401 protein-coding genes, 2 pseudogenes and 1 riboswitch (2 of these 404 running past the window's edge) are annotated in these 461,373 nt (G+C 44.2%); of the genes and pseudogenes, 108 read left to right on the forward strand and 295 right to left on the reverse strand.

From position 1 onward, the window contains the following. Nucleotides 1–968, reverse strand: the 5' portion of a protein-coding gene (locus HF638_RS05235; RefSeq protein ID WP_169479242.1) for an ABC-F family ATP-binding cassette domain-containing protein. Its footprint begins 772 nt before the window's first position; only the first 968 of its 1,740 coding nucleotides appear in the window; the start codon lies at nt 966–968; its stop codon lies off the left edge, out of view. A 129-nt stretch (nt 969–1,097) separates the two neighbouring features. Continuing rightward, nucleotides 1,098–1,961: a LysR family transcriptional regulator gene (locus tag HF638_RS05240; protein WP_169479243.1), complete on the reverse strand. Its 864-nt coding sequence runs from the start codon at nt 1,959–1,961 to the stop codon at nt 1,098–1,100. 151 nt (nt 1,962–2,112) lie between these two features. On the opposite strand from HF638_RS05240, the gene HF638_RS05245 reads away from it, so the two are divergent. After that, nucleotides 2,113–2,952 carry an alpha/beta fold hydrolase gene (locus HF638_RS05245; RefSeq protein WP_169479244.1) on the forward strand — a complete coding sequence of 280 codons (840 nt, stop codon included), beginning with the start codon at nt 2,113–2,115 and terminating at the stop codon, nt 2,950–2,952. A 116-nt stretch (nt 2,953–3,068) separates the two neighbouring features. On the opposite strand, the gene HF638_RS28855 is transcribed toward HF638_RS05245, so the two are convergent. The 5 genes from HF638_RS28855 to HF638_RS05270 form a co-directional block, all read right to left on the reverse strand. Then, nucleotides 3,069–5,867: an S-layer homology domain-containing protein gene (locus HF638_RS28855; protein WP_169479245.1), complete on the reverse strand. Its 2,799-nt coding sequence runs from the start codon at nt 5,865–5,867 to the stop codon at nt 3,069–3,071. Between the two features lie 334 nt (nt 5,868–6,201). Further along, nucleotides 6,202–10,593, reverse strand: coding sequence for an AAA family ATPase (locus HF638_RS05255; RefSeq protein WP_169479246.1), 4,392 nt, complete (start codon nt 10,591–10,593; stop codon nt 6,202–6,204). A 452-nt stretch (nt 10,594–11,045) separates the two neighbouring features. Then, complete coding sequence (locus HF638_RS28985; protein WP_169479652.1) at nt 11,046–11,255, reverse strand: S-layer homology domain-containing protein; 210 nt, start codon at nt 11,253–11,255, stop codon at nt 11,046–11,048. 124 nt (nt 11,256–11,379) lie between these two features. Beyond that, entirely contained in the window at nt 11,380–11,928 is a 549-nt protein-coding gene (locus tag HF638_RS05265) for a cupin domain-containing protein (protein WP_169479247.1), read from the reverse strand. Between the two features lie 212 nt (nt 11,929–12,140). Next, complete coding sequence (locus tag HF638_RS05270) at nt 12,141–18,524, reverse strand: rhamnogalacturonan lyase family protein (RefSeq protein ID WP_169479248.1); 6,384 nt, start codon at nt 18,522–18,524, stop codon at nt 12,141–12,143. Between the two features lie 206 nt (nt 18,525–18,730). Here HF638_RS05270 and HF638_RS05275 point away from each other — a divergent pair, with 206 nt between their 5' ends. Continuing rightward, on the forward strand, nt 18,731–19,603 hold the full coding sequence (locus tag HF638_RS05275; protein WP_169479249.1) for an AraC family transcriptional regulator: 873 nt from the start codon (nt 18,731–18,733) through the stop codon (nt 19,601–19,603). A 127-nt stretch (nt 19,604–19,730) separates the two neighbouring features. On the opposite strand, the gene HF638_RS05280 is transcribed toward HF638_RS05275, so the two are convergent. After that, the gene (locus HF638_RS05280; RefSeq protein WP_169479250.1) at nt 19,731–20,468 is read right to left on the reverse strand and encodes an SDR family NAD(P)-dependent oxidoreductase; all 738 of its coding nucleotides are present in this window, start codon (nt 20,466–20,468) and stop codon (nt 19,731–19,733) included. 178 nt (nt 20,469–20,646) lie between these two features. Between HF638_RS05280 and HF638_RS05285 the strand changes: the two genes are divergently transcribed. Further along, entirely contained in the window at nt 20,647–21,261 is a 615-nt protein-coding gene (locus HF638_RS05285) for a TetR/AcrR family transcriptional regulator (protein WP_169479251.1), read from the forward strand. Between the two features lie 68 nt (nt 21,262–21,329). Here HF638_RS05285 and HF638_RS05290 read toward each other — a convergent pair whose 3' ends face one another. After that, nucleotides 21,330–22,232 (reverse strand): LysR substrate-binding domain-containing protein, encoded by a 903-nt coding sequence (locus HF638_RS05290; protein ID WP_169479252.1) that lies wholly within the window; start codon nt 22,230–22,232, stop codon nt 21,330–21,332. Between the two features lie 144 nt (nt 22,233–22,376). Here HF638_RS05290 and HF638_RS05295 point away from each other — a divergent pair, with 144 nt between their 5' ends. After that, nucleotides 22,377–23,396 (forward strand): alpha/beta fold hydrolase, encoded by a 1,020-nt coding sequence (locus tag HF638_RS05295; protein ID WP_169479253.1) that lies wholly within the window; start codon nt 22,377–22,379, stop codon nt 23,394–23,396. A 215-nt stretch (nt 23,397–23,611) separates the two neighbouring features. On the opposite strand, the gene HF638_RS05300 is transcribed toward HF638_RS05295, so the two are convergent. From HF638_RS05300 to HF638_RS05330, 7 genes are all read right to left on the reverse strand, one after another. Further along, the gene (locus HF638_RS05300; protein ID WP_169479254.1) at nt 23,612–24,808 is read right to left on the reverse strand and encodes a sugar efflux transporter; all 1,197 of its coding nucleotides are present in this window, start codon (nt 24,806–24,808) and stop codon (nt 23,612–23,614) included. 291 nt (nt 24,809–25,099) lie between these two features. Then, nucleotides 25,100–26,362: an alpha/beta hydrolase gene (locus tag HF638_RS05305; RefSeq protein WP_248278040.1), complete on the reverse strand. Its 1,263-nt coding sequence runs from the start codon at nt 26,360–26,362 to the stop codon at nt 25,100–25,102. Nucleotides 26,363–26,476: 114 nt separating this feature from the next. Next, nucleotides 26,477–27,124 (reverse strand): response regulator, encoded by a 648-nt coding sequence (locus tag HF638_RS05310; RefSeq protein ID WP_169479255.1) that lies wholly within the window; start codon nt 27,122–27,124, stop codon nt 26,477–26,479. Further along, nucleotides 27,121–28,344 carry a sensor histidine kinase gene (locus tag HF638_RS05315; RefSeq protein WP_169479256.1) on the reverse strand — a complete coding sequence of 408 codons (1,224 nt, stop codon included), beginning with the start codon at nt 28,342–28,344 and terminating at the stop codon, nt 27,121–27,123. Before HF638_RS05315 ends, HF638_RS05310 begins: the two co-directional genes overlap by 4 nt. 257 nt (nt 28,345–28,601) lie before the next feature. Next, entirely contained in the window at nt 28,602–29,462 is an 861-nt protein-coding gene (locus HF638_RS05320) for an aldo/keto reductase (RefSeq protein ID WP_169479257.1), read from the reverse strand. A 32-nt stretch (nt 29,463–29,494) separates the two neighbouring features. Further along, entirely contained in the window at nt 29,495–29,821 is a 327-nt protein-coding gene (locus tag HF638_RS05325) for an ArsR/SmtB family transcription factor (protein WP_169479654.1), read from the reverse strand. Nucleotides 29,822–30,412: 591 nt separating this feature from the next. Beyond that, a complete protein-coding gene (locus HF638_RS05330; protein WP_169479258.1) occupies nt 30,413–32,227 on the reverse strand; it encodes a glycoside hydrolase family 43 protein in 1,815 nt (604 codons plus the stop codon). 264 nt (nt 32,228–32,491) lie between these two features. Here HF638_RS05330 and HF638_RS05335 point away from each other — a divergent pair, with 264 nt between their 5' ends. Then, entirely contained in the window at nt 32,492–33,850 is a 1,359-nt protein-coding gene (locus HF638_RS05335; protein WP_348982072.1) for an alkaline phosphatase, read from the forward strand. 58 nt (nt 33,851–33,908) lie between these two features. Here the strand turns inward: HF638_RS05335 and HF638_RS05340 are convergent, their stop codons facing one another. The 3 genes from HF638_RS05340 to HF638_RS05350 all read right to left on the reverse strand — a co-directional run bounded on the left by HF638_RS05340 (nt 33,909) and on the right by HF638_RS05350 (nt 36,789). Next, nucleotides 33,909–35,063 carry an MFS transporter gene (locus HF638_RS05340; protein WP_169479259.1) on the reverse strand — a complete coding sequence of 385 codons (1,155 nt, stop codon included), beginning with the start codon at nt 35,061–35,063 and terminating at the stop codon, nt 33,909–33,911. 24 nt (nt 35,064–35,087) lie between these two features. Next, nucleotides 35,088–35,906 carry a MerR family transcriptional regulator gene (locus tag HF638_RS05345; RefSeq protein WP_169479656.1) on the reverse strand — a complete coding sequence of 273 codons (819 nt, stop codon included), beginning with the start codon at nt 35,904–35,906 and terminating at the stop codon, nt 35,088–35,090. A gap of 307 nt (nt 35,907–36,213) precedes the next feature. Beyond that, nucleotides 36,214–36,789 carry an MATE family efflux transporter gene (locus HF638_RS05350; RefSeq protein ID WP_169479260.1) on the reverse strand — a complete coding sequence of 192 codons (576 nt, stop codon included), beginning with the start codon at nt 36,787–36,789 and terminating at the stop codon, nt 36,214–36,216. Between HF638_RS05350 and HF638_RS05355 the strand changes: the two genes are divergently transcribed. Next, entirely contained in the window at nt 36,763–37,584 is an 822-nt protein-coding gene (locus HF638_RS05355) for a LysR family transcriptional regulator (RefSeq protein ID WP_348982081.1), read from the forward strand. The genes HF638_RS05350 and HF638_RS05355 overlap by 27 nt on opposite strands. 91 nt (nt 37,585–37,675) lie before the next feature. Here the strand turns inward: HF638_RS05355 and HF638_RS05360 are convergent, their stop codons facing one another. Then, complete coding sequence (locus tag HF638_RS05360; RefSeq protein WP_169479262.1) at nt 37,676–38,845, reverse strand: MFS transporter; 1,170 nt, start codon at nt 38,843–38,845, stop codon at nt 37,676–37,678. A 267-nt stretch (nt 38,846–39,112) separates the two neighbouring features. Between HF638_RS05360 and HF638_RS05365 the strand changes: the two genes are divergently transcribed. Beyond that, nucleotides 39,113–39,661, forward strand: a complete 549-nt coding sequence (locus tag HF638_RS05365) for a TetR/AcrR family transcriptional regulator (RefSeq protein WP_169479263.1) — start codon at nt 39,113–39,115, stop codon at nt 39,659–39,661. Between the two features lie 110 nt (nt 39,662–39,771). On the opposite strand, the gene HF638_RS05370 is transcribed toward HF638_RS05365, so the two are convergent. Further along, nucleotides 39,772–41,997 carry a stalk domain-containing protein gene (locus HF638_RS05370; protein ID WP_169479264.1) on the reverse strand — a complete coding sequence of 742 codons (2,226 nt, stop codon included), beginning with the start codon at nt 41,995–41,997 and terminating at the stop codon, nt 39,772–39,774. Nucleotides 41,998–42,378: 381 nt separating this feature from the next. Here HF638_RS05370 and HF638_RS05375 point away from each other — a divergent pair, with 381 nt between their 5' ends. Further along, nucleotides 42,379–43,254 carry an arginase family protein gene (locus HF638_RS05375; RefSeq protein WP_169479265.1) on the forward strand — a complete coding sequence of 292 codons (876 nt, stop codon included), beginning with the start codon at nt 42,379–42,381 and terminating at the stop codon, nt 43,252–43,254. Between the two features lie 54 nt (nt 43,255–43,308). Here the strand turns inward: HF638_RS05375 and HF638_RS05380 are convergent, their stop codons facing one another. After that, nucleotides 43,309–44,148, reverse strand: a complete 840-nt coding sequence (locus HF638_RS05380; RefSeq protein ID WP_169479266.1) for a MerR family transcriptional regulator — start codon at nt 44,146–44,148, stop codon at nt 43,309–43,311. 141 nt (nt 44,149–44,289) lie between these two features. Between HF638_RS05380 and HF638_RS05385 the strand changes: the two genes are divergently transcribed. From HF638_RS05385 to ascB, 3 genes are all read left to right on the forward strand, one after another. Then, entirely contained in the window at nt 44,290–44,637 is a 348-nt protein-coding gene (locus HF638_RS05385; protein WP_169479267.1) for an EthD domain-containing protein, read from the forward strand. Between the two features lie 27 nt (nt 44,638–44,664). Further along, entirely contained in the window at nt 44,665–46,545 is a 1,881-nt protein-coding gene (locus HF638_RS05390) for a beta-glucoside-specific PTS transporter subunit IIABC (protein ID WP_169479268.1), read from the forward strand. Nucleotides 46,546–46,614: 69 nt separating this feature from the next. Next, nucleotides 46,615–48,015 (forward strand): 6-phospho-beta-glucosidase, encoded by a 1,401-nt coding sequence (gene ascB, locus HF638_RS05395; RefSeq protein WP_169479269.1) that lies wholly within the window; start codon nt 46,615–46,617, stop codon nt 48,013–48,015. A 165-nt stretch (nt 48,016–48,180) separates the two neighbouring features. Here the strand turns inward: ascB and HF638_RS05400 are convergent, their stop codons facing one another. After that, nucleotides 48,181–48,660 carry a GyrI-like domain-containing protein gene (locus tag HF638_RS05400; protein WP_169479270.1) on the reverse strand — a complete coding sequence of 160 codons (480 nt, stop codon included), beginning with the start codon at nt 48,658–48,660 and terminating at the stop codon, nt 48,181–48,183. A gap of 105 nt (nt 48,661–48,765) precedes the next feature. On the opposite strand from HF638_RS05400, the gene HF638_RS05405 reads away from it, so the two are divergent. Then, complete coding sequence (locus HF638_RS05405) at nt 48,766–49,728, forward strand: helix-turn-helix transcriptional regulator (RefSeq protein ID WP_169479271.1); 963 nt, start codon at nt 48,766–48,768, stop codon at nt 49,726–49,728. Between the two features lie 84 nt (nt 49,729–49,812). Here HF638_RS05405 and HF638_RS05410 read toward each other — a convergent pair whose 3' ends face one another. From HF638_RS05410 to HF638_RS05420, 3 genes are all read right to left on the reverse strand, one after another. Beyond that, on the reverse strand, nt 49,813–51,042 hold the full coding sequence (locus tag HF638_RS05410; protein ID WP_169479272.1) for a multidrug effflux MFS transporter: 1,230 nt from the start codon (nt 51,040–51,042) through the stop codon (nt 49,813–49,815). 169 nt (nt 51,043–51,211) lie between these two features. Continuing rightward, nucleotides 51,212–51,844: a nitroreductase family protein gene (locus HF638_RS05415; protein ID WP_169479273.1), complete on the reverse strand. Its 633-nt coding sequence runs from the start codon at nt 51,842–51,844 to the stop codon at nt 51,212–51,214. Between the two features lie 41 nt (nt 51,845–51,885). Beyond that, nucleotides 51,886–52,479, reverse strand: coding sequence for a TetR/AcrR family transcriptional regulator (locus HF638_RS05420; RefSeq protein ID WP_169479274.1), 594 nt, complete (start codon nt 52,477–52,479; stop codon nt 51,886–51,888). 126 nt (nt 52,480–52,605) lie between these two features. On the opposite strand from HF638_RS05420, the gene HF638_RS05425 reads away from it, so the two are divergent. Beyond that, entirely contained in the window at nt 52,606–53,787 is a 1,182-nt protein-coding gene (locus tag HF638_RS05425) for an MFS transporter (RefSeq protein ID WP_169479275.1), read from the forward strand. A 145-nt stretch (nt 53,788–53,932) separates the two neighbouring features. Here the strand turns inward: HF638_RS05425 and HF638_RS05430 are convergent, their stop codons facing one another. From HF638_RS05430 to HF638_RS05455, 6 genes are all read right to left on the reverse strand, one after another. Further along, on the reverse strand, nt 53,933–55,153 hold the full coding sequence (locus HF638_RS05430) for a macrolide family glycosyltransferase (RefSeq protein ID WP_169479276.1): 1,221 nt from the start codon (nt 55,151–55,153) through the stop codon (nt 53,933–53,935). A gap of 70 nt (nt 55,154–55,223) precedes the next feature. Then, nucleotides 55,224–56,588 carry an MFS transporter gene (locus HF638_RS05435; protein ID WP_169479277.1) on the reverse strand — a complete coding sequence of 455 codons (1,365 nt, stop codon included), beginning with the start codon at nt 56,586–56,588 and terminating at the stop codon, nt 55,224–55,226. 196 nt (nt 56,589–56,784) lie between these two features. Then, on the reverse strand, nt 56,785–57,072 hold the full coding sequence (locus HF638_RS05440; RefSeq protein ID WP_169479278.1) for a HesB/YadR/YfhF family protein: 288 nt from the start codon (nt 57,070–57,072) through the stop codon (nt 56,785–56,787). 21 nt (nt 57,073–57,093) lie between these two features. Then, on the reverse strand, nt 57,094–57,453 hold the full coding sequence (locus tag HF638_RS05445) for a HesB/IscA family protein (protein WP_211175519.1): 360 nt from the start codon (nt 57,451–57,453) through the stop codon (nt 57,094–57,096). Then, nucleotides 57,443–57,778 carry a winged helix-turn-helix transcriptional regulator gene (locus HF638_RS05450; RefSeq protein WP_169479279.1) on the reverse strand — a complete coding sequence of 112 codons (336 nt, stop codon included), beginning with the start codon at nt 57,776–57,778 and terminating at the stop codon, nt 57,443–57,445. Before HF638_RS05450 ends, HF638_RS05445 begins: the two co-directional genes overlap by 11 nt. Nucleotides 57,779–57,802: 24 nt before the next feature. Beyond that, the gene (locus tag HF638_RS05455) at nt 57,803–59,161 is read right to left on the reverse strand and encodes an MFS transporter (protein WP_169479280.1); all 1,359 of its coding nucleotides are present in this window, start codon (nt 59,159–59,161) and stop codon (nt 57,803–57,805) included. Nucleotides 59,162–59,327: 166 nt separating this feature from the next. Here HF638_RS05455 and HF638_RS05460 point away from each other — a divergent pair, with 166 nt between their 5' ends. Beyond that, nucleotides 59,328–59,987, forward strand: coding sequence for a helix-turn-helix transcriptional regulator (locus HF638_RS05460; RefSeq protein ID WP_169479281.1), 660 nt, complete (start codon nt 59,328–59,330; stop codon nt 59,985–59,987). Nucleotides 59,988–60,055: 68 nt separating this feature from the next. Here the strand turns inward: HF638_RS05460 and HF638_RS05465 are convergent, their stop codons facing one another. After that, nucleotides 60,056–61,033 (reverse strand): alpha/beta hydrolase, encoded by a 978-nt coding sequence (locus HF638_RS05465; protein ID WP_169479282.1) that lies wholly within the window; start codon nt 61,031–61,033, stop codon nt 60,056–60,058. Nucleotides 61,034–61,201: 168 nt separating this feature from the next. On the opposite strand from HF638_RS05465, the gene HF638_RS05470 reads away from it, so the two are divergent. After that, nucleotides 61,202–61,765 carry a TetR-like C-terminal domain-containing protein gene (locus HF638_RS05470; RefSeq protein ID WP_169479283.1) on the forward strand — a complete coding sequence of 188 codons (564 nt, stop codon included), beginning with the start codon at nt 61,202–61,204 and terminating at the stop codon, nt 61,763–61,765. A gap of 92 nt (nt 61,766–61,857) precedes the next feature. Here HF638_RS05470 and HF638_RS05475 read toward each other — a convergent pair whose 3' ends face one another. From HF638_RS05475 to HF638_RS05495, 5 genes are all read right to left on the reverse strand, one after another. After that, nucleotides 61,858–63,243, reverse strand: coding sequence for a glycoside hydrolase family 1 protein (locus HF638_RS05475; RefSeq protein WP_169479284.1), 1,386 nt, complete (start codon nt 63,241–63,243; stop codon nt 61,858–61,860). Continuing rightward, a complete protein-coding gene (locus HF638_RS05480) occupies nt 63,243–65,168 on the reverse strand; it encodes a beta-glucoside-specific PTS transporter subunit IIABC (protein ID WP_169479285.1) in 1,926 nt (641 codons plus the stop codon). Before HF638_RS05480 ends, HF638_RS05475 begins: the two co-directional genes overlap by 1 nt. 114 nt (nt 65,169–65,282) lie before the next feature. Further along, nucleotides 65,283–66,119: a BglG family transcription antiterminator LicT gene (licT, locus tag HF638_RS05485; protein WP_169479286.1), complete on the reverse strand. Its 837-nt coding sequence runs from the start codon at nt 66,117–66,119 to the stop codon at nt 65,283–65,285. A 190-nt stretch (nt 66,120–66,309) separates the two neighbouring features. Beyond that, nucleotides 66,310–67,329, reverse strand: coding sequence for a Gfo/Idh/MocA family oxidoreductase (locus HF638_RS05490; RefSeq protein WP_169479287.1), 1,020 nt, complete (start codon nt 67,327–67,329; stop codon nt 66,310–66,312). A gap of 241 nt (nt 67,330–67,570) precedes the next feature. Beyond that, entirely contained in the window at nt 67,571–67,957 is a 387-nt protein-coding gene (locus HF638_RS05495; RefSeq protein ID WP_169479288.1) for a winged helix-turn-helix transcriptional regulator, read from the reverse strand. Between the two features lie 180 nt (nt 67,958–68,137). On the opposite strand from HF638_RS05495, the gene HF638_RS05500 reads away from it, so the two are divergent. Next, nucleotides 68,138–68,803, forward strand: coding sequence for a nitroreductase (locus HF638_RS05500; protein WP_169479289.1), 666 nt, complete (start codon nt 68,138–68,140; stop codon nt 68,801–68,803). A gap of 155 nt (nt 68,804–68,958) precedes the next feature. Here HF638_RS05500 and HF638_RS05505 read toward each other — a convergent pair whose 3' ends face one another. The 3 genes from HF638_RS05505 to HF638_RS05515 all read right to left on the reverse strand — a co-directional run bounded on the left by HF638_RS05505 (nt 68,959) and on the right by HF638_RS05515 (nt 72,089). After that, nucleotides 68,959–69,984, reverse strand: a complete 1,026-nt coding sequence (locus tag HF638_RS05505; RefSeq protein ID WP_169479290.1) for a leucine-rich repeat domain-containing protein — start codon at nt 69,982–69,984, stop codon at nt 68,959–68,961. 97 nt (nt 69,985–70,081) lie between these two features. Beyond that, entirely contained in the window at nt 70,082–71,260 is a 1,179-nt protein-coding gene (locus tag HF638_RS05510; RefSeq protein ID WP_169479291.1) for an MFS transporter, read from the reverse strand. Beyond that, on the reverse strand, nt 71,250–72,089 hold the full coding sequence (locus tag HF638_RS05515) for an SDR family NAD(P)-dependent oxidoreductase (protein WP_211175520.1): 840 nt from the start codon (nt 72,087–72,089) through the stop codon (nt 71,250–71,252). The genes HF638_RS05510 and HF638_RS05515 overlap by 11 nt, the downstream gene beginning before the upstream one ends. A 157-nt stretch (nt 72,090–72,246) precedes the next feature. Here HF638_RS05515 and HF638_RS05520 point away from each other — a divergent pair, with 157 nt between their 5' ends. Next, nucleotides 72,247–73,137: a LysR family transcriptional regulator gene (locus tag HF638_RS05520; protein ID WP_169479293.1), complete on the forward strand. Its 891-nt coding sequence runs from the start codon at nt 72,247–72,249 to the stop codon at nt 73,135–73,137. Between the two features lie 3 nt (nt 73,138–73,140). Here the strand turns inward: HF638_RS05520 and HF638_RS05525 are convergent, their stop codons facing one another. Then, on the reverse strand, nt 73,141–74,028 hold the full coding sequence (locus HF638_RS05525) for an AraC family transcriptional regulator (RefSeq protein ID WP_169479294.1): 888 nt from the start codon (nt 74,026–74,028) through the stop codon (nt 73,141–73,143). 154 nt (nt 74,029–74,182) lie between these two features. Between HF638_RS05525 and HF638_RS05530 the strand changes: the two genes are divergently transcribed. Further along, on the forward strand, nt 74,183–75,115 hold the full coding sequence (locus HF638_RS05530) for an EamA family transporter (RefSeq protein ID WP_169479295.1): 933 nt from the start codon (nt 74,183–74,185) through the stop codon (nt 75,113–75,115). A gap of 22 nt (nt 75,116–75,137) precedes the next feature. Then, the gene (gene csaA / locus HF638_RS05535; protein ID WP_169479296.1) at nt 75,138–75,470 is read left to right on the forward strand and encodes a chaperone CsaA; all 333 of its coding nucleotides are present in this window, start codon (nt 75,138–75,140) and stop codon (nt 75,468–75,470) included. Between the two features lie 91 nt (nt 75,471–75,561). On the opposite strand, the gene HF638_RS05540 is transcribed toward csaA, so the two are convergent. Further along, nucleotides 75,562–76,242 carry a TetR/AcrR family transcriptional regulator gene (locus HF638_RS05540; protein WP_169479297.1) on the reverse strand — a complete coding sequence of 227 codons (681 nt, stop codon included), beginning with the start codon at nt 76,240–76,242 and terminating at the stop codon, nt 75,562–75,564. 136 nt (nt 76,243–76,378) lie between these two features. On the opposite strand from HF638_RS05540, the gene HF638_RS05545 reads away from it, so the two are divergent. The 5 genes from HF638_RS05545 to HF638_RS05565 all read left to right on the forward strand — a co-directional run bounded on the left by HF638_RS05545 (nt 76,379) and on the right by HF638_RS05565 (nt 81,768). Continuing rightward, nucleotides 76,379–77,731, forward strand: a complete 1,353-nt coding sequence (locus HF638_RS05545) for an MATE family efflux transporter (RefSeq protein WP_169479298.1) — start codon at nt 76,379–76,381, stop codon at nt 77,729–77,731. Between the two features lie 127 nt (nt 77,732–77,858). Continuing rightward, nucleotides 77,859–79,010 carry a glycosyltransferase family 61 protein gene (locus HF638_RS05550; protein ID WP_169479299.1) on the forward strand — a complete coding sequence of 384 codons (1,152 nt, stop codon included), beginning with the start codon at nt 77,859–77,861 and terminating at the stop codon, nt 79,008–79,010. A 250-nt stretch (nt 79,011–79,260) separates the two neighbouring features. Next, entirely contained in the window at nt 79,261–80,004 is a 744-nt protein-coding gene (locus HF638_RS05555; RefSeq protein ID WP_481856138.1) for a metal ABC transporter ATP-binding protein, read from the forward strand. 1 nt (nt 80,005) lies between these two features. Beyond that, nucleotides 80,006–80,839: a metal ABC transporter permease gene (locus HF638_RS05560; protein ID WP_169479658.1), complete on the forward strand. Its 834-nt coding sequence runs from the start codon at nt 80,006–80,008 to the stop codon at nt 80,837–80,839. Continuing rightward, nucleotides 80,836–81,768 carry a metal ABC transporter substrate-binding protein gene (locus HF638_RS05565; protein WP_169479301.1) on the forward strand — a complete coding sequence of 311 codons (933 nt, stop codon included), beginning with the start codon at nt 80,836–80,838 and terminating at the stop codon, nt 81,766–81,768. The genes HF638_RS05560 and HF638_RS05565 overlap by 4 nt, the downstream gene beginning before the upstream one ends. A gap of 58 nt (nt 81,769–81,826) precedes the next feature. On the opposite strand, the gene HF638_RS05570 is transcribed toward HF638_RS05565, so the two are convergent. The 3 genes from HF638_RS05570 to HF638_RS28515 all read right to left on the reverse strand — a co-directional run bounded on the left by HF638_RS05570 (nt 81,827) and on the right by HF638_RS28515 (nt 84,757). Beyond that, nucleotides 81,827–82,822 carry an alpha/beta hydrolase gene (locus HF638_RS05570; RefSeq protein ID WP_169479302.1) on the reverse strand — a complete coding sequence of 332 codons (996 nt, stop codon included), beginning with the start codon at nt 82,820–82,822 and terminating at the stop codon, nt 81,827–81,829. Between the two features lie 158 nt (nt 82,823–82,980). After that, nucleotides 82,981–84,279 (reverse strand): NCS2 family permease, encoded by a 1,299-nt coding sequence (locus HF638_RS05575; protein ID WP_076333964.1) that lies wholly within the window; start codon nt 84,277–84,279, stop codon nt 82,981–82,983. A 349-nt stretch (nt 84,280–84,628) separates the two neighbouring features. Next, nucleotides 84,629–84,757: a DUF6254 family protein gene (locus tag HF638_RS28515; protein ID WP_248278042.1), complete on the reverse strand. Its 129-nt coding sequence runs from the start codon at nt 84,755–84,757 to the stop codon at nt 84,629–84,631. Between the two features lie 183 nt (nt 84,758–84,940). Between HF638_RS28515 and HF638_RS05580 the strand changes: the two genes are divergently transcribed. Further along, the gene (locus tag HF638_RS05580) at nt 84,941–85,792 is read left to right on the forward strand and encodes an aldo/keto reductase (protein ID WP_169479303.1); all 852 of its coding nucleotides are present in this window, start codon (nt 84,941–84,943) and stop codon (nt 85,790–85,792) included. A gap of 191 nt (nt 85,793–85,983) precedes the next feature. Here HF638_RS05580 and HF638_RS05585 read toward each other — a convergent pair whose 3' ends face one another. Then, a complete protein-coding gene (locus tag HF638_RS05585) occupies nt 85,984–86,688 on the reverse strand; it encodes an ankyrin repeat domain-containing protein (protein WP_169479304.1) in 705 nt (234 codons plus the stop codon). Between the two features lie 342 nt (nt 86,689–87,030). Here HF638_RS05585 and HF638_RS05590 point away from each other — a divergent pair, with 342 nt between their 5' ends. After that, entirely contained in the window at nt 87,031–87,858 is an 828-nt protein-coding gene (locus HF638_RS05590) for a helix-turn-helix domain-containing protein (protein WP_169479305.1), read from the forward strand. Nucleotides 87,859–87,938: 80 nt separating this feature from the next. After that, nucleotides 87,939–88,277 (forward strand): cupin domain-containing protein, encoded by a 339-nt coding sequence (locus HF638_RS05595; RefSeq protein WP_169479306.1) that lies wholly within the window; start codon nt 87,939–87,941, stop codon nt 88,275–88,277. A 131-nt stretch (nt 88,278–88,408) separates the two neighbouring features. Here the strand turns inward: HF638_RS05595 and HF638_RS05600 are convergent, their stop codons facing one another. The 4 genes from HF638_RS05600 to pdxS form a co-directional block, all read right to left on the reverse strand. Next, nucleotides 88,409–89,545, reverse strand: a complete 1,137-nt coding sequence (locus HF638_RS05600; RefSeq protein ID WP_169479307.1) for an alpha/beta hydrolase — start codon at nt 89,543–89,545, stop codon at nt 88,409–88,411. Beyond that, entirely contained in the window at nt 89,542–90,201 is a 660-nt protein-coding gene (locus HF638_RS05605; protein WP_169479308.1) for a TetR/AcrR family transcriptional regulator, read from the reverse strand. Before HF638_RS05605 ends, HF638_RS05600 begins: the two co-directional genes overlap by 4 nt. A gap of 211 nt (nt 90,202–90,412) precedes the next feature. Continuing rightward, nucleotides 90,413–91,483: an ABC transporter substrate-binding protein gene (locus HF638_RS05610; RefSeq protein ID WP_169479309.1), complete on the reverse strand. Its 1,071-nt coding sequence runs from the start codon at nt 91,481–91,483 to the stop codon at nt 90,413–90,415. 264 nt (nt 91,484–91,747) lie between these two features. Continuing rightward, entirely contained in the window at nt 91,748–92,632 is an 885-nt protein-coding gene (pdxS, locus tag HF638_RS05615; RefSeq protein ID WP_200869424.1) for a pyridoxal 5'-phosphate synthase lyase subunit PdxS, read from the reverse strand. 147 nt (nt 92,633–92,779) lie between these two features. Here pdxS and pdxR (HF638_RS05620) point away from each other — a divergent pair, with 147 nt between their 5' ends. From pdxR (HF638_RS05620) to HF638_RS05630, 3 genes are all read left to right on the forward strand, one after another. After that, nucleotides 92,780–94,270, forward strand: a complete 1,491-nt coding sequence (pdxR, locus tag HF638_RS05620; protein ID WP_169479310.1) for a MocR-like pyridoxine biosynthesis transcription factor PdxR — start codon at nt 92,780–92,782, stop codon at nt 94,268–94,270. Between the two features lie 60 nt (nt 94,271–94,330). Further along, nucleotides 94,331–96,355, forward strand: a complete 2,025-nt coding sequence (locus tag HF638_RS05625; RefSeq protein ID WP_169479311.1) for an ATP-dependent DNA helicase — start codon at nt 94,331–94,333, stop codon at nt 96,353–96,355. Between the two features lie 144 nt (nt 96,356–96,499). Further along, on the forward strand, nt 96,500–97,027 hold the full coding sequence (locus tag HF638_RS05630) for a DinB family protein (RefSeq protein WP_169479312.1): 528 nt from the start codon (nt 96,500–96,502) through the stop codon (nt 97,025–97,027). A 78-nt stretch (nt 97,028–97,105) separates the two neighbouring features. Here the strand turns inward: HF638_RS05630 and HF638_RS05635 are convergent, their stop codons facing one another. The 5 genes from HF638_RS05635 to HF638_RS05655 form a co-directional block, all read right to left on the reverse strand. Then, nucleotides 97,106–98,047, reverse strand: a complete 942-nt coding sequence (locus HF638_RS05635) for a family 43 glycosylhydrolase (protein ID WP_169479313.1) — start codon at nt 98,045–98,047, stop codon at nt 97,106–97,108. A 30-nt stretch (nt 98,048–98,077) separates the two neighbouring features. Beyond that, nucleotides 98,078–99,793, reverse strand: a complete 1,716-nt coding sequence (locus HF638_RS05640) for a discoidin domain-containing protein (RefSeq protein WP_169479314.1) — start codon at nt 99,791–99,793, stop codon at nt 98,078–98,080. 76 nt (nt 99,794–99,869) lie between these two features. After that, nucleotides 99,870–101,555, reverse strand: coding sequence for a type 2 periplasmic-binding domain-containing protein (locus tag HF638_RS05645; protein ID WP_169479315.1), 1,686 nt, complete (start codon nt 101,553–101,555; stop codon nt 99,870–99,872). A 158-nt stretch (nt 101,556–101,713) separates the two neighbouring features. Further along, nucleotides 101,714–102,583: a carbohydrate ABC transporter permease gene (locus HF638_RS05650; RefSeq protein ID WP_169479316.1), complete on the reverse strand. Its 870-nt coding sequence runs from the start codon at nt 102,581–102,583 to the stop codon at nt 101,714–101,716. Between the two features lie 18 nt (nt 102,584–102,601). Further along, complete coding sequence (locus tag HF638_RS05655) at nt 102,602–103,396, reverse strand: ABC transporter permease (protein WP_348982073.1); 795 nt, start codon at nt 103,394–103,396, stop codon at nt 102,602–102,604. A gap of 407 nt (nt 103,397–103,803) precedes the next feature. On the opposite strand from HF638_RS05655, the gene HF638_RS05660 reads away from it, so the two are divergent. Both HF638_RS05660 and HF638_RS05665 read left to right on the forward strand, forming a co-directional pair. Next, nucleotides 103,804–105,513: a sensor histidine kinase gene (locus tag HF638_RS05660; RefSeq protein ID WP_169479317.1), complete on the forward strand. Its 1,710-nt coding sequence runs from the start codon at nt 103,804–103,806 to the stop codon at nt 105,511–105,513. After that, on the forward strand, nt 105,513–106,862 hold the full coding sequence (locus HF638_RS05665) for a response regulator transcription factor (protein ID WP_169479318.1): 1,350 nt from the start codon (nt 105,513–105,515) through the stop codon (nt 106,860–106,862). Before HF638_RS05660 ends, HF638_RS05665 begins: the two co-directional genes overlap by 1 nt. A 79-nt stretch (nt 106,863–106,941) precedes the next feature. On the opposite strand, the gene HF638_RS05670 is transcribed toward HF638_RS05665, so the two are convergent. The 11 genes from HF638_RS05670 to HF638_RS05720 form a co-directional block, all read right to left on the reverse strand. Continuing rightward, nucleotides 106,942–108,288, reverse strand: a complete 1,347-nt coding sequence (locus tag HF638_RS05670) for an LLM class flavin-dependent oxidoreductase (RefSeq protein WP_169479319.1) — start codon at nt 108,286–108,288, stop codon at nt 106,942–106,944. Nucleotides 108,289–108,323: 35 nt separating this feature from the next. After that, nucleotides 108,324–109,157, reverse strand: a complete 834-nt coding sequence (locus tag HF638_RS05675; protein ID WP_169479320.1) for an ABC transporter permease — start codon at nt 109,155–109,157, stop codon at nt 108,324–108,326. A gap of 6 nt (nt 109,158–109,163) precedes the next feature. Then, nucleotides 109,164–109,958 (reverse strand): ABC transporter permease, encoded by a 795-nt coding sequence (locus HF638_RS05680; RefSeq protein WP_169479321.1) that lies wholly within the window; start codon nt 109,956–109,958, stop codon nt 109,164–109,166. An 18-nt stretch (nt 109,959–109,976) separates the two neighbouring features. Next, nucleotides 109,977–111,008, reverse strand: coding sequence for an aliphatic sulfonate ABC transporter substrate-binding protein (locus HF638_RS05685; RefSeq protein ID WP_169479322.1), 1,032 nt, complete (start codon nt 111,006–111,008; stop codon nt 109,977–109,979). 48 nt (nt 111,009–111,056) lie between these two features. Continuing rightward, nucleotides 111,057–111,824 carry an ABC transporter ATP-binding protein gene (locus tag HF638_RS05690; RefSeq protein WP_169479323.1) on the reverse strand — a complete coding sequence of 256 codons (768 nt, stop codon included), beginning with the start codon at nt 111,822–111,824 and terminating at the stop codon, nt 111,057–111,059. A 189-nt stretch (nt 111,825–112,013) separates the two neighbouring features. Continuing rightward, nucleotides 112,014–112,634 (reverse strand): TetR/AcrR family transcriptional regulator, encoded by a 621-nt coding sequence (locus HF638_RS05695; protein WP_169479324.1) that lies wholly within the window; start codon nt 112,632–112,634, stop codon nt 112,014–112,016. Nucleotides 112,635–112,845: 211 nt separating this feature from the next. Then, nucleotides 112,846–113,790 (reverse strand): ABC transporter substrate-binding protein, encoded by a 945-nt coding sequence (locus HF638_RS05700; RefSeq protein WP_169479325.1) that lies wholly within the window; start codon nt 113,788–113,790, stop codon nt 112,846–112,848. A 56-nt stretch (nt 113,791–113,846) separates the two neighbouring features. Continuing rightward, the gene (locus HF638_RS05705) at nt 113,847–115,154 is read right to left on the reverse strand and encodes an NtaA/DmoA family FMN-dependent monooxygenase (protein WP_169479326.1); all 1,308 of its coding nucleotides are present in this window, start codon (nt 115,152–115,154) and stop codon (nt 113,847–113,849) included. Nucleotides 115,155–115,473: 319 nt separating this feature from the next. Then, nucleotides 115,474–115,827 (reverse strand): DUF7674 family protein, encoded by a 354-nt coding sequence (locus HF638_RS05710; protein WP_481856139.1) that lies wholly within the window; start codon nt 115,825–115,827, stop codon nt 115,474–115,476. A gap of 741 nt (nt 115,828–116,568) precedes the next feature. Further along, nucleotides 116,569–117,762 (reverse strand): winged helix-turn-helix domain-containing protein, encoded by a 1,194-nt coding sequence (locus tag HF638_RS05715; RefSeq protein WP_169479328.1) that lies wholly within the window; start codon nt 117,760–117,762, stop codon nt 116,569–116,571. A gap of 106 nt (nt 117,763–117,868) precedes the next feature. Continuing rightward, nucleotides 117,869–118,336, reverse strand: coding sequence for a DinB family protein (locus HF638_RS05720; protein WP_169479329.1), 468 nt, complete (start codon nt 118,334–118,336; stop codon nt 117,869–117,871). 76 nt (nt 118,337–118,412) lie between these two features. Between HF638_RS05720 and HF638_RS05725 the strand changes: the two genes are divergently transcribed. After that, the gene (locus HF638_RS05725) at nt 118,413–118,649 is read left to right on the forward strand and encodes a hypothetical protein (protein WP_169479330.1); all 237 of its coding nucleotides are present in this window, start codon (nt 118,413–118,415) and stop codon (nt 118,647–118,649) included. Here HF638_RS05725 and HF638_RS05730 read toward each other — a convergent pair. The 3 genes from HF638_RS05730 to HF638_RS05740 all read right to left on the reverse strand — a co-directional run bounded on the left by HF638_RS05730 (nt 118,646) and on the right by HF638_RS05740 (nt 122,245). Further along, nucleotides 118,646–119,890, reverse strand: a complete 1,245-nt coding sequence (locus HF638_RS05730; protein WP_169479331.1) for a DUF418 domain-containing protein — start codon at nt 119,888–119,890, stop codon at nt 118,646–118,648. The genes HF638_RS05725 and HF638_RS05730 overlap by 4 nt on opposite strands. A 163-nt stretch (nt 119,891–120,053) precedes the next feature. Beyond that, entirely contained in the window at nt 120,054–120,794 is a 741-nt protein-coding gene (gene map / locus HF638_RS05735; protein WP_169479660.1) for a type I methionyl aminopeptidase, read from the reverse strand. A 143-nt stretch (nt 120,795–120,937) separates the two neighbouring features. Beyond that, entirely contained in the window at nt 120,938–122,245 is a 1,308-nt protein-coding gene (locus HF638_RS05740; protein WP_169479332.1) for an AraC family transcriptional regulator, read from the reverse strand. A 183-nt stretch (nt 122,246–122,428) separates the two neighbouring features. On the opposite strand from HF638_RS05740, the gene HF638_RS05745 reads away from it, so the two are divergent. Further along, on the forward strand, nt 122,429–123,058 hold the full coding sequence (locus HF638_RS05745; protein ID WP_169479333.1) for a GNAT family N-acetyltransferase: 630 nt from the start codon (nt 122,429–122,431) through the stop codon (nt 123,056–123,058). Nucleotides 123,059–123,096: 38 nt separating this feature from the next. On the opposite strand, the gene HF638_RS05750 is transcribed toward HF638_RS05745, so the two are convergent. From HF638_RS05750 to HF638_RS05760, 3 genes are read right to left on the reverse strand one after another with little or no spacing between them, the layout of a single operon-like run. Then, nucleotides 123,097–124,278: a Ger(x)C family spore germination protein gene (locus HF638_RS05750; RefSeq protein ID WP_169479334.1), complete on the reverse strand. Its 1,182-nt coding sequence runs from the start codon at nt 124,276–124,278 to the stop codon at nt 123,097–123,099. Then, nucleotides 124,275–125,372 carry a GerAB/ArcD/ProY family transporter gene (locus tag HF638_RS05755; RefSeq protein ID WP_169479335.1) on the reverse strand — a complete coding sequence of 366 codons (1,098 nt, stop codon included), beginning with the start codon at nt 125,370–125,372 and terminating at the stop codon, nt 124,275–124,277. Before HF638_RS05755 ends, HF638_RS05750 begins: the two co-directional genes overlap by 4 nt. A gap of 31 nt (nt 125,373–125,403) precedes the next feature. Further along, a complete protein-coding gene (locus HF638_RS05760) occupies nt 125,404–127,098 on the reverse strand; it encodes a spore germination protein (protein WP_169479661.1) in 1,695 nt (564 codons plus the stop codon). Nucleotides 127,099–127,464: 366 nt separating this feature from the next. Here HF638_RS05760 and HF638_RS05765 point away from each other — a divergent pair, with 366 nt between their 5' ends. From HF638_RS05765 to HF638_RS05775, 3 genes are read left to right on the forward strand one after another with little or no spacing between them, the layout of a single operon-like run. Then, on the forward strand, nt 127,465–128,247 hold the full coding sequence (locus HF638_RS05765; protein WP_248278044.1) for a DNA/RNA nuclease SfsA: 783 nt from the start codon (nt 127,465–127,467) through the stop codon (nt 128,245–128,247). A 59-nt stretch (nt 128,248–128,306) separates the two neighbouring features. Beyond that, complete coding sequence (locus HF638_RS05770) at nt 128,307–129,254, forward strand: helix-turn-helix transcriptional regulator (protein ID WP_169479336.1); 948 nt, start codon at nt 128,307–128,309, stop codon at nt 129,252–129,254. A 38-nt stretch (nt 129,255–129,292) separates the two neighbouring features. Beyond that, nucleotides 129,293–130,177, forward strand: a complete 885-nt coding sequence (locus HF638_RS05775; RefSeq protein ID WP_169479337.1) for an SDR family oxidoreductase — start codon at nt 129,293–129,295, stop codon at nt 130,175–130,177. Between the two features lie 87 nt (nt 130,178–130,264). Here the strand turns inward: HF638_RS05775 and HF638_RS05780 are convergent, their stop codons facing one another. Further along, on the reverse strand, nt 130,265–132,208 hold the full coding sequence (locus HF638_RS05780) for a glycoside hydrolase family 127 protein (RefSeq protein ID WP_169479338.1): 1,944 nt from the start codon (nt 132,206–132,208) through the stop codon (nt 130,265–130,267). Nucleotides 132,209–132,337: 129 nt separating this feature from the next. Here HF638_RS05780 and HF638_RS05785 point away from each other — a divergent pair, with 129 nt between their 5' ends. Next, nucleotides 132,338–133,189: a helix-turn-helix domain-containing protein gene (locus HF638_RS05785; RefSeq protein ID WP_248278045.1), complete on the forward strand. Its 852-nt coding sequence runs from the start codon at nt 132,338–132,340 to the stop codon at nt 133,187–133,189. 230 nt (nt 133,190–133,419) lie between these two features. On the opposite strand, the gene HF638_RS05790 is transcribed toward HF638_RS05785, so the two are convergent. From HF638_RS05790 to HF638_RS05830, 9 genes are all read right to left on the reverse strand, one after another. Continuing rightward, the gene (locus tag HF638_RS05790; RefSeq protein WP_169479339.1) at nt 133,420–134,553 is read right to left on the reverse strand and encodes an NADH-dependent flavin oxidoreductase; all 1,134 of its coding nucleotides are present in this window, start codon (nt 134,551–134,553) and stop codon (nt 133,420–133,422) included. 138 nt (nt 134,554–134,691) lie between these two features. Beyond that, nucleotides 134,692–135,270 (reverse strand): TetR/AcrR family transcriptional regulator, encoded by a 579-nt coding sequence (locus tag HF638_RS05795; protein WP_248278046.1) that lies wholly within the window; start codon nt 135,268–135,270, stop codon nt 134,692–134,694. A 330-nt stretch (nt 135,271–135,600) separates the two neighbouring features. Then, complete coding sequence (gene licT / locus HF638_RS05800; RefSeq protein ID WP_169479340.1) at nt 135,601–136,452, reverse strand: BglG family transcription antiterminator LicT; 852 nt, start codon at nt 136,450–136,452, stop codon at nt 135,601–135,603. A 17-nt stretch (nt 136,453–136,469) separates the two neighbouring features. Next, nucleotides 136,470–137,912 (reverse strand): glycoside hydrolase family 1 protein, encoded by a 1,443-nt coding sequence (locus HF638_RS05805; RefSeq protein WP_169479341.1) that lies wholly within the window; start codon nt 137,910–137,912, stop codon nt 136,470–136,472. A gap of 59 nt (nt 137,913–137,971) precedes the next feature. After that, complete coding sequence (locus HF638_RS05810; RefSeq protein WP_169479342.1) at nt 137,972–139,888, reverse strand: beta-glucoside-specific PTS transporter subunit IIABC; 1,917 nt, start codon at nt 139,886–139,888, stop codon at nt 137,972–137,974. Between the two features lie 207 nt (nt 139,889–140,095). Further along, the gene (locus HF638_RS05815; protein ID WP_169479343.1) at nt 140,096–141,151 is read right to left on the reverse strand and encodes an LLM class flavin-dependent oxidoreductase; all 1,056 of its coding nucleotides are present in this window, start codon (nt 141,149–141,151) and stop codon (nt 140,096–140,098) included. Between the two features lie 64 nt (nt 141,152–141,215). Next, nucleotides 141,216–141,668 (reverse strand): MarR family winged helix-turn-helix transcriptional regulator, encoded by a 453-nt coding sequence (locus HF638_RS05820; RefSeq protein WP_169479344.1) that lies wholly within the window; start codon nt 141,666–141,668, stop codon nt 141,216–141,218. A gap of 44 nt (nt 141,669–141,712) precedes the next feature. Continuing rightward, nucleotides 141,713–142,480, reverse strand: coding sequence for a pirin family protein (locus HF638_RS05825; protein ID WP_169479345.1), 768 nt, complete (start codon nt 142,478–142,480; stop codon nt 141,713–141,715). Between the two features lie 29 nt (nt 142,481–142,509). After that, on the reverse strand, nt 142,510–142,866 hold the full coding sequence (locus HF638_RS05830; RefSeq protein ID WP_169479346.1) for a DoxX family protein: 357 nt from the start codon (nt 142,864–142,866) through the stop codon (nt 142,510–142,512). A 202-nt stretch (nt 142,867–143,068) separates the two neighbouring features. Between HF638_RS05830 and HF638_RS05835 the strand changes: the two genes are divergently transcribed. Together HF638_RS05835 and HF638_RS05840 are read left to right on the forward strand one after the other, a co-directional pair. Further along, nucleotides 143,069–144,127, forward strand: coding sequence for an alkene reductase (locus HF638_RS05835; protein ID WP_169479347.1), 1,059 nt, complete (start codon nt 143,069–143,071; stop codon nt 144,125–144,127). A gap of 150 nt (nt 144,128–144,277) precedes the next feature. Continuing rightward, nucleotides 144,278–144,772 (forward strand): MarR family winged helix-turn-helix transcriptional regulator, encoded by a 495-nt coding sequence (locus tag HF638_RS05840; protein WP_248278047.1) that lies wholly within the window; start codon nt 144,278–144,280, stop codon nt 144,770–144,772. A gap of 74 nt (nt 144,773–144,846) precedes the next feature. On the opposite strand, the gene HF638_RS05845 is transcribed toward HF638_RS05840, so the two are convergent. After that, a complete protein-coding gene (locus HF638_RS05845) occupies nt 144,847–145,365 on the reverse strand; it encodes a VOC family protein (protein ID WP_169479348.1) in 519 nt (172 codons plus the stop codon). Nucleotides 145,366–145,450: 85 nt separating this feature from the next. Beyond that, nucleotides 145,451–146,413, reverse strand: coding sequence for a helix-turn-helix transcriptional regulator (locus tag HF638_RS05850; RefSeq protein ID WP_169479349.1), 963 nt, complete (start codon nt 146,411–146,413; stop codon nt 145,451–145,453). A 125-nt stretch (nt 146,414–146,538) separates the two neighbouring features. Here HF638_RS05850 and HF638_RS05855 point away from each other — a divergent pair, with 125 nt between their 5' ends. Beyond that, nucleotides 146,539–147,663 (forward strand): GerAB/ArcD/ProY family transporter, encoded by a 1,125-nt coding sequence (locus HF638_RS05855; RefSeq protein WP_169479350.1) that lies wholly within the window; start codon nt 146,539–146,541, stop codon nt 147,661–147,663. 88 nt (nt 147,664–147,751) lie between these two features. Here the strand turns inward: HF638_RS05855 and HF638_RS05860 are convergent, their stop codons facing one another. Further along, a complete protein-coding gene (locus tag HF638_RS05860) occupies nt 147,752–148,693 on the reverse strand; it encodes a sugar-binding transcriptional regulator (RefSeq protein WP_340398273.1) in 942 nt (313 codons plus the stop codon). Between the two features lie 215 nt (nt 148,694–148,908). On the opposite strand from HF638_RS05860, the gene HF638_RS05865 reads away from it, so the two are divergent. The 6 genes from HF638_RS05865 to HF638_RS05890 all read left to right on the forward strand — a co-directional run bounded on the left by HF638_RS05865 (nt 148,909) and on the right by HF638_RS05890 (nt 155,254). Next, nucleotides 148,909–149,643: an MBL fold metallo-hydrolase gene (locus tag HF638_RS05865; RefSeq protein ID WP_169479351.1), complete on the forward strand. Its 735-nt coding sequence runs from the start codon at nt 148,909–148,911 to the stop codon at nt 149,641–149,643. Between the two features lie 27 nt (nt 149,644–149,670). After that, nucleotides 149,671–150,537 carry an HAD family hydrolase gene (locus tag HF638_RS05870; RefSeq protein ID WP_169479352.1) on the forward strand — a complete coding sequence of 289 codons (867 nt, stop codon included), beginning with the start codon at nt 149,671–149,673 and terminating at the stop codon, nt 150,535–150,537. Between the two features lie 119 nt (nt 150,538–150,656). Further along, nucleotides 150,657–151,652, forward strand: a complete 996-nt coding sequence (locus tag HF638_RS05875) for an ABC transporter substrate-binding protein (RefSeq protein WP_169479667.1) — start codon at nt 150,657–150,659, stop codon at nt 151,650–151,652. Between the two features lie 17 nt (nt 151,653–151,669). After that, a complete protein-coding gene (locus HF638_RS05880) occupies nt 151,670–153,424 on the forward strand; it encodes an ABC transporter permease (RefSeq protein ID WP_169479353.1) in 1,755 nt (584 codons plus the stop codon). Then, on the forward strand, nt 153,421–154,470 hold the full coding sequence (locus tag HF638_RS05885) for an ABC transporter ATP-binding protein (protein ID WP_169479354.1): 1,050 nt from the start codon (nt 153,421–153,423) through the stop codon (nt 154,468–154,470). The genes HF638_RS05880 and HF638_RS05885 overlap by 4 nt, the downstream gene beginning before the upstream one ends. Nucleotides 154,471–154,474: 4 nt before the next feature. Beyond that, nucleotides 154,475–155,254, forward strand: coding sequence for a Cof-type HAD-IIB family hydrolase (locus HF638_RS05890; protein WP_169479355.1), 780 nt, complete (start codon nt 154,475–154,477; stop codon nt 155,252–155,254). A gap of 222 nt (nt 155,255–155,476) precedes the next feature. Here the strand turns inward: HF638_RS05890 and HF638_RS05895 are convergent, their stop codons facing one another. Continuing rightward, on the reverse strand, nt 155,477–156,745 hold the full coding sequence (locus HF638_RS05895; protein ID WP_169479356.1) for a cytosine deaminase: 1,269 nt from the start codon (nt 156,743–156,745) through the stop codon (nt 155,477–155,479). Continuing rightward, nucleotides 156,714–157,991, reverse strand: a complete 1,278-nt coding sequence (gene codB / locus HF638_RS05900; protein ID WP_169479357.1) for a cytosine permease — start codon at nt 157,989–157,991, stop codon at nt 156,714–156,716. The genes HF638_RS05895 and codB overlap by 32 nt, the downstream gene beginning before the upstream one ends. 501 nt (nt 157,992–158,492) lie before the next feature. Between codB and HF638_RS05905 the strand changes: the two genes are divergently transcribed. Then, a complete protein-coding gene (locus tag HF638_RS05905) occupies nt 158,493–159,443 on the forward strand; it encodes an ABC transporter substrate-binding protein (protein WP_169479358.1) in 951 nt (316 codons plus the stop codon). A 175-nt stretch (nt 159,444–159,618) separates the two neighbouring features. Beyond that, on the forward strand, nt 159,619–161,337 hold the full coding sequence (locus HF638_RS05910; protein ID WP_169479359.1) for an AraC family transcriptional regulator: 1,719 nt from the start codon (nt 159,619–159,621) through the stop codon (nt 161,335–161,337). A gap of 42 nt (nt 161,338–161,379) precedes the next feature. On the opposite strand, the gene HF638_RS05915 is transcribed toward HF638_RS05910, so the two are convergent. The 3 genes from HF638_RS05915 to HF638_RS05925 all read right to left on the reverse strand — a co-directional run bounded on the left by HF638_RS05915 (nt 161,380) and on the right by HF638_RS05925 (nt 164,015). Further along, complete coding sequence (locus HF638_RS05915) at nt 161,380–161,997, reverse strand: hypothetical protein (protein ID WP_169479360.1); 618 nt, start codon at nt 161,995–161,997, stop codon at nt 161,380–161,382. A 226-nt stretch (nt 161,998–162,223) separates the two neighbouring features. Further along, on the reverse strand, nt 162,224–163,255 hold the full coding sequence (locus HF638_RS05920) for a ketopantoate reductase family protein (RefSeq protein ID WP_169479361.1): 1,032 nt from the start codon (nt 163,253–163,255) through the stop codon (nt 162,224–162,226). Between the two features lie 13 nt (nt 163,256–163,268). Beyond that, complete coding sequence (locus tag HF638_RS05925) at nt 163,269–164,015, reverse strand: acetoacetate decarboxylase (protein ID WP_082762754.1); 747 nt, start codon at nt 164,013–164,015, stop codon at nt 163,269–163,271. A 152-nt stretch (nt 164,016–164,167) separates the two neighbouring features. Between HF638_RS05925 and HF638_RS05930 the strand changes: the two genes are divergently transcribed. Beyond that, complete coding sequence (locus HF638_RS05930) at nt 164,168–165,055, forward strand: LysR family transcriptional regulator (protein WP_169479362.1); 888 nt, start codon at nt 164,168–164,170, stop codon at nt 165,053–165,055. 233 nt (nt 165,056–165,288) lie between these two features. Here HF638_RS05930 and HF638_RS05935 read toward each other — a convergent pair whose 3' ends face one another. Together HF638_RS05935 and HF638_RS05940 are read right to left on the reverse strand one after the other, a co-directional pair. Beyond that, nucleotides 165,289–168,855 carry an S-layer homology domain-containing protein gene (locus HF638_RS05935; RefSeq protein WP_169479363.1) on the reverse strand — a complete coding sequence of 1,189 codons (3,567 nt, stop codon included), beginning with the start codon at nt 168,853–168,855 and terminating at the stop codon, nt 165,289–165,291. 363 nt (nt 168,856–169,218) lie between these two features. Further along, nucleotides 169,219–170,625, reverse strand: coding sequence for a family 4 glycosyl hydrolase (locus HF638_RS05940; RefSeq protein WP_169479364.1), 1,407 nt, complete (start codon nt 170,623–170,625; stop codon nt 169,219–169,221). 176 nt (nt 170,626–170,801) lie between these two features. On the opposite strand from HF638_RS05940, the gene HF638_RS05945 reads away from it, so the two are divergent. Beyond that, on the forward strand, nt 170,802–171,653 hold the full coding sequence (locus tag HF638_RS05945; RefSeq protein ID WP_169479365.1) for a helix-turn-helix domain-containing protein: 852 nt from the start codon (nt 170,802–170,804) through the stop codon (nt 171,651–171,653). A gap of 337 nt (nt 171,654–171,990) precedes the next feature. Here HF638_RS05945 and HF638_RS05950 read toward each other — a convergent pair whose 3' ends face one another. Next, entirely contained in the window at nt 171,991–172,284 is a 294-nt protein-coding gene (locus tag HF638_RS05950) for a hypothetical protein (protein ID WP_169479366.1), read from the reverse strand. Between the two features lie 175 nt (nt 172,285–172,459). After that, entirely contained in the window at nt 172,460–173,386 is a 927-nt protein-coding gene (locus tag HF638_RS05955; RefSeq protein WP_169479367.1) for an ArsR/SmtB family transcription factor, read from the reverse strand. 225 nt (nt 173,387–173,611) lie between these two features. On the opposite strand from HF638_RS05955, the gene arfA reads away from it, so the two are divergent. Further along, complete coding sequence (arfA, locus tag HF638_RS05960) at nt 173,612–175,105, forward strand: arabinosylfuranosidase ArfA (protein WP_481856140.1); 1,494 nt, start codon at nt 173,612–173,614, stop codon at nt 175,103–175,105. 270 nt (nt 175,106–175,375) lie between these two features. Here the strand turns inward: arfA and HF638_RS05965 are convergent, their stop codons facing one another. Both HF638_RS05965 and HF638_RS05970 read right to left on the reverse strand, forming a co-directional pair. Further along, entirely contained in the window at nt 175,376–175,951 is a 576-nt protein-coding gene (locus HF638_RS05965) for a hypothetical protein (protein WP_169479368.1), read from the reverse strand. A gap of 111 nt (nt 175,952–176,062) precedes the next feature. Beyond that, on the reverse strand, nt 176,063–176,977 hold the full coding sequence (locus tag HF638_RS05970) for a DsbA family protein (RefSeq protein WP_169479369.1): 915 nt from the start codon (nt 176,975–176,977) through the stop codon (nt 176,063–176,065). A gap of 202 nt (nt 176,978–177,179) precedes the next feature. Here HF638_RS05970 and HF638_RS05975 point away from each other — a divergent pair, with 202 nt between their 5' ends. Continuing rightward, entirely contained in the window at nt 177,180–177,401 is a 222-nt protein-coding gene (locus HF638_RS05975) for a winged helix-turn-helix transcriptional regulator (protein ID WP_348982075.1), read from the forward strand. Nucleotides 177,402–177,580: 179 nt separating this feature from the next. On the opposite strand, the gene HF638_RS05980 is transcribed toward HF638_RS05975, so the two are convergent. Both HF638_RS05980 and HF638_RS05985 read right to left on the reverse strand, forming a co-directional pair. Next, nucleotides 177,581–178,045 carry an NUDIX domain-containing protein gene (locus tag HF638_RS05980; protein WP_169479371.1) on the reverse strand — a complete coding sequence of 155 codons (465 nt, stop codon included), beginning with the start codon at nt 178,043–178,045 and terminating at the stop codon, nt 177,581–177,583. A 64-nt stretch (nt 178,046–178,109) separates the two neighbouring features. After that, nucleotides 178,110–178,994: a LysR family transcriptional regulator gene (locus HF638_RS05985; protein ID WP_169479372.1), complete on the reverse strand. Its 885-nt coding sequence runs from the start codon at nt 178,992–178,994 to the stop codon at nt 178,110–178,112. Nucleotides 178,995–179,119: 125 nt separating this feature from the next. On the opposite strand from HF638_RS05985, the gene HF638_RS05990 reads away from it, so the two are divergent. From HF638_RS05990 to HF638_RS06005, 4 genes are all read left to right on the forward strand, one after another. Continuing rightward, the gene (locus HF638_RS05990; RefSeq protein ID WP_169479373.1) at nt 179,120–180,130 is read left to right on the forward strand and encodes an alpha/beta fold hydrolase; all 1,011 of its coding nucleotides are present in this window, start codon (nt 179,120–179,122) and stop codon (nt 180,128–180,130) included. A 186-nt stretch (nt 180,131–180,316) separates the two neighbouring features. Continuing rightward, complete coding sequence (locus HF638_RS05995) at nt 180,317–181,918, forward strand: type 2 periplasmic-binding domain-containing protein (protein ID WP_169479374.1); 1,602 nt, start codon at nt 180,317–180,319, stop codon at nt 181,916–181,918. A gap of 89 nt (nt 181,919–182,007) precedes the next feature. Beyond that, the gene (locus tag HF638_RS06000; protein ID WP_169479375.1) at nt 182,008–182,898 is read left to right on the forward strand and encodes an ABC transporter permease; all 891 of its coding nucleotides are present in this window, start codon (nt 182,008–182,010) and stop codon (nt 182,896–182,898) included. 18 nt (nt 182,899–182,916) lie between these two features. Then, a complete protein-coding gene (locus HF638_RS06005; RefSeq protein WP_169479376.1) occupies nt 182,917–183,807 on the forward strand; it encodes a carbohydrate ABC transporter permease in 891 nt (296 codons plus the stop codon). A gap of 39 nt (nt 183,808–183,846) precedes the next feature. Here HF638_RS06005 and HF638_RS06010 read toward each other — a convergent pair whose 3' ends face one another. From HF638_RS06010 to HF638_RS06020, 3 genes are all read right to left on the reverse strand, one after another. After that, nucleotides 183,847–185,592, reverse strand: a complete 1,746-nt coding sequence (locus HF638_RS06010; RefSeq protein WP_169479377.1) for a cache domain-containing sensor histidine kinase — start codon at nt 185,590–185,592, stop codon at nt 183,847–183,849. A gap of 28 nt (nt 185,593–185,620) precedes the next feature. Beyond that, nucleotides 185,621–187,237 (reverse strand): helix-turn-helix domain-containing protein, encoded by a 1,617-nt coding sequence (locus tag HF638_RS06015; RefSeq protein ID WP_169479378.1) that lies wholly within the window; start codon nt 187,235–187,237, stop codon nt 185,621–185,623. 199 nt (nt 187,238–187,436) lie between these two features. Then, nucleotides 187,437–191,486: a DUF2252 family protein gene (locus tag HF638_RS06020; RefSeq protein WP_169479379.1), complete on the reverse strand. Its 4,050-nt coding sequence runs from the start codon at nt 191,484–191,486 to the stop codon at nt 187,437–187,439. 238 nt (nt 191,487–191,724) lie between these two features. Here HF638_RS06020 and HF638_RS06025 point away from each other — a divergent pair, with 238 nt between their 5' ends. Continuing rightward, on the forward strand, nt 191,725–192,000 hold the full coding sequence (locus HF638_RS06025) for a hypothetical protein (RefSeq protein ID WP_169479380.1): 276 nt from the start codon (nt 191,725–191,727) through the stop codon (nt 191,998–192,000). A gap of 215 nt (nt 192,001–192,215) precedes the next feature. On the opposite strand, the gene HF638_RS06030 is transcribed toward HF638_RS06025, so the two are convergent. From HF638_RS06030 to HF638_RS06055, 6 genes are all read right to left on the reverse strand, one after another. Further along, nucleotides 192,216–192,839, reverse strand: coding sequence for a hypothetical protein (locus HF638_RS06030; RefSeq protein ID WP_169479381.1), 624 nt, complete (start codon nt 192,837–192,839; stop codon nt 192,216–192,218). Nucleotides 192,840–192,993: 154 nt separating this feature from the next. Then, entirely contained in the window at nt 192,994–194,721 is a 1,728-nt protein-coding gene (gene cydC / locus HF638_RS06035) for a thiol reductant ABC exporter subunit CydC (RefSeq protein ID WP_169479382.1), read from the reverse strand. After that, a complete protein-coding gene (gene cydD / locus HF638_RS06040) occupies nt 194,718–196,541 on the reverse strand; it encodes a thiol reductant ABC exporter subunit CydD (RefSeq protein WP_169479383.1) in 1,824 nt (607 codons plus the stop codon). Before cydD ends, cydC begins: the two co-directional genes overlap by 4 nt. Before the next feature lie 14 nt (nt 196,542–196,555). Further along, nucleotides 196,556–197,569, reverse strand: a complete 1,014-nt coding sequence (locus HF638_RS06045) for a cytochrome d ubiquinol oxidase subunit II (protein WP_211175523.1) — start codon at nt 197,567–197,569, stop codon at nt 196,556–196,558. After that, nucleotides 197,569–198,933 (reverse strand): cytochrome ubiquinol oxidase subunit I, encoded by a 1,365-nt coding sequence (locus HF638_RS06050; protein ID WP_169479384.1) that lies wholly within the window; start codon nt 198,931–198,933, stop codon nt 197,569–197,571. Before HF638_RS06050 ends, HF638_RS06045 begins: the two co-directional genes overlap by 1 nt. Nucleotides 198,934–199,352: 419 nt before the next feature. Beyond that, the gene (locus HF638_RS06055; RefSeq protein ID WP_169479385.1) at nt 199,353–200,747 is read right to left on the reverse strand and encodes an MFS transporter; all 1,395 of its coding nucleotides are present in this window, start codon (nt 200,745–200,747) and stop codon (nt 199,353–199,355) included. 111 nt (nt 200,748–200,858) lie between these two features. Here HF638_RS06055 and HF638_RS06060 point away from each other — a divergent pair, with 111 nt between their 5' ends. Continuing rightward, nucleotides 200,859–201,734, forward strand: coding sequence for a LysR family transcriptional regulator (locus HF638_RS06060; RefSeq protein WP_169479386.1), 876 nt, complete (start codon nt 200,859–200,861; stop codon nt 201,732–201,734). 161 nt (nt 201,735–201,895) lie between these two features. Here HF638_RS06060 and HF638_RS06065 read toward each other — a convergent pair whose 3' ends face one another. The 5 genes from HF638_RS06065 to HF638_RS06085 form a co-directional block, all read right to left on the reverse strand. Continuing rightward, complete coding sequence (locus HF638_RS06065; RefSeq protein ID WP_169479387.1) at nt 201,896–203,086, reverse strand: MFS transporter; 1,191 nt, start codon at nt 203,084–203,086, stop codon at nt 201,896–201,898. A 133-nt stretch (nt 203,087–203,219) separates the two neighbouring features. Then, nucleotides 203,220–204,644, reverse strand: a complete 1,425-nt coding sequence (locus HF638_RS06070; RefSeq protein WP_169479388.1) for a 6-phospho-beta-glucosidase — start codon at nt 204,642–204,644, stop codon at nt 203,220–203,222. A gap of 28 nt (nt 204,645–204,672) precedes the next feature. Continuing rightward, complete coding sequence (locus HF638_RS06075; protein ID WP_169479389.1) at nt 204,673–206,562, reverse strand: beta-glucoside-specific PTS transporter subunit IIABC; 1,890 nt, start codon at nt 206,560–206,562, stop codon at nt 204,673–204,675. A 176-nt stretch (nt 206,563–206,738) separates the two neighbouring features. Beyond that, complete coding sequence (locus HF638_RS06080; protein ID WP_348982076.1) at nt 206,739–207,644, reverse strand: LysR family transcriptional regulator; 906 nt, start codon at nt 207,642–207,644, stop codon at nt 206,739–206,741. Between the two features lie 110 nt (nt 207,645–207,754). Next, nucleotides 207,755–208,510 (reverse strand): carboxymuconolactone decarboxylase family protein, encoded by a 756-nt coding sequence (locus tag HF638_RS06085; protein ID WP_169479390.1) that lies wholly within the window; start codon nt 208,508–208,510, stop codon nt 207,755–207,757. 725 nt (nt 208,511–209,235) lie between these two features. Between HF638_RS06085 and HF638_RS06090 the strand changes: the two genes are divergently transcribed. Then, the gene (locus HF638_RS06090) at nt 209,236–209,781 is read left to right on the forward strand and encodes a TetR/AcrR family transcriptional regulator (RefSeq protein ID WP_169479391.1); all 546 of its coding nucleotides are present in this window, start codon (nt 209,236–209,238) and stop codon (nt 209,779–209,781) included. Nucleotides 209,782–209,878: 97 nt separating this feature from the next. Here HF638_RS06090 and HF638_RS06095 read toward each other — a convergent pair whose 3' ends face one another. From HF638_RS06095 to HF638_RS06130, 8 genes are all read right to left on the reverse strand, one after another. Continuing rightward, a complete protein-coding gene (locus tag HF638_RS06095) occupies nt 209,879–210,844 on the reverse strand; it encodes an aldo/keto reductase (RefSeq protein WP_169479392.1) in 966 nt (321 codons plus the stop codon). A 30-nt stretch (nt 210,845–210,874) separates the two neighbouring features. Next, a complete protein-coding gene (locus HF638_RS06100) occupies nt 210,875–211,420 on the reverse strand; it encodes an NAD(P)H-dependent oxidoreductase (RefSeq protein WP_169479393.1) in 546 nt (181 codons plus the stop codon). Next, complete coding sequence (gene dmpI / locus HF638_RS06105) at nt 211,420–211,659, reverse strand: 4-oxalocrotonate tautomerase DmpI (protein WP_169479394.1); 240 nt, start codon at nt 211,657–211,659, stop codon at nt 211,420–211,422. The genes HF638_RS06100 and dmpI overlap by 1 nt, the downstream gene beginning before the upstream one ends. A gap of 254 nt (nt 211,660–211,913) precedes the next feature. Further along, on the reverse strand, nt 211,914–212,885 hold the full coding sequence (locus HF638_RS06110; RefSeq protein WP_169479395.1) for a hypothetical protein: 972 nt from the start codon (nt 212,883–212,885) through the stop codon (nt 211,914–211,916). Continuing rightward, a complete protein-coding gene (locus HF638_RS06115) occupies nt 212,885–213,376 on the reverse strand; it encodes an RNA polymerase sigma factor (protein ID WP_169479396.1) in 492 nt (163 codons plus the stop codon). The genes HF638_RS06110 and HF638_RS06115 overlap by 1 nt, the downstream gene beginning before the upstream one ends. Before the next feature lie 153 nt (nt 213,377–213,529). Continuing rightward, on the reverse strand, nt 213,530–215,110 hold the full coding sequence (locus HF638_RS06120; protein WP_169479397.1) for a histidine-type phosphatase: 1,581 nt from the start codon (nt 215,108–215,110) through the stop codon (nt 213,530–213,532). A gap of 247 nt (nt 215,111–215,357) precedes the next feature. Then, nucleotides 215,358–215,780 carry a DUF3237 family protein gene (locus HF638_RS06125; protein WP_169479398.1) on the reverse strand — a complete coding sequence of 141 codons (423 nt, stop codon included), beginning with the start codon at nt 215,778–215,780 and terminating at the stop codon, nt 215,358–215,360. Further along, on the reverse strand, nt 215,777–217,780 hold the full coding sequence (locus HF638_RS06130) for a glycoside hydrolase family 2 TIM barrel-domain containing protein (protein WP_169479399.1): 2,004 nt from the start codon (nt 217,778–217,780) through the stop codon (nt 215,777–215,779). The genes HF638_RS06125 and HF638_RS06130 overlap by 4 nt, the downstream gene beginning before the upstream one ends. Nucleotides 217,781–218,005: 225 nt before the next feature. Between HF638_RS06130 and HF638_RS06135 the strand changes: the two genes are divergently transcribed. Beyond that, nucleotides 218,006–219,208, forward strand: coding sequence for an MFS transporter (locus HF638_RS06135; RefSeq protein ID WP_169479400.1), 1,203 nt, complete (start codon nt 218,006–218,008; stop codon nt 219,206–219,208). Next, a complete protein-coding gene (locus HF638_RS06140; protein ID WP_169479401.1) occupies nt 219,201–219,845 on the forward strand; it encodes a TetR family transcriptional regulator in 645 nt (214 codons plus the stop codon). Before HF638_RS06135 ends, HF638_RS06140 begins: the two co-directional genes overlap by 8 nt. Before the next feature lie 137 nt (nt 219,846–219,982). Here the strand turns inward: HF638_RS06140 and HF638_RS06145 are convergent, their stop codons facing one another. The 10 genes from HF638_RS06145 to HF638_RS06190 all read right to left on the reverse strand — a co-directional run bounded on the left by HF638_RS06145 (nt 219,983) and on the right by HF638_RS06190 (nt 234,626). Beyond that, a complete protein-coding gene (locus HF638_RS06145; protein ID WP_169479402.1) occupies nt 219,983–222,394 on the reverse strand; it encodes a helix-turn-helix domain-containing protein in 2,412 nt (803 codons plus the stop codon). A gap of 73 nt (nt 222,395–222,467) precedes the next feature. Continuing rightward, entirely contained in the window at nt 222,468–224,618 is a 2,151-nt protein-coding gene (locus tag HF638_RS06150) for a glycoside hydrolase family 3 N-terminal domain-containing protein (RefSeq protein WP_169479403.1), read from the reverse strand. 141 nt (nt 224,619–224,759) lie between these two features. Further along, on the reverse strand, nt 224,760–226,175 hold the full coding sequence (locus HF638_RS06155; RefSeq protein ID WP_211175524.1) for a family 1 glycosylhydrolase: 1,416 nt from the start codon (nt 226,173–226,175) through the stop codon (nt 224,760–224,762). A 54-nt stretch (nt 226,176–226,229) separates the two neighbouring features. Continuing rightward, complete coding sequence (locus HF638_RS06160; protein WP_169479404.1) at nt 226,230–227,696, reverse strand: PTS transporter subunit EIIC; 1,467 nt, start codon at nt 227,694–227,696, stop codon at nt 226,230–226,232. A 371-nt stretch (nt 227,697–228,067) separates the two neighbouring features. After that, entirely contained in the window at nt 228,068–230,329 is a 2,262-nt protein-coding gene (locus HF638_RS06165; protein WP_169479405.1) for a glycoside hydrolase family 3 N-terminal domain-containing protein, read from the reverse strand. 139 nt (nt 230,330–230,468) lie between these two features. Then, nucleotides 230,469–230,690 (reverse strand): RNA chaperone Hfq, encoded by a 222-nt coding sequence (locus tag HF638_RS06170; RefSeq protein WP_169479406.1) that lies wholly within the window; start codon nt 230,688–230,690, stop codon nt 230,469–230,471. 147 nt (nt 230,691–230,837) lie between these two features. Continuing rightward, complete coding sequence (locus HF638_RS06175) at nt 230,838–231,263, reverse strand: MarR family winged helix-turn-helix transcriptional regulator (RefSeq protein WP_169479407.1); 426 nt, start codon at nt 231,261–231,263, stop codon at nt 230,838–230,840. A 138-nt stretch (nt 231,264–231,401) separates the two neighbouring features. Beyond that, on the reverse strand, nt 231,402–232,142 hold the full coding sequence (nfsA, locus tag HF638_RS06180) for an oxygen-insensitive NADPH nitroreductase (protein ID WP_169479408.1): 741 nt from the start codon (nt 232,140–232,142) through the stop codon (nt 231,402–231,404). Between the two features lie 13 nt (nt 232,143–232,155). Beyond that, nucleotides 232,156–233,502, reverse strand: coding sequence for an NtaA/DmoA family FMN-dependent monooxygenase (locus HF638_RS06185; protein ID WP_169479409.1), 1,347 nt, complete (start codon nt 233,500–233,502; stop codon nt 232,156–232,158). A gap of 20 nt (nt 233,503–233,522) precedes the next feature. Next, nucleotides 233,523–234,626: a Gfo/Idh/MocA family protein gene (locus tag HF638_RS06190; RefSeq protein ID WP_169479410.1), complete on the reverse strand. Its 1,104-nt coding sequence runs from the start codon at nt 234,624–234,626 to the stop codon at nt 233,523–233,525. A 313-nt stretch (nt 234,627–234,939) separates the two neighbouring features. On the opposite strand from HF638_RS06190, the gene HF638_RS06195 reads away from it, so the two are divergent. After that, nucleotides 234,940–235,293, forward strand: coding sequence for a winged helix-turn-helix transcriptional regulator (locus tag HF638_RS06195; protein ID WP_169479411.1), 354 nt, complete (start codon nt 234,940–234,942; stop codon nt 235,291–235,293). Between the two features lie 540 nt (nt 235,294–235,833). Here the strand turns inward: HF638_RS06195 and HF638_RS06200 are convergent. Further along, complete coding sequence (locus tag HF638_RS06200; protein WP_169479412.1) at nt 235,834–237,015, reverse strand: adenosylhomocysteinase; 1,182 nt, start codon at nt 237,013–237,015, stop codon at nt 235,834–235,836. A 181-nt stretch (nt 237,016–237,196) separates the two neighbouring features. Between HF638_RS06200 and HF638_RS06205 the strand changes: the two genes are divergently transcribed. Then, nucleotides 237,197–237,868 (forward strand): Crp/Fnr family transcriptional regulator, encoded by a 672-nt coding sequence (locus HF638_RS06205; protein WP_169479413.1) that lies wholly within the window; start codon nt 237,197–237,199, stop codon nt 237,866–237,868. An 87-nt stretch (nt 237,869–237,955) separates the two neighbouring features. Here HF638_RS06205 and HF638_RS06210 read toward each other — a convergent pair whose 3' ends face one another. The 21 genes from HF638_RS06210 to HF638_RS06310 form a co-directional block, all read right to left on the reverse strand. After that, on the reverse strand, nt 237,956–238,504 hold the full coding sequence (locus HF638_RS06210) for a carboxymuconolactone decarboxylase family protein (RefSeq protein WP_169479414.1): 549 nt from the start codon (nt 238,502–238,504) through the stop codon (nt 237,956–237,958). 58 nt (nt 238,505–238,562) lie between these two features. After that, complete coding sequence (locus HF638_RS06215; RefSeq protein ID WP_169479415.1) at nt 238,563–239,345, reverse strand: ABC transporter ATP-binding protein; 783 nt, start codon at nt 239,343–239,345, stop codon at nt 238,563–238,565. Beyond that, nucleotides 239,342–240,163, reverse strand: a complete 822-nt coding sequence (locus HF638_RS06220; RefSeq protein WP_169479416.1) for an ABC transporter ATP-binding protein — start codon at nt 240,161–240,163, stop codon at nt 239,342–239,344. Before HF638_RS06220 ends, HF638_RS06215 begins: the two co-directional genes overlap by 4 nt. Further along, nucleotides 240,160–241,170: an ornithine cyclodeaminase family protein gene (locus HF638_RS06225; RefSeq protein ID WP_169479417.1), complete on the reverse strand. Its 1,011-nt coding sequence runs from the start codon at nt 241,168–241,170 to the stop codon at nt 240,160–240,162. Before HF638_RS06225 ends, HF638_RS06220 begins: the two co-directional genes overlap by 4 nt. Nucleotides 241,171–241,235: 65 nt before the next feature. Continuing rightward, nucleotides 241,236–242,075 (reverse strand): ABC transporter permease, encoded by an 840-nt coding sequence (locus HF638_RS06230; protein WP_169479418.1) that lies wholly within the window; start codon nt 242,073–242,075, stop codon nt 241,236–241,238. Between the two features lie 18 nt (nt 242,076–242,093). Continuing rightward, nucleotides 242,094–243,011 carry an ABC transporter permease gene (locus HF638_RS06235; RefSeq protein ID WP_169479419.1) on the reverse strand — a complete coding sequence of 306 codons (918 nt, stop codon included), beginning with the start codon at nt 243,009–243,011 and terminating at the stop codon, nt 242,094–242,096. Nucleotides 243,012–243,061: 50 nt separating this feature from the next. Next, the gene (locus tag HF638_RS06240) at nt 243,062–244,612 is read right to left on the reverse strand and encodes an ABC transporter substrate-binding protein (RefSeq protein WP_169479420.1); all 1,551 of its coding nucleotides are present in this window, start codon (nt 244,610–244,612) and stop codon (nt 243,062–243,064) included. Nucleotides 244,613–244,636: 24 nt separating this feature from the next. Continuing rightward, nucleotides 244,637–245,662 carry a M14 family metallopeptidase gene (locus tag HF638_RS06245; protein ID WP_169479421.1) on the reverse strand — a complete coding sequence of 342 codons (1,026 nt, stop codon included), beginning with the start codon at nt 245,660–245,662 and terminating at the stop codon, nt 244,637–244,639. A gap of 366 nt (nt 245,663–246,028) precedes the next feature. Next, nucleotides 246,029–246,994 carry a diguanylate cyclase domain-containing protein gene (locus HF638_RS06250; RefSeq protein ID WP_169479422.1) on the reverse strand — a complete coding sequence of 322 codons (966 nt, stop codon included), beginning with the start codon at nt 246,992–246,994 and terminating at the stop codon, nt 246,029–246,031. After that, a complete protein-coding gene (locus tag HF638_RS06255; RefSeq protein ID WP_169479423.1) occupies nt 246,987–247,622 on the reverse strand; it encodes a chemotaxis protein CheC in 636 nt (211 codons plus the stop codon). The genes HF638_RS06250 and HF638_RS06255 overlap by 8 nt, the downstream gene beginning before the upstream one ends. Beyond that, nucleotides 247,612–247,986 (reverse strand): response regulator transcription factor, encoded by a 375-nt coding sequence (locus HF638_RS06260; RefSeq protein WP_169479424.1) that lies wholly within the window; start codon nt 247,984–247,986, stop codon nt 247,612–247,614. The genes HF638_RS06255 and HF638_RS06260 overlap by 11 nt, the downstream gene beginning before the upstream one ends. Before the next feature lie 253 nt (nt 247,987–248,239). After that, a complete protein-coding gene (locus tag HF638_RS06265; RefSeq protein ID WP_169479425.1) occupies nt 248,240–249,142 on the reverse strand; it encodes a carbohydrate ABC transporter permease in 903 nt (300 codons plus the stop codon). A 12-nt stretch (nt 249,143–249,154) separates the two neighbouring features. Beyond that, the gene (locus HF638_RS06270) at nt 249,155–250,120 is read right to left on the reverse strand and encodes an ABC transporter permease (RefSeq protein ID WP_017688458.1); all 966 of its coding nucleotides are present in this window, start codon (nt 250,118–250,120) and stop codon (nt 249,155–249,157) included. Between the two features lie 111 nt (nt 250,121–250,231). Next, on the reverse strand, nt 250,232–251,887 hold the full coding sequence (locus HF638_RS06275; RefSeq protein ID WP_169479426.1) for an ABC transporter substrate-binding protein: 1,656 nt from the start codon (nt 251,885–251,887) through the stop codon (nt 250,232–250,234). Nucleotides 251,888–252,025: 138 nt separating this feature from the next. Further along, nucleotides 252,026–253,567, reverse strand: coding sequence for a response regulator (locus HF638_RS06280; protein WP_169479427.1), 1,542 nt, complete (start codon nt 253,565–253,567; stop codon nt 252,026–252,028). A gap of 13 nt (nt 253,568–253,580) precedes the next feature. Continuing rightward, nucleotides 253,581–255,365: a sensor histidine kinase gene (locus HF638_RS06285; RefSeq protein ID WP_169479428.1), complete on the reverse strand. Its 1,785-nt coding sequence runs from the start codon at nt 255,363–255,365 to the stop codon at nt 253,581–253,583. A gap of 4 nt (nt 255,366–255,369) precedes the next feature. Beyond that, on the reverse strand, nt 255,370–256,482 hold the full coding sequence (locus HF638_RS06290; protein WP_169479429.1) for a response regulator transcription factor: 1,113 nt from the start codon (nt 256,480–256,482) through the stop codon (nt 255,370–255,372). Between the two features lie 490 nt (nt 256,483–256,972). After that, complete coding sequence (locus tag HF638_RS06295; protein WP_169479430.1) at nt 256,973–258,667, reverse strand: ABC transporter substrate-binding protein; 1,695 nt, start codon at nt 258,665–258,667, stop codon at nt 256,973–256,975. 273 nt (nt 258,668–258,940) lie between these two features. After that, nucleotides 258,941–259,216: a barstar family protein gene (locus HF638_RS06300; protein ID WP_062834405.1), complete on the reverse strand. Its 276-nt coding sequence runs from the start codon at nt 259,214–259,216 to the stop codon at nt 258,941–258,943. Between the two features lie 14 nt (nt 259,217–259,230). After that, entirely contained in the window at nt 259,231–259,665 is a 435-nt protein-coding gene (locus HF638_RS06305) for a ribonuclease domain-containing protein (RefSeq protein ID WP_169479431.1), read from the reverse strand. Nucleotides 259,666–259,918: 253 nt separating this feature from the next. Beyond that, on the reverse strand, nt 259,919–260,680 hold the full coding sequence (locus tag HF638_RS06310) for an alpha/beta hydrolase (protein ID WP_248278049.1): 762 nt from the start codon (nt 260,678–260,680) through the stop codon (nt 259,919–259,921). A gap of 138 nt (nt 260,681–260,818) precedes the next feature. Here HF638_RS06310 and HF638_RS06315 point away from each other — a divergent pair, with 138 nt between their 5' ends. From HF638_RS06315 to HF638_RS06325, 3 genes are all read left to right on the forward strand, one after another. Further along, nucleotides 260,819–261,430: a TetR/AcrR family transcriptional regulator gene (locus tag HF638_RS06315; RefSeq protein ID WP_169479432.1), complete on the forward strand. Its 612-nt coding sequence runs from the start codon at nt 260,819–260,821 to the stop codon at nt 261,428–261,430. A 27-nt stretch (nt 261,431–261,457) separates the two neighbouring features. Then, nucleotides 261,458–262,339 (forward strand): AraC family transcriptional regulator, encoded by an 882-nt coding sequence (locus HF638_RS06320; protein WP_169479433.1) that lies wholly within the window; start codon nt 261,458–261,460, stop codon nt 262,337–262,339. Between the two features lie 108 nt (nt 262,340–262,447). Further along, the gene (locus tag HF638_RS06325) at nt 262,448–263,728 is read left to right on the forward strand and encodes a glycoside hydrolase family 27 protein (RefSeq protein WP_169479434.1); all 1,281 of its coding nucleotides are present in this window, start codon (nt 262,448–262,450) and stop codon (nt 263,726–263,728) included. Between the two features lie 90 nt (nt 263,729–263,818). Here the strand turns inward: HF638_RS06325 and HF638_RS06330 are convergent, their stop codons facing one another. The 3 genes from HF638_RS06330 to HF638_RS06340 form a co-directional block, all read right to left on the reverse strand. Then, on the reverse strand, nt 263,819–264,175 hold the full coding sequence (locus tag HF638_RS06330; protein ID WP_169479435.1) for a hypothetical protein: 357 nt from the start codon (nt 264,173–264,175) through the stop codon (nt 263,819–263,821). 153 nt (nt 264,176–264,328) lie between these two features. Further along, on the reverse strand, nt 264,329–265,294 hold the full coding sequence (locus HF638_RS06335) for a hypothetical protein (protein ID WP_169479436.1): 966 nt from the start codon (nt 265,292–265,294) through the stop codon (nt 264,329–264,331). 69 nt (nt 265,295–265,363) lie between these two features. Beyond that, the gene (locus HF638_RS06340) at nt 265,364–266,182 is read right to left on the reverse strand and encodes an NAD(P)H-binding protein (RefSeq protein ID WP_169479437.1); all 819 of its coding nucleotides are present in this window, start codon (nt 266,180–266,182) and stop codon (nt 265,364–265,366) included. 135 nt (nt 266,183–266,317) lie between these two features. Here HF638_RS06340 and HF638_RS06345 point away from each other — a divergent pair, with 135 nt between their 5' ends. Then, a complete protein-coding gene (locus HF638_RS06345; RefSeq protein ID WP_169479438.1) occupies nt 266,318–267,136 on the forward strand; it encodes a MerR family transcriptional regulator in 819 nt (272 codons plus the stop codon). 88 nt (nt 267,137–267,224) lie between these two features. On the opposite strand, the gene HF638_RS06350 is transcribed toward HF638_RS06345, so the two are convergent. The 3 genes from HF638_RS06350 to HF638_RS06360 form a co-directional block, all read right to left on the reverse strand. Then, the gene (locus tag HF638_RS06350; protein ID WP_169479439.1) at nt 267,225–267,953 is read right to left on the reverse strand and encodes an ATP-binding cassette domain-containing protein; all 729 of its coding nucleotides are present in this window, start codon (nt 267,951–267,953) and stop codon (nt 267,225–267,227) included. Then, nucleotides 267,946–269,391 carry an amino acid ABC transporter substrate-binding protein/permease gene (locus tag HF638_RS06355; protein ID WP_169479440.1) on the reverse strand — a complete coding sequence of 482 codons (1,446 nt, stop codon included), beginning with the start codon at nt 269,389–269,391 and terminating at the stop codon, nt 267,946–267,948. Before HF638_RS06355 ends, HF638_RS06350 begins: the two co-directional genes overlap by 8 nt. A 344-nt stretch (nt 269,392–269,735) precedes the next feature. Beyond that, nucleotides 269,736–271,841 (reverse strand): serine hydrolase domain-containing protein, encoded by a 2,106-nt coding sequence (locus HF638_RS06360; RefSeq protein ID WP_169479441.1) that lies wholly within the window; start codon nt 271,839–271,841, stop codon nt 269,736–269,738. A 286-nt stretch (nt 271,842–272,127) separates the two neighbouring features. On the opposite strand from HF638_RS06360, the gene pdxR (HF638_RS06365) reads away from it, so the two are divergent. Together pdxR (HF638_RS06365) and HF638_RS06370 are read left to right on the forward strand one after the other, a co-directional pair. Next, the gene (pdxR, locus tag HF638_RS06365; RefSeq protein ID WP_169479442.1) at nt 272,128–273,558 is read left to right on the forward strand and encodes a MocR-like pyridoxine biosynthesis transcription factor PdxR; all 1,431 of its coding nucleotides are present in this window, start codon (nt 272,128–272,130) and stop codon (nt 273,556–273,558) included. Between the two features lie 45 nt (nt 273,559–273,603). Further along, nucleotides 273,604–274,224 (forward strand): NAD(P)-dependent oxidoreductase, encoded by a 621-nt coding sequence (locus HF638_RS06370; RefSeq protein ID WP_169479443.1) that lies wholly within the window; start codon nt 273,604–273,606, stop codon nt 274,222–274,224. Nucleotides 274,225–274,357: 133 nt separating this feature from the next. On the opposite strand, the gene HF638_RS28990 is transcribed toward HF638_RS06370, so the two are convergent. The 10 genes and pseudogenes from HF638_RS28990 to HF638_RS06420 all read right to left on the reverse strand — a co-directional run bounded on the left by HF638_RS28990 (nt 274,358) and on the right by HF638_RS06420 (nt 283,407). Then, the gene (locus tag HF638_RS28990) at nt 274,358–274,486 is read right to left on the reverse strand and encodes a hypothetical protein (protein WP_481856143.1); all 129 of its coding nucleotides are present in this window, start codon (nt 274,484–274,486) and stop codon (nt 274,358–274,360) included. A 259-nt stretch (nt 274,487–274,745) separates the two neighbouring features. Continuing rightward, nucleotides 274,746–275,951, reverse strand: coding sequence for a benzoate/H(+) symporter BenE family transporter (locus tag HF638_RS06380; protein ID WP_169479444.1), 1,206 nt, complete (start codon nt 275,949–275,951; stop codon nt 274,746–274,748). A gap of 19 nt (nt 275,952–275,970) precedes the next feature. Further along, a pseudogene (locus HF638_RS06385) lies at nt 275,971–276,715 on the reverse strand (YggS family pyridoxal phosphate-dependent enzyme). Nucleotides 276,716–277,046: 331 nt separating this feature from the next. After that, the gene (gene rbsB, locus HF638_RS06390; RefSeq protein ID WP_076331135.1) at nt 277,047–277,979 is read right to left on the reverse strand and encodes a ribose ABC transporter substrate-binding protein RbsB; all 933 of its coding nucleotides are present in this window, start codon (nt 277,977–277,979) and stop codon (nt 277,047–277,049) included. A gap of 14 nt (nt 277,980–277,993) precedes the next feature. Then, a complete protein-coding gene (locus HF638_RS06395) occupies nt 277,994–278,956 on the reverse strand; it encodes an ABC transporter permease subunit (RefSeq protein ID WP_413775758.1) in 963 nt (320 codons plus the stop codon). Between the two features lie 10 nt (nt 278,957–278,966). After that, complete coding sequence (locus HF638_RS06400; RefSeq protein WP_169479445.1) at nt 278,967–280,448, reverse strand: sugar ABC transporter ATP-binding protein; 1,482 nt, start codon at nt 280,446–280,448, stop codon at nt 278,967–278,969. A gap of 14 nt (nt 280,449–280,462) precedes the next feature. Next, the gene (gene rbsD / locus HF638_RS06405) at nt 280,463–280,864 is read right to left on the reverse strand and encodes a D-ribose pyranase (protein WP_169479446.1); all 402 of its coding nucleotides are present in this window, start codon (nt 280,862–280,864) and stop codon (nt 280,463–280,465) included. Then, a complete protein-coding gene (gene rbsK, locus HF638_RS06410; protein WP_169479447.1) occupies nt 280,864–281,742 on the reverse strand; it encodes a ribokinase in 879 nt (292 codons plus the stop codon). The genes rbsD and rbsK overlap by 1 nt, the downstream gene beginning before the upstream one ends. A 4-nt stretch (nt 281,743–281,746) precedes the next feature. After that, complete coding sequence (locus HF638_RS06415; RefSeq protein ID WP_169479448.1) at nt 281,747–282,724, reverse strand: LacI family DNA-binding transcriptional regulator; 978 nt, start codon at nt 282,722–282,724, stop codon at nt 281,747–281,749. A 248-nt stretch (nt 282,725–282,972) separates the two neighbouring features. Then, complete coding sequence (locus tag HF638_RS06420) at nt 282,973–283,407, reverse strand: nuclear transport factor 2 family protein (protein WP_169479449.1); 435 nt, start codon at nt 283,405–283,407, stop codon at nt 282,973–282,975. 187 nt (nt 283,408–283,594) lie between these two features. Here HF638_RS06420 and HF638_RS28860 point away from each other — a divergent pair, with 187 nt between their 5' ends. Continuing rightward, nucleotides 283,595–284,164, forward strand: coding sequence for a TetR/AcrR family transcriptional regulator C-terminal domain-containing protein (locus tag HF638_RS28860; protein ID WP_169479450.1), 570 nt, complete (start codon nt 283,595–283,597; stop codon nt 284,162–284,164). Between the two features lie 158 nt (nt 284,165–284,322). Here the strand turns inward: HF638_RS28860 and HF638_RS06430 are convergent, their stop codons facing one another. Further along, complete coding sequence (locus HF638_RS06430; RefSeq protein ID WP_169479451.1) at nt 284,323–287,505, reverse strand: discoidin domain-containing protein; 3,183 nt, start codon at nt 287,503–287,505, stop codon at nt 284,323–284,325. 99 nt (nt 287,506–287,604) lie between these two features. Between HF638_RS06430 and HF638_RS06435 the strand changes: the two genes are divergently transcribed. After that, nucleotides 287,605–288,477: a helix-turn-helix domain-containing protein gene (locus tag HF638_RS06435; protein ID WP_169479452.1), complete on the forward strand. Its 873-nt coding sequence runs from the start codon at nt 287,605–287,607 to the stop codon at nt 288,475–288,477. Between the two features lie 96 nt (nt 288,478–288,573). Here the strand turns inward: HF638_RS06435 and HF638_RS06440 are convergent, their stop codons facing one another. Beyond that, entirely contained in the window at nt 288,574–289,137 is a 564-nt protein-coding gene (locus HF638_RS06440) for a TetR family transcriptional regulator (RefSeq protein ID WP_169479453.1), read from the reverse strand. Between the two features lie 187 nt (nt 289,138–289,324). Between HF638_RS06440 and HF638_RS06445 the strand changes: the two genes are divergently transcribed. Further along, on the forward strand, nt 289,325–290,185 hold the full coding sequence (locus tag HF638_RS06445; RefSeq protein ID WP_169479454.1) for an SDR family oxidoreductase: 861 nt from the start codon (nt 289,325–289,327) through the stop codon (nt 290,183–290,185). A 45-nt stretch (nt 290,186–290,230) separates the two neighbouring features. Next, nucleotides 290,231–290,575 (forward strand): DoxX family protein, encoded by a 345-nt coding sequence (locus HF638_RS06450; protein WP_169479455.1) that lies wholly within the window; start codon nt 290,231–290,233, stop codon nt 290,573–290,575. A 126-nt stretch (nt 290,576–290,701) separates the two neighbouring features. Here the strand turns inward: HF638_RS06450 and HF638_RS06455 are convergent, their stop codons facing one another. Beyond that, a complete protein-coding gene (locus HF638_RS06455; protein WP_169479456.1) occupies nt 290,702–291,115 on the reverse strand; it encodes a cupin domain-containing protein in 414 nt (137 codons plus the stop codon). Nucleotides 291,116–291,294: 179 nt separating this feature from the next. On the opposite strand from HF638_RS06455, the gene HF638_RS06460 reads away from it, so the two are divergent. Then, nucleotides 291,295–291,864, forward strand: coding sequence for a TetR/AcrR family transcriptional regulator (locus HF638_RS06460; protein ID WP_248278050.1), 570 nt, complete (start codon nt 291,295–291,297; stop codon nt 291,862–291,864). Here HF638_RS06460 and HF638_RS06465 read toward each other — a convergent pair. Genes HF638_RS06465 through nikA form a run of 4 tightly spaced genes read right to left on the reverse strand, consistent with a single transcriptional unit; the run spans nt 291,859 to nt 296,727 of the window. Further along, nucleotides 291,859–293,412: an ATP-binding cassette domain-containing protein gene (locus HF638_RS06465; protein WP_169479457.1), complete on the reverse strand. Its 1,554-nt coding sequence runs from the start codon at nt 293,410–293,412 to the stop codon at nt 291,859–291,861. The genes HF638_RS06460 and HF638_RS06465 overlap by 6 nt on opposite strands. Further along, entirely contained in the window at nt 293,409–294,254 is an 846-nt protein-coding gene (gene nikC / locus HF638_RS06470; RefSeq protein ID WP_169479458.1) for a nickel transporter permease, read from the reverse strand. The genes HF638_RS06465 and nikC overlap by 4 nt, the downstream gene beginning before the upstream one ends. After that, nucleotides 294,251–295,189 carry a nickel ABC transporter permease gene (gene nikB / locus HF638_RS06475; RefSeq protein ID WP_169479459.1) on the reverse strand — a complete coding sequence of 313 codons (939 nt, stop codon included), beginning with the start codon at nt 295,187–295,189 and terminating at the stop codon, nt 294,251–294,253. The genes nikC and nikB overlap by 4 nt, the downstream gene beginning before the upstream one ends. Then, nucleotides 295,186–296,727, reverse strand: coding sequence for a nickel ABC transporter substrate-binding protein (gene nikA, locus HF638_RS06480; protein ID WP_169479673.1), 1,542 nt, complete (start codon nt 296,725–296,727; stop codon nt 295,186–295,188). The genes nikB and nikA overlap by 4 nt, the downstream gene beginning before the upstream one ends. A 244-nt stretch (nt 296,728–296,971) precedes the next feature. Between nikA and HF638_RS06485 the strand changes: the two genes are divergently transcribed. Continuing rightward, nucleotides 296,972–297,940 (forward strand): DMT family transporter, encoded by a 969-nt coding sequence (locus HF638_RS06485; protein ID WP_348982077.1) that lies wholly within the window; start codon nt 296,972–296,974, stop codon nt 297,938–297,940. Nucleotides 297,941–298,040: 100 nt separating this feature from the next. Here the strand turns inward: HF638_RS06485 and HF638_RS06490 are convergent, their stop codons facing one another. From HF638_RS06490 to HF638_RS06500, 3 genes are all read right to left on the reverse strand, one after another. Further along, nucleotides 298,041–299,183, reverse strand: a complete 1,143-nt coding sequence (locus HF638_RS06490) for a DUF4309 domain-containing protein (RefSeq protein ID WP_169479460.1) — start codon at nt 299,181–299,183, stop codon at nt 298,041–298,043. 295 nt (nt 299,184–299,478) lie between these two features. Then, nucleotides 299,479–300,612, reverse strand: coding sequence for a serine hydrolase domain-containing protein (locus HF638_RS06495; protein ID WP_169479461.1), 1,134 nt, complete (start codon nt 300,610–300,612; stop codon nt 299,479–299,481). A 258-nt stretch (nt 300,613–300,870) separates the two neighbouring features. Further along, nucleotides 300,871–301,725, reverse strand: a complete 855-nt coding sequence (locus HF638_RS06500; protein ID WP_169479462.1) for an aldo/keto reductase — start codon at nt 301,723–301,725, stop codon at nt 300,871–300,873. A gap of 152 nt (nt 301,726–301,877) precedes the next feature. Between HF638_RS06500 and HF638_RS06505 the strand changes: the two genes are divergently transcribed. Further along, nucleotides 301,878–302,285 (forward strand): MerR family transcriptional regulator, encoded by a 408-nt coding sequence (locus tag HF638_RS06505; protein WP_169479463.1) that lies wholly within the window; start codon nt 301,878–301,880, stop codon nt 302,283–302,285. 105 nt (nt 302,286–302,390) lie between these two features. On the opposite strand, the gene HF638_RS06510 is transcribed toward HF638_RS06505, so the two are convergent. From HF638_RS06510 to HF638_RS06540, 7 genes are all read right to left on the reverse strand, one after another. Further along, nucleotides 302,391–302,981, reverse strand: coding sequence for a nitroreductase family protein (locus tag HF638_RS06510; RefSeq protein ID WP_169479464.1), 591 nt, complete (start codon nt 302,979–302,981; stop codon nt 302,391–302,393). Between the two features lie 31 nt (nt 302,982–303,012). Next, on the reverse strand, nt 303,013–304,983 hold the full coding sequence (locus HF638_RS06515; RefSeq protein ID WP_169479465.1) for an AraC family transcriptional regulator: 1,971 nt from the start codon (nt 304,981–304,983) through the stop codon (nt 303,013–303,015). 180 nt (nt 304,984–305,163) lie between these two features. Beyond that, on the reverse strand, nt 305,164–305,358 hold the full coding sequence (locus tag HF638_RS06520; protein WP_169479466.1) for a hypothetical protein: 195 nt from the start codon (nt 305,356–305,358) through the stop codon (nt 305,164–305,166). Nucleotides 305,359–305,459: 101 nt separating this feature from the next. Then, nucleotides 305,460–305,774 (reverse strand): DMT family transporter, encoded by a 315-nt coding sequence (locus HF638_RS06525; protein ID WP_076212062.1) that lies wholly within the window; start codon nt 305,772–305,774, stop codon nt 305,460–305,462. Nucleotides 305,775–305,776: 2 nt separating this feature from the next. Next, the gene (locus HF638_RS06530; RefSeq protein WP_169479467.1) at nt 305,777–306,118 is read right to left on the reverse strand and encodes a DMT family transporter; all 342 of its coding nucleotides are present in this window, start codon (nt 306,116–306,118) and stop codon (nt 305,777–305,779) included. Between the two features lie 258 nt (nt 306,119–306,376). Continuing rightward, a complete protein-coding gene (locus HF638_RS06535; RefSeq protein WP_169479468.1) occupies nt 306,377–307,249 on the reverse strand; it encodes a YitT family protein in 873 nt (290 codons plus the stop codon). Between the two features lie 100 nt (nt 307,250–307,349). Beyond that, a complete protein-coding gene (locus tag HF638_RS06540) occupies nt 307,350–307,706 on the reverse strand; it encodes a MerR family transcriptional regulator (RefSeq protein ID WP_076331123.1) in 357 nt (118 codons plus the stop codon). Between the two features lie 111 nt (nt 307,707–307,817). On the opposite strand from HF638_RS06540, the gene HF638_RS06545 reads away from it, so the two are divergent. Further along, nucleotides 307,818–308,591 (forward strand): SDR family NAD(P)-dependent oxidoreductase, encoded by a 774-nt coding sequence (locus tag HF638_RS06545; RefSeq protein ID WP_169479469.1) that lies wholly within the window; start codon nt 307,818–307,820, stop codon nt 308,589–308,591. Between the two features lie 202 nt (nt 308,592–308,793). Here the strand turns inward: HF638_RS06545 and nspC are convergent, their stop codons facing one another. The 5 genes from nspC to HF638_RS06570 form a co-directional block, all read right to left on the reverse strand. Beyond that, nucleotides 308,794–309,921 (reverse strand): carboxynorspermidine decarboxylase, encoded by a 1,128-nt coding sequence (gene nspC, locus HF638_RS06550; RefSeq protein WP_100526213.1) that lies wholly within the window; start codon nt 309,919–309,921, stop codon nt 308,794–308,796. Nucleotide 309,922: 1 nt separating this feature from the next. Continuing rightward, the gene (locus HF638_RS06555) at nt 309,923–311,161 is read right to left on the reverse strand and encodes a saccharopine dehydrogenase family protein (RefSeq protein ID WP_017688530.1); all 1,239 of its coding nucleotides are present in this window, start codon (nt 311,159–311,161) and stop codon (nt 309,923–309,925) included. A gap of 511 nt (nt 311,162–311,672) precedes the next feature. Continuing rightward, a complete protein-coding gene (locus HF638_RS06560; RefSeq protein ID WP_169479470.1) occupies nt 311,673–312,161 on the reverse strand; it encodes a nucleoside deaminase in 489 nt (162 codons plus the stop codon). Between the two features lie 164 nt (nt 312,162–312,325). Further along, entirely contained in the window at nt 312,326–313,585 is a 1,260-nt protein-coding gene (locus tag HF638_RS06565) for a cytochrome P450 family protein (RefSeq protein WP_169479471.1), read from the reverse strand. 218 nt (nt 313,586–313,803) lie between these two features. Further along, a complete protein-coding gene (locus HF638_RS06570) occupies nt 313,804–314,697 on the reverse strand; it encodes a TetR/AcrR family transcriptional regulator (RefSeq protein WP_169479472.1) in 894 nt (297 codons plus the stop codon). 235 nt (nt 314,698–314,932) lie between these two features. On the opposite strand from HF638_RS06570, the gene HF638_RS06575 reads away from it, so the two are divergent. Both HF638_RS06575 and HF638_RS06580 read left to right on the forward strand, forming a co-directional pair. Then, a complete protein-coding gene (locus HF638_RS06575) occupies nt 314,933–315,580 on the forward strand; it encodes a TetR/AcrR family transcriptional regulator (RefSeq protein WP_169479473.1) in 648 nt (215 codons plus the stop codon). A gap of 20 nt (nt 315,581–315,600) precedes the next feature. Next, the gene (locus tag HF638_RS06580) at nt 315,601–317,925 is read left to right on the forward strand and encodes an MMPL family transporter (RefSeq protein ID WP_169479474.1); all 2,325 of its coding nucleotides are present in this window, start codon (nt 315,601–315,603) and stop codon (nt 317,923–317,925) included. A 100-nt stretch (nt 317,926–318,025) separates the two neighbouring features. Here the strand turns inward: HF638_RS06580 and HF638_RS06585 are convergent, their stop codons facing one another. Both HF638_RS06585 and HF638_RS06590 read right to left on the reverse strand, forming a co-directional pair. Next, the gene (locus HF638_RS06585) at nt 318,026–318,781 is read right to left on the reverse strand and encodes a gamma-glutamyl-gamma-aminobutyrate hydrolase family protein (protein WP_169479475.1); all 756 of its coding nucleotides are present in this window, start codon (nt 318,779–318,781) and stop codon (nt 318,026–318,028) included. A gap of 213 nt (nt 318,782–318,994) precedes the next feature. Continuing rightward, the gene (locus HF638_RS06590; protein WP_169479476.1) at nt 318,995–320,194 is read right to left on the reverse strand and encodes an MFS transporter; all 1,200 of its coding nucleotides are present in this window, start codon (nt 320,192–320,194) and stop codon (nt 318,995–318,997) included. Nucleotides 320,195–320,439: 245 nt separating this feature from the next. Here HF638_RS06590 and HF638_RS06595 point away from each other — a divergent pair, with 245 nt between their 5' ends. After that, nucleotides 320,440–321,306: an AraC family transcriptional regulator gene (locus HF638_RS06595; RefSeq protein WP_169479477.1), complete on the forward strand. Its 867-nt coding sequence runs from the start codon at nt 320,440–320,442 to the stop codon at nt 321,304–321,306. Nucleotides 321,307–321,387: 81 nt separating this feature from the next. Here the strand turns inward: HF638_RS06595 and HF638_RS06600 are convergent, their stop codons facing one another. From HF638_RS06600 to HF638_RS06610, 3 genes are all read right to left on the reverse strand, one after another. Next, on the reverse strand, nt 321,388–323,373 hold the full coding sequence (locus HF638_RS06600; RefSeq protein ID WP_169479675.1) for a methyl-accepting chemotaxis protein: 1,986 nt from the start codon (nt 323,371–323,373) through the stop codon (nt 321,388–321,390). Between the two features lie 241 nt (nt 323,374–323,614). Further along, nucleotides 323,615–325,141, reverse strand: a complete 1,527-nt coding sequence (locus HF638_RS28865; RefSeq protein WP_169479478.1) for a response regulator — start codon at nt 325,139–325,141, stop codon at nt 323,615–323,617. 16 nt (nt 325,142–325,157) lie between these two features. Continuing rightward, nucleotides 325,158–326,921, reverse strand: coding sequence for a sensor histidine kinase (locus HF638_RS06610; RefSeq protein WP_169479479.1), 1,764 nt, complete (start codon nt 326,919–326,921; stop codon nt 325,158–325,160). Nucleotides 326,922–327,127: 206 nt separating this feature from the next. Between HF638_RS06610 and HF638_RS06615 the strand changes: the two genes are divergently transcribed. From HF638_RS06615 to HF638_RS06625, 3 genes are all read left to right on the forward strand, one after another. Beyond that, nucleotides 327,128–328,441, forward strand: a complete 1,314-nt coding sequence (locus tag HF638_RS06615) for an ABC transporter substrate-binding protein (protein ID WP_169479480.1) — start codon at nt 327,128–327,130, stop codon at nt 328,439–328,441. A 70-nt stretch (nt 328,442–328,511) separates the two neighbouring features. Continuing rightward, entirely contained in the window at nt 328,512–329,384 is an 873-nt protein-coding gene (locus HF638_RS06620) for a carbohydrate ABC transporter permease (protein WP_169479481.1), read from the forward strand. Nucleotide 329,385: 1 nt separating this feature from the next. Next, nucleotides 329,386–330,216, forward strand: a complete 831-nt coding sequence (locus HF638_RS06625; RefSeq protein WP_017688542.1) for a carbohydrate ABC transporter permease — start codon at nt 329,386–329,388, stop codon at nt 330,214–330,216. A gap of 176 nt (nt 330,217–330,392) precedes the next feature. On the opposite strand, the gene helD is transcribed toward HF638_RS06625, so the two are convergent. Then, entirely contained in the window at nt 330,393–332,813 is a 2,421-nt protein-coding gene (gene helD, locus HF638_RS06630) for an RNA polymerase recycling motor HelD (protein ID WP_169479482.1), read from the reverse strand. 370 nt (nt 332,814–333,183) lie between these two features. Here helD and HF638_RS06635 point away from each other — a divergent pair, with 370 nt between their 5' ends. From HF638_RS06635 to HF638_RS06645, 3 genes are all read left to right on the forward strand, one after another. Further along, entirely contained in the window at nt 333,184–333,501 is a 318-nt protein-coding gene (locus HF638_RS06635) for a winged helix-turn-helix transcriptional regulator (RefSeq protein WP_017688544.1), read from the forward strand. Nucleotides 333,502–333,647: 146 nt separating this feature from the next. Further along, nucleotides 333,648–334,526 (forward strand): SDR family oxidoreductase, encoded by an 879-nt coding sequence (locus HF638_RS06640; protein ID WP_169479483.1) that lies wholly within the window; start codon nt 333,648–333,650, stop codon nt 334,524–334,526. Nucleotides 334,527–334,758: 232 nt separating this feature from the next. Then, on the forward strand, nt 334,759–335,739 hold the full coding sequence (locus HF638_RS06645; RefSeq protein WP_169479484.1) for an aldo/keto reductase: 981 nt from the start codon (nt 334,759–334,761) through the stop codon (nt 335,737–335,739). A gap of 74 nt (nt 335,740–335,813) precedes the next feature. Here HF638_RS06645 and HF638_RS06650 read toward each other — a convergent pair whose 3' ends face one another. The 3 genes from HF638_RS06650 to HF638_RS06660 form a co-directional block, all read right to left on the reverse strand. Further along, nucleotides 335,814–336,185, reverse strand: a complete 372-nt coding sequence (locus HF638_RS06650) for an iron chaperone (RefSeq protein ID WP_169479485.1) — start codon at nt 336,183–336,185, stop codon at nt 335,814–335,816. A gap of 126 nt (nt 336,186–336,311) precedes the next feature. Beyond that, nucleotides 336,312–336,785 carry an HIT family protein gene (locus HF638_RS06655; RefSeq protein ID WP_169479486.1) on the reverse strand — a complete coding sequence of 158 codons (474 nt, stop codon included), beginning with the start codon at nt 336,783–336,785 and terminating at the stop codon, nt 336,312–336,314. Nucleotides 336,786–336,965: 180 nt separating this feature from the next. After that, complete coding sequence (locus tag HF638_RS06660) at nt 336,966–338,006, reverse strand: NAD(P)-dependent alcohol dehydrogenase (protein WP_169479487.1); 1,041 nt, start codon at nt 338,004–338,006, stop codon at nt 336,966–336,968. Between the two features lie 191 nt (nt 338,007–338,197). Here HF638_RS06660 and HF638_RS06665 point away from each other — a divergent pair, with 191 nt between their 5' ends. Continuing rightward, nucleotides 338,198–338,611, forward strand: a complete 414-nt coding sequence (locus HF638_RS06665; RefSeq protein ID WP_062834354.1) for a MerR family transcriptional regulator — start codon at nt 338,198–338,200, stop codon at nt 338,609–338,611. Between the two features lie 146 nt (nt 338,612–338,757). On the opposite strand, the gene HF638_RS06670 is transcribed toward HF638_RS06665, so the two are convergent. Further along, complete coding sequence (locus HF638_RS06670) at nt 338,758–339,336, reverse strand: TetR/AcrR family transcriptional regulator (protein WP_169479488.1); 579 nt, start codon at nt 339,334–339,336, stop codon at nt 338,758–338,760. A gap of 290 nt (nt 339,337–339,626) precedes the next feature. Between HF638_RS06670 and HF638_RS06675 the strand changes: the two genes are divergently transcribed. Continuing rightward, complete coding sequence (locus HF638_RS06675; RefSeq protein WP_169479489.1) at nt 339,627–340,550, forward strand: AraC family transcriptional regulator; 924 nt, start codon at nt 339,627–339,629, stop codon at nt 340,548–340,550. A gap of 140 nt (nt 340,551–340,690) precedes the next feature. On the opposite strand, the gene HF638_RS06680 is transcribed toward HF638_RS06675, so the two are convergent. From HF638_RS06680 to HF638_RS06700, 5 genes are all read right to left on the reverse strand, one after another. Next, nucleotides 340,691–341,713 carry an NADH:flavin oxidoreductase/NADH oxidase gene (locus tag HF638_RS06680; RefSeq protein ID WP_169479490.1) on the reverse strand — a complete coding sequence of 341 codons (1,023 nt, stop codon included), beginning with the start codon at nt 341,711–341,713 and terminating at the stop codon, nt 340,691–340,693. Nucleotides 341,714–341,799: 86 nt separating this feature from the next. Further along, a complete protein-coding gene (locus tag HF638_RS06685) occupies nt 341,800–342,165 on the reverse strand; it encodes a rhodanese-like domain-containing protein (protein WP_169479491.1) in 366 nt (121 codons plus the stop codon). Nucleotides 342,166–342,215: 50 nt separating this feature from the next. Further along, nucleotides 342,216–342,860, reverse strand: coding sequence for an SDR family oxidoreductase (locus HF638_RS06690; protein ID WP_169479492.1), 645 nt, complete (start codon nt 342,858–342,860; stop codon nt 342,216–342,218). A 137-nt stretch (nt 342,861–342,997) separates the two neighbouring features. Beyond that, complete coding sequence (locus HF638_RS06695) at nt 342,998–343,423, reverse strand: MarR family winged helix-turn-helix transcriptional regulator (protein WP_169479493.1); 426 nt, start codon at nt 343,421–343,423, stop codon at nt 342,998–343,000. A gap of 186 nt (nt 343,424–343,609) precedes the next feature. Beyond that, the gene (locus HF638_RS06700; protein ID WP_169479494.1) at nt 343,610–344,626 is read right to left on the reverse strand and encodes an ABC transporter substrate-binding protein; all 1,017 of its coding nucleotides are present in this window, start codon (nt 344,624–344,626) and stop codon (nt 343,610–343,612) included. Between the two features lie 209 nt (nt 344,627–344,835). Here HF638_RS06700 and HF638_RS06705 point away from each other — a divergent pair, with 209 nt between their 5' ends. Continuing rightward, the gene (locus tag HF638_RS06705) at nt 344,836–345,648 is read left to right on the forward strand and encodes an undecaprenyl-diphosphate phosphatase (protein WP_036608062.1); all 813 of its coding nucleotides are present in this window, start codon (nt 344,836–344,838) and stop codon (nt 345,646–345,648) included. A gap of 86 nt (nt 345,649–345,734) precedes the next feature. On the opposite strand, the gene HF638_RS06710 is transcribed toward HF638_RS06705, so the two are convergent. Continuing rightward, nucleotides 345,735–346,913 carry an MFS transporter gene (locus tag HF638_RS06710; RefSeq protein ID WP_169479495.1) on the reverse strand — a complete coding sequence of 393 codons (1,179 nt, stop codon included), beginning with the start codon at nt 346,911–346,913 and terminating at the stop codon, nt 345,735–345,737. Between the two features lie 321 nt (nt 346,914–347,234). Between HF638_RS06710 and HF638_RS06715 the strand changes: the two genes are divergently transcribed. Beyond that, nucleotides 347,235–347,609: a winged helix-turn-helix transcriptional regulator gene (locus HF638_RS06715; protein WP_169479676.1), complete on the forward strand. Its 375-nt coding sequence runs from the start codon at nt 347,235–347,237 to the stop codon at nt 347,607–347,609. Between the two features lie 94 nt (nt 347,610–347,703). Here HF638_RS06715 and HF638_RS06720 read toward each other — a convergent pair whose 3' ends face one another. Continuing rightward, a complete protein-coding gene (locus HF638_RS06720) occupies nt 347,704–348,174 on the reverse strand; it encodes a GNAT family N-acetyltransferase (protein WP_169479496.1) in 471 nt (156 codons plus the stop codon). A 244-nt stretch (nt 348,175–348,418) separates the two neighbouring features. Here HF638_RS06720 and HF638_RS06725 point away from each other — a divergent pair, with 244 nt between their 5' ends. Beyond that, complete coding sequence (locus HF638_RS06725; RefSeq protein WP_169479497.1) at nt 348,419–349,099, forward strand: MBL fold metallo-hydrolase; 681 nt, start codon at nt 348,419–348,421, stop codon at nt 349,097–349,099. On the opposite strand, the gene HF638_RS06730 is transcribed toward HF638_RS06725, so the two are convergent. After that, nucleotides 349,079–349,702, reverse strand: a complete 624-nt coding sequence (locus tag HF638_RS06730) for a hypothetical protein (protein WP_169479498.1) — start codon at nt 349,700–349,702, stop codon at nt 349,079–349,081. The genes HF638_RS06725 and HF638_RS06730 overlap by 21 nt on opposite strands. Nucleotides 349,703–349,895: 193 nt before the next feature. On the opposite strand from HF638_RS06730, the gene metE reads away from it, so the two are divergent. Further along, the gene (gene metE, locus HF638_RS06735; protein ID WP_169479499.1) at nt 349,896–352,190 is read left to right on the forward strand and encodes a 5-methyltetrahydropteroyltriglutamate--homocysteine S-methyltransferase; all 2,295 of its coding nucleotides are present in this window, start codon (nt 349,896–349,898) and stop codon (nt 352,188–352,190) included. 175 nt (nt 352,191–352,365) lie between these two features. On the opposite strand, the gene HF638_RS06740 is transcribed toward metE, so the two are convergent. From HF638_RS06740 to HF638_RS06775, 8 genes are all read right to left on the reverse strand, one after another. Continuing rightward, nucleotides 352,366–352,914 (reverse strand): TlpA family protein disulfide reductase, encoded by a 549-nt coding sequence (locus tag HF638_RS06740; RefSeq protein WP_169479500.1) that lies wholly within the window; start codon nt 352,912–352,914, stop codon nt 352,366–352,368. A gap of 11 nt (nt 352,915–352,925) precedes the next feature. Next, nucleotides 352,926–353,639 (reverse strand): ABC transporter ATP-binding protein, encoded by a 714-nt coding sequence (locus tag HF638_RS06745; protein ID WP_169479501.1) that lies wholly within the window; start codon nt 353,637–353,639, stop codon nt 352,926–352,928. Then, nucleotides 353,632–354,453, reverse strand: coding sequence for an ABC transporter permease (locus HF638_RS06750; RefSeq protein ID WP_169479502.1), 822 nt, complete (start codon nt 354,451–354,453; stop codon nt 353,632–353,634). Before HF638_RS06750 ends, HF638_RS06745 begins: the two co-directional genes overlap by 8 nt. A 28-nt stretch (nt 354,454–354,481) precedes the next feature. Further along, nucleotides 354,482–355,063, reverse strand: coding sequence for a nitrous oxide reductase accessory protein NosL (locus HF638_RS06755; protein WP_169479503.1), 582 nt, complete (start codon nt 355,061–355,063; stop codon nt 354,482–354,484). Further along, nucleotides 355,060–356,448 (reverse strand): right-handed parallel beta-helix repeat-containing protein, encoded by a 1,389-nt coding sequence (locus HF638_RS06760; RefSeq protein WP_248278052.1) that lies wholly within the window; start codon nt 356,446–356,448, stop codon nt 355,060–355,062. Before HF638_RS06760 ends, HF638_RS06755 begins: the two co-directional genes overlap by 4 nt. 318 nt (nt 356,449–356,766) lie before the next feature. Further along, nucleotides 356,767–357,441, reverse strand: coding sequence for a bacillithiol biosynthesis deacetylase BshB2 (gene bshB2, locus HF638_RS06765; protein ID WP_169479504.1), 675 nt, complete (start codon nt 357,439–357,441; stop codon nt 356,767–356,769). Nucleotides 357,442–357,464: 23 nt separating this feature from the next. Continuing rightward, a complete protein-coding gene (locus tag HF638_RS06770; protein WP_062834334.1) occupies nt 357,465–357,809 on the reverse strand; it encodes a YojF family protein in 345 nt (114 codons plus the stop codon). Nucleotides 357,810–357,944: 135 nt separating this feature from the next. After that, entirely contained in the window at nt 357,945–358,280 is a 336-nt protein-coding gene (locus HF638_RS06775; RefSeq protein WP_169479505.1) for an antibiotic biosynthesis monooxygenase, read from the reverse strand. Between the two features lie 272 nt (nt 358,281–358,552). Between HF638_RS06775 and HF638_RS06780 the strand changes: the two genes are divergently transcribed. Together HF638_RS06780 and HF638_RS28775 are read left to right on the forward strand one after the other, a co-directional pair. Continuing rightward, nucleotides 358,553–359,338, forward strand: coding sequence for a DUF817 domain-containing protein (locus HF638_RS06780; protein WP_169479506.1), 786 nt, complete (start codon nt 358,553–358,555; stop codon nt 359,336–359,338). A gap of 93 nt (nt 359,339–359,431) precedes the next feature. Beyond that, nucleotides 359,432–359,557, forward strand: a complete 126-nt coding sequence (locus tag HF638_RS28775; RefSeq protein WP_282435641.1) for a hypothetical protein — start codon at nt 359,432–359,434, stop codon at nt 359,555–359,557. A 36-nt stretch (nt 359,558–359,593) separates the two neighbouring features. Here the strand turns inward: HF638_RS28775 and HF638_RS06785 are convergent, their stop codons facing one another. The 13 genes and pseudogenes from HF638_RS06785 to HF638_RS06840 all read right to left on the reverse strand — a co-directional run bounded on the left by HF638_RS06785 (nt 359,594) and on the right by HF638_RS06840 (nt 377,949). Further along, the gene (locus tag HF638_RS06785) at nt 359,594–362,137 is read right to left on the reverse strand and encodes a glycosyl hydrolase family 95 catalytic domain-containing protein (protein ID WP_348982078.1); all 2,544 of its coding nucleotides are present in this window, start codon (nt 362,135–362,137) and stop codon (nt 359,594–359,596) included. Continuing rightward, nucleotides 362,134–363,279, reverse strand: a complete 1,146-nt coding sequence (locus HF638_RS06790) for a glycoside hydrolase family 88/105 protein (protein WP_248278053.1) — start codon at nt 363,277–363,279, stop codon at nt 362,134–362,136. The genes HF638_RS06785 and HF638_RS06790 overlap by 4 nt, the downstream gene beginning before the upstream one ends. A 68-nt stretch (nt 363,280–363,347) precedes the next feature. Beyond that, nucleotides 363,348–365,405, reverse strand: coding sequence for a glycoside hydrolase family 65 (locus tag HF638_RS06795; protein ID WP_169479680.1), 2,058 nt, complete (start codon nt 365,403–365,405; stop codon nt 363,348–363,350). 43 nt (nt 365,406–365,448) lie between these two features. Further along, nucleotides 365,449–367,743 (reverse strand): helix-turn-helix domain-containing protein, encoded by a 2,295-nt coding sequence (locus HF638_RS06800; protein ID WP_169479507.1) that lies wholly within the window; start codon nt 367,741–367,743, stop codon nt 365,449–365,451. An 87-nt stretch (nt 367,744–367,830) separates the two neighbouring features. Then, nucleotides 367,831–370,062, reverse strand: coding sequence for a glycoside hydrolase family 88/105 protein (locus HF638_RS06805; protein WP_169479508.1), 2,232 nt, complete (start codon nt 370,060–370,062; stop codon nt 367,831–367,833). A 1-nt stretch (nt 370,063) separates the two neighbouring features. After that, on the reverse strand, nt 370,064–371,392 hold the full coding sequence (locus HF638_RS06810; RefSeq protein ID WP_169479509.1) for a Gfo/Idh/MocA family protein: 1,329 nt from the start codon (nt 371,390–371,392) through the stop codon (nt 370,064–370,066). Continuing rightward, complete coding sequence (locus tag HF638_RS06815) at nt 371,389–372,927, reverse strand: extracellular solute-binding protein (RefSeq protein ID WP_169479510.1); 1,539 nt, start codon at nt 372,925–372,927, stop codon at nt 371,389–371,391. Before HF638_RS06815 ends, HF638_RS06810 begins: the two co-directional genes overlap by 4 nt. Nucleotides 372,928–372,950: 23 nt before the next feature. Continuing rightward, nucleotides 372,951–373,820, reverse strand: a complete 870-nt coding sequence (locus tag HF638_RS06820; RefSeq protein ID WP_083679484.1) for a carbohydrate ABC transporter permease — start codon at nt 373,818–373,820, stop codon at nt 372,951–372,953. A 2-nt stretch (nt 373,821–373,822) separates the two neighbouring features. After that, nucleotides 373,823–374,782, reverse strand: a complete 960-nt coding sequence (locus HF638_RS06825; protein ID WP_091016421.1) for an ABC transporter permease — start codon at nt 374,780–374,782, stop codon at nt 373,823–373,825. 230 nt (nt 374,783–375,012) lie between these two features. After that, nucleotides 375,013–375,921 (reverse strand): UDP-N-acetylmuramate dehydrogenase, encoded by a 909-nt coding sequence (gene murB, locus HF638_RS06830; RefSeq protein ID WP_481856141.1) that lies wholly within the window; start codon nt 375,919–375,921, stop codon nt 375,013–375,015. Between the two features lie 114 nt (nt 375,922–376,035). Further along, nucleotides 376,036–376,140: pseudogene (locus HF638_RS28530) on the reverse strand (hypothetical protein); the annotation flags it as partial. 16 nt (nt 376,141–376,156) lie between these two features. Further along, on the reverse strand, nt 376,157–377,137 hold the full coding sequence (locus HF638_RS06835; RefSeq protein WP_348982079.1) for an SDR family NAD(P)-dependent oxidoreductase: 981 nt from the start codon (nt 377,135–377,137) through the stop codon (nt 376,157–376,159). Nucleotides 377,138–377,307: 170 nt separating this feature from the next. Further along, the gene (locus HF638_RS06840) at nt 377,308–377,949 is read right to left on the reverse strand and encodes a hypothetical protein (RefSeq protein WP_169479513.1); all 642 of its coding nucleotides are present in this window, start codon (nt 377,947–377,949) and stop codon (nt 377,308–377,310) included. A gap of 163 nt (nt 377,950–378,112) precedes the next feature. On the opposite strand from HF638_RS06840, the gene HF638_RS06845 reads away from it, so the two are divergent. Then, entirely contained in the window at nt 378,113–378,787 is a 675-nt protein-coding gene (locus HF638_RS06845; RefSeq protein WP_169479514.1) for a class I SAM-dependent methyltransferase, read from the forward strand. Nucleotides 378,788–378,857: 70 nt separating this feature from the next. On the opposite strand, the gene HF638_RS06850 is transcribed toward HF638_RS06845, so the two are convergent. From HF638_RS06850 to HF638_RS06880, 7 genes are all read right to left on the reverse strand, one after another. Next, nucleotides 378,858–380,909: a serine hydrolase domain-containing protein gene (locus tag HF638_RS06850; RefSeq protein ID WP_169479515.1), complete on the reverse strand. Its 2,052-nt coding sequence runs from the start codon at nt 380,907–380,909 to the stop codon at nt 378,858–378,860. A 110-nt stretch (nt 380,910–381,019) separates the two neighbouring features. Then, nucleotides 381,020–382,318, reverse strand: coding sequence for a GHKL domain-containing protein (locus HF638_RS06855; RefSeq protein ID WP_169479516.1), 1,299 nt, complete (start codon nt 382,316–382,318; stop codon nt 381,020–381,022). A 1-nt stretch (nt 382,319) separates the two neighbouring features. Further along, nucleotides 382,320–383,060, reverse strand: a complete 741-nt coding sequence (locus HF638_RS06860) for a LytR/AlgR family response regulator transcription factor (protein ID WP_169479517.1) — start codon at nt 383,058–383,060, stop codon at nt 382,320–382,322. A gap of 231 nt (nt 383,061–383,291) precedes the next feature. Then, on the reverse strand, nt 383,292–386,111 hold the full coding sequence (locus HF638_RS06865) for a glycoside hydrolase family 2 TIM barrel-domain containing protein (protein WP_169479518.1): 2,820 nt from the start codon (nt 386,109–386,111) through the stop codon (nt 383,292–383,294). Between the two features lie 187 nt (nt 386,112–386,298). Further along, complete coding sequence (locus HF638_RS06870) at nt 386,299–387,093, reverse strand: SDR family NAD(P)-dependent oxidoreductase (RefSeq protein ID WP_169479519.1); 795 nt, start codon at nt 387,091–387,093, stop codon at nt 386,299–386,301. A gap of 129 nt (nt 387,094–387,222) precedes the next feature. Next, nucleotides 387,223–388,221, reverse strand: a complete 999-nt coding sequence (locus tag HF638_RS06875) for an AraC family transcriptional regulator (protein ID WP_169479520.1) — start codon at nt 388,219–388,221, stop codon at nt 387,223–387,225. Beyond that, nucleotides 388,202–388,783, reverse strand: coding sequence for a TetR/AcrR family transcriptional regulator (locus tag HF638_RS06880; RefSeq protein ID WP_169479521.1), 582 nt, complete (start codon nt 388,781–388,783; stop codon nt 388,202–388,204). The genes HF638_RS06875 and HF638_RS06880 overlap by 20 nt, the downstream gene beginning before the upstream one ends. A gap of 203 nt (nt 388,784–388,986) precedes the next feature. Between HF638_RS06880 and HF638_RS06885 the strand changes: the two genes are divergently transcribed. After that, nucleotides 388,987–390,039 carry a ketopantoate reductase family protein gene (locus tag HF638_RS06885; protein ID WP_169479522.1) on the forward strand — a complete coding sequence of 351 codons (1,053 nt, stop codon included), beginning with the start codon at nt 388,987–388,989 and terminating at the stop codon, nt 390,037–390,039. A gap of 144 nt (nt 390,040–390,183) precedes the next feature. On the opposite strand, the gene HF638_RS06890 is transcribed toward HF638_RS06885, so the two are convergent. Together HF638_RS06890 and HF638_RS06895 are read right to left on the reverse strand one after the other, a co-directional pair. Beyond that, complete coding sequence (locus tag HF638_RS06890) at nt 390,184–390,789, reverse strand: esterase/lipase family protein (protein ID WP_348982080.1); 606 nt, start codon at nt 390,787–390,789, stop codon at nt 390,184–390,186. 155 nt (nt 390,790–390,944) lie between these two features. Beyond that, on the reverse strand, nt 390,945–391,253 hold the full coding sequence (locus tag HF638_RS06895) for a hypothetical protein (RefSeq protein ID WP_076331064.1): 309 nt from the start codon (nt 391,251–391,253) through the stop codon (nt 390,945–390,947). Nucleotides 391,254–391,420: 167 nt separating this feature from the next. Here HF638_RS06895 and HF638_RS06900 point away from each other — a divergent pair, with 167 nt between their 5' ends. Both HF638_RS06900 and HF638_RS06905 read left to right on the forward strand, forming a co-directional pair. Continuing rightward, nucleotides 391,421–392,656, forward strand: a complete 1,236-nt coding sequence (locus HF638_RS06900) for a GAF domain-containing sensor histidine kinase (protein ID WP_169479524.1) — start codon at nt 391,421–391,423, stop codon at nt 392,654–392,656. A 41-nt stretch (nt 392,657–392,697) separates the two neighbouring features. Then, complete coding sequence (locus HF638_RS06905; RefSeq protein ID WP_127548373.1) at nt 392,698–393,123, forward strand: hypothetical protein; 426 nt, start codon at nt 392,698–392,700, stop codon at nt 393,121–393,123. 79 nt (nt 393,124–393,202) lie between these two features. Here HF638_RS06905 and HF638_RS06910 read toward each other — a convergent pair whose 3' ends face one another. Beyond that, nucleotides 393,203–394,435, reverse strand: coding sequence for a beta propeller repeat protein (locus tag HF638_RS06910; protein ID WP_169479525.1), 1,233 nt, complete (start codon nt 394,433–394,435; stop codon nt 393,203–393,205). Nucleotides 394,436–394,453: 18 nt separating this feature from the next. Then, entirely contained in the window at nt 394,454–394,822 is a 369-nt protein-coding gene (locus tag HF638_RS06915) for a hypothetical protein (RefSeq protein ID WP_169479526.1), read from the reverse strand. A 183-nt stretch (nt 394,823–395,005) separates the two neighbouring features. On the opposite strand from HF638_RS06915, the gene HF638_RS06920 reads away from it, so the two are divergent. Continuing rightward, nucleotides 395,006–396,280 (forward strand): stalk domain-containing protein, encoded by a 1,275-nt coding sequence (locus HF638_RS06920; RefSeq protein ID WP_169479527.1) that lies wholly within the window; start codon nt 395,006–395,008, stop codon nt 396,278–396,280. Nucleotides 396,281–396,380: 100 nt separating this feature from the next. On the opposite strand, the gene HF638_RS06925 is transcribed toward HF638_RS06920, so the two are convergent. The 5 genes from HF638_RS06925 to HF638_RS06945 form a co-directional block, all read right to left on the reverse strand. Continuing rightward, nucleotides 396,381–396,599, reverse strand: a complete 219-nt coding sequence (locus HF638_RS06925; RefSeq protein WP_169479528.1) for a hypothetical protein — start codon at nt 396,597–396,599, stop codon at nt 396,381–396,383. 45 nt (nt 396,600–396,644) lie between these two features. Continuing rightward, nucleotides 396,645–397,820, reverse strand: coding sequence for a Ger(x)C family spore germination protein (locus tag HF638_RS06930; protein WP_169479529.1), 1,176 nt, complete (start codon nt 397,818–397,820; stop codon nt 396,645–396,647). A 15-nt stretch (nt 397,821–397,835) separates the two neighbouring features. Beyond that, nucleotides 397,836–398,954 carry a GerAB/ArcD/ProY family transporter gene (locus HF638_RS06935; RefSeq protein ID WP_169479530.1) on the reverse strand — a complete coding sequence of 373 codons (1,119 nt, stop codon included), beginning with the start codon at nt 398,952–398,954 and terminating at the stop codon, nt 397,836–397,838. Nucleotides 398,955–399,003: 49 nt separating this feature from the next. After that, entirely contained in the window at nt 399,004–400,413 is a 1,410-nt protein-coding gene (locus tag HF638_RS06940; RefSeq protein WP_169479531.1) for a spore germination protein, read from the reverse strand. Nucleotides 400,414–400,600: 187 nt separating this feature from the next. Next, nucleotides 400,601–401,593, reverse strand: a complete 993-nt coding sequence (locus HF638_RS06945; protein ID WP_169479532.1) for a LacI family DNA-binding transcriptional regulator — start codon at nt 401,591–401,593, stop codon at nt 400,601–400,603. A gap of 156 nt (nt 401,594–401,749) precedes the next feature. On the opposite strand from HF638_RS06945, the gene HF638_RS06950 reads away from it, so the two are divergent. Beyond that, on the forward strand, nt 401,750–402,175 hold the full coding sequence (locus tag HF638_RS06950; RefSeq protein WP_169479533.1) for a MaoC family dehydratase: 426 nt from the start codon (nt 401,750–401,752) through the stop codon (nt 402,173–402,175). A 67-nt stretch (nt 402,176–402,242) separates the two neighbouring features. Here HF638_RS06950 and HF638_RS06955 read toward each other — a convergent pair whose 3' ends face one another. From HF638_RS06955 to HF638_RS07000, 10 genes are all read right to left on the reverse strand, one after another. Next, nucleotides 402,243–403,433 carry an aminotransferase-like domain-containing protein gene (locus tag HF638_RS06955; RefSeq protein ID WP_169479534.1) on the reverse strand — a complete coding sequence of 397 codons (1,191 nt, stop codon included), beginning with the start codon at nt 403,431–403,433 and terminating at the stop codon, nt 402,243–402,245. Nucleotides 403,434–403,613: 180 nt separating this feature from the next. After that, nucleotides 403,614–404,762 carry an FAD-dependent oxidoreductase gene (locus HF638_RS06960; protein ID WP_169479535.1) on the reverse strand — a complete coding sequence of 383 codons (1,149 nt, stop codon included), beginning with the start codon at nt 404,760–404,762 and terminating at the stop codon, nt 403,614–403,616. A gap of 6 nt (nt 404,763–404,768) precedes the next feature. Beyond that, on the reverse strand, nt 404,769–405,488 hold the full coding sequence (locus tag HF638_RS06965) for a methyltransferase domain-containing protein (protein ID WP_169479536.1): 720 nt from the start codon (nt 405,486–405,488) through the stop codon (nt 404,769–404,771). Continuing rightward, nucleotides 405,475–406,632: a type III polyketide synthase gene (locus HF638_RS06970; RefSeq protein ID WP_169479537.1), complete on the reverse strand. Its 1,158-nt coding sequence runs from the start codon at nt 406,630–406,632 to the stop codon at nt 405,475–405,477. The genes HF638_RS06965 and HF638_RS06970 overlap by 14 nt, the downstream gene beginning before the upstream one ends. Before the next feature lie 232 nt (nt 406,633–406,864). Continuing rightward, nucleotides 406,865–407,749, reverse strand: coding sequence for an alpha/beta hydrolase (locus tag HF638_RS06975; RefSeq protein WP_169479538.1), 885 nt, complete (start codon nt 407,747–407,749; stop codon nt 406,865–406,867). Between the two features lie 5 nt (nt 407,750–407,754). Next, entirely contained in the window at nt 407,755–409,221 is a 1,467-nt protein-coding gene (locus HF638_RS06980; protein ID WP_248278054.1) for a methyl-accepting chemotaxis protein, read from the reverse strand. Nucleotides 409,222–409,326: 105 nt separating this feature from the next. Beyond that, nucleotides 409,327–410,025, reverse strand: coding sequence for a hypothetical protein (locus HF638_RS06985; protein ID WP_169479539.1), 699 nt, complete (start codon nt 410,023–410,025; stop codon nt 409,327–409,329). A gap of 12 nt (nt 410,026–410,037) precedes the next feature. Continuing rightward, the gene (locus HF638_RS06990; protein ID WP_169479540.1) at nt 410,038–410,571 is read right to left on the reverse strand and encodes a hypothetical protein; all 534 of its coding nucleotides are present in this window, start codon (nt 410,569–410,571) and stop codon (nt 410,038–410,040) included. Between the two features lie 174 nt (nt 410,572–410,745). Continuing rightward, a complete protein-coding gene (locus HF638_RS06995) occupies nt 410,746–411,813 on the reverse strand; it encodes a HAMP domain-containing sensor histidine kinase (RefSeq protein ID WP_169479541.1) in 1,068 nt (355 codons plus the stop codon). Beyond that, a complete protein-coding gene (locus HF638_RS07000) occupies nt 411,810–412,481 on the reverse strand; it encodes a response regulator transcription factor (protein WP_169479542.1) in 672 nt (223 codons plus the stop codon). Before HF638_RS07000 ends, HF638_RS06995 begins: the two co-directional genes overlap by 4 nt. Nucleotides 412,482–412,675: 194 nt before the next feature. Between HF638_RS07000 and HF638_RS07005 the strand changes: the two genes are divergently transcribed. Further along, nucleotides 412,676–413,695: a zinc-dependent alcohol dehydrogenase gene (locus tag HF638_RS07005; RefSeq protein WP_248278055.1), complete on the forward strand. Its 1,020-nt coding sequence runs from the start codon at nt 412,676–412,678 to the stop codon at nt 413,693–413,695. 150 nt (nt 413,696–413,845) lie between these two features. Here the strand turns inward: HF638_RS07005 and HF638_RS07010 are convergent, their stop codons facing one another. After that, nucleotides 413,846–414,865: a Gfo/Idh/MocA family oxidoreductase gene (locus tag HF638_RS07010; RefSeq protein WP_169479543.1), complete on the reverse strand. Its 1,020-nt coding sequence runs from the start codon at nt 414,863–414,865 to the stop codon at nt 413,846–413,848. A gap of 177 nt (nt 414,866–415,042) precedes the next feature. Here HF638_RS07010 and HF638_RS07015 point away from each other — a divergent pair, with 177 nt between their 5' ends. After that, the gene (locus HF638_RS07015; protein ID WP_169479544.1) at nt 415,043–415,912 is read left to right on the forward strand and encodes a MurR/RpiR family transcriptional regulator; all 870 of its coding nucleotides are present in this window, start codon (nt 415,043–415,045) and stop codon (nt 415,910–415,912) included. Between the two features lie 23 nt (nt 415,913–415,935). Here HF638_RS07015 and HF638_RS07020 read toward each other — a convergent pair whose 3' ends face one another. From HF638_RS07020 to HF638_RS07050, 7 genes are all read right to left on the reverse strand, one after another. Continuing rightward, the gene (locus HF638_RS07020; RefSeq protein WP_169479545.1) at nt 415,936–416,286 is read right to left on the reverse strand and encodes an MmcQ/YjbR family DNA-binding protein; all 351 of its coding nucleotides are present in this window, start codon (nt 416,284–416,286) and stop codon (nt 415,936–415,938) included. Nucleotides 416,287–416,418: 132 nt separating this feature from the next. Further along, nucleotides 416,419–417,825 (reverse strand): DEAD/DEAH box helicase, encoded by a 1,407-nt coding sequence (locus HF638_RS07025; protein WP_169479546.1) that lies wholly within the window; start codon nt 417,823–417,825, stop codon nt 416,419–416,421. A gap of 116 nt (nt 417,826–417,941) precedes the next feature. Next, nucleotides 417,942–418,256 (reverse strand): DMT family transporter, encoded by a 315-nt coding sequence (locus HF638_RS07030; protein ID WP_169479547.1) that lies wholly within the window; start codon nt 418,254–418,256, stop codon nt 417,942–417,944. Further along, nucleotides 418,256–418,594, reverse strand: coding sequence for a DMT family transporter (locus tag HF638_RS07035; RefSeq protein ID WP_169479548.1), 339 nt, complete (start codon nt 418,592–418,594; stop codon nt 418,256–418,258). The genes HF638_RS07030 and HF638_RS07035 overlap by 1 nt, the downstream gene beginning before the upstream one ends. Before the next feature lie 102 nt (nt 418,595–418,696). Further along, nucleotides 418,697–418,797: riboswitch (guanidine-I (ykkC/yxkD leader) on the reverse strand. 70 nt (nt 418,798–418,867) lie between these two features. Then, nucleotides 418,868–419,497, reverse strand: coding sequence for a pentapeptide repeat-containing protein (locus HF638_RS07040; protein WP_169479549.1), 630 nt, complete (start codon nt 419,495–419,497; stop codon nt 418,868–418,870). 11 nt (nt 419,498–419,508) lie between these two features. Next, nucleotides 419,509–420,273: a class I SAM-dependent methyltransferase gene (locus HF638_RS07045; protein WP_169479550.1), complete on the reverse strand. Its 765-nt coding sequence runs from the start codon at nt 420,271–420,273 to the stop codon at nt 419,509–419,511. A 133-nt stretch (nt 420,274–420,406) separates the two neighbouring features. Further along, a complete protein-coding gene (locus HF638_RS07050) occupies nt 420,407–421,393 on the reverse strand; it encodes an aldo/keto reductase (protein ID WP_169479551.1) in 987 nt (328 codons plus the stop codon). Between the two features lie 372 nt (nt 421,394–421,765). On the opposite strand from HF638_RS07050, the gene HF638_RS07055 reads away from it, so the two are divergent. Next, nucleotides 421,766–422,683 (forward strand): AraC family transcriptional regulator, encoded by a 918-nt coding sequence (locus HF638_RS07055; protein ID WP_169479552.1) that lies wholly within the window; start codon nt 421,766–421,768, stop codon nt 422,681–422,683. 80 nt (nt 422,684–422,763) lie between these two features. On the opposite strand, the gene HF638_RS07060 is transcribed toward HF638_RS07055, so the two are convergent. The 13 genes from HF638_RS07060 to HF638_RS07120 form a co-directional block, all read right to left on the reverse strand. Further along, nucleotides 422,764–423,843 carry a threonine aldolase family protein gene (locus HF638_RS07060; protein WP_169479553.1) on the reverse strand — a complete coding sequence of 360 codons (1,080 nt, stop codon included), beginning with the start codon at nt 423,841–423,843 and terminating at the stop codon, nt 422,764–422,766. Next, a complete protein-coding gene (locus HF638_RS07065) occupies nt 423,840–424,262 on the reverse strand; it encodes a MarR family winged helix-turn-helix transcriptional regulator (RefSeq protein WP_124114576.1) in 423 nt (140 codons plus the stop codon). Before HF638_RS07065 ends, HF638_RS07060 begins: the two co-directional genes overlap by 4 nt. 446 nt (nt 424,263–424,708) lie before the next feature. Beyond that, nucleotides 424,709–426,427, reverse strand: coding sequence for an ABC transporter ATP-binding protein (locus HF638_RS07070; RefSeq protein ID WP_169479554.1), 1,719 nt, complete (start codon nt 426,425–426,427; stop codon nt 424,709–424,711). A gap of 2 nt (nt 426,428–426,429) precedes the next feature. Further along, nucleotides 426,430–426,747 carry a hypothetical protein gene (locus tag HF638_RS07075; protein WP_248278056.1) on the reverse strand — a complete coding sequence of 106 codons (318 nt, stop codon included), beginning with the start codon at nt 426,745–426,747 and terminating at the stop codon, nt 426,430–426,432. Nucleotides 426,748–426,922: 175 nt separating this feature from the next. After that, on the reverse strand, nt 426,923–427,864 hold the full coding sequence (locus tag HF638_RS07080) for an alpha/beta hydrolase (RefSeq protein ID WP_169479556.1): 942 nt from the start codon (nt 427,862–427,864) through the stop codon (nt 426,923–426,925). 57 nt (nt 427,865–427,921) lie between these two features. Then, nucleotides 427,922–430,045: a serine hydrolase domain-containing protein gene (locus HF638_RS07085; RefSeq protein ID WP_169479557.1), complete on the reverse strand. Its 2,124-nt coding sequence runs from the start codon at nt 430,043–430,045 to the stop codon at nt 427,922–427,924. A 221-nt stretch (nt 430,046–430,266) separates the two neighbouring features. Further along, nucleotides 430,267–432,357 carry a serine hydrolase domain-containing protein gene (locus HF638_RS07090; protein WP_169479558.1) on the reverse strand — a complete coding sequence of 697 codons (2,091 nt, stop codon included), beginning with the start codon at nt 432,355–432,357 and terminating at the stop codon, nt 430,267–430,269. Nucleotides 432,358–432,396: 39 nt separating this feature from the next. Then, a complete protein-coding gene (locus HF638_RS07095) occupies nt 432,397–433,851 on the reverse strand; it encodes an alpha/beta hydrolase family protein (RefSeq protein WP_169479559.1) in 1,455 nt (484 codons plus the stop codon). Between the two features lie 212 nt (nt 433,852–434,063). Further along, nucleotides 434,064–435,050 (reverse strand): alpha/beta hydrolase, encoded by a 987-nt coding sequence (locus HF638_RS07100; protein WP_169479560.1) that lies wholly within the window; start codon nt 435,048–435,050, stop codon nt 434,064–434,066. A 213-nt stretch (nt 435,051–435,263) separates the two neighbouring features. Beyond that, nucleotides 435,264–436,634, reverse strand: a complete 1,371-nt coding sequence (locus tag HF638_RS07105) for a sensor histidine kinase (RefSeq protein WP_169479561.1) — start codon at nt 436,632–436,634, stop codon at nt 435,264–435,266. Beyond that, on the reverse strand, nt 436,631–437,305 hold the full coding sequence (locus HF638_RS07110) for a response regulator transcription factor (RefSeq protein ID WP_169479562.1): 675 nt from the start codon (nt 437,303–437,305) through the stop codon (nt 436,631–436,633). Before HF638_RS07110 ends, HF638_RS07105 begins: the two co-directional genes overlap by 4 nt. 71 nt (nt 437,306–437,376) lie before the next feature. After that, complete coding sequence (locus HF638_RS07115; RefSeq protein ID WP_169479563.1) at nt 437,377–437,910, reverse strand: GNAT family N-acetyltransferase; 534 nt, start codon at nt 437,908–437,910, stop codon at nt 437,377–437,379. Between the two features lie 44 nt (nt 437,911–437,954). Further along, entirely contained in the window at nt 437,955–438,560 is a 606-nt protein-coding gene (locus HF638_RS07120) for a TetR/AcrR family transcriptional regulator C-terminal domain-containing protein (RefSeq protein WP_169479564.1), read from the reverse strand. 281 nt (nt 438,561–438,841) lie between these two features. Between HF638_RS07120 and HF638_RS07125 the strand changes: the two genes are divergently transcribed. Continuing rightward, entirely contained in the window at nt 438,842–440,281 is a 1,440-nt protein-coding gene (locus HF638_RS07125; protein ID WP_169479683.1) for a DHA2 family efflux MFS transporter permease subunit, read from the forward strand. A gap of 101 nt (nt 440,282–440,382) precedes the next feature. On the opposite strand, the gene HF638_RS07130 is transcribed toward HF638_RS07125, so the two are convergent. From HF638_RS07130 to HF638_RS07140, 3 genes are all read right to left on the reverse strand, one after another. Further along, complete coding sequence (locus tag HF638_RS07130) at nt 440,383–441,615, reverse strand: cytochrome P450 (protein ID WP_169479565.1); 1,233 nt, start codon at nt 441,613–441,615, stop codon at nt 440,383–440,385. Between the two features lie 212 nt (nt 441,616–441,827). Further along, on the reverse strand, nt 441,828–442,115 hold the full coding sequence (locus HF638_RS07135; protein WP_169479566.1) for a hypothetical protein: 288 nt from the start codon (nt 442,113–442,115) through the stop codon (nt 441,828–441,830). Then, nucleotides 442,112–443,254, reverse strand: a complete 1,143-nt coding sequence (locus HF638_RS07140; RefSeq protein WP_169479567.1) for an NAD(P)/FAD-dependent oxidoreductase — start codon at nt 443,252–443,254, stop codon at nt 442,112–442,114. The genes HF638_RS07135 and HF638_RS07140 overlap by 4 nt, the downstream gene beginning before the upstream one ends. A gap of 294 nt (nt 443,255–443,548) precedes the next feature. On the opposite strand from HF638_RS07140, the gene HF638_RS07145 reads away from it, so the two are divergent. Next, nucleotides 443,549–444,364 carry an AraC family transcriptional regulator gene (locus HF638_RS07145; protein ID WP_169479568.1) on the forward strand — a complete coding sequence of 272 codons (816 nt, stop codon included), beginning with the start codon at nt 443,549–443,551 and terminating at the stop codon, nt 444,362–444,364. Here the strand turns inward: HF638_RS07145 and HF638_RS07150 are convergent. From HF638_RS07150 to HF638_RS07190, 9 genes are all read right to left on the reverse strand, one after another. Continuing rightward, on the reverse strand, nt 444,361–445,002 hold the full coding sequence (locus HF638_RS07150; RefSeq protein ID WP_127548321.1) for an HAD family hydrolase: 642 nt from the start codon (nt 445,000–445,002) through the stop codon (nt 444,361–444,363). The genes HF638_RS07145 and HF638_RS07150 overlap by 4 nt on opposite strands. Nucleotides 445,003–445,041: 39 nt before the next feature. Continuing rightward, the gene (locus tag HF638_RS07155) at nt 445,042–445,635 is read right to left on the reverse strand and encodes a DUF1349 domain-containing protein (RefSeq protein ID WP_169479569.1); all 594 of its coding nucleotides are present in this window, start codon (nt 445,633–445,635) and stop codon (nt 445,042–445,044) included. Nucleotides 445,636–445,715: 80 nt separating this feature from the next. Next, the gene (locus tag HF638_RS07160; protein ID WP_169479570.1) at nt 445,716–446,960 is read right to left on the reverse strand and encodes an MFS transporter; all 1,245 of its coding nucleotides are present in this window, start codon (nt 446,958–446,960) and stop codon (nt 445,716–445,718) included. A gap of 80 nt (nt 446,961–447,040) precedes the next feature. After that, nucleotides 447,041–448,072 carry a zinc-dependent alcohol dehydrogenase gene (locus HF638_RS07165; protein ID WP_017688645.1) on the reverse strand — a complete coding sequence of 344 codons (1,032 nt, stop codon included), beginning with the start codon at nt 448,070–448,072 and terminating at the stop codon, nt 447,041–447,043. 41 nt (nt 448,073–448,113) lie between these two features. After that, entirely contained in the window at nt 448,114–449,421 is a 1,308-nt protein-coding gene (locus HF638_RS07170; protein ID WP_169479571.1) for an aminotransferase class III-fold pyridoxal phosphate-dependent enzyme, read from the reverse strand. A 37-nt stretch (nt 449,422–449,458) separates the two neighbouring features. Continuing rightward, nucleotides 449,459–450,613 (reverse strand): glycosyltransferase family 2 protein, encoded by a 1,155-nt coding sequence (locus HF638_RS07175; protein WP_169479572.1) that lies wholly within the window; start codon nt 450,611–450,613, stop codon nt 449,459–449,461. A 342-nt stretch (nt 450,614–450,955) separates the two neighbouring features. Then, complete coding sequence (locus HF638_RS07180) at nt 450,956–451,522, reverse strand: TetR/AcrR family transcriptional regulator (protein WP_036608234.1); 567 nt, start codon at nt 451,520–451,522, stop codon at nt 450,956–450,958. A gap of 210 nt (nt 451,523–451,732) precedes the next feature. Further along, nucleotides 451,733–453,211 (reverse strand): Lsa family ABC-F type ribosomal protection protein, encoded by a 1,479-nt coding sequence (locus HF638_RS07185; RefSeq protein WP_169479573.1) that lies wholly within the window; start codon nt 453,209–453,211, stop codon nt 451,733–451,735. Between the two features lie 391 nt (nt 453,212–453,602). Further along, nucleotides 453,603–454,442 (reverse strand): MerR family transcriptional regulator, encoded by an 840-nt coding sequence (locus tag HF638_RS07190; RefSeq protein ID WP_169479574.1) that lies wholly within the window; start codon nt 454,440–454,442, stop codon nt 453,603–453,605. A gap of 139 nt (nt 454,443–454,581) precedes the next feature. On the opposite strand from HF638_RS07190, the gene HF638_RS07195 reads away from it, so the two are divergent. After that, nucleotides 454,582–456,087, forward strand: a complete 1,506-nt coding sequence (locus HF638_RS07195; RefSeq protein WP_169479575.1) for an MFS transporter — start codon at nt 454,582–454,584, stop codon at nt 456,085–456,087. Nucleotides 456,088–456,312: 225 nt separating this feature from the next. On the opposite strand, the gene HF638_RS07200 is transcribed toward HF638_RS07195, so the two are convergent. The 3 genes from HF638_RS07200 to HF638_RS07210 form a co-directional block, all read right to left on the reverse strand. After that, a complete protein-coding gene (locus HF638_RS07200; protein WP_169479576.1) occupies nt 456,313–456,696 on the reverse strand; it encodes a hypothetical protein in 384 nt (127 codons plus the stop codon). A 137-nt stretch (nt 456,697–456,833) separates the two neighbouring features. Then, the gene (locus tag HF638_RS07205) at nt 456,834–457,439 is read right to left on the reverse strand and encodes a pentapeptide repeat-containing protein (protein ID WP_169479577.1); all 606 of its coding nucleotides are present in this window, start codon (nt 457,437–457,439) and stop codon (nt 456,834–456,836) included. Between the two features lie 200 nt (nt 457,440–457,639). Next, nucleotides 457,640–459,079 (reverse strand): MFS transporter, encoded by a 1,440-nt coding sequence (locus HF638_RS07210; RefSeq protein ID WP_169479578.1) that lies wholly within the window; start codon nt 459,077–459,079, stop codon nt 457,640–457,642. A 116-nt stretch (nt 459,080–459,195) separates the two neighbouring features. On the opposite strand from HF638_RS07210, the gene HF638_RS07215 reads away from it, so the two are divergent. Further along, nucleotides 459,196–460,080 carry a LysR family transcriptional regulator gene (locus HF638_RS07215; protein ID WP_169479579.1) on the forward strand — a complete coding sequence of 295 codons (885 nt, stop codon included), beginning with the start codon at nt 459,196–459,198 and terminating at the stop codon, nt 460,078–460,080. A 194-nt stretch (nt 460,081–460,274) separates the two neighbouring features. Here the strand turns inward: HF638_RS07215 and HF638_RS07220 are convergent, their stop codons facing one another. The 3 genes from HF638_RS07220 to HF638_RS07230 all read right to left on the reverse strand — a co-directional run. Further along, complete coding sequence (locus HF638_RS07220) at nt 460,275–460,637, reverse strand: Asp23/Gls24 family envelope stress response protein (RefSeq protein WP_169479580.1); 363 nt, start codon at nt 460,635–460,637, stop codon at nt 460,275–460,277. Between the two features lie 164 nt (nt 460,638–460,801). Next, on the reverse strand, nt 460,802–461,278 hold the full coding sequence (locus HF638_RS07225) for a hypothetical protein (RefSeq protein WP_169479581.1): 477 nt from the start codon (nt 461,276–461,278) through the stop codon (nt 460,802–460,804). Further along, a protein-coding gene (locus HF638_RS07230) for a S9 family peptidase (protein ID WP_169479582.1) crosses the window boundary here: on the reverse strand, nt 461,275–461,373 show its 3' end. 1,920 nt of this gene lie beyond the right edge of the window; 99 of the gene's 2,019 nt are visible here — the last part of the coding sequence; the start codon falls outside the window, past its right edge; the stop codon is at nt 461,275–461,277. The genes HF638_RS07225 and HF638_RS07230 overlap by 4 nt, the downstream gene beginning before the upstream one ends.

Consider the following 461,373-nt stretch of genomic DNA (forward strand, 5'->3'; position numbering starts at 1 on the left):
TTATCGATACCAAAACGGATATTCGGCTGCTTGATATCGACAAATGGCTCTTTGATTCGACGTGCTTCCAATCTCTCTTGAAACTTGACTCTGGCTTTTAACGCTCTGCCTCTGGAGGCTTCCGAATTATACGTGGCGATCTCTCTAAGGTTGTCGATGATGTGATCGTATCTCTCAATTTCTTCAGCTTCAGCAACCGCGATTTCTTGCAGCTCGATCTTAGTCTGAAGCAACGAGAAGCTGTAATCGATATATCGCCCGTCAAACTCTTGGAGTTCTGTGTTTTCTAGGTGTATGATTTTGTTGAAACAATGATTCAACAAATACCGGTTATGCGTAACGACCAGCAGCATTCCCTTGTGGGTATTAATCAATTTTTTAAGCGCGTTTAGGTTTTCAAAGTCTAAAAATACATCGGGTTCATCCATAATCATTAAGTCTGGACGATTCAGCATTTCCTTCATCACTTGAATAAGTTTGAATTCCCCGCCGCTTATGGCGGATATACTAAGATCTTTGAGCTTCATGAGGTTGGCAAGGTTTAACTGCTTATTGATGTTTTTTTCGAAATTATCCCCATCCATCGCCTCAAAGGCATCCAGAGCCAATTGAACCTTTTCCATCAGGGAATCCATATCCGACGTGGTTTCCATTTCAGCATAAATGGCTGTGATTTCATCTTGTATCTTGATGAATTCTTCTGCGATATATTCAAAAACGGTCATTTCTTTCGTTTTGTCTACTTGCAAAAACTGACTCACATACCCGATTCTGCAATCAGGGTCTATCTCTAACTTGCCCTCGAACAAATATCGTTCCGGATCCATCAGGATATCGATCAGTGTACTTTTCCCACTGCCGCTTGTTCCGATAAAAGCACAATGTTGTGCCTCTTCAAACGTAAATGAGATGTTGTTATATAGTTCCTTTTGTGGAAATGAGAAGGATAAGTTATCAACTTTTATCATAGTGTTACCTTTCTTTATAACTAAATTGGTGACTATTATTTAATATATTGTCGAACACACACACAGACTTTTAGAGTAACACTGTTTCCTACCAAGTTCAATTCATTTTTAACGCTTACCCTCACTTCCTTACCAGAGGGAGGCGTGCTTTCTAACGATCTCTATAAAAGCTTCTACTTGGGGAGAGATCCACTTGTTTTTGGGATATAACAGCTGCGTAGTTAGATTCTGCTTGTACTGCTGACCTGAAAGTTTTTCGTCCTTCAGCTCCCTCTCTACCGTAATTCGAGGTAACAAAGATATGCCCATACCACTCAATATCGACTGTTTCACAGCTTCAATACTCCAGAATTCAATATTGGAAGTAATTCCAATCTGATACTCCTCAATGCATTGTTCAAACAATGTGCGATAACCGCAACCTCTTTCGGTAAAAAGTAAATTGCTCTGCACAATGTCCCGTTGTAACTCAAACGAATTGGGATACAACAACATCATGGGCTCTTCAGCCAATTTCTCACTGTACAGATTGGAGTCATGAATCTCTGTCCCTAGCATGAAGGAGATATCACTTTTACCTTGCATCAAATTTTCTTTATAATACACGGAATCTAATTGGTGCCATTCTATATTGACAAGAGGATGCAACCTTTTGAACTCTTCAATAATAGGTGGAAAACGATAGATCAACAACGTTTCTCCAATACTGATCACGATATTACCCGTTAATTCACCTTGTGCAGCGGTCACTTCCTTAATCATATGATACAGATCAAGCATTTTTTTGGCATGTGGCAATAATTTTTTTCCAGTCTCCGTTAAAATAACCCGCTTACCGATTCGATCAAATAAAGGATAGTTAATCTCCTCTTCCAATGCCTTGATATGCAATGTAATTGTAGATTGCGCATATCCAAGATGCTCAGCAGCTTTGGTAAATCCCTCGTGTTCCACAATCGCAATAAATGTGACCAAATGACGTATTTCCATCATTGGCTCCTTTCTCTTTAACATCATTAATACTGATCGTTTGCATATAAACTATCAATTTAACTAATAGAATGCAATCGTTTATATTCAATGTAGCTCATTAACAGCCAATTTAATTTATAATATTAATCGTTTATTGAAGGGAGTAATTACTATGCAAACAGCAGCAACGTCATCCATCTTGATTAATGGATATCGGATCGCTTATGAGCAATACGGAGAAGGCTCTCCCATATGGCTCCTTCATGGAACACCGTCTTATAGCTATGAATGGAGAAAAGTAATACCGGCTCTGGTTCAAAAAGGGTATAAAGTCTACGTTCATGACCTTCTTGGATATGGAGCATCCGAAAGACCACTCGAAGCAGATACTTCTGTGGCAGCGCAATATACGCTGTTCAGTCAGCTTTTAGACGAACTTGGAATGGATCGTTTACATGTCGTAGCTCACGATCTGGGTGGAATTGTTGGCCTCCAACTGGCTCAGGAACAACCTGAGCGTGTACAATCGCTTACGTTACTCAACATGCCCAGCTATGATTCGTGGCCCTCACCAACCTGGAAGAAAATTATCGAAGAACAGCTTGAACAGGTTGAACGAATGCCTCGTGCTGATTTTGATGCCATGCTAAAGAAACAATTACCCATGGCAGTGTATAATAAAGAGCTTATGACTGGCAATACACTGGATGCATATCTGGCACCCCATACAGGTGCATTGGGGAAAGCTTCTTTTTTCTCCCATCAGGTAGCTCACTATAATGCAAAATATACTGAATCCTATGGAACAGATTTACCCAAGCTGAAGGTCCCTGTTCAAATTCTATGGGGTGAGGAAGATGAATGGCAGCCCCTCATGTATGCAAAGAGGCTTGTCCAGGATATCCCTCATGCGTGTCTACATGTCATTCCAAAAGCTGGTCATTTCGTCATGGAAGATGAGCCTGGGCAATGTTCCGATTATATTGACCGTTTCTGCAATCAACATCCATGAGTTAGGAAGATACAGAAAAAAACACGAGGCGTGAATGCAGTCCCTCGTGTTTTTCTATTTACCGTAACTAAGATATGCACCTTCCGAATACGTTGCTGATTAATGTAATTAGATGCTTATTGTATAACATTCAAGGCTCGGTACATCATTGCCACAAACTGTGCACGCGTCACGGGTTCATCCGGCTTAAATTTGCCGTTATCCCCGAGTACAATCTCTAGTTCTGCCAGTGCAGCGATGTAATCATAGCTCCAATGAGTTGTAGGAACATCTTGGAAAGCAACTGTTCCACCTGGTTTGATCTCAAAAGCCAGCGTCAAAATTTTAGCCATCTCTGCACGAGTCAGCGAATGGTTTGGATTAAAATTCCCATTGGCTCCATCGACTATTCCTGCTTGTTGCAGTGACATGATGGCTTCATAGTAAGGATGGCTTGGTGATACGTCAGAAAACGAAACTGCCTCATGTATGGGTTTAAACTCGAAAGCACGTGTGAATATTAGAGCCATATGATGGCGCTTGATGTGTTCATTCGGGTGAAAAGAACCGTCGGGATACCCTGCGATTATCCCTTGACTTGCTAGTTCCTCAATCATTCCTTTTGCCCAATGTCCTGAAAGGTCGTCAAAAGTAACGACAGGTGGTTCAGGTTCAGGTTTGGGTTCTTCTGGGGTAGGTTGCGGATTGGGTGTTGGTACCGGTATTGAATTTTGAGGAGGTGGTGGATTACTTCCTCCTCCATTATTGTTAGAAGAATTGTTTATACTCCACTTCGCATACAACATGACATCAGCTTCGTTTATATGGAAAGTATCATTCGCTACATAGCTTTTCCCACTTCCATCTGCTTCCGTATTCCAACCAATCAACGTAAATCCAGTCTTCACTTGACTTCCAACATTATCAGCGACGGTTACACTACTCCCCGCTTCATAGGTTTGACTATCTAGGGGTACCTCTCCTCCAGTAGCTCCATTCCCGTCATAGCCTACACTATATTTAATAATGGTGAATGCAAGGGTAATCGAATTACCTGCGGCATCTGTAACAACAAGTACATAGGAACCTTCAACGTCTACAGGTGAGCCACTTATAAAGTTTTGCCCGTTCAATGTTGCTGTACCTTCATTAAAGGTAATGGTTCGGGAGGAATTATAGCTCGCCCCATCCGTTACACCTGTAACGATCGGAGCTGTAGTGTCCAGTACAATACTTGCTTGGGCCGAGCCTATATTTTCTGCTCGATCAATGATGCGAACATAAACCGTCTTGCTGCCATCACCTGCTGGCAATGTATAGCTCAGGCTTGCTTCATAAATCTGTTCAGCTGACCATGTAGCCTCATCATTTGAGAACTGAACGGCTACAACATCCGTAACACCTGCTCCTAAAGTAAACCCGAGGGTTACTTCACGATCTGTTGCGTAAGCGGCTCCTCCATTAATGGCAACTGTTCCTGTGGGTGGTACGGTATCTAATGTTACCGTTGAACTGTACTCTACTGATTCATTTCCTGCACCGTCAATAAGCTGTAAAATAATTGCCTTCGCTCCGTCTGTACTTCCTACATCTATTGTAAAGTTATTCGTATACGCTATGGTTGTTGGTGCTGACCCGTTAACGCTATAGCGAATATTCACAATATCTGTTACGCCTGCTGCTGGTGTCACTTCAACTGCTACATCCGAATCATTTGCGTAAGCCTTGCCTTCATTCACAACGACTGTTCCTGTTGGTATTTCACGATCCAGTGTTACAGTTTGTGTAAGCACTGTCGTATTTCCTGCCAAATCAGATAAGCGAATCTGCAGCGTCTTCACGCCATCTTCCTCTGTATCCTGTAATGTATACGATTGTGGACTAGCACTATACACTACTGGGTCGCCATAATCTTGGCCCGTCTCGCCTAGCTCCATATAGTCTGTATTACTACTTGTTACCGTTAATAATACAGTAGTTGCATTCGTTACACTTGGCGTTATAAGTGTTAGCGTTCCTGTTGGAGCTGTTGTATCCAGCACAATACTCGCTTGTGCTGCGCCCGTATTGCCCGCTCGGTCAATAAATTGAACATAAACCGTCTTGCTGCCGTCACCTGCTGGTAAAGTATAACCAGTATTTGCTTCATAAGTCTGTTCAGCTGACCATGTAGCATTATCATTCGAGAACTGAACGGCTACAACATCCGTAACACCTGCTCCTAAAGTAAACCCGAGGGTTACTTCACGATCTGTTGCGTAAGCAGCTCCCCCATTAATGGCAACTGTTCCTGTGGGTGGCACGGTATCTAATGTTACCGTTGAACTGTACTCTACTGATTGATTCCCTGCACGATCAACTAGTTTAAATGTTAAGACCTTATCTCCATCAGTACTTCCTATTGCTAGCAAAAAGCTTGGTACATAAGGTATTTGTGTAATTGGGTTTCCATTAACCGAATATTGGATATGCGTGATATCAGTTAATCCAGCATCTGGACTTATTGAAATACGTACAGACGAACTATTCGTGTATTGGTTGCCTTGATTTACAATGAATGTCCCTGTCGGGGGGGTCTTAACTATTAAAAATTGAATCGTTTCTGTTTGACTGCCTGCTGTAACCGTTAACGTGTATGAGCCTTCAGCAGTAACCTGTGTTCCACTTGTAATTGGACTTCCATTCAGAGTTGCTGATCCAGTGTTGAATTGTGGCGTTACATTCGTGTTATACAGCCCGCCATCTTCAACTCCCGTTATCTCAATATTAACAATTTCAGAATACGTAATAATTAAATAAGGGCCTAAGGTACCATCGCCTATATGATTTTCAATCATCTGAATGTAATGATTTCCCCCTCTTGGTACACCTGCATTTCCCGCTTCTTCAACTGTCATTCCTGAAAGAATAAAGGTTGCTCCAGGATTAGTTTTCACGAATTCCCCTGATATGTAGCTTGTAAAATCAAAGGGATTTAGTGTAGGGTGTTCTGTGGTGACTCGTGGAGCGTTAGCAGAAACTACACTTTGATTATTAAAAATTACGATGAATACCATACACACGATTACAACTAGCAAGCTTGCAATCGAGACAACTCTCTTTCTCACCTTGTACACTTCCTTTCATACAATTCGTTATTGTTCAAAATGACCTCTTTTCATGTGACTCCATCTAAACATCATAGTCTCGTCATAGGATATTTAAGTCCTACTAAAGTAGTACTCCACAAAAAACAAGGAAGCGGCCCCTTAAGGCTCGCTTCCTTGTTTGTCACTCTATCAATTGTAGCTCTCTGGCACGTAGGACAGCTTGTCCCCGCCGTTTTACACCCAACTTGCCGTATATTCTAGATGTATGTGTCTTGACCGTCGTCTCTGCGATCCCAAAGAGTTCGGCAATCTCTCTGTTCGACAAGCCTTTTGCAATTGCTGTTATAATTTCCGTTTCTCGTTCCGTCAGCGGTTCCGTCAGCCCTGGTTGACTGGGACTAGGAACCACAGACGAGGCGTTACTTTCGAAAGCACTCGGGATTGTTGTATTCGCAGCTTCGTCATGCAGCAGCTTGAGATAAATGATCCGTGTCGCAAAAAGCTCCAACATCTGGAGATCCCTCTTTGTGAACACACCCGGCATCTGTCGATTTTCCAAGTAGAGTAGATAGGCAGTTTGTTCTCCCGGAGCATCAATGGACATGCACAGAATCGACCTCTGTTTTCTTGCTGCGATATAAGCATCCTTCACCCAAAAACTCTGAAGCGCGTCATGCAAAATTAGCGGTTTGCCCGTCATCGTTGTATGACGCAAGACGCTCTCCGCATACAGGCCGGCTCCTTTTTCCTGATCAGTCCAGTCAGAACGGCTAGCTTCAATAACGAATTCATTATTTTGACGCTTCAGCAACAGACCACGCTCTGCTCCGGCTTGTCGTAAAGCCGTTTCCAAGAGATTTACCTTCCAGTCGACCTTATTCGGCTGTGCTAACCCATGGATGAGTCGTTGCACAAGCTCGAGTTCCTCTTCACTCTTCAAGCCTTCACCCGTCTTGGAGCCGTTCTGGTGAGGTAACGATGTGCCAGTTTGAGTCATTTGGATTCGATCCTGTAATACAGGACCTTCATAACGCTTGTATATCGGGTCCAGCAATTTAGCATCTCTGCTTCTAATCTGAGTTACTTTGAAGGCGATTCCCCATTCGGCGTATGCCGCACATGCATCCATCATCGTAATTGCCGCTCCGGATCGGCTGGGCAGATCATCTTGATAACATACCGCAAGCCGTTCGCAAGCAATGGCTTCCAGCAACACGTATTTCTCGGTTCTCGCCAGCCTGATTGCAGCCGTATATTGTTGCATGGCGCTCACCGAATTCCCTGCGATCCGTTCAGCCTCTGCTTTGATTAGCAAGTATGCAGAGGACGTACTGTCTAAGAACCCTCGCCAACTCTTCATTAATCGCAATTGCGCGCGTATGGCCTTCCGGATCCGCTTACGGTCCTCCCTATTCGTCTCGAAATAAGATCCAGTTAATGCCAAAGCCTCGTAAACGCGGTGTTTACGAATTTGCATCCAATCCAGATGTAATTCGGTTCCCCTTCCTCGCTGCGACCAATATAGCGCTTCCTTGTACCTGCCCGACAGATACGCCACCTCAAGCCGGCGACCACAGCTATAATTGTCCTCGTCCCGTTGCTTCAACTGGCTGTCGGTCGGCACTTGTGGAATAGCAACAAAACTGTCGATCAGAGAATCGTCTTGCAGCACTGTTGCGTAACTACTCGTCAGCCGCATCATTTCCAGTATCTTGTCGTCGGCAACATGTCGCATGTTCTCCTCAAAGTATTGGAGCAAATCATTCAGGGCATATACATTCCCATGATTACACATAACACTGAAAATTAAGGCGGGATTAGCAAAGTCATGATCACCGGATTCCATCGCTTGACGCATCGCATTGAACAGGACAACAGAAGATTCCAGAGGACTGTCCATTTGCTTGATTATTCCGCTCAGAAACGTAAATACATGCTTTTTCCTGAATGTAGAGGTGTTGGCAATTTGCAGAAACACCTGCTCAGCAATCGGAGTCGCTCGAACGAAGCTCGGAAATGACCTTTGCACAATCAGTTCGTATGCTCCGATCATGGCGGCTAGTGACTCATTCACCCCTTTATGCAACCCATAACGAATAAATCGGGCATACAATTCCAGAAGCGATCGCGCATCGTGTGCAAGCAATGGAAGAAACAACAGCTCCATTACATGGCATAATTCTTCATAATCCTCGTCGAGTGGGTCGGACAGCAGAAGATGTTTCTCCCGTTTTCGATGTAAGAGGATCGCGGTTCGGGTCACTTCCTTGCCTATAGACAACAGTGTACTTTTCTTCTCAAGCTTCCAACCATAGGATCCTAGCGCCTCCATTCCAAATTGAACCGCAGTCTCATTGTCCGCGAGTGCATGGAATTGGATTAAAGGTGCCCAGATTTTGAGCCGCTCAGATCGGCTCAGTCGATCGCTGTCTTGGTTCAAGTCCACCAGCAGTTTTTTCGCCTGTGTACTATTGCCACCCATATACTCCGTCCATGCTAATACCAACTGCAGCCCGACATCGAGTGTAACGGGTACGTCCACTTTGTATGTTGCAAGAAGATGAAGCCCGTTTTCGGCATAATGCTTCCCTTTCGCATAGCGCGCGGATGCCAAAGCCTCTTGTCCCGCTTGAAGATTGTGCTCGATCAATTGCTTCGTTTCTTGCTCCGATAATACCGAAGCAGCCAAGTTCAGATGATCAATCGCTGTTCTTGACAGATTATCGCGTGACTCCGGCGTGCGATCCAGTAGCAACTGACCAATTACTCGGTGTCGGTGGATATTGCATCCTGAATCGAAGGCATATGCCATTCTGTGAATAAACTCATGAGCAAACACATAGATTGAATCCCGTCCATCTTCTTGCCCTGCATCGTCTTCCCGATAAATAAATCCTTCCGCTTCCGCCTCTTGAAGATTACAGAATACCTTATCCACGGATATGCCATACACTTCGGCCAAGAGTGTTAATTGAAATACCGGACCTATTGCGGCCGCCATAGCCAAGAACTCCTTACGATCTTCCTTGAGATTGGAGAAGCTCATCTCCAGCAGCCGTAGATGTTCTTCCGAACTACTTCGTTGCCGGGTTATTTCTGAGTCCCATACCCACTGACGTCGTTCATCGTCAAAGTTCAGTCTGTTCTCCTTTAACCATCCCTCCAGCAAGAGACGAACCGAGCCGGGATTACCACCTGTCTGATCATAGACAGACCGTGCCAAAAGTTGAATGCGAGCGGATTTCTCATATAGAGCATTAGAGATCAGCTTCCTCACATCCTCGTAAGCCAGCGGAAGCAGAGTCACTTGTTCCTCTGGATTCGCACGGCATCTTTGGCTTAACCAAACCAGAAATTCCTCTTGATCAGCATTCGCTTCATCCTCAGCGGAAGTGATCATCTCCTCCGTACGATAGGCCCCGATTAGGAATAATCCATGCGCTTTTTGTGATAATGCAAGTTCTTGAATGACGTCTTGTGTACCTTTGTCGATCCACTGTAGATTGTCCATAAACAGAACAAGCGGTGGCTTGCATTCAGCCATACAACAGATCAAGTCGGGCAGTAATTCTTCAAACCGGTCCCAGACCTTCGCTTCCCTGGAGATATTTGCTACCTTCGCATCGTTGTCGAACAACAGCTTGGCCTCGGGCCAGCAGGAGACGATTACCTGCATTTCTGGTCCGAACTCGCCTTGCAGTTTGGATTTCAGACGTGTAATGAGTTCAACAGGTTCACTCCACAGTTGATAGACCCATTCCCGCATCCCCTGAAGGATCGCACCACACCGCATGTTTTGTTGGAAAGGTTCCGCTTTCATAGTAATCAGCCGGCCTCCATGCCGCACGACGTTTTGTTGGATTCTATGGACAAGCGTCGTTTTACCCGTTCCCTCTTTGCCTATCACCCAACGAAATGCATTCATTCCTTGAAAAGCTTGCTCCAGTCCGGTCTCCATTTGCACCACTTCGGCACGGCGTCCATACCACGAATCGGATAGGGAAAGCGTCCGGATTTTATCTAAACGTCCCACTTCCCATGCCGTAAACGCTCCATCGTTATCCATCATGTTCTGATACAACTTTAGATCGTCAAGCACCCCATATGTACTCTGATAACGCTCCACCTGTGATTTGGCAAGTAATTTCATCAGTATCGCTTGCAGTGTTTCGTCTAACTCCGGTAGAAAATCAGATAAAGGCTGAGGCACCTTGCGGGTATGCACGGTACCCCAGTCTTCATCATTGTCAGCATGAAAAGGCAATTGCCCAGTTAACAACTCGTAGAGTATAACACCTAATGCGTAAAGATCACTGCGTTCATTCGGCACGAGATTGAAACGCCCAAATTGCTCTGGAGAATGATAAGCTGCATAACTTTCCGTATGCCAGGTTATATGCGCCGTTTTCCCCTGCCACTGCACGCTGATATGGTCAGGGCTAAGGTATCCAATGATCCTATTCTGCTCGTGTTCACGCTGCACCATTTCTGCCAGTATAATAGATAGTTCAATGAACATAGTAAGCTCTAATGGGGGATCTGTGATGTAGTCTCTTAAAATCTTGATGTTCATGCACACCTATCTAAGTTATATTTCGTATCGGGAGAAGGATATATATTAGAATTTAATAATCAAAATTTTGTTTTGATGAAATGGATTTATTAAGATACTACTTAAATGAATTTTAATCTATGATGCATGTGGAGTCTAGCCTGTGTGATGCATAAACAATTTTTGCGAATAGGGTATAGATAACAACAAATATAAGCCGCAGCCTTCCTCTAAACGTATGTGAAGAGGGGATAAGCTGCAGCTTTGTAAAAGCTGTCTCCTTTATATTTACAACACCGTATACAGAATGAAAAAATAAAGAGCACCTGATTAGGTGCCCTCTAGTAACCACTATTGCGTTGCAAGTACATCCTCTACATAGACGTTCGAAGCCGCATGAATATCGTCATACGCCCAGAATCCTTCAGCAACGTCGTTCCACTTCATGGTACTCCCCTCAATTGGCTCGCGACCTAGAAGAGCATACTGTAGGCTTGAACCTTAGTAATCGCAGCTTCGGCCCAATGTCCTCTCACATCAGTAAAGTTTGTCTCATTCACTTCAGACTGTTCAATGAATCTCGCTACAATGGCTGCCATCTCGGCACGTGTGATCGACTTACTTGGCCGGAATGTACCGTCCTCATAGCCTGTAATGTAAGCGTCATGATGTTTGATGATCAGTTACTTCATTGCTGACGCTAGCACTATAGTTTACCTCCTCCATACTGAATGCAGGTGACAATATACCTTTGCTGAGTGTCAGTCCACTTAGATTGGAGATGCTTGCAGCCGCAGAAACGATTGATCAGAATTCCTGTCCCGTATACTTTTCTAGCGCAGCATAAATGCCTTTTTTACGGGCACGCTTGATGATTAGTCCAAAGAGGCAGCGTTGCAGCCAGAGTGGAATACCCATGATCAGTGTGTTTTGTAATGTTAATACTAAAGCGGTATGGGCGAGAGATTTAGGATTGCCCTTCTCATCGGTTAATCCATCGTCCATAAGCCCGTAATGAATGCGAACGGATTGCTCGAATTTGCTTGGTGGCGTTAATCGAACGCGGAATACAACAGGATAATCGTGATCGTTTGTAAATGTATGTGGCGTTTTGAGCGGGGCAATGCAACGTTCTCCAGTCTCTAACAAGTGCTTTGTTTTACCCAAGGTAACTGTGAGCGTACCAGCGATCACTTCAAATTCCTCTTCGAAGTGGTCATGAATATGTAGGGGTGGACCTTTGCCACGTGGTGGAAGTTTGACTTCAATTAATAAATATTCACCGTTCGTATCCTTTGCCGTTTCTATAAACGTAATTTGTTCACCTGTCACTTTATTCGTAACTGTTTGTTTCACTCATGATCGCTCCTTGTATTCATTCATTACACATCAGATAAAAGTATTGTAAAGAGAATTATAGGAGCTTGTAGTCATACGAAAGTAGTACACTGCCATGAAGGAACGATAAAAGTGCTACTCCTCATCATTTGAGGAATAGCACTTTTGATTACTTACCGTTCTTCAATTCTAATCACTAATTGTTAATGGAATGCCTTAAACATCTCAGTCTACTCTCGTACCGTCACATTTAATTTGTATGATCTGGTTTCCCCTGAAGAATTGCGGAGTACAGCTTCATACTCGTAGATTCCAGGTGCCCTTCCAGAGATTGCGGTAACAGCAGACTGTGCACCAGGCGTATGTGATTGCAGCGATTGTGTGTCGATCAATACATCATTTTCGTACAGTTCATATTCAGTTGCATTCGTTCCCCACCACAGATTCATGGTGACATTGAAGTTGCCGTCACCGTCCCAGTTGTCGTTCGACAGAACGGCTTGCCCTGGGGAAGCATCTGTGACGATAACTGTCAGCGGTACACTTATGGTTGTACCGAGTGCATTGATCAATTCCCCGGTATAGATATAGGTGCCATTTTTCTGTCCAGTAATATCCACTTTGACAGACTGTGCGGATGGCGATTGATCAACCAGAGAAATATCCTTAATCAATTCACCGTTCTCATACAGTTTGAACTGATTGCCGTTATTGCCCCACCACAGATTCATGGTGATCGTGTAGTCGCCGTCTTTGAGCCCTGTGTCATAACCGTTATTGTCAGACAGCACAGGAGTTCCAGGGGCCCCGTTCGCTAGTGGTGTTGCTTGATGGAGCCATTCCTCCCATTTAAGCAGCACACTTGCCTGCTCATCCGTGAATACGGTTCCTCTAGCTGCTTGAACGTCATTACCGTAGGATGCAAGCAGTTGACGCGCTTTTGCTCCTTCAAGATTGTTTGCTGCCTGTTTGGCCTGTTGTAAAGTGTTTGCAAGCTGATCAGCAAGAACGCCGGCATTAGGATCGATCGATTCATCAGCAAAGGTGTTGGTCAGATTAATTAGGCTGTCGAATGTAGCAACAACGCCAAAACTATATTCTACCGTCTGTTCCCAACCAGCCAAATCGGAGACAGTTGCCGTAACCTTGTTCAGTCCGGGTTCCAGTGTATACGCAGGAGTATCGAGAAGCACACCCTCTGGTTCTTCTACACCGGATACCGAATCGGAGGCTGTATAGCCAATTTCCACCTGCTGATCAATGGTGTACTCGGTTTGACCTTGAATTTCAATGGTTGGAGGTACGAGATCAATGGATATGGACAAAGACTGTTCACTCTCTTTGTTACCATCAACATCGACACTCCAGTAGGTGATGGTATGTGTACCTTCTTCAGTTAGGGTCAACTGTGTGCCACTCACCGTTTCGCCACCATTAATTTGATAATAGGTCCCTTCAATTTCGGAATTTTCATCGCTTGCTGTGAAGGTTACTTGAACTGGAGAAGTATACCAATCGTTCTGCGATTCTCCTTCCACAGTTGCCGTAGTATGCGGGGCTTCCTGCTCGGGAGATTCCCCTTCCAGCGTAACAAAATCAGATAGCGGTACATTCAATTCCTTCACAAGGCGTGCTACGAGTTCAGACACCTTGATTGCACCATTCATCTGCAAATGTGTATTGTCTTCGGTTGTACCTACCCACATGAATATTGATTTGGTTCCTTCTGTGCCAAGCTCCTGGAAATGATCCCAACTGGCTTGGTTCAGATCAATGATGAGCGTTTCCGTTTCCTGCGCCGTTTCTTTCATCGCCTGTACGTATTCCGGGAAGCTCTTGTTCAGCACCTCTCCGGTAAAATCACGACGGTTCACTGGCGTGACCAGAACCGGAATCGCACCTCTCTGCAGAGCACCGTCAATGTATTCTTTCAGATATACCTTGAACTGCTCGGGCGTAAGATAACGCTCTGGACGTGAAGGTGTGGAGTCGTTATGAGACCACTGCATGAACAGATAATCGCCTTCATGAATGTCGAGTAAAATATCGTTGAGATATCCACCGACCAAGAAGGTCTTGCTGCTCAAACCTCCAACTGCCCGGTTATCAATACTAACTTCATTTGGATCAAAATATCCATCTAACGTTTCGCCCCAGCCCGCTTGCGGACGATAGTTCTCCGCGTAATTAGCCACGGTGGAATCGCTGGCCAAATAAATAACAGGTTTATCGCTTGCACTATGATCTGGCAGACGCTCCAGCTTCAGCGCATTGATCTTCGGCGCATTTCCGGTGAAGTTGAAGTTAAATACCCCATCGATCAGGGCAATGTCATACGTGATTTCTTTGAATTCACCCTTGGCAATGCTTGTAAGCGGCAGTTTGGTCATCTGCTCTACAACGACATTCGCGCTGGTCGATTCCTCCGCATCCCCGATGGTCATCGTTACCCGGTAATTCGCCGGCTCCATTTCCACGAGGAAAGAGGTACCGTTTACTCGTGTGAAATCTTCCTTGAGCAAATCTCCGGTTTCCCGGTTCTCATCTTTGGTCAGCGCAGTATCAGCAAAGCCATACCCGTTGCCTTCGATGTATGCTCTTTTGGCATCTACTTTGATGTATCCGTCGGCTGCACCCCCAGAACCAAAGTCAAAATTATATTCGTTAATCTCTTCGCCTGGTTCACTTGTCAATGAATCCTTCGCAACTGTTAACATGTTCAACGCATGGTCAACTTGAGCTTGGGTGGCTTCCGTATTGAATATAGCTTCCGCAGCTGCCAAAGCCCGGTTCACCACGGCCTTCGATGCATCTGTATATTCCGACAGATCAATTGCTTTGATCTCATCGTACAGAGCGATTAAGGCCGTCTGATCGCCACTCTCTGAAGAGAGCTGAGTGCCTTCAATCCGCACGTTATCGATCTGGGTAGTCCAGTTCAACGTGCCTCCACCGCCTTTTCTCGTTCCCAGGAATCGCATGGATCTGACGTTGTCCGCATATGCGCCGGAACTCAGTGAGATATCTGCAATCGTTTGTGTAACTGTCGGATCCGCTAGGTTCGTTAATGTCAGATCCAATGTTTTCTCAGCAAAATTAACGGTTGCATCCACATTGACCCACTGGTTCTTGGAAATATCTGTAGCCGTTCCCCCTTCGGGTATAGCCGTATCCCCTGTGCCGTAATCTGGATTATATGCACCGACAAAATAATGAATTTTGGTGCTTCCGGTTTTCGTAAACAGCGTGAAAAGGGCATTTTCGTTCGAATCCTGGACCGTGAGATGACCTTCTGATGGATAGGCACTCACATTACCGGATTGCCAGTCAAAGTTCACGTTCACCTGGTCGCCATTTACGGCATCGAACAGACGGAATACCTTGGCCCGATTGCCCGATCCGGAACCCGCCACGGACAGTACCTTATTTCCGGACTGGTCAACAACAGTTCCCGTCATGGTTCCTGCAATACCCGTGGCATTGACCATCGCATATTGGTAATCAGCAGCGTCGCCTTCAAAGTCCTCCTCATATAGTTGGGCTTCCGGCTCTGGTTCTGGCTCGGAAATATCCGGGTCAATGACCAGTGATGAAATGCTCAGCTCCATGTCTTTGACTGCACCAGCAACGAGTCCGGCAATTTTCTGGGCACCGTAGCTGCTGAAATGGGTATTATCGTTGATCCCATTCGGGTATTTTGGATATTCACCCGGATTAGCATACAGGAATACTTTTTCTGTAGCTGTATTACCAATTTTGTCGTAGTACGCAATACTTAATTTGCTGAGATCAACCAGCGGCACATCAAGCTCCTCCGCTACTTCTTTGGCAGCCTGCACGTATGCCGGGAAGCTGACGTTGAATTCCTGAGTCACTGTGTTGAAATCTCTGCGTCCAACCGGAGTGAGCAATACCGGTGTAGCGCCGCGCTGTTTGGCACCGTTTACATAACGAGTTAAGTAGATCTTATAGTCCTCAGGGGATGCATACCGGTCCGGTATCCCTGCACTGGCGTCGTTATGACCAAAGGAAATGAAGAAGAAGTCCCCCGGCTTAATTCGTTGCAGGATCGTATCCAAACGACCGTCTACCATAAACGATTTGCTGCTTCGACCACCAATCGCATCGTTCACGATCACTGCCCCATTGGAGAAATACCGTCCGAACTGTTGCCCCCATCCTTCTTGAGGGGCTTGCATTTCACTGTACGATTGCATGGTTGAATCACCGGCCATATAGATCGTCGTTGCCGCACCGGCTACTTTCTCTGGATATTTCTGGATGATGACGTCTTGGATGTCTATGGCTGTACCCGTGAAGAGAAGATCGAGCTGTCCATCCACTAATGCAACATCATAGGAATATTCGAGCGGTGTTCCCGCTGTCACATTGGTTACGGCGAGCTTCTGAACGAATTCGGATTTGACCCCGACATTCGAGTTATGCGCATCATTGCCCAATCGTAGCGTCACCTTATAGTTGGCGTTGGGCAGGTCAACAGCAAATGTCGTGCCTGTCGCGACCGAAACCTCATTTTCTCCTACGGTAACACCGCTTGTATCCTTGAAGCCGTATCCCGTCTCTTGTGTGTATAACGTATCTTGTATAGCGGTATTTCCTGAAGCTGTCTCTGTACCAAAATCAAAGCGGTAAACCGGCTCAGGCATTTCTGCTTCGCGGGTCAGAGTCAGATCGGCTTTAGGGAATGTGGTAGCTTCTGCTCCAAGATAAAAGCCGGTATGAGGCGGCTGGTTATAGGCTACATTTTGCCAGGCTACGCCAAGTCGATACACAGGGTCCTGCATCAGCGTAGGGATGCGATAGTCTGTAGGAATGGTCGTCGTATAAAGACGATACTCTGAACTATCTTCGCTCCGCAGCAAGAGTTCCTCACGCCAGTCACCCAGAATATCCGCCTGAAGCGCCGGATTTCCTTTGGTATGGTTGTTCGTTAACGTACCGGTTGCTCGGAAGATTTCATCCAACTTTTTGTTTTCATAATCCCATTTATAAATGAGTGGAATTCCTTTGGCTGTACTGTTATCCCACTCATGGTCAAACAGCTCCCGCTGAAGATCCCCATCCCACCAGATCGCAAAGTTTGCGGTTTTTGGTCCTTCTTCGGCAGTGTAGATAGCTTCTCCAGCAGCTGAGTAGGTATTGGTTACAGGGACACTTTGCCCGTTGGTAATGGTTGTGGCCCATGATTCGTAGCCCGGATAGTTCGGATCAATGTCCGCTGACATCCCGCGACCGGTGTCAAAACCTGTTTTTTCACCCCAGAGGATTTCACCTGTTGCCGCATCGCGCATCTCCAGCCCGTATGCCGCATCCGAATGCTCGTGCACACTGACGACCTGGTAGCCCTCCCGGTTCGGATCGAGCTGGCCGGCGTGCATGGCGTCACCGTGGCCGAGTCCAGTGCTGTACAGCAAGCTGCCGTCATCGTCAATGGCCAAGGCGCCAAACATGATTTCGTCCTTGCCGTCATTGTCGGCATCCAGCACACTTAGATTATGGTTGCCCTGTGATTGATATTGTGATCCTGCTTCGTTCGTGTCGAACGTCCAGCGCTTGACGAGTTCCCCACCAACATAATCATAAGCAACAAGTACTGTGCGGGTATAATAACCCCGGCTCATCACGACACTTGGCTTCGTGCCGTCCAGATAAGCGATGGCGCCAAGGAACCGGTCTACACGGTTACCGTAGCCGTCGCCCCAATCACTGACGTTGCCTCTTGGCGGATCATAGTCCACGGTGGATACGGCCGCTCCGGTCTCACCATCAAACAACGTGAGATATTCCGGCCCTGACAGTATGTATCCGCCTTCGTTGCGATAATCCTTCGTTCCGTCACCAATGACCGTACCTTGGCCGTCCTTCGTGCCGTCCGCCGTCTTGACAACAACCTCAGCCTTTCCGTTGCCATCAAGGTCATATACCATTAACTGCGTATAATGCGCTCCGGCGCGGATGTTGACTCCCAGGTCAATCCTCCATAGCTTCGTGCCATCCAGTTTGATGGCATCGATATAGACATTGCCCGTATAACCGGCCTGCGAATTGTCCTTGGAATTGCTCGGACTCCACAGGAAGACAATTTCATATTCGCCATCCCCATCCAAGTCAGCTACGGAAGCATCTCCTGCATAATAGGAGTATGTTCCGCCGTCCTTGGTCCGGCCATCAGCCGGTTTATCGAGCGGAATAGGCAGATAATCGTTATGCCAGACCGATACAACCTCCGGCTGCATTTGCTCTTTGCCTGCAATAACGGTGGAGATCTGATATTGTGAGCTGTCGAAACCGGTGGTGTCCACATAGTTCGTCACATCGCTTATGGGCGACGTGTTCACTTTGGTTCCGTTTTTATATATATTAAAAGCGATATCATCCGGATCATTGTTCAAATACCTCCAGCTTAAAAAAACACCGTTGTCTACAAGAACCGCAACCAGACCCCGGTTAAGATATTCTCCTTGGCGACCTGGCAGGCTGCTTGATGACTCTGCACGCGCTGGCGCCGGGGGGATGACCAGTGAAATAACCATAAGGAACGCTAATAAAGATACAAGTATCGATTTCTGGATGGAACCATTTCTTCGGTTCATTGGATTAAGTCCTCCTTATCTAAAAAATATTTTTTAGAATCATCAGTTCGATCTGCCCTGCTTGTTGCCAAATAACACAAACTACAGTCACCTCCCTTTGTATGTTACCGCTTACATTTATCTTACAGGTCTAAAAAAAGACAGACAATCTAAAAAATGTGACGTATTATATAATATAATTGACTTTTTTAGGAAGGGGATGAAAGATGGTTCATACGGTCTCTTATGCTTTTCGCAATGACGATACATCAATCATGACACTAGACTCTATTGGATGGCAGATCGTCTCAAGCGAGGAATATCGTTGTCCCAGTGACAATAGACCGGACCCGGGGCACGTTGTTTTTCAATACACGCTCAATGGCCAGGGTTATCTGGATATTAACAATCAAACGATTCCTTTACCAAAGGGACATGCACTACTTGTTAAAATTGCAGGAGAACATTGCTACTACTATAAGCAAGAGAATAACGAACCCTGGGAATTTATTTGGATAAATATTCGCGGGGATGAAGCCAATCGAATTTGGGATATGATCCATGATAATGAGGGGCATGTCATTCTACGAAACGCGGATTCTCCATTGATTCAAGAGTTATGGCAAATTATTCAATTGATCCATCAGGATAAAGTTACGGACAAGTATCGATTGTCCATGCAAGTCTATCGGTGGTTGCTCATCTTGGTGCAGACAAGTCGGGATGCGGAAAGGGATATCGGTGCCCTTTCCATAACAACGATCGAGAAATGTAAAAAGTTTATCCGAGAGAATTATGCCTCCCCTTTGACGCTGGATCTGCTAGCCAGCCATTGCGATATCAATAAACACTACTTGTGCAGGTTATTTCAGAAATCCGAGAAAACTTCACCGCTAGCCTATCTCAAAGATAGACGGATTGAAGTTGCAATCCGACTACTCCGCACGACCGAACTTCCGATTTCCCAGATTGGCCAACAATGCGGCTTTGAGAGTCCCAGCTATTTCGGCAAAGTTTTTCGGCAATATATGTCCATGTCTCCCAAAGAATATCGCATGAATAAGCTAGAGTTTCCATATGAGGCCATTTATTATGAATAGCCAAACTCGCTGTTTGCTAGTTGTCTTTGTTCGGGAGTTACACTTTTTCCGATAAAATAAAAAAAGCCGCTATAATAATAGCGACTTTCAATGGGACTATGTTCTTGTACTTTGAGAACTGCTGCTCTTATTGAGCGGTGTATCCTCCGTCTACGATCAGACTATTTCCTGTCATATATGAAGAATCGTCGCTAGCTAGGAACAGAACGGCTTTCGCCATTTCATCTGCTTGACCCAAACGTTTCATTGGAGTTGCCGCAGAAAGTGCTTGTTTGCTCTCTTCCGGGATAATCGGTGTGTCGATGAAGCCTGGGCAAAGGGAGTTCACCCGAATATTTTGCTCAGCATATTCCAGCGCAAGGGAACGAGTCAGATTCACGACGCCGCCTTTAGCTGCATTGTAGGCTGCAGAACCAGGCGAGCCAACCCATCCGTACATGGAAGCTGTATTGACGATGGTGCCTCCGCCAATTTTGAGCATTTCGCGGATCGATTCACGAGCGACCAAGAATACGCCGTCCAGGTCAACATTGACTGTATTGCGCCATTCGGCGTAGTCAAGCTCATGCGTCGGATGCACACGTCCGATTCCTGCATTGTTGAATACGATATCCACTTTACCGAATGCTGCTATGGTTTGTTTGAAAATCTCAGCAACCTCTTCTTCACTCGTTATGTTTGCTTTGATGAAGAGAGCCTCTGATTTAAGCGCTTTCAGTTCCTGTTCGAACGCCTTGCCTTTTTCTTCATTCAGATCCACCAAGACCACTTTAGCTCCTTCGGAAACGAATAAGCGAGCTGTCGCTGCACCAATCCCGGATGCTCCTCCTGTGATGACTGCAACTTTATCTTGAAGTTTGCCCATGAATAAATCCCCCAGTATAATATTTTGAATAGCACTTCAATTGAATATGTGCTATGTGACGTTTACAAAACTAATTCTATGCTTAAAATTGTAACAATCCAATCATTAAGATATCACCAAGTGTCTACCTTGTAGACACTTTATAAAAATATGTCTATATTTATAGGAGTTTTTTTGAATGAATAATGAACTTATTGTGACATCTCAACACCGTAATCGAACCAAAGAGCACCTAAAAACGGCTCTGATTCAGCTCATTAAGAAAAAAGGATTCCATGGTGTATCTGTCAAGGACATCGTTGATCAGGCGGGCTATAATCGTAGCACGTTTTATTTACACTACCAGGATAAATACCTTCTCGGTGAAGAATTGCTGAGTATGACACTCGAAGGATTGAGGGGCGCGGTGGGTAAACCCTATTGGCATGGTCAAAAGGTCTTAACAAACAAGCTGGATGCCGAGTCTTTTCAAATCGTGGATTACATCTACGAACATCGTGACTTCTTCGAACTGATTCAGTTCGATGATACGTTACCCGGTCTACATACAGGCTTTCCACAAACCATACTCAAAATCTATGAGGAGCAATTTGTCTTCGAGACGATCAACAACTCCCCAGTTAACATGGATTATTTCAAGTACTATACCGCTTACGGTTTTTTTGGACTACTGAACAATTGGATATTAAGCGGATATCGTGAGTCACGCGAGTCATTTATTAAGAACGTGATCGAGCTCACCAAAACACATATCCACTCTTTTCATTATGTGGGTAACAAGTATGATTCATGAGCTCGAATCTGTTGTACTGAAACCTACTTCATGTATTCATCGTCTCCATTTTTTCTATAAGGTTTCTTTTACTTAATCTCCTCCTGTATAGCATATACTTCCCTCGTTGTTTCTATAAAAGATAAAATAATCGGTGACAGCCACTTGTCTTTATGCCACAACATCTGTGTATATACATGCAAGTCTGGAACTTGCCATGGCAGGACAACCAGTTCTCCCCGTTCAACTTCGGCTTTCGTGACAAGATCAGGAAGAAAGGCAATACCGATACCCGAAATTGCACATTGCTTAATGGCTTCAGCACTTTGAAACTCTAAATATGTAATGCTGTCAATGCCCTCTTTCTCAAATGAACGGTCAAACATAGTTCTATAGGGGCAGCCCTTTTCATTTGTCAGGAACACTTCTCCGTGGAAATCTTCCAACTGCAGTACGGCCTCTTTGGCAAGTCGATGTTCTGGAGCAGCGAACAAACGGAAGTTCTCTTCTGATAATGTCTCCACGGAAAGTCCAGTTGAGCGAATGGGTTCATCCAGCATATAGACGACATCTGCAGTTCCCTCAAATAGTCTTTGCTTGAGCTCCTGATTTGGAACAGAACGGAAGATCAGACGAACTCCCGGGTGCTGCGAACGGAACCGTTGAAAAACAGCTGGAAGTCTATAGGCACACACTACCTCATTGGCACTTATCGTCAAAGTACCGGTTAGATTTTCATTGTCATGAACGTCACTGCGAGCTTCGTCCAGCTTGTCCAGAACTTCCTGGACATGAGTTAAAAAGCGCTTACCCGCAGATGTGAGCGCGAGATGTTTACCTAAACGATCAAAGAGACGAACACCAAGCTCATCCTCCAATGCTTTAATTTGCATCGTGACATTAGAGGGAACGTAATTCAGCACCTCCGCAGCACGAGTGAAATTTAGTGTTGAAGCAACTGTGCGAAACGTATTTAGTTGACGTAATTCCACGTTGGATCCCCTTCTCACTTTCAATATTATTGATGGCTAGTATGAATTCTGTTCACTTTTGTTAAAAGTACCACAGCTCTATACTAAGCACAAGAAGTCACACATTGAACGTGGGTGATTTCATTTGAAGGGAGCGATCATACGATGGATTATGAAATTTTTAATTTAGGTGATGTAACATTGCAATCAGAAGTTACCTTGCCCAATGCTTTTCTTGCTTACAAGACTTATGGAAAATTAAATAAACAGAAAGACAATGTCATTGTCTATCCAACTGCTTTTGGTGACCAGCATGTTCAGAATGAGTGGTTGATCGGTAAGGGAATGGCACTGGATCCGGAGAAATATTTTATTATCATTCCGAATTTACTGGGCAATGGCTTATCTTCATCTCCCACGAACACACCTCCCCCATTCGATCGTGCTCATTTTCCGCAGGTAACCATCTACGACAACGTTAGATTACAGCATCGGCTGTTGACCGAAAAGTTCGGAATTCAAAAAATAGCTCTCGTTGTGGGTTGGTCCATGGGGGGAATACAAGCATTTCAATGGGGGGCGAGTTATCCGGATATGGTAGAACGAATTGCACCGTTTGCGGGAATTGCCAAGACTTGGCCTCACACCTCTGTGGTTATGGACGGTGTAAAAGCTCCACTACTGTCTGTGGTTGGCTTCGATACTAGCAAACTAGACCAACTGACTTCTGAAGACATGCGCGCTGTTGGCCGAGTCTATGCAGGTTGGGGACTATCGCATGCATTTTATAGAGAAGAGCTGTATCGTGAGATGGGGTTTGAATCTTTGTCAGATTTTGTGGCTGGCGTATGGGAAAGTAGCTTTATGAATATGGACCCGCATAATGTACTCGCTATGTTATGGACAGGCCAGCACGCAGATATTAGTGCCAATCCTTCCTATAACGGGGATTTTGATCAGGCGCTGAAGAGTATTAAAGCTCTTGCCTGTATCATGCCGGGGAGCACGGATCTCTTCTGCACAGCAGATGATAATGAATATGAAGCTAAGCTCATACCTAATGCTATTTTCAAACCAATACAATCAATCTGGGGTCATTTTGCTGGTCGTGGAATTAATCGTGCCGATAATCAATGTATTGACGACAATCTAAAACACTTGTTGGGGCTTCATACAAACGGATAGATCATCAATGACATTGGATGTTTTACTGGCAGTTTATCTATTTAGTGTTGGTAGAAGTTCTTGTCCATGTCGTAGGACAAGAACTTCTATTGATAAAATAAAGAAGCGTAGCCGAGAAGTACCTTCATCCGATGAGCGTATACTCCAATGCTGTGTCGGGTTACCGATTTTCGACTTTTATTAAATTATAATCGTGCCGTCTTATATTTTGTTAATTAGGTAGATATCTCAATCCCTTTTCCAGGTCTTATCGTCCACAAAATAACGAATGAGACCATGACAATAATTAAACATACGGCATAAACAAGACGAAGCCCTGCAAACTGAGCAATGATCCCGCCGCCTAAATTTCCAACTAGTCGTCCAATAATGGACCCGTTGTAATAGATCGTTGTTGACATTCCGGGTGAATTTGGAAGCAGCTCGGTGAAATAGCTCAATCCGTTACCCATGACAATGGCCACGAACACGGCCTGCAATAGCTGGGCTACAATAATCTGCCAGGAATTAGTCGACACACTTAACACAACATTATAAATTATTGCAATAAAGCAGGCGCTAATCATCAATGAATGGTTCGATAACTTTCTGCCCAGAGCACCTAGTGCAAACATAATGGGAATCTCCAAACCTGCACAAGTACTAACCACCAATCCAACATCTGTAGGTGTGCCATGGAGTTCATTTACGATTAACAATGGCGTGATAATCCCGTTTATGGCGTTGACTGCAAATAATAAGATGAAGGCAATGGAAGGAAACCAGATCTGCCGACGGCTAACGGATGGCGAGCCAGCACGATCAGGTCTTTTCTTTTTAACTGCTTTTTTTCTGGGTAAAAACACAAGCACTAGAGATGCGATGATCAGAAAGATGGCTGAGGTACTCAAAAAGAGTCCCTTGTATCCAACAACTCCTAAAATGATGGTTCCAACTAGAGGACCGATCAGGAATCCAAGAGATACAAGTGTACGCAGCGTGGACATTGCAAATGTTTTGTCATCCGAGTTGCTTTCACTTGCCGATTCTTGCGCGTAAGCATAAATTTGAGGCATGGCGGCAGCCCCTAAACCACTAAAAAAACTGACGATTACAAGCAAAATGAAGAAATTATCCAACACTAAATATGAAGTGTAGCCCAAAGCAGATGAAACGGTGGCTAAAATAATAATGAATTTTCGGTCCTGTTTGCGATCCGAATATTTACCGATGATTGAGTTTGCCATCACCCCAGTTAATGAACTCACAGCTGTTAAAACGCCGAAGGCCCCAGCGCTCATCCCCAATTCCTGAGTGCAATAGAGAGCCAAGTATGGCAAAGTAATCGATATTCCTGTGCCTACTAATAGAACACAAATGACAAATAAACCATAACCTTTGATTGCAAACAAATTAATTAGTCGTCTGTACAAGGTAATCCTCCTTACAACGATGGTGATTACTGTTCTGGATCAATTTTTTTCCTATCCACCGTTCTATTATGCAGAAAACAAGTACAGCACCGTTATCCCGATTATATTAAATACTTGCCTAATCCTATCAACATATGATCAAACTCTTGGAATACCTTTAATATAAAAAAGAGTCTCTAATAACAATATTAGAGACTCTTTGAGCATTCATTTAACTTTTTCTATTTTTGTTACTTCCCCTTGAATTGGATGCTTTCCTGCCGAAACTCAGGCCAATCAATACTAAGGTTTTTAAGGTTTCTTAATCATCTCTACGCCGTCAAAGGTAAGGCTGTCAATATCCGTATCCTTTTTCAACATATATTTATCAAAGAACGCCTTTGTATAAGAAGTGATAATGTTGCGCTGTTCCATCGCGTCCCGGGTTCCTCTGGATGCTTTATCCGTAGTTGTAAACAAGGAATCGGAGAAGTCACCATGGACTACATTATCAATAATGGCAAAGTAGGTGTCCTTGCTGTTGGATTCAAGCAGAAATGCATTCGTATTATAGGCAAGCACGGTGCTGAGTTGCATGAAAGGTTTCTTAAAATCGCTATCCAAGGCACCTAACATATTACCGTCAAGGTTTACAGCCCCGACAAATCGGTCATCGTCACGGCTAACTATTGCCGCTGTCGTTCCTCCGAATGAATGTCCGAACACACCCATTCCGATATCAAGCTGCAATCTGTCTTTAAACATAGATTCAATGTCACCAGTATTCATATTGTACAAGTTATCTGCAACATATCGAATATCCTCGCTCTGTAAAACGGCATATTTTGCAAACTTGACTGCTTCAGGCGCCGAAGTTAATTTGCGAGCAATCTCAATAGCTTCTTCTTCCTCAAGCTTCTCAGTCACAATTTCAGGTGGAGTTAGGGTGGCAGCTTCCATTCCGTATTTCGTTACTTCGTCCATAAATTTATCTGACATACCAAACGTTCGTCCATCTTTAAGTTTGTACACACCACTTTCGGCATGTCCGATGGATACCACAATATAGCCAGCGCTTGCCAGGTCTTGAGCGAACAAAGTGCCCTGCTGTGGGTAAGCACCTGCGCCATGAACAAAGAATAAAACTGGATATTGTTTTTCCTTTTCAGACAAGGCCAGATCGTCGTAAGACCACGTCTTGAAATTGGAATCAAAAAGCTGCTCACCACCCGCCGTGCCCCCTAATCTAACCAAAAGCTCATCCCTCAGTGAATGAAACTCCGGAAATGCATACTCTGCCGTAGGCTTGCCCTGATTGCTGTCGGACGGATAGAAAAATAATGCCGTTAGTTCTCTTTCAGAATGGTTTGATGCTGTGTACTTAAAGTCCATCTGTGTACGCCCTACCGTATAACTTCCCATCGGTTTCGGAAACTCATTCTGTGCGGGAGCAACGCTATTTTCAGGTTTCGGAATTTCCTCCTGTGTGGAAGTTCCGCTATTAGTGCTGCCGCAGGCGGAGAGCATGGTCAGTGAGAGAACCATGGCCAGAATCGTTGTCAGTCTTTTTTTCATCATTATTCCTCCAATGTGTATTCATGCATCTATCATAAACGGAGGAGAAAAATAAAAAATCGTACAAAAGGGCAAGACCCAAGTGTACGATCGGGCAAATCTATAAATGTTCCATTATAAATGCAATATTCCACGTTCCACCGCGACGGCGACAGCCTGCGGTCTCGAATCCACACCTAATTTATTGTAGATACTGGTTAGATGAGTCTTTACAGTCCGTTCGGATATTCCCATATCGAAGCCGATCTCTTTACTTCGAGAGCCACGGGCAATCGCTTGAAGCACGATCAGTTCTTTGTCTGTAAGAGATATCCTGGATGAGGACGACTCTTTTGCCTTTTCTGATGTCTTGTGAGCAAATACTTTCTCGCTGATCTCCGGTAATAGCAACGTTTCCCCACGCATCGCTGCATCAATTGAACGAAATATCATTTCTCTTCCCGTGTCCTTCAGCAAATACCCTTTGGCACCCAACGCTAGCCCGCGGATCATCATTTCATCCTCGTTATATGTAGTCAAAATAATGACCGGTATATCCATTCCTTTAGCTTTGAGTGATGTCATGGTATCCAGGCCGCCCATTTCAGGCATGTTTAAATCCAATAGGATAATGTCCGGTTTGTAAGTGTCCACCCGTCGAACCGCTTCTATACCGTTAGATGCTTCTGCAACTACCTCGTACCTTTGATTGGTTTCCAGGATCAGCTTAAGTCCCTCCCGAACGACGAAATGGTCGTCCACGATAAGAATCTTGATTGTCATACGTTGGTGTCCTCCTGTTGTAATGGGATTCGAACAGAAACTTGTGTTCCTTGCTTTCCACTTTCAATTTCGATCTTCCCGCCCATAATTCGGGTTCGTTCATATAAGCCAATTAAACCATAACTGCCAGATTGTTTCTCGATCAGATTAGTATCGAACCCTATTCCGTCATCTGTAATGCTTAGCTCGATGACGTTTTCGCGTGCTGCAACCACGACTTCCACGTTCGTAGCATTAGCATATTTTGCTGTATTAGCCAAGCATTCTCGGATGATATGTAAACTATGTTCGAAGATCAACTTCGGCACCTCTGGATGGGGTATCGATGACTGAGTGACAGTACGAATGCCTGTTATATGTGAGAAATGCTCAGCCTCTTCTTTCACCGCTTTAGAAATATCCATGACCTCTGCAGGATACGAACGCAAGTCATCAATTGCGCTTCTCGCCTCTGAAAGCGTGCGCTTTGCTTGAGCTTTTGACAGCCGAACAATCTCGTGGGCACGATGGATATTATCGTTCTCTATATGCGCATCCATGGCATCAAGCTGCATAATGAGGCCTGCCACCCCTTGTGCCAAGGTATCATGTAAATCACGGGCCATCCGTTGACGTTCATTGGCAATCGTTAGCTCCTCCACTTTCCTGTGCGCTCGTTCCAATTCACGTAAAAACGACTGGCTCCGCAATTTGGCACGAACTTGTTTATAGAACAAGGAAGCATAGCCGATTACGAAAAACATGATGAAGAAGAGCGATGGTACTGAAGATGGCAAATCCTCGGTAGTTCCGAGCCAAACCAGGGAGACAGAAAACAAGGTGCAGTAAAAGGTACATACCAGAAGCACCTTCATCCGTTGAGCGTACACGCCAATACTCTGACCCGCCAAAGCCGTCAATAGACTTACAAAGATGAGAGAATGAGCATTAGGCATGAATAACGCACACCCCCAGACAATACATCCTTGTGTCACAAAATAAATCCAGGGTCTTCGATCGACAACGTATCCGGCATACCAATGCAGCAGAATGTGAACCAGAATGAGAGCTGTAAACATCATAAATTCAAACCATGTTGGCAACATCGGTAGCTGGGAGTACAATGCAGAAAAATAAATCAGAATGCCCCAGATCAAAGCAGGCAGACGAGAATCACGCAGAACATTTTGGATATCAGATCGGGAGCTTGTATACGGTTTGTTTATCGAATAATCACTCATGCTTGATCACCTCTATCAGGTACTATTTATAAAACAGTCTCTCCGGACACAAAAAAACGGTACATTACTGTACCGATCATTGACTCACTCAATCTATGTTAAGGTACTAAGTGTCTCCAAGTCCAGTCCTAGAAGGAAGCGTCATGATTCCACTTTCATCAGCTTTAGAATTTCGCTCATCATAATGTTCTGTTGGGCGTTCAAAAGGCATCTATTTCTCCACGATCATTAAACTATCCTGCTCGTTAACCGAGTTATCAGCGAATAAATTGCTTCATCAATTTTACATAAATTGGGTTTACCATGTAGCCACTTGGACTTACGGAATATCTTTTTCCCGTGTCTAACTGTCGGATTTGTTCCATGTCCTTTTCATTCAGTTCAAAATCAAATATTTCATTATTCTCTTTTATCCTTTGAGGATTGGACGATTTGGGGATGATGATAATTCCGCGTTGCAGATGCCAGCGCAAAATGACTTGCGCAACCGACTTCTGATAACGAAGGGCAATTGCGGCCAGCCCCGGATGCTCCAGCAGTGCTTTGCTTCCCTGCCCCAACGGGCCCCAAGCCTCATGTACAATCTGATTCCGAACCATATAATCATGCAATTCGTGTTGCGGAAATTCCGGATGGGTCTCGACCTGATTTACCATCGGCGATATCCGGGAATTCTTCTTGAGATGCTCCAGATGCCTAATTTCGAAATTGGCTACACCTATGGCTTTGATTTTACCTTCGTCGTATAACTCTTCCATCGCTTTCCAGGAATTCACGTAATGTGGACCGGCGAAATGAATCAAATACATATCGAGATACGTTACGTTCAACTTCCGGCAAGTCTGCTCGAACGCTTTTTTTGTCGCACGGTAACCCAAATCTGTCGTCCACACTTTGGAGGTGATGAAAAACTCCTCCCTGGGAATGCCGCTTTTTTGGATAACCCGGCCTAGCGCCGTTTCATTACCGTAAATTTTCGCCGTATCGAAATGACGATAACCAACTTGAATAGCCTCTTCAACCGTCCTCTCGAAGGTCTGCCCGTCTTTAATCTTATATAAGCCGAATCCAAGTTGAGGAATGTGCACTCCGTTTGCCGTTTCGACGATCTGATTCATTCACAACTTCCCCTCTCTGTTTTTCCTAATCGTTATTCCGATGCTTGTTCTTCGCATTGTGAAAATACCTTCTCTATTTCGTTCACCAGGTTTTTCAACAATTTCAGCTTACTTCCGGAGTCCAGGCTGTAATAATTGAGGGTCCCTTTTTTACGAACGCTTATGATTTGGGATTCTTTTAATATTTTCAGATGATGTGATACGGTAGGTCGGGATAGGTGGGTTTTCACCCTGATCTCGCCTACACGCATGCCGGGGTTTTGCGGCCCTTGAATCAAGGCTATGAGTATGGCTTGCCGGGTCTCGTCTCCGATTGCGTTTAACACCTTCTGATTGTTCTTGAATTCAATAGCGATCATAGCCGCAAGTTCCTGATCCAAGTAAATCGTCCCCTTCCGTATATCGTTTAATTCTTTTGCAGTTACAGCCTACCATAATCTCGGTTTCAGTTGCATATCGGGAAAGAAAATCAAGAACCTGTTTTTCCCAGTTGATGTACCACTATCGTAAAACGACAAAAAAGGCCGCCAGTCATTACTGGCTAACCTGTTCACGCGTCGCTTTTAACGCAACTTTAATTGTTGTTTGCTTGTGTTCACAATGCTTACATATGCTGTAGACCCCAGTTTTGCAATTCATTAAATCGTACAGATCCAAGGAACTGGAATTGCGGGCTTCTATCGTTGGATCGGAGCCAATATTGATTCCTTGAATTATTATGACGTGGAAAGATCGCGTAATTTGTTCCACCCCTCAATTGACTTCACTGAAAGATTGGCTGCAACAACCGCATATAAATACAATGTTTGGTTCTTAAACATCACTCAAGAATACGGGTTATAATAAGTTTTATTTTTTAGGGAATGTACGAATCGTACACTCCCTATTTAAAAATTGAGTAGTTACTGATGAAGATACTGAAAGCAACATTTGTTCGGCTTTACTTCAATTTAGAGAATTACCGGCTGCAACAGCCCATCCGTTCCGAAATATAAAGGAGCTATACATATTTCGCGATGATATCCCTTTCCAGAGGAAAATCTGGACAGTGGCGTGACAAAACGGTGATAGGCAATTCGGTATTGGCCGGTTTCCGGTTCTTTAAATATACAGTGATGACCTGTGCCCAGCATTCCCTTCTCGACATTTTTGCTCAGGATCGGGTATCGATAGGTAATCGGACCGTATAGCTGCTCTGACGTACCGTAATTCACATGATAGTCTTCGCTGCCCGTATCATCACAGGACCACGTAAAGTGATATAGTCCACCATGCTTTAGAACGGTTACAGCCTCACGAAAGTCATGCAAGCCTGCCAGATTGCTTATCGTTTCCTCTACTACACTTGTCATATCATCTTCAAGCTCAACAATCGCTGCATGTCCATTGCCAAATAACAGGTACGTCCTCCCGTCATCTTCGACATAGATGGAAGGATCAATAGCCTGACCCATGGAGATGCCCAGACGTTTCAACTGCTCCATTGTGATTAAAGGCTGCGCTTCGGCTAGAAATGGACCAGTCGGTGTATTCGCCACAGCAACGCCGATGGCACTTTCGCCGTTCAGCATTTTGCCACAGAAATAAAAGTAGAATTTCCCGTTTCGGGTGGCAATCGCAGGTGCCCAAGCATTACCGGTTGCCCAGGCTACATCATCTGTTCCCAGATCGAGTATAACGCCTTCGTCATGCCAATGCTTCAGGTCAAGAGAAGAAAATACTTTGAACTGTGTTCCTGACCAACCATCGAAGCCATCTGTTGTCGGATACATATAGTAACGATCCTCAAACCATGCGACATCAGGGTCGGCATATTGTCCAGGAAGCACCTGATGGCCGTCTCCAAAAACCGCTAGCAGTTGGCTGCACTCCTCGGCTGTGATTGGCAGGACGCTCCCATGACGCTTTTGAGTCGTTCCCATATTGAAATCACCTTCAGGTACAATCCGGAATTCTCCGCTTCCCAGATCTGTAGTCAGGAGAGGAAGATAACCTTTCCCTTCTGCAAAACGATCAACAATCAGGCACCATTCCTCCCGATCATTGAATTTAAAAATCTGTGGTCCCTCAACACCTGCCAAGGCCTCCAGTACTGGAGCTTGAAGCGGAACGAACGCATCCTTATCGAGTGAAGCTCCCTTTTCGACTCGAATGTTTTTAGTTGTTTCATCCTTGGAGTACCGATAGTAAGAGCCGGCAGAAGGGAGTATCGTTGTATCAATAATATGGTTAGCCCGTTCAATGTACTTTTCAGATGGAGAAAACGTACGAAAGTCTTTTGTACGGGCGCTGTATATTTTTTGCTTTCGTTCATTCTCATGAGACTCCTGAGTCGCAGAAGCCCAGAATACGAGAAACTCCTCTGCTGCTTCGTCATACACCGCTTCGGGTGCCCAGACGCATCCCGCACCTTCAACACCCAGTGTAACGTTCCATGGGGATGACCAGTTCACAAGATTACTAGATTCCCACACAATCACATCACGGCTCCCGGCGTGAACGGCATGAGTCCATCCTTTGTCACTTGCAATGCGGAGATCCGTAGCGATCAGATAAAATTTATTTTCCTTGACCGAACGAATCAGAAACGGGTCCCGTACCCCCTTTTCCCCAAGGTCGGAAAACAGTACAGGCAATCCGCCATGAAGGTCCTTCCAGTGAAGACCATCTTCGCTATAGGAGAAATAAACTTGCTCTCCGTCGGGTTGTTCACCAATAAAATGTACAAAAAGATATCCAGCATAATTTGGAGTTGTTTTAGACAATGGTAAGAGCCTCCTGAAAATGAAATTGAATTTATGGTAGTCGTAATACAAGAATGAAAGCGTTCTACTTATGTTTTATCATACTTCAAAAACATGGGGATGGGTATATTTTGTATAACAATGAAGCCCCTCTTTATTTTGTTTTACCTCAGGTATACAAAAATACTAGTTATCATTTACAAATAAATGATAATCTTCTTAATGTTGAACAAATGAGTATAGATTCATGCATTCATGTTTGAGATATAATGAGGAGGAATTATTGTGAAATTATCCAAAAGAGTACTACCAGCGGTAGCACTGACTCTAGCTGTATCGGCTTCTACTCTCTTGTCAGCCGGACAAGCAAGTGCGGTTCAAGCCGTAAGTGTGGAGAAAAAACAAGTCAAGAACATCATCTTCCTTATAGGGGATGGTATGGGAACCTCTTATACTTCCGCCTACCGTTATATGAAGGATGACCCTTCGACGAAGGGCATGGACAAAACTGTATTTGACCCTTATCTGGTGGGAGCACAAATGACCTATCCGGATGATGACAAGCAAAATGTGACGGATTCCGCTTCCGCAGCAACGGCCATGTCGGCAGGAGTAAAAACCTATAATGCGGCCATTGCTGTAGACCCTGAACAGAAAGAAGTCAAAACCGTACTGGAACAGGCAAAAGAAAACGGGAAATCCACGGGACTCGTGGCTACATCGGAGATTACTCATGCCACACCAGCTGCATTCGGTGCCCATGATATTAGCCGGAAAAACATGGATGCCATTGCGGATGATTACTATGATGAGTTGATTAATGGCAAGCATAAGGTTGATGTACTCCTAGGAGGAGGCAAATCCAATTTTGTACGCGAGGGTCGTGACCTGACGAAGGAGTTCCAGAAGGCCGGCTTCAGTTATGTGACGGATCGCTCCGCTCTGCTTGCCGATAAGAATCAACAAGTTCTCGGACTGTTCGCGGATGGAGGTCTAGATAAGCTGATCGATCGCACTGACGCAACTCCTTCATTGGCTGAGATGACAAATACAGCGATTGATCGCCTCAGCGCTAACGACAAAGGTTTCTTCCTTATGGTTGAAGGCAGCCAGATCGACTGGGCAGGACATGATAATGATATTGTTGGCGCGATGAGCGAGATGGAGGATTTTGCAGCAGCATTTCAGGCAGCCATTGATTTCGCCGAAAAAGACGGCGAAACGCTTGTCGTAGCTACTGCAGACCACTCCACGGGAGGACTTACGCTAGGAGAAGATGGAGAATACAACTTCTTCGTAGACCCGATCAAAGCTGCACTCCGGACTCCAGACTTCATGGCAGCGCAAATTGCGAAAGGTGCTTCGGTTGAAGAAACTTTGAAAAGTTATCTGAAACTGGAGTTGAAAGCTGAAGAGATTCAATCGGTGAAAGAAGCAGCCCAAAGTGCGGATGTAACGAAGATTGATAATGCCATTGAAGCGATTATTGATAACCGTTCGTTTACGGGCTGGACAACAGGTGGACATACAGGAGAAGATGTTCCAGTCTATGCCTACGGTCCTGCAAGTCATCGATTCTCCGGGTTGATCGACAATACAGATAATGCAAAGATCATATTCGATATTCTTAGAAAGCATCAGTAATCCAATATTCAGGAAAAGCCCTTCTCTTCTTTCATCCGAAGATAAGGGCTTTTTTCATTCAAATCTTACTTCTCCTTCTCTTAAATAGTAAAATAGCAAGAAGAAAGGCTATACTCACAGCAGCAAAACCCAGCCAATTCAAGTAAAAGACAGATGTACGACTGATGACAAACCCGCCTAATCCAGATCCCAGTGCAAAACCAAACTGGATGAACGAAGTATTGACGCTAAGGGCAATATCCGGATTGCGAGGTGCTAGAGTGACCAGATACAGTTGCTGAGCCGGGGAAATACTCCACGTTGCTAACATGAAAATCATTAAAACTAGCAATAAAACCAATAGATTCACACCGGCTAGAGCGAACAAAAGAAGAGTCACCCCTTGTAACAGAAGACCCATACAAATTGTGAATTTCAATCCCTTTGCATCTGCCAATTGTCCGCCCACTTTTGATCCCACAAAACTGCAAATCCCGGCCAGAAAAAGAATACCACTTATTTCGGTCATGGAAAGAGAGGACGTGGCTTGTAAGAAGGGCGTAATATAAGTGAACAGCGTAGAATAGCCGCCGATATACAATAAAGTAATAAGCAAGGCAGTCAGAATGGTTGGATTTTTCAAAATGGCGAGCTGCATTCTGAGAGTAATCTTTTCTTCCTCTTTGATTGCCGGAACCTTGTTGTAGATGATAAGTAATGGAATAATACTTAACAACCCGATCAAAACAAATAGTACTCTCCACCCAAACATCTCACTAAAGAATGTGCCCATGGGAACGCCGAGTACTAGCGAACTGCTGAGCCCCATTAAAATGATACCAATGGCATTGCCCCTCTTCTCTTCTTCAACCAGTCGCGTCGATACTGCCATAGCTATAACGGTGGCGATTCCGCCGCTTGCCCCTTGAATCATTCGCACCCATAGTAATGTTTCATAAGAAAGGTCTACAAGCATAAGTCCGTTGCTGGCAATAAACACGCTGAGGGCGACTATCAGTAACTTCTTGCGATCCATATTTATGGTAAATGTAATTAGAATAGGAGCAACGATCGCCGCTGCCAGAGCGAATACAGTCACCAGCATACCAACTTCAGAAGTAGATACGCTCAGGTCTTCGGCGATCATTTCAATGACTCCCGTAATAATGTATTCTATTGTTCCGATCAGAAAAACAGCCAATGCCAGGACATAAATGATCCATTTATTTCTCAATTCACTCCACTCCGCTTTCTTCAGTTATCTATTTCGTATTGGGATTTGTATTTCTATAAATTGTGCCTCTTGTTCTTCAGATAAGGGGAAATATAGCTCCCTGCCAGACTCGGTTTCCTTGATCTGATAGTTGTTCTTCTCAATCCATCTCGCTAGATGAACACAAGCTGCACAATCAAAATTAGCATTCGAAAGAAAAGCCATTGTAGCCATCATGGGCTCAGGAGGAAGAAATCGCAGCTGCAATGGATCTGGGGGTGATCGCAGCTCACAGGTTAAGAAATAACCAATTTCGAACTCAAACTCATCCTCTTTTCCGTCGATTTCTTTCCATAAAACAATCTGAGGACCTTGAATCAATTGGCGAATTTCCTTTGTTACGAACAGATCAAACTGATGTAACAAATTTGGAATGTCCTCTTCTCTCCCGCATGCGCTCTGGAAAAGAAACGGCTGAGCATCTTCTGCTTTGATTCTGATCTCTTGCCCTGTTTCGACTTGCCCCTCTACTTCTATAAGCTGTATACGCTCCTCAATCCTGATCAGTTTGGCTTGTTCTGCGTCAATGATTCGCTGGATTTCGCTTCTTTTCAGCCTAAACATGCCCTGAATATTCTCTACTGTAATTTCTTCCTGGAGCAACTGTGTAATCTGGGGCAATGTGAAGCCTAATTCCTTATAGATCAAGATTCGGTTAAGCTCAAGAAGCTGATCTGCGGAATAGTAACGATAGCCCGTATCACGATCTACCTTACTCGGCTTGAGTATGCCGATCTGGTCATAATAACGCAGTGTTTTTAAGGAAACCCTACTAAGCCTGGAAAACGCACTGATTTTGAACAACATATCATCTCCAATCTATTAACATAATGCGAGTATACAGTTTCCCGTGCAGGGGAAAGTCAAGGGTGTGAATGTCTCTTATTTTCATAGCTGAAATCGAGTGCCTGTCTTGTCATCACTCTATGTTGATGTCATCGGCAAGTCAAAGAACCGTTTCTGAATAAAACGTTCAGTTTTTTTGAAGTATAAGGTTTTTGATTCGGGGAAAGACCTTGTACGGATGCAACAAAAAAAGCCGCTAAATTAGCGACTTTCAGCGAGATCATATTTCGTTACTTAAAGCCATCCCTTCAAGCAATTCGATTAATTATTCAGCTTTCCTGCCAGTTAGCTCAATAGCTTGGAATTTAGTCCATTTCCCATTAACATACCTCCAAATGAACAGCCCTCCTTTTATCAACCAATCACAATAGATAGCTATCCATGTTGCAAACATCCCCATATCAAATTGGTATACCAAGACATAAGCGAACATAATTCTGCAACAAAACATAGTAATCATACTCACTAGCATGGGGTATTTTGCATCTCCAGCAGCCCGAAATACCGATGGAAGTGCATTTCCGAAAGGCCAAATCAATATCATGACAATCGCATGGCTCCACACAATCTCAGTAGTCCATTCTCTTGCTTCTGCTGAAAAATTATAAATGCTCAGTATACTTGGAAACAAGACTAAACTCACCACGGAACTCACAATCTGTGCCACAAAAATGATACCAAGTATCTTTTTCGTATAGAATCTAGCCTGCGCAAAATCTCCAGCACCTACACATCTGGAAATGACTATGGACATACCTAAACCGATTGCCATTCCAGGTAAAGCTTGCAATGAAGTAATCGTACTGCCAACCGAATTTGCAGCTATAGCAGATGTTCGCAACCAACACTAAGCAGGCAGCTTATGGATCTTGAAGAAGAACTGGGTACGCGTTTGTTTATACGAGGAAAGAGGCAGATTACACTAACAGATAAAGGTCTCTTGTATCAGCAACGGGTAAAAGAGATCGTGTCCCTTTTAGACAAGACAGAAAGAGATCTGGCAGAGCAGGAAGATTTGATTGGTGGAGTAGTTTCTATTGGATGTGTGGAGTCCATTGTATCCGGAGCGTTGGCAGAAATCGTAGAGAAATTCTCCAACCGTCATCCTAGAGTACAATATGAACTGTATAGTGCAGATGGAGATGATATTAGAGAGAAGCTTGATCGAGGAAATATCGATATTGGCATATTATTGGAACCCATTGAAACTGCCAAATATGACTATGTTCGATTACCCTATCCGGAAAAGTGGGGTATTCTGATGAGACGAGATGATCCTCTTGCTCAGAAATCTTCAATCGCAATTCAAGAAATACTTTCTTTACCCTTAATTCCACCTCGTCGGACAATTGTGCAAAATGAGATTGCAAGTTGGCTTGGTGTGGAGAATGATCGGCTTACTATTTTCGCATCCCATAATTTATTGACTAACGCGATGCAGTTGGTAGAACGGAGACTGGGGTATGCCATATGTGTAAGCGGATCATATACAATCCGGGAAAGTAATAGCACTTGTTTTGTTCCCTTTGAACCTGAACGAATAACAAATCATGTACTCGCTTGGAAAAAGAACAGGCTATTTAGCTCAGCTACTGCACACTTTATTCAACTTATAAAGGATATCTATGACTCATAAAAGGATTGCGCTGTACCTGGAGTGTGGTTATTCTTCAATAAAACAGGGATACGTTCTTAACGTACCCCTTGAATAACAAACTATTAAATTCTCAATGAGACAGTTGTTTTTTAGGGTTGTACATATAAATTCTTAGAAGGATAAATACCAAACTCAAAATCAAAAATAACAGTCCACCTACTACAATGTACCGAACCCCCATTCCTGATATAAACAACCCTCCGACAGTTGTTCCGATGGTTACGCCCAGGTTACCAGATGTTAAGAATAACCCATTCGCGAATTCAGGGGCTTCCGGAGCTGCTGACGTAATCCAATATTGACTAATATTGCTTGCGATTGCATACAGCACTCCCCATATAACAACAATAATGAACATAGGGACAGTGAATTGGCCCATGAAGAACAGGAAGATGTAGACTACTCCAAATACAAATGGATAGATCATTACGGACTTAATTGCATTTCTGGAAAGCAATCTTCCTCCTAATACGTTACCAATCAAACTGGCTGCACCAAATATAACTAACATTAGACTGAGGCCTTTACCAGAGATATGAGTAATGGTTGCAAGATATTCAGCAAAGTAACTATACACTCCAGCCGTTGCTGCATTTACAAATATAACGGCAACAATAGATTGCCAAGTTATTGCTTTCTTCAATACACGTAGTTGAGATCCGTAGGAAAGCCTTTCTCTGACAGGCATGGATGGAACAAATAGTAATACACCAATGAATGCTACAGCATTCACGATAGCAAAGAATGTCATAGCAGCATCAATTGAAGCGATACTGGCAATAAAAGTTGTGATGGGTACACCTAGCACAATACCAGCAGATACGCCCATGATGACTTTTGACACTGCTTTAGGAATCTCTTTCTCACTAACCGAACTAGCTGCTGCTGTCAGAGCGATCGAGATATAGACGGGATGTAAAAATGCTGGGATAACACGAGCAATTATTGCGAATGTAAAGTTTGTTGCAAATATAGAGAAAATGTTACCGATCACGAACACACCGAGTACAAGTAGCATTACCCCTCTGCGATTAAAACGCGAAAACACTAAAGGCAGAATGGGACCCGATATTGCAACTGCAAGTGCAAACAGACTTACTAACAATCCCGCTTGAGACACGCTAACATTGAACTGTTCAGCGATTTGAGGCAATATCCCAATAACGCCCATTTCAGTATTTAAGATTCCGAAGACACCCAAAGTTAATATAAATATAAATAAATTATTTCGTTTAGACATGATTGTTACCCCCACCGTTGCTCCATATTCTCTTTCTCATGCTGTACTCCACCCAAGATGATATTCAAATGATTGAAACCAAACTTTCCTCCTTTTGGCTGTAATCATCTATTTTAATTTAAATTCACATTGAGGGTTTAATACTCGTTCGTGTATTATTATATATAAATAAAATGTATCAACAACCACAAAACATCAGGATTCGTGCATTAATACACAACACGACTTAAATTGTGAATTATTTTCAAGAAAGTTAGGTGGATGTACATGCTTAAAGTGGACAGAAGAAGTTTGAAATCTCAAGAAGCTATCAAAAAAGCAGTGATAGAACTCATGTCTGAGAAAAGTTTTGATGACATTACAATTCAGGATATTGCTGATCAAGCAAATGTTAATCGTAGAACGATCTATCTGCATTACTTGGATAAGTATGATTTACTGGATAAGCTTATTGAAGAACATATTGAGGAATTAAAGAGATTGTGTGAATTGGAAACTGAAGTGGATTCATTAGAGGGCGATGCAACATGGTTTTTATATTTTGAACAACATTATTCATTCTTTTCAGCGATGTTAGCTAGTAAAGGAGCTCCTTTTTTCCGTAGCCGGTTCCTCGATTTTGTCACAGACGATATTAAGAATGGTTGGGATATGTCCGAGGGAAAAAGACAAGGAATAGATGAAGAGCTTCTTATTCAATTTATCTCACCAGCTTATGTAGGAATTGTAGAATGGTGGTTTATTAATGACATGCCCTATTCACCTCAAGTTATGGGGAAACAAGTGGGAATGTTATTGGAAAATAACCTCTCCTAAACGAAATGATTCATTCCCAACTACAGTCTGATTTCTTCCAACGCAAAAAAAGGCAACCGAATCATTCCTGTTCGGTTGCCTTTGATTTAGATATAAAACCTTATATACCTTTACTTCTCCGATGGGAGTGGTGTAAAGAGCAGATTGACCGGCAGGTTACTTCCTGGGGCGGCAGAGAAAAGAATCGTTACACTCTCTCCAAATGATCCTGTGCGGTAAAGAACGCTTTGTTCACTTGAATTGGTAACTGCAACGTTGCCTTCGGCAATCGCTACCAACTGATTGTTCACCAGAGCTACTCCGGAGTACTTCCCTCCACGAGGGTTAAATGAGATTAGCGTACGCGGAGCGACATTGGTCAGCGTGATTTTGTACAATACACCGAAATTGCCCGCATTGGATGCGTCTGTGTAAGCCATAGGATCTGTTCCAACCAGATTGGGATCGCTTGAATTATCGCCAAGTGGCAGACGCGCTGGTTTGGTTCCCACTTGCTGATCGTACGTTATGACGCGAGTCGCATTCGGGTACGTTCCTCGGTTGTGCACTCCGTCACGATCAAGCACAGGTAGTAATGGTAGAGCCTCGAACGGATCTTTATTTTCCTCGACCAGGATAACGTTATAGTCCAGGGAATAATCACTATAAGCGTCCGAATAGAGGGAGATCACTTGTCCTTCTTTCATCGGCGTTTTATTAAGTTCGGTCAAGATCAGTTTGCTTTCTCCAGGTTGAAGGTATTCTTTCTTTTGATCAGCTCCGGTCTGGATCGACTTGAACCATTTATCAATAGACAATTTCCCAGCCACGGTAGCATACGGTGTAGGTCCTGCAAAGCCCATATTTTGTTGTTCGAATACGGCTGGATTAGGATTGTTATTGGTTGCAATCACATACATTTTTACTCTTTTGCCTGTATTATTTACATGGTGAATCATGAAACGGGTCTGCCCCAAAGATGATTCTTTATATACGATACCTTCCGTATTCACGGTTTCCGGACTGTTGCTGCGGATCAGCAAACTTGGCTCATCCATGTACGTATAAGGCACTTTTTCCATCGTTGTCACTTCGCCGCCGTTAAAGGTAAATTTCTGTCCTACCGGCGTGAAGAGTAAATTGAAATCGGTGAATGAATATAAGGTCTCATTCGTTATGGTGATGACTTTGGAGTATGTGTTCGTAGCGCCGTGATTGTCAGTAACCGTAAGTGTCACCGTTTTTGGACCCGGTTCAAAGAAAGCAAGTGAATTGTTCTCCCATACGGCTTTAACAATATTATCTTCATCATCTGTGCTTTGGTCTGTGTATGTTATTTTTTCGCCCATTTTGTATTCTTCTTTATCCGTGGCGAACATGGCTACAGGAGGAAGATTAGGAGTCAAAACTTCAATCGTAATGGAATAGGGATCGCTCCATTGACCAATGGAATCCTGGACCTCATATGAAATTGTATATGTACCTGCTTGATCAAATGATTCCTGACGACCAGTCCAGCGTTCATCAACGATATCCAGCGCATTTGGAGAACTGGAAGAAGTCACATAGTCCACTTTATCGCCCGCAAAGATTTCTTTTTGGGAAATGGTAAAGCTTGCAACAGGTTTCGTATTTAGATTCAGTACAACCGTCTTAGCTGGCTGATTGACTTTATAAGTGATGTTCAGAGCTTGAGTAATGGAAGTTAAAGGCACCATGAACGTATTTTTTTGCTGATACGCAGGGCCTTTCATCGTTCTGGTCTCTCCATTTACAGTATAGTCCTTACTGTTGGTTGTGAATCGGAGTTCATCGTCACCACTAATAATGATAGTTTCCTTGGTTTGGTTATCGTATTTAACCCCGTATCCCACGCGGTCAACCAGCGCACGGATTGCAACATAGGATACACCGTTTCTTACAGCCATTGGTTGGCCAGCAAGATACGTTTTTCCATCCTGTTCCATTTTGTTGCTATTCATGTACAACGTCAGATTTCCGCCTGAGCCTACTGGAGACTTCCCATCAACGGATGGTTGCTCTACTTGAGCAGGCGTAGCTGGCGTTTCAACCTCCTCCGTGCTTCCTTCCTGGGTTGTAGAATCCGCGGGTTTCTCTACCTCAGGTTTCGTTTCATCAGAGGTCGGAGTATCGATCGGTGCGTTAGTGCTCTCCGTCTTCACTTCACGCTCTGCAATCGGTTGCACTTCCTTTATCACCTCAACCGATTCTACGTTGGCCGTGTTTACGGACGCTGCGTCACTTTGCGGCGCTGACTGCGCACTCACGGAACCGACTGCAAATGCTTGGAAAACGGCTAAAGCGGTAAAAATGGACAATTTCTTCTTCATATTCATGCTTTGTCTTTGGCTCCTTCTGCTCTCTAGTAATTTGTATCCCCTCAAAAAGTCATAATATTAGACGCTAGATTTAGGAAAAAGTTTCTAATTTGATTGTGAATTATGGATGTATTGCAGCTATTAAATGGTTTTCACTTATTAATAGATTAATGTTTATACAATTTTCTTAAAAAATAGACCGTTGCCTACGTACGTAACACGCGTAAGAGAAAAGAATCGTTACGCTCTCACCAGATGACCCTTTGTGGCACAATACCATCTGTTCACAAGAAGCTACTCCTGAGTACTTACCTCCAAGAGGGTAAAATACTAGTCTTGACTCTCTTCTTTGTATAGAGTTTATGCTTAGTATATTCTTGATTGGAAGGAATGATATAAATGAGTGAAAAGAACGATAAACGAACGCTACGTCTGATTATGCCGCAGTGGCAAGGAGGTAACAATCCTGCTTATCACTTCGGCGCACAATTACTTGCATGGCTCGCTCCAGTGACCCAACAAGAGACAGTTGAAGTTCCCATTATGGTTACGGAATCGCTTGACCAAGTGAAAGAAGATGGCATTATCGCCAAGCAACAGCTGCTCGCCCAGACAAAACATGCCTCTGAAATTATCCATGAGCGTCAACCGGATCGTCTTGTAGTACTTGGTGGAGATTGCAGTGTCGAACTTGCTCCTTTTGCATATCTGGCCGAAAAATACGAGAATGACTTTGCCATTTTGTGGATCGATGCACACCCCGACATTACAACACCGGATGTATTTCCGCATTATCATGCGATGGTGTTGGCAACATTGCTGGGTGAGGGGGATCTGGATTTTGCAGCGTTGGTTCCGAGTAAGGTAAATCCCAATCGCATTGTTTTTGCGGGTATCAACGATGAGAGTGAAAAAGATCGATCTGTTTATCAAAAATTCGGTTTTCCGAATGTCCCTGCTGCGGAATTCGGTACCTCTAGCCATTCGGTACTGTCATTACTGAAGAAAATGGGTGTTTCCCGAGTAGCCATTCATTTTGACCTGGACGTTCTGGATATTCACCAACTTCGCTCTACTTACTTTGCTCAGCCTGGAGAATATGAGAAACACATGGACACAATGCCGAAAGGTGCTTCCATAGAATCCGTAACACGTCTGATCCAAGAGGTTTCTTCTGAATTTGATGTTGTTGGACTTGGAATTACAGAGCATTTGCCTTGGGATTCAATTGCGCTTTCTTCTATGTTGAATAAGTTACCATTGCTGAACGACTAGTTAATTGAGCATAAAGAAAGGAACTGGATTTCATCAGTTCCTTTCTTTATGCTCTTATTGATCTATTCGGATTTGCAATTCGGAAATAAAGTCCTCGTCTTTGGCAACAGCATAATTATTTGGAAGTGACACCTCGTACACATCGTTTAGCATCGGTAATCCCATTTCCATATAAGCCTCCTTTAGTTTGGAGAAGTAACCATAGTATGCCTCAATAGACCACTTGAAGGTAATGCATAGATATCTCCCTTCTGGGATGGATGTCAAGGCAACATCAGTGTGCATGGAAGAAATGGCCTCTTTGTGTACATTAGTGTACAAAGCGCTATATTGGATATCTGCAGTTTGTTTATAATCTTGAAGCGGATAGATGCAGCCATACAAATTATCAATAATCATCCCTTCGACTTCCAGGATATTGGCGAGATTACGGAATAACATATCCGGGTTATCGAGAGGGGTGACCTGGTTGGTTAATTGCAATTTCAATACCTTTCGCTCTGCTATCCTCCGCTGGTAAGGAACTCCCTTTGTCTGTCTCCCCAGTAAAAGTTGTTCTTTTAATTGACCTTTACGTTGATTCAAAATGCGATGAGAATCCTGGAGTTGCATGATCTTTTCCTCCACAATACTCCCCTGTTTGTCCAAAAACAGATAAATCTCTTCAGGTGCCAATTCGATGACCTGCTTAATTTGGTCAAGCGGCGTACCAATAAACTTCAAATACTTGATGATATCCAGATAAAAAATTTGTCTTACACTATAGTAACGATAGTTGTTATCTTTATTTACATATTCAGGCTTGAATATATCTAACTTATCGTAATGACGAAGTGTCTGAATGGTGACGTTGTTTAATTTAGCCATTTCTCCAATGGATAAGTATGTATTCATAGGGTCACTCCCGTGTAATGTTTCATATCACATAGCGCTTACATTCGACAAATTACTCTTGACTGTATTGTAACAATAGACTTTATTATACCATCATGAACAACTGAATTGTAGTTCACAATCAATAAAGGGGGGATTCATATGCATTCCATTGTTTTCATATTTAAGCGACACGCTGAACTCACACTGGAGGAATTTTATCATCACTATGAGCATGTACATGGTCCGATTGCTCGACAACTGCCGGGGCTAGTTGAATATCGACAGCATCCTGTAAGAGAAGCTGGATCAGGTGATGGAGATTATGCGGATAAACTTCAGGGTTATGATGCCATTTCCACCTACACATTTGAAAGCGCCGAAGCAGCGGCAGTAGCCTGGACTTCCGAGACAGGAAAAATTCTGGATGACGATACTTTGAGAATGTTGGATGTATCGACGATGATAACGATGCCTGTAACGATCAGAACGGTGTTTACTCAATCGTAAGAATAGATTTCAGAGGAGCGGAACCTTATGGCAAATGAGAGCAGCAGTAAGAAATATGACAAAGTAGCATCGAATATTGTTCGCTTGGTCGGTGGTGAGTCTAATATTGAAAGTCTGGTACACTGTGCGACACGTTTGAGATTCGTTCTAAACGATACAAGCAAAGCGGATAAGCCTTCATTGGAGCAAGTAAAAGAAGTTTTAACAGTTGTAGAGAGTGGTGGGCAATATCAAGTTGTAATTGGAAATCAGGTCCCCGAAGTTTACAGCGCTATTATGGAGCAACTTAATGTGAATTCTCCCCAAGAAAAGCAGTCTAATACGAAAAAGAGAAGCATTACTTCGCGAATCTTCGAAATCATTTCAGGCAGCTTTTCTCCCCTTCTTCCAGCTTTGGCCGGCTCAGGTATGATTAAAGCATTATTGAGTATCTTGATCACACTTAGTTGGATTACTGCGGAGTCACACACGTACCTGATCCTTGCTGCTGCAAGTAATGCGGTGTTTTATTTCCTCCCCATTCTACTAGGGATTACGTTAGCTACCAAACTTGGCTCTAATCCATACCTAGGCGGGGTCATCGGTGCTGCATTAATGGAACCTAATTTTACAGGTATCCTAACTTCCGGTGTGGAACGAACAACATTCCTCGGCATACCAGTCATCGTTGCTGACTATGCATCTACCGTGTTCCCCGTCTTTATTGCAGTTTCAATCTTTACGGTATTGGAAAGACATCTGAAAAGAATTATTCCGAAAAGTGTTCAGTTATTCCTCGTTCCCATGTTGTCACTTATTATTGTTGTACCATTAACAGTTATTGCATTTGGTCCATTTGGTGTTTACGTAAGCCAGGGCATCGCCAGTGGTATAGCGTTTCTGGTGGAAAACAGTGGTATTGTTGCCGGTCTAGTTATTGGAGGACTTGTTCCGTTTCTCGTCGTTCTGGGCGTACACTGGGGGTTGGTACCCATTATTTTGTTGAACCTGAGCGAGCTTGGAGCAGATCCTATCATCGGCATGTGGTTGGCAGCGACATTCGCACAAACGGGTATCGCATTAGGTGTTTTCCTGAAAACTAAGGATTCCTCGCTGAAAGCAGCGGCAGGTTCCTCAACTATGACTGCATTACTCGCAGGAGTTACAGAACCGATTCTATATGGTATCGTTCTCCGTTATAAAAGGTTAATTCCGCTAATGATTTTGGCGGGTGCCACCGGTGGGGTCCTCCTTGCTGTATTTAAAGTCAATGCGACCTCCTTTGTTCTCCAGAGTGTTTTTTCCTTCGGTGCTTTTACTCCAATCGGGTACGCTATTTTTGGCGCATTCGTGTCCTTGATCGTGGCAACGGTGCTTGTACTGATTTTTGGAATTGGAGAAAATACCGCCACAAATGCGTCCCACAAGAGAAATACAACCGAGGAGATTCAGGACTCCACCAGTTCAAGTGTAACCCAAGAAATGATTAGTACCCCAATTAACGGAACAATTAAAGCTCTAAAAGACGTGAATGATGCTGCGTTCTCAATAGAGGCTATGGGTAAAGGCATTGCAATCGTACCGACTGAAGGTAAGGTTTTCGCTCCTTTTAATGGTAAAATCGTCACCACATTCCCGTCTAAGCACGCGATTGGACTGTTGTCACATAATGGTGCCGAGTTGCTTATACACGTTGGCCTGAACACGGTCAAATTAAAAGGAGAGCATTTCATTCTTCACATTAAGGAAGGTGATGAGATCTCAACGGGTCAGTTGCTGATGGAGTTCGACATAGTTGAAATACAGAAAGCTGGATTTGATCTGACAACTCCCGTCGTTGTTACTAATACCGAGATCTATAAGTCAGTTTTGCCAACAGAGGATATCCAAACCAGCCATCCGAATCCAGTCATTACGCTTGTACCTTAGTCAGTCGCTATTCATTTAAAACAGCAGAGCATCACTTATAAGTGATACTCCATAGAAAGGAAGATTTTTGTGAAAAAATTCCCTAAAAACTTTTTGTGGGGCGGCGCGGTAGCCGCCAATCAAGTCGAAGGTGCTTACATGGAAGGAGGCAAAGGCCTGTCTGTTGCAGACGTATTGCCAAACGGGATTTGGGGGCCGATTATCTCTCCTCCTCAAGGCGAGTATTTGAAACATCAAGCGGTGGATTTTTATCATCATTTCCAATCCGATTTGGCTCTTTTTGCAGAGATGGGATTCAGTTGTTTACGTGTTTCCATCGCTTGGACTAGAATATTCCCCCGCGGTGATGAAGAGATACCGAATGAAGCTGGTCTTGCCTTTTATGACAAAATGTTTGATGAAATGATTAAACTGAATATCGTCCCCCTTGTTACCATTTCCCACTATGAAATGCCTATGCATCTCGTTGACACATATGGTGGATGGACCAATCGCAAAACAATAGACTTCTATGAACGCTTTGCTAGAGTAGTATTTGAACGTTATCAAGATAAAGTTGCTCACTGGATTACATTTAATGAGATCAACATTGCCCTCCATGCCCCGTTCATCTCTGTCGGCATTCGTCATGATCAGGGAGAGATATCTCCACAGGTTCTGTATCAGGCAATTCACCATCAGTTTGTAGCGAGTGCGATGGCGGTTAAAATCGGTCACGAGATCAACCCGGAATCCAAAATTGGATGTATGATCGCAGGAGTGGCCCTGTATCCGTTAACTCCTCATCCGTCCGATGTGCTTAAGACCCTTGAACAGGAACGTGAAACGCTATTCTTTGCTGATGTTCAAGCTAGAGGATGCTATCCTGGTTATATCAAACGATATTTCAAGGAAAATGACATCCAGATTCATATGGAACCAGGTGATGAGGAAATGCTCCGCCATACAGTTGATTTCATTTCTTTCAGCTATTATATGAGCGGCTGCGCCACGGCGAACGAAGAATTAAATATTCAGGCTAAGGGAAATATTTTAAGTACAGTCAAGAATCCATACCTGTCGAGCTCGGAATGGGGCTGGCAGATCGACCCGGAAGGTCTGCGTTATACGCTTAACACATACTATGACCGTTATCAAAAACCACTTTTCATCGTAGAGAACGGTTTGGGAGCGAATGACGTTATTAATGAACATGGAGAGATTGAGGACGATTATCGTATTGACTATCTTAATGCTCATCTTTGTCAAGTCAGGGAAGCCATGGAGGACGGGGTTGAAGTCATGGGTTATACCAGCTGGGGCCCTATTGACCTGGTTAGTCAATCCAGTGGTGAGATTAGAAAGAGATATGGATTTATTTATGTTGACCGTCACGATGATCTAAGTGGAAGCTTTAAACGTATTAAAAAGAAAAGTTTTCATTGGTATAAACAAGTCATCGAATCTAAAGGTATTAATTTGATCGTATAACCTGTTCAAGGTTAAAAAAGGAACGCAGTTCTTTATCCCCAGTTTGGGATAACAACTGCGTTCCCTACTAAAAAAACAATAGCCCCGTTCCATTTGCTTGTGTTCAAATACTCATTCTTTATTTAATAACGCCAATACGACCGACTTTCCGCGTTCTCCTTCTCATCAATTCCTTACAACAGGAATCCACATTTCACCATATACTAAGCCGTTTCTCTCTCCCATCTCAACCGTTGTGTTTGGACCACCAACATAGGCATAATCCTTTTCCACCGGTAGGGCTTGACCAAAGGCAATGCCAGTAAGCATATTACTGAGCGCATCAGCCGTTTCAGCTTCGCCCTTCACAACCAGGTATTCTCCCTTAGGAAATTGGATCACTCTCGTTGCTTCTGGCAGAGTTTCTTCTGTCATGACGCCAGCATAATGCATCATCTTGTTATTCACTGCTTCGTTTACGGCAAAAATGTAGTCGTTTGTTGCAAGAGACTTTAATTTGTCCAGGCTTCCATCCTCTTTCACTGTGGACCAAAAATCCGCCTTCTCCTTGCTGATGCCAGCATAGTCTGTATAGTCGCTCTTAAGATCCGTTCCAATACCTAACACGATAAAGCTCTCTTTTTCTTCAAAATGATAATTACTCATGGTTTACACCGTCCTCTTTAATTTATCAATTGATTTGTCTTTTCACTTGATGGGTTTATAATAACCTTAAATCATGTCAAAAGTTGATACTGTTTAGGGGGCCCCATGAAAAAAGTTGAACGCATTAATATCATCACGCGATATATCAATAACCGTGCCCACTTTACCATTTCTGAAATCATGCGAGAATTTAGCATTTCTCGTTCAACGGCTATTCGAGATATCAGAGAAATTGAAGCCATGGGAATGCCACTTGTCGCTGAAGTAGGAAGGGATGGCGGTTATTTTGTCATGAACAACTCCCTCCTGCCCACGGTCCGCTTTACCGATAATGAAATCAAAGCGTTATTTATTGCCTTTATGGCAACAAGAAATCAACAACTTCCTTATCTGAAGAGTCGTCAATCTTTAGCTGAAAAATTATTGGGTCTCATCTCCGAGAATCAACAAGATGATCTGGTGCATTTGAATCAAATATTGCTTTTTGAAGGGACCAATCCCCATAATCCAGACTTGCTTGACCTGTCAGACCTGCCCCACCCTACTTTGGAAAAACTCATCCAAATTCTTCTTACAGAGAGTTATTTGTTAGTTACAGTCCAAGAAGAGAAGGAAACAAAGTCGTATCCCATTGTTCTCTTGCACCTTCATCATCAAAAAGGCCATTGGATCATTGAAGGTTTTGACTTAGAGGAGGAAAAGAGACGAATCGTATCTGTCGACAACCTCATTCATGTAGAAGTATACCCGACGAAAAAAAGGTTAAGCCCTAAGAAGATTATAGAGCAACTAAGTACACAGGAAGAAGTTATCAATCTTGTTCTGGAACTTGGTCCAAAGGCGATTGCCCAATTCAAAAAATACCATCCTATAAAGCTTTCAATTGCCTATACGAATCCGTACCAAACTACAGCCCTCCTAAAGGCATATATGAATGTTCATAACTTAGAAGAATTAACCGAAATGACCAATTGGTTGCTGTTTCTAGGTGAAGATATCAAGGTCAAGGAGATCCCGGAAGAAGTCCTGAATGCTGTAAAAGAGAGATTAAACTTATTCTGCCCTTAAACCAAAAAAAGCCGCTATGTTAGCGACTTGTAATGGGGCCATATTCATGTCTCACGCCAATGCTTGGCGAGCTGTTCCTTCTATTTAAAAGTCAGCATTAGATTGGGCATGATTAGGTGTATGCTGCGTGACGTTTTTAACGAGTATGAAATAAGTAACAATCGCAATGATACTGGTCATTAATAAAGTGAGTCCTAATGGGACGGCGGTGTCCTCACCTGCGATACCGACCAGAGGAGCAACCAGTGCACCCAGAAGAAAAGGAACGACTCCGAGCAGTGCTGCTGCACTTCCGGCCATCTTAGCTTGACTCTCCATGGCAAGTGGGAATGCCGCTGTAGACGTAATCCCGATCGAGCAGACGAAGAAGAACAATGGAATGACCAAAGCGAAAAGTGGACCATGAACCAAAGTTACCACCAAAGCAGCAACACTTGCTATTATAGCAAGCCATAGACCAGATAATAGCAGGGTCTGCTCAGGGATACGTTTGGCCAATCGCCCCACGATTTGAGATCCGATGATCAAACTGATTCCGTTCGAAGCAAACAATATAGCAAATACAGTGGGTGTAACGCCATATATATTTTGGTAAATAAAAGGTGTTCCGGCTACATAAGCAAAGACCCCTGCCGTCATAATTCCCTGTGCCAGCATGTAGCCTACAAACTTACGGTCACGCAGAAGCATTCTGTAATTCCCCAATTGTTGTTTGAAGTCTGGAACCATACGTTTTTCTACGGGGTGTGTTTCTTTTAAGCTCCACTTTGTCATGATTAATAAGAAAATCCCCAGGAATGAAAGGCAGATAAACACGCCAATCCATGTCGTGAATGAAAGAACCCCACTTCCCGCGATGGGTGCTGCCAGAGGCCCCAAATTCCCTACAAGCAAAAGCAAAGAGAAAAATTTAGTGAGTTCATGTCCACTGTACAGATCTCTAGCTATCGCACGGGAAATGACAATTCCAGCTGAAGCCGCAAATCCTTGCGTGAAACGAAACAAAATCAATAGTCCGATATTCGGAGCAAAAGCACATGCCAAGGAACAAATAATATAGGCTGCCATGCAGATTAACAAGGGTCTACGTCTACCGTACGCGTCACTCAAAGGACCCATTACGAGTTGTCCTACACCGAGTCCTAATAAACAGGCAGTAAGACTAAATTGTACAAGTGATGCCGTTGTATTCATATTTTGTGCAATCTCCGGAAAAGCCGGTAAATACATATCAATCGTAAATGGACCTAATGTAGAAAATAAACCAAGGAGTATTGCCAGTCCAAAAACACTCCAATTTGTACTCTTCGTCATGTTAAATAAATCTCCAATTCTTTATATAATTTTCAAGGCTATTCGAAGTATAAGACATAGAGTTGACTGTAGGTCAAGTCTTGAGACTATTAAAATAAAAAAAGCCGCTAAAATAGCGACTTTCATTGGTACTATAGTTCGAGGCATTTTTTTCGTAGTAGTAATCCCGTTATTTCCACTCTGTAATTTGGCTGATCGGAAGACGAACAGGCGGGCGCGCATCTGAAGCTGCCTTGCCGATTGAAATGAGCAGTATTGGAACATATCGCTCTGGATCTAATCCCAATACTGCTGCAATCTTCTCTTTGTTAAAGCCTGACATTGGATTTGTCGCATAACCATGAGCATGTGCCGTAAGCATAAACTGCATAGAGACAAGTCCGCCATCCAGTAACACAGACTCTCTTTTCTTATCCATCGAAAATTGATTATACATGGGTACAACCATAGCAAGCATCTTATCTTTAATTTCCTGCGTTATATAGCCAAGATCAGCGGTTTCCTTGTAAATTTCTTCTGCACTGTCAACAAAATTCAGATCACCAAAGACGGCGATAACTGCTGACGAAGTATTAATTTGTGAAAAGTTGAAAGGCGCAATTTCGAGCAGGTCTTCCTTACCTTTGTCACTGTCAATAACGACAAATCGCCAAGGCTGCAAATTGAATGCTGACGGAGCCAAAGCAGCATCTTCGAGCATTTCAGTGATTTCTTCCCGACTAATTTTATAATTCGGATCGTATTTCTTTATCGTACGACGGCCATGTAAAACCTCACTAAAATCTTTTGTTGTTGAATTCATTCTCGTATTCCTTCTTCCTATAGTCTGTTGAACGATGCAATTCATTGCTTATTAACAGCAAGTAGCTGATCAATGATCCCGTTCAAAGCATTTTTTCTCTCCAGATAATCTTGTTCATTCCAGGTAAACACACCACGATCAAGCCAAAATGCAGCACCTACCAAAAGAAACTCCGCTTTAAGCTCAGGTTGTTGAGCAAGAAATTCTCCCTCTTCTGCCCCCTGCTGAACGATTTTTTTGATGTAAGGAATCAATGCATTAATTTCGATCACAATCCATTTTTGATGCAAGGTACTGTTACTTTCCTTATGAAGATATTCAAATACATCTTCATCCTGTTCGTTAGGGGTTGCATCCATAAAAATACGAATGAGTTTTTCTCTCGCGTTGTGATCGCGATTTTCAACTAAATGATGTATGGCTTCCAAACGAGATGATAATGTTCGTTCACAAGCAGCATGAAGTACATCTTCTTTAGATTGAAAATAATTGTAGAAAGTCCCTTGTGAAACACCAACTTTTCTTACGATTTCACTGACGGATGTATTTTCGTAGCCCTTCGAGTTGAATAATTCCATAGCCACAGTCAGTATTTCATTTTTTCGTTCCTGGGGATTCTTGCTTACTCGTGTCATTGTCAGATCTCCTTTGTCACTCCTTTATAATAGTTTAAATGTACAACTTGACTAACTGTCAGTCAATGTTATAAGCTCAATATACAATATGACTGACAGTCAGTCAATATAATTTGGAGGTGTTTTATGAACAAACGACGATTGCTCTTTATCTTGGGGATTTCTGCCGCTATTGTATCTCTTGCTCAAAGCCTGTACATTCCTTTGCTACCTGATCTGCAACAAGATCTAAATACGTCATTACATTTAGTTAATCTAACGGTTACTTTATTCACTGTGGCCATGGCAACCATGCAGATCATACTTGGCCCCATTGTTGATCGTAATGGACGTAAGAAAATCCTAGTCCCGGGTATAATTATTTACGTAATTGCTACTATAGGATGCATGTTTTCAGGTTCAATAGAAATGTTACTCATTTTTCGAGTCATTCAAGGAATAGGCGCATCATCTGTTCCATTAGTAGCTGCTACAATGATCGGAGATGTTTTTGAGGGTAAAGAGCGTGCCGAAAGCATGGCTACATATCAGATGATTCTTGGAATTTCACCAGCTATTGGTCCGCTCATCGGTGGTATTATCGGTAGTCAATTCGGTTACACGGGTACGTTTGGTTTTGCAGCAGTCAGTGCTCTTCTAATCCTGATAGCAGCCATATTTATGTTACCTGAGACAAAACCAGTCAACATAAAACCAGCGGGAACAAGACTAGGTTTAAAAGCATTTGGGAAAATTCTGGGGAACAAAACCGGCGTTGTAGTTCTTTTGAGCGGTTTCATCATGTATGATGTCTTTTACACATTCATTGTATTTCTACCTACAATATTACAAACGAAGTATGCTTTAGGCGCTGCAAGCATTGGATTTTTCTCCCTTGCCCTCATGATATTCAATCTTGTTGGAAGTAAAATGAGTGGAAGTTTACAAACCCGTATAGGCTCAGTACGAACACTCTTCTGGGCCGGTATAATGACCATTTTGAGTCTTGTGATTTTTATTTTTGCTGCAGATTACTCTCTAATTGGATTGCTTCTCTCTCTGATGCTTACTGGATTCGTGATGGGACTTGCCACACCAGTGATGCCAACCCTCTTGTCCTCGGAGTTTGTTGAAGAGCGTGCTACGGCAATGGGTGTCTATAACTTTGTTCGTTATCTTGGTATGGCTACTGCTCCACTAATTGGAAGTTTTTTGTATCCTTTAGGCAATATCCAACTTTTAATCGGGATAACAGCTCTTCTGGTTGTAATGGTCGTATTCGCAACAAATCGTTTACTACCAATTAAAAAGTCAGAGGTGACAAACTAGACTCATTGATCATGGATCACAGAAATCATCTACTTCGTATAACTTGGTTATCAGTTCACAGAAGATTAATCAACGTTAAAAAATAGACGGCCCTGGATTAACAGGATCGTCTATTTTCAATGCCTAAATGAAGCTGGCTGCTATATCAAAATTCATAAAGTTCTACTCCTGAACCCATACGATTCATGATCAATTCAGCAGCTCGCTTGTAACCGCCAGCCTGGCGTAAAGATTCACCGATGAGGTAAGCCTGCCGTTTATATTGCGAATTGTGTAGTACTTCTATTAGTGCCTCCCTCAAATGAGTTTCACTGAGGTTATGTTTATTTAAAGTAATCCCCGCGCCCAACTCCTGTACCCGATTGGCGACAAGAGGCTGATCCGATGTTAACGGAATCATTACCATCGGGACATTGTAATATAACGCCTCACTCGTGCTGTTCATTCCAGCATGTGTAATAAAAACATCGGTATGCTGCAGCATGTCCAACTGGGCAATGTATGGCTTGACGATAAAGTTAGATGGAATTTGATCCGCCAGTGGCTCCATGTCCGTGTACTTTCCTGAAGATAAAACAACATTCACGGGTAGATCCCCTAATGCTTCAAAGCAAAGCTGATAGAAATCCAAGTTTTTATTTAAGATCGTACCCATCGCAATGTACACGGTTTGTGGGTACTGTTCACGAAGCAGCTCGAACGAGAAGGCAGGAGCATCTTGACGTGTTATGATCGAAGGACCCGTGAAAATAAAACGATCATCCAGCTTTTCTGCCTGCGGCTGAAAATAACGGCTGGTGTACACGAGCTTTAACTGACCTGCATGGGCCGGAATCTCTTCCATGGCTGGAATACTCACTTGAAACTCTTCGGCTAACTCCGTTGTGATCTTCATCGTAGCCTCATAAAGCTCCTTTGTCTCCGTCTCATTGAGACCTGAGTTAGATCCCAGAGGCTCCACAAAAGCAAAGGACGCAATCGAGCACACCGCAGGAATTCCCAGTTTTTTTGCAAGAATAGTCCCTCCCCATCCCATCAGGGAATCAAAGATCATATAATCGAACTTTTGATCCTCTACCACCTGCAGCACATTGGGGATGATCCTCCGGATAATACTTACCATCATATAGGTGAACTGATAAGAATGCTTATACTCCTGGGGTTTCAACACCGGATCATGAGAGAAGGCATCTTGTGGAAACGGATAGGTAAGTATCTGGGCACCGGTTTGTTCAATTCGGGAACGGTACTCCTCCGTGCACACATAGATGACTTCCTCACCATTGTCTATCAATTGAGTAACTAATCCTAACGATGGATTCACATGTCCTTCAGCCGGAGTAATGACTACTAATACACGTGCCATCTTATCCACCTCCCAATGCAATTAGTCCCCCCGTTCTTCATGATGTATTTAACGACGCGGTCGTCATCCGTTACATGGAGATGTTATCCTTCACTTGGCTGATTGGATGATGTTCTTGATGAACGAGTTGGGTAATTCGTAGTGATGCTAAGAAACTTAACAAGACCCATAGTAATTGCAGTGTTAACACGATCAAGACACCTGTCGATATGCCCCACTGTAACGTTTCGGACAAGGCAATCAGAGCGCCACCAACGCCAATGCTTACTCCCATATAGAAGGAATCCACAAATTGCAGATTCGCGGACATTTCTCCCTCTTTCCTGGGCAAGGCATGTTGTAAAGCAATGGCTGCCGTTGTAGGGTTGGCCAATCCAACACCAAACCCTGTAATCATTTGTGAGAGAAGGATGAGTATAATCCCGCCGTCCGTCAAAATAAGAGCCAGGATCACAAGTACAGTTCCAACGATCATAATCCCAATGCCCGTCATGACCCTGCCCTTTCGGGCATGACCTTGATCTCGTGCATCAAGCTTGGCTTGCAACCACGCTGCGGCGGACCAGCTCAGAGAACCTGCTGCTACAATGAGGCCAGCAAGGTCAGCTGATAACCCCTTCACTTCGGTTAGCGCCAAGATCACAAAACTCTCCGTTGTAAAATAACAAGCAACATATAGCCCTCTCGAAACCAGAGTAGCAGGCAATCCTTTTTTTACCGAAAAAGTGCCCACAGGCATCAATTTACGCATTGGTGTGATCATGATGACTAATCCAGCCAAAGTGAGTACTATACCTTTCCAATCGGTTATCATACCAAGTCCTGTGAGTAACAATCCAGTTCCAACGGCAAGCAGAATCGCATACATAATCTTTGAGTCGGTTGCTCGCGCTGGACCTGACAGATCTTGCTGAAGCTGCAAATTACGGAAAGAACGGAATGTGAGACTCAACGCTATTCCAATCAAGGGTAAAACGATCCAGAAAACATATCGCCACGAGATGTAGGAAGCTATAAGGCCTGCTGCATAAGGTCCGATTAAGGTAGGCAGGACAAATGCCATAGAGAATGCGGCCAGGATTTGAGTACGAAGTGTATCTGGATAATGTAACGTCACACAGGTATAAACACATGTGATCAGGGCCCCCGCTCCAAAACCTTGAAGGGCTCTTCCGGCAATAAGCATGTGCATATCGAAAGAAATAGCGGAGACCACAGTTCCTAACACAAAAACACTAAAAGATATCAGCATAGATGTAAAAACGCCGCGCTTGTCAACCTGCTGACCCATAACCAAAGTTCCAATAAGCTGAGATAACAAAAATGCACTGAAGATCCAACCGTATAAATGAATGCCCTCTAAACTTTGTGCCATTTTCGCGGCAATCGTTGTGATAGCCAGTCCTTCGAAAGCTACGGTTGCCAGAACCAGCATAATCCCAATTGTAGTTGCCCTGTATTGAGCATCAAAAATCCCAATTTGATTATTGTTAGTCTCCCACACCTCCGTAATTTGATGGTTATTATGGTAAATTAAACCTTTTAACTCCCTGAATATACATTAAGCTCTCTACTTTGTAAAGTTGAATGTTTAAAAAGTGGAATCGTGCTCTGGAATATGATTCACATGTTCAATAGGAGATTTTGCTTGAAAATATGCCATGTTCATTACAGTCAATTTGGAGAAGTTCATCCTCCAGAATCCAGGCATCTGTTTTTTCAACAAAGAAATGAAATCCTCCAATGGATTGAACCAATGCGGGATCGACCGGTGTAGCACTCGCATTTATGCCAATTGTAAAAGCATCAGAGCCTCCTCCGACATATTTTGCATAAATCCTTACATATTGGCCCTCTTCCAAATCCCATTCATTCTTAAATGAATCGATCGCTTGATCAGATACTACAAATGAAATCATTGCTCTGCACTCCTTCCTTCATTAATCACATTTTTTCACTTCGCCACGATAATTGGCCATTCTGAAACTAGCCCCGCATCCACACGAAACTTTGGCATTTGGATTATTCATGGTGAATCCGCCTAACATTCCGCTCTCTTCATAATCAATCTCAAGACCATCAATATATGGAATACTGTTTGCGTGAACCAATATCTTAAATTGCTTTTTATTTAACACAGTGTCTTCTTCTGCCTGCTGTTCATCCACGATAAGGGTATAAGATAAACCACTGCATCCCCCTTCATCAACGCCTACTCTAAGAAAGGCATTTTGGATATCCGCACTTGATAAGATCTCGACAATTTTTTCCGATGCTGTATCACTGACCTCAATGATCATCTTTATTCCTCCCGGTGGTATCATTTTGAAATTTGGTATCCCAGTCCATTAGACAGGGTATGAATGCTGCAAGAGCAGCTCCTTTTGGCGTAAGTTCATAAATAATTTGTGTAGGGCGTGTCCGTATTGTTCTTTTGACCAAATGATCATGTTGAAGACCCTTTAAACGTCTGGAGAGGATCATTTCGGAAATGGAAGGAATGTTATCGCAAATTTCACCGAATTTCTTCGGACCTTGAGAAAGAGTGCATAAAATATGGATGGTCCATTTCGTTCCGATGATGCGATAAGCTGTAAATAGTTTATTCGGATCTTCAGTGAGCAATGGTCTGTACACCCACTTTCATATTCATCTGCGTGGTGAGATCCGAGTGCTGGCAATGATACTCATGACGATCAACAAGAGATGGAACCCCATGGCTACAATTAAGCCGGATTGAAGTGACATACCGCCAGCCTGACACACTACAAGGATGGAACCACCAATACCGATCACTACCCCAGGTGTAAACGAATCTGCAAATTGCAGATTGGCCGAGGTCTGGCCTACGCCTTCCTCCCCCGTTTGGGAAAATGCGACAACACCGCTAATCGGATGCGCCAATCCAATACCAACTCCAGCAATGATCTGACCAAGAACTGCGATGGTAACGGTCACAACAGGTACCCAAAATACGATAGCAATCCCTATCGCAAGCAGCAATACCCCCAGAATGATTCTCATATGACGTCCACGGCCCTGATCTGCCGCATCCCACCGTCCTTGTAGATACGCAATGATACACCAACTTAATGCAGCACTCGCGACAATTAATCCGGCCTGTGAAGGTGTAATTCCTTTCACGTCGATTAGAGCCAATACCAGGAAATTCTGTGTGCTGGTATAGGCAGCGAAGAACAACCCACGTGTTGCCAGAATTGCTGGCATTCCTCTGCGCAACGTAAGTGTTCCCTTCGGTAGCAATTTACGGAGCGGAAATAACATCAATACTAGGCCAATCGCGACTAAAACAAATCCCATAATGCTCGGAAGCATACTTAAACCAACCAGGAAAATCCCTGTACCTAACGTTAAGAGTAGCGCCATCCAAGTGGATGAAGATCCGGTATCCCCTCCCGTCTTCTGCACTTTCAATTTCCTAAAGGCAGGTAAACTAAGCAATGCTGAAACCACTAGCACAGGTAAGATCCCCCAGAAAACAAAGCGCCAGGACCACTGATCTGCGATAAGACCGGCTACATATGGACCAAGCATGGACGGAAGAACATAGGCAGTACCAAATGCTCCAAGTATTTTGGCACGTAACTCATCCGGGTAACTTAAGGATATAGCCGTATATACACAAGTCATCATAGCTCCAGCACCCAAACCCTGAAGGGCCCGTGAACCTATCATGATATACATATCGCCTGCGGTTGCGGCAGCGATCAGCCCTACGATAAACAACAGAAGTGCAAAAGTGAACGGTGCTGCAGGTCCTCTTTTATCAATGATCCGACCGACGACCAGCGTCCCGATAATCTGCGCAAGCAGATATGTACTGAATATCCACCCGAACAAGCTAAGGCCGTTCAAGTCTCCAGCAATCGAAGGAGCAATGGTGGTGACAGATAGACCTTCGAATCCAACGGCCATCACTGACAAAATAATTCCTATGGACAGTGCAAAATAACGCGGGCTGAAAATACTTTGATGATTAGACGACATGAAATGTGACCTCCAAGAAAATTGGTATGTATACATCGTATCCGGATACTTAGTAAACATTTTTGTTTATAATGTCTAAGCTACAGTTCGGCTTTGACTTTGTCAACATTTTTGTTTAAAATGTAGTTAGTCATGTAGATTCAATTGCTTCAAAAGGAGGTACAGTATGAGCGGAAATCAAACCAAAAAGGATGTCTCAACCAGTACCCGGAGAGCAATTATTAATCTGTTAAAAGAGCGCGGGGGAATGGATGTTATGGCACTCTCCACTCAGTTTTCGTTATCTGGAATGGCTATTCGGCAACATCTGAATGCGCTAAAAGAAGAAGGATTGGTTACCACTGTGGAAGAGGCCCGTCCCATGGGTCGCCCCACCAAGCTATGGATATTAACTCCCGCGGCTAATCGTTTTTTCCCAAGTGGATATTCGGATTTATCCGTCAGCCTCATCAATTCGATGAAAGAAGCTTTTGGTCATGAAGGGCTGGACAAGCTGCTGGATGTGCGAAATAAAAATATGCAAGAACAATATCTTCAGCATCTTGGGGATGCATCGGATGTTAGAGAGAGATTGGAAAAATTGGCCGAGATTCGCACCAATGAGGGTTATATGGCCGAGGTTAAGGAGCAGGATGATGGCAGTCTCCTACTCATTGAGAAGCATTGCCCCATCTGTGAAGCGGCCGCGGTATGTACCGGGTTATGCAAGAATGAGTTACATTTATTCAAAACAGTTCTAGGCGATAATGTTCATATTGAACGAGGAGAATACATTTTAGCCGGAGGAAGAAACTGCGTATACATCGTTACGCAAAATAAACCATGACCAAAAGAGCAACCTCATTGGAGATTGCTCTTTTGGTTTGTTTCCATTCCAGACATACATCCCTCTATTCAAGTGTGATGCTGTTCGGCAAAATAATGCGCTACTGCATACTTGTAAGATTTCATTAAGAATGAAGTAGCTTCCTGGCTTACCTCGGCTTTGGGATTAATGATATCAAATCCATGGTAACAGCCTTTGTATAGCGTGAATTCAACGGGAATGCCGGCTTCTTTTAATTGCTTAACGTATTCGATCGTTTCATCCCGGAAGGGTTCCACATCACCGACGAAAGTCACTGTGGGTGGAAGGTTACTATAATCGGTAGCTCTTGCAGCTGACGCATAAGGAGATACCTCTTTTCCGTAATTATCTCCGAGGTACAGCTTCCAAGCCCATTCATTCATGTCAGAGTTCCATATGGGGGCATTATTATCTTGAGCTGATTCAGTGATCATTCTGTCATCGATCATGGGGTACAGCGGCATTTGAAATGCGATATTCACTTCCCCCTGATCTCTCGCATAGAGAGTAAGAGCTGCGGTTAACCCTCCTCCTGCACTTTCCCCACCTACCATGAGTTGATTGCTCCGAATTCCGAGCTCCTTGGCATGTTGCTTCATCCACATAAGAGCGTCATAGCTATCCTCTAACGCTGCTGGATACGGTGCTTCAATAGATAAACGATAATCCGGCGCGATAATAACACAATTACTTGTATCCATTAACTTTTGGTACATGTTTTCGAACAGTTCTGGTATTCCCTGTGCGTAGCCTCCCCCATGTAACCAAAGAATACCCGGAAGGTTTTCTTGGACATGATGAGGTCTATAGATAAGCATACGCTGTTTAGATCCGTCTTTACGTTCAATCCATTCTTCACGACAGTGCATCCCTTCCAGATGCTTCCCTTTTCGTTTTTCAATTTGTTTTTTTCTTTTGAGCATATCTTTTAAGAAACGGTCTTCACTTGAGGAACTCATTAAGATGTTCAAAATCCTACCTTTCAGACGTAATTCTTTATCTATCATTGCATAGGTTACTTTCATTAATTGTTCCTCCAAAAGGTAATAATCTGTTACTCTGGTTATAGTATATGTACACGCTGTTCGATAAACAACAGGCAGTTCGATAACAAATGATAGTTAACGAACGAAACAACGGATTATGTCTGTTAGCTCGATGATTTTGCATCATTAGGAGGGTAATTAAGGGGAATGCAAGAAGACCGCAGAATTCAATATAGCAAAATGGTATTAAGAGAAAGTCTGTTAGCACTTATGAAAGAGCGTCCAATTAACAAAATTACCGTGACTGACTTATGCAGACAAGCGAATCTTAATCGTAATACGTTCTATATGCACTATCATTCTCCAGTTCATTTGCTTTCAAGCATTGAAGAATCATTTTTTGCGGTTATTAAGGAGCTTATAGAACGTTCTATACGGGATGATGTACATGTTAAAAGTTCATTCGTTGAAATCTGCGAACATATCGCAGATAACAGTGACCTGTGTACCATCCTGTTCTCTGATCATGGGAATGGAGATTATTTGGAACGGGTGATCTATATTTTGCATGATCGAAGTATTGAAGTGTGGAGGGAACAAATGCCTCACATGGATGTGAATACGCTTGAATCATACTATTCATTCATTTCAAGCGGCAGTGCAGCAGTCATCAAAAATTGGATTAAACATGGAATGAAGGAAACGCCGCGAGAAATAGCTCGATTTATTGAAAAAGTAAGTCGTTCGGTTGAACAATCATTTATGCAATAGTGAATCTAAACAAAACAAACGACCGTTTTCCGGAAGTATTCCAGAGAACGGTCGTAACCACATGATTATTTCGTTCATTCATTCATTTATCATTACAGGTCTTCTCCATTGCTGGAAATAACCTCTCTGAACCAGTTGTAACTTTTCTTCTTGTAACGATTCAAATCTCTTAGATCCGTTTCGGTGCGATCGACATAAATAAACCCGTAACGCTTCTTCATTTCACCTTGTGAGCTTAATATATCGATGGGTCCCCATGTGAGAAATCCCATCAGATCTACGCCGTCCTGGGAAACCGCCAGTCTGAGTTGCTCAATATGTTCGCGAAAATAGGCTATGCGATAATCGTCCAGCACCGTATCATTCTCATCGAGCTCTTCTTTGACGCCAATTCCACACTCTACGGTGAACACCGGTAACTTGTAGTTGTCATATATCTCTTTGACCGTAAGCCGTAGACCAACCGGATCAATAGCCCAGCCCCATTCGCTTGTTTTCAAATATGCATTGTTCAGTGATTTCCCTCCAAGAAAAAAGTCCCAAATGGATTCGATAGTCACTTCCATACCACTCTGAATCGTTAAGGATTGATAGTAACTGTGAGCGAGAAAGTCCATCTTGCCCTCTTTCAAATAAGAGAGATCGCCCTCCTGAAAGGGCGGTGTTACCTCATTCAAGCGCCATTCATGCAGTTGATCTGCCGGGTACTCGCCATTCGCAAATACATCTAACATCCGGTAATTATATCTGCGATTCGCCTTCTGAGCGGTTAGTACATCTTCCGGTTTACTGGTCGCCGGGTAAAAGGGTGCAAAATTAACCATGCCCCCCACCATGGCGTGTGGTGCATACTCGCGTGCGATGTTTCGTACTGCTGCCGAAGCCATGAACATATGATGTTGCACCGCTGCGACCGTATGTTGCATGTGTGATTGCGGGATAACCTCTTCCAGATTCTTCATCTGGATGGACACGGCTGCATTCTGTTCGTTAAAAGGAATATAATATTTCACGCGTGTACCGAAGCGCTCGATCACGATTTGAGCGTAGGCTTTGAAGGCCTCGAATATTTGCCGTGACTGCCAACCTCCATATTTATCCGCCAGATTAAGCGGCATATCAAAATGGTACAAGCAAACTACGGGTTCGATGTTATATTTTAATAACTCATCTATGACACGATCATAAAATTGCAACCCCGCTTCGTTCACAATCCCCTCTCCGTCCGGCAAAATGCGGGCCCAGCTGAGTGAAAATCGATAAGCTGTAAAGCCCATGCCTGCCAACAGAGCAATGTCCTCTTTGTAACGGTGATAAAAATCAATGGCTACTTTCCAATCCGAAGCGGTCTCGGCATTACTTTTCATCTGACTCGCATCGTACACGGTAAGACCTTTGCCATCTTCATCCCAAGCTCCCTCCACTTGCATGCTGGAAACTGAACCGCCCCACATAAATCCGTTTTTAAATACGCTCATTAGTTCACGACCTTAAGCAAATCATCATGATACGTGACACTTGTTTTCTCCGTTTCAATGACATCCAGGTAATCACCCGAGTTGGTCACAATAACAGGTGTGATTAGACTGAATCCAGCTTCTTTAATTTCATTTATATCGAATTCCAATAGAAGTTCTCCTTGTTTAACGGCTTCTCCCTGCTTTACTTTGGGTGTGAAATGTTTCCCCTTCAGCTTTACCGTGTCCTTTCCGACATGAATAAGAATTTCAATGCCGTGTGCACTTGTTATGCCAATGGCGTGACCGGATGGGAACACATTCGTAAGCACACCGTCGATGGGTGAGTATACTTTGCCTTCAGTTGGCTCAATGGCTACCCCCTTACCAAGCGCACCGCTGGAGAATGCCTCATCTTTCACTTCGCTTAGAGCAATGATGTTACCTTTCATCGGACTTTGTACGATGTCATGCTTAATTGCTGGCTTATTGTCAGTACTTCCTTTTCCATCGCCATCTTGATTGCCGTTCGTTTGCTCAGGATCTTTAAACCCACGGAAGAATGTCAGCAGGAATCCCAGACCGAAGCTCACAAGAGAGCCAAGAATCATGCCATAGAATCCGCTGTCTATTCCTTCTGGGCTAATAAAGCTTGGAAAAGCAACGATTCCCATACCACCAACCATATATGCTTTGGTTCCCATTAGGCCGGTAATGCCACCGCCCACAGCCGCTGCAATACATCCCATAATAAACGGTCTTTTGAGCGGTAACGTAATCCCGTAAATTGCAGGCTCTGACACTCCGAAGATACCCGAGATAATGGCAGGAATGGACAAGGATTTCAATTTCTTGTTTTTGGTTCTAATTAAAATGGCCAGTACCACACCGACTTGTGAGAATACGGTAAGCACGGAAGCTGTAATGATCATTGGATCGTACTTCAATATGGCAAGATTGTTGAAAGCAATCGGTACCAATCCCCACTGAACGCCAAAAATAGTAAACACCTGCCAGAATCCATTGAGCAAAGTTGTTGCGATGACCGGACTCAAGTTATAGAGGAACATCGTTCCTGCCCCGAGCAATTGACCTGCCCAAGTCGCAGCCGGCCCGATTGCGATCAGTGCCACTGGCACAACGACCAGCAATGTAGAGAATGGAACAAAGAAGTTACTTATAACGTTCGGAATAATTCGTTTGAAAACCCTTTCAACTTTTGAAGCAACATACGTCGCAATAATAATTGGAATGACACTGGATGCATAATTCATTAGAATAACCGGAATCCCCAGGAAGGACAGATACACAGACGATTCAATTACGGACCCACCAAATATGGTGTACAGCGGTTGGCCTGTTGAGGTCAGGCTTGAGAAGCTTGGATAAACCAGACAAGTACCTATCGCCATTCCGATGAAAATGTTAGCATTAAACTTCTTCGCTGACGTATATCCCAGGAAGATCGGGAAGAAGTAGAACAGGCAATCACCTATCGCGCTCAGCACTTGATGGGTTCCTGATGTTGTACTAAGCCATCCGACAGCTACCAGGAGAGCAGTTAGCCCTTTGATCATACCAGTTGCTCCCAAGATGCCAAGTACCGGGGTGAATACGCCGGAAACCACATCGATAAATGTGTTGAAAATGTTCGTTTTTTCTTTCGTCGACTCACCAGATGACTGTCCGGAGTCCAGTTGAAGTCCACCTATAGCCACAACATCAGCATAAACCTGAGGAACATGATTGCCGATTACGACTTGATATTGTCCTCCACTTTGCATTACGGTGATGATGCCGTCCATATTTTTCAGGACATCGGTGTTAGCCTTACCCTCATCTTTCAGTTTGAACCTTAGACGAGTTACACAATGCGCCAGGCTTTCTACGTTCTCTTTTCCACCAACATGATGAATAATTTCTTTTGCCAATTCCTCATACTTCATGAGTGATCATCCTTCCAACAATTGATATACACAAAAAGGCAAGACCACAGGAACAAAGCGGTAAACGCCTTGTCCAATGAGTCTCGCCTGCATGACCAGTAACAATCCCGAATTTTATTCAATTGATTTTCGTGTGATTCTTTCAATGTGAATCGTCAGATATAATTGATCTTCATCTGACAATGTAGTATTAAGATACTTCTCGATTTTCAACATACACTCATATGCTTTGGTATATTTGGATCTGACCTGCCTAAACAGGAAATCGTCTTCGATCAACGCTTCTCTCCGCTGATTCAAGCTTTGGAAAAAGAATTTTAGATGGCTAATGAACCGTTCGTAACTTACCTCTTTTTCATCCAGAACAACATTAAAGGTATATTGGATGATGGACAGAATATCATTAATCTTCTCTAATTGTCGCCCTAAATCTGCAATCTCGGGGTACTCACTGTTCACTTTGGGATTAATGAGATGCTGAGCAATATTGGCTGCTTCGTCTTCAGGAAATCGCTTGCCTATGGATTCTTCAATGAATTCCAGTGCCTTCAGACCTACCTCGAATTCTTTGGGGTAGATCTTCTTAATCTCCCAAGTTAACGGATTTACAATTTTGATCCCCTCATCATACAGCTTGATCATGTTGTTGATGTGATCGGTAAGTGTCACATATATATAATCACTGAGGGGCGTTTTGAGTCTATTTCTGGCGTATTCTATAATGTCGTAACATAATGAAACATAGTCAGTTGGGATATCTTCCAGCAACGTTTTGAATTTTTCTAACGTTTCATTGGGTTTCAGAATGAATAGTTTTTCGATCAGGTTTTCATCAAGCGCATCTCCTACACTTTTCTTGAATCCAACGCCTTTACCCATAACTACAAATTCTTCCCGGAGCGCATCTTTAGCTACAATGGCGTTATTGTTAAAGATTTTTTGGATGATCATCCAATGCCTCCCTTCATCAAGTTTAAAACTCGCAAAATGTTGTGTTTTAGGTGGGAGTAGTCATTTCTTGGCGATCATACCTCTGTTAAACCTTACAGCAAGCGCTTTCTTTTCTTTGTTAAAAGTGTTCCCCCCACGGACATGAGATCCATAGGGAGTATCTAATCTACTTGAGTAAGTCCAACCTATCTTAGCGGCAAGCTTCAATTCCTTTTTCAAGGATTTCCATAACAGCTAACGTTTCCTCGTCTTTGACGACTTTCTCCTTGCCAAGAACGATGGCTTGATAGAGAGCATCATACACACGGGTATAATCTCCTTTTTCCGAGACAACTTTCTCCTCATGATACACTCCCTCATCATCCATGTACGTTAAGGTCCCATAATGGTGGGGCAGGTCGATTCCGAAGTCAGGATGACCCTTAGGCAAGTGGAATAACTTTAGATGCTCTTCCTGACGATCCTCCGTTTCTTTGACAAACATACCTTTTTTACCATAAACGATCGCACACGGGCGAGGTTTTAAACGGAAGAAACTCGATTTAATAGACACTTTTAACGTTCCATAATACAGATCGAGGTCAAAGTAATCATTCATTCTTCCTTCGCCCAGCAACTGACGGACATCGTAATGAACTCGTTCCGGCTTACCATAATAGGATATGGCTTGATCAAGCGTGTGGCTGGCATGTCCGTACAGATAACTGTTGTATTTGGAAAAATGGTTGGTGTTGTTTGGGATTTCAGGACGATAGTAATCATAATGCATTTCTACTTCCAGTAACTCTCCAAGTTTTCCGGATTCAATTACCTTTTGTGTGGTCAGGAAGTTCGAATCATAACGTCTGTTTTGAAAACATTCGACAATTAGATTTCTCTCCTTGGCGTACTGGAAAATGTCTTCAGCTTGCTTCTTGTCCAACATGAAGGGTTTCTCAACAAGCACATTTTTACCGTGATCCAGCGCTGTCTTGGCATAATCAAAGTGTGATTCTGGATGCGTACATACAACAACCAGCTGAATCTCATCGTCATTCATCAAGACATCAAGATCACTCGTATATTGTACATCCGGTACGCGATCCCATTCCGTTTTATCCAGGTTACGGGCATATATTGTTTTTACCTTCACATGATCGTGGTTCAACGCGAAAGGAAGATGATATCGATTTGTGCTTTTGCCATTGCCAATGTATCCAACTGTAAGCATTTGAGTTCCCCCTTATATCTTTTTTGTTATTATACGAGAAAAAATGGACGTGTGAAGTCAGGACGGGCAAAAAGGTATAATTGATCAATATTCATTCAAATTAAGGGCTATTTTCAAACAAAATGTTCAATCGAAAACCATTATGATACGAAAAAAAGCCGCTAAAATAGCGACTTGTAGAGAAGTACCTTTGCTTTTGTTATCTGAGCGGTGAGACTCAACGTTTGTGCTGGCATCTTCTTTATACTTGGGATGGCTGGTGTTCCTGTGTTTCTTTGTTTCGTTCAGTCAATAATATGTTTTCATACTTTTCGCCCCAGTTGCGCATCTCATCAATAAGTGGCTTCAGCGATTCTCCGAATGGAGTAAGAGTATAGTCTACCTTTGGCGGAATTTGACGGTATATATGGCGACTTACAATTCCATCACTCTCCAATTCGCGCAGCTGCAGAGTCAGCATCCGTTGTGTAACAGCCGGAATTCGTCTCTTTAGTTCATTGAAACGTAAGGGGCCGTTCATTAGGTGGAAGAGGATGATCCCTTTCCATTTTCCCCCGATGACCTCAAGGGTGACTAGAATCTTACATTCATATGATTGCGGACAAACATGATCCAGTTCTTCGCTCATTTTCGTAGCCCCTTTACTCTGATAAAGTATACTTTTTGTACCTATAGCACAAACTTGTGCGTACTTGTAATGAATCATACTATATTATAATCTTGGATTTGAACAGAGGTAAAGCAGATGTTAAGGCGCCTAACACTACTTCCCTAGTAATCATTTAAATAAGCATATGGGGGAATATAAATGTCACAATCCATTTTTCAAAACCGTCATTCCAAACGTAAATTTCATGCAGATAAACCGGTCAATAGAGAAACACTGGAATCCATCTTTAAGGATGCCATTAACGCGCCGTCCTGGGGCAATACCCAACCTTGGGAAGTGTATGTCGCTACTGGGGAGAAACTTGAAGAACTGCGGAGTGCATATTTAAAGGCCTTTGAGGACGGAGAACCCTTCCAATCTGATATCCCTATGCCGACGGAATGGCCGGAGCTCTTTCAACAGCGTATGAATCAAGCTGGTGAAGCTCGTTTCAGCCAACTCGGCATTGCTCGTGGGGATCATGAAGCCAAAGCAGAGAGAATGAAAGCCAATTTCCAATTTTTCGACGCACCAGTCGTTGCTTTTCTTACTTTAGATGCATCCTTAACGGAATGGTCCATGCATGACCTTGGCATATTTTCCGGGTTCCTGATGCTATCCATTGAAGCCCATGGTCTCGGCAGTCTTCCAGCATATACTTCTATCTCTTATCCTAAGTTCCAGCGTGAGATCCTAGGTATACCCGATGACAAAAAAATTGTGGCTGGCATCATCTTTGGCTATCCAGTACTCGAAGACAAGGACTCTCAAGTAGTCATGCCAAGAGTAGCACTTGAGGAAGTCATTCATTTCAAAGGAAACTGATTAGATACTTAAGGTGTTCATTTCTTAAGTATGAATAGATCTCTCTCAATTCAAAGGGGCCGCCCTATAAGTCATATAATGACTCTTAGGACGGCCCCTCCGCTTTTGAGCAAGTTTAACTTTCTTTCCCTACTGAATAAGTAGTAAGGTCATTTTTACGTCAGGATTTTTGACAGATGCACGAGTCCCGAGGAATGTATTCGTTCTTCCTCAGCGATATTCTCATAGAGAAGATGTTCTTTTCCTGCATCCATCATTCGTTTACGCATGGCAGCTATACGACCTTTACTGTGATCGATAAAACGGAAATCCACCTGACGCAAACTTTGCATTTCGAGCAAACCCTCAAAAGCTTCCGCCTTGATCCCCTTTTGTATCTCTTTCAAGACCAGTACCTCTAATTGACCCGCAGTCCACAGATTGTCAATCTCCTGTAATGATTTCATGAAATCCAATTCTAGTTGACGGAGATTTTTCATACCTGTAAAGTCGCACAATCGCTCAATCTTAGGTAATGACAGATGTAGATAGACCAGGTTATGTAGCGTCCCCACTGCATCAATATCGGTCAGATTACGGACAGAGGATAATCTCAGCATGCTTATATTCGATTCAGCCAGCACCTCAAGCGAACCGCTCAATGTACACTGATCGATAGCCAAATATTCGATTAACGGTAAGTCCACAACAAAATCAAGTTGATCAATGGCACAATTCAAAACAAGGGTACGCAGGCGAATACAGTCCTCAATTGGTGAGAGATCAGAGAATTTCCCGCTAAGTGCGAGATAATCTAAATACTTAAAGTTACGTATGAAATCCAAATTTTGAATTTTGGGTGAGCGAATGGTGAGAAAGACCATCCTCTGCATCGTACTTAAGATATTCAGATCTTGTGGTTGCTTGAGATCCAGCTGTACAGCGGTGACATGCTTTAGTGCAGCGAGAATCTCCAAAAGTTCCTCGGTATAACGCCCTTTCACATCAGTGTTTGAGATGGATAGAATCAGATCCGGGCGTTTGGCAAACACATGTTCATCCAGTTGACGTAGATCATGCATCTCGTCCAGCCCAGCAACAAAACTTACCGTAGCGCGGTTTCGCAATTGAGTGATAGCGTTACTCATTTTGTCATCATTCCAGGGAGCACCACTCATTGAAGCAGCCCAAGGTTCACTCATTAACCATCACCTTCTTTTCAAATTATCCCTAACTTGGGTAAGTGAAGTAAGTATTATGGTTATTATATAGAGAACACTCCCAGGGTTCAAACCCTGCTTATCCTTCGACATTTGAACTCTTTATTCGACCAGTCATGGAGATTCTGAAGTAATTCGTTACAATACTAAATATTAGAAATACGATTCCTCCAACTACGATATATTGTGTACTTATTCCAGTTACGATTAGTCCACATATACTTGCACCAAATGTTGTTCCCAGGTTGGAAGAGGTCAGAAAGATCCCATTCGACAATTCGGGTGCCTCTGGTGCTGCAGATACCACCCAATATTGAGTGATATTGCCCCCTATGCCGCCTAAAATCCCCCAAATGATAATAATGAAGGCTGTTGGCACACTGAATTGTCCGAAGGTGAACAGCAAGATGTAAACAGTAATTAGCGCAAATGGATACATCTTGACTGTTCTTAACGGGTGATTAGCGAGAAGTTTCCCTGCCAGCATGTTCCCAACCATGTTAGCCAAGCCATATAGAAATAACATCACACTGACGGTGTTCCAGTCATATCTTGTCACGGTTTTCAGGAACTCGGCAAGGTAACTATAGACCCCAAATACGGCTCCGTTCATGAAAATCACACCAGCAATGGATAGCCACATCACGGACCTTCTCAATACAAACAGATGAGTACCCATTGAGAGTTTTTTCGTAACTGGCATTGAGGGCACGAACAGAAGTGTTGCTACGAATGCGATGATCGTTACGGCGGCAAAGAATAACATTGCATAGAACAACGATGTGGTGGTAGCAATCAAGCTCGAAAGGGGTACTCCAAGTACCATTCCTGCCGACACGCCTAGAAATACTTTAGCCACTGCCTTCGGCGCTTCTTTCTTGGGGACCGACGCCGCTGCGACCGTAAATGCCAATGAACAATAGACAGGATGGAAAAAAGCCGGAACGACACGTGCAATGACCAATACCGTAAAGTTTGATGTGATGGCGGAAACCAGGCTGCCCACAATAAAAATGCCAAGCACGAACAACATGACATGCTTGCGGTTCATGCCCGAAAATAATAAGGGCAAAATGGGACCAGATACAGCAACCGCAAGCGCAAAAAGACTCACAATCAAACCAGCGGTTGAGATACTGACCTGGTAATGGTCTGCAATCAAAGGCAAGATTCCGATTACGCCCATCTCCGTATTTAAAATACTGAATACACCAAAGGTCAGTATGAAGACAAGCAGGTGATTTCGTTTAGTTATCATATGCCATGGATCTAGAGAGATCCCGGTAAGCATCGATCTCTAACTGAAGGTTGGCTATTTTCTGCTCTGCAATGTCTATCGCGTCGGCTCCTGCAATAAAGCGTTGCGGCGGTTGGACCTCGTTTGCAATCTTGAGGAGGGCATTAGCAAGTTTTTTTGGATCTCCAGGTTGTTGCCCGTTCTGATTCTTGAAAAATTCCATATGACCAGCTCTCCGGTCATCATAGTCTTTAATCGAGGGCTTAGCGAAAGTTGACGATGTATCCGTAAGAAATTCTGTTCGGAAAAATCCGGGATTGACTATAGTCGTATGAATACCGAAAGGAGCTACCTCAGGAGCCAATGCCTCCATCCATCCCTCAAGCGCAAATTTTGCAGCACTATAGGCCGAATTAAACTCAAATCCTGAAATGCCAGCGCCTGAAGAGATCGAGATCACATGACCTGAACGTTGGTTACGCATCACAGGTAATATGGCCCGGGTAACGTGCATGGAACCAACCAACGCCACCTGTAGCTGATGTTCAATCTGGTCAGGGGTCAGTTCCTCAAAATACCCTCCACAGAAATGCGCCGCATTATTTACGAGTACATCGATTGCCCCGAACCGTTCAATTGCCGCCTTAACTGCAGAAAGTGCATCTGCAGGCTCGCAAACATCTAATGGGACAACCATTACATTCTCGGAATCACCGATCGCACGAACCACCGCATCCGGATTCCGGCCGGTAGCCACAACCTTGTGTCCAGCAGTTAAAGCAGCCTTCGCAATAGTCGTGCCCATACCTCGACCAGCGCCAGTGATAAACCATACCTTTGTCTTATCCATATCATTCATTCCCTTCAATTTCTTCTCCAGTTGCCTCGCTTTTTAGTTTAGCGTTTATGCACCACATAGCAAATACTCATATCTTATAACAAGATATGCTTGAAAGGCATTTCTTATAGGTTTATTGTAGAATATAAAGGATAAAGGAGGAGTTAAGATGGAGATTAGAGTATTGCGTTATTTTCTTACGGTCGCCAGAGAAGGTAGCATTACACGTGCTGCTGATTTCTTGCATGTTACGCAGCCAACTTTGTCCAGACAATTGAAAGACCTTGAACAAGAGTTGGGAAAGAAATTATTTATTCGCAGTAGTTACAGTATTATTCTCACAGATGAAGGTATGCTTTTAAGAAATAGGGCTGAAGAAATTGTAGGTATGGTCGATAAATTAGAGGCGGAATTTGAATCCATGGAAGAAACCATAAGTGGAGATATTTATATTGGCGGTGGAGAAACGGAAGCCATGAAACAGATTGCAAGAGTGGCAAAAGAGGTGCAGAATAAATATCCCAATATACGCTATCACCTATACAGCGGCAACGAAGATGATGTAACTGAGCGGCTAGACAAGGGACTCCTTGACTTCGGTATTCTAATCCAGCCAGCGGATGTCTCCAAATATAACTATATCAATTTCTCCGACAAGGATGTTTGGGGAGTGGTTATGAGAAAAGAAAGTCCACTCGCCTCTAAAGATGCGATTCGATCTACAGACTTATTACATGTTCCACTGATCTGTTCACGACAGTCAATGAAGCAGACATTTTCAAAAAATGAGTTTGCGGACTGGTTTGGTGAAGATTTTGACAAATTAAACGTCGTTACTACATACAATCTTGCATATAATGCTGCCATTATGGTTGAAGAAGGCATTGGTTATGCATTAACACTTGATAAAATAGTGAATACGTCCAGTGAAAGCGACCTTTGTTTCAGACCGCTAGAGCCAAGACTTGAATCTGGCTTAAATATCGTTTGGAAAAAACATCAGGTCTTTTCGACTGCTGCGGATTTGTTTTTAAAAGAAATTCAGGCTAAATTTGTTTAGCATTTATACAGGGTACGGAGAGCACCGAAACTCTTTCGGTGTTCTTTCTTCGTGCTTTTTGAAAGACTGGATAAAGTGATTAACGTGATTAAAGCCTACTTTCTCGGCGATCTCGGTTATTGTATCATTCGTCGATAATAAGAGATCTTTGCTCTTCTTAATCCGGTATTTAATCAAGTACTCGTATGGCGTCATATGAGCCGTTTTCTTAAAACATCGGGTGCACTCTGAAATGCTCAAATGTGCGATATCAGCAATCTCACGAAGCGTAACCGGATGAGCGTAATTTTGATGGATGAAGCTGAGCATTAACTGTAGTCTTTCCTGCTGACGCTTCTCGCTTCTTGGAGTTTCTCCTGAAGGAATTGAAATGTTGGATATCAACACAAACCATAATTGTACCGTTTTAATAGAAATTTCATATTCCCATCCCCATGTTTTCTCCGAGTTGAACGTCTCTCTCATTCCCCAAAGCATGTCTAATATCTGCGTTTCCCACTCCGAATCTTTTGTAATGACAATTGAAACCAAAGAAGAATTTGTATACGGCAGTACATAATTTTTTTCCATGGCACTGTCTACATGAAAGGCTAATAGCTTTTCCGGAAAATTGAAACTAACATATTGACCATCATGTGTCAGCTCTGTTGTGATATGAAGAATTCTCTTGTTGATCAGGATTGCCTGACCCGTTTCCAGTGTATGATCAATTCCGTTAATTTGAATAACCAGCTTACCTTTCGTGACTAATGTGATCTGTAGATCCTCGTGCCAATGTAGATCGTTGAACCCTCTTCCTGCGGGGATACTTGTATGACGTGTATGTGTGTACATGATATAGGGAAACGAAAGATCGGAATACAAAATATCCTCATAAAGTTGCTTCACCATGCTATGACGTTCCTTTCTTTGACGATATATCTATATTATATAGTGATTTAATTGCACGAAATCCACAAAAATAATGATATTATTATATCAAATCTTTGACTTATCACAATAGCCTGTGCACAGACGACCGGATAAGAACTTTGGAGGCTTATATGTGAAAGATAATAAATTGTCCCTGCTTTTTCATCCTTATGTATTGCTTTTTATCGCCATTTTGTCGGTATCCGTCTCTTCAATCATGATCAAATCTTCGGATACTCCGACCGCTATAGCCGGTATGTACAGGTTGTATATATCAGCCATTATTATGCTCCCTTTTATCCCTTGGAAAACGATCCGCTTATTAAAAATGGATTCAAAGGATTGGATCACAGTTTTTCTGGCTGGCTTGCTTCTTGGTCTTTATTTCTTATTTTGGATGGAATCGCTGGTGTATACCTCAGTGGCTAGTTCCATGGTCATTCTGGCGCTGCAACCATTGTTTGTGATGATCGGGTCATATTTTATGTTTAAGGAAAGAGCAAGTATACCTACTGTTCTATGTTTGATTACCGCCCTGTTCGGTTCGGTGATTATCGCCTGGGGTGATATAGGCGTTTCGAGAGAGGCTCTGATTGGAGATAGTCTGTCACTGGTAGGCACCATACTGGTGTCGGCATATATGCTGGTGGGACAGAAAGTGAGTCGGAAAATTGACGCGAATATATACAGTGTTGTTGTCTTTATTACTGGTGGAAGTGTCCTGCTGGTCTACAGTTTATTGAATAACCTTTCTTTGACCCATTACGACTCATCCGATTGGATGTACTTCCTGCTACTTGCGATCATACCCACCATTTTTGGTCAGTACATTTTCAATCTGCTGCTCAAATCCATTGGTGCAACAACGGTTTCTGTAGGCATTATCGGTGAACCCGTTCTGGCGATTATGCTGGCTTATCTACTGTTGGGAGAAACCATCTCTGCTTTTCAATTCGTAGACGGATTAATTACATTGTTAGGTATGCTGATGTACTTTGGGCTGAAATCTTACCATGTTCAACTGCTGAAGTTCCTGCGCTTTAATCGATTCAGAAAATTAGGATAATTAAGAAAGAAGTGAATTTAAAATGGCAACTTTTGATGATTTCTTAAAATTAGATCTGCGTGTCGGCACGGTCACCAAAGCCGAATTTTTTGCAAAAGCGAAAATACCCGCTATTAAACTTGAAATTGATTTTGGACCCGAAATTGGATTAAAAACATCCAGTGCACAAATCACCAAAAGGTATTCATCCGAATCTATTGTCGGAAAGCAGATTATAGGTGTAGTTAATTTCCCTCCGCGTCGTATAGCAGGATTCAATTCAGAAGTGTTGGTGCTTGGCGGGCTGCCCGAACAGGGAGATGTTGTTTTGTTGAAACCTGATTTCGAGCTACCAAATGGTACTGTGATCGGATAATAAGAAGAGACCCACCGGAGTTTTATACTCGGTGGGTTTCTTGTTTTAAATGATTGAGTTTACTTTGCCAAAATCGTGGTGTTCTACTTCTCTACTTCGCTTGTTCCTTAACCACTTGTTCGATCCCCAACAGAATCAGCTTCAAGCCGAACTCAAACGATCCGTCGGTTCCCATCACCTCAAACAGACCATTCTTATACATCCTACTGAAGAGTCCAGCTTCCTGCTCACTCATAGAGTCCAGAAGGCTGATCATCTCTTCATCCGGAATTGCTTCCTGGTTCTTAAGAACAGTAGAGATATTACGCTGATGCTGATAATCGTCCAGAACGAAATAGAATACATAGTTCACAAGCGTGAGAACGGCCTGTAATTTCTGCTCTTGCTCTAGTGGTGTTGATTCCATACAGAGCAACATGCGGTTGGTGAATCGTATCATGTCCGGCTCGTGGGGCAGCGTCATCATCATGAGTTGTGTGGAACACGGGTATCGGCTGAGCACACTCCTTACGGTGATCGCAAGCCCCTCCATCTGCTCCTTCCAGTCCCCTTCAGACTGAAACTCGTCCAAAATAATTTTCGATATCTGGTTGGCCAGCCGTTGGTAGAGTGTCTGCTTGCTCTTGAAGTACCAGTATAGAGATGGAGCCTGAATCCCCAGCTTGTCTGCCAAGCGTCTCATGCTGAATTTCTCGATGCCCTCTTCCGCCAAAAGCTCCCACGAAGTTTCCAAAATTTTATCTTCCGAAATCTGAGGCTGTTGTTTTTTCATCAGTATCCGCCCTTTTATCTAACAGTGTAAGTTTATGCTTTACAGGTTCATAAGTTCATGATAACATCTAACACTGTAAGGTTCAATCTAACAGTGTTAGATTAGATCAATTTTAACGAAGAAAGTAGTGATCCACATGGATGCAGAAAACCTCCATTACTTTGAAAAAGCACCCATCGCCAAAGCTGTAGCTCACTTTGCTGTCCCGATGATGCTAGGCACGTCAATGAGTGTCATCTATTCCATCTTGAATGCCTATTTCCTTGGCACACTGGGTAATACGGCAATGTTAACCGCACTCGCATTAACTTTACCTTTATTCGCGGTTATCATGGCGCTTGGTAATTTAATTGGTATAGGCAGCGGTACATTCATTTCTCGTTTGCTGGGAGAGAAAAAAGTCGATGATCTGAAGCATGTATCTTCATTTGCCTTTTACAGCAGCTTAGTTCTCGGACTTATTGTGATTGCCGTTGGCCTCCCGTTGATCGAGCCAATCGTTCATGGGCTGGGGGCAACGCCTGAATCCTTTGGATTTACGAAAGACTATGTCACGATTATGCTTATTGGTTCACCATTCGTCATCTTATTCTTCACGCTGGAGAATATCGTACGCTCAGAGGGGGCAGCAATCACCTCGATGACCGGTATGATTCTCAGTGTTGTTGTGAATATTATTCTCGATGCGCTATTCATCTTTGTCTTCCATTGGGGCGTGATTGGCGTTGCATCTGCTACCGTGATCTCCAACTTGGTTGCGAGTGCATTTTACGCTTACCATATGAGTTATAAGAGTCAATTCTTAACCATCTCCTTAAAATGGTTCAAAGTTTCTAAAGACATTCTGAGCAATGTGTTCAAAATCGGAGTTCCCGTCTTTGTTATGAGTGTCTTCTTGGGTGCGATGTCGCTTATTCTTAACCTTTTTCTTGTTGAATATGGGGATCAGGCTATAGCGGGGTATGGAATTTCATCACGTTTATTGCAATTTCCTGAGTTTATTCTGATGGGCTTGTGCGAGGGAGTTGTGCCGTTGATTGCCTTCTCATTTACAGCGAATAAATTACGCATGAAGCAAACCATTGGATTTACGATCAAAGCTATTTTGGGCTTAGCCGTCCTGTTCGGTGTTATCGTTTATCTGATCTCTGACCACTTGATTGGTTTATTTACGACTGACCCGCAATTAATTGAAATGGGTAGCTACATTCTTCATGTGACCTTCTTATCCTTGTTTATTACAGGAATGACTTCTTTGTTTATGGGGATCTTCCAAGCAACAGCCCAGGGAACCGCCGCGTTTGTTATGTCCATCATTCAAGGCATCACGCTGATTCCTGTGTTGTATATCGCTAATCAACTGAACGGCTTTCATGGAGTGATCTGGTCACTCGTCATTGCGGATGTCGTGGCGTTTCTTGTTGGTGCCATCATGCTCTATGTTCTGCGGAACAAGTTACAGCCGGATTTGGAACATTTGGTACAGTAATTGCACAAAAGGTAATAAGAAAAACCACGGCACCACGTTCGATACCTATTTTCCCATCTTCGTCTCCTTTAAGGGCCGTTTGCATAAATTAGCATCATAAGTAACAAGGGTCTTGGAGGGACGAACAATGAATGAAATATGCAGAAATGTGAATTCGACAGACGAGAGCCCAAATAAGTTCGGTTTCTACAGAGACATTATGGAATGGATTACTTCCGTTTCTCCCGGCGGTGAAGAAAAAATTAACCCTTTTGATTTTGGCGGAGCCGCTGAATTCAAGCTTCCGAAAACCGTTGAAACGGAGATTCACCGTTATTTGATGCCCTATATCCTTTATCCCGAAGGCGGATATGTTGCATATATATCGAATGGGCGTGTTTGGGGAACATCAGGTGCGATCCTGACATCCGACGGAAAACTGATCTTCGACCTTTCCCCCGAATACGATGGAAAACAAAACAGAATGATGACATTGGAAGAGCACCCTGCTTTGCATCGGAGAAAAGCAAAAGAACATCATCATCTCCATGAGACTGCTGCGGTTTTGACTTTTTGCGGGAGTCATAATTATTTCCATTGGTTATATGATGTTCTGCCGCGACTGGGTATGCTTCTGATGTTAAATGTTCCTTTTGAATCCCTGATCATGAATCCGAATCCTCATGGATCTTTTGTGAGAGAAACGTTATCTATGTTTGGCGTATCGGAATCGACAGTGATTCGTACTAGAGATGATTGGGAGTTTCAGGCCGATCGATTGGTCGTGCCTTCTTTAATGATGAATTCCCATTATCCGCCTTGGACAACAGCTATCCTTCGGACGTTTATGTTACCCGGACGCGATACAACACTCCATTCTCCTGCTCGCATTTTCATATCTCGGAGCAAAGCCTCTGCCCGAAGAATAGCTAATGAGGATGAAGTCATCCGGCATTTGGAGCCGTACGGGTTTATTCCTGTTTGCCTGGAGGATTGGACCGTAGCCCAGCAAGTGCAGCTCTTTGCTTCTGCACAAGCAATCGTTTCACCGCACGGAGCGGGATTAGCCAATCTTGCTTTCTGCAGTAAAGGGACCCTTGTTATCGAAATTTTTCATATCCGGCATATAGTACCTACTTACTGGATGATCAGCAATCATAACAAACTTGATTATTATATGATGTATGGGCAAGATAACAGGACGACACAGGACCTTTTTCCAGGATTGGAGGACTTCTCTGTGGATCTGGAACGGCTGGAACAAACTCTTTGTTTAGCTGGAGTAACACATCATAAATAATCAGCGTCAGCCCTTCTCTTCTTTCCCAAGAAATTATAGAAGGGTTTTTGTTGTGTCATAAAAGCCATACGTTGTGATCAATCCATTGTCTGTACAAATTTTTTTATGGTTGACAAAAAGCCCGACTCAATAATATATTGGTTAAAGAAATAAAGTTTCCCTAAGGAAACAAACTAGCGCTTGCGAATGTTTTTTATACTAAGGAAATATATTTTAATAGAGTCAACGTTTGAAGGGGCGAAAAACCATGATACAAATCAGTCAACTGAATGTGGATTACTTTGGTAATCCTGCGCTTCAAAATGTAGATATCGATATTCCACTCGGATACACGATCGGCATCATCGGACCTAATGGAGCGGGAAAATCAACGTTCATCAAATCTTTATTGGGCGTCATCAAGAAACGTACGGGTAACGTTACCGTTAACGGCACCACGATTGCTCATGAAAAAAAGAACATCGCATACGTACCACAGAAAAGCGATGTTGATCTGACTTTCCCTATCACGGTGCGGGACACGATCCTGACTGGAACGTACCCTAAGCTGAAGCTTTTCAGAAGACCCGGAAAAAAAGAAAAAGCCTACGTCGACCACTGTATGGAACTGGTGGATATCGCAGATCTGGCGAACAAACAAATCAGCAACCTTTCTGGGGGACAACTGCAACGCGTATTCATTGCAAGGGCGCTCGCCCAGCAGGCAGATATCTTCTTCCTGGATGAACCCTTTGTAGGTATTGACCTTGTGAGTGAAAGAATCATTGTAGATCTGCTGAAGAAACTTCGGGAGGAAGGTAAAACAATCTTAATTGTTCACCATGACTTGCATGAGGTTGAAGAGTACTTTGACAAGATCATCATTCTGAACAAAACACTGGTTGCTTTTGGAGACGTATCCACCACCTTTACGACGGAGAACATACAGGCCGCGTATGGATCATCTCTAGGCAATATCCAGATTAAAGGGTTGGGAGATGTTCAGAATGATTAACATGTTGTCAACATGGCTTGATATTCCAGTGTATGCACTGAACGCAGGTCTATCTGCGATTATATTGGGGATTGTATCAGGGGTACTCGGCAGTTTCATCGTACTTCGAAAAATGTCGTTGATGGGTGATGCATTGTCGCATGCCGTCTTGCCGGGGGTAGCCATATCCTACATCTTGGGGATCAACGTACTGCTCGGCGCTTCAGTGTTCGGACTCATTGCAGCAATTCTGATTCAATTTATCACCAACCGCAGCACGATTAAAAGCGATACGTCCATCGGCATTGTTTTGAGCTCGTTCTTCGCATTAGGCATCGTTCTCATCACGTTTGCGAAAAGCGGTCTGGACTTAACTCATATTCTGTTCGGTAATATTTTGGCTGTTCCGCAGTCAGAATTAGCGCAGTCCTTTATCATCATGCTCGCCGTAATCGCTGTCGTATCCTTGTTCTACAAGGAGTTGTTGATCAGTTCGTTTGATCCGGTCGTATCCAAAGCGTACGGATTGAACACCAACTTTTATCATTACTTGCTCATGCTTTTGCTCTCCGTCGTCACCGTCTCTTCCCTCTCTCAGGTGGGGATTGTACTGGTCATTGCAATGCTTGTTATACCGGCAGCGACCTCCTATCTATGGACTAATAAATTGCTTCATATGATCATCTTTGCTTCGGTATACGGAGCATTATCCGGAGTCGTTGGCGTAATACTTAGCTTTGAATTCAACCTTCCGACGAGTGCAACGATTGTGCTTGTTGGCGTGAGTGGTTTCGCAATTTCGTTCATTCTGTCTCCGAAAAACAACTTTTTTAAGAAAGGATTGAAAGCACAATGAAAAAACAAATGATTGGTGTTTTTATTACTCTTATGATTATTTTATCCGCATGTTCCGATACAACATCTAATAGCACAGAGGCATCGACTACTCCAGATGAAAAACTAAAAATTGTAGCCACGTATTCCGTTATTGCGGATATGGTGGAAAATGTAGTCGGTGACAAAGCCGAAGTATACAGCATGGTTCCCATTGGAACCGATCCGCATATGTATGACCCTTTACCACAAGACACCAAAAAAATATCAGAGGCCGATCTGGTCTTCTATAACGGACTTAACCTTGAAACGGGAAAAGGCTGGTTCCAGGATCTCCTGAAGGTTACTAACAAAACGGATGCTGCGTTCGTAGTTTCGGAAGAAGTAACACCGATGTATCTTAGCGAAGCAGGCAAAGAAACACAGGAAGATCCACACGCTTGGCTAGACATTCAAAACGGAATCAAGTATGTGGACATCATTACGAAGCGTATCATTGAGAAAGATCCGGAAAATGAGCAATATTATTTGGACAACCAAGCTGCCTATGTTACCAAATTAGAGGAAGCCGATCAGTATGCCAAAGATCAAATTGCTAAAGTTCCTGCGGAGAAACGGATTTTGGTCACAAGTGAAGGTGCATTCAAGTATTTCTCCAAGGCTTATGGTTTTGAAGCGGCATACATCTGGGAAATCAATACGGATAGCCAAGGTACTCCTGATCAGATGAACCGGATTATTGATATTATCAGAACGAACCAAATTCCAGCTCTGTTTGTAGAAACCAGCGTTAATCCGAAGACAATGGAGACGGTATCTACTGAGACAGGTGCCCCTATTCACTCAAAAATCTTCACAGACTCCCTTGCTAAAAAAGGCGAAGACGGAGACACATACATTACCATGGTCAAATGGAACATCGACAAAGTAACAGAAGGTTTATCGCAGTAATCAAAAAAAACGGGTCACCTTGTGGTGACTCGTTTTTTTATGTTTTTTTCGTTTGCAATTAATTACTAATGGGTTGGATTTGTTTCATGTAAGATTTGAATTCCTCGGCGATTTCTTTAAATTTCGTATGATGCAGGTAATGCGATCCCTCCATTGGGATCATTTTGCCCTGTGCCGATTGTTTCACTAGTTCTTCATGTAGCGGAATCCACTGTGGATTGTGCTCGTTATTAGATTGTACGAAGAGCAACATCGGCAGATTACGAGGATAAGTGAGTTTTTCTCCATTTTTGAAATTGGAACCCAGGTGTTTAAGCTCATCGATCAGTGTCGGATTCGTTGAGACTTGATTCGCAATTAACTTCATCTGTTCTTTGGTATGTTCATCGTATGCAAGTGATTTATAGGAATCTCCGCTCACTTTTTGAAGCACTCTCATCAGACCTGATTTTTGAAGGAACTTCATTAAGTTCAAAGGTAATTTGACATCCATGCCAGGTTGATTCGGAACACTGCTATCGATCCCGACAAAAGCAGAAACTTCATCCGGATACGTGTTCACATAAGTCGCTGCGTATAGTCCCGTGATGGAATGCCCCATCAGAATATAACGGTCAATTCCGAGCTGGTGTACAGCTTCATGAATTTCGCTGACGATATTCTCCGTTGTTCTCTCCGTATCGGTTTCGTCACTTAATCCATAACCGAAAGGCTCGATTGCGACAACTTTGTAATCAGAAGTTAATTCATCAATTAACAATTTGAAATCAAGTACTGGCGACGGAGTTCCTTGACCAGGCAGAAGCACAATGGTCTGTTCCCCGCTACCTTGAATGGACACATTCATATTTTTTCCATCGACATTAACATATTGGCCATACGATTCAATTTTCTTTTTCTCGATCCCATTACTGATTGTATGAACGACAAACGTGATGCCCATGAATAGCACCAGCGCGCCGACAATACCTCCAATTATTTTTAACCATAAGTTCCGTTTTTTACGGCCCTTAGTCCCCGTTGTTGTTATATCTACTGTTTTTGCCACATCCATCTTCTCCTGTCTTTATATCTGTAGAGCCGCTCTTGCGACATAGGTATAGTGTAACCATGGAAGATGTCCCCTTCGTGACGGGAATATGAACGGAGTATGAACTGCACAAAAAAAAGAGAGCTGCTTGTTAGAGCAGTTCTCTTATTGATTAGACCATTTTAGTGGTCCAGGAATACAAGCTGAATGAAGAACAATACCGCAAAAATATAGAATATCGGATGAACATCTTTACCTTTTCCACGAAGCAGCTTGAGCACTGGATAAAAGATGAAACCTACGCCGATACCTGTCGCAATACTATGCGTCAACGGAGTAAGGATGATAATCAGGAAGGCCGGAAATGCTTCTTCAAGATCATCCCATTTGATTTTGCTGATAACGTTAATCATAAAGTACCCAACAATAATCAGTGCCGGAGAAGTAATCGCCGGAATGCTTGAAATTACACTTACGATCGGTGTGAAGAATAACGTAAGTGCAAGCAGCACACTTACCGTTACCGCCGTCAGTCCCGTTCTTCCCCCTGCAGCTACCCCTGTGCTGGATTCAATGTAAGCTGATGTTGGGCTCGTTCCGAGCAAAGCTCCACTGGTTGTTCCTACCGCATCTGCCAATAGTGCACCACGCGAGCGTGGGAATTTACCTTCCTTCAGCAATCCTGCTTGTTCAGCAACGCCGAGCATTGTCCCCGTCGTATCAAACAGTGTGATCAACAGGAACGTAAATATGATCGTGTATAAGCCATTCGAGAATACCCCTGCCAGATCCAGTTGCAAAGCCGTTGACGCGAGGCCTTGCGGCATGGATACAATCGATTCCGGCATTTGGAATAGTCCCATGATCCAGGCAAGTATCGCTGTAACCACCATGCCGATGAACAGGTAACCTTTCACATTATAGGCCATCAGCACAACGGTGATAATCAATCCGATAATGGTCAGATAAGTCATTGGCTCTGCCAAGTTCCCGATCGTAATCAAATTCGATTCTGAATCGGCAATAATGCCGGCATTTTGCAGACCTACCGTTGTAATAAACAATCCGATCCCTGCGGTTATTGCATGTTTTAAACTTGCAGGAATTGCATCAAGCAACATGTAACGGAATGAAGTAAGCGATAAAATAATAAACAAAATCCCTGCTATAAATACAGCTCCCAGTGCAACCTGCCAAGACACCCCATATCCGGCAACTACACTATAGGCAAAGAATGCATTCAGACCCATACCCGGTGCGATGACGATCGGATAATTGGACCAGAGCCCCATAATCAGAGTTCCGACAATACTTGCCAGTACCGTTGCTATGAATACTCCGTTAAAGTCCATGCCCGTACTGCTGAGTATTCCTGGGTTTACGATAACTATGTATACCATTGTGAAGAATGTTGTAACCCCTGCGATAATTTCTGTGGGGATGCTCGTGCCTCGTTCTTTAAGTTTGAACCATTTGTCCATGGTAAAGCCAGCCTCCAACTTTCAAATTATACTCCAAAGCTAAAAACAAAAAATCCTAATCTTCATATAGGATTGTAATATTGTCGCTCCTATATTCGTCGTTAGGATTTAACAGCTAAGTCTAAACCAAAACTAAGGATACCCATATCTGTTTTAACCTGAAGTCCATTTCGTATTCTAATTAAAATCACATGCAATGTCAATGAATTAACGATTTGTTCACAGTTATTTACGAACTATATAGATATTGAAGATGTTTTTCATTCGTTTTTAGAACGGGAGATTACTTGTAGTCTATAAAAGTAAAGAAAGACTGTCGAAAATGTTCTCCGACAGTCTTTCGCCTAAATTAAATCGTAGTATCTTTCTCTTCATATTCGCTGGACAATTCTTTTAGCGATTTGATTTTACCATGGGGATGCTGTTCTTGCTTTCGTGACTTCCAGGCAGCTTCTTTTCGTTTCTTCTGGTTAGCCATAAAAGGTATCCTCCTCTGGAAATTGAGATGTATACTACTTCTTTATGATGTCACGCTAAGGCAAATTTATTCCATGTTTTTTAGCTGCTAAGAGGATTAGGCAAGCATGTAAGACGAATTAGATATCTGTTTTTGGATGAGGAATGCCATAATATAGACATGCTATAACTGGAGGGAAAATACATGGAAAAAGTAATTTTAAATAATGGTGTTGAGATGCCGATTCTCGGCTTTGGTGTGTTTCAGATTGCAGATGCAAACGAGTGTGAACAAAGTGTTATAGATGCCATATCTGCTGGGTATCGTCTCATTGATACAGCTGCCTCTTATCTAAACGAGGAAGCTGTGGGCAGAGCGATTAAACGCAGCGGCGTGGCCAGAGAAGAATTATTTGTCACGACAAAACTTTGGGTTCAGGATACAGGTTATGAACGTACCAAACAAGCATTTGAAAAATCCCTGGAAAGATTGCAATTGGACTATTTGGATTTATATTTAATTCATCAACCTTTTGGAGACGTACATGGCTCTTGGCGTGCAATGGAGGAGTTGTATCGTGAAGGAAAAGTACGTGCAATCGGAGTGAGTAACTTCCAGCCAGATCGACTGATCGATTTGATTCTGCAAAACGAAGTAACTCCTGCTGTAAACCAGGTCGAAACACATCCTTTCAATCAGCAGATCTTAACTGGACAATTCATGAAAGAAAATAATGTTCAGATTGAGTCTTGGGCACCTTTTGCTGAAGGGAAAAATGACTTGTTCCAAAATGAGGTATTGGTATCTATAGGTGAAAAGTACAATAAATCGGTTGCTCAAGTGGTTTTGCGCTGGTTGACCCAAAGAGAAGTCGTTGTCATTCCAAAATCGGTTCGTAAAGAAAGAATTATTGAAAATTTCAATATTTTTGATTTTGAATTAAGCCAAGCAGATATCGAGTCGATTACTGCGTTAGATACCAAACAGAGCCTGTTCTTCTCCCATAACGATCCTGAAATGGTGAAATGGATTAGTACTCGCAAACTGGATATCTAAATATATAATCATCCAATTTAATATAATGTAAGTTCTAATCCTGTTCTTGCTTGGATGTGGACTTGGTTCTTTATACTACAAAAAGCCGCTATTATAGCGGCTTTTGTGTGTGGTACGATGATCTGGACCGGCTCCATTCCCCACCGAAAACTCAACATTCTATGTTTTATCTCTTTGATCCTTAAACGTTACTATTTCGCACCAGCCCGTACCAAAATATCTTCAATTTCCTTAAAGCCTTTATTCTTCGCATGACTGAGCGGTGATACCCCATCACGATCCGCTATGTTCACGTCTGCTCCATGGTCAATGAGTAATTGTATCGTCTCCTGCTGCTGAGCATTGCCATCGTTAAGAATGATCGCTTCCAGCAGTGCTGTCCATCCCAATTGATTCACATGGTCCAAATTCACTGAAGTTTGGGTCAGGAGTTCTCGTATTACATCCACATATCCATGCTCTGAAGCTGGAATAAGTGCTGTCCCTCCATATCGATTCGTTATCGCTGGGTCCGCTCCCGCCTCAATCGTCAGCTTTAAAATATCCACGTATCCTTCAGCGCCAGCGTACAGAAACGGGTTATTCTTCATATCGTCCTGTATATTCACATCTGCACCTGCTTCAATCAATACGTTAGCCGATGTTAGATCATTATTGTAGGTTGCAATCATTGTAGCTGTTCGTCCACTCTGATCTTGAGCATTGGTATTGGCGCCCGCTTGAATCCATTTTTTGATGCCTTCCGTATCTCCATCCTCTACTGCCTTGAACAGCTGTTCATCTGGTGAAGTCAGGGTCTGCTCCTCCACATTTGAGTCGTTTTTCACTTCAGGCATGCAGCCTTGGACGATGAACATGCTACTTATTAGGATAATGATTAACAGCGACTTATTCATACTTCCTCCTTTTACTCCAGTGTCACAGTAACCGAAGAAGCGACACTCCAATTCCCAACTGGGTTTATTGTACACGTAGTACCTTGTTATTGAATTAGTTAGTGCACATGTTAACACAAGATCAATCCCATTGCCCATAGTTTATAAAATGCTTGCGCATTCGCATGTTGGTTCAGTTATCCGGCATGGAACCGTTTAATGCTGGTTTGAGCGTAGCCAAAAGCATCATTTTTTCATTTTATATGTTGACAGTGATAATGATTATCAATAGTGTTGGAGTAAGATGTACTATGATTTTATCTCATCATGGCCAGCAAACACTTTTGAAATGAGGTACGAAATGTGAAAGTAGATGTGAATCAGTTAGCAGCGCATTTTGCACACATTCCTTTTCAAGTCGAAGGAATATATCGATATGCTAGAAATTCAGGTGTGCCCCACGCTGACTATACCGATTCTTTTCCTGGTTTTGTATTTCCACTTACAGGAAAAATACAATTTCAATTTGATGGTACGCCCTATATATTTTCACCAGGAAAAGTTGTACACGGAGGGGCAAAAATGAAACTAGACCAAACTGTGTTTAATAAAAATGACTGGGAATACATCCTTGTTTTATACCGAATATGTAGTTCGGATCTCGATGAATCAAGCTTTTCCCATCAGCACTTTGAATTATCAACGGGTCAATCCCCTCGTCTAATCGAACTAATTACGCGTCTCTGGCATGTGTATAATCAGCGTGGAGGCATGTCGATGTTTCAGACCGAAATGCTGTTTCGTGATGTGCTGAATGAGGCATTACTATGTGTGGATCATCGGCAAAATAGTAATGAATCAGATGCTTTATTCGAACGGGTCTCTACTCATATTCATGAAAACTATGATCAAAGCCTGACAGTAGCATCGCTCGCAGAACTATATAATGTTAATCGAAATCGACTTTCTTACGTATTTAGAAGACATGCTGGTATGGGCCCAGCAGATTATATATTGAAATATCGGATAAAGATGGCGCAACACATGCTGTCTGCAAGTGACGCGTCTGTACAACATATTGCTGAAACCATTGGCATTGCTGACCCCTTCTATTTTAGTAGAGTCTTCAAGAAACAATGTGGTATTTCTCCTACGGAGTATCGTCAGAAGTTCATCAATAATCCATCCTGATTTCAACAGGCATCCATGTTATACCAAAAATCAAATCAGTATACTGAACATAAAGGATTTAATACACAGGAGGAATTACAATGAACTATCAAGCTATTAAATTAAATGAGGAATTTTCGAAATTAAACGATCTGTGGTCTCCGAAACTCATTGGTGAAATGAATGACTATCAATTTAAGATCGTTAAGATTGCTGGAGATTTTGAGTGGCATGTTCATGAGGAGACTGACAAGTTATTTTTTGTGCTCGAGGGGGAAATGATTATTGATTTTCGTGATGGGCAAGTGAAGATTTCCAAGGGCGAGATGTATATTGTGCCTAAAGGAGTCGAGATCAAGCCTTCCGCCGAAAAGGAATGTCATATCATGTTGATGGAGCCTGGAAGCGAAGTAAACACTGGCAGGACTAAGGCAGAATAAGCGTCAGTTATAGGAACCAGGATGTCAATTTGTAATATCAGAGAGCCGATAACCGCGTGATAAGGGTTATCGGCTCTGCGTCTGTACGGCTAACTCTTTGACATGCATTAATCAGCAATCTCTCGGTTATGTCACTTGTTGCTGGGCTTATTGATCAATTCCACACCATCGTATGCCAGGCTTTCCACACTTGTTGCCTTCTGCAGTATGTAATGATCAAAAAAGTTCTTTGCATAGTCTGTAACAAGATTTCGCGTCTCTATAGCATCCCGTTCGCCTCTGAGTTCCTCATTAACACTGGTAAACACGATGTCACAGTAATCCAAATGTGCAACACGATCAACTGAGAAATAATAGGTTTCCATGCTATTGTTAGCGCCAATAATCGCATTCATATTATAGTTAGGTTCACAAAACAGTAGCAAGAAGGGTTTCTTAAGATCGCTGTCAAGAAGGCCAAACGCACCGCTATCCAAGCCAATCCCGCAGGCGAACCGGTCGTCATCCCGGCAAACCATCGCCGTCGTAGGCCCTCCATAAGAATGTCCGACTATGCCCATGCCGATGTCAAGCAACAATCTACCCTTAAAGATGGAATTCAACTCTCCAGAGTCCAGTTTGTAAAGATAATCGGCTACATACCTTACATCTTCTGCCTGTAATTCACTATACTCTGTTATCTTGGAAAGTATCGGCAGTGCAAGCACGTTACGGCACATCTCAATGGCAGTTCCATCGTCAGGCCGCATCTCCATCTTACCAGCCAATGCCAGCATCTTTGGCTCTTCACCAAACGCTGTAATGACATCCGAAAAATCCTTGGATACATTAAACAGTCGCCCATCTTTACGCTTATACATCGTGCTATTCTGATGGCCGATGCTTACCACAACATACCCCATGCTTGCCAAGTCTGTACAGAGCACTGTACCCCATTCTGGAGAACCACCCCCGCCGCAAACATAGAATAACACTGGATAGCGCTTTTCCTTCCCGGAGAGAGCAAGGTCATCGTAACACTGGGTCTTGATATCTATAGAGAAAACATCCTTCAACGCAGTGACAAGTGGCTGCTCATTAAACATCTCGTAGACTTCAGGAAACATGTACGTTGATGTAGTCTTACCTTCGCTACTGTCGGACGGATAATACACAAAAGCGGTCAGTTCTCTTTTGGAGTAATCTGATGCCGTGTACTCAAAATCCATCTGGGTTCGACCGACAGTATAGCCGCCAATTGGTTCTGGAAATACGTCATAGGTTTTCATTTTCTTTCCCCCTTGAGATCGCTAACCATTTCAGAATATTTATGATCTTCAAGCAGTCCATGACCCATAAATTCAGCAAAGTACTTGCTGATCTTATGTTGCAGCTTAGAGTCCTTAATATCGAATTCCCTAAAAAACAAGATTAAATTAAGCTGCATTGACTCAAACATAAAAGAAATCAGGTCGTCGTCAACATCAGGTCGGAGATATCCATCAACCCTCATTCGGCGTAAAATGTCCTTGATCATGGGGAATGACTCGCCCTTTAACACATTCACATATACTTTCAGCAAAATGTCCTCAGGAATATATGAAAATGTTTTAGTCAGTTTGATTTCCAACTCATTCAGTGGCTCGGTCACCATGCCATTAACGTTACCAAATAAGCCAGTAAGGAAATAGCTGTAAAGGGAATCTTCATTACTGTTACTAAAATATGCAGCTCTTTTCTGGGTCACATTACGTATTAAGTGACAATAAAGGTCATCTTTGTCTTCAAAATACCGATAAAATGTTCCGGGGTGCATGGACAAACTATCCAAAACCATCTTCATAGTTATATCCTCGTAAAGGTTATTAACAAAAAGATGCATAGCGCTATTCGATATTTCCTCGCGCCTTGCTTCTTCTAAACGAAAGAAAGTATTTTTTGGCATAGACTGCTCCTTAATGTAAAGTGTGAACTGATTCACACTTTACTGATAATTAATTCACAAGTCAAGTCGTATTAAAATAGAGTGTTCAGAAACTCATTATCATTCAGCGAACGGACCGGGAACAGTTTGAAACAGGAATTAGGTCCCTGATAACAAAAAAAGCCGCTAAAATAGCGACTTTTTATGGTACTATGTTTTGCTCTTGGCTTCATTACAACCCGAGATCATCAGCGAGTCCTTCAACGCCTGTGAAGATGGAATCTCCGTATCCCCAGAAGTTGTTGAAATCAATAATGTAGATCTTCTTGTTTTTAACTGCGTTAATGTTCTGTACCTGCTTGTTGGCTAGCAGCTTTTCAATCGTTTCTTCTGGATCAATACCACCAGCATATCTAGAAATAATCATGGCATCCGGATTAATCTCGATTAATTTCTCCAGACTGAGTGTGCCGGTTTCATTAATCAGCATATTATGCATATTGATTAATGACATTGCACTTTCAATAAACGTATCTCCGTTTCCGTTATAAATTCCAATAGTTCCATCACCATTATCTGAAAAAGACGCATAGTTGATCTTTTCAGCGCTAGCTCGAGCCGACAAGGCAGTCTCGCGTGCTTTAAGCGTCTCAATATATGCCGCTGCATTCGCCTGTACGTTGAATATCTCACCTAATTCAGTAATGTCCTGATACAGACTATCTAACGATGCGTCAGGAACACTGGTGCCTTGTACGTACGTTTTAATCCCCATATCATTCAAGCTGCTTACTGTACCAACACCCCAATCGGCATCCTCAAACAATCCACCACGCCCCACAACCAGATCAGGCGAAGCACCTATGGTCACTTCCTTACCGACATAGCCTTCAGCCAGCACAGGAATTTTTTTGAATTCATCAGCGATATCTTCAGGTACACTGCCGAACAACGCTGCCACTCCAACAATTTTGTCAGTCAAACCAAGCCGGATCATTAATTCAGCCGCACCTTGTGTATTGGCAACAACTCGTTCAGGTACCTTATCAAGGGTTTGTTCTTTAGCGACCCATGTCCCATTTTCAGTTGTATAGTTTGAAACGGTTAATGGATACGTGGTTTGAGCAGCACCTGAAGCATCTGCATCCGATTTCTCCTCATCTGTTGCAACATTCTTCGTTGCTTCCTGTGAGCTATTGTTTGCTTCATCACTTCCACCATTAGTACTGGAGCAGGCTGCAAGTACAAAAACAAGTGCAGCTATAAAACAAAATAACATTCCTTTTCTAAAGCGTGTAGACATTCAATTCTCTCCCTTTTTTGATGCTTAATTTTCTATTTATGCATTATGTAAAATAGTTATTGTCAGTATACAGTAAATGTCGAATCTCGTAAATGATAATTATAATCATTCTCAATTGATAAAAAAATAGAAATTTTCCTCTCCGTCTTTGCTTTTGCTTTCGTCAAGAATAACAAAAAAAGCCGATCAATTTGTATCCATTGATCGGCTCTGCTCGATATCATTCATATTTCATTTATTCTCAAACCGCTGTTCTATTGCCTCTTACCAACCGCGGTTGGACATGCGCTCTTCTGGAGCCAATTTAGAAATTTCGATCCCTTTCATCGGGGCGCCCAAGTTTTTGGATACTTCGGCAATCAGTTTGTAATCCGTGTAATGTGTTGTAGCTTCAACGATTGCACGAGCGAATTTCTCAGGGCTATCGGATTTGAAAATACCTGATCCTACAAACACACCGTCTGCTCCCAGATGCATCATTAGTGCTGCGTCTGCTGGAGTAGCTACACCGCCTGCTGCAAAGTTAACGACAGGAAGTTTTCCATTTTCATGAACTTCGCGAAGCAGCTCATAAGCTACACCCAGGTTTTTTGCTTCAGCGTACAGCTCGTCTTTGGACATGTTTTGCACTTTGCGGAGCTGGCTGTTAATTAGACGCATATGACGAACTGCCTCAACAATGTTTCCCGTTCCAGGCTCGCCTTTTGTACGAATCATCGATGCACCCTCACCAATACGGCGAAGAGCCTCTCCCAAATCTTTGGCCCCACATACAAATGGTACAGTAAACTCATGTTTATCAATATGGAACACTTCGTCTGCAGGCGTAAGAACTTCACTTTCATCGAGATAGTCCACACCTAGGGATTCAAGCACTTTGGCTTCTATGTAATGACCGATACGTGCTTTAGCCATAACTGGGATAGAAACAACCTTCATAACCTCTTCAACGATGGTTGGATCTGCCATACGAGCTACACCACCAGCTGCGCGAATATCGGAAGGTACCCGTTCAAGAGCCATAACAGCTGTTGCCCCTGCCGCCTCAGCGATTTTAGCTTGCTCTGCATTCATAACGTCCATGATGACGCCACCTTTTTGCATCTCAGCCATTCCTCTTTTTACACGATCTGTACCTGTTTGCATGATTGTAGTCCTCCTAAGTAACTTTTGGGTGGTTTTCAATAAAGGCATCGCTCTAATCTATGATTTAGTATAGAATGAGAATGGTCATATAAAAAGATCCAATATTTTCGGTTTTTATTGTACCACTTCAATGATAACTCTGGAGGTCCTATGCAATTTCATGTAGCTTACAGTTCATATTTGAACCGAAAATATACCAAGATGAAGGCACTCTACCATGCCATTCGTGATGCTATTCATGAAGGCAATCTTATGCATGGTGAGAAGTTACCCTCGACTAGAGAGTTAGCCGCGACGTATCACATTTCCAGAGGAACCGTGAATCAGGTCTATGATACGTTGACTGCTCAAGGTTACATTCAATCAGAGCATGGAAGAGGAACCTTTGTTGCGTATCAGTTGGATTTAAGCAATGATGCGTCCACCGAGAAAGCTTGTACGCATCACTTATCCGCCTGGGGAAATCGTATTCAGCAGTTTGAACAGCAGTCGATTCAAAGAAATGCACCAGCCAATGCCCATACACATGATTCCAGAATGGATCGCGACGAAGTGATCGACTTTAGCAAATACCAACCTGATTTATCCAAATTTCCTTACGATGAATGGAATAATCGATTGTATGCTGAGATACGGCAGCGTGAGCATCACCTGGAAACAACCTCTGCGATGGTTAGTTCAACCGGGGATCCGAGATTGAGAGAAGCCATTGCCGCCTATCTTCGAAGAATGCGGGGAATTCAAGTCGATCCGGATCATATTGCAGTGACTGCAGGCTCCATGCAAGCTATAGCTCTACTCACTCAATTACTTGCAGATCCTGGGGATCATGTCGTGACGGAAAGTCCTTGTTATGTCGGGATTTCTAAAGCCATTTTGGCTGCGGGTGCAAAGTTGATTGAAGCCAATCTCGATGGTCAGGGCGTTGTGCCCCAAGACTGGGAAGCGCGTGTGTTGTTTGTCACGCCGTCACGACAGTTTCCTACTGGCGAAATGCTCAGCCTTGAACGCAGACAAACCTTGCTGGACTGGGCACATCGTCATGATGCCATGATTGTCGAAGATGACTATGATAGTGAATTCCGATATCGCGGAATGCATGTTGAACCTCTGAAAACACTCGACAAAGCAGGACGTGTAATCTACCTGGGCAGCTTTACGAAAACCTTGCCTTTTGAAGTACGACTTGGTTTTGTGGTTCTCCCCCCCACCTTGGCAGACACCTTTAGAAAGGCACAGGCATTATACGAGCCAAGACCCGTCAACCTGATCGAACAACGGGCATTAGCGGCATTTATGACAAGCGGTCAATATGAACGTCATCTGCGCAGGATGAATCGTCTATACAGTCGCAAATTCCATCTTTTACTCAAACTTTTGAACAAGCAACTCTCTACATGGTTTGATTGGGTAGAGAATGAAGCGGGTCTACACGTGTTTGGCTGGTGGCGAGGTAATGTGTCCACGTATGAGGCCTTTCGGGCATCGGCTAAGTCACAAGGTGTGGTATACTCAGAAGTCAGCAGTTCAACGGCTGTTGGTACGAAGTATGGTATATATTTATCTTTTGCACATTTGTCAGATGAACAGTTACAGGAAGGCGTATCCAGATTGAAAAATGCCGTCACAGCCTCATTGTGAGGTATATCGTCTCCAAAATATAGTACAAGAAGATCATCATTCGGAAGAGAGGCGATCGTTATGAATTGGTTAAATGAACTCTATAAAATAAATAAGCGGGAACCGGACAAGGAAATCGAACGATCTTTGGTTAATGCCATCTTCCGAATATATGACCGGTTCCCCCGAATTGGTCTTAGAGAGCGGATCGGACAGCAAGAAATGTCTCTCGATATCGCCGATGCTTATATCCATGGGCATAACGCCATGATTGAAGCTGGTGTTGGAATTGGTAAGTCTTTTGCATACCTGATCCCAAGTCTGCTCACGAATCAAATGTCTCAGAAACCAGTTATTATAGCTACCTCCTCCATTCAGCTTTCGGAACAGATACATAAAGATTTAAGGATTATTGGTAGCCGGTTGGGATTTTCAACGGTTCGGTCCGTTGTGGGGAAAGGCATGGGTCAGTATGCCTGCCGAAGCAGAGCAGCGGAATTGATCAATCTTGATGATGCGAACTCCTCCGTGTCCACCCTCGCCCAGCGCATATTAGATTATGAAATTGATGAACGAGCCGATATTAAAGCTGGAATTAGTGATGCCGAATGGTCCCACGTTTCCGTGAATGATTGCAAATTTGAACGTTGTCATCATAAAACTGCATGTTTGTTTTACGATATGAGAGCTAAATTGAATGCAAAAGCTCACGAGATTGATTTTATTATCGTGAACCAGGATCTGCTCATACGGGATTTGATGAAGAAAAAAGAAGGAACCAAGAGCATCATATCAGATCAGCCTGCTCTGATCGTCATTGATGAAGCGCATAATCTGGAAGCAAAAGTTCGTGATGCCAGAACGCTTGAGTTCACTTATCGGGCAATCTGCCGCACTCTGGACACCACGGTGCAGCTTCTAACGAAGCAGTCCGGGGATAGAAGTCTCTTCTCACAATCCAAGTTCATCAAAAATTGCGCTGAGCGCATCTTCAAACAGGTAAAAGCGGATCTGCTCCACCATGCCAAGCAGGATAACGACCGAATCAAAGTGTCGGAGATCAAAGGAACACCTTTGAACCAGGTTTCGAACGATTTAAAAGATCTCAGTCTGCGTCTTTCCATTTTGACTTCCCGCCATGAACGGGAGATCGATGACGCTTTTGAAGCTATCAACGGGCTAATTACCCTGATCCATGTCTTGGCTAAAATAGAGGACAACTATCTCTTATGGGCGAGCAGTCCTCTGGGAATAGCCACGATCAGCATCTGTCCCAAAGATATAAGCCAATTTCTGAAATACACTTTATTTAATGGCAAGGTACCTGTAATCCTAACATCAGCAACGCTGTGCCAAGGCGGGGATACGCTGGAGGAACAATATACTTATATGACGGACTCCCTTGGTTATAAGGGAGATTTCCTAGAGCGCCAACCCTCCCCTTTTGACTACACCAACCATGCCATGATGTACGTTTCGAACAAAGTTCCCTATTACCAACATGACCAGCGCGAAATCTATCTTGAAGCAGCTTATAAGGAATTGGTTCAACTCTGTAATTTAACTCAAGGAAGAACAATCGTCCTATTTTCAGCAAAGGAAGATATGAAGTACATTCACAAGAAGTTGATTTCAAAGGCTAATAATGAATACACATGGCCAGTCCATGTTCAAAAAGAAGGATCTTCCCAGGACAGTGTCATCGCTGAATTCAGGAAAAGTAAAGGTGTACTCCTGGGTACCGGTGTATTCTGGGAAGGCGTGAATATCGAGGGGTCTGACCTGTCACAGGTCATTATTTTCCGGCTGCCCTTCCCTGTTCCATCGGATCCTGTTTATGAATATAAGGCATCTGTAACGGAGAATCCGTTCATGGAGGTGTTTGTACCGGACATGCTTCTGCGGTTACGGCAAGGAACTGGACGCTTGATTCGTAGTGAAACGGACCTTGGCATACTCAGCATACTTGACTCCCGTCTCAGCGCAGCAGCAAAAAAGAGTTATCGGGAACAGGTGCTGGAAACGTTGCCGTTCAAAAAAGTGACGGAGGATTTTACGGTTTTGGAGAAATTCGTGCAAACTAAAAGGATACGACGTACGGATTAGAAGTGGTATAACACGTAACCTTGAAAAACTGCCTAAATTACATGAAACGGCCCTTCCGCTCATAAAGCGGAGGGGCTAATTTCATGCTGTAGGATATATGCTACAATATATTCCATATCTACGAATCCCAAAGGAGGCATTACCATGGTTGAAAGACCAACTACAGAGGAATATGCAGCTTATTATGAAGGGTACATCCAGCTTGTTCCTGAAGGGAACATCATCGATATGTTGGAGCAGCAGGACAACATCGTACAAAATTTGCTTTCTTCATTGACAGAAGAGCAAGCAAATTATCGTTACGCCGAAGGCAAATGGAGCGTGAAAGAGGTCATCGGCCACCTCTTGGATAACGAACGCATCATGAGCAGCCGATTGCTTCGTATCGCCCGAGGTGACCAAGCGAATCATCCCGGCTACGATCAGGACGTGCTTATGCAGACGCACCCTTTCAATGCATATACCCTGGCCGATTTGAGCGAAGAATATGCCGTCACACGCCGCTCAACCATTCTTATGCTTCGTCGTCTCACGCCGGAAGCTTGGCTCTGTAGAGGGATCGTCAGTGATATTCCTGCTTCAGCTCGATCGATCGCCGTTATTATGGCTGGACATGAGCTCCACCATTGTTCAGTGCTTCGAGATCGCTATTCGCTTGATGTGAAATTATAAAATTCATACAGAAAGACTTTGAACCTGCATTTTCTGTAGGATCAAAGTCTTTTCTCATTAGCCGCTTCATCGTTCAAATTATCGTTCAAAATGAATCAGCTGTGTATCCTCTCTCAAAGATAACGTGGAATAATCATTCAGAATCGGAATTTCCCCATTGAATGCAATGGGTAGTACCACATAGCTGGACTGAAAGTAATCCGAACCGTTCCAGCGATCCGAAAAGTACAGGTACTCCTCCTCTGATCGCTTCAGCACAAATGCTGGTTGCGTACGATACGTCGTTTCATCGCCAAAATCGCTGAGCATCCCCCATGGACCATCCATCGTATTAGCCATCGCGTATTTCCCTTGATTGGGAGCCCAACCCGTGCAAAATGAGGTCACCATATAATACTTCCCGTTCCGCTTGAAGACGGCTGGCGCTTCTCGATATTCCCCCTGCCACAGCTTTCCGACAAGACTTTCGACATTAAGGTAATCTTCCTGCAGACGGTAGATGTGAAGGTCCGCATTGTCTCTGGCAGCCGAAATAAAATATGCAGTCCCGTCATCATCCTGAAAGAGCGTGCAGTCTCGCGACATATACCCATACGGATTAAAACTGCCATGGTAAGTGAAATGGCTATCCGGAGAATCAGATGTGGCAATAGCGCATGCGGCATCGTTGTAATTATTACCATTCTCATAATGAACCCATAGGACGAACTTCTTTGTCGACGTGTTGAAAAGCACTTTAGGCCGTTCGAGATTCACCTTTCCGCCTTTGTCGTTCACTAATGCCAGATTCGTCCGAACTCGAACGGGTGCAGCTGGCGTAGACGTCGTCAGGATATGATTTCGAAACTCCCAGTTGAACAGATCTTTGGAACGGTAACAACTAACATATATATCGTCCCTCCGATCTTCGCCATACCAGTAATAATAATCGTCATGAAACAACATATGTCCACCATGGGCATGGATTGGATTACCACTTGAATCATTCCAGATGCCACCATTGGTAATTTGAATATTCACATCGTTACCTCTCTTCTTTTAGGAAAATCGTTAATTGGTGTCCGATCCAAATACCTTCACTTCCCATAGCCTTGGGGTGTACCAATTGTTAGGATTGTTATGAAGCGCCGCATTAAGCATATTAATTCGTACATACCTGGCAGCAGTGCTTGATAGCGTATCTGATGTGAAACCGTAAGATGTATTATTGGTTCGATCCGATGCCACGGTCCAGTTTACATTATCCGTGCTGGTCTCGATTTTGTATTTGTAATAACCTTCGGAGCCTTTTTGCATCCACCAGGAGATTTGCACATTATTCAACTGTTGAACGGAGCCGAGGTCTACCTTCCACCAATGTGGCCAGGAACTGCCTGTGCCGATCCATTCGGTTTGATAGTTACCATCATTAGCATAACTTGCCGGGTTTGTTCCAGTAGCCGTTTGGGCTGTTGCAGGTTTACCTTGCGACAGCAGTTTTCCATTCTGAACGGGAACGACAACATCATCGCTTGTGTTGTACAGGACTTGATCAAAATAATCATAAAATGCGTAACCATCAGAGAACCAAACGGGAAGCAGTCGTTCCTCTGTTGTTCCATTTTGCGTACCTGCCCAGCCGAACATCCAGCGATACGCAACCATAACCACGTTGTTACCCGTATCTGGCTTCACTCGCATGACGGAACCCGACTGCGCCGAGAAAGTTGACGTGTTACCAATCGTCCGTAATTCAGACCAATCTCCGTCTATGCTTGTTGCTGATGAATACAGGGGTATACTGGGATACCAACCTGCCGCTTGGGAAGAGAACAAATAATAAATGCCATCCTTTTTGATCATCTTAGGCAGTTCTCTATGTTGATTTTGATAAATAACAGAAACTTGATGATCCACATCCAACCAATCGGAGGTTAACTTATACAAAATCGTGTCCGAATTATTATTGGCGGTAGAGATCAGATACGCCGAATCATCATCATCTTTGAAAATAGAGATATCCCGGGATTGGTTCCCTTCCGGCCGAAAGCTTTTGTGAAATGTAAAGTCTTCTCCAGGCGTGGCTGAAGCCACCGATACTCTGGCAAGTGTGTAGTCTGTACTGTTTTCATAGTGAGCCCAAAAAACGAATTTGTTCGTGGGCGCGTGGTATAGGATATTGATCCCTTCAAATTTAGAATTCGCCAGATCGGGATGATCCGTGTAGGAAAGGACCACTTTGTCGTTACCATAGTTGACGTCATCCGTTGACGTCTGTTGAATCATTTCGCCAAAACCGCCTGATGACTTTTGCACGAAATTGAATCTGTAGTAGGTGTCTCCCACTTTAAGTTCATTCGGGAGCATAAGCGTTGATTGCGTTGTGTTATCAAAAGTTGTGAGGTTTTCTGGAAGGCTGTAAGGGGTATATTCTGGCGAGACAGCGGAGGTTAACAAGGAAGTTCCCCCATATGCCTTCACTTGATATTTGTACGAACTACCTATGTTGAGGTCATAATCATCCGTCGTTGTACCGGTTAGGGTCTGTAATAACTGATAGGGTTCATCGTTCTCGGATCTATACAACTCGTATGCAGTCGCTCCCTGGACAGGTGCCCAATGGATTTTGGCATTGGATACTTCGGATTCATTCTTCAGTACAAATAGTGTTGCAGCAATATGAGTCTCTTCATCAGCAGCGTGAACGGTTTGAACTGAGGACGTTAAATGAACTGTTAACAACATCAATGCAATGACGATAGCCATCCACGATTTACCTTTGATCATGTCTCATCATCTCCTTTTTTAGAAGACCAACCTTCCTGTTGCGGGAAGGCTGATCCAGGTGAAACTAAACTTGACTTTATTTCAAATTCATCAGTGTCATTACATCTGTCTCGCTGGCTTGGTTGTACCAATCGTTAACTTCTTGGATAACGGTGTCTCCACCTTTTTCGTGCCACTGTTTCACAAAGGTATCAAATGCTTCAAGCGGCTCATTGCCATATATGATTTTGGTAAAAGTCTCTTGTTCCATGGTGGTCAACTGTTCCCACACATTTTGCATCGTTGGCGTTGGTGGACCGTTAAACTCATTTGGCAGTAAAACATCCCTGTTTTCATACGAAATCCGATATCCATCCTGGGTCGTTTGATCTTTTGAAGCGCTCTGAATGAGGACGCCCGTATCGGCCTCGACACCGTTCGCCAGATCATAGAATGATTGGCCGGGACCGTCCACGCTCGGTGTATTCTTGGTAAATGCCATTTTGCCAACGCCTTGCACAGCCTCTAATGGTGTATTGAATTTTGTTGGATCGAAAGTGACTTCGTCGTTGACGATATCGTAATCATATCCCTGAGCGTAGCCGTATTTGAAATCTCCCGTGCTGAACGCCGCATCATACATTTTATCGTAGTAGAGGAAGAAGGCTTCCATATTCTGAAAGTCCTTGTTAAACATGAACACACCATCGTTCAACTGTGCAGACTGATAGGTCTTATCGCCGTTCACGCCTTGAATGGTCGGATAAGCACTAATTTTCGCACCATCCACATTTTTCTCTACGTCTTTCACACTGTCGTATAGCCAAGGACGACCAATGATAATGCCTGCTTTCCCCTCCGTAAAATCGGACAGTGCGTCCCAGGCCCCTTGGGTGGCCAATTCTTTGTTCAAATACCCTTTTGCATACCAATCGCGTAACTTGGCCAGTGCCTCTTTGTTACCATCAGCCACAGATCCATAAGTAAGTTTGCCGTTCTCGTTATACCATTGCCTTGGAAGGTGTTTGCCCGTGTATGCGCTGAATATCATGACCGGATCGCTGACCCAGCCCGTATTGTAGGAATCTTTCCCCGAAAATGTAAAGCCGTATGTGTCTTTCTTGCCGTTCCCATCTGGGTCCTCATTAGTGAACGCCGCGATGACTTGCTCAAACTCTTCAATTGTTGTTGGCGCTTTCAAATTAAATTTGTCCAACCAGTCCTGACGGATCAACATGACTTCGCCTTCCGTCAGATTCGGCGCAATCGCCATCCCGTAGACCTTACCCTCCCTAACCACTGGATTGAAGGTGGTCGGGTATTGTTTGTATATTTCTTTTATCCGGTCAGGCATGTAGGCTGAGATGTCTTCCGTTATCTCTTTGACTTGCCCCGAATCGATCAGATCATTGACCAGCATGGTGTCATAGACGGGCAGAACGTCGGGCAACTTCTCGGAACCTGTCAACGCCAGCCGCAGCTTGGTATTATATTGTGAAGCATCACCTCCCAGCAGGGTGGTTTGGATTTTAATGCCCAGGTTTTCTTCGCCCCAACGGGTCAATACATTGTCATTCAACGTCTCACCATTGATATACTTTCCAGCATTTTCATCCTGTTGTTTGGCGATGGTGATCGTAAATGGTGGATCATATTTTCCGTCCTTAAGCACCGATGCCGGTGCGGTCTCGGACGCACTCTCCCCTTTGCTACAGCCAGCCACAAGAACAGCCGACAGCATAACCATACTTACCATTTTCCATAAATCAGTTCTTTTCTTCATGGAAACATGCCCCCTTCACTCATACTCAATTTGTTTTCTATATAAGTTCAACTAATTGCATATTTACACTGGCACTCCGATGACAGAACAACCTTCCGATCGCTGTTATCGTGTAAATGTTTAGTTGAACATATAGTGATCCAATTTCGTCATCCTAACTATTCTTTTACGGCTCCTAGTACAATTCCCTTCACGAAATATCGTTGTAAAAAAGGATAGACCAAAATGATCGGGAGCGTGCTTACAAAAATTTGCGCTGCTTTGATGCTCTGTTCAGACATGGCTGCCACTTCAGACTGGCTCATCGCCATATTTTGCATATTGCTCTGTACAACAACGGTCTGGAGGAACGAAGCCAGCGGATATTTACTCGCATCGGACATGTACAAAATCCCGTCAAACCAGGAGTTCCAGTGCCCCACCATAATGAACAAGGATACGGTCGCGATGCCAGGCAGAGATAATGGTAAATATATTTTGCTGAGGATTACGAAAAAGGACGCCCCGTCAATGAATGCTGCTTCTTCCAAGGCTTTGGGAATCGTTTTGAAGAAGTTGACGAGAAGAATCAGATTATAAGCACCGAATGCTCCCGGCAGCACAAGCGCCCAAATTGTATCCTTTAATCCAAGAGCGGTGATCAAAATGTAAGAAGGGATCAATCCCCCGGAGAAAAGCATCGTAAAGATAAAAAACCACATGAGCACGTTGCGTCCCCGGAATTCCTTGGACAGGGCATAACCTGCACAGGTAAGGATGAACATGCTGATGGTCGTACCCAAAACGGTTCGAATGATAGATGTCAGCATGGCACCATTAAAGTTGGAATTGTTGAACGTTTTGATATAGGCATCCACGTTGAACCCGACCGGCCAAAATGACACCATATTACCGCTTATGGCCGCTTTACTGCTGAGCGATTGCGCCAACAGATGAAGCAGTGGAAGAAAACACGCCAGACCCGCCAGTATCATGAATGCGTAATTAAAATAGGAGAATACTCTATAGCCTGTCGTCTTATGGTACATGATCCCTCTCCCTCCTTGTTAGAATATTTTGTAATTGGCATATTTATAGGCCAGCCTGTAAGAGACAACGATCAAGATCAAACTGATCCCCGATTTGAACAGTCCTACTGCGGTCCCGAACCCGTATTGCCCGTTTAACAAGGACGAACGATAGACATAGGTGTCAATGATATCTCCCGTACTGTAGACAAGCGGATTGTACAGATTGAAAACCTGATCAAAGCCCGCGTCCAGAATATTGCCCAGACTCAGTGTAGAAATGACGATAATCATGGGCAACATGCTAGGCAAGGTGACGTATCGAATCTGCTGCCGGCGTGTGGCACCGTCGATCTCAGCTGCTTCGTAATAAGAAGGATTGATCCCAGCAATGGTCGCCAGATAGACAATCATACCGAAGCCGAAGCTCTTCCACACATCGCTGATCACAACCGTGAATCGAAACAGATCAGGATCACCCAAGAAGTAAATGGGATCATTCCCGAAAATCTGGGTCAAGATGTGATTGATTCCTCCGTCTAATCCCAGAATGTCGATCATCAACCCCGCGACCGTAACCCAGGACAAGAAATGCGGCAGATACACCAGTGTCTGTACACTTTTCTTAATGCCCATATTTCGGATCTCACTCAGCAGAATAGCCATAACGATCGGAACGATAATACCGACGATAATTTTAGAAACGGCGATAATCAGCGTATTGATGATTGCTTGTGTGGCTTCTTTGTACTGGAAAATTCGTTCGAAGTTATCTAACCCGATCCACCGTGAACCTGTGATACCCAGCCATGGTTTATAGTCCTGAAATGCCATGAGCAAACCTACCATCGGGCCATAAGAAAAGATGCAGACAAACACAAAAGCGGGAATACACAGTACATACAAAGGCCAGCTTTTCTTGAGTTCCTTTTTGAATGAAGTTCGCTGGGGAATCTTTGTTTTTGTTTTTTTTGCGGATCTGGCGGGCACGATCTCGTTAATGTTGCATACCTCCTCTGTGATGCTTCTTCGAAAGCGATCCTTGCAATTAAGCTTAACAAAAGCGCTTTCACTCCAAAATGCCAAAATTTCAAGATCATCACCCCAGGCTGAACTATTTTAAAACCGCTTTCATTTATGACTGATACTACCCTTCCTCTTTTCGAAAGTTTGGCTTATATTAAAGTTAATCCGATAAGGATTGTGAACTTCGATGTTTGGTGATATGAAAGGAAACACATATGATCAGAAAAATGTATATGAAGCGATTCATCTATTTCTTTGTTTTTTTTCTGCTGCTTACGTTGAGTTTGTTTTTCGTGATGAACCGATTGAGCTCCAAGACACTTGAGGAGAATCTGATCAGCGCTTCCAAAAACCAGCTTGATTATGTAAAAGGCATTCTAGACGGGATTATATACGAGGCTAATATGTACGGGGTTCAGTATGCAGCCGACAGTGATGTCCGCTTTTACCAGAGGCATGTTATCGAGCTGAGCAATTACGATTCCCAAATGAAGAAAAACGATATTGTTGATCGCTTGCGGCAAACGCTCCTCTCCAGTCGATCCATTGAATCGATCGGCATTTACTGGAAGTCCGAAGAAACGTTTCTATCTACGAACACTACACTGGAGGCAAGACTCCCGTTCAAGGATGTTCATCAGCGGGGGTGGCAAATTGTAGGTAACAGTTTGTATTACTTCGCCCTTTACCCTTACATCCAAAAATCCGGACAAAACGAACCGACTCAGTACATTGTTGGTGTAAAGCTGAATACGGATTATTTAAAAAGCCTGTTGAAAAAGGCTGTGAACAACGACAGCTCAAATGCTTTTTTTATGTTTAATCCTCAGCAGTTATGGAGTGAGAAAGAAGTCGATAACGATCTATTGAAAGCGGTTACCGAAATGCTTACGCCCCAGCCAGAAGTAACTTTAAAATATGATTATCACACCAATTCGGACGACTACTATGTTCTTTCGCGATATATTGAATCGATCGACGGCTACCTGATTACATATACACAGACGAACGATTTTCTGCAACCGCTTGACCGCAATCGAAAAGTTTTCTTTGCCAGCATTTTAGCCGTGTTCACGCTTGGTCTGGTTGTGATCTTTACGTTTTATCGGAACTACTACCGTAATCTCCGTTTGTTGGAGAGAAAGTTCTCTCAGGTCGAGCAAGGCAATCACAACACGCGGATCACCGAAAATACGGGCAAAGAGTTTTACAGCCTGTTCAGAAGTTTTAACCATATGGTTACCGAAATCCAGGATCTGTTCGTATCCTTGAAGACTGAAACGGAACTGAGACGAGGTGCGGAACTTCAACAACTCCAAGCTCAGATTAATCCTCATTTTTTGTACAACAGTTTGTTTTTCATCATGTCGGTGGCTCAGTTTTCACCTGATTCTGTCATGCGCATGAGCAAGCATCTAGCTGAATATTATCGTTATTTAACCAAGTTGGACCGGCATGAAGTTACGCTGGAAAGCGAGCTCCAGTTTGCTGAACATTTCCTGATTATTATGGCTCTCAGCAAAAAAATGGAGTACAGCATTGATCTGCCGTTAGAATTGGCCTCCCTTCCCCTCATGCCGCTGATCATCCAGCCAGTGGTTGAAAATGCGATTCAACATGGCATTGAAGGACAACAAGGAGCCCATCGGGTGACGATCGATGTCAAACAGACGGAAACTGCAATAACGATCAAGGTATCCGATGACGGCAAAGGTCTTTCGCTCGATGATATCCGCAACTTGGAGGCTCGGCTTGAGAGCGATAACCCGCCTGAAGGAATTAAAGGCGTAGGGCTCTGGAATGTAAATCGACGTCTGAAAAATACGTACGGCGAACGTAGCGGGCTACATTTTGCTACAAGTGATTGGGGTGGATTGTCGGTCCTGCTGCTCATCAGCATTCCCGAGGAGAAAGGAGATAGCTAATGCGATTATTAATTGTGGATGACGGACATTATGTCGTTGAGTATATGAAGCACTTGCTCGATTGGAAAACCTTCGGTATTCATCAGATCGAGACGATGACCAATTCGATTGAAGCCCGGGACATGTTGACTCAAAACCATATCGATATTCTGATCACTGACATCCGAATGCCTGAGGTTTCAGGCATTGATCTGCTTCAACATATCCACCAACATAGCTTGCCAACCAAAGTCATCATCCTTTCCGGCTACTCCGAGTTCGAATATGCGCAACAAGGAATCCGCCTAGGTGCGCTCGACTATCTGCTCAAACCTGTAGACAAAGATGACGTGGAGAAAGCCATGTCTAAAGCCATCAAGAATATTACAAAGACACGACCCGCTCAACCTATCGCATGGGAGAACTTCGATGGATTGGGGTACCTGCTTTCGCTGCTTGGTCAAAACGAGACATTGAGAAGGCAATATGATGTTTATACTGAATTCTTAGGGGAACAACGTTTCTGCTGCTTCAAGTTGGAGGGTTTCACACAAGAACATGAGGACGTTATAAAACGTGCTGTTGGAGACAAATTGGATCGTCTCGTATGGACTGCGGGAACGCGACTGGTCGCTCTTGTTCCGGAAGAAGCTGCTGAGGAACTGACTATCAAACTGGAGCAATCGGTCGTGTCCCCTCCCTTTTCATTGACCGAACGTAACGTGATCAGGCAGATGTTCTACAGATTCTTCCTGAATGAGGACGTACACTCAGAAGACTTCATTGGCATATTCAACCATTCTCCATCATGCAGTGATTGGGAATCTGCCGGAAATATCATTAAAAAATATGATCAACTCCGTCTCCGAAAGCAAAAAATAATCTTTCTCCTAGAGACGATGTTATATGTATATCTGGCGGACACGGATCGGGATGACTCTGAAACCGTGGATTGGATATTCAACCAGTTAGGGCAACCTGATGAACTATGGTCAACCCTCATGCATCGGGTCAGTCGAATCAGAAACAACAAACAGATGTCCATCCAAACCATCGTCGACAAAGTGCAAACGTATATCGAAGACCATCTGTCACATGGCCTTAGTTTGGATGAGTTGGGGAAAGTAGCACATCTCCATCCGGTCTACTTTTCCAAACTGTTTAAACAGGAGACGGGTGAAAATGTGTCAAATTACATTTCTAAGAAGAGGCTGGAGAAAGCTTCTCAACTGCTTCAAGATTCTGAACTCCGTGTCAACGATATCGCGCAAATGGTCGGTTACAGAAAGAATCAGTATTTTATCCAGTTGTTCAAAGTGGAATACGGGGTTACGCCCTACCAGTACCGCAGAAATATGATCCACAAATAAAGCTATAAAACTAAACGACCGTTCCACGGTAGAATACTGGGGAACGGTCTCAGCTTATATCTTGTTTCTTCGTAATGGATTAACGGTGAACTTGCTGTTTATGGTTTACTAACACCGTTGGCTCCGAAAGTCCCAGATGCTCTCGCAGCGTTGTCCCCTCATACTCCTCGCGGAAGAGCCCACGTCGCTGAAGCTCTGGAACGACGTGCTCGACGAAGTCATCAAGATCTCCAGGCAGAACCGGCGGCATGATGTTAAAACCATCGCAGCCGTATCCATTAAACCATTCTTCCATGAGGTCGGCAAGCTGCTCCGGCGTTCCTACGAATTGCATATGACCACGGGCTCCGAGAAGCCTCCGCCCGAGTTCGGCAATGGATAATTGCTCGTCACGTGCAAGGTCCATAATGAGTTGCACGCGACTCTTCATTCCGTTGCTTGCTTGGACCGGATCTGAGATGTCTGGTAATGGACCGTCCACAGGATACCCGCTGAGGTCTGTTTGAAGCATGCCGGACAGCATCAATATCGCTTCCTGCGGATCGATGAGGTCGAGCAGCTCCCGTTCCTTGCGTCGAGCCTCCTCCACAGTTGAACCGAGGATTGGCGACAAACCCGGCATGATGAGCAAGCTGCCACGCTCACGTCCGATTGCTAGAAGTTTCTCATTCACCGTGCGATAGAAATCTTGCGCAGCAGTGAGTGAGGTCTGTGCAGTGAAGATCACCTCTCCGACTTTTGCAGCGAAATCCTGACCTGGATCCGAGGAACCAGCCTGAATAAGGACGGGGTAACCTTGCGGTGGACGAGGGACGTTCAAGAGCCCTTGCGTGGAATACCATTGCCCTTTATAGTCAGCGACACGCAGCTTGGATTCATCGACGAATGTGCCTGATTCCCGATTCATGACGAGTGAATCCTGTGGCCAGCTGTCCCATAATGCTGCAACGACATCAACGAATTCCTGCGCCATCTCATAACGTGTTCCATGTTCAGGATGCTTATCTCGTCCGAAGTTCCGTGCTTCCGTGTCAACTTGCGACGTGACGATATTCCATCCGGTCCGTCCTCCGCTTATGTGGTCGAGTGTAGCTAAACGGCGCGCGGCATTGAACGGCTCGTTATAGGTCGTCGAGAGCGTAGCTGTCAACCCAATTTTATCCGTTACCATGGATAGTGCGGAGAGCAGCGACACCGGGTCCAGCATGCCTGCTGCAGCGCGACTTGGGTAGATCAAGTGCAGCAAGTCCGCAAAAAAAATCATATCAAACTTACCTTTTTCAGCTGTCTGGGCAATCCGCTTATACCATTCGATATCGAACATCTTCTCTACCCCTGAATCAGGATGACGCCATCCAGCATGATGATGCCCAGTGAAATATATAAATGCACCAAGATGAAGCTGTCCCTGTCGTTTTTTCGTCATATCTGTTCCTCCGCTTTCATTCTAAAAATCTATCATTAGCCTTTATATGTGTTATTCCATCGCAGTAATCTTCTTTCCACCAATCTGACTGCCGAATCCGACAGTTTGCCCACCAATGCAAACATAATTATGCCTACGAAGACGACATCTGTCTGTGCATATACACGTGCGTCTTGTATCATATAGCCGACTCCTGCGCTTGCACCCATCATCTCTGCCACGGCAAGCAACAGCCATGAGGCACCCACAGATAACCGAATCCCAAGCAGAATGTTTGGCAACGCCGAGGGAATAATTAGCCTGGTTAACAGCCGGAACTTAGAATATTGCAAGATGCGAGTAACCTCATACAGCTTTCTGTCCGCACTGCGGACCCCCAAATGTGTATGAAAATAGAGCGGGAAAAATGACCCTAGTGCAATGAGCAGTACTTTGGATAATTCCCCTACTCCGAACCAAAGAATGAACAGCGGAATAACCGCAAGCAACGGAACCGTTCGCAGCATCTGTATGGTCGGATCAAGCGTTTGTTCAGCCCATTTACCTAGCCCAGTAAACACACCGAGCAGCAATCCTGTTACGGCTCCAAGTAAGAAACCACCACTCGCCCGAATGGTGCTGGCTGTGAGATGCTGCGTCATATCGCCGTTTACGCACAGTTGCCAGAATGTTCGAGCAATGCGGGATGGAGCTGGTAATGCCGAGTCAGACAACAGTCCAAGAGCAGAGCCTGCCTCCCATAAAGCTAATATAATAACAGGCAACACCCAGCCATACAGCCAATTTGGCATTCTCCACTGGCGTCCCCTTCTTATTGCCCTCTGCTTCTCATTAGCCTTCGAGTTTAATGTCACATCGTTCGTACTCATAATCTGTTATCCATCTCCCTCTATGGAATCCTGCCAACGCAGCAACTTCTTCTCTGCCAGCTTAACCAGTGAATCGGTCACTTTGCCAACAATCGCAAAGACAATTATGCCGACGAAGATGACAGACGTTAGTGAGAAGGATCGTGCGTCATTGATGATATAACCGATCCCGGAGCTTGAACCCATCATCTCCGCGACAACCAGGCCAAGCCAACTTACCGCAATCGAGAGCCGAACGCCTAAAAACAGAGAAGGAAGTGAGGCAGGAATAATCAGCTTGGTAATGGTCTGAAGTTTCGTGAATTGCAATACGCGTGCTACATCGAACAACTGGCGATCCACCGAACGAACGCCCAAAAAGGCATTTACATATAAAGGGAAGAATGCGCCCTTAGCGATGAGTACAATCTTTGAAGTTTCGCCAAAGCCAAACCACAGAATGAACAATGGCGCAACAGCCAAGTGTGGCAGTGTCCGAAGCAGCTGAAGTGACGGATCAAGTAGCCGTTCCGCTTTTAACGAAAACCCGACCCATAATCCTGCGGCTAATCCCAGACCGCCGCCCAACAAGAACCCGAGTGCCGCTCTCCCCGTCGAGATGCGCAAATTCGTCAGCAGTTCTCCTGAAGAGATCATTCGTCCAAATTCAGCCACGATGTCCTTCGGAGGAGGAACTAACACCGGATTTACCCACCCATTTGAGGATACAATCTGCCAGATGATTAATATCGCCGCTGGTACCGACATCCCGATCAGGAGATGAATAGTCCGAAAAACAAGCTTGTTTCCCGATATTTGCATAACCGCACCTCTACTACTTTATTTAAGAGCTTCTTCAATGTACTGGTTGTCGAACACATCAGCCACGTTGATTTCCTTGCGGATTGTACCTAATTCAAATTGAAAGTTTGCGGTGTTCTGCTGATTGGCAATCGTTTCGTCACTTACCGGAATATTGATCATTGCCGCCCGCGATTGAATGCCCTTCACCAGGTCAATCGGAATGTTGCGTTCGTCGGCATAGCGCTGGAACGCTTCCTCTTGATTATTTGCTTCCCACTGACGTGCTTGCTCGAATGTCTTTAGATAAATCGTAACCAGCTCAGGATAGTCATTCGCAAAATTCGAACGAACCAATTGGAAGGATGGAGACAGTACGCCTTCACTTTCCCCATCAGCCAGCACTTTTCCCTTGCCACTTAATGTATTCAGGGTAATGTAAGGATCCCAGACGGCCCAGGCATCCACTTTTCCGCTTTCGAAGGAAGGCTGCGTTTCATCAGGTTGTAATTGAATTTCTTGAATATCGGAGTTATCTAAACCAGCTTTTTGGAGTACTTGATATAGGAAGTTATAGGCGTTGCTCCCCTTTGTGACAGCTACCTTTTTGCCTTTGAGATCCGCGATGCTTTTGATCGGGCTGTCGTTCGGCACAATGATTGCTACATTGTTCTTGCCATCAAGTAGCTGTGAGATGATTTTGAAATCAATGCCAGCTGCTTGTGCAGAGATTGGGGGCATGTTGCCCATTCCAGCAAAGTCCAAATGATTAGAGGCCATCGCTTCGATCATTGGAGGACCGCTCTGGAACTCCAACCACTCCACTTTTACCCCCAACTCTCCGAATGCATCCTCAAACCACTTCTGTTCTTGCGCTTTGCCGAACAAGCCGCCCTTGCCCTGCACACCAATCTTCACCGTGACATCATCATAGGCTGCATTCGGATTCGAGCTACCATCTACCGCCTTGGCATCCTCGCCATTGCCAGCATTGTTGTTTGCATTGCCACATCCCGCCACAACTAGTATCAGAACAAGTAAGACTGCAAGCAAATTATATTTTTTAACCATATATTCGTATCCCCTTTATGAACGTAAATTCGTTTATACGTATCCAATTTATATGCCGGCACCCTTATCAATCAGGGGAGAATGTTCCACTTTTTCGAATTCGCCTAGCACGCGGGAGCGAAGCTCCTGAAAGGAGCCTCCACTGCGCTTACGCGGATAGGGGAGATCTACATTAATTACATTGCGGATATGACCCGGGCGAGGGTTCATAATGACGACTTTCTCTCCAAGAAATACCGCTTCATCCAAGTCATGCGTAACAAACAACATGGTCGTCCGGCTGTTCTGCCAGATGTCCAGCAGCGCCTCCTGCATGTGTGTACGAGTGAAGGCATCGAGTGCTCCAAAAGGCTCGTCGAGCAACAGTATCTCCGGTTTACGCAACAATGCTCTTGCAATGGCCACCCGTTGAGCCATCCCTCCGGACAGTTCCTTCGGATACGCTTTCTCGAATCCTTTCAGACGAACTAGCTCAATCAGCTCCTGGACTTGATGGCGAACCTGAGCATTGCCAAGCGAGAGATTGGCTGCGATATTCTTCTCGACCGTCATCCAGGGGAACAAACGTGGCTCTTGAAAAATAAACCCTTTATCAACACTTGGTCCTGTAATTGCTTTTCCGTTTAGTTCCACTGTTCCTTCATAGGTCGTGTCTAACCCGGCCACGATCTTGAGCAATGTACTTTTTCCGCATCCGCTTGGTCCGATAAAAGTAATAAATTGTCCCGGCTCAACTTGCAACCGTATATTACTTAGCGCTACAATCGGCCCGGTAGGAGCAGCGAACGTTTTGTTCAACCGCTCAATAATCAGCATAGGGTGTTACCTCCAATTTAAAATAATTTTTCGGATCTATTTACTTGGTTTTATAGTTATAAAAAAAGGCCTTCTGCTTGGTTATCTTTCCCCATGAACGATCTCTGGTTGTCCAGTCGAACTCTCGTTCACAAACCGAGCGATTACTCGGTTTGTTGGGGAAATTGTAGCAGTGGCCTGTATCTATTGTCAATCATTTCTTTTGGAGTTATGTAGAGACACAGCAAATAAAGAGACAATCGAACGCGCCTGCGCACGGATTGGCACTTCAGCACCTGGCATTTTCTGTAGCGTCAGTCCTTGAATTAAACTTACAAAATAATAGGCAAGTTCCAAGGGAACACCACTGATGATGAGTCCTTCCTTTTGCCCCTGTTCCATTATGTTCGCGACAGGACCAAGGTTATTCGTGAAACGTTCCGTAACTTCCCGCCTAATCTCTTCGGAGGAAGTTTCCGAAAGTCGGGCTGTGTGGATAAGGATCGTGTAAGCCCAATTGTTTTCCAACGCAAGCCAAGACTCAGACAGTAGTAAAAGTTTATTCAGAGCATCGCCGGATTGCTCAGCGAGTTGGGAGACATGTTCTCCGTAACTAGACTGGCCCCTTCTCAGAATTTCGCTAATAATCTCGTCTTTGGACTTGAAGTAGTGATACATGTTCCCAATGCTCATGCCTGCTGCTGCTGCGATGTGGTTGATGCTTACTGAACCGATTCCTTTAAGAGCAATGATCTCCAGCGCGGAATCAAGGATGTGGTTTATTCTTTTTTCTCGTTGTTGCAAGTCCTTCTCTATGTTTCTAGGTGACATTAACGTGGCATCCCCTTTCTGAATTTCATTATAGCATAGCCGTTTTGAAGGCTTGATTAACCAAGAAACATACTACCTGAGTTCCTTGCAAGGATGGCAAGCCAATCCATTGGAGCTAAATAACTCGGCATAGGAAATTACAATGTTACTTAGAAATAAAAAAGCCGCTATAATAGCGACTTTGATTAGTATTTGGATTTTGTGTACATATCTATTGTTCAGCCAATTTCACAAAATATTCTGAAGCCAAACGGACAGCCAGGATACTTGCGCTATTCAGGGAATTATCAAAGATAACAACATGGTTATTTTTTACCGCTTCCAGTGAGTTCCATACCTTTGAAGATTCCTTATCCTTGACTGCTGCCTCTGCGACGTCAATACGATGCTGGATAATAATATAATCGGGATTCATGCTAGATAGCCCCTCTAGCGTTAGGGATTCTCCTCCCTCAGGATATCCCTCTGGTGCCAACAACCCAAAACCGGCAGTGTGATTGTAATACATCGTGTTTTTAGATCCTTGCGCATTGAAATTAGCTTTTCCGTCAACCCGCAACAAGGCAAAGGTCTTATTTTCAAGCGTGCTTAACTGCCCTTTCGTGGATGCTATCATTTCTTGGGTTTCCTGAATCAATTGTTCCGCGAGTTCTTCTTTTCCAACAATTTGAGCACAAAGCATGGTCGTTTTTTCCCATGTGTCGGTGTAGTCGATTAAGATGACAGGTGCAATCTTGCTCAACTCATCATATATGGTATCCACTGAACCCTTAAAGGTCACAATGACATCAGGCTGCGCATCCATAATCTTTTCCAGATTCGCTGAGTCACTACCTAAGTCAATAATCTCAGCAGATTCAGCGTATGGCTGTAATGTAGCAAACTCCTTCATCGCTTCTGCCGCGCTGGTTGATGCAATTGGAGGTGTATCCAAAGCAAAAAAGTAATCTAAGTACAGAGGATGAAGCACCGCTATGCGCTCTGGTCGTTTCTCAAGCACCACTCCATTTTCGCTAGCATCCTGAATGGTTCTTGGCCATGCCTCCCCCTCGGTCTTGCTGGCTTCAGGCGCAACGGTATTGGACGTTTCGGAACATCCAGCCAGTACCCCTGTTAGTATCATTAAAATTGCAATCCATCCAATTAGTCTGTTCATATGGCTCCCCATCCGATAAGTTATCAATTATTTTGTACCACTGCTTTATTAATGATCTATGAAATCCCTAGGTGATCTCGTAAAGTAGTTCCCTCGTATTCACTCCGGAACATGCCTCGTTCAACCAACTTTGGAATCAGCTGTTCGAAGAATATCTCCATCGATTTTTCTGAACCGCCCGGCAAGGCTATGAATCCATCAATCGCACCAGCCTCAACCCGTTCGATAATATCATTCATTACGGTCTCGACGGTCCCCACAGATACCCAATGAGCTGATCCGACAACCTCCGGCCGATCCAGGATTTCTTTCACGGTAGGCTGATATTTTGTAATAAAGCGGCGTAGCAACTCTGCATGTGTACGGCTTCGGACAGCCTGACTTGGATCGGGAAGCATTTCAGCAGTTACGCGTTGATCCAAAGGATAACCTGTTAGATCAAGACCCATTACCGATTGGAGTGAGGCATGTCTGCGTTCAAGACTTAGATGCGAATGCGCAGCCTTATGCAATTCAAACGCTTCTTCGTGCGTATCACCGAGGAAAAAATACAGACCCGGCAAAACTTTGATGGCATTTGGATCGCGCCCATGTTCTGCTGCTCTTCTTCGCAAATCATTTCGCAATTCCACTCCTGATTCAAGATCCGGCATTGCTGCAAAAATAGCATCCGCGACCGAAGAGGAAAAATTCCGCCCGATATCTGAAGCGCCAGCTTGAAACAAAGGAATGCTTCCGGATGGATGAGAAACCAACGTTAGCGGCCCTTTTACATTGAAGAATTCACCAGAATGATTAATGGCAGTCACTTTATCCTTATCCGAGAACATGCCTGATTTGCGGTCAATGACAATGGCTTCATTCGGGAAACTCTCCCAAAGCTTGCATACGACATCCGTAAACTCTATTGCTTTTGCATATCTCTCTTCCGGTGATGGCATAGGTGATTTGCCGAAATTATCGGCTCCTTCAATAGAAGTGACAATATTCCAGCCTGCACGTCCATTGCTTAGCCAGTGTAAAGACTGAAGTTGTCTAGCAACAACATACGGTGGATTGAACGTAGTAGAGATTGTCGTCACCAGTCCAATCCGGTTCGTTTCACGAGCGATCGCTGCAAAGAACAGCGTAGGATCCGGGCTACCAAAGTTGGAGGAATCGCCTAGCATCTGCGGGCTAATATACAGATAATCCGCTCTGAAAAGAAAATCGAGCTTGAACTTCTCTGCTATTTTTGCCCAATGAATATAGTAGTCAATGCTTCCTGTCTGCTCCACTCCGCTATCCGGGTGCCGCCAGCCGTCACCTTTATTCCATGTTGCATTTAAGGATAAGCCAATACATAATTGTCGATTTGAAGTCATTTCTACCAACCTTTCATTTCATTGATTTGCTCCTAAAAGACCTGAGGTCAAACTTTAGACTCTAATAATTAATAATGATTCTCATTATCAGAAATAAAGTTTAGCAAGGATTCAACTCCATTTGAATACACAAGTTACGAATTGGATATGCATAATTATCTAATCTGTATTAGAAGAAGCTCTTGCCCTCTCCATCTTAGATAGGAAATTATATGGATAAAACAAAAAAAGCCGCTTGAATAGCGACTTGAATGATACCGAATTAGATATGCAAAAACCCTTATTACTGTCAATTCAACCTGATCTCCTGCACATTGATCTATGAAAAATATTTCCCTGAGTGCAAATCTTCTATTTCTTGCGAAAGTCTTTTAGTATGTGGTTTCATATAACTTTGAGCTTTTTGTAAAATATATGTATATCCACCTAGATCATACAATATTGTAGTAGATAACACTTGTACAATATAAAGGCTCGTTTGAGTTGCCATCCATTCAAAAAAATTGAAAAAATTCTCAATTTGTTCTGTGTCATCATTTTCACGAAGCAGTCCTTCAACATAAGTAGCCACTTCATCACCAAAAAACACATGTCCTAAAAATTCTTGATTTAATTCCAAATGTTCTATATAACAATCGTGGAATTCAGGGAAAAGTTTTAAGAATTGATTGATAAAATGTCACTGTCCATTCCAACCTCCGTAATCACTGTTCTTTTCGTTTAAAAAACATCTTGCCAACAATAAGTCCCATACCAGATGAACATATTAGATATCCAAAGAACAAGAAAAGTAAATAAACACCATGAAGATCTGCAGGAATCTGCTTTAAGCCTTCAAACCAAACAAAACGAAAAGGATAAAAGATTACTACCCAAATGATCAGCAAGAAAAGAAGAAAATTAATAATTTTTAGCACAATAACGATCCTTTCAAGTCCGAGTGGAAACAGTCGGAGGTATACGCTGCATCTTTCATTTTGTATACCTTAACGCTGCCCGTACAATATAAGTTAGCTTATGTATTAGAGTTGATATGTTGAATCTATAAATAATTACTAATTATAATAGGAAACATTAGGGGTATTTCTTATTTCTTCAGTGAGTATAACAAATAAAGGTAATATAAGCACACAAAAATAATCTTGATAGATTTCTACGCTAAAACAAACAACCTACTCTTAGGGGTAATACCAGCGTAGCTGACACCACCCGCAAACATATGAATAAAAATGCAAGAACCCTCCTAGTCTGGAGAGTTCTTTTTATGAGTGATAAATGTACCAATTGCGGCCTGTTTGTTAAACTAACGTTATCCGTTAGCGGAATGACCTCTTTTAATTTATGGTTGGTGAGAATGTCGATTCAGAACGGTATCGATGCGATGTCTCCACTAATAAACGTCATCGTGTTGTTATCAGTTCATAGACTCTGCCGAAATCGTCTCACACCCGTTGAATATCGCAAACTTTTGGAAACAACTGTTCAAGGCTGTTCGCAATTGCGTTGTTTGCTTCACACCGTTCTCGTACCAGATGTTTTTAAGAACGAGCGTTCTAGTTTTTCGCTCCACGATGATCTCAGCCCGTCCAATGAAGCTTTCTCCATATAATAGAGGCAGCACATAATAGCCGAATTTTCGTTTGATTGCAGGCGTGTAAATCTCCCAGGTGTAATCAAAGCCAAACAATGTGTTGATAAGTTTTCTGTCCCATATGAAATTATCTAGAGGGGCAATAAGCTCACAACGCAATTTCTGCTCCTGATTTCTCAGAACGGCTTCAATAAGCGGTAAATCCTCCGCGAGGCAGTACAGCGTATCCTTCATTTGTTCCACAGCAACAGCAACGATGCGAGCTTCGTGTAATAGCTGGCGAAAAACCTCGGTGCGCTGTGCTGCTTTCAACCCCCATATATTCAGCCATGCATCTGACGCACGATTCCATAAGAGACCAACAGAGCCGATTCGACGCAGTACCCGCCACTTATGATGCTCAAGCTCATCCTCCAGCGGCTCTGATGCATTCAGCAGATTTGGTTGTATGTACTTCTTGGCTATATCGTAATATTTACGTGTTCCTTTTTTATGATGGATAATCAACTCACCCGTCGAATACATCTGTTCCAGCACCGATCGAGATGAATTGTTTCCACCGCTCCAGTGGATGGCCGATTGCCAAGAGAAATCCCCATCCAATTTTAAATCATCCGAACTTAGTGCACCGTGATTTTGGATATGAGCCCGTACTTGCGCAGTCAACGCTTCCATTTCGGGATAGCGTTCGGCATGTTGCCTTGCGGCTTGCCTGTATCGCTCAAAATAGGGCCAGTCCTGGACAGAGATAATGGCTAGGTTCTTGTCGGGATAATCGACAAGACTTCTATCCTCATACAGCAACTCGGCGAGCATTCCCTTAGTAAATCCCTTGATTCGCGACTGTAGCACCAGTTCGGCGTTTTTTCCGCAAACATCGATGGGGTCGTATTGAATGCAGCTGACCTGCCGAGCAAAGTCCAATACGCCCTGCTTTTCACTAAATTTATATTCGCCCAAAAGTCCATGCTTCAGCAACAGAAATTGCCGTGCCTGGCGGTTTGTTAATTGGATCATGTTTGCACCTACCTCTAGTTTAGTACAGTCGAAACAAATCAACCAATCAGCCGCATATTAAAAACTCTAACTTTGAGGAGCCACTACCAAGGAAGACATCTATTCGTTATTGCATTTCTTTTGTTGGACCCATCACGGGCGGTACTGGTAAGCCTGCTTGACGTAATAGCACCATCATTTGGCCGCGGTGATGTGTTTGGTGGTCAATTAAGAAACGTAATAATGAACCTTTTGTTGCAAGACTTTCTAAGCCTGTTTCTGTTAGCAAGTCCTCATTTGATAGCTTGGCTACCTCTTCCTTGACCGCCTCTGCTGCTTTTTCGTAAGCTGCTACAATTTCTCTTGCTGTCGCTGGAACTGGTTCATCTTGACCAATCATTGGTACAGTTAAACCTGCTAAATGACTAAAATAACCTGTTGTTTCTACTAAATGCCAGCCTAACCAACCTAGTGTACTATGCCCTTCAAAAATACTTTGTCCTAATTTGTCATCTGTTACTGCTTGTAATACTTGCAATGTCCCTTTCACAGCCACTGCCCATTCCTTTAAAAAATCATTCACTTGTCGATACATCAAAACTCCTCCTCTATCATTCACGTCTCTTTTATCATACAAAATATTTGCTCAAAAGAAAAGGAAAAACAAACATATGTTCTCGTTAAAAAATGCGTACAAAAAAACATTTGTTTCGGTACCTGAACCGCAACTTGTCACCTATTCCAGTAAAGAAGAAATCACAGCTGCTCTTAAGGAAGCGGGAATTAACAAGTTTGACTACATCGATGAGAAAGAATATGAAGGTGACGAGCTACAAATTGTACAGACACAAAGAAGCCCTTTCTTTATCAGAACGGGCTTCTTTGTGCGTTTTACAGTAGCGTTTTAACCTTTCTGGACACCAGGAGCGTTTTCATGCAAATTTTTGTCCGATCTTTTCTTCTTTCTTGGCTGTCCCTTCCAGGACAGATATGTCCAAATCCGTAGAACATACTCGACCGGCCCATTGCTAAATTTTTTAAGGTATAGTGGGCTGAGCCACAATTGAATGCCGTAGACAGCAAGCGCAATAATTGCTCCGATGAACACGCCAGCATGGCCAAACAGTCCCAAGCCATATCCATAAAAGATGGTCGTACAGATTACGCTCTGCATTAGGTAATTCGTTAACGAGAGACGTCCCACCGCCTCGAACCTACCTATCAGGCTGGAACGGCGGCTTCCCGCATACAACAGCGCAAATGCATAAATGTATCCAAGTGCAAGCAACGTTCCACCCAGCGTTCCCCCGATCCCGATCCCAGGCCACCCTTCTGCACCAAATTGTGGCACCAATACGCCATATGCTTTGAGGATCAAACCAACTGGAATCAAAAACGAGGCACGACGAAGATATATACGCCGCATCGCTTGCGGATCGCTAAACGTGCCTATTCTGGCAGCGCGCATGCCGAGCAGGAACATCGGCACCGTCATGAGTGGGGCTAACATCAGGGCTATCAGGGCGTATGATAACTCCAAATCCCCACCGAATGGATCGCCGTTATTGCTGAAATCCCTGATCTCCGCGTAGCTGCCGCTGCCGTATACATCCTGACTTTGAATGATGTAGTTCTCCATATGAATGGACTCAATCGCCAGCGGGTTCATTGGATTAGATGCCGGGAGACCAAGTATGCCCGCTCCCATGAGTAGCAGTACCGCCCATATGAGCAGCGTTTTGGGCTTCCGATTAAGGAACATGAGCAAGAAGAAACCGAGTACACCATAAAATGCCAGGATATCCCCTTCCCACAGATAGATGATATGCAGCAATCCGATACCAAACAGCAGTAGAAAGCGTCGAGCCAGATGACACTTGGGTCGTAAATCTCGTGATTGTAGGCTTTCCGATAGCTTAATCATGCCAAAGCCGAACATAAATGCAAAAATCGGCATAAAACTGCCCACTACAGTAATAAGCAGGAACGAGAGAAAGGCCTGGTCTGCACCGGCGATCCCGAACAGTTGGGGTTTACTCTGGCCGAACATTCCGTATTGGAAAGCCAGCATATTCGCCAGCACAATGCCGGCCAGACTGAATCCGCGCAGTCCATCTATTAATTGGACGCGCTTTTTTGATGTACTCAATCAATCACCTCTGTATATAACGTAAAGATCAGTCCTTAATATACGTTAAATCCTTCCATAATTTCAACATAAATTAATATGCAAGGGTTTATAATACGATCTGTTATAACGTACCAATAAAACAAGAAAAGCCGCTAAATTAGCGACTTTTAATTGGAACATTTTAAAGGGTAACAATAATTGGACCATTTTTAGAAAGGATTATTGTATGTTCGATTTGAGCTACATAGCTGTTTTTAGTAGCAAAGGTCCAGCCGTCTCCTGTTTGGAATACTTCTTCTTCTGAAGTGGAGACAAATGGCTCGAATGCGATAACCATACCTTCTTTTAACAATTCATCATCCGATGGATCATTATAGTTATAGATGTGGTCAGGTGCTTCGTGTATCGCACGTCCAACACCATGTCCTGTTAGGTTTTTGATAACCGTTAATTCATTCTGTCTGGCAGTTTGGAATACGGCTTTTCCGATCCCGCTTTTTTTGGAACCCGGTTTTGCTTTCTTAAGACCTGCTTCAAATGCTTGTTTAACAACGTCGCATATTTTCGTTAACACTTCTTCGCCTTCGCCTACGACAAACGAGATTCCCGTATCAGCAAAATAACTGTTCTTCGAGCCAGAAACATCAATATTGACGATGTCCCCTTCTTGAATTACCCGCTCTCCCGGAATACCATGTGCCACTTCTTCATTAACACTAATACAAGTGAACCCCGGGAAATTATATTCACTTTTAGGAGCAGAAACTGCGCCAGCTTTCTCAAAAAGCTCTCCGGCCAGATCATCAAGTTCTTTAGTCGTTATGCCCGGAATGGTTTTTTGAACCAATTCATCTCGAATTGAAGCCACGATTTTTCCAATTTCCTTCAAACCATTAAAATCTTCTTCTGTTCTTGCGATCATTTTTTCTACCTCACTATCTTTATCATCAATTGAATACATAAGTGTTATCCTTGATTGCACATTAGATAATCATATCCAAAGCAGCAAAGCTTCGCAACTTTTTTATCAACATCATGAGTGTGGTTGTTCTCTTGTTCCTTCTATTATTGAAGTTCAATTCTCCATCCTTTCATATGTTCTGCGCCATAATTGAGGGTATAGTTTTGAAGTAGTCCTTGTATGGTGGTTATCTGTTCTGAAATAGCGTTACTACTCGTTCTGACGAGAAATACAGGAGAAATACCGTTTTCCCTGAATTGGTTGATTAGCCATGTCAAAACTTGAATATCCTCACGGTTTGCAGTATCCAAAGTTTTTTCCAATCCAAAAACGTTGTTGGGGCTTAAGTTATTTACCTGAAGGATCATTTTAAAATACGCATGTGAATCACCTTTTACCAATTCAGATACCTTGATCAGATATGGAGAAGTTGAATTTTGTTCATGAGGCCCAAATATATCGATGTGAATCCATTTATTTAGTGTGCCGCCTATCGTCTCCGGAATTTCAAATAATTCATGATGCCTTGCAAGAACGAATGCCGGATCGATGATTTCTCTACAGTGTTCTTTCAATTCCTGTTTCTTTTTATGTTGTTCACGAAATACTTTCGGTCCTTCCGGGAAAATCTTATGAAATCGTTGATAAAAATATCTAGGCGAAGAAAAGCCACTCTCTGTTGATATTTCTACCAGGCTCCGATCAGTCGTCAATAATTGTTTGATTGCATGCTCAATACGCAAGTAATGAAGTAAGTTTTGCAGCGTATCTCCAATTAGTAACTTGAATTGTGATGATAAATAATCCAAACTTAAATATTCCTCAGTATGTTTGGCGATCTCATTCAAAGATGCCTTGTTAATAAAGCCCCTGTTATTGAATAAGTAATCATATATTCTTCCTATTCGTTGCAGCTTGGTCGGGTTCCCTTCGAACATTCTTTTCGCATCAAAATTCATAATGAGCAGGTCCAACAATGGTTCGACTGTATTCTTTAACGTTAAAAATGGCATTTCACGCGTAGCTACAATCGGAGTTATTAACGTGCATATGGCATCAATAATTCCTTCTACTCGTTCTATCCCTAGATATGCCCCAGGGCTAAATTCATGCGCGAACCAGACATATGATAAATCCGGAAAATAATCCTTTGCAAATTCAGCATCGATATTTATTTGGAGGACGACATTGTTTTCATCGGTCTGCCATAGACGGTGAACTTGATTGATATTGAAAATTTCTATTGCACCAAGACTTAATGTTCTTTGCTCGTCTGCAATGGCAACATGAACACTACCTTCCAACACAATCACTACTTCAATGGAATTATGCCATCGGAACGCTTCATCTTTGACGTTTAGAAACTGTACGTTCATGGGAGAACTGTCGGTAAAATAAGACGTACTACTCATCTTGCGATCTCCTCCTTTCACTCCAATTCAACGAATCCCAAGCAACATTCGAGCAACAAACGAAGAAATCTAAGAAATGTACTCACAACGCAAAGAAATGTGAATTGTTCACGTTACTGCATTTTAGGAAAATGAATGATAGAACATCAACTAACTCTTAAATGAAGGATTGGGGAGATATCCATGAACCAAATTCAAATCACACAGCAGCTTAATGCACAACAACAAGAACAAGTTGCTCATTTATTTTACGAAGCTTTTCCATTGAAAGTAACACATCTGTGGTTTTATGCAAAAACGAAAAAACAAACAGTACAACTATTATCTCAGTCTATTCAATTTGAACAAGGTATTTACGCATTAAGAAATGGAGAAGTGGTCGGATTTCTCGGTTACAATATAGGAAAAAAAGCGTTCACACCTGCCAATTATGCAGCTTTTCGGAACGTGTACTCCCCATTTGTAGCGACTTGGCGATTTTTATTTTATTCGTTTTATTTAAAATTTCATTTGTATCACGAACATGTATTGCACATCGACCCTATTACCGTTTCTGAAAAAGCTCGTGGTCATGGAATAGGTAAATTGTTATTAAGTACGTTGGAACAAGTTGCGATCAATAAGCAAATTACTAAAATCAATCTAGAGGTCGTGGATACGAATCCTTCAGCACAAAAATTATATGAGCGATTCGGTTATATGCTCCAAAAAGAACTGAAATCCGGCCCATTTACTGCCAAAGCAGGCTTCAAAAAAGTGATATTTATGCAAAAATCCTTAGCCAGTACCCATTCATCAATCAAATCAGAATAAAGGAGGACAAGCAGATCTTGTGTCAACAGGCCTCCAACTTAATCCATACTCATGGTAGAGGCTCCATAATCATCGATATGCAGCTTCACACTGAAGGTCACTGGAATTGTGGTGAATGTGTCATCCCAATTTCCTTTGACCTTTTCCCATACGGCCGGATGCTGAATGCGCAGCGCTTTACCCAGGTCAGCCACCTCAACATGCATTTTTTTTAGCTTGTCCATGGTGTTCTCTACGAGCGTTTTAATCTCACCTTCCACGATTTCGGAATGCTGTTCGAGCGTCCGATTATTCATCTTCTTAACGTCGGATGCAAAGACTTCAGAGAGGCGCCCTTCCGACTTCATGTCAACGTGAAATGAGATATCATCCCCGTGCACGGTTGCCTTGATTTTGCTCTTGACGGATTTGATCTCATATACAAATTGCTGCTGTAACTCAGGTTCTTTGATCTTGTATATGCCCCCTGAAATATCACCTTTTATCCATTGCAAACCTTCCACATAGGATTCATTTAAATAGCCACCGTACTTTTGAGTGTTGCCTTTCATCACCCCCGCACCTTTGATCTTTAAGGCACTTTGTTCCACACTGACATTTGGCAGAAGATAGCTAGATTCCGATTTTAGTGGTCCGATCAGGTTCGCAAGTGTAACGGGTTTGATGAGGCGGGAGATTCGTTTGCGGTTGGCAGACAGCTCTTTGAGCAGGAAAGCAGGAATCTCTCCGGAGGCATTTTCCTTAAGGACGTCACTAGCTGTTCCTGTCGTTGTATATACCTGGAGACTAAGTCGAATATCATTATCTGCTAGATAAAAATCAAGTAACTCATGCATCGGAATCTCTTGCAATAGCCTGGAACTGATCACAATTGTCTTTAGATGGAAACCGGCAGGTGAACGGTTCGTAAGATACGTCTCCCTTGTCATCTCCATAATGGAGTCCCCGATCTCCTCTTTGTTATAAAACTTTTTCCCTGGAGAGTTGTTGGATTTAGCTCCTGCTTCAGGCAAAATATATTGCACGGTTCGCCGAATCTTCTGTTTTTGAGGGTAATCTACGCGCTCAGAAGCAATTCTTTCTTCAGGTTGTACCTTATCGTAGGCAATACCTGCCTCCAGATACCGCTTTTCAATAGGTGAGCTGCTCCAACATCCGGTCATTAACATACTTGCTGCTGCCACCAACATAAACAGAGCAACATTTCGGGAATAGATCATGTCGACTTTGACCTCCAGCGCGAAATGAGTAGCAGGATCAGAGACAAACCGGAGAATAGAATGAGGTTGGCTTTACCAATATATCTCCCCAGTTGGAATAGTTCGTTGATATCCCGAGGGACGCGAGATACGATCAGCATGATGGGCAGTAGAATACAGAGACTTCGTGCATAAGAAAGCTTTGTCACATGGGATAATCCCAATGCCGCACAATAAAAAGCGATATTAAATGTCGCGAAAATCTCTAGTACCCAGATTGACAAGAGTAAGGATTCGAACCGTTCCAACGGTAAATTATCTACTTCAACACTGCGTGTGAGATCGAAAAAAGGCCATACACGAGTCATAACCCCCTCCGCAGTGAATGCACCGATGCACAGAATAGTAGCGGTTGTATAGAGCACGATAGCTACGCCAACTCCCCATCCCATAATTCGAACTGCTTTTTCGGGTTTTTCCATTTTGGCTAATATAAATAACATGATTTCGCTCCCGCTAAATGCCAAGGTAGTGGTACTCATGCCATGAAAGACGGGAGACATGCCTTTGGATAAAAAAGGACGCAAGGTGCTAACGTCAAAGTTTTTCACCCCAAGCAATAAAATGAGGAGATAGATCACGATCGTGATCGGAACAATGATCTGGCATACTTTTGCGATCACATCCGTGCCCTCCATGCATAAGTACAAGGAGATCCAGACAAATAGGGCCTGAATGGCCCACCATGGTGTACCTTCAAGTAGGAAAAACGATGTAACTTCCTCCATCGCCCGCATTTCATAACTTCCCAAATGAATGTAATAGACTATCACGACCAAACCAATCATCTTGCCAATCCATGTACCTACAATCTGTTGCACAAATTCATAGAAGTTCATTCCTGGAAATTTTCGGGCTAGCCGTATCATCATCCACGCCAGAACCAACGTTACACATCCTCCGAGAATGACGGACAACCAGGCATCTGCGCTTTTAACAGCATGTACGACTTCTCTGGGTAACGTAAAGAGCTCCACACCAACAATAAAACTAATGATCAGACTTACGCCCTGTAATGTTGTAAGCTTGCCTGAATCATTCAGCCCAGATGCCATTATGGTTCCTCCTTGTTGTAAGTGTTACGTGTTAACTCTTGCGTTTCCGGTCTTTGGTCTGTAACAGCCCAGGCCTTTGCCGCATGAACTGTAGCGGAGCACGAATCAAGTAATCTTTCCATTCCTTAATGGAAGGCGGGGCAGCCATTCCTACATAGGGAATGCCAAAGCTTTTTAATTTGAACATATGGATGACCAAGAACAAAAAAGCCATGATCACACCATATAATCCGAACATCGCGGCGGTGAACATGATGGGAAAGCGTAATAACCGCATCGCAATACCGGCACTGTACATAGGTGTGGCAAAAGAAGATATCGCCGTCACCGCAACAACAATGACCAGGATAGGACTTACAATGCCGGCATCCACCGCAGCTTGTCCAACGATGAGACCACCAACGATCCCCATGGCTGGGCCGATAGGCTTCGGCAAACGTAATCCCGCCTCCCGCAAAATCTCAATCGCAAGTTCCATAATAAGTGCTTCAATTAACGTGGAAAAAGGCACACCCTGCCTCGTTCCGATGATTGAGATCACCAAGTTGGTAGGAATGAGTCCAGGATGAAACGAGATAAACGAAATGTATATGGCTGGGGCAAATAGCGAAATCAGGGTAGCTACAAAACGTAAAAATCGAATAAACGAACTGGGAATCCAGCGTTCATAATAATCTTCGGGTGATTGCAGCATCATGGCATAGGTAACCGGCATTAACAGGGCGTACGGTGACCCGTCCAGCAGGATGGCAACCCTTCCTTCCAACAAGGCCCCCATGACCCTGTCTGGTCGTTCCGTATTTTGAATCTGAGCAAATGGGCTAAGGAAATTATCTTCAATTAACTGCTCCACATAACCAGACTCCAGTACTTCATCTACATCAATTGCGCGCACACGCCGTTTGACTTCGTCGACCAGTTCATGATTAGCAATATCCCGAAAATAGACGATCATCAGTTGCTTCTCGACTCTGCTTCCCACTTTGCAGGAGACCATTGCAAGTTCATTGGTTTCCCCATGTCTGCGCAGCATGGCTGTATTGTCACTCAGCACTTCCGTGAAGCCAATCCTTGGCCCCCGAAGAACCGATTCCGATACTGGCTCCTCGATCGATCTTGATTTCCCCTTTGGCGTTCCCAGAATTAGCGCCCCTTGAACCCCATCCAGCAAAAGGATTACGGAGCCAAACAGGACCTTGCGCAAGCTCGGAGTGACCTCCTTCACAAATTCTGTTTCAGATACCAGCAGCAGCTGCTGATCCAGTAAATGTACCAGCTGTTCGGGAGTGAACTTCCCGTGCTCAAGTGGCGTGTTTCCCCACTCCAACATTGGTTTCAGCACGTTATGATCCAGCGCCATCTTATCGGTCAAACCATCGACAAAATACAAGACAGCACGACAATCCAGGTTACTTAGGTAAAATGTTCGTTCATTAATATCATCCATATCCAGCGCAACCTGTTTGAAGCGATTCATGTTGGTCACAAGTTCATCTGTATATAACAAAGCTTTATCATCTGTGACCGTTGGAACAGGACTAGGGTCACCCGACTGTTCTTCTGCAGCGGGAGGACTCTCCATTCTCTGCTTTCGTTGGCCCAGCCGCGCATCCATAAGCTTGATCTGGCGAAACAGGCCCATAATGAGAAAAGGTACTAACGTTAGGCACACGGTGCCCGCCCAGGCACTCCAGTCAGGTATATGATCCAGTATTTGTTTCCACACCACCTGATCAGATCTCCTTACTTCACATACTGTTTTCAAGTAGAATGACCAATATTCTACAATTCATGCATTCATGACCTTTCCCAAGATGTTGCATACGAGAATCTCTTGACTGAAGGCAACTTGAAAATGGACTCTGAGGCCGAAGCTATTGGTTATGTAGCTCTTCGATCTCTCGCACCGGGGCAGACGATTAATCTGGCTTAATATCCTCCCTCCTACTCCGTCCTGGATTAATTTGTGATAACTGCGAGTGAATCGCTACTGCCATGCTGTTGTCAGGAGGCGTGTTGTATAGTGTTGTTAAATGTTAAAGCCAAGGAAATATTACATTTACAATATTAATCATATGGGAGCTGTTTTTTGTTGGAAACTGTACATGATCCATTCATATTTGAAAAACCTCTGCTGGAGGGCATCATTCGTAAACGTAAAAATCGATTTATCATGATTGTAGAAATGGAAGGCATTTTACATGACTCTCATTGTCCTGCTACGGGAAGCATTGGCGATATTGTGTTTCGTGATATTGCCTGCCTTGTTTCCAAAAGTGATGATGTCAAACGAAAAACTCAATTTACCATTGAAGCTATTTCACTTGACTTGCCTGCTGAGGAACATAAATCATGGATTGGCATTAATCAGAATGCAGCGAATCGGTATGTAGAGCACTTTCTCAAGAATGGTCAACTGCTTAATATGGTGAGCAACGGTGAAACGGTCCTGCGCGAAAAAAAACTGGGCAATTCCAAATTGGATTTTCTTGTAGATAATACGTACATTGAGGTCAAGACTCCACTCACCCAGTTGCAAGTTGAGATGAAGGAGCATGTTGAACTCAAAAAATCGAGCGAATTTAATTCGTTCGAGCGCTTCATCAAACATATTGGAGAGTTAAGCGGAAGCTTGACCGAAAATGCTCGAGCGATTCTGTTAGTTTGTTTAATATATCAAAATTCAGGTTTCAAGGTAGGCATGGCTGGTAAACATAGCAACTACATTATGCAGTCGGTTCAAGATTCGGTACAACGTGGCGTTGAAATCTGGCAAACTGATTTTAAAATCACGCCCACAGAGGTTAGCTTAACTGGATATTATAACATTACCGCACAATTTTTGAACGGTGAGATCATCTCAAGAAAATCGTAATCATCAGTTCACCTTTCGGAAAAATCATTGGGCTATGCCGTTACAATGGAGGAACTCCTATGCAGAAAACAAGTCGACAACTGGGCATTGTGCTGGAGTTGCAGCATCGGAAGATGGTAAAAGCGGAAGAACTCGCAGAACGGTTTGAGACAAGTATTCGTACGATCTATCGAGATATCCAGACACTTAATGAAGCCGGTGTTCCAGTCATTGGATTGCCTGGCATCGGCTATTCTTTAATGGAGGGCTACTTCCTTCCTCCCATCAGTTTTACATCAGAAGAAGCCTTGACACTTCTCATGGGTACGGAGTTCATTGAACAACGTTTTGATGAGCGCTACAGTCATAGTGCCAGATCCTCACGTGCTAAAATTGAGGCCATGTTGCCTAAATCCATACGCACAGATGCGGATCGAGTACGTGAAAGCATTCGTTTGTTTTATAAAGAAGAGCCCGACATCGGCGCCAGAGAAAAGGCTCATATCGAAACGCTGAGAGAAGCAATGCTTACCCGAAAAAAAATCAGGTTCACCCATCATAAACGTTATAAAGATGCCACAAACAACCGAGAAACGAGCCGAAGCGCAGCTCCTTTGGGTTTGGTACTCGTTGATGGCGGGTGGATTCTAATTGCCCAATGTGACTTGCGTCAAGACATCCGTCATTTTCGCATTTCCAGAATGAGCGATCTCTCCATTATGGATGAGTACTATGAGGTCCCGGAAGACTTCAGACTTCACGAATATCAGCCGAAGGATGACCGAACGGTTCGGATTCGAGCGCGTTTTGATACAAACATCGCGGACAAAGTGAAAGAATCCAACTTGTATTACATGGTGGAGGCTCATCTTCATGATGAGGGGTATGATGTGACTTTTCGCGTTCGGGAGATGGAAGAATTACTGCAATGGATACTCGGTTGGGGTTCAGAGGTCGTCATTATCGAACCGGAGTCCTTCAAAACCCGGGTGAAAGAAGAAATAGAACTCATGTTAAAGCGCTATTAATATGGATGGAAAATGACATTTACAGGAGGAAAATAAAAATGAGTACATTGAAAGAAAATAATGTTTTGGTTACAGGTGCTAGCGGTAATGTCGGTCGGTTGGTCGTGGATTGGTTGCTGGAAAATTACAACGGTTCGATTATAGCGACTACTCGCCATCCTGAGAAACTTGCGGATTTGGCTGAGCGTGGAGTCATCGTACGTCATGCTGATTTTGATCAGCCGGAATCACTCGATGAAGCTTTTGCCGGTGCACAACGCCTGCTTCTGATCAGCACAGATGCGATCGGCATTCCGGACATTCGGCTCAATCAACAAACCCAAGCCGTGCGTGCTGCCGTTAAAGCTGGAGTAAACCATATTGTGTATACCTCCTTCTTTAATAATGAGCCGGGAACAGCTAACGTTACCGCTTCAGACCATTACTTTACGGAGCAAGCCATTAAAGATAGCGGATTAACGTACACTATTCTTCGTAACAATCTGTACGCCGAGAACCTTCTTCAAGCCTTGGGACAAGCGGCTGAAAGAGGAATGTACGCATCTGCTATTGGTGAAGGCAAGATCACTTATATCGCTCGTCAAGATTGTGCCATCGCTGCGGCTGTGGCTTTATCATCATCTAACAATGATAATAAAACACTGAATCTAACCGGCTTGGAAGCTGTTTCGGGTCAGGACATTGCCCGTATTTTGAGTGAAGCTGTAGGCAACCCCGTATCGTACGTACCGTTAGAGATTCCTCAACTCGTTGGAATTTATGAATCCTTTCACATGCCGAAGCCTATGGCGGAAGCTCTTGCTTCTTTTGATGCGGCTTCAGCTAAAGGTGAATATGAGCTGGTAACCGAGGATTTCAAAGAACTCACAGGTCAAAATCCAATAAGTATCAAACAGTTTCTGGCAGCGCAGAAGAACGGTTAATCTTTAGGCAGTGTCATGAAAATAGAAAAAACGAAGGTGGATCCCCCGCCTTCGTTTTTTCTATTTTACTCGTTTGCGCAGAGAACGCTAAGAATAGCGTAGCCACACGCTCATTTCACCAGCCAGGCGATTGCCCCACAGATAATAGGGAATGGCCTTAAAACGTACAGCCTTTGTCTGCTTAATATAAGAACGGTACGGCTTCTCATCTGACCATAAATCGCTGTCGTCAGTCACGAGACCGTCCCCTTCTACCACGACACAACCACCTAGCAAATCTGGATCAGCATACGCCGTTAATTGTGGCTCCGCAGCCAACGCGAGCGAAGTGAGCGGTGCTCCGTTGTCTGCTTCTTCTACGCAATAAACGAGCGGGCCGCGTTGTATCGCCACCTTGCCTGCATCTGCCCGAATTAAAGGGTGCGCAGCAACTAACTTCGGCTCGATCCGGAGCAGCCACTCCACTGTATTACCATCTGACCAGCTGCGATTTATTTTCGTGTAACCATTCTCAACATGCACATCTTGTCGTTCACCATTTACTTTCAACGTTGGTTCTCCGTCCTGAAACCAATCTGGTATACGCAGCGCAAGCTCGAACTCGGCACATTCGCTGTCTTTGGGAAGCTGAACCGAGAATTCAACGCGACCGTTCCAAGGCAACTCAGAGCGTTGATGCAATATTATTGTAGTGTCGGCAAGCTCGAACGAGGCTTTACTTCCAATATACAAATGGGTATAGATCGTTCTGCCATCCTCAGACACGTCGTAAATGTAATTGTCTAACGAACCTAGCAACCGTGCGACATTGGGAGGACAACAGGAGCAGCCAAACCATTTCTGTCGGACGGGCTTTACGTGATGTTTATCTGGATTTTTGAGACTTGCTTCTGGCCATACCTCAAGTGGATTGACATAGAAGAAGTGTTTCCCATCCATAGACATGCTGCCCAGCACATTGTTGTACAGCGCTCTCTCCAACACATCCGCATATTCGCTCTTAACTTCCAATTGAAGCATGCGACGTGCCCAGAAAATCAAGCCAATCGAGGCGCAGGTCTCGGCGTAAACGGAATCATTCGGAAGATCGTAGTCAAACGTAAAGGCTTCTCCGAGATGTGTCGAACCAATGCCCCCGGTGATATACATTTGTTTGCCTGTTGTGTTCGACCAGAGTCTTTCAGAGGCCTCCTTCAGCTCTTCGTCACCTGTTAGTCGCGCAAGATCAGCCATCGCCGTGTACATGTAAACTGCCCGAACGGAGTGCCCAACAGCTACCTTCTGCTCACGAACAGGAAGATGAGATTGATAGACCTCAAGATTAGGCGTTCCCTGGGACCAGATGTTTGTTCGTCTTCCGCTTTCCCATTCCTCGATAAAATAGTTGGGCTGCTTACCCCGTTCATCTATGAAGTATCGGCTTAGATTCAAATAACGCTCTTCTCCCGTAATCCCGTGTAGCTTAACCAGAGCCAATTCAATCTCCTGATGACCGCAGTAAGCCCTTATTTGTCCCGGATTGGTTCCAAACATACGATCAATCAGATCAGCGAATCGGCAAGAGATGTCTAGCAATTTCCGCTTGCCTGTCGCCTGATAATAAGCAACCGCTGCTTCAATTAAATGGCCTGCACAATACAGCTCATGAGCTTCGTAAAGATTGGTCCATTGCTTTCCAGGTTCTTGGATCGTGAAGTAGGTATTCAGATAACCATCGTCATGTTGGGCTTGGCCGATCAATTCGATAGATTCATCGGCGATCTGCTCTAACCTCTGATCTGGATGATGACGGAGCGAATAAGCAACGGCCTCCAACCACTTGTAGAGATCACTGTCCTGAAATACCCATCCGCCAAACTCTCCTTGCTCCAAGCCAGCAGCAATACGGAAATTTCTAATAGCATGACTAGGCTCAGCGTCCTCTACCCTATCGTTCAGAGCTTCCCATTGATAGGGAATAACCGTTTCTCGTACAAGATTGGTATACGCGTTCCAAAATTGGTCTTGAATTTGGATCTGGTTTTGTCCCATTAAGCACACCTCAAAAGTATAAAATTTGACTCTTTCCAAAGTCGAGTATATGTTTTTTCTTAAAGTGAGAATAGGAATGGAATGAGCTTTTTTCTATACAAAATGACACTAAAAAATGAGGTTAATTCATTGAATGAAGAATTAATTGTTGCGTTACAAACCCCACCTCTTCCATATTACTGGGAATCTGGTCGTTCAACGTTCCGAGTAGGCGACCGTCATCCTAATCGAAGAAATTTCGGCCTATTTGATGTATTGCTCGTGGTTGATGGGGAACTACATATCGGTGAGAACGGGACGGAATGGACACTTGGCATAGGTGATGCACTGGTATTACTGCCTGAAGGTGAGCATTACTCATTCAAGCCTTGCGAACAGGAAACAACGTTTTACTGGGTTCATTTTGAGCATGGGAACTGGCATCAGAGTCCCTTAATAGAAGAATCGGAAGCGGTACTTCCGTTATCGCCATTCGATAAGCCAAAATCAATACGAATACCTAAGAAATCCACGCTACTAAGTCCCCAGCTCGCATTTGATCTAATGCAACAGCTTTTGGAACTGCCGGTAGGTGATTCCTTCTGGGAGAAGCAGCAACTCCTGTTCCGCTTTCTGGCTATACTCGAAAATGGCATCCCCGATATGGCCAAAACACCTGCTTCGCGGCTTGCCGAGAAAGTAGCTGTTTTCATCCAGCAACACTACCAAGAAGAGATCACCAATGAAACACTTTCATCGGCACTACACTTCCACCCTAGCTACATCGTTCGCTGTATGAAAATAAAATATGGTGTCACACCTGTTCATTACTTACTACAATTCAGGATTGAGCGGGCCAAGCAGCTTCTAGTCTCCACGGAATGGTCGATTGATCGTATAGCTGCTGAAGTGGGTTTTCAATATTCCCCTTACTTTTCTACCTGCTTCAAGCGAAGTGTTGGAATATCTCCTCTCCAGTTCCGCAAGAAATATCTGCATTAATTGAACTCATACTCTTCTATATCATTCGAAATCACATATTGTGCGAAATGGGTTTCCTTCAATTTGAGGAAACCCATCTTTCTAAAGCTTTTTTTGATCCTGAATAAAAAAATCGGCCGCTACTAACAAGTTAACAATACAAACCCACTCGCAGTGCTAACCACTCGTACTACATCGCTCTCGTAATATTCGACTTCTAAATGATTACATCCACCGTCTGATGGTGAATACTATTCCTCGATATTGAACCATGGACCAGAAGCATGGATGAAACTCCACAGTTTTTCAGGTAGCTCAAGCTCATTTACCTTCGAAGCCTTGATCGTAGTTTGTATCTCAGACTCACGTCCACCTTGAACTTTCTCAACCCAGTCCGGATTCATGATTAACGTTTGGCCAATCGCTGCCAAGGATATGCCCTGATTCATAGCTTTATTAACATCATCCGGAGTTACCATCGAACCTGCAGCCAGTAGAGTTACTCGACCACTCACATGTTCAGTAATTAATTCCAGGTGTGTTTTGTCATCTTGAGTGTCAGTCGGCTTAGATGTAAAGACATCCCCCAATGAAGCATGGATATAATTAACACCCACTTCAATCAGGCGATCAATCAGCACATACGTATCCTTCATTCTTAGACCACCTTCCTGATGTTCGTCAGGAGAAATGCGGTAACCGAGAATGAATGGCTTGGAAGCATATTTTTGAATGACACGTTTCATCTCATCAATGACAGCCAGTGGGAAGCGCAAGCGATTCTCTATCGAGCCGCCCCATTGATCCTCTCGTCTGTTGAAGAATGGAGAAAAGAAGTTTTGCAGCAGGAATCCATGAGCACCATGAATTTCAACCCCATCAAATCCAGCTTCAATCGCACGTCTAGTCGTTTGTCCGAACGCATGTATCACGTCCAGTATTTCATCATGAGAAAGTTCTCTTGGTAGAACGGAAGGGGCAAATCCAGTGGCTTCCGTCTGTACAGCGCTGGAACTCACCACTTCTCCATTGGGAGTTAAATTCGGAAGTGCCTTGTTACCTGCATGAAAAATTTGAAGTACTGCAGTAGCTCCTCCACTCTTCGCAGCCTCTGCCAATTTACGCAAGCTCGGAATGAACGTATCATCGTAACCGGCGAACTCATTCGTAAATCCGATCCCGTTAGGTTGGACATGTGTGCATCCTGTAATAACCAGCCCCACACCACTTACTCTTTTTTTATAATAGTTTTCTTCCTCATCTGAAACGGTATAATCATCATTACTGGACCAAGTGGTCATAGGCGCCATAACGATTCGATTCCGCAGCATTACTCCGTTGTTGAGTGTGAAAGATTCAAACATGTTGTTATATTGTGCGTTCATTACATAACCTCTTTCTAATAGTAGTAAGTGTAAATAGATCTATTCATTCTCATAAATAAACGATCGTTCGATTAATATATGGCTATAAAACAGAGGGATTTCCATGGTGAATGTAATTCCCTCTAACACAGAACTTAATTACGCTTTAATCGCATCCCAGGTCATCTGCACTAATTCGTTCAAACGAGCTTGCTCCAACTGGATCCTGCCGCCAAAAACCTCTTTAACGTATTGCATGGTTGGATTGAACGTAAACATATGAAGCAGATTCGTGTCCACTTGCTTGAAGACCTGTTCGCTTTTACCCTTCTCATATAAATTAAATAAAGGTTCGAATAAATTGGCTCCTTCAATCAGGGACAATTTATGAAGAAGTGGTGAATTGGAGAATTGCTCGACAAATAAAAATTCATCTTTATGGCTCAAAATAAAGTCCGAAAATTTCCTCAAGGCATCTTCAAAAGCAGATTGGATCGAGATCGACGCATCATAATTATGGAATACGGCCAGACTCATGTCTTTCTTGATGCTTAGATACAGTTTGTTCAGCATGTCCTCCTTGTTTTCGAAGTAAACGTATATCGTTGAAGCCGATACGTTAGCCTTTTTGGCGATCTTGGACATCGAAGTTTCCGATAAACCATATTCATTAATTAACTGAATTGCTGCGTTAAAAATACGCTCTCTTTTATTCTCATCTTTATGTCTCATGTACATGATATTAAATAATCGTTTGATTAAAGTCAATCAAGGATGCGCTATTTGAAAAGCATTCTAACGTCGTCTTTTGATATCCAAGTATACCTCCACCTCATAGACAACGTATCGTTTACTGGTCCTATAATAAACGATCATTCGATTAAAATCAAGCGAAAAAATGCCTCCGCGATCACACATTTGAGTTAGACGTGAAGCCACAATGATGAACATATTTTTCAAAGGGTAGTCAAACGAAACGACCGTTCTCCGGTGAAGTACCAGAGAAAGGTCGTAGCTACATGATCATTTCGTCTATTACTTCATTTTATATTCGCAAACACATCAATGCTATAATTGCCCCTCGTCACCTTGCTCCTCCTGCACAATTCGAGCAATGTGAATCATTAAATATAATAATTCCTCGTTCGAGATGGAGATATCCAGCATGTTTTGCACGTATGTTTTAATCATCTCCGCGCATTTGTATTCAAGGGGATGCTCCTTCACCATGTGCTGAAAGATGAAATCTTTCGGCGAATTGCCTAAGCGGCCCTCTTGTAAACGCTGGATGAAAAACTGCAGGTGTGTGACGAGTCTCACATAATGGATGGAGTTTTTATTCAATTGCATGTCAAAGCTGTATTGAATAAGATTGAAAATATCTTTTAACATTTTAACGGATTGCATCGTGCGCTCCATATTCTGTTCATGGCTTTGAGCATTGACGAAATGAAAGGCGATATTGCCCGCTTCCTCTTCCGTAAGCTCAATGCCAAGTTCTTGATTCAACATGTGGACGGCTTCCAGGCCCAGTTCGAATTCGACCGGATGAAACCTTTGGATCTCCCACAACATACGATTCTGTAATGATACACCTTTTTTCCAACGTTCAATGGCAAATGACAGGTGATCCATAAGTGTAAAGAAGATTTGATCGTCAAGTGAGAGCTTTTCTTTGGCATTGGAAATGAGCTTGTTAATGACGTTCACATGTGATTCCGGCATGTTTTCAATGGTTCGTACGTAAGCCTGGGCAGACGGATTATTTTGCAAAATGAATCGTTTCTGGATGTGCTCTTCATCCAGTCGCTCGCCGACTTTGCCTTTGAATGCCAAGCCTTTTCCCATGACAATCACTTCTTGTCCCTGTTCATCTTTCGTCAGAAGCAAGCTGTTATTCAATATTTTGATTACTTTCATGCATTCATCACGATCCTTTATTCTTTCGTGACCGCCTGATCCGAATTTCCGATACATCTGCCATTCTGTTTAATGACCTCCTGATACCACGAGAAGCTTTTCTTTTTCAAGCGCTTCAAGTCTTTCAGGTCCTGTTCACCGCGGTTGACATAGATCATGCCGTAGCGTTTCCCATAACCCTGATGGGTGCTTACCACGTCAATAACGGACCAAGGGCAATAACCGATCACATCCACACCATCCGTTAGAGCCAGTCTGATCTGCTCCAGGTGTTTCTCAATAAAATCAATCCGGTACGTGTCGTTAATCGTGTGATCCGCTTCCAGTACATCCGGAGCTCCTATACCGTTTTCCGTAATTAAAATTGGGAGACCATATCGTTCACATACCTTACGCAATGTCAGCCTTAGGCCAACCGGGTCAATAACCCAGCCATATTTCGTTTTTTCCGTATAAGGATTCTCCGCGGCCCGGTACACTCCCTGCTCGCCAAGCATAATTTGCTGATCCCCTGCACGAGCTGTAACATCCGACGCATCGCCCGTACTGGCGGCAATGGTTGCCGTTGAGTAATAATTGATAGCTACCAGATCGGGACGTCCCGACTGGATGTCTTCCATGTCTCCCTGCTCAATAACCGGCTCGATACCACGTTCCTGCAAATAACTCCAGAATAATGGATTATACCGTCCCCACACCGATAAGTCGAGAAAACCCCATCCGCGAATCGTTTCCCAGTTGTGTGCAGCGATTGCATCTGCTGGTCTGGAGGTTGCCTGGTACATGGAAGTCATGTTCAATGCAGGACCGATCTTGCCTTGCGGGAACATATCATGAAATAGTCGCATCGTTCTGCCTTGAGCTACAAACATGTGATGATTTTGCTGATACAGTTCCTTATTGGATGGCAAACGTCCGCCTTTTGGTGTACCAATAGCACCTGGATGGAGAATCATCGTATTTTGCTCATTTATGGTCAACCAATATTTCACTTTATGCCCGTATTGCTCAAACAAGATACGCCCGTACTCGACAAAGGCATCAATTGTCTCCCGGTTGTTCCATCCTCCGGTTTTCTCAAGCGCGTAAGGTAAGTCGAAATGATACATGGTCACAATGGGTTCAATGCCATGGAGCAGTAATTCGTCAATCAATTGGTGATAAAAATCGAGTCCTTTTTCATTAACTTCCCCTGTGCCTGAAGGCAAGATTCGAGTCCATGCAATGGAAAAACGATACGCTTTAAGGCCTAGCTCTGCAAAAAGCTTCACGTCTTCTCTGAATCGGTGATAGTGATCGCTCGCAACTGTGAAATCGGCGGTTCCAGCCGGATGATCACACATATCAATTACGGACAGGCCTTTGCCATCTTCGTTCCAGGCTCCCTCAACCTGATAGGCCGAGGTAGAGCCTCCCCATAGAAATTCATTGGGAAATGGTTGGATGTGTTGATATAACATCTCAAACCCTCCTTCATTTTAATATTAATCAAGATATATGACAGACCGTATAGTAGTTGTTACGAAAGGTGGATAATGGTCGCTCCAACCTCCACAGAACTCTGCTTCTCCAGCTTAATGTCTGGGAAACGATCCGAATTGGCGATAATGATCGGGGTTATGACTTCGTAACCTTCAGTCTTGATGGCGTCGATATCGAAGCTGATCAACAAGTCACCCTGTTGTACCCGATCCCCTACTTTTATGGAAGAGTCAAAATGTCTCCCCTTCAGATTGACGGTATCAACGCCAATATGAATGAGTACCTCTTCTCCATTGTAACCATTTAATTTGACTGCATGTTTGGAGTCCATGAAAGCCGTAACTTCACCTGCGATCGGTGCATACAGTTCTCCTTTTGCAGGAATAATTGCAGCGCCCTTACCCAGTAATCCCAAAGAGAAAACATCGTCTGGTACACGGTCCAGATGCACTAATTCCCCTTGCATCGGGCTGGCGATCGTAAGTGGGCGTAATTCATTTTGACTCGGTACGTCTTGAATAGGCTGCCCGGAAAGTGCCTTGTCATCGTTAACGTTGGTATTGCCTTCTTCATCATCATCCACTGGATCCTCAAAACCAATGATCCATGTCAGAGCAAAGGTCACGATAAAGGCGATCAGACAAGTGACAATAGCATGAACAATGTTCATCGGATTGCTACCAATGAAGGCTGGCAATGCGGCAAGTCCCGGAGAAACAAAGGCATAACGTACTAATCCGGTCAGACCAGCATATATTCCTGCTACACCACCACCAATCATCGCGGCAATCAAGGGTTTCTTCAGTTTCAGCGTTACACCGTACAAGGATGGTTCCGTGATGCCCAGCACAGCAGTGAAACCGGATGAAGCAGCGAGCTGCTTCAGTTTTTTGTTTTTCGTTTTCAATGCTACAGCAAGCGTAGCCCCACCTTGAGCAATATTGGATGCGAGCATTCCCGGACCGTTAATCATTTCATATCCATTTTTGGTCAGTTGGCTAGTTGCAATCGGCGTCATGGCCCATGCGGTACCTGTCACGATCAGGAATGGTTGCAAAGTTCCCATTAACAAAGGAATCAGCCAACTGGCTCTGGCATTAATCGCTTCTGCCCCCATCGCAACCAGATCATTCAGATACGTTCCGAAAGGTCCGATCGCCACCAATGCAAGTGGTGCTGTAATCAATAGCACAATCATCGGTTTCGTGAAGAATTTAATCATGGAAGGTGATACCCGATCCGCAAAACGTTCAATATAGGACATGAGCCAAACGACGATAATAATCGGCAGCACAGAGCCCGCGTAATCGGTTAGTCGAACTGGGACACCGATGAAAAATACGTCTTTTCCTTCCGCCATCAGGGCGCTCCAACCCGGGTGTAACAACACACCCGCAACCGTCATCGCCAGAATTGGACTTGTTTCGAACTTAATGGATGCTCCATAAGCCAGTAGAATGGGCATGAAATAAAACGCCGCGTCCGCAATGGTGTTAAGGATATAATAGTTTTGGCTTTCCGTCGTTACGAGGCCTGTCAGCACAAGTACGGCTAATATCGCTTTGATCATACCTGCGCCAATGATTGCCGGAATTACCGGAGTAAATGTCGTTGAGATCACGCTGATGAATCTGGAAATCCAGCTCTGTTTCTGTTTAGGTCCGTTATTTTTTCCGGTATCTGATCCGGAGTCCGCACTTCGGGTGCCTGAACCCATCTGCTGAGTGATAGCTCGATAGACCTGCTGCACTTCATTGCCAACAACGACCTGGTATTGTCCACCATTGTTTACAACGGTAATGACGCCTGGAAGTGCTTTGAGTTTTTCTGTCTCCGCTTTGGAGATGTCGTGCAATTCGAACCGAAGTCGGGTTGCACAGTGCGTAAGCCGAGCGATATTCTCCTTCTTCCCAACCAATTCCGTTATGTCTTGTCCCAACTTGCGATAATCCATGCCTATGCCCCATTTCTGAATTTGGATATAAAAAAGACCAAAACGATATGCCTTCCCCTACTCACATAAGGAAAATGCAAAATCATTTTGGTCATGCCTGCTTTACCAGTAACAGCCAAACACTGCTAATATTCAATTCGTTATCCATGTAAACGTTTACTGGATCATAATATCACACAATAAATTAGTTAGCAATCACTTTATTCGTCATGTTTGTGTATGTTTCTTAACAGCAGGCATAATGATTGTTGCTAGTAGTTCAATATTCTTCTTAATCTGATCCATGCTGACGCCACCTGCATCGATCTCGGCTAAGAATCGTTGTTGACCATACATCTCGTGTTGATACAACATTTTTTCAATAATTTGTTGAGGAGAGCCCACCATGAGTGCATCTCGATAATCGGTAGCAGCCAAGAATTGTTGCTCAGGGTAACCACTACCTCTTAATTGAACCGTAGCGTTATTAATATGTGGGTAGTATTCGCGTAAGGCTGTTTGGCTATCTTCGGCTACGTACATGAGACTCGTTGTGGAGATGGGTAATCCTGCAGGATCAAAGCCTGCGCTTCGTGCAGCTTCACGGTAGGCATCCACAGCAGTTTTAAATGCTCTTGACGGTCCACCAAGTGTGGTTAGCATCATGGGTACACCTGCTAAACCTGCTTTAATCGCACTTGCTGGAGGTCCTCCTACTGCACGCCATATCGGCATTTTCCCATGTAATGGTTGAGGGATGATTTCGGCATGATGTAGTGGTGCACGGAATTCCCCTTGCCATGTAACATGCTCTTCTTCGTTAATTTTCAGCAGTAAAGCCAATTTCTCTTCAAATAATTCTTCATAATTACTCACATCAAAACCTAATAATTCATAGGCACCTAGACGTGAGCCACGTCCTGCTACAATCTCCGCACGTCCATTTGAAATCAGATCCAACGTTGCAAAGTCTTCATATACTCGAACCGGGTCGGATGTACTCAGGACTGTTGCCGAGCTGGCGATTTTAATGGTTTTGGTTGCTTGAGCAATTGCTCCAAGGATCACAGTATGTGCCTGGGTTGCAAATAACGGCTGATGACTCTCCCCTACTGCGAATACATTAAGTCCTGCTTCTTCGGCCAGCTGGGCAGTTTCAATTAACTCATTAATACGTTGCTGTGCAGAGATGCGATGGCCTGTTAGTGGATTGCTTAAATGATCTCCAATGGAATAGAGACCAATCTCCATACCTTTATCTTGGTGAATACGATATTGTTCCATCTTTGTCTGTCCTTCCATATGAGTTCCATGGAGGCTAGAAACCAAAAATTGGTTTCATCTCAATTCATTCGTTGATCTTACTGGCACCTAGTCCGAGTTTCTTGAGAAGATCGGTTAACTGTATTTTTTCTTCATCGGTAATCGAAGACAGATTCTTGGATATCACCTCAACGTGTTGAGGAAAGATCTCTTTAAATACATTTTGGCCTTGATCCGTAATGACTACAATTGAAGATCGACGGTCTGTTGGACTTGGTTCTCGCTTGACTAATTCTTTCTTTTCAAGCTTATCCACTACATATGTGATGCTCCCGCTAGGGATCGAAAATTTCTCACTTATACTTTGGACCGTGTGTGGTCCCTTATTGTAGAGGAGTTCCAGCACCATAAAGTTCTCATTACTAATGCCGTATCGTTCTATATCTTTTACAACATCATCAAAAACAGTTTTACTAGCCTTTACCCACACACGGAAAAGCCGTAAATCGATCTGACTTTGTTCATCTCCTTGAAACATGTACAGGACCTCCTATTAGATACCTTCCCAAAAAACTGTATTAGTTATCTTGGTTTTCTGTATAAAGGATAATCAACTTCAGTAGGAACTTCAATAACTAAGATTCTAAGGTCTTGATCTACAGCTTGTATGGCTACTCTCTCCTCTTGCTCTGATTGGACGATAATAAAATCCTTATGTGAGAAATGAGTTGTTTCAAATGTATCTGATAAAAGTGTTCCGTCTCCTCTAATGGCTAAACTAGCCAATGTACGACCCAAGGAAAGGCTATGGATATATACTGTTCCTTTAGGAATAAGTACATCCCACATTTGAGCATCTGTCACAGTTTGCATGGGAGAATCGTTTCCTAAAAGTGTTTTGATTTTCACACCATCCATATCTACTAATGAAAACTGATTAGAATCGAATTGCGAATAAATAGGAGTACGTTTAACCGCCTGACTTAAATGGGGTTCAAACCAGATCTGGAAGGCCTCTGTTGGTTCCTTCAAAGCCTCGCCATGGTACACACCAGAGCCTGTTTGCATTAGTTGGGTTCCCCCTTCTTCTACAACACTTTCCGTACCCAGTGTATCCTGATGATATGCCTTGCCTTTGATCACGTAGGTGATGATTTCGAAGCCTTTATGCGGGTGTAAACCAATTTCAGCAGATTCCTGAGATTGAGCCCAAGCCCAGTAGAATAGAGGACCTAGTCGAGTAATGATGGAGCCTTCTCCGGAAAAACCAATTGGTTTTTGTTCTATTATTTTGCCGCCATCGAACTGACCACTCGCTTGATCTTTGGGTTTAATAATTTGGATTCCCATGATACTCACCCCTTAGTTTAACGGACCATTCACACAAACAAAGATCCGTAATTGATTAGCAATACGACCAAGCCCAGAATTAATAAAATGATCGGCATGAGCATTTGTTTTAATTGATCCTTTATTTTAATGTGAGTAATGATGGCACCGATCATCGTTACCACGATGAGTAAACCACCCAATGCAGCCAAACCCTCACTCCATATACCTGCAATAACTAAACCTGCTGCAATGACTTCGATCAACCCTGTAAATACTCGGAACGCTCCAGGATATCCATAGTTCTTGAATCCTTCCACCATCTGCTTGGACCCAAACTTCATAAAGCCAAACATAAGAAAACCTAACCCTAATATCACTTGCAGAACAATGGATAGAACACTCATAAATTCAATCTCCTCTTTAGCCTATTATTATTTATCCTAGTTGTAGGATGAATATATCCTAACATTAGGCTATATGAGTGTCAATGATAAAGTCAATTCACCTTCTTGCCTAATATTCGCTAAGTGTTGACAATCAAATATTTGTTTGTTAAATTTATGTTGCCGGAAACATATTTCTGCAAAATCGAGAGGAGTTTTTCGTATGAATACAACTTGGACACCAGTAACCGTAGGGAATTTGAACTTGCCACATCGCTTGGCTCTTGCCCCAATGACTAGATCACGTGCCCTTTATGACGGTACGCCTGGAACATATAGTGCAGAATATTATGAACAACGTGCTTCGATGGGGCTACTCATTAGTGAAGGAACTCAACCGTCTGAGGATGGACAAGGTTATTTATCTTCACCAGGTATTTATACAGAGGAGCATATTAAAGGTTGGAAACAGATCACTGATCGCGTTCATCAGGCCGGAGGGTATTTGTTCATTCAGCTCATGCATGCAGGTCGGATGTCTCACCCAGAGAATACACCTCACCACCGTCAACCCGTTGCCCCTTCCGCAATTACTCCAAAGGCACAAATGTATACTGCAAAAGGTATGCAAGATATTCCTACTCCGCGTGAGTTAAGTCTGGAAGAAATTCAGGAAACGATTCAGGACTTCCGCAAAGCTGCTGCATCTGCGATAGAGGCAGGCGCTGACGGTGTAGAGATTCATGGCGCTAACGGTTATCTTGTACATCAGTTTATTTCTGAAAATGCGAATGTACGTACCGACTCTTATGGTGGTTCGATTGAAAATCGAGCTAGATTTGCTATCGAGGTAGCAAAAGCTGTAGCTGAGGAAATTGGAGCAAGTCGCACAGCAATTCGACTCTCTCCCGGGGTTCCTTTAGGGGATATTATTGAAGGCACAGACGGTCCAAAAGTATATGAATATCTGATTTCTGAACTTGCTAAACTGAACTTGGCTTATCTTCATATTCTGCATGGTGGGGATGAAGAAAATCTTCAAAATATTCGTTCGACTTGGTCCAATGTACTTATTGTTAATCGACCAGGACGTCCTTTAGAAGAACTGGATAGAGACTTGAATAATAACTTGGCGGATATCGTGTCAGTAGGAACCTTGGCACTGGCTAATCCTGACTTAGTGGAACGTTTGAAATCAGGAGCAACGTTGAATGAAGCAGACCCTAAAACTTTTTATGGTGGAGATAGCCGCGGCTATACTGATTATCCAACGATGAAATAAAAGTCAACCTGACCTTATTTATTCGGTGCCCTACTACGGCGAAGCTGTTGTGGGGCATTTTTTCATTTTATAACTCCGTTACTTTACAAGTATTGAATTATTCACTACGCTTATAGCTTATAGAAAGTTAAAGCGGAAAGGTGAAAAATGATGAACAACTTTGAAGAAGAACCCAAACCAGACTCTAAAACATCTAATGTAGAAAAGGAAATGCAAGTCATCCAGCAATTCCCCATTAACTTCGCCGTTTTTTCCATGGCGAGATCACATCGTGGTTTAGCCGCACACTTGTTGCGTGAAGTGGGTCTATTTACTGGTCAAGAAATTATGTTGATGCAATTAGGAGAACAAGATGGACAATCACAGCAGAGTCTCGGACGGACGATGCGACTGGATCATTCAACGATTACCAAATCCGTTCGGCGCTTAGAAGAATCTGGCCTGGTTACTCGTTCTAAATCGCCCAAAGACGGACGCGTTACGCTAGTTACATTGACTGAAAATGGCAGACAACTCGTGGATAAGGCTGTTGCCGTTTGGACAAAAATGGAGGAAGTTGCTTCACAAGATCTCTCGGAACAAGAACGTGAGCTGTTAATCTCGATATCTCAAAAAATTTCATCCAACCTAGAGGGTTTCCTATAGGACTTACACCCGCCTCTAAAGGTATATTTGAATACTTCTACCTTAGAGGGGGTTATTCTAAACTCCACTATTCATCAGCTAACACTTTTGGCCCACGCAGCAACCCTCCGACTACTTTCTTCTTCCGACAAATCTTCAATCCGGGTTAGAACAGACCATCTTACGCCAAAAGGGTCCAATATACTCCCGAATCGATCACCCGAGGCAAAGTTTATAATCTCTTCTCTTACTGTCGCCCCTCTGAATACGGCGGTTGCAATGGTTTCATCCACATTCATGACGTAAATCCCTAAAGAATAACATGCATTCTCTTGATCTGGCGGTAAAGCCAATTGATATGCGGGGTTCGCTGCTCCTAACTGTAAAAAACCATTTCCAAAATCTAATTCCGCATGAACAATTATTGTATTACCTTTTCCATCCGGATGCTCAGTGATATCCTTCACCCTTGCATTGAATACTACTTTGTAGAACTCTATTGCTTCAGAAGGGTCCTTCACTGTTATAAATGGAGTAATCGAAGTAACGCCGTTAGGTGTACCCTTCTTTGTATATTTTCCTGATACCGCCTTGTGTTCTGTCTGTTCACTCATGTGTCTATTCCGCCTTTCTTCTCAGTGATCTGAGATTGTCATCATTATAAAACAACTTCACTGACATCTAGTGTCAGTGAAGTTGTTAGTGTTGATAGTATTCCATTAACTCGGATACCACAGCAACCAGTCTGTCTTTCACATGTTGTGGTTCGATGACTTGAATGGATTTCCCGTAGGATAGGAGAAAATAAGGGACATATGTATGAATTGATTCTTCCTCAAATAAAAAGATAGCTTGATTGGGAGTCCGCTCTTTCAGATAGTGTCCCATAAACCAATGCAGCCCCAAGTCATCCAGTGCCTCTGATCTGCCTTCGATAATTAAAGATATTAACCCCTCTTTGCCCGCTACATCGGGTAACAAATTTTGCATAAAAAATTCACGGGCTGAAAAAGATTCCGAACGCTCAAAGCGGAGCGAAGTAGGCTTGATTCGTAGAATACGATCTGCCCGGAAGCTGCGGAATTCCTTTCTCAGGTGGCAAAATGCAATGGTATACCATTTATTATTCCAGTACACCATTCCATAAGGATCTACTACTCTATTCTTGGGTTGTTCTTCACGGCTTGTACGATAATCAATTTCGACAGAGCAACAGTTAGCCACGGCTTGTTCCAATTCCGCCAAGATCGGCTGAACGGAAGGGTCTCCCATGCGATTAATAACGTTAAATCCGGCTAAATGACGACGAAGTGTGTTTTCCTGCTCCTCATTCGAATACATTTTCAACTTGGATGTCGCATTATCCAATGCCTCGCTCAAAGGGTATCCAGCTTCTTTTGCAAACATAGCAGCTTGGAGAAGTGCCTTTTTTTCTTCAATATCGAATAACAGAGGTGCTTTGATATGCTGATTCAGCAAGCTATACCCACCATTGTGGCCAGTATCTGAAATGATCGGTACTCCACTGGTACATAATGCATCAATATATCGATATACGGTTCTTATATTGATTTCTAACTTTTCGGACATTTGTTTTGCAGTTACTTTGGTGCCTGAATTCAGCATCCACAGAATCGCTAACATATTATCGTTCTTAGGCATAACCTACATCCTCATCTTCAAATATTTATTGCACATCTTTATTTTATATCAGTACAGCATAATTTACATAAAACAACTGAATTGGGCGATACTACAAACAAATTCTCCGGTTTGGAGTGAAGCCAATGAAGCAAGCCACAACCCAGATCAATACCTCTGAGGTTATTGTTGTGGTTATCAATTCAATCCTTGGAGCTGGTATTCTAACACTCCCTCGGACGATTAGCAAAGCAGTGGGAACACCAGATGTATGGATCTCCGTCATTCTATCTGGCTTGATCGTGACGGTAATTAGCCTCATGCTAGTTACTTTGTGTCGCAGATTTCCCGGTAAAACGGTGTTCGAGTTTCTTCCTGAAATCACAGGTCAATGGATTTCTTATCTGTTGGGACTTGTAATTATCGTATATTTCATTGTTCTTTGTGCATTCGAAGTCAGAGTCATGGCTGAAATTACAAGCATGTATATTCTTGAGCGCACACCTAGTTGGGTAACCATCATGGTTAGTTTGTGGATTGGCATTTACATGTTAAGTGGCGGCCTTAAGGTCATCACCAGAGTCTTTGCACTTGTAATGCCCGTTACTCTGGTCTTGCTCGCGCTGGTTTTCCTTTTAAGCACTAAAATGTTTGAACTCAACAATCTCAGACCGCTCCTTGGCGATGGATTCATGCCTGTGTTGAAAGGACTTAAGCCTTCGTGTCTCTCCTATTCCGGATATGAAGTATTGCTAATTATTACAGCTTATATGGCGGACGTCAAAGCCAGCAATAAAGCCGCTATATATAGCATACTTAGTTGTACGATCATATATTTGATCACAATTGTCACCGTGGTAGGAAATTTATCTTTGCCAGGAATTCAGACGCGGATGTGGCCGACGTTCGACATGGTTCGAAGTTTTGAAATTGAGGGATTTCTTTTTGAGCGCTATGAATCGTTGTTTATCGTGTTTTGGCTGATGCAAATTTTCGCGACCTATGCCTTTAAGCACTATTTTGCGTCTATTGGTATTCGAGATTTGTTTCGTCTCAAACATATTACCAGCATACAATTCGCGATGTTACCTGTCTTGTATGTCATTGCTTACTTGCCTAAAAACCTGGCGGAAACGTTAGCTTTGGGTGATTTTCTCGGCAATATGTCCATTTTTTTATTTGGCCTGTTGCCGTTGTTGCTATTGATTATTAGTTTAATACGTAAAAAAGGCGGAAAACAAGCATCTAGTGAAGCCCTAAAGGCAGGCTAAATGTTGTGTTCTTCTTCATGGATGGGCTCAGGAGAACCTTTTCGTTCTCCTGGCTTCATGAGTGAATCGAAATGATAACCCGCTAACATCAAATTTTCGTGATTTGAGTAGCTGTCGCTTCATCCGTAATGAGCATATTAATATATCCCCCACGTAAAGCAGCCAGAATACAGTCGATTTTATGCAGACCAAAGGCCATGCCCACCACTGTTTTTGTCTTCTTTAACTGCTCAAGTCCAAGACCAATGACTTTATGATTAATGGGATGATCTGTGATTGTGCCTTCACGAGTGATAAATACGGAATTAATATCCGCAACCGTATTCAATGCTTCTAATTCAGTTAACACTTGCTCATTCAGATAACCTGATCGTTCCATCGTTGACATGGAATACGGGTTTCCGATCCCCACCAGAGCGAGATTGATATTCTCCCCCTCTTTCAGAACAGCCGAAATATTAGACATGCCAATAATTTGCTCTCTCAGCTCTTCTGTCTCAACGACTGCGGGAGCATACAATGTATCGCAAGTCACACCCATTTTTTTGGATAACTCATACGCGATCTGATTAGAGTGCATCTCATTTCGTGAATTCCCTGTTCCACCAACCAGTGGGATGATTTTGACGTTCTCTTTTTTCTCCAAAGGGAACTCTCGCACCATATGATAGAGCGTATTGCCCCATGAGACACCGACACGATCGCCGTTTTTGATCAGTTTTTGAACAAATTGCGCGGCTGCCTTGCCTACTGCACTCGACAATAACTCTTTATTCAGATCCTTCGTTGGAACGACCAACACCTGTTTGAGGTTAAATAAGTCTTCCAGTTTTTTCTCCAATTTGGACGTTTCGTAATCATCATCATGAATGACAATTTCAATAATGCCCTCTTCTCTCGCACGCTGCAGCATCTTGGATATGACCGGCCTGGATACACCAAGCTTCTCAGCAATCTTCTCCTGAGTCCAGGATTCATAATAATACATCTTACAGACTCTGATCATATTTTTGCGTTCGTCTATATTCACATATAAGTCCGCCTTTGACGTTTAAATTTCCCTTCTAACACATTTCCCACTATAAAATGGGATTCGCGGCGGAGTCAAGCCAGGATAACTTTTCCAAAAGCATTTTTACAAAAGATTGACTTTCGGTTGACACGAGAGTAACAAACCCTTTTTACAATTGTAACTGTACGGAACATTTGTAAAGAATGCAGATCAAGACAGACAGAGGTGCAAAGATGAATGTGAAGATATTAGGTTACTGGGGTGGTTATCCCGCCGCTGGCGGAGCAACTGCGGGATACCTTGTAACCACAGATGAAGGGCAGATTTTGTTGGACTGTGGCAGCGGCGTGATGAGTAAGCTCCCCACCCAGACATGTGTGGAAGATCTATCCGGTGTTATTTTGTCTCACTTGCACCATGATCATATCGCCGATCTGGGAGTCCTCCAATATGCTGCAGCAGGTGCGATTCGCAATGGTCGCATGGTGAATAAACTGAAGCTGTATGCTCCGGATAATCCAGTAGAAATTCTGAATGGTCTATACGGTGAACATACTGAGGTCATCTCCATTGATCCTTCAATCAAGATTCGATTGGCAGGCGCAGAGATTGAATTCGTACACGTACAGCATACCATTACATGTTATGCCGTTAAGATCACATATAAAGGCAAGGTGCTGGTGTATTCCGGTGACACCTCCTACTGTGATTCCCTGATCGAACTTGCTCGTGATGCAGACATCTTTCTATGTGAGGCTACGATCTGTGAGGGCAGTGTTCACACGACCGGACAAGGACATATGAATGCCCTTCAAGCAGGCATGATTGCTGGTCAGGCAAACGTCAAGCAACTAGTCCTTGTCCATCTTCCCGGAGATGGCGATCTGGAGTTCATGCGAGATGAAGCAAGTCGCTCTTTCCAAGGACCTGTGGATATACCCGAACCACTTCGTATGTATGTTGTGTAAGTTAATCCATCCGGGAGGAATATGTTCATGTACAAATTGTTAGCCCTTGATCTGGACGGCACGATGCTTAATCCAGACAAAGTGATAACCCCTATGACACGCAGCTCCATTCAACAATTAATGTCAGCGAATGTGAATGTCACGATTGCATCCGGACGATTTCCCGCTTCCGTATGGTCCCATGCTCGGGAAGTCTCCATGAATTTCCCACTGGTAGCATTAAACGGTGCCGTGACGGTAGATCCCTTGACTGGAAATTTGCTTGATGGCGTTGCGTTGAAAATAGAAGATATGCTATTCATGTTGGATGTCATCCAGCAAGAAAAAGCCTACATCCATTTCTATGGATACAATGTCCTCTACGTTCAAGAGATTAATGATATCAATAGAAACTGGGCCTTGAACAATAGGGTCAACAGACCGGAACTAGATTCACCCGAAGAACGTGATGAACTTGAAGCAGAACAGGCTGATTTTATTCGTTTCGTCGAAGTTGGACAGGATTTCAGTACCTTTGTAAGTCAGATGCCAGACATGCTGTTCAAAGCAGCCGTGATCTGTACAGACCACGACTCACGCGAAAAACTATTTCGTATCCTTGACGGATCAGGGTTGTTCCAATGTACACGTACCGGAAGTTTGCGATTTGATGTTAATTCAGCCAGTGTCAGTAAACGTGGAGCGCTGGAACGATTGTGTCATGAACATCATATCGAACGTGCGCATGTAGCTGTAGCCGGGGATTATGATAATGATCTGGACATGTTGCAATGGGCAGGATTAGGAATCGCCATGGGAAATGCAGAGCCGCATGTGAAGGAAATCGCTAATGTCGTTACCGGCAGTAACGCTGAAGATGGTGTTGCGCAGGCAATCCATACGTACTTGTTATAACTTGCTCTAATTATTTCTTTTCCAATGTCGTAACCTCATACATTAACAGCTAGACACCAAAGGAGAGATTATCTGTGATTCCATTCAAAAAGTCGTTACTACTGCCCCTTCTGGCAGGCATGATTGTATTCAGCGGTTGTTCTGCACAAGGACAAGCCACTTCAGATCAAGGTGGTTCAGGTGGAGCTTCAAGCACGGTGTCAGGCAAACTGTCCTTCTATACTTCCCAGCCTGAAGAAGATGCAGGCAAACTGGTAAAGGCGTTTAACGATAAATATCCAGATGTTCAAGTTAGCATCTTCCGTTCCGGGACCGAAGAAGTCACTGCGAAACTTCAGGCAGAACGCCAAGCCGGTAAAACTCAAGCGGATGTACTCCTGCTGGCGGATGCGGTCACCTTTGAAAATTTGAAAAAGGATGATCTTCTACAAGCATACAAGTCCCCAGAGCTAAGTGAAATCCCGACAAATCTGGTTGATCCGGACGGCATGTACGCCGGTACGAAGGTTATGGCAACGGTACTTGCTACCAACACCCAGAAGGTCACAGCTCAACCGACATCCTGGCAAGTGCTGACCCTGCCGGACAGCAAAGATGCAAGTATTATGCCGAGTCCCCTATACTCTGGCGCAGCAGCATACAACATCGGTGTGTTTAGTCGAACAGATGGATTCGGATGGGATTTCCTTCAGGAGACGAAGATGAACGGCATGTCCGTAATTAAAGGAAACGGTGCGGTTATGAAGGCTGTTGCTAGCGGTGAAAAATCATATGGCGTCGTTGTGGATTACCTCGTGGCGCGTGAAAAATCGAAAGGTTCTCCGGTTGAACTGATCTACCCTGAAGAAGGTGTTCCCATCATCACAGAACCGATCGGGATTATGAAAGAAGCTGCCAATGTGCCGGCTGCTCAAGCCTTTGTAGATTTCATTCTCTCTGAAGAGGGGCAGAAGTTGTCTGCCGAGATCGGTTACTCCCCTATTCGCGAAGGCGTTGCTCCACCTGAAGGACTCAAAGGTGTATCAGAAATGAAGATTTTGCCTGGCGATGCGGCCAAACTGGCAGCTGATCGGGAAACAGATAAACAGCAATTCATTAATGTGTTTGGCGAGTAAGGATTGGAGCTGTCGGAATGGAGAAATTGAAGAGAAACATGATCGTTCTAAGGGGACAAGATAACGGGCGCAAATCCGTTTTCTCCCTCCCCGGCCTATTTCGTTGGAATCGATTGATTGCCCTGTTGGGTGCCATAGCTGTTCTTTTATTCTTTGTTTACCCTATCCTGAAGCTGGTTCTTCTCAGCTTTCAGGGTGAACAAGGTTTGACGTTATCACATTATAACGAATTACTTCAGCAGGAACGTTTCTGGTCCACGCTGCGAAATACCGTATATATCGTCATCGGTTCAACTGTGTTCTCACTCGTAATTGGAACTGCATTGGCTTGGGTCGTCGCTTATACGGATATACGACACAAATCTGCTCTGCATATGGGAATCATGCTTTGTTTTATTCTTCCCTCTTATGTTCTCACGTTGTCCTGGTCTTCTTTTACCGGGTCACAGAGCTGGCTTGCACATGTGCTGCAATGGATTCATCCCGATCTGGCTCCTTGGAGCATGTACAGTATGGGCGGTATTGTGTTTGTGATGGGAATTCATCATTTCCCGTTGGTGTACATGTTCACACTCGATGTACTCCGCAAAATCCCGCGTGATCTGGAATGGGCGGCCAGAGCCGGTGGTGCAAGCAGGATCGAAGTTTTCCGTCGGATTACATTGCCACTTGCCCTTCCGGGTCTAACGGCAGGCGGATTGCTGGTTTTCCTGGCTTCGCTGGACAATTTCGGAATACCTGCCTTCCTTGGCACACCTGTGAATATCTCCGTTCTCAGTACACTTATATATGAAGAGATTATCGGGTTTGGACCTTCGGCGTTTGCCCGTGGCGCATCGTTATCAGTACTGCTCGGTGCTGCTGCGGTCGTCGGCAGTCTGTTGCAATGGATTCTTTTGCGTAAAAGTCATGCTTCGGATACGATGCAACCCGATCTTACCCCAAGGTATAATTTGGGTCGCATGCGCAAGCCGCTAACCTTCGCCATATGGGCAGGTCTCGCACTAATTACAATTATTCCGCTGTCTTCAATGATCTCAATGTCTTTAAAAAGAGCGTATGGTCTCGGTCTGACCCGTGCCAATATGACCCTGGACAATTATAGATATATTCTCTTCGAGAATGAGCGTGTATGGCAGGCGATCCAGAACAGCCTTGTGCTCTCTCTTGTCACGATGCTGGCTTGTCTGATTATTGGCTCAGGATTTGCTTACATCCGGGTACGCAAGCCTAATCAATTCAATAAAATGGCGGAGCTGGCCACTGCCGTTCCCTATACCCTTCCCGGCATTGTGTTCGCACTGTCCATGATTCTGGTATGGATGGAGCCAGTTCCCGGTTGGAACCCTGGTATATATGGCACCATGACCATCTTGTTTATCGCCTACATCTGCCGATTCCTTATTCTTCAGATCCGTTCAAGTGTGACTTCATTCATGCAGTTGGATGCATCCATGGAAGAAGCCGCACGGATATCCGGAGCTGGTTTCTGGCGTAAATGGATTACTGTTCTGCTGCCTTTATTGCTGCCGGGTATTCTGACCGGAGGTATGTTGGTTTTCCTGACTGCTCTGACCGAGCTTACTGTATCGGCATTGTTATATTCATCAGGTTCACAGACCATTGGTGTCACCATATTTAGTTTTGAACAGGCAGGAGATACCCTCTATTCAACGGCATTGTCCAGTCTGATTGTCGCACTTATTGCGGCAGGCGGCGTAATTTTGCTCATCGCTCAACGCTGGGCAACTCGTAAGGGAGTGAAGTCATGAGTATTCAGATTCAACAGGTTAGCAAATCCTTCGGAAGTTACCAGGCCCTTCATTCCATTGATTTAACCATTAAGGATGGAGAATTCGTGGCGATTCTTGGACCGTCAGGCTGTGGGAAAACCACATTGCTGCGCATTCTTGCCGGATTTGAGCAACCAAGCAGCGGTAATGTTCTGATGGACGGTAAAGTGGTGGCAGGCTCAGGTACATTACTTCCTCCCGAAAAACGAAGAATCGGCATGGTGTTCCAGTCTTTCGCACTTTGGCCGCATATGAATGTGTCCGAACATGTTCGTTTTCCCATCCGAACGCATAAATCAACACCTACTCATATTAAAAATAACGAACAGAACCGCATTCAGGAAGTCCTGAATATGTCGGGACTGTCCCATCTAGCTGAACGTATGCCGCATGAGCTATCCGGAGGACAAAAACAACGCGTCGCTATTGCACGTGCCATTGCCCCCCAACCGTCATTGCTGCTGATGGATGAACCCCTCAGCAGTTTGGATGCGATGCTTCGTATGGATATGCGGCGTGAGATTCAACAAGTACATCGGAATACTCAATCAGCGGTAGTTTATGTGACACATGATCAAGGCGAAGCCCTTGCTATGGCTGACCGAATTATCGTAATGAAGGATGGCCGAATCGAACAGGCTGGAACACCACAGGATATTTATTTGCGGCCAGAGACCGAATTTGTTGCGAGGTTTGTGTCCAAATCCAATTTGGTCAAAGGTCACTGGGATGCAGATATGTTCGTCCCTGAGGGCGGCACCAATATTGCTTGGCCTGGCAAGCAGGTTGCGAATTATTTTAAATCCAACGGGTTATACCCCGTGAGACCGGATCAGTTCCATTTACAACCTTCAAGTCAAGATGGCATATTGGGCGAGATCGCCAATGTCCAGTTTCAAGGGAAAGAATTTCACTATGATATTCGAAGTGATACGAAACGTTGGGAAGTCATCTCCCCTCTTCCTTTCGCCCTGAATGAACAAGTGAGCCTGAGTCTTTCTTCCGTCGGCGGTGAAGGAGTGTGACGTTGTGACTCAAAGTCCAAAACTGATTTTCTTTGACATTGATGGTACGCTGCTCGACCGCCATAATCGAATTCCGGCTTCCGCGAAGCAAGCCGTTCTTGCCTTGAAGGAAGCCGGACATGTCGTAGCTTTAGCCTCAGGGCGATCTCCGTTTATGTTGGAACAGGTTCGGCTTGAACTGGAGCTGGAGTCTTATGTTAGTTTCAATGGACAATATGTGATGCATCAAGGAGAACTTATTCACAGTAACCCCATTCGTTCGGATGCTTTGAATCAATTGTCTGCATTCGCTGAGTTGTTGGGACATCCACTCGTTTATCTGGATCATTCACAGATGAGTTGCAGTCAGGAGTATCATGCACATGTAGACCTTTGTCTAACTTCGCTTGGTGTCACGCATCCTGGGTATAGAAGGAGCTTTTGTACAAACAGACTCATCTATCAGACGATGTTATTCTGCTCCTCAGAAGAGGAAACGGTATATCGAGATAGGTTCCGTGATCTACACTTTGTACGTTGGCATCCGTTGTCCATGGACGTTCTACCTGCAGGAGGCTCCAAAGCCGAAGGGGTTTCCCGACTCGCAGACCGCTTGGGGTTTTCCCCTGAACAGGTGTATGCTTTTGGCGATAACTTCAATGATATGGAGATGTTCCGTTATGCAGGCTGCAGCATTGCTATGGGCAACGCCCCTCATCCTCTACAACAATTGGCATCTCATGTTACAGCTAATGCGGAGCAAGACGGGATCTGGCATGGGCTGAAATGGACAGGTTTGTTGTAGAGATGGTTCAGCACCATCCTCTATGTAAAAATATGAATTCTACAAAGACCTCTTCTATATATAGGAGGTCTTTTCAATTTGACGGTTAATACCTTACGTATCCCATATGGGATACATTGCGTAGACCGCACAAAAAGCAAAAAAAGCCGCTAAAATAGCGACTTTTAATGGGGATATGATTTCTGTGTGATTTAGTTTGAGACCAAATTCATGTAAGCTACTTTATTTATTGAAAGTAACCTTCTCTGAGCCACCCTCAAAAATGATGGATGTGTCCCGCGGCTTGGATTCTGCAATTTTACGGCCACCTCTGAAGGAATAAAGTACGCCGGATTGTTTGCGAACAGCCTCATATTCGTTCTCTGCTTCAAGTACGATGAAGTTAGCAGGTTTACCTTCTTCAATACCGTATACATCCTCAATGTGTAACGTTCTTGCACTGTTTTTCGTAATAAGGTCGATCGAATTCACGATCTGGTCATAACCAAGCAACTGCGAAGCATGAATCCCCATATGCAGCACTTGAAGCATGTTGCCTGTGCCGAGCGGATACCACGGATCGAAGATGTCATCGTGACCGAAGCATACATTCAGACCTGCTTCCTGCAACTCTTTGACACGCGTCAGCCCTCTTCTCTTCGGATACGTGTCGAAGCGTCCTTGCAAGTGAATGTTGACCAGCGGATTAGAGACAAAGTTCAGATCAGCCATTTTCAGCAAACGGAACAACTTGTACGTATAAGCGTCATTGTATGACCCCATTGCTGTCGTGTGACTTGCCGTTGTGCGTGAACCCAGTCCACGTTCGTAAGCTTCCTTGGCAACAACTTCAACAAAACGGGATTGCTCGTCATCGATTTCATCACAATGGATGTCGATCAGACGGTCGTATTTTTCGGCCAGATCAAACGCAACCTTCATTGAATCAACGCCGTATTCCCGTGTGAATTCGAAGTGTGGAATGCCGCCGACCACGTCAACGCCCATTTTCAACGACTCTTCCAGCAATTCTGCACCGTTTGGATAAGAGTGAATGCCTTCCTGTGGAAAAGCAACAAGCTGGATGTCCATATATGGAGCCATTTCTTCTTTTACTTCAAGCATGGCTTTAACGGCGATCAAGCTTGGATCGGTAACGTCTACATGTGTTCGTACATGTTGGATGCCCTGTGCCATTTGCCACTTCAGTGCTGTTTTGGAGCGTGTTTTGACATCCTCATGTGTTAAGAAAGCCTTGCGCTCTGACCAGCGCTGGATGCCTTCGAACAGCGTCCCGCTTAGGTTCCACTCCGGCTCGCCTGCGGTGAGCGTTGTATCAAGATGAATATGCGGCTCAATAAACGGTGGCAGCACAAGCGATCCGTTGACATCCAGGATCTCTTCATTTTCGGTCACTTCCAGCGATTGTGTGATTCGTTCGAACTTCCCGTCTTTCACAACAATATTCCATAGTCCTTCTTTACCCCGCAATTTTGCGTTCTGTATAATCATTTATTTTCCCCATTTCTTTGGATTCTTTCGCAGGAACAATCAGCATCAAGATGATATAGGCCACTGCTGTACCAAACAGTGCGTTCAATGGTGTTACACCAGGAGCCAGTTGGGCGAATGCCACGCCGATGGCCCATGCGACCATCGCTATCCAGTTTACATTTTTGAATGACATGTCGGCAAATGGCTTATAGTTTCTACGTTTCACAATGAAGTAATCTGCAATAATAATAGCCCCGATGGATGGTACCGCCGCGCCCAGTACGTTCAGGAAACTGACGAAGTTGTTGTACATCCACATGGCGAATACGGTACCCACGATGCCGTTTACGATGACGAAGAATTTCTTCGAAATTTTGGTGATGTTGGCAAAGCCAAGACCTGAAGCGTACAGTGCATTATCGTTGGTCGTCCAGATATTCAAGCCCAGAACGATGATTGCCGGGATGATCAATCCTTGCAGGAACATGACCTCCGAGATATCGGCTAGGTTATAGGCCATTGCGCCAACTGCACCGAACAGAAACATGAGTGAGTTACCCAGGAAGAAAGCAATCACTGTTGCGGTAACTGCCTGTTTGGATGTCCGGGAAAACCGGGCAAAATCGGGTGTCAGCGTTCCGCCACTTATGAATGATCCGATACAGATCGTCAATGCGGCCGCCGCGGTAAGTGTCTGAGTCGGCGTGTAATCAAGCAAGCCTTGCAGACCACCTAGTGAACCTGCACCTTCGAACATGGAGTAACCACCGAGAATGGCAATCGCGGGAACGGCGATATAACCGAGAATGACGAGTGACTTCATGCCGAAGATGGCTGATGCCGTCATGGCAAGTCCAAACACAATGATTAACAGGTATACGTTCCAATCCATGGCTTTGGCGACCGGGATGGCGAACATGGCTACACCGACTCCGAACCATCCGACCTGTGTGAAGCCTAACAGGAACGAAGGCAGATACGAACCTTTCGCACCGAATGCATATTTAGCGAGCAGATGTGTGGACAGGCCCGTTTTGGCAGCGATATGTGCCAGTGCCCCTGTATAGATACCGAGCACCAGATTGCCTGCAAGCACGATGCCAATGAACTCCATGAACGTCAAGCTGACGCCCAATGTGCCTCCTGCCAGCATGCTTGCTGAGAAAAATGTGAAACCGAGCATGACGGATAACGTCTTCCAAAAATGGTTTCTTTGCGATTTCGGCACAGCTTGCCATGAAAACTCTTGATCTTGTTTGCTCATCAGAATACCCCCAACGTAAAGTGTATCTGATACCATAAAAAGCAGAAAAAAGAGGCTACTCGTCAAGTTATACACTGACAAGTAGCCTCTTTTGCATCATAACCCGCGCGAAGACACAGAGCATCCCAATATGGAATATGCTCTGATTCTCGCGTGATTATGAAATCCGCTGCCCTTGCCAGCCTCTCTGGACTGAATTAAAGGTACCAGTATTCAATTACATTCTATTATTTTGGAAAAACCTGCAGTTGTCAATGTCATTATTATCCAACGTTTATTAATTCCTTATATAGCAAGCTGTTTTTTTATTACGGATACTCCGATGACAGCGCACCTGCGGATTGAAAATAATGCAACGAACAATTAGATTCACGCATTGACATTTGTACAAATAAATTCACTGCGTTTTTTTCATTGTAAGCCTCAGAAATGACACCTATAATTACATTGTAATTGATAATGGTTATCAATGAGAAAAAGAGAACTCAGGGGGAAACAATGATGAACAGTACAATTAGGAAACACCTATTCATATGGGGAGCATGCTTCCTTCTTCTATCCGTCCTTGCAGCATGCAGTCGTTCGGAAAGCGCCCCTTCACAAGAACTTGTGAAGACCAACGAGCAGACGACGAAAAGCTATACAACTCAAACAGACGAAGTGATTGAAATACCAACTCAACCACAACGAGTGATCTATCTTGGTTCAGCACTTGGAGATCTCCTGGCCATGGATATTCCCGTCGTTGGAGCCAATCTGATTCATGCTTCCGAAAGCTATATTGTAGACCGATTAGAAGGTATGGAGGATGTCGGAAATCCTGGTGATTTGGAGGCAATAACAGCCTTGCAGCCTGACTTGATTTTGAATGGTTATAACCAAGATGCTGACCGGAACGCCGCTTTTTCAAAGATTGCGCCTACCATTCCGTTTAACTCGGCATTACCATTTACAGAACGCGTCCGCGAGCTTGGTAACATTTTTGGCAAACAGGATGAGGCAGAGCAATGGATCAGCAGATTTGATACAAAAGCGGAAGCGATGTGGGACAAGCTGAATGTGGCTGAGGGCGAGACAGCGACCATCTTCTTGCAGTTAGGTAAACAGCTCTATGTGATGGGCAATCGTTCCTTGGGTGTAGTCTTGTATCAAGAGCACGGATTTGCAATTCCCCCAGCAATTCAGCAAAACATTATCGACAAGGACCAAACATTCGTCGAACTTTCGGAAGAACTAATGCCAGACTATGCAGGAGATCACCTCTTTGTCCTTACGTTGGATAATGACGAAAGCCGAGCTGAGTCTGAGCGCTTGTTACAAAGCACTTTGTGGAAAACGCTGCCTGCCGTTCAGCAAGGACACGTCTATACAGCATCAGCCGAATGGAATACCGACAACCTGCTGGCACTGGAGCAATTGCTTGATGAATTACCGAAATGGATGAATCAATAATAACGCATTGATGATGGCGTCAAAATCCTCCAGACCCTTTCGGGTTATGGAGGATTTTTTGATTTTGTAAATTTGTACTGCGTGTAATAGGGTCTGCTACGAAACATTCTCTAACTTGTAAAGTGTGGTAAACTAGTAATTGAGAATTATTATCACTAGATCGGAGTGCTCCCGAATGCAAATGGCTTCCCTATACATCCAACTGCAGCAGTATGATCTGCTTCAGCTCACACCACTGCAGGAAACCAATCATCATAATCCATCAACGAAGAGTAAGGATGCCAATGATTATACGATGCTTATTGCTCTGGATCATGGAATTCGGCTGTTAATGAACAACATCTCCCAAGATCTGAGCCAAGGCAGCTGTATTCTGCTCCCTACTCAGCAATCCTACATTGTCAAAACGATAAAAGAGCAAGCGCATATAGCTCGGTTTACCTTTCTTGCTTTTCAAGTGGATCAGTCGACTCTGCTTCCGGCTTGCCCTCCTCTTATTCAGGGCTTTCCTTACCGGCTATCTCTTTCTACTATAAAATTGGCTTTGGCAGGTGAGGACTGGATTTCTCCGTCGCCTTTGCAATCCAACAAGCAAAATCGGTTGCAGGAGAAGAAAGATCCCCCTACTCAACATTCAAAATTAGCAGTTACGCAGGCCCGGCTGCAACTGATTCTTGGTCTGATGGCTCAGCTGGAAAGCGCTCCTCCGCCAGTGCAGAATGATCAAGCGGTACAACGTACACTCAGCTATATGGAGCAGCACTACAACGAAGATCTGACCGTAGAGTTCTTGGCCGAAATGGCTGGCATGGTTCGATGGCAATATAGCAAATTGTTTAAAGTGATGACTGGCAAGAAGCCGACAGATTACCTGACAGAGCTTAGGGTCCAGCATGCTAAAAGGTTACTATCCAGTTCTACCGAGACCTTGCGTGAAATATCCCGACAAGTCGGTTTTAAGGATGAGTATTATTTCAGTCGGCGCTTTCATCAGCTCACAGGACACCCTCCACGGGAATACGCCAATATACTAAGGCGGACCAGGCAAAGAACGATAACCGATTCCCTCGGCAGGCAGATTTCTCTCCCTGATGCGGCTATGCGAATCGTAGCCACAGGCACCAATACCCTTGGCGAGTTGCTTGCTATCGGTATCCGTCCAGTCGGCGCGGGTATAGCTACAATGAAATCACAAGTCATATATCGAAACAAACTACATCACATCCCGGACATTGGACTGCAAGGCGCACCGGAACAAGTCTCCCTACTGAAGCCTGATCTTATACTTTTAGGCAACTATAGTGAGCAGCAGTTACCTCGATTGGATGCCATTGCCCCTACCATTGTCTATCGCGAATCAACCAGCACTTTTGAGCGTCTTCGTTATATTGCGGATCTTTTCGGTCGAAGCAGAACCGCTGAACAGTGGATCGACCGCTATGAGGAGAGTGTCAGGAGGATACGGCGACAATTGGCAGATGATTATATTGCAGGAGAACGAGCCACTGTCTATCTGGTGCTCGGCAAGAACATATATGTTATGGGACAGACGGGATTTGCCGCTACGGTGTATGAATCACTTGGCTTTCGACCCACCGAATCCGTAAATCAACTGATCGTTGATGGCAGACCTTGGATACAAATTGATCAAAATAAAATCACACAATACGCTGGAGACCGAAACTTCGTAATGGTTCCACAGGAGGAGATGAATGTAAACACCCCTTCTCCGCTCCAAAGTTTGGTTAGAATGTTGGCACCCAGCAATGTACATATCGTAGAAGCTGGCTGGAACTACGATGATCCCCTTACCCGTGAGAGGTTATTGACAGTTCTCCCCTCTATTTTTGCTAAGGATGGACTTACACCTCTGCTAGTAAATGAAAAAAAATAAACCGTGCTCCACGGTTTATTTTTTTAAAACATTCTTACCATTTTACGATATGTGTTCAACAACTTCTGGTAATACTCTTTCGTATTCCTTATACAAGACATAACGATTAACACCTCTGGAAGAGTTAAGTGCTTCATGCGCGTGCTGAATAGCGGTATCGCGGTTTTCTGCTTTGAGTTCAATACCCGCGAGCAATGTTGATCGCATCCACTGTTTTTTAATGGATGGAAGTCTTTCCCGCGCCTCATCAATTTTCCAGTCTTCCAGGAGTAGAATGGTTTCGTAATATGTAAGGAAATCAGAGAGTCCCATCTGTTTTACAGCTTGCCGAATGGCAAACATATCCTTGCGATATAATCCGTAAGCGGCTTTGAACGAGGCCTGCGTCGATTTCCATTTATATTTCTGCATAATCTGCTCCATAACAAGTTCTGCCTCATCATCAAGGTTGTTCGCAAGGACATAACTAATGTAAATCCCGGGTGTGTTTTGCTGTTTACGTAAGAAAATCTCAACACGGTCTATGCGTTTTTCCAACGACAAAGGATAATAAAAACGCAACATAAACATGATAAAAGCGGCTATAAGCACAACCCCTATTGTAAAAAATAGAGAATAGTCATTCCAGGTCATAAACAAAACAAAGACAAACACCGCCAAATAAAAGACGAATTCTCCCCAAGAGTTCCTCATATATATCTCCCTCTAATAGTAAAATAACCAGCAAGTTATATTATATCAAATTTAATCCCCCTTTTTGTATAATATTAGGAAACAAAAATCACGAAGAATATTCTATCTGCCGTAAAATCAAGCCTGACTAGATGTACTGATACAACAAAAAAGCCGCTATATTAGCGACTTTCAGTTGAAATAATTGAATTTATTATTGTGCACTTAATAGTTCTTCAAAAGCTTTAATATTCGTGTCAAAATCAGGAACGGTTTGAGTTTCTTCAGCAGATTTAACCAGTTTTACAACTAAATCATTATAAGGTGTCGCAATTCCGGTGCCTTCTGCTCTGCTTGAAACAACCCCATTAATATAATCAATCTCCGTTTTGCGGTTCTTCTCCAGATCTTGAAGCATGCTTGCTTTGAGCAGTCTGGAGGGCTCCATCACGAAACGTAATGTTTTCACCCGTTCAGGAATATCTTCTTCGCTGTTCAGTTCGAGTGAAGCGATGTCGAATCCATTCATTTTAACCAATGTGACCCCGTTGGCACGAGCAACTTTAATCGTCTCGTCCGCAATATGAGCTGCACTTACAATGCCGGCTTCGTGATCGATAATGTCCCCGTATTCCCCATTCAATGCAGCCGATAAACCACTGAAGGCATTGTTGATCAGCAATTTGGACCATTTGGTTCCAACCAGGTTATCGGAAATATGTGTTCCACCCACAAGGTCCAACACCGATTTTACGTGTTGAATTCGTTCGGTGATTTCACCATTTAATTCGCCAATCTGAAAGGCATACTGCTTAAATTGAGTGTACTCGGTAGTCAGACTTGATACACCTGGTTCAATAAACGTAGCACCAAATTCAACGGAGCCTGCAATGACACGTTTTTCACCCACAATGGACGCCACTTTTTCTTCCGGAATCCCGTTCTGCAAGGAACACACCATACTGTCTTCTTTCAAGAATGGAAGTAATTCCTGAAGAATGGAATCGTTATAAAGTTGTTTGGTTAAAAGTAAGACAAGGTCATATTGTCCTGATTTTTGATCAGGAGTAATTGCTTTTACTTTGGACTGAAACTCTGTGGTACCCGTCACTTTAGCACCCGTCTGATTTAAAGCATCTACATGTTCTTGATATGCATCAATTAACTCAACGTCAAGTCCGCCATCCGCAAGGTATGCACCTACAATAGTTCCCAAAGATCCTGCTCCTACAATTGCAATTCTCATTTTAATTTCCCCCTTATTTTTCTTCCAGATAGTTATATACAGGTTGTGCAGCGTTTAAGGTTAGGTTGGTAAGGATATGAGAAGCGGACACCACTTCCAACACAGGCAGATCTGCAAGAGGTGCCAACGCATGTTCGAACAGTTGAAGTCGGGCAGGTCCTGTCCAAGCTTCCTTCACTTCGATGTCCGTAATTTGAGTACGGATCAGATCACATATTCTTAAATTCCCGGTGTAGTCCGTAGCAATCTTAATCATAAAATTAGGTCGGCATATTTCACGTTTGGCTAACTCTTTATCCATCTCCACATGTTTATAGCCCATCGTCGCCGTGGCTACACGCAGCGTTCCATAATCTAGTGTGCCAACTAGTGTATCTGAATCGGTATACAACTTGGGAGCACCCAGCTTTTTCGGATAGGCGGTGAGCTCTCGACCACTCGCAATCGCGGGGAAATTGTCTACGTACATCGAATGCACATAATCGCCTTCCTCCCCATTGAATTGCACAGGAATGACTTGTCCAGCTTCGGTATAAGCACCCAGTCCAGAAACATCTGGCATCCACATCACTTCGAATTTAACCAGTGGTTCAGTAATTTCCAGAGGCTCTGGTACGGCTGCCCGTAACGCTTTTTCATCGGTCCGGTAAATAATATTCAAATATTCACGATTCACGAATTTGTACGGTGGCATTGGATATGCCGGAGCAGTTAGGGGTGTATTCAGATTTTTAGCTATGTTATTCACATCGATTTTCATCAAAGACACCTACCTCTTAAATTTAGTTAATTTTTTACTATTTAAAATTTGATCTGTATCTCATAAAAAAATTCTACATCAATATTTAAATTTAATATAATACATAATAAGTACTATATATATTTATTAGAATAAATAAGGAGTGCGTGTGAATGGAACTGCTTCAGCTCAAATATTTTCAGACCGTTGCCTATACCGAACATATCTCCAAGGCAGCTGCACAATTGAATATTGCTCAACCTTCCCTAAGCTTGACGATTAAAAGACTTGAGGATGAACTGGGTACCCCCCTCTTTCATAGGAGAGGACGAAATATTCAACTGAATTCCTCAGGTGAGATTTTATTGAAGCATGTAAACCGGATTTTTATTGAAATTGAAAATGCAGAGATGGAGATAAAAGCGGAGGAACAGCAAATATCCAATACGATCAGGATCTCGATTACCAATACCCGATTCCTCACTGGACTTATTAGTGACTATATCAACGATTCCCCCGAAACCAAGCTTCATCAAGGCATTGGGACTCGTAGTGAAATTATTACAGGATTGAAGAAAGGCGACATGCATCTGGGCATTACGGGGCATCCGATTCAGGATGAGGAGATTGAGAGTGTTGTTCTTGTTGAGGAGGACATTGTTCTTGTTGTGCCCATGAATCATGCATACGGCGGAGAGACAAGCATCTCGTTAAGTGTTGTTGCAAATGAGCCCTTTATTTCCCTTGCAGATAATAAGGAGTACAGCCGATTTACCACCATGCTCTGTGAAAAAGCAGGTTTCCTGCCCAATCATGCATTTGAGGTCGATTCTCATACCCTGCTTGAAATTATCAAACTTAATCAGGGTGTTGCGTTGCTTCCGATCTCCGTATGTAGAAAACTGGGGTTAAGTTATGTGAAAATTGCTGATGATTCAGCGATATATCCCATTAGCCTCTCCTGGGTCAAACAAAAATGGTTATCTCCTGCTGTAGGAGAATTTCGTGATTGTATTACTTCGTACTATGAAGACCATGCTGGATTGTTTAAAGTGGAGTAGGATTTCTTGATACATGACAAAAGATAAAAACAAAGACCACGACCTAAAACTTCCCTTAAAGCAGCAAGTAATAAATGAGATACCGTGTGCAGCTGATGAACTACATTATCAAGTCTAAATTTAAACGACCGATTCCCAGGTAAAAATATTGGGAATCGGTCGTAAGCTTATTTTAGAGTATGAGATTTCAGATTCACCAGTTTATCCAGCACGGATCTTCATTCGCTATTCCTCTATTCTACGTTTAGCGAATGATCAAGACTGGCATTCAGCATACGTAAGATCATGAGTAACGATTCATATCTCGTAGCATTAGCATTCGGTTTGAATACACCATCCGATGTACCCTTTACAATCCCCATATCTGATAATGTACCAATCTCTGCCTCTGCCCAGTGACCTATAACATCTTTGAACTTATTATTTTTCACAAAGGAAGTGTTCATTACTTCTGAAAGCATAGCTGCGATTTCCGCTCTGGTGATCGACTGATCCGGTTTGAACGTTCCGTCTGAGTAACCCTTAGTGATGTCTATTGTTTTTAATGTAGCAATGGCATTGGCCGCCCAGTGACCTTGAGTGTCTTTAAATTCGGGGTAACCTTCTGACTTTAATCCAAGTGCTCTTACTAGCATAGATGCAAACTCTGCTCTAGTTATCGTAGCACGAGCACGAAACGAACCATCATCATATCCGTTGATAATCCCAAGCTTAGTTGCAAACCCGATTGCTTTAGCACTTGGGGAAATCGCCGGCACATCCTTAAATGATACTACAGGTACAGAATTCGCTTTTGCTACCAGTGCCTTAATTACATCCATATTAACTCCATCAATGTAGAATGCTTTAGGTGTTGGCGTTGAATCAATTTCTTTCTCTGGCTCCGGTGCTGGCTCTGGTGTTGGTGTTGGTGTTGAACTTGGTACTGATGCAGAACCTGAACCTGAACTTGAACTTGGTGCTGGTGTCGTATCACTTACCGTGATTGCAAGCGTCTGTGTTGCTCCTCCGCTGAATGTGAATATCAAGTTTGTCGTGCCGACCGACTGATTCGCCAAGTACGCCTTCAGGATTGTAACTGTGTTGCCCACAACCGTATAATCCGTCCCTAACGTTAGCAAAGTTAAACCGTTCGCGACACTTGTTAATGTGTTTCCATTCAGCGTCATCGTTGTCCTTACTTCTGCTTGGGCGGATACCTTCTTATCAAAGTTTGCGCTCACAGGGCTGATGAACACCGTTGATCTAATCTCTTCATTAGCAAAAATCAATTCCAAATACTTAGGAGTATGTGAAGCTGTTAGTGTTAATGGAATCGCATTCTCTACAACAGCTCCTATTGGCGTAACAGTTGTTGGAGTGCCGTCCACACTTGCATTTCTACTCAGTAGATATCCTGTTGGCGCCGTTACCTCTTTAACATAGTAAGGCAAGTCATATTTAATTCGATTGAATTCCAGTTCTCCATTTACGGTTACTTTTTCTTGAACCTTATTGCCATATTGATCATACAAGGCAAAGGTTGCACCAGATAATTTAACGTTGTTATCATCTAAATCTGCCTGTTTAACAATAAATTTACCAAGATTACCGTATCCCATGCTTCCAGCTTCCAAGAACGTTACTTGGCGTGAATCGTTAGACTGGTAAGCACCATCGATTGGAACAGCAACATTATCTTTAGAGCCAAATAGATTAATCATGTTGGAAAAGCGAGATCCAGAGGCTACCGTTTCTGTTACATACGTACGGAAAGAAAGCTTATATGCCTTATCAATCGTATCATTGGGAATATTAAATCTAAATTTTCTAGTGGTAGCATCATAGACAATATGAGAGCCATCAAGTAGTACTGGTGTACCTGCACCTAAGCCATCATTTCCGTTTGCTGGCATATTGTCAGGTACGTTAATTGCTCCACCATATGCGATTAATTCCACGCTTGTTGTATCTAGCTCAAGACCTGCTTGCAGGTTATCAATTAACCAGAATCTATCAACATCTAGCAGCTGATTAAGATTTACTGCATTAGAGTTCAAATATACAACCCAATCAATATACTTGTTTCCATTAGCCGTTGGAATACCCTTTTTACTTACAATATGGTTGCTGACGGTTTGAGTTGCTGAATCAGTAGTGGATATTGTCGTTTTATCATGGGTTAATGTCGCTTTATTCGTAACATTAAAATTACCATTATTCAACGTACTATTTTGTGATATGAATTTGGATAGATCCGTAATGGCAGTATCGAAGTAGATCGTGTATTGCTCCGTAATATTCGAATTAAAATCGAAGGTTACGACATCTGTTTCGCTTACCGTTACCAGACCCGTGACAGGATTACTGTTGCGATCAAGTACCCTGACGCTACCGGGTATAAAGGTAAGTCCGGCTGGAATAGTATCGACAATACTTACATTTGGGAGTGCAATAGCAGCGTACAAACTAGGATCAGTTCCTGCTTTCGGTGCACTTGGAGTTGTTGCCCCGTTTTCATTGACAGTCAACTTCCACGTAATCGTACGCCCAGCTACATTTAGATCATAGCCTTCTGCATCCTTTTTCAACACATTACTTGTATAGTTCTGCGTACCTGTACTATTACGTGTAATTGTACCGCTAGTAATGCTTGCTGTGTTTGAAAAGTGACTACTAGAGCTGCTAATAAAGTTAGCTGTAATGTTGTCTGTATTTGCTGGCTTTGTATCAAAGGTAATGGTGTATCGTGAATTAATAGCAGAACCAAAAGTATAACGAAGTGTTGAAGTTCCAGTATTGTAGTTAAAATTACCGCCAGAATAAGCATTACCTTGATGATCTACAATTCGAGCAGACCCTGGAATATACTGTTGAGCGATTGGGATACTATCCGTAATCGTTGGTGCAGCCCAATTAATATTTTCACTATTAATATCAATTGACCAAGAAATGACACCGTTCGCTCGGTTATAACCCGCACCTGACTTGTTGAATAAGTTACTTCCAACTCCTACTGAAGCATTTTTTACTACTCCGCTTCCAGTAAGGCCATCCCAAGTAAGGACTGCTTCGTTTGTGAAAGTATATGAGCCATTTGTTTGGAAACGAGCAGGCTCAATTTCAGTTTCGTACGTAATCGTAACCTCTTTTGTAATATTACCCAGGTTGAAGGTAAGCTCTGAGCCGCTTGTTACGGGAGTAACACTAGTACCATTTACAGTTGCTGTTCCAGCAATGTAAGTTAGCCCAAGAGGAAGTGTATCCTTGATAATAGCATTGTTGAATGCCAGTTCGTCTTCATTCACGACAATCGTCCAAGTGATATTTTTTGTATTATTCACTGTCGTTGTAGCATCATAGCTTCCCGATGTACTTAAAATATTGCTGCTTCCATAATCTATTACAGATCCTTGTGGTAGCCCTCCATTCACTCGTGTCGATAATTCATCCAGAATCTGGCTATCTGGAATCATATCAACGAGCACTGTATTATTAACAGCAACATTCTCTTTGTTTACTGTAATTGTCCACCCAATGTCTGTTCCGTTAACTAATGCTCCATTCTTTTGCCCAGTAACTTTATCTGGCTGGAGAGCAAGATCCGCCTGAAAATCCTGATCTGTCTTGAAGGTTAGCGATACCGTATCTTTCTCTAGATCAGGTGTATCCATAAGTGTAGCTGCTGACATTGTTCCTACTTGATTCGTCACATCGTTACCAGCAGCCGATACGTATGTAATTAATACGTTTGAAATCGAACTGATCAGCAGGACAATAACTAGTAAAAACATAAATAAAATCTTTGCATATTTCCGCACTATGTTCTCTCATCCTTCCACAAACTATTTGATAGATTTTCTTCAAGTCTACCAAGACATTTTAAAGCCAACTAAAGGAGATTGTAGTCCTACTAAAGTAGTATGCCGCAACAATTTTTATTCACTTGTGATGCGCTTCAGCGTGAATGAGCTTCAACTAACCTGATCGTTAACATGATGAATTAACGCAAAACAACGATGAGATATACGCCTAATCGGTATTGGTACATGTTCTTGTCTACTCTGGTCGGTACCCGATAAAATAAAAAAGCCGCTAATATAGCGACTTTAATGGGAACATGTTCTTGTCCCTCGACAAGTCCCTTGGAAGGAACCGACGCGGTCTTTGATCGTTATCTATTCTTAGCTATACTGCAGTCTATCCTTGTACCAAACGTCCGGAATCATCTTGCGCTCCAGTTCCAACAATTCATGGATGATCTTGTCTGCATCACTAATGGAATTCACGAGCGGATCAGTGAGCATCGCCCTTCTCAGTTTCTCATAGCTCTGTTCCAGAACAGCTTCAACTGTGAGCTCATGCGTATCCAGTACAAGTTCTTGCATGCCTCTTATCCCACGCGGCATCTCGCCTACATGGAGTGGTTTCACCCCATCCATATCTACATCGCACAGTAGTTCCAGGAATGAATCGTTATTCATATTGATTACCGCACCTTGATTGAGCGTATTGATGAAGAATTTTTTACCCAAGTTCCCTACCATATTTTCAATGATGTCGGTCGCATGATCTGGTCCGAAGGTACTCATGTAATCAGCAATTGGGATGTTTCCCGCTAGAAAGTCATCCACCTGACGCCACATTTCGTCGTGACGCTCATATCTGTCCTCTGTCTCCCAGATCGATAATGGTGGAATCGTGTCCGCAGTTTTGCCAAGACCTTGCCAATACCGAACGTATTCCTTCGTATGCGCCGTACAAGTGGGAATGATTCCGAAAATATCATACAGTTCATAGGTAATCGCATCGTTAAAAAGAGCTTTTGCGCCCCGATCACCGCCGTTATTTTCATCACCTGCCATCTTGCGCATGGCTTCTGCGATCGTGGGCATCACATTTCCCCCTTCATACTCGGCTTTGAGCAGCCAAGTGAAATGATTGACACCTGCGATACGAAAATCGAATTTCTGGTTGATCTCTTCAGTGAACTGGCTATTGTCTCCAATGATTCCGGCTCGTACGGCATAATAGGCTTTCTTATGCGGCATATGATGACTATCGCACAGCGCAAACGATTTAAGCTTCGGAGCATATCGATGTAATGCGATGCCATGAACGGTAGACGGGTTAATATAATTGATCACCCACGCATCTGGACACAGCTCCTCGATGTCTTTGGCGCACTCCATGATAACCGGTAGTTCCCGCATCGCGCGAAAGATTCCTCCAGGGCCAATCGTATCGCCGGAACACATGCGAATCCCATACTTTAGAGAAACCTGGCAGTCAATGCCCCGATATTTCACCGATTGCTCCGCAAAGCTGAGTACAACGAAGTCTGCTCCCGGAAGCACCTGTCGTCGGTCTACTGAACCCTCAATCTTTAAGGATACGTTGTTCTCCCGTGCGACCCTCTCCGCCAGTGTTACCATTTTGGAGAGCCGTTCCTCGTCCGTATCCACCAAAGCCAGCGTGCCCTGATTCAAATATGGGGAGTGAACCATCTGCCAGATGGACTGACGACCGAAAAACAGGCTGCCCGCCCCAATAACGACTACCTTTGGATGCTGTGTGTTTGTAGCATTCATCAATAACCCCTCCTCGTAACGATATAAGTTCATTATAGGTGAGTGGGCTGGAATCGGAATGTGTGATAGTTTTCAATACATGTCATATGGTACGATAATTAACAAGATATAAATCCTTTGTTATGATAGTAAAAAATCCAGGATGTCATAAAGTAGAGAGGAATGAGTTGGATTAGATGCATGGCGAGACTGTAAATATGAGTATAATTGACGAACTTTCGGAGTATATCACACTTCGCATGAGCTCTTATCTGGAACAAACGCACGACAGCAATTGGACGGAGTACAAGTCTCATTCCGATTATGATCTGTGGTTCATTACAGCAGGCTCCGTCAAGATTACCATTGATGGAACCGAGCATATGGCGCGCCCAGGTGACGTGGTGTTTTTTTATCCGGACATGCCTTACACTGCTTCCACGACCGGAGAGTTGTGCCGATTCGTATACATGCACTTTGATTTCAGCATCGCTGAGCAAAAGCGAATTCTCGGCGAGTTTCAACTTCCGGGTATTGTACCTGGTAACCTGATTCAGGAAGAATCAACGCTGTTTACCTCGTCCTATCGAAGGTTCAAGCAGAGTCGCGGCACTTCCGGAAGTCCACTTTACTTGAAAGCTTCTCTGCTTCTCGTCATCGCCAAAATTTTGGAATTACACGGGCAAGGCTTATATCACGGTGAATTTCTGAAAGACCGAAAACCGAGGAAAATCGAAGGAAGTCTGGAGGTTCTGCAGAACGTGTTCCTCTACGTGGATGAGAATCTGCATCGTGCCATCCGAGTCAACGAGCTTGCAGACGTTGCTGGCGTCTCTGAGAAATATTTTATTTCGTTGTTCAAGAAAATTCTCGGTATCACACCGGGGCAGTACATCAATCAAATCAAAATGAATCGGGCGAGAGACTATCTGTACGAGAAAAAATATACGATTCAGCAAATTGCCGGATTTCTGGGCTATCCCGATCCCTTTACATTCTCCAAAGCATTCAAAAAATTTTACAACGTGCCCCCTTCCAAATTTGAATAACATGCCGCAGACAAACAAAGAGGCAACCGGTCGATCCGGCTGCCTCCACAATTAATGAATCCTTGGTTATTCAGGGTTTAGTTTACGTACAGGTCTCTTCAGCTTTCCTCATACTCAAAAGGAGCTTCAGTGGAATACATCTCATGGAAACAGGTTATCGATATATTCACCGCTGTAATTGTCAATCAAATGATGCCGGCGATGGACGGGATTGTACCCTTTCGATAGCTGATGCATTTTTCCCAGAATTTTGCCGCTATTATAATAGTATTCGGCAAGTGGGACCCCTTCACAAACATACAGATAAAGAACGTATGTTCATCATAAGTGATCTCTTCTAACAGATGGCCCTTTTTCGAGCTAACCACATTTGAGACACTTGCACCGTGCTCAAACAGATACCGGACATACTCCAGTTCGGCAATGTAATCTTCCCGCTTTCTGTCAGGCAAAAAAGACAGCGTAGAATTAGCGATTCACGCCCCTCTTGCTCACAAGTGTACACGACATTCCGTCCACCCTCATGAGGCGGGATAATATGAATGTTGTAGCCCTCCAAATGAAACAGCTCGGGTACCAGCGCCAGTACATGCGTATTGCTAATGTTAACAGCCTCGTTAAAGTTAATCATGATCTCCTCCAGTAAACATTGTCGGGACGGTTTCCCGCACTACAATGTCCACAAAAGGAATCCCTGTAACGCAAATATCCTTTTGTGAACCTAAAGCACAATCACCTTGTTAGACATTTGAAAACGCTCCTTTTTATTCAGATGGTTATATCTCATCCTAGAATTCCAGATTATTCTATTCCTTTTTCGACGCTGCAGCCTCGTAATAGTACCGAATCAAAATGTCCTGATCGTAGTTACCGAACCCTTTCCCGAACAACGTAAGTCCGCCTCGACCGGGCACCCCTTCTTCCGGTCTTAATCCAAACGTCCAGTAGGTGGAAGAATCCAATTGCAGATCATGGATACGCACATCCGAGATGCGCTGGCCATCCATAAACGTCCCTTCTCCATTAATGCGCAGCACCTTCAGTACACCATACTGGTTGACGTCCAATTTCCACCATAGCGGTGTATGTTTGCCCTTCCTATCCCCAAAGTCCCCGGGGCTTGTCCATGTTCCCAGGTGTTTGCCATTAAGGGAAAAGCGGATGTCCGAAGGCCAGTTTTCATTGACTTGGGGTGCTTCCGAACTGAGTTCGAGGGAAATTTCAATTTCCTGGAGATGCTGTTCTGTATTCAGATAATTGGGAATCTTATATTCCAGAAAACCTCGTGCCAGCCAAAGAATACCCGCATTGACCCGATCCGGGTCCATGAAACAGGCTGGTGTGTCATATTGTCCAATCATTTGCGTCGTTGTTGCAATGCCACAGGTAGGCCAAGCTTCATAATCCGTATACTGACCAACCGGAATAGAGACTTCATGATAAGGAGCATCCACTGGTTCAGGTGAGAGATTGATCGTCATAAATTCTTGCAGAATAAAGCAGTATTTATACGTTCCACCGTTTTCACGCTTCATGCGACTGCCTACGATGCCCGCTTTTTGCAATTTGCTCACATGTGTACTAACGATAGCTTTGCTCAGATACAGCTCTTTGGCGAGCGCATTGATATGCATCTCCCTGTTTTGCAATAATAAGCGAACGATATTTAAGCGGGCCTCGCTGGCGAGCGCCTCATATATGGTCAAGGATGAGGAATCCGTGCCAAGCATCATGAACTTCACTTCCCTATCTCTTTAGAATTCAATATATTATTGATTTAGAATTCGCTATTTAGCGAACCCTGTAGAATAAGCTTGCTCAATATAATAGCATTATGATACACATTAGATAACAAATCAATGAGTTGATTTTGCTTTTATGCGAACTCATCGTGAAACAAAGTTTCTTACACACCTAAAATTAATTCTATGGAGGTTTTCATTTTGCTTACATCCAAGATGCTTATTGATAAAGATTTTCAGGTAGCCGAGGTCGATCCACGTCTGTACGGCTCTTTTGTTGAACATTTGGGACGTGCTGTCTATGGTGGTATTTACGACCCTGGTCATCCCACAGCGAATGAGCAAGGTTTCCGCCAGGATGCCATCGAAGCGATCAAAGCATTGAATGTGCCCATTATCCGTTATCCGGGCGGGAATTTCGTATCCGGTTACAATTGGGAAGATGGTGTTGGCCCGGTAGCGGAACGCAAACGCAGACTTGAGCTTGCCTGGTGGACCATTGAAACCAATGCGGTCGGCACCAACGAATTCGCGGATTGGGCCAAACTGGTTGGAACCGAAGTCATGATGGCGGTCAATCTCGGTACCCGCGGCATAGATGCGGCAAGAAACCTGGTAGAGTATTGCAACCATCCATCAGGTACCTATTGGAGTGATCTACGGATTTCCCACGGGTACAAAGATCCTCATAAATTCAAAACGTGGTGTCTTGGTAATGAAATGGACGGACCTTGGCAGATTGGTGCCATGACCGCTCATGAGTACGGACGAATTGCGAATGAAACGGCGAAAGCGATGAAATGGGTCGATCCGAATATTGAACTGGTGGCGTGTGGTAGCTCCAGCCGTGGTATGAGTACTTTTGCAGATTGGGAAGCGACGGTTCTCGACCTGTCTTATGAAAATGTGGATTATCTGTCCTTGCATGCTTACTACAACAATAATAAAGACAACACATATAATTTCCTGGCTACTTCGCTGGATCTGGACCAATTCATCGACAGCGTGGCATCGATCTGCGACTATGTACAAGCCAAGAAACGCAGTAAAAAGAAATTGATGCTGTCGCTGGACGAATGGAACGTCTGGAACTCCATCGGCACGAGCCGAGCTGAAGAACGCTGGCAGATTGCACCACCAGAATTCGAAGATGTATATACACATGAAGATGCTCTCGCAGTGGGCTGTTACCTGATTACGCTGCTCAAACATGCGGACCGTGTCAAGATGGCTTGCCTTGCACAGCTGATCAATGTCATTGCACCGATCATGACGGAGAATAACGGAGCGATCTGGTTCCAAACGACCTATTTCCCGTTCATGCATGCATCCAACTTCGGTCGCGGTACTGTACTGCAATCTGTTGTATCTTCGCCGAAGTATGATTCCAAAGACTTTACAGATGTGCCTTATCTCGAAGCCATCAGTGTGCATGATGAAGAAAACGGAATGATCACGATCTTTGCGGTCAACAGACATCTGGAAGAACAGATGGAACTGAATGTGGATCTTCGCTCCTTCGGGGAAACTACATTTATTGAGCATATCGTATTGGAGAACGACGATCTGAAAGCCATCAATACCAAAGCGAACCCACGCAATGTGGTTCCACACAACGGCGGACATACAACGGTTGATCAGGGTAAAGTGCAAGCTGTCCTGAACAAAGCTTCATGGAACGTGATTCGCTTGAAAACCAAACAGGCTTAATTGAAGAAGGCTAGCTGAACTTCCTTTTTCATTAAAGTAGCCCAAAGTACCCTGCGTGTTTCAATGCTACGCAAGATCAGTATAGTGAGGGGCCGTCCCATGAGTCATACCGATGACTGGGAAGGCCCCTTATTTGTGTTCACTGTTACAAGGCACCTTGTTTACGCGAATCGCTGTAAATGATCTAATGAATGCAGCGACATGCAAATAAGCTGCCTCCATTGATCACGGGAAGCAGCTTTCATTTTTCTTACTTGTATGAGCACTTGATTAGTCCTCGTTCTCTTCCGCTTCAGCTGGGGTGGATTGAGCTTGGCTCTGAGGAGCCATTAGCCCTTGAACTGCCCCCATAAATGGCTGAATCTGCTTAATCATGCCATACCCCATTTTAACCACAGGTGTAAATCGCTGGATCATGCCAAACAAACGCATACCACCGCCTAACATACCTCCAATCGAGCCTGCACCGCCAACTCCGCCGAAGCCACCTAACAATGAGCCTAGCATAGGCATGAAAGAGGATACCTGAGCTGGCCGAGACGTTGCACGAGATACCGACCGGGATCGTACCTGCGACTTACGTGTACTCTTCACCCGTTTACGGTTTCTCGAGGATGCTTTTTTTCTCGTAGCCTCTGCTTTAGATTTTGTTTTGCGAGCACTACCCTCATATGAGGGTGCTGTGATTGCGGCTTGAGTAAGTTTTCCGCCCCCGGTAATCACTACGCCTGCGTTGTTGACACCAGAGATGTAGCCAATGTACGTTTCGCCATTATGAAGAGTCACGCAGACTGGACGATCCTTGAGCCGTTTTGCCTTGACGTGTATTTCATTGGTCTTAGCCATGGAATTCACCTCACTTGACTTGATCTACTTCAGTCTACGCAATGGGTGGACGACTTGCCTGTGCGAATAACACATCCGTGTGTCGAAGCAGGAAGATTATGACATAGTTCCTCAGATATGCTCAATATACATCTCATTCAAAATATGACCCGTACGATATGTGTGCTCCGCCAATTCAGATTTCACATATGTTTCAACATCACTCTTTTCTATATTGTACAAGACCTCCATTTCTTTAGAAAAAAGAAGGTGTCCCTCATTGATTTTCTGTTCCAACGAGGTTATCTGTTTGGGTTTCAGATTACCACCGAGCACCTGCTGAAGTGCTTGCACATATGTTTCAAGAGAACGCGCTCCGACAATTTTCAATCCTTGGTTCTCTTCATTCGCAATGATAATGGATGGGAAACCTCTAACTCCCAAACTAGCCACACTCTCAAAGTCTTTCTCTAATAAATCTTGTGCAGATTGCTGTGCAGCTGCTTCAACCACTTGTTTTCCATTCAAGCCCAGTTGATCGACGATATCCGTCAGCACATCATCTTCTCCAATATTTCGATTAAATGCAAACACGGCTTCACGCGCACGTCTTAAAAAGTCATGCTCTTTCCCAGGATGTGTACTCTGAATGACCTTAAATACGCGAGATGGCGGATAAGAAGAAAGTATTGGATTATCGTGCCATAAGGAACCGTCGATGGGCATGCGTGAATGCTCACCCACTTCCTTCCAATGCTCTGCAACGTCCGAAGGTTTCTGAATCCCATTAGTGCCATCCGAGAAACCATTCCAGCTAGCCAGTAGCCCACCCATTTTGATTTGCAGCGTAAAATAATGACCGTATTCCTCAACAAACCGATGAAGCACAGGCTCAAGCGCCCAGCAGTGAGAGCAAATCGGATCTGTTGCGTAATAAAGAGTTATCCTTTTCTCAACATGATTCAGATTGATTTCTTGCATCGCCTCTTCTTCGCTCACACCACATACGCCTGTTTCCAGATCACACATCATAGATTCGTTACTCACGTGTATCCCGCCTTTATCTTGTCTTATGAATTGATTTTCTCGTCTTAGTTTGATTATAATGTCTACAATCTTCTGAACAAGTACGATTCTTTTTCTGACTTAGTATCAAAAAGTATACTATTGGAGGGTATCAAGTGAAATACGAGTTTAATTTCGATCAGTTATGTCCAGCGACTTATGCATTTCAGGTCATTGGAGGCAAGTGGAATCTTCCGATCCTGGCATTACCGGAACGATGCTAACGAACTGTTTGAAGGATTTGATTCATTCCGGCATCGTGCATCGGGAACAATATAACGAGGTTCCACCGAGAGTGGAGTATTCGCTCACAGAATCGGGCAAGGAATTGGTTCCTTTAATTGAATCCATGGTAATGTGGGGTCAGAAAAATATGACAGTAGGCGTGAAGGAACAAGAAATGTAACACCTGGTCTAATGTAACCCCTTAGCCTAGATGTTCATTTTCGAATCGCTCTGCACACTTTTTTTCAACGGCAAAAAGGCTATTTCACTGGACCATTATGTCCTTTGAAATAGCCTTTCCTCTATAAATACAAGACGGCCGCTTGTTTACGTATAGAATTGCACATCCGTGTGGCATGACTAACCATTCAGGTCCTCGTCTTCTTCAATTCCTAAATACATAACCGTGTTTTCTCCCTCAACCAATCTAATGATCTGCTTTCGTAATTTTGAGGGCAATAAAGGTTGTTGGATCAAGCTTTTAATGTCAAGCCATTCATATTCTACTTGGTTTTCGTCACTTGGCAGAATAGAACTGTTATTGTCCATTAAACCTATGTATTCGGATAAAAAAACAAAATCTACACGATGAAGAGCTGCGCCATATACACCTTCAATTACGAATTCCAAGGATAAAGGCTCTACGTCTACTCCGATTTCTGCTGCTACTTCTCTCTTCACGGCATCAGTCAGTGTTTCACCTGCATTTTGGCTCCCGCCAGGCAAGAGATAGATTACATCGCCATTATCTTCCTGCCTAATCGCAAGCATTCTCCCATCTTTGATAATTAATGCTTTTGCAGAATTTCTAATCTTTCTCTCCATTGTAATCCTCCATATGTTCTGTGAAGAATATCTTAACATATACGTCTAAACAAATTCTGAACAATCAAATCAACTCACTCTTCGCGACCTGCATGAAAGCAGTCATGGACGGAGATATCCACTTCTCCCGATGCCAGAGCATCTGTGCCGTAAAGGTTATTTCCGATAAATCCCACGGCAAAGCAACCAAATCTCCCTCGCTCAACTCTTTCTTTAGAGCCAGTTCAGGCAACAAAGCGACCCCTAGACCAGCTACAGCGCATTGTTTAATGGCTTCTACACTATGGAACTCCAGTTCTGTCAGAGCATCCGCAACTTTTTTTAGTAGGGATTGGTCAAAATAAGTGCGATAAGAACAGTTCTTTTCGGTCAACAAAAAATGCTGTTTGTGGAAGTCATCAACGATTAACGAGGGACGTGATGCCAGCACATGATCGGGAGAAACGACCATTTGAAAGTTCTCCTCCTTTAAAAATTCTGAATGAAGATCTTTGGAAACAACCTGCTCATCCAATACAAAAACGACATCGGCCTGTCCTTCTCTCAGACTGGATTTAAGCTCTTGGCCGGACAAAGGGCGGAACAATAACCGCACACCAGGATACTCCGCTCGGAAGCGTTTGAACAAGGCTGGAAGAAGATAAGCGCATAGCACTTCATCTGCTCCGATGACAACCGTTCCTGCCAATTCCCCCTGTTGACTAGATATGCATTTTGCTTCCTCTACATCGTTTAAGATTTTAGTGGCATACGGCAAAAATTGTTGGCCAGCATCCGTTAACACGACCTTTTTTCCTAATCGATCCAGCAATTTCACACCGAGCTCTTCTTCCAGCGATTTGATTTGCATCGTTATGGTAGATGGAACATAACTCAATAATTCAGCCGTCTGATGAAAGCTGCAGGTTGAAGCAAGTGTCCAAAAGGTTTTTAGTTGGCGTATTTCCATGAATCAAGCACCTTCTCTGTTCAAAATAAATGAATGATATGTTCGATAACGTTTCATTGAATTGATGATAGGCCTATTGTAGAGTGAAATCAAGTTATTACTTTATTTTAAAGGAGAATCTATCCATGAACGATTATGAAACATATAACCTTGAAGATACAATACTTCAATCGGGGCAACAGCTCCCTCAAGCTTTTATTGCATACAAGACCTATGGAAACTTAAATGCTGCAAAGGACAATGTTATTGTCGTTCCAACGTGGTTTGCTGGACTTCACACAGATAATGAATGGTTAATTGGAGCGGACAAGGCATTGGATCCCAGTCGGTACTTTATCATCGTGCCTAATATGTTGGGTAACGGATTATCGTCCTCTCCCAGCAATACCCCTGCCCCGTATGATAAGGAAAACTTCCCTCTCATCTCGATGTATGACAATGTGCGTTTTCAACATCAACTGCTTACTCAAAAGTTCGGAATAACCAAAATTAAACTCGTTGTTGGCTGGTCTTTAGGTGCCATGCAGGTTTATCAATGGGGAACGAGTTATCCTGAGATGGTCGAACGTATTGCCCCCTTTGGCGGAACAGCAAAGAGCAGACCACATACACAGCTGGTGTTCGAATCCATGATCTCGGCATTACAGGCAGATTCGAATTTTAAAAATGGTAGATATGACCGCCCTCCGGTTGCCGGTCTCGCAGCGATGGGTAGAGCTTATGCTCCATGGGGGTTCTCGCAGGCGTACTATTTGGAGAAATTGTATCAATCCGAAGGTTACGATACCTTGAAATCTTATGTAGAAGATTACTGGGACCAGGTGTTTTTATCCTTTGATGCTAACGACTTGATTACCATGCTGCGTACAGGAATACATGGAGACATTAGCGTTAATCCCGTAGATAACTGCAACTTCGAACAGGCGCTAAGCAAGATCACCTCTCCTGCACTCGTTATGCCAGGGTCAAGTGACTTGTTCTTCACGCCAGAGGACAGTGCGTATGATGTTCAACATATGCCGAATGCTGTTTTTCAGCCTATAGAGTCCAAATGGGGACACTGCTTTGGGATCGGAGCTAACGAAGCGGATTCACGCGTTATCGATCGTCATCTCAAGCGATTTTTGGAGACATGAGTAAAAAAAGAAGGAGTGAAAAGTAAAAAAAGTGCACAGAACTCGTGGATCTTTTCTCCGCTATAACTCGAAAGTAAAAAAACATACGGATTCTCGTCAATAACCTTTATATCTCCTTCCCCCTTTCTCGGTTAGAATATTTTCAAGAAAGCGATATTGAAATATGACTGATAAGGGGGAAAAGAAATGAACAAGAAAACGAAAACTTTAGTCTTGTCTTTGTGCCTGTCTACCTTATTACTCGCAGCTTGTAGCAATGGAAGCAACACGGAGAAAGATACCACGACGGACCCGGATTCCAATGAGGCTGGAACGACAACCATTCACACCGTAACGTCAGAATACACTTCTGCCAAGTATCCAAAGGGCGACGATATCACAAACAATGTGTGGATTAAGCGCTACAAAGAGAAGTTCAATATTGATGTCAAAACAGATTGGGTCAGCGACGAGTACGATACAAAACTGAATTTGGCTATCGCATCGAACGATCTTCCTGACGTATTCAGGGTAAATCCATCACAACTCAGACAGTTGGTCGAAGCAGATATGGTCATGGATCTTTCTGAGGTCTTTGACCAACATGCTTCAGATCGTCTCAAAGGTTACATGGAAGCGGATGCGGATAGTTACGAGTCTGGAAAAAAGGATGGTAAGCTATACGGCATACCGCAGATGCACTGGGGATTAATTGAACAACCAGACTTCATCTGGATCCGGAATGACTGGAAAGAAGAATTGGGAGTCCAGGATCCGAAGTCTGTGGAAGACATCAAGAATATGGCATTGAAATTCATGGATAAGCACGGCGGTTATGGTATAGCCGTAGACCAATCGTTGGATTACCTCAACCTGCTCGCTATTGCATGGAATGCGCATCCGGATATGTGGATGGAGGATAACAGTGGACAACTCGTGTATGGCTCCGTGCAGCCTGAGATGAAGAATGCGCTGGCTGAGTGGTCAGAATGGTACAAGCGAGGCATCATTGATCCGGAATTTGCAATCAAAGACTTTAATGCGATGAACGCGGATATTGTAGCCGGCAAAGTGGGGATACAGCCTTATTACCAATGGTGGGGTTATAATCCGGGTGTAGATACGGTATCCAATCTGGGTAAGGACGCCATCTTCTATCCTTATATCATCCCTACCGTCGATGGGAAGGAAGCACAACAATCCATTTTCTTCGCCAACAATAATTATATCGTCATGAAAAAGGGATTCAAGCGTCCTGAAGAAGTGATTAAAATTTTGAACGACTATGCTTATATCGTGGATGAAGGCAATGGCAAAGAATCTCCAGAAACGCTATCTGCCTTGCTGGATAACGATATTGCCCATGTTGTTGGTGCGTTCCGTGTACTTAATCCAAATTCGGATTACGAGCAATTTGAGGCTGTGTCAGTTGCCCTTGAATCCAAGGATACGAGTGGACTCACGACTTCGGGAATGTGGCAAAAATATAACAACAGTGTTGAATTCATGGAGAATGCAACACCTGGAGCGATCGGTGATTATTTACAGCAAGGTGCTCCCAAAAATGCTTATGGTCTTGCCAAGAAAGTACTCGACAGCGAGAACTATACGAAAACGGCCCTATGGGGTGTTACGCCAGAAATCCTGTCGAGCTACGGCACAACCTTAGATGATATCCTGACCGAAGGCTTCACCAAGATTATTATGGGGAGCGAAAGTATCGATTATTTCGATGTGATTGTCCAGAATTGGCGTGCAGCCGGAGGCGATGACGCAACCCAGGCAGTCAATGAGGCATACGGAAAATAATAAGTCTGTTGCCAAGAAGGGATGGGTATGTTCTCGTCTCTTCTTGGTAGCGGTTACAAATTCATCGCGCCAAGAACGGAGGAATACGAATGCTGAGAAAATGGAATCAGCAGCGTGCTTACCATCTCATGTTGATCCCAAGCCTGGTCTTGGTCTTCATCTTTAGTTACATCCCTTTCTACGGACTTATTATTGCATTTCAGAAGTACAATCCGGGCCTCGGTTTCAACTCGCCATGGGTAGGATGGGATAATTTTACCCACATCTTTAATCAGCCGAACTTCGTAAGAACGATCTGGAATACACTGTACATGTCTGTCTTCAAGATTATCGGTGGTATAATCGTGCCCGTTATTTTCGCATTACTGCTTAACGAGGTACTACACAGTGGAATCAAACGTACATTCCAAACACTTGTCTACATTCCGAACTTCCTCTCTTGGGTCATTATGGCCGGCATCATGCTGGATATCCTTAGCTCTGACGGCATTATCAATACATTTCTAAGTATATTCGGGATTGCACCGATCTCCTTTCTTGGCACACCCTCTATTTTTCCTTGGACGATGATTGTAAGTGACATATGGAAGGGCTTCGGCTTTGGCACAGTTGTTTACTTAGCAGCCTTAACTAGTATTGACCCCGGACTTTACGAGGCCGCGGTGATCGACGGAGCGAAACGGTGGAAGCAGACGATCTACATTACGTTGCCTCTCCTCATGCCAACCATTGTCTTAATGACAGTATTGTCACTTGGAAACGTACTCAATGCTGGCTTTGACCAGATCTATAATCTCTACTCCCCTGTCGTCTATCAGACCGGTGATATTATTGATACCTATGTATACCGTCTGGGAATTCAGCAGGCACAGTATTCGATTGGTACCGCTGTCGGATTATTCAAATCCATCATTTCCAGTGTTCTGGTTGCCGTATCGTACATTCTGGCTTATAGAGTAGCTGGCTATCGCATCTTCTAAGAGGGAGGAACTAACATTATGATCCACGATAAAAGTATGAGCAGGCGTGTGTTTCTTATCCTAAACTACACCATATTGCTTCTAATCTCTCTACTATGTATCCTGCCGTTTATCAACCTGTTGGCCGTTTCATTCAGTAGCAGTTCAGCTGTATCTGCGGGCAGTGTTACGTTCTGGCCTGTGGAATTCACAACTAAGGCCTATGAATTTGCATTAACTGGAGGGTCCTTCTTCTCCTCTCTCTGGGTCGCCATCCAGCGAACCGTTCTCGGAACGTTGGTGAATCTGGTTCTGATCGTTCTTACGGCGTATCCCCTCTCCAAATCGAAACAAAAATTAATGGGGCGCAATATTTATATGGGATTTTTCATCGTAACCATGTTATTCAGCGGAGGACTAATTCCAACCTATCTGGTAGTCGTCAAAATGGGACTAATCGATTCCATATGGTCTCTGATCCTGCCTGGGGCTCTCCCCGTATTCAGTATGATTATCCTCATGAATTTCATTAGAGGGTTGCCTGAGGAAATTGAAGAATCAGCAATTATCGATGGGGCTGGGCCTGTACAGGTATTGCTTCGTATTCTACTCCCCCTCCTCAAGCCCGCTCTCGCAACAGTTGGTTTGTTCAGTATCGTCGCCCACTGGAATTCTTGGTTCGATGGCATTATCTATATGAATAATCCAGCTAATTATCCATTACAAAGCTACCTCCAGACTCTACTGCAGAGCTTTGAACAAATCATGCTGAAATCTGGATCAGACTATACGCAACTGTTATCCATGATGAACGCCAGAACGGGACGCGCTGCTCAGATGTTCTTGGGTGCCATTCCGATTCTGCTCGTGTATCCGTTCTTACAGAAATACTTCACCAAAGGTTTGGTGCTAGGAAGTGTCAAAGGGTGAACAAAAGGGCTTGCAGTTCATACTGTAAGCCCTTTTGTTCTATCTAAACTCTGAGATGGCCGGCAGCAGAATGGAGAAAATGGTACCTTCACCTATTTTACTTTCCACCTGTATTCCATAAGGTTTACCAAAATGAAGCTGAATCCGCCGCTGCACATTATGCAATCCAATTCCGCTCGTTCCTGAACTGGCACCGGACTTTTCTTCCATCAAGTTCTGCATCGTATGATGATCCATCCCGACGCCATTATCGCAGACTTCGATCACAACTTCATCCAGCTGTGATTGAATCCGGATAGTGATGATTCCGTCTTCTTCGAGTTCGGCCAGTCCATGAAAAATGGCGTTCTCTACAATGGGCTGCAGGATCATTTTGGGCATGCGATAATCCAGCAGTTTATCCTCAATTTCATATCTCATCTGAATACAATCGTAGTACCTGACATTCTGGATCGTTACGTAATTCGCTATATTATCGAGTTCTTCACGAATGGTTACGAGGGTTCCATCGGATTTTGTTGCATAGCGGAGCATCGAGATTAGCGCATCGGTCATTTCCACGATTTTGTCAGCCTGTTGCATCGAGGCGATCCATTTTACCGAACCAAGTGTGTTATACAGAAAATGAGGCTTGATCTGGTCATGAAGCGCACGCATCTCAGCCTTGGCTTTCTCTATTTCTTCCTGCTGCATCCGTTCGACCATTCGCTTCAATTCATGCGACATTCTGTTGAATCGAATGGATAAATGTCCAATCTCATCTCTGGAGCCAATAGGTACGACTTGTTCGAACTGGCCTTTCTCGACCAGAGAGATATTCCGGAGCAGCTTCTTAATCGGAGTTGTAATGACATGAGATAGAAAGATGGATATGACCGCAGCAAAAAGAACAATGACAATGGCCAGCGTCACCAGATTACGACCCAATATTTTTCCATCAGCAGTTAGCTCATCCAAGGGCATATATAAATACGTTGTCCATTTTTGTTGACTAAGCGGGCTGGTCACAACGACATTCAATGATTCAGGCGGACGAACGTTGTCTCGGAACAGTGTACCAATTAATCGATCGTTCACGTTATATACGATCTTGTCATTCTCATCGACGATCATGAATCTGGAGCGCAGTCCTTCCTGCAGGTTGCGGTTGACGATTTCGATAAATTTGATATCAATGCTGACAACGATTACACCAAGAAGTTCCCCACTAGCCACATCATGAATTTTGCGAGCGTGTGACACCGCCAGTATCTTATTCTCCAATTGCTCATCGATTCGCGTTGTCAGCGTAATGGTTCGATCATTTTCGTGCATGAACTTTTTAAACCACAATTCGTTCGCCACTTTGAAGTTGGGGTCAATGGGCTGGTGTGGGCTGACGAACAGATCCTGTCCCCCGTTCATATTGTAGAGGTAAATGGAGAATACGCGATCCTTCATCATGATATAATTCATCAAAATATTGTATGCGGCAATCTCATTTTGTTCGTTACCCTCTCGCAGGAAATCCTGGATCGGAAAGCTTCCTTCATGGGTCGCAGATAGATTATTGCTAAGGCCAGTGCTGGCTAGCAGCGTGATTTTCTCAATCTCCTTCAAGAATTCGTCAATTCGAATATTCGTCTGTTTGGCCAGATCGCTTAGCAAGGTTGTATAATTCTGCGCCAATAACCGCTCTGAGGAGTAATACGAATTGATTGTCATCACAAATACCGGAAGGATAATCACCGTCATACAGATCACCATAATTTTGTGCTTGATTTGGAAGGGCTGGACAAGCTTCATAAGTTGCACCTCTATTCACCGATTACACTCATGCCTGCTGTAATTCTCGATATTCCTCCGGAGTGACGCCTACCGATTTTTTGAAAATCTTACTGAAGTACGTGTAATTATGGTAGCCGACCTTTTCTGCGATTTCGTACACTCTCATTCCCCTGCTCAATAGATACGCCTTGGCATGTTCAATCCGAACACGAGTCAAGTACGTGATAAAGTTCTCTCCTTTTTCCTGCTTGAACAATCGGCTGAGATACGACGGATTAACACTGATTTGGCTAGCGATACTTTGCAGCGAAATATCTTCGGCATAATACTTGTCGATCAACGCGATGGCGAGATCTGCGTAAGTACTTTCCTGATTATTTTCGGAATCGATTTGGAAGTAATATGCAATATGAGCAAGCATATCCTGATGGATGTCCTCCCAATACTCACCCTTCAGAAGAGTTTCATATGGCGATTTCTTTGTAAAAGAAGGCGTACTTCTTTCCGTGGCTCGCGATAGATGGGAGTGTATTGTTTCCATTACCATGATATATTGCTTGCGAATGCTATGCTCATCCGCCTGCTGCGCTTCCAGGTCCGAGCGAATTCCTTCAAGGAACTCCTCCGCCTTTTGGATGTCTTTACTTACCCACAACTTCATAAAATCTCTTTCTTGTTGCGTGCTCAGAGCTCCTTTTACTTCATTTCTATCGGGGGATTGAACCATATCATCGTAATACAACACTTGGTTGCTCCCTGTGAAGAAACCCTGTTGTAGAGCCATTTCTGCCTCTTGGCAGGCCATTTTAATGTGAGGTAAACCGGAAGTCATTCTACTCACACCAGCCGTGAGTGATAGATTCATAAAATCCTTGATTGAAGAGAGCAATTTATTACATAGTTTATTCAAGTCGGCGTGTACAGATTGGCTCTCTGGAAGTACATTAACGATAAGCCAATATTCAGAAGAACTTTCAACGAAAATCTCTTTCTCCCATTTCGATGGAATGATCTCTTCCATAATATTAAGCATCGAAAACCGGAGTAGCTTCTCCCCCTTTTCAATATATTTCCTCTTCGCATCCTCGTAATAGTTCACGACGAACTTGATGACGACCAACTGGTCCGATCGTATACGAAAATGCAGTTCTTCCGCTTTAGTGACAATATCCTTTTCACTTATGAATCCGCTTACAATATCTTGGAAGAAGGTGTCCTTTAGATGTCTTAGGCTGTTGGAATAATCATATGCTCTAGAAGATGTGTTGGTTGGATGTACATGTTCGCTTTGTAGTTTCTGTCCAACGGTACTCAGAAGATCGATAAGGGCAGTTTCTGTAATCTCGCTTTTAATCAAGTAGTCTGAAGCGCCAAGTTTTAGTGCCTTTTTTACATAATGAAATTCGTCAAAGTTACTCAGAATGACATACTTACAGGTTTTCAGTACGTACGAAGCCTCTTGTATAAGCTGTAGCCCATCCATAATCGGCATCTTGATATCCGTAATAATTAGATCAGGCATCACTTCAAGCGCAAGGTTCAATGCCTCTTTTCCATTTCCAGCCTCACCAACAACATAGAAGTTGTACTCTTCCCAATTCAGCATGGAACGAATTCCAACCCGCATGAGCAATTCATCATCAACGATCATCAGTTTATACATGCGCATCCCCCAACATGAACCATTTTTAGATATTTTACCATTAAACGAACCGTTGCAAAGGTGTCTAGCGAACCTTCTTGAGTTGAGGATCTTCAAAAAAGTTATATTCCTCATGGATCAATAAATAACAAAAGGCTATTTCGTAGGATCTTTACATCCTGAAATAGCCTTTGTTTGTTAATATCATCCTAGAGTTTCGTTATGGTTGAAGCTTAATCAGACGAAGGATCATTGCAGCTGCCTCAGCACGCGTTGTTCTGTCCTTAGGCTTGAAGCTACCGTCTGTATATCCGTTTAATATACCTTCAGCAATGGCTTTGGAAATCGCTGGTTGAGCCCAATTGGATACAAGCGAAGCGTCTGTGAAACTGATCGATGTATTACTGATTTCCCATTGCGCAGCTCGCACGACAAAGGTAGCCATTTCTTCTCGCGTAACCCATTCATTCGGTCCAAAACGGTTATCACTATAGCCGTTTGCTATCCCGTGTGCATGTGCTGTGGTAATAGCATCATGAGCCCAATGAGCATCTGTATCGGTGAAGTCTGATTCTGCCGAAGTCTCTAGCTTCAAAGCCTTAACAATCAAGCTGATCAACTCAGCTCGGGAAACGTTGCGGTCAGGTCTAAACGACTGATCGGGATACCCATTAATGACCCCGAGCGACACCAATTCAAGAATATTGGCAACTCCCCAATGTGTTTGGATATCGCTGAACGTTAGCGAAGTTTCAGGTAAAGATATGCCGTGTCCGGCTGATAAGAGTATCGCAAATGTTCCCAGATAGCTCGTTGATCCAGATATGGTCCCTTTCTCCCGATCTACTTTAACCTCATTAAACGGTTCCCATTGTTTGTTTGCCTCATTATAACCGTACAAACGGATTTCCTGATTTGGTGAAACTTTGGTTTGGTCGAAAGGTAAGGTTACTGTCACCGGTGCAAGAAACATCTTAGAATTGGCTTGGAATACATCTCCCAACAATTGATATGGTGTTCCTGTAAGCAATGATACTGCATCTGGAACTTTGGTGATGTCCATTGTAGTGCTCGCCTGTAGTGCACCGTTCGATACCCGTAGGGTGACTCCTTGGAATACGAATTCTCCGCCACCGGCAGGTATTACCTGGTTAGTATTAGATGGTGTTCCACTGTTTCCATTCGTACCACTTGAACCGGCTGAGCCGCCACCGCCTGATGGATTCGAAGGCGTGGGTTGCGTTAACGCACCACGTAAAACGGTCAGATTATAGGTACGAGTTAATCCGTTTCGTGCAGTCACGACAAACGGGATTTGATTTTGTCCTAAAGACAATGCGAACGTCTGGGAGTGAGCGTTAGCATACGAACTTCCTTTTGCCGTTAATGCTGCCTTGGCATCTGTGGATTTCGCTGTGATATCAATGCTCTCCGTGTTCGCATCAACCGTAACACGGTACTGTGTAGTTTCAGGATTAAAGGATGGTTCCATCATGCCTTGGCTAACGGTTAAATTATCCAGTGTGGCTACATCAATTAACTTACCTGATCGCATATCTTCTTTGACAAGATCAAAATCGGTTACGATCTGTTGCGAATAATCCTCAGCTGCGTTCAGGATTGCTGGCACGAGTGCATCCCAGATCGGAATGATATCCGACACGAAACGATCTTCGTAAGCATAGTTCAACGTATCGGATATCGAATTCAAGCGTGAGCTCGCATATGCGTATGATTTGGCAGCGTCGATCAAGTATTGCTGCAGCTCTTCTTTACTCTGGAAAGTCTTGTCCGTATAGTCTCCTTTGAAAGGCGAAACTTCACGAATCAGGTATGAACGCTGAGCTGCAACCAACGTGCCCAGATAGGTATCAACGTCAACACCCATTTTCAGGTAGGCATTCTTGGATTCAGAAGCGTCCGGGGTCTGCTCTTTCACATCCAGTAAAATGTCATCTGTGTGATTGTCGCTCGGACCTTCGATCAGAACGTTGAACCGTTTTACGCCAATACTTCCAATACCCTGATTAATACGTCGTACGGCATCCTTCATAGTAAAGTAATCCTCGAACTGTTCATCTGTCAGGTTTGGAAAATGGTGTCTTACTTCTGCTTTATATGCTTTCCATCCTGATTGTAACGCACTTACTTCCGCTTCAGTAGCTTGTTCGAATTTATCGGGGTTGCTTGCAATGTTAAGCTTGCCATCCAGCGCTCGCTTTCCGAGCAATTTTTCAAGTGCTTCTTCATATGATTTCTTCGAAACGCTATTCATGACTGCCTTCGTATAATCTGTTACATTACTGGCTGTCAATTTGGTACCTTTCAGACCCTTAGTATTTTGGATATCAACGAGTGTATCTTTGTATGTCTCCAAAAAGACCGTTGATACATCACGGTAATCAGACGTTTGCAAATGTTGAATACCTGAGCTGTCTTTATCATACGGAAGGATGTACACGCTTGTAACGAAGCGAAGCAGCTCTTCATAAAAGCTTCCAATCCCAGCTGTGTCGAAATCATTCAGACCGAATACCATCTGCTTGGTGCTGTCATTGAATGTACCCACGTTTTGAATGTGAGCATCACCTTCAGTGTAGGTCAGAATGTCTTTGTTCGCCCAACCCTTAATAACTTCAGCAGGTGAAGCAATTAGACCCGAAGCAAGATCAGCCTTGAACAAAGCATTTGTGCCTCGTAAGAAAGTGTACTCATTCGCGGCCAGACCTTCAGTTCCATATTTGTACTCTTTGGTAACTGTATCATTAAAGAATGTATTGTCCGCAGTTATACTTTTCTCCACCCAATCTTTTCGTGCTATATCCGTAAGAACCGGCTTGATATACCGACCAAGTGTCAGCTCCATTGCCTCAGAAGCGAGCCATTCATTACCGTCCTGTATTGCCTCTGGATTCAGAACAATATTAAGCTTCATTTGTTCAGACACTGGAGTATCTGACTGGCCTTCGATAGAGATGGTAACGGAGCGATCAGCAGATTCACCTACCGCAGCCAGTTCCCAGTTTCCGGATGGAAGTCCTGTTAGCGTATAAGCTTCAGGTGCAAGGATGCCATCGCTCGGAAGGCCTTGACTTAGTTCAATTCGAACCTGCGTATTCAGGTCATGTGAACCTGTCATTTGAATGAAAGAAGAGTTCGAATCGGGTGATGCCACAATCTGATGATCAGGCGTGAATTTTGCTAATGTAACGCGATGACTGCCTTGATAAACGTTTAACGTGGAAGATGGTTTGTTGATTTGGTTCCACGCCTCGGGATGGATTTCAAAGAATAACTCGGAATCGGCTAGAACACGACCCGTCCCATCCCCATTGAGAGTCAATTGAATCTGATCCCCGTCCGCAGCCGCCTCAGTGAATATTCCGTTAGGCAGGCCGAGCACGTTAAACTCACTCGAAGACCATGGACCCTGTTTCAATTTTCCTCCAACAGCAGTCAGCATAACTTTGTTATCATCAATGCTTACCATCGATTCGGACTGCATTTGAATCGTTTGGTCCTGTTCAAGAATGACGTAAGCTGCCGTATTTCCTGAGTTGCGAACCGGTGCTCCTTTTACTTTCTCGAAGTCTCTACCGTTGTCACGCGTATCCCAGTTGTTACCGCGATCCGGGAACAAAGCAGCCGTAGCAGGTTGATCTGGGTTTAATGGATCGAAGACCAAACGTTGCATTGTACTTTGCTTACCACTTTCAGAAGCAGGAGTTCCCCAATAGGCATCTGCTCCATAACCAACGAAGTCCACTATGTCTGCATTCAGGGGATCTGTCGTGGGATCTATTACCGTTAAAGGCGAATCTGTTCGCAGAAGAACAATCTTGCCACTTTTATTGCTCAGTTTGATGGCCGATGATTCCTCGTCAGCTTGCGGAAGTGCAACTCCGACTGCTCCATTACTGTCAAGCCTAATGAGATAATAACCATAGGCAGGGATGGAATGGTTCACAGTCCCAAGATCAACCTTTTTCCACTTGCTCTTTTGACTGTCTGCGTACTGAATTGACCAGCCCGTCAGAGAAATCGCTTCTCCTGTGGGATTATGTAACTCGACGAAGTCATTACTGTAGGTGTCCTCCACATCGTCTTTTTTACCACCGTAGAATTGACTAATTACTACGTTTTTTGCCAGATGTCCAGTTTCATATGAAGCTGCTCCAGCGATTTGAATTCCTACAAATGACCATGCCGACTGAACAATCATGACCATGACAAGAATAATTACCAACCAGCGCTGTCCATAATTTCTCATGCTGTCTTACCCCTCTCATATTCAAATACGAGTTAGTATAACAAGCATCTATTAAGCGGGAGTAAAGAAAAATCAAATGAGCATTAAATATAATATATGAACGTATTATATTTGAGTTGAGTATTTTTAAATTCACTCGCCAACATAAATATCACTTTTACAGAACGTATGTTCCTGTTATAATCAGATTATCGTATTTTGTGCAGTATAAAATGCTTGCCTGGAAAGGATACATATCATGAATTTATACAAGTTTGAATTAACGGTGAATGGATATCTCTTACGCGTTCATTTCAGTGCATCTGAAGAAAGTGGACTCAAATGGTGCAAACGAATTGCTTCTGAATTCCAGAGCAACGTTGCCAATTTGGAGATCAAGGTTGATATACATAAAAAGCAGAAACAAAAGCATGCACGGGAATATCACGGAAAACCGTATCTGTATGATAGGACACTAAGGAAAAAACCGCTTGCGAAGAAAAATAAAACGGCTGAATCATCTGTTGTTATGTAAAGGTAAATTAAAGACTTTAAGATTCTCATCATATAGGCTAACTGGTTGGAGAGCATTTTAATTCAGGTGTTCTCTATTCTGCCAAATAGTTTAGCTACTCTGTATACTCTTGTCCTTCTGTTCTTCAATACTAAAGATAAAAGCTTGCTCCAATGTGGAACAAGCTTTTATCCTGGTCAGTTGTAATATAGCTAAGAAAGGTTTTCGTGCACCATTTAGTATCTCTCTGATTCCTTAAATATCATATAACGATGGACGCCTCTGACAGCATGCATTGCTTCCTGTAATTGCTGAATCGCAGTTTCGCGTTGTCCCGCTTTTAGTTCGATCGCTGCAAGAAGCGAAGATCTCATCCAGACCTTGTTAATGGATTTCAAGTGTTCCTTCGCCTGCTCACTTCTTCCTTCTTCCATAAGCAAATACGTTTCATAATATGTACGATAATCTGATCTACGCATATTCTGTACCGCAGTACGAACAGCTACCAAGTCGTTGCGGTAGATGCCGTAAGCTGCATTATATACTGCTTGTGTCCTTTTATTCGTGTCCTCATTTCTGATGCGCTCTATTGTTTGTTCCAATTCATCATCAAGTCTGTTTGCAAGAGCGTAATAGATATAAATCTTGGGGTTATTCTCCTGTCTGCGTAGAAAAGCCTCGACGCGGTCCATGCGTGTTTCCCAACCCAGAGGATAAAAAATACGAATGGTAAACATGATCAGAGTCGCGACGAGAACGATCCCAAGTATCAAAAACAGAGATTGTTCATTCATCTTCATGTACACAACAAATAAAAATACGGCCAAATAAAAAACAATATCCCACTTATGTTTTCTCATCATCCATCCCCTTTATAGACATAAAAAACTATTATATCAAAAACAAACCCCAAGGAGTATGTGCACCGCACCCTTTGGGGTTTATAAAATTTATTTTTAGAAATTTTCTTCATGCTCAAAGATTGACTGTTTTTTTGATACAGGGGCTACATTCTCACGCCCCGACGTCTCCAATCATTTGTCGTTCAATTTGTTTCATTTCATAAAAATAACCTTTTTGCTCCATCAACTCGAAGAAAGAACCCGATTCTACAATCTTGCCTTGGTCCATGACCACAATCCGATCCATCTCTTCCAATCCCGTCAGCCGATGGCAGATCAGGAGAAGTGTATCTTCGGCAGCTTGTGCCAGAAGATGCTGCAACACACGTTGCTCTGTGACGTAATCCAGTGAAGAAGTTGGTTCGTCCAGAAGCCATAACCGTCCTTTGCGCAGCATGGCCCGTGCAAGAGCCAGCCGCTGCTTCTCGCCATCCGACAGGTTCTCCCCTTTTTCATACACCATGTCGGTCAACAACTTATTCGGCAGTTGGACTTTATCCAGCACAGCCGACAGTTGTTCATCAGAAAGCCTTTCTCCATTGAGCAGCAGATTATCCCGAATGGTTCCCCGGAAGAAATGACTTTGCTGCAACACGACATTCGCGTTTTGCCAGATGCTCTCTTCATTCAGTTCCTTTACCGGAACATCATTTAAACGTATATCGCCAGACGTTGGTGTACGCAGCTTGAGTAGCAAATCGATAATCGTTGACTTGCCTGACCCGCTTGGGCCAACAATCGCTGTTTTGGAGCCTGCTGCAAGTTGCAGGGAGAGCTCCCTCAGCGCCGGTCTCCATTCCCCTTCATATTGGAAGTTAACACGAGATAACTCGATCGAAACCGCCTGATCGGCTGATACTTCACCGCTTGCCTGTTCAGGTTGCACCTCGGAGGTCGGCACCGTTTCCGACAGTCGCTGAGCAGCGTGTTCACTATCCTGCTTATACAAAGGTAATATAGCCATTGCCGCAGCTTCTTCGAACACGGTCTGCGTGGCAAGGATCAACATGGCGAGGAATACACCGCCAAACGCTCCATTCACGATTAAAAAGGCGCTTAGTGCCAGCACACCCCATGTAACGAGATACGTCACAAAAACGTGCATGGATTGCCCGCGCAGCAAGTGGGAAGCGGCTTGTTTCTGTTCTGTTGCCAATGTAGCGGAAGCCTGCTGAAGCTGTTGCTCACGTTGTTCCAATTGGCCGTATACTTTCAGATCACGGAAGCCATACAACACTTCGGTTACTTCCGTGGACAGCAAGGCCCGTTGCTGACGAACACGTCCGTGTATTTTTCGCTGACCTAACAACACAATACCTGGTACAACAAATGCCGTGATCAGCATACCTAGTACTAACAAGCACGCAATCCAGATCGAAAAGGCCGACGTGAACAGCATGGTAGCCAAAAATACCATAACGACCATGATGGGTGGATATGCGACCCGCAAAAAGTAATTTTGCAAGCTTTCCACATCACCCACGATCCGCGCAAGCAGATCCCCGCTTCGGTTTTTGTTCAATATACCTGGCGTTACCGGGATCAGTTTGGCAAAAAAGGACGTCCGCAAGCGGCTCAGCATGGAGAATGTTGCCCTATGCGAATACAAGCGTTCTCCGTAGCGGCTCGCCGCTCGAAGGAAACCGAGCAGTTTGACCATCGAGGTGAGTACAATTAAGGTGTATAGCGGTGGCGCAAATACCGTTTGAGATATCATGTAGCCGCTCGCGGAAAAGAGAGCTACACCTGCTATGCCGGCGATAAATCCGCCCAATATCGAAAGCAAGATATCCTTGCGCTCCTGAATCATCGCTTTTGACAGAATCGTCAGCTCATTCATGCTAACCCTCCTTTCCGTTGTACATCAACCATCTCGGCATACTGCGGCAAGCGTGCAAGAAGCTCGTTATGATGTCCTGAATCCACCAACACCCCATTGTCCATAAATAAAATGTTGTCCGCATGTTGAATCGTATATAAACGGTGAGCCACCGTAATCATCGTTGCCGTTTTGGCTAATGACGTAATGGATTGTTGCAGTACCCGCTCGGTGTGCAGATCGAGTCCTACGGTGGGTTCATCGAACAAAATGACGGCTGGTCGCTTCAGAAAAACACGTGCCAAGGCAAGTCTTTGCTTTTCCCCACCAGATAACCCCCGGCCACCTTCACCAACAAAGGTATCTAAGCCCTGTTCCAATTGAGCAACAACGCCAGCAAGTCCTGCTTCCTCTGCTGCCTGCTCAATTTCAGATCTGGAGACGTTTCGACCCGCGCCAATCGCAATATTCTCGGCAAATGTACCTGCAAAAATATACGGATGCTGTGTAATGTAGCTTACACGCTCGAACCATGCCGCCTCATCATCTTGCGAAATCTCGCTTCCGTTAACCAGAACCGCTCCCGAATCTGGTTTCAGCAAACCGGCAATAAGATGAAGCAGCGTGGTTTTACCTGAGCCACTTTTGCCTACAATAGCGATCTGTTCTCCCGCTCCAATTGAGATTTGTCCTGTCTCAAGTCCAAAGGAATCAGGTGTGTACTGGAATCGGACATCGTTCAGTTCAATGGTTGGTGGCATTGTTATCAACTCGGCACGAGCTGTACGGAGCTCTTCCGTCTGTGCTGTTGCATCGACATCGGTTATATCGCTTTGATCCGATCCATCTTCAAGCTTCGTTTGTGTGCTCTTGATACTTGTTTCCTCAAGCATTTGTTCCACCTTACGAATGGCCCCCATACTGGTTCGCCCGCTGTGAAAAGCCGTTCCCGTATTCTTCAACAGACTGTAGAACTCGGGCACGAGCAACAACACGAGAAAGGCCGTGTGGAAGGTCATTGATTTGAAAACGAGTAATTGGATAGCAAGTTCAAGCGCGACAATACCAATGCTTAACATCACGATCGATTCCAGCATAAACGTATTTGTAAATGCAATCTTCAAAATGCCCATTGTCGCATCACGATACCCCAGACTGCTGCGTTCAATCTCCTGTTGCTGACGTTTAGCCCGTCCGAATATTTTCAACGTAACCAGCCCTTGAAGCGAATCCAGAAATGTACCGGAAAACTCAGCCAGTTGCGCGTATTTCTCTTCTGATTTGTTCTTCGTTTGGAGCCCGACCAAGATCATAAACAGCGGGATAAACGGTGCCGTAAACAGCATAATCCAACCTGTGTTGGCGTGCTGCGTAAACGTAACGACTAGAATCAGAATCGGGATCATCGCAGCTTCCATCATACGCGGCATGTACTGACTGAAATAACTGTCGGCTTCATCCACAGCATCCAAAGCAACACTGACCTTTCCTCCCGTCTGTCCACGAAGGGTTGAAGGCATGGAAGCTTGAGTCAGTTTTTGCAAAACGGCTGCTCGCATATTCGTCTTGGCACGGGCTGCCATATGCAAGCCCACTTTCCCGTTGCCGTACATCAACAGAGTACGTACAGCCATAACAGCCAGCAATAGGCCGAGCAACAGCATCACCGATGAGAAGGAAGCTTTCTCTACAAAGATTCGCTGGACTGCTTCAGCCACCAATGTGGCCTGACTTACAATAGCTACACCAAGCGCCAGCGAAATGATCGCAAGGAGAAGCCTGTTTTTTCGTTGTAAAGACATTTGCTGCGAGATCAGATTGGATTTGGCTCTCCTCTTCATTGAACGCTCCTCCTTTATTTTTTCCCTTTCACATAATCCGCATCAAACAGGAACAGTTTGAAGACCAGAATCAGAGAAGGAATTAACAGGCATAGACCACCGATAAACACGACCACTAGGGCGAAACCCATCGCTGGCGATGTGGCGCTGCTCTGAATGGTGATGTATGGATCAAGAATGTAAGGATATTGCCCAATGCCGTAAGCGAAAAAGGCTGTGAAAAATTGCAGCATGATACATATAAAAGCTAAACCATAACGGCGTCCGTTATATAAAAGCCACATGGCGATCATGAAAAATGCAACGGAAAGCGCCAGCAGCCACCATAAATCCATCATATTTTGAAAATGACGCTCATTGTGTTGACCCAAATATATAAATGCAGTCAGCGCGAGAATAATGGTCGGTGTGCTCCAGAACAAAGCATAGTTCCGCATCAGCTTCAATGCCGAATGATCCTCTGCCCGAGAAGCGTAAAATGTGAGAAATGATCCGCTAATGAACAATACGGACACGATGGCTAGACCAACGATGCTCCACGATAACGGATTCGTAAACAGCTCCCAGTAATCCAGGGAGACCGTATCCCCCTGCTTCAAAATAAAGCCACCTTCAGACAATGTCAGTGCCACTGACAACGACGCTGGAATAAGCAAACCTGTTGCTCCGTATAAAAACAGATATACGATACTTTTTTTGGAACCATAATTTTCGAAAGCATAGAACGACCCACGAATGGCAAGTAGAATCACGGCAATACTTCCCGGAACAAGCAGCGCGGAGCCATAATAGTAAGCGGTATCCGGGAAAAACCCGACGATACCAATATAGAAAAAGACAAAGAATACATTGGTGATCTCCCAGACCGGTGATAGATAACGGGAGATCAGACGATTAATCAGGTGATCCTGCTTCGTCAGGCGTGCATAAAAGGCGAAGAAACCTGCTCCAAAATCAATGGAAGCTACAATAAGATAGCCGTACAAGAACAGCCAAAGTACCGATATACCAATCAATTCATAACTCATTATGCCTGCCCCCCTTTCTTGGCTGATTGATCATGCTTCTCTTTCAACCATTTCTCCATCTCAAGGTCAGCAGGATTATTATTGAACAACCGTCTCAGTACGACGACACACATAACGCCTAGCAGGATGTACAGAAGCAAGAAGACGAAAAATAAAATTCTCACACTCGGTGAAGAAGTAGCGGCCTCTTCTACTCGCATATAACCTCGGATGATCCATGGCTGCCGTCCCACTTCTGCATAGAACCAGCCCATCTCAACGGCCAGAAAAGCGAGCGGTGCACTGAGTGCAACCATACGAAGCATCCACTTGTTAAACTGATTACGTTTCTTCCAGAACACCAACAGGAAGTACAGACTTGATATAGCAAGCAGAGCGAAACCAATTCCAGCCATTAGGTCGAACAAGTAATGCACAAGTAATGGTGGATGCTCGTCTGGTGGAAATTCGTTCAATCCGGTTACTTCGGCATTAAAGTCTCCAAAGGCTAGGAAGCTGAGTACTTTCGGCAAATGAAGTGCACCTATAATTTCATGTTCAGCATTCAACCATCCCAATAAAATCAAATCCGCGCCGCTTTCTGTCTCGAAATGCCACTCGGCAGCTGCGAGTTTCTCCGGCTGATGCTCAGCCAAAAACTTGGCAGATACATCTCCAGCTAAAGAATTTAATAAACTGAATACCAGAACAACGGCCATCATGAGATTCAAGCCTTTTTTGTGGTAGGCCGACACCCCTTTTCTCAGCATCGCAAAGGCTGCAATTCCGGCTAACAAAGCTGCTCCTGTCAGATAGGCCGAGCTCAATACATGGAACACTTTGGAGAACGTCGCCGTATTCAACATCGCTTGCACGGGGTTCACTGCCATGAATTGACCTGCTTCCATGACAAAACCTTCAGGCTGGTTCATGAATCCGTTCACTGTTGTGATAAAAACAGCAGACATGCCTGCCCCGGCAACAATCGGAATGGTTAGCAACCAGTGGATATACGGATTTTTGAACCGATCCCACGTGTACAGATAAATGCCCAGGAATATTGCTTCAAAAAAGAATGCGAATACTTCCATAAATAGTGGCAATGCAATGACATTCCCGGCCAGTTTCATAAAATTCGGCCATACCAGGGCCAACTGCAGCGAGATCGCTGTACCTGTCACGACACCCACCGCCACAGAAATGACAAACCCTCTGGACCACCTCTTCGCCATAAGTATGTAATGGTGATCCTTCTTCCGAATGCCGATGAACTCTGCAATAGCGATCATCAATGGTACGCCGACACCAAGCGTTGCAAAAATCACGTGGAACCCGAGCGTTAAACCCGTCACCAGTCTGCTCCATAACACCGTATCAATAGCCATTCTTTGTGTTGCCTCCTTTCAAACTCTGTTTCATTTTTGTGATCAATTCTTGCTAAGGACTAGGTCTGCTACTCATTGGCTGCATTCAATATCAGCTTTGGACTTTCCTAATCGTTCATGTGAACGAATTAAGAGAAAAAATTCACAAAGTAAACGACAACGATATCTTGCCACATGTTCTTTGCGTTTACTCCTGTTGATTCCTGATATCAAATGCATAGAAAATGCTCTACAAGACCTAATAATCAAAATTATTATATCTTTATTTTTATCTAATTCAATCAAAGACACGTGTTCTACCCTAAACGTTCAAGAAAGGATCAACTCTTTCTGACAACTTGGTGAAAAACAAAAAAAACACCCAATGGAGCTATTGATTCATTGGGTGTACACGTGCTATTGCACAGGAAATTCGCTATTTACTTGCTTATTTGCTCCGGATTCACCGCATCTGCCTCGCGACGTACGCTCATGATGATCAGTGATGCAGCAAGCACCGTAAGGATGACTCCAAGCATCTGAAATCCTGTCACATTGAATGTATCTCCCATGACGATCCCAATTAATAACGACGATAAGATGGTCCCCAGGTAGCGTGACGTATTAAAAATACCCGATGCGACTCCGATCATTTCTTTGGGTGTGCTTTTGAACAGTGCTGCTTGCATACCGACCGCGTTTAAGCCGTTACTTATGCCAAATAAAGCTAAAGCAACAATGACAATAACGATTGGGGAAGTTTCATTCATGACCGCGATTAATAGAGAGCCGAATGTCATTAATGAAGCTGATACGATCAGAGCTGGCCGTGATCCTGATCTGTCAATCCAGCGCCCTGCGATCGGAGCAATAATGACCGAACATAACCCCAAGGCTAGCATGCTAATTCCTGTATAGACTTCGTTGAGATGACGTACCTGCTTCAAGTACGTAGGAACTCCAAAAAAAAGAGCGTAAAACAGGATGTTCACCAGCATGTATTGCACATTGACCCACGTCATTTCGGGATGTCTAGCAAACGTTCGCAGAGGGATAAAAGGCGTGTCTGCTTTTAATTCATGTCGGATGAACATGGCGAGTGCGATTAATCCCATCCCCCCTGTCAGCAGATGCCACGTTGAAATATTTCCAGTGGAGTTGACTGAGAGTAAGCCGATAAGCAGAGCTACCAAAGCTACCGTAAACAACAAAATACCTGGTGCATCAATTAACGCGAGCCATTGCCGAATGGACATATGACCAGAGATATACGGAGATTGCTCGTCCTTCGGAATTGTTTTCCAAGCGAACATAAAGCTTGCCAAGACAAACGGAATATTAACGATGAATATGCTGTGCCAGTCCCACCAATGAATCAATACACCACCAATAAAAGGCCCAATTGCAGCTGCTCCAGAAAGGAATATAGCCAAGGTGGACAAAGCGGAAGCTTGCTTGTCAGTCACGTTAATTCTGACAATCGCCATTCCGACGGCCACCATCATGCTTGTGCCAATCGATTGAACGATCCGGAATACGATGAGCCACGAAAAACTGGGAGACCACGGAGCTAGCATGGACGATACGAAAACAATAACAAGACCCATGAGGAAGATCTTCCTGCGACCAAACAAATCACTACACTTGCCCATGACCGGTTGAGCAACGGCACTGGCAATGTAAAATGATAAAATAATCCACGAAACGGCTGTAAAATCAAGTTGATACACGAGTTGCAATCTTGAAATAGCCACAGAAATCATGGAGGAATTCAACGGATTCAACATGATTCCGAGTCCAACAGCTAACATCAATCCTTTTTTTCGAACGTTCATTGGTGCACCTCTCTCTCTCTTCTGCTGTCATCTTACTCGAAAGCATTCATTTATTCCAACGCATTGTATGTTATGATTTGATGAACTAGAAGGAATGAAGGAATGGTGCGAATGGAGCTTCTTCAACTAAAATATTTCCTGACGGTGGCCCGATGCGAGCATGTTACGGAAGCCGCGGGAAAGCTGCATGTCACGCAATCCTCCCTGAGCAAAACGATACAACGATTAGAGGACGACCTGGGAGTCCCTTTATTTGATCGAATCGGGAGAAAACTGCGACTTAACGACTTTGGAAGAACATTTCTTCACCGAACTGAAAAGGCCCTATTCGAATTGGAACAGGGACAGCGGGAAATTGCTGACCTCTCCAACCCGGATCAGGGCACACTGCAATTGGCGGTGACTACGGCGAGCACACTGCCAGGCATACTGCGGGAATTCCGGAAAAACAAGCCGGATATTCAGTTCCATGTGCAAATGGTTTCGTTAGAAAACATGTCCAGACTTCTACATCGGGGCGAGGTGGACTTTTGTCTCTCCTCCCCTCCGATTGAAGGTGACGATATCGAATGTCAGATATTATATAACGATCCGATCGTAGTCGCTGTTCCTATGGGTCATCGATATGCAGACCGAAGTAGCATTCAATTAACTGAGCTTAAGGACGAGTGGTTTGTTGGGGTGAAGCAAGGTTATGGTGTTCGTGATATGGTAGATTCCGTATGTCAATTCGTTGGTTTTGTACCGAAGTATGTATACGAAGGTGATGAGCCTGCGAGATTAACCGCCCTTGTGGAGGCGGAGATCGGTCTCGCTTTTATACCAAGCACAGCAAGAAACCCACATGAGCGCATTAAATATCTTCAGGTAGAGGAGCACAGACTCGTTCGGGAAATTGCTCTACTTTCGCACAAAAATAGGTATATTTCCAAAGCCGCTTTAGAGTTTCGCAGTGTGGTTACGAACTATTTCAGTGGTATGACTTGAGCAAAATGGATATGAGTGAATGTACACTGGAGTGGTTAAGGCTTTATACACGAGCATAATGAGTGGACCGATCACTTGGTGTATTACAAGAATTCTATTTAAACGGTTCTTACAACACACTCTAAAACAAGGGAACTCCATATCAAGAAGTTCCCTGTTTTCTATGTTTGTTGAATATTCTTCTTTTTGCGATGAAGGGTTACTACTCCTAAACTAGCTACTGACATCAGTAATAGGATCATTGCATTACTCGAGACTAATGATTGCACTGTATCTAGTTGCAATAGTTGCGTAACTAACCTTCCTTCATACGGTGAGAGTGTGGCTCCCAAGTTATACGCGATCAGAACAATGGTGGTACCCAACTTTGCCATTTTCGCGATTTGTTGAGCAAAAGTATGCAATAAATAGGGCATTATACAGCGGAATGAAAACCCGATGATCATTGAGCAAATGGTAGTAAACATGATACTTTGAGAGATGGTCGTAACGAACATGGCTCCTCCAAGTAACAGAATCGATAATGGAACGATATAGTTACCGAATGTTTTGTATACTTTTCCAAAAGAAAATCCGGCAACAAAAGCTCCCAAACCTATAAATGCAATCATATTGCTTCCGTTTGTCGCACTTCCAATATTTTTTTCCAAAATCAAAGGAGTAATCTGTAAATTATAATTGATGAAGATAGCTACAATCACAAATAATAAGAGACCATAGCCAATCATGACTTGAAGGGCTTTTTTATTATTTGTTTGGCTTGAATTCGTCGTGACCTCTTCTCTTCTATTGAGCTCTTTTTTATCAGAAGGAACGAAAATCAGGAACGCGATGAAAATAGGAAGTGCCAGGGCGTAGACATAAAATGATGTGTGCCAGCCCATTTTCAATAGTTGACCAACGAGTAGTGTCAGACATATGCCTCCTAATCCCTCAAAGGCACTTTCTAAGCCAATTACGGTTGCTTGTTTACCTGGATTCTGATGATACATATCACTGATCATCTGAATGATGAGCCGGTTAAACAACCCTACACCTAACCCAAATAAACAGCGAGAAATGAACAGCAAAGAAAAAAAGTCATGATTCAATGCAGGGAATACTCCCGCAATGAGCACAAGTCCTAATCCAGTGAGTATAGTTGCTTTCTTCCCAATAAGAAGTTCAAGTCGATTAGCGATTAACACACCAAGAATGACAAATAATGAAGGGATGGTCGTTAATAATCCTACATGTGTTACCGATATCTCTGGAAAATCATTGGCTATCGCAGGAATGTTGGCGGCAATCACTGGACCTGAAGAAATTAATAACGCAACGGACAATAACGAATATGTTTTAAGCTTCTCCATGGATATTATAAAAACCAACTCCTTTACTGTTTGTATTTGCTCCATATGGCCAGTATTTAGTGCTCGATGCTGCGATAAATGGATAAAGCAGTAACGCATAAGTCGATGACTTCATACGTTACTGCTCAGTCGATTAGAGTTCTTTACCGTTACTTTGGATAACTTTTTTGAACCATTCAAAGGATTTTTTCTTGCTGCGTTTTAACGTACCCTTTCCAGCGTCATCTTTGTCGACATGTATGAAACCGTATCGTTTACTCATCTCTCCAGAGCTTGAGCTTACTAAATCAATGCAACCCCAAGATGTGTAACCCAACAAGTCAACGCCATCTTCTTCCACTCCTTTTATGAAGGCTTGGATGTGTTGACGCAAATAATCGATTCTATAGTCATCCGCAATATATCCCGTCTCATCAGGAGTATCTATCGCTCCTAATCCATTCTCAACAATAAATAGTGGCTTTTGATATCGGTCATACAAGGAGTTCATTGTAATTCTTAGACCTTCAGGATCGATTTGCCATCCCCATTCACTCGTTTTCAAATGAGGATTGCGCAGTGTTGGAAACAGGTTAGCTGCCGTTTGTGTGTTTACTTCCGGATCTGCACTGGTTAATCGTGAACCATAATAACTGAACGAAACGAAATCAACCGTATTATTTTTCAAGCATTCTTCGTCCCCGTCTTCCATGGCTAAGTGAATATTCATTCGTTCTAACATTTTCTTGGCATAATTTGGATATTCTCCTCGGGATTGTACATCGACGAAGAAGTAATGCTCGCGATCTCTTGTCATGGCTTTCCAGACATCATCTGGTGCACATGTATACGGGTAAGTGTTGGCACCTGCTAACATACAGCCAATCTTAATTTCCGGGTTAATTCTATGCGCAATTTCAGTTGCTTTTGCACTTGCGATCAATTGATGATGAGCTGCCTGATACTTCACAGCATCTTCATTCTCACCTTCTTCAAACACTAGACCAGAGCTTCCAAAAGGTAAATGCAACAGCATGTTGATTTCATTAAAGGTAAGCCAATACTTCACTTTTTCTTTATAACGGGTGAAGATCGTTTCACACAGTCTCTCATAATAATCAACCATTTTACGGCTTCTCCACGATCCAATGGTTTTCACCAAATGAATAGGGACGTCAAAGTGGGTGATGGTGACTAGAGGCTCGATGCCATACTTCAAACATTCATCAAATACATTCTCATAGAATTGCAAGCCCTCTTCGTTGGGGAGCTCGTCATCTCCATTAGGGTAGATCCGTGTCCATGCCAAAGATAAACGGAAACACGTAAAGCCCATCTCTGCAAATAAAGCAATGTCTTCTTTATATCGATGATAAAAATCAATAGCCTCATGACTTGGATAAAAATGCTCTTGATCACACTCCAACATTTTTAATTGCCCTCGCATGACAGGAACACGATCTTTCCCTGCCGGGATCACATCAACTGTGGATAGTCCCTTGTTGCCTTCGGCATATCCACCTTCACATTGATTAGCAGCAACTGCCCCACCCCACAAAAAGTCTTTTCTTAAAGTCATTAAAACACACTCCTACCTTGTAGTTTTGTTAAGCTTTGACAACCAACAATGTGTTGTTAAAATCAATATTTTTTTGACTAGTCTCTGCAATCACATCCGAGTAACTGTACGTATTGGTTACAATAACAGGCGTTTGAGTGACATATCCTTCTTCTCTGATTTTGTCCAGATCAAATGTCAGCAAAGTCTGTCCCTTCGTGATTCTCTGACCTTCTTCCACAAAAGCCTCAAAATATTTTCCGTTCAACTTAACTGTATTTAAGCCGACATGAATAAGAATTTCGACTCCTTCATCGGATAACAGTCCAATAGCGTGTTTCTTAGGAAATAGGGACACAATCATGCCATCAAATGGAGCAATGACTTTCCCCTCGCTGGGTTCAATAGCAATTCCTTTACCCATTGCCTCTGAGGCAAACGCTACATCCTGTACATCCTGAAGTTGAATGAGCTGACCTTTAAGTGGAGTTGCAATAACGGAATCTTTAATTGTAATGACTTCATCCGCAACACTACTCACCTCATTCGTACTTGAAACAGTATTTTGTGAAGGTGCGTCTTTTTCATATTTCAAACTGAGTAAATAGGTAAGCACAGCAGTTACAACAGTTGTTATAACAAGGGCGATCAAAATATTATATAGATTCCAGATATTTTCACCAATGTACAGCGGAATCGCCGGAATTCCTGAAGCGCCTGTTGCGTAACGAGAAACATCCATAAGCCCTGCAAAGAGTCCCCCACTGGCAGCTCCAATCATACCCGCGACAAGTGGGTATCTCTTCGGTAAGTTTACGCCGTAAAGAGCTGGTTCCGTAATTCCCATCAACGCTGTGATCCCACTGGAAGCAGAAATTTGTTTTAATGCTTTATCCTTGGTTCTCATCCCTACAACTAATGCCGCGACACCTTGACCTATACAATTGATCATTGCTCCAGGACCGAGGATATTCTCATAGCCTGATGTCGTGATTTGAGCAATGGATAGAGGGACAATATTATGGTGCAATCCAAACATAACCAGTATTGGCCAGAAGGTTGCAACCAGGAAAATAACCAGCCAGCTACCATGTGCACCCAAGAAATCAAAGCCCAAGGCTAAGTACGTTCCGAAAAACGACCCCAGTGGTCCCAATACCGTTAAAGCTAGAATTCCTGTCACTAAAATAGTGAACATGGGAACAAAAATAACTTTCACTGCATTCGGAATGATCCTTTTAAACAACGATTCAATATATGATTGTGACCAAACTATTAAGAGAATTGGAACTACAGATGAACTATAAGATACAAGTGTTAGTGGGATTCCAAAAACACTTACGTCAGTTCCATCTACACGCAATTGCGTCAAGTTTGGGTGGAGCAAAATACCAGCTAAAACGAGCGCTAACACGGGACTACACTTTAATTTGTTCGCAGCCGAAAATGCCAACAAGAATGGTAAAAAGTAGAAGATAGCATCCGACATAAGACTTACGACATAGTAAGTTTGGGAATCTTTTGAAATCCAGTTGAACAAAATAAGCAGAGCGAGTAATGCCTTGATCATCCCAGCACCAGCAATAGCAGGAACAATCGGACTAAATGTTCCGGAGACGAAATCGATTAGCTTCCCCAAAATACTAATTTTTCTAGCTTGAGTTGGTTCACCCGATGAACTCGCGTTAGGTTGAAGTTGTTTGATCACTTCTTTGTAAACGTCTTCAACATGTGTGCCGATAACGACTTGAAATTGTCCGCCGCTCTCAACCGCATCAATAACGCCATCAAACGACTTAAGCGCTTTTTGATCTGCTTTACTAGTATCATTCAGTGCAAATCTAAGCCTAGTCATACAGTGAGTCAGAGTGGATACATTCTCACTACCGCCCACTTTCTCTACAATATCTTGAGCCAACTTCTCGTATTTCTTGCTCATCCCATAATGCCCCCTCTTGTTGTTGCCGCCTAAATGAATAAAATCGAAAGCGCTTTAAATAACTTTCCATGCAACAAAAAAGCTATTTATCTGTAATACATAAAGGCTGCATTCACTACACCTTTAAAATATCATCTGATAAACAGCTATAGCCAATACCTATAATTTATACTTTATTATGCCTGAAAGGCATGCCTGATATGTTCCAAAAAACGTACCTCAGTTTGACTGAATACCTTATGTTTTTTCCAGACAATCACTGTTGGAAACTGAAGTTCCGGATGAAAAGGTCTAAAGCATAATGTGTCAGACTGCTTCATTGCAAGCGCACCCTCAATACAGATTGCCGTCCCTAACCCCTCCTCTACGAGGTTAAGTACATTAGATATTAAATTATAGGTCGCAACGAAGTTTAGATGTGCATACTCATCGGCAAACCAGCTTGCAATCTCATTCTGTACGACAGATCGGCTGGATATGAGCAGAGGCACTCCAGCTAAATCGGTTGAAGTTACATATTCTTTCTGTGCAAGAGGTGATGAGGTCTTCATAAGGACTCCCCAACGCTCCTTCTGGGGCAGTCTGATGAAATCGTATTTCTCAATATGAATGGGCTCTAACAAAATGCCCACATCGAGCAGTCCTTTATCGATTCGCTCCTTTATGTCATCCCCCGTTCCACTATAGATGTGATACTTAACCTGCGGATACTCCATATTGAAGTCTTTTAATAATTGTAAAATAACATTGGACGTTAATGATTCAACACTCCCGATCGATATGGTTCCTCCAACCAGATTGTTCTGATCTTTAAACTCTTTCTCTGTTTTATCCGCAAGCGTGAGAATTTCTTCTGCTCTTTGACGTAAAAGCATGCCTGCTTCTGTCAGTGTTATTTTACTTTTTCCACGTATAAACAGTTGAGTTTCTAAATTTTTTTCCAGATCAGCCAACTGCCTGCTTAACGTAGGTTGTGTCACATGTAAGATTGTTGCAGCATGTGTGATATTTTCTACACGAGCTACTGTCAAAAAATATCGAAGTACTCTGAGTTCCATAACTCCTCCTGGTTTACATTCCATTTAAGTGTCGCTTGAAGCATCAATTTCTTAGCTGTATTTGCCTGTTAACCAGAAAAAGACAGTTGATTGAGATAATCAACTGCCTGTAATCATTAGCGCTATGAAGGAGATTATTTCTCTGGAATGATTTCATTAACGCAGCCTAAAGCATTAAGAGTTCGAGGGAATCCCATATAGGGAAGGCAGTGAGTAAGAGCGGTGATCATGGTTTCTTTATCATTGCCAACATTGATGTTGCCCTGAACATGTGCTTTGACTTGACTATCAGCACCTCCGAGTGCACTTAGTATACAAAAAGTAAGCAGCTCTCGTGTTTTCAGATCAAGACCTCCACGGGTATAGAAGTCACCAAAACAAAATGCTGAAAGATAGTCCTGTATATGCTTCTGATTTAATGGAGCATTCTCCCTGTTTTTCTCAATAATATCGCCAAAAATCTCTTTTTGGATACCAAGTCCTTTGTCAAATCGGTTATCTTCTTCAACCCGTTGTTGACTCTCAAGAGGCAGTGCAACATGTTGTTCTTCGAATACTTCATTCATTTCCGATATGGCATTTAAGGTTTTCGGGAATCCTAAGTATGGTGCACATTGGTAGATTGCTTCTTGGATCTCCACGGGTGTCAATCCAACATTTAGAGCGGCACGAACATGTGCCTTGAGCTGAGGCAACGTTTGATTCGTAGTAAGTACGACCAGGGTTATAAGCTCGCGTTGTTTATCATCAAGGGCACCTTGATTGAAAATTTCACCAAATATGAAGCGACTCAATATGTTCTGAAATTCAGGATGTGTAGCATATGCCGCTGGAACCCCATCGCCGAATAGTTTTTTAAACGTTTCTTGGCTCTTGTCAATTCGATTCATATTCATCAAACCTCCTGTATATTTCAATTCCAGAAATAAATTATAAACCTAAACAATCGAGGTTCAATGATCAATTCTTCTTAATATGTGCATTAATCAACACATTGTTAATACTTGCCCATTATTTTATTCACACTATTTATTCAATAAAGTCTTTTATGCTATGACCAATCCCGAGTTATTTCGGTTAACGGCGTGGACTCCTTCAAATCCATTTGGCCCATCGTTTGACCCTAACGCATTGGAAGCTCTGGATGAAACAAAAGATGCTATTTCCAAGGCAATTGGTATATTAACGACTCCATCACCAACGAAACTCTAAATCAAGCCCGGAACAAACATTCAACCCTCCTATCCCCCAGAGCAACTTTGAATGTAGATCAATTTGTGTGTTGTCATTATCACAAGGTGATCCCATCTTATAATGAAAGAGTAAAGAAATTATAGCCTATTCATATCATTTTATTGCCTAATCCTATCAAATGAATACTGTTGAATGAGGTCTGTTTTGAATAAAATAGACTATTATAATCAATGAAATAAAGGATTCTCGATTCCCGCTGACGCTAAAGAAAGTCATTTACAGTGAATGATATGCATATTGATTGTTTAACCAAATCGTGTTTATAATGCTAAAAACCGAGCATTGAAACAGTTTTCTCTCACGATGAAGGATTTTCGAATAATAATACTACAATGTTAGGGTCTAAGGCGGAGGTTTTTGAATGGTTAAACTGGATCGAAGAGTGATCAAATCTCAAGACGCTATTAAGAAAGCAGTACTTGAGTTGATGGCTGAAAAAATTTTCGAAGAAATTACTATCCGTGATATTTCAGATAGGGCCAACGTTAATCGAGGCACGATTTACCTACACTATATGGATAAATATGACCTACTCGATAAAATTATCGAAGAGCATATTGGCAATCTCCGTGATCTATGCCACGCTGCATCCGATATGAGTTTTCAAGAAGGGAACTATGTTTGGTTTGAATATTTTGCCAAAAATCACTTATTTTTCTCAACCATGTTAAACACGAAAAGTGCCACTTATTTTCACAGCCGATTCATTGATCTGGTTGTCCAGGAATATAAGATTGAGGTTGATACTACCGAAGGAAAGAATAAAGGTATGGATGACGAAGTTATTCTTCAATTTCTTGCAGCAGCAGTTGTTGGAAGTGTGGAATGGTGGTTCAAAAATGGAATGTCCATACCTCCTCGGGTTATGGCAGAACAGACTGGGGTATTGTTAGATAGAAACTTCTAATTCCCTTACCTTGCAGGATTCAAACAGAAGCAACCAAATAAAAAATCCTCATTTCTGCTAGGAAATGAGGATTTTTTATTTGGTTATAAGAGTTCAGTTAGTGCATTGCTTTTTCCCACTCGCCTGGAACCTCGACATCCGTTTCTTCTGCTGCGATCTGCAGTTTAGTGATGTCGTCCGTAGTCAGAGTGATTTCAATGGCTTTTACAGCATCCTCGACGTGGCTCGTTTTCGTTACCCCGATAATCGGAACGGTACCCTTTCCAATGGCCCAAGCTATTGCAATATGGGCAACAGAGGCACTGTACTTGCTACCTATTTCTCTCATGACGTGAATCAAATTTTCGAGCTTAGCAAGGCGATCAGGACCAAAGGCTTCCCCTCTCCTTGTACCACTAGGTAAAGGATTTTGTGCACTGTATTTGTCTGTTAATGCTCCTTGTTCCAGTACCATGTAGGAGAAAAATACAATATCATTCTCTGTACAGTAATCAATAATTCCTGCTTTCTCGGACGAGCGATAAAGCAAGCTGTAATGGTTTTGCACAGCTGAAATTCGCAAGCCTTCCTCCGCCAATATACTGGCTGCCAGTTTGATTTCATCCAAATTATGATTGGATACTCCTACATGACGAACCTTTCCACTTTTCATTAAAGGAATTAGTTGAGGGGTCCACCTTTTTACATCTGCGGGATTATGTATCCAGTAGATGTCTGCATGATCCACATGAAGTCTTTCTAAACTTTGTTCTAAAAGTTCCTCCATTGCGTTATCGTGATCGCCTGCAAACTGTGGTGTGAATTTCGTAGAAATCAACACGGCATCATGTTGTTTGGCAAAGCTCCCCAATATGGACTCCGAGGAACCCATTCCATATACTGCTGCTGTATCCCATAACCAGAGTCCGGCATTCATAGCTGCGTCAAAGACTGGTTGGAGGTCCGCTTCTGTCAGTTGATTCCCGAACACGGTATTTCCTCCAGCTTCGCCGGTTCCCCAAGACCAAGTGCCCAAAGCAATCGGTGGTACATTGGTGTTTTTTGATAATTGAACACTCTTCATTTACTATCACCTTCTGAATATGAGTTTTTATTAGCTGGATATCTGCTCAACTTTTGGGTTCAACGCATACGACACGTAATCCTCGGCACTTTTCTCAAGTTGCTCATCTGACAGGTGTTGCATTACGCCAGTCAATATGTATGGTGTCAGATAGCGAGTTCCAATCATATTACTGGTTGCCTCGAATGGACGTAACAGCTCTGTAATCGAATATTTAAAATGCCCGTCTGACATATAATTTTCTTTTGGGGCACCAGCAGAAACGGCGACAAGAAGCTCTTTTCCATGTAGGTTATTTCCTTGGCTACCATAAGCCCAACCATAAGTCAGAACGGTATCCTGCCATTTTTTCAATAATGATGGGCTACTGTACCAGTAGAAAGGGAATTGCAAAACAATGCGGTCATGTCCTTCCATCAATTGTTGCTCGGCCGCTACATCAATTTTCTCATCAGGATAAGCCTCATATAGACGATGAACGGTAACGTTGGACTGCTTTTCCATTTCTTCGGTCAATCGCTTGTTCACACGAGAAGTTGCCAAATTTGGGTGAAATACAAGAATGAGTGTCTTCATTATAGTCGGTCTCCTTGTTGTGTGTTGTTTTCCTCGCTTTTAAGCGAATCGCTTTGCTGTCTGTCTGCAATAAGCTGTCCAGCAACGCCTATGTTCTCTGTATCATTCTCCTTCACAAATACAAAAAAAGCTTGCTGAGGTATGTTCATAATATTTGAAGCTGATTCGGTAAGTTCTTGTACTAACTTTCTTTTTTGTTCTTTAGACAATTTTGCTGCTTCAACTGTAATTACGGGCATTGGTGTTGTCTCCTTTTATTTGGGTTTTCATATAGATCACTGATCAACTTACTTTCATTATTTTAAACAGAAACAGGACAGTTACAATGAGCAAATCTTCGAGATGTGTGGATTACTCAACACAATAATCACAATTGCCTATTATAATGTATATGGATTAATATGATATTCTAATTTTATGTATAAAAAGAGCGAACAAAGCACTTGTGTGCCCTGTTCGCTCTTCATCATGCATTTGTATCGCTGTCTTCGCCTTACTCGCCCAGGCTGTTCCAGAACGTTTGAAACGCGCCTTTCTCAACTTCCAGGAATGCCGGAACATTACCGTAACGCACCAGACCTTCACCGAACAGAACCAGTGGAACCTGCATTTTATCTTCCAGCGTAAGATAGATGATCTTGCGATCTTCCTTGCTGTAGAGGTTCTCTTCCAATTCCGGACTCGTTGCAATCGGTTTGGCAGCAGATAACGCAGAGACGAAGCTCTCCAGTGATTCGTCCGCTGCCAACGGCTGAAGCTGCTGCAATCCGTTGTTCCAGCTGTCGAACGTCTCCCATTGCGCAGAAGTGATGTTGCCTTCGAGATGAAGCTTTCCGATCAAGTCGGCTCCGCTACTGATGGTGATCCCGTTATTTTTGTCGAATAGTTGAGCATACACCTGACCATCGATCTCGGTGTAAGACATGATGCGGAAGTCCTTGTCATAGCCATTGACCGCATAGATGTCCGCTTCGCCAATGTTGGAAGCAAGCTCCGTGTATTTATCCTGGCCGCTCCACTCATTGATGCCGCCAGTAGTGGTGCCGAGTTTTTCGCCGCGCAGGTTGAGCGCACTGGTGCCTTCAAGTAGAGTTTCGGACTGTAAATAGACGTTCCCCTCATAGACAACCACTGGCAACATGCTCGCCATGGCACCTTTGCCGTTTGAATCCGGCAACTCCATCTTAGGAATCACAATCGGATCGAACGACGCGCCTGGCGTCACCTCTGCCACCTGAGGAGTTGATGCGGCTGGTCCATTGAATTGTTGCCATACACTTGGCGCAGCCAAGCCGATACTGGCAGCGATAACGACGCTTGCTGCAATATATAATGGTTTACGTTGACGTTTTGGCCCCTGATGTCGCGTGTTCAAAGATTGCTCTACCCGTTTTTTCATTTGCTCGTCTGTTTTCATATGATCCACCGCTTTCTTGTAGTTTTGTTTGAATTGTTCTTCGTTCATTACAGTTCCTCTCCTTCAAGCTCCAGTTTTAACAGCTGTCTGCCACGTTTCAACCTCATTTTCACCGCTGACTCGCTAATCTCCAGGATCTCGCTAATTTCTCGGATCGGATAATCTTCGTAATAATACAGATGAACCACCGATCTATACTTGACGGGCAGTGACAGCACAAGTTCGATCAATGCGTGATCTTCAGGATTGTCCGTAGTAAGGGGATCGACTCCCTCCAGCTTGACCTCCCGTTTACGCCAGCCTCTGCCTAATAAGGATTTGCAATGATTGGTGATGACCCGAATCAACCATGCTTTTTGATGCTCCGCATCGTTGAATGTAGGGGCTTTTTCTATTAGTTTGATGAAGGTATCCTGAGTGGCTTCCTCCGCGGCTTCTCGTCTGCCGAGGTGCACCATGGCAATCCGGAACAGCGTATCCGCGTATGTCTCATAGACTTTCATCACATGATCGCCCAGCTGGGGAACTGATCGCTGCATGGTTGTTATGCCCTCCTTTATACCTCTAACACTCTTACGGACGGCATTTGGTCACATTTTGTTTTAGGATTTTTTTTATTGGTCCATTTTCATTCAAAATGCAAAAAAAGAAAGCAGCTCCATGGAGAGGAGTTGCTTTCTTCATCCAACCAACTAGAATTTCTTCTGTAAAAGCTCGATATTGTCTTCCAAACTGCTGTCCAAGCTTACGCCCACCTTCTGCAGTTTGTTTTGGTAATATGCTTTTACATCATCCCATTTATAGTATGGGTAGGTCTTTGTTTCGATCGGGAAGGCGATCTCTTCTTCATTTCTAAGCATTTTTACGAGAACATCCTTACCATTGGAATACAGAATCCATTGGATGTTTGCCCCCATTGGTGAGATAACCGAGCCATTCCAGTTTTGGGTCACGTCCTGCGGTTTGTCGATACTCACATTAGCTCCGGCGATATCCAGGAATGAAGATAGTGGGATAATGGTTTCTGCGTGAGCAAAACGAAATATACCAGCCGTGTCCTTCTGCTGAATGGACTGGTCGGTAGACACGATCAACTCTTTGACCAAAGGTGAAATGATATTCTGCGGCAGATCCGTTGACGTTAAGGATGGACCTTTTTCATAGAAATCATTGATATTGTCAATGCTCTCGTACCATTTCAACTGATTAGCCGTGAAATATCGCCCGAATTCAAAGTCACCTTCTCCTTTAATATTCGAAGAGATGATGTACAGCTCATATAGATTGGAAGCAGCTTCGGTTGGGTTACTGAGCTTCACTTTTCCCTTCTCATCCTTCAGTTCAAACTCTCCAGCATTCAACCGTTGGTAGAAGTCTTCAGAGAAAAATTGCAAAAGCATTTCTTTCGCATAACGCGTTCCTGTGCTCTGTGTGACATAATCCTCGTATAACTTAACCCATTCACCATCTTCAGCATATTCGTTATACTTTGTTGCCAGATCGTAGGGACGCAGATAAGGATCTTTTTCTTCTTCGAAGGCTGAGGTCAGAATATCTACCTTGTTATCTCCCAAACTTTCTTTTAACCCATCTATAAACTGATCTCTGCTCTGAGGCGTTCGATCTTTGAAGGTAGCCTGCGCAATCACTTTTTTATCCGATGTAAAAAGTTCTTTGAAATTCTGTCCAACTCTGGCCCCTATTCCTTTCAGTTCTTCTCCACCCGTGGTGGATAATAAGCCATAATGATCTTTTTCAACTACCATCAGTTTGCCAATTTCCTTCTTCAGCTCTTTGCCCAGATTAGTGATCTGCCCGTCCTTTTCAGCGATATCGAGCAGTTCAAAAAGCGTCTTGTCGTACTTGGAACTGGATAGATGTCTGGAACCATGTCTACCTACGAAGTTAATAAATACGGGCTCATATCCATCAGGAACTTCTGTATAACTTGTTTCTTTAAAAGGATAGGGCGTTTTGGTACCACGGTATCCCTGCTCATCGTTCATTTTTTGTCCAACAAACACCGATTGGGTATTGTTATCCCAGTCTACCTCTTCTCCCAAGGCTTCCCCAATCGCTCTTGCCGGTACATAAGTGACTCCTTTGTAGAGAAACGATTCACCTTCCACCCTTTGTCCGTTCACAATCACGTTAGCCGATTGTTCAGACACTTCGATTGTGCGCTTTGAACCTGCACCATAGGCGTCAAACATACTTACGGATGTCAACATGGTGAGTGATACGACTGAAATTCCGATTTTTTTGATGATCATATTAATGTGTCTACTCCCTTGATATGCTCGTATTGGTTTATTTTCGCTCATCATACTATAGGTGAGGAATGTCCGCGCCGTACCCATCCTTTGTTAATTTAATGTAAAAGAATACATATAAATATTGACGTAAAATCGCATAACGACAAAAAGAACCGCTCATTAGCGTCATTAGCGACTCTGACTCTGTATAGCAGGCTATCTTGCTCCACGACACATGAACAGAATAGTTATCATATGTTCCTCGTTATAATAGCGCCCTATATATTTTTATATCTACTCCGGACTCCGTTGGACGACCTTCTCCAACAAGCGTCTCACTGTTCAAAAAGGATAAGGCTTTGCTGTCCGTAATCATTTTGGGGGAAGTGCGAAATAATGCCGTTTTGAGATTTTTATCAATACTTCCGTTATTTTCGATAAAGATTTTGCAGGAATGACCTGTGTAGTCCGTTCCTTGGATCATGTATCTTGCCGATAGCGTATGCGGGTCCCCATTCTTCCCGATGATCTGCGTATCCACGCCTCCACCCAGCACGATTCCCTCAAAGTACTTTCCGGTTACGCTACCTGTAAAAGTAATCATAACAACCGAATCATCTTCGCTATTCTGTAATTCGAATGTTTCCCCGATGTTCACATGTACCGTGAACAACTCTTCTAAATTCACGCGTTCCCACCTCCAGTCTTATCCTTGTATGTCATCAGCGAATCGCTACTCACCGAAAATCCGGTGGGTCTGATAATATCTAAAACAAGTTCGTTCCATCGATTCTCAGAAATATCGTTAAAGTAAAACATGTGCTGCTCCCCAGGCGATAAATCCGGGATGTGTTCCGTAATACAATAACCGTGCGGGTTAACCAGCTTAATCGTGTAACCAGATATCCGATAACATGGAATGTCATTCCGGTTCTCCACGGTTACTACAACTTGGGCCTTCTCCTTAACCAGCTCCACGTTGAGGTTAATTGGTGAAGCTAATCGGCGCAAAGCTTCGTAAGAAGGCTTGGGCGTGCCATCTAAACTCATGGAACCATGCACCCGTTGGCGCAGCCTTCCCTCGCCTTCCTCCCCCATTTGCGTACGATAATCGTTTAGGCTGAAGTATATAAGTGCTGCGATGGCAGGATGCTTCCGGTACTCCCTTGTGTTTTCTACCAGGATCTGTGTACGACGCTCATCCCCGCCATTAAAAGCAGGCTCACATAGTCCATATTCAGCTACCACGAGAGGTTTATTTGGCAAATTCATAGTCATATTTCGAATAACTTCCGGCCTGTCCAATTCACCGTGCCATGTCCCGATATAATCGTTCCACATCACAATGTCACCTACACTCGTGGCATCCTGGGCGGGATTCTCATGCACCGTGTTAGACACATAGTTAATGAATCTCGTGTAATCAAGTCCTTGCACCAGAGATTTGAGTTTCTCAAAATACCGAACTGTAACCGTGGATTGTCCGTTTACCTCGTTGCCAATACCCCATGCATAGATGCAAGGATGATTGTAGTGACGATGGATCATTTCTTGGGCATGCTGCATTGAAATGTTCAACCATTCATCGTCAGGATCTAATGGGGTCTGCCAATGTGGAATCTCTTCCTGTACCAGTAACCCGTTACGATCACACCACTCCAGCAGCTTGCTATCCTGCTGCCAATGAAAGCGGGTAATAACACAGTTCGCGTGTTTCATATGATGAAGCATCTCTTCCAACTGTGCTACCGATTCTGCCATACCGCTCATAGGATTCGATCCAGGCATCCATTCACCCCCCATAAGACGTACCGGCTCACGGTTAACTAACAGTGTATTACCTTCTGTGCGAATCTCTCTAAATCCTACTGCCGTGCATACCTCATCTGTAAGGACACCATCCGAGTATAAAGCAATGGTTACTGCGTATAGATGGGGGTGATCAAAATGCCACAACTTAAGGTGTTCCACCTTGATGTCTTGAAATCTTAGAACACCCTCGTCGCCGGACATTTCCCATTCATTCGAAGTTAACATGTCTTCTTTATACGAAATGATCACTTTCAGTTTTATAGATTTACACTCAGACTCTCGTGCCTGCTCCCACAAACAAATCTCACCAGATAACATGCCGTATGGAGCGTGAGTTCCGTCCATATCGTCCGTGAAGTAAGGGACAGCTTGAAGTTTAGAATAGTCAATTGCCGTACGACCGCTAACCAGCAGCGATACGCCTCGAATAATTCCGCCGTCGTCTGCCCAATCAAAGCTATTGCCCATGGGAAGAGCCGTCTGGCTATTTTCATTATTTACTGATACCACAATTCGGTTGGTTGCATCGAAGATGACTGTGTCGGAAATCTCTATCACAAATGGAGTGTAACCCGATTGAGTATGTTCTCCTACACGGTTGCCGTTTACCCATACCACCGCATCTCGATAAACGGCATCAAACTGTAACCGTAGTAACTTCCCTTCCCATTCCGGCGGAGCGTACACATCATGACGATACCATCCCGTTCCACGAAACTCCTCTAACCCATTTTGCACGTTCCACGTGTGGGGAATCTTAACGATTTCGCCCAAGGGAGGACCTTGTTCATACCATTGTAGTTCCATGCCCTGATTCTCGGTATCTGCCTGAAACAACCATGATTCTTCCAATGAAACTACTGTTCTAGCACTCACTCTGATTCCTCTCTTTCTCATGCTGTTTTTTAATATGATATAGAAGAGCCCTCTATAAGGCCATTCAACATCCGCGGAATGTCATGGACAATCTGGTGACCATATTAACATTTAATTCACTGTCTCATTAAAAAAAAATGATTTACAGATCTCCATCGAACCATTTAAAATGGTTTACATACTGTAAAGGTTAACGACGTGTAAATGAAGGGGATTATGACGTACATGAGTACATTACCAAAATCAGTTCGCTTTCCACTGTTCATTCTGATGTTAAATCTGTTTATCGCTTTATTGGGGCAGGGGATGCTCATCCCCATATTGCCGGAGTATTTGAAGCTTTTTCATGCGGGAGGCACAGTAGCAGGATTTTTAGTGGCAGCCTTCGGTGCGGCTCAATTCTTCTTTTCACCTCTCGGGGGGCAACTGTCTGATCGATTTGGACGCAAAAAGTTGATCATTGCAGGTATGTTTCTGTCGGTCATTTCAGATATCATATTTGCACTGTCAACATCACTGCCATTCCTGTATGCCGCAAGATTTATCGGTGGGATCAGTCTCGGTTTAATGGTTCCTGCGAACCTCGCTTATGTGGCTGATATTACAACACCAGAGACTCGTGCAAAAGGCATGGGCTATTTTGGTGCAGCTATGAATTTGGGGATGGTACTCGGACCTGGTCTGGGTGGTCTCATTGCCGAGATGGGTATTCGCATGCCCTATTTCTTCGCAGCGGGTCTGGGACTGATTGCGGCACTAATGACGTTGCTATTGCCTGAGACACTCCCCCCGGAGAAAAGAACCGTCTCCATCCGTCATCAAAAAGGTGATCACTTGGGCAAGAAAATCTGGAGTTCTTTTAAAGTACCCTATTTCAAATACTTGATTGTGCTTCTCGTCATGACCTTTGGCCTCATGAGTTATGAGACGGTATTCGCTCTTTTTGCAGAGCAAAAATACGGATTCAACGCTGCGACGATCTCCATCATTATTACCTTGGGCGCGATTATCGGTATCATTGTACAAATCTGGCTTTTGGATTGGTTCGTTCAGAGAATCGGAGAAGTTAAGCTGATCCGCCTCTCCTTAATAGTCACACCCATAGCTTTATTGTTAATGTTAATTAAGGTCAACCTTGTGTTTCTGTTGTTCGCTTCTGCGTTATTCTTTGCCTTTAATTCGTTTTTGCGACCTTCGGTCAGCACGTTAATATCCAAGAATGCAGGAGATCGGCAAGGCTATGCATCGGGTCTGAACACCACATTCTCCAGTCTCGGAACGGTGATTGGGCCGCTGATCGCAGGGCTATTGTTTGACAAAAACATAAACTTCCCGTATATTTTTGGTGCAATTATGCTGCTCGCTTCTCTCGGACTGACCTTGAACGCATTTCGTTCGAAGAAAGGACAATTGTATACAAGTGAATGAAAACTGGCATCAACAATTGAGAAATAAACATCGTGATGATTTGATTGCAGCAGGTAAGGAGCTCTTTTTGAAATATGGATTGCTCCAGGTGAAGATTAAGGATGTGTGCACTAAAGCTGAACTTAGCAGAGTGACCTTTTATAAACATTTTCAGTCTATGGATGAGCTTCTTCTTGCCATTCAGATGCACTTAATTGAACATTTAACGGATGAGGTTAGCCATACATCAACGAAGGATATGAATGGGCGAGAACAACTCACAGTCATGTTGAATGCATGGGTTGTGTTTGCCCAGGATCATCCAGACTACATCCGATTTATTCAATTATTTGATATTAACTATGAGATGTATGATTTTAGTCCTGAATTGAGAGAACAGTATGATAAGTTCAACCAGAACGGGAAAGAAAAGCATTTCCTGATGGATGCTTTATCTACAGGCATTGCGGACGGCAGTATCAAGAATCCGTCGCCTCCACTGGAACTTGCTCAGTTTATCTTCACAACGCTAATGGGCATGCTTCAACGGATTGTTAAGATCGATCCGTCAAAGACTAATACAATGGATACGCGGATGACGGAGCAGTTTGTGAAGATGCTGCTCCATTTTGTCTGTAGCGAGGAAATACCGGAGTGAGGACATATTCAGAAAGTACAAAAGACTGATTCCAGCAGATGGATCAGTCTTTTGCATCATCTCTGCCTTCGGGATGCAGTTGAAGGATTTGATCGCAGATATTTTTTATATTCGTTTTTCAATTAGAAAATATAGTCTCAATACATTCGCTCCAATGTAATACAGAGTATCTGTTGAGGCTCAATCTTAATATCCATTTCCAGTGTTCCCCCACGGGTATGGATATGTCTCATGTAAGTTACCGGAATACTCCGGACTTTCAAGTAATCAATAGTTTCCATGTCGAATGAATTTAGACTGGTCATCTTCAAAGCCTCATCTAATGCATTTCCATCGTTAAAGCTCATTTTTTTAACGATAGCTCTGTAGTTACGGCAGTCAGCAGGCAGATTGGAGAGTTGTAATATCATATTTTTGGATACAGGGTTATGGAAGATGAGTTTGTTACTGTTCATATCGTATTTTTCGAACGAACTGAAATATGACGGGTCCACCGGAGCGTACAAATAAGCCAAAATTGTAATATTCTCATCTTCGTTTTTGGTGATGAATAAGGATGAATCCCGATAAAGCAATGTTTTGCCAAGTTTGTTCAGGAATTCGTAGGCATAAAAGCCGATTTTGGGAATACCACTCACGGTTAGGAGTCCAGGACCACCACTAAACTCGATGGTTTCCGCCGCAGTTTCATTAGAATAAGCTAAATCTGACATCAACCAATAACCAATGCCTTTGTAGAAGTCACTGAGACCCAGATGATGGTGAAGTATATATAATCCTTTGAATGCCATATCGTTCAACTGATCCCGACTCGATGACGTAATGTTAAATTCGGTGAGATAGAGGTCCGGAACGTTCAGATAATCTTCCAGGTACGTAAACAGGCTTTGAGTCATCATCAATATATAATTTTCTTTGGTTGACTTGACGATTGCAGATTTACCGTTACTGGTGCTGTTCTTTTTGGAATAAGGTAGTGCAGAAATTCCACAGAAGTCTGGTTCCATACCCTCCTGCACGAGCTGAGCCACAAAGCCATCTCGATGCATTTCCTTAACCTCTAACACAATGCCTCCGATGCCTACCTGTAAACCGGGTTCCACCTTTTTTAGTACTTTCCGAACTTCATCGTAGTATTTAACAAAGTCTTCATCCAAAGATAAGTCATAATTGCGAAGTTTTCCTTTGAATCGATTAGAACCATGATTAACACCCATCTCATAATACCAGGGGCTGGAACGGACCACTTCGATTTTCCATTGGGCCATCACTGATTTTCCGTAATGATTGAGTAGCAGTCGGAACAATTCTTGAATTTCCTTTAGCCAGTTTTCCCAGGAGTATGTTCTATGGTTATGACCAACACTCGTAACGACTTCGGCGGCTTCGGGAGGATTAAGCACAATAAACGGCTTCCAACCTCTGGCCACAAGCTTTCCAATTGCTTTTACAACTAGAGCATAATCAGGAGTATTTCCATCCACACGAAACATGCTTCTGTTCAGAAGTCCACTTACTCTTGAGAACTCAAATATGTTGTGCTTTTCAAATGCCGCAAGTTGATCGTTCAACTCAGTCACCAGCAGTTTCGAAGCTTGTCCTACATTCAAGATTGCGGACGAGAGCCTTATCTTTTCGCTATTCTGTGCTTCTATTCGAATTTTACGCTTCTTCTCCTGATTCACATGCTGCAGAACGGCTTCTAATTCTTTTTGATCGCATTCCTGTGTTTCAATACTCTGATGAACCTGAATAGAGGTCTTCGTTTTACGGAATGTGCTCGGACTAATACCATGTCTCTTTTTGAAGAGTCGGTTGAAGGAATTGATATTTGTAAACCCCGCCTCGTATCCAATAGAGGTTACCGGATCGTTTGTCTCGACCAGTTGTCGTTCCACATTGCGCATTCGATGCTCCAGCAGATAATCGCTTAGCGATTGTCCGACAATTTCAGAGAATGTCCGCGACAGATACTGTTCTGATACGAAGAACTTCTTGGCGATATCCTTCAACTTGATATCTTTCTCGAAGTTGTTACCCAGGTAGAATTTAATTTCTTCGATTCGGCTACGCATACTTTTATTGCTTCGTATGGGAACTTCCTTATAATACTTTCTCTCCAGCAAGCTCAACATTGAGAAGTACAGGTTAAATACCTCGACGTCAGATATGCTGCTTTTCTCCAAATAAAATCCGGAGAGCAGCTTATTGGCAAGATGATTCATCTCCTCGTCACTACCATTCCCGCCTTTTCTCGAATCGCCACGGAACTCGTACTGATACCCATTATCCCCTTGATTCTTATCATAGTTATAATAGAGAGCGATATCATAGGAAAGAGTCTGGGGTGACGTCAAATGAAAGGATTCGGATCTCGGTAAAATATAAAACCCTGGCGACTCGACCTTGATCGATTCCTCTTCACTTTCAACTTCAATAGAGCCCTTCAACACATAGAGGATATGAACTTTCCCATCAAAATTATGGATGCTGCTTCCAGGTCTGATTTGTTGAATCGCGATATTCTCCCACGGGTTTACAAGTTTCATAACGATCCTCCAAAAAAGCCACAAACGCAAAAACATTTCGCGTTCATGGCTGATTTCAATTCTTATTTTTAGATCAATGTAGTGAAAATTGAATGTGCACGTCTTGACTTAGGCATTCCCTGCTACTTCCACCAACAAAGATTGTAAATGCACCATTCTCAAGTTGGTACTTTCCATCATTATCGTAGAAGCCAAGCTGATCTTTTGGCAAGTGGAACTGGACGTTGTGAGAGGAACCAGCTTCAAGAGAGATACGTTGATAGCTTTTTAGCTCCTTCACAGGGCGAACAATAGAAGCGACCTTGTCGCGAGTGTATAGTTGAACAACTTCCTCACCGTTTCGACTGCCTATATTGGCTACTTCAACAGAAATGAGCAGTTCATGGCTTTCTTCGATAACTTCAAGATTACTATATGCAAATTCAGTATACGATAGCCCGAAACCAAATGGGTACAGAGCGTCGTTATCCACATCGAGATACCTTGAAGTGAATTTGCTTTTACCTGCTGGTCTACCAGTACTAGGATGATTGTAATACACGGGGCATTGGCCCGTAACCCTAGGAATCGATACTGAAAGTTTCCCGCTTGGGTTTGTGATACCGAAGACCACGTCTGCGATGGCGCTCCCCATCTCAATACCAAGATGCCATGTTTCTAACAATGCGTCAAGGTTCTCAGCTTCCCATTCCAATGCAAGAGGCCGACCGTTCATCAAAATAGCTACAACCGGTTTGCCAGCGGCTTTGATCATCCTTAATAATTCCTGCTGCTGACCGGGGAGTCCAATATTCGCCCGAGATGCCGCTTCTCCCGACATCGAAACTTGTTCTCCTACCACCGCGATGACGATATCACCGTAATCAATCGCTTTTTGCAGCTCATCTTCATTGATCGCTTCGGTAAGTCCGCCCGTTTCAAAATATCTAACCTTATCGCTCTGTTGCTGTAAACCGTTCAACACAGATACGCAATCTTCCTCTTTCCAACTGATGGACCAAGCACCTACAACTTCGGATGCTTTGTCAGCCAATTCACCAATGATACTAATCTTTTGATCCTTGTTAAGAGGCAAGAGATGTTCATTATTTTTTAGAAGTACGATTGATTTGGCAGCCGCTTCCTGCGCTAGTTCCCGATGTTCATGAGGAATTGTAACCATACGATCCTCAGTATTGACGTAAGGACTATCAAACAAGCCAAGCCACATCTTGACGGATAGAATTCGTTCTACTGCTTGATTTAGAATGTCTTCCTCCAGTTCACCAGACTTTACAAGTTGGGGCAAGTGGTTGCTGAAAATGCTAGTTCCCATATCCATATCGATACCGGCACGTGCCGCCTGTAACCCTGCTGCTTTCTCATCTTCAGCTGATCCATGGGTAACACATTCCCTGATTCCGTTCGCATCACTGACGACAAAACCGTCAAACCCGTATCTTTCTTTTAATACTTCGTTGAGAAGCTTTCCATTTACCGTACAAGGAACACCGTTAAGATCATTGAACGCAGCCATGACCGTAGTTGCTCCTTCTTCTACAGCCGCTTTGAACGGTGGCAAGTAGACATTGTGTAACAGAGAATTAGACATGCTCGTTGTATTGTAATCTCGACCTGATTCTGCCGCTCCATAAGCGACAAAGTGCTTCAGGCAAGCAGCTACGTAATTTGCTGGATTGGACGTATCACCTTGAAGGCCCTTGACCTTTGCTCTGGCAAACTCAGATACGAGGTAAGGATCTTCACCTGGACCTTCGGATACTCTTCCCCATCTTGCATCTCTCGATACATCAATCATAGGAGCAAAATGCCAGTTAATACCCTCCATTCTTGATTCTCTCGCAGCCATTCGGGCCGTTCTTAAGAACAGATCATTGTCGAAGGAACATGCCTCTGCCAACGCGATTGGGAATACGGTGCGAAATCCATGGATTACATCCAGACCAATAATGAGAGGTATGCCAAGACGGCTTTCTTCCAATGCAATTTTTTGCAACTCATTTGCTTTCTCTGCATTTTGAAGCATGATGGATCCGATCTTTCCTGCCCGAATCTCATCCTCATGATAATCCTGCTCAGCCGTTTCCATTATTTTACTGAATTCACCCTGACTCAACCGACCATCTGTGAGCATTTCAATGAGTTCTTCGAACGAGACATCGAACCCGCCTACAATGGAAACGGATGCCTGATTCATTTGCCCTACCTTTTCTTCAAGCGTCATTTGGCTGATTAAGTCCTATATGTGATTACGTTGTTGTTGAGCCAAATCGATCATAAACATTCTCCTTCGTATCAATGATTATATTTAAAAGGTCGTCCCTTTTACGAGACGACCAGACGAGATTAAATTACAGAAATCACCTTATAGATTTTCGCCGTTTGACCTAACAACCTCTTTGTACCAATCAAAAGATTTCTTTTTGAAGCGGTCACCCGTTCCTTGCCCTTTATCATCCAGATCGACATAGACCAAGCCATATCGCTTACTCATTTCACCGCTGCTGGCACTAACGATATCAATCGTCCCCCAGGTTGTATAGCCTATGATATCTACTCCGTCGGACATGGCATCTTGCATTGCCTTGATATGGGAACGGAAATAGGAAATACGGTAATCGTCTTCCAAATAGTTATTCTCGTCCGCAATCTCTCTTACTGCGAATCCATTCTCGACGATAAAGAGCGGTTGCTCATATCTATCATACAGCTCATTCAATGTGATTCTAAATCCTGTCGGATCGATCTGCCAGCCCCATTCGTTAGCCTCCAGATATGGGTTTTTCAAGGTGCCACTAATGTTGCCGCCAGTCTTTTCTTTGTCTTCTTTATCCGAGGATACGAGCCGCGTTGAATAATAACTCAACGCTACAAAATCGCTGGTATATTTACTCAGAATATCCATTTCTTCTTCCGTAGCTTTCAAATCGATCTCGTTTCTTCTAAAGTAACTCAACATATAGTCGGAGTATTTCCCTTTGGCTTGTACGTCTACTAGAGAGAACTCTTCCTGATCTGCCTGATAAGCTGCCCATACATCTTCAGGGTTGCATGTGTACGCATAGTTCTTACCTGCTCCGATCATGCATCCGATCTCAAAATCAGGATTGATCTCATGTCCAATCTTTGTAGCGAGTGCTCCAGACACCAGCTGATTGTGAGCGGCTTGGAATTTGGCTTCCAGAATGTTTTCTTCCTTATTCGGATCGATCAGACCACCAACTGCTGGGATACCCAATACCATATTGATTTCATTGAAAGTGATCCAATATTTGACGTGATTTTTATATCTTCGGAATACTGTTTCGCAATAAGTGACGAAATAATCAATAACCTTCTTGTTTTTCCAACCGCCTTTGTGAATCAGAGCAAGCGGAGTATCGAAATGGTTTAATGTAACCACAGGAGTAATTCCGTACTTCGCACATTCTGCGAATAATCGATCGTAGAAAGCCAACCCTTCTTCATTTGGCTCAGCATCGTCCCCGTTCGGAAAAATTCTAGCCCAGTTAATTGAAGTGCGAAGAAAATTAATCCCCAGCTCCGCCAGTAACTTGATATCTTCCGGGTAACGATGATAGAAATCGATCGCGTTATGACTTGGATAGTACTGGTACTTGGTGTTCATCGCCTTTTCGATATTATAGATCGCATCCCAACGACCTTCGCTAATTGCCGGGAAAAGATCAGCTAGTGTGAGACCCTTTCCTCCTTCTAGATAGCCGCCCTCGCTCTGAGTGGCACACATTGCTGCACCCCATAAAAAATCTTTTTTCATCATGGTTTTTCTCTCCCTGTTCAATCTATTTATGTGAATCAAGTGATACTAATCCGTTTATTTGTTTGAAGTATCTTCTTTTTTACCACGATACATCAGTAACGTAAGACCAAAAGGTATAACAAATGACAGGATCATAACAACCAGTACTACGATAAAACCTACCTGTGTTCCAGAATTTTGAGTATCAATAAATCCTGGCAGAGCGAAGATTCCACCCGGTGTCAGTTGCAAAAGTTTGGCTCCAAAATATCCAATGGCTCCTCCACCAATACCTGACACAATACATACCATCGTTAAAATTTTCTTCTCCGCCAGCAAGAATCCGTACAAGGCTGGTTCAATGACCCCCATAAGCCCCGAGTTAAAACCAGCGGAATAAGCAAGCCCTTTTTGTTTTTTGTTGGCGTTTTTCATGCCCATAGCTACAATTGCACCAGCAATCGCGAACGAGTGGCCTGTAATCATTGGGAAGATGACATCATAACCGTTCGTGAAGAAGTTCGTCAGAGCGATCGGCACAATAGCACCATGCAGGCCCACGGCAACCATCGGAATCCACAACCCACCTAAAAGGGCGCTGATTAATGTTGGACTCAAGCCGTACACACTGAGAATCCCTTTAGCAATCATCTGGCTTAACAGCATGGCTAGTGGTCCAATTACAATCAGTGTAACTGGAATAGAGATTAACAGCACCACCAGTGGAACTCCGAAGCTCGAAATGACCGAAGGTATATATTTCTTGGCAACACGTTCGACCTTGGATGCAAAATACACCGCAAGAATCGCAGGAATAATTGTCGCTGAGTAACTGGCTAACAAAACAGGAATTCCTGCAAATGTCGTATACACGGGGGCCTCTAGTAGCGAGCCTGACATCAGTACGCTGATTGGGTCAGCCTTAAGCAATTCTGCCAGCGTTGGATAGAATAATGCAGCACCGATCGCCATACCCACCAGTTCGTTCATTTTGAAACGTTTAGCTGCGGAGAAGCCGACAAAGACTGGCATAAAGTAGAAGATTACGTCCGCGACGACATACAAAACTTTGTAAGTTCCACTTGAATCCACAATCCATCCTAGTGACAGGAACAAAGCCAAGAATCCTTTGACAATACCCGTTGCTGCCATAACTCCAATCAAAGGTCCCATAATGCTGATGACCGTCTCCAGCAGTTTACTGATCGGATTTTTCTTTTTTGCAGGTTTGCTTTCATTTGATTGCTTTTCCTGCGGCGTGGATGTTGCTTCTTCGTCGTCTCCGGAATCACTGTTAAATGAGTAAAGACGCTGTATGTCATCAAAGACCTTTGATACTTGACTACCGATGACCACATGATACTGACCGGTTGCCTCCAAGGCCTGAATCACCCCGTCTAGCTCCATCAATTTGTTTTTGTTTGCCTTGTCCGGGTCCTTCAAAACAAATCTTAATCGTGTTGCACAGTGCATCAAAGAAGTCACGTTCTTCTCCCCACCAATGTTTTTCACGATTTGTTTGGACAGTTCTTTATAATCCATATCACTTCACCTCTACTCGGTTATTAACCACAGCATTTTTTGAACGTTCGTTTTCAAATAAGCGGTTACATTCGTTATTTTATTGACTTTTCGTGTATATAGATTGCTCAAATCATACATCCTTTACGTACAATTTTGATTAAACAATGTATTCGCTTTCAATTGTGGTTAAAATTGTGCAATCTTTTTTTAACACCAAGAGTGCGATACGTTCTCGTATGCCATCTGAGATCGGGTCAAGTTATTCTATATAAGAATAATGACCTGCAAATCAAAAAAGCCGCTATAATAGCGACTTAAGGGAGTATTTTGACGGGACAACACAGTTTCTCTTTTTCACTTGTTTACATTAATGTTCTATAAAGTATCATTTAATCCGTTTGTACGGGCAACGTTCCTTCAGGCTTTAGTAGTCCAAGCAATACTTTGATTCCAGCAGACGTATTAGTCTCCTGCTTTCCATACACAGCAATCCCTGAGCGCACGTCCTGCAAATAAATCATTTCGTAAGGGTTACCAAGAGACAACAGCGTGTATCGCTGATCATTCTTGTTCATCGCATTAATCAAGGTTTGATAATTGCTCCATCCGAACTGGCTGGCCACATTACGGAATTGGTAAGAAGCAAGAATGACATAATCGGCTTTGCCAATCGCCTGAAGTGTTTCATTCATTTTGCCTTGTCCAACAAGTGAAATCTCAGTCTTTAACGACAGATTATTAGCAGCTTGCAACAGTTGCTTCTCAAGTTGTTTCGCCTGTTCCTGCTCGGCTGCGACAATAACAACCCGATCATCTTGCTTAATTGGATCAGGAAGCACACCTTCGCGACTACTGAGTACAGTGACTGCTCGCTCTGCGATTATCTGTTCCACTGCTCGATGCTCCTTCGATCCGATGATGCCATTAAGCTGAGCTAGCTTGTGTGAAAGCGATTCGCTACGTTCAAACAAACCATATTTCGATTTCATCTCCAAGATTCTCTTCACAGATGCATGTATGGTTTCATCCGCGATAATTCCATTGTTCACTGCGTTCACCAGCGTTTGATGGGCGGCTGCTGAATCTTTCGGCATAAGGATGATATCAACACCTGCGGAAACGGCGCGTTCTACCGATGTATTCTCCCCAAAATGCTCCGCAATTGCATTCATGGTAAACGCATCTGAAATGATAAGACCTTCATATCCCAGCTCTCCGCGAAGCAGTCCGGTCAGTACCTTTTTCGATAAGGTGGCCGGGATCGGCACACGCTCTCCGTCTTTGAGTGAAGTGACATGCTCGTTATCTATGGCAGGAAAAGCAATATGCGCGGTCATAATCATCTCTACCCCATTTTCAATTGCAGCCCGAAACGGTTTCAATTCTACCGCATCAAGCCGCTCGCGATTATGAGTTAGTACCGGCATTCCAAGATGGGAGTCTACCTTCGTATCTCCGTGCCCCGGAAAATGCTTCACTGCCGCCATCACCTCGGATTGCTGTAAGCCCTGTATTGTGGCGAGACCAAGCCGCGTCACCAAATTTGCATTCGAGCCAAATGATCGGATTCCAATGATGGGGTTGTCCGGATTGCTGTTGATGTCTAGCACTGGCGCAAAGTTGATCTGCAGCCCCAGTGCCCTCAGCTCCTCTCCTGTCAGCTGCCCAGCGGCTCGGGCCAGTGCTGTATCTCCCGTTGCGCCAAGTGCCATCTGACCGGGCAGATTCGTCCCGCCTGGAATGCGCTTAATCACGCCTCCCTCTTGGTCGATGCTAAGAAATAGAGGAATATCGCCGGCTTCCCTTTGCAGATGGTGTGTGAACGTTGTAAGCTGCTTCACGTCTACAATATTTTTATCGAAAAGAATGAGTCCGCCTAAGTCTTGATCATGGATCGTGCGTTTCAGTCCATCATTAACGGTCGTCGTCGCTTTGCCGTTCCATTGCCTAATGTCAGGCATAAGCATCTGACCGACTTGCTCACTTACCGTCATATAGGAGATCAGCTTATCCCAATCTTGTGTCCGGATGGCGACTTCGCGTTCGAACCGAATCACACGCGCCATAAATACGGCATATTCAGCGCGCGTGACAGATTGATTTGGACGAAAAGTAGCATCCGAATATCCGCCGACCAGACCATTGGAACTCATGATAAGAATAGGTGCTGCTGCCCAATGCCTGTCCGTATCTGTCCATCTTGCGGGTTCTTTACCTTCCGCGAGTGAATATGCGCGCGTGAGGAACGCCGCAGTCTCTGCGCGGCTTAGCGGTGCGTCCGGACGGAAGGTCCCGTTAGGGAAACCGCTCGCAAGTCCATTTTTGGCTGCTATTGTGATCTCTCGATGGAAGGGGTGTGTAGTTGGAACATCCGAATATGTCGTGCCTACTACTTCTTTTTGAAGCTGCTCTGGATATAGCTCCCGAACCATAAAAGTAACGGCTTGTGCCCTTGTCACCTGTGCCTCCGGTTTGAATATTCCATTGCCATATCCCGCTACTGTTCCACGCTTCGCCATGTATTCAATGCCATCTTCTGCCCACTTTGAGTGCTGCAGATCGACAAAACGTTCTTCCGCAGCTGCACTCGACGCACCTATAAGCATAGATCCGAGAACGCCACCTATAATCGTCATCCATTTAACATGCATCTATTTCACTCCTGTTGCTATTCTATGGATGAATAGACGCTACTGCGATATCGTTTGTTGCGCTTTTATAACGGTATAAATATGAAAAGCATAGATTGTGGTGCAAGAATGGATACAAACTCATTCCCAGATATACTTATCATTCTTCTGTAATAATGGTAGATATTGCTTTTTTACTTAACAAACTTTTTCTTCCTGCTGTTGAAATTATAATAATATCATACCGATCAAAACCTTCGATTATGCCTTTCAGATGAACTCCGTTAGTCGTTATAACAGTGCACATCTGGCGGTGATTCTGGAGATTTTGCAATAAATCATCTTGTGTGTTGTCTTCTATCTCAAATTGTTTATTAGACATATTGTTATCCCTCTCTCTCACTGGTAATGGAATGGATCTTCTTTTTATCAATCAACTACGCTTCTGTGTTTTTATTTGCAGAACCAAGCTTGACTACATTCGGAAATTATATTTAGCAAGCTAAGTATTAATTGAAGAAATACAGAGTTACACTATATTCCTCTCCATTTGTTGCACTAGTTGTCTTAATATCAACCGATCTTCTGTCGAAATGGATTGAAGCAATTTCGCCTGCTGTTCCCTCCATTTAATATCCACCGGCTTTTCTAATGCTTTTCCTTTGTCCGTTAGATAAATACGCATGATCCGTGCATCTTGTACATCACGTTTACGATATATAAATCCGTTCTGCTCCAGTGATTTAACCATGTTCGTTACCGTTGGCGGTTCACATTTCAAGTGTTCACACAGTTGCATCTGGGTTACCCCATCTCCCAACCACAAATGATACAACAATTTATCTTGCCCTACATAGAGATTTAGTTCCCTAAGAGACTCACTATAATTCCGACGCATTTGGGAAGAAATCCGATCTAATGACTGTCGAATATCACAATCTACTGCATCTGTCATGAATTATCCCCTCCTGTCATCTGAATAATATTTAGCACACTAAATGTATCACGAAAAATTACAGTTGTCAATTTACCTTAGAGCACCGCCTATTGGCGGCAACTCTAAAGTTCAAAAAGATTTGATTTATCGTAAAGCTTATTTTTTGGAAAAACCTTGCTTGTTCAAATAGGCCATCATTTGCGGCTGAATACTTCTCTCGAGGTGATCCTGGATATGGTCACTCCATCCTTTTACTTTTTTCACAGTGAAAGGTGCTCTCGTCGGACGATTTTCATAATACTTCAGCATGGTCTCATCATAGATTGCTAATTTCTCTTGATCCATTGATTGGTATTGATTATCAAGTAATACCATGGATTGAGGGAGCCGTGGTTTCAGTTCCGGCTTATCTCCAGCTGGATTACCGATACATAATCCCACCAGAGGGATAACATATTTAGGTAGATTTAATACGTCAGATAGTTCGCTAATATTGGCTCTGACCCCACCAATGAACACTCCGCCAAGTCCCATCGATTCGGCCGCGGTTAACGCATTTTGTGCCATCAGGCCGGCATCGAATGAACCAATCAACAGAAATTCAATATATTCAATATCCTCATCCGGAGCGATTTCATGATTTCGGTTGAAATCTGCACAGAAGATCCAGAATTCTGCCGCTTCTTCAATATAGGGTTGATCGACACAGAGATGTCTGACTTTTTTTCGAAGAACTGGATCTGTGATGCGAATAATGGATACAGCCTGCAGAAGACTGAACGATGAAGTTTGATTGGCTGCCTGAAAGATTGCATCTCTTTGCTCTGCTGTCAGAGGTTGAGATGTGTAAGATCGATACGATGTATGGTTATGAAGCAATTCAAGTGTGTTATTCATAAAACTCTCTCCTCTATCTAGTTATTTCATTTTCCCGCATTCCATACTCATAAGGAACACCCATATTCTCGCGTAGTGTTTTCCCTTCATATTCTCTATGGAACAAACCCCGTTCCTGCAAAATGGGGACAACCATGTTGACAAAATCCGCAACTCCGTCAAAAGATATATCCGGTACCACTGAGAATCCATCACATGCACCTTCCAAAAACCATTCTTCCAAGAAATCAGCAACTTGTACGGGAGTACCCGCAACCACTGGGTGATAGTTAATAACGCCATGAGCCAGAACATCGCGAATCGTTAATCCTTCTAAAAGTAACTTCAAAGCCCTTGCGGAACGGGGGTCCATTGGGTTGGCATATGCATTTCTCAACAAGTTTGGTTCTAATGGTTTATCAATATCTACCGAGTTTACCGAGAGCGGTATACCGATCATGGAACCAAGGTAACTTACCCGATTGGGTATCTCCTCAGGATTAAAACTCATGAGTTGTTTTCGACGTTCCAGCGCTTCTTCTTCCGTAGCAGCCAGAGAAAACATAAACCCTGCATACATTTTGATATCATCTGGGTTTCGACCGAAACGAATAGCACTTTGTTGAATAGCTAGTCTCTGTTCACGAGCGGACTCTATGTCATATGGATTAGCATATACACCTGAAGCGTATTTCCCCGCCAACTCAAGTCCCTCACTTCCTCCTCCAGCTTGGAAAATAACCGGCTGTCCTTGCTCGGATGGAGGAATCGGTAGAGGACCACGAGATGCATAATATTGACCTTGAAGGTTAATAGGCCGGATTTTGTTCATATCCGCAAATTCCCCTCCATCCACATCTAACGTCCAAGCATCGGATTCCCAACTTCCCCATAAGGACTGAACCATCTGAATGCTTTCATGTGCTCTGGCGTAACGTTCCTGGCGACTTGCCACACGTGCCCCAAAGTTTGCCGCTGCTGCAGGATCGGATGTGGTAACCGCATTCCATCCCACACGTCCATGACTGATTACATCCAATGCTTTGAACTGACGTGCAATGTTGTAGGGATAATTAAATGTCGTAGACAGCGTAGCAACTAATCCAATGTGCGTGGTCTCTCTTGCCACGGCCATCAGTGCCAGCATGGGGTCCATAGGAAACATAGGTGTCTGTGGGCCTAAATTATTGGATAATCCTGGAGTGTCAGCGATGAAAATCATTTGAAATTTTCCTTGTTCAGCTAATTTAGCCCGTTCTACATAACTATCCATATTGGTGTAAGCTGCGGGATCCGTGCCAGGCATTCTCCATGCGCTAAATTCGGCTCCATAACCCGAAACCATCTGTAAAGCCAGTTGCATTTCTCTTCTTTTATTCATAACGTTTTTCTCCTTGAAGATTATAGATATTGACGTTCACCGGTCTGGGCTGATTTCTCGACGGCATCCAGTAACTGATGAAGTTTCACCGCATCCGCGAAAGTAGGTGCTAAGGTAGTGCCTTCTTGGATATCTTGCGCGAACTTGCGATAAGCTTGAGCTATATTCAGAACAAATCCAGAGTCGGATTTAAGTGAATCAGGAGCATAGTAATAGGAATCAGGAATACGTAGTTCACGAAGTTCGTTGTCTGTTGATCCCGCACCGCGTAATTGGTGTGATCCGAATTGAATGGATGCTGGTGCACTCAGCACGATGGTTCCTTTGTCTCCGAAAATTTCTAACGTTAGTCCTGTCTGATGTTTAACTCCACCTTGAATATGAACGCTGGCTGCTGCACCATTAGTCAATTTTCCAGTAATCATGATCTGATCATCCGTTGTTTTCTTGATGACTTTCTGAATATCTACCAATTCAACTTCTGGAAACTGTTGAGCTGTGGTCGCAGACAATTCTGTAAAGTCCCCAAGCATATAGGTAAATGCATCCAGATTGTGTCCACCTACAATGGTCAGCAAATTCCCTCCAACTTTCCGGTCAAACAAGTACGCACTCGACTTGTCACCAACGCCACCCATGCCATCTATAGAGATCTTCAGGTTGGCAGACAACACTTTCCCAACATAACCCTCTGCCAACAGATCTTTCACATACTGAATTGCTGGTGCTTGTCTGGCCTGAAGTCCAATCGCATTTGGCAGTTGTGCGGAAGCTATCCATTCCTGAATTTCCAAGGCTTCATCTGTATTCGACCCCAGTGGCCATTCACAATAGATTGGTTTGCCAGCAGGAGCGATGGCCTTGACTGCATTATAATGCTCCCTAACGTTAATGCTAACAACCACCATATCAACATCGGTATGATGAGCCAATTCCTCGCTGTTATCAAATCCGTGATCTGCGTGGAAAGCTTCTGCGCTTTTCTTTGCACTTACCATATTACTTGTCCCAACCGCTGTAAGCTCGAATTCATCCAAATGCTGAATAGCTGGAATATGTGTTCCACTCGCCCACCCGTTATTAATTGAAGCTCCTATGATTCCTGTACGAATTTTTTTATTCATTATTAAACAACTCCCTTGTTATAGTTCACGGTATGATCGAATATCAGTTTGTCTCCAACCATGTAAATCTAAAAAACTCATCACTATTTCCTTCTACTTGCTGTATGCCCTTATCAGTCACTCCTTTCTATGGTATATTTATTTAGCTTGCTAACTATAAAATCAAGATATCGTTATTATTCTTTCACATTTTAGGTAAGCTAAAATTGTTTGGTGTTGACAACATCATAGGTGTATTCGTTTTGTTTGCAAAGAGGGCAATTTAAATGAACATAGTACATCTTTTTGTACCTTTGGATCAGGAGTGATATGAATGAGAGTATGTAACGAAGGATTTGATCAAGACTTTATAGATGGAAAAAGTGACATGTACGCCATAGCGTTTACTCAGAATGTCCTTTCCGGACGATGGAAATATTTTATATTATGGTATTTAAAAGACGAAACACGCCGTTATACGGATATCAAAAAATTCCTTGGAGATCTCTCTCAAGGCTCTCTTACAAAGCAGCTTAAAGAATTGGAGAATGATGGCGTTATTCAACGGGATGTCTATCCGGAAGTTCCTCCACGCGTCGAGTACTCATTAACAGACAAGGGAATCAAATTACTTCCGATCCTTGAAAAGATGGCGGACTACGGTAGAGAATACGGTGAGACAACGTAAGCTTAGAATACAACGTCAACATCCACCGTATTCAATAATATTGGTTTTAATTACTTTTGGCGTATTGAGCACATCCATGGATAGCCGTATTTGTATCAGCTCTCATGTTGACTATTGTTGAGTGGATCGCAAAAGAGTACGGAAAAGTGTGGTATTTTAATGGATGGAATATCTTCTGGTCTTACGTTTCATATCTGATCCCTATGGTGAGGGCATACCTATACAGTTCAATTTTCTTCAAAGTGTTCAAAACACGTAACCCTTCATAAAATATGTATTCTCAGCCAGCATAAGCAAATAATAGGGTTCCCTATTAGATATATTTGTTAAGGGGACGATATGTCTTTCTCCTAATTTAATAAAATCCAAAAAAGCCGCTAATTTAGCGGCTCTCAATTGGGCCAATATTGTGGTACCAACATTAATCCTATGGTTTAATATTAGCTTGCTTCCCATCAGGAGCCACCGACTCATCGCTCGTCTTCACACCCCTGCGCTTCATAGTAAAACAACACCAAAAATAAAATTAACATACTAACTCTATTGAATAGAGTTCATAAATAGCTTACTAACTTGACTATCAATATCTTTCGGTACGGGTTGCAACCCATGTTGCAGTGATTCCGCATTCGTAATAATGCGATAGGCAGAATAGGATATCAGTGCAAATCCCATGTCCATAATCTCAATGGGATTACCGTCAGCTCCTGCCAAATTAAGAGGGTTTGCATGATGAAGCAAATAGATACTTTTCTCTGCAAACGTGATTCGTTCGATACCTTCTTTCACGACTTCAACGGATTGAGAAGCTTGCTTGATTTCTTCCACATTGATTTCAAAACCGTAGTGCCCTGAGTTTGCAAGAATAACTTTTTCTTTGAAGTAAGGGATATGCTGCTCGGTTATGACATTAAAAGATCCAGTTGCCGTAATGATCACATCCGCTTCGGGGATTAATTCGTGCAGTTCCCCAACCCAATGCCCGTCTGTTTTTGCATTTAAGAGATTAACAGGATTCATGTCATAGACTAACGTAATCGCACCTAATCCCCGGAACTTTTTAGCAATGCCGCTACCGCAATATCCGTATCCCACAACAAGAACCTTTTTCCCTCCAACGAGAAGACTGGTTGTGCGCATGAAACCATCTACAACAGACTGTCCAACACCCAGCGCGTTCTCAAAAGTCTGCTTCAAGGGCGAGTCATCAATCACGATAACGGGATAATCAGGCTGTACCCCACTCTTCTCAATCAGCAACCTTCCTGTACGTGTCTCTTCGTTTGCACCAATTGGGTTCCAATCAGGTTTCAGTTCATCGTGAGCAAGAATCAGGCTTGCACCATTGTCGAGGAAGAGATCGATTTTATGTTCCATGACCATCTGTAGGTAACGTTTGTGATCGTCATAACGATCTCCTTCTTTCGCTAAAACCGTGACATTAGGTAGTGATGCCAGGTATGCTGCGGTATCCTTCTTCGTTGTTCCAAGACACCCGACCAAATAGATATGTGCAGCCCCACTCGCTAGAAGACCCTCTACCCAGAATCCCGTTTTGGGCTCAATATGCATACTGATCGCGATAGTCATTCCTTTAAGGACTTGCTGCTCTTGAAACAATTGATTCACTTCTGTGATCAAAGGCATTCTCTCTCTAAACCACTGCATTCTCACTAACCCCGCACTAGCCAAACTTTGATCATCAATAATACTGTTCATCATAAGTTCCCCCTATGTACCACTCCGTTGTTTTATAATTCGAGGTAAGTATAATATTTAAAAAGGACTGTCAATAAGGACAAATGTCCGCCTTTTGGAGAGTACATCAAATAATTACTTTGTGTATGATGATCGGGAGAAAATGGTTGATCTAAAATAGTTAGTAAAGGAGTCCTCACGTGTTATGCCCATAAAAGTCAACCCTGATATCACAGCAGCGGTCCTCAAAGCAAATTTACAGGAAATCATTACCGATGAAGCTTTGACCAATCTGCAAGTGAAAATGTATAAGAAAAACGAGACGGTTGTCGTCTCAGGCAACGAATTGCAGTACTTTTATATCGTAATTGAAGGCAGGGTTGCCATTCACAATTATTCTGATCAAGGAAACGTAGCCGTTGTCGATTATGTAGAAAAAAACGGAGTGTTGGGTGACTTGGAATTTTTTCAACAATGCAATTATCTTCATACTGCTGTCGCTGTTGTACCGTCAACCATTCTACTGATCCCTTTGCAGATTGTACATTCGCACTTGACCAAATCAGTCACTTTTTTATCGCATATGTGTACGGTTCTCACGGATAAACTCATGAAGTCTTCAGTAAAAAATGCAAGGTCATTGTTATATCCTGCAAAAAATAAACTGTGTAAATATATTCTGCAAACCTCGGAGAAATTTGAATCAGCAACGATTCCTTTTGTCATGAAAGATATTTCAAGCATGATGGGAATCTCCGATCGACATATTAGAAGATTGTTAAGCGATTTAGCCCAGGAGCAGATCATCATTAAGGAAAATAGAACAATAAAGGTGTTGGATATGGAGCAGTTACATCGATATTCAACCGATTTCTAAATCGTTTTGCCCCAAGTAAAACAGTATCCAGTATAAGCAAAACCACCTCATTACCGTTTCCGGTTGAATGAGGTGGTTCTAAGTGAATCAGGACTTGGCAGGAAGTATGTTTTTGTCGAATTCCACTTCGAACAGATACTCATCCAGATCGACCTTCAAGGCTTCGTTGAAGATGTTGGAAGCGATCATTTTGCATCCGACCGTGGTGATGAGTACGATCTCTTCCGATGTGAACTGACTTCTTAATCTGTCGTATATGGATTCATCGATGGTGTTTGCGTTGTTAACCAGCCCACGACCGTAATCGATCAGCACCTGTTCAATTTCAGTGAACTCGAACTCATTAAAACTGATATTCAGATCCCGTAGAAGCTTGGCGTGGTACGTGGAGCAAACCAGACAATCATTTTCAGTAGAAATGGCATAACAGTAGAAATAAATGGCGCGGCTTCCAATAATCTTTTGTAATTCATTGCGCACGGGATAAAATTCCATTGCATCGAAGGACGGCATGGAATACAGCAGCGTTTTTACCATATTGGTTACACGACTGCCACTTTTGATCCGCTCATCAACGAAATTCTTGGCTTCCTGAGTCATCTCTTCATATTGTAATGCAGGTACGACACTGCTCATATTGGGGTTCCTCCTCTTATTCGATTAAATGTTATGAATTGTACGATCATGTGGATACTTATTCGAAACGAGGAATCTCGATTCGTGGGATCGCCTGAATCAGCGTCCGTGTATAATCATGCTGTGGCTCATGGAAAATACGTTTGGTCTCGCCCTCTTCCACGATTTGTCCATCTTTCATGACCATTACGCGGTGCGAAATGCTATAGATTACTTCAAGTCCGTGGGCGATAAACAGATAGGAAAGTCCTTTCTGCTGCTGGAGAGTTTTCAACAAATCCAAAATTTGAGCCTGAATCGTCATGTCCAGCGCCGAAGTCGGCTCATCACAGACGATGACAGCTGGTTCCGCTGCAAGGGCCCTGGCGATCCCCACCCGTTGACATTGCCCACCGGACAGTTCTCCAGGATAACGGGTTCTGTACTCCCTTGGCAGTCCTACATCGTCCAGCAACGCATCAACACGGCTGTCGATCGCTTTAGGACTCAGTTGAAAGTACAGCTTCAGTGGTTCAGCCACAATATCTCTGATCCTCCATCTTGGGTTCAGGGAGGACACCGGGTCCTGGAAAACGTACTGGATGCTGCGTCTGTCGGAGCGAATACGCTTCGTCCCGCTCAAGGATTTGTCCCCCAAGGCAATCGTGCCTGATGTGAGAGGAATCATGCCAGCGACCATTTTCGCAACTGTTGTTTTGCCACTTCCGGATTCGCCAACAATGCCCAACGTCTCCCCTTGCCGAAGATGAAAGGATACATCACGAACAGCCGCAAAATCGGTGCCGCTCCGCGTGCGATATACTTTATTCAGTCCCTGTGCCTCCAGTAGGGGTTTGTTCATGATTCCACCCCCTCAAAATAAATGCGAGGCATGCTGTTTAACAACTGCTTTGTGTACGGATGTTCAGGACGTTGGAATATATCTTCCTTTGTACCCTCTTCCACAAGATTCCCGTGCCTCATGACGATAACCCGATCAGCAATCTCGTGAACAACACCAAGGTCGTGGGTGATGAACAGTACGGTCATACCGTATTGTTTCTTCAGTTTTTGGATCAGTCGTAAAATCTGTGCTTGCACCGTTACATCCAGCGCTGTGGTCGGCTCGTCAGCAAGCAACAGATCTGGTCGTGATGACAAGGCCATCGCAATCATCACACGCTGCCGCATGCCACCAGATAGTTGAAACGGATATTGCTTCACGACCTCGCCTACATTCCGGATTTCCACTTGAGTCAGCCATGATTTTGCTTCTTCAAGCGCATTCTTTTTACTGATCCGCTTAGGGGCATGCAGGCGAATCACATCCACCATCTGCGTTCCAATCGTATAGACCGGATTCAGTGCACTCAAGGCATCCTGGAACACCATGGCGATTCGTTTACCTCGAATACTCTCCATCTGTTTCTCATTTAATGTCAGCAAATCTTGACCGTCGAACCAGATATGTCCGTGAGTATATTCCGCGGTAGGTCGTGGCAACAGTTGCATAATCGATTTGGCGGCAACACTTTTGCCGCTGCCAGACTCGCCGACAAGACACAGTATCTCGCCTTCATGAATGTCAAAAGATATCTTATGGAGCACATCGGTGTGCTGATCCCCTTTGGTAAATCGAACACCTAATTCTTCCATGCGCAGGAGTTTTGGTTCTGTCATATCTTTCTCTCCTTGCTAAGATCGAATTGCTCCAAGTGTTCTCCCGCTGACTCCATCAGCCGTTTCAACGCTTCGTTGGCAAGCACAAGATCGAATATGGATAATCCGAACGCGTTAAACATGGTTTTGCGACTTGGATGCTGTTGTTTTGCTTGATCTGGCTGGGCTAAAAGAGTTTCCAGCAAAGTCACCTTCCGGACAATATCAGGTGACTTACGTGCAAGACCGAACAATGACTGGCTGCTGGATGGAACACCAGCTTCGTAATCATCACACACGATATCATCAAATGACTGAATAGCTTCCGAATCAATATCGCGCATACCGACATGAAGGTACAGATGCCCCCGAACAAAATGTTCCGCACGCAGATAAGGTTCAGATGCTGCCGTGGCACCGACCACGACCTCTGCGAAATCAAGATGATCTGGCAAAGACACGTGTACACGGGCTTGAATGCCTCGCTCTCTGAGTATACCTGTGTGTTGTTCCACCAGTTGCTCTGCATGTAGAGGCGTTCGACTCCACACGTGAACTTCCTTCAGTTCAGGCATGAACGGTACGATACTGCGAAGCTGGTGACCGGCCTGATAACCCGAGCCGCAGACAAGTAGCGATGATGCACGCGATCCAGCCAAGGTTCTGATGGCTGTAGCGGAGACCGCACCTGTGCGCAGACCGCTGATCAACTCTCCCTCCAGAATGGCAAGGGGTCTTCCCGTTGCCAGATCATTAAGCAAGACGACCGGGTGGGTATATGGCAAGCCGTGGTCCGGTTGTGGCACATGTGAAGTCCATTTGAGGCCAGCAACTCCCTCTTCTGCCAGATACGCAGGCAAGGAATAGAATGCTCCCGCTTCTCTGGCTCCGGCAGCCAGCGCAACCTCTTGGGCACTAACAGCTGTTCCCTGCGCCTTCTGTCGGAAGGTTCGCTCGATCAGACGCTGCGTAACGATGGGATCTGCAATGCCGCTCTGTTCGATGCGTTCTCGCGATATAAAGTACACGCTCTCCAGCCTCCTTTCTGTGATGATTCAACCATTTTTTCTGTCCGTGGACATCAATCCCTCGTTCATCGTAACTCAGCTCTGTCCCTAAGCCAATCCCCGAACAAGTTAATGGTCATGATAACTAATGCAATGGCCAGACCAGGAATCGTGGATAACCACCATGCCGAGCTGATATAACTTTTGCCATCATTGACCATACCGCCCCAGGAAGGCGTGGATACATCGATGCCTAGCCCCAGAAAGCTCAATGCTGCCGCGAGCAGGATCATATGTGACATCTGTAAGGCCGCCTGCGTCGCAATGGTGTATAGTGTGTTCGGCAAGATGTGCTTCGCCATGATGTTGATACTCGGCACGCCCATCGCTTTAGCCGCTTCGACATACTCCAATTCTTTCAGTGACAGTACTTGACTACGAACGACGCGAGCAAATGTCACCCAGCCTGTCACTGCAAGTACGATGACAATATTGGTCAACCCCGATCCGAGCACGGCCACCATAACGATGGCCAGCAACATGCTTGGAATAGACATCTGAATGTCCGCAAGACGCATTAATATCGCGTCGGTTTTACCTCCGAAATATCCAGCAACGATACCGATCACGCTACCCAGCACACCGGAAATCACTACAGCGATGATACTGATCCAGAGCGACAGCCTGCCACCATACAGCAATCTGCTGAGCACATCCCTGCCCAACTGATCGGTCCCCAGCAGGCTCGTTCCTCCACCTGCACTGTAAGAGCTCAGTGGAGAAATGAGAATATCTTGCAACGATTGCTTGTACGGATCAAACGGTGCGAACAGCGGGGCAAACACCGTCAGCGCAAAGATGACGGTTAACGAACCTATGCTGGCAATGCCCTTGGCATTGGCGCGGAGCAAAGATCGTTTTTTCATGGATATCCCCCTCTTCGTTTAGTGCACTTTGATTCTAGGATCAATGCGGTGGTATATCAGATCCGTCACCAATGTAATGGCAATATAGATGACACTAATGACAAGAATACTTGCCTGCACTAGTGGGAAATCGCGGTTGCTGACACCTTGGATAATCAGTTGTCCTACACCCGGCCAGGAAAAAATCGTTTCCGTCACGACTGCACCAGCGATCATGACCCCGAATTCCAGACTGATGACGGTAATGACCGGAAGAAACGCGTTTTTGAGTCCGCGTTTCAAAATCCGGCTTGGTTTGGAGAAGCCTTGGGCCTGACTTGTGATCATATAGCCCTTATCCATGACTTCAATGAGTGATGCTCGCATGGTTCGAGCAATGGGTGCGATTGGGTATGCTGCCAGAGTCAACGCTGGTAATATAATTGATTCCAACCCCCGGTTGCCTGAAGTCGGCAACCAGTGAAGGTTAACAGCGAAGATCATAATCAACACGATCCCGATCCAGAATACCGGTAGCGATTGGGTTAAGAAAATCCAGGTATTGACCACATAGTCAATCCAGCTGTTTTTCTTGTACGCCGACACGATACCTGCAAGCAGTCCGACAGTGATCGCAATAATGATGGCGAACATGGCAAGATCAATGGTTGCGGGCATGCGTTCCAGCACCAGTTTCAGCGCGGATTCCTTGTAATATAGGGAATTACCCAGATCACCAGCAAACAGGTTTTTCAGATAATCAATGTACTGCATCCAGAGGGGCTGATTAAAGCCAAGGCTCTCCCGAAGGGCGGTCACCTGTTCTTCACTGGCTTCGGGTGGAAGCATCAGGCGTGCGGGATCACCCGACAACCGGATAATGAAAAATACAAGGGTTGCCGCGCCGAGGACTGCAAGTACCGATTGTCCCAAACGTTTCAGCACGTAATGCTTCAATGGTTAACACTCCCATCCGGACTTGGCCAAACACCGTTGACGCTTCCGATTTACTCGTTACTAGCTGCAATGGTAGATACCGGAATGGAGCCGTCTACGCGACCGTCCCATTTCAAACGATCTGCCACGCCATAATACTGGTTCTCCTGGTACAGGAAGACACGTGGTGCATCTTTCAACACTTCATCCTGAATTTCCTGGTAAAGTTGTTTACGCTTATTCTCGTCTGTAACGGACCGTGCCTCATCCAGCTTTGCGTCCACGTCTGGGTTCGCGTATGTCGAGTAAGACTCCCCGGAACGAAGGATCGCATAGATCGCCGCATCTGCATCCAGTGTGTTGGTGCTGCTCCAGCCAAGAACGTACATGTCGGATTGCTTACCTGCAGGTACAAGCGTGCGATATACCGAACTTTCCACATTGTTGACTTTGATGGTCACACCAACGGCTTTGAGTTGTTCTGCAATGACTTGTGCTACATCTGTGTTTTTAATGTACCAGCCTACCGTATCCAGCGTTGCGGAAAAACCATCTGGGTATCCTGCTTCAGCCAGCAGTTGCTTCGCTTTCTCTGGATCGTACCCGTAACCTTCAGGCTCGCCAGCGTATCCGAAGTCTTTCGGACCGATCAAGCTGTTGGTCTGAACAGCAGCACCCTGAAGCACTTTGTCCACGATGGATTTCACGTCGATTGCATAGTTCAGTGCTTGTCTTACTTTTGGATCATCAAAAGGTTTCACATCGGTTTTGAAGCCGACATAGACGGTGTTGCCTGCTCGTTCCACAGTGGACAGACGCGCTGTAGATGAAGAATCAATCTTCTCGCGATCTTCCGGTGATACGGCTGTGATAAGATCTACCTCATTATTCAGCAGTGCACTTACACGTGTGGAAGCCTCAGGGATGGAACGGAAAGTTACCTTTTTAACAGCAGGTTCTCCGCCCCAGTAATCAGCATTAGCTTCTAGAACAACGTTGCTGCCTTTGTCCCAACTTACGAACTTGTATGGACCTGTGCCGACCGGTTTTTGAGCAAACTGCTCTTGTCCGACTTCTTCGGCATATTTTGGAGGCACAATCTCAGTTGGATAACGGTTAAAACGCGTAGGTACGAGTGGATCAGGCTTCTTCGTCACGACGTTAATCGTATGTTCATTCACCACGTTCACTTCTTTGATTGTGGAAACATAACTGGCAGTCGGTGCATTGTTCGCCGGATCAAGAACGCGATCAAGTGAATATTTAACCGCATCGGCGTTAAACGGCTCACCGTTGGTGAACGTTACACCTTCCCGTAGTTTGAATTCCCACGTGGTGTCATCGACTTGGCTCCAGCTTGTTGCAAGTCCTGGCACGAGCTGTTCATTCTCGTCCCGCTTGACGAGTGTATCGAAGATGTTATCCACGACTTGTGCATTTTCGGTGAGAAATCCAGGATCAAGACCGTTAACGTCGAATGCCCGCGCAATTGTGATCTCCAGCTTTTGTGCTGGTGTTTCACCGGCGACATCTGGTTCGCTCCCCGATTTGCTTGTGGTTGAGCAGCCTGCGGCAATTACAGCCAATAAGGTAAGGCTCAGGAGAAATTTGCTCTTTTTCATGATGTAAACCCCCGTTTGTTTAATTTATGTTAATTTGCCCAGCATGACCGCATAACCGCCGTTGTGGACGGTCGATGCTGCATGGATGGATAAAATGACACCATGTGCAATAGGACAGATTATAGAATGCTCTTCTAGTTCCGGGTATGACAATACGCGGATCAGTTCTTCACCCTGTCTGACGATATCCCCGGCTTGCCGGCTGAATGTCAGAATACCACTCTTCAAGAACCTCAATTCAGCAATCTCTCTAATCTGTAATGGTTTGCAGTTTGCTCGATAGGTTTCGCTCTCTTTCTGTTGCGGATCGGCTGTATATGCGCCGAGTTGATCCAGAATCAAGCGAATATTATGAAAGTGCGCATGAACGGCGGTGTCTGTCCAACGGTTGCCACCTCCGCTCTCCAGCAGTACTGCCGGGATGCCATTTTTGCAAACCTCGTTGATAAGCATGCCTTTGGCCTCATCGTGACAGATGAACGTTGCTGTCAGGGGTACCTGGCTTAGCGCAGCCATGCTACGATTGAACGCGCCATCGTGATCACTGGCAACCATTGCGAACGGACATACATCAAGCCAGCGACCTCCCCCATGCAGATCAATCAAAAAGTCGGCATGTTTTGTAATGTGATCAGCCAGCCACTGACCATAACGACTGGAGTATGACGCTGGGTCAACATTTTGACCAAAAACCCGATTCAGGTTGACACCATCCAGCGGACTGGCGTTGGTCCCTGCGAGCAAGGCCGTAGGGTTAGTGACAGGACATACTATCAGATTCCCACGCAGCTCTTCTGGCGAGATATCTGCCAACAATCTGGCACAAGCTACAATTCCATCATGTTCATCCCCATGTAACGCGGCCTGAATCCATACGGTCGGTCCAGTCTCATAACCCTTAACAAGAAACAAGATGATTGATTGCTCCTCGTAAGTTTCGTTGATTCGGGATACGGTCGCGACAGGTTGCTGTGCGAAGGCCTCCTCCAAATTGTCAAAAACATAATGAGTTGCCGCAAAACATGGTGTCTCGGATGGGGATTGCTGCATGTAGATTTAACCGCCCTTCTATAACCAAGTATTCTTGTATGAATTGTAAAATTTAATTGATCCTATCAAACGATAAGTCTTTATGTCAATGTCATATAATGGCTGTTAACCACGTTATATGTCGAATAAATGGCGGAAATAAACGATTGATATCGATTACAAAAATCGTAGATTATGATCAAAACTCACACTGCTCCTTAGATTTTTTTTCGTTGAACAGGAATTGCATACAAAAAAGCACCTGCCCTTTGAAATACAAAGGACCAGGCGCTTTTCAGTTTAGGAGAAAACGTATTTTTTCTTATGTTAATTGTATAGACAAATAAAGTTGCTATGCAGCAACTTTAAGAAATGACATATTTATGTTTATTCATTACTTTCTGGTTCAAAGATCCCGTATCCGTTCTTTCCGTTCTTCTTAATCTTGTACATGGCTCGATCCGCATGTCTCAAAAGTTCGGAAGGTTCCTGTCCATGCTTTGGAAAAAGGCTTATGCCAATACTGATCGAAAGGTTGATATAATTTCCGGCAATCTTGAAATGGGTACTGAATGCCGCTTCCAATTGTTTGGCGATGATTTCAGCATCGTGATCTTCCTTCAGGTGGCTTAATATGATGAACTCATCCCCGCCAAGCCGCGCCACAGTGTCTGTCGTTGGAATCGTTTCGCTTAATCGCTTGGCCATCTCCAGCAACACTTGATCACCAACATCGTGTCCATATGTATCATTCACTTGTTTGAATCCGTCAGCATCCACAAACATGACAGCAAGCTTGCTATCACTTCTTTGAGCATTGCTGATGGCCCATGCAAGACGGTCATTATAAGCAAGACGATTAGGCAGACCGGTAAGTGGATCATGCAGGGACATATGCTTGCTGATCTTCTCGGAAATTTTGATTTTGGTGTACTCGGTCTCAAGCTCCTTAATCAGGTTTTTAAGTTTATATACCCGGGTGTTCATGTTTGTCATATCAGTAATCTGAATTAGGGCATAACAGCGATCTTCCTGATAGAGCGGTTCAACATGCATATTTTGTCTGATTAAATGTTCATCCTCGCCTTCATTAGGGAGAATAAACGCTTTATGTAAAGCGCTTGAGCAAAACCTGCTCTGACCATGATACAGCGCATTTTGCAAAATATTCAGGTAAACATTGGACTTAAAGCGTGGACACACTTCAAGCAGATTCTGGCCAACGACTTCTTCCCTACTCTTGCCAGTAAGGCGTTCCAACCAGCCATTCCACACCACAACTTTCAGGTGTCTATCGACAATCATAATTCCCATATTGGCTTTGTTCAAAGCTTGGGATACGAGATTACCCATGGTCTGCCTCCAGCAAAGCGTCCATTTTGGCCAACAGGCTCGATATGGAGTTCATACTTAGCGCTATAACAATAATGCCTGTCACATCGGTATCGGCAAGTAAAAACGATGTGTGCAGCACCAGCACATACACTTCATTCTGCAACAGTATTTGTTGATCTGAATTGGTAACATAGATTAGCTCAATATCAGGCAGTACATATTCCAGTTTGATCTCCAGGAAATTTCCGAATTCTCCAATAATGGCATTAAGCAGCACATTACTAACTTCTTTTAGCACGTCCAGATCGGTATCCATCAAGCTCGGATCATCCGGTATAATGGTCTCACCCAGTTCTCCAAGGCAGATATTGGCCAACACTTTAGCCTGCTCAACAGGAAACATCAGAAATGCTTTTCCCTGAAATTCGTAGCCAAACTGTAAAGACGATCTGAACAGGTGACCTTCACTGAAGAAAATGTTGTATCTTCGATCTCCAGGATCAACATCTGATATAGAGATCAGTTCCACTTCCGGAATATTCAAAACGATACGTTTGTCTACAATCTCTGACAACATGTTAGCCGCTTGTCCCACGTAAACGTTCACAAGTTCGGTAAGCAGATCCTTCTGCATATCATTCAGCATAATAGGCCGTCCGAATCATTTGAATTAATGTAGTTGCTTTTTCCGCTGTTAACGGTTTATTCAAAAATCCGGAGATCCCCAGATTCTCTACTTCATCCCGAGTCGTCTTCTGAATATCTGCAGATAAGATAATAATCTTGACTTTGCTATCCGTTTCTCGAATCATACGCAGCATTTCTTGTCCGTTCAAGCCAGGCATCAGCAGGTCGGTCGTTATAAAATCAGGTCGAAACTCCTGAAATAGGTTATATCCTTGCTCTCCATTGCTAGCAATCTGAATCTCGCATTCTGGAATATGATCAACAATCAGCTTTCGAAGCAATTTCTGTACGAATATGGAGTCTTCCACAATTAATACTTTCATTTTCTCTTCAATCTCCTCAATAAAATGGTAAGAGTTCGGGATTGTCAGGCGCTTTTCACAGTTCTTGAGAGACTGACTGGTGAATCAATTAAAATATAAATTATAGTAACTTTAAATTAATTGTCAACAACATTATTGAATAGATTAGATTCGTGTACAATGGATATGGCATGCTCTGCAGCTTGAAAAACATAAAAAAAAACGGTCACCATCGTGACCGTTTTTGATCAGTTATTTGCAACTGCCTCTAAGTTTACTCTTTTACCCCGCCAAGCTGCAAGCCATGAACAAAATACTTTTGTAAAAATGGATATACGACCAAGATTGGCAATGCGGCTACAATCGTAATCGCAGCCCGGATAGATACGGGTGTGACCATGTTACGCGCAGCGCCGAGATCTGCACCATTGGCAACAGCTGCACTACTGTTGGAGTTCATGGAAGAAGAAAGTAATTTCATCAACTCATATTGCAGCGTGCTCAGATTTTGCTTGGAAGACGCATACAGAAACGTATCGAACCACGAGTTCCATTGACCGACTGCAATAAACAGTGCAACAGTAGCCAGAACTGGTTGGCACAGCGGTAGAATAATGGAAATGAATGTTATGAAATCTCCAGCACCATCAATTTTGGCGGATTCGATCAATCCCTCGGGTAGTGTCTGGATATAGGTTCGAATAACAATCATATTAAAGGCACTGATTAGCCCAGGAATAATGTACACCAGGAAGTTGTTTAACAAATGCAAATCTTTCATTAGGAAGTAAGTTGGAATAAGACCTGCACTAAAATACATCGTAAGAACAACTGTAATGGTAATGGGCTTTCGTAATATATAATCTTTTCGGCTTAGTGTGTAAGCCAGCATGGAGGTTAAGAATAGACTTAAAACTGTCCCCAAAACCGTTCTCGCCACAGATATACCAAAGGCGCTGAAGATGGTCCCTCCTGCAAATACTGCTCTGTAGTTTTGATCTGTCCATACCCGAGGCCACAGATATATCCCACCCCGGATGGTGTCATTACCGGCATTGAATGATACGGCGAGTGTATTCACAAACGGATACAGGGTAACAATCGCGATTGCGATCATCAGTATACCATTTAACGTATGGAAGACAATCGGTTCAAGCCGAGATTTATTGATTCCCATCTCTAGTCCCCCTTATATTAATCGGTCTTCCCCGAGCCGTTTGGAAATTGAATTCGCCGCAAAGATCAGCGTGATACTAACTACTGTTTTGAAGATACCTGCCGCAGTAGCCAAAGAATAGTTCCCGATCTGTAGTCCGTATTTCAGGACAAATATATCTATCGTCTGTGACCAGTCCACAACCACACCATTACCCAACAGATACTGAACTTCGAATCCAGCTTCCAAAATCCAGCCCATATTCATGATCAGCAAAATGATAACAATGGATTTGATTCCGGGTAAGGTCACATACAGCATTTTCTTATATCGGTTCGCACCATCAATCTCTGCCGCTTCATAGAGGGAAGGATCGATAGACGTGATGGCCGCCAAATAAATAATGGCATTCCAGCCAACTTCTTTCCATACATGGGATGCGCCTACAATGCCCCAGAAGTATTCCGGAACGCTAAGCCACATGATAGGTTCTTGAATGATATGCAGCTTCATGAGCACCACATTCACAATTCCACCATCTACAGATAGTGAACTTGCTACGATTCCTGTCACAATAATCCATGAGAGAAAGTGAGGTAAATACGATATCGTTTGAATGGTTCGTTTATATAACTTATGTTTGATCTCATTAAGTAAAATGGCAAATATAATTGCTGTCGCAAATCCGAGCACCATATTGATGACGCTCATCGCAATGGTATTACGAAGCACGTTAAGAAATGCATCGTCTGTTAGCAAAAACTTGAAGTGTTTGAGCCCGACCCATTCCTGCTGCGTGAAACTCTTCGCAGGACTGTAATTCTGAAAGGCCATAACCCAGCCCCAAATGGGATAATACGAGAATACGAGAATGTACGCAACGATGGGCAATGACATGAACATGAGTTGTCTTTGTCCACGCAATCGTTTTAACAGTGGTGCTTTGGGAACAACTGTACGGGTGGTTTGCTCTGGTATGGCTCCAGGCGTGTTCGCCATCTTTCACTCCTCCTATTGGCTTGCAGCGACTTTAAGCATGATGTCCTCGGAAGGCACTCTCCTGAGTAATCCTTTGGTTGATACCTTCCGAGAGAATCATTGCCGCATTTTTTATTTAACAGACCAGTTCTCGATTCTCCATTTCAATTGTTCATTTATTCGATCTTCATACGATTTCACATTAATCTTCTTGTAAGCGTCTACATATTCGGTCCAAATGTTATCAAACTCATCCGGTTTTGACATGATCGCTTTAGGCAAGAATTTCAAGGAAGTATCTGTCATTTGCTTGTTCGCTACCGCAGCATCAGAGCCTTCTTTCAGATCGACCTGCCATGCTGGATAGTACACTGGATTTTCTGGTGCAGGAGAGAAGAAGTCACTCCACGTTTTGAAGCCATATGCATCCAGAAGTTCTTTATCTTCCGGTTTGAGGTTGTCATAGAATTCCTCAGGTTGGTTGATCGCTCCAATTGCATTGCCATCTTCAAATGTTCCTTCGAGCTTCGGTGCAGCAGCGTAGAAACCTTCAGCTTTGTTAACCAATCTCCATGCTGGATCATCCTGCTCTGTCCGTTGCTCTGGTGTACGATAGAATCTTCCCTCTTCATTCACTTGATAATCTACACCCTCTTCACCCCATGACAGGAGCTTCTGGTACTTCTCGTCCATAAGCTTATCGAGGAATTTGATGAGTGCGACAGGGTCTTCGGCATCTTTACTGATACCAAAACCATTGTTCAAGTTAATGACCGGACGATCCAGATAATGATCTGTAATACTTGTATCATAGACAAGCGGGAAGCCTACGTATGTCTGGCCAATTTTCCCCTGTGCTACGAGTGGGTCTTCGCCGGCTTGGAAATTCCAGTGCTGGTCGAACATACTAAGCACACGTCCTGATGAGATTTTGGCCAAGTATTGATCGTAGTTCTGAACAAAAGCTTCTTTATCCAGCAATCCATCATTATACAATGTGTTCAGTTCCTTATAATACCGTTTGGAGATGTCCTTGTCGGCAAAGACACTCGCCACTCCATTCTCGTCTACAACTACACCGCCATCATTGGGATGGCCCGTAAGATGCTCTGGTGGATTAAGCAATGGGAACGTCCGCCAGTCAGAAGCCAGTGTAGTAAAGCCAATCGTCGGTTGACCATCAATAGTCGGATTCTTGGCTGCGTAGTCACGGATCAACTGTGTGAATTCATCCAGCGTTTTAGGCGTCGGATACCCAGCATCCTTCAGTATGGACTTCTGAATCCAGAAGGCAGGGCCAGAATAGTAGTTACTAATGAACTCTCCTGTGTACACACCATAGTTAGGCAACCAGTAAATATGTCCGTCACTGGAGTCTTTCATCCGGTTCCAATCTTTACCGAAATGCTTCTTCAGATTGGGTGCGTGCTCCTCGATCAGATCTTCCAGCGGAATGACCGCTCCGGCTGAGACCAATTTGGTGTCTGCTGTGATCAAGTCAGGGAAATCACCCCCGGCAATCATAACGCCGAGCTTCTGTTGAAGATCACCTACCAGAAACTCCATCTCAAGATTGACGCCGAGTTCATCCTGGATCTTCTTGTAGATTCGGTTATCTTTAGCTGGCGCCTGATTCGGCGTTCCGATAAAGGCCGAGATGTTCAATACCTCTTTACCATCCGGTGTAGTCGCTTTCTCATTGTCACCACTGCATCCTGCCAGTGCCAAACTTAAAGCCAGAACGAGTGATACGGAACCCCAAAGCTTCTTTTTCTTCAGTCCCCCCATGTACTTGCCCTCCTTGGAATTGGTATGTCTTACTGTTTTTAGTATGAAGAAATGTATGCGGTTACAAAATATATACATTTAAGGTCCTCCCCCCTTTAATTGCAGGTCTTATTCAAGGGGGTTCTTTTCTTGCGCAGATCACGTCGCGAATTTTTGCCTGTATTCCAAAGGTTTCATGGCTGTTCGTTTTTCGAAGTGTCTGAGAAAATGTTGGTAACTGCGATACCCTACCTGTTCTGCAATCGCACTCGATGTCTGATTCGTCTCCTGAAGCAGACGCCTCGCTTCTTCCATTCGCAGGTCATGCACCACTTCTATTACGCCCTTGCCGTACTTGCGCAAGAAGGATTGACCTAAGTGGACCGGATTCATGTAGAATCGTTCTGCGAGCTCCTGGATCGTAAAGGTATCCCTGTAATTCATCTGCACATATTCAGCTACCTTGGCCTGAATGCCCCCAACTTGCCTCTCACGGAGAATAAACAGTTCCGATTTGCACTGCAAACAGAAATGTTCCAGATTGCTAGCAACCTCTTCTATATTTCGATGACTCTTCTCCAGAATGCGGCTCGCTGATTCGTTCATCAGTACATTAGGCTCTCCTCCCAATTCCTTACATAGGGATAGTCCGCGGAACATAATGTGTGTGCAGAAAATATGTACAATCTCTGGCGCAGCCTTCATCTGCAGTAACAGATCAAAGACATCACGAATGGATCTTGAGAGTTCATCTACAGATCCGTTCTCAAGCAGATCGGTAATACGATCAACCTCTGACATGGTTTCCGGATCAAACTGCCACTTCTCCAGCTCGATATCTTCGGCAAACAAAAGACACTCTTGATTAAAAAACAAATAACGTCCAACTTCCTGTGCGGAGTGGAAGGATTCAGACAAATGTTCCAGATTGCTGACCGTTAATCCGGCAGCGATATGAATATCTTCGCAACCGTTATTTTGCAAGTTGATTAATAAGCGCTGGGTAAAAGCTTTAATTGCTTCAGATCTCCCGGTTCTGCTAGGAGCCTCCTCCCCCCATACAAATCCTAATGAGTCTCTTGTTTTGTCTATTACATAACAACAGGTTGATCCTCCAGCCGTTTGTTCCGCAACTGAACAGGCCTCCTGAATATCTCCCTGTAAAGTAATCCGCAGATAAGTCCAATGGGACTTATTTAAATGAGGAACGATCTCAGAGATCTCCTGCTCCGATATATTTTGTTTATCCCTGATCAGTGTGGACATAAATGCTTTGATCTTTTGCACCTTTGCATGTTCCCGAATACGCTCCTTTTTTTCACGTTCCTGCAACTGTAGACGGAGGCGTTCCAACATCTCCTCTGCTTCTGTACTGTCAACCGGCTTGGTTAAATAGTTGGAGACACCTAATCGAATAGCTTGTCTGGCATAATTAAAGTCACTGTATCCACTCGTGATGACAAACAGCACGGATTCATGTTCCAAACGTCGTGCTTCTTCGACCAGCTCCAGCCCATTCATGACAGGCATACGAATATCTGTCACCACGAGATCCGGTCGGTCTTGTTGCATCATGCGAATGGCTTCCTCCCCGTTGGCACATACACCTCTGATCTCAAAACCATGCTTTTCCCAGTTGATCAGAAGCTGTAACCCTTCAATGGCATACGGTTCATCATCGACTAACAGCACTTTATACATGAGAGTTTACCTCCTATTTCTTCTGTTGCAGTCTGGAGATCGGGATGCGGTACCCCGCGATGGTCTCTTTACCCGGTACACTGCTTAGATCGAAGATCGCATTCCCTTCATAAAAGAGTTCCAATCGACGATAAACATTTCGAAGTCCTACATGCTCGCCATTTCCGGGTCTTTCAGAACGAATATCTCGCAGGAGCTCGGTTAATCTCCCTGCATCCATACCGATTCCATTATCGATCACCTGAATAACCAGTTCAGAAGCGTTTCGACTCGCCGTTATCTTGATCTGTCTTCCATTTTTTCGCGCCTGCAAGCCGTGTTTGCAGGCATTTTCGACGAGCGGTTGAATACTCATGCGGGGAATGAGCAACGAAGCTGCATCAGGATCAACCTCGAAGGTGTAATCAAACAGTTCTCCAAAGCGAAACTTCTCAATCTGGAGGTACAGGTTCGTAAATTGAAGCTCTTCTTGCAACGGAATCAGATTGTCAGAATGACTGAGCAGTTGTCTCATCAGCTTGGACAGACTTTTAATAATCTCAATGACTTCCGTGTATCCATTCTTCGTACTAACGACCAGCAGCGCATTCAATGTGTTAAACAAGAAATGCGGATTCATCTGACTTTGGAGCATGGACAATTCGGTCCTCACCTGATCCAGTTCCAAATCTTTTTGACGGATTTCCAGTTTATACACATCATTGATTAGCGTATGGATTTTACCAATCATGATGTTGAACGTACGAATAAGTCCGCCAATTTCGTCGCGGCCCTCCTGAATTTCAATCAGGTCGAAACGTTCATTGCGAACCTTCTCCATATGTCTGGAGAGCTTGCGTATCCGGTAGTGGTAGGAACGCAAAATAATGTAGATTAACACAGACGGAACCACGATGCTTATGGCGAGTAACCCCAGAATTGAATTACGGGCTTCTTGCAGCAAATGGTCAAGGTGACGCGTATCGGCAACTCCAATCAACTTCCAGCCCTTCAGGTAGGCTAGATTACCCAACGATTTTTCGAGTGCATAAGCAGAATTTCCACTTGCCTTGGTTATCGAATCGTCGTCAATAGTTTGGGACAAGTCGGAGTCACCGAACTCTCCGCTTGAAACGACAGTACGATTGTTGCTGTCCACCAGGCGCAGCTGAAGACTGTCTGATTCACGATTTAAAATGCTATATATCCGGCTAACTTCCAGATCAATCTTGGAATACTTCGCATAATTCGCATACGAGGTATAGGTATCCATTTTGCCAATCACACTGATCCTTCTTCCGGCGTTAAATCCGGATGGTTCAATATAGTCCACGACCAGAATGCCGCCGCTGGTAGATTTCAGCTGTTTTAATCCGGGAAGATTATTCTTGTCATTCATCACGATATAATGGCTGCCGGTCTGAATGGTATCGTTCTTGGTATAGATGCGCACCTCCAAAATATTGGCCGACATATAACGTGTTAATTTATCTCGCAGAAATGCATGGTACTCGTTGTAATAATCCACAGGGGAACGATAAGTTCGATCAAGTAGCTCATAGAGTGAATCGTCTGCTGCGATGATTCGGCTCAGAGCTACGCTCTCATCAATCATGCCCAGCAGTTCCCCGGCAGCCCTGTCGATAGATTTTCGCAGATTTTCCTGTTCTCGAATTTTGATGTCAGCAGAGGTTCGTTGATAGAAGAAGATATTAATCGTTATTACCGGAAGGAGTATGCTAAGTACATAAATAAGCAGAAATTTGGATCGGAGAGGAATATCATTAACGTTACGGAACATCCAGAATTTATGGCGCATGTGATCACCCTTGGTTTTTGTTTTTATAGACGGATGGAAGCTCCCCCGTATGCGCTCTGAATTTTTGAGTAAAATACTCGGCATCATGATACCCTAGCTTGAATGCAATGTCAGTGATTTTCATGTTGGTACGTCGCAGAAGTTTACGTGCCTCCTCAACTCGAAGCTGGTGCACATAGTCGCTGAAACTGACTCCCATCTCCCGCTTGAACTGCTGGCCCAGATAGGCAGAATTAACATGAATGCGATTAGCCACATCTTGCAATTTAATTTTACTTCGGTAATGTTGCTTCAGTTCATAGACTGCTTCCGCAACAAGGCCCCCTGTACCCAACTTTTTCAGATCAGAATGGGATAGTTGCTCAGATATCCGAACACACAGCTTTTGCAATGTGCCGGAAGACCAACTTGCAGTCTCATGCCATTCCTTCTCGCATAATATTTCTCTGCAATCCTCCCTTTTGCCATATTTTCGTAGCAGCTCGCCATGGATATATCGGATGACATGGTGTATCCATTCCAATGAAACCTCTGCGTTCTCAGTCATCAGTTGCAATTTACTCATGGCATTATCGATCGGATCTGTGTCTCCCGCTTCAATTAATGTCAATATGTCTTTAGAAATATTCATCATTTGCTCTAAATCATATTCTTCGCTTATGCGTCGTTCATCAAGATGATCTACATGAGCATCATCTGTAAACATGACTTCATCCTGCTGTTTAAGCTCTTCTCTACGTTTGTCCAGAGGGTCAATCATTTCCATAAGAATTTGATGAATTTCCTCGGGGACAAGAGGTTTAAGCACATATTGATCGACCTGATACCGTATGGCTTGCTTGGCATAATTGAAATCGGAGTATCCTGTAACAATAACAATTTTCGAAGTGTAGGCGAGATCCTCTCGCAAGGTATGGATCAAACCCAGACCATCCATAACAGGCATTTGAATATCAGTGACCACAAGATCCGGTCCAACAGCATTGAATAAAGAAAGTGCTTCTTCTCCATCCGTTGCTGTTCCACAGAGTTCATACCCACAAGCTTGCCAGTCGATCATGGTTCTCCATCCTTCTAGCATAAACGGTTCATCATCCGCGACAATAACCTTGTACATTACCTCACCTGCCATTCCTCCGTGATCAGTTACATGAAACTCGTTTACATGGAATAGTAGATTCCAGTCGTTCTCGAACACGCTAAACAGCAGAACAACAGCAGGATTGTTGTCTGCTACATGCTTTAATCATATGATTCGGACAAATTTTGAGAACGTTCACATATGATTGAACAAATTATAACCCATTATCAGGTCCTTTCGGCTAGATTTTGATAATCCTCGAACAACATTTGAAGAATCACAACGTTCATGGTAAAATATAGGATTTTAATCACTATATCATTTCCACTGGAGTACGATGACACACAAAATGGAATACCTATAATTTTCGATGTAAACACTTTAATTTGTATACTGTTTCCAGGTTGCAAATCATAATAATACAAGTCATTCAGCTCTTGTGCTTCGGTAATTTCAAATAAAAGCAAAAAACATCGAGCCATGTAGGACGGCTCGATGTTTTCTTGTTCTTAATATGCGCTGCTAGTTAATTGATCTCTTTTCCCGTCCACAATCGAACGCGATCTTTAATCCACTCTGTATACTGCTGTTCCATGCCTACTGCACCTGCATTATCAAGTTCAGCAATCATATTGTCGTATATGCCTTCAAAGGCACTCGGAGAGGATGTAATCGCTTCGGCGATCCGTTTCTGAATAATATCCTGCGTTTTCTGGTACACCACATTATAATCTCCGCTATCGGATGGAATCGGCATATTGTAAGCTGCGCCCCACTCTTTCACCGGGAACTCCTCTTCGGAAGGGAACAAGTCCTTCCACGTGGTAATCCCATAGCCCTTCAATGCTTCTTTTTCCTCATCAGAATAACTTTGCTGAATCTGTTCTGGATAATTGGTTGTATAGTAGTTATCCGTTGAATCTTTAACACCATCACCGTAATGGGCACCAAAAATGTAGTACAAACCTACGCCGGTTTCTTTGGTAAATGTGTTATTGTCTTTGTTTTTACGTTCCTGCACATCTGCCGGGATGTTGCGAACACCGTCTTCCACGTTATATTGCTCGCCTTCAACGCCCCAGTTTCTCAATACTTGCCCTTCTTCAGAAGACATCCAATCCAGGAATTTGATGGCCCGGACAGGATCTTCACAATCGACCGTTATGCCAATGCCATAACCGTCAAAGCCGATATTCTGGAAGTCTTTGCGCTGAAAACTGTCATCCAGTGTTACCGGATAGAATCCGTAGGTCATGTCGTCTTTCCCGGCACTTTTCAGCGCATTTTCCGCATCACTGAATCCCCAGTTCGGATCAAGCAAAGAAAGCACGCGTCCGCTGGCGATTTTGGACTTATACTGGTCATCTTTTTGAACAAAACTGTCCTTGTCCAGCAAGCCTTCATTGTACATCTTGTTCAACCAACGGAAATATTCCTTTTCCTCTGGCCGTTTGTAATGTAGAACAGCTTCATATGTGTCAGGATCGATGAAATACTCGCCATCTCCGGGGCCACCCGTAGACATGGCAGCGGGGTCAGTCACCGTAATCATGCGTCTCCAACCATCCGCACTAAGTGTTAATGGAATCGTTGGCTGACCGTCTTCTGTTGTCGGATGCTTCTCGTAAAAGTCACGTAGCACATTTTCGAAATCGTTTAAGGTTTTGATCTCAGGATACCCGAGTTCCTTGACTACACGATGCTGAATGGCTGCGCCATTCGTGGCATCGAAGCTGACCTGATCGATTGCGCCGTTTGTCGGAATCCAATAAATTGAAGGATCATCATTGCTGTATTTCAACCGATTGAAGTGCTCCCCGTAGATTTTTTTCAGATTGGGTGCATGTTCTTCGATCAGATCTGTCAAATCAACCATTGCACCCGCATCAACGAGTCTGGTTAAGTTGCCTTTGGGGAAGATCAGATCCGGATAATCACCGCTGGCAGCCATCAGGGAAATACGGTCGTTGCCGCCTCCGCTCGAGATATCGAATTCTGCATCAATGCTTACACCGGTTTCTTCCGTAATTTTTTTCCCTACAGCATCTTGCATTTTGTTCCAGTTGGGACTTGCATCTGCGCCGAAAAAGCTAAATGTAATCGGACTGTTGGGATCACTGGTATTCGATTCGGAATTCTCTGCAGCATTTCCGCAACCAGCGGAAACTAGCACAACACTTGTTACGAGACAAGCTCCTAGCACTTTTGATACGGCTCTCATTATTTCTCTGCCCCCTAGATGTTGTTATTCGTGTTAACTAATCCAGAAAATAAGGATGGTTCACTTCGGAATAGTATACGCTTACATAACAAAGCGTTAACAAATGATTAAAATCCTGCCTACCCTATTCCATGCTTAAAGTATAAGGAAGTCTATTAATCCCAACCTTGATTATTAAGCCATGAAAATAGCATGATCTAGACATGAGTCTTAGTCAAACTGCATAAACCAAAAAAGCGATGGTTGCCCATCGCCTCATAACGCTAATACTTTTCAGTAATATAGTTCTAACGTAAATCCTTGGATTTCTGCTTCAACTTCCCGCAACAATTCCATGACTTGGTCAGCGTAATCTCCAAGAATCTCTTTGCTCTTCTCGAATCCGATCCATTGAAAAGTAAGCGGCATGCTTACAGCGCCAGTCAAGACATCCCATAGTGCGTCCAAATTGCCTCCATAGCTCTCATCTAACTCAAGCTGGTTTTGAAGACTTTGATGGAGCTCTTCCTTGCTGTGAAAATCGTTTCCGTTAATTTGAATGATACTCATAGCAATCCCTCCGTTTATTTTAACTGTTCAAATGACTTATAATGATCTGTCGTCTGGTAGATTAGACCATCATTCGAGTATAGGATTCGGTCGCTTCCGCGCCGTCCTCCTGCGTAATTTATATCGGCTTCGTACCAGGTCCGGCCTTTTTTATTGGGGAGTAATCCTTCCCGGTTCCTGAACACATCGCCACCGATGCTTTTGCCTGGAGCTACTTCACGTAAGTTCCCTTCACTTGGTTCCCATCCCAGATCCCTTGCCTCTTTCTTGGTAATGTAATTCGGTGGGAGTTCATTGTGCTCCGAAATATAGTCGGCAACCTCATCAAATCCCATATCCTCCGAAACTTGAGGCGAGCCGAGATCAAGCAGTGACTGTGAAGTACAACCCGAGAACAATAATGCGGCGGTGATGATCAATAATGTGTAAGCAAATTTTCTGAAAAACATAATCTTTTCTCCTTTTGATGTTCTTGCTCTTGCTGCTTCATTTTGCTGCTACTTCGATGACAATGCTTCTAATGTTAACGACTTGTGGTAATTAAAGCAATTATGAAAACCTATCATTGAGTTAAATTCAATCGATAACAGCAGTTAACTGCTCCATTGAGATCACACTCTCATCCTTCAACAAAAAAAGCCGCTAAAATAGCGACTTTCATCGTACCACGTAATTATCCATTCAACACATTCATTTAATAGTTTAATTGAATGTATCCATCCAGTTCTCCAGTGCCACAACAACCTCTTCCAACTGCTTATCTTCCGTAATGGCAGGCTGATTATCTCCTTTTTGCATGCCGTATGAGCCAAATTGACCGTGATTTCCTCCCTCAATACTCACATATGTCGTGTCTTCCGGAAGATTTGATTTGGAGTTCTCCCAGTCTTCTCTGTTAAGCACTCCGTCATCCGAGCCTGTAATTTGTAAGATAGACAAGTCCGTATTCTTCAAGCTACCTCCTTCATCTGCATAAGAAGCCAAGAAAAAGACGCCTTCCAACTTCTCATTGTACTCCGCAGCATACCGTGATGCGAATGACCCTCCCAATGAATGACCTCCAATAACAAACGCTTCGTTAGGATGTTCCTCAATAAAGGAATCAGCTTTGTTTTGACCGAAAATCGCCAGGTTTATCGGCATGTTCGCGATATATACACGGTGACCCTGTTCTGCCATTTCTCTGGCAAGTGGAGAATAACTTTCAGGTTCAACCAGACCGCCCGGATAAAAAATAATATTGGGTTCAGTTATCTCTGTACCCACGGGTTCAAACCGGTAACCGTCCTTAATCTTGGTGACATTAACCTGAGCATCACTTGTCATCGCCGTTTCAGCTCGTTCAGAAGGACTATACGTAACCGAATTGAGATATACGAAAACGCCGGCCACGATGATAACGATAGACAGGATCGTCCACATGATTATCTTTTTCCATTTGCTTGTACGTTGTGCTGTCTTCAACCCTAAAACCACCTTGTCATGAGGATATTGTTATGTCATTTTTTACTCTTCATAAATTATACTTACCGGTAAGTATAATTACAAGTGCTTTTGCTAACTATCGTTATTTGTCATAAAATATTCATGGAGGGAAGTCCAATGACAGAAAAATCACCCAAACGTTTGCCTGGAAGACCGAAACACGGCAACGACGATATCTCGATTCAGCAAACTATTATTCAAACCGCTTCAAAACTATTCATGGAGTATGGCTACGAAACGGTCACGCTTCAGCAAATTGGCAAAGCATGTAGCGTGTCAAAACCAACCATTTATTATCATTTCACCAGCAAACCAGAGCTTTTTAAAGTTGCCTTTAAAACGATGCTACACAATGTGAGCCGGTTAACCTCGCATATGCTTGATCAAGCCGAGAATCTGGAGTCGGGGCTTGTTCGTCTGGCAGAGGCCAGACTGGGAAATCCACATGCGGAGATTGAAACCATGCTGAGAGAAGCTGAGCCTTTTCTTGAACCAGTTCAAATTCAGGATATACGCAACGCGGAGCATCAGATTCACGAAGTGTTAGCCTCTCATTTCCAACGGGCAATGGATGAAAACAGGCTGCGAACGGACGATCCATTTTTCCTGGCAGAGACCTTCTCGACATTGATGTTAATGGGTAATCGGGAAGATAACCTGCATAAATATGGTTCCAACTTTTCTCTAGGCCAGAAGCTAGTAGATATTTTCATTCGCGGAGCGCAGTAAAAATTCAGGGCAACAAGGAGAGCTGACATGAATATCCCTAGAGGAACCTATGGGTTTCGATTCGCGGAAGACAAGGAGCTCCAACTGTGTGTACTGTATGCGGCTGGATGTGATTCAATAACCGATCCTTCTTATCATTGGGATGGACTCGAACGTTCGGACGGGCCTCTCCTGTTATTCCAATATACAATCTCGGGTGAAGGTGTATTTGAGTCGAATAATCGCATTCATCATGTTACCGCAGGACAAGCTTTTTTGGCAGAAATTCCAGGGCCACATCGCTATTACTACCATTCAGCATCAAAAGAGCCTTGGGAGTTTCTGTTCCTGCTGTTCAGGCCTACTCTTATTCTGCCCCATTGGCGAAAATTTCTTCGTGAAGCGGGAGAAGTTCCCTATCTTCCCGCTGATTGTACACCCATCCGACTGTTGCGGATGATCGTGACTGATGCGGCGGCAGGCAGAATCACTGATCCTCTGATCGCATCATCCAGCGTATATCAGTTCATGACAGAATTGACTCGATTACAGAAAACGACATTGCGCAACAGGGAGAATTGGTCTGAAAACATTCAAATAGCCGTTGAATACATAGAAAACAACTACTCCAAGATGATCAGTATCGATCACCTTGCGGAGCATGTTTCCCTTTCCAAATATCATTTTATACGTCGCTTTTCCTCCAGTACAGGCTTGACGCCAGGTGCTTATCTGACCCGTGTACGCACTGAGAAGGCGATGGAACTGCTGCGTGGAACTCCCCTTAGCATTGAAGTCATCGCCGAACAAGTCGGCTATTCCAGTGGAAGCTACTTTATCAAAGCCTTTCGCAGCATAACCGGGGTTACGCCAGGTGAATTTCGCAGTGGTGGAGAAAGTCTTGTATACCGTAAATTGTTCTTCGACTAACCGCAATATTTTGCTATTCCACACTCAACATTACTGTAGATATTAATAAAATCCTTTATTATGATGAATTGAGCGAGAGCAATAATTAATTCATAAAGGAGCATTCCCATGAACCATACGCTTGCAGCATCAACTCCACCGCTTGGCTGGAACAGCTGGGATTGTTACGGCGCAGCCGTTACGGAAGACGAAATTCGTGGCAACGCCGAGTACATGGCAGAACATCTTAAAGACTTCGGCTGGAGTTACATTACGGTTGATATTCAATGGTATGAGCCTTTGGCCAATTCTTCGCAATATCGTCCGTTCGTTCCACTAATCATGGATGAATATTCACGGCTTATGCCTGCTGAGAATCGGTTTCCCTCCGCTGCAAGTGGACAGGGATTTAAGCCATTAGCCGATTACGTTCATAGTCTTGGACTGCAATTCGGCATTCACATCATGCGCGGTATTCCACGTCAGGCTGCACATGCGGCTACTCCGATTCTGGGTACAACCGCCACTGCGCGCGATATTGCTCATCCGAACTCCATCTGTCCCTGGAATACGGATATGTACGGTGTTGATAGCTCAAAAGAAGGCGCACAGGCCTATTACGATTCGCTTTTTGAACTGTATGCACAATGGGGTGTTGACTTGGTGAAAGTGGACGATATTGCTGCTTCCAGGCTCTACGACACCCATCAGCCTGAGATCGAAATGATATCCAAAGCGATTGAGCGCTCCGGTCGGCCCATGGTACTAAGTCTCTCTCCTGGCCCTGCTCCGGTGGAATACTCCGAATTCTTAGCCGAACATGCCAACATGTGGCGTGTCACGGACGATTTCTGGGACCTCTGGCCACTGTTATTGGATATGTTCGACCGCTGCCGGACGTGGCAAGGTGTTCCCAAAGCAGGCTGCTGGCCAGACTGTGATATGTTGCCTTTGGGTCATATCGGTATCCGTTCTGTAGATGGTGGTGGAGCGGATCGCTGGACGCGGTTCACACCAGACGAGCAGCTGACGATGATGTCGCTGTGGAGCATCTTCCGTTCCCCTCTCATCTTCGGTGGTGAGTTGCGAGATAATGATGACTGGACACTGTCCCTGTTAACCAATCGTGAAGTTCTGCGAATGCATCGCGAGAGTTACGGCGCCAGAGAAGCTTTACGCAGAGAGGATCTTATTGTATGGACTGCCCAACATGCGGAGGGCTCCTCTTACGTCGCTGTATTCAACATAGGTGAGAATGCTCTCCCTGTGGATCTGTCTATAGATGAAATCGGCCTCTCGGACATTACCGAAGGTGTCGAATTGTGGAGCCAAGAAGCGGCCGAATTCAGAGAGAACTCCTTGGCTGCGACTGTGCCAGCACACGGTGCGCGTCTCTATCGGTTTTCCTAAGCTTGCAAAAGAAAAAGAGAGGTCTGTCGCTTGTTAGACAGACCTCTTGTTCATTTCATTTTCATCGTTAAGATGGATTGCATAAGCATTTCAGTATGTATCCATGGCTTGAACAGCCAGATGAAATGCTTTAATCCTTTTTTCCAGAAGAGTCTTTTGCGGGCTACCTTCTTTGGACTTGTCATACATGTTCTCAAGGGATGGAAACAATCCCATCAAGACAAGACGAGCTTCTGCGATATCTTCCTCCATGTAGGGATGAGATTTCTGATTCCATACCTTTTCCAACAGTGCTAGACCGATGTATAAAGCTTGGAGACGTTTCTGTAACAATGTCGTGTTATTCCTTTTCTGAGTCATATTCACTAAGGCATTTTCCGATTTGCGGATGGTTGATTGAAAGGCTTTTATGGATTCCTGTTGTTCTTCGTGTGTCACGTTTTCCATGGAGTACAGACCCCTCTTTTTCTCCGAAACTATTCCTTTTGAACAGTTGTAATCATTTCTCATCTTACAATATATCTTACGCCACTTAGAGAGATTGAACAATTAGAACAACAACTGGTGAGAAGCAGTCCCTTTGCAGCTAACATGAACCCCTTACTTAAACTCAACACCGTATTCTTTCAAGCGTGTCTCAATAATCTCTGCGGTAATGAATTTCTCGGGGAAGTACACCCCGGGTTTCAATTTCTGTACTAATAATTGCTCCATCACGATCGCTGCCCCAAGACCCACCAAATAGGCTTGTCCTTGAGGAGCCTCGATCTCGCGACGGATCGTTGTTGAGGTTCCATCTGCTTTTTCTCCGCGTAGTTCCGTTGTCACGGTATGTGAAGCGCTGTTTCCTGCTTTTGTTCCCGGAGAATCATCGTAGGTTAGCACGAAGCGTGCGGCCTTTGCTTCCGTAGCAAGCCCTAGACTTAGAATATCAACAACAGACGTAGCAGGTAGTTCTTGCTCCACACCTTCAGCAGCTTCCTGAGCAAGCTCCCATTTCCAAATTCCGTCTTTGACAACCATTGGGGCAAGGCTACTCGGGAAGAGATCCTCCATTTCCTCCATCGTTACGCCGCCTTCATCCGCCATATCATAATTAGCCACCATGCTGATGTTATCAATGGTTTTGAATTTTTTGGCATCTTCTATAGCCAAGATGATCGAAATTCCTGCCATCCAATGGCTGGCAAAAACAACCGGTGAAGCTTGCGGACCATATACATATGTCGCCATATCCTCTCCCATGACCGGAATGCTTCCTGTGATAGCCACAAACGGGATATGTTTATTTTGAGCGAATTTCTGTATATTAAATGTTTTATCTCTAAAGAATACACCGATAGAACTGAATTGCTCATGTGTTAGCCCCAGATCTTCTCTTGTTAGATCAATTGTAACTGCGCTGGCATTTCCGATTTCGTTAGCGATCTCTTCTGCTTTATTCAGATTACGACCACCGATGACAATGGGAAGATCAGGTAGCAGACTGCGCAGATGTCTAGTAACCCATTTACCTACAACGCCAGAACCACCGATAAGTAATACAGGTTTATTTATGTTATTCATAGATTTAAAACCTCCAAGTTAGTAGAATTTGAATCGGAATTAACAATCATTGAGTGCAGTACACTTCAATCAGTTGAAATATGATTTATTTTCGCTAACCCATTGGGCAAACGTTCTAGCTGGTTTTCCGGTTACTTCTTCGATAGTGGGTAGTACCGTATATACCTCTGCTGGCGGATTTTTGACCATTTCTATAATAAAATACTGAATGAACTCGTCGTCATACCCTTTTTCCTTCCATTCTTGTATCACTTGCTCTTCACTTAGTTCCATTAGCTCGATCGGTCTTTCAATAACTTCAGATATTTGCTGGACCATAGTCCGAATAGACAATGCTTCAGGCCCGGTCAAGTTGTATATTTTGCTGTTATGTTCTGTTTCAGTTAGAGCCTTAACAGCAACGCTGGCAATGTCTGCTTCATGAATTCGTGCACTTAAACTATTGGGAAAAGCATGACGTACGACACCTTCTTGTTTAATCGTCTCGTTCCATCCATAAAGGGCATTTTTCATAAATTCAACAGGTTTCAGGATGGTCCATTCCATCCCGCTCTGTTGAATGACTTCTTCGATTGGATTATTGTAAAAATCAATCAATGCCACGATTTTTTTAATATTTGCTTTCTTTGCCATTTGAATGATGGTTTTGTTCAGTTCAAACTTGGTATCCGATTGGTCACTTTGCGTAATCAAAAATAAGCTATCCACACCCTGAAGATGAGGTTCGACAGTTTCAGGTTTGTCTAGATCGCCAAGGGCTGCGAGTGCACCCTCAGGTAAGTTCCCTTCTTTTCTGGATAATGTCTTCACCGCTATTCCCTTTTCCAATAACTGCTCAACAATATGTCCTCCAACACTACCTGTTGCGCCTGTAACTAATACTCTCATTGATAAATCCTCCTGATTCTTTATTTTCAATCGACATCACTTTTGGATTAACTTTGATCGTTCCTCTCGTTTGTTAAACTTAAGGTACTTCGTTACAATAAAGTATGGTGTAACACCATAGTCAAGGAGGGTCTTATGAATCATTCTCTAACTCATCTGTCTTCCGGACAATTTGCTAAATTGATGGGGGTCAGCAAAGATACTCTTTTTCACTATGACCGATTGGGCATTCTTTCTCCGGAGATTAAAGCTGATAATGGATACAGGTACTACTCAATGAATCAGATGGATGTCTTCAAAGTAATTACGATCCTCAAAGAATTAGATATGCCTCTAAAGGAAATAAGAGTGTATCTGGATCGAAGATCCCCAGAGGAACTCATCACTTTACTTGAAAAAGAAGAACAACTGCTGGATGTAAAGATTGAAAAACTGAATAAAATGAAAAAGGTAATCTCAGAGAAAAAACAAATCACTGCTTCTGCGCTGAAAATTAATCCTGCCTACATCGGTTTAAAAGATATGTCACAGGAAGCCTTGGTTATTACCGAGGCCGATCCATACACCAATGATGAAAGCTTCTATGAATCGATGCTTAAGCATGATAAGTACTTAGATATCCATAATCTGGATGCATCTCATACTGTGGGCTGGATGCGAGATACCAAAGCAGTTTTAGCCAATGAAGCGTTCAATTACGATTATCTGTATACCCGAATTAGTAAAGATTCGACAGATGCCAATTTCATAAAAGAGAACGGTACTTATTTGATTGCCTATCATACAGATGGGTATTCCAGTGTGGAGAAAACCTATGATCGAATGCTAAAACACTGTGAACGTGAGGGTTTAAAACTTCTTGGATTTTTTTATGAGGATGTTCTGTTAGATGATCTTTCGGTGAGAGGTTATGAGCAATATACGATTAAGATTTCGGTTCGCATTTCAAAGTAAGAAGTGATGCCGTTAAATAAATACAACAAAAAAAGCCGCTTAAATAGCGACTTTCAATGTAATAACTGTATAGATTATTGATTCAGTGCTAGAGTACCTTTTCCAAAAAGCTGATCGTCCGCTCATTCTTCGGATTTCCAAATATCTCTGCGGGAGTTCCCTGCTCGACAATGTAACCACCGTCCATGAAGATCACGCGATCAGCTACTTCACGCGCAAAACCCATCTCATGGGTAACGATCATCATCGTCATACCTTCGCTCGCGAGGTCTTTCATTACGCCAAGTACTTCCCCTACCATCTCAGGGTCCAGCGCTGAAGTCGGTTCATCAAATAACATGACGTCCGGATTCATGGCAAGTGCACGAGCGATCGCTACACGTTGCTTTTGTCCACCCGACAGTTGCGTTGGGAAGCTCTCTGCTTTATCAGACAGACCCACCCGCTCAAGTAATTTGAGTGCTGTATCACGCGCCTGCTGTGCATTTAATATCCCGAGTTCTCTGGGCGCAAACATGATGTTCTTAAGTACATTAAAATGAGGGAACAAGTTAAAATGTTGAAACACCATTCCAATATTTTCACGTGCCTTGTTCAAGTTCGTTTTAGGGTCATTCAGATCCTGATCATCCACGATAACTCGGCCTGCCGTAATATCATCTAATTGGTTGATGCAGCGCAAGAAAGTACTTTTCCCTGAACCGGAAGGCCCGATGACACAGACGACTTCACCTTCGTTGACCGCCACATCAATTCCCTTGAGAACCTGATTCGAGCCGAAACTTTTCTTCAAACCTTCAACTTTAATTTTAGCCACGACGAACCTTCACCTCCAGATAATCAGCGATTTTGGTCAATGTGATGATAACAATCAGGTACATAATCGCAACCGTTAACCAAATGTCGAAAGAGGAGAACGTTCTTGCAATAACAATTTTACCCGATTGTGTCAACTCTACGAGACCAATGACGGATAAGATTGACGTATCCTTCAACGTAATAACCATCTGGTTAATGAAGGAAGGAATCATAACACGTACTGCTTGCGGAATGACGATCTTAATCATCGCTTTGCGATAAGGAAGTCCCAATGAACGGGCAGCCTCCATCTGTCCACGATCAATCGATTGAATACCGCCACGAATAATCTCGGTGACGTACGCTCCTGCATTCAGACTAAGTGTCAGAATGGCTGCCAAGAACAATGGCATCGTGAAGCCCAAAGCCTGTGGTATCCCGAAATAAATAAAGAATGCCAGGACAATCAGCGGAATGCCGCGGAAGATATCCACAAATACGGTGGCAACACCACGAAGGAATTTGTTCTGTCCTACCTTCATAAATCCGAAAATCAGACCGATGATAAACGCGAAGAACAGAGACACTATCGTGTACAAAAGCGTATTTCCCAACCCTTTAAACAGGGCAGGAAGAGATTTCTGAATGAGCTCCCAACGACCTTGATTTGCGACCTGGGCATTCTCTCCAACATATTCTTCAATAATGCGCTTGTATTCACCGTTAGCTTTGATATTTACAAGACCAGCATTGAACATCTCCAGCAGTTCCTGATTTTTACCCTTACTTACTGCAAATCCATAGGAAGCCCCGTCCTCTTTGTCGGTAACGATTTTTAATCCATTATTTTGTTTTACCCCATATCTTAGAACGGGTTCATCTTCAAAACAGGCCACCGAATTACCGGTCTTCACATCATCATACATTTGATATGATTCATCGAATGGAACAATGGTAAAGCCATATTCTGAGGCGATGGACTCAGCAAAACTGTACCCCTCTGTTCCCGTTTTTACAGCGACCTTTTTACCACGAAGATCTTCGTAACTTTTTATGGTGTCATTATTGGCACTAATTCCCATAACAACGCCTGAATCATAATATGGCTCTGAGAAGTCAAATTTTGCTTTTCTCTCATCCGTAATACTCATGCCTGCGATCACACCATCGACCTGATTGGCCTCAAGTGCCTGCACAGCCGCGTTAAATCCCAGAGCTTTGATTTGATACTTGAAATTTTGGTCTTTGGCGATGGCATCCAGCAAATCCATATCGATACCTACAAAATCACCATTCTCATCTTCATATTCAAATGGTGCGAATGTGATATCGGTTCCGATAATATAGGTTTTACCGGAATCGGATGCTGCGGCGGCGTTCCCCACCCATCCTGATAGACCGCTCACCAGGAGCAGCATCAGTGAAAGTATAAAAAATGAGATCTTCGTTGTTTTCATGTGTCCTCCCCGTCTCGGTATTGTCCGAATAATCATTATTTTCTTTGGAATCGGTATTACGGTTATGCTTTTTGTCGATCTTCTGCCCATTTGATTGTTATTATTTACTGTATATTAACAATCAATGCTTTGCCTTTCCACTTGCAACATTTTCCTCCATCATTTTTTTCCAACCAGTAAAAGTCCTTTTAATACTTACCCTTTAGGTAAGCTTCGCGAAACCCAATATTACATTGTGAATCTGAAAAAAGGTACATTTACTTTAAAACGTAGTATTTAAAATTTAAAACTCAAAAAAAGCCGCGATTTCCGCGACTTTTTGTTGTACAGTTTTTTATAATCTATTAATTTGCTCTGGTTGTCAATACAATCTCGAACTTCGAACCAGCTTCACCCGCGAATACAATAGTTCCGTTCTCAGGCAACACAATTTCGTTTTGTCCACTGACCACTGTATGATTAATGCCTACGCCTGCTTGGTTATATACAGCAAATGCGCTGTTTGCAGACATCTTGACCGTCATTTCTTTACCTGCAGCTGATGCTGGAATCGAATACCATGTGGCATAACCATTCGCCTGAATCGTTGTCTTCGATTGTTTTCCCGCATAGATCGGTTTGATGATGTCTTGAGCAGCATACACGTTGCCTCCAGCTGTAACGTATTCCACGCCATTTTCCTCATAGAAATTAAACTCCATCGTGTCACGACCTGCCAATCCAGGAATTTGCAATTGGTTCACGGCTTGGTTAGCTCCAATGATTTTATTCGTGTAGACATAACCGGGTAGCTCATTAAACGTATGAATGGGTATCATCGGGATCGCTGCGTTGTACAGTGTTGATGTGTATTTTTCATTGACCAACACGTAGGCTTTGCCTTCCCGTTTCTGCCATGCGGCCTTTACTTCTTCCGACAATTCATTGGTTTCAAGCTTTTCTGCCTTATATTCAGAGGAAGCAACTTGCCCAAGCCCAGGAACAGACTGATACGAGCGAGACCACAAATATGTGTTCCCGTTGACTTCCTGAACGAACTTCAGTTTTTCCGTACCCGCATCATTAACAAATGAGCCATCAGCGGTGTACGTATATGTCTGATCAGGACTGTTAGGGGACGACAGATTAGATAGCGTTAATTGCCCGTCATCTTTTACGTCCAGCTTCATTAACATGTTGGCTCCACCAGCGTACATGCCAGTGTGCTGCGAAAGTTCTGTTGGCATGGTTACTTTCACAGGTGCATCATGTGACTTCTCCGGCTTACGTTCCGGAATGATATTTTTCTCCTCAAGCGCGCCGAGCAACAGTTCAGTTGCCAGCAATTGATCCGTTGAGCTATGACCACCCGAAGAGGTTACGGCAGCAGCCATATTATACTCCGGAAGTACAATCAATGAGGAATGATAGGTTATTGTGTTGCCGCCTTTGCTTACTGCCTGGATGCCGTAATCATTAAAAGGAAACAGGTTCACGCTGTCCCAGCCTAGGCCGTAACCAATAGACGAATCGCCTTCTTCCGGCCACATGCCTCTCTTGTATTCTTCTTGCTCCATGGCCTCTACGGATTCCTCCGAAAGAACACCTTCAACCTCACCCGTAAAGATTTTCGAGAATTGAACGAGGTCTTCAGCGGTCGAATACAGGCCTCCGGAAGCAATCATGTTTGTCGTCTCTAATGGAAGCTGTCCCTCATGCGACGGGGAATATGTTGCTGCCATTTCGGTAAGATCCACTACATCCTGCGGCGTTTTGGTATGTTCCATACCCAGGGGATCGGTTATGTACCGGTGCATAAAAGTCGTAAAACTCATACCACTGACCCGCTCCACCAGAATCTCAGCTAATGTAAAACCATCATTACTATACACGGAGTATGCGCCAGGATCGGCCTTCAGATGTTGCGTCGCCAATTGCTCCAGTAACGTATCATGTGCATAGGTATCATTATCTCCAAACAGTATTGCACTGTTACTTGACGTTCCGAGAAGTCCGGATGAATGATTCAGTAACATGCGTGGTGTAATCTGCTGGTAACGCTTGTCTTTCATTTTAAAGTCCGGAATATACTTCACAACAGGCTCATCAAGATCGATCTTGCCCTGGTCAACGAGCTTCATTACGGCGGTTGTGAGCATCATTTTGCTGGTTGAACCAATGCCATACATGGTATCAGATGAAAGCGGGATGTTGTTTTTCAGGTCATTTTTGCCTGCCTGACCGGAGATCACAATCTCGCCCTCATCCATCAGTGCGTACTGTACACTTGTCGTAGCGTAGGATTCAGTAAGTACCTTGGCCTTCGCGCTTACTGCCTTTTTAGTTAGATCATACGTAGGGCTACTACCGTTACTGGTAGCGGGTGTGGCCATGGTCGACATTGGGGACATCATCGCAAACACCAAGGTTATGGCGGCGATAGAAGTTCGTTTCTTTCGTGTCAATCTCATCTTCTCCTGTCTAGTCTATGAATTAGGAATCTCTGTGTTCGTACTCCAGTAGTGTAACCGAAGAAGATGAACTATCTGTGGCTTGAATATGAATCGAGTATGAACCAGGCAGAACCAACCAGAATAGGTTGGACACACGGGAAACATCACTTTAGTCTAGCTTTGTTTTGTTTGAAAATTGAACTTTTGCTATAATGATATATCAATCAATGGAGTGCCAAAAACATCCGTAACTACATAAGTGACTGCAACCCATAATGTCAGCATGAGCACTGGAGTTGAATCAATGCTAAAAGTTAATCGGAATGACCATCGCCCTATCTGGCAGCAACTTCTGGATCAAGCGATTCATAATATTACAACGGGGTTATGGCAACCCGGCGAATTGCTACTCCCCTCACGCGAACTTGCTCAATTAATTGGTGTTTCACGGTCAACCATACAGATTGTGTACGAGGAATTATTCAGCCGAGGGTATACGGTCACCTCCCGACGAGCCGGGACAAGAGTTAGTGATTGGACATATGCACCTCGTTCATCAGAAGACGTCACGATGCAAGGGCCTATTCCGCCCGAACTGCCTACACTAAACGAATCGATTGGTCATCTGCATAGTTGGTTTGGCAATAGAGACAATCGCAAAATAGAAATTGATTTTAATCCCCACGAGCCTTATCTGGATGAAAGTTTCACAAAAGCCTGGAGGCAATCTTTTTTACAAGCTTCCACTGAACCTAATTTGGATATTTGGGCTTATGGCGATGCCAGAGGGTTACTGGCGTTAAGAGAGCAGATTCAACGTTATTTGTCACTTGAACGAGGCATTCATATCGATGTTGATCAAATCTTGTTAACCTCAGGTGCACAACACAGTATCGATTTAATTGCCCAGGCTCTCTTAAGTGAGGGAGACAGAGTTTCGGTAGAGGATCCCGGCTTCCCTGTTGCTTGGATGGCGATGAAATACCGCCGGATGCAAGTCGATCCCGTTCCAGTCGATGAGTATGGATTATGTGTAGATCATATTCACCCACAGACAAAACTCGTATTTGTCACACCTTCTCATCAATGCGCCGTTGGTGTTATTATGTCGGAGCCACGCAGGCAACAATTGATGCACTTGGCAGCTCATCATCGATATTGGATTGTTGAGGATGATTACGATAGCGAATTTAGGTACCGTGGAGATCCACTTCCGACGATATTCAGTCAGCAACCTCAGAATACGCTTTATATGATGAGTTTTTCCAAAATGGTTGCACCTGGCATTCGACTATCCGCTATCATCGGCCCCAAAATAGCCATCGATCGCCTTACGCAAGTTCATGAATTAACCTATCGTCATCTGCCGATTATGGAACAATTAACGCTATCTCATTTTATTGAGCGTGGTCATTTTATGCGCCATATGAGAAGAGTTCGGAACATATATCGACGCAGACACGAAGTCATGACCAAAGCCATTGTTGCTTCTGGTCTAGGCTCACGATTTACATTAAGTGGTGTGGAAACGGGATTACATATGCTTCTAGAATCTGAAACGTCATTTGACGAAGAAGCAATGACAAATGCGGCCCTTGATCAAGGCGTGCGTGTGTATCCGCTGAGTAAATATTGTCTGGAGAGTCATCGAAAAGGATGGATATTAGGTTTTGCGAAAGTGGATGAGGAGCAGATTGAGGAAGGAATACAACGACTTGCAAAGATTGTATTATGATGGAGAACATGCTCTCCAATCGGATTCGAAAGGATGTTTTTTGTAATGAAAATTTTAGTGTTAGGAGCCACCGGACGGGTTGGAAGTCATTTCGTCTCTCATGCCCTACGTTCCAATCATCATGTAACTGCACTGGTTAGAAGCCCGGAAAAGGTACAAATCAACAATGACAATTTCGTTCTGCATCAAGGAAACGCTTTAGTCAAAGAGGATATTCATCACGCCATACAGGGTATGGATCTCGTTGTTAGTTCCTTAAGTACCGATGGAACGACTACATTATCTCAATCCATGGGACATATTGTTGAGGCTATGGCTCAGGAGCGTATCAAAAGAATCATTACCATTGGTACAGCAGGAATATTGGAAAGTCGAACGGATCCTGGCTTGCTTCGTTTTCAATCCCCTGAGTCCAAACGTAAGTCCACGCGAGCAGCTGAGGAGCATCTGGAGATGTACAACATTCTCAAGGCTTCAAATTTAGAATGGACAATCGTGTGTCCTACCTACTTATTTGATGGAGAATCTCTCGGTAAGTACCGGGTTGAGCGCGATTACTTGCCTGACGGTGGAACTTCTATATCTGTAATCGATACTGCGGAGTTTGCTTATCAGCAATTATTCTCTGATGAGTATGTACAGTCTCGTGTAGGTATCTCCTATTAGGGCGTCTCCTATATCTCAACTAAGGTATATCTCTTCGTTCAAAAAAGTAAGTTTCAATATATAAGCAAAATACGAGCCTGCAATTGTTATCCATTAGGAACAATTGCAGGCTCTATTTGTGTCTGCTGTTGAGCTATTTAAGCCCTTCATATAGAGGAACTTGCGAAGTAATTTCACGGACACTACCTAATATTTGATTTTTTACATCCGAGTTTTTTGGATTTTTAAAAGCAAGCCCTATCAGCTGAGCAATTTCTTTCATTTCCCTGGTTCCAAGTCCTCTGGACGTCATAGCCGGAGTTCCAAAACGAATACCGCTCGTAACCAAAGGACTTGCCGTATCGTGAGGAATTGCATTTTTATTCGCTTATGATTATCTGTTCCTCCCGATACAAGGGTGAGTCCTTCATTCATTAAAGTTTCTGCCAATGCGTTGGCGTTACTCAGAACACCTTCAATGAAAAATTAACGAGACTTCCGTGTGTTAGATAATCACCTTGGGCTTCCTCTCAATATTACGGTTATTTATTCGTTCCAAGTTGTTTTTCGGGAAATTTACTATTCATCAGTAGATGTGCCATCATTCCTGCAAACAGTCCCCAAAATGCACCACCCACACCAAGCAAAGTCACATTCGCTGCTGTCGCCAAAAACGTAATCAATGCAGTTTCACGTCCCTTAGGGTCCGTTAATGCATTGGCAAGACTGCCACCGATCGTTCCAAGTAAGGCTAATCCCGCTAATGTTGCAATAAAGGTAGCAGGAAGAATCAAAAACAGAGCAGCCAATGTTACGCCAAAAATGCCGACAAAAATATAAAAAACACCACAAGCAATACCTGCAATATAACGTTTGGTTGAATCCTCATGTGCATCCTTTCCTGTGCAAATCGCTGCTGTAATAGCTGCCACATTAAAAGCATGTGATCCGAATGGGGCTGCAAGAAGCGAACCCAAACCTGTTACAGCTAAAATAGGATTGGCACTTGTCTTGAATCCATCATTACGCAGAACAAGCATTCCGGGCATATACTGCCCTGTCAAGGTAATAATGAACAGCGGTAGCGCAACGCCAAGTAAAGCATTTAACGAAAATGCTGGAACAACAAATACAGGCGATGCTACAGCCAATTGGATCGTACTGAAGTCTGTTTTCCCCATGCATATCAAATAAATCAAACCGATTGCCAATATGCCAACAATGGCGTAACGGGAAGTAAACCTTCTTAGCACGATATAGCCTGCAAACAGTACAATCACAAGCAAAGGATCTACCTTCGCCCCTCCAAAGGCCGAAATACCAAACTGTAGTAAAATACCAGCTAACAATCCGGAAGCGATGCCTGGGGGAATAAGTCGAACGAAACGTTCAAACATGCCTGACAAACCTAAAATAATAAATCCGACTGCTGAAATCATGTAAGCGCCAATTGCTTCCGGATAAGGGGTTACCGCTAATGCTGAAACGAGAAACGCCACACCCGGTGTAGACCAGGCTGTAATAATCGGTTCCTTATATCGATAACTGAGCCAAATTCCTGTTACGCCTACCCCAATCGAGATGGACCAAATCCAGGAAGCGGTCATTTCGGGGCTTAAACCAGCGACTTTTGCAGCTTGAAAAACAAGGATAAACGTACCCCCGTAATTAACAATTACGGATATTAAAGCGGCGATCACCGGCGATATCAAATCACGGCCGCGTAACGAAGGGGATGCTGTCTTCATATTTAACACTACCTCTCACTTAATCATCGATGCGTGTGTTTTCATTCCAGTAATACTCGTCCGGTAAGTAGCGTTGACCAAATACACTTGTCCCTACACGTATCATTGTAGCTCCTTCTTCAATGGCGATCTGGAAGTCACCAGACATCCCCATCGATAAAATATCCATTTCAACACGTGGGATGTTTTTCTCTTTAATCTGATTGCGAATACGGTTTAACAATCGAAAGCAATGTCGTGTTTCTTCATTTGTTACATTCAGTTTTCCAATGGTCATTAGACCTTTCACATTTAATGTCGCGAATTGAGACAACTGTTCTACAAGCTCGATGGCTGGTTTCTGGAGAGGCACCAAACTTACTTTCTTCGTAGGACGTATTAATTTGCACAAGAATGTCTAAGGTCTTATTCTCTTTGAGAAGCTGGTTATGTAACGCTTGACCCAGTTTCAGACGATCTACGGAATGGATGAGAGTCACATATTTAACAACGTCCTTTACTTTATTTGTTTGCAGATGTCCGATAAAATGCCATTCCACCTGCTTGCTTTGTTCCATGAGTGGGAATTTGTCTCGGAGTTCTTGAGCTTTGTTTTCTCCAAACAGGACCTCACCTGCTTGAATAGCTATTTGTAATTTCTCAAGCGGTACCGTTTTGGTCGCGAGCAACAACTTGATGTCCTCTATGTTGCGACCTGAAGCCTGGCAGGCCAGTGCCATTTGCTGTCTTACAGCTTGAAGATTTTCTTCTACTAGATGTTTCATGTCAGCCACCTTCTTTCTATTTCGAACAGGAATGAATCAATAAGATTAGCTCCTCCTTATGTATTGTGAAGACTGAGACTATGTGGAATATCATGCTAGTGTATCAACAGTTGGATTGGTTATACATATCCAAAAACACTATTTTGGAGCAATCCAAAACTATAAAAAAGACTTTGATGGAAATTGGGTTACCATTTGTGTGCTCTAAAAGCCAATAATCTGTTTAATGTGCTGCCCGCATACTTCCAAAATGTGAAAAAGCCGCTAAAATTAGCGGCTTGGTTTAATCCTATGTTCATGTCTCAAACAGAGAAACATGTTTTATGATGATTTACTCATTCACATTTTCCTTCGTTACCAGCTTCAATTCAGCGGGAATCGAAGACTCCACCTGCTTGCCACTGAGCACATCCAGAGCTGCTTGCAGCGCCAGTTGGCCAATCAGTATAGGCTGCTGAGCGACTGTTGCCGTCAATTTCCCATCCTGAATGGATTTGATTGCATCATCATTACCATCGAATCCGATGACCGGAATGTCTTTACCTGAGCTTTGAATCGCTTCAATTGCACCAAGTGCCATCTCGTCATTATGGGCAAATACCGCTTGCACGTCTGGATTACCTTGTAGCAAGTTCTCCATGACATTCAATCCTTTGGACCGATCAAAATCAGCAGATTGCTTGGAAACTACATCGAGTTGTTTGTCAGCCACTTCGTGGAAGCCTTTACCTCGTTCTCTTGTTGCAGAAGCGCCCGGCACACCTTCCAGTTCAATAACTTTTGCTCCCTCACCCAGTTGTTCCACAAAGTATTCAGCAGCCATGCGTCCGCCTTTTACGTTATCCGATGCTACTAGTGCCGCCACTTCGCCTTTATCTGCGGAGCGATCCAGCGTGATCACGGGAATGCCAACACTATTGGCCGATTGAACCGCTGTGGAGATCGCTGCAGAGTCCGCAGGGTTAATCAGAAGCGCACTAACTCCTTGCTGAATGAGATCATCCACATCATTGGTTTGTTTGGCCGAATCGTTCTGTGCATCAACCACGATGACCTGTATTCCCTGTTTTTTGGCTTCAGCCATGACCCCGTCCTTCAGTGATACAAAGAATGGATTGTTTAACGTAGATATCGACAAACCTATTTTCTTCTGTCCATTACTTTTGTTAGGGTTAGGTTTCGCCCATTCCGGTGGCTCCAGAGAGCACCCGGCCAGAACGATGATCATCAGCATACTTACGAGTGTTAAAGTCCACTTTTTCATATTCGCTTCTCTCCTTATGCTGTTTTCTTGCGGTCCAGTAGGACGGCAATGGCAATGACGATGCCTTTTACAACCATTTGGTAAAATGAGTTTACTTCAAGCAAGTTCAATCCATTATTCAACACGCCGATAATCAAAACACCAATCAGTGTACCGACGATGCGTCCACGTCCCCCAGCGAGACTTGTACCACCCAATACAACTGCTGCGATTGCATCCAGCTCGTAGGATGTACCTGCCGTTGGTTGTGCTGAGTTCAAGCGTGATGTCAGAATTGCACCTGCCAAAGCAGCGAGCATACCTGTCAGGGAATAGATCATAATTTTTACGCGATTGACTTTGATCCCCGAGATAATGGAAGCTTTTTCATTACCACCAATAGCGTACGTTTTGCGGCCAAAAGCCGTTTTATGCAAAACAATCCACAGAATCATGAAGGTAATCAGCATCGTAATTGCAGGTACCGGAATGCCCAGCAGGTAACCGCGACCGAACAATTGGAACAACAAGTTATCCCCGAGTCCTGTAATTGGATTACCATTCGTGTACACCAACGTTAGTCCTCTAAATATCGTCATGGTTGCCAATGTAGCGATAAATGGAGCCATTCTGCCTTTGGTAATCATCAGTCCATTCACCATACCCATGACACCACCAAGCGCTACACCGATAATGATCGACAAGATCGGGTCCAAGCCAGACAACATCATATTTGCAACAAAAGCACTGGATAAAGCCAGGATCGAGCCGACCGACAGATCAATTCCACCCGTCAGAATAACAAATGTCATACCGAAGGCAATCAGCGCATTAATGGAGACTTGACGCAATAAATTCAAAATATTAAGCGGTTCCAAGAAACTTGGATTTAACACCGATACGATGAGAATAAGAATGATTAAGCCGAGCAGCGGCCCCAATTTTTGTATTACATTTGAGAAACGGAAGCCACTTTTGGCCGTTTTGTTTTCCTGCATTGTTGTCATATCACTGTCCCCCTGTGGCCAATGTCATAATGTGTTCTTGTGTTGCTACTTCCCTTGCAACCTCGCCACTGATGTGTCCCTCATGCACAACCGCGATCCGGTCACTCATGCCAAGCACTTCAGGTAGCTCCGACGATACCATGATGATTGCAACGCCGCGGTCAGTCAGTTCATTCATCAATTCATAGATTTCGCGCTTCGCTCCAACATCCACTCCGCGCGTGGGTTCATCCAGGATAAGTACGCTTGGACCGATCCCAACCCATTTCGCGATAACCACCTTCTGTTGGTTACCCCCGGATAGATTTCTAGCCGCGGTCTCGGAGGATTGCGTTTTGATCTGAAGCCGTTTGATCAGAGTATCTACGAATTCTTGTTCTTTGGAAGCTGAGATGAAGCCTTTGCTTGAGAAACTGAACAGATTCGGCAACGCCATATTCTCGCGAATGGAGAAGTCTAATACCAGCCCCTCATCCTTGCGGTCTTCTGTAATGAACCCAATTCCATGTTTCACAGCATCGGCCGGTTTACGAATGTTCGCTTTTTTGCCGCGGATGAAGATTTCACCGCTATCCAACGTATCCAAACCAAAGATGGTTCTCATGATCTCTGTTCGTCCAGAACCCATGAGTCCTGAGAAACCGAGGATTTCCCCCGCTCTCACGGTGAAGTTAATATTCTCGAATAGACCTTTGCTGCTTGCATTCCTTACTTCGAGGACAACTTCACCATACGAAGGATTCCGGACAGGATAACGCTCGGTAAGTTCACGACCTACCATTTTCCGAACCACTTCATCAAAGCTTGTCTGTGGAATGGCCTGCGTATCTACTGTTCTTCCGTCACGCATAATCGTAATCCGGTCACAGATCGTGAATATCTCCTCCATTCGGTGAGAAATATACACGATGGATACGCCTTCCTTCTTCAGCGAGCTGATTACACCGAAGAGCTTCTGAATCTCGCGCTCCGTAAGTGCTGCTGTTGGCTCGTCCATAATGATGACCTTGGCATCTGTCATTAGTGCTTTGGCGATCTCGATCATCTGTTGTTGTCCGACGGAGCACTCTCCCGCAGGACGTTCCAGCGGTATGTCTACGGAAAGCTTGGCGAACTGTTCTTTGGCAAGCGTTTTCATTTGTCTTGTGTTGAGCAGGCCGAAGGAAGATGTCAGTTCCTTACCAATAAAGAGGTTATCCAGGACCGTCATTTCAGGCCATACGTTCAGCTCCTGATGGATAAAGGTGATCCCCAGTTTCTCTGCTTCCTTCGGACTTGCAAAATAGTTTTCTTCTCCGTCTATGGTGATGGTTCCCTGATCACGCTGATGAAGACCAATCAGAATGTTCATCAGTGTGGATTTGCCGGCTCCATTCTCCCCCATCAGGGCATGAACTTCACCCTCTTTTAGTTCAAAATCCACTCCGCTCAGCACCTGATTGGTGCCGAACGCTTTATGAATGTCTTGCATCTGAATGTGCATTACGCAACCTCCTTTTAACCGAAATGGACTCCCGATTGTAAAATGCAATTGGCATAAGGTGTGGCTTCACCTGTGCGGATGACCGCCTTCACCTGCCGGGTTAACGCTTTGAATTGTTCGTGGCTGACGGAAGCATCGATTGCTTCTACCCCGAATTTCTCCGTGACGAATTGCATGGCTACGGGATTACCTTCTTGAATCTCTTCGGCCACAATGACTTTCTCAATGACCATATCTTCTGCGATCACTTCCACTACTTCCCGAAAACTCGGTGTTCCCAGTTTGAGGGCCAGATCGATTTTGAGCACCCCTTCTGGTACGGGTAGACCCGCATCCGCAATCGCAATCATGTCTGTGTGACCCAGATCAGACAGAATCTTGGAAATGTGACTATTCAGTATGCCATTTCTTTTCATTACAAGCTCTCCTCTACTTCATCACGCGTCGGCATACCGCCCTGCGCTCCGAACTTGGTGACGGACAACGATGCAGCCCGATTGGCGAAGCGTATGCTCTCTTGCAACGGTTTGCCTTCAGCCAAAGCAACTGCAAATGCGGCGTTGAACGTATCCCCTGCCCCAGTAGTATCGACAGCCTCCACTTTATAAGTTGGGACTAGAATTTCTTCTGTACCATCGAAGTAACGTACACCTTTACTGCCCTCCGTAATAAATAACTTGTTCGGATATTGACGCAATGCCTGTGCCGGACTCATGCCCTGAAACAAAATTTCGGCTTCATGCTCGTTCGGCGTGATATATGCGGCGTTGTCGATCACTTCTTGCGGCAACGTTCTCGCCGGAGCCGGATTAAGCAGTAGAGGTGTTCCGAATTCTGCACACAATGTACTCACATGCACAACCGTTTCCTCCGGAATTTCCTGCTGAATTAATACGATATCTGCCCCGCGGATTACTTCAGCCGCTTCATCGACATATGCAGGAGTGACTTCCCGATTTGCCGCTTCAACCACTACGATACTATTATCACCTTCAGCCAGAATGATATGAGCCGTTCCGCTTTCTAAATGTGTAACCGGTTTCACATTTTGCGTATTTACAGCATTTGCTCTAAAGTTCTCTACAATATCTTTGCCAAAAGCATCGTCGCCTACCCGCCCGATCATCGCAACCTCGGCACCCAGTCGTGCAGCGGCAACAGCCTGATTGGCTCCTTTGCCACCAGGAACCGTTTTGAAACTATCGCCAAGAACGGTTTCACCCGCCCCCGGCCGTCTTGCAGAAGTAACAACCAGATCCATCGAACTGCTTCCAATTACACATATTTTAGCCATCTGATCACACCTTTCTCGTTGTGCCCCGTTCGATGAAGCTGACGGGCAACTGTATGTTTTTGTTCTCTACTGCAGCTTGTTCCACAAGCTGGATAAGTAATCCCGCCGCTTCTCTTCCCATTTCGTATGCTGGCTGACGAATGGTGGATAATGCTGGCGATAACAGGCTGCTCATCGGAATATCATCGAAACCAATCACTTGTACATCATCAGGAACCTTCCTTCCGATTCGTGATGCCTCATGTAGTACCGCCATGGCTGCGATGTCATTGCTGGCAATAACTCCGTCTGTGTCAGCATATTTCCTGAATAACTCTTCAGCCCATACCCCTGCCTCGTTAAACGAAAATGAGGTCGTCTGAATGACGTGATAGTCTAGCCCTGCATCACGGATGATTTCAATCGCTCCTTCGAAGCGATCCTGCGCAGGTCTGATCTGTGACGGTCCTTGCATAACCGTGATCCGGCGACTGCCGCGGTTAATGATCTCCCTTGCAGCTAGTCTTCCACCTTCCCTGCCATCCGCATACACGGATGGACGATCAAGTGAAGTTCTGTCCAGAAACACAACAGGAATCTTCAGTTTTTCATATATTGAAGAATGAGGGTAGTTCGTTGAAGAGATCACACCGACCACGTTGTTCTGGATAAACGTCTGGATGTAATCCTGCTCCTTCCGTTCATCCTCATCACTATTTCCGAATATCAGTCTGTAATCCTGCTCTTGCATCCGGTCCTCTACGCCGCGAGCCAACTGCGGGAAGTAAGGGTTGGTAATATCCGGCAACAACAGGCCAATCAGTTTGGACTTGCGCTTATATAATGAGCGGGCCACTTCATTTGGCGAAAAGTTAAGCGCCTTCACAGCTTCTTCCACTTTCTTGCGTGTGTCCGCATGAACATAACCTCTATCATTAATGACCCTGGATACGGTGGCTACAGATACGCCAGCCAGTTGAGCTACGTCTTTAATTGTTGTCATAAGTTGCTCTCCTCTATGTGTAACCGGTTACAGACATTAAATTATCATATTCTTTTCCGTTTGACAAGCGTTTTCATTCTGGAAATTTCTCCAAGTGCATTGAAAAACACACTGCAATTTATGCAAATCCAAGCCACACTGCCTGTTCGACGCCTGAAATAGAATTCTGCAAAACATAGAAAATGACGAGAGCATCAGTTAACGCCCTCGTCATTTCTTTAACCATTAATTTGTGTATATCATTATGCTTACAGTGGTCTTGCTTCAATGATGATATATTGTGAAGTACGTTCCTGTATCAACCACTTTTCGCCCTGGCGGACATAAACATCATGATATTGAACACTATAATCCGTGAGAACTTCTTTGCCTTCCTCGTCCCTAACCATTTTGATCTGAGAAAATACTACGCCTGTTGCAGTATCACCTTCCACGTTCACTACATGCTGTGCGTTCGTGGTGAAATAGCGTTTTACCAGCGCCACATGACCATTAAACTCTTCTTCCAGCTGCTTGGTTCCGGTTACTTCAGACATCAGTTGATCACCAAAGTATACTTTGAATCGTGTATCCGGTGTAAATAAGAGCATCTGATCTGCAATTCTTTTGGCATCAGTTAACGTAGCATACGAGTCCACCAAATCTCTCAATTCGGATTTTGCTTGTAAAATTTCCAGTGACATATAATTGTCCTCCTTGATGTATCGTCTGAGCCATAACATTTTGTAATCCAACATTTGTTGAATAAGTATGACTTATTGATTATTATAAGGAGTACAAAAATAACTACAATCGTTAATCTGGCGCTTTTTGTTCGATATCCAACGTTCAATCACAAAGTGTTAGATATCTCGGAGTGGAGGTTACCAAGTGCACATTAAAATCGATCGAAGAGTGGTCAAAACGAAACAAGCGATCTTCCAGTCCTTTCTTTCTCTCATTGCTGAGAAAAATTTTGAGGACATTACAATCAACGAGATTGCTGATAGAGCTAACATCAATCGGGGAACGGTATACTTTCATTACAGTGATAAGTATGATCTGTTGAACAAGTGCATCGAAGAAAACTTGAACAAAATGATATCCGCAACCACGACAACGAATGTGAATGGTGAAACGATTGATCTCATTCAATCCTCTTTTCTACCTGTAATTCGATATTTCGAAGAGAACCATCGTTTTTACGCTTCAATGCTCTCTAACAAAGGAATTCCTGCGTTTCGTGAACAGATGTTGGAACTCGTGACAACACACATCCGGATTAACATCAATATGGATGGTGACAATAGCCACTATAACCAAGAATTTATCACACAATTTATGGCGTCTGCCTTTGTCGGTATCATTGAATGGTGGATTATGAATGATATGCCTCAATCCTCGGAAGAGGTAGCTGAACAATTATGGGGACTTTTAAAAAGAAACCAAGTTATTAACTAGGGCTTGTCTGAGAACTCCGAAGGAAACAGATTTTGAGACACGCCTTAGAATACTAAGCTTTATGTTACGCAAAAAATCCGTGTCTCTTACTGTTTCAAAAAGAAAAATAACGTCACTTGAGGGTAACGTTATTTTTCTTTCAATTCATATTGCTTGGATCAGCTGCCATACACTTCAAATGCACGATGTGCTGCCCTAACTCCCTTCGGTAACCCATTATATACGATTCTTACATACCTGCCCTTTGCTTCAAATTGATCCATCCGTGTCTGTTCATGTGACGTCTGCCCCGTCTGGTTAACGACCACACGCCATTCGATTGCATCGCTTGAAACCTGAATCACATATAGGAAGTTACCTTGCTCGTGAAAACTTATTTTGCTTCCTGTGATGGAACGTTCCTGTAACAAATCTACCTGCCACCAGTGGCCTGGATGATCGTCTTGTGCCTGCCAGTACGTCTCATCGACACCATCGTTTCCGTACTTGGCATCATTGCCCTCGTTCATGCTATCGCTCGATGCTAACTTCCCGCAGGCAAGCTCATGCTCCGAAGTGCATAGATCAGCAGTTCCTGTCATGGCAGGCTGCTCATTCTTCTCAAGCAATTGGCGAAGCTCATTCAACTCCAGCGATACTTTGGGGGCAAAAGAATCTGAGGACATATAGTCGATTAAGGTTCTACGAAGCTGCGCTGCGACAGGTCGACTGTTCATATCATTCTCGATATCGATTCCACAGATGATCAGTTTTCCTTTTCCAACGGTATATTCCGCAAGATTCATCAGTTTTCGGTTATGAACAAAGTTGGGTATGACCTGAACAATCGGGTTAAATGCAATATCATCGTTCACCACAATAGATACGGATCGCTCCAGCAAGTCCTTCCATGGATATTCTGCGTACTCTTTGGTTGGGAAGTCTCTCAAGGCCCGATGCTCAGAATCAACCATAATGCCACACGGAGCTTCAGTTGCAAAATGTGCCGGACTCCAGAATACCGGATAGAACTTCCCTGGGGTCGTATTTCTTAAGTCACTATCCTTCGCCAGAAATAAAACGGTTCCTCCCTCTTCAAGCGTCTGCTCCATTCCTTCGTCCAGACTATGTTTTACCATTATGCCCTGAGGGACTTCCTGATCCTTCCCGCTGCATTCGTATACCCAGAACGGCCATTCATTTCGTATTTCGCTACCCTCCAGTTTCAAAGATATCGTCAGTCTGTCGCTTTTCTGTATTCGATGTGGCGCGTCTGAAACCAAGCGACCTAACGGTTGACCTGATCCAAGAGGAATCGTATCTGTAAGCAGAGAACCTGAATCGAGCGTGCGGCCCTGCCCATCTGCAATTGTCCACTGGATGGAGGATGGCGGAAGTTCTTTTACTCCAAAATGGGCAATGTTGATCTCAGCCACGTACAGCTCTGTATTCGTATAGATCCGTTTCGGCATGCGAAGCAACAGTACCGTTGGCCCGCAAAACTCTCGGAATTGTTGAGGTTCGATCAAACCCTTGGATTCCCAAAATGCATTAAGGAGACCCACGGTTGCGGTGCTCTGACCAGGGAAATCATGCAAATCCAGCAACTGAAATCCTCCAAGACTCGGCGTGCGCAGGGCAGCTTCGATCTCATCGCGATATAATTGTAGCGCCAACATGCCTGAACCGTGGACGAATGAACGAAGGTCACCAATTAAACCTCTTTTCTTCATATCTGAATGGATGACCTCCAGATTAACCGGACGCAATGCTCCGCTATACTTCTCCAACTCTTGTACATCCGGGTAGACAGCATACTGCCCCACTTCATGTGAAATAACAGGTACTGGTCGATTTGCTACGGCGTCTCGGAAGTCTAGCTGAGTAGACAACGCTAATTCTTCCGGGAAATATTGTCCGCGAACACCAATACCATCAACCGATTGGGCAATAAACAGATCATCTGCTGGATCAAGCTCCCGATCCCAATTGGTGGTGAGCGTGTATAAACGCCTGTCATCGAACGATTTCAAGTCGTCTACCATCCGGTGCAACAGGTTGAAGTCACCATTCAATTCATTGCCGTTACTGTAGATACAAAAAGAAGGATGATTCCCGTAGACATGAGCAATTCGGCGAGCCTCCTGAGGCAAGTACGTGTAGTGCTCTGAATGCGTCCCTACTGCCATATTCCACGTATCCATCCACATGGGAGACTCGACTTGCAGGTAAACCCCCAATAGATCAGCAGCTTCGAATGCAGCTTCAGGTGGACACCAGGAGTGAAAACGGATATGGTTCAATCCATAGTTCTTAGCTGCCTGAAACAACTTGAGCCAAGATTCAATGTCCATCGGCGGATGACCTGTATGCGGAAAGATGCAACACTCCAAGGTTCCTCGCAAAAAGACAGGCCTTCCATTCATCAGCAATTCTCTGTCCTTGCGTTGAAAGTATCGCAACCCAAATGTCCTATTTTCCGAGATACGAATCGGTTCGCGTGCATCCAATACTACTTGTGCTTCTATCCTCAACTCATAGATATTGGGGTTGAATTCGTCCCATAACAAGGGATTTTCACCCATATCCACTTTCCACTCAAAGTTCTCGGAGGATGAGGCGGAGACATGGATACTTTTTTCTATCTCAGGAACCGCATGCGGTGCTACGCCCTGTTTGATATGTGCGGATATTTGCAAATTGGCATGAGCTTCAGTATCGGTTTTATTATGACATGTACCCTTCACTACAACGGAGCGCAGATCCGGCTCTGGGAAGACCTGTATATTATTGACCCAGAACGGCTCTGAAATATGTAGCTCCATCCGGCCTATAATCCCATTCCAGATCGTCTGCGTCTCTTCTGTATAAGCGCTCGAATGATTGCCCAGATTCTGAACATCCCGATTATCAATCCGAAGGGTGAGCCGGTTGACCTTTCCAGGTTGAATGAATGTACTCACGTCATATTCATGAGCAACGGATAAACGATCTTGCTGTCCGGCAAGTTGACCGTTCACCCATAAGGTAGATTGGAACATAATCCGCTCAAGATATATGACAAACCGCTTTTCAACCCATTCAGCAGGGACATCGATTTCGTATCCGTACCATGCTGATCCAATATAAGAATGACGCTGCCGCAGAGAACGGACCGACTCTCGATCCATCTCATCGCCCCATTCCGTTACGTCTCCAATGCCGTTGACTGTCAGCGTACCAGGGAGTGTTACCAGATTCTTTGATTGGGAAACGAACGACTCGTACCATTGTTCGGTTTCACCGATATCCCGGGGATCAAGTACGCATTTCCACTTCCCCGCAAGTTGAAGTATTCTCTTGTCATGTTGTTGATATGACATGCGGTTCACCTCTTACCTTCACTAAAATAGAACGCTTTCATTTCGAGTTATTCTCGTATATTATTTTAGAATATGTAGTGAAGCGAAAGGAATGAGGATATGGCTAACAAACCAGACGATCCTGCTATGTTTGCAGCAAGACAACAATACACACATCCTCCGGGGATTCTGGTGTCCGACCACTATATTCAGCCCTACGGTTACTCCTGTTATCGTGCACAGGGAACCAAGGATTGGCTAATCATATATACTTTATCGGGGAAAGGACGTATTCATAATGGAGCTAGTGGATACCTGAGCTGTACAGCTGGAATGTTGACCCTTGTCTCTCCTGGAACCGCGCAAGACTATTTCACCGAGCAAGGACATGTATGGGATAAAATGTGGGCTCACTTCATTCCACGTCTACCTTGGATGGATTGGATACCCTCCAGCAATACAGATGGTCCGATCTTTCAACTCCATATCGACAAGGAAAGCTCCCGGAGAGCCATTGAATCGGCTTTTAGCAGAGTGATCTCCTACAGATTATACGAGGATTCCATGTTGAGGGATGAACTAACATTGAATGCACTGGAAGAGGTCATCTTGTTGGTTGCCAGTCAGAATCAATCGAAGAAGGAATTGGATTCACGCGTTCAGGAAGTACTGAACATTATTTCTCGGGATTACATGGATCAGATTCTTATCGAGGATTTGGGCAAGAAGGTGTGTTTATCCCCTTCCCGTCTGTCTCATTTGTTCAAGGAACAAGTGGGGGATTCCATTATGGAAACATTAATGAAACATCGCTTGAAACAAGCCGAACCATTGCTTCAATATACCCTGCGGCCGATTACCGAGATTGCTCTGGCAGTTGGATTCCATTCACCTGACTATTTCTCCCGGCAATTTTCCGGCCACTTTGGAGTCTCCCCATCGAACTATCGGAAGAAATGTAGGGAAGCTTTGCGTATAGAATCTGTTCAATAAAGTACGATTACAGATAAAAAACAGGCTGTTGAGGAAATCTCAACAGCCTGTTAACTTGTATTCTCAGTACCTATATCGTTCTTCAGCTGGGAGAATTCAAGCATATTGTTCTACATTCAAAAGCGTATTAAACGTATCTTTCATTAGATCTTCCGATGGCAGATCACCATTCTTCACGAACTTCATGGACATGCCATATAAACTCCAACCAAGCATAATACTATGCAATTCTAACTTATCCGTTGACCATATTGGAAACTGTTGCTTCAGCAATTTTTTAAATGCCCTACCCATCGCTTCCTTTACAGCAGCTTCAATTTTAGGTGTAAATGCCTCATAACTTCGTGAACACTGATTAGCCAGCCCACTTTGAAAAGTGATTAAACTAATGAATATATCATATAAGACCTTTGGGGTTAAAGCTTCATGCGAAGTTACATCTTTTAAAACTTCCCGCAATATATCTTCACTTAACACGGTTTCCATCAGATCATATTTATCAAAGAAATGGTAGTAAAATGTCGCTCGATTAATGGTCGCTTTTTGCGTGATATCCTTGATCGTAATATCCTTGAAATCCTTCTCTATAACCAATGCCATAAATGCATCCATAATCAGTTTTCGTGTTCTGATGAACCGTGGGTCTAACGTTTTTCCCACGTAATCGCCTCCTATTTTTTCAACAGTTGTGATGAAATGTCGTATATACGATCATTCACAGCTATTGATGATTGTCCAATGCTAACAAGCCATATAGACTTGATTATACAACATGTGTTGTATACCAGAAAGTCGAAAATATCGACAGCAAATCAAGGGTAATCAAGTCCACATTGGAGGAAAAATGATGAAAATTTTAGTAACGGGTGCATCCGGGCATTTGGGATCAAAGATTGTAGAATATTTAGCGGAGAACATTCCGACTTCAGATATTATTTCAGGTGTACGTGACATTCAATCGGAGAAAGCACAACGTTTTGCAGCCCAAGGCATTGAGGTTCGGGAAACGGACTTCGAAAAGAAAGATACGTTAGTCCAAGCATTCCAAGGCATAGATCGTGTATTTATCGTTTCAACATTCGGTGATATTGAATCTTCCATTCGTCAGCAGACCCATGCTGTTGAGGCAGCAAAAGAAACTGGTGTTGCACAAATCGTATATTCGAGTGCCCCACGTGCGGATGTGAGTGATTTCTTCTTGGCGGGAATTCACCGTGTACGTGAAGAGATCATTAAAGAATCGGGTATTCCGTACGTATTTGTCCGTAATAACTGGTATGTTGAGAATGAATTAGCGACAATTCAACAATGCTTAGAAGGTGCTCCTTGGGTTACCACTGCGGGTGAAGGTAAAGTTGGTTGGGTATACCGTCCGGATCTGGCTGAAGTAACAGCAAACGTACTTACTGGGAAAGGTCACGATAATAAAGTTTACGAATTGTCCGGTGAAAACTTAACCCAGCAGCAATTCGTGGATACGATTAACGAAGTTACGGGTAAACGTATTGCTCTACTAGCTGTGGATGATGCTTCTTATGGTGATATGTTAAAAGATGCGAATGTACCCAATGACGTTGCAGCATTACTGGTTATGGTTCAAAAGGGAATTCGCGAGGGCGGACTGGAGAACGCTCATTCCGATTTGGAGATGCTCCTTCGTCGCAAACCAACTTCCGTCAAAGAAGCGTTGCAACAATTGTTGAATTAACACTTCACGGGTATCAATGAACATACCATAAATAAGGGGATTATTATGATCATTCTATCTTGGATTTTACAAGGCCTTCTAGCCGCCATGTTCATCATGGCTGGTACAGGCAAAACATTTGGCTCAAAAATGCATATTGAAGCATTCACGACGTGGGGTTATCCTCAGTGGTTTAGAGTTCTAACAGGGGTCATTGAGCTAACAGCAGCGATATTGTTGATCATTGGTTTCTGGGTTGAAGGAGCTGCTATACTAGGGGCTGCTATCTCGGTAGCCGTTGGCATGGGGGGAGTTGTCACCCATGTTCGTGCGAAAGATACATTCAAAGATACGGCCATGATCGCTATTTTGGGAATTCTATCTTTAGTATTACTCATCATTCTTTTATAAGTAATAAGCAGGAAAAGCCCTACCGATCCCGGTAAGGCTTTTCCTGACTTTCCTATCATTTACAGAAGGCTTACCAGATGACATTCAGTCACCTTTTGCCATATTACTAATCATATTATTCAATGATTACTTTGTAGCATTTCCGTACACTTCATCTGTCACAGGTTCCAACCACTCCGGTGTACCTGCAGTGATCGCAATGTGTTCAAACCAACTATCTTTAGCGGCCCCATGCCAGTGTTTCACACCATCATGTGTCACAATAACATCGCCGGCTTTTAGGAATTGAGCGGGTTTTCCTTCTTCCTGATACCAACCTTCCCCACCAGTCACTAACAACAACTGAAATCCACCACGATGGATATGCCAGTTATTTCTGCATCCCGGTTCAAACGTTACATTCCCAACACCCACATTCACTTTGGGATCAGCAACCAAGGATTGGAGATAACTTTGTCCTATAAAATATTGTGCATATGCTTCGTTTTTTTCTCCTACTGGGAAGATAACTCCATCTTTAACTTCTTCATGTTTAGCCATTTCGAGTACCTCCAATGAATTAATATATCGAATTGTGTTCACCATTGTTGTTCAAAACACATACGTGCGATATCGCGCATTTGTGTATAATATAAAATAATTGGACTGCCTCTGCAAGGATCAATTGAACCCGATCTGTGCCTTATGGCGCAATAGGACAACATTTGTGCAATTACTTTATGGAAAGAATGGTGATTACTATCGTTTCTATCACAGATCGAAGAATACTTAAGTCTCAGGAAGCGATCAAATCCGCTTTTATCAAACTCATGAACGAAAAACCTTTCGATACCATTACGATGCAGGATATCTCTGATCATGCGAATGTCGGCCGCAGAACGATATACCATCATTATTCTGACAAATTCGACTTGCTGGATAAATTAATCGAAGAACATATCGATGAACTAAGAAGATTGTGCAAGGAAGCATCCGATCTTGATTTTATAGAAAGCAATGTGCTGTGGTTCGATTATTTTGAAATTCACTTTTCATTTTTCTCGGCTATGTTACGGAGTAAAGGAGCCCCTTTTTTCCGCAGTCGCTTCCTCGCTCTCGTCATCGAAGAACTGGAAGATGAGGTGAATATAACGGAGGGGAAAAATAAAGGACTAACGAAAGAAGTTATTCTTATGTTCTTTGGTACAGCGATCGTTGGTATAGTGGAATCCTATTTCACGAATGGCTTACCCCGGCAACCGCACATTGTGGCAGAACAAGTTGGGATTTTATTAGAAAGGAATCTATAACAGAGGCCCGTCATGAACCATTCCATCTTTTATTCTTACCACCCGATCTGCCAGGTATTCCACTGCACTGTAATTGTGAGAGATAAATAATGAGCTGTATCCGAGTTTTTGTTGAAGCTCTTTCAGTAGTTGCAGTACTTGTGCTTGTACGATCATGTCCAAGCTGGCAGTCGGTTCATCCAATATCAGAAATCGCGGTTCAGTGCTGATCGAACGAGCAATGCACACGCGTTGCTTCTGCCCACCACTGAGCTGATATGGATAGCGTAACAATAATTCCGGAGATAAACCCACGCGTTCCATCCACTCCTCTGCTACGTTAAACCGGGTTTTGCGGTACATTCTAGCTTGGGTGAAGCTTCGTTTCACCCTGTCCAGCGGTTCCATTAATGAATCCAGGATGCGTAGTTGACTGTTCAGGCTCAAGGCAGGATGCTGAAAGACAGCCTGAACGTTGCCTTGTAGGGAAATGCCCTTTTTCTTTGGTTGCAACCGTTGATTGCGAAAATAAATATCGCCTCTATCGTAGGGTTCGATTTGCAAAATGCAACGTGCCAGCGTACTTTTACCACTTCCACTTGCACCAATCAGCGCCAGGCACTCCCCTTCTCGAATCTCCATAGAAACGTTGTTCAGAACCTGTAATCCTGAAGCGTACGTTTTATGAACTTCCTTGACCGACAACATTGAGCTTCCGATCTCTTGTATGTCCTTTGCCGCATCTGAAGCTCCGAAGATTTCTTCTTGAACGTCTCTATTCACTTCAGGTTCACGGTTGCCCAGCAGACGTTCAGCCTCTATCAGCTTTTGTGTATACGGATGTGTTGGATGTTTCAGCACATCTGCTGCCTGCCCATTTTCCACGACTCGTCCATGTTGCATCACGGCGATATCATCTCCATATTGCCGTGCAATACGGAGATCATGTGTGATCAGCAAGATAGAGCAGCCACTTTGCTCCTTCAGTTTGTGCAATAGCGACAGAACGTGTTGGCCAGTGTCCGAATCGAGTGCAGTTGTGGGTTCGTCCGCAATGATCAACTCTGGTTCAAGCATCATGGCTGCTGCAATGGACACACGCTGCAATTGCCCGCCGCTCAGTTCGAACGAATAACTCTTCTGTACACGCTCGCCAGATAAACCTACCTCATCCAGCACCTTTCTTATCATCGTTTGGCGTTGCTGTGCATTCAATTCGGTATGGGTTTTCAGTGTTTCATCCAATTGTTTGCCTAGTGGCAGGAGCGGACTAAATGCACCTGCGTAATTTTGGAACACGTAAGCGATGCGTCGTCCTCTGATGGTTTGCATCATTTTCCGGGAAACACTCTCCAGCGACGTGCCGTTTATCTTCATCACGCCCTGCTGAATATGAATGTCCTGTGGCAACAGACCACCAATGGCCAGTCCCGTTAGCGTTTTTCCACTACCACTTTCTCCGATCAAGGCTAGACAACGTGACTGACCAAGCAGGATGTTCAAGTTATGAACGAGCGTTTGCTGATTGGTACCGATGTACAAATTCTGTATTAATAATCCGTCATTCATGTGTCTCCCCCCTCTCTGGATGCTCTGCCAAGCCGATCCTGTATACGGTCTCCAGTCAGGTTAGCCAATGCGACCGTAAACATAATTGCAGCTCCAGGCCAGATCATCAGATAGGGAGATTGGAGAAAATATGTTTTGCCTTCATTAAGCATGGCTCCCCATTCGGCTCCTGGCGGTTGAGTACCTAGACCCACATATGATAGCGACGCGATGATCAGTATGATTTTTCCAATATCGAGCGATGCCAGTACGATGACATGACGAATAACATGTGGCAACATATGCTTCTGTATTAACCGGAATGGCCCTACGCCATTCATGCGAGCAATTGCTACATATTCTTTGTTTCTCTCAGCACGGACTGTATTACGCACGACCCTGGCATAGGCGATCCACTTCACAGCAGCGATGGCAATCATCAAGTTCACGATGTGAGGACCGAGCAATCCACTCAGAACAATCGCCACTAGGAAATCGGGAAATGCCAAGAAAGCGTCGGCGATCCGCATAAATATTCGGTCCATTATGCCTCCAAAATAACCGGAAATCAGTCCAATGGGAATGCCAATCGCCAGTGCTGTGCACAATACGGCCACACTCGTACCCAATGTATTCCTGCCGCCTACAAGCAGACGTGTAAATAAGTCCCTGCCCAAACCATCTGTACCGAGCCAATGCGACATGGAGGGCGATTGTAGCCTCATTCCCATCTCAACGCGATAAGGATCTTGTGTAATGAACGAGGGAGCAAGCAGTGCCAGCACGATTAAGCCTGCAAAGCCGATACCTGCTGCTCCGATCCAGTAATAGATCTTGCCTAGAAAAATCGGGATATGCTTCATTGTTTCTCACCTCGCAAACGCATCTCCGGATTGAGCCATGCTTGAATTCCATCGACCACGAGATTGACTAATGTAATAAGGAGCGCCATCAAGACCATATAACCTTGCATAACGGGATAATCCCTGTGCTGGATGGCGTCCATTACAAGCTTACCCATGCCCGGATACGCAAACAGCACCTCTACAACGACAGTACCGCCAAGAAGACTGCCAATACTTACACCAAACATGCCAAGTACAGGAGACAATGCATGCCGAAGCGCATAACGAAAGACAACTCTTCCGGACCGAATCCCTCGAGCTCTTGCCCCTTGTACAAAATCTTGTTGCAGACTCGCGAGCATACTGGAGCGAATCAGTCTGAGATACACGGCAGCCATGGTCATGCCTAATGTTATCGAAGGAAGAATCAAATGCTTCGGACTACCAATTCCCATCGAAGGTAACCATCCGGCCTTGACTGAAAACCAGTCAATGAGAAGAATCCCTAGCCAAAAGCTAGGGACAGATGTACCCACTACCGCAATCACACGGCTCCAACGGTCGATGGCTCTCCCGGAATAGAGGGCAGATAGCACGCCCAGAGGAAGAGCAATGATCAGCATGATTACGAGTGATGCTCCGGTCAACATCATTGTGGCTGGCAGCCTTCCTAGCAGTTCACTAAGAACAGGACGGCGAGTCATGTATGATTCGCCGAGATCCAGTCGCACAAGTCCAGTGAGCCAGTTCCCGTACTGCTGCCACAGTGGCTGGTTAAGTCCCATCGCTTCTCGTTGCTTCTCAATGGCCGCATGATCCAGAGCCACGTCATCGGAGCGCATTATTTCTCTCACTGCATCTCCGGGAGCCAGCTTCATGACAACAAAACTGATGAAAGACAAGAGCAGGATGAACAGCAAAAGCTCCAGAGAGCGTTGCACGAGCTTCTTCATTTTGCTTGTATGTCTAACTGATTGGTCAACATGTAGTACTCGCTCTTACTTGTCTCCCAATTTTCCACACCATCGTTGTAAGCTACTAACGTGTTGGGATGTACCAGGTATGAATAGTATGTTTGGTCATCAATACGTTCAAGTGCTTCTTTAATGAGAGTAGTTCGTTGTTCGATGTCCACGGTTTGATCCAGTTGGTTAATGATTGATGTTAGTTCGGGATCATTCACCTTGCCGAAATTCAGCGATCCGTCCGGTTTGAAGGCCACGTTCAGGAAATAACTGGCGTCACCCCTTGGTGCGATCAACGGACTGTAGGTCCCCAGATCCCAATCGTCTTGTTCAAGTAAATAATCTTCGTAACTATTCAGCAGTTCAATGGATATGTTAATGCCCAGTTCCTTGGCTTGTGATTGTAGCGTCTGAGCGAAAATAGGAAATTCTGCACGTGAGCTGTACGTTACCAGCTTCAGGTTTAATGCTTTTCCATCCTGCGTGACTTTGCCATCTGTGACGGTGTAACCGGCTTTCTTGAACCATTCCAGTGCTGCCGCGGTTCCCGTCTGCTTACTCGTGTACGCAGGAACGAACGGAAATTCTGACAGGAACGGTCCATCCGCCAGCGTGGCTTGCGAACCCATAATATCGTTCATTAGCTCTTCCCTGTTAACCAAAGCGTCAAAAGCCTTACGCACATATTCATTCTGGAACGGCCCATGCTGATTGTTAAAAATCAATTCATGTGTTCTCAAACTCACGACGGAATCCAAGTGGTATTGATTGTCTTGTTCCAACGTAGAAAGACTCTCCACTGGTGGACGATAGACAACGTCAGCTCCGCCAGACATTAATGCAGATAACCTTGCGTTGCCGTCCTCATTAAAATTGAAGTGAGCGCGATTCAACTTGGCAATCCCATCCCAATATTCGTCGTAACGCACGACTTCCAGCGAGCTTCCAGCGACGAACGAAGCAACACGAAACGGTCCGGTTCCTACGGGAGCTTTGCCTACATCTGCCGCGCTAACGTCGAGCACAGCTGTGTTCGGGTGAACCAGTTCAGATGGGAACTGTGGAAATGGTTGTGTAGTCGTTATTTTCAGTTCCTGACCGGTGGCTTCCATTTGGTCGATGCCGAGAACCTGTTGCACACCAGGGTTAACCTCCATGGAACGCTTCAAAGATTGCTCAACGGCCTCTGCCGTCAACGGATTTCCATTTTGAAAAGTAACACCTTCCCGAATATGAAAGACCCAGTGTTGTCCATCCGCACTCTCCCAACGGTCTGCAAGCCAAGGCTTGATGTTTAAATCCTCGTCCAGTTTCACCAGTGTCTCCGTAACTCCTGCACGCAGTGGCGTATAATCCAGGTGTGGATCGATCGTCTGGCTGGCGAAATTAAACAGGAACGTCAATTCCTTCGATTGCGAGACCGCTTCATTTGATGATTTTGCAGCATTGCCGCCTGGATCTGCTGGCGCGGTAGAACAAGCAGATATTACAATAAGCAGGCAGCTTGCCAAAAGTGATTTAACCATTTTTCGCTTAGACAATGACTTTCCCTCCAACGTCTATCCATTTATGATCTTTATCATACTATCAGGCGTTTTGTTGTAGAGGTATGGCCCCTAAGAGCTAGTCAGGTGCGGTTCTTGTGACAAAATCATGTCTCTTTATTCACTTTATTAATTTTTGATACAAACATTGGCGTTATGTGATATGGTCAGAGGATATTAGATACGTACATACATATGTGCATGAAATGCGAGGAGAAGATCGAAAGTGATAGAGAGAAATACCCTTGAGAAACCGAGTAGGTTTAGTGATCCCATTTTTGTTATGCTCGTGGCAAGCCTGTGTTGCTTGTTATGGGGAAGTGCGTACCCGTCCATCAAACTTGGATATATCGCATTTAACATTCTGCCGGAAGATATTGCTTCCAAATATGTATTTGCCGGATACCGATTTACACTGGCGGGCATGCTGCTCTTGCTCCTGTCTCGTATCGTTAGAAAACAGAAGCTCCAATTAACCAAGCCTCAGTGGACAGGCCTTATCATGCTTGGTATATTGCAAACGGGTTTGCAATATATGTTTTTCTACGTCGGTGTAGCCAATACGACGGGTGTCAAAGGCTCCATTATGAATGCAACGACGACCTTTTTCAGTGTTGTTCTGGCGCATTTCATCTATAAGAACGACAAATTAAGCAGAAATAAAATCGTTGGCTGCTTGCTCGGATTTGTCGGCGTAATCATCGTAAACTTCCATACGGATCTGCTTGCTTTTTCCTTTTCATTCACAGGCGAAGGGTTCATTATTATAGCGGCACTTGTTTTTTCCGTTACAGCCCTTTACGCAAAACGTCTCACCGCCACCATCGATGTTTTGATCATAACAGGTGTCAGCTTATTCGTCGGGGGACTGGTACTTACGCTGTTAGGTCTATCACTCGGCGGTCGTGTCACCCATTTCACCTTGGAATCCACCAGTAACTTGATCTACCTGGCATTGCTATCATCCGTCGCATTTTGTCTATGGAATATGCTTCTCAAGTATAACAAGGTCGGAAGAGTGTCTGTCTATAACTTCCTAATCCCTGTATTTGGAGCTTTATTATCAGCGTTATTCCTCGGGGAAACGATTCTGGAACTGAAAAATCTGGCTGCATTGCTGTTCGTGTCGGTTGGCATTTACTTAGTCAATCGTGTGCGTTCTGTGCAACGTTCTAATAACAATCCAATGAAATAGACTACGCGTCCACTTCCATGGATAACAAAAAAAGCCGCTAATTAGCGGCTTTTTTTGTAAGTTCGTATACGAATACGTTCAGTTCTCGCTATGTTATACCTTAATATATATTCGTAAAGTCAATTAAGTCTTCTTCTTCCAAATAATTAAAAACTATAGTGTGCTTACCCAGCTCGTATTCCATCTCATAACCACCCACAACTTCATTATAATATTCCGAGGTGGGTTTTCCCAACCATCGTTTCACATTCCATGGTGAGAGATACTGCTTTTCATTGTACAGCTGGATAACCGCAATACGTGATTTCTTGCTAAGCTCGTGCATGTATGAATCAAACCCGATGCCGAATTTAGAATAATAATAGTAAGCTCCCCATTCCCCGTTTGAACGAGAATTGGGTTTCCCCAGCTTTTTTTGCGCATTTTGAAGCGTCATGCCAATCTTGATGTCCGTCCGGCCTGGCAACACACCCTTTAAAGCAGCTTCCTTTAGGCTTTTCAGGTAAGCGCGATCGCCAACACCCGAGTTCGGCCAAGCTTCTGAACGAAGGTTACGCGTATCTTCCAACCGTAATTCCAATTTGTTCACATTCAGCTTAAACGTAGTAACTCCATAGACGAATTGAAGGTTGTTGTAATTTTTGAACTGCACTCGGGCACCTGAAAGAGTACGGATTCCACCATCTCTGATTGCAGAGTAGTAATCGTCGATTTTTTTACCTTTGTTATCGACAAATGTTACACGGCGCAATTCCCCGGAACGAACAATATACGTTTTCACATCATTGAAGTTAGAAGTTCCCCAATCGGTGATCATCAGCATGTCTGGTGTACTAGCCTCTTTGCTTTTCACAACGAAGTTCCAGGTTTGAGGCAAAATAATCGTATTCAGATCCAGTTTTGCCGCCTGAACAGTTCCGTATGCTGCACCTTTTTTCAACAAAGCTGCACGATACGTGCCTGAATAACTCTTGTCGCCTTTTTTATTGTTGGTCCAACCATTTTCTTCGGTCAGCGTGCTCTTCTGTTCATCATAAGCAAAAATATAAACGGTGTAAGCCGTTTGCTTGGCATCACGAAGCGTAAATGAAAGGCGGCTCATACTTTCGAGCTGTTTGGCGGAGATTTGCTCTCCTTTGGCAGCAGCATTTGGTGGAGGCAGAAGCAATGCGCTCAGAACATAGGCGATTAAGGTAAGTACGGCCAGAGAAGCCCATTTTGCATTGTGTTTGAGGTGTATCATCGATGACTCTCCTTTGAGTAAAAAATAAAAATCTAACAGCTCTTTTCTAATTATGAATCGTTCACAATCTCAACATTCAAACAGGTACTTGCTAGCGTGTAATCTTGATCAAACTATGTAATTAATTTAAGTTCATGTTCAATAAGCATATCCTCCTACTAGTACTATTTTCCTAAGAATGATAACATACCCTTTCTAATAAAGAAATAACAATCTAATTAATAGATTTCGACTCATATAACATAAAAAAGCCGCTATTTAGCGGCTCTTAAAGTAACTTCGAATACGATATGATTTACAGGCAGGAATACACTACATTACGTAAGCGTCGTTGAACGTACGGCTCCTGACTGTTCAGCAGGTGCTGTGCATACATGACTGTAAGCTCTGAATCCGGATCAATAATAGCCATACAGCCAGCAGCGCCGCTCCATCCAAATTCGCCAATTGGGCTCAGTGAGCCGCTTCCTGCTTTGGAGATATGGGTGCGAACACCTAGTCCATAGCCGTATCCATACATATGATCCCAAGAATAATCACCCCGAGTCATCTCGTTCAGGTGATCCGTTCGCATCAGTTCCACTGATGCTTGTGACAGAATGCGCACGCCTTCAGGACTCGTACCACGACCAGTAAGCGCGTTCAGAAACCGTGCATAATCGCTAACGGTTGACAATAAGCCTGCACCGCCACTTTCCAGCTCTGTACCCACACGAAACCCATTGCCATCCATACGGACAGCCTTTTCAAGCTCATCATTATAAGCATACTGTGGAATCAGACGCGTCTGCTGTTCATCGTTCAGATTGAACGCTGTGTCGTTCATACCGAGTGGTCCGGTGATTTCGTCCCGAAGATACGCACCAAAGCGTGTGCCACTTACAACCTCCACCAAGGCTCCCAGGACATCATGACACATGCTGTAGTTCCAATGCGTACCTGGTTCAAACAGCAACGGTTCCTTCGCAAGCGCTTTCGCGAAATCACGGGTCGACAATGTTCCATCGGTTCTTTTCACAGCTTCCTGAATGCTTGGACAACCCACGTCATAGGAGAACCCGGCGGTCATGGTGAACAAATCACGTACTGTAATGGCTCTTGTCGCTTTTTCCAGTCGGATCTCGCCGTTCGCCATCGCTTTCTTTACCGTCATCTCAGCATACTCTGGCAGATAATCGGACAGCGGATCGCTTAACAGCATCTCCCCTTTCTCCACCAGTTGCAGCCCTGCCACGCAAGTCATAATTTTGGTCATGGAGTATAGATTGAAGATCGCTCCATCACCGATAGGTGTTTTCTCTTCCAGATTAGCGTAACCATTACGGTAATGGAAAACGATATCATTTTGATGCATTACCAGCACCTCTGCCCACGGAATGCGCCAAGATGTAATACGGTCAATAAATGAAGCAAGCGGTTTAAAGTCCAATGTTCTCCCGTCCTTCTATGTAAAATCGTTTATCATTTTGCGATGTGGTCCATCTTCACTCCCACAATCCACATATTAATAATATACGACCTTTTACAACGATTGACTACTATCTATATTGCTTCAATGATCGTAATCAGGAACAGCTGGTTAATTGAGATTCTCTTCCTGTAATACAACAAACCAGACAGATGATCTGTCTGGTTTGTGGCAATTTCACAGGTTCGTCTCCGATGAGGGGATATTGGATAAGTCGGATTAAAGTCCTTTCTTGCCGTAGTCAGTCAAAAATTCTACGGTTTGAGGATCATAGTGCGAAAAGAAGGAGCTTGTTCCTGTATCCAGAGCTGCTACCTTTTGCATATCCTCCAAGGTCAATTCAAAATCAAACACATTGAAGTTCTCTTCCATTCTATTTTTGTTGACCGTTTTCGGAATAACAACTACTCCTCTTTGAAGCAAGAAGCGCAGAGCGACTTGGGCCGTCGATTTGTTGTATTTTTGACCTACTTCTTGCAACGTCGCATTCGTAAATAAGTCATTTTTTCCTTCCGCAAATGGTCCCCAGGATTCAATCTGCGTATTATATTTCTTCATGATCTCATGTGCCTCTGTCTGCTGATTGAACACATGGGTTTCAACTTGATTAATTGCCGGTACGACTTCGCTGAACTGAACAAGATCGATATATCGGTCCTGATAGAAATTGCTTACTCCGATGGCTTTGATTTTCCCCGTTTTATATAACTCTTCCATTGCCCGATATGTTCCATAATAATCATTAAATGGTTGATGGATCAGGACCAGGTCCAGATATTCCAGTTGGAGTTTCCGCAGTGACTCTTCAATGGAAGCTTTGGCTTTTTCATATCCTGCATTTGAAATCCATACCTTGGTCGTGATGAAAAATTCATCTCGAGGCACTCCGCTTTTTTGGATTGCGCGGCCTACGGCTTCTTCATTACGGTATGCTTGCGCTGTATCAATAGAACGATACCCCACGCTGATTGCATCAAGCACACATTTCTCACATTCTTCCTGATCAGCAATCTGGTACACACCATATCCCAAAATAGGCATCTTAACTCCGTTATTCAACGTTACATATTCCATCGAGTGACACTCCTTGTTAGTTATATTTTTTCTTGAGATTTACAGTCTAATAACCTTAAACTATACTTAGGCTATCACCTTCGAGTAACTCGAAGTCAATCTTTTTTCTATCATTTTTTTATTTCATACCTGAAAACATAAGGAGTTTCGTCATGTATAATGTCAAACAAGTCGCCAAACTGCTCGATCTGTCCGAACATACGGTTCGTTTCTATACGGATAAAGAACTCGTTCCAAATCTGCAACGCGACAAAAACAACAACCGTCTTTTTGACGAAGAATCCGTAAACTGGCTTACGGGGGTAAAATATCTGAAACAATGCGGTATGTCTGTTGAAAATATTAAAGCATATGTGGATCTATGCCTGGAGGGCAACTCCACCATACAAGCGCGTTATGAGATCATTTTACGGCAGAAGGAAGCCGCCCTTGCTCAGTTGGAAGAAGCCCAACAACGAGTGCAATATATGATCAATAAAGCAGACCATTATCAGGATATTATTAACTTAATTGTCCCAGATGATACCAATCCGGGACATTGGAACAAAATGAAAGCCTGACTGTTACTCCAAATTCAAAGATCGCCAAAAAAGCCGCTAATTTAGCGGCTTGGTGAGAAATATTTTAAGAATTTTGAACATCTGATAGTACGCTACTAATGACAACTAATGCTGTTGCGCGTCTTCCCCTGCCACCGAGACACAGGTCAATAACTCTTCTACTGGAGTACGAGAACGAGGCTTGGGAATCTTATCCTGATCAAAGTACCCCAGATGAAGTGTGCCAACAATTCTCTCCCCTGGTCTCACACCGGTCTTGGAGTAGAAATCAGGATCGAAATTATATTCATTTGTCTTCCACACAACGCCGATATCCTGCTCCCATGCCAGAAGTTGTATATTCTGAATAAGCGCAGCACTTGCGCCCACAGCATCTTCCCACACCCGTTGTCTCGGATCGGCCTCGATCACAACAAGCAGATGAGCTTGGATGGACTCACAATAGTCTTTTTGCAGCTTCTCTCCCCAGCGCTCTCGCTCACCCTTGGAGAACGTATGCAGTACGGCATCAGCAAATTGCTTCCGACCTTCTTCTACAAATAAAATGAAGCGCCAAGGCTCTTTACGGGAATGCACGGGTGCCCACACAGCAGCTTCGAGCAAGTGCATGATCGTTTCTTTCGCCAGCGGTTTGCCATTGAACTGACGAATAGTTCTTCGTTCACGAATGAACTTCTCCACGACGGACGTTTCCATATGTGTTAATCCTCCTGTCTCGTTTCCTTCTTTATTGGATAAGGAAATTTACCGCTTCGTCAATAATCTTGGTCTGTCCGATAGGTCCTCCGGGGCCTTGGAACCACAAGCCGTAGTCAACGATGTAGACATTGTTGTTTTTAACAGCATTCAGGCTCTTCCACACTGCTGTTTTTTGCAATTCAGTCGTTTCATTCTCGTCTGATGACAACAGGAAAATATGATCCGGATTAATCGATGGTAACGACTCCATGGAGATTACTTTCATTGAATCTGTCGGGTCAGGTATGGATACAGGAGGTGTCAGGCCGAGATCGTCGTACAGAACCTCATAGTTTCTTTTACTGTAATAACGCACTTCTTTATCGGATAAACGCAGGAACATTACGGTCTCGTCTCCGATGGATTGCTTGATTTTCTCGCGGGCTTCTGCAGCCTTCTTGTCGTATTCTTCAATGACCTGTTTGGCCTGATCCGTCTTCCCTAACATATCTCCCATATGTAACAGGCTGGTCTTCATACGAATAATACCTTGCTCGTCCTGCAGCTTCTCTGCCAGCAAGGTAGGCGCAATTTTGCTGAGGCTGTCATAGGCATCACTCATGAAATCCTGACCGATAATCAGGTCTGGCTCTGCCGCCAGTATGCTTTCATAATTGGGATCAACCTGCCAGCCCAGATTTTCTTTTCCTTGTAGTTGATCGGACAGGTAGGTAGGAAACTGATCACTTCCCTCCTCATTACTGGATGCTGCCTGGGGTACAATACCGAGTGCTAACAAATAGTCCGTTGCAGCCGGGAACAACGAAATAATATGCTGAGGATCACCCTTGATGACCGTTTCTCCCCAAGGATGTTTAACAACACGTTCCTGTACTGCTGATTCGGTAGATTGCGCGACTTCGGTGGTTGGAGCATTGTTACCGCTTGTTCCATTACTGCTTGTTGCTGAACTGCCCTGAGAAGGGGAACAGGCTGATATTAATAATGTAAGGCTGAGTATCAAAAGCAATGCAACGGGTTTTCTCGATCTCATAGATGTAAGTGATTCTCCTTTGGGTTTGTATTGATAATAATTATCATCATCAATAGGATCATAACCGCGATGCAGGGGACTGACAATGGACAATTCTGATTCTCGGATAGCATTATTCTGACCCGTTGGCAGGGCGATACATTTTTGTTTGAAACGACCTGGTGAAAGACCAACATGTTTTTTAAATAAACGATTAAAATAGATCACATCCGGAATGCCGATTGCCTCGGCAATCTTCTGAAGAGATGCATCTGTGTGCAACAGCAGCTCCTTGGCTTTGTACATCCGTATCCGAGTTAAATAGGTAATCAGACTGCTGCCTGTCTCTTTCTTGAACGTTCTCGACAGATGTCCTGCACTGCAATCCAGAAGTTCTGCGAGCGGATCGACCATAACGGGCAACATGTAGTTCTCGTGAAGATAACGAACGGCTTGAGCTACCAGATCGGGTTTGGCAGTCTCAATCCCTTGTGCACTTAACTGCCTCATTAATTCATTAATAAATTGATAAAATAACGTCTTCACCTGAAATTTCGAGAACGCATCCGTCCGTTCCCAATGTTGCTCTATTCTTTGGACTTTATCATATAAGTCAATGGGATAGCTTGGGGCAAAAGCATATTGCACATGAAACGGGACATGTTGCCTGAGCAGAGCTTGATTCTCACGAGTATTGGATAAAGACAAATTAGCCCGATAAAACATCAAATAAAATTCGAATGAATCCTCGTTCAAGGAGATATTCATCCATACCCCCTTGCCACCATGTAAGACTTGCATCTGATCGATCGCGTACATCGTGTCATCCAGCGTAATCGTTGCATTGCCGCGAACTGTATATATAAAACCGCTAATTGGAAATCGATAGGCATGGATGGGTTCTTCAGCGCGCACGACGACGTGACGCACATCCCATATTTTAATTGAGGCCAAATTCCATAACTTCACATGCTCTTCTACGTGCATCTCTTCCTTCACCTTCCACAACCCATTAAGTTAGCAAAAAATCAGCAAATCAGCGGATATTTTCACTTTTCTCCATTCTATCGATAATCATTCTCAACTACAACATATATCTTCCTATTCGATAAAATGCTACGCACGAAAAAGCCGATCCATGAAAGGATCGGCTTACGTTCTACCTTTTTAGACTCCGCCGCGTTTGTTCTCAACCGATTTCATACGGTTTTGGTCATCCGGCACTCGGTCAACACTGAACTCTTGGCCAGCTTCAACCTCGCCATGACCAGAAATATTTCGAGAAAAATTGGTGAACTGTCTTTTTTGCTCATCCAGCTCGTGCTTTTGCTTCAAAAGCTCTTGCGGATCTTGATTTGTCACTAGGCTTACCTCCCATACATACATGAAGTCATGCAATTTAACTCGCACTACAGAAGTTTTCCATAAGTGAGCTAGCCTTATGCATGAAGTACAGATATGGGTTAAGAGACCAGTTTCAATCCCACGATACTGACGATAATCCCACTAACGATCGCTAATTTCTTTGCGTTTTTAGGCTCTTTGAAAACATACATCCCTAATAATACGCTGCCCGATGCACCAATACCTGTCCAGATTCCGTAACCAATGCTGATTGGAATCTCTCTCAACGACAGGGAAAGGAAAATGAAACTTAATCCCAGAAACAGAGCGAACGTAAATGTATGTTTCAATTTGGTAAATCCATCTGAAAGTTTCAGGAATATTACACCACCGACTTCAAATAAACCAGCTAAGATCAAGAAAAACCAACTCATATCTATACACCTGCCTTTGGTTTAGGTTCATTGGATACAAATTTCAGACCGATAATGCAGCTAATTAATATCATGACCAGCACGATTTTGAGTGCACTTACGGAATCCCCCAGAAAAATCATTCCCACAATTGCGGTTCCAAATGAACCAAGTCCGGTAAACACCGCATATGCGGTTGATACAGGAAGCACTTTAGTGGATTTTGCAAAAAAATAGAAGCTGCCAATCATTAAGATCACCGTGGGGATTACGATTTCAATTTTTGAGAAACCATCGGAGAACGACAAACCTAATGCCCAACCTACCTCTAAGATTCCTCCAAGAATAAGAAATAACCATGCCATAAAAAATTCTCCTCTTCTGCATTCATGTTGTTGTTTTGTAATCAACATTTAATTTTCATTAATGATAGTCATTTGTATCATTTGATATAATAATAAACCACCTTTATTTTATTTGCAAATTTAAATATTTTTTTAAAAATTATCACGTGAATCCGTCTGTTACTCCTTGAAGTTGCGCTATCAACAGACAAAAAAAGCCAACCAGTAGTTACTGGTTGACCAAGTAAGTTTATATTAATTATGTTTTTCTTTTCAGCATTAATGAATATCTTTCTTTTTGAAATTGCCGCCTCTCACTTCAGCTACATCGTATACAACTACAAAAGCAGTCGGGTCAATTTCGTGAATGATATCTTTAATTTTACTCTCTTCCATCCGGTTGATGACACAAGTAATTTCCTTGAATTGCTCATTCGAGTAACCACCGTAAGCCTCTGTATATGTTGCTCCACGACCTAGTCGGTCACGAATGGTTTCAACCATAATTTCTGGTTGATTCGTAATAATTTTAAACGTTTTGGAGCCGCTCAAGCCCTCTTCAACAATATGTATTACTTTAGAAGCAATAAAATATGCAAGTCCTGACAAGATCGCTCCTTGTAGACCGAATACGGTAGAAACGACAATAAAGACAAACATGTTGAGGAACAGAATGAGATCACTGGTTCCAAAAGGTACTTTTCGCGAAAGAAGTACAGCCAGCATATCTATGCCATCCAATGCCCCGCCATTACGTAATGCAAGTCCCATACCGAAACCGATGATTATCCCGCCGACAACCGTAACGAGCAAGGTATCGCCTTGAATGATGGTTGGTACATGGTGCATCAGACTGGTGCTGATTGCCAGTGAAGCAATACCGATGATCGAATATAACGCGAAGCTTTTACCGATTTGCTTGTATCCGAGCCACACAAATGGAATGTTAATAATCCCGATGAGCATCCCCAGTGGTAATCCAAACAGCTGGGATCCTACGATACTCAGACCTGTGACACCACCATCTGAGACATTATTCGGGATCAATATGGCTTCGAGGCCATATGCCGTTATAAATCCCCCAATGATAATCAATAATACTTTGGAGAGGATCTTTAACTTGTTTGACTTTTGTTTTCTGTTTTGATGCATTCCATTTCCCCCTTGATGAACAACCGATAAAAAACAGTCTATAATAAAAATCACTGTTTTGGCAATAGATCGTCATTTGTGTGTGTTACTTCAAGTTACTTCATTGTCCAATGAGCGTTCGATACGACGAAATTTTATGCTCAAGCATCTCATCGGCTGTGTTAAGGATGTGCATCTGTTTTTGGATCGACTCTTTATGCTCCTCCAGCAGCTTCAAACGATCTGCCGCCGTATGCTCTCCTTCCTGAAACAAGGATGCATACTTCTTAATAATAGCAATGGGCATTTGAGTCTCTTTTAATTTGATCACAAATTGCAGCCATTTCAGGTGTGATTCGTTGTATCGCCTGTCTCCACTGGCATCCCGGAGAGGAATCACAATCTGTTCCTTCTCATAATAACGCAACGTATGTGCACTAATATGAAGCAATTCTGCCACTTCACCAATGGTATGCATGGTTAACCTCCTCTCCATTTTCCCGCTTGACTTAGAGTAAGCTCTAATCAGTATAATCAACTCGTGGTCTTATCACAATAAATAATGAAATCAGATCCAGGAGGAATTTCCATGAAATACACAGTGATTACCGGTGCCAGTTCGGGCATTGGATATGAAGCGGCTTTAGCTTTTGCAGCTCGTGGCAAAAATATGATCCTGGCAGCTCGCAGAACCGATGAATTGGACAAGTTAAAAGCAAAAGTAGCTGAAATCAATCCTGATCTGGATGTTGTCATCCGTACAGTAGATCTGTCCATTGCCGCTAATGTGCATGAATTCTATGAAAGTCTCCAGGCTTATTCCATTGAGACGTGGATTAACAACGCAGGATTCGGGAATTTCGCTTCCGTTGGCGAACAACATCTGCCCAAGATTGAGCAGATGCTTCATCTTAATATAGAAGCTCTTACGATTCTTTCTTCCCTGTATGTACGTGATTATGCAGATGTCGATGGCACACAGATCATTAATATCTCGTCTGGTGGAGGATATACAATTGTAGCCGATGCCGTAACCTACTGCGCAACCAAGTTCTATGTAAGTGCCTTTACCGAAGGACTTGCGCAAGAGTTAAAAGGCAAGAACGCAGCGATGCAAGCCAAAGTTCTCGCTCCGGCTGCAACCGAAACGGAATTTGCGAAACATTCCTTTAATGTAGACGAGTTTGAATATGAAGGCAGAGTTCCGAAGTTCCATACGGCGGAACAAATGGCTGGATTTTTGCTTGAGTTGTATGACAGTGAGAGCGTGGTTGGCATTGTGGATGGATTGACGTATGACTTTGAACTAAGAGAACCCATTTTTCCGTACGCTGCGAGAGCAGCCTCTAAACCACAAAATTAATCAACCCGAAACTGAAGTCTAAGCCAAGTAGCCCGGATACGGTTAGACATCATTTAACCTCACTGATAAACATCATCTAATCTAATCGTTAAACATCGTTGAACGTTAAAAAGGGAACCTGTCTCCAGGTTCCCTTCTTTGTATTTATAATCAATGCTATAAATTCAATTCTTTATTATATAACTACTATATAATGAAGTAATTATGCCAGCCTCATTTTGAAATCCTGATACCCGAATTCGCGAACAACTTCGCAATCGCCATCTTTTCGTTTAACAGCAATCGCTGGAAGCGGCATGCCGTTGAACGTGTTGGTTTTTACCATGGAGTAGATCGCCATGTCCTCGAATACCAGACGGTCACCTTCTTGCAAAGGCTGATCGAATGAATAATCCCCAATCACGTCACCGGACAGACAGGTTTGTCCACCAAGGCGATACAAATGCGCCTTCTCGCCCACTTCTCCCGAACCGATCAGCGGCGGGCGATATGGCATTTCCAGCACATCCGGCATATGGCATGTAGCTGAAGTATCCAAAATAGCGATGTCCATGCCATTTTTATGGAAGTCCAGCACCGAAGTCACGAGATAACCCGCGTTCAGCGCAACAGCTTCTCCCGGCTCCAGATATACTTCCAGGCCATAGTCGTTCTGCATACGCTTGATGCAAGCTTCCAACCTTGGAATATCATAATCTTCACGTGTGATATGGTGTCCACCGCCGAAGTTGATCCACTCCATTTGTGGTAGCCATTGTCCGAATTTCTCGACAACTGCATTCAGCGTAGTTTCCAGATCATCCGAATTTTGCTGACACAGCGTGTGGAAGTGTAATCCGGAGACGCCTTCCAACAGGTCTGCATCGAAATCCTCCAGTTTCGCGCCAAAACGCGAACCCGGAGAACACGGATCGTAGATCTCGTGTCCTTCCTGGGTAGAGCATTCAGGGTTGACGCGCAATCCGACCTTACGGCCAGCTTGAAGCGCCTTATCCTTGAATTTCGCAAGTTGCGAAAATGAATTGAAAATAATGTGATCGCAGATGGAGATAATCTCGTCGATCTCTTCTGCGCGGTATGCCGGAGCAAAGACATGATTCTCTTTGCCCATTTCCTCATGGCCCAGACGCGCTTCATACAAACCGCTCGCTGTTGCACCGCTCAGGTATTCTCCAATCAGCGGATACATCGCAGTCATGGAGAATGCTTTTTGAGCGAGCACGATTTTGGCACCTGTACGCTGCATAACACCGTTCAGGATTTTCAGGTTTTTCTCGATAAGCGCCTCGTCAACAACAAAACATGGTGTCGGTAATTGCTCGAACCGCATTTTAACGAACAAGCTCCGATTCTTTAACTTCTTCTGGCAGCTCATCAACGAGTACCGGGTTGAAGTCTTCTACCCATGGGAGGCCCCATTTGTTCAACTCTTCCATGAATGGATCTGGGTTAAACTCTTCTACATTGTATACGCCTGGTTTGTTCCATTTGCCTGTCATGACCATTGCCGCACCAATCATAGCTGGAACGCCTGTTGTGTACGAGATCGCTTGGGAACCCACTTCTTTGTAGCACTCTTGGTGATCACAGATGTTGTATACATAATATGTTTTGTCTTGACCATCTTTTTTGCCTTTGAAAATACAACCGATGTTCGTTTTACCCACAGTACGTGGTCCAAGGGATGCTGGATCCGGCAGAACTGCTTTCAGGAATTGCAGTGGGATAATTTGTTTGCCTTCATATTCGATAGGCTCGATTGAAGTCATGCCTACATTTTCAAGTGCTTTCAAGTGAGTCAGGTAGCTTTGACCAAATGTCATGAAGAAACGAATGCGTTTCAGACCTGGCATGTTTTTAGCCAAAGATTCCAGTTCCTCATGGTACAACAGGTACATGTCTTTCTCGCCAACTTCTTTGAAGTCGTAGACACGTTTGATCTCCATCGGTTTTGTTTCGATCCATTCACCATTCTCCCAGTATCTTCCGTTCGCAGATACTTCGCGAATGTTGATCTCAGGGTTGAAGTTGGTTGCGAACGGATAGCCGTGGTCGCCGCCATTGCAGTCCAGAATGTCGATGTACTCAATTTCGTCAAAGTAGTGCTTGAGGGCATAAGCGGAGAATACGCCAGTCACGCCTGGGTCAAATCCACTTCCGAGCAATGCAGTGATTCCTGCTTGTTCAAAACGCTCTTTGTAATCCCATTGCCAGCTGTATTCAAACTTCGCTGTATCATGTGGCTCATAGTTCGCTGTGTCCATGTAATTTGTTTTAGTTGCAAGGCAAGCATCCATGATGGTCAGATCTTGATACGGCAAAGCAAGGTTCATAACGATATCCGGTTTAACTTCGTTGATCAAAGCGATCAGTTCGTCAACATTATCAGCATCTACTTGTGCTGTTGTAATTTTAGTTTTTCCGCCGTCCAGCTTGGCTTTGAGTTCATCACATTTCGATTTCGTACGACTCGCGATGCAAATTTCCTCAAAAACTTCGCTGTTTTGAACGCATTTGTGTACTGCCACGGAAGCAACGCCGCCGGCGCCGATGATTAGTGCTTTTCCCATTTTACATTCTCCTATCCCAATATGTATTTTTTTTAATTGGATTAATACGGTGACAACAAGACAACAAAAAAAGCAAGGTGAAAAATGCCCGCAATCGCGCATCATCACACTTGCTTGTTGATATACATCATAAAAAGACGTGAAGTCTCCATGACCAAATAAAATTCATAAGAATTCCTTTGGCGGAAAGCTCCTTCATGTATATCAATACTGGATCAGAGTCTATATAGCAAATAATTCGCCTTTACCACTCTTATTGACCGTTTCACAAGTTGATGTGCAATTGCACTGGTTGTAAAGTAACCAACTTATAAAATTTGAGCTTTGAACTCAATCAATAAAGCAACATAAGTTGCCAATCGGCGTTTGACCCGGCTGTCCGTATGGCCTTAACTTCTTGAAGAAGTGGTCAAAATTATCTGCTGGAAAGCTCTAATTAATATTGATAAATCAACTTCCCAAAATCACAGGTCTTACACTATCAGACGTTGAAAAAAAAATCAAGCAATAATTAAAAATTTATTTTTTGTTCAGATGAGGACTCGGAATGAAATTGATATCCTTCGAATACTTTTAATCCTTCTGCGTTAAGCAATTCACCCACTACTTCAGGCTTTTGAGGACTTTTATCGAATACTTCTTCACACGAGATCATGATGTTGCCGCCAGCGATTTTCGCTAATTGATCATGGGATACGCTATACACCAGTCTCCCCAGATTCGACCAAACCATGGCACCGGAACACATCACACACGGTTCACAACTTGTATACAGGGTGTACTCGCTCAGGTCAAACACATGGTGTTCGGAACAATACTTTCGGATAAGTCCGATTTCTGCATGATGTGTGGGATCACAAAAAGTATTGATTTTATTTTCCCCAATCATGACGACCTCTCCATTTTTCACCAGAATGGCTCCGAATGGTTCGTTTCCTTCTTTGCGAGCTTGTAGAGCAATTTCAATCGCTTTATGCATGAATTGTTCATCTTTATTCATAAGGTTTACCTCCACAACAAAAATTATGTACCCCACTTTATCTTTTACATTAAGCAGTGTTCAATCCATTAACATGTTTCTTGTTCATTCCATTCTATCATCATTACCAATAAAGAGTATGACGAAAATTCGTCATACTCTAGTGGGTCACACTAAGTTATCTATTAAAATTTCACTGGCAAAGCTGCCAGTCCCTGTGATGACAAAGCGGCATGCCAATGAATCTCTTCCTGAGGAACACGGAGCTGAAGATCGGGTAGCCGACGTAAAAGCGTAGTAAACGCCACGTCCCCCTCCACACGCGCAAGTGGAGCGCCAAGACACATATGAATACCATGGCCAAAGGCCAAATGCCGTTTTATTTTTCGTTCAATATGCAATTCTTCCGGATCAGTAAATCGGTGCTCGTCCCTGTTCGCTGATTTCAATAGAGGAATCACAACATCTCCCTTTTGAATCGATTGTCCATCCAGTTCCGTGTCCTGTGTTGCATAACGAGGACCAGAAGAAGTGGCGGGTCCATTATAACGTAACAACTCCTCCACCGCAGAAGGAACCAGATTCAGATCTTGTTTCAGTTGTTCCAGTTGTTCGGGATGGGTCAGAAGAAGATAAGAACCGGTTGCAATCAGATTAGAAGTTGTCTCATGTCCAGCAAATATCAATAACGTGATCATGGATATTAATTCATCTTCATTCAATCGATCTCCCTCCTCCTCAATGGCAATTAATTGACTGATGAGGTCATCTGAGGGTTCTACTCGTTTGTTCGCCACAAGCTGTGAGGTGTACTCTGCGAATGCTCGCAAGTGCTGCGCTACTGCAGGGTCCTGTTTACCAAAACCAAGACCTTTCGCAATAGCTTCAGACCATACATGGATTTGAGGTCGGTCTTCCAGAGGTATACCCAGCATCTCGGAAATAACGTTGATTGGGAAAGGATAGGCATAGTCTTTTACAAGATCCATCTCTCCCTTTCCTTCAAATTGGTCAATTAATTCATCGGCAATTTCCTGGACGCGTGGACGCAGACTTTCCATATATCTTGGAGTGAACGCTTTGGACACTAGGCTTCGCAGTCTTCGGTGATCCGGTTCATCGACAAAGAGCATCGACTTTCCGGTAAAAAAGGTCTGGGGTTCCGATGAACCAAGCTCACCTGAGAGATTCTTTCGAATATCATTACCACTATCAATAGAGTTCATATCTACTGTAAATCGAGAATGATCTTTCAACACTTCCATGGCAATGTCCATTCGAGTTACAATCCAGGTTTGCCCTGCACCACCCATCGGATTAGGGATAGGTACAACGGAGCCTTTGGAACGCATCTGTGCAAACATGGCAAATGGATCTTTACTATTTTCTTCGCTAAACAAATTAAATTCTGCTTTTTCTGATGTCTGGTTATTCGAATGATTCATAAAAATCTTCCTTTCGAAGTGAAGTTATTTCAAATCTATGGAAATATATGTTCATTCCGATTATATACTACTCGTATATTTAATTTCAAATCCACTAGATTAAACGGCAGTAAACAACTGTTATACAGGAATTATCCTAATATACGATTAGTATAATAAAGATAATTATAAGTATAAAAATCATAAAAAAGAGGTCGGCTTTTAAGCCAACCCCCATATTAATTACGTTGTTTCAGCAGTTCCAAAAACCACCAGCAAGCTTCAGTGAGTCTATTGGCTTCTGCTTGAAAAGCACTGGATTTGTACTCTTTGTGAAATGCTTGAAGTACAACTTCGATTACGGGAATATTTAAATCCTCTTTATCCTGTAAAAGCGCCAAAAGCCCTTTCGAAAGTTGCTTCAATGGTGCAGATTCTTTGGATTTTTGAACACGCTTGTTGAACTCTTCCAATTCCTCCAACAGAGTGTCAATATCCAGTCCCATATCACGGTTACGCTCATCCGCATTCAGGAAATAGAGAGACTGAAAGTCGAAAATATGTTCATTTCTCTGGTGCATGGTTCTTAATATCACTTCAATGTACGTTAATACTTTGGGAACCACTTCGCTCCATACTGGTTTTTGCGTATTTAGACTTCTCGAAGTGTTGGCAATCTGATGTAATATCCCATAGCACAATATGGCGCCTTCGTTGGCGTACAAGCTGATGTCCTTCCCGTACACCTGAATCAAGCGTGTAGACAGCCAATTTAGCTGAACTGTAGCTAGTTTCGCTGAGTTGATCTCACCGGAGTAAAAGCCCGTCCAATATAATTCCCAGACTCGCTCTTTATTAGGTACAGACATAGGAATCGCAATCTGATCTACGAGCAAGTCATAATCCGATGTGTAATGATTTTGCTCAAGCTCTTTACGAATGAAAACATCCTCTTGCATACGCTGATCAATAATTGAATATAAACAGTCTTCTTTCGAACTGAAGAATTTGTAGAATGTGCCTTTGGATACACCCGATTGATCCAGAATCATCTGGATTGTTGTATTTGCATAGCTATGCTCTAAAAATAGTGCAAGTGCTGTTTCCAATAAACTTTGTTTACGACTACTCATGTCCCGTCATCGCCCCAGGTTTTTCTCTGATTTTAACATTCATTCCCTTGGAGTTGAAGCTTTCATTCGAAGTGTTCGTAACATTAAAATAATTGCACAATGAGTAAATTTGCACATTGGGCAAATTGTTGTTATGATAAATCTCACAATGCGCATGCTTAGTATGTATGCTCATCATAAACATAATTACACCATACTCATTGGCGCTGGAGGTGAACGCATAAAGCGGAGACTAATGATCAAACGAAACTTGCGACATTTGAAAAAAGAAGCAACTGAAAGAGCGCTTGCTGTTGCTGCATTTGAACTTACGCTTGAACATGGCCTTGATGGCTTTACGGTGGAAGATATCGTGCATCAGGTGGGTTGTTCACGTAGAACATTTGCAAACTACTTCACATGTAAAGAAGAAGCCGTAGCAAGAGGCGCAACATCCGTTCAGAATACAACGGAACTCGAAGCTTTACTTACCGAAATGCCCGAGAATGTCTCCTTGCTTGACGTACTGTATGACCTGATCAAGATGCAGCTTACAACAGAACTAATAGGAAGACTTCATCAGCTACTATCGCTATCCCAGACCTATCCCGTGCTTGAACCGCATTACCTTGGAGCCATGCACCGAATGCAGACGCAGGCACAAGAGACTTTATTAGACTTATCTAACGGAAAGCATGACGAGATTTATACTTATCTTCTAATTAATGCAATGTACGGCACCATACTGCCATTAATTGATGGAAGACTCAATGTATTGCTGCCTGGACAAGTCATTACTGAAGATACCAAGCCCGGTGCTGTAACGTTCGATCAATTTTTAGAAACCATGTTTGCTCATTTGCGAACAGGATTCGAACAAGCTAACCATCCACATTCATCTTAGAGGGAGTGTAAAATAGAGAAATGTCTACATTATTATACAGAGTGGGGAAAACCGCTTTTAGCAAACCTGTAACCTTCATCATTGGCTGGGTTTTAATTCTAGGAATTGTCATCTCCATGATCAGCATCAATGGTATTCACATCAGTTCTGAAATGAAGATTGAAGGTACAGAGTCACAGAAGGTTCTGGATCAATTGGCAAAAGAACTGCCAGCCGCCTCCGGCGGTCAAGGAAGTGTTGTCTTCAAAGCATCAGACAACGAGCGGTTGGATACGCCTGAACGTTTGGCGGCCATGATGAAAGGTGTTAATGAAGTTTACGGATTAGACAAAGTCATTAACCCTGCAGACTACGCAGCTGAAGCGGGTAATTCGGGTGCTACGGCGGAAATGGCTCAGAATGCTCAGGCTACTGATATGGCGCAATCCGCAGCAACTACGCCTCCTCCCTATGGACCTTTGATGGTGGATGGTGTTCCTGTACCTGGAATGCTGATCTCTTCGGACGGCAGTATTGCTCTGTTCCAGTTCCAATTTACAATTGAACAATCTGCCATCACGCAAGATGTATTTGATTCCGTTATTCAGTCCGTTATGACAGTAGAGCAAGGAACTAATATTACGGTGTTGCCTGGCGAAACACTCAAAACCGTATCGATTGGAGTCGGCTCAGCAGAGATTGTCGGACTGGTCATTGCTGTCATTGTATTGCTGATCACCCTTGGCTCCGTCGTTGCAGCAGGTCTGCCTCTGATTACTGCACTCCTCGGTGTTGCCATTGGAGTTGGTGGTGCGTTCTCGATCTCCAAATTCATTGAAATGCCTAGTGTCACTTCCGTACTGGCTCTCATGGTTGGATTGGCTGTCGGAATCGACTATGCGCTCTTCATTGTCAATCGCCAGCGTCGAATGATTATTGATCAAGGCTTGAGTGCAAAAGAAGCAACAGCAAGAGCCATTGGCACATCGGGCAGTGCAGTATTTTTTGCCGGATTAACCGTCATTATTGCACTGTGCGGTATGCTTGTCATCGGTCTTACATTCTTGTCTACGATGGCTTTGGTCGCAGCTGCCACCGTGCTCATTAACGTATTCGTTGCTTTAACCCTGCTGCCAGCTTTACTGGGATTGGTAGGAGAACGCATCTGTTCCGCCAAAGCTCGTGAAAAGAGCGCGAAACAGCCTAAAGCCGCTAGCAACGGAGTCGCGGATAAATGGGTGAAATTCGTTATCAAGAATCGTTGGGCTACCATTATCGCCATCATCGTCATTCTTGGTTTTGCGGCGACACCGATCGCGAAAATGGAAATGGGTATCCCTGGTGCTTCCTCAGCGAATCTCGATACGGACGCAAGACAGAGCTATGATGCCATCTCGGAAGGTTTCGGAGAAGGATTCAACGGACCACTTATTCTGGTCGCAGAGCCTAATCAATCTTCCGCAAAAGTTACCCCTGAACTCTTGGGTGGTCTGGTGATGGAGCTTCAAGGTCAAAACAACGTTGCACAGGTTACACCGCTTGGGATGACAGAAGATTTGGCGATCTTTAGTCTCATTCCAAAAACGGGTCCTAACGATGCTCTCACTAAAACACTGGTCACTGATCTGCGCTCGGCCGATTCCGGCATCGCACAGACCTATGATGTGAAGCTTGGGGTTACTGGACTTACGGCTGTTAACATCGATATGTCAGCCAAACTGGCGCAGGTGTTCCCTATTTATGTAGGCATTATCATCCTGTTGTCACTGATCATCCTGTTACTCGTATTCCGTTCGATCATCGTTCCTATCAAAGCAACGATTGGTTTCCTGCTTAGTATCCTGGCTACATTCGGAATCACGACTGCTGTATTCCAATGGGGCTGGTTGCATTCGCTCTTTGGTTTCGATACCGGTGGCCCGCTGCTGAGCTTTATGCCGATTATCGTGACAGGTATCCTGTACGGCCTCGCGATGGACTATCAGGTCTTCCTGGTTAGTTCCATGCGGGAATCTTATGTTCATGGTCAACGCGGAACCGAATCCGTCGTTCATGGGTACAACCAGGTAAGTCGTGTGGTCGTTGCCGCAGCGGTGATCATGGTCTCTGTATTCGCAGGATTCATCTTCACCGATGATGTCATGATCAAGCAGATTGGTTTCACCTTGGCGGTAGGTATTCTGATTGATGCTTTCATCATCCGCATGGGCTTGGTCCCTGCCATCATGGCTATTTTCGGAGACAAAGCTTGGGCACTTCCGAAATGGCTGGATCGCATTCTGCCGAACCTGGATGTTGAAGGCGAGAAGCTGATTGCTTCCCTTCATGCAGAAGAGCACGCCAACACCAAGTCTGGATTAAAATAATCCTGCTCATATAATGGTGATATCACGACTACATTCACCAACGCAAAGACCTCCTCAGTTTTTATAAACAGGAGGTCTTTTTTTCTGTTCCAAATCTTTCTTATGCCGTTATGTCTTCAATATGGATATTATAGCGTGGGGATGTAGCAGCATTAACAAACGCCGCAAATAACTTCTGACTGTAGTCATCTACTTTGTAGCTGTACTCTGGGTGCCACTGCACGCCCAAAACAAATGAACAGTTCGGCATAACCACCGACTCAACGAGTCCATCCTCAGCCACTGCCACGGCAGTTAACTTATCCGATAACATCTTAATGCCCTGATGGTGATAGCTGTTTACTTGTATCGTATCGGTTTGCAAGATATCGTATAACAGATTATTTTGCTCAATATGTACATCATGTACAAGATTCGTATAGGGCGGACTTTGCTTATGAGTAACGATCTTGTTCACATGAAGTTGAAGGCTCGTTGGAATGTCTTGATACAACGTTCCACCCAAAATAACGTTAAATAGTTGTAGTCCACGGCATATGCCAAACGCAGGCTTATCAAGCTCAATCACCTTTTGTAACAGATTCGACTCCATAATATCGCGTTCAATACACAACTCCCCACAAGCAACCTCTGCATGCTCATGATAGAGCTCAGGATTGAGATCGTGTCCCCCTGTGAACAGGAACCCATCGAACTCATCAGCCAGAGTTGCTATGATCTCGATATCCGTTGTCAAAGGCAGCATCATTGGAATCCCACCGGCTTCCTCTATGGCGTTCATATAATTTGGAAGCATCCAGTAACTTTTTTTGTCTGTATCATATAAAGGCAGAACACCGATCATCGGCTTTTTCATGGGTTCCCCTCCTATCTTTTCATTCATTTTATCAGATCTCTTCATATACAAATTCACTGAATTATTGCATTTTCCTACCTTTATAATCTGCGAACCCGTTACATCCGGAGTGCTGGAAAACTAAAAACAAACAAAGCCGCTATAACAGCGACTTTGTTTGTAGTTCAAATACCATGTATATGCATTCATCGATTAGTCTGAAAATCATCTTATCTAGGCCGCCTTTACAGCGGCTGCTTCGTCTGAATTCAATTGGATGGAACGCTGGCATATTTGCGTAATGACAAAAGCAAGCAACGCAAGTATTACAGCCACTGGAGGCACCCACTGTACACCACCCATATTGACGGCAATCCCGCCGACACCGGAGCCTAGTGCTATACCCACGTTGGCTGCCACAGGCAGGAGTGTAGATGCGAATGCTTTGGACCCCGGCGCGATCGCTCCAGACACATCAAACAAATATAACTGGGATGCCGCGCTCATGGAAGATGACACACATCCAATCAGGAATAGAAATGCCAAGCCGACCCACAGATTGGAAACGGCAAAACTCATGCCCAGGAAGAGGATCGCTTGGATTACGAAAAGCCGCTTGAGCTTGGGCAGGAAGTCTCCCTTGGCTATTTTGGCACCAATCCAGTTACTCAGGATGCTGCAGGCGCCATAGATCAGGAGTATGGCACTAATCCAACGTACTGGCACGCCCATTGTCTCACTAAGGAGTGGCGTAATGTACGTAAAAACGACGAAAATACAGCTGTTTCCCAGTACCGGGATTAGACAGGCCAGCAATATCCGCGGTTTTAAAAAGAGAGACATCTGATCACTGAACGAACCGGCAATCGTTGGCGTTCGGCGTGGCAGAATACGAAACATGAATACCAACGGCACAACACCAATGCATGCCGTAACGACAAACGTCATGGACCAGCTCAGATGTTGTCCGATAAATGTACCGAGCGGAACACCTAGCACATTCGCAATAGAAAATCCGCCCAAAATCCAGGCGATGGCTTCCCCTCTTCGCTCCCGGTTCACTGCGTCGCTTACGATCGAGATCGAAAGCGATATCGTAAGTCCACAAGCAACGGCCGAAACGATGCGAATGGCCATTAGAGAATAGAACGTTGTTGAGAACACGGTCAACAGATTTAATGCTAATACGATCCCGAATCCAATCAATATGGAACTTCTTCTGGATATTTTAGCCAAGAAGGCCACGGCAAATGGTGTACCCACTGCGTATGCAATCGCAAAACCGGAGACAAGCATTCCCGCGGCAGCAAGTGATACTTTCATGTAACTTTCAATTTCCTTCAACACACCCACGATAACATACTCGGTTGTTCCCAATACAAAGCTGACAAGCGTAAGCGTTAAAATAAGTAGGTTCTCTCTATTTCTAGTCATAAATCAATACTCACGATTCCTTTCTATTGTTGCAAGCGCTTCAATTCTGTCTACCATCATTAATTCATGTATTTTCTGCTTTCCCATCCCTCCACTTTCGATATATAGTACATTTTGGATAGTGAAATTGTACTGTCAGATATGCCATGACGACAATCAAGGTTGTTGTGGTTTTGTTGCAAAACATTATGTATGTTGTCATTTCAGCACAGATTATCATTATAGATTCTGAAGGGAAGACATAGATGAATACACACCACGAATCCGGCCAACTGCATGAAAATGGAGATTGCACCATTATTTATGTAGGAAAGCTGGCCGACAATCCCCATTGGAGCTTTCCGACTCACAAACATGACGATCTGCATGAGATTATCTACGTAACTGAAGGCAAAGGATTGTTTACCATTGACGGCACCAAACACTGGGCTCAAAAAGGCGATATGCTCATTTATAACAAGGGTACTCTTCACGAGGAGAAGTCCAATCCTGAATTCCCTTTATCCACCTTTTATTGTGGGTTTCGTTTTACAGAAGGTACCCACGAGGATTGGGTCATCCCTCCCTCTAACGAGCCGATTATTCGAGCCAACCGATATTCCGATGAACTCCATTCGTTAATGCAGACTCTCTTCAATGAATTTTCAATCCGGGAACATGGATACGAGTCGATCTCTGGGCATGTGTTGAAAGCTATACTTCTGATCATTGATCGGCTGTCCCGTCAGCAGCTTCCTGATGGAGAGAGTGTCCGGAGCAATTCCCTAGCTGAGAGCATTAAGGACTATTTGGATACCAACTATCGGCAAAACATTAAACTCAAGGAATTGGCAGATCAATTTCATATCGATTTTTATTACTTAATTCATATGTATAAAAATCACTATGGCACATCGCCTTATCACTACCTGATTCAACGAAGAATGGGTGAAGCCACTCGATTATTAGTCTCAACCAACAAAAAGATATGGGAAATAGCCAAATTGGTCGGTTACGATAACCCCAATTACTTTACGATTTTATTTACCAAAACCGTCGGTGAATCACCGCGCAGTTTCCGAAAAAAGAATCAAAAGGATATGTTTGGGGATGAGGCGTCACATTCTTACTAATCTTACTAAGCGCAAAAAAAGCGCTCCGTTTGGGAGCGCCTTGGCGTTACACGTTTTCTTACACACTTACATACATCTACTCTAGAGCTTAAACCGGCGAACCAATTCTTGCATGTTCTCAGCTGTTTTGGATAGTTGTGCAGATGATGCGGATATCTCCTGCATCGCCGCCATTTGCTCTTGGGCTGCTGCTGAAGTCGTCTGGGCACTGTCAGCCGACACTTTAGAGATATGACTCATCGCGGCAACGGTAGCCGAGACTTCTTCCGTACTGGCTGACAGCTGTTCTGAGACAGCGGAAATATCCTGAATTTGATCCACGATATGCGTTGTATATTGTTCAATGTTGGATATGGTTGCAGAAGCTTCTTGGCTGATCCGCATTCCTTCACCAACTTGATTACGAACTTTATCATTCATAAGGGACGTGGATTTCGCAATCAGATCGAGCATTTTACCAATGGTTGCGCCAATCTCATCCGCGCTTTGTTTGGATTGCATGGATAACGTGCGTACCTCGCCTGCAACAACAGCAAACCCTTTTCCGTGTTCTCCTGCTCTTGATGCTTCAATAGAAGCATTCAGTGACAGAAGATTAGTTTGCCGAGAGATATCCGCAATCGCTGCATTCATACGATTGGCTTCGGCGGATAGACTGGACAGCTCGTTAATCAGTGCCGAGGTTTCTTCAACAGCTCCGAGAATATGTTCCATTTGTTCTCCGACCTGGTTTATGGTTTTGCCACCGTTAGCGACAGCGCGCTCCGTCTCTTCAGCCGAATCCACAATCGCACTCGCAGATTCTGCGATTGTACCGATGCCTCTGGCCATCTCTTCGACTGCATTTGCTGTCTGTTCGGAATTTTCCGCCCCAATGATAGCTGATTCGGCAGTCTGTTGCATGGTTTCAGCCACATGTTGAACCGATTGAGTCGTTTGTTCTGTGCTCTCCTGAATCATTTGTGAAGAATGGCTTAACAACGATGATGTCTGATGAAGTTCAGCAACCACCGATTGAAGGGAACTGGTCATTTGATCAAAATCATTTGCCAACATACCAAATTCGTTTTCGGTTTTAAGATTCACTCGTTCGGACAGATTCCCTTCGCTTACGCTGCGGGTGGCCTTTCGCAGTTTTTGCATAGGTACGATAAAAGATCGCAGAATAAAGAATATGATTACTGCTGCAATCAATACAGATATAGCAATGACGGTTAGACTCGATACCATAATAGGTTTCGCTGCGGCGATAAAGTCTTCATGCCCCATCAAAGCAATGACATTCCAACCGGTCAACGCATTAACACCGTTATAAACCTCCAAATCATACGCCAGATCCGTTCTAACAAATTGGAAGAATGCCATCGGTTCATCGGAACTTGAAGCTGTATTCGGATGGACTGGAATTCCCTCGATGAGTGCTCCGCCGAGCTCTCCTCCCCCACCTTTTACAATGGCACCGGACCAAGCTGCAATTGTTCGATTGGAGTCCACCGCAATCAGACTTCCATTGCCTCCTACATCCACATTCGATATTTCATTTGCTAATCGCTCCAGATCAAGTTTAATACTTGCTACACCTTGTTCATTCGACAGAGCTTTTGAAATCTCTACATAAATCTTCCCGGATCCCGGATCTTTCATAATACTCGAAAAATAGAGTGATCCATTGTTACTTCCACCATTGGCATACCATTCTGTGCTGCGCGGATCGTATGTTGCATCCGCTATTGCTGGAGATGAAATAACACCGCCTTGGTCGTTGCCTATGGTTATGCCCAGAATATCTGGATATGTATCAGTTAATTGGTCGATTCCTACTTGTACCGCTTCATTGTTCGCCTGACTGGCAGCGGAGCCATACATGCTGTCGATATAACTCAATAATTCTGCTTTTTCCCCGACCAGATTGTTAATGTGCTGCCCTGTCATGGTTAAAATGGTATTGATGGGATCTGTCATTTTTTGTTGTACCTGATTTTTGGCACTATCATATGAAAAATATCCGATAAGTGCAGTTGGGATGATAAGTACCGTAAGGAAAGCTGCAATTAGTCTGGTGCTCATCAAACGTAAAACGGTTCCTCCTTTCTTCAAAAATGAACTTTCTTTCTTTACCTTTTTCAAATGAATCGCCCTCTCTTTATTCATTTTGGTAGAATCAATCAGCAAGTAAACGCAAAAAAACCCATATATACACACACCCAAAGAAACGTTGAGCATGTATATACATAGGTATTGCCTGAATGAATTCAGTAACAAGCCGTATTTGTTTTGTATTATACCATAGATAAAAAGGGTTTGTTAGCTATGATTGGGTCTTACTACCAGACATCTGTTGTTTATATTCCGTAGGACTTTGCCCCGTATATTCCTTGAACACCTTCGAGAAATAATGCTGATCACTGAACGACAGCAGATCGGATACTTCCTTGAATTTCATGTCCGGTTGACTTCCCATCAGTCTGCAGGCTTCTTGAATGCGAAGCTGGGTGTAATACTGAACAAACGTAATTTGCGTTGCATTTTTGATCACTCTGCTGACATACGACGGGCTAACGTGAAATTTCATGGCAATGTCGTTGATTGACAATGGAGAGTATTTATTCAGTTTTACATAATCGTCAATCTGCTCGAACAGGATCGCCTTACTTTTTCGAACGTGGGATTGCAGCATATCGAAGCACTGTCCCGTCCATTCCGTCAGTTCCCGGCAAAAATCATCGTAGGAATGTGCCTGAGCGAATTGTCTTGCTCGAAGCTCCAGACCCAATCTCATGCCCGACCCCTGTTCCTCGTACAGATGAGCGAACGTGTCTACAATCAATCCGATAAACCGCTCCACCTCGGTCATATGTACATTTCCCTCTGCCCAGCGATTCAGCAATTCGGATAGCTTGAGCGTAAATCGTTCTTTCTGACGAGCCTGTATCATCTGTACAAAAGCAGATTCCAGCACCGAATCCAGACAGCCTGTCTCGGATCTGGCCATCGACACCGGATTCCCAGTATCCAGCGCTAATCCTTGTTTCAACCGTTGCTGTCCAGACACAATGGACGACATGCGGTGATAGAGTTCTGGCAGATTACCAGACTCAGCGTACAGCAATTGTCCTCCAATTATCCCATCATAGTCATGTGCAAGCAGATGCCGACGCAACGATTCAAGACATTCATGTACGGAAGAGTACAAGTCGAGTGCACTCTTGTTGACGAAAGCGACAAATTGATACGGGGTTTGACTGGTGTATACTCGACATGCATGGGATGTAAAAAAATCCTGCATTACAGCTTCATACTCCACCTGTACCCATCGTTCATGTCCTGCGGTGAAGGGCTGTTTGTTCATAATGATCATCATCTGGCTGAAAAAAGGCGGAAACGTCTCCCCTTGTTTCAGTGCAGTTTCACATTGGGGATGAATGATTTCCTGCAAATCCAGCAAGTCCTTGGACATCTGTTGATCAAATTGGTCAATTACCCGACCCATGACCTCTTCCAGTGCCTCTCGCTCCACAGGTTTTAGCAAATAGTCAAATACTTTCAGGTTCAATGCTTTTCTAGTGTATTCAAAATCGCTATAACCGCTAATCAGAATGACCTTCAGCTCTGGGTTGGCAAGCTTGGCTTGCTCTATCAGGGATAAGCCATCCATTTTCGGCATTCGAATATCGGTCAACAGCAGATCAATCGGTTCCTGCTTTAACGCTGCCAAGGCTTCTTCCCCATTCGTTGCCGTAGCCGCTACGCGAATCGGAAAGTTGAGTGTTTCCAAGAGCATTTTAATATTACGTAATATCGGTTTGCTATCCTCAACGATGATAACGTTATACACCGTCTGTACCTCCTTGCTAATAAAAATCTCTCGTCAGTGAGCCGATGATCTGAATCGTTGCTCCATGTTCCTCTTCCGTATGATTATTAAATATATTAATAAAGAGCCGGTTGTTATACATTAATTTGAGTCGATTGACACTGTTGATAATGCCCATGTTACCAAGGGCTGTGGCACGATCGGCAGTCTGGTTCATTCCGGTTCCCGATTTCTGAATATTGGCTAAAATCTCCTGAATCTTACCCGGTGGAAAGCCTTCCCCGTTATCCTTGATCTCCAAAGCCCATAATCCGTTATATTGCTTCACGGTAATCTGGATACGCCAAGGCGGCGCAGTGTTGGCAAAGGCATGTTCAATGCAGTTTTCCACAAATGGCTGAATGACCAAACGAGGCAACCGGATTTCGTTCGCCAACTCATCCGCACAGATGTCCCACTCCAGATCCTCTTCGTACTTTTGTTGTACAAGAGACAAATAATGTCTCGTATGTTGAAGCTCCTCAGCCAAGGTCACATGTGCGTATGGTGAAGAGACAATATAACGCAGACTGTCCGAGAGATGTTTGCACATATCCGATACGACTTGGGTCTTCCCTTCTTGCGCAGCAATACTAATTAGATATAGAACGTTATGAATAAAATGAGGAGCAATCTGGGCTTGCAGCGCCGAATTACGAGCCTTTACTTCTTCATGAAGTGCTGATTTTTCACGGTCAATGGATTGCTGTAGCCGCTCCATCAGATCCTGAAAGGCTTCATTCAGCAATAACAGATCATTATTCTTCGGCGTTTCATCCACTTTCAGATTCATATTGCTATAGTTCATACGCCAGATCTGGCTGCGTAGCTTGCGGATAGGCAGCAGCAGGTTACGTGTCGACAAGAATATATACACAAATGAAACCAGCATCAGTGCCGTAATCAGCAGAATGGACATCGTCTGAACTGAATGGATCGAGCCCAGCACGGATTTTTTGGGTGTCATGATGTACGTGATCCAACCTGTACTGGGTGATATAGAATGCGTGATATAATTGTCGTCTTTGTCGACCACCAGTCCCTCGTCTGATGTAGGCTTCGACCAATTAGCAAATGTCACACCCGCTTCCGAGCCTGTCATCTGCTCCCCTTGTTCATTCAGAATATAGACATCACCTGCAGTTATGCCTTCCGTTAGGTTCTGTATATAGGCCTGTTCCATCTGAATACTTAGGTATCCATACACCTTGCCGTTCTGATCATTAATTGTACGAACAAAGGAAATGGTATCGGCTTGCCGCAACAGAACAAAACCGCTTTCCGTCCATTCCCGCCCGATCTGGCTACTCTTCATCATGGTGTTCAAAATCGCCGGAGGATTGCCCGAACCCAGATATGACGTCAGGAGAACGCCTTGCTTGTCATAGATGGACATGTCCATGATATTCATACTGGGCCCGATGGCCTGAAACATGATGTCTTTGATGATCCGAATCTGCTTCAGCCTTTCATAATTACTATGAGCTGAGGAGCTCTTGTCCATGGCTGCGAAAATATCCTTGCTGGACAATATTCGCTGTGACATTTGGTTCTGTTGTTCTACGTATAGATCAACCTGCTCTCTCACCTTCGTAGCAGTCACAAGCGTATCCTGCTCCGTTTTCAGTTTGAGCGGGCGAATAACAATCACATTTACATACACGATAAAACAGCCCAACACAAACAAAAGCAGAGCAAGAAACGTCAAAAACACCTTCGTCTGCAAACTGAATTGAGTTGCCTTATGTATGAGCTTCGCCATTCTCTGAGGTCCCCTCCTGTTCCGACATGATGTGAAATCCCTTACATTCATGTCTACTCTATCACGGTACTCCGTGAAATGATAGCGATTTCAAGTTCAGAATTTTACACATCAACGTTCAAGCACAGACATGTACCGGGGAGACAAAAGAATCTATAATCGGACTTGTAAACGGATTCACTACACGTTTTAGAGGGGGATTTGCATTGAAAACAATAAAAAGAAAAAAGGCGATTTCCATTATTCTGGCCAGTTTATTATCCATCTCGTTAACCGCTTGTGGATCAGGAGGCACAGATTCCGGTACAGCTGCTGGCGGGGACAGTAAGGGTGGCAAAGTCACACTGGAGCTGGCGATCTCTAAAAGTTCTCAGGACTCTGCCTTCATTCAGCAAGACATTCTCGATGCATTCGAAAAACAAACGAATATTCGCGTTAATTTGCAGCTGATTCCAGCCGAACAAACGACGACGGTACTTCAAACCAAGCTGGCTGTAGATGAAACACCTGACATTATTCAGTACAACCTGGCGAGCGCAGTCACGGACCTTAACCTTGAACGTAATTTCGAGATTCTGGATAGCGAGCCTTGGGCGAGCAGAATTGTGAACAAAGACGTCCTCTCTTCTGGTGGACACCTCTACAGCTTCCATGTCAGCCAAGATACCGGGATGCAAGGGGTCGTTTATAACAAACAAATCTTTGAAGAACTCGGGTTGTCTCTTCCAACGAACTACGAAGAATTCTTGGCGATCTGTGAAAAAATTAAAGCGAGTGGCATTACACCTGTATTCATGCCTTACAAAGATGCTTGGGCTGCCAACATCTGGCCTGCAGCGGCTTTTGCCGATTTTGTAGCCAAAAATGAACCAACGTTTTTCGATGACTTGAACAGCAACAAGAAAAAATGGTCCGACATTCCGGAATTCAAAACATTCCTCGAACAACAGTATGAAGTGTATACCAAAGGGTACACCAACACCGATGTACTTAGTGACAGCTACGACATGGCCGTAGGTAAATTCCTGAACAAGGAAGTTGCCATGATGTTTATGGGCGATTGGTTGATTGAAGGCGTGGCTGAGCAAGATCCAAGCATGGAACTGGGCGTATTCCCGATCCCATCGGCAGACAATGCCAGTCTGGGTGCAAGTCCACTCGGCGGACAACTGTTCATTCCGAAGAAGTCCAAACATTTGGAAGAAGCCAAACAGTTCCTGGACTACATCGCTTCCAAGGAAGTTGCGCAACAGATCGTGGACTCCAAAGGTTATGTATCCAATTTCAGTGACGTCACAACACCGGAATTACCCGCTTACAAGCAGGATATTGTAGACAACTATATTACGCCGAAGAAAACGGTACTAACAACGGACGCATTCATGTTAGTCGACCGCAGTGAACTGTACCGGTTGTTACAGGATCAATTTGCAGGTGGATTGTCACCGGAAGAAGTACTGAAATCCTGGGATGAGAAGTTCAGTCAGCTGATGCAGGATAAAGGTGTAGCTGGTTTCTAAAAGAGTGAAATACAAGGGCAGCATAACATGGACGAACGTTATGCTGCCTAGCTATAACGGAGTGTGAGACATGAAAAGGACTAAAAATTTGTATTCGTATTACATGATATTTCCCGCACTGATTATCTACTCCATCTTTTTCGTTGTGCCTGCTCTCGCCGCTTTCTATTACTCATTCACGGATTGGCGATTGGATCGGCTGGAGCTGAAGTTTATCGGGTGGGATAACTTCAAGAAAATTTTCTCGGACAAAACGCTTATACTGGCGTTGCAAAACACGGCGATATTTGCGATCGTCACTGTAGTTGGCAAAAACGTTATCGGTCTATTGCTGGCTGTAGGACTTAACATGCGTTTAAGAACGAAGAACCTTCTGCGTGCGATTTTCTACTCCCCTTCCATTCTCAGCATACTTGTGATCAGCATTCTGTTCACTCCCATGTTGCGTACCGAAGGTACGATTAACAATTTATTGGAATCTGTTGGGTTACATTCGTTAAGCCAAGCTTGGCTGACCAACCCATCCATTGTCATCTGGACGATTGCTATCGTCTCGATCTGGCAGAGTGCCGGGTTCCAGATGGCCATCTATCTGGCGGGCCTGCAGTCCATTTCTCAAGAATATTACGAAGCAGCCAAGATTGATGGCGCAAGTTCGTGGAGAAGTTTTTTCAAAATCACACTACCACTCTTACTGCCCGCCATTAACATTAACCTCATGCTGACATTGATCGGTGGACTCAAAGTATTCTCCGAAGTATATGTTATGACCGGTGGTGGCCCGGGTAACGCTTCCCAGGTCGTGGGTACGATCATTCTGCGATCTTTCGGCGAAGGCAACTGGGGACTCGGTACCGCGGTCAACACCCTTCTGTTCGTGGTCGTTACCATTATTGCTATACCGCTATTGATCTTCATGCGGCGTAAGGAGGTTACGGAATAACATGGGCTATACACGCAAACTCGCCATCCGCAACTATATCGTGGAAGGTTTCCTGATTCTGGCCTCCCTTATCGTTCTGTTGCCGCTTGTCATTCTGATCTTTGGTTCATTCAAAACTAGCGCCGAAGTGCTCAGCTTCTCCCTGAGTTTCCCTGAAACATGGCAGTTCTCGAACTATGTTCGTGTCTTCCAGGAAGGTGGACTGTCGCGAGCGTTCTTCAACAGCATTTTGATTACTGGCGTATCGTCCATCATTAATATCGTTGCCTCTTCGGCAGCAGCATTCATTCTGGCACGTCGGGAAACCAAACTATCCGGCACAATCTACATGTATTTCTTCATGGGGCTGATTGCGCCAATGTCGATTATTACGACCATACGGGTCGTACAGGGTTTAGGATTCTACGGCAGCATCACAAGTGTCATCCTGATCTACGCCGCGCTGAATACGGCCTTCAGTGTATTCTTGTATAGTGGGTTCATCAAAACCATTCCACGAGCGCTGGACGAAGTAGCATTTCTGGAAGGTGCAAGTGTGTTCGGGGTGTTTTTCCGCATCGTCACACCCCTCATCCTGCCCGTTAACGCAACGGTAGCGATCATGGTGTTCATGTCCGTCTGGAATGACATCACGATTCCGGTGTACTTCCTGACCGACAGTTCCACCTGGACGATGCCACTATCGATCTACAATTTTTACGGCAAATATAGCCGGGACTGGAACCTGATCTTCGCCAATCTCGTGCTCACTTCGCTGCCTGTATTTATCCTGTATCTGTTCGGGCAAAAATATATCGTCAGCGGCCTCACTGCCGGTGCAGTTAAAGGATAAACCTTATATTATCGCGTAACTCTGATGCGTTTAGAGGAATCCGAGGGAATTCTTAAGCATTTTAAAAATGCTTCAAGATAGACTTAAAGACCCACCTTAGTCGGTGGGTCTTTTTCATTGTCTTTTCTTTCTCTGTTCTACAATAAAATTTTACAACAACGTCTAACGCTTCACGATTACTCGTGTTCATATGTGTCATACAGATTCGCAGATAACGCCTGCACAAACGGTGACCATTCGCTAGTTGTATATAGATGAAGTCGGTGCATGGCCCGTGTGCAGGCTGTGTACAAAAGCTTGCGATCATATTCCTGGCTGTAAGCTTCTGGTGAAGCATCGTAGACCAGGACAGCATCGAACTCGACGCCTTTGGCGAGATACACAGGAATAACCATGATTCCTTTTTCAAAAATCTGTGTGTCCTTTGTTATGAGCTGTAACCCTTCGCCGCCTTGACTTCGTAACCTTTCATAGGCGTCATGGCTTTCAGCCGCGGTCTTCGTAATCACAGCGATAGAATTGAACCCCTCAGCCTTGAGCGAGGCGATGTCTGCGAGAATCTGCGCACCACGCAGCTTATCGTCTTTCAATTTTGTTAAAAGAGGCTTCTGATCTCCCCTTTCAAACGGTCTAATCTCTTCTCCCCCTGGTAGCATGCATTTCGTGAATTCAACAATTTCTCTGGTTGAACGATAACTGCGTACCAGGCGTATCAATGTAGTTTCGGCTTCTCCGTAAAGGTGAACCAGTGGCGAGTTGGATGCTGCCAAATCCGTAGCCTGCATAAAGATCGCTTGCCCGAAATCCCCCAGCACCGTCATGCGGGCACGAGGAAACAGTTTCTTGAGATATTCATACTGAAACGCCGAATAATCCTGGCCTTCATCCACGAAGACATAACGAATCTCCGTGTTCGTCCGGACGCCTTCGATCATCTCTTTTACATATAAATAAGGAGTAGCGTCCTCATGGAACAGCTTGTTCTGGAGAATCATTGCCTTGGTCTGTTTACAAATCTCAGGCCAGTGCTGCGGCGGGATTGACCCATTCGTTTGTTCCCGATAAGCGGCTTCATCTACAAATAGTTGTTCATATATGCCTTTCACATCCACAAACTGGAATTTGCGCACACTCTTTCTTAACGGTTTAAACATACCTTTGACCAGTTTCTGACGAAGAAGTTCCTCTTCCCGCTCTGCAAAGTCAAAGGCACCCTCATCTTGCCCCGCCCTGTTATTCCCGTTCTCACGAGCTGCATATTTTTCCGCCACATCGAATACAGCCTTTTCCTTGTGCAACATGCCGAAAGCTTCCACATACTCATCTGTGTCCAGATAATTCAACTCCTCCTGAACCCAGTCTGCTTCCCGCTCCAGACGTTCCAGCGTCACGAGTTCTCTCAGCAACCATTCCTGCAAAAGAAGAATACGGTTGGACAAGGTAAGATTTTGATCCAAACTGTAAAACTGGGTCTTGATTCGGTCTGCAGTGATGAATTCACGTCCCCGAAATTGAATGCCGTTGAACCGCATGCCCTCTCGCCCTAGCCACGTGCCGTAGCTTTGGAGCACCTGCAGGAACGTCTCGGAAGCTTTGTACTTGATCGCCTCCAGACGAGCCTCATAAGCTTGATCTTCTTGGGCTGTCAGCACATATTCAATCTGATCAAAGGTATCCTCTGGTCGTAAAGAGGAATCCAACCAATAGTTCAGATATTCCTGAAAAGTCGTCTGCTGCATGTTCTCTTCACCAAGTTCCGGGAGTACGGTCGAGATGTAACTGGTAAACATCGGATTCGGCGAGAAAAGCACAATCTGATCTGCTTTAACGGTTTGGCGGTGTTTGTACAGTAAGTAGGCGACTCGCTGTAACGCAGCCGATGTCTTGCCACTGCCAGCTGCCCCCTGAACAATAAGCATTCGGCTTCGGTCATCACGGATAATGGCGTTTTGTTCCTTCTGGATGGTTGCTACAATGCTCTTCATTTGTGAGTCTGCACCCTTGGCGAGCACTTGCTGCAACAATTCGTCACCAATCGTTTCATTTGCATCAAACATGCTAAGAAGCTGCCCATGTTGAATCTGGAATTGACGCTTGAGCTCCATCTTGCCCTCGATTCTTCCTGAAGGTGTGTCATATCCTGCTGGTCCGGTAGAGTGATCATAGTATAGACTCGCAATTGGCGTTCTCCAGTCATAGATTAGAAAGTTCAATCCATCCTCATCCATGAAAGATGATACGCCAATGTAGATCTGTTCAGTAAATGTCATGCCTTTTTCCTTATAGTCGAAACGACCAAAATACGGCGTTTGAAGCAGTCTCTTTGTATTTTTCCATTGTTGTGTTAACAGCTTGTGCCCGCGCTCCCTCTCGGCCAACACTCTGGATTGCTGATTAATGGTATAGAATGCATCTTCAAAATCCGTGTACGAACCCGTGTTAATCGTCACTTCTTCCCAGAACCGTTTACGAATTTCGGCGGCCTGTTCATGCAGTCCGGCAACCTTTGGCTCCAGCTCTTCGAGTCGTGCCTGAAGTTTGTTCCTCACCTGCACCAGTCTTTCCTCTTCCAACTTCCATTCGTTTGTTTTATCCATGAATAAGTCCACTCCCTTTTCCATTTATTAGGACCAAAAAAAGAGCATTGACAAATCGGAATGTCGGATGTAAAATTAAATTAGGAGAAATAATGATTCACCCTTTATATTTAATCGAAACGTCAATTGCGCTATAGATTATATCATGGCTTTTTTTCACGTTCAATGCTTTTTTTCTTCTCTGTCTGAATTGGACAATAATTTATATATAATTAAGATGTCCCTTGAGCTACACTTGGGGCATCTTTTTTTATGCCCTAGGCATGGTTCATACCCTGAATGCGCTGTAAGCTATACACCCCTTTATTAATTCGATAAAATAAACGAAACATGAAACATGAGTTGATGCTTTTGGGAGGGATACATAAACATGAATATAGAACCTGTGGAGGACCGGTGTCCTGTTGAGTTTGCAGTCAATATGATTGGTGGGAAATGGAAGTTATTAATTATAAACCGACTCATCCGCCATTCAACAATTCGATTCAATGAATTGCAGAAAATGCTTGACCCCATTACGCATCGCACGTTAACCAGGCAATTACGAGAACTTGAAGAAGCTGGTTTGATAAACCGTGTTACCCACCCTGTAGTTCCGCCTAAAGTCGAATATTCCCTTACAGAAAAAGGACAAAGCCTGACTTCGATCTTGTTTCAGCTAGGTGATTGGGGATCGAAACATATGTAAAACGCCTTCCCATAGTATCTCAAGGGATACTTTATATCATTAATGTGCGTACTTACGCTCCTATTCTTAATCCGTTATGCTGAGGTCAATGCTGAGTGTTAACTCATCCATTCCAATCACATATTGAAAGGAAGTTATTGACCACTATGACACAGAATGATCGGTTTTTAGTATATGGAGCATCGGGCTCCCAAGGCGGCGCTGTCGCTCAATTACTCGTTCAAAACGGTTGTGAGGTTCGCACGATTACTCGAAATGAGGCAACAGCCAAAACACTAAAGGAACAAAACATTGAAGCTTTCATCGGGGATCTATCAGATGTGGAACAGCTCCATACGGCGCATGAAGGTGTAAGTAAAGTATTCCTAAACCTGCCTGTGGAGTTCAATTCGGATAAGATCAGACAATATACCAAAAATGCAATTGATGCTGCTATACAGGCAAACGTTAAATTAATTGTAGTTAACACGGGTACCTATGTTCCTGACCCTATCACCCATTCCAAAGGAATTGAATTGAAACGTGAAGTTATCCATGAATTGCAGCAAAGTGGTCTTCCATATATCATTGTGGAACCCATTGTATACTTGGAAAACTTCCTGATTCCCGGAATACTGAACAATGGCGTTTTGGCCTACCCGGTACCAGCAGACAAGCCGATCTCCTGGATTAGCTTAAACGATGCAGCTCAATTCCACTATTATGCCTTGACTCATTCGGAATTGGCAGGAAGCATTATCCCAGCACCCGGATTAGAAGCTCTGACAGGTGCACAATTAGCGGAACAATTCAGTGCTGTATTAGGTGAAAAAATCAGCTTCATGTCTCTACCTTTTGATCATTTTGAAGCAGCGATTCAGCCTTTGTTGGGAAGTGAGACAGCAGCAGGTCTTAAAGGATTGTACCAATGGATTGATGGGCATACCGATCTTCTTCCACGGTATGAAGAGTTGGATGATAACATCAAAGCCAATCTTAAATTAACCAAAATAAGCGATTGGATTCATCAAACAATGATTAAATAATATTTTATGAACAAGCCATTTGAATCTCCATTGGAGAAACGAGTGGCTTGTTCCTTTTTATATGAGAACCTCAATGGATTCAACTGATTCAGATTCAGAGATTGTGATAGGATTAGGCAAAACTTTGATAGAAATGTGGTACAGGTTAGTTGATACGTTATGACATAATAATGTGTAAATAGGTCACCCTACAGGTGGCAATAATAAACATTAGAAAGGATTTGAAGATGATATGGAATATACAAAACTTGGTAATACAGGCTTGGACGTATCTCGATTTTGCCTGGGATGTATGGGATTTGGGGACGCCAGTAAATGGGTCCATGAATGGGTACTGAATGAAGAAGACTCTCGCCCCGTTATCAAAAAAGCGCTGGATTTAGGCATTAATTTCTTCGATACAGCTAATGTATATTCTCTGGGTACAAGTGAGGAATACCTTGGTCGGGCATTAAAGGATTATGCCAATCGTGATGAGGTTGTCATTGCAACCAAAATACACGGACGAATGCATCAAGGGCCTAACGGCTCTGGCCTTTCCAGAAAAGCCATCCTGAGTGAGATTGATAAAAGCCTGAAACGATTGGAAACGGATTATGTCGATCTGTATATCATCCATCGTTGGGACTACAATACACCTATTGAAGAAACCATGGAAGCCTTACATGATGTGGTGAAGTCCGGTAAAGTGAGATATATTGGCGCTTCGGCCATGTTTGCATGGCAGTTCCAAAAAGCATTGCATGTAGCAGAGAAAAATGGTTGGACCAAGTTTGTCTCCATGCAAAACCACTTGAATCTCATATACCGTGAAGAGGAACGAGAAATGCTGCCTTTATGCAAGGAAGAAAAGATTGGTGTGACTCCCTACAGTCCTCTTGCTTCAGGCAGGTTAACCCGTGACTGGTCCGTATCAACACTGCGATCCGAGACAGACCAAATTCAGAAATCCAAATACAATGCGACAAGCGATGCGGATCGACTTGTTGTTGAGCGAGTTGCATCCATCGCAGAAAAATACGGTGTCCCTCGTACACACATTGCACTTGCTTGGTTACTGCAAAAAGACACTGTAGCGTCTCCCATTATCGGTGCCACCAAATTACCACATCTGGAAGATGCGGTAGGTGCTCTTTCCGTTAAGTTGACCTCAGAAGACGTAACATTCCTTGAAGAGCCTTATGTACCTCACCCCGTAGTAGGTGCTCAATAATCGCTTTTGCTTAAAATACAGAAGACCTCCTCTTTCCGCATTCGGAAGTTGGGGGTCTTCTTTTTTATCGCTATTTATTTACGCCAGAATGTTGAACAATCTGCCTTATCCGCTATATTGAACTCGATCATTCTCTCAAGCAACGAAAAATCAATCTCCTGTTTCCACTTCATCCGCACCAACTCTTTGGTGTGATCATAACCGGCCTGCGTGATCTCTTCCGAAAAACGAATAATTCCTGCCTTCTCGGGAGCAACAGCCAAATGTTGCTTGGATACACTAAAGCCAATAATAAAGGTCTCATGGTCGGTAAACATCGGCTGATTCCAAGCTATTTTTTGCTTTAAATTCGGGAATTTTTCAGTGACCCAGTTCAATACTTCTTCCGTTCGTGCCTGGTGCTCCGGGTTATCGATGCGTGCTATAAATTCTACAAAGGTCTCCATTAGTTTCCCCCTATAACAAGAAATCTACTACTTATTTTGTCCAATTCAATCTTATTCTATCATGAATATCAAATTCATAAACCCTATCTGCCCAACAACTCAACGAAAAAAGGTAGGCTGAAGACCTTAAATATTTTCCTTTATCCAAGAACGCAACTTATCCGCATAGAAAGCGCGTTCATCTGGATCGGATTGAGAACCTTTTGACAGATAAAGTTGATCATTCACGTATCTGGGGTATACATGGAGATGATAATGCCACACGTCCTGATTACCAGCAGGCTCATTATGTTGCCGCGTCGAAATCCCCTCACATCCATATGTACTTTTCATTGCAAATGCTGTAAGCTGAGCCGCGCGGTGAATTTCAACAGCGTACTCCGCTGGGAGTTCAAAGATGTTCTCGAAATGTTGATTAGGGATTATAAGAACATGTCCTTTATTGTTTGGCCACCATTTGCCCGCTATAAATGCGGTTACGTTTTCATTCTGATAGATGATATCCCTTTGTTTTCTTCCCTCATCAGGTCGCTCGATACCCCAAATCCGACAAAATGGACATTCGTACCTTTCAGGCTGATGTGAAAATGATGCCTTCATCTTTCTTATCCCACTCCTTTCATATTTTTCCAACTAGTTATTAGACGCAAGTATCTTCTGTTCGTTGCGATAAGAAGTTGGGTCGTAGAACCTCTTCAATTACAAACAGAAAAGCAGCTGACCTTATCGGCAGCTGCTTTCTTTTATCTTTAATAACTATCGTTATTATATACTTCACAATTACATGGTGCTGATATCAATAACAAAGCGATACTTCACATCTGAAGCCAATACACGTTTGTAAGCTTCGTCAATCTGATCAGCGGAGATGACCTCAATGTTAGGTGCAATATCATGTTCTGCACAGAAATCAAGCATTTCCTGTGTCTCACGAATGCCACCGATCATGGAGCCTGCGAATGAACGGCGATGACCGATGAGTGAGAATACGTTAACAGCTAAAGGCTCTGCAGGAGCACCCACATTCACGAGTGTACCATCCAGCGTGAGCAGTGAGAAATAAGCGTTAATGTCAATATTGGCACTTACCGTGTTAATCATCAGATCAAATGTGCCTGCAAGTTTCTCGAATGTTTCCGGTTCGCTTGTGGCAAAGTAGTGATCTGCACCAAATTGCAGTCCATCTTCTTTTTTGCTCAAGGATTGGGAGAGAACCGTTACTTCCGCACCCATCGCATGTGCGATTTTGACAGCCATATGACCTAGACCACCCATACCTACAACGGCAACCTTCTTACCTGGGCCAGCTCCCCAGTGATGAAGTGGTGAATACGTCGTAATACCGGCACACAGCAAAGGTGCAGCAGCATCAAGTGCAATGTTATCAGGGATGCGAACGACGAAATCCTCTACGACAACAATATGAGTTGAATATCCACCTTGCGTATGCTCACCGTATTTGTCTACTCCAGCGTAAGTTTGAATATTTCCTTTGAGACAGTATTGCTCTTCACCTTTGCGACAGTTAACACATTCACCACAAGAGTCCACCATACATCCGACCCCTACTCGGTCACCGACCTTATATTTGGAGACTCCAGTTCCTACATCGGTTACAATGCCGGCAATCTCGTGTCCAGGAACGAGTGGATAATTCACAGGGCCCCATTCACCGTGGGCAGTATGGATGTCAGAATGGCAGATACCCGCATATTTAATCTCAATTAATACATCATTGGTATCCAGATCACGTCGTTTAATTTCAGCACTTTTGAATTGTTGGTCTGGTCCGTCAACGGCTCTGGCTTTAGCTATAATCAATGGGATAACCTCCTAGTAATTTAAAGTTCAAAATAATCTTACCCCCTCTAGTTAACTCTAGGTCAAATGTTTATCATATTTTTTTATTTTCGACGACTTTGACATGCAGTTATACAGCATGGTAGAATTCACTCGGATCAATCCTAGAGTTAACTCGAAGTCTACCCCCTGTAGAAAGGAATTCATTCTAAATGACCTATTCAATCGGTGAAGTTGCCAAAAAATTAGACCTTACGGTATATACATTGCGTTATTACGATAAGGAAGGACTCATGCCTTTTGTGGAACGTACCACGAGCGGAACACGCTTGTTCAAAGACTCCGACATTGACTTTTTGAAGATCATTCAATGTCTGAAACTGACCGGGATGCCCATCAAAGACATTAAGGACTTCATTGAATGGTGTTCTGAAGGGGACTCCACGCTGAAGCAAAGATATGACATGTTTACGGAGCGAAAAGCGATTGTGGAAGCACAAATGGAGGAACTACGAAGAACCATGGAAGTCATTGAGCACAAATGCTCTTACTACGAAACTGCTTTGGAAGCCGGAACCGAAGAGATTCACAAAATTAAACCGATTGAAAATGCCATCACCAATTGATGGCTTATGATTTTTATGAAATTAAGACAAAAAAAGTAGCTTGAAGTCCGCTAACGGATTTCAAGCTACTTTTTTTGTACGTCTCTGCTCACCATATTGAATAGCAGTTTAGGAATACACATTCTACTGCGTGTAGAACTACTGTATCATTTTCCCAAAAGTTTTATCGATACATTGATAATTCGATTTAATTTTTCTTTACCCATTGAAGTTCTGGCCATGGCTCTTATACCGACAGAAGTATTATGCAGGTACTCTGCCATTTCCTTCGCATCATGATCTGAGGAGAACTCTCCATCCCGCTGTCCCCATTCAATAATCTGCTCAAACATCTGTTCTGCTTCATTAAATGAATCAAGAGATCGGTTATCCACGTCCTGGTCACGTGCGCCCAGCTCCACCGCAGAGTTCACGATCAAGCAACCCGATGGCGTATCTTCTGCTTCACTGATCATAATTCCAAAAATTTTATGCAGTGCTTCCACTGCCGTCTTGGACGCTTTGATTTCTGCGAGTAATGTGGCGTTGATCTTGCCATTATACCGATCCATAGCCTGCAAAAACAGCGTATGCTTATCATCGAACGTATCATATATACTTCTGCGATGAATTCCCATATGCTCAACCAGGTCACTCATCGACGTCTTCTCGTAGCCTTGTTCCCAGAAGATCTTCATTGCTTTATCCAATACTTCGTTCACTTCAAACTCTTTACTTCTAGCCATTCGACTTCCCTCCCAAAATCAATCTAACACATCGGGAACGATCAGTAAATAAAATGTGCAGCAGCTCCCTTGGGTGCTCGTCAGATCATGTATTAGCTGCTCCTTAAATGTATATCTTCTGTACTTGTAGTATATCATGACCTGTGTACTTGTGAATATGCAGCCAGCAATCAGCATGTCTTATCCATTCACATCAAATGTTTGCCTATTTCTATCCGTATTCTACCGCGTTAGGTCAATATACGATAGAATGTGATTTATAATGTTGTGTCGAAAAAGGAGAACTACGTATGTCTGATCGAATACACGAACATCAAGATGAATTAGCCAGACGCATTGACCGTTATTCCGACAAGGACGGGGTGCACCCGACTGCGATCCCCTCATTATTTCTAATCCGTGAATCGGTCGTTACTGAACCATTATTTAGAGTAAATGAACCATCCTTCTGCATTATCGTTCAGGGCCAGAAAGAGGTCCTGCTGGGACAGGATCGTTTCCGATATGGCCCAGGAAGTTATATCGTGGCAACCGTTGACTTGCCGGTTAGTGGACAAGTGATTCAAGCCACGTCTGAGGCTCCCTATCTGGCCCTGAAACTTGAATTCACATCCAGTGAGATTCTGGAGGTATTGAATCATTCTGATTTCCCAGCAAGACCGCGGAAAACGACGAGACGTGCGATGTTTGTCAGCCAAGCTGAGCCTTCTCTGCTCGATGCGGTCGTCAGGTTAGCCCGTTTGTTGGAAGAACATTCAGAAGATATTCCACTACTCGCTCCTTTGTTCAAAAAAGAAATTCTCTATAAAGTTCTGAAGGGCCCCCATGGAATTGCCCTGGAGCAAGCTACCATTGAGGGCAGCCACACCTATCGAATTAGAGACGTTATTGAATATATTGTGAATCACTCTGATCAAAATTTTCGGATTGAGGATCTGGCGGATTTGGCAAATATGAGTACTGCCTCGCTGCACAGACACTTTAAAGAAGTGACTGCCATGAGTCCGATTCAGTTTCAAAAACAACTGAGGCTGCAAGAAGCTCGGCGCTTGTTATTATCCAAGTCCACCGATGCAGCAGATGTCGCATTTCAGGTAGGTTATGAGAGCCCTTCCCAATTCAGTCGTGAGTATTCTCGCATGTTCGGATTTCCGCCTAGAGAAGATATCAAACGCTTAAGAGGCAGAACCGATGAACCAACTACCATCTCTTGACTGGTTACTGGCTAATATTGTTCCTTTAGTTCGGCTAGTTTAACCCAAAAAAGGACTCCTTCTGTTTTGACAGTCGGAGTCCTTTCTTATTCATGTATTAATGAAGATCGTTAAATCATTAACATAAAATTGTTAATAAATTAAAAACCAGTCGTATATTGTTTTGGAACTTCCGTTGCCTTACGCAAAGCAGATGCTGCTTCCAAGGCCCAGTAAGGATTTCTTAACAGACCTCTTCCTACTGCAACGAGATCGGCTTCTTCATTTCCGATGACTGCATTCGCCAACGTAGGATCATCCAGTCTTCCAACCGCAATCACGGGCACATCAAGAGCCTCTTTGATTGCTTTAGCGAGAGGCACTTGATATGCCGCATGAGTTCCTGGTCTGCCCCATGCAGCAATAGGTCCCTCGCCACCAGATGAGATGTCAAATACATCAACGCCTGCCTCTTTATAAGCTTTGGCAAACTCGGAACTTTCGTTAATTCCATAGCCACCTTCTACATATTCTTTAGCTGAAATACGCATCATCAAGGGCATATCTTCGGGCATCTCTGCCTTAGCAGCCTGAATAATCTGACGACCAAATAATGTTAAATCTTGACCGTATTCGTCTTCGCGCTTATTCGTTAGTGGAGAATGGAATTGATGAATTAAGTAACCATGTGCACCATGAATCTCAATCGCATCAAATCCCGCTTTTACAGCACGAGCTATAGCACTCCGGAATTTTTCAACCATTCCTTTAACCTCATCCGTAGTGAGCGCTCTAGGTTGCTTGGAATTCTCATCAAAGGCAATCGCGGACGGAGCTACTGGTACTTCGGCATCTTCTGCTTTACGGCCTGCATGAGCAATCTGGATACCGACCTTGGCACCATAACTGTGACATGCATCGACGATCCGTTTCAGAGCTGGGATCTGTTCATCCGACCATAGTCCAAGATCAAAGTCTGAAATGCGGCCATCCGGCTCCACATCTGTCATTTCAATGATAATGAGACCTGTTCCTCCCACAGCGCGACTAACGTAGTGCATATAGTGCCAATCTGTTGCTATACCATCTTTTTGCTCAACTGAATATTGACACATTGGAGCCATTACCACCCGGTTTTTAAGCTCTAAACCTTTAAAAGAATATGGACTAAACAAATCTGTCATCAAAATAAACTCCCCTTTTCATCAAGTAAAATATTACAATGCATGCGCAAGCATCAAAGTTTCGATAATTAATATCTCCGTATATTTCATGAAATCACATCAACCTTGTACTTCATCACATAAAGACATTTAAACCCACGCTTTCGCAATATACGTGCAGCCTTTTTGGATTGGAGTATACCAGGAGACATAATAATAACGTTATCTTCTCGTAGAAGGTATTTTTCCCATGTGAAAGCAAGACGTCCCAGTGAGATGTTAATGGTATCCGGAGTAGGATCAGCCCAATAATCTGTAGCATCTCGGATATCGATCACCTTATATTGCCGATACGCACTCTGTTGTCTGAGAAATTCTTGATAATCTATATGTTTAAGATTAGGCAGCGGCCAAAATGAACGAACAGCGATGAAAAAACCTAGTATGAAGGACAAAAGCATGAATCCCATCATTTAAAGTCCTCACTTATCTCTACTGATATCGTAGAATCTTTCATTCTGGATCAGAGTCTACTCAGTGCCTCAGGTATTGCAATCTCACCAGCAATTAGATCAAATGAACGATTATAGGTATTCTTCTCACTCAAACTCGCCATAATCACTTGAGCTACGTCTTCACGAGCAATGTTACCGGATGTGATATTCTCAGCAGCAGATATTAATCCGGTTCCTGGTTCATTCTTTAAAATACCTGGACGTATAATTGTATAGGTTAATCCGCTAAGTTCCAACACTTTGTCAGCATAGTGCTTCGCTGCATAGTACGGCAGGATATTATCATGCCAGTTTGCACGGTTATTGGCCTGAATTGCACTGACCATGATAAATCGATCAATACCTGCTTTTTGAGCCGCTTCAATCGTTTTCCCGGCACCATCCAGATCGATCAGGAGTGTTTTGTCATGCCCCGTTGTACCGCCAGATCCGGCTGCAAATACGATTGCATCACTACCCATTGCAGCATCCGCAATCGAGTCAACCGTACCTTCCAAGTCGGCAAGCACCGTTTCCACACCCTGTGTTGCCAATTGGTCTGCCTGTTCTTGTTTTCGTACCATGGCAAGAACGGTGTGCTCTTCACTATTCTTCAAAAGCTGGATAAGCTGTTGACCAATTTGTCCATTAGATCCCACGACGAACACCTTCATATTCAATGCCTCCTTATAAATGAATCACCGCATCTTCATTAAAAGCATGCGCATGCATTTAATTTAACGGATATATTAAAGAGTGTCAAGTCTTCCTATAGGGTAAATTAATACATTACCCTATATTCACCCTAGCCTTAGAACAATTCTTTCGTGAGGTTCTCTAATCGAGTCTCAAATCCATCCTGTTCCAATTCGGTGTGCAAGACCTGATTAAATGTTTGGAGTGCTTTCTTGTATTTATTCTCCCCAAGCTCCGTAATACGAGTGTAAATGCCACGCCGATCATCTTCACATGTATGTCTTTCCAGAGCTCCACAGTCTTTGGCTTCCATCCTTACGACAAGCCTGGATGTAGCACTTTGGCTCAACCCCACCAGTTCTTGTAGTTGCTGTAGGCGTAATTCCTTACCCTCGGCATTAAATATAAAGTTTAAAACATAAAATTCTTTCAAAGATAACTTATATTCTTGAAGCAGGGCTTGTTCCAACTTCTCGTTCAGATGGGTATGAATGTTAGACAAAGACAACCATACATTCAAACGTTCACTTTTTTGTTGCAATCTAGGTCACCCCACTTGATATTAAATGTATGTCTTCCGTTATCTTATTGTATCAAGCTTAATTAAATTGGTCAAAATCCATCCATGATCGACCTATATAAACGAATGCGGTCATAAAAAGAGCATTTCCCCGTCTTGGAACGACGCTTGGAAATGCTCCAGTACTACCATTTATACAATTCTATCTTATTTCGCCGAAAGCAGGCTATCGGAAATAAACTGCAACTGACCTTCCAACGTTAACGGATCATTGTACGAATCTGAAGTCGGGTCGAGCTGGAACACATGATTTGCCTTCACCGCAGGCAAGTTCTTCCATAATGTATTATCATATACGATCTTGGGATCGGTCGTATCTCCCGACCACGGACTGGTGAAGATAATATCACCCGAATACTCCGGTAATAGTTCCATGGAGATCGAAGCCCACCCAGTGCCGCTGTCAATTGCTTCAGCTTGTGCTTTGGCTGGTGCCTTGAGACCAAACTCTCCGTAAATGATCTCACCGCCTCGACCATAATTATGACCGAATACAAATAATCCTTTGGCGTACGGATTCAGGATGGAAACCGTACGATCACCTACAGCTTCCTGAACCTGAGGCTTAAGTTCATTGATCTTCGCTTGCCATTTAGCATTCCAAGCTTTAGCTGCGTCTTCTCTATTGGTGAGCTTACCCATCTCGAGCATGAGATCCTTGAAATCGCGCTTACCAAATGTAATCTGTACGACAGGTGCAATCTGCTCCAGCTTATCGATGCCCTCTGTGCCAGTATACACGATGAAGAGATCCGGTTTAAAGCTGATTAGCTTCTCCGGGGTAGGCTCTTCACCCAGATCGCTGGTGCCCGCCGCTGCAAGTTGGTCCTTGATATACTTGTTGTTCATCGCTCCGGATAAAGCGCCGACTACCGGTGCATCCAGGGCAACAAAGTACCCCGTCGAGAACGACGTCAAATCAATGATTCGTTTAGGATTTTTGGGTACCTGTACTTCTCCCGCATCCGATTGATATGTAACAAGTTCCTTTTCGTCAGTAGCCGTTGGTTCAGTGGAAGAAGCTGAATCCGAGTCCGTCTTGGTTTCTGTCTCCGTAGCTGCATTCGTGCTTTCCCCCGTCGTGGCAACCTGACCACATGCACTAAGTACAAACAGCAATATGAGTGCCATCATGATCCATATTGGTTTTCTCTGTTTATGCAAAATAAACCCACCTCTTCGTTGATATTGATAATCGTTATCAACGATATCATGCTATGCAGGATTTGACAAGCTATGTTTATTTCACCCCTCTATGAACTCTAACTTGCAAGTCACCAAGTTAAACAGCTATCATCAATAGAGTAAACCATTCACTTTTTTTATAAGAGAGAGTTTTGAAAAGCCAATGAAACATATTCAAGGAGGAAAACATGGAAGAGATTATATTGTGGTTAAAGTATTTGTTTTTAGGTATTGTTCAAGGTGCGACGGAGCCAATCCCCGTCTCCTCAAGCGGTCATCTGATCATCGCTCAGAAACTTATGGGCATCAAGCAGAATGGATTGTCATTTGAGATTTTAACAAACACGGCATCGCTTATCGCTATTATTTTTATTTTCCGGGAAGATATCAAAAAGTTGATTATTGGTGCACTTGGTTACCTTCGTACTCGTAAAGAAGAATATCGAGCAGACTTCATGTTTTGCTTATACATAATTATTGGCACGATTCCTGCTGCAGTCGTTGCGGTCCTGTTTAAAGATCGGATTGAAGAAATCTTCTCGTCCGTATATACCGTTTCCATTGCACTATTGATCACCGGGGTTGCCTTGTGGCTGATTCGTAATCTTCGTGGTCGTAAGCAAGATGGTGATCTGTCTACGAAAGATGCATTGTTGGTAGGTCTGGCTCAGGCGGTCGCTCTTATTCCGGGCATTAGCCGCTCAGGGGCAACTGTAATTGCGTCCATCGCTGTCGGCATGAAACAGGAAACGGCTTTGAAGTTCTCCTTTATGCTGTACATTCCCATAAGTATTGGTGGACTCATCATGGGGGTATCCGACATTGCCAATGATCCGAATCGATCACAGCTGGCTATCCCTTACCTGATCGCATTCATCACGACGCTCTTCGTCACCTATTTCTCCATGAGATGGTTTATGGGCATTATGGCCAAAGGCAACCTGAAATACTTTTCGTATTATTGTTTTGCCGCAGGTACATTGTTACTGATCTTCTTATAAAAAAAGTCCACACACCAAAAGGAACAACCAGCGATGGTTGTTCCTTTGTTGTATAGTGGCAGAGCCGTAATGACCCATAGCTAAAGCTAGAGTGTCAGTCGCGTAGCCTTGTTGCTTCTGTTAACCAGCTCTGTAGCCGCGAACATAACACTGAACAAAATTAGCAGGATCAGGGGTACCATGGACATTCCCCATTGGCTTGCAATGAGCCCCATACCTAACGGGATGAGTGTTGAACCTGTATAGGCACTGGCCATTTCAAGTCCAATTACACTTGGGGATGCTTTCTCTCCGAAGCGTTCCGGTGTCGCATGAACAATGCTCGGATAGATCGGTGCTCCGCCCAATCCCACGATGAATAATGCACCTGCGGCAATCCAGTACGGAATCGGCATAACCAGGATAACCAGTCCGACGCATCCAACGATTCCACCATACCTGATGAGAATTTTGCTGGATACATGAGTCGAAAGAAAACCTGAGATCACACGTCCCAAGATGATGCCAATGAAAAATAGGGATGATAGTGCTGCGGCAGTGCCTGGGGAAACCCCCTTGCTTCCGATGAAGAAAGACGCCATCCACAGACCGGCTGCAGTCTCGGAACCATTGTAACAAAGCATGGCCAGCATCGACATCTTCACGCCGGGTATGCGTATAGCCTCACGGTTGCTCACCCGTTTCTCCTCATCGCCCGACTCCTCTACTCTTCCCTTCTCGAAGATCTTCCACAGAGACAACGTTGACAATAAGATCACCGCGATCCCAAGCAAAATCAACCCTACAGTGACGTATCCTGCACGCCAGTTGTTAGCTTGATTCAGCCAATATGCCATAACGAGTGGGCCTGTCACCGCGCCAATTCCCCAGAAACAATGCAACCAGTTCATATGCTTGGCTTTGAAATGCAATGCTACATAATTACTTAGTGCCGCATCCACCGACCCTGCACCCAGACCGAGAGGGATCGCCAGAATCAGTAAAAACACAAAATTCTCCGAGATCGAGAATCCAAACAGCGCGACCGTTGTTGAGAGGATGCTGAATAGTGTGACTTTACCTGTTCCGAATCGGTGTAATAATCGGCTGGCTGAGAGACTGGACACTACTGTACTAAATGAAATGATTAGCGATATGTAACCAGCCATTTCTGTTGTCGCATGTATATCGTTTTTCATAACGGACCAGGCACTGCCAAGTAAAGCATCTGGCAATCCCAGCCCTATAAATGCGAGATAGATAATGATTAACAATAACGTGACCATGGGGGTGTCTCTCCTCAGTTTGTTTAATTTCTGCTTCTCATCGAACCACCCATATAATAATATTGATATTTTTATCTGTAATCTTCCTATATTTTGACTCGTTATATCAGTATCCTGATATATTCTAATGAATCTGGGAATACATTTAGCACTAGCTATGTTTACAAAATTCGTTTGCTCAGAATGCTCTTCATTCATACAGAATACTTCACTTTGCTTTCCTTTACTTCAATGTAAGTTTAATATAAACTGAACGCAATCAGAACTTTAGTAGAGTATGTACTTTATAGATAGGTACTAGCCGAAAGGATAGTGTAAATGATGAGTATGGCTGAATACCACGGTAAAGTTAAAAATATTCAAGATACCCCTTTTGGATATACGTTGTCCGTTATTGGTGGCAAATGGAAAATGGTGATTATGTACCTTCTGGCAGAAAACCCACCTGTCCGCTTCAATGAGCTAAAAAGGCAGATCGGCGCGATTACGTATAGAACATTAAGTTCACAGCTCAAAGAATTGGAAGCTGATGGTATGGTGGAGCGGAAAGAGTACCCCCAAGTCCCTCCTAAAGTTGAGTACCGACTGACAGCTAAAGCTGAAAGATTATTGCCCGTATTGGAAGGATTATGTGAATGGGGCGCCCAACATCAAGACCCTTCGATCATTTCGATCATGAATACCGAAACGGATTAAACGCGTTTGTCTATATATTTTCAGATGAAAATGGGCATGTTAAAGCGCAAAAAAGTCGCCAATCGGCGACTTTCTTACTTTTATATTCGTAGAGTTATACTTTTTCGTGTACCAAGTCTTTCTGGTAGGCCAACACTCTGTCCCAATTGCCACTAAAAATAGGGATTCGATAATAGCCTACGCGTTCATACAGCGCGGCTGCTTCTGGTTGCAGGGGACCTGTCTGCAGTTTTAGATTGGTGTATCCAAGTTCGCTTGCAAGACGATCTGCCTCGGTCAAAATAGCCTGTGCAATCCCCTTACGGCGGTAGCCACTGCGAGTATACATGCGTTTAACCTCTACAGATGTTTCATCAAGGGGTCTAAGTGCTCCGCAACCAACCGGATACCCGTCGATTCTGGCAACGATAAAGGCCGCCCGTGGCACTTCAACGTCTGACAGTTGAAATCCCGCTGTTCCATCACCGCCATATAACAAACCAAGTTCTTCGCTCAGCTCCTTGATCAATTGCAGTGAATCCTCGCTTCGAATATCTTCAGCTGCTGCACGCACGATGTGTGTCATCCCACATACCCCCTTTATCTTATTGGACTTATTGGTTTTATTGATATATATAAATTATCATTCGCAACAGCAAGCGTCAATTCCCCCATTCATTGAATATTTCTATAAGAGAAAGCCTCCTACATTAGTATCTCCATCATAAGCTCACGTTCAACACAGGACGAGCGTATCTTATCGCCGTCTCTATTCGTTTACATAAGAAACGTAATGAGCAATGAATTTTATCTCTCGGAGGTCTGGTATAATGACAATTTCAAAAGGAATAGAAGTGCTTCAGCTTGAGTTTGATGGGAATATAATTCACCCTGTTCTGATATGGGATGAAGAAATGGCTTTGTTAATAGATGCCGGTTTCCCTGGACAATATGACGCTTTATGTACCGAACTCGAAAAGGCAGGCGTGCCGATCGGCCAACTTAAGGCAGTCATTTTGACGCATCAGGATGTGGACCATATCGGCTGTCTTCCAGAGATTTTGCAGGAGTGTGGTGATCATGTCAGGGTATATGCACATGAACTGGATAAGCCATATATTGAGGGGCAGCTCCCTCTTCTCAAAGACGCTCACCTTGAGCACCCTCCAAAGGGAAAAGTTGATGAAACGGTAATCGATGGTCAGGAACTGCCGTTTTGCGGCGGCATTCGCGTTATTCATTCACCTGGTCATACGCCAGGTCATATCAGTCTTTATTTGATGGATAGTAAGACGCTCATCGCCGGAGATTCAATGTACAGTGTCGACGGCATACTTGGCGGCGTTCATGGCCCTACCACACTCGATATCGAGACGGCTCGTTGCTCTTTGAAAAAGTATATGGAACTCGACATTTCATCTGTAATTTGTTACCACGGTGGACGAAGTCATGTGAATGTGAATGAACAGATCTCAGGGCTAGTTAAGGGTTTATTGTTTTGCAAACTGTAAAATAGCTGTAGCCGCACGAATTCGCAGCTCTTCATCTTCACTGTGCAACGCTTCTCTCAGCACATGGAGAGCTGTTTGGATCGTGGCTTCATCTACCACTGTTGAGGGAGTGTTGGTTGCTTCAGCCGCTACGCTGACTGCAAGTCCGCGATCCAGCTGTGCTTGTGATACGGGATACTCAAACTTCGCTAGGATGGATGAGTCATTTTGCAGTGCCTGCACTTTGTCATTCAGCTCAGCGAGAGGAATGCGCCCCAACCATGTAACTCCGCGACGGTGACATATCAAGTCCTCTTCAGAACCAATAGAATCGTCGTAATAATAATCCCCGATATCCCCAACATACGTCCATTCATCATCGCTAATTAATACATAATCTCCATCCTGCATGAGGTTAGCAAACATATGTAGTGTCGCGAGTGTGCTAGCCAATTCCGACTCATCCAAGCAATCGTTCTGAACCAGCTGTTCCTTCCATAACTCCGGGGGCGTTTGCTCCAGATCCCCTGTACCCGACCAAGCGATTCCAATATAATTATCCTCCAGAAATGATGCTACTCTGTTGATTCCGTGCACGTTGGACTGAATGTGATACAGATTCATGCGTACCGCCTTCCTTTCAATCATTCGTATGAACGTAGTTCACCATTGTAACATTAGTGGGGGCTATTTCAAACGTAATGACTTCTTTTGATATAGCCCTAGGCTATAACTAGGTATAATTTAATGGAATTACATTATAACTCCGGATCTGTGATAAATTTTGTGTAACATAAAAGCAGAGGGGTTTTAAGCGATGACGAAAAGTAGTGTATTGGGATATCCGCGTATTGGTGCTGATCGGGAATGGAAGAAAGCGTTGGAAGCGTTCTGGGCAGGTAAGCTGGAGGAAAACGAATTTCACGCACGTTTGCAAGAGATCCGCATAGATCATTTGCGCAAGCAGCAAGCGAAAGGCATCGACATCATTCCGGTGAATGATTTCAGCTATTATGATCATATCCTGGATACGGCTGTGATGTTCGGCATTATCCCTAAACGATTTGCTTATGATGGTGGTTCCGTTCCGTTGTCCGTATATTATGGTATTGCCCGGGGAACGAAAGATGCTGCAGCAAGTGAAATGACAAAATGGTTCAACACGAACTATCACTACATTGTACCTGAACTGGACGGGGCTTCCCCAACTCTGACGGAGAACAAACCACTTCTCGCTTATCGTGAAGCAAAAGAAAAACTCGGCATTGAAGGCAAGCCGGTTATCGTTGGACCGTTAACCTTCCTGAAGCTCTCCAAAGGCTATGATAAATCCGAGACAGACGCTTGGCTGGACCGCTTGCTTCCACTCTACACTCAATTGCTTCAGGAACTTGCGAGTGAAGGCGTTCAGTGGGTGCAGATCGACGAGCCTAGTCTGGTAACCAAATTAAGCAATGAAGACGCACAGCGTCTGAATAAAATATATGAGACATTTGCAGCAGCCGTTCCAGGCCTGAATATCATGCTGCAAACGTACTTTGAATCTGTTGAAAACTACAACGATATTGTTGCACTGCCAGTTCAAGGTGTAGGACTTGATTTTGTACACGGACTCTCTGGTAACACACAATCCATTCGGACATCCGGTTTCCCTGCGGACAAAGTATTGGGAGCAGGTATTATTGATGGACGTGGGATCTGGAAAGCTTCCCTTCAATCAAAACTGAATTTGCTGAATGAATTGACTGAGTTCGTGACACCTGAACGTATCATCGTGCAATCATCTTGCAGTCTGCTACACGTGCCAGTAACGACAGAACGTGAGGCAAAACTTACATCTGAACTGAAAAATGCCCTCGCATTTGCAGATGAAAAGCTGGATGAGATTGTTCTTTTGACTACAGCCTTATCTTCACCAAGTGCAGAGATTACCGCTAAAATTAACGAAGCAGAGCTTCCTCTTCAGGCGCTTCAGCAATCCGAAGACCGGAACCGCACTGCTGTACAGAAAGCCATTGCTTCCATCAGTGTTCAACAGCCAGAGCGCTCCCGTCCTTTTGCAGAGCGTCATGAAGCCCAACAGGCCAAATGGCAATTGCCACTCTTCCCGACAACAACGATTGGTAGTTTCCCACAATCTGCTGAAGTCAGAAAAGCACGTCAGTTGTGGCGTAAAGGTGAGTTGAACAACGAACAGTATGCTGCCTTCATCCGGGAGCAGATTGATATCTGGATTAAGATTCAGGAAGAGATCGGAATTGACGTGTTGGTGCATGGTGAGTTTGAGCGTACGGACATGGTTGAATTCTTTGGCGAGAAACTGGCCGGCTTTGCCTTTACACAGTTTGGATGGGTACAATCGTACGGTTCACGTTGCGTGAAGCCACCTATCATCTTCGGCGATGTTGCATTTACTGGTGAAATGACGGTGGAAGAAACGAAATATGCCCAATCGCAGACTGAGCGTCCTGTCAAAGGCATGCTGACTGGCCCGATTACCATCATGAACTGGTCATTCGTACGCGAAGACATTGCTCGTGAGCAGATTGCCTATCAATTGGCGTATGCGTTGAGACAGGAAGTCGAAGCACTTGAACAGGCAGGCATTGGCATGATCCAGGTTGACGAGCCGGCTGTTCGCGAAGGGCTTCCGCTGAAAGAAAATGAACAAGCCGATTACCTGGCTTGGGCAGTCAAAGCGTTCCGCATCTCCACGTGCACGGTGCATGAAACGACTCAAATTCATACACATATGTGTTATTGCGAATTCCATGACATGATTGATTCCATCGAAGCTATGGATGCAGATGTTATCTCCATTGAGACATCCCGTAGTCACGGTGAACTGATTCACAGCTTTGAAGAAAATACGTATGAGCTCGGTATCGGTCTTGGCGTATATGACATCCATAGCCCAAGAGTTCCGAGTGTAGATGAAATGAGCAGCATGATTGAACGTGCCCTGCGTGTTCTTGATCCGAAGCTGTTCTGGATTAACCCGGACTGCGGATTGAAAACCCGTGGACAGGAAGAAACGGTTGCTTCCCTGCGTAACATGGTTGATGCAACTAGAATCGCCCGCACCAATCACGCTTCAGCTGCTGTATTGTAATCGGCTGCGAAGCGGCATAACTTCAAAAAGCAAAGCCGGACACCCCTTCGTTAAATGGGTGTCCGGCTTTTTATCCGGTTACTTTTTGTGATTACTTTTATCGTACATTCGTTTCACTTATAATCTGGGCGATCTCGGTCATTCCTGCCTTTTTCTCACCATCCAACGTTCACGACTAGATACTCTCTTCCAGCCATTGCTGCAACGGTGTATCTTCGGTAAGTTCACCGAGCAATATATGACGGAACTCTCCGTCCTTATCAATTACCATCGTTGCCGGCAAACCTGTAATTCGATACATGCCTGATATGTTGCCCGTCACATCAATGATCACAGGAAAATCAAACGCCTGCTTATCCATAAACTCACGAATCGTGCCCTTCGATTCCCCCACGTTAACAAACAGCGTTTCCACGTCGTTCTGATAATCCTGAGCAATCTGGTGAACGAGCGGCATCTCCCTTACACAGGGTGTGCACCATGAAGCCCAAAAGTTAATCATGACGGCTTTGCCCCGATAATCGGACAGTCTGACTTGTTCGCCTGCTGAATTGACCGCTGTGAACTCAGGAGCTACTGCACCTGCTTGAATAGCGTTGCCTCGCTGAGACTCGGGTGTCGACATATTTTCAAAAACGGCCCATACACCTGTGAACAACGCAACCAAGCCAATCAGTATTGTAAGTATATGTCTGTTATTAAACCTCTTCATCTTCTTCTGCAATAAACTCACCTTCACTTTAAGCCAAGACTTTGATGAAATGCTGCATGGAGCGAACCGAATTGATCACGAAAGTCATGGGTGGAACCCTCTCCCACATTCCGACCATGGTTCATGAATATCACCTGATCCGCAATATCGTCTGCAATCTCCAACTGATGGGTCGAGAATACGACCATATGACCGTCCTGCTTGATTCCCTTAAGCAGCTGTGTTAATTCCTGCATCCAGAATGGGTCCAATCCATTCGTTGGCTCATCCATGATGAGTAGTGGCGGTTTGGACAGTACAGCCTGAGCGAATAATACACGTTGGCGCATGCCTTTGGAGAAGGTCGTGACCCGGTTTTTCTTTTGATCCTCCAAGCCTACCATGGTCAGCACTTCCTGTACTCTCTCCTTGGGAACTTTCCTCAGAGAAGCCCAGAACAGAAGCATTTCCTCCGCACTCAGTCCTTGATTAAATTGATAATCGTCCGGCATATATCCAATCTGCTCTGAATAACGCTTGCGCTCCTTCAACCATCGCACATTGTTCACCGCAACCTCACCGGAGGTAGGCCGAAGAATTCCTGCGATCATACGCAGCACCGTGCTCTTTCCTGCACCATTCCCTCCACAGAGGGCAAGCACTTGGCCTGAAGTAATGCGAAAGGAGATATCCTCAACAATTGGTTGCTTTTTAATGGATTTGCACAATCCTATCACTTCGAGTCCCACCTTATCCATGAGAACGCCCCCTCTCCCAGATCGCATATACCGCCAGGACAGAGAAGGCAATCCAGAATAGGCATATCCCGATGAAGATCCAACTGCCACTTGGTTGCTGCACCCACTCCACCCATCGATAATATTCTGGTCCAAGAATGGAGCCGCCTCCCAGTTTGATGACGACAAACAATCGTACCAGCTCCGCCGGATTGATGAGCGTTAGTACAATCAACAGCGGTTTCACCCACAAATAAGGCATAAGTCCCAGCACAGAAAGCAATAAGGTCGGCCATCCAATGACAGCGAAGAACCATACGGTCACGGATATGGTTAACGCCTGCCACCGATTGCGTGACAACGAACCGATAAATAGCGCCAGCGTCAGGAATAACAACACCAGTCCACAAGAAAATGCCAGAAAGAGAAGGTAGGTCATGACATCCAGTGGATTCCCGATTAACCCGCTAATGAGCCCCATCAGGCCGTATCCAAACGCAACAATGGTAATTAAAACAATCGACAGCCCGAGATACTTCCCAACAATAAAGGACATCGTGCCAATGGGATACGTGGACAGCAGTTGCCAGCTACCGTCCTCCTTTTCGGATGTTAGTGAGAAGGAACCGAGGAATAGCGTCATTAATGGTAAAAGGTAAAGAATGAGATTCAACATCGAACCTGTTGTGCCCGAATACCCTTCAACCAGATTCTGCGAATTCAGGAGTAACAAGCTTAAGCTAAAGGTGCAAAAAAGGATCAGAAACGAATACGCCCAAGGATTGCGAAATCCCATTTTCACTTCTCGTCTTGCAATCTGTATCATATCTGACATCATTGATCACCATTTTCTATTGTCATTCCTAGTGGCCTGACTCTTCTTTCATCTCACCTTCCTGATGCATCTCATTACCGACTCCTTCTTCACTATGTCCGTGCTCACCATGCCCATGTTCACCCATCATGTCCATATTCTCTGTGTTCTGTTTCCAGTCATGAGAGGCAAGATCCTCAGCGGTCATAAGGGTTCCCACACCTTGCTCTGCAATGAAAGCTTCAGCCGAAGGCTTGTCCTTAAAGTTAAGAATTCCATAAGCCATAGGCGTACGCAATGAAGCATCGTATACATACGTGGCTTTGCTGAATTCAATCCATTCCTTGTCATTATAATCACGAACATAGTCCATGCCGATGTTGTCCGTGCCATTTTCTGTTTTCCACTGGTTCATGCACCCGATATCATCGAACTTGTAATTTTGGCCGTCTTTCGTAGTGAGCTGCGTTGCATACGCATCGTCCTTCACCTGCATTTTACAGATCGCACAGATATCCACGTCTTCATTGATCGGCAATGCCGCGTATTTTGTTCCGCAAGCGGTTAACAATACCATGCCAAACATAAGTACCATGACCAATGTCCATCTTCTGTTCAAGCTTTTGTTCATTTTCGTAATACCCCCATATAGATGATTATAAAAGTCGCCATTCCCAACAGAACTAACCCGAGTATCCACACCACATTGGAACCTGCTGCACTTTCCACAGACATGTTCAGATCAGATTCCGTATCCATGCTCATGCGTGGCGACTTGTCGGTAGTCCATTGTTCTCTGCCTTCTGTAAACAACTCACTCAGAAAGACCATACCCGGCGATTGAAAAAAGAGCTGATACGCTGAATTTCGACTGACCAGTTGCTCATAAAAAGGATTGATGGCATAGGAAACTTCACTGATCCCATCCCCATTCAGATCGAGTCCCTGAAAGGAATCCCAGTAATTCTCCATCAAGACATTATTCGGGCTATCCAGCGCGGAAGCTTCAATGACATTAGACACCATTCGGTTACGTGTAAACTCATTAGCCTCTGCCAGAACCAGCTGGATGCCAACAAAATTCCGAAGCACCGCATTTCCACGAATCTCATTACCTGATGATTCTGCAATATTCATCCCAACACGATTACCCTCCACTACATTGTTGTGAACAGAGGATTGATGTACGTCATACAATAAAATCCCTTGGGAATGAACATTCGTACTCTGTTTGCGAAAAGAATTGCCTGATATAACCGTATTCTTGACGCCCATAATCATGGCACCTGTCATGTTCTCCTCTCCGGTATTGTCCATGACAGAAGAGCCGTCAATGTACATACAGTGGATGCCGTACCTTGTATGTAACAGCCTGTTATTTTGCACGATAGACTTGCGACTGTTCTCCAGATAGATTCCATCCCTCATGCCGGTGATCTCATTGGCTTCAATGTAGCTATCATGGGAGTTGTACAGATCAATGCCATTGCCCTTCTGGCTGCTGGTTGCAGAATCAGATCCGACCCAAGTAACATTGTTCCGCTGAATCGTTGCATGACTCGAATTCCGGATGATCATCCCATAACCCTGGGTCTGAATATGCAGATCGGTGATCTCACTGTTTTTCCCTTCAACCTGAATCGCTGCGGTCTGTTCATTCGCATTATGCTCAATCGTAAACCCGCTTAACTTCACCCCATCCGACTGAATAGTTATTGTAGAAGTGGTTTCCTCATTCACGACTATGACCGTAGGATCACCCTGAATGGTGATGTTCTTATCAATCGTTACAGGGCCTGAATATCGACCTGATGCAAGATGAATGATATCTCCCGGTGCAGAACGGTCAATTATAGGCTGAAGGGGAATGAGATCACGCTCGCCGGAGCCGGCCATTGCCTTACCATGCGGGAAAAATAATAAGAAAATCATCATGCCAATTAGAAAAATCAATCCCCGAACCCGAATCTTCCTGCAGCTGTCGAATGTACCTAACTTCACCCAAGGATTACGCATGTAACTTCCTGCGCAATTCCAGCTCCTTGTTGCAGATACTCATTGCTGTGGCATTGTGTTCAACAGGTCTTACAGTTACCCCAAATATACGTTGGTTGTACACACCATCCCTCCTTTCAACTCCGAATCAACCCTCCATGTTCCTCATCCATTGAAGCAACGCAATAAATGAAGCGTTATCACAATCCTGATCATAGTGTACTTAAAACGATATTTTTTCCATATAGCTCAATCAGGCTATAGACCCTACATTTTTGTGTCGATATTGTGATGTCAAACAAAAAAAGCCGCCATATAGGCGACTTCTACGTAATTATATTATTCAAATGGATAGGTCCAAAATGTTTCTTTACCAAAACGTTTCTTAATTTCTTCATCATTCAGCTCAGAATTTCCGACAAGCTCCGCTGCCTGGAATTGTGAACGATGGGCACGGATGGACGCCATCTTTCTGTCCAAAAATTCGGTTACGTCAACGAATACATCCGGTTTGCCAATGTACTGTTCCTGATTATTAGCAAACGCAACGCAGTGAACAATCGGACGCTCATCCACAGGAAGTTTAGCGATTGTACGTATAACAGCGGCTCCCGTTGCATCATGATCGGGATGAACACTATAGCCTGGATAGAACGTAATGACCAGTGATGGGTTCAGCTCTTTGAGCAGCGCCATGATGGTGTCTTCCAGTAACTGTGGGTCTTCGAACTCCAGCATTTTATCGTGGAAGCCCAGCATCCGGAGGTCCTGAATACCAATCGCTTCAGAAGCTTCGATGAGTTCCTGTTTACGGATGGCAGGCAGTGTCACTCTGTTGGCAAATGGAGGAATCCCCATGTTCCGCCCCATCTCGCCCAGTGTCAGACAAGCATAGGTTACATGGGCACCGCCATCTATGTACTTCGCTAACGTTCCTGATACAGAGAAAGCTTCATCATCCGGATGTGGGTACACCACCAAGATGCGCTCATGCTCGTTGTGTGTAGTATTCATGGTTATTCCATCCTCCGTCTTCATCAGAACATCTCCCGACTCAGTTGTAACGCCACAACCAGTTTGCCTTGGCTGTCGTGGCCAGCTAGAATCAGTCTTTCTTCTTCCTGCTCGTCAATGTGTGTAAGGCCTTCGGCGTAGAGCCAACCTTGAGTTGTTTTCAGACCAACCCGGTAAGGACCTGTACCTGAGATGGAACCCTGCGTATATCGTATGGCCGCATTGGTAATGAATGCAGATGCTGGATGTCTTGTGCTATCCATGTGGTGTGCGTAAGCACCTGACGTGAGTTCGAGATGTACGTATAAGTCCTGATCAGCAAGTTGATTGATCCGGAGCTGAATGTCTTGAGGTTTGATCGGTTGCATAGCGGCCTCCTTGTCTAATGTAATTGTACGAATTTCATTTTAACATAACCACGAGAGAATATACATGGAGCCACCCTATCGCCCTCTAATAGAGCCTTCTCATAGAATCGACCGAATTCCAAAATCGCTGTCTGATTATGACCCTTGTTCGGAACCGTTACCTGTCTTCACGGTCTGTACCTGATACATATTTACGGTTGTACTTATTAGATAATCAGGTTTCTCCTGTGTTCTCTTCTCACGATGGCCTTTGATATGAACATCACTTTTCTCCCAGTTCTTCCATGCTTCTTCCGATTTCCAACGAATGATTACCATCACTTCTTCGTTCTCTGTACTTTTCTTGTTAACCATGACACTAAAATCAATCAGACCGGGCATGTCCACAACCGGAGTTGGACCACTGAAACGTTCCACAATCTTATCACTATATCCCTTTTGGACAATAATGCTTCGAGTTTGAATCAACATATTCATTCCTCCTGGTATAGTCACATCCCTCTCGTTATGCGAGACGTAGTGAGCTTTTTATTCTTTTATTCTAATCTAATTGAAAATCATTATCAATGAAGGGTATTCGTTTTAATATGAAAACAAGAACAGATTTGCGCATTTTTTTCTCTTTTTATTCATCAATGAACTCTATATTATGGAGTGTAGGCAAAAAAACGCCCATGATGAACACCCTTAAATCATATCATTGAATGATGTTCAAACGTGTTATGAAAGGAGCGAAACTTGAATTGAAACCTCTAATACAACTACTTCATTTCGGCTATCATCAGGCCATGAGCTGCATATTTCCTGTAGCGATCTTTGGAACATTGGCTCTCTCCAGCGTAATCCCGATCCCCTTCCTGCATCGATATGATGCCATTCTGCTTGTATTGCTTTCAGTGCAGTACCTGATGTATCGAAGCGGCTTGGAAACCCGAGATGAAATCAAGGTCATCTGTGTATTTCACATTATTGGCCTGGTGCTGGAAATCTATAAAGTATGGATGGGATCATGGTCATACCCGGAGCAAGCCTACACCAAAATCCTTGGTGTCCCTCTGTATAGTGGATTCATGTATGCAAGTGTAGCCAGTTTTATGTGTCAGGTGTGGCGAAGACTGCGCATGGACATGACCGGCTGGCCTGGTTTATTACCTTCCGTTCTGCTCGGAGCAGCCATCTATATTAACTTTTTCACCCATCATTTTATTCCCGATTTTCGCTGGTGGTTAACGGCGCTTGTATTTATTGTTTTCTGGAAAACGTGGATTATCTACCGGGTACGGACAACGACCTATCGAATGCCGTTATCGCTCGCTTTTATCATTGTCGGGTTCTTCATCTGGACTGCCGAGAATATCGCTACATTCTTCAACGCCTGGAAATATCCTGATCAGCATGATACCTGGCAACTGGTTAGCTTTAGCAAGATCAGTTCGTGGTTCCTGCTGGTGATCATCAGCGTCATCATCGTTGCGCAGCTCAAATATGTGAAGGCCAATCGAACCCCAGATGATCCAAAACTCATCTAACCACCGTTACATCCCTAACCATAAAAACAGCAGCACGCTTAGACTGGAAAATAAGTCTTCGATGGGATCGTAGTAAGTGAGGCGACCTGTTCATTGTATGAAATCCAATCCGGAGATACCGTTCAACTAATCATTAATCATCAACCGCATAACGTCTCTGTCCGGGAGATTAGCGGAAATGGTGAAGTAGATACGATCGGCAGTTATAAGATTGATTAGATCCCTATGTAAAAAATGCCGCCAAAGGGCGGCATTTTATTCATCATTTTTTCCAAACCTTGTTTGCTCCAGAATGAGTTCCCCTCCAGCTTCAATCTCAAGCTCATAGATGCCATTCTCATCAAGTTCACATAGGCAGGCACTTCTACTGAGCATCTCGCATGCTTTTACCCATTCAGGAATATGAAGCTTCATCATGATGCGGCGACAGGCGCTGATTTCTGCCCGGAACAAACCTGAGCTCTGATCCCATGTGCAGGACAGACTACCTCCGGGAATACGCCAGTCGTGTATGGAACCTCGTACCCAGCGTTCTGGCAAAGCCGGCAGCAGCTTGATCCATTGTTCTGATACATAGAGAAGCATTTCCTGTACTGCATTAACCCAGCCCATATTGGCATCTAACTGAATGGGGGCAGCAGGCATGGACATACATACCCCCATATTGCGCCAATCATTATGCAACGTATACCCATTACTCAGCACACAGGAGCGCGCAAGAATATCGAGACTTTCCAGCGCTCGCTCACCATTGCCAAGTCGAGCATATATGGACGACATATGTGCAAGAGACCAGCCACTCTGAGCACCAAGCCTTCGCTGATCAACTGCTGTCTCGAACGCTTGGAACAGTTCTGGCTGTTCTTCACGGGTGAGCTCCTGTCCTGGAAAAACAGGATACAGGTGTGAAAGATGACGATGATCACGTCGATCTTCAAACGCAGGATGCAGCCATTCTTTCACAGCTCCCTCAGGTTCAAGAAGATAATCGGGCATATACTCCAGCATGGCTTCCCAGCAAGGAATCTTAGACGTATGCACTCCAGTTCGTCGACTGGCTGCAATGACATGCTGTAGCAGTTCTTTCATAATCGCAATGTCCATAGTCGCATTAATGGCTGTAGGCATAGGGTGGGCCAATGGCTGTCCATGCTTAGGCATAAAATTCTCAGGTGTATTCTCTGGCGAAACAGACGGGTACATCTTATATTTTCCGTCTTCACCCAGCACCAGAAAATCTTCATAGAACTGAAGGGCCTCCTTCATAAAGGGCAGGGCTTCCTCCAGCAGAAATTGCTTATCCCCAGTGAACTGATAATGAGCATAATAATGCCTGGCGATCCATCCTGCTGCTCCCGTCCAATTCATGATTACCGGAACAATCTGGTTAGGCACCCCGATACCCGGTGTTGTTCCAGCGGGAATGTAAATCCCACGGCAGCCATATAGCTTGCGAGCATTGTTCCGAAAGTCATCCATTAATCCGTTGTAATAGCGGAACAACGAACGATTCAGATTGGACAAACCACCTACCGCAGTGTGCCAATACATCATTTGCACATTCTCATTCGCCATATTGTGGCCCCAGATCAAGCGATAATCTCCACCCCACAAGCCGTATAATCCAAATGGCAATCCGCTACGTTCAGAAGTTCCGCTGATGAAGAGATATCGACCATAGGCCCACATCTTGCGCATTAACCCTGTAGGTGCTTCACCTTCATAGGCTTCCAGAAGCAATTCTTCATTGCAGCGCCCGTCATCATTCTCATCATCCAGATCAAGTTCAGCGGACCTAAATAACGGTTGATGCAGTGAGATATGCCGATCCAGCAACGTATTGTAGTCGCTCTCAAGCAATGCGAGTTCCTGCTTCAACCGTGTCCATTCCTCCGCTCGTCTACCCGTAGCAAACATTTTGACAAGCACAAGCACTTTTCCAGAGGTATGGAAATGAAGTTGCCTGCTGTGCGTGTCTTCGTTAGGCTCGCTTTCCTTTTGCTTATCATGAATCGCATCAGGTATTTCGTTCAATTGGATCAGTCGTAGCACCGCACCATAGTCCTGTCCATCGTCATTTCTCCCGCCATAGCAAAGGTAGTCTCCACGATCATCCCGGTCGATTCTCATCGTTATAGACGACTTTAGAACGTTGAACTCATCGTCTTCTCTCACCCGGTCACCTTCCGGGAATTGCAGGCCTATAGTTCCCGACAGCAATGAATGCCCAGCCGAACCTGTTCCTTGTGCACTTACTCCATCTTTCACTCTATGGGTTTGGATCTCATAGACAACACAATCGTCTGCACGCGAGACAAACAGACTTCTTGCATAGCTTTGACTCCCCTCCAGCCAGCGCACCTGAACTTCTCCTGTGTCCATATCCAGTTTCCGCCGATATTTGCGAAAAGCGTTATTACAAGGCATGCCCACCGTCATTGTTGCCAGCGGATAGCGGGAAGACAGCCTTGACGCGTAACCTTCTTCTTGCAGCTTACGAGTCAGATGCCAGCTTGCCTCCAGATATCGTTCCTCATCCATTAACTTGCGGGTCTCTGATAAGGTATAACTGACATCGGGCAGCTCATCCTTGTGCCCCCAGTGCCATAATTCACTGTGCTGCAAGAGTACGGTTTCCGCCTGAATTCCACCTTGTACTGAAGCACCAAGTTTACCGTTTCCGGAAGGAAATGCTTCTCGCCACATCCCTTGCCACCAGGAAGAGGGATATTTCAGCAATAGTTTGTTCTTGTCCGGCCGTGTGCCTGAGGTGTCTGGATGGTCTATGTGATGTTTCACCCTTCTTTCGCTCCAAGTCTCTCTATCTCAATACTGGCTAACAAGAATGGGGCTACGCCCATCTGTACATCACTAACGACCTGTTCACTGATGTAATATTCATAAGAACCGTCCCGATACTTCTTGCCACCGAGTCCGGCACCATGACAGATATGGTGCAGATGCACCCCATTTTCATCTTCAGTGACCAACCGCTTCAATATGCCTGCATAGGCATGATCAACGACTTCACGGTTCAGCTCAGCCAGATAATGTAACCTGAGGCCTTTCGCGAGTGCATAGATCAGCATACAGGAAGCAGAGGCTTCTAGATAATTTCCTGTTCTGCCGTTCTGATCCATCACTTGGTACCAGAGTCCGCTATCCTGATCCTGAGCGTGAGCAATCGCATAGGCCATTCGTTCAAATATACCCATGATCTGTCCGCGCTGTGGGTGATCCACCGGAAAATGCTCCAGTGCATCCACCACCGCCATTGCATACCATCCCATGGCCCGGCCCCAAACATGAAAGGATCGACCAGTATTTTGATCACACCAGCGTTGTTCCTTGCTCTCATCCCAGGCATGATGCAATAAACCAGTTCGTGGATTACGTGTCTTTCGCTCAATCAACAGAATCTGCCGTGCCACTTCATCGAAGCTCTCGGGGTGATCGAAAACACTGGCGTATTCAGCCAGAAAGGGTGAAGACATATAAATCCCATCCAGCCACATCTGAAAGGGATATATTTTCTTATGCCAGAATCCACCTTCACTTGTCCGGGGCTGTCCTTTAAGCTGGTCAACGAGGTGCAGGATCGCTTTAACATACTTTTCATTGCCGGAATTCTTCCACTGACTGAACAGATTTTTGCCTTCATTGATCATATCCAGGTTGTAATCATTCAGCTGGTAGGTCCTAATGGTGCCGTCATTCTCGATGAGGTCATCCATGTGACGCTGAACAAGTTCCGCATAGCGGGATTCTTGATTCCATTCGGCTGCGCGTTCAAGTGCCATTAACGTCATCCCGCCCACATAACCCCATTTGTTTGCAATCTTGGGGTGATTGCCATTCTGACATTCGGAAAGCAAGGTATCTGCTATTTTGACAGACATTCTGCGTTCCTGTGTAACTGACCTTGTCGAAGTTCCAACCATATCGAAATCCTCCTTCTGATGGACTATGCCATCTGTAACGTTATTTCGAGGGTTTAGCCTTCTGACGATTACATCAAAGGATGAAGACCTTCCCACTTCACAGTCCAGCTTCCATCCCGCGGAAATCCCGGATTCGCTTGTTCTCCTGCCCCTGTCCAGCCGGCAGCCATCATGGCGACAGCGGTCAGCAGACCACCGTTCCCGGGCAGATATGCCCACAGCCCTGCTCTCTGATAGTTGTGCCCATTAGGTAAATACGTGTTCTTCGTCGCATCCATCAACAAGAAATCCATTGCAAGCTCCGGCTCATTCAATCTGGCCGCTGTCATCGCACACATCGGAAAATCCCAACCCCAGGCGGATTCCCAGTCCCAGCATTCTTTGACCTTGAGCAACGTATTTCTCATGATCACCGGATCGATCAACGAACCTGGCAATAGACCAAGTGCTCCGACCATAGAGGGATGATCATGGTTCTTATCGGTAAAAGTGTGCGGACAGTTCTCATGTGCAAGATAAAGGCCGTTCTCATGTCGAGGTTCAGCCATGTACGTAGCCACTCTTGCCCAGTCTGGATTGGCTGGATGATTCAATCGCTCTGCCCACAGGATGGCAATCTCCAAGCCAAATTTCCAGTACTCCAATTCATAAGGCGGATTCAAACTATCGTTCATAGCGTGATTCTCTTGCGCGGGGATAAGCGGCGGACCTAACACATACGCTTGTCTTTTCTCTTCCCAGTGGGCATAGGACACCATAAAGTCAGCCGCTTCAAATACGATATCCTTATACCGTGTTAACATGGCAGGATCAGGCCACGACAGATAACACATCTCAGCAAGTGCCATGGGATGGGGTTGCTGCCAGATTAATCCCGGAGCTACCGGGGACGGAGTCTGATGCCCGTTATAACCCACCATTTTGGGCCAGCGTGCGCCGACATAACCTTGAGAATGGGCCAGTTCGCGAGCTTCTGGCAGGATGGTCAGGTACCAGTCCATACTTTTGCACAACAGATCGGTACGATTCCAGAGTGGAAAATGCGCTGCATGCCACCAATGCATCTCGAGATGCATTTTGCCAAACCAGCTGTTGTACATATATCCGGTCTCCTGCGGCGGCAGGGACCCACCGCTGTGCACCGCGCTCAGAAACTGGGATAGGACTACTCTGCGCTCCAGTTCAGCGGCACGCGGATCTGAGCTGCCTTCGAAATCAATCACTCCACCATCGTTCCAGAACCGATTCCAATGGACCGAGCTTGCTTGCAACACAGCATCTGCTGGCAAGCTTTCCGGCTTATGTGCAGCAAAAGATACACTGCACGACCAGATGTCCGAGTCTTGTACGGCCTCGGGAGATAGTGTGAATTCATGGGCTCCCGTCTGTTCCAGCCGGCCTGCGTCCCAGACCCATTTCACTTCATACTCATCTTCATCCAGCACACGCTTCAATGATGCGGAAGTCGAAGTGACCGATGTCGGCACAGTAGAATGTCTGTCATGTTGCTTCCAGTCGGGAAATACTGATTTGGACCAGCTCCGATGTGTCATATCAGGGGATGGAAATACAAGAAACAGCTGCAGACGCTGTTTACGGATTAATCCGGATTGTACACGAATGGCGATACAATCGAGTCGTGGGTCACAGGCTGTCTCTACACGTACTTCTTCCCCCTGCACGGTAAATTCACTGTGCAGAATTCCGGTCCATAGATTCAATTCCTGACGTACCGGGACGACATGGGTGACGTCCATCTCCTGACCATCTTCTCCTAACAAACGAAATGAAATGCGTCCAAGCTGAAGTCGATGCGGGTTCTGCCTAAGCCAGTGATAGGCTTCTTCCTTGTCTTCGGGCTTCATGGGGTATGGCACTTTGCGGCCATATGTCTCAAATGCCTGATAGACAATATCCTCATCTCCGAATACATGATGACCGCCCGTATAATGCCAACCCCAGTTGGATTGTGTACCAAGAGGTAGTTCATACAGATCTGGATACGTTTGAAGTCCCGTAAAATCAGCACTGAATGCAAATTCTCCATTACCTACAGATAAAGGCGATCTGGGCTCAAGCTGTGTTAATACCGGATGATTCCTGGTAACGACCGATTGTCGATCCATCAATGGCTCTGCCTCCTTGTCATTCTATGGGTTCAAGTATGGATCAAGATTCCTGTAGCACACCCCTGCGGCTTCGCATTATCTCCCTGTACTTGCCCGGTGTAATGTCTTTGTATTTTCGATACACACGAATAAAGCTGTTCTCATGCTGATAACCCACCATCGTTGCGATCTCGGAAATTCTATAATCCGTATCCAGCAATAGTTCACAGGCACGTTCCATGCGAAGCTTAGTGAAATATCCGTGGATGGTATCGCCCATTTCCTGCTTGAACAACTGACTTGCCAAACTGCTTCCGATCCCGGCATGCTCGGCAATCTCCTGAATGCTTACCGAGTCTTCCAGATGGTTGTTCATAAATGCAATCATCTGTTGGCACAGTATGAAATCCTTGCTAAGCATAAGGCTACCGAACCAATCAGCCAAACCTTCGATCTGGCTTCGCAGCACTTTACAGACAGCCTCCAGATGCATGGTCTGCATATCCACCATTTCGAGTCCGCAACCTTCTGTCTCGCGCTTCAGGCGAATTCGTTCAAGTGTAGCTGCAACAGCTTCAAGAAAGGCCAGCGCTGATGAAGGGTGCCATTGCTCGTGCGTCATTCGACCAACTATCTTGTCAAAAGTCCTCAGGGCTTCTTCACCCCTGCCTGCTTCGACGGTCTCCGTCAGTTGAGTCATGAATTCAAGTTCTTCCAATGTATTCTCGGTCGGTTGCAGACCCGAGATCTCTTCAAACGAAATAACTCGTTCATACCCCAAGTAGAATCTGTAATCCAGCGCACTCTCCGCCTCATGCATGGCTCGCTGAAGTCGCATGAATCCGTCGTGCCCCCCGCTTACGCCGCTTGACACCTGAAACTTGAGCAAGCGAGGAATCATGCCAATCGTCTCTCGTATTGCTGTCGCTACGCTCTTGCTACCGCCAGAATGAATCGGTTGAAGCATCACGAGCATCCGGTCTCTGCCCAGATCAGCTGATAACACCCGCCATTGTCCAGACAACAGTTCAGCTATGATATTACCAATGGCAAATTTCAGCAGGGAGTGATCTGACTTCGTAAAGCGCTCACACCAAGCCTTATAATTATCAATCGACAACATGGCAATAGAGAGTGGCTCATCGCTCCAATCCTTGAAATAACGGCACCATTTCTCGCTAATTTCCCGACTTCCTGTCATATGTCCGTTATAGATATCCGTCAGAAATTTGGATGAAGCTTCCGGAAGGGTCTGCCTGAGATTGATGGCCTGCTGAGCATGATCCGTTAACAGTTGACCCGTTATCTTCTCAAGATCAATCTGCTCCGGATGGATTCTCTCCTGGTCGTACCCGCTGAGCAATTGTCTCATGCGTCTTACGGGTCTAAAAGCAGCTGCATTGTAAACTGTGATCGTAACCGCTCCTGCTACAAGAGCCAACAAAGATACGATAAAAACAATATTGCGGATCTTCTGTGCATTAGCCAAGAGACTGTCTTGTGATATCACGGACAGATAACGCCATCCGGTGTACGGTGAAATGGTCTGTGAAGCCAGTAAAAGCTTACCTTCATGTTTAAACTCACCAAGTTTTTCACCATCCAGTTGGGTGAGCACATGACTGACGGCTTCCTCTCCGACAGCATAATTGCCAAGATCATATAAAGGCTGGTTGTTGGTGTCGAGGATGAATCGATGGCTGTCAAGGTCAGAGACGGATGAGAGTAGCATGTGCTCGAACATCTTCTCTGTCTTGAAATTGACTGCGATAACCCCTTTTAAATCGCCAGCAATCATTATTTTTCGGTAAAGTGTAATTTGCGGCATGGACACACCAGACGATGTGGAAATCTCACGTTGCTTGACCAGCATGGGACGCTCTTCAAGTTCATCGGCAACGCTAACCCAATCCGAATCCGGGAAATTAACTTTGCTGGAGCTGTAGCCTTGTGGGAAGGCAACAATGCTCTCCCGATTCATATCAAAAATGTAAGCGCTCTTAATAAAGGACGTACTACTGATTAAGGTTTCCAGAAATTGCACCAGTTCCGTAATATTGCGGTATGATCCCTGTACTTCATTGGTGAGAAATCGGTATACATTACTGTTCAGTGCAATTTTCACCGCAATCTGATCACTTTCCCGGATCACTTCATCAATATCATTCATGCTGATACGCAGCATCTGGTGTTGCGGCTCACTTAATTCCTGCTGTAACACCGATTTGGAAGAATAATATGTCGTCATCCCCACCGCAATAATAATCATGAAGACAACAACAGTCAGAATCAGCAGCAGCCGGGTCTGGGTATTGGTGACATTGAATTTTAGCCACTTTAAGAAGGAAAGGGTCACAATTATCCCACCTCATATGCAATATACCGATATTATACCGTTCCCATATGCCCAATACGACCCGGTCCAACAGCCTATTTTCTCCCTCTAAAAAGATGATTTCTCCAATTTCTCCGGTGTTCCGACCATTTCCGTAGCGAAAACCGGCGTGTTTATCTGCCATTCTTGCATGGAAATAGTTTCAAGCCCAGCAAGAAGTACAATGCCGATCCCATGGGTGTCATTCAGATTCCAACCCAGTTCATGCTTGTAATAGTGATTCGTGAAGGAGTAGCTGGAGCCACGACATACGCCGTATACATTGCCTCTTTTATCAATTGTGCGCTCCGTAAGCCCCTTCCACCCTTGATACGCCGCTTGTGCATAGGGTTTCGGATCTAACAGCCAGCCCATTCGCACCCCTCGGGCATACGCATAGATGAACATGGAGGTACAGGATGTTTCCTCATACGACTCCGGGTCCGTTAATACCTGATGCCACAGTCCGTTTCTGCCCTGCAATGCCAAGTACCCTTCACACAATTCCCTGTAGAACTGAATGAGAACTGTATAGGATGGATGCTCTTGAGGAAGGGCCGTCAGTAGCTCTGACAGGGAGAACAACACCCAGCCGTTGCCTCGGCCCCAAGGGGTTCGTGTTGGCTCACCTCGCTCCACATCGAATACATGGGACATGATTTGACGCTCTGGAATATACAGATACTTCTTATACAAAAGAACCTGCCTTGCCGCTTCATCCAGCAGCTTATCGTCACCTGACCATTCGGCGTACCTGCACAGGAACGGGATGCTCATATACAGATCATCACACCACATCGTGTTATCCATCGATCTGGAGACACCAATCTTGCGGTATAACGTGCCATCTTCCAGACGAGCCTGTTCATACAAAATATAGTCTGCGATATGAGCTGCCGTCTCTGAAACGCCGTCCAACTTGCGTTCCTGATCGGCAAGCAGCATGGTGGCGCCGAAAGATCCACAGTCATCCAGGCTGTCGATATGGGAGAGCTGATTATTCAGCCCAGCTGCACCATAACGTTCTCTGTCCCATAAGGAGTAGCTGAAACGTGAAGAGGCAAATTCAATGTGGTTCAGCACATAGTCTCGAATATCCGATCGCTGACCCGCTTTGCCGAGCTGAAGCAATCCGTATAACGTGACGCCCAGGGGATAGTTCCATCGGCCATACCATTCATTTTCCAGAAATGGACGTACCTCTCCGCCTGGCACCTCTGTTCGCCAGTATACTTCTTCACCAGTTCCGCTACGAACAGTTCGCTTCAATCTCTGGCAGGAAGCCAGATCAATCTCCTGTTCCGCTTGAAAAGGACCCAGGTACAGCCAGTTGTCTCTATGCCCTTTTACATCCAGTGCAGGCGTCAGCAACTCTTGTGTAGTCTGGTCCATACGGAATCCCCAATCCCGGTCGCCACATGTACACTTTACAGTCAGATCTTGCACCGCAGCAGACAATGGCAGTTCGAAACGGAAGAGACCGGCCTGCTCTTGTCGGAATAACACCTTGCTATCCACCGAGAATTCAATCGGGCTGTAAGCCTCACCAGAGATTAGCACAGTCTCAATGCCACATTTCGTACCACTTATCTTCGTCCATGCATATGCAGACATGCCACTGGTCAATCCATACATCCGTGCTACCTGTCCATAAGGCGATGGCTTCTCGGGGTCTTTCTCCCGAGGCAACCAGTTAACGCCAGTGGCCTTCTCTCGCATGGGGCCAGAAGGAATTTCCGACAACGGAACATCCAACGGCTCGCTGTAGAGCCAGCCTTCTTCCCCATCTCGTTCGAGCGAAGGCACAATGAAGTGAAGTGGTTTGTTCTTTCGGGAGCCAGTGCCAAACTGGCCACCTACCCCCTTTTTCCCTAATTTGAATTCAAGAACGAAGTGATTCCAGCCTCTGTCCAGTTGACATTTCAGTTTCAGAACAGGTATCTCAGGATATTCTTCCTCCGGAGCAGAACCATAGATCAGCACGCCATTATGATATAGCCTAACAGGTCCGAAGCAGGTGATATGAAAAACAAATTCCTGATCACTGTCGCTCCACAGTTTGGCCCATGCATAGACCTGCTGTCCTCTCTGCATGTTGGGGAATAGATTCACCAGCGGGAAGATGTAGCGGTGATCATCACACTTGCGCACAAGTCCTGGTCGACTCACTCTGTAGACCGGGGGATGCGGAGGATTGGCTCCAATGTACCTTGCCGCAATGCTCATCAGAGCGTGCATAATGCCTCCACCACTCTGATAAGCCATGCTCTCCTCCGGTTCGAAATAAACATGGCTACTCATATCACTTCTCCCTCCCTTTGTGCGTGGGCACTCTGCTGTTCCAACCACCCAGCACCTCGTCTATGGAAATAGGCCGATGCTCTTCCACAGATCGCCATACTGCTTCTCCAGCGGCAACGGAATAAGCACCGTCTTCAGCGCCCGACAGAATTCGGTAAGGGCGTCTCTTATCTTCACCAAGGAAAATATCCTCGAGCAGCAGTGGATCTCCTCCTCCATGCCCACCTTCACGATGAACAACGTGAATCGTCTCTTTCGAACCAAAGAGCGGAAAGTAATCAATCGTCTGGACCGGTGTGGGAAAAGGCGTCCGGGCGGGCATATGATACTCCAGTGTTTCCAGACGCCCCTTTGTACCATTTACCGCAAGACGGTAACCCTCGTAGGGAAGAGAGAAATTGACCGAATAACTCATCAGTGCGCCGCCATTATATTTCACGGTTGCAGCATACGTGTCTTCAATTTCAATGCTGGAATCGAAAATACACTGGTCTGGGCGGTATGAAGTGTACGGAAACTCCTTCTGGCTTGCTGTACCGAGCTGGTTCAGATGGTCATCCGGTACCCGGATCTGACGGCTACGGGACGTCCAACGGGAATAATAGGCACAATCTTCTGACACATCGCATGTACGACAATGTCTTCCGTCCTCCTGTGCCGGATTCCATTCACCTTCAGCCCCATAATAGTTCAGTGCTCCATAGGCAAAAACTTCAACTGGCTTTTGATTGATCCACCACTGTACCAGATCAAAGTGATGGGTACTTTTATGGACAGACAGACCGCCTGAGAATGCCCGTTCACGGTTCCACCGTTTAAAATAACTGGAGCCGTGATGGGTATCGATATACCAGTTAAGGTCTATGGAAGTGACGCGACCGAGTTTCCCCTGCTGAATCAATTCCTTGATACGCATGTGGATCGGCATATACCGATAATTGAACGTTACGATGACGTTGCCTTTACTCCTTGCTTCCGCTTCAAGAATACGTTTGGCATCAGCTCCTGTCGTCGTCATCGGCTTTTCGGTAATAACATCAAGATCCCGCTCCAACGCGGCGACAATATAGTGGACATGGGTATCATCCCTGCCAGCCACGATGATACAGTCAGGCCGAGTATCATCGACCATGACCCCGAAATCCGAAGCTCCATATACTGCTACTTCTGTGTGCTCAGGAAAACGCACGCGATAGACTTCAAACCGTGCAGGATCGGTATCCAACAGCGCGACAACCTCTGAATTATGGCTAAACAGCTCATGAATTGGTTTTGCAAATTGTCCTAATGCTCTGCCGCTGACTCCACATAGGGCATATCTTTTTTTCATTTTCTCACCTTCTCATACCATTCCTGTACACGCTTGGTGACCACTTCTCCCCCGGAAGCATTCCATTTCTTCACATATTCATCATAAGCCTCGATCGGCAGCTCGCCGATGACAATCTTGGTCAATACCTCCTGGAACAGCTTGTGGGACTGGATATCAGGAAAACCTTCATATACAGAGGCTGGCAGACCGTCACCTGCAATTTGCCGTGCATCGGCAGTACTGACTTCGAACATGTCTTTGACCATTTGCTGCTGATCTTCTGGATATGTCTCTTCAATTCGTTTATTCATGTCTTCTGCTGTAGTGAGATTCTTCATACCCAAGGCAAGCGGTTTATTGTCAGCAGGTGGAAGAATGACTTTGCGTCCATCCTTGACTTCATGCTGCTCACCTTCAAGACCGAAGCGACCGAACTCATCATTTTCAGGATTATAGAAGAAGTCCAGCAGCTTCAGCGCATTTGGCGCATTATCCTGTTTGGTGGCTGGGATCATCCATTCCGGTTCGCCCATGCTCTTCTGGGTGACAAAAGCTTCAAACCCTTCGGCTTTGGGCAACGGCATTGCTGCAATGTAGGCATCTGGAGCCTGGGTCAGCATCGCATTGTACCGATCTCGCACATTTGCAGGCAAATGGTACCAGCTGCCGACGAGGTTATTATTGATTTTTGCCTGCCACACTTCCCCTTTGTTCAAGAAGGTTTCATTGTCCAGCAGTTTTTCCACATATAACATGCGAATGAACTTGATTGCTTCCCTCATATTGTCGGTAGTCCCTGCGTACTGGATTTTTCCATCGTATTCATCCCATTCGGGATATCCTTCCCACATCGCCACACCATACATCGCGAACAGATGGTCCATCCATCTGCCGAATTCCCTGCCGCTTGTTGGCAGTTCATCCGGTTTGCCGTTGCCATTCGGGTCCTTGTCACGGAAGGCTGTGAGCAGCTCGATATATTCATCAGTGGTCTTTGGCATCTCCATGCCCACTTTATCCACCCAATCCTGACGTATTAACGGTGCACGTTCAGGCACAAGGAATACCTTGGGCACATAATAGATTTTACCGTCAGGTGAAGCAGAGCGTACGATATCCCAAGCTTCCTGAGGAATACTTTCCCACACATGCGGTGCATATTCAGGCAGCAGTTCATCCAGTGGCAACGCGCCTCCCTGCTGAATCAGCGTCTGCTCAATGCCTCCAATCGGGCGCAGGATATCTGGCAGTTCATCCGAGGCAATCATCAGGTTCAAGTATTCGGATGGCTCCGAACCCGGAGGAGTTGTAATGAGTTCATACTGGACTCCCGTCTGTTCAGCGATGTATTTCACATGTGGATTATCCGCAGTTGGCAAGCTGCCGACACCCATATGGCTTTTGAATACTTTGACTTTTACAGCTCCACCACTGCCTTCGCCGTTACCTCCGTCATTTCCGGAATTAGTAGTAGCCGAGCCACATCCTGCAGCCAACAGCATGGCTAGACTGAGCATCAGCGGCATCATCTTGCGGGTCAGTTGTTTTCTCATGGAATCATCCCCCTGAACATGGTTTATTCTTTCAGTGATCCAAGCAAGGAACCTTTCACAAAATACTTCTGTAAATAAGGATACACCAAAATTATGGGAACGCTTGCAAAAAGTATCGTCGCTGCCTTTAACGTGGTTGTATTGAAGTTGTAATCACCTAGGAACATGTTCACCTGAGCCAGTTCCTCCGGGCTAGTTAAATATGCTCGTAGCTTCATCTGCAAAGGCCAGAGTCCTGGATCACGAAGGAACAATACTGCCCGCTGGAACGTATTCCAGTATCCTACCGCATAGAACAGACTGACCGTAGCAAGAACCGGCTTGGATAGCGGCAGATAGATCTGGAACAAAATTCGGAAGTCATGACAACCGTCGATTCTTGCCGTGTCATCAAGTTCCTTGGGCAAGCTCATAAAAAAGGTACGCAGAATGACCATATTAAATGTGCCAATTACACCAGGAATGATCAGAGACCAGATGGAATTCATCATCCCCAGCTCCCTCACCGTCAGGAAGAACGGGATCATCGGTGCATTGAAAATCATCGTAATCACGATGCCCAGCATGACTTGTTTGCGAATCATGAATTCTCTGCGCGACAACGGAAAAGCGGTCAGCACTGAAAACAACATACTAAGTGCAGTACCCACTACCGTAATGAATACGGTTACACCAAATGATTGCCATAAACCCGAGCTTTGCAGAATGTGCTTCCATGAAGCGAAGGTAAAACCGACAGGCCACAGAAATACTTCTTTGGAGTCTGCTGCAACCGGCGAACTCAGGGAAACCGCAAGCAGATGCAGCAATGGAAGGAGCATCGTAAAGGCTGCAAGCGTCAGGAAAATGTAATTGGCGGTTTGGAACAGCTTTTCTCCAATCGTCTGCTTGATCATTACCACAACCCCTCTCCTGATTTTCTCGCAAGCCGATTGAAGACCCAGAGCAGAATAAAGCCGATCACTGACTGGAATAGACCAATGGCTGTTGTTACGCTATACTGCCCTTGCAGGACACCTGAACGGTATACATATGTCTCAATGATATCTCCTACCGAGTAGGTCATCGGTGTCAGCAGGTTATAGATCTGATCAAAGCCAAGTTCCAGGAAATTGCCGATATTCAGCAGGAACAGCGTCAGGATTGTTGGGAATAACGCAGGTAGCGTAATGTAGATTGTCTGTTTCCAACGATTCGCTCCATCCATTACTGCCGCTTCATATTGCGTGGGGTCAATGCCACTTACCGCAGCAAGATATATGATCGTTCCCCAACCCACCTCTTTCCAGATGGAGGAAAGGACGACGATTGGACGGAAATATTGCTCTTGTTGCATATACAAAATCGGTTCGAACCCGAACCACCCACGAACAGCGTTTACAAAACCACCTGAGGCTAGCACCTCAAACACAATCCCCCCGACGACAACCCAGGAGAGAAAATGAGGCAGATAGAACAGGCTTTGCAAAAAGCGTTTGGCAAGCATTTTTCTCACTTCGTTGAACAATAGTGCCAGCAGGATGGGAGCAGGAAATCCGATCACCAGTTTGTATAAGGCAATCAGAGCTGTGTTCCGAAGCACATGATAGAAATCCTGATACGTAAAAATAAACTTGAAGTTATCCAGGCCTACCCATGGGCTGCTCCATATGCCTTTCATAATCTGAAAGTTCTGAAATGCGATCACGCTTCCGCCCAGTGGAATGTACTTGAAAATAATATAGAACAAAATACCGGGCAGGATCATGACATACAACATCCAGTGTTTTCGAATGTTACGTAGATAACTTGGTTTGACGGGTTTGTTGACTGTAACCCCGGGTTGCAACGTTGATGTTTCCGACAGCTCAGCCATACGATCGCGGGCCCCCTTTGACAAAATGATGGTGAATGACGAGCAGGCTCCTCTGTTCACATGTTAAGGGAGAGCGGGGTCAGCAACAATCGTTCAATCAGCCATAGCATGAGCCAATCGCTTGCGCGACGTGGGTTTGTAGGATCGGTTCATTCGTTGGCGGAATGGTTGGTACTACTTTGGCAACAAAAAAGGCCGCCAAAGGCGACCTCTCAAGTCGTTCATCGAAGTTATTCTCCCAGAAAGATTACTTCGGTTTCCAATTCAACATGGAACGTATCATATACTTTCTGCTGAATAAATTGGATCAGGTCCATGTAATCCTGGGCAGTAGCGTGATCCACATTCACGATAAAACCTGCATGTTTCATGGAGATTTCAGCACCTCCAATACGAGTGCCCTGTAAATTACAGTCCTGAATCAGTTTTCCAGCAAAATGTCCTTCGGGTCGTTTAAATACACTCCCGCAGGAAGGGTACTCCAGCGGCTGCTTGGATTCTCTCAGGAACGTTAATTCCTTCATTTTGCTTGCAATGTCAACCTTATTTCCTTTTTTGAGCCCGAATTCGGCCTCCAGTATGATATAGTGATCCATCTTGAAGAGACTATTTCGATAACCAAATTTCATCTCTTCTCGCGGGATCTCCAACACTGTGCCATCTTTGGTGATCACAGTCGCACGTTCAACAACATCGGCGATCTGGCCACCATAAGCACCAGCATTCATGTAAAGTGCGCCCCCTGTGCTCCCGGGAATGCCACAAGCAAACTCCAAACCGGTCAAGTTGTGCTCCAAAGCGAGTCTGGACACATCAATGATATCAACGCCGCTTTGCGCAATCATACTGTCTTCATTCACTTTAATTTGATCGAAGTGGCTAAGAGAAATCGTTACTCCTCGGATGCCCCCGTCTTTAATGATGACGTTCGACCCTTTGCCAATAACCGTCAGAGGCAATTGATGTATGTTGGCAATCTCTACGATTTTTGTGATTTCGTCTATCGTTGTTGGATGGATGAGAATATCTGCGTTACCACCAATTTTAATAAACGTATGATTTTTTAACGGTTCATTGAATTTCACTTTTTCCAAAGGTATCTGATGTTCAAAAATATTCATGATTTTCTCTCCCTGAATTCATAAAGAAATGATTGCACCATCCCGAATTGAGATGCTCCTTCTTTATTATATGCTAAATAGGAGATTTTGTTTGAGATTATGTTGTTTTCATTATAATTAATCGCATCCTCTTTAGATTTTGAACTTTTCCGTGAGTTCCTGAAGACGTGATGCCATGCGAGCCAGATAAAATGAAGATGAACTGATCTCTTGCATTGAAGCAAGTTGTTGCTCTGTTGCCGCAACTACATGACTATGAAAGCTCAATGTCCGTTTGAGTCAGCTGGGCCGATAACTCCCATAAACGAATAGCTTGCTCGGAGTCGATGGCATACTTTTTAACCCCATAGAAGCCTCCGTCCTCGGGAGCCAATTCACTGATGTCACAATCCTCACAGTAGACACCGCCTTTACCCTCAAGCTGAGGAGAGGTTGCTGCCCAGACCTGCGTCGCTGCACCCTGCTCAGGTGTCTTGAACGCGGGATTAGCCACTTGTCCAGATTCATCGATCCAGCCCAGCGCAATCATTTCCTCTTTTGGCATATGACGCTGTAGTGGTGTCAGAATTCCGCCTGGATGAATGGAGAAAGCCCGTACGCCTTGCTCAGCACCACGTCTGTCCAACTCAACGCTGAATAAAATCGTTGCTGTTTTGGACTGACCATAGGCAGGGAATTTCTCATAGCCATGCTCAAATTGGATGTCGTCCCAACGAATCGGCGAGAAATGATGTCCCGCTGATGCCAAGGAAACAACACGTGCTCCCCCCTGACTTGCCAGTGCTGGCCATAACAGATTGGTAAGGGCAAAGTGTCCCAGATGATTGGTTGCAAATTGAGCTTCCCAACCAGGACCTACCCGCGTCTCCGGACAAGCCATGATGCCAGCATTAAGAATAAGCATGTCGATGCTCCGATCACTCGCCAGAAACCGCTCGGCAAAAGCACGAACGCTGGATAAATCAGCGAGGTCCAATTCGTCTATTTCAACGCCTTCCAGACCAGCAAGTGCTTCTTTCGCGACCGATGGACGACGCGCAGTCACCACGACACGGGCTCCCGCATTCACAAGCGCGCGTGTTGTCTCCAACCCCAATCCTGAATAGCCACCCGTTACAATAGCAAGTTGCCCTGATAAGTCCATATCTCTCAATACATCCTGCGCTGTGCTGTTATGGTTGAAGCCGGAGCCGATTTTATGTTGTAAAGTTTTAAAATTATTCTCCTGTGTCACTCTGTTCATCTCCTTTGCAATAGTTCTTCTTTTGCAAAGTCTACACCTTAGAGTATACTCTAAGTCAAATGGAAGTGATTGAATCATCTCGCAACTTCTCCGTGCAATTTACAAAAGTAAAAAAAGCCGCCAGTTGGCGACTTTCGTTGAATAGATCCTCGTCATTCAGATTATGAATCACCCTGAACGGTGGATAACGAAACAAGGACCAGACTGGCGAATTCAGAGGCTTCTTCCCCTTTTGGATTATGAAGACGGAATAGAAAAGCGTCCCCTTCTTCTGATGTCCAGACCATATAATCGCTGATGCCTTCTTCACCAGAGGCCTGAAGATAAAGTTCGGCGGAACCAAGCGGGTGCTCCACCAGTTCTCCGCTATAATCAGATACTTTACCGGCCTTTTCTAATTCTTCCTTGCCCGTAGTCTCCAGTTCTGCCAGATTATAATCTGAAGGCAATGGTTCAATATCCACATAATAGTCAGTGTTATCGGTCAGTGACAGACGGCCTTGAGCAGCATCAAACGTGAATTTCTCGAATACGTACAAGGAAAATCCTTCTCCTTGTTGCAAAGTCGCTTCCAGGGATTGATTGCCATCCGCGGTCAACATTTCAAAACTCTCGGTCTGTGGACGCTCCGTTTCATTCGCTTCTTCTGTTCCACCCGTTTCAGCTGCTTGCTCATTCTCTGTTGAAGGTGCTGGAGTGGTTTCACCCGCTGGCGTAGAAGGTTCATTACCAGAGCAAGCTGCAAGTGCAAGAACCATAACGATTAGCGAGATACTCATCATAATAGGACGTGATTGTAACATCCGGTTCATTCCTCCCTGTCTTTATTCTGTACTTACATGTTATTACCCATGGTAGGGACTCGGAACCCATAGGTCCAACCTATGAACTTATCCATAATCGATATTTCCCTTGATCCCTTCCAGTTTGTAAAATATGGAGAAAACCTCAAGGAGTGATGAGCACATGCAATTCTCAGTAAAGCAGCTGTTTGATAAGGTAGCCCAAGATTATGATGTGCAGCGAAAGCAGCTTATCCCTTGTTTTGATGATTTTTATGGAATGGCTCTGGATCTAATGGAAAGCTCGCTCGATTCTCCACGTATTCTTGATCTGGGTGCAGGAACGGGACTGCTCTCTGGATTGGTCCTGCAAAAGTATCCCAACGCGCGATTAACCCTGATCGATATTAGTGATCAAATGCTCGAAGTAGCACGTCGAAGATTTGCTGATACTAACCAAGTACAGTATGTGGTCGGGGATTACTCCAAGTACGATTTCACCAGTTCCTACGATATGATTATTTCATCGCTGTCTATTCACCATCTCACCCACGCTGACAAGAAAAAGGTATTTAAAACTGTACATCAGCTGTTAGAACCAGGTGGACGCTTCATCAACGCAGACCAGGTTCAGGGAAGAACCCCCGATACGGATACCTATTACCGCCAGCGCTGGTTAGAAGCGATTCATCGAAGTGGTTTGTCTGAGGAGGCCATCTCGGCTTCGATCGAAAGACGCAAGGTCGATATCAATGCCACGCTGGAGGATCAATTGGCGTGGTTGGAGGAAGCTGGGTTCAGTGTGGCAGATTGCATGTACAAACACTTGGACTTTGCGGTGTTTTACGCGCAAAAATAAGAAAGACCGGATTGTGAGCAACCTTGCTCGTAATCCGGTCTTTTCAATGAAATCGTTTTATCCCAAACCTTTACTTTAATTGGATCTGGAAGACATCCCCCGCATCACCACCAAAAACGATAAAACCACTTTTCGGGAGCTTCGTTGACTCCTGATTGGTTGCTACAGAGAAGTGAACCATTTCGCCTTTCTCATCATACACCGCATAACCTCCGCTCTCCGGAGAATCCACTGTGATGGATTTGTTCGCCGATCGGGCGTCGATCGCATACCACCGCGCTTGACCGTTAGCCGGAATAGTCGTAATACCTTTTTTCCCACCAAAGATTGGAGTAATGGCATCCTCGGCAATGTATTCCTGCCCATCCTGAATCAAAATCTCAGCGGCATTCTTTGTATCGAATTGCAGATCGAATGCGTCTCTTCCGTTCATTACTGGAATCTCAGCGATATTCTCTGCATGATTGGCATCCATGATTTGCGTGCCATTAGCATAGCCATTTTCGGCATCAACGGACAGATTCTTGATCAGCATCGATGGAAGCAGATAGAAGATCGACGTTATTTTTTCATCCAGCGCATAATATTTCGAGCCGTCACGAGCTGTCCATTTCTCTTTCGTTGCTGCGTCCAGCGCGTTATGCTCCAGCTTTTGATAATCATACGTGTTCATCACCGTTTGGCCTAAACCAGGTAGCGTTATCATCGCCTGAACTTTAACATACACCTTGTCATTACGTTCTTTCACAAAGCTGGCTTTCACACTGCCATCCGCACTTGTAAAATGTTCGTCGCCTGTGTAGACATAGTTCTGCTCCGGAATAATTCCTCCCAGCAAGGCAGGCAGTTGCATCTCACCATCCTTGATTACTATATCCAGCGTTGCACCAACCGTACCATATAGGCCTGAGTACGTATTCAACTCCGTCGGCATCTTCACTTTGACAGGTGGTGAGAATGTCTGATCAGGCTGAACCTCATCAATGATGCCTTGATCTGCCAGAACGTCCAGCAGCACTTTGCTGGCAAACATCTGATTGTAGACGGAAGATCCGCCAGAAGATAGAACCGCCATTGAAATATCATGTTCAGGTATGGTGATTAACACGGCATGATATAACATGGTGTCTCCACCCTTGGCAAGTGCGGTAATCCCATAATCGCTGAAAGGTGCAAGGTCAACCGAATCCCATCCCAAGCCATAATTGATCGTATTTTGCTCATCAGATACCCATATGCCCTTACGATATTCATGAGATTGCATGGCCTTCACAGCAGATTCGGACAGAATATCCGGTCTGTTCCCCATTAAAACCTCTCCGAATTGACTCAATTCTTCTGCGGTAGAGTACACTCCGCCTGTGCCGATAATGTTTGCATTTTCGGTAGGCATCGTCATCTCAAGTGTAGGCCAATAGGTTTCGGATAACTGCGCTCTGTCAAAGGAATCTAGTGGTGTCTTCGTTGATTCCAACTTTAACGGCTCACTGATGTACTTGGCGATATATTCGCTGTAGCTTAATCCACTCACCCGTTCAACCAGGATTTCAAGCAATTGAAAACCGTCATTAGTGTAGACGGAGTAGGCGCCAGGCTTGGATTTCAGTTTTTCGGACTGAAGTTTAAGTAATAGATCATCATGATTGCGGGTGTCATTATCGTCAAACAACATACTGTTTCCATAATGTGTACCGTAAAGACCAGATGAATGATTCATCAGCATGCGCGGTGTAATTTGAGTATAGCGCGCATCTGCCATTTTAAAACCCTTGATATATGAAGTAAGCGGCTCATCCAGATCTACTTTACCGGAATCGACCAGTTTCATCGCGGCTGCCGTAACAACCATTTTGCTAACCGAGCCTATGCCATACATGCTATCCTTGTCTATTGGCTTCTGTGATGCCTTATCGTGCAGTCCTACACTATCTGATAAAATATATTGCCCTTCATCCATGATCGCATATTGCACACTGGTGACACCGTAGTTTTGCACCATTTCCTTGGCGATCTGCTCCGCCCGTGCCTCAATCGTACCGCTGTTATTCGCCTCTGCGCTGACATCTGCCAGCGGTGTAATTACAAGCACCGCTGTACATAAAAGACTAATTAATTTCTTCATCCCATGTCCTCCCTCAAATGTTCTTATGAATGAATTCATCATATCCGGGAAGAGACTGTTCGAACGCAAACGGACCCTGAATGGAAAAAAACAACCCCTGAACGGTACGTTCAGGGATTGTTGGTGTGGAACGGAAGCACGACCATGTTGTTAAACTTCCGATGCTGATGCTCAATACTCATATGTCCACCATATTTCTCGCAGATTCTCGATATATTGGTTAGACCGATCCCATGGTACTCGGGATTAGGCTTCTCACTTTTCAAGTCAACAATCGGTTGCTCTACATGATTCATAATCTGGATAACGAGTGCAGATGATGTGGAGTGAATGGCAATGAGGATATATCGATCCTCCGCCTGTCTGACCTTCTTGGAAGCTTCAATTGCGTTATCGAGCATGTTACCGAGCACCACACACAGATCGTATCGATCAATCTGGACATGCTGCGAGTGGAGCTGGATTTTGGTGTCGATTTTGATCCCGTTTGCCTGCCCCATAGCCAGGGTATTCGTAACGAGAGCATCAATGACCAGATTGCCGGAGTTCACCCGCTGGTACGCACCTTCAATGGTATTTAATGTAGACTTGATATGGTCACCTGCCGCCGCAAGTTCGTTACGTTGGATACATTCATCGATATACAGAAACTGCTGGTTAATATCATGGATGATGGATTTAATGTTTTTGAAACTGTGAACAGTCTTCTCATAGTTGGCATCCTGATAGTCCATCTGACGCTGTAACTGGGCATTTTCATGCGCAAGCTGTACCTTTTCCACCATATTATCGAATACATAAACAATGAACACGTTGAGAAATAGAGAACCCAGTACAGAAAAGACGTAAAATATGTTTTTTTCACTATATATGGAGGCTACATTGATCTGATAGATCGTAATAATGGGTACGATGAGAAATAGCAAATAATAACGATAATGGACGGCAAAACTTCTGCGTTTGGCCACTAGACGCACAATTTGAATAACAATGAACATGATACTGCAACCAACCAGCATCACTTTGGAGAGAATCCAGTGGTTTTCTCCGTTGAACTGTTCCCATGAGATGAATTCTGTGGATTCCAAAACTCCGAGAATATATACAGCTATCGTATTCGCCATCGTAATTAGAACCGCATACAGGATGGTAAAAACAAGTCTGATTTTGAACTCCACTTCATAAGATTGCGCCAGACTGAAGATTAATAGCAGAGCAACAGCAGTAGAAATGATGTCCGAGAAGGAAGAAACCAAATAAAAATAACAAAGCAGGATAAAAACGATGAAATAGATCGCTCTGCGCGGCTTACGCCTGGACTTGCCCAACACAGAATCAAAATAAAAGTTCGCCTGAAATGCCATAAGTAAGGTCACGAAGATGATGGAAAAGATCATGTAGGTATCCATATCATTGAATCCTCATGATCATGTATTTGGTGTAGGCGTCCTTGACTTCCTTGATCTTGGATCGGCCTATGGGCAGTTCCGTTCCATTCAGCATGACGACTTGGGTACCGGAAAACTTCTGAACATGCATCAGGTTGATGATAATCGAGCGATGAATCTGTAAAAAACCATGATCTTTCAAACCATTAGCGTAGCTGGATAAAATGCCTTTGGTCTCATGTACATTTTCCTGTGTTACAAAATTCAATTTGTTCTTGATCGTTAAACTTTTGACGACCTCAATCCATAGAATATCATCATATTTCAAAAGAAGTTCATCATAGTCTGACTTGATCAGCACATACTTTTTGTCCAATGCCTGAAAATATTGACACAGCTTAACCATCTTTTCCTCGAAAACTTGCGGCTGGATTGGTTTGATCAGATATTGAAAGGTGATGACATCAAAGCTCTCCACCATGTATTCCGGGTAACTGGTCAAGAACATAATCTGTACGTCCAGAAACTTCATATTCCTGATCTCTTTGGCGGTCTGAATCCCGTTCATTCCGCCCATCTCCACATCCAAGATGAGAATATTGAATGTATCCCCAACCTCTCTGTAGTGCGAGAGCAGTTGTTCACCAGATGTGAATAGGCTAATTTGAAAATCAAAATTGGTTTTTAGAGATAAGGAGACCAGCATGGATTTCACACGTTCTCGTTGCTGCTCCTCATCATCACAGATTGCAATATTGAACATGGGGGAACATCCGCCTTTCATCGACATCGACTCTGAATTTCACTCTCGAATATACTATTTTAGCATAGGTTTCGGAGTCGAATTGGGCTGAAATGCATTATTCTGACCCTAAAGTGCAAGAGAATGAAACAAATGCCAAAGCCCCTACCACGAATGGTAGGGGCTTATAAGCACGTATTTCTAAGAATAACTCTGTAAAATAAGAAATCTGCTACATCTTCTCTACTAAACTTAGTTAAACAACTGGCGAAGTTCCTCGACATCCAGACGGGTCGCTGGCTGGTATGCTGGACTCTGTACGTAACGCTCGAAGCTGTATAATAACTGTCTTCCCTCCAGCGTAGTCATTAGGCTCTCCAGATTCAGCGCCCCCATAAGCACTCTACCATTCCGCACCCGGCACTCCATCAACAGTCCGAGCTTATGATTCCGTTCAAAATTATCAATGGTCTGCACGAGCGGTTGCAGTTCTTTATTCAGATCATCCAGAATGATGGATGACGACTCGGACACAATGCTCCACCAAGGATAAGTCGAATATTCCTCTGTGACAAAATGTTCGAAGGCCGGATGGTCCTGTTGAATCAACAAGCCCATTGTCCCCACAGGAACTTCTCGCTTCATATTCTCCGATATTGAACGGAACATGGGGTAAGACCAGAAATCGGTGCTGTAGAAACCTTCGATCGCGTGTTGAATCTGATTGGGATTCGGGAAAAGTAAAATATCCTCTCCCTGCTCAAGCAACTCCAACGCCTGTTCAGAGAGTTCGGTAAATAGATTCAAACCGCTCAGGTCCACTTCCTGTTGACTCGGGTAGATCCACAGGTCGTACGACTTACGGATATCCGTGCCCGGAATGGACAGTCTAAGCTCCACTTTGGTCATGTTGGAGACTTCAGGGATGCGAATGCTGAGATCCGTGATATTCACATAATGTTCTCCATGGGTCGCTGGCAAGTCTGCTTTCCCTTCCAAAAGGATGCTGCCTTCGATCTGCTCACTTTGAAGTACCCATTTCAATTGAAGTCCATCCAACGCTTGTCTCCGGAAGTAACTTAGTTCAATGCTTGCTTCGAACAATTCACCCGCTTGATAATTATATTTGGGGAATCTCGCCAGCAGCACAGCATCGGAACAGAACGTTCTCCACTCCTCAGGTGTAATCATGCCTTTGGAATCCATGAATGCGTCCAGTACACCCACCAGCGCTGTTCCCTGACCACTGAAATCCTGGAGATCCAGCAGTTGAAAGCCTGCTAGTTGCTGCGAACGAAAAGCCGCTTCCAGTTCTTCCTTGTAACATGCGACCGCGAGCTTACCAGAAGCTCTGAAGTAGGCCTCCGCCAGATGTCCCAGTCCATTGGCTTCCAGACGCTCACGAAACACTTCGAAGTTTTTCGCTTTGAGAGAACCCGTATACTTGTTAATCTCATCGAAATTAGGAAACGTGGCGTACTGTCCAATTTCATGCGAGATGATCGGTACATGTGAGACAAGTTGGTCACTGCCGGCTTCGGCCTGCACCGTTTTGGAGCCTGTCCCATACTGAATCTGAATCTCTTTATCCCCCGTTTGCCCAGAAGGGTCAACATCACTGCCTTGCTCCGGTACAATGTTCGAATCGTAATCTTTCAACGTGTTTGGCAAGTCGGTCTGCACGTGACCTAGCGGGGCATCACACATCGCATAAGAACCTCTGAACAGGCGCTCTTTGGAGAAACGAACCCCGCAGAAGAATTCACTTTCCTCCAGAATGTCCGGCACAAACTGAAAGTTATTGGAACCTTCGGTGTATAGATGACGATGATCATATGCTTTGTACGCCTTCAGGATCGAATTCAATCTGTCCTTACTGCCCCATAATTCATTTCCCATGGACATCATGACAAACGAAGGATGATTACCAAAAGCACGCAGCATCGCAAATCCTTCGCTAATCAAGTAATCCTGCTCTGCTTGATTATGCCCATCCGATGATTCATCCGTAATGGTTCCCCAGAATGGAAGCTCAGGTTCCATGTAGATGCCGAGCAGATCCGCTGCAATGAAAGCCGCCTCCGGAGGACAACAGGTATGGAAACGGTAGTGATTGATACCGTAGGACTTGGAGATAGCGAGAATGCGAACCCATTCATCCACATCGGTTGGCGCGTATCCCGTGAGCGGAAAGATCAGCCCGTCATGTTTGCCTCGAAGAAACGTTTTGCGACCATTAATGGTGAATTTGTCTCCGGCAGCCCGGAATTCCCGTAATCCCGTCCATACTTCGATGGAATCCAGCACTTCACCATCCTGATCTTGCAGTTGAATGTGAAGTTGGTACAGATTAGGTTCATCATCACTCCATAACATCGCATCTTCACCAATCGTGTACGTCAGCTGGATCTCCTGCGAATCCGGAGCGAAAATCTGTTCCTCTGTCCTAAACACCGGATCTGCACTGACAGCAACAGCGGATACCACGATTCGCACTCCTTGCAAGTCACCGATAAGTGCTGCCTTAATGTCGAAAGATCGAGTCGCCAAAACAGGGTAAACTTGAACATTATCCAGGAAAACACGCTCGAAAAATTGAAGTTCCAACTTCCCGGTGATGCCGTTCCAATTCGTCTGTGTATCTTCGGATGTAAGGTGACCGCCTTTGGTTGGATAATCGGTATTGTCCACTCGAATCGTAATTGTATGTGATCCAGCGGATAGCCCTGCCCCGATCTCGTAACGGTGAGGTGTGTTCAAGCTGTTTTGCGTCCCCAATTCCACCCCATCGATCCAGACTGTGGTTACTCTTGTTCGTTCCAGATGCAAGAAGCAACGCTTGCCAGCCAAATGTTCGGGAATTTCAATCTCTCGTGTAAACCAGGCATAACCCTCAAATAAATACTCATCCGTTAGCGCACCGATTAACACATTCTGGTTTTTCTTACCCTTGGCCGCATGAGATGTAGTATTTGGCAATGTAATCACGTCTGAGAAATTCAGACCGCTTTCCACCTTATGTTCATCGAGTTGGAGTTTCCAGATACCTTCCAGATTTATTGCAGCTATCATGATATTGTCTCCTTTTAGATTCAACTAATCGATATAAGTAATCGCTTCCAAGTATTAGAAACCGTTTTCGAAAATCATACCTGTATTATAAACTCGATTGATGCTCCTCGCATAGATCATTTACAAATAAAAAAGTCGCCAATACTGGCGACATCTTGTGGATACATATGCTGTATCCACAGCAATTTCAAAATATGGTGGGAATCATGCCCCCGTCCATTCGGATGGGAGAGCCTCTAAAGGCTGGAGCATACGGGCTACATACAAAAGTCGCGAGTCTGCCTATTTCAATCGGTTTGATGAATCGCTGTAATTCGGACTGCGGCAGATTGCTCTTCATAAAATCTTTCTCTTTTTCCTCGAAAGTCAGCGCCTCATCAGGGTATATGCCCTCAATGATCTCACGCACATTCTCAGACAATGTCGGCCCTGGAAGGATCGTATTGATTGTAACTTCGGTCCCTGCTGTCAGTTTGGACAAACTTTTGGATAATGACAGCAACATCGACTTGGTCATGCAATATTGGGGCATCTGGCCTGAAGGCATAAGCGCTTCTTCACTTGCGATGAAAATAATACGTCCGTCATTGTTCTTCACCATTTTAGGTAAATAACATTGGGACAAGCCATTGGCAGCCAATACATTCGTACGGAAATATTTTTCCCACACTTCATCGTTCACGTCTTCATAACTCATGATCTCATATATGCCCATACTATTAATTAAAATATCAACCTCAGGGAATTTCTCGAATAGAGCTTGTCTTTGCGCCAGATCCACAAGATCAGCCGTGGCCTTTTGCGGAGAGGTCTCCGGAAAATTGGACTTGATTTCACAAACGGTTCGTTCCACCTCTTCATCATCGCGTCCATTAATCAGAACATGAACACCTTCTCGGGCGAGTTCAAAAGCAATTGCTTTACCGATTCCTTTTGTAGATCCTGTAACTAATGCTGTTTTCTCTTTTAGTCCCATATCCATCCTGCATTTCTCCTTCATGATTACAACTATCCGGCAGCTGCTTCTGGACATTGCCAAGAGCTTCATGCACCGGATAGATATAATATTACGCAGTCTGAAGGGCCTAGTAACTAGCACATTGCGCCAGAATTATTGCCTGACACGCCAATTTGAAGGGGTATCCCCTTCCCAATTTCGGAACGCACGATAGAACGAATTCTGGTCTTCATATCCAACCAGGAATGCCACTTCTTTGATATCGAGCGAAGGATCTGCGAGGTACTCTCGGGCCTGCTCACGTCTGGCTTCAGTTAATAATTGCTTGAAGTTTGTACTCTCCTCCGTCAGTCGCCGCTGCAAAGTACGATCACTCATACGAAGCTCTTTGGCGACCGTCTGGATGTCAGGGCGCTTCCCTGTGAGGCTGCGTTTCATGATCCATTTGACCACTTCAGTAACGGAACGACTGCTCTCCTGTTCATCCAGCGACCGATCCAGAGCCGGGGTCAGAATCTCCAGTAACTCCTCGTTATACGAGAGAAATGCAAGATTCAGATCATTCCGCTCTAGCGTCAGCCGATTATAATTGGAATTCGTCTCGATACGACAACCGAAGTAAGCTTCAAGAGTGTCTGCGTCACCCATTGGCTGCGAGAATTCAACCCTTTTTGCAGTCAAAGTCTCTCCTGTGCCCCTCCGTCCAAGTTCGATCAAGAATGCCAGCGTAATACCCACCAGTAATGACGGACCTGGTTGCTCCTTATGTAACCATTCGAGCTCAATGATACATTCCTCTCCTGTTTCGTTCATCTGCAAGCTCTCGGGAGGACACATTTGCTTGTAACGGACCATTCGATTCAACGCATCACGATAATCACGAGCATGGTACATCGCCAGAACAGGCGGAGGATACTTCGATATTTCATATCCGGTTGCAAGTTTGATGATGCCTTCGGCAGTGTCCCCAATGAGATCAGAGTAGGCCTGCCAGATTGCAAAGTACTGAGATTGGGTCACTACAGGTTGAGTGATTACCTCAAGAGGCAGTTGTGCAGTGCGAGCTACGTCGTCAGTACCAATCCCTAATTTATGTAATCCAGCCCAAAAGCCTGGATGAACTTTAATTCGATCATTCGGTTGCGTCTTCATGCCTACGATCTCCTTTAGCCATATTCTGATGACCCAAAGAAGAAATAAGACGAGCAATCGTTTGCGGGCTGTCCTCGCTATTGGATTCCAGCCATTGATTAATGATGCCTAAGGAACCATGAACCATGTAAGTGAGCGTATAGTCCATTGTAAATGTCTTCTGGCTGCCCGCGTCTTCTCCATTTCTTAGCAGAAAATCTTCCAACAGAACTTGTGTTAAAAAGTTGTTTTCTCCACTCTCCGAGATCAGGATCTGATAAATGGTTTTCTTATCTTGAATAATGTTCAGCAGATTAATCATCGATTGCTCCGTTGTACAGAGACTTGCTCCCTGTCCTAACGTTTCCATGATTTCTTGCGTAAACTCCTTCTGCAAGGCTTCAAACAATTCATAAGGATCTTTGTAGTGCAGATAAAACGTGCCTCGATTGATATCCGCCTGCTTACAGATTTCAGTTACCGTTATTTGAGGTAATTTTTTGCTCTCTAACAGCTCTAGAAAAACCTCTTTAATAAGCTCCATCGTATATTTAGTTCTTCTATTATTTTTGATTCCAACCATGAGCTAACCCCTCTTATGATCATCTTCTCAACAAACGTAATCCAAACTGTTGAATTCATAACACTACCACATCTATTGATGATTGTGATTGCAGAGATGAGTAGATTATACTGACATTGCGATATCAAATCAACACATGTTCATTTAATAACAATGATCCAAACGCATAATTTTATTTCAACCATATAAGAGGAGCAATCAATATGACAACCAACTCAAAACAACCCAAAGTTCTAATTGTAGGTGCAGGAGCCGTTGGATTTTCAGTGGGTTACCACCTTCACTTAGCCGGTGCTGATCTGACTTTTCTAGTGCGAAAAGGACGAACAGAAGCATTCCATGCTCCGCAGAAGCTCTATTGTTATGACGATGCTTCCCTCAAAGATTTTAGCGGCTATCATGTCATTGAAGATGTAACAGCTATCAAGCGTCAGCAATATCAATATATTATTGTCACCTTGGATGGTAATGCCAGTCGCACACCAGAAGGCATCGAACTGCTGTCTAGGATAGGTAATATTGTACGGAACTCCACAAGTACTGTCATTATGTGCGGGTTTGGGAGTGGAATCCGTGAACATTACCTGGAGGTGATGCAGATTCGAGAGGATCAGTTACTACGAGGAATACTGGGTACGCTGAGTCATCAATCCTCGGCTGATTTACCTGTCCATGAGCCAACCGATCCCAAACAGATCGCTCAAGCCATTGTCTGTTACAAACACCCGACGAACAACGTCGGTTTCCAAGTGGAAACCAATAATAAAGCAGTAGCTAAACAATTTATCGCACTTTACAATCAATCTAAAGTCTCGCGCTGTGGTCATGTAAGCCCATCCATGTTTAATATTTACTCCAGTATCGGTTTTCCTGTATATGCCGCTTGTGATATTTTGGGCTGGCCTCCCTTCTCGTCTGTTATTGCCAATACGGAACTTTGGCAGCTCGCTTGCCGTGCCCAAGGTGAGATAGCAGGCTTGCCTAGTCATGGTCTCGTCGGCAAGATGATGGGTGTCGTGATGGGCGCACGTATGACAGCAAAAATACAACTTAAAATGGAGCGGGATATGTTTCCTCTCGATTATCAAGCTTTCAATCGTTTCCATCATGGTGGCAAGGTACGCACTCAGGATGTGGAATCTTTACGGAATTCGATAATTGAAGGTCAACGCCAAGGTCGTCCCATGAAGGCATTGAAGGAATTATTACAACGTGTAGTTGAACATGAGGCAGCAAGCCCATCTACGCCACATTAAAATAAATAGAAGAGGTTCTTGCTCTCCAGCAGGGACCTCTTCTGTGTTTCACTCCGCAATACGAAAACACGACTGCCCTGAGTGGTCAGTCGTGTTCAAGTTCATCATTTTATATCTATGAAGAATATGCATTTCGTAGTGCAACTACTCGTTCAACGCAGTTTTGATCAGGGCGTTCACCCGGGAATTAAACAGCAGACCGATATGAGATACGAGGGATACGGAAATGTTGTTCGCCCCGCTCAACCGGGAAAGTGTCGGGGATACAATCGTATCACTGGTGGAATAGATCGAAGTTACCTTTATCCCACCCGGAGCTGTTGTTGTAGTCAAACGATTAGCCCCGCCGAGGGTAATCAACTTATCCACTTTGGAAGCGCCTCCACGGTTAAGTATGTAATAGAGACTATTGGCTCCGCCCATGCTATGCGCTACAATATTGACTTTCGTGTGGCCGGTTTCGCGGAGGACATTATCTACAAAACGACTGATCGCTGCAGAATTCAACAGTTGGTTTCCTTGTTTACTAGGAAGATCAATCGCAAATAGTTCCTCTCTCGTCCACCCTTGGCTACGCAAATAACTCTCAATCGCTGTAAAATTGCTATCTGAACCAGTTAATCCATGTACCAATACAATAGGTGTACGTGCTGTAGCTGCATAAGCCTTTGAACTTGAGCCTATCCCGGTTACTGATAAGGTAAGGATCATACTCATGAATAAAATCAGTGCTAATTTAGTCTTTTTCACTTGATTCACTCTCCTGTAAAATCATTTATATTCCATATATTACAAGCTAACATATGGAATATAAATGAACCTTTGGTCTCATCTTTACAGGATTATCCAAAGTATACTACGACTAACATGATTACATTTTATTCAACGCTCGTTCCCTACTTCTTTTATCCTTCAACGATATCTGCGTGCAGATCTGTTGCAATTTCAATCATTTTGGGTACAATAGCTTCGTTAGAAATAGCTACATACAGATCTCCCATGTACAAACGAAAAGCGATCTGTGCTCCTTCAAGGTCCCACATAAAAAAGTCCCCATCGATGGACATGGTGCTCTCCGCTCCGACAATGTTAAGAACCGTTGAATAGGTAAAATCGGGTTTGGATGCGAAGTAGAGTTTGCACTCTTCCAGGGAGATGGATTGTTCCGCATTGCTTTCTTGCATGGATCGGGTAATTCGAAAACGCTGATTCATTGATTTGCCTCCAACATTTTATTAATATATACATGTTCCACAGCATTATATTTTCTCATTTCCGTCTTTCACTGTCAAAACCATGCATGCCCTATTCTATGAATTCATATATACTGGTACATACAAGTACATAACGAATCTTTACCATCAGGAGGCGTCAAATCAATATGTTGAAAACAGAATTCATTAATGTACTATCCATTGTCTCACATAAATTATACGATTCGGCTGCTAACGTTATGGATACAGCGAGCAGGTTAATTCCTGCAAATACGTTTTGTATCGCCCAGTTGGATCATCTATCGACCAAAGTTCTCAATGTATATAATCGTGAAAAACTAATATTAGGTGAAGGGCTAGTCGTTGACAACGCCGAGTCATACTGTGCGCTTGTGACTGAACATTCCCAAGGCCCGTTGGTAATCGATAATAATCTGACTCATCCATTAACCAGACATATGGACGCAACCGAATTCGTAGGTGGATGTTCATTTGTCGGTGTACCCATACATGATGAGAATGGAGAAATTTATGGCTCCCTCTGCTCATTTGATCAGGATTTCTATTCCTACCAACAGAAGGACATAGATTTGCTGCTCTCCTTGTCTTCCTTTTTCACGAGTCTGCTAGAGATGGAAACGACCTTGCAGCAGTTAAAACGTGCGGAAGAAACCACTGCTAAAATGCTAGAAGAGAAGAAAAATCTGCTTGCCATCCTCAGCCACGAAATCCGAACCCCAATGAATGGTGTTCTTGCCATGGCAAACCTGTTGCAATCTACAACACTGAATGAGGATCAATCGTTGTATGTTAATGTCATTGAAGAAAGTGGTACCAGCCTTCTGTCTATGATGGATCAAATTCTCGATTATTCCAAAATGGAAGCAGGTGCGATCTCTTTGGAGGTTAATCCTTATAGTGTCATTGACACAGCTGACCACGTACTACAGTTGTTTTCCTCTGAAGCACAGAAAAAAGGAATTCGATTATACGCAGAATACAATATAAATGATCATCTGATGCTTATCGGCGATCAGCATAAAGTCCGTCAGATTCTAATCAATCTCGTTGGGAATGCGCTTAAATTCACGGAGAATGGTGAAGTATGTATCTCCACTCAGGTATCTGCTGATCCAGAAGGTACGCTCCATGTCTCCTATGAGATAAGAGATACAGGCATCGGCATACCGCAGGATCGCCAGGATCTGTTGTTCAAATCCTATTCGCAAATTCATGGTAACTCAGGAAAGTATGGTGGAGCGGGGCTAGGCCTGTCCATCTGTAAACAACTCGCTGAATTAATGGGTGGCATTGTATGGCTTAAAGAGACAAGTCACTTGGGCAGTCGGTTTGTCTTTAATATTTCCAGCGCTGCACCAACGTCCATGCAAATCTCTGAATGAGGAATATATTATTCTATCTGAACAGATAGGAGGTATATACGTTGACTCAATTTCTGGATGCAAGATCATCGCAAAATGCTGCGTTGTTTAATTCCATCTCCATACCGATTCCTGTGATTAACACACCTCAGTTATTCGCACAGATTGGTCTGCAAACGGCTGGAGCAGGAACCAATCTGAGAGTCTCCCTAAAAGGAACCATAACGGTACAATTACCGCTTGCTCTATTTCAAGTGAGGATTATTATTGTAAGAGGCACAGTGGCAACCGATCCGATCGTTTACTCGGGAAACTACACGTATGGTCTGAACGGTCTGCTTAACCCTGAAGTGATTGTCTTCTCTGCCAGTGACTTTAACATTCCGATTGTGCCACAATTAACCTACTCCGCATTTATCAGTACCAACCTGCTCGGAACGGTTCGGGTAGGCCCCGAGAGTTTCGACGGATTTGTCGTTTCGGATTAACATGAATACCTCCACCCCCATACTCTTAATCTGTTTGTTATTAAAGATTAAGGTATGGGGGTGTTCCATTTACATTGAATTAGTTTCCAAAATAAACATCCAGCTTACCCGTGGGCGGCGTTGTAGCCATCCAAACTGCTGCGAGATTATCCGGACTAACTGTAGCCGCAGTAATATAGTCTCCAATCAGTACTGTGGGCATCGGAGAGTTGCCATTTGGATTAAAGGATGTAGTTGTAATCCGACGGTTCGAGAAACTGGCACCCCCATCAAAAGATTCCGCAACAAAAACGTCCAGCAGAAACCCGTCAATTCGGTTCGTGTAATAAATAACCCGGATCGTGCCTGCAAAAGGTGACACAGTGATCGACGGGAAAAAATTCTGCGTGCCCGGAGGTGCGCCTGTAATACTGACTGGATCTGACCATAGAAGGCCATCCGGAGATTCGCAGAATAAAACATCGGTATATCCGGCACGTGCATCATTCCAAACGCCATATACAGCCCCACTGTTAGGCCCACTCGATATATCCGCCCCCAAACTTAAGTTGGTCTGTACTCGAAAAGCGTAATTCGGTACAGGCAAGGGCGAAGGCGCGGGTACGACGGATGAGATAAACGTTGCCTGTCTCTCCAGAGGAGGTTGATAGGTAATTCCCCCATCGTACGAAATGCGCAACAACGCAGAAGGACTGACTGGCCCCGTAATAATATAGCCTGCATAGACCTGACCTGAGAACCCAACAGCTAACGCTGCCCGATCATGTATTCCACGAGGGTTCGATTGACGATCAGGCGGGTCCCAGGATATTCCCTGTGAAAGCGATCTTTGCGTAAAAATAGCGGAAGAAGTGGTAGCAAGCGGCGTATATCCGACATATGCATTGCCTCTATACGGGCTTCCTGGGGAACGGTCAACTGCTATGTACGGTTCATCGTTATGAACAATGGTACCGAAACCCGCCTGCACGATAACGGGTGGCTGCCACGTTAGTCCATCATCAAAAGAAGTATAACTCGCAATCGTACCATCATTGATCCCGTTAAACAAATGCACGGTAATGATAAAGGTGTTCGGAAACGTATAGTCTATCGTAGGCGCCTCTGCTCCTGCATAACCTGCCGGTTGAGGAAGTACAGTAGTGGACCAGGTACTGCCTCCATTAATGGACCGATAGAATCCAGTCAATGTTGGTCCTGTACTGGTATCCACAGCGACCACACACATGATATTCGGGTTCAGCGTATTAACTGCAATCGAGGGTTCAAATTGACTGCCTGCCAACGCTCCAGTAATGTTCACAACTACCATCTGCTCACCTCTTTTCGTTTAAGGGATATTTGTGAAACGGTCAATTAATGTCATCTCCGATTGAAGCACACGCTGAATGATCTGGCCTGTAGAGTTAACACCGAATACATGGATGACCGTACTTGTAGCACTGAAATAATCACTTTGTACCTCGTAAAACGCCGCATTGATCAGCGGATAGATTAAGCTTCTCGTCGCTTGGGGAAGTAATTCAAAAAGATCATGACCAATAGGTATGCGTGCAGCTTGAGTGGTGTCCCACCTGAACACTTCCAGCTCAACATTGACAGGTGCATTGAGGGAATCATTAATGCACGTCACTATGAGCTGAGTGGATTGGGTCTCACCCGAAGTTGGATTGTAAATAAAGCCCGTAGAGTTTGGCAACAAACACACTCCTTCCGCAATGTTTATTGGAGTATATTACGATTCCTGCCCTCCATATGACTAAAAATCCAACTCTTATATTGGAACGATATGAAAATTTTGTTATGCTACATATGCTAGATTACTAGATTCTGTTCAAAACATGATACTACTACTTATGTAGGAAGTTGGAGGAAATTTACGATGTTCATTAAACGTGTAGGAAAAATCGCTGCGGTTACTGTAATTGCTCTCTCCGTCCTTGGTAGCACTCCCAATATGGGTGGAGTCTACGCTGCGCCTGCCATTTCAGTTCAACTGGATGATGTTCCCCTGAAATTTGATGCAGCTCCCCGAATTGATAAAGGGGTCACTTACGTTCCGTTTCGGACGGTCGGGGAAGCCCTTGGTATTGATATTACCTGGAACAGCACATCACAGACTGTAAAAGCGACGAATACGGTGAACGGACAAACTACTGAGGTGCTATTACAAGTTGGCAGTACCACAGCCACCGTAAATGGTAAAAAAGTTACACTCCCCGCAGCACCTGTTCAGCGGGAAGGACGCGTACTCATTCCACTCAGTTCATTCAGTAACCAATTCGATGTACAGGTAAGCTGGAATCAAGCAACCAAAACCGTCTCCCTCGTCTCACCACGGCGCGAAATGCATTTGAGAGCCTTCTATGCATTGCAATCCTTTCAAGAAAAGGATCTTATTGCTTCCATGAACTCTGTAGCATTTGGCTGGAGCCGCATTGATCGTGAAGGTCAGTTTACGCTCCAGGGTGATGAGTATCGTCTCCCTGCTGCTGCGGGTGATATTACGCCGCAGTCCATCATTGCTGACGCAGCGGATCAACAGATCCAACCACAGCTCATGGTGTATGCCTTGGATGGAAACGGAGAACTGACCAAAGTTCTGAGCGACAGCAGCCTGCGACAGAAATCAATTGAAGGTATAACTGCTGCTGTAGCAGAGCATGGTTTTGGCGGAGTTGTTCTGGATTTTGAAGGACTCGGTTTTAAACTGGATGCGGTAGAACAACAGAAGCTACTCAATGCTTACGTGAAGCAATTAAAGAGTTCCTTGCCCCAGGACACAGCCTTATCTTTGGCGGTACCGCCGCTAAACAGTGCTTATAAAGGATATGATTACAAGACACTTGCCTCCATCGCAGATGATCTGATCATTATGGCTTATCAGTATAATCCGGTTGGCACCAAATCCCAGGTACCCGAACCCAATAGCCTTGTGGACCAAGCCATTCAGCTAGCTCTTCAAACTGGTGTCCCGAAAAATAAGCTACTACTCGGTATCAGTCTGAGCAGTGAAACGCCGTCCTCTGTGGATGATAAGCTGGGTCTTGCCAAACGTTATGACCTCAAAGGAGCCGCCTTCTGGCGCCTGGGTCTGTTCCGTTCCTACAATACGAAGATGGAAGATGCCGTGAATGCATCTGTCATCAAAGAATAGACATCTTTGAGTGGATGCATTAATGACAGTTCGCTTAAAAGTAAAGGAAGGACCAAATCTCTGCTTATCAGAGACTTGGTCCTTCCTTCTTTCTATCATTTTATTTCATAAATTTATCCACGCTTCCAAATACAAGCTTCACAATCTGTGTGGGACCAGGCAAGCGAGGTTGAAAGAGGAGAATGATACCAATCACAGCCGCCACAGCAGTAATCCCTGCTGTCACTATTCTGGCTCGCTTCTCTTTACAACTTCTCCACTCTCCATATACTATCGCGGTCGCGAGCAGCAGGATTCCAAGGATAGAGCCCAGTTTCATGCGATCACCACTCTTTCTCAGGATTGTAACAGGAGTGAATCCCGTTCAAGTTTCGTCCTCATTCGGTATCCCCTGTGGCCCTGTTGATTTACCGGTACGAACGACGTGTGCATCCACTTTAACTTCCACGTCCAATTCAGGATAGAGGGTTTCCCAATTCTTCTCCTGCTTCTTCCATTGCTTCGGATAATATCTGCGGAATTCAACTGCAAATTTGAAGAAATCGGAGCGCAGTTCCTTCTGGGACAGGTCTAAAGCATCATAAGCCAGAGATGTGAGCTTGGCAGACCATTCCTTTTCCAGTTTAGTTAACACAGCGGGATCCGTCAGATTGGCATCCGTCGTATTTAAGACCACTTCTCCGCTGGTTTGGATATCCACCTTCATGCTCCAATGCTGGTTTACAATTCGCGGCTTCAAGGTGGTTTTAATATCAATGAGTCGGATTGAGAAAGTACCCTCTAACGGCTCAAACTCAACAGGCATGATAATGTTGTTCAGCTCTTTTGCGAGTAGTAATACACCTACACTTAATGGTTCTTTAACTGTTTTGACATAGCGATCCTTATTATACAAGCTCAGACCTTTCACATATGGCGTCGTAGTCAGTTTATCCTGATCGGGTTCTGGCGGTAAGATTAACATGCGAGACAAAATGACGGAGCTGCTTGGACCTTCAATCGATTTAGCCAGCTCGAGCGCGGTAATTCGTGTACCAAGCTTCAGATTGGCCATCTCACGCAGCGATTCAGCTGAACTTCGCTCCAGGGGATCAAGTAACGCTAGGATATCTTTCGCTGCCTTTTCGCTGGAAAAGACATATGCATGCTCCCTGAACTGAGGATAACGCAGGAAGAAATCGATGTACTCGCGAATACCGCGTTTGCCTGCTTGCTCACTAATGATAATGACTTCACAGTGCCCCCAGAACATATTCCGGGGAACTTTCCGTTGCAGCCGATTCAACGCCTCGGCAATCGTGCGCCCCTCCGCTGTTCGAATCATTGTGACACCGCTTGGACTGCCTCCGCTCCCACTGCTATCTCCTCCACCTGCTTTGCGCGGAACAAATATCTGTGAAGTCAATTGTACTTTGCCCTCTTCGTAATCGATGCCTGTAGCCAGCACGATGGCCAAATCGTTAATTTCGATACGATCCCAGCAGCCACTTAACAGCACACAAGACAATATCGGCAGTAGTAGTACTCTGGATATTCGCAAGTGCCCCTCCCCCCATCAATCAGTACTCGCTCGATTCTTTCGAACATGTGCCCAACCCTTCTTCAGCCATGCGACACCGTAGATCATAGCCGGAAGGATTAATAAAATGCTGATCGTATACAAATTGGCTGAAGCGCTAACCAGACTGGAAATACCAGATCCGCCGGACACAACCCAGTAAGCAAATACCATACACAGGAACGAAAGCGGAACAACAACGGGTTTATAATCCTTCAACCCAAACCATTCCGCAGTTGATGTTGCAAAGATATACAGAAAAACGGAAATTTTAACGAAAATACCGAAAATCCAGACTGCAATAATAAGGGACTCGATATGTTGCAGAAAGTCCGCAATGGTTATGTATCTTGCTGCGATCATGACCGGAAATACGAATGTATCCGTCAAATCACCAATTAAAAACAGGCAAAACAGATTGGTAACCGTCATTGCAGTTGTCGTTATTACAAGGGAACCCAGCATGACCCGGGTTGTTCGTTTCTTTTGATTCACATAAGGTAGCAGAAAAGCCAGCACGATATATTCACTAAACCATGCAGCAGGTGCAGCGGCCCCTGTAATAATGGGAATGGGTCCTTTCTCCATGAAAGGGAACAGCTCGGCAGGATTCAGTTCACCAATCAACAATATAAAGATCAACGCTAGCAGCACGATCAGCAGGGTAACAAATACCTGAGAGGTTCGTCCGACAACTTCGATCCCGAGTCTGACATTAATCGCACATACAACAACCATCGTACCCATCACAACAAACAAAGGTGTACTTGGAAGTGCATTATTGACAATGAATTCACCGTATTCCCGAATAATCAAGCCCGTCAGGTGGGGCAAGAAAGCGATATATATCAGGCCGAATAACTTGCCTGGAATCCGACCAATGATCGATACACTGGATTGAATAAGCGTTTTTCCAGGGTACATACGATCAAGTCCAATGGAGATACCAATGGCAGCCAGTCCAACGAGAGAACCTATAATTGGAGTCATCCACATGTCATGTCCTGCATAGTGCATTGTAATTCCAGGCACAGATAAGATGGCCGTCGCGAGAATGGCGGGAAAGACCATGAATGCCAATTGAGTTTCCGATATTTTTCCTTTGTCCGTCAACATGTGTGATCCCGCTCCCTTGGTTGCATTGGTTGCTTGAGTGTAGATGGGTCTAGTGCGGTTTGTTCCTTGGAGATGGACGCCACCATACATCCTTGAGTTCCTTAGCCATTGTTGGCGCTACCGGTGACAGATAAGGTGTTCCGAATGAACGAAGACTGCTCAGATGAATGACAACCAAGATAACTCCCAACATGACACCCGTGAGTCCCAGCGTTCCCGCCAGAAACATCATGGGAAAACGCAGTAGTCGGGTCGCGATGCTGGCAGCATAGCGAGGGATCATGAAAGAAGCGATCCCGGTGATCGCTACTATGATAATCATGGGGGCTGATACAATGCCTGCACTTGTCGCTGCTTGCCCAATAATTAATGCTCCCACGATACTAACCGCTGATCCGACCTGCTTTGGCAAACGGACGCCAGCCTCACGCAGTGCTTCAAAGGCGATTTCCATAATGAGTGCTTCCACCAGTGCAGGAAAAGGGATCTCTTCTCTCGCCCGGGCAATACTGAGAAGCAACACGGTGGGAATCATCTCCTGATGAAACGTGGTAATCGCTACATAAGCCGATGGAAGCAGCATGGATAGAACAAAGAAAACGTATCGCAGCCAGCGTACAAAGACACTCATAAACACATTTTGATAATAATCTTCCGGGGATTGTAACATGGAAAAAATGGTCACTGGCGCGATAAGGGTGAACGGTGTTCCGTCAACGAGAATAGCAAAACGACCTTCCAGCAAGTTAGAAGCAACGACATCCGGACGTTCCGTCGCAATCATCTGTGGAAATGGTGAATAACGCTGATCCACAATGCCTTCCTCAATGTACTGGCTCTCCAGTACGTCTCGAAGTTTTAGATCCTTCAGTCGTATCTCCACTTCCTCCACCAGTTTAGGATCAATTATGCCTTCCATATAGACAAGTGAAATACTGGTGTTCGTGCGATCTCCCATGTTACGCGTATGAATTTTTAATGCAGGTGTTTTGATACGTTTACGTAGTAGTGACATATTCATGGTTAACGATTCTGTAAATCCATCCCGTGCACCGCGCACAGTTGACTCAGCCAGCGGCTCCTCTGTTGAACGATTTGCTGCTTGGTATAGCGGGTATACCGTTCCAACTTTTGAACCCTCCAGTAGTAATAGTGCCTCCCCCTCTAATATGGCCTGTACCGCCTGGGTGGTTGTTTCAACTTGTTTAACGGATGCCAGTGGAACTTGGGCAGCTTCGATCCCCATTTCCTGGAGAGGCGTTAATACCTGACGTTCAAGCCGCTCTGTATCACATAAACCAACACAATATACACATAGGGCTGAAGTAAGACACGCCGTTTGGAAGGTATGAAATACAACGTCCGAGCACCCTTCAAAAACGGAGCGCAACATTTCTTGATCTACAGCTAGATATCCGGTTAACGGCAGGTCTTGTTGTGTTATCGCTGATGTGTCCATAATGCCTCCCCTTTCCGTGCATGCTCCGTCCAGATATTCTCAGTTAAAGGTATCCTTTACTTATAAGTTGGGATATATACGCAAAATATCCATCTGCCTTGATGGATGCAGCAAAAACTCCTCAACTTGTGTTGAGGAGTCTGTCTTTTGATAAAAGTATCTGGAACATAATGATGATGAGTAGTTACTACTCGTATTTAAATTGTACCGAATCACGTTCCACGCATTGAATGTCCAGTGTATATAACGTCTCAACAGACTCTCCGTTTAACAGTTGAAAGAGAATATGACCGGCAAGCTGGGCAGCATCCGTCTTTGGTTGCTGAAATGTGGTCAGAGGTGGGTGTACATACTGAGATGCCGGGATATTGTCAAAACCAATTACGGATAACTGTTCAGGTACTGCAATCCCATGTTCTCTGAAGGCTTCCAAACCGCCAAAGGCCATTTCATCATTTGCAAAAAATACTGCGGATGGCAGTTCTCCTTCAAGCAGTTTCTTGGCTGCATGGTAGCCATCTTGCTTCATGTATTGTCCGCCGATTTTCCATGCCGGGTTCTCTTCGATGCCTGCTTCTGCCATGGCATTGAGATAACCTTGATAACGCTGCAGGTTACATTCCGAATGGGTCGGGCCACTAATATAGGCAATCGTCCGATGTCCTTTGTCGATCAGATAACGGGTAGCCAGGTACCCACCTTGCGTATCACTCATCAAAACCTTTACAATATGTGGAGCATCCAGATCCCGATCCATGACAACAATCGGAAATCCTGCTTCAGATGCCTCCATGAGCAACTGATCTTCAATATTTTGAGCGATGACAATAGCTCCGTCGATTCTTCTTTCACGAATGTAACGATGGGCTGTCGACTTCTCTCCACCCAGTGAGCTACAGACGATCATATCGTATCCATGGCTCATCGCGATGGACTGTATTCCATTCACCAAATCTGAGAAATACGGACTGGACATGTCATGGACAATCACACCAATTGTTTGTGTACTCTGACGCTTCATTTCAGATGCAGGGCCGTTCTTCACGTAATTGAGTTGGCTTGCTGCTGCAAGAACTCTCTGCCTTGTTGACTCCCTTACATTACCTTTATCGTTGAGTACGCAAGATACGGTTGAACTGGCTACACCAGCCATCTTGGCGACATCTTTAATCGTTATCATGATATATACTCCTCAAAGACAGTTTCATCTATTTATTTCAATATGACTGCAATACACACCAGATTGTTCACTAGCATTTTAACACGCCAGTCCGGTCATGTCTCTTTCCAAGGCATCGACTGCGAAAAAACACATTAAAGAAACCGAGGTACCCTCATGAAATTCAGTGAATATGTAATAGGTCAGCGCTACGAAACAAAATCCTTGGCATTATCCAAGAGCGATATTATTGCTTTTGCCAAAATCTATGATCCACAGTACATGCATTTGGATGAAGAAAAGGCCACACAAGGCCGCTTCGGCAGTTTGATTGCTTCTGGCATGCAAACGATGAATATCTCCTTTAAGTTATGGATTGAGGTCGGAATCTATGGAGAGCATGTTGTGGCAGGAACCGGAATGAACAACATTCAATTCTTGAAGCCCGTCTTCCCGGATGATGAACTGCATGTCATTGCAGACGTCATTGACCTGCTTCCCAGACGTAAAGGTAATGGGATTGTTACCGTGCTGCTGAGTACATTCAATCAGAAGAATCAAAAGGTATTTCAGGCTGAATTAAGTGCGTTGATTGATAATTAAGGACGAGAAAAGCCAAAAAAAGCCGCCAATTGGCGGCTTTTCGTAGATATATCCCATTGAAGCATTTTTAAGTGGTATAGCCTTTCAAGACCTGCCCCAATATTTCAACACCCTTCACAATCTGTTCATCCGACGGCGTGGAGAAATTAAGTCTAATGGCATTACAAGGGTCTTGCTCGTTCACCAGGAATGCATTTCCCGGCACAACCGCAACCCCTTGGGCTGCTGCAGTCTTGGCATAATCAAGCATTGGCACATGTGCTGGCAGATCACACCAGAGAAACAGTCCACCATCCGGTTGGGTATAGGTAATGGACTCACCCATATGCTCTTGCAGCTTGTCCATCATCAATGTTGCTTTTCTCCGATATACCTCACGAATGCTGTTGATATGCCCCGCGTAGTCATACTCTGTCATGAACTTGTATGCCAGAATCTGTGGAAGCATGGCCGTATGTACGTCTTCTCCCTGTTTCGCGACAACCATTTTCTCCACGACTTCATGTGGCGCTTGTACAAAACCGACGCGCAGCCCCGCCGACAGAATTTTAGAGAATGATCCAACATAGATAACCAGACCCTCATCATCCATTGATTTGATCGTTGGCACATCGTCTCCATTGAATCGAAGTTCTCCGTACGGGTTATCTTCCAAAATCATCACGCCATACTTCTTAGCCAACTCGTAAATGGCCTTCCGTTTCTCCAGGCTCGTCGTTACACCGGTAGGATTCTGAAAACTTGGAATCACGTAGATCAGTTTCACATTCGGCTCCGTTTGCAGCGCCTGTTCCAGCTTCTCGATATCCATACCGTCCATCTCCATTGGAACACCGGCAAGCTTCGCACCAGATGCCCGGAAGGAGTTCAGAGAACCGATAAAGCTCGGACTCTCACAGATGATGGTATCCCCCTCATTACAGAACACTTTACAGGCCAGTTCAATCCCCTGCTGCGCTCCAGATACGATGAACAATTGATCGGATGGCTTACCCGTATCAAAACCAGTCTTCAAATGTTGAGTCAATGCTTCTCTCAAGGGAATATATCCTTCGGTGATTCCGTATTGCAGAGCCGTGACCGGGTCCTGTTCCAGAATGGATTGGGTAAACGTACGAATCGCCTCAATAGGAAAGGTTTCCGGAGCTGGGTTTCCCGCAGAGAATGGAATCACATTTTGCCCCGAAGAAGCCTTCAGGATTTCTCGAATAATGGATGGTTGCAGTGCTGCGATACGATTGGAAAATGAATAGTTCATGTTAAGTAGTGCCTCCCGACATTTCATCTGAATTAATCCTCTATTATTACATTAGATTCTATTATACGAGCATTTACCGATTTTCCAAACTCTCTCCACCAAATTAATGTATGTACACCAAAAAAAGAGGCCGCCGTCAGCAACCTCTTTCGCATAAGTATTGAGCAAAATTTCAGCCTGTTAGCGCGCTGCATTCATCTCGGATAACCGTGTGGCCTTCACAACATAAGCGGCTAAACCGGGGATCATGCGAGCCAGACCAGGATAGAATTTATTGGTCTTGGCAAAAGCCAGCTTTTGAATTCTTCTTGCGCGTCTGAGCAATTGGGTGAATTCACGACTTGCTTCCAACGTGTAATTACTCTGCCAATCGGCATGTTCAATGTCGCCTTGCAGGTACTTGTCAGTCCACTTTGCACACAGGAGTGAGGATCGAAGGGCAATGGACATCCCGTCTCCACATAGGGGTGGTATCACCAGCATGGCATCCCCAATATGCGGATATCTGGACCACGGTTCAGGAACATTGGATAGATGCAGCGGCGCAATCGACACCTGCGTTCCGTCTACAGGCTTTCCTTCGGCCAACCGGGCTGCCAAGTTTACATTCGTCTGGGATGCAGCCTGCAAAAAATCGATAACAGACTTGCCACTTCCCTGCACGGTTTCCAATGTCAATAATGCGGCAACATTCACAATACCATCCTCAATCGGGGAAATCCCCACATAGCCACCATCGCAAAAATATAACTCGACCCGAGCGGGAATCTCAATGCCGCTGAAGTGGGATTTAACGCCAACATATACGGTTTGGTCCCGCAGATCAGGTGCGGAAGCCATCCCTCGAAGCTTTTTACTGCCATGTGCTCCGATGACGGCTTTGGCTCTGTAGCTGATCCGCTCGTCCCCCTGCTTCACCTGAACCTCATAACTGGCATCCTCAAGCTGCTCGATGCTCGTTATGGTCGCTTTGGTCACAATCTGGGCCCCGGCCGACAGAGCCTTCTGGTGCAAAATCTGGTCCAGCTCATATCGGCTTATGCCATAAGCGAATCCTGGCAACGGTACTTCAATCACTCCGCCTTGCTGCATAACGATTTTGGCATGATCCATGGTGCTGGGTTTCTTCGCTTGGTCCAGAAGGTGAATGTCCAGAACCTCTAGCATTTCCTTGGTTTCTGGTGACATGAACTCACCACAGGTTTTGTGACGCGGGAACTCCTGGCGATCCAGCAAAAGAGTCCGATGACCTTTCCCCGCTAGTTGCATTGCACAGGTACTGCCGGCAATTCCGGCTCCGATGACGATGACATCTATCGATTTCGACACGTAAGATCACCTTCCTTTCGTGGGAATAACAACAGAGTAACGGAATAAAGGCTTCCATTCATAGGTCATCGTGTCATGATTTAACCGTTGTTTGAGTTCCCGCCAATCCCTCCCTGTAAAGCCTTTGGCAACGGAAAGCGGGCCATCATGACGGATGTAACGATTGCGCGAGATCATACGTGTTGTAATCCAGACCGCCTTATAGGATACGGGGTGACGATGAATATCATTAATGACAACACCGTGCCTGGATGCTCGAAGCATATGAGAAACCATATCAACCAGCTGATCTCCGTCAAAATGATGCACAAACTGGGAGCCTGTCACGATATCTGCGGAAGCGTCAGGCAGTTGTGTAAGATCGGCACGCTGTACCTGAACTCGGGGTTCGTCACGGAATAGTTGTCTCGCTTCCTCACACGCCTCTTCCGTCAGATCAACCAGTGTAATCTCCAATTGAATGCCCTGACGATCCGCCCAATGCAGTAGCTTCTGGTTCACATCTCCTGAACCTGCCCCCACATCCAGAAGAGTCAGCTTATCCGGCCTCCCGACAGAGTTCCATAACTTCTCCACACCAGCGAGAGTTGGGCCAGGTGCTGCAAATATTTTGTTAAGCCGTCTCAGATGTCGGAGTGCTTCACGCAGCTCCTCGCCTCCCAGAGAGAAGTCGTCCATCAGTTCATCTTCCTTGGCCCGAATGGACAGTGTTCTAAAGAAGGACATGATCATGCTCCTCCATCACGGAAGATAATGAGGGTACATAAGTGAATTTCATCAACTCTGCGGTGAGTCCGGGTCCAAATGCCATGGCTACACCATCTGTGGATGATTGCTCCTGTGCCTTCATGTCCTCACGCATCGCATTCAGTACAAAAAGAATGGTGTTAGAGGATAAGTTACCAAACGTTCTGAGGATATCCCTGCTGTATTTCGTTTGCTCGTCTCGCAGCTTCATGACATTCTGCACAGAGTCCACAATCCCGCGTCCGCCCGGATGAATGGCCCACAGTTCAGGAAGCTGTTCACTTTGAAGTAACAGACGCAACTCCTCTTCCAGATGAACACCGAGCAGCTTCGGAATACGAGGTGACAGATACAGATCATACCCCAGGTTCCCGACCTCCCATGTCATATCTTCAGTCGAATCCGGAAGAAGCACAGAATAACCCGTTCCCAGACTCAGATAATCCGTGTGCTGAGGTTCGGGTGTACCGACCACGCAAGAAGAAGCAGCGTCTCCGAAGAATGAAGCTGCAAACAGCGCTTCCCGATCTTGCACCGGCTGAAAATGAAGTGTACACAACTCTACAAAGACAATAAGTACCTGTGATCCCGGAGCACCCTGCACGACATCTCGTGCCATCTGAATGGCTTTCAACCCTGCCGCACACCCCTGAAAGATCAGCGGCAGTCGATTGACACGGGCAGACAAACCCAAATGACGGATGAGCATAACATCCAGACCCGGAAGATATTGACCGGTACAGCTGACCGTGATGATATGCGTGATGCTCTTAGGAGACATGCCTGAATCTTTCAGTGCTCTCTCTGCCGCCTCGATCCCGAGCGGAAGCGCCTCTCGCTTGTATGTATTCATTCGTTCTTCGGTTGTCGGGATATCTGATACATCACCAGAGGGCAGATAACGGCATTCTTCCAGCGAACCTAGATAGCTCGGTTCCACCGTATAGCGTGTTTCAACACCACAGGACTTGAATATTCGCTTGGCAAAGCGGGCCAAATCTGGCCGATCCTGAAGAGAAGAAGCGATCAACTCTGCAATGTCTGACTGTGCTACGGCGTGAGCAGGTAGAGCCGTTCCCATGCCAAGAATCGCGATATCGGATGGACTGTTATATTGGTTCATAATTAACCTCCTGGTATTGGTCATTATTTCCTCTAATTAACAACTCTTACCCTTAACGATATCGTTATAATCTTATGAACGCACCTAATCTAGTTTATTAACAGATCCGCAAGCTCAGAAGCTTGGTTTCAACAAGCACTTGAAACAACTGCACAAATAAACCAAAAAAGCCGCCATTAGGCGACTTCAAGGTAATAAGATTACTTCTAACGACACACTGATGCACGTTACGTTATTTAGAAAATGCCTCTCTAATCTTGTCACTCATCCGATACCAGGCATCCTCAGCCATCTGGAGATCACCAAAATGCGTAAATCCATGAGCGGCCCCCTCATACTCCTTAAGAGTCACCTTCACACCGCTTGCTTCCAGCCTTGCTGCATATGTTCTTGCTTCTTGAGCTAGTGAATCTTTCTCCGCGGTAATGATCAGTGCTTCCGGAAGACCCTCTAATGATTTTGCGAGTACAGGTGAAGCTAACGGGTCATGCGCATCTTCTGGCGTTTCAAGGTACATGGCGTTGAACATTCTGGCGATATCGGCTGGAATAGCTTCTTCAAAACTCGGTTTCTCAGCCGGATCTGTAGCTACATCCAACACCGCATAATCCATAATTTGAAGAATAATGGGCAGCTCGCTTCCACGTTGCTGATTCAGTAAACACACTGCTGTTGCAAGGTTACCACCAGCACTATGCCCCCCAATAGCGAATAGAGACGGGTTAACTGATAAGGATTGCGGATTGGCGTGGACCCACTGTACAACGTCGTAACATTCATGGACCGCCGTTGGGAACTTGTGCTCTGGTGCAAGACTGTAATCGATATTAACGACCACACAATCAGATCGATCAGCGATCAAGCGACACCATGGATCATCCATCTCTGCTTGTCCCAAGATGAAACCACCCCCATGCATATTAAAGAAGACCGGCAGAGGCGCGGAATGGTCCCTATCCGGTGTATACACAAGTACACGTGTATCACCTTTCGTCGTAGGAATCATGGCTTCTTCCACTGTGACAGCATACGCGGAACTGGGTTGAAGAGCTGCGTCTGTACCGACGACATTTTGACGCATACGTTGTACCATTGCCATTTGTTGTTGTTGATCCATAGTTATCACTCCTTATTATGATTACCAATGAGTTCCTGCAACCGCAGACTTGAATGATTAATTCTGCCAATGAATTCGTAGATAACATCAATGTTATTTTCCTGTTCTTGTGTCGTTGCCAGTACACCTTCCGTTGCGACGGCATGTTCTTGCGAAATATCGGAAATATGATCCACTTGCATTCGTACTTGTGTAAAGATCAGGCTCATCTGATCCGTCATGTCTAATTCCTTAGCTATGTATTGATCAACATGCTCGAATGTGGACCTGATGTGGTCGAAACTCTCAAGTACCTGTCCAGTGATCGTTTCTCCTTCTTTTACGGCAGCATTGCCGATGGCCGCCTTCTCTACCACGAGCTGTGTCTTTCTTTTGATATTATGAATGATCTCATTAATTTGTTTGACCGTATCGGAACTTTCCTGTGCTAACTTCTTGACTTCATGGGCTACGACGGCAAAGCCAGCTCCAGCTTCCCCTGCTCTTGATGCTTCAATGTTGGCATTCAATGCCAAAAGATGAGTCTGATCCGCGATCTGGTTAATGGCCGACAGGAAGGTATTCACATCATCCATGCTTTGGTTTAATTCCTGGACTGTCGCCATGGAGTCGGTTACCGCTCCGTTAATCATGTTCATCTGATTGCCCATTTGCACAATTCGATCCGAGCTTTGACGAACAACTTGTCCGTTATCGGACGAGATTTGGGCAAGGCGATGTGACATCTGATTGATCTCCACCATCTGCGCATCTGCCGTGTTCATCATTTCGCTGATATGTGTAATGCTGCCCGATTGATCACGAATGCCTTCAGTCACTTCCTGAATGTTCGATGTTACGGTGTCGCTCATCTGCTTAAGATTACGGATATCATCATTACAACTCGCAATATCGGTATTTAACGTAGATGTGTTCTCTCGAATTACCTTCACCATATTATCGAGTGCATTCACAAGATCTCTGGCTTCTGCTTCTTTGCCGAGGGCGACCTGAATCAAGTCTCTTCCTCGTTTACATACAAAATACAGAGCCACAATGGTCAATTCAATGAACCCAATGGTCATGAAAAAGGTCGTATCGTATTGCTGATGGTCCGCGTAATAGATCACGATATAAGCAATGTTATACATGGCTCCGAATCCATACAACAGAACCCGGTTCAGATAGAGTGAGATGACACAGAGCACAACCACGATAAGCATACCTGCTCCGGGAGATTGGATATACTGAGTGGTTGCTGTCAGAATCGCAATCATTAGCACAACCATGGTCATGACCGGTTTTTTCTTACGATACATCAAAAATGTTGCAATGGAAAGCTCAACGAACAGTGAGCCTACGACTGCAAGTTCAACCTGCTTACTACGGATGAAGAAGCAGAATGCGACCAGTGTCAGCCATAGAATCGTGGCAATGATTTTGTTTACTTTGGCGGTGTTGTTTCTAAAAAAGCTGTTGTCCATGATTTGCATGGTAATTCCCCCTCAACGACTTGTGAACTTCTCTGCGATGATTTTGGTCATGATCAAAATGATATTGAGCAGGAGTACATAACACCATTCCATGTGAATCCCTCCTCATTCATCTCCCGGTTCGTTTGATGCACTCCCCTGCTCCATATTGGACTCCTTTTTCTTGTGGAACATCATCCAGACTCCCATCAGACAAAATAAAGCACTGCACCCCATGCCAAACAGGCTACTGGTTTTTAATGCAAGAGGTGAGGCTTGCATGGTAAGTAACGTCGCTTGTGTCACGACGATGGATACCATGGCATCGGTGAAGTTAATCATTTTCAATGTAGATATGATTGGGTTATGGAGATGACGGTTAGCCCAGGTACCGTACATGGCAAAAGCCAGCTTGGTAAAAGCAACTGTAGCTACGATATACACAATCATGCCGTTATAGATGAAGGCATCGCCGATCAGATACATTCGCAGGCAGACCATGGAATAGGATATCCCCAGAAAGCAAAGGAAAAGACCTCCGCGCTTATAGACCGTAAGCTCCAATGCATACCTCTCTTGGGGAGACTCCATTCCTTTGGCAACTTTATATTGTTGAAGTACCTGCCCTTTGGCTACACACAGAATCAGATAATATACAGCATTCGTGATGAACCATCCGGAAAGCAGATAGATCCCCAGGATTAACTTGCCTATTCCGATAAAAGCATTGATAACAAGGGAAGCAACGTTGATCATGGCCGTTCGATCTTGCTTATTTCCAAGGTAACGGGCCCACATGGACTTCAAGTATGTCTTCATTTTCATAGGATATTCATACTACTTGGCGAGCAGACCATTCGCCTTTTCACATACCTCGTATATTTCGTCATATTTCTTGTCGATGTAAGGCGTCACCTTGTCGGACTTTTTCTTGCGAAGCCCGGAGTAGCTGAAATACGGGATAATCCAGCCTGCGAAACCAGGGATCGCCAGAGTAATGGTAAGAGGCAGCATGTTAGCCTGATATGCAAACACCGAGCCAGCCATACAAGCTGTACCGACAATTCCGATGATATAAGCAACGGCAGAAGCTCCCATGATCTTGGATCGTTCCAATGTTGCTATCTCGGTAACACAGGATTCGAATTGTCTTTGCAGGCGGGTCAATTCCGCTTTGTTCCGAATCTTGCGATCCCGCTTGAACTTCATCGTGACGGAACCCACGTTTTGAAATGGCGTTGAAGTAGCTTCCAGAATCCAGCCGAAGTGCGCATATCCGTCCGTATACATTGATTCAACATCTTGCTTCACAATAACGTCTTTATATTCATAGCCGACGAAGCTATGTTCAGTTCTGATCATCTCACTCATCTGTGTCATCACTCCCTCAATGGTTTTCCTATATCCCTCATTGGATGTTCCTATCGTACCGACCAAATGTTTATAAGTTGCTTATGAAATGTTTACAAAATATGAATAAAAGCCTGAATTCGATGGTTTCGAATTCAGGCTTAGCTATTCCAGATCACGGAACTAGGTTATATGTTACTCTCTCACTTTTAGCTTAACGGTGAAGGTTGTGCCCTTCTGCGGTTCGCTCTCCACCGAAATAACACCCCCTACTAACTCGATAACACGTAACGAAAGAGCGAGGCCTAGGCCATTCCCCTCTCCGTGATGGGAGGGGTCCCCTTGAAAGAATTTATCGAAGATATGTTTCATCGTTTCTTCATTCATGCCACAGCCTGTGTCCGATACCATGACTGTAATGGTATCTTCATCCGACGTCTGCTTGAGGCTGATCTTTCCTCCGGGAGATGTGAATTTGAGCGCATTGGAGAAGAGATTATGCCATACGATCTCCAGCATACTTTCTTCCGCATGAATGATGGCACGATCTTCGATATCCACCATGAATTCAATGTCTTTTTCTTCCCATGTCTGTTCAAAATAAAGAGCACATTCAGCAAGCTGCCTGCACAGATCATAAGGCTCGGCAACAGGGATAATCTCCTGATTCTCCAATTTGTTCAGCTTCAGGATATTAACGACAAGGGTCGCGAGTTTGTTCGTGGAAGAAATGATGGTGTCTGTGTACTCTTTTCGGAGTTCTGGACGTATATCATCCTGCTGCAACGCCATGGCATACCCGTGGATGACCGATAACGGTGTCTTAATCTCGTGAGAAACATTGGAGATGAAATCATTTTTCAATGTCTCAATACTATTCAGTTCCTCCACCATTTTATTAAAATCCTCGAACATCACATCCACGTAGTTCTGCTTATCCGCTCGATGAATAGGTTCCAGATACACCGAGAAATCACCTTCGGCTACCTGTTTTGCAGCCTCACTGAGTTTGCGCATTGGCTTATCAAAAGCATTATACTTCTGCCTTGCCGTCACCAGACAGAAAATGAGACTGACGATGACCCAGTAACCCGAAATACCGAAAATGTAAGGCCACGGGACATAACCCACGGGCAGATAGGCGTTATATATGAGAGCTTGTCCTGCGGTTAACGTAGACAACAAGAGATACGTACCGAGAAACTCTTTCCAAGATAGTAGTGGCTTTTTAATTCTCACGTCCGGGATCTGTGTCTTGCTCATTGCAATACGGCCTTGTAGCCAAGTCCGTGCACGGTCACGATTTTAAAATCCTCACACACGGAGAACTTGTCCCGAAGTTTCACAATGTATACGTCCACTGCACGCAGGCTGGTCTGACTGTCTATGCCCCAGAACTCGTCCATCAGCTGTGCACGGGAAAAGGTATGTTTGGGATAGGAAAGCAATTTGTAAAGGATATTGAATTCCCGCACCGTTACGGAAACTTCCTCTCCATTCACCGTTGTTGTCATATCATTTGCATCCATCAACAGACTTCCTACATTCAGCTTCTTTTCATGGGCAATATTGGCCCGCCGCAACAGCGCACCTACACGCAGGACAAGCTCGTCCAGATCCACGGGTTTGACCATGTAATCGTCGATCCCTGCCTGATACCCCTTTTGTTTCGAGGAAATATCGTCACGTGCTGTAACAAAAAGAATGGGAATGGTTTTATTAATCTGTCTCACCGTCTCGGCAAACTCAAATCCGTCGATCTCTGGCATCATGACATCGGAAATCAGAAGATCGTACATGTCGTTATACATCAAATCATACGCCTCTCGCGGATTAAAGCATCCGACAGCGTGATATCCGTTATTGGTTAGATATGTACAGATAATACGATTCAGTTTAATGTCGTCCTCTACCACAAGTATTTTGATCATCTAATCATCCTTTCGAGCTACATGTCCTCATTATAATGTCCAGATGTTAAAAAATTGTTTGAACCGTCTATCTATCATCTCTTAAATTAATATCTCATAAACAATATTCAAACAACACGGAAACATCGCTGCATCATGATAAACGTACTCAGTCGCTCAAGCAGTGAATGATAATCAGTCATAAGGAGTGAGTCATGATGAAAGCAGCTATTTATTATGGTAAAAATGATATTCGTGTGGAAGAAAAACCAATGCCGGTTGTTGGTCCAACCGATGTTCTGGTACGAAACCTACGCGGTGGAATCTGCGGAACTGATATTAATATTGTTAAAGTGGGTCAAGGGGATATGGGCATCAGCCTGGGCTCTGAATTTGGACATGAGATGGTTGGTGAAGTTGTTGAGATGGGATCTGAGGTTGCTTCGAAGATCCACATCGGAATGCGTGTAGGCATTAATCCCATTACTGCCAAAAAAGTCGGACGGCGCAAATCGCTGGAATGCTCCGGATTCTCCCAGTATGTACTGGTGGAAGAAGCCAAGCTTGATTATAACTTATATGAAATAGATCCAAGTGTTCCGGCAGAAGTAGCCTCATTGATTGAGCCTATGAGCGTAGGACGACATGGTGCATTCAGTGCAGATCCGAAACCTGAAGATCGAATTGTCGTCATGGGCGCGGGTCCGATTGGCCTGCTGGCTGCTGCAAGTCTGATTGCTGAGGGCATGAAACAGGTATGTGTTGTCGATATCGATGAATGGCGTCTCGCCAAAGCTGCAGGACTCGGTGCTCTGACCGTGAATACCTCCACTACTACACTCGAAGAGGGACTGGCTGCACACTACGGCACCGTTAATGTATACGGCGTTGAGGTGCCGAATGTCGATGTATATATCGATGCGGCTGGTGCTCCGGTGTTGTTCGAGAAGATCATGAAGATCGTCAAACCGCAGGCCAGAATCTCCATTATTGCCGTGTACAAAACCGAGGTGCCTATCAGCCTGCAACAGGTGATGTCCAAAGAAGTGCAAGTGAAAGGTTCCAGCGGATACACGCACGAGGATTTTAGTAAAGTTGTGGAACATCTGACCCACTTCCATCCTGAATTATCTACCCTTGTAACACAGGTATACAAACTGGATGATATCCAGGATGCCTTTAATACAGCCATTCAGGCCAAAGGAACGGTTAAAGTGGTTGTGGATTTAACTTAATCCCTCACGAATCCAGAAGCATTCTATCGGATCACCGTTGGTTCTATAAATTGAATGACAAAAGCCACCAGAAGGTGGCTCTTTGTCATTCATCTTTACTTACCTTTTCTTCGAAACGGATCTATAATCGTAAGCTCAATGCTTATTTGTTTATTTGCACGCGGCTATACCTTGTTCCAGAATCCCCATCGCGGTAATCGTTTCTTCATCTTTGATGACCTTATCCTTGCCATGTACAATGGCTTGATAGATATCATCATACACTCGGGCATAATCCCCAGTCTCCGAAACCACTTTTTCCTCATGATAGATTCCTTCATCATCCAGATAGGTCAAGACGCCATAGTGCTGCGGGAGATCCACGCCAAAATCAGCATGTCCCTTGGGCAGATAAAACAATTTCAGATGTTCCTCCTGCCGATCCTCCGTTTGTTTCACAAACACGCCCTTCTTACCATATACCACAAAGCTTGGACGGGGCTTCAAGCGGAAAAAGCTTGATTTGACGGACACTTTGAGTGAGGAATAATAGAAGTCCAGATCAAAGTAATCGTTCATTCTTCCCTCACCAAGCAGTTGACGCACATCGGAATGGATCGTATCCGGTTTGCCGAAATAGGACAACACCTGATCGATGGTATGCACCCCATGTCCGTATAGATAACTGTGATATTTGGAAAAATGAGAGATGTTGTTCGGGATTTCCGGACGGTAGTAATCGTAGTGCATCTCTACTTCCAGCAGATCCCCCAGCTTCCCTGATTCAATCACTTTCTTTGTTGTAAGGAAGTCCGAATCATAACGTCTGTTCTGATAACATTGGATCACCAGATTTTTATCTTTGGCGTATTGGAAGATGGATATGGCTTCCGCCTGGGTTAACATGAACGGTTTCTCCACAAGCACATGTTTTCCGTGATCGAGTGCCATTTTCGCGTATGAATAATGGGACACTGTGTGTGTACAGATCACAACCAATTGAATCTCCTCATCATTCATCACCGCGGAAACGTCATCGGTGTAGATTACGTCCGGTATTCTCGGCCATTCCGTTTTTTCCGGGCTACGAGCATAGATGGTCTTTACGTTCAGATAATCTCGATTCAATGAAAAAGGAAGATGGTAACGATTCGCACTTTTGCCATTACCAATGTATCCGATGGTTAACATATTCATTCCCCCAAGGGTCTTTTTCATTTATTATAAAAGAAGACAACCCTGAATATAGGCTTTGCCGCCATAACGGTACAATCGACCATTTTTAGGATGCCTAACGGTCTGTCTATAAACAAAATGTTTAATGAACGCCCATAATCGACGTTATTCAACTTACTTGGGGTGAACCTATTGAAAATACTAACTCAATTAACCGACATGCATAACTTTACACCGAATGAAAAAAGCATTGCTTCCTACATATTGACGCATAAGGACCGTATTCTTCACTTAAATGTGCAAGAACTCGCGAAAGTCACCTATACCTCGCATTCGGCAATTAACCGACTCATTCACAAACTTGAACTCACTGGCTTCAAAGAATTCATCATCAGACTTGCCCGGGAATTTGAACAGGACTCCGCCCAGAACATATCCAATGTGGACCCTAATTATCCGTTCAGTCTGGGTGAGTCTTCGCTTCAGGTGGCAAAAGAAATTGCCGAATTAATGAAGGAAACCATCGAGAAGAATGTGGCCTATATGGACGATGACTTGCTGTCACACACAGCGCAATTATTGGATCGGGCTGAACGGATATTCATCTACGCCATGGGCGATTCACAGATCCGGGCGAAAAGTTTTCAAAATAAACTGTTCAAAATCAATAAATATGTAGTCATTGCCACCGAGCTGTCTGAATGGGCGCACCATACCGTCAATCTGACGACAAGAGACTGTGCTATTTTCCTCACCTATCATGGAAAATCCCAAAGTTATATTACAGCGGCCCATCATTTTAAGCGCGAACACATTCCTTTTATCACCATCACAGCAACTAGTCACAGCGAACTGGCGAAGCTCAGCACGATCTGTATCCGCGTTCCCAATGATGAAGTGAAGCTTGCCAAGATCGGATCATTTTCTTCCCAGATTGCTTTTGAATATGTGTTAAACGTCATCTACTCCTGCATTTATAAAATCAACTATGCGACGAATAGACAGACATCAGCCGAGACATATGAGAAACTCCAGGTCAGCGACCTGTTAAGTGACGATTAATGTGAGTTACATGAAATGCTTCACTATTCGGCCAGAGATTCCCGAACGCTTTTCGGAAGGGATTTGACAACCAGTTCATAAGAGTGATCAATCATGACGTAGACATCCTCATCTGACAATGAACCATCCAGCGTAATGGTATTCCAGTGTTTTTTGTTCATATGATATCCCGGTTGAACCGCTTCATGCTGCTCTCTCAGGTTCTCTGCAATAATGGGATCACATTTTAAGTTCAAGCGACAGTTCTCTTCGTTTTCAAAAATAAGCGCGAACATCTTACCCGCAACCTTCATCGCGACTGGATTAGGCCCAAATGGATAATCCTTGATCGCACCTTTCTTCTTCAAACTGTATTCAATCATCCTATCCTTCAAGTCAGTTCCTCCCTTTCACCAGTGGACGTTATAATGATACCGAATGTAAGTTCGTATGTAAATATGCTCGCTGCACATAATAAAACCTCCTCCATATGAATGGAGAAGGTTTTATCTTGCATTTACGAAAACTTAGTTGGCTCTATCGTTTCTTGTTTTGCTGCTGCGATTAAATGAGCCATTGTTGGATTTACTGCTACTGCTGTTTGATCTACTGCTACTAGGTCTGCCGTCGTTTGAACGACTATTATTGGTTTTGCCACTCTTGGCAAACCACTCGGATTTAGGCTTGCGTGCCGGGTTCGCCTTGGACTTGGCCGGTTTGCCTGCAGATGATTTGTTAAAGGCAGGTTTACCGCCTGGTGCTTTGTTCGTTTTTTCAAACACAGGTACACCTGTCATCGGATACGGATGACCTTTCACTTCAGGAATCGTCTTTTTAATCACTTTCTCGATATCCTTCAGGAATGGAAGTTCGTCCTTCTCACAGAATGAGATGGCCATCCCGCTTTTCCCTGCTCGACCTGTACGTCCAATACGGTGAACATACGTTTCCGGAATGTTAGGCAGGTTAAAGTTAATGACATGCGACAGTTCTTCCACATCAATTCCTCTTGCCGCAATATCAGTAGCTACCAGTACTCGTGTGGCCCCGCTCTTGAAGTTGTTCAGTGCCCGTTGTCGCTCGTTCTGAGACTTATTGCCATGAATAGCCTGTGCCGTAACATTCACTTTGGCCAAATCACGTGTAACCCGGTCAGCGCCGCGCTTCGTGCGTGTGAACACCAATGCCGTGACGATGGATTTATCCTCCAAGATTTGGTTCAACATCTGCTGCTTCTTGCCATTCTCCAGCAAATATATAGACTGCTCAATGCGGTCTACTGTCGAAGATACCGGTGTAATTTCTACTTTGATTGGATCAACCAGCAAGGTTTTAACCATTTTGGTGATTTCAGGAGGCATCGTAGCTGAGAAGAACAGCGTTTGCTTCTTGTTCGGCATTTTGGCAATGATTCTTTTCACATCATGAATGAAGCCCATGTCCAACATCCGGTCTGCTTCATCCAGAACGAGAATCTCAACCATCTTCAGATCAATACGTTTCTGGTTAATCAGATCGTTCAATCTACCAGGCGTTGCGATAATAATATCTGCACCTTGATTCAGCGCACGCTCTTGCACTTTTTGCGAAACACCACCAACGATAGCCGTACAACGGATGTCCGTATACCGACTATATACCTTGATGTTGTCCGCGATTTGAATAGCCAGCTCTCTTGTTGGTGTCAAAATCAATGAGCGAATATGTCGTGCGGACTTCGATCCTTGTCCTTTGGATCTTTCGCTCAATAATTGAATGATTGGCACCGAAAATGCTGCCGTCTTGCCTGTTCCTGTCTGTGCACATCCCAGCAGGTCTCTGCCCGCTAATACAGCTGGAATTGCCTGTTCCTGTATAGGCGTAGGATTAGTATAGTTTGCTTTGCTTAACCCTTCCATAATAGAGGGGATAATATTTAAGTCGTTAAATGTCATGTTGTCTCCTTCATTTACGCACATCTATCAATAAGACGTATCTTTTATTTCACACGTAACGTATAAGGATAACATTAAAAACGCAATCTGTAAATTATCTTTTTATTTTCATTTTTTCAACTGACCAATTTAAGACCTACTGCTGATCCGAGCACCATAGCGATAAACACAATTCTTAGGGCATTTCGAGGTTCCCCGTAAAACACCATGCCAAGTATGGCACCGCCGGAAGCTCCTATTCCCGTCCACACGGCATATGCTGTTCCCATCGGAAGAGTTTTCATCGCCAGAGATAGAAATATAAAGCTTAAAACAAACCCGGCTACCAATAGAACCAGTGAAATGAGATTACGGTCTTTGTGCAACTTGTTTATCATCAGCACTCCGATCATCTCAAATACGCCTGCCAAGATAAGAAATACCCAGTTCATTATAGCTGCACCTCCTTATTCTTCTCTTTACTTAGCATTTTAAGACCAATTACGCCGAGTAAAAGTACACCAATGAGAATCATTTTTCCGGTTTGCACAGGTGCATTAAACAAAAGAATCTCTGCAAGCACCGTACCTGCGGTACCCAGGCCAACGAAAACTGCATACACAGTTCCCACGGGCAGTGTCCGCGAAGCTGCAATCATCAAGGAGAAACTAATGATAATCGCAACCAGCGTAAGCCCCCATTCCAGCAGACCACTGGCATGTTTCAATCCAATGACCCAACCCACTTCAAACACAGCAGCAATCACAACCGACATCCAAGTCTTATTCATTCCTGTAACACTCCTTCTCTACTACATTTTTTTAACACCCCGTAAGGGTTCATTAGCGAAAAAACAAAAAAAGCCCGGGAAACAAACTGCATCAAGCAGTTCATCTCCCAGGCTTTTATCCCTCCGTGGCACAACCAACAGGTTGCGGGTTTTCTCTCGGACCAGACCGACAGAACCGCCGCGGAACCCTAGAAAACCTGTTTTTATTCTAATGTGTCTCCAATTATACACACTTCTACTATCTTGGCAACTCCATGAATATGTTCATGCCATTTATTTAATAATGATGCCCATTAATCCTACAAATGTAGCGGCTTGATGTGGTGAGATCACACAACCGTTGAGATCTTCCATGGTCAGCACCAAGGAGTCAAATTGGCAATCGCTAAGATCCAAATCCTTCATTTTGGTCCCCGTCATGGAAGCTTGGTCGATGTTACATTGAATGAACTCCATTTTTTGCAGTGCCAGATAGGCAAAATCCGCACCAATCAAGGTACATTCCGAGAAGGAGACCTGTTTCAAGTGGGCAAAACGGAAGTTGCTGTAGTCTCCTAAACCATGAAGGAAATTGACATTTTGCAATCGACTATTGGAAAAATCAGTTCCGACAAACTTACAGTTATGCCATTCGATCCGGTGCATGAAGGCACTTGAGAGATTGACATTGGAGAAGTCGCAGTGTTCAAAGCGAACATCGGTGAATTCAAATTGTTCCAAGGTTGACTCCGAGATCGTCACATGTCTAAATACAACATTTTCAAATGAAACCTTGCTCGCTTCCTGGTGATCCAGTGTAATATTCTCAATCAATTTGTGTTTGTACTCGACTTTGGATTCGAGAAATGTAATGGTTTCTTGTTCGAGCAACTGCTCCTGAATCTTGGGTTTATCCATTTTCATCCCATATTCCCCTATTCCTTAATAGCTACAACTCGCAGTCGGCTTCTGTCCAGATACCATTGTGCATCCCGCATCAGTTGTGGCTGTACCTTCCTCTCAATAGTATCCATAATAACTTCCTGTTCTGCAAGCGCGATGTCTTTGAATAAATACTCAGCAAAGCTATTCAACCACTTTCTGACACCTGGCTTGAACGGAGTAAATTGGTCCACATGCTGAGCCAGACTAATGCGAAATCCGTTCTGCTCCAACAGACTCGCATATTCGCCAATGGTCGGGTGATACCACGGGTTCCGTCCTTCCCATTCGTACCCACGGGTATCCAGTTCTTCTCGTACCGCCGCAATCAATATAGCTGTATTGCCACTTCCGGCGAACTCGGCCACGAACCTTCCGCCCTTCTTGAGCGCTAACTGTATCGATTGGACTACAGCTGGAGCATCTTGTATCCAATGCAGAACGGCATGAGAGAATACGGCATCGAACGGTTCTTCTGTCCGATAATGACAAGCATTTTCGACTTGAATATTCATATCCGGGTATTTCAGTTTAGCTTGCCTAATCGTCTCCTCTGAAAAATCTATACCTGTTGGCAGTGCTCCTGCGGCTGCAATTTTGGCTGTCATCTCCCCATTTCCGCAACCTACATCAAGGATTCGTTCCCCATGGGACGGCTGGAGCAAGGATAAGATAGGTGTTTCCTGTAACGTTGTAAACGGGATGGAATGACCACTCCACGGTTCGTTCGCTTGATCGGATGAATGTCCGTTATTCATAGAAAATAATCTCCTTCTCAATTAAGGATCTAATGTATCTATAATAACTCTAATATAAAGAAACTGTCAATTCTCTTCTCTCATCATTCAAAAAAAGCCGCCACATGGCGACTTTTCAGATAAAGCACTTCGATTAACTGAGATTTCCTGTTACCGGATGGGGTACATATGCTTCTTCGAGGAAACGGATCTCTTCCGTAGTCAGCTTCACGGAAAGGGCTGAGATCGCATCCTCCAGATGATGAATCTTGGTCGCACCGATAATGGGTGCTGTTACTGCCTCTTGGTGCAATAACCAGGCCAGAGCGACCTGTGCACGAGGAATATCCCGTTGCTCAGCTACTTTCATGACTCTCTCCACCACTTGACGATCCGCATCCGCCATCGCACTCTCATAAAATGCCTTCCCGACCGGATCGATTCCTGAACGCGCAGTCTGTTCATTCCAATTCCGGGTAAGACGTCCTTTGGCAAGAGGGCTCCACGGAATAACACCGACTCCTTCTTCCAGACATAAGGGCAGCATCTCACGCTCTTCTTCACGATACAACAGGTTATAATGATTCTGCATCGAGACGAATTTCGTCCAGCCATGGCGTTCCGCTGTATATTGAGCTTTCATGAATTGCCAAGCATACATCGAAGAAGCACCAATGTATCTGACCTTTCCGGCTTTAACCACATCATGAAGAGCTTCCATCGTTTCCTCAATAGGAGTTGTGTTATCCCATCGATGGATCTGATACAGGTCTACATAATCTGTACCCAAACGCATGAGACTGTTGTCGATTTCGTTCATAATGGCTTTTCTGGACAACCCCGCCCCGTTGGGTCCTTCATTCATCCGGAAAAACAATTTGGTCGCCAGAACAATCTCATCCCGACGGGCAAAGTCTTTCAACGCACGTCCAACAGTTTCCTCACTGGTTCCATCCGAATAGATATTGGCCGTATCGAAGAAATTAATACCAGCATCCAACGCCTTCTGGATGAACGGGCGACTCTGTTCTTCATTCAGGGACCATGGTGCCATTCCGCGTTCAGGTACACCGTAACTCATGCAACCCAGACATAATCTGGAGACATCCAGACCTGTACGTCCTAATTTCACATATTCCATATTTCACACTCTCCTTGAATTTGTTTTGTAAAAGGATGTTGTCTCCACCTCTTCCGAAACTAGCTCTAACCAGCATGTGAAGTATATATCTCGATGTATGGAATTCTCTTCCAACTTGATCTGTGATTCGAGCCTGTCAATCAAAATTCGCCTGACATGGATTGATAACCATTTCATCACTTTGTTCACCCAACTTTTCGAATAAACTTTAATTGCTTGGCTCTGTTAACATACTCTTAGTATGCCGAGTCATCGGCTGCAAGCGGTATATCAATCGTCTTAATTGATTGCCTGATCCTCTCAGGCCCCCTTTTGGTTCTGTACGGTAAGCTTTATAATATAGCTAGGTTAAATCCGTGAGGAGGAATACGTATGACCGAAGAATTATTTCAACCAAAACAGGAATTGAGTGATCTGATTGAACGTCATTCCAATCATAATGGTGCAATGGAAACGGCGATTCCTTCCCTGTTTGTCTATCACCATTCAAAGATTAGCGAACCGGCATACAGAGTATATAAACCTTCATTTTGTGTGATTGTTCAAGGGTTGAAAGAAGTATTGCTCGCGCAGGAGCGTTATGAATATGGACCTTCCAATTACTTGATTGCTTCTATGAATCTCCCGGTCATCGGGCAAATTATTAAGGCATCGGCTGATGCACCCTACTTAAGTCTCAAGCTCGAATTCACACCGAACCAAATTCTCGAAGTACTGAACGAATGCAATATCAAGGTAACTTTCAACGAAAACGCCAGACGAGCCATGTTCGTAGGTCAGATGGAATCGTCCATTCAGGATGCTGTACTCCGGCTTGTTCGATTGCTGGATACGCCGGGAGAAATTCCGTTCCTGGCTCCGTTATACGTTAAAGAAATTCTGTTCCGCCTTCTTCAGGGACCTTATGGAGGAGAATTGGCGCAGATTGCAGTGGAAGGCAGCAGCACATATCGGATCAGAGAATCGATTGAGTACATCGTTCACCATTGGGAACAGCCATTTCGCATTGAAGATCTGGCTGAGACTGCCAGCATGAGCGTCTCTTCATTCCATCGTCACTTCAAAGAGATCACAGCCATGAGCCCATTACAATTCCAGAAACAATTAAGACTACAGGAAGCCCGGCGGCTCCTGATGGCTGAATCTGCAGATGCAGCAGATGTAGCGTTCCGAGTTGGGTACGAGAGTGCCTCTCAATTTAGCCGCGAATATGCACGCATGTTCGGCGCACCTCCAAGAGCTGATATCCGACGGTTAAAGGAGAAATACGATATCGTCTTGAGTGAGTGAACCAGTCAGTACCTTTTATCCGACGATAGGCATACGAAAAAGGACAACCACGATGGGTTGTCCTTTTTAAAAAATAAAATTTAAACCAATACTTCGACCCGTTGCGGCACCTGGATCTCTTCGTGCAATAGTTGAGCGATGTCACGAGTCAGTGCATCCACATTCTCTTGCCGAGTTGCCCAGCTGGTACAGAAGCGCACCGCACTGTGTGTATCGTCAACCTTTTCCCAGAAGGAGAACGTATAACCGCTGCGTAATTTCTCAAGCAATCGATCAGGCAGAATCGGAAACTGTTGGTTGGTTGGTGAGTCGTACAGGAAACGTACTCCCTGCTGTTCGAGTGAATCATGAATTCTCAAGGCCATATCCACGGCATGACGGGAAATATCGAGATACAGACCGTCTTCGAACAAGGTTTCGAATTGAATACCTAGCAATCTGCCTTTGGCAAGCAGACCACCTTTTTGTTTGATCATATACCGAAAATCTGGTTTGAGTGCATCATTCAGGATAACGACCGCTTCTCCCATCAATGCCCCAATCTTAGTTCCCCCGATGTAAAATACATCGCACAAGCGCGCAAGATCAGCAAGTGTCATATCGCAATCGCGTGAAGCAAGTGCATATCCAAGGCGTGCTCCATCCACGAAAAATGGAAGACCACATGCTCTGCTCACTGTATGCAATGCTTGCAGTTCCGCCCTGCTGTACATCGTTCCGTTCTCCGTTGGCTGAGATATGTAGACCATGCCTGGCTGCACACAGTGTTCCGGTGACGACTTATTCATGTGCGCATCGTAGACTGCTCTAACCTGCTCTGGCGTGATCTTTCCGTCCTCACTTGGAACCGTGAGCACCTTATGTCCCGTAGCTTCAATAGCTCCCGTCTCATGAACCGCAATGTGTCCCGATGTAGCTGCAATCACACCTTGATATGGACGCAAAATGGAGGCAATCACCGTTGTATTCGTCTGTGTACCACCAACCAGGAAATGAACATCAGCCTGCTCGTTGTCACAGGCCTGACGAATAAGCATTCTCGCACGTTCGCAGTGTCCATCCGTGCCATACCCGCTCGTCTGTTCCATGTTGGTTTCCATCAGTCTTTGTAAAATGCGTTCATGCGCACCTTCATTATAATCACATTCAAATCGTATCATCGTGTTGTCTCTCCTGCCTTCTTGTTCAACTTCTCTTGTATGTTCATCATGGAGGTGTATACCTCTTGAATCTCTTCTTCATTCAGTTCTTGCATGAGCTTCAGGATCTGTTGATCAGATCGATCATTCAATTGGGCATACAGTTCCTCGCCCTTGGCTGTCAGACGAATCAGACTGACCCGGCTGTCGGCAGCAGAATTCACTTTCACCAACAGTCCTTCCTTGGAAAGCTTGTTCACGATTCGGCTCATATAACTGCGATCAATGGTCAGTGTATCCACCAAATTGTTCGCAATGCTCTCTCCCCGAATTCCAATTTCAATAATGACCCGTACTTCCGCAAATGAATACCCTGTTCCGAGAATATGCTTGTCGAGTACACCGAGTATGTTGGTATAAAAACGGTTAAAACGTCGCATGTCAGCCAGTATATCTGGATTTATGTACTGAGAGTCGATGTCAAACCCTCCTTTTTAGTGGACATTGTCAACATTATAATAATCAGGTTAGTGGACGTTGTCAACATTATCTTTTCCTTAGCATATCCAATCAATAAAAAAAGCCGCGCATATGCGCGGCAAGGTTTACTTATTTTAGATACTTGATCCAGATACTTAGTCAGCTGCTTAAGTTTCTATATAAATTGACTAAACATTTACACAAAACGGAGAGGACAGAAAGAACCTGAAGAAGCGGAGCGTTCGCCTAAAAGCTTTCTGAAAGAAAGCTACATCGGAAGCATACGCTATCCCCGGATTTCCCCCTTTCTAGAAGGAATCAAAAAATCTGGGGATAACAGCGATCGGAAGGTTGTTCTGTCATCGAAGTGACGAGTGTAATTATTTTTTTGTTCAATTTACATGGATTAAGAGTGACTATATTGCACCTGATGAAGACGGCTGTATATTCCTCCAGCAGCGACCAATTCCTCATGGTTGCCCTGCTCAGCGATGCCATCTGTGTTTACTACGATGATTCGATCCGCATTCTTGATGGTCGTTAGTCTGTGCGCAATCACGAGTGTCGTTCTGCCCACCGACAATTCAGCGAGTGATTGCTGGATAAGTGCTTCCGTTTCCGTATCCAGCGCAGAGGTTGCCTCATCCAGAATAAGAATGGGTGGATTTTTAAGGAACATACGAGCAATCGATAACCGTTGCTTTTGTCCTCCGGACAGCTTGACTCCACGCTCCCCAATGACCGTATCCATACCGTCTGGCAACGTAAGAATTAATTCCTCCAACGAGGCACGACGGGCGGCATCCCAGATTTGTTCGTCCGTTGCACGCAGGTCACCATAAGCAATATTCTCCTTAATCGTACCCGAGAACAAAAATACATCCTGTTGAACGATTCCGATATGCTTGCGCAACGATTGAAGCTGAACGTCCCGAATGTCCACACCATCTACGGTAATGCGTCCCTCTTCTACCTCATAGAATCTTGGCAGCAAGCTGCAGATGGTCGTCTTTCCTGCACCCGAAGGTCCAACAAAAGCTACCGTTTCGCCTGGTCTAACGGACAGACTGATATCATTCAGAATACGCCGACTAGATTCATATCCGAACGAGACGTTTTCGAAGCGAATATCCCCTTTCACACTTTCGAATTCAACGGCGTTTTTGCTATCAGCAATTTCAGGCTCCGTATCAATGATCTCCAGATACCGCTTGAAACCAGCGATACCCTTCGGATAACTTTCGATAACAGCATTAATTTTCTCGATTGGACGGAAGAAGATATTGGACAGAAGCAGGAAGGCCATGAATTCACCCATATTGATTCTGCCATCGATATAAAACCACGCCCCGCTAATCATGACAAATACCGTAACCAGTCGCATCATCATATAACTGACCGAGATACTTTTCGCCATTGTTTTGTAGGCAAGCAGTTTGGTTTTACGGAAATTCTCATTGTCCACGGCAAAAAGCTCTTTCTCATGTTGTTCGTTGGCGAACGATTGTACAACACGAATGCCACCAACGTTGTCTTCAATGCGCGCATTGAAATTGCCGACGTCTCCGAAGAGTCTCCGATACGTCTTCGTCATCCGGCCACCAAATACGATAATGACCCAAGCCATGATTGGGATAATGATAAAGGTCAGCAGCGCAAGCTCCAGATTAATGTTAGCCATCAGCCAGAACGATCCGATTAATGTCATCACTGCGATGAATACATCTTCAGGTCCATGGTGAGCAACCTCTCCGATATCGTTCAGATCATTCGTAAGGTGACCAATTAAGTGACCCGTTTTGCGATTATCGAAGAACCGGAAGGACAGCTTTTGCAAGTGAGCGAACATCTTCTCACGCATGTTGGTTTCAATGTTAATGCCCAGCATATGTCCCCAATATGTAACTACATAGTTCAATACGGTATTAAGTGCATAGATGGATAACAGCACGACGCAGGCAAGCATAATGAGAGGCCAATCCTGACCCGGCAACAATTCATTAATGAATTTGCTGACGGCAAGGGGGAAAGCGAGCTCCAGCAAACCTGCGATAACAGCACATCCAAAATCAATTAAAAACAGTTTTTTATAGGGACGATAATACGAAAAAAAACGACGAATCATACTTATTCACTCTCCAGATCCTTATTGGGGCTTACATCTTCATTTTGCAACTCGAAAAGGTGAATATACTCGTCGATGACCTGATCAATGGCTTTCAGCTCCCCACTAATCATCGGGCGAATATGTTCGTACTCCTCCTGTCCAAGTTGTCTGGCGAGCGTTGTTCTTCGATTCTGCATCTGCTCCAGAAATACAAGAATCCGGCCGCGACGGAATGTTTGCGCACCATGTCCCCGTTTTCCCTGATGTTCACCATGTCCTCTGCCACGTCTGGCACGTTCACCACGTTGCTCATTGTCACTCGTATCACGATCTCTCATTTTGCCACCTCCATTACGTGTATACATTTGTATACAACGCATTCATGTATACGATTGTATACGCGATGACTAGGGGTGTCAACCTTAATTTTCCAATAAAGAAACTGTGCTTGTATGTTCATCATCTCTTCAACCAAAAAAAGCCGCGATTTCGCGACTTCTTTGGTTGGCGACACTATTTTATCTCACTCATAAACTTCCTATATTCTTGAACCATTTCTTTGGAACGGGTGTGATGCAAATAATGATCTCCCTCGAATGTCATCACTTTTCCATGCACAGAATCTTTGACTTGCTCTTCATGCAAGGGAATCCATCCTTCCGTTTCCGTATCATTCGCTTGTAAAAAGAAAATCACAGGAAGATCTTTGGGGAAGGACAAGTTCTCAGCTGCTTTGAAATTAGGACCGAAATTTTCGCCTTCATTCAGGTTGTTAGGATTAAACGTATTTTTAAGTGAAAGTATTCTAATTTGTTCTCTGGTTTCATCATCAACGTCGGGTGCAATCAGTTGATCTGGGGCCAGTTTCATTAACAATCGGTAGAATCCTGATTTTTTAAGCAGTTTGTAGGTTTCAGTTGGAAATGGATCATCATTCCCTCCCTGTGTTGGAACGCTGCTATCAATTCCCACAAAGGCACTTACTTCGTTTGGATATTTGTTTACATAGTCCAGTCCGTAAATCCCTGAAATGGAGTGACCCATGAGCGTGTAACGATGAATATTAAGCTGCTGTAACGCTTCATGAATTTCACTAACCATATTTTCCGTGGTACGCTCTTTTTCAGTTACGTCACTTAATCCATAACCGAAAGGCTCAATGACGACGACTTTGTAAAATGGAGATAGCTCATCAATGAGCGGTTTAAAATCAAGGGCCGGAGCTGGTGTTCCATATCCGGGAAGTAATACGACCGTTTCTTCGCCTTTTCCTTGAATTAATACATTCATGTTTTTCCCGTCAACCGCTACGGACTGACCATAAGGCTTTATTTTCCCTTGCTCCGATTTGTTGCTAATTACATTAACGATAAAAACAGTGGCAATAAATAATGCAAAAGCGATAACGATGGCACCGAATATTTTGAGCAGAATGATTAATATTTTTTTCATCATGATGGTTCTCTCCTGTTGAGTCCGTTTATTGTACAGCCGTTTGGAACTCCATTCATTTTACTTCTTTAATGAAATTTCAAATTGGGAGCCAGCCTCACCTGCAAATACAATACGACCGTTTTCTGGTAAAACAACTTCATTCTTACCGCTGACCACGGTGTGATTAATACAAATTCCGGTCTGATCATATACGGCAAAGGCTCCCTTTGCAGGCATCTTCACTGTCATGACTTTTCCTTTCGCAGTAGCTGGTACCGAAAACCATTTTGCATATCCATCTGCTTGAATCGTTGTTGCGGATTGTTTACCCGAATAGATAGGTCTCACCAGTTCCTCACTGGCGTATACATACCCCAAGGCTGTAAGATACTCTCCTCCGTCCTTTTTAGAGAACTGAATGTCCATCGTATCACGTCCGGCAGTACCCGGAATTTGCAATAGATTAACTGCTTCGTTTGCTCCAATAATCTTATTATTGGACATATACCCTGGATTCTCTTGATTCAACTGAATAGGAAGGATCGATGAAGCATTAAGATAGACCATGGATGTGTATTTCTCATTCACAAGGTAATATTTTTTACCATCGCGCTTTTCCCATGCGGTGTTAATCTCCTTGGATAATTCATTAGCTTCAAGCTTCTCCGCATTATATTCTGAAAAAGCCAGCTGTCCGAGCCCTGGAACGGAAATATAAGATCGAGACCACAGGTAGGTACTCCCATTTTTCTCCACAACGAATCTCAACTTTTCTGAACCATCGTCGTTAACAAAAGTACCATCTGCTGTATAGGTGTATTCTTGAGACGGATTACTTGGAGCCGTAAGTGAAGATACAGTCATTTGTCCTGTCGTATTTATTTTGATCTTCGTAACTGAATTATTGCCACCATATATTCCTGCAAACTTGGAGATTTCCGTAGGCGTTTCTGCCTTCACGGGTACGCCAAATGATTTTTCCGGCTTCCGTTCTGTAATAACGCCCTTTTCCTCAAGTGCGCTGAGTAATAATTCATTCGCAATGAATTGATTAGTTAAGCTCGACCCACCCGAAGAGATAACGGCTGCAGCCATGTTGTGTTCCGGGAGTACCGTTAATGAAGACTGATAAGATAACGTATCTCCACCTTTCATAACAGCCTTTATGCCGTATTCATTGAATGGGAACAAGTTCACACTATCCCACCCTAACCCGTAAGACATAAGCGTATCGCTATCCTCTGGCCACATGCCTCTTTTATACTCTTCTTGCTCCATAGCTTGTACAGACTTACTGGAAAGAATGCCATTGACCTCTCCCGTGAAGATTCGTGAGAATTTGACCAGATCTTCAGCGGTGGAATACAGACCTCCAGTACCGATGATATTATAATTCTCTTTTGGAAGTTGTCCCTCATAAAAAGGGGAATAGACTCCCGCCATCTCTGCCGGGTTAACCACGTCCTGTGGTGTTTTGGTATGCTTCATATCCAGAGGCTCCGTAAAATACTTGTGTATAAATGCGGTATAACCTATGCCACTAACTCTTTCGACCAAAATCTCGGCTAATGTAAAGCCATCGTTGCTGTAGACGGAGTATGCGCCCGGATCTGCCTTCAGGGTTTGACTCGCCAGTTGCTCCAGTAATGTATCATGTGAATACGTGTCATTATCTCCGTACAAGGTAGCATTGTTGAATGAACTGCCCAGAAGACCGGAGGAATGATTCAGCAACATACGGGGTGTAATCTGTTTGTATCGGTTATCTTTCATTGTAAAGTCAGGCATATAGTTCACAACAGGCACATCCAAATCGATCTTGCCTTCGTCAACCAGCTTCATTACAGCGGCTGTAAGCATCATTTTACTGGTGGAACCAATGCCATAGATCGTGTTCGAAGTAAGAGCTGGCTTATCGTTTATATCGTTCTTGCCCGTTTGACCGGACACCACAATCTCTCCACCATCGATTAGCGCATATTGCAGACTGGTGGTACCGTACGTCTCGGTCAGTAATTTGGCTTTTTCAATCACGGTTTTCTTGGTTGTCTCATACGTAAGGTTACTGTTGTTATTCGTGGTAGCCGGTGTGGCCATTGCAGATAGTGGGGCTAACATGGTTAATACTAGAGTTAAAGCTGCAATTGAAGTTCGTTTTTTGACTGTTCTCTTGACCACGTTCATTTTCTCTTGTTGTATCATTCGCATCTTCTCCTGTCAGTATCTCTTTATTAGAGTTTCTTGCTTTGGTGTTATAATAAGCTTAACGAATATAAATGTACTGCTCGTGACGTCTATATGAACCGAATATGAACAGGCAAAATAATTTGAGTACATCATGATTCACGATCCTTGATCCTTCCTTTTTTTCGCCATAAAAATATCCCCTTTAAGTTGACACTTAAAGAGGATACAGACTTCGTCTATTTCAATGAAATTTCAAATGTGGAATCAACGTCACCTGCAAATACAATGCGGCCGTTTTCTGGTAAGACAACCTCATTCTTACCGCTGACCACGGTGTGATTAATACAAACACCCTTTTGATCATATACGGCAAAGGCTCCATGTACAGGCATTTTCACCGTCATGATTTTTCCTTTCACCGTTGCGGGTATCGAAAACCATTTAGCATAACCGTCTGCTTGAATCGTAGTTACAGATTGTTTGCCCGAATAGAGTGCTTGTACAAGTTCCTCACTGGCATATACGCTTCCTACCGCTGTGATGTACTCAACTCCGTTCTTTTCAGCAAAATAAATCTCTTTTGAATCACGCCCAGCCATGCCAGGGATTTGCAGCTCAGTGACTGCTTTGTTGGCTCCAATAATCTTACTATTGGACATATACCCTGGAATCTCTTCGTTCATATGAAAAGAGAGAATTGGTGATGAATGGAGATATACCGTTGATGTATATTTCTGATTGACCACGTAATATTTCTTACCTTCACGCTGCTCCCATGAGGCGGTAATATCTTCGGATAATTCATTCGTTTCCAGCTTCTCCGCCGTATATTCGGAGAAAGCCAACTGTCCAAGCCCTGGCAAGGATATATAAGATCGAGACCACAGATACGTACTTCCATTCTGCTCCGTAACAAATCTCAACTTTTCTGTGCCTGCATCGTTAACAAAAGTACCATCCGCTGTGTAGGTGTATTCTTGGGCCGGATTACTCGAAGCTGTAAGTGAGGATACAGTCAGTTGTCCAGCATGATTCATTTCGATCTTCTTCACCGAATTATTGGCACCATATATGCCGGCATACGTGGATAGTTCTTTAGGCATATCCGCCTTCACTGGCACGCCAAATGATTTTTCCGGCTTCCGTTCTGTAATAATACCCTTTTCCTCAAGTGCGCTGAGTAATAATTCACTCGCAATGAACTGATCTTTGGCACTTGTCCCACCCGATGAGGTAACAGCTGCAGCCAGATTGTATTCCGGCAGTACGATTAATGATGAGTGATACGATATCGTATCTCCACCTTTGGTAACGGCCTTGATACCGTATTCACTGAATGGGTACAGATTTACACTATCCCACCCTAAACCGTAAGATATAGACGTATCGCTATCCTCCGGCCACATGCCTCTTTTGTACTCTTCTTGCGCCATGGCTTCTACCGACTCACTGGAAAGAATACCTTCGACCTCTCCCGTGAAGATTTGTGAAAATTTCAAAAGATCTTCAGCAGTAGAATAAATGCCCCCAGTAGCGATGATATTATAATTCTCTTGTGGAAGCTGGCCTTCAACCAAAGGAGAATAGATTCCCGCCATGTCTGCCGAGTCGACCACATCCTGTGGTGTTTTGGTATGCTTCATGTCCAGAGGTTCCGTAATATAATGGTGTATAAAAGCCGTAAAGCTCAGGCCGCTGACACGTTCAACCATAATCTCGGCCAACGTAAAACCATCGTTACTATACACCGAGTATGCACCAGGACTAGCCTTCAGGTTTTGATTCGCCAATTGCTCCAGAAACGTATCATGTGAATACGTATCATTGTCCCCGTACAATGTGGCATTGCTGCCCGTACTGCCCAGGAGACCGGAAGAATGATTCAACAGCATGCGTGGTGTGATTTGTGTGTAGCGATGATCTTTCATCTTAAAATCAGGTAAATAGTTCACAACAGGCAGATCCAACTCAATCTTCCCCTGGTCAACAAGCTTCATCACAGCGGCTGTAAGAAACATTTTGCTGGTTGACCCTATGCCATAGATTGTATTGGAAGTAAGCGGCACCTTATCCTTTAAATCGTTCTTACCTGTCTGACCAGACACCACAATCTCGCCACCATCCATAAGGGCATATTGCAGGCTTGTGATTCCATGCTTCTCGGTAAGTAACTTGGCTTTCTCCGCTACTATTTTCTTGGTTGGTTCATACGTCAGTTCGCTGTTTTTACTCGTAGCTGGTGCGGCTATGACTGACATTGGAGCTAACATCGTTAACACCAGAGTTAAGGCGGTGATTGAAGTTCGTTTTCCCTTTTGTCGTCCCATTCACATCATCTCCTGAGTTTACATGTTTGTTTTGGTTGATTAGAGCTCTTCTGGGTCTACAAATTTCACCTCCGGATACAAGTCGTTTGGTCCCTGAATCAGATCTCCACCCGTTCCTTTCAGTTGCTTGTTAAAGAAATCGAGTACATATTCGTTTACGATTTTTGATCCTCTTTTACCATTGATGTCTCCTGTGATCCCGGACAGTTTAACCAGCTCCGAATAGAATTGAAGGTCCGTGAAATTGAAGTGCTGGGTTCCTTCTATATAAATCACACTTCCACCCTGATTGATCACATTTTTCATAATGTGCAGCTCATCTGAAAGAGATTTAGTTACTTCGTCATCCGAATTTCTGTCCATTTCAAAGTTGGCGAACCAGTCTTCAAAACTTCCCGATCGGATGAACATAAACGGCTTGTTTATATCATCTCTATTTTCCACTTCATATAGTGAGCCATCCATATTAACCCCGGCCTTGATTCTCTGATCTAAATACGTTGCATTAAACGCGGTTGCACCCCCAAAAGAATGCCCCATCGCGCCGATGTGATCTAGATCGATTTTCCCTTTAAACTGACTTTCGATTGCACCTGAATTCAGCTTTTCGATTTGATCGATTACAAATTTCACGTCTTCGGTCCATATATTCCCTGTTTTTGTACGTTCATCTAGTGTAGTCGTACTTTTTTTATAATCCGTTACACGGCCATCTGGGAAAAGGGTAGCAAAGGTGTTATACGTGTGATCGATTGTGACCACGATATACCCATGACTGGCCAGATTCTCGGCCTGTGATGCATGTAGAACTCTACTGGTTCCCATACCATGAGATAGCAGTACCACGGGATAAGGACTTGCAGAAGGTAATATTTCAACATTTTCATAAGAGTTGGTTTGACTATACTTCAAGTAGTCGAGCAAAAATTCGGGCAGTTTTAAAGAATTAGAGAAGCTCTGAATATACTTTTTGAACATTTCTTTATTATTTGGAAACAGCGTGTCACGCTTGTTGTTATTGCTGTTTTCAGTTGGGTACCAAACTTGAACCATTAGTTCTCTCTTATCGCTTTGATCTTCAGTGAAGATTTCGTCTCTGTTCTGGTCCGTTAAATGAAATGTTTGAGTACCCACCTTCTCTGGACCATCAAGCTTCGGCAGATTAAAAACAGGTAAGTATACAGACAAGACGGTAGAACCAACAAGCAGAATAACGATTAAGGAAGATAAACTATATTTCAAGAACTTCCCTATTTTAAGATTTATCATCTTGTCGGAATGTCTGAATAAAACGATGATGATGAATAGAGCCGTCATGATATATACCACAAGCAACTGCCATCTATATCCCTCAACCAACAATTGAACTACGAGTATAACGCTACTCCCTATACCCAAACCCAAGCCTGTTTTCTTTGTACTTCTTTTAATAAATAGTAGGTCTACGAGTAAAGCGAAACAGGATAGAACTAAAAGTATTTCAAATAATCTCATTGGAATGCCTCTCTCTCATCACGGCAACGGCCGGATTAATCATGTTGCTGTAGAGCTTCATGAACTTCACTTACGATGTTCTCTGCGGATCTTTCTTTTTGCCCCTTGATCTATTCTTTGCTTCATTGCTGCTAATGAAATTTTATCCAATGAAAATGTACTGCCCGTGACGTCAATATGAACTGAATATGAACAAGCCAATTCATTAATATTTACTGTTGTGTCATAAATCCCCTGAATTTTTCAGCAATATCTTTGGCATGGGAACGATACAAATAATGATTTGCTTCCAACAACACTATTTCTCCATGTTCGGAGTTCTCTATTAGTTTCTCGTGTTCGGGAACCCAATTGTCCGCTGCCGGATGATTCTTTTGAACAAAGAACAGAACAGGAAGATTAACAGGGAACGTTAGTTGTTCAGCTGCTTTGAAGTTGGAATACATACTCTCTGCCTCATTTAATTGCGTGGTATTATACATATTTTTTCGAATCAGAATGTTCAATTGTTCTTTCGTTTGCTCATCATAAGGCAGTCCATCATAAGGGTCCGCACTCAGTTTCAATTGTATTCGGGCGAAACCTAAGTTACGGAACCATTTAATCGGTTGTGTATCTGACGAATCAATCTTCTGTTCACTTATCGCTGGCACACTGCTATCCAGCCCGACAAATGCACTTACTTCATTGGCATATTTGTTCACATACTCCAGACTATAGATTCCCGAAATGGAATGACCCATGAGGATATAACGATCAATATGTAGACGCTGTAACGCTTCATGAATTTCACTGACGATATTCGCTGTACTGCGTTCCTTTTCGGTCTGATCGCTCAATCCGTAACCAAAGGGCTCAACGACGACGACTTTATAATATGGAGATAACTCAGAAATAAGGGGCTTAAAATCAAGCGCTGGCGCCGCTGTTCCAAAACCAGGCAGAAGCACAATCGTTTCCTCACCTTCGCCTTGAATGAACACATTCATATTATTCCCGTCTACAGACACATGTTGACCATACGGCTCCATTCTTTTTTGCTCCGAATGAGTACTGATTTGGTTAACGGTATATACGATAGCTACAAAAAGTAGAATTGCTATAATGATTGCGCATAGTACTTTAAACAAAATGTTTAACACTTTCTTTGTTTTGCCTTTACTCTGTATTTTTTTGTCTGCCTGTTGACTCACATTCATCTGCCCCTATCCTCATTTTTTTTGACATATCAAACCGCTAATGCAAGCCTAATCAACAAAGATGTACTCCCAATGACCACAATATGAACGGAATATGAACAAGCAAAAAAATGCCATGAGTAACATACAAGGAAGCTTGCATGTTACTCATGGCATGAGAATTTGGTTTAGATGCTTCGAAGGATATTCTATTCATTCACCTGTCCTGTGAGCCTAACTATCCGTTGGTGGATGGATGGGCAACGTGATTATAAAGGTCGTGCCTTGACCAGGTTCGCTTTCCACTCGGATGTCACCCTGATGAAGTGATACGATCTGTTTAACGATTGCTAGTCCCATACCACTCCCGTCGTATTTACGACTGTGGGAACGATCTGCCTTGAAAAAGCGCTCGAATATACGCTTCTGGTCTTCCAGGGGAATACCAATGCCCGTGTCGGATATTCGAACAGTCACATTTTTGAAATCCTCTTCCATGCTGACTTTAATCATACCGCCATCCTTGGAGAACTTGATGCTATTTCCGAGAATGTTCGTCCATACCTGATTTAACTGATCGTGGTCAGCCGTTACCTTAACGTTCTCCAAATCAAGCTCGAAATGAATGTTACGCCCGGACCATTGCGGCTGAAGTGCCACGATGACCCGCCTGATCTGTTCATCAAGGCTTAAGGTGTTGAGCCGTAGTTGCTGGGACTGCGATTCAAGTAAACTCAGTTTGAGCAGGCTATCGCTCATTTTGGACATTCGTTTCGCTTCAGAGATGATAATATCCAGGTAACGGTTTCGTTCTTGTTCCGAGAGGTTGACTTGCTTCAGTGCTGAAGCGTAACCGGATATCGAGGTGAGCGGAGACTGAACCTCGTGCGAAACATTCGTAACGAATTCCCTGCGCATCTGCTCCAACTGCTTCAGATCATGCATCATTTCTTCAAAGCTGCGGGCCAACGTGCCAATCTCAGTCGTTTGCTTAATATTCAGTTTGACATTGAAATCTCCAGCTGCAATCCGCTTGGTTGCTTTGGTCAATTTCTTGATCGGTCTCACCAGATATACAGAGGCAACGAGAATTAACAAACTTCCTGCAATCAACGAACAGCTTGCAAAGATTAAGCCCCACTTGATCACAAAAGAGGTTGAAGGTGGCGCGAGTGTTTCCAAAAATATCCCTTTCGTTCCCGTCTCCGTTTTCAACGGTAACCCTAAGAACCCTGTAGCAATCCCACTCGTTGTTTCTTGAACAACGCCCCCATCTAACACTTTCTTCAGTTGCTCGCTCGTCACAGCAGCAGACTTATGTCCGTTAAGTTTTCCGTAAGTCTTGAACTCACCCGAAGGTTCGTAAATTCGAATATGATAGGAGCTGAGCTGTTTCATTCCACTGACGTACAAGTCCGCTTCACTCACGGGGAGGGCCTTATAGATCTGCACAACGTCTTGTCCGAAGTTTCTTAGGTTAATTTGAGCGTTTTCGTTTAATTTTTCTTCAAATATCCAGGTAGACACAAAAAATGAAATGATCGTACCAGCGATAACAGACCCCAAAAAGGTCAGGACCACACGAATATATATGGATCGGATCATTCATAGACCTCAAGTCTGTACCCCAGCCCACGCACCGTTTCAATCCGAAAATCAGGTGTAGTTGCGAATCGTTCGCGCAGGCGTTTAATATGTACGTCTATTGTTCGATCATCTCCCGCGTAATCAATACCCCATATCTGATCGATCAATTGCTCACGTGTATAGACTTGGCCTGGTGTTCCAGCAAGTTTATACAGAAGTTCAAACTCCTTAAGTGGTAACGTAAGCGACTCCGCGCCTCTCATTACCTTATACGTCTGACGGTCCAGAATAACATTACCAAACTGAATTGTATGTGTGGAGCCAATTTTGTATCGTTTGAGTAATGCTCGGACACGAGCGGTCAACTCTAATGGATCGAACGGTTTGGTCAAATAATCATCCGTACCCAGTTCGAACCCTTTCACCTTTTCCCAAGTCTCTCCTCTCGCCGTCAACATGAGTAATGGGAGGTCGGGATTGGCTCTTCGGAGTTCCTTGCACAGTGCCCAGCCGTCCATGACAGGCATCATAATATCAAGCACAACCAGATCAACTGTCGTTTCACCATACAAAGTGAGAGCTTCCTTACCATCCGCAGCTTCCACTGTGGTGAACCCATCATTTTTGAGAAATAAACAGACAAGTTCGCGAATATTCGCATCGTCGTCAGCAACGAGTATAGTAGCCATAGATTTTTTCTGTCCTCTCCGTTACGTTTAAATATAGTTCAACTTATAAAGTAAATAGTAAAATATCCTACTTATAATAAGTCCACAGCAAACATCGTATGTTCTTTCAACGTTCCCTGGATTGGTACAGGCTGTGACCCATTCTCCTTGAATCCTGCTTTTTGAAGGACACGAATGGAACCTGTATTATCGGGTACAGCGCCAGCTTCAATTCGAGTAATTTCAGTTTCGTGTTTGGCAAATTCCAGCACACATTGCAAGGCTTCGCTCATATATCCTTTTCCTTGATGCAGAATATCGGTCACATAACCAACGATCCATTTTGGGGTAGAATCCAATATGATCTCGAACACTGAAATCTCACCGACGAGTTCATCCGTTGTATTCAGAAAAATACCGAAGGAAAATCGTTTCCCGTCTTCTCTTTTCTTGTCCCAGCTCTCAATGAGTGACCTTTGTCCTTCCAAACTATAAAAAGACTCGTCCCGATTACTCGCTGATATATTCTCAATTTCCGCACGATTGCGAACCTGTAGATCCAGAAGTAATGACGCATCTTCCACATTCCAAAATCTCACATAGATACGTTCTGCACTATATTTCATTCATTATTCCTCCTCTATTAACGTTAGGTGCAATTGTAGCATGATTATATCAGGTCATTATATGAGTACGAGCGAATCAACGAGAATTGTTTCGCCAGAAAATGCGGGGAATAAGGCATGTCGTTGCGCAGCCAGGCGACGATGGTACCAATCAGGGCGGAAGAACCGTACCAGATTGCAATCTCCTTGTGAATGCCGGATTCTTCAAGTTCATCCTCCATCTCCACCCGATCAATTTTAGCTTTGACCAGCGTACTCAGCAATTTGAGCAGTCGTTCGGTAAAAATCGGTGTGCGCTTCGTGGCAAGTACCACCTGATAGAACGAGGCGTTCTCTGCAAAATGCTCCAGTAACTTGACCAGAACAGGCCAAGCCTCTTCCGTCCTTTGCTTCTCAAAATGAGGGGCATATTCGTCCACGATTCGTTCAATATGCTCGATCATCTCGTCAGCCATCTTCTCCATCATATCCGTAATATCGCGATAGTGCAGGTAGAAGGTTACCCGATTGATCGTCGCTCGTTCGGCAATTTTGTTTACTGACAATTTTTCAATATCCATTTCCTGCAGCAATTCAACAAATGCACCTCGAATTAACTGGCGCGTTCGCAATATTCTTGGGTCCACGGCTGATTTCTTCTCTTCTTTCACGTGTATCCCTCCTTCAAATTTTAAACATTACAATTTTAAACAAACAGTCGTTTATTCTTCATTTAAACAACGAATTCGATTTTTTTGTAAAATAAACAACGAAAACACATCATAACGTAAATTGTAATCTGTCCGAATATGTATATAATTCAATAAATACAATGTAAACTATACAACACGTTGTAAATTTAGTCACGCGTGGATTGAAAGGATGAAAAGGATTGAGTCAGGCTAGAGTACAAGATGAATTAACCGTAAAGAAAGGCCCCATCCTGTTTATCATGATTTTGGGAGCCTTCCTTGCAACGTTGAATCAAACGATCATGAGTGTTGCTACACCGGAGCTGATGGGTGATTTTAATATCTCCGCCGCAACAGCACAGTGGTTAACGACAGGTTACATGCTGGTGAACGGGGTGCTGATCCCCATCACGGCATACTTCATGCAACGCTTTTCAACCAAGCAATTATTCCAAGCTTCCATGTTTATTTTCCTGATTGGTACCATCGTATCCGCTCTTGCAAGCAATTTCGGTACATTGCTGACAGGACGCATGATTCAAGCAGCGGGCGCCGGCATTATCATGCCGCTCTTGATGAACGTTATTTTGACCTTGTTTGCTCCTGAAAAACGAGGATCTGCAATGGGTATGGTTGGTTTTGCCATCATTTTCGCTCCTGCAATTGGGCCTACCCTTGCCGGTTATATTCTGGAGAACTACTCTTGGCAAACGATGTTCTACGGCATGATTCCATTAACTCTTATTGTCATTGCCTTTGCGTTTGTATACCTGAAGAATGTATCCGAACGGGTCAGCACGAAGTTCGACACGATGAGTGTTGTACTATCCACCATCGGCTTCGGCGCATTGCTGTATGGCTTCAGCAGAGCAGGAAGTCTGGGATGGTCAAGTGCAGAAGTCCTTATCTGTATTGCTGCTGGTATTGTTTCTCTTGCGCTGTTCACATGGCGTCAGCTCGCTTCAGATACTCCCCTGCTTGATCTGCGGGCTTTCAAGTACAACATGTTCTCCTTGACCACGGTCATCAGTATCGCGATTACGATGATCATGTATGCTGACATGATGTTGCTTCCCTTGTACCTCCAGAACGCACGTGGTTACACTGCACTGGAGTCCGGATTATTACTTCTTCCAGGTGCCCTTGTCATGGGCTTCCTAATGCCTGTAGCGGGAAAATTGTTTGACCGATTTGGAGCCAAATGGCTGGCTGTTATTGGGATGGTGATCACCATCGTGACGACAATTGGTTTCATTGACTTAACGGATTCAACCAGTTATGGTTACCTGGTATTAATGTCAACTGGCCGCCGAATTGGTATGGCTTTGCTCATGATGCCGATTCAAACTGCGGGGCTTAACCAACTGCCACCAAGACTCGGTGCACATGGTACAGCCATCTCCAACACCGTGAGACAAGTTGCTGGTGCTGTAGGTACTTCATTGCTCGTGAGTGTCATGACCTCCCGTACAACAACACACGTACAAGATATGATAGCGACTGGTGCAGCCAATGGTCTCAGTCAACAACAGCTTGCCACAGAATCCATGATCCAGGGTATCAATGATGCTTATGTCGTGATCATCGGGATCGCGGTTGTGGGATTGGTTCTTTCCTTCTTTATCAAACGTACCAAACAAGCGAAAGAGGAAGAAATCAAACAGGTTGTTAGACAAAAAGTTTCCATGAATTCGAATTAAGGTATTCAGCCTCATAATTGCTTCCATAACAAAGCGGCAGATCAAGACGTTTACGTCTGATCTGCCGCTTTTTAGGTTGTATCCCGTATGAACCTTTCCCTCTACCCAACGATCTTCACTGGCAGATGGGTCAACGACTGTCCCGGAGCTGAAGTGGCCAGATTATTCTCCAGATCAAAGGATTGCACCGGTTCGATCCGAGCGATCTTCTCCACAAATGCAGTCAAGACAATGCTGAGTTCCATTCTTGCCAGCGGGGCACCCAGACAAAAGTGTGGGCCATTGCCAAAGGTAAGATGTTTTTTGTTATTCCGACGATGAATGTTTAGCTCAAACGGGTCTTCAAACATCTGCTCGTCCATATTGGCTGCACTCATCCAGGAGATGACAACATCTCCTTTTTTCAAATCTACTCCGAGCAGTTGATTATCCTGCTTCACTGTCCGATGCCGCTTGGCATTATGAAACCGATAACGAAGCATTTCCTCGACTGCGAGTGGAACTAACTCGGGATTCTGTCTTAGTTGATCATACAGACTCGGGTCATCATACAGGAAGGAATAGAACGTATTTGAAACCATATGGCTAGTAGTCTCAATACCGGCTCCGAGCAGAAGCATGGTCGTGCGAACAACCTCATCCTCCGTGAACTTCTCACCCTCCACATCAACATTCAACAGATCCGTAATGATATCCTCACCAGGATGGGACCGTTTATGAACCACAATAGGGTACAGGAATTGATAATACTCTTGCGCTGCAGTCTGCTTTTTCAGTTCACTCTCTTCAGCAGTCTTCGGATTGGTGGGTTGAAACAGAATATCTACCCAGTTCTTGAAGCGGTGACTGTCTGTGAGAGGGATGCCGAGCAGGTCAGCCATAACCATCGAAGGCAGCGGAGCAGCCAACGCTTGAACAATATCAATGGTCGTATTCGGCTCAATATCGGCTACCAGCTGCTGCGCAATGTTGCGAATGCGTGGCTCCCAGTTTTTCAGACTACGGGGTGTAAAAGCAGCGGACAACAACGAACGACTTTTTTGATGACGGGGAGGATCGATACTTGAGATATTTAATTTGTCCGGAGGTGTGCCTTCGTTGTTCTTCGCTCCAACCGCAATGGTTGTTCGAGTTCCTTCAGCCGAAAAATAGGTATGATTACTCAGGACCTGCTTCACATCATCGTATCTGAACACATTCCAGGTGTCTGTATCTTCGTGATAATACACAGGATGTTCGGACAGCATTTTTCGAAACCAGTGAAGTGGAAAAAACTCTTCGGATCTGGACTGGAACCCTGTGATGTCCTCAACGCGTATCACTTCTTTGTACATTCGGAAGCCACCTCTCAGATTAGTTTCGTGATTGGTTACATAGGTACCTGAATTGACAGTTCAGCACCTGATTCCATTTTATACCACTCGTTCATTTATTGATATAAATCATTTGAAATAAAACAGAAAAACCCCTTAATATAAGGAGTTTTCGCTTTATACGAATCGTATATTATAATCGGTGTTTCAGAGATTTACGCGACACAAACCAATCAATCGCCTAGTTTCGCCAATGCTTCCTGAAGCTGCTCCAGCTGTGCAGACAGGGTTTCAATCCAATTCTGTGTTTGGTTTGCCTTCTCCATTAAGACTTGCTCGTCCGAACCATCTTTCGATGCTTTACCAATTGGTGATGACTTCAATTCCGACAATTCGCGTTCGTATGTTTCTTGTTTCTCCAAGACTATTCGCAGTTCTTCTTTCGTCGTACCGATCTGATGCTCCAAATATATGAGGTCGGACGAGTTCGCTCCATCGGATAAACGTTGTGAATATGTCATGAGTCACCTCTTTCAATTTCATCCATTGCTTTGCCAACAGTGTAGGGCTCAATATCAATATCCAGTTCCATGCCGAGAGCTAGTTTCGCCAGTTGACTCCCGATAAAAGGACCCATGGTCAAGCCAGAGGCGCCAAGTCCGTTCGCTGTAATCAGACCCTGCCAGCCCGGCACAGCCCCCATTACAGGCAGAAAGCCAGGTGTGAACGGACGAAACCCAACTCGTACTTCCTGGAATGTGCTATTTGCAAGACCTGGTGCCAGTTCCAAGCCTTTATTCAAAACCTCCTGCATGCCCCCTGCGGTTACTCTTGTATCATAACCCTCTACATCATTTTCATGAGTGGCTCCAATCACAATCTTCTGTTGATCAAAGGCCAGGAGGTATTGGTCAGACGGTGGCATAATCACGGGCCAGTTGCCCGTATCCTCCCCATCCTTAACATGTAGATGCATAATTTGTGCCTTTTGATAGTGCACTTTAAAGTGTATGCCGAGTGGCTTCAGCAGTGCATTGGCCCATGCACCTGCACAGACAATGACTTCATCTGCCAGGAAACTCTGACCATTAACCGTCACACCAATGACCCGATCTGCTTCGTATTGAAGCGTGGCGTCTCCATGGATCACTTCTGCTCCATTTCGCTGTGCAGACCGGATTAAGGCATCGCGCAGCGCCCGTCCATCTATACGTGCAGCACCGCTGATATGTACGGATTGATAATGTTCCTCCAGCAGTGGAAAACGTTCATGGGTTTCTTTTGCATCAAGAGGTGTAATCTCACCAATCTCCGGTGCATCTGCTTTGCGAAGGTGGGCCCTCTCTTCCATCTTGTTGATTTTGTCCACATCCGTATGAATACTGAGCGCACCCACTTGAGCATATCCCGTTTCCGTTTCTCCTTCACTCTCAAGCTCCGCTATGATGCCCGGGTAGAACCGCGCACCAGCCTTGGCGAGCTGATACCAGTCCTGATTACGTCGCTGTGACAGCCATGGACAGATGATACCGGCAGCTGCATCCGTTGCCTGTCCTATATCTTTTCGGTCTATGATGATGACCTCTGCGCCCAGTTTGGCTAATTGATAGGCTGTTGATGCCCCCAGAATACCCGATCCGACTACGATGACTTTCTTCATGTTTGCATCCCTTTCCTTAATCACTCATTCGTTATAGCGTATACTGTTTCGCATTCTGTTGGCAAGGCAGGCGTACTTTTAGATCTATAAATAGAGACTGATCAAGCTACGATGCATGCTAATGCATCCAATAAAGAACGGTTGGACTATATTTTTGAAAACGTTTTATTATCGATCGTCAATCAATTAAAATAATTCCATTTATGTAATATAATTCTTTCTAGGTTTCTTTTAACGCTGTAACCACGCCACTAACGCACATGATCCTTTAACGAAAAGAGGAATAACACGACGATGCCGAAACCTAGCATGGGGAATCCACTGGATACCGATATGCCGCTCATGATTACAGGGCAAAACCAGTTGACCGTTGATGAATTGATGAATTGGAGCGACCATTCACGGGATTACAGCATTGTACAGTGCATCGGAGGAACAGGGCGAATCGCAGCAAAGAATCATGAATTTTCGATCAAAAAAGGAACCGCTCTCATTTTATTCCCGGAGGTAACATACCGTTACCACAATCTGAGTGATTCATTACGATTTGATTGTCTGTCTTTCAATGGCTATTTATTGCCAAGGTTCTTGCATACCTTGCAGATCGGGGAGCTGCGCGCCTTCAAGCCGGATGGAATGCTTCATATCCTGTTGCATGAAATTACGTTGGCGCTGCAGTCCCGGCACAAGGATCAGATCTGGCACGTATCCGCGTTACTGTACATGCTTTTGGTCAGATTAACCATTGAAGGTGAACGCTATAGTGCTTACGAACGTTCTGATGCCCGATTAAGATTGGATGAACTCATTACTTTTATCAAACAAAATTATCATCAGGATATCTCTCTCCCCATGTTGGCTGAGCAGATGGACGTAACCGAACAGCACCTGAATCGGATATTCAAAAAAGAATTTCAAATGACTCCATTGGAGTATCTGACACGATATCGGTTGTTAAAAGCCAAGGAAATGCTCATAGAAAATGACGCCACTACCGCTCATGAAATAGCCAAAGCCGTTGGTTTCAACAGTGCCAGTTACTTTGGATCGGTGTTCAAAAAATACGAAGGGATCTCCCCTATCGAGCTACGCAAGCAGTATCTGGATTAAAGAGCCTCCATATCGATCTCGGCCAGCGAGGATAACCGCAGTTCATGCATGGCGAACTCCAGACCACGCGTTACCTCGTTAGGCACGATGATACAACGAATACCTGCTGCATTGGCTGCCTTCAAGCCATTAGGTGAATCTTCGAACACAATCGCTTCGGAAGCCTCGATCCCAAGACTCTGGAGAGCAAGAAGGTACAGTTCTGGATCCGGTTTCACTCGCTTCACATCCTCGGATGTATGAACAACTGTGAAATAATCGAAAATGCCTAATTTCTGCAAGTAACCATGCACCCAGTCCCGTGTGGAGCTGGAAGCAACCGCAAGCTGAATCCCCTTCTCCCTCGCAGACTGAAGCAATTCATACACCCCTGGAAGAATAGCGGCTTGTCCCAAATAGACTTCGTATTTCTGTTCAGAGAGCAATTTGATATGATCATGATCTATCTTTTTTTGGAGCGCCTGCTCCAGATATAGAAATGGATGAAACTCCTCAAAGGATGTGCCCACATTTTTCGACCAAAGCTCCAGACCAAGTTCCACTCCGTGCTCTTCATAAATATCGCGAAACGCATAGTACCAGGGTGTCTCTGTATCCACAATGAGTCCATCAAAATCAAATATGAATGCTTTTACCATGAACTGTTCTCCCTCCAATGATCGGCCGGGGGGAGCGGATTAGAAGCGTGCGGTCAAGTCCGGTTGAGTAACGTTCACGGATAAAAAGTGACATTTACAGCCCGTTCCAGTCGGCGACTGAACAACTAATCCAGCTCGAAGTTCCCCTTGTGTCGGCATGCCGAAATAACGAATTAGTTTCCACTCATCCCCATCGGGTGAATAAAAGAATGATATGCAGCCCTCTACTTTGCGTATACGCAGATAGGGATTAGGTACGGAGACTTCCACCGAATTGCAATCATCGGATGAACCATCACGTGTGACCACTGACACGATGGTAGGTGCTTTTCCATCATACTCAAAACAAATTTTGCACCAGTTACGATCATCTGCCATCACCATCAGACATCCGGAATCATATTGATTTTTCATATCCACGGTTAACTGGGTTGTGATTTCGAAGTCCTCAGGTACAGGCATGGACAGGAATGGTGCGGTTGCACGAATGTGCTTGCCCGCAGGGTCCTGGAAAAAGTCGGTGTCCGCCTTCGCTTCCACCAGCACACCACCCTGATCCGTATAGGACCAGGTTTCGGGCTCGTTCATCCAGCTCCACTGATTCCGTGCTTCTGTTGTCATTACGTTAGTCATTTCTTAGCCTCCCAAGTTGATTTATTTTCTAGTTTTTTTCTGTACTACATATTCGCTCTATATACAGAAAACCCCTTCTTCTACATATTTTTGTAAGGTTCTAGCACTTGGGAGTGCTTTTGCGGATCAGGCAGGAAGAACATGATGACCATAAGTACGACGTATAGACCAAGAATGACGCTGAACAACAGCGTTGGATTGTGATGGTAGAGCAAACCCGTCAAATATCCGGATGGAATGGCTGTAAGCGTCATGACCGTCTGCACGGCCGAGAACATATCGGCTTTCTCATGCGTACCCAATCGGTTCATCAGCAGGGAATCCCGGTACGTCTGCAAAATGAAATTACCCGCAGCGAGCACGATTAGCGTGAGAAACAACATCCCTATATTCCCCACAGGAATCAATAGAAACAGGATGGCCCCGGCCGTACTAAGCACGATGGAAAAACCAACATACTTTTCTTCCGAACGCCGTTTCAATCGCGGAATGATGACCAGATAGAGCAACATGACGGTCACCGCGGTCACGACCGGAATAAACGAAATGACACGGTCATCAAACTTCAACTGTTCCTTGAAGAAAATAACCTGGAAGAAATTCAGCTGCAAGATCAGATTGGACAACACGGTGATCAAAATGATCGGGAACAGTCTCCGTTTGTAGAACGATTTACCGAACAGACGAAGACTGGAACCCAAGCTCTGAAGCACGCGGGTTTTACTATGCAATCCCATAAGTTCCTTGCCGACCTCGGTCTCATCCGTGTATCGGTTACGAATGAAGAACATGGCGGTCATGAGGATGCCCCCGACAAAGTAAATAGTGGCGAGTGTAGGCACAATACCATAATCAGCAATGACCACCCCGGCAATCGGCGTGAGTACCCCAGCCCCTGTAATAATCATGTTGAGAATGGCAAATACCTTCGATCGTTTGTGTTCCTCCACATCCTCTATGATCAGACAGTTAAAGGCGACCGTTACAAACTTGGATGTTGCGTTCAGTAAGTAGGCGATCAGGAACAGCCAGAAGTTCTGGGAGAAGGCCCAGATGAACATGGGAACACTCCAGGCAAGCAGATCAAAGATCAGCGTTGTTCGTTTGCGCCCCAGCTTATTCGTAATGGAACCCGCAAACAATTGAAAGATAAAGGCAAAATAAAGATTCACCGAATTGATTAAACCGATTTCAATATCCGAAAGTCCGGCTTCCTTCATATATAAAGGAGCATAGAAGAGAACGATCGTGCCCGGAATGGCCCATACCGGTTCGAGAAAAATGGAGTAGCGTGGATTCTTCGGCAAATCTTGAAGCAATTTCAATCGATATCCCTTCCTTCTGCGGTTTTCACCGCTGCGAATTCCAACTTCTCGCAGCGGCAAACCCGCTAATGTCTACATGCTTATAGGATCAGAGCTGTTTTGACCGAATTCATGGGCAATTTCTCTCCAGTATGCATGTCATAACCAATCGTTCCATTAAAGGCCTGTTCATAATCACTCAGCAGTTCCTTGGCTGTCACCATCTGTTCCAGTTCCGGGATACTTTGGGCAAATTTCAGTGCCGTACTGATCATCGAGTGATTAGCCACCGCGCCAATGATACTAATGCCATCATTAATCACGGCTGTTGATTTGAACGTTACCTCATAGCTGTCGTCATATCCCATAGGAATAATTTTTCCGCCTTTGGCAATCAGCTCAAACCCGACATGAAGCTGGTTACCAACCGCGTCCACTACAATATCAAACTTTTTGTTATTATTGATCTCGTATACTTTATCCAGTGTCAGATCCTGAGGATAGAACACATGATCCGCGATCCCCGAAGCGAACTCTTTGCGGTATGGATCAACTTCCGTGCCTACGGTAAGCCTTGCCAATCGTTTGCTCACGAGCTGACACAGGGAACCGATTGCACCAGAACCGAGGACCAGTACAGAGTCACTTGGCTTAGTCCCTGCTTTCATGAACGTCTGAAGTACACATCCCAGTGGTTCGATCATCATAGCCGTTTCCCAACTCATGGAATCCGGGATGGCATAGATATACTTTTCGTCCCCAACAAAATATTCAGCAAAGGTTCCGTGTGTTGTCATCCCTACTTGATAGTCATCAAAATTCTCGCAGTAGATGAACAGGCCTTCGCGGCAATAGGAGCAGGTACCGCAAGATTGAGTGGGATCAACCAATACCCGATCACCGATCTTGAATCCACGAACTTCGTCGCCCACCTCAACGACTGTGCCCACGCCTTCATGACCGATAATTGTTCCTTTATTCGCCGGCACTTTGCCTTTGACAATATTCAGATCTGTCCCGCAGATGCCTGAACCATAGATTTTAATTTTCACCTGGTTTGGCTTTTGAATGGTTGGCTCCTCAATCTCCTGGTAAGTTACCTGTTTGAGATCCTGATATACGAGTGCTTTCATTGAATATTCCTCCTAGTCGATTGTCGATTATGATCTATGGATTAAGCTTCATACGTTTTCGAAAGTTGCATGGAATGTAGATGTTCCTGCTTCTGAATCTCTTTCCAGTCTGACAGGATCTGCAACAGCGCTTCCTCGACCCACACCAATTCTTCCCGTGTATGAGCATCGGAGAAAATAAAGTAGCCTTTGGTGAAAATGCCGAAGTGAGCCATTTTTTTCACCATGAACTCACGGAAAGGGTCGGTTTGGAAGTTATCCTCGGCCAGGGATTGAATGCAGAAGCTTGCGTACGTCCCCCTTACTTCCAATTGATCCGTCAATCCGAGTAACACAAGTTCAGATTCCAGACGATTCATGATCCGTGTTGCCGGATCACGCCAAGTCGGCCATACTTTCGCATTCTTCATTAAGCGTTCACAGGCAATCGCTGCCGCGAGCGCTGTCGTTTCGCTGGAATGGGCATTGCTGAATCTGACCTGTCCTGACAAGGACATCAGATGCTGAGGCCCCATCACAGCTGCGAGCGGTAAACCGTTTGCCATACCTTTGGAGATACAGAGCAGATCAGGCCAGATGTCATATTCTCCTGCTGTAGCCTGCTTGCCCATCCGTATGCCTGAAGTTACCTCATCGAATATGATAATGATGTCCAGGGACCGGCACAGAGTTACCACTTCCCCCAGCGCTTCCTTTTTCCACTCATTAGGACACAGAACTATACATGCGATATCCTCGGGAGATGAGGTAATCTGGGATTCAATTCGCTCTGCTGTCGGCTTGTTCACCCAGATCGTTGAACGCTCAATATCTACCGGGATGCCACGTTCTTTCGTCTGGCCGCCATAATAACCATAGGCGGACCAATCGTGCCACCCGTGATAAGCTGTCGCAATAACCTTGCTTTTGCCACTTGCAGCGCGGGCAAGACGTACTGCCCCACTCACTGCATCGGCACCACTTTTCGTGAAACGCAGTGACGGAAAGCGACCCTCGAACCGCTCCAGAATCAACTCGGCACATTCCAGTTCGATGTCGGCCGGAACCGAAAAGCTTGTCCCTTTTTTCAGCTGGTGAATGACGGTGAGTTGGACTTCATGTCTGGCATGACCCCATGATGCCGTACCCATGGCCATCTCACAATCCAGCCATTCATTACCGTCGATATCTGTGAATCGGGAATTGTAAGCCTCTGCACAACACACGGGTGTATGCCCCGGAAATAAACGTTCAGGTGCTTTGGCTAAAGTGCTGCATCCGCTCGGAATTACCTTTTCGACTTGTTCCAACCACTCCAGATTACGGGTAAATCGTACGGCACGATCCAGCGTGCTCTCTTTTTCTTTCACCTTAAGTACCTCCCTGTTTATTTTCGTTGTGAGTGAGTTACCGAACTTTGGTTCCAGGCCAGCATCCATCGTATATGCGATCCATCGTAATCACATTGCCATACAGATCGATGATCAGATCCTTGGCTCGATGAGCATGTCTCATCTCAATCCAGTAACGGTTCTCCAGCAAACGGGCGAAATTGTCCACCAAGAACAGTAAGCGGTTCTCACTATGGATCAGTTCCTTACCCAGTACCTGCGGCAGCCAAATGGCCCCGTTGGAATTGAAGCGGTTCGAATAGTCACGTACTTCGGCAACAGGTGCAAAGTCAGCTTCCTCCAGCTTGGTCCAAAATGTATCCGCATCACTTCGAACCTCGGCAAGGTCAATGCCGACAATAGGCAGATGTTGGTATTCCTCTTGGCTTTCCAGCTGTGCTTTCAGATGACTGAAAACGAATGGCCACACATCAGCTTCGATTTGACCGCCCCACTTTTTCCAGAAGCGTGCGAGATTGTTCTTGCGGTTGAAGTTGCGGTGAATACCGCTGCTGCGTTCCCAGTGATAGGCTTGAATATTCGGGTTAATGACCGTATCGTATCCGGCAGCTCGTGCCCGCATCTGATAATCGAAATCCTCGTATCCGTTAAAGAACTTCTCATCAAGGTTGCCGATGGTCTCGTAGACCTCCCGCTTCATGCCGAACATGGCGAACACCACCAGTTGAACAGAGAAGGTTTCTTTCGGGATATCATCAGGAGATGCGTTCAGGAACAGGTGTCGGCCGATGGTGTCAGCAAAAGCAATGCCGCAGTGCTGCACGCCTCCTGTTTGCGGATACAACAGAACGCCTCCAATCATGCCTATCGTAATATCGCTATCCAGTGTCTCTTTCATCATCGGTTGCCAGTTCGGTTGAAGAATGGTGTCGGAATCCAGGAAGAAAATGTACTCTCCCTTGGCAAGACTGAGTGCGCTATTAATCGACACAGCGCAACCGAGTGGAAAATCATGCTGAAGAATCTCGATGGTCACACCTTCTCTTACTTCTTGCTTCAGTTTATCCAGATGTTGAAAGACTGCTGAGCCGGAACCATCGTTGATGAAAATAATCTGAGTGGATGGGCTTACCGTCCGGAGCAACGAATCCGTGAACAGGTTCAAAATGTTATAGTCCTGGTTGACTGGCACAATAATGGTGTAAAGCATGGAATCCCTCCTGATTTGAGTTGATGGAATGAGTACATAAGCTGATTTTGAACTGCACAATTACAGGTATTTCTGTCCGGCCCCCTCGTTTGAAAATTTTGTCTTTATTTGGTAATGATTTGAATCTACTAGAAATTTATATCATTTTTTGTAAACTTGAAATCTTAAATTCTGAACTATGTTAATATTTGAATATGTAAGAAAAGCAAATGTTTTATCGTTTCGCCATGCACCGCGCTACTTTGAACACAAAAAAACACCTCCAAAGCGTCAGCGTATCGCACGATACGGTTGACTTTTTGGGGGTGTTCGCTGGATGCTTTTCGTCAAATTGGCCCTGACCTAACGCTGCTTAAACCCATGATAAAATGTATCTACTACAAGCGCAGGGGCTGCTTTTCTCGCGATATGACCACTCACAACCTGCTGCCACGTCAGGAACATGATGGAATACAGGACATCTACAATCCAGGTTTTGTCGAGATCGGAGCGGAAATAACCTTTCTGCTGCAATAGACCCACTGCATGCAATACAGGTTCTCTCAGTTTCAGATCGGCTCCCTCAATCTCGGGATTATAGTTAATGGTAGTGTCATGAGCCAGAAAATAAATTTTGTCGCCTAATGGAATAAGCGCTTCAATCAGCTCGGGTATGTACTTTTCACAATGCTCCTCATCCAGTTGAATTTCTTTCATGGTCTCACTAACCACTTCAATTGCGCGTAATCCGAGATAAACCATGAGCTGTTCACGGCTTTCCACATATCGATGTAATGTGGCAATCCCGATTTTTGCAGATTCTGCAATTTCATTCATGGATGCATTTGGCTTTTCAATCAGCAATTTGGTAGCCTCATCCAGAATGGAATGTAGTCTAGTTTGTTTGATTGTTGTCATTTCCTTTTTCATTAGTAATACACCTCTTGGCGAATTAGTCTATAATTGATCTATTCATCCATCATATGATCGAATGAGATTATAAAATTATAGCATATATTCTCACGATATCGCATTCTTAACGCAACAAACCACCTTTTATAGTCGTGCTGTAAATAAGAAAATTTAAAAGCCGCCATTCGGCGGCTCTTAGCATGATTATCTTTTATCTCGATCTGTTGCTTATAGTTCGATGACTCTTGTCGCAATATTTGCGCAAAATTCGCTGTCGTGCTCTACAAAAAGCAGGGTTGGAGAGTACTCCAGCAGCAAGTCTTCGATCTGCATACGTGAAATGACATCCACAAAATTGAGTGGTTCATCCCAAATATGCAAATGAGCTCTCTCACTAAGACTTTTAGCAATGAGCACTTTCTTTTTTTGGCCTGCGCTAAATGTTGAAATATCTTTCTCCAATTGTAGTCTGGAAAAATCCAATTTTCGAAGTATCGATTTAAACAAGCTCTCATCAATCCCCTGCGTGACCGCATACTCAGATAAATGGCCTTCGAGATCGGACGTGTCCTGCGAAACATACGAGATTTTGAGCTGATGATCCTTTCGGAAAAGACCTGTATAAGCAATATCTTCATCACAGATCAGTTTAAGGATGCTTGATTTGCCAGATCCATTTTTTCCGTACAGGGCAATTCGATCCCCTTTTTCAACCGTGAAACTGATATCCTTACACACAGTATTAGACCCGTATGCTATAGACACATGTTGCAATTCGACAAGTTCATGCTTGTGAAAATCCAACTGATGAATCTGTAAACGTTCTGCACTCTCGATGTTTTTGAGAAGTTTGGATTTCTCTTGAATCGCAGATTGCTGCCTTTGTTTGATATTTTTGGAACGTTTCATCATTTTGGCAACCTTGTGCCCAATATATCCTTTATCCACCTTGGAGCCGGAATTTCTCGTACCATTTTTGGTTTTTTCCACTTCATGCGACCATCCACCGGTCCGTTTGGCTGAATCGGATAAACGCTTGATATCCTTTATTAATTTCTCATTACTCGCAAGTTCAAACTGATCTTGCCTTCTTTTGTTCTCCCACCAAGCCGAGAAATTACCTTTCTGAATCTCGATGTTACTCTTATTGATGGAAAGGATATGGTCCACGCTGTGATCCAGAAAGGAGCGATCGTGCGATACCAAAATAAATCCATTCTTGCTGCGAAGATAATTACTAACAATTTGCCTCGCATGAAGATCTAGGTGATTGGTCGGTTCGTCAATGAGCAGAAACCGATTATCCTTCAGGAACAAGGCGGCCAGCATGATCTTCGTCTGTTCTCCGTTGGATAAGGTATCGAAAGGCCGATACAGCACATCTTCTGACACCTTCAACAGGTTAAGCTCGCGCGCAACTTGCCAGTGCAGATATTCAGGATGAATCTCGCCGATGACATCGAGGGTAATAGCTTCCTTATTCTCTACCTGAAAAGGAAAATATTCAAAGCTAACATTCGCAGAGATATGCCCACTATATTCATATTTACCAAGCAACAGATTGAGAAAGGTCGTTTTGCCTCTGCCGTTCCTTCCGGTAAAACCCAATTTCCAATCGGAGTCCAACTGAAAACTAACATTTTCAAATATATTATCGTAACTGCCTTCATAGGCAAAGGTCAGGTTAGTAACGTTGATTAAAGACATGCATATCATCCTTTTTATGTGAAATATAAAAGTAAACTGACGGGATTTCACCATAGAACATGGCATGGATTCCCTCACTTTAATATTTGAACATAATCAGAATTTAGATTCGCTTATACAATAAGAACCCTGGCGATATACCATTCAGCGCCAAGTAGATCTATGCATAGGAGGATAAAGTGTCGGATTCTGATTAGTAATATTGTGAACCATGCCACTGTTCATGTTCGTTGACAGGTCCACATAAACATCCACAACCTCTAATTCTGTCATGACTCTATCCCCCCTTAGAAAGCTCAAAATTTAATACAGAAAACTTAACATGGAATATATTCACTGGTCAAGACACGGCAACCTCAATCACTTCATCCACGTCTTTCCGCTTCCCCCTTCAATCCACTGTATTATCAGCCTTACACACCTCTACATATATCTTGATGATGTACTCATCGGGGTTACTTTCTGCGAAATAACTGAGCAGGTCCAGTGCATACACATGTCCACAGACTTGCAGCCCCTCTTTTTCTATCTCCTCTTTCATGAGGGTATACGTCTCCGGCATGCTTTCGTATGAACCCCGATGATTCATGACGGCATACATCCCTTTAGGCTTAATCCATATCATTTCCCCTGAAATGGGAGCTTTTATTTTGTTGCCAAAGTAATCCGGATAGTATTCTCCTGTCTCAAAGTGCTCCTGACGTAGGATCGTCCATACCGGAAACTCATAGTCGATCATCTGTTCATCACAATGGGTCCTGTATTCAATGAACTTACGGAAGAATTCCTTATCCCCATCCCCTTGCTCCAGTTGAACAGCAATAAAATACTCCAGCTCACATTGTTCAATATGCAGTCCTTCATGCGAAGCATCTGTGGCTTGTTTCGTCATTTCAATGGCACCACTTAGCAGCTTTTGCATGCGTTTGATTCGTTGTTGCTCCAGCTCAAGGGCCTTTAATTTCTGTTCAAACAGCTCAATTAACAATGGCGTATTCTGATTTTGAATAAACGACTTAATCTCTTGAAGTGAGCTTCCTGCCTTCTTCAGCACATGTATGACATCGAGCACATATGTTTGTTGCACACCATAATAGCGGTAGCCCTTGGCATTGGTATATTCAGGCTTTAACAGCCCAATCTCGTCATAATGAAACAGGGTATGTTTGGTCACTCCGCAGACCTTGGCAAATTCACTGGTGGTAAAGTGTTGTGCATGATGTCCAGCCATCTTTGGGTCCTCCATATACATATGTGGTCTAAGTTTTATCAATATAATTGCATTATAGTGTGTAAAGAAAAGTTTGACTATAGGGTTACCCGATAGTTTAGTCTAGAATTGTAAGTTATTCATATCGTCGGAGGGAAACATGTCAAAATTCAAACGTTGGATGATTCTTGTTATTGTCTCAAGTGCACTATTACTCATTGTGATGGATATGACCATCCTGTACACCGCTTTACCCAGCTTGACCCATGATCTCGGTGCATCAGCTTCGGAGAAATTATGGATTCTAAACGGTTACTCCCTAGTCATGGCGGGTTTGCTGCCTGCAATGGGAACGCTCGGGGACCGTATTGGTCACAAAAAAATATTCACCCTGGGATTGCTCGTCTTTTCTGCCGCTTCTCTTGCTGCTGCCTTTTCTCCAGTACCTGCTGTACTGGTCATGAGCAGAATTCTTCTTGCCGTAGGCGCATCTATGATGATGCCAGCCACATTGTCGATCATCAGGGTTACGTTTACGAATGAACGAGAACTCGCACTCGCGATCGGCATATGGGGTTCCATTGCATCCGGTGGTGCAGGACTGGGACCGATTGTCGGCGGACTGCTTCTTCAACACTTCTGGTGGGGCTCTGTATTTCTGATTAACCTGCCCATAGCCATTATCGCGTTTGTATTCGCCTTGAAAATGATTCCTAAACATCAAGGGGATACGTCGAAAAAGTGGGATTTCACCAGTTCCATTCAGATCATGATTGCCATGGTTGGAATTATCTATTCTATCAAGGAATTCACAAGACGCGAAGGATCTCTGACACTCGCTATCATCGCTGCTGTGATCGGTGTTCTGTCCCTGATCATCTTTATTCGCCGTCAGAATAACAGTACCCACCCGCTTCTGGATCTGTCCTTATTCAAAATTCCAAGATTCAGCACCGGCTTTATTACCGCACTGGTTGGCTTGTTTGCACAAATGGGTGTGCAATATATGGTCACTCAGCGGCTTCAGCTGGTGGAAGGCATGTCACCGCTTCAAGCTGGACTATTCACCGTATCCATACCTGTTGCAGCACTCATTGCCGGACCTGTAACGGGAGCCATTATGCACCGTGTGGATGTTGTATATATCAAAAGCTTTTCTCTGTTCATCGCTGCCCTTGGCATGGGGACGTATCTGATGTATTTCAATGCAGGGTTTACCGGGCAGATTCTGGGTTTGGCACTGCTTGGTGCAGGTCTTGGATCAGGCATGACCGCTGCATCCCATTCCATTATGAGTTATGCCCCACCTCACAAAGCGGGTATGGCCGCTTCCATTGAGGAAGTAGGTTATGAGCTGGGCGGAGCATCCGGTATTGCCATCATCGGAAGCATGTCGACCCTTTTCTACACACTCGCTATGAAGATTCCTGCGGGGATTAGTGTGCCAGCCAATGCGAAGGACAGTCTGGATGAAGCGCTTATCGCTGCCGAAAGCTTGCCTGCTGCGTCTGCTGAATCGCTCAAAAATGCCGCCTTTGCTGCATTTGACCAATCTTTCTTTGTCGTCATTGCAGGTGTGACCGTATTTCTGTTCATTGCTGCTCTGATCATGAGCTGGGTTGCCGTGCGCTTGAAACGAGCAAAAAAGCACAGCTTTAAAACGTAATGAAAATTCACTTTATGAAACAAAGCGAGGTATATACGATCATGTGGTTTCCAATAACCAATGGAATTGTTATTTTATTAGGTATATTTGCTATTTTTCTGATCGTTAGAAATATGTCAAAAGAAGAGGATTAACTCAATTAAATGAACATCAAAAACCACTACCTGAGTTGTTTCAGGTAATGGTTTTTGATATGCCTGAGAACAGGCCTCCAATGGGTACACCTTACGGAACATAAGCATCCTCAACCTCAACTTTTCGTTCATTCCCCATCGTAATGTATTTCACATTAATGATATTTCCTTTCTGGAAGTGGGGAATATGTGTGATCGGGATATAAGTTTCTACAATTGTTGGAAAGGTGCGGCCGTCAACTTGGGTTACAGTTAAATCCAATCGCACGCCCGGCCTTCCATCCCTACTGGATGAAGTCTGTACAATATCATGAATTATTGCTTCTGCTGGAATTCCATCCATCAGAATGCTCTTGCGAAGGTGATGTTTCTCTTTATTGCTACGTTGCAGTTTAAATACCATAATCGTAGTGATCGTGCCTGTTATAAGCATAAAGACAATAACAGCAACAAAAGTAATTAATGTGACGGTCATGATAACCTCCTTTTATTTGAAACTTATGTTAACTACTTCTTGTTTAGATCTTTTATTCCTGCCTATTTTCTTAAATCAGAAAGCTTTAAAATCAAAAAAGCCGCCTTAAGGGCGGCTTCCTGCTGTGTATGTTCAACTCAATCTACTTTCGCACCATAAGAGCGTACAAACAGAACGGCTTGTTCGCGATCCAAACGTACACCTTTGATATCCAGAGATTTCAGATCTATGCCCTCCAGATTGGCCCCTCTAAGATCGGCCCCTTGCAGCTTGGCTCTGCTCAAAACGGCTCTTGTAAGATCACAGTCTCTCAAATCCGCTTTGGTGAAATCCGTGTCTGTAAAGTCAGCTTCAAAGAAACGAATTCCTCGCAAATCCTGTTTGCCTAATCGGGTATGTCTCAGATTTGTATAAGACCAATCCCCGTGACTTAGTGTAATGCCATCCATTTGCGCACCTGAAAAGTCCGAGCCTGTCATCTTGCAGGAGCTGAATTTGGAAGCAAAAAGATTCGCACCACCGAAGGTGCAGTTTTCAAAAGCCGATTCCGTATGAATCGAACCATTCATCGAAGCCCCTTTGAAGTCACACTCGATAAAACGGCAGTTACTTGTTTCGATTTCTTCCATAGAAGCATTCATGAATGTACACTGTTTGAAAACACAGCTTATCAGTTCTCCATATCTCAGATCGCGTCCCTCAAAATGTACTGCTTCATATTCCTGATCCTTATATTGATACACTGGTTACACCCCACATTGTATATTTCTCCGTCTTTCTTCATTAAAAGAACTTTTTATACTATACCACACCCCTGTCAAGTACCTGCTTAAACACCCACTAAAGTCAAGTTACTTTTTTTAGAGAAAATCTCTAAAATATAAAGGAAAGACGCAAAAAGCACCTTTTTCTCTACACTATATTCCCTACCAATTGTCCGTATTTAGACCTTTGGCCTTACTCTCGAAATGCTACCTATCAGTAATAGAATAGCCAGACCCGCAGTGATCAGGGCAATGGTATGCAGTCCTTCAGAACGAATGCCTCCACCGAAGGTTATGCCTAGTAAACTCGTGGACAAGATACTACCAATCGAGCGGAACGTAACGTATAACCCTGAAGCGGCTCCGGTCTCTTCCGGTGATGTGACATCATACAGCGCTGTTTGCAGACCCATGTTGTTGAATCCATTGGGAATACCTAGTACGGCATTCACTACCAGAATCAATAACATGGAGCTATTTTCACCAAGCAACAATAATAGAAGTGTACTTGCAACTAATAGAAGGTTCCCCACAATGATCGTTGTACGATAACCGAAACGTTTATTGCATTTGACCGCAACTGAAGTCATGATCACGCCTAACCCTGCCAGAGGAAGCATGAGCAAGCCGGTTGTTTTGGGATCATATCCCTTCACTTGGTCTAACCATAGCGGAATACAGAAGAACAACGAATAGAAAACAACATTAACTCCAATATATTGAACGTAGACAAATCGGAGTCGCCGATTAGAAGTAATCATATGAATATTCATAAATGGACTTGTTGCATGCTTTTCCCACCATACAAGAACAGTACCTGTAATCAGGGAAACGATGAGCAGCCACCAGGACATGCCGTCCGACAAAGACAGCAGGAACAGCATCAGTGTTGTCAGCATGAGGACAAATAGTCCGATACCCGGGATGTCCATGCGTTTCCAAACAGGTGCAGCTACTGTTCCGTTCGCAATCGTTGCCTCTTGCACAACTTGGTCTTTAGGCAGCCATGCACGAGCAATCCACAGCGTTGCCAAGGTGATCGGGATGTTAATCCAGAAGATCGATTGCCAACCGATCGAGCCGACCAGAATACCCCCAAGTGTGGGACCGAATGCAGCCATGACATTAGCCATGATCGAAACCAGCGCCAGAGCTGAGGCAATTCGATTGGGATCATCCTTCGCTCCCTGCTGTGTGGCAGCCGCTCGCAACATGGACATGCCCGCAGGGAAAGCTACAGCACTACCCAAAGCCTGTATAATACGCATAGCCAAAAGCATGCCAAAATTCGGTGCCCATACGGCCACCACACTACTGAGCAGAACAAGCGACAGTCCACTCAGAAAGATTCGTTTCGCTCCAAAGAGATCCGAGAGCTTGCCCGCAAGTGAAGGTCCGATGGCTCCTGCCAGATAGAAACCCGATAGTAACCAGGTCACTGTTGCGAGATTCACCTGAAATTCTGTTCCGATCCTCATGAGCGCCACAGCAATCATGGATGAGTTCAATGGGTTGAGTAGCACACCCAGTGCAACCACCCATGCAATTTTTCGAATAAGCTTATCTGAATGGGGTTTGGCATCAGGTTGGATCGAGGAATGAGTTGTTAGTCGTGTCATTGCAGAGCCTCCGTATTGAGAATGCTCCAAGTATAATTCAGTTTCATCATTAGAAAAAATATATATATTCGTATAATATAATAATAAAATCATTATCAATAAAAGGTGGATCAGCCATGGATATCGCCCATTTGAAATATTTTCAAACCGTAGCTCGCACCGAACACATGACGCAGGCTGCCCATGAACTGCATATGGCCCAACCCGCACTAAGCATGATCATTTCCCGTCTGGAGGACGAAGTGGGGGTTCCTTTGTTCGATCGTGTCGGCAGACAGATTCGTTTGAACGCTTGTGGTAAAGCCTATTTGAAGCGGGTCAATCAGTCTTTGGCTAATCTGGAAGAAGGAAAACGAGAAGCCATGGAATTAGCCGGTTACGAACAAGGCAGAATCTCACTGGCTACGACCACATTGAACCGTTTAACGAAATTATTATCTGCCTACCTCACGCAACATCCGGATGTGAACTTCAAGATCACACAAGCTTCAACCGAAAAAGAAAAGCTGCAATTACTTGAACAGTCCGAAATTGATTTCTTCCTGACCTCCCAATGCATTGATCGTGCGGATATTAAACATATCCCTCTGATCACGGAAGAAATCTTGCTGACCGTTCCGCCAACGCATCCGCTTGCTGGACGCGACCGGATTTCACTTGCAGAGCTGGCTAATGAGGACTTCATATCCCTTAAACAAGGATATTCATTTCGGGAAATAACGGATATGTATTGCAGACAGGCTGGTTTCCTCCCTCATATCATATGTGAAGGGGACGAACCTGCTGCCATTGCAGGTCTCGTTCAAGCCGGTTTGGGAATCGCCTTTGCTCCCGCAGCTTCACAGAGAGAAGACGATACACTCTCCTACCTTCATATTGATGGTGCTGATTGTCAATTAACGTTCTATCTTGCCTGGGTCGAGGGACGTTATCTATCACGCACTGCCCAAAATTTTCGTGATTATGTCATCGGCTATTTCGCGAATCTCAACACGGCTTGAAGATCGATGACTGCAAATAAGCCCACTCCATTACACGATAACGGCGTGGGCTTATGTATATGAATCTTCCAGTTGCTTCATCTATTCGTTCGCATTAGAAAACACTACATCAGTATTTTGGTCATTCGGTATAGGGCAAGGTAGTCAATGCTACGATAGGGTGCTCTTCATTCTTCGCTTTTTTCAAAATTGAATTAGAACCTGGCATCAGGTTGGTTGAGTGATATGCCCTCAACGATTACGTTCACCGTATCAATGGTTAATCCGGTCAACTGTTCCACATGCAGTCTCACATTGTTTTGCAATTCCCTGCAAACTTCATGCACTTTCGTTCCATAACGAACAACAACCTTTAAGTTAATCTCCAGTTTGGATTCTACCTTGCGGATGGCAATACCATTTTGCAGACTTTTCCCGCTCCACTTTTTGGTGATACCTTCTACAAGTCCTGTCGACATGGAGGAAATCTCACTCGTGGTATTCGCGATCTTGCCGACAATTTTGGAGATCACATCATCCGAGATTTGAATTTTTCCCAGTACATTCTGAATGGACATCCTAAGTCCTCCTTTTTACGCCTATGTTTTTTCGATAGATAACAATATCATTTAATATAAATATAAATCATACAGAGTCCAATTTCAACTTTTGAATCCCGACGTCCATATTTCTACCTGTACATGCCAAAAAAGCCGCGATCATCGCGGCTTTTTTGGTCATATTATGGGAATTTCAATTGAATACGGACAGGAATGTGGGAGGATGACTCGCCCTCTGTTCTGCCTTCTTCTGCTGCCTCTGTGTCTTCTGCTTGCACGAGCCATTGTCTGCCAATTAACGATTGCAGCAATTCAATCTCTTGTGCGGTCAGATGAATATGCTTCAGTGACAGTTCATCTTGGACATAATCCCGATCCACCTTACGATCAAACCGGAAATCGAGCAATCGCTTCAACCCGTTAATATGCAAAAACTTAAACTCATAACCTTGACGTATCGCCTTTTCCCAATCGTCTCCGATATCAGCTGCTGTCTGTAGTCTTTCATCGAAATCCATTGCGGATTCCTTAACCAAAGGCAGCAACTTCGAATAGTCTCGACGTTGTAACCATTCAATAATCAATTCTCCCGGTACCCCACTTGTCAGAACATTCTCTACCAGAAGCCCTACAGGAATGGACAGCTGAGTTCGACTCATTGCTCTCCCTCCTCATTCCCGAGATACTGATTGAACCAGGCATTCACCTGTTCGAAGCTATCGATCCGAAGTGAAGGTTTACCGCTTTTGAGTAA

This window comes from Paenibacillus sp. SZ31, assembly GCF_012912005.1.
In the GTDB taxonomy this organism is placed as follows: domain Bacteria; phylum Bacillota; class Bacilli; order Paenibacillales; family Paenibacillaceae; genus Paenibacillus.

Bases quoted from the DNA above. Each gene is read 5' to 3' on its own strand.
- HF638_RS05695 (WP_169479324.1), bottom strand. From the start codon at position 112,634: ATGTCACCTAGAAACATAGAGAAGGACTTGCAACAACGAGAAAAAAGA.
- HF638_RS28515 (WP_248278042.1), bottom strand. From the start codon at position 84,757: ATGGCTAACCAGAAGAAACGAAAAGAAGCTGCCTGGAAGTCACGAAAG.
- HF638_RS06725 (WP_169479497.1), top strand. From the start codon at position 348,419: ATGACAATTTCAAAAGGAATAGAAGTGCTTCAGCTTGAGTTTGATGGG.
- HF638_RS07095 (WP_169479559.1), bottom strand. From the start codon at position 433,851: ATGAGATTATTTGAAATACTTTTAGTTCTATCCTGTTTCGCTTTACTC.
- HF638_RS05420 (WP_169479274.1), bottom strand. From the start codon at position 52,479: ATGACACGAGTAAGCAAGAATCCCCAGGAACGAAAAAATGAAATACTG.
- HF638_RS07055 (WP_169479552.1), top strand. From the start codon at position 421,766: ATGACCGAAGAATTATTTCAACCAAAACAGGAATTGAGTGATCTGATT.
- HF638_RS07010 (WP_169479543.1), bottom strand. From the start codon at position 414,865: ATGTTAACCATCGGATACATTGGTAATGGCAAAAGTGCGAATCGTTAC.
- HF638_RS05610 (WP_169479309.1), bottom strand. From the start codon at position 91,483: ATGTCTACACGCTTTAGAAAAGGAATGTTATTTTGTTTTATAGCTGCA.
- HF638_RS06755 (WP_169479503.1), bottom strand. From the start codon at position 355,063: ATGAACAAAAGCTTGAACAGAAGATGGACATTGGTCATGGTACTTATG.
- helD (WP_169479482.1), bottom strand. From the start codon at position 332,813: ATGGATAAAACAAACGAATGGAAGTTGGAAGAGGAAAGACTGGTGCAG.
- HF638_RS06155 (WP_211175524.1), bottom strand. From the start codon at position 226,175: ATGATGAAAAAAGATTTTTTATGGGGTGCAGCAATGTGTGCCACTCAG.
- arfA (WP_481856140.1), top strand. From the start codon at position 173,612: ATGCTTATTGATAAAGATTTTCAGGTAGCCGAGGTCGATCCACGTCTG.
- HF638_RS05790 (WP_169479339.1), bottom strand. From the start codon at position 134,553: ATGAACGCACAATATAACAACATGTTTGAATCTTTCACACTCAACAAC.
- HF638_RS06020 (WP_169479379.1), bottom strand. From the start codon at position 191,486: ATGAGAAATTATGGACAGCGCTGGTTGGTAATTATTCTTGTCATGGTC.
- HF638_RS05495 (WP_169479288.1), bottom strand. From the start codon at position 67,957: ATGAGCGAAGAACTGGATCATGTTTGTCCGCAATCATATGAATGTAAG.
- HF638_RS05640 (WP_169479314.1), bottom strand. From the start codon at position 99,793: ATGATCAAAGGTAAATCGTGGATGGCTATCGTCATTGCATTGATGTTG.
- HF638_RS06145 (WP_169479402.1), bottom strand. From the start codon at position 222,394: ATGAAACTTGTAAACCCGTGGGAGAATATCGCGATTCAACAAATCAGA.
- HF638_RS05600 (WP_169479307.1), bottom strand. From the start codon at position 89,545: ATGAAAACCTATGACGTATTTCCAGAACCAATTGGCGGCTATACTGTC.
- bshB2 (WP_169479504.1), bottom strand. From the start codon at position 357,441: ATGAATACTACACACAACGAGCATGAGCGCATCTTGGTGGTGTACCCA.
- HF638_RS06240 (WP_169479420.1), bottom strand. From the start codon at position 244,612: ATGAAAAAGAGCAAATTTCTCCTGAGCCTTACCTTATTGGCTGTAATT.
- HF638_RS05400 (WP_169479270.1), bottom strand. From the start codon at position 48,660: ATGAGTAATTATCATTTTGAAGAAAAAGAGAGCTTTATCGTGTTAGGT.
- HF638_RS06200 (WP_169479412.1), bottom strand. From the start codon at position 237,015: ATGATGAACAGTATTATTGATGATCAAAGTTTGGCTAGTGCGGGGTTA.
- HF638_RS05985 (WP_169479372.1), bottom strand. From the start codon at position 178,994: ATGGAAATACGCCAACTAAAAACCTTTTGGACACTTGCTTCAACCTGC.
- HF638_RS06585 (WP_169479475.1), bottom strand. From the start codon at position 318,781: ATGAAAAAGCCGATGATCGGTGTTCTGCCTTTATATGATACAGACAAA.
- HF638_RS07185 (WP_169479573.1), bottom strand. From the start codon at position 453,211: ATGTCTTTAATCAACGTTACTAACCTGACCTTTGCCTATGAAGGCAGT.
- HF638_RS05830 (WP_169479346.1), bottom strand. From the start codon at position 142,866: ATGAGTGTTCTATCCATTGTTCTGCAAGTGATATTAGGGTTAGGTTTT.
- HF638_RS06990 (WP_169479540.1), bottom strand. From the start codon at position 410,571: ATGAGTGAGATGATCAGAACTGAACATAGCTTCGTCGGCTATGAATAT.
- HF638_RS07125 (WP_169479683.1), top strand. From the start codon at position 438,842: ATGATTTTGGGAGCCTTCCTTGCAACGTTGAATCAAACGATCATGAGT.
- HF638_RS06460 (WP_248278050.1), top strand. From the start codon at position 291,295: ATGGAAAGAATGGTGATTACTATCGTTTCTATCACAGATCGAAGAATA.
- HF638_RS06620 (WP_169479481.1), top strand. From the start codon at position 328,512: ATGAAAAGGACTAAAAATTTGTATTCGTATTACATGATATTTCCCGCA.
- HF638_RS06840 (WP_169479513.1), bottom strand. From the start codon at position 377,949: ATGTTACAATCACGTCCTATTATGATGAGTATCTCGCTAATCGTTATG.
- codB (WP_169479357.1), bottom strand. From the start codon at position 157,991: ATGAGCAAACAAGATCAAGAGTTTTCATGGCAAGCTGTGCCGAAATCG.
- HF638_RS06515 (WP_169479465.1), bottom strand. From the start codon at position 304,983: ATGCACGTAGAAGAGCATGTGAAGTTATGGAATTTGGCCTCAATTAAA.
- HF638_RS06215 (WP_169479415.1), bottom strand. From the start codon at position 239,345: ATGAACAAACCCCTACTGGAGGCACAGGGACTGAATAAAGTATATCGC.
- HF638_RS05365 (WP_169479263.1), top strand. From the start codon at position 39,113: ATGCTTAAAGTGGACAGAAGAAGTTTGAAATCTCAAGAAGCTATCAAA.
- HF638_RS06220 (WP_169479416.1), bottom strand. From the start codon at position 240,163: ATGACAGAACCAAAACTCCTGCGCATGGAAGAATTAGGTGTTCGATTT.
- HF638_RS05875 (WP_169479667.1), top strand. From the start codon at position 150,657: ATGATTGTATTCAGCGGTTGTTCTGCACAAGGACAAGCCACTTCAGAT.
- HF638_RS05810 (WP_169479342.1), bottom strand. From the start codon at position 139,888: ATGGATTATCGCAAGTTGGGACAAGACATAACGGAATTGGTTGGGAAG.
- HF638_RS06060 (WP_169479386.1), top strand. From the start codon at position 200,859: ATGGAGCTTCTTCAACTAAAATATTTCCTGACGGTGGCCCGATGCGAG.
- HF638_RS05490 (WP_169479287.1), bottom strand. From the start codon at position 67,329: ATGCTTACAGTTGGATACATTGGCAATGGCAAAAGCACAAATCGATAT.
- HF638_RS06290 (WP_169479429.1), bottom strand. From the start codon at position 256,482: ATGTACAAGGTTATTGTCGCGGATGATGAACCGTTTATGCTAGAAGGA.
- HF638_RS06720 (WP_169479496.1), bottom strand. From the start codon at position 348,174: ATGACACACATCGTGCGTGCAGCAGCTGAAGATATTCGAAGCGAGGAT.
- HF638_RS05565 (WP_169479301.1), top strand. From the start codon at position 80,836: ATGAAAAAACAAATGATTGGTGTTTTTATTACTCTTATGATTATTTTA.
- HF638_RS05665 (WP_169479318.1), top strand. From the start codon at position 105,513: ATGCGATTATTAATTGTGGATGACGGACATTATGTCGTTGAGTATATG.
- HF638_RS05275 (WP_169479249.1), top strand. From the start codon at position 18,731: ATGGTTCATACGGTCTCTTATGCTTTTCGCAATGACGATACATCAATC.
- HF638_RS05380 (WP_169479266.1), bottom strand. From the start codon at position 44,148: ATGAATACATACTTATCCATTGGAGAAATGGCTAAATTAAACAACGTC.
- HF638_RS05425 (WP_169479275.1), top strand. From the start codon at position 52,606: ATGAACAAACGACGATTGCTCTTTATCTTGGGGATTTCTGCCGCTATT.
- HF638_RS06955 (WP_169479534.1), bottom strand. From the start codon at position 403,433: ATGAACTATTCATTTTCCAATCGTATCGCAGCACTGCAACCATCCATT.
- HF638_RS07115 (WP_169479563.1), bottom strand. From the start codon at position 437,910: ATGAAATATAGTGCAGAACGTATCTATGTGAGATTTTGGAATGTGGAA.
- HF638_RS06090 (WP_169479391.1), top strand. From the start codon at position 209,236: ATGGTTAAACTGGATCGAAGAGTGATCAAATCTCAAGACGCTATTAAG.
- HF638_RS06055 (WP_169479385.1), bottom strand. From the start codon at position 200,747: ATGAACGTTCGAAAAAAAGGATTGATGTTAGCTGTTGGACTCGGAATC.
- HF638_RS05315 (WP_169479256.1), bottom strand. From the start codon at position 28,344: ATGAGTGATTATTCGATAAACAAACCGTATACAAGCTCCCGATCTGAT.
- HF638_RS05920 (WP_169479361.1), bottom strand. From the start codon at position 163,255: ATGAGAATTGCAATTGTAGGAGCAGGATCTTTGGGAACTATTGTAGGT.
- HF638_RS06730 (WP_169479498.1), bottom strand. From the start codon at position 349,702: ATGAATCTGTATCACATTCAGTCCAACGTGCACGGAATCAACAGAGTA.
- HF638_RS05470 (WP_169479283.1), top strand. From the start codon at position 61,202: ATGCAAGAAGACCGCAGAATTCAATATAGCAAAATGGTATTAAGAGAA.
- HF638_RS05305 (WP_248278040.1), bottom strand. From the start codon at position 26,362: ATGAAAAAAAGACTGACAACGATTCTGGCCATGGTTCTCTCACTGACC.
- HF638_RS06640 (WP_169479483.1), top strand. From the start codon at position 333,648: ATGACACAGAATGATCGGTTTTTAGTATATGGAGCATCGGGCTCCCAA.
- HF638_RS06315 (WP_169479432.1), top strand. From the start codon at position 260,819: ATGACAGAAAAATCACCCAAACGTTTGCCTGGAAGACCGAAACACGGC.
- HF638_RS07195 (WP_169479575.1), top strand. From the start codon at position 454,582: ATGTCAAAATTCAAACGTTGGATGATTCTTGTTATTGTCTCAAGTGCA.
- HF638_RS05715 (WP_169479328.1), bottom strand. From the start codon at position 117,762: ATGATCCAATTAACAAACCGCCAGGCACGGCAATTTCTGTTGCTGAAG.
- HF638_RS06005 (WP_169479376.1), top strand. From the start codon at position 182,917: ATGATCCACGATAAAAGTATGAGCAGGCGTGTGTTTCTTATCCTAAAC.
- HF638_RS06655 (WP_169479486.1), bottom strand. From the start codon at position 336,785: ATGAAGGCATCATTTTCACATCAGCCTGAAAGGTACGAATGTCCATTT.
- HF638_RS06860 (WP_169479517.1), bottom strand. From the start codon at position 383,060: ATGTTCAATATTGCAATCTGTGATGATGAGGAGCAGCAACGAGAACGT.
- HF638_RS05895 (WP_169479356.1), bottom strand. From the start codon at position 156,745: ATGATTATACAGAACGCAAAATTGCGGGGTAAAGAAGGACTATGGAAT.
- HF638_RS06995 (WP_169479541.1), bottom strand. From the start codon at position 411,813: ATGAGCAAGACACAGATCCCGGACGTGAGAATTAAAAAGCCACTACTA.
- HF638_RS05750 (WP_169479334.1), bottom strand. From the start codon at position 124,278: ATGATCTATTCCCGAAATGTTGCTCTGTTTATGTTGGTGGCAGCAGCA.
- HF638_RS06600 (WP_169479675.1), bottom strand. From the start codon at position 323,373: ATGAGCACCAGACTAATTGCAGCTTTCCTTACGGTACTTATCATCCCA.
- HF638_RS06745 (WP_169479501.1), bottom strand. From the start codon at position 353,639: ATGGATAAGGTGGGACTCGAAGTGATAGGATTGTGCAAATCCATTAAA.
- HF638_RS06850 (WP_169479515.1), bottom strand. From the start codon at position 380,909: ATGAAGAAATTAATTAGTCTTTTATGTACAGCGGTGCTTGTAATTACA.
- HF638_RS06535 (WP_169479468.1), bottom strand. From the start codon at position 307,249: ATGCATCAAAACAGAAAACAAAAGTCAAACAAGTTAAAGATCCTCTCC.
- HF638_RS06150 (WP_169479403.1), bottom strand. From the start codon at position 224,618: ATGACGCTTGAAGAAAAGGTAGGGCAAATGAATCAGGCATCCGTTTCC.
- HF638_RS05580 (WP_169479303.1), top strand. From the start codon at position 84,941: ATGGAAAAAGTAATTTTAAATAATGGTGTTGAGATGCCGATTCTCGGC.
- HF638_RS07165 (WP_017688645.1), bottom strand. From the start codon at position 448,072: ATGAAAGCACTCGTATATCAGGATCTCAAACAGGTAACTTACCAGGAG.
- HF638_RS07215 (WP_169479579.1), top strand. From the start codon at position 459,196: ATGGATATCGCCCATTTGAAATATTTTCAAACCGTAGCTCGCACCGAA.
- HF638_RS06280 (WP_169479427.1), bottom strand. From the start codon at position 253,567: ATGTATAAAGTGCTGTTAGTCGATGATGAACCGTATGCCATTGAAGGG.
- HF638_RS06845 (WP_169479514.1), top strand. From the start codon at position 378,113: ATGCAATTCTCAGTAAAGCAGCTGTTTGATAAGGTAGCCCAAGATTAT.
- HF638_RS06935 (WP_169479530.1), bottom strand. From the start codon at position 398,954: ATGTTGACGGACAAAGGAAAAATATCGGAAACTCAATTGGCATTCATG.
- HF638_RS05880 (WP_169479353.1), top strand. From the start codon at position 151,670: ATGGAGAAATTGAAGAGAAACATGATCGTTCTAAGGGGACAAGATAAC.
- HF638_RS06025 (WP_169479380.1), top strand. From the start codon at position 191,725: ATGAATTTATACAAGTTTGAATTAACGGTGAATGGATATCTCTTACGC.
- HF638_RS07070 (WP_169479554.1), bottom strand. From the start codon at position 426,427: ATGATTCGTCGTTTTTTTTCGTATTATCGTCCCTATAAAAAACTGTTT.
- HF638_RS06270 (WP_017688458.1), bottom strand. From the start codon at position 250,120: ATGGCGAACACGCCTGGAGCCATACCAGAGCAAACCACCCGTACAGTT.
- HF638_RS07180 (WP_036608234.1), bottom strand. From the start codon at position 451,522: ATGAAAAAGGAAATGACAACAATCAAACAAACTAGACTACATTCCATT.
- HF638_RS05595 (WP_169479306.1), top strand. From the start codon at position 87,939: ATGAACTATCAAGCTATTAAATTAAATGAGGAATTTTCGAAATTAAAC.
- HF638_RS05720 (WP_169479329.1), bottom strand. From the start codon at position 118,336: ATGTATCGACAAGTGAATGATTTTTTAAAGGAATGGGCAGTGGCTGTG.
- HF638_RS06295 (WP_169479430.1), bottom strand. From the start codon at position 258,667: ATGAGAGCCGTATCAAAAGTGCTAGGAGCTTGTCTCGTAACAAGTGTT.
- cydC (WP_169479382.1), bottom strand. From the start codon at position 194,721: ATGAATGAGCTGACGATTCTGTCAAAAGCGATGATTCAGGAGCGCAAG.
- HF638_RS05940 (WP_169479364.1), bottom strand. From the start codon at position 170,625: ATGAATGCTACAAACACACAGCATCCAAAGGTAGTCGTTATTGGGGCG.
- HF638_RS06710 (WP_169479495.1), bottom strand. From the start codon at position 346,913: ATGGTCACGTTATTGTTAATCATTATCTATCTCGCATTTATAGGGCTG.
- HF638_RS06170 (WP_169479406.1), bottom strand. From the start codon at position 230,690: ATGTCTAATAAACAATTTGAGATAGAAGACAACACACAAGATGATTTA.
- HF638_RS06635 (WP_017688544.1), top strand. From the start codon at position 333,184: ATGAATATAGAACCTGTGGAGGACCGGTGTCCTGTTGAGTTTGCAGTC.
- HF638_RS06135 (WP_169479400.1), top strand. From the start codon at position 218,006: ATGAGTACATTACCAAAATCAGTTCGCTTTCCACTGTTCATTCTGATG.
- HF638_RS06965 (WP_169479536.1), bottom strand. From the start codon at position 405,488: ATGTCCTTCTTTAGAACACTGTCCATTCGGGCCAAGGAAGATGAACTG.
- HF638_RS05525 (WP_169479294.1), bottom strand. From the start codon at position 74,028: ATGGTGAAGCAACTTTATGAGGATATTTTGTATTCCGATCTTTCGTTT.
- HF638_RS06160 (WP_169479404.1), bottom strand. From the start codon at position 227,696: ATGGATTATAAAGAACTGTCCAAACAAATCGTGAAAAACATTGGTGGG.
- HF638_RS06230 (WP_169479418.1), bottom strand. From the start codon at position 242,075: ATGAAAAAACGATCTTTGCTCCGCGCCAATGCCAAGGGCATTGCCAGC.
- HF638_RS06900 (WP_169479524.1), top strand. From the start codon at position 391,421: ATGTTGAAAACAGAATTCATTAATGTACTATCCATTGTCTCACATAAA.
- HF638_RS05855 (WP_169479350.1), top strand. From the start codon at position 146,539: ATGAAGCAAGCCACAACCCAGATCAATACCTCTGAGGTTATTGTTGTG.
- HF638_RS05840 (WP_248278047.1), top strand. From the start codon at position 144,278: ATGAACAACTTTGAAGAAGAACCCAAACCAGACTCTAAAACATCTAAT.
- HF638_RS05965 (WP_169479368.1), bottom strand. From the start codon at position 175,951: ATGGCTAAGACCAATGAAATACACGTCAAGGCAAAACGGCTCAAGGAT.
- HF638_RS05680 (WP_169479321.1), bottom strand. From the start codon at position 109,958: ATGCAAATATCGGGAAACAAGCTTGTTTTTCGGACTATTCATCTCCTG.
- HF638_RS05725 (WP_169479330.1), top strand. From the start codon at position 118,413: ATGTTCTCGTTAAAAAATGCGTACAAAAAAACATTTGTTTCGGTACCT.
- HF638_RS06920 (WP_169479527.1), top strand. From the start codon at position 395,006: ATGTTCATTAAACGTGTAGGAAAAATCGCTGCGGTTACTGTAATTGCT.
- HF638_RS06420 (WP_169479449.1), bottom strand. From the start codon at position 283,407: ATGTCACTGGAAATTTTACAAGCAAAATCCGAATTGAGAGATTTGGTG.
- HF638_RS06195 (WP_169479411.1), top strand. From the start codon at position 234,940: ATGAGAGTATGTAACGAAGGATTTGATCAAGACTTTATAGATGGAAAA.
- HF638_RS06435 (WP_169479452.1), top strand. From the start codon at position 287,605: ATGGCTAACAAACCAGACGATCCTGCTATGTTTGCAGCAAGACAACAA.
- HF638_RS07110 (WP_169479562.1), bottom strand. From the start codon at position 437,305: ATGGCTACTATACTCGTTGCTGACGACGATGCGAATATTCGCGAACTT.
- HF638_RS06525 (WP_076212062.1), bottom strand. From the start codon at position 305,774: ATGAGTTGGTTTTTCTTGATCTTAGCTGGTTTATTTGAAGTCGGTGGT.
- HF638_RS05430 (WP_169479276.1), bottom strand. From the start codon at position 55,153: ATGGCACGTGTATTAGTAGTCATTACTCCGGCTGAAGGACATGTGAAT.
- HF638_RS06345 (WP_169479438.1), top strand. From the start codon at position 266,318: ATGAATCATTCTCTAACTCATCTGTCTTCCGGACAATTTGCTAAATTG.
- HF638_RS05325 (WP_169479654.1), bottom strand. From the start codon at position 29,821: ATGATCGCTATTGAATTCAAGAACAATCAGAAGGTGTTAAACGCAATC.
- HF638_RS05545 (WP_169479298.1), top strand. From the start codon at position 76,379: ATGGATGCAGAAAACCTCCATTACTTTGAAAAAGCACCCATCGCCAAA.
- pdxR (WP_169479310.1), top strand. From the start codon at position 92,780: ATGCAATTTCATGTAGCTTACAGTTCATATTTGAACCGAAAATATACC.
- HF638_RS06265 (WP_169479425.1), bottom strand. From the start codon at position 249,142: ATGGGAATCAATAAATCTCGGCTTGAACCGATTGTCTTCCATACGTTA.
- HF638_RS05415 (WP_169479273.1), bottom strand. From the start codon at position 51,844: ATGAATTCAACAACAAAAGATTTTAGTGAGGTTTTACATGGCCGTCGT.
- HF638_RS06580 (WP_169479474.1), top strand. From the start codon at position 315,601: ATGTCTACATTATTATACAGAGTGGGGAAAACCGCTTTTAGCAAACCT.
- HF638_RS06255 (WP_169479423.1), bottom strand. From the start codon at position 247,622: ATGCTGAATGATATGCAGAAGGATCTGCTTACCGAACTTGTGAACGTT.
- HF638_RS05405 (WP_169479271.1), top strand. From the start codon at position 48,766: ATGAAAAAAGTTGAACGCATTAATATCATCACGCGATATATCAATAAC.
- HF638_RS05660 (WP_169479317.1), top strand. From the start codon at position 103,804: ATGATCAGAAAAATGTATATGAAGCGATTCATCTATTTCTTTGTTTTT.
- HF638_RS07045 (WP_169479550.1), bottom strand. From the start codon at position 420,273: ATGAATAACGGACATTCATCCGATCAAGCGAACGAACCGTGGAGTGGT.
- nspC (WP_100526213.1), bottom strand. From the start codon at position 309,921: ATGCGGTTCGAGCAATTACCGACACCATGTTTTGTTGTTGACGAGGCG.
- HF638_RS05505 (WP_169479290.1), bottom strand. From the start codon at position 69,984: ATGAGTGAACCTTGGGCTGCTTCAATGAGTGGTGCTCCCTGGAATGAT.
- HF638_RS05995 (WP_169479374.1), top strand. From the start codon at position 180,317: ATGAACAAGAAAACGAAAACTTTAGTCTTGTCTTTGTGCCTGTCTACC.
- HF638_RS06885 (WP_169479522.1), top strand. From the start codon at position 388,987: ATGACAACCAACTCAAAACAACCCAAAGTTCTAATTGTAGGTGCAGGA.
- HF638_RS06805 (WP_169479508.1), bottom strand. From the start codon at position 370,062: ATGAGTAGCCATGTTTATTTCGAACCGGAGGAGAGCATGGCTTATCAG.
- HF638_RS05570 (WP_169479302.1), bottom strand. From the start codon at position 82,822: ATGGATGTGGCAAAAACAGTAGATATAACAACAACGGGGACTAAGGGC.
- HF638_RS05515 (WP_211175520.1), bottom strand. From the start codon at position 72,089: ATGGATAAGACAAAGGTATGGTTTATCACTGGCGCTGGTCGAGGTATG.
- HF638_RS06450 (WP_169479455.1), top strand. From the start codon at position 290,231: ATGATCATTCTATCTTGGATTTTACAAGGCCTTCTAGCCGCCATGTTC.
- HF638_RS06670 (WP_169479488.1), bottom strand. From the start codon at position 339,336: ATGGCTAGAAGTAAAGAGTTTGAAGTGAACGAAGTATTGGATAAAGCA.
- rbsD (WP_169479446.1), bottom strand. From the start codon at position 280,864: ATGAAAAGAAATGGCATACTGAATAGTCACATTTCCAAGATTCTGTCT.
- HF638_RS06395 (WP_413775758.1), bottom strand. From the start codon at position 278,956: ATGCAGGAAAACAAAACGGCCAAAAGTGGCTTCCGTTTCTCAAATGTA.
- HF638_RS05950 (WP_169479366.1), bottom strand. From the start codon at position 172,284: ATGATTAACTTTAACGAGGCTGTTAACATTAGCAATACGCATGTACTG.
- HF638_RS06855 (WP_169479516.1), bottom strand. From the start codon at position 382,318: ATGGATACCTACATGATCTTTTCCATCATCTTCGTGACCTTACTTATG.
- HF638_RS05625 (WP_169479311.1), top strand. From the start codon at position 94,331: ATGAATTGGTTAAATGAACTCTATAAAATAAATAAGCGGGAACCGGAC.
- HF638_RS06075 (WP_169479389.1), bottom strand. From the start codon at position 206,562: ATGAGCAAGAAATACGAGAAGTTGGCTCAAGATATTGTAGAGAAAGTG.
- HF638_RS06300 (WP_062834405.1), bottom strand. From the start codon at position 259,216: ATGAGTATCATTCAAATTAACGGAAACGATTTTCACAGCAAGGAAGAG.
- HF638_RS06985 (WP_169479539.1), bottom strand. From the start codon at position 410,025: ATGAAAATGAAGACATACTTGAAGTCCATGTGGGCCCGTTACCTTGGA.
- HF638_RS05770 (WP_169479336.1), top strand. From the start codon at position 128,307: ATGCAGAAAACAAGTCGACAACTGGGCATTGTGCTGGAGTTGCAGCAT.
- HF638_RS06880 (WP_169479521.1), bottom strand. From the start codon at position 388,783: ATGGTTGGAATCAAAAATAATAGAAGAACTAAATATACGATGGAGCTT.
- HF638_RS06625 (WP_017688542.1), top strand. From the start codon at position 329,386: ATGGGCTATACACGCAAACTCGCCATCCGCAACTATATCGTGGAAGGT.
- HF638_RS07190 (WP_169479574.1), bottom strand. From the start codon at position 454,442: ATGGCTGGACATCATGCACAACACTTTACCACCAGTGAATTTGCCAAG.
- HF638_RS06645 (WP_169479484.1), top strand. From the start codon at position 334,759: ATGGAATATACAAAACTTGGTAATACAGGCTTGGACGTATCTCGATTT.
- HF638_RS06095 (WP_169479392.1), bottom strand. From the start codon at position 210,844: ATGAAGAGTGTTCAATTATCAAAAAACACCAATGTACCACCGATTGCT.
- HF638_RS06085 (WP_169479390.1), bottom strand. From the start codon at position 208,510: ATGAATCGAATTGACAAGAGCCAAGAAACGTTTAAAAAACTATTCGGC.
- licT (WP_169479286.1), bottom strand. From the start codon at position 66,119: ATGATCATCCAAAAAATCTTTAACAATAACGCCATTGTAGCTAAAGAT.
- HF638_RS06715 (WP_169479676.1), top strand. From the start codon at position 347,235: ATGAGTATGGCTGAATACCACGGTAAAGTTAAAAATATTCAAGATACC.
- HF638_RS06950 (WP_169479533.1), top strand. From the start codon at position 401,750: ATGAAATTCAGTGAATATGTAATAGGTCAGCGCTACGAAACAAAATCC.
- HF638_RS05370 (WP_169479264.1), bottom strand. From the start codon at position 41,997: ATGAATATGAAGAAGAAATTGTCCATTTTTACCGCTTTAGCCGTTTTC.
- HF638_RS06000 (WP_169479375.1), top strand. From the start codon at position 182,008: ATGCTGAGAAAATGGAATCAGCAGCGTGCTTACCATCTCATGTTGATC.
- HF638_RS06190 (WP_169479410.1), bottom strand. From the start codon at position 234,626: ATGAATAAAAAAATTCGTACAGGAATCATAGGAGCTTCAATTAATAAC.
- HF638_RS05245 (WP_169479244.1), top strand. From the start codon at position 2,113: ATGCAAACAGCAGCAACGTCATCCATCTTGATTAATGGATATCGGATC.
- HF638_RS07105 (WP_169479561.1), bottom strand. From the start codon at position 436,634: ATGATCCGATCCATATATATTCGTGTGGTCCTGACCTTTTTGGGGTCT.
- HF638_RS06465 (WP_169479457.1), bottom strand. From the start codon at position 293,412: ATGAATGACGGATTATTAATACAGAATTTGTACATCGGTACCAATCAG.
- HF638_RS07005 (WP_248278055.1), top strand. From the start codon at position 412,676: ATGATGAAAGCAGCTATTTATTATGGTAAAAATGATATTCGTGTGGAA.
- HF638_RS06570 (WP_169479472.1), bottom strand. From the start codon at position 314,697: ATGAGTAGTCGTAAACAAAGTTTATTGGAAACAGCACTTGCACTATTT.
- HF638_RS05930 (WP_169479362.1), top strand. From the start codon at position 164,168: ATGGAACTGCTTCAGCTCAAATATTTTCAGACCGTTGCCTATACCGAA.
- HF638_RS06705 (WP_036608062.1), top strand. From the start codon at position 344,836: ATGGAAGAGATTATATTGTGGTTAAAGTATTTGTTTTTAGGTATTGTT.
- HF638_RS06865 (WP_169479518.1), bottom strand. From the start codon at position 386,111: ATGATAGCTGCAATAAATCTGGAAGGTATCTGGAAACTCCAACTCGAT.
- HF638_RS06980 (WP_248278054.1), bottom strand. From the start codon at position 409,221: ATGCAAATCATGGACAACAGCTTTTTTAGAAACAACACCGCCAAAGTA.
- HF638_RS06100 (WP_169479393.1), bottom strand. From the start codon at position 211,420: ATGAAGACACTCATTCTTGTATTTCACCCAAATTTGGCAACTTCTCGT.
- HF638_RS06685 (WP_169479491.1), bottom strand. From the start codon at position 342,165: ATGATGGGATTCATGCTTTTGTCCTTCATACTAGGTTTTTTCATCGCT.
- HF638_RS06275 (WP_169479426.1), bottom strand. From the start codon at position 251,887: ATGGGGGGACTGAAGAAAAAGAAGCTTTGGGGTTCCGTATCACTCGTT.
- HF638_RS06050 (WP_169479384.1), bottom strand. From the start codon at position 198,933: ATGGCTATTGATACGGTGTTATGGAGCAGACTGGTGACGGGTTTAACG.
- csaA (WP_169479296.1), top strand. From the start codon at position 75,138: ATGGCAACTTTTGATGATTTCTTAAAATTAGATCTGCGTGTCGGCACG.
- HF638_RS06380 (WP_169479444.1), bottom strand. From the start codon at position 275,951: ATGAAGACAGCATCCCCTTCGTTACGCGGCCGTGATTTGATATCGCCG.
- HF638_RS06120 (WP_169479397.1), bottom strand. From the start codon at position 215,110: ATGATCATCAAAAAAATCGGAATTTCAGTCGTATCACTCACCATGTTG.
- HF638_RS06575 (WP_169479473.1), top strand. From the start codon at position 314,933: ATGATCAAACGAAACTTGCGACATTTGAAAAAAGAAGCAACTGAAAGA.
- HF638_RS05815 (WP_169479343.1), bottom strand. From the start codon at position 141,151: ATGGAACAATATCGTATTCACCAAGATAAAGGTATGGAGATTGGTCTC.
- HF638_RS05440 (WP_169479278.1), bottom strand. From the start codon at position 57,072: ATGATTTCATTTGTAGTATCTGATCAAGCGATCGATTCATTTAAGAAT.
- HF638_RS06675 (WP_169479489.1), top strand. From the start codon at position 339,627: ATGTCTGATCGAATACACGAACATCAAGATGAATTAGCCAGACGCATT.
- nfsA (WP_169479408.1), bottom strand. From the start codon at position 232,142: ATGAATAACACACTTGAATTGCTTCATAACCATACATCGTATCGATCT.
- HF638_RS07210 (WP_169479578.1), bottom strand. From the start codon at position 459,079: ATGACACGACTAACAACTCATTCCTCGATCCAACCTGATGCCAAACCC.
- HF638_RS06070 (WP_169479388.1), bottom strand. From the start codon at position 204,644: ATGACTTTAAGAAAAGACTTTTTGTGGGGTGGGGCAGTTGCTGCTAAT.
- HF638_RS06305 (WP_169479431.1), bottom strand. From the start codon at position 259,665: ATGTTTTTCAGAAAATTTGCTTACACATTATTGATCATCACCGCCGCA.
- HF638_RS07090 (WP_169479558.1), bottom strand. From the start codon at position 432,357: ATGGGACGACAAAAGGGAAAACGAACTTCAATCACCGCCTTAACTCTG.
- HF638_RS07050 (WP_169479551.1), bottom strand. From the start codon at position 421,393: ATGGAATATGTGAAATTAGGACGTACAGGTCTGGATGTCTCCAGATTA.
- HF638_RS05845 (WP_169479348.1), bottom strand. From the start codon at position 145,365: ATGAGTGAACAGACAGAACACAAGGCGGTATCAGGAAAATATACAAAG.
- HF638_RS05630 (WP_169479312.1), top strand. From the start codon at position 96,500: ATGGTTGAAAGACCAACTACAGAGGAATATGCAGCTTATTATGAAGGG.
- HF638_RS05655 (WP_348982073.1), bottom strand. From the start codon at position 103,396: ATGGCATTTCAGGACTATAAACCATGGCTGGGTATCACAGGTTCACGG.
- HF638_RS05690 (WP_169479323.1), bottom strand. From the start codon at position 111,824: ATGCTGATTATTGAGCGGTTGAACAAAACGTTCGCTGCTCCTACCGGG.
- HF638_RS07140 (WP_169479567.1), bottom strand. From the start codon at position 443,254: ATGAAGAAAGTCATCGTAGTCGGATCGGGTATTCTGGGGGCATCAACA.
- HF638_RS06250 (WP_169479422.1), bottom strand. From the start codon at position 246,994: ATGGGTAATCTCGTATCCCAAGCTTTGAACAAAGCCAATATGGGAATT.
- HF638_RS06030 (WP_169479381.1), bottom strand. From the start codon at position 192,839: ATGAGAAAACATAAGTGGGATATTGTTTTTTATTTGGCCGTATTTTTA.
- pdxR (WP_169479442.1), top strand. From the start codon at position 272,128: ATGCTAAAAGTTAATCGGAATGACCATCGCCCTATCTGGCAGCAACTT.
- HF638_RS06510 (WP_169479464.1), bottom strand. From the start codon at position 302,981: ATGGAAACGTCCGTCGTGGAGAAGTTCATTCGTGAACGAAGAACTATT.
- HF638_RS05795 (WP_248278046.1), bottom strand. From the start codon at position 135,270: ATGTACATGAGACATAAAGATGAGAATAAAAGAGAGCGTATTTTTAAC.
- HF638_RS06815 (WP_169479510.1), bottom strand. From the start codon at position 372,927: ATGAGAAAACAACTGACCCGCAAGATGATGCCGCTGATGCTCAGTCTA.
- HF638_RS07225 (WP_169479581.1), bottom strand. From the start codon at position 461,278: ATGAGTCGAACTCAGCTGTCCATTCCTGTAGGGCTTCTGGTAGAGAAT.
- HF638_RS06260 (WP_169479424.1), bottom strand. From the start codon at position 247,986: ATGAAAGTATTAATTGTGGAAGACTCCATATTCGTACAGAAATTGCTT.
- HF638_RS05575 (WP_076333964.1), bottom strand. From the start codon at position 84,279: ATGGACAAATGGTTCAAACTTAAAGAACGAGGCACGAGCATCCCCACA.
- HF638_RS05780 (WP_169479338.1), bottom strand. From the start codon at position 132,208: ATGGGACAAAACCAGATCCAAATTCAAGACCAATTTTGGAACGCGTAT.
- HF638_RS06210 (WP_169479414.1), bottom strand. From the start codon at position 238,504: ATGAGCAGTGTCGTACCTGCATTACAATATGAAGAGATGACTCAGGAA.
- HF638_RS05605 (WP_169479308.1), bottom strand. From the start codon at position 90,201: ATGCCAAAAAATACTTTCTTTCGTTTAGAAGAAGCAAGGCGCGAGGAA.
- HF638_RS05270 (WP_169479248.1), bottom strand. From the start codon at position 18,524: ATGAACCGAAGAAATGGTTCCATCCAGAAATCGATACTTGTATCTTTA.
- HF638_RS06185 (WP_169479409.1), bottom strand. From the start codon at position 233,502: ATGAATAAAAGAAGAGAAATGCAACTGGCTTTACAGATGGTTTCGGGT.
- cydD (WP_169479383.1), bottom strand. From the start codon at position 196,541: ATGAAGAGGAGAGCCAAATCCAATCTGATCTCGCAGCAAATGTCTTTA.
- HF638_RS07030 (WP_169479547.1), bottom strand. From the start codon at position 418,256: ATGAACTGGGTATTTCTTATCTTGGCAGGCGTATTTGAGATGATCGGA.
- HF638_RS06775 (WP_169479505.1), bottom strand. From the start codon at position 358,280: ATGTTGATTCAAACTCGAAGCATTATTGTCCAAAAGGGATATAGTGAT.
- HF638_RS06415 (WP_169479448.1), bottom strand. From the start codon at position 282,724: ATGACAACAATTAAAGACGTAGCTCAACTGGCTGGCGTATCTGTAGCC.
- HF638_RS05585 (WP_169479304.1), bottom strand. From the start codon at position 86,688: ATGAATAAGTCGCTGTTAATCATTATCCTAATAAGTAGCATGTTCATC.
- metE (WP_169479499.1), top strand. From the start codon at position 349,896: ATGACGAAAAGTAGTGTATTGGGATATCCGCGTATTGGTGCTGATCGG.
- nikA (WP_169479673.1), bottom strand. From the start codon at position 296,727: ATGGTTAAATCACTTTTGGCAAGCTGCCTGCTTATTGTAATATCTGCT.
- HF638_RS05925 (WP_082762754.1), bottom strand. From the start codon at position 164,015: ATGAAAATCGATGTGAATAACATAGCTAAAAATCTGAATACACCCCTA.
- HF638_RS05500 (WP_169479289.1), top strand. From the start codon at position 68,138: ATGTCACAATCCATTTTTCAAAACCGTCATTCCAAACGTAAATTTCAT.
- HF638_RS07150 (WP_127548321.1), bottom strand. From the start codon at position 445,002: ATGGTAAAAGCATTCATATTTGATTTTGATGGACTCATTGTGGATACA.
- HF638_RS06285 (WP_169479428.1), bottom strand. From the start codon at position 255,365: ATGCGCCATAAATTCTGGATGTTCCGTAACGTTAATGATATTCCTCTC.
- HF638_RS06500 (WP_169479462.1), bottom strand. From the start codon at position 301,725: ATGGAATATGTAACGTTGAATAACGGAGTTAAGATGCCTATTTTGGGA.
- HF638_RS07040 (WP_169479549.1), bottom strand. From the start codon at position 419,497: ATGAAAATGGATAAACCCAAGATTCAGGAGCAGTTGCTCGAACAAGAA.
- HF638_RS06650 (WP_169479485.1), bottom strand. From the start codon at position 336,185: ATGGAGACCTTTGTAGAATTTATAGCACGCATCGATAACCCGGAGCAC.
- HF638_RS05455 (WP_169479280.1), bottom strand. From the start codon at position 59,161: ATGTCGTCTAATCATCAAAGTATTTTCAGCCCGCGTTATTTTGCACTG.
- HF638_RS07085 (WP_169479557.1), bottom strand. From the start codon at position 430,045: ATGATACAACAAGAGAAAATGAACGTGGTCAAGAGAACAGTCAAAAAA.
- HF638_RS05990 (WP_169479373.1), top strand. From the start codon at position 179,120: ATGAACGATTATGAAACATATAACCTTGAAGATACAATACTTCAATCG.
- HF638_RS05825 (WP_169479345.1), bottom strand. From the start codon at position 142,480: ATGGGAATCCAAATTATTAAACCCAAAGATCAAGCGAGTGGTCAGTTC.
- HF638_RS06165 (WP_169479405.1), bottom strand. From the start codon at position 230,329: ATGCATGTTAAATGGATGACGATTATAGGTGGCGTTCTCGGATCTATG.
- HF638_RS06545 (WP_169479469.1), top strand. From the start codon at position 307,818: ATGAAATACACAGTGATTACCGGTGCCAGTTCGGGCATTGGATATGAA.
- HF638_RS06870 (WP_169479519.1), bottom strand. From the start codon at position 387,093: ATGGATATGGGACTAAAAGAGAAAACAGCATTAGTTACAGGATCTACA.
- HF638_RS05850 (WP_169479349.1), bottom strand. From the start codon at position 146,413: ATGCCTAAGAACGATAATATGTTAGCGATTCTGTGGATGCTGAATTCA.
- HF638_RS05285 (WP_169479251.1), top strand. From the start codon at position 20,647: ATGAATAATGAACTTATTGTGACATCTCAACACCGTAATCGAACCAAA.
- HF638_RS05320 (WP_169479257.1), bottom strand. From the start codon at position 29,462: ATGAATCAGATCGTCGAAACGGCAAACGGAGTGCACATTCCTCAACTT.
- HF638_RS06245 (WP_169479421.1), bottom strand. From the start codon at position 245,662: ATGCAGCAATCCCCATCCGAGACACCATGTTTTGCGGCAACTCATTAT.
- HF638_RS05510 (WP_169479291.1), bottom strand. From the start codon at position 71,260: ATGATAACTAAACGAAATCACCTGCTTGTCTTCATACTGACCTTTGGT.
- HF638_RS05905 (WP_169479358.1), top strand. From the start codon at position 158,493: ATGAACAGTACAATTAGGAAACACCTATTCATATGGGGAGCATGCTTC.
- HF638_RS06505 (WP_169479463.1), top strand. From the start codon at position 301,878: ATGTATAATGTCAAACAAGTCGCCAAACTGCTCGATCTGTCCGAACAT.
- HF638_RS05475 (WP_169479284.1), bottom strand. From the start codon at position 63,243: ATGAGCGTATTTAAAAACGGATTTATGTGGGGCGGTTCAGTTTCCAGC.
- HF638_RS06360 (WP_169479441.1), bottom strand. From the start codon at position 271,841: ATGAGATTGACACGAAAGAAACGAACTTCTATCGCCGCCATAACCTTG.
- HF638_RS05835 (WP_169479347.1), top strand. From the start codon at position 143,069: ATGAATACAACTTGGACACCAGTAACCGTAGGGAATTTGAACTTGCCA.
- HF638_RS05375 (WP_169479265.1), top strand. From the start codon at position 42,379: ATGAGTGAAAAGAACGATAAACGAACGCTACGTCTGATTATGCCGCAG.
- rbsB (WP_076331135.1), bottom strand. From the start codon at position 277,979: ATGAAAAAGTGGACTTTAACACTCGTAAGTATGCTGATGATCATCGTT.
- HF638_RS06750 (WP_169479502.1), bottom strand. From the start codon at position 354,453: ATGTCAGATATGATACAGATTGCAAGACGAGAAGTGAAAATGGGATTT.
- HF638_RS06690 (WP_169479492.1), bottom strand. From the start codon at position 342,860: ATGAAGGTGTTCGTCGTGGGATCTAATGGACAAATTGGTCAACAGCTT.
- HF638_RS05775 (WP_169479337.1), top strand. From the start codon at position 129,293: ATGAGTACATTGAAAGAAAATAATGTTTTGGTTACAGGTGCTAGCGGT.
- HF638_RS05670 (WP_169479319.1), bottom strand. From the start codon at position 108,288: ATGACGAAAAAACGACAGGGACAGCTTCATCTTGGTGCATTTATATAT.
- nikB (WP_169479459.1), bottom strand. From the start codon at position 295,189: ATGAAGAAGCTCGTGCAACGCTCTCTGGAGCTTTTGCTGTTCATCCTG.
- HF638_RS06325 (WP_169479434.1), top strand. From the start codon at position 262,448: ATGAACCATACGCTTGCAGCATCAACTCCACCGCTTGGCTGGAACAGC.
- HF638_RS06795 (WP_169479680.1), bottom strand. From the start codon at position 365,405: ATGGATCGACAATCGGTCGTTACCAGGAATCATCCGGTATTAACACAG.
- HF638_RS06555 (WP_017688530.1), bottom strand. From the start codon at position 311,161: ATGGGAAAAGCACTAATCATCGGCGCCGGCGGCGTTGCTTCCGTGGCA.
- HF638_RS05885 (WP_169479354.1), top strand. From the start codon at position 153,421: ATGAGTATTCAGATTCAACAGGTTAGCAAATCCTTCGGAAGTTACCAG.
- HF638_RS07175 (WP_169479572.1), bottom strand. From the start codon at position 450,613: ATGCTTTACACCATTATTGTGCCAGTCAACCAGGACTATAACATTTTG.
- HF638_RS05240 (WP_169479243.1), bottom strand. From the start codon at position 1,961: ATGATGGAAATACGTCATTTGGTCACATTTATTGCGATTGTGGAACAC.
- dmpI (WP_169479394.1), bottom strand. From the start codon at position 211,659: ATGCCCGTAATTACAGTTGAAGCAGCAAAATTGTCTAAAGAACAAAAA.
- HF638_RS06110 (WP_169479395.1), bottom strand. From the start codon at position 212,885: ATGAACGAAGAACAATTCAAACAAAACTACAAGAAAGCGGTGGATCAT.
- HF638_RS05870 (WP_169479352.1), top strand. From the start codon at position 149,671: ATGTACAAATTGTTAGCCCTTGATCTGGACGGCACGATGCTTAATCCA.
- HF638_RS07060 (WP_169479553.1), bottom strand. From the start codon at position 423,843: ATGATACGATTTGAATGTGATTATAATGAAGGTGCGCATGAACGCATT.
- HF638_RS05755 (WP_169479335.1), bottom strand. From the start codon at position 125,372: ATGGCATCTGGGCTGAATGATTCAGGCAAGCTTACAACATTACAGGGC.
- HF638_RS05295 (WP_169479253.1), top strand. From the start codon at position 22,377: ATGGATTATGAAATTTTTAATTTAGGTGATGTAACATTGCAATCAGAA.
- HF638_RS06455 (WP_169479456.1), bottom strand. From the start codon at position 291,115: ATGGCTAAACATGAAGAAGTTAAAGATGGAGTTATCTTCCCAGTAGGA.
- HF638_RS06115 (WP_169479396.1), bottom strand. From the start codon at position 213,376: ATGCAGCGATCAGTTCCCCAGCTGGGCGATCATGTGATGAAAGTCTAT.
- HF638_RS05445 (WP_211175519.1), bottom strand. From the start codon at position 57,453: ATGATCATTGAGGTCAGTGATACAGCATCGGAAAAAATTGTCGAGATC.
- HF638_RS06760 (WP_248278052.1), bottom strand. From the start codon at position 356,448: ATGCGTAATCCTTGGGTGAAGTTAGGTACATTCGACAGCTGCAGGAAG.
- HF638_RS05910 (WP_169479359.1), top strand. From the start codon at position 159,619: ATGCAAATGGCTTCCCTATACATCCAACTGCAGCAGTATGATCTGCTT.
- HF638_RS06080 (WP_348982076.1), bottom strand. From the start codon at position 207,644: ATGGAATGTAAACCAGGAGGAGTTATGGAACTCAGAGTACTTCGATAT.
- HF638_RS06175 (WP_169479407.1), bottom strand. From the start codon at position 231,263: ATGACAGATGCAGTAGATTGTGATATTCGACAGTCATTAGATCGGATT.
- HF638_RS06770 (WP_062834334.1), bottom strand. From the start codon at position 357,809: ATGCAACCGATCAAACCTCAAGACATTCAGCTCCGGATCAATCAACTT.
- HF638_RS05480 (WP_169479285.1), bottom strand. From the start codon at position 65,168: ATGAAGTATGAGGAATTGGCAAAAGAAATTATTCATCATGTTGGTGGA.
- HF638_RS06045 (WP_211175523.1), bottom strand. From the start codon at position 197,569: ATGAGTTATGAATTGATTGGTATATCGGTACTTTGGCTGTTCTTGTAC.
- HF638_RS07075 (WP_248278056.1), bottom strand. From the start codon at position 426,747: ATGAGAGATCGTGATACGAGTGACAATGAGCAACGTGGTGAACGTGCC.
- HF638_RS05550 (WP_169479299.1), top strand. From the start codon at position 77,859: ATGAATGAAATATGCAGAAATGTGAATTCGACAGACGAGAGCCCAAAT.
- HF638_RS06810 (WP_169479509.1), bottom strand. From the start codon at position 371,392: ATGAAAAAAAGATATGCCCTATGTGGAGTCAGCGGCAGAGCATTAGGA.
- HF638_RS06015 (WP_169479378.1), bottom strand. From the start codon at position 187,237: ATGTATAAACTGATGATCGTTGATGATGAATTGCTCATGCGGGTTGGA.
- licT (WP_169479340.1), bottom strand. From the start codon at position 136,452: ATGAAAGTAATCAAAATATTGAATAACAGCTTGCTTCTGACGAAAGAT.
- HF638_RS05650 (WP_169479316.1), bottom strand. From the start codon at position 102,583: ATGTACCATAAGACGACAGGCTATAGAGTATTCTCCTATTTTAATTAC.
- HF638_RS06565 (WP_169479471.1), bottom strand. From the start codon at position 313,585: ATGAATCATTCGAATAACCAGACATCAGAAAAAGCAGAATTTAATTTG.
- HF638_RS05280 (WP_169479250.1), bottom strand. From the start codon at position 20,468: ATGGGCAAACTTCAAGATAAAGTTGCAGTCATCACAGGAGGAGCATCC.
- nikC (WP_169479458.1), bottom strand. From the start codon at position 294,254: ATGAAGCATATCCCGATTTTTCTAGGCAAGATCTATTACTGGATCGGA.
- map (WP_169479660.1), bottom strand. From the start codon at position 120,794: ATGATCGCAAGAACAGAAGAAGATTTTAATGGTTTGAAGGAAATTGGA.
- HF638_RS06065 (WP_169479387.1), bottom strand. From the start codon at position 203,086: ATGGAGAAGCTTAAAACATATTCGTTATTGTCCGTTGCGTTATTAATT.
- HF638_RS05255 (WP_169479246.1), bottom strand. From the start codon at position 10,593: ATGAACATCAAGATTTTAAGAGACTACATCACAGATCCCCCATTAGAG.
- HF638_RS07025 (WP_169479546.1), bottom strand. From the start codon at position 417,825: ATGACATTTAACGACTTAAATATTATCCCCTCTATTATGGAAGGGTTA.
- HF638_RS06540 (WP_076331123.1), bottom strand. From the start codon at position 307,706: ATGCATACCATTGGTGAAGTGGCAGAATTGCTTCATATTAGTGCACAT.
- HF638_RS06610 (WP_169479479.1), bottom strand. From the start codon at position 326,921: ATGGCGAAGCTCATACATAAGGCAACTCAATTCAGTTTGCAGACGAAG.
- HF638_RS07065 (WP_124114576.1), bottom strand. From the start codon at position 424,262: ATGCGACGTTTTAACCGTTTTTATACCAACATACTCGGTGTACTCGAC.
- HF638_RS06825 (WP_091016421.1), bottom strand. From the start codon at position 374,782: ATGGCTGAGCTGTCGGAAACATCAACGTTGCAACCCGGGGTTACAGTC.
- HF638_RS07200 (WP_169479576.1), bottom strand. From the start codon at position 456,696: ATGACCGTCACATTAATTACTTTTGTTGCTGTTATTGTCTTTATGCTT.
- HF638_RS06595 (WP_169479477.1), top strand. From the start codon at position 320,440: ATGAATACACACCACGAATCCGGCCAACTGCATGAAAATGGAGATTGC.
- HF638_RS07155 (WP_169479569.1), bottom strand. From the start codon at position 445,635: ATGACTAACGTAATGACAACAGAAGCACGGAATCAGTGGAGCTGGATG.
- HF638_RS06430 (WP_169479451.1), bottom strand. From the start codon at position 287,505: ATGTCATATCAACAACATGACAAGAGAATACTTCAACTTGCGGGGAAG.
- HF638_RS06680 (WP_169479490.1), bottom strand. From the start codon at position 341,713: ATGACAGATTTGTTTAGTCCATATTCTTTTAAAGGTTTAGAGCTTAAA.
- HF638_RS07145 (WP_169479568.1), top strand. From the start codon at position 443,549: ATGCCGAAACCTAGCATGGGGAATCCACTGGATACCGATATGCCGCTC.
- HF638_RS06355 (WP_169479440.1), bottom strand. From the start codon at position 269,391: ATGAAAACAACGAAGATCTCATTTTTTATACTTTCACTGATGCTGCTC.
- HF638_RS07100 (WP_169479560.1), bottom strand. From the start codon at position 435,050: ATGAATGTGAGTCAACAGGCAGACAAAAAAATACAGAGTAAAGGCAAA.
- HF638_RS05945 (WP_169479365.1), top strand. From the start codon at position 170,802: ATGCATGGCGAGACTGTAAATATGAGTATAATTGACGAACTTTCGGAG.
- HF638_RS06530 (WP_169479467.1), bottom strand. From the start codon at position 306,118: ATGGCATGGTTATTTCTTATTCTTGGAGGAATCTTAGAGGTAGGTTGG.
- HF638_RS06340 (WP_169479437.1), bottom strand. From the start codon at position 266,182: ATGAGAGTATTAGTTACAGGCGCAACAGGTAGTGTTGGAGGACATATT.
- HF638_RS06945 (WP_169479532.1), bottom strand. From the start codon at position 401,593: ATGATAACGATTAAAGATGTCGCCAAGATGGCTGGTGTAGCCAGTTCA.
- HF638_RS05705 (WP_169479326.1), bottom strand. From the start codon at position 115,154: ATGACTTCAAATCGACAATTATGTATTGGCTTATCCTTAAATGCAACA.
- HF638_RS05980 (WP_169479371.1), bottom strand. From the start codon at position 178,045: ATGGAGAGAAAGATTAGAAATTCTGCAAAAGCATTAATTATCAAAGAT.
- HF638_RS06895 (WP_076331064.1), bottom strand. From the start codon at position 391,253: ATGAATCAGCGTTTTCGAATTACCCGATCCATGCAAGAAAGCAATGCG.
- HF638_RS05685 (WP_169479322.1), bottom strand. From the start codon at position 111,008: ATGGTTAAAAAATATAATTTGCTTGCAGTCTTACTTGTTCTGATACTA.
- HF638_RS06790 (WP_248278053.1), bottom strand. From the start codon at position 363,279: ATGGTTGGAACTTCGACAAGGTCAGTTACACAGGAACGCAGAATGTCT.
- HF638_RS06665 (WP_062834354.1), top strand. From the start codon at position 338,198: ATGACCTATTCAATCGGTGAAGTTGCCAAAAAATTAGACCTTACGGTA.
- HF638_RS05360 (WP_169479262.1), bottom strand. From the start codon at position 38,845: ATGTCTAAACGAAATAATTTATTTATATTTATATTAACTTTGGGTGTC.
- HF638_RS05410 (WP_169479272.1), bottom strand. From the start codon at position 51,042: ATGACGAAGAGTACAAATTGGAGTGTTTTTGGACTGGCAATACTCCTT.
- HF638_RS06940 (WP_169479531.1), bottom strand. From the start codon at position 400,413: ATGGACACATCAGCGATAACACAACAAGACCTGCCGTTAACCGGATAT.
- HF638_RS05385 (WP_169479267.1), top strand. From the start codon at position 44,290: ATGCATTCCATTGTTTTCATATTTAAGCGACACGCTGAACTCACACTG.
- HF638_RS06205 (WP_169479413.1), top strand. From the start codon at position 237,197: ATGCCCATAAAAGTCAACCCTGATATCACAGCAGCGGTCCTCAAAGCA.
- HF638_RS05520 (WP_169479293.1), top strand. From the start codon at position 72,247: ATGGAGATTAGAGTATTGCGTTATTTTCTTACGGTCGCCAGAGAAGGT.
- HF638_RS07135 (WP_169479566.1), bottom strand. From the start codon at position 442,115: ATGACATATTCACAACGTTTATCCGATGGAGCGAACTCGTCCGACCTC.
- HF638_RS06590 (WP_169479476.1), bottom strand. From the start codon at position 320,194: ATGACTAGAAATAGAGAGAACCTACTTATTTTAACGCTTACGCTTGTC.
- HF638_RS05560 (WP_169479658.1), top strand. From the start codon at position 80,006: ATGTTGTCAACATGGCTTGATATTCCAGTGTATGCACTGAACGCAGGT.
- HF638_RS28990 (WP_481856143.1), bottom strand. From the start codon at position 274,486: ATGAAAGAAATTGCTCAGCTGATAGGGCTTGCTTTTAAAAATCCAAAA.
- HF638_RS06975 (WP_169479538.1), bottom strand. From the start codon at position 407,749: ATGGATCAACAACAACAAATGGCAATGGTACAACGTATGCGTCAAAAT.
- HF638_RS07035 (WP_169479548.1), bottom strand. From the start codon at position 418,594: ATGAATAAGACTTGGATGTCGGTTGTGATTGCTGCTGTGTTTGAAGTG.
- HF638_RS05310 (WP_169479255.1), bottom strand. From the start codon at position 27,124: ATGACAATCAAGATTCTTATCGTGGACGACCATTTCGTCGTTCGGGAG.
- HF638_RS05865 (WP_169479351.1), top strand. From the start codon at position 148,909: ATGAATGTGAAGATATTAGGTTACTGGGGTGGTTATCCCGCCGCTGGC.
- HF638_RS05820 (WP_169479344.1), bottom strand. From the start codon at position 141,668: ATGTTTCAAGGAGATGAACAAAGTCAGATCGATTTACGGCTTTTCCGT.
- HF638_RS06010 (WP_169479377.1), bottom strand. From the start codon at position 185,592: ATGAAGCTTGTCCAGCCCTTCCAAATCAAGCACAAAATTATGGTGATC.
- HF638_RS05540 (WP_169479297.1), bottom strand. From the start codon at position 76,242: ATGAAAAAACAACAGCCTCAGATTTCGGAAGATAAAATTTTGGAAACT.
- HF638_RS06910 (WP_169479525.1), bottom strand. From the start codon at position 394,435: ATGGTAGTTGTGAACATTACTGGAGCGTTGGCAGGCAGTCAATTTGAA.
- HF638_RS06320 (WP_169479433.1), top strand. From the start codon at position 261,458: ATGAATATCCCTAGAGGAACCTATGGGTTTCGATTCGCGGAAGACAAG.
- rbsK (WP_169479447.1), bottom strand. From the start codon at position 281,742: ATGGCTAAAATATGTGTAATTGGAAGCAGTTCGATGGATCTGGTTGTT.
- HF638_RS05460 (WP_169479281.1), top strand. From the start codon at position 59,328: ATGAGCGGAAATCAAACCAAAAAGGATGTCTCAACCAGTACCCGGAGA.
- HF638_RS05465 (WP_169479282.1), bottom strand. From the start codon at position 61,033: ATGAAAGTAACCTATGCAATGATAGATAAAGAATTACGTCTGAAAGGT.
- HF638_RS06925 (WP_169479528.1), bottom strand. From the start codon at position 396,599: ATGAAACTGGGCTCTATCCTTGGAATCCTGCTGCTCGCGACCGCGATA.
- HF638_RS05745 (WP_169479333.1), top strand. From the start codon at position 122,429: ATGAACCAAATTCAAATCACACAGCAGCTTAATGCACAACAACAAGAA.
- HF638_RS05700 (WP_169479325.1), bottom strand. From the start codon at position 113,790: ATGAACAGACTAATTGGATGGATTGCAATTTTAATGATACTAACAGGG.
- HF638_RS05645 (WP_169479315.1), bottom strand. From the start codon at position 101,555: ATGAAGAAAAGAACTGATTTATGGAAAATGGTAAGTATGGTTATGCTG.
- HF638_RS06335 (WP_169479436.1), bottom strand. From the start codon at position 265,294: ATGAATAACATAAATAAACCTGTATTACTTATCGGTGGTTCTGGCGTT.
- HF638_RS05390 (WP_169479268.1), top strand. From the start codon at position 44,665: ATGGCAAATGAGAGCAGCAGTAAGAAATATGACAAAGTAGCATCGAAT.
- HF638_RS07080 (WP_169479556.1), bottom strand. From the start codon at position 427,864: ATGATGAAAAAAATATTAATCATTCTGCTCAAAATATTCGGTGCCATC.
- HF638_RS05675 (WP_169479320.1), bottom strand. From the start codon at position 109,157: ATGAGTACGAACGATGTGACATTAAACTCGAAGGCTAATGAGAAGCAG.
- HF638_RS05740 (WP_169479332.1), bottom strand. From the start codon at position 122,245: ATGAGTAGTACGTCTTATTTTACCGACAGTTCTCCCATGAACGTACAG.
- HF638_RS06330 (WP_169479435.1), bottom strand. From the start codon at position 264,175: ATGGAAAACGTGACACACGAAGAACAACAGGAATCCATAAAAGCCTTT.
- HF638_RS05435 (WP_169479277.1), bottom strand. From the start codon at position 56,588: ATGCTGGTTCTGGCAACCGTAGCTTTCGAAGGACTGGCTATCACAACG.
- HF638_RS06445 (WP_169479454.1), top strand. From the start codon at position 289,325: ATGAAAATTTTAGTAACGGGTGCATCCGGGCATTTGGGATCAAAGATT.
- HF638_RS06970 (WP_169479537.1), bottom strand. From the start codon at position 406,632: ATGAACCAATATAACAGTCCATCCGATATCGCGATTCTTGGCATGGGA.
- HF638_RS06370 (WP_169479443.1), top strand. From the start codon at position 273,604: ATGAAAATTTTAGTGTTAGGAGCCACCGGACGGGTTGGAAGTCATTTC.
- HF638_RS07000 (WP_169479542.1), bottom strand. From the start codon at position 412,481: ATGATCAAAATACTTGTGGTAGAGGACGACATTAAACTGAATCGTATT.
- HF638_RS07220 (WP_169479580.1), bottom strand. From the start codon at position 460,637: ATGTCCATTCAGAATGTACTGGGAAAAATTCAAATCTCGGATGATGTG.
- HF638_RS06875 (WP_169479520.1), bottom strand. From the start codon at position 388,221: ATGAAGACGCAACCGAATGATCGAATTAAAGTTCATCCAGGCTTTTGG.
- HF638_RS06400 (WP_169479445.1), bottom strand. From the start codon at position 280,448: ATGCACATTCAGATGCAAGACATTCATAAAGCGTTCGGCACCAATCAG.
- HF638_RS05805 (WP_169479341.1), bottom strand. From the start codon at position 137,912: ATGTTATATCAACACATCCAACCATTTCCCAATGAATTTCTATGGGGA.
- HF638_RS06490 (WP_169479460.1), bottom strand. From the start codon at position 299,183: ATGATACACCTCAAACACAATGCAAAATGGGCTTCTCTGGCCGTACTT.
- HF638_RS06560 (WP_169479470.1), bottom strand. From the start codon at position 312,161: ATGAATAAAGATGAACAATTCATGCATAAAGCGATTGAAATTGCTCTA.
- HF638_RS07130 (WP_169479565.1), bottom strand. From the start codon at position 441,615: ATGTACAAAGAAGTGATACGCGTTGAGGACATCACAGGGTTCCAGTCC.
- HF638_RS05955 (WP_169479367.1), bottom strand. From the start codon at position 173,386: ATGATGCTTGGCACGGATTCCTCATCCTTGACCATATATGAGGCGCTC.